The sequence below is a fragment of the Streptomyces sp. NPDC060366 genome (genome assembly GCF_042725135.1).
Taxonomy (GTDB): Bacteria; Actinomycetota; Actinomycetes; order Streptomycetales; family Streptomycetaceae; genus Streptomyces.
The window spans coordinates 307,536-765,541 of the sequence record NZ_JBHXDC010000002.1 but is presented as its reverse complement, the minus strand read 5'-3'; the positions used below and the strand labels follow the sequence as shown (position 1 = coordinate 765,541).

At 70.9% G+C, this 458,006-nt stretch carries 388 protein-coding genes, 4 tRNA genes, 1 other RNA gene, 5 pseudogenes and 3 riboswitches (2 of these 401 cut by a window edge); of the genes and pseudogenes, 207 read left to right on the top strand and 191 right to left on the bottom strand.

The window, feature by feature from the left end; all coding sequences use genetic code 11:
- Positions 1-436, top strand: the 3' portion of a protein-coding gene (locus ACFWHU_RS08085; protein ID WP_387224368.1) for a CocE/NonD family hydrolase. The gene continues 1,328 nt to the left of window position 1, outside the view; 436 of the gene's 1,764 nt are visible here — the last part of the coding sequence; its start codon lies beyond the left edge, outside the window; it ends in the stop codon at positions 434-436.
- An 18-nt stretch (positions 437-454) separates the two neighbouring features.
- On the opposite strand, the gene ACFWHU_RS08080 is transcribed toward ACFWHU_RS08085, so the two are convergent.
- Together ACFWHU_RS08080 and ACFWHU_RS08075 are read right to left on the bottom strand one after the other, a co-directional pair.
- Positions 455-2,563 carry a molybdopterin oxidoreductase family protein gene (locus tag ACFWHU_RS08080; RefSeq protein ID WP_387224367.1) on the bottom strand — a complete coding sequence of 703 codons (2,109 nt, stop codon included), beginning with the start codon at positions 2,561-2,563 and terminating at the stop codon, positions 455-457.
- Between the two features lie 110 nt (positions 2,564-2,673).
- A pseudogene (locus tag ACFWHU_RS08075) lies at positions 2,674-3,487 on the bottom strand (vancomycin high temperature exclusion protein).
- A gap of 186 nt (positions 3,488-3,673) precedes the next feature.
- Between ACFWHU_RS08075 and ACFWHU_RS08070 the strand changes: the two are divergent.
- The 5 genes and pseudogenes from ACFWHU_RS08070 to ACFWHU_RS08050 form a co-directional block, all read left to right on the top strand.
- A pseudogene (locus ACFWHU_RS08070) lies at positions 3,674-4,417 on the top strand (sirohydrochlorin chelatase); the annotation flags it as partial.
- Positions 4,418-4,446: 29 nt separating this feature from the next.
- Positions 4,447-5,814 (top strand): deoxyguanosinetriphosphate triphosphohydrolase, encoded by a 1,368-nt coding sequence (locus tag ACFWHU_RS08065; RefSeq protein ID WP_387224366.1) that lies wholly within the window; start codon positions 4,447-4,449, stop codon positions 5,812-5,814.
- 218 nt (positions 5,815-6,032) lie between these two features.
- Positions 6,033-7,310 (top strand): NAD(P)/FAD-dependent oxidoreductase, encoded by a 1,278-nt coding sequence (locus tag ACFWHU_RS08060; protein WP_387224365.1) that lies wholly within the window; start codon positions 6,033-6,035, stop codon positions 7,308-7,310.
- 116 nt (positions 7,311-7,426) lie between these two features.
- Positions 7,427-9,346: a DNA primase gene (gene dnaG, locus ACFWHU_RS08055; RefSeq protein ID WP_387224364.1), complete on the top strand. Its 1,920-nt coding sequence runs from the start codon at positions 7,427-7,429 to the stop codon at positions 9,344-9,346.
- A 209-nt stretch (positions 9,347-9,555) separates the two neighbouring features.
- A complete protein-coding gene (locus tag ACFWHU_RS08050; protein ID WP_387224363.1) occupies positions 9,556-10,830 on the top strand; it encodes a sigma-70 family RNA polymerase sigma factor in 1,275 nt (424 codons plus the stop codon).
- Between the two features lie 248 nt (positions 10,831-11,078).
- Here ACFWHU_RS08050 and ACFWHU_RS08045 read toward each other — a convergent pair whose 3' ends face one another.
- The 4 genes from ACFWHU_RS08045 to ACFWHU_RS08030 all read right to left on the bottom strand — a co-directional run bounded on the left by ACFWHU_RS08045 (position 11,079) and on the right by ACFWHU_RS08030 (position 16,762).
- Positions 11,079-13,013 carry an ABC transporter ATP-binding protein gene (locus ACFWHU_RS08045; protein ID WP_385795004.1) on the bottom strand — a complete coding sequence of 645 codons (1,935 nt, stop codon included), beginning with the start codon at positions 13,011-13,013 and terminating at the stop codon, positions 11,079-11,081.
- Positions 13,013-14,746, bottom strand: a complete 1,734-nt coding sequence (locus ACFWHU_RS08040) for an ABC transporter ATP-binding protein (protein WP_387224362.1) — start codon at positions 14,744-14,746, stop codon at positions 13,013-13,015. The genes ACFWHU_RS08045 and ACFWHU_RS08040 overlap by 1 nt, the downstream gene beginning before the upstream one ends.
- A 186-nt stretch (positions 14,747-14,932) precedes the next feature.
- Entirely contained in the window at positions 14,933-16,384 is a 1,452-nt protein-coding gene (locus ACFWHU_RS08035) for an FGGY-family carbohydrate kinase (protein ID WP_385794998.1), read from the bottom strand.
- Between the two features lie 81 nt (positions 16,385-16,465).
- Positions 16,466-16,762, bottom strand: coding sequence for a YtxH domain-containing protein (locus ACFWHU_RS08030; protein WP_387224361.1), 297 nt, complete (start codon positions 16,760-16,762; stop codon positions 16,466-16,468).
- 202 nt (positions 16,763-16,964) lie between these two features.
- On the opposite strand from ACFWHU_RS08030, the gene ACFWHU_RS08025 reads away from it, so the two are divergent.
- The 4 genes from ACFWHU_RS08025 (at position 16,965) to ACFWHU_RS08010 (ending at position 18,392) form a co-directional block, all read left to right on the top strand.
- Positions 16,965-17,037, top strand: a tRNA-Asn gene (locus tag ACFWHU_RS08025).
- Positions 17,038-17,042: 5 nt separating this feature from the next.
- Positions 17,043-17,115 (top strand) — tRNA-Asn (locus tag ACFWHU_RS08020).
- A gap of 245 nt (positions 17,116-17,360) precedes the next feature.
- Positions 17,361-17,437, top strand: a tRNA-Ile gene (locus ACFWHU_RS08015).
- Between the two features lie 169 nt (positions 17,438-17,606).
- Positions 17,607-18,392 (top strand): alpha/beta fold hydrolase, encoded by a 786-nt coding sequence (locus ACFWHU_RS08010; RefSeq protein ID WP_387224360.1) that lies wholly within the window; start codon positions 17,607-17,609, stop codon positions 18,390-18,392.
- Here ACFWHU_RS08010 and ACFWHU_RS08005 read toward each other — a convergent pair.
- The gene (locus ACFWHU_RS08005; RefSeq protein ID WP_387224359.1) at positions 18,389-18,901 is read right to left on the bottom strand and encodes a GNAT family N-acetyltransferase; all 513 of its coding nucleotides are present in this window, start codon (positions 18,899-18,901) and stop codon (positions 18,389-18,391) included. The genes ACFWHU_RS08010 and ACFWHU_RS08005 overlap by 4 nt on opposite strands.
- Before the next feature lie 193 nt (positions 18,902-19,094).
- Here ACFWHU_RS08005 and ACFWHU_RS08000 point away from each other — a divergent pair, with 193 nt between their 5' ends.
- The 5 genes from ACFWHU_RS08000 (at position 19,095) to ACFWHU_RS07980 (ending at position 24,023) form a co-directional block, all read left to right on the top strand.
- A complete protein-coding gene (locus tag ACFWHU_RS08000; RefSeq protein WP_387224358.1) occupies positions 19,095-19,598 on the top strand; it encodes a molybdopterin-dependent oxidoreductase in 504 nt (167 codons plus the stop codon).
- 137 nt (positions 19,599-19,735) lie between these two features.
- Entirely contained in the window at positions 19,736-20,131 is a 396-nt protein-coding gene (locus ACFWHU_RS07995) for a molybdopterin-binding protein (RefSeq protein WP_385794985.1), read from the top strand.
- A gap of 44 nt (positions 20,132-20,175) precedes the next feature.
- On the top strand, positions 20,176-20,991 hold the full coding sequence (gene modA / locus ACFWHU_RS07990; protein ID WP_385794982.1) for a molybdate ABC transporter substrate-binding protein: 816 nt from the start codon (positions 20,176-20,178) through the stop codon (positions 20,989-20,991).
- Positions 20,992-21,106: 115 nt separating this feature from the next.
- Entirely contained in the window at positions 21,107-23,104 is a 1,998-nt protein-coding gene (locus ACFWHU_RS07985; protein ID WP_387224357.1) for an ABC transporter permease, read from the top strand.
- Between the two features lie 85 nt (positions 23,105-23,189).
- A complete protein-coding gene (locus tag ACFWHU_RS07980) occupies positions 23,190-24,023 on the top strand; it encodes a hypothetical protein (protein ID WP_387224356.1) in 834 nt (277 codons plus the stop codon).
- 217 nt (positions 24,024-24,240) lie between these two features.
- Here the strand turns inward: ACFWHU_RS07980 and ACFWHU_RS07975 are convergent, their stop codons facing one another.
- Both ACFWHU_RS07975 and ACFWHU_RS07970 read right to left on the bottom strand, forming a co-directional pair.
- Positions 24,241-25,386 (bottom strand): methyltransferase, encoded by a 1,146-nt coding sequence (locus ACFWHU_RS07975; RefSeq protein WP_387224355.1) that lies wholly within the window; start codon positions 25,384-25,386, stop codon positions 24,241-24,243.
- 355 nt (positions 25,387-25,741) lie between these two features.
- Complete coding sequence (locus ACFWHU_RS07970; RefSeq protein WP_387224354.1) at positions 25,742-26,719, bottom strand: helix-turn-helix domain-containing protein; 978 nt, start codon at positions 26,717-26,719, stop codon at positions 25,742-25,744.
- A 184-nt stretch (positions 26,720-26,903) separates the two neighbouring features.
- On the opposite strand from ACFWHU_RS07970, the gene ACFWHU_RS07965 reads away from it, so the two are divergent.
- The 5 genes from ACFWHU_RS07965 to ACFWHU_RS07945 all read left to right on the top strand — a co-directional run bounded on the left by ACFWHU_RS07965 (position 26,904) and on the right by ACFWHU_RS07945 (position 34,551).
- Positions 26,904-27,263, top strand: a complete 360-nt coding sequence (locus ACFWHU_RS07965) for a CU044_2847 family protein (protein ID WP_387224353.1) — start codon at positions 26,904-26,906, stop codon at positions 27,261-27,263.
- Complete coding sequence (locus tag ACFWHU_RS07960) at positions 27,260-28,321, top strand: serine protease (RefSeq protein WP_387224352.1); 1,062 nt, start codon at positions 27,260-27,262, stop codon at positions 28,319-28,321. The genes ACFWHU_RS07965 and ACFWHU_RS07960 overlap by 4 nt, the downstream gene beginning before the upstream one ends.
- Positions 28,318-29,289, top strand: a complete 972-nt coding sequence (locus ACFWHU_RS07955) for a hypothetical protein (protein WP_387224351.1) — start codon at positions 28,318-28,320, stop codon at positions 29,287-29,289. The genes ACFWHU_RS07960 and ACFWHU_RS07955 overlap by 4 nt, the downstream gene beginning before the upstream one ends.
- 559 nt (positions 29,290-29,848) lie before the next feature.
- The gene (locus tag ACFWHU_RS07950) at positions 29,849-32,365 is read left to right on the top strand and encodes a PQQ-dependent sugar dehydrogenase (protein ID WP_387224350.1); all 2,517 of its coding nucleotides are present in this window, start codon (positions 29,849-29,851) and stop codon (positions 32,363-32,365) included.
- A complete protein-coding gene (locus ACFWHU_RS07945) occupies positions 32,362-34,551 on the top strand; it encodes a ThuA domain-containing protein (protein ID WP_387224349.1) in 2,190 nt (729 codons plus the stop codon). The genes ACFWHU_RS07950 and ACFWHU_RS07945 overlap by 4 nt, the downstream gene beginning before the upstream one ends.
- A 115-nt stretch (positions 34,552-34,666) precedes the next feature.
- Here the strand turns inward: ACFWHU_RS07945 and ACFWHU_RS07940 are convergent, their stop codons facing one another.
- The 3 genes from ACFWHU_RS07940 to ACFWHU_RS07930 form a co-directional block, all read right to left on the bottom strand.
- Positions 34,667-36,133 (bottom strand): GAF domain-containing protein, encoded by a 1,467-nt coding sequence (locus ACFWHU_RS07940; RefSeq protein ID WP_385795328.1) that lies wholly within the window; start codon positions 36,131-36,133, stop codon positions 34,667-34,669.
- Between the two features lie 157 nt (positions 36,134-36,290).
- Positions 36,291-37,334, bottom strand: coding sequence for a rod shape-determining protein (locus ACFWHU_RS07935; protein WP_385794955.1), 1,044 nt, complete (start codon positions 37,332-37,334; stop codon positions 36,291-36,293).
- A gap of 183 nt (positions 37,335-37,517) precedes the next feature.
- A complete protein-coding gene (locus ACFWHU_RS07930) occupies positions 37,518-38,111 on the bottom strand; it encodes a hypothetical protein (RefSeq protein ID WP_387224348.1) in 594 nt (197 codons plus the stop codon).
- A 121-nt stretch (positions 38,112-38,232) separates the two neighbouring features.
- Between ACFWHU_RS07930 and ACFWHU_RS07925 the strand changes: the two genes are divergently transcribed.
- On the top strand, positions 38,233-38,973 hold the full coding sequence (locus tag ACFWHU_RS07925; RefSeq protein WP_385794951.1) for a hypothetical protein: 741 nt from the start codon (positions 38,233-38,235) through the stop codon (positions 38,971-38,973).
- 15 nt (positions 38,974-38,988) lie between these two features.
- Here the strand turns inward: ACFWHU_RS07925 and ACFWHU_RS07920 are convergent, their stop codons facing one another.
- A complete protein-coding gene (locus ACFWHU_RS07920) occupies positions 38,989-39,426 on the bottom strand; it encodes a MarR family winged helix-turn-helix transcriptional regulator (protein ID WP_387224347.1) in 438 nt (145 codons plus the stop codon).
- 159 nt (positions 39,427-39,585) lie between these two features.
- Between ACFWHU_RS07920 and ACFWHU_RS07915 the strand changes: the two genes are divergently transcribed.
- Positions 39,586-40,605, top strand: a complete 1,020-nt coding sequence (locus tag ACFWHU_RS07915) for an NADP-dependent oxidoreductase (RefSeq protein WP_385794946.1) — start codon at positions 39,586-39,588, stop codon at positions 40,603-40,605.
- Between the two features lie 80 nt (positions 40,606-40,685).
- Positions 40,686-41,114 carry an organic hydroperoxide resistance protein gene (locus ACFWHU_RS07910; protein WP_387224346.1) on the top strand — a complete coding sequence of 143 codons (429 nt, stop codon included), beginning with the start codon at positions 40,686-40,688 and terminating at the stop codon, positions 41,112-41,114.
- Between the two features lie 98 nt (positions 41,115-41,212).
- Here the strand turns inward: ACFWHU_RS07910 and ACFWHU_RS07905 are convergent, their stop codons facing one another.
- Positions 41,213-43,789: a M14 family zinc carboxypeptidase gene (locus ACFWHU_RS07905; RefSeq protein WP_385794942.1), complete on the bottom strand. Its 2,577-nt coding sequence runs from the start codon at positions 43,787-43,789 to the stop codon at positions 41,213-41,215.
- A 176-nt stretch (positions 43,790-43,965) separates the two neighbouring features.
- Between ACFWHU_RS07905 and ACFWHU_RS07900 the strand changes: the two genes are divergently transcribed.
- On the top strand, positions 43,966-44,790 hold the full coding sequence (locus ACFWHU_RS07900; protein ID WP_387224345.1) for an EI24 domain-containing protein: 825 nt from the start codon (positions 43,966-43,968) through the stop codon (positions 44,788-44,790).
- 137 nt (positions 44,791-44,927) lie between these two features.
- Here ACFWHU_RS07900 and ACFWHU_RS07895 read toward each other — a convergent pair whose 3' ends face one another.
- A complete protein-coding gene (locus ACFWHU_RS07895; RefSeq protein ID WP_387224478.1) occupies positions 44,928-46,241 on the bottom strand; it encodes a pyroglutamyl peptidase in 1,314 nt (437 codons plus the stop codon).
- A gap of 100 nt (positions 46,242-46,341) precedes the next feature.
- A complete protein-coding gene (locus ACFWHU_RS07890) occupies positions 46,342-46,926 on the bottom strand; it encodes a TetR/AcrR family transcriptional regulator (protein ID WP_147872926.1) in 585 nt (194 codons plus the stop codon).
- Positions 46,927-47,083: 157 nt separating this feature from the next.
- Between ACFWHU_RS07890 and ACFWHU_RS07885 the strand changes: the two genes are divergently transcribed.
- Complete coding sequence (locus ACFWHU_RS07885; protein ID WP_387224344.1) at positions 47,084-49,567, top strand: beta-glucosidase; 2,484 nt, start codon at positions 47,084-47,086, stop codon at positions 49,565-49,567.
- A 52-nt stretch (positions 49,568-49,619) separates the two neighbouring features.
- On the opposite strand, the gene ACFWHU_RS07880 is transcribed toward ACFWHU_RS07885, so the two are convergent.
- The gene (locus ACFWHU_RS07880; RefSeq protein WP_387224477.1) at positions 49,620-50,597 is read right to left on the bottom strand and encodes an aldose epimerase family protein; all 978 of its coding nucleotides are present in this window, start codon (positions 50,595-50,597) and stop codon (positions 49,620-49,622) included.
- Positions 50,598-50,632: 35 nt separating this feature from the next.
- Complete coding sequence (locus ACFWHU_RS07875; RefSeq protein ID WP_387224343.1) at positions 50,633-51,580, bottom strand: SGNH/GDSL hydrolase family protein; 948 nt, start codon at positions 51,578-51,580, stop codon at positions 50,633-50,635.
- Between the two features lie 273 nt (positions 51,581-51,853).
- Between ACFWHU_RS07875 and ACFWHU_RS07870 the strand changes: the two genes are divergently transcribed.
- Together ACFWHU_RS07870 and ACFWHU_RS07865 are read left to right on the top strand one after the other, a co-directional pair.
- Complete coding sequence (locus ACFWHU_RS07870; protein WP_385794928.1) at positions 51,854-52,348, top strand: DUF3145 domain-containing protein; 495 nt, start codon at positions 51,854-51,856, stop codon at positions 52,346-52,348.
- A 55-nt stretch (positions 52,349-52,403) separates the two neighbouring features.
- Complete coding sequence (locus ACFWHU_RS07865) at positions 52,404-53,279, top strand: NAD(P)-dependent oxidoreductase (protein WP_387224342.1); 876 nt, start codon at positions 52,404-52,406, stop codon at positions 53,277-53,279.
- 78 nt (positions 53,280-53,357) lie between these two features.
- Here ACFWHU_RS07865 and fabF read toward each other — a convergent pair whose 3' ends face one another.
- The 5 genes from fabF to ACFWHU_RS07840 all read right to left on the bottom strand — a co-directional run bounded on the left by fabF (position 53,358) and on the right by ACFWHU_RS07840 (position 58,238).
- Positions 53,358-54,620, bottom strand: coding sequence for a beta-ketoacyl-ACP synthase II (fabF, locus tag ACFWHU_RS07860; RefSeq protein ID WP_385792822.1), 1,263 nt, complete (start codon positions 54,618-54,620; stop codon positions 53,358-53,360).
- A gap of 79 nt (positions 54,621-54,699) precedes the next feature.
- Positions 54,700-54,948, bottom strand: coding sequence for an acyl carrier protein (locus tag ACFWHU_RS07855; protein ID WP_078077492.1), 249 nt, complete (start codon positions 54,946-54,948; stop codon positions 54,700-54,702).
- 72 nt (positions 54,949-55,020) lie between these two features.
- The gene (locus tag ACFWHU_RS07850; RefSeq protein WP_387224341.1) at positions 55,021-56,022 is read right to left on the bottom strand and encodes a ketoacyl-ACP synthase III; all 1,002 of its coding nucleotides are present in this window, start codon (positions 56,020-56,022) and stop codon (positions 55,021-55,023) included.
- A 15-nt stretch (positions 56,023-56,037) separates the two neighbouring features.
- Complete coding sequence (locus tag ACFWHU_RS07845) at positions 56,038-56,967, bottom strand: ACP S-malonyltransferase (RefSeq protein ID WP_385793095.1); 930 nt, start codon at positions 56,965-56,967, stop codon at positions 56,038-56,040.
- A gap of 89 nt (positions 56,968-57,056) precedes the next feature.
- A complete protein-coding gene (locus ACFWHU_RS07840; RefSeq protein ID WP_385792825.1) occupies positions 57,057-58,238 on the bottom strand; it encodes a PucR family transcriptional regulator in 1,182 nt (393 codons plus the stop codon).
- Between the two features lie 57 nt (positions 58,239-58,295).
- On the opposite strand from ACFWHU_RS07840, the gene ACFWHU_RS07835 reads away from it, so the two are divergent.
- Entirely contained in the window at positions 58,296-58,970 is a 675-nt protein-coding gene (locus ACFWHU_RS07835) for a pirin family protein (protein WP_387224338.1), read from the top strand.
- Positions 58,971-59,055: 85 nt separating this feature from the next.
- On the opposite strand, the gene ACFWHU_RS07830 is transcribed toward ACFWHU_RS07835, so the two are convergent.
- The gene (locus tag ACFWHU_RS07830) at positions 59,056-59,877 is read right to left on the bottom strand and encodes a serine hydrolase domain-containing protein (RefSeq protein WP_387224336.1); all 822 of its coding nucleotides are present in this window, start codon (positions 59,875-59,877) and stop codon (positions 59,056-59,058) included.
- Positions 59,878-59,990: 113 nt separating this feature from the next.
- On the opposite strand from ACFWHU_RS07830, the gene ACFWHU_RS07825 reads away from it, so the two are divergent.
- Together ACFWHU_RS07825 and ACFWHU_RS07820 are read left to right on the top strand one after the other, a co-directional pair.
- Positions 59,991-60,458, top strand: a complete 468-nt coding sequence (locus tag ACFWHU_RS07825; RefSeq protein ID WP_147872917.1) for a MerR family transcriptional regulator — start codon at positions 59,991-59,993, stop codon at positions 60,456-60,458.
- On the top strand, positions 60,455-61,477 hold the full coding sequence (locus ACFWHU_RS07820; RefSeq protein ID WP_385792829.1) for an aldo/keto reductase: 1,023 nt from the start codon (positions 60,455-60,457) through the stop codon (positions 61,475-61,477). The genes ACFWHU_RS07825 and ACFWHU_RS07820 overlap by 4 nt, the downstream gene beginning before the upstream one ends.
- A 20-nt stretch (positions 61,478-61,497) precedes the next feature.
- On the opposite strand, the gene ACFWHU_RS07815 is transcribed toward ACFWHU_RS07820, so the two are convergent.
- The 7 genes and pseudogenes from ACFWHU_RS07815 to ACFWHU_RS07785 form a co-directional block, all read right to left on the bottom strand.
- On the bottom strand, positions 61,498-62,691 hold the full coding sequence (locus ACFWHU_RS07815; protein ID WP_387224334.1) for an acyltransferase: 1,194 nt from the start codon (positions 62,689-62,691) through the stop codon (positions 61,498-61,500).
- Complete coding sequence (locus tag ACFWHU_RS07810; RefSeq protein WP_387224332.1) at positions 62,688-63,728, bottom strand: alpha/beta hydrolase; 1,041 nt, start codon at positions 63,726-63,728, stop codon at positions 62,688-62,690. The genes ACFWHU_RS07815 and ACFWHU_RS07810 overlap by 4 nt, the downstream gene beginning before the upstream one ends.
- Before the next feature lie 394 nt (positions 63,729-64,122).
- The gene (locus tag ACFWHU_RS07805; protein WP_385792835.1) at positions 64,123-64,797 is read right to left on the bottom strand and encodes a response regulator; all 675 of its coding nucleotides are present in this window, start codon (positions 64,795-64,797) and stop codon (positions 64,123-64,125) included.
- Positions 64,794-66,116 (bottom strand): histidine kinase, encoded by a 1,323-nt coding sequence (locus ACFWHU_RS07800; RefSeq protein ID WP_387224331.1) that lies wholly within the window; start codon positions 66,114-66,116, stop codon positions 64,794-64,796. The genes ACFWHU_RS07805 and ACFWHU_RS07800 overlap by 4 nt, the downstream gene beginning before the upstream one ends.
- A 97-nt stretch (positions 66,117-66,213) precedes the next feature.
- Positions 66,214-67,105, bottom strand: a pseudogene (locus tag ACFWHU_RS07795) (DUF4429 domain-containing protein).
- A gap of 99 nt (positions 67,106-67,204) precedes the next feature.
- Complete coding sequence (locus ACFWHU_RS07790; protein ID WP_387224330.1) at positions 67,205-68,392, bottom strand: alpha/beta hydrolase; 1,188 nt, start codon at positions 68,390-68,392, stop codon at positions 67,205-67,207.
- Positions 68,393-68,615: 223 nt separating this feature from the next.
- Positions 68,616-69,302 (bottom strand): TetR family transcriptional regulator, encoded by a 687-nt coding sequence (locus tag ACFWHU_RS07785; RefSeq protein ID WP_387224328.1) that lies wholly within the window; start codon positions 69,300-69,302, stop codon positions 68,616-68,618.
- Positions 69,303-69,562: 260 nt separating this feature from the next.
- Here ACFWHU_RS07785 and ACFWHU_RS07780 point away from each other — a divergent pair, with 260 nt between their 5' ends.
- The 3 genes from ACFWHU_RS07780 (at position 69,563) to ACFWHU_RS07770 (ending at position 71,988) form a co-directional block, all read left to right on the top strand.
- Positions 69,563-71,056: an MFS transporter gene (locus tag ACFWHU_RS07780; RefSeq protein ID WP_387224476.1), complete on the top strand. Its 1,494-nt coding sequence runs from the start codon at positions 69,563-69,565 to the stop codon at positions 71,054-71,056.
- Between the two features lie 215 nt (positions 71,057-71,271).
- Positions 71,272-71,658, top strand: coding sequence for a peptidase inhibitor family I36 protein (locus ACFWHU_RS07775; RefSeq protein WP_385792844.1), 387 nt, complete (start codon positions 71,272-71,274; stop codon positions 71,656-71,658).
- A gap of 135 nt (positions 71,659-71,793) precedes the next feature.
- On the top strand, positions 71,794-71,988 hold the full coding sequence (locus tag ACFWHU_RS07770) for a hypothetical protein (RefSeq protein WP_329032922.1): 195 nt from the start codon (positions 71,794-71,796) through the stop codon (positions 71,986-71,988).
- Between the two features lie 76 nt (positions 71,989-72,064).
- Here the strand turns inward: ACFWHU_RS07770 and ACFWHU_RS07765 are convergent, their stop codons facing one another.
- Positions 72,065-72,847, bottom strand: a complete 783-nt coding sequence (locus ACFWHU_RS07765; protein WP_385792846.1) for a potassium channel family protein — start codon at positions 72,845-72,847, stop codon at positions 72,065-72,067.
- Between the two features lie 171 nt (positions 72,848-73,018).
- Positions 73,019-75,763, bottom strand: coding sequence for a pyruvate dehydrogenase (acetyl-transferring), homodimeric type (gene aceE / locus ACFWHU_RS07760; protein WP_385792847.1), 2,745 nt, complete (start codon positions 75,761-75,763; stop codon positions 73,019-73,021).
- A 582-nt stretch (positions 75,764-76,345) separates the two neighbouring features.
- Here aceE (ACFWHU_RS07760) and ACFWHU_RS07755 point away from each other — a divergent pair.
- From ACFWHU_RS07755 to ACFWHU_RS07730, 6 genes are all read left to right on the top strand, one after another.
- Positions 76,346-76,783, top strand: a complete 438-nt coding sequence (locus ACFWHU_RS07755) for a DUF3052 domain-containing protein (RefSeq protein ID WP_078077509.1) — start codon at positions 76,346-76,348, stop codon at positions 76,781-76,783.
- A gap of 201 nt (positions 76,784-76,984) precedes the next feature.
- Positions 76,985-77,533 (top strand): peroxiredoxin, encoded by a 549-nt coding sequence (locus tag ACFWHU_RS07750; RefSeq protein WP_385792848.1) that lies wholly within the window; start codon positions 76,985-76,987, stop codon positions 77,531-77,533.
- Between the two features lie 220 nt (positions 77,534-77,753).
- Positions 77,754-78,329 carry a TerD family protein gene (locus tag ACFWHU_RS07745; RefSeq protein ID WP_385792849.1) on the top strand — a complete coding sequence of 192 codons (576 nt, stop codon included), beginning with the start codon at positions 77,754-77,756 and terminating at the stop codon, positions 78,327-78,329.
- A gap of 261 nt (positions 78,330-78,590) precedes the next feature.
- On the top strand, positions 78,591-79,166 hold the full coding sequence (locus tag ACFWHU_RS07740) for a TerD family protein (protein ID WP_385792850.1): 576 nt from the start codon (positions 78,591-78,593) through the stop codon (positions 79,164-79,166).
- 50 nt (positions 79,167-79,216) lie between these two features.
- Positions 79,217-80,350, top strand: a complete 1,134-nt coding sequence (locus tag ACFWHU_RS07735) for a DUF475 domain-containing protein (protein WP_385792851.1) — start codon at positions 79,217-79,219, stop codon at positions 80,348-80,350.
- Positions 80,351-80,514: 164 nt separating this feature from the next.
- On the top strand, positions 80,515-81,252 hold the full coding sequence (locus ACFWHU_RS07730; protein ID WP_387224327.1) for a Tellurium resistance: 738 nt from the start codon (positions 80,515-80,517) through the stop codon (positions 81,250-81,252).
- A gap of 215 nt (positions 81,253-81,467) precedes the next feature.
- On the opposite strand, the gene ACFWHU_RS07725 is transcribed toward ACFWHU_RS07730, so the two are convergent.
- Complete coding sequence (locus ACFWHU_RS07725; RefSeq protein WP_387224326.1) at positions 81,468-82,409, bottom strand: TerD family protein; 942 nt, start codon at positions 82,407-82,409, stop codon at positions 81,468-81,470.
- Between the two features lie 201 nt (positions 82,410-82,610).
- Here ACFWHU_RS07725 and ACFWHU_RS07720 point away from each other — a divergent pair, with 201 nt between their 5' ends.
- From ACFWHU_RS07720 to ACFWHU_RS07710, 3 genes are all read left to right on the top strand, one after another.
- Positions 82,611-83,774: an HpcH/HpaI aldolase/citrate lyase family protein gene (locus tag ACFWHU_RS07720; protein WP_385792855.1), complete on the top strand. Its 1,164-nt coding sequence runs from the start codon at positions 82,611-82,613 to the stop codon at positions 83,772-83,774.
- A gap of 104 nt (positions 83,775-83,878) precedes the next feature.
- On the top strand, positions 83,879-86,437 hold the full coding sequence (locus tag ACFWHU_RS07715; protein WP_387224475.1) for a phosphoribosyltransferase: 2,559 nt from the start codon (positions 83,879-83,881) through the stop codon (positions 86,435-86,437).
- Positions 86,438-86,439: 2 nt separating this feature from the next.
- On the top strand, positions 86,440-87,267 hold the full coding sequence (locus ACFWHU_RS07710) for an HAD family hydrolase (protein ID WP_387224474.1): 828 nt from the start codon (positions 86,440-86,442) through the stop codon (positions 87,265-87,267).
- On the opposite strand, the gene ACFWHU_RS07705 is transcribed toward ACFWHU_RS07710, so the two are convergent.
- Complete coding sequence (locus ACFWHU_RS07705; RefSeq protein WP_385792858.1) at positions 87,236-87,862, bottom strand: DedA family protein; 627 nt, start codon at positions 87,860-87,862, stop codon at positions 87,236-87,238. The genes ACFWHU_RS07710 and ACFWHU_RS07705 overlap by 32 nt on opposite strands.
- A gap of 109 nt (positions 87,863-87,971) precedes the next feature.
- Here ACFWHU_RS07705 and ACFWHU_RS07700 point away from each other — a divergent pair, with 109 nt between their 5' ends.
- Positions 87,972-89,111, top strand: coding sequence for a sensor histidine kinase (locus tag ACFWHU_RS07700; protein WP_387224324.1), 1,140 nt, complete (start codon positions 87,972-87,974; stop codon positions 89,109-89,111).
- Complete coding sequence (locus ACFWHU_RS07695) at positions 89,102-89,746, top strand: response regulator (protein ID WP_385792861.1); 645 nt, start codon at positions 89,102-89,104, stop codon at positions 89,744-89,746. Before ACFWHU_RS07700 ends, ACFWHU_RS07695 begins: the two co-directional genes overlap by 10 nt.
- Before the next feature lie 41 nt (positions 89,747-89,787).
- Here ACFWHU_RS07695 and ACFWHU_RS07690 read toward each other — a convergent pair whose 3' ends face one another.
- From ACFWHU_RS07690 to ACFWHU_RS07675, 4 genes are all read right to left on the bottom strand, one after another.
- A complete protein-coding gene (locus ACFWHU_RS07690) occupies positions 89,788-90,009 on the bottom strand; it encodes a zinc ribbon domain-containing protein (protein ID WP_387224322.1) in 222 nt (73 codons plus the stop codon).
- Positions 90,010-90,018: 9 nt separating this feature from the next.
- The gene (locus tag ACFWHU_RS07685; RefSeq protein ID WP_387224321.1) at positions 90,019-90,636 is read right to left on the bottom strand and encodes a DUF4383 domain-containing protein; all 618 of its coding nucleotides are present in this window, start codon (positions 90,634-90,636) and stop codon (positions 90,019-90,021) included.
- 109 nt (positions 90,637-90,745) lie between these two features.
- Positions 90,746-92,110 carry a hypothetical protein gene (locus tag ACFWHU_RS07680; protein ID WP_387224320.1) on the bottom strand — a complete coding sequence of 455 codons (1,365 nt, stop codon included), beginning with the start codon at positions 92,108-92,110 and terminating at the stop codon, positions 90,746-90,748.
- A 72-nt stretch (positions 92,111-92,182) separates the two neighbouring features.
- Positions 92,183-92,977, bottom strand: a complete 795-nt coding sequence (locus ACFWHU_RS07675) for a DUF4097 family beta strand repeat-containing protein (protein WP_387224319.1) — start codon at positions 92,975-92,977, stop codon at positions 92,183-92,185.
- Positions 92,978-93,182: 205 nt separating this feature from the next.
- Between ACFWHU_RS07675 and ACFWHU_RS07670 the strand changes: the two genes are divergently transcribed.
- Positions 93,183-93,257, top strand: a tRNA-Val gene (locus ACFWHU_RS07670).
- 114 nt (positions 93,258-93,371) lie between these two features.
- On the opposite strand, the gene ACFWHU_RS07665 is transcribed toward ACFWHU_RS07670, so the two are convergent.
- On the bottom strand, positions 93,372-95,237 hold the full coding sequence (locus tag ACFWHU_RS07665; protein WP_387224473.1) for a DNA/RNA helicase domain-containing protein: 1,866 nt from the start codon (positions 95,235-95,237) through the stop codon (positions 93,372-93,374).
- A gap of 79 nt (positions 95,238-95,316) precedes the next feature.
- On the bottom strand, positions 95,317-96,279 hold the full coding sequence (locus ACFWHU_RS07660) for a protein NO VEIN domain-containing protein (protein WP_387224318.1): 963 nt from the start codon (positions 96,277-96,279) through the stop codon (positions 95,317-95,319).
- A 622-nt stretch (positions 96,280-96,901) separates the two neighbouring features.
- Here ACFWHU_RS07660 and ACFWHU_RS07655 point away from each other — a divergent pair.
- Complete coding sequence (locus ACFWHU_RS07655) at positions 96,902-98,344, top strand: hypothetical protein (protein ID WP_387224317.1); 1,443 nt, start codon at positions 96,902-96,904, stop codon at positions 98,342-98,344.
- Positions 98,345-98,347: 3 nt separating this feature from the next.
- Here ACFWHU_RS07655 and ACFWHU_RS07650 read toward each other — a convergent pair whose 3' ends face one another.
- Complete coding sequence (locus ACFWHU_RS07650) at positions 98,348-99,190, bottom strand: hypothetical protein (RefSeq protein WP_387224316.1); 843 nt, start codon at positions 99,188-99,190, stop codon at positions 98,348-98,350.
- 134 nt (positions 99,191-99,324) lie between these two features.
- On the opposite strand from ACFWHU_RS07650, the gene ACFWHU_RS07645 reads away from it, so the two are divergent.
- On the top strand, positions 99,325-99,819 hold the full coding sequence (locus ACFWHU_RS07645; protein WP_387224314.1) for a winged helix-turn-helix transcriptional regulator: 495 nt from the start codon (positions 99,325-99,327) through the stop codon (positions 99,817-99,819).
- A 40-nt stretch (positions 99,820-99,859) separates the two neighbouring features.
- Here ACFWHU_RS07645 and ACFWHU_RS07640 read toward each other — a convergent pair whose 3' ends face one another.
- Positions 99,860-100,324 (bottom strand): PaaI family thioesterase, encoded by a 465-nt coding sequence (locus tag ACFWHU_RS07640; protein WP_385792872.1) that lies wholly within the window; start codon positions 100,322-100,324, stop codon positions 99,860-99,862.
- A 64-nt stretch (positions 100,325-100,388) separates the two neighbouring features.
- Between ACFWHU_RS07640 and ACFWHU_RS07635 the strand changes: the two genes are divergently transcribed.
- Complete coding sequence (locus tag ACFWHU_RS07635) at positions 100,389-100,610, top strand: DUF2277 domain-containing protein (RefSeq protein ID WP_387224312.1); 222 nt, start codon at positions 100,389-100,391, stop codon at positions 100,608-100,610.
- 9 nt (positions 100,611-100,619) lie between these two features.
- Here the strand turns inward: ACFWHU_RS07635 and ACFWHU_RS07630 are convergent, their stop codons facing one another.
- From ACFWHU_RS07630 to ACFWHU_RS07615, 4 genes are all read right to left on the bottom strand, one after another.
- A complete protein-coding gene (locus tag ACFWHU_RS07630; RefSeq protein WP_387224311.1) occupies positions 100,620-101,315 on the bottom strand; it encodes a DedA family protein in 696 nt (231 codons plus the stop codon).
- Between the two features lie 308 nt (positions 101,316-101,623).
- On the bottom strand, positions 101,624-102,061 hold the full coding sequence (locus ACFWHU_RS07625; protein ID WP_385792875.1) for a DoxX family protein: 438 nt from the start codon (positions 102,059-102,061) through the stop codon (positions 101,624-101,626).
- Between the two features lie 324 nt (positions 102,062-102,385).
- A complete protein-coding gene (locus tag ACFWHU_RS07620) occupies positions 102,386-104,113 on the bottom strand; it encodes an alkaline phosphatase D family protein (RefSeq protein ID WP_385792876.1) in 1,728 nt (575 codons plus the stop codon).
- Between the two features lie 98 nt (positions 104,114-104,211).
- Entirely contained in the window at positions 104,212-104,877 is a 666-nt protein-coding gene (locus ACFWHU_RS07615) for an HNH endonuclease family protein (protein ID WP_385792877.1), read from the bottom strand.
- A gap of 251 nt (positions 104,878-105,128) precedes the next feature.
- On the opposite strand from ACFWHU_RS07615, the gene ACFWHU_RS07610 reads away from it, so the two are divergent.
- A complete protein-coding gene (locus ACFWHU_RS07610; RefSeq protein ID WP_387224310.1) occupies positions 105,129-105,869 on the top strand; it encodes an ABC transporter permease in 741 nt (246 codons plus the stop codon).
- A 248-nt stretch (positions 105,870-106,117) separates the two neighbouring features.
- Here the strand turns inward: ACFWHU_RS07610 and ACFWHU_RS07605 are convergent, their stop codons facing one another.
- Entirely contained in the window at positions 106,118-106,798 is a 681-nt protein-coding gene (locus ACFWHU_RS07605; RefSeq protein WP_387224309.1) for an HAD-IA family hydrolase, read from the bottom strand.
- Between the two features lie 181 nt (positions 106,799-106,979).
- Entirely contained in the window at positions 106,980-107,981 is a 1,002-nt protein-coding gene (locus ACFWHU_RS07600) for a peptidoglycan-binding protein (protein WP_387224308.1), read from the bottom strand.
- Between the two features lie 166 nt (positions 107,982-108,147).
- Here ACFWHU_RS07600 and ACFWHU_RS07595 point away from each other — a divergent pair, with 166 nt between their 5' ends.
- The 6 genes from ACFWHU_RS07595 to ACFWHU_RS07570 all read left to right on the top strand — a co-directional run bounded on the left by ACFWHU_RS07595 (position 108,148) and on the right by ACFWHU_RS07570 (position 117,735).
- Positions 108,148-110,193 (top strand): DHA2 family efflux MFS transporter permease subunit, encoded by a 2,046-nt coding sequence (locus ACFWHU_RS07595; RefSeq protein ID WP_385792881.1) that lies wholly within the window; start codon positions 108,148-108,150, stop codon positions 110,191-110,193.
- Positions 110,194-110,356: 163 nt separating this feature from the next.
- Positions 110,357-110,971, top strand: a complete 615-nt coding sequence (locus ACFWHU_RS07590; RefSeq protein ID WP_385792882.1) for a hypothetical protein — start codon at positions 110,357-110,359, stop codon at positions 110,969-110,971.
- On the top strand, positions 110,971-111,756 hold the full coding sequence (locus tag ACFWHU_RS07585; protein WP_387224307.1) for a hypothetical protein: 786 nt from the start codon (positions 110,971-110,973) through the stop codon (positions 111,754-111,756). The genes ACFWHU_RS07590 and ACFWHU_RS07585 overlap by 1 nt, the downstream gene beginning before the upstream one ends.
- A 184-nt stretch (positions 111,757-111,940) precedes the next feature.
- The gene (locus tag ACFWHU_RS07580) at positions 111,941-112,792 is read left to right on the top strand and encodes a DUF4132 domain-containing protein (RefSeq protein WP_387224306.1); all 852 of its coding nucleotides are present in this window, start codon (positions 111,941-111,943) and stop codon (positions 112,790-112,792) included.
- A 31-nt stretch (positions 112,793-112,823) separates the two neighbouring features.
- Positions 112,824-116,573, top strand: coding sequence for a hypothetical protein (locus tag ACFWHU_RS07575; protein ID WP_387224304.1), 3,750 nt, complete (start codon positions 112,824-112,826; stop codon positions 116,571-116,573).
- A gap of 34 nt (positions 116,574-116,607) precedes the next feature.
- Complete coding sequence (locus tag ACFWHU_RS07570; RefSeq protein WP_387224303.1) at positions 116,608-117,735, top strand: serpin family protein; 1,128 nt, start codon at positions 116,608-116,610, stop codon at positions 117,733-117,735.
- A gap of 288 nt (positions 117,736-118,023) precedes the next feature.
- Here the strand turns inward: ACFWHU_RS07570 and ACFWHU_RS07565 are convergent, their stop codons facing one another.
- Complete coding sequence (locus tag ACFWHU_RS07565; protein WP_385792891.1) at positions 118,024-118,401, bottom strand: winged helix-turn-helix transcriptional regulator; 378 nt, start codon at positions 118,399-118,401, stop codon at positions 118,024-118,026.
- Positions 118,402-118,524: 123 nt separating this feature from the next.
- Between ACFWHU_RS07565 and ACFWHU_RS07560 the strand changes: the two genes are divergently transcribed.
- Entirely contained in the window at positions 118,525-119,400 is an 876-nt protein-coding gene (locus tag ACFWHU_RS07560; RefSeq protein ID WP_387224300.1) for an NAD(P)-dependent oxidoreductase, read from the top strand.
- A gap of 114 nt (positions 119,401-119,514) precedes the next feature.
- Here ACFWHU_RS07560 and cpt read toward each other — a convergent pair whose 3' ends face one another.
- Positions 119,515-120,051 carry a chloramphenicol phosphotransferase CPT gene (cpt, locus tag ACFWHU_RS07555; RefSeq protein ID WP_387224298.1) on the bottom strand — a complete coding sequence of 179 codons (537 nt, stop codon included), beginning with the start codon at positions 120,049-120,051 and terminating at the stop codon, positions 119,515-119,517.
- Positions 120,052-120,115: 64 nt separating this feature from the next.
- Positions 120,116-121,243, bottom strand: coding sequence for a DUF2330 domain-containing protein (locus ACFWHU_RS07550; RefSeq protein WP_387224296.1), 1,128 nt, complete (start codon positions 121,241-121,243; stop codon positions 120,116-120,118).
- A 232-nt stretch (positions 121,244-121,475) separates the two neighbouring features.
- On the opposite strand from ACFWHU_RS07550, the gene ACFWHU_RS07545 reads away from it, so the two are divergent.
- Positions 121,476-123,620 carry a bifunctional glycosyltransferase 87/phosphatase PAP2 family protein gene (locus ACFWHU_RS07545; RefSeq protein WP_387224294.1) on the top strand — a complete coding sequence of 715 codons (2,145 nt, stop codon included), beginning with the start codon at positions 121,476-121,478 and terminating at the stop codon, positions 123,618-123,620.
- A gap of 39 nt (positions 123,621-123,659) precedes the next feature.
- Entirely contained in the window at positions 123,660-124,175 is a 516-nt protein-coding gene (locus ACFWHU_RS07540; RefSeq protein ID WP_387224292.1) for a GNAT family N-acetyltransferase, read from the top strand.
- A gap of 8 nt (positions 124,176-124,183) precedes the next feature.
- On the opposite strand, the gene ACFWHU_RS07535 is transcribed toward ACFWHU_RS07540, so the two are convergent.
- The 5 genes from ACFWHU_RS07535 to ACFWHU_RS07515 all read right to left on the bottom strand — a co-directional run bounded on the left by ACFWHU_RS07535 (position 124,184) and on the right by ACFWHU_RS07515 (position 130,547).
- Positions 124,184-125,023 (bottom strand): ECF transporter S component, encoded by an 840-nt coding sequence (locus ACFWHU_RS07535; protein ID WP_385792898.1) that lies wholly within the window; start codon positions 125,021-125,023, stop codon positions 124,184-124,186.
- The gene (locus ACFWHU_RS07530) at positions 125,020-126,945 is read right to left on the bottom strand and encodes an ABC transporter ATP-binding protein (RefSeq protein ID WP_387224290.1); all 1,926 of its coding nucleotides are present in this window, start codon (positions 126,943-126,945) and stop codon (positions 125,020-125,022) included. Before ACFWHU_RS07530 ends, ACFWHU_RS07535 begins: the two co-directional genes overlap by 4 nt.
- Complete coding sequence (locus ACFWHU_RS07525) at positions 126,942-128,021, bottom strand: energy-coupling factor transporter transmembrane protein EcfT (RefSeq protein WP_385793098.1); 1,080 nt, start codon at positions 128,019-128,021, stop codon at positions 126,942-126,944. The genes ACFWHU_RS07530 and ACFWHU_RS07525 overlap by 4 nt, the downstream gene beginning before the upstream one ends.
- A 511-nt stretch (positions 128,022-128,532) precedes the next feature.
- Positions 128,533-129,246, bottom strand: a complete 714-nt coding sequence (locus ACFWHU_RS07520) for an SCO2322 family protein (RefSeq protein ID WP_387224289.1) — start codon at positions 129,244-129,246, stop codon at positions 128,533-128,535.
- Complete coding sequence (locus tag ACFWHU_RS07515) at positions 129,243-130,547, bottom strand: prenyltransferase/squalene oxidase repeat-containing protein (protein ID WP_387224288.1); 1,305 nt, start codon at positions 130,545-130,547, stop codon at positions 129,243-129,245. The genes ACFWHU_RS07520 and ACFWHU_RS07515 overlap by 4 nt, the downstream gene beginning before the upstream one ends.
- 142 nt (positions 130,548-130,689) lie before the next feature.
- Positions 130,690-130,762: riboswitch (cobalamin riboswitch) on the bottom strand.
- A 542-nt stretch (positions 130,763-131,304) separates the two neighbouring features.
- On the opposite strand from ACFWHU_RS07515, the gene ACFWHU_RS07510 reads away from it, so the two are divergent.
- The 3 genes from ACFWHU_RS07510 (at position 131,305) to ACFWHU_RS07500 (ending at position 134,587) form a co-directional block, all read left to right on the top strand.
- Positions 131,305-132,624: a glycosyltransferase family 4 protein gene (locus tag ACFWHU_RS07510; RefSeq protein WP_387224287.1), complete on the top strand. Its 1,320-nt coding sequence runs from the start codon at positions 131,305-131,307 to the stop codon at positions 132,622-132,624.
- Positions 132,625-132,761: 137 nt separating this feature from the next.
- Complete coding sequence (locus ACFWHU_RS07505) at positions 132,762-133,496, top strand: class I SAM-dependent methyltransferase (RefSeq protein WP_385792904.1); 735 nt, start codon at positions 132,762-132,764, stop codon at positions 133,494-133,496.
- Between the two features lie 2 nt (positions 133,497-133,498).
- Complete coding sequence (locus ACFWHU_RS07500; RefSeq protein WP_387224472.1) at positions 133,499-134,587, top strand: prenyltransferase/squalene oxidase repeat-containing protein; 1,089 nt, start codon at positions 133,499-133,501, stop codon at positions 134,585-134,587.
- A gap of 20 nt (positions 134,588-134,607) precedes the next feature.
- Here the strand turns inward: ACFWHU_RS07500 and ACFWHU_RS07495 are convergent, their stop codons facing one another.
- The 5 genes from ACFWHU_RS07495 to ACFWHU_RS07475 form a co-directional block, all read right to left on the bottom strand.
- Complete coding sequence (locus ACFWHU_RS07495; RefSeq protein WP_385792905.1) at positions 134,608-134,901, bottom strand: hypothetical protein; 294 nt, start codon at positions 134,899-134,901, stop codon at positions 134,608-134,610.
- 124 nt (positions 134,902-135,025) lie between these two features.
- Positions 135,026-135,865 carry a hypothetical protein gene (locus tag ACFWHU_RS07490; RefSeq protein WP_385792906.1) on the bottom strand — a complete coding sequence of 280 codons (840 nt, stop codon included), beginning with the start codon at positions 135,863-135,865 and terminating at the stop codon, positions 135,026-135,028.
- Positions 135,866-136,189: 324 nt separating this feature from the next.
- Positions 136,190-137,176, bottom strand: coding sequence for an N-acetylmuramoyl-L-alanine amidase (locus tag ACFWHU_RS07485; RefSeq protein ID WP_387224284.1), 987 nt, complete (start codon positions 137,174-137,176; stop codon positions 136,190-136,192).
- Positions 137,177-137,207: 31 nt separating this feature from the next.
- Positions 137,208-137,891, bottom strand: a complete 684-nt coding sequence (locus tag ACFWHU_RS07480; protein ID WP_385793101.1) for a class I SAM-dependent methyltransferase — start codon at positions 137,889-137,891, stop codon at positions 137,208-137,210.
- 116 nt (positions 137,892-138,007) lie between these two features.
- Entirely contained in the window at positions 138,008-139,816 is a 1,809-nt protein-coding gene (locus ACFWHU_RS07475; RefSeq protein ID WP_387224282.1) for an MFS transporter, read from the bottom strand.
- A gap of 225 nt (positions 139,817-140,041) precedes the next feature.
- On the opposite strand from ACFWHU_RS07475, the gene ACFWHU_RS07470 reads away from it, so the two are divergent.
- Positions 140,042-141,502: an MFS transporter gene (locus ACFWHU_RS07470; protein ID WP_387224281.1), complete on the top strand. Its 1,461-nt coding sequence runs from the start codon at positions 140,042-140,044 to the stop codon at positions 141,500-141,502.
- Positions 141,503-141,565: 63 nt separating this feature from the next.
- Here the strand turns inward: ACFWHU_RS07470 and ACFWHU_RS07465 are convergent, their stop codons facing one another.
- The 6 genes from ACFWHU_RS07465 to ACFWHU_RS07440 form a co-directional block, all read right to left on the bottom strand.
- On the bottom strand, positions 141,566-142,171 hold the full coding sequence (locus tag ACFWHU_RS07465) for a response regulator (RefSeq protein ID WP_385792914.1): 606 nt from the start codon (positions 142,169-142,171) through the stop codon (positions 141,566-141,568).
- Complete coding sequence (locus tag ACFWHU_RS07460) at positions 142,168-143,427, bottom strand: sensor histidine kinase (protein WP_387224279.1); 1,260 nt, start codon at positions 143,425-143,427, stop codon at positions 142,168-142,170. The genes ACFWHU_RS07465 and ACFWHU_RS07460 overlap by 4 nt, the downstream gene beginning before the upstream one ends.
- Complete coding sequence (locus tag ACFWHU_RS07455) at positions 143,424-144,149, bottom strand: ABC transporter permease (RefSeq protein ID WP_385792917.1); 726 nt, start codon at positions 144,147-144,149, stop codon at positions 143,424-143,426. Before ACFWHU_RS07455 ends, ACFWHU_RS07460 begins: the two co-directional genes overlap by 4 nt.
- Positions 144,149-145,093: an ABC transporter ATP-binding protein gene (locus ACFWHU_RS07450; protein ID WP_387224277.1), complete on the bottom strand. Its 945-nt coding sequence runs from the start codon at positions 145,091-145,093 to the stop codon at positions 144,149-144,151. Before ACFWHU_RS07450 ends, ACFWHU_RS07455 begins: the two co-directional genes overlap by 1 nt.
- A 190-nt stretch (positions 145,094-145,283) precedes the next feature.
- Positions 145,284-145,454, bottom strand: a complete 171-nt coding sequence (locus ACFWHU_RS07445; RefSeq protein ID WP_387224276.1) for a hypothetical protein — start codon at positions 145,452-145,454, stop codon at positions 145,284-145,286.
- Positions 145,455-145,563: 109 nt separating this feature from the next.
- Positions 145,564-146,844 (bottom strand): hypothetical protein, encoded by a 1,281-nt coding sequence (locus ACFWHU_RS07440; protein WP_387224275.1) that lies wholly within the window; start codon positions 146,842-146,844, stop codon positions 145,564-145,566.
- Between the two features lie 181 nt (positions 146,845-147,025).
- On the opposite strand from ACFWHU_RS07440, the gene ACFWHU_RS07435 reads away from it, so the two are divergent.
- The 5 genes from ACFWHU_RS07435 to ACFWHU_RS07415 all read left to right on the top strand — a co-directional run bounded on the left by ACFWHU_RS07435 (position 147,026) and on the right by ACFWHU_RS07415 (position 151,893).
- A complete protein-coding gene (locus tag ACFWHU_RS07435) occupies positions 147,026-148,060 on the top strand; it encodes an ABC transporter substrate-binding protein (protein WP_387224274.1) in 1,035 nt (344 codons plus the stop codon).
- Between the two features lie 150 nt (positions 148,061-148,210).
- Positions 148,211-149,047 carry a Nif3-like dinuclear metal center hexameric protein gene (locus ACFWHU_RS07430; protein WP_387224273.1) on the top strand — a complete coding sequence of 279 codons (837 nt, stop codon included), beginning with the start codon at positions 148,211-148,213 and terminating at the stop codon, positions 149,045-149,047.
- The gene (locus tag ACFWHU_RS07425; protein ID WP_385793103.1) at positions 149,044-149,787 is read left to right on the top strand and encodes a zinc ribbon domain-containing protein; all 744 of its coding nucleotides are present in this window, start codon (positions 149,044-149,046) and stop codon (positions 149,785-149,787) included. Before ACFWHU_RS07430 ends, ACFWHU_RS07425 begins: the two co-directional genes overlap by 4 nt.
- Positions 149,788-151,038 (top strand): bifunctional RNase H/acid phosphatase, encoded by a 1,251-nt coding sequence (locus tag ACFWHU_RS07420; protein WP_387224272.1) that lies wholly within the window; start codon positions 149,788-149,790, stop codon positions 151,036-151,038.
- An 18-nt stretch (positions 151,039-151,056) separates the two neighbouring features.
- The gene (locus tag ACFWHU_RS07415; protein ID WP_387224270.1) at positions 151,057-151,893 is read left to right on the top strand and encodes a GNAT family N-acetyltransferase; all 837 of its coding nucleotides are present in this window, start codon (positions 151,057-151,059) and stop codon (positions 151,891-151,893) included.
- Between the two features lie 181 nt (positions 151,894-152,074).
- On the opposite strand, the gene eda is transcribed toward ACFWHU_RS07415, so the two are convergent.
- The 4 genes from eda to ACFWHU_RS07395 all read right to left on the bottom strand — a co-directional run bounded on the left by eda (position 152,075) and on the right by ACFWHU_RS07395 (position 155,240).
- Positions 152,075-152,689: a bifunctional 4-hydroxy-2-oxoglutarate aldolase/2-dehydro-3-deoxy-phosphogluconate aldolase gene (gene eda / locus ACFWHU_RS07410; RefSeq protein WP_387224268.1), complete on the bottom strand. Its 615-nt coding sequence runs from the start codon at positions 152,687-152,689 to the stop codon at positions 152,075-152,077.
- Between the two features lie 76 nt (positions 152,690-152,765).
- Positions 152,766-153,566 carry a peroxide stress protein YaaA gene (gene yaaA, locus ACFWHU_RS07405; RefSeq protein WP_387224267.1) on the bottom strand — a complete coding sequence of 267 codons (801 nt, stop codon included), beginning with the start codon at positions 153,564-153,566 and terminating at the stop codon, positions 152,766-152,768.
- 55 nt (positions 153,567-153,621) lie between these two features.
- Positions 153,622-154,497, bottom strand: coding sequence for a hypothetical protein (locus tag ACFWHU_RS07400; RefSeq protein ID WP_385792931.1), 876 nt, complete (start codon positions 154,495-154,497; stop codon positions 153,622-153,624).
- Entirely contained in the window at positions 154,494-155,240 is a 747-nt protein-coding gene (locus ACFWHU_RS07395) for a MerR family transcriptional regulator (RefSeq protein ID WP_385792932.1), read from the bottom strand. Before ACFWHU_RS07395 ends, ACFWHU_RS07400 begins: the two co-directional genes overlap by 4 nt.
- 97 nt (positions 155,241-155,337) lie before the next feature.
- Here ACFWHU_RS07395 and rnpB point away from each other — a divergent pair.
- Positions 155,338-155,738, top strand: an RNA gene (gene rnpB, locus ACFWHU_RS07390) — RNase P RNA component class A.
- 62 nt (positions 155,739-155,800) lie between these two features.
- A complete protein-coding gene (locus ACFWHU_RS07385; RefSeq protein ID WP_354604814.1) occupies positions 155,801-156,025 on the top strand; it encodes a hypothetical protein in 225 nt (74 codons plus the stop codon).
- Between the two features lie 12 nt (positions 156,026-156,037).
- Here the strand turns inward: ACFWHU_RS07385 and ACFWHU_RS07380 are convergent, their stop codons facing one another.
- Positions 156,038-156,388: a hypothetical protein gene (locus ACFWHU_RS07380; protein WP_354604815.1), complete on the bottom strand. Its 351-nt coding sequence runs from the start codon at positions 156,386-156,388 to the stop codon at positions 156,038-156,040.
- Positions 156,389-156,528: 140 nt separating this feature from the next.
- On the opposite strand from ACFWHU_RS07380, the gene ACFWHU_RS07375 reads away from it, so the two are divergent.
- Both ACFWHU_RS07375 and ACFWHU_RS07370 read left to right on the top strand, forming a co-directional pair.
- A complete protein-coding gene (locus tag ACFWHU_RS07375) occupies positions 156,529-157,551 on the top strand; it encodes a hypothetical protein (protein WP_387224266.1) in 1,023 nt (340 codons plus the stop codon).
- A gap of 77 nt (positions 157,552-157,628) precedes the next feature.
- Positions 157,629-158,627, top strand: coding sequence for an aldo/keto reductase (locus tag ACFWHU_RS07370; protein WP_387224265.1), 999 nt, complete (start codon positions 157,629-157,631; stop codon positions 158,625-158,627).
- Between the two features lie 58 nt (positions 158,628-158,685).
- On the opposite strand, the gene ACFWHU_RS07365 is transcribed toward ACFWHU_RS07370, so the two are convergent.
- Together ACFWHU_RS07365 and ACFWHU_RS07360 are read right to left on the bottom strand one after the other, a co-directional pair.
- The gene (locus ACFWHU_RS07365) at positions 158,686-159,573 is read right to left on the bottom strand and encodes a PhzF family phenazine biosynthesis protein (RefSeq protein ID WP_385792936.1); all 888 of its coding nucleotides are present in this window, start codon (positions 159,571-159,573) and stop codon (positions 158,686-158,688) included.
- A gap of 55 nt (positions 159,574-159,628) precedes the next feature.
- Positions 159,629-160,384: an SDR family oxidoreductase gene (locus tag ACFWHU_RS07360; RefSeq protein WP_385792937.1), complete on the bottom strand. Its 756-nt coding sequence runs from the start codon at positions 160,382-160,384 to the stop codon at positions 159,629-159,631.
- Positions 160,385-160,525: 141 nt separating this feature from the next.
- Here ACFWHU_RS07360 and ACFWHU_RS07355 point away from each other — a divergent pair, with 141 nt between their 5' ends.
- A complete protein-coding gene (locus ACFWHU_RS07355; RefSeq protein ID WP_385792939.1) occupies positions 160,526-162,184 on the top strand; it encodes an alkaline phosphatase D family protein in 1,659 nt (552 codons plus the stop codon).
- Between the two features lie 39 nt (positions 162,185-162,223).
- On the opposite strand, the gene ACFWHU_RS07350 is transcribed toward ACFWHU_RS07355, so the two are convergent.
- On the bottom strand, positions 162,224-163,192 hold the full coding sequence (locus ACFWHU_RS07350; RefSeq protein ID WP_385793105.1) for a Gfo/Idh/MocA family protein: 969 nt from the start codon (positions 163,190-163,192) through the stop codon (positions 162,224-162,226).
- Positions 163,193-163,341: 149 nt separating this feature from the next.
- Here ACFWHU_RS07350 and ACFWHU_RS07345 point away from each other — a divergent pair, with 149 nt between their 5' ends.
- Positions 163,342-164,679 (top strand): multidrug effflux MFS transporter, encoded by a 1,338-nt coding sequence (locus tag ACFWHU_RS07345; protein WP_387224264.1) that lies wholly within the window; start codon positions 163,342-163,344, stop codon positions 164,677-164,679.
- A 25-nt stretch (positions 164,680-164,704) separates the two neighbouring features.
- Here ACFWHU_RS07345 and ACFWHU_RS07340 read toward each other — a convergent pair whose 3' ends face one another.
- Positions 164,705-166,018, bottom strand: coding sequence for a hypothetical protein (locus ACFWHU_RS07340; protein ID WP_387224262.1), 1,314 nt, complete (start codon positions 166,016-166,018; stop codon positions 164,705-164,707).
- A gap of 214 nt (positions 166,019-166,232) precedes the next feature.
- Between ACFWHU_RS07340 and ACFWHU_RS07335 the strand changes: the two genes are divergently transcribed.
- Positions 166,233-167,324, top strand: a complete 1,092-nt coding sequence (locus ACFWHU_RS07335; protein ID WP_387224261.1) for a small ribosomal subunit Rsm22 family protein — start codon at positions 166,233-166,235, stop codon at positions 167,322-167,324.
- On the opposite strand, the gene ddaH is transcribed toward ACFWHU_RS07335, so the two are convergent.
- Positions 167,316-168,173: a dimethylargininase gene (gene ddaH, locus ACFWHU_RS07330; protein WP_385792946.1), complete on the bottom strand. Its 858-nt coding sequence runs from the start codon at positions 168,171-168,173 to the stop codon at positions 167,316-167,318. The two genes, ACFWHU_RS07335 and ddaH, sit on opposite strands and share 9 nt — an antisense overlap.
- A 228-nt stretch (positions 168,174-168,401) precedes the next feature.
- Here ddaH and ACFWHU_RS07325 point away from each other — a divergent pair, with 228 nt between their 5' ends.
- Together ACFWHU_RS07325 and ACFWHU_RS07320 are read left to right on the top strand one after the other, a co-directional pair.
- A complete protein-coding gene (locus ACFWHU_RS07325; RefSeq protein ID WP_385792947.1) occupies positions 168,402-169,025 on the top strand; it encodes a TetR/AcrR family transcriptional regulator in 624 nt (207 codons plus the stop codon).
- 257 nt (positions 169,026-169,282) lie between these two features.
- A complete protein-coding gene (locus tag ACFWHU_RS07320) occupies positions 169,283-170,035 on the top strand; it encodes a bifunctional DNA primase/polymerase (protein WP_385792948.1) in 753 nt (250 codons plus the stop codon).
- 71 nt (positions 170,036-170,106) lie between these two features.
- Here ACFWHU_RS07320 and ACFWHU_RS07315 read toward each other — a convergent pair whose 3' ends face one another.
- The 4 genes from ACFWHU_RS07315 to ACFWHU_RS07300 are packed head-to-tail and all read right to left on the bottom strand — an operon-like array spanning position 170,107 to position 174,182.
- Positions 170,107-171,096 (bottom strand): hypothetical protein, encoded by a 990-nt coding sequence (locus tag ACFWHU_RS07315; protein WP_385792950.1) that lies wholly within the window; start codon positions 171,094-171,096, stop codon positions 170,107-170,109.
- Complete coding sequence (locus ACFWHU_RS07310; protein ID WP_387224471.1) at positions 171,093-171,977, bottom strand: heme ABC transporter ATP-binding protein; 885 nt, start codon at positions 171,975-171,977, stop codon at positions 171,093-171,095. Before ACFWHU_RS07310 ends, ACFWHU_RS07315 begins: the two co-directional genes overlap by 4 nt.
- Before the next feature lie 41 nt (positions 171,978-172,018).
- A complete protein-coding gene (locus ACFWHU_RS07305; RefSeq protein WP_387224470.1) occupies positions 172,019-173,107 on the bottom strand; it encodes a FecCD family ABC transporter permease in 1,089 nt (362 codons plus the stop codon).
- Between the two features lie 43 nt (positions 173,108-173,150).
- The gene (locus ACFWHU_RS07300) at positions 173,151-174,182 is read right to left on the bottom strand and encodes a hemin ABC transporter substrate-binding protein (protein ID WP_387224258.1); all 1,032 of its coding nucleotides are present in this window, start codon (positions 174,180-174,182) and stop codon (positions 173,151-173,153) included.
- Positions 174,183-174,386: 204 nt separating this feature from the next.
- Between ACFWHU_RS07300 and ACFWHU_RS07295 the strand changes: the two genes are divergently transcribed.
- The 3 genes from ACFWHU_RS07295 to ACFWHU_RS07285 all read left to right on the top strand — a co-directional run bounded on the left by ACFWHU_RS07295 (position 174,387) and on the right by ACFWHU_RS07285 (position 178,494).
- Entirely contained in the window at positions 174,387-175,889 is a 1,503-nt protein-coding gene (locus ACFWHU_RS07295) for an HtaA domain-containing protein (RefSeq protein WP_387224257.1), read from the top strand.
- A 67-nt stretch (positions 175,890-175,956) separates the two neighbouring features.
- On the top strand, positions 175,957-177,567 hold the full coding sequence (locus tag ACFWHU_RS07290) for an HtaA domain-containing protein (protein WP_387224256.1): 1,611 nt from the start codon (positions 175,957-175,959) through the stop codon (positions 177,565-177,567).
- A gap of 261 nt (positions 177,568-177,828) precedes the next feature.
- The gene (locus ACFWHU_RS07285) at positions 177,829-178,494 is read left to right on the top strand and encodes a PhzF family phenazine biosynthesis protein (protein WP_387224469.1); all 666 of its coding nucleotides are present in this window, start codon (positions 177,829-177,831) and stop codon (positions 178,492-178,494) included.
- 24 nt (positions 178,495-178,518) lie between these two features.
- Here ACFWHU_RS07285 and ACFWHU_RS07280 read toward each other — a convergent pair whose 3' ends face one another.
- Together ACFWHU_RS07280 and map are read right to left on the bottom strand one after the other, a co-directional pair.
- Positions 178,519-179,184: a heme oxygenase (biliverdin-producing) gene (locus tag ACFWHU_RS07280; protein ID WP_387224255.1), complete on the bottom strand. Its 666-nt coding sequence runs from the start codon at positions 179,182-179,184 to the stop codon at positions 178,519-178,521.
- 248 nt (positions 179,185-179,432) lie between these two features.
- The gene (gene map / locus ACFWHU_RS07275) at positions 179,433-180,290 is read right to left on the bottom strand and encodes a type I methionyl aminopeptidase (RefSeq protein ID WP_385792956.1); all 858 of its coding nucleotides are present in this window, start codon (positions 180,288-180,290) and stop codon (positions 179,433-179,435) included.
- 70 nt (positions 180,291-180,360) lie between these two features.
- On the opposite strand from map, the gene ACFWHU_RS07270 reads away from it, so the two are divergent.
- Positions 180,361-180,588, top strand: a complete 228-nt coding sequence (locus ACFWHU_RS07270; RefSeq protein WP_385792958.1) for a hypothetical protein — start codon at positions 180,361-180,363, stop codon at positions 180,586-180,588.
- A gap of 48 nt (positions 180,589-180,636) precedes the next feature.
- Here the strand turns inward: ACFWHU_RS07270 and ACFWHU_RS07265 are convergent, their stop codons facing one another.
- Both ACFWHU_RS07265 and ACFWHU_RS07260 read right to left on the bottom strand, forming a co-directional pair.
- The gene (locus ACFWHU_RS07265) at positions 180,637-181,968 is read right to left on the bottom strand and encodes an MFS transporter (protein WP_387224254.1); all 1,332 of its coding nucleotides are present in this window, start codon (positions 181,966-181,968) and stop codon (positions 180,637-180,639) included.
- A gap of 66 nt (positions 181,969-182,034) precedes the next feature.
- Positions 182,035-182,706 (bottom strand): hypothetical protein, encoded by a 672-nt coding sequence (locus tag ACFWHU_RS07260; RefSeq protein WP_387224253.1) that lies wholly within the window; start codon positions 182,704-182,706, stop codon positions 182,035-182,037.
- Between the two features lie 136 nt (positions 182,707-182,842).
- On the opposite strand from ACFWHU_RS07260, the gene npdG reads away from it, so the two are divergent.
- Together npdG and ACFWHU_RS07250 are read left to right on the top strand one after the other, a co-directional pair.
- On the top strand, positions 182,843-183,553 hold the full coding sequence (npdG, locus tag ACFWHU_RS07255) for an NADPH-dependent F420 reductase (protein ID WP_385792961.1): 711 nt from the start codon (positions 182,843-182,845) through the stop codon (positions 183,551-183,553).
- 143 nt (positions 183,554-183,696) lie between these two features.
- Positions 183,697-183,882: a hypothetical protein gene (locus ACFWHU_RS07250; RefSeq protein WP_387224252.1), complete on the top strand. Its 186-nt coding sequence runs from the start codon at positions 183,697-183,699 to the stop codon at positions 183,880-183,882.
- Here ACFWHU_RS07250 and ACFWHU_RS07245 read toward each other — a convergent pair.
- Positions 183,875-184,675, bottom strand: a complete 801-nt coding sequence (locus ACFWHU_RS07245) for a site-2 protease family protein (RefSeq protein ID WP_387224250.1) — start codon at positions 184,673-184,675, stop codon at positions 183,875-183,877. The two genes, ACFWHU_RS07250 and ACFWHU_RS07245, sit on opposite strands and share 8 nt — an antisense overlap.
- Before the next feature lie 189 nt (positions 184,676-184,864).
- On the opposite strand from ACFWHU_RS07245, the gene ACFWHU_RS07240 reads away from it, so the two are divergent.
- Positions 184,865-188,440 carry a BTAD domain-containing putative transcriptional regulator gene (locus ACFWHU_RS07240; protein WP_387224468.1) on the top strand — a complete coding sequence of 1,192 codons (3,576 nt, stop codon included), beginning with the start codon at positions 184,865-184,867 and terminating at the stop codon, positions 188,438-188,440.
- Positions 188,441-188,524: 84 nt separating this feature from the next.
- On the opposite strand, the gene ACFWHU_RS07235 is transcribed toward ACFWHU_RS07240, so the two are convergent.
- From ACFWHU_RS07235 to panB, 3 genes are all read right to left on the bottom strand, one after another.
- Positions 188,525-189,385: an ABC transporter permease gene (locus ACFWHU_RS07235; protein WP_387224249.1), complete on the bottom strand. Its 861-nt coding sequence runs from the start codon at positions 189,383-189,385 to the stop codon at positions 188,525-188,527.
- A complete protein-coding gene (locus tag ACFWHU_RS07230) occupies positions 189,382-190,416 on the bottom strand; it encodes an ATP-binding cassette domain-containing protein (RefSeq protein WP_387224247.1) in 1,035 nt (344 codons plus the stop codon). The genes ACFWHU_RS07235 and ACFWHU_RS07230 overlap by 4 nt, the downstream gene beginning before the upstream one ends.
- A 155-nt stretch (positions 190,417-190,571) precedes the next feature.
- A complete protein-coding gene (gene panB, locus ACFWHU_RS07225; protein ID WP_078077624.1) occupies positions 190,572-191,432 on the bottom strand; it encodes a 3-methyl-2-oxobutanoate hydroxymethyltransferase in 861 nt (286 codons plus the stop codon).
- 174 nt (positions 191,433-191,606) lie between these two features.
- On the opposite strand from panB, the gene ACFWHU_RS07220 reads away from it, so the two are divergent.
- The 3 genes from ACFWHU_RS07220 (at position 191,607) to ACFWHU_RS07210 (ending at position 195,336) form a co-directional block, all read left to right on the top strand.
- A complete protein-coding gene (locus ACFWHU_RS07220; protein ID WP_387224246.1) occupies positions 191,607-193,259 on the top strand; it encodes a DHA2 family efflux MFS transporter permease subunit in 1,653 nt (550 codons plus the stop codon).
- A 172-nt stretch (positions 193,260-193,431) separates the two neighbouring features.
- On the top strand, positions 193,432-194,115 hold the full coding sequence (locus ACFWHU_RS07215; RefSeq protein ID WP_387224244.1) for a TetR/AcrR family transcriptional regulator: 684 nt from the start codon (positions 193,432-193,434) through the stop codon (positions 194,113-194,115).
- 189 nt (positions 194,116-194,304) lie between these two features.
- Positions 194,305-195,336 (top strand): endonuclease/exonuclease/phosphatase family protein, encoded by a 1,032-nt coding sequence (locus ACFWHU_RS07210; RefSeq protein WP_387224243.1) that lies wholly within the window; start codon positions 194,305-194,307, stop codon positions 195,334-195,336.
- 39 nt (positions 195,337-195,375) lie between these two features.
- Here the strand turns inward: ACFWHU_RS07210 and ACFWHU_RS07205 are convergent, their stop codons facing one another.
- From ACFWHU_RS07205 to ACFWHU_RS07185, 5 genes are all read right to left on the bottom strand, one after another.
- The gene (locus ACFWHU_RS07205) at positions 195,376-197,136 is read right to left on the bottom strand and encodes an NAD+ synthase (RefSeq protein WP_387224242.1); all 1,761 of its coding nucleotides are present in this window, start codon (positions 197,134-197,136) and stop codon (positions 195,376-195,378) included.
- A gap of 126 nt (positions 197,137-197,262) precedes the next feature.
- Positions 197,263-197,682: a CBS domain-containing protein gene (locus tag ACFWHU_RS07200; RefSeq protein WP_385792972.1), complete on the bottom strand. Its 420-nt coding sequence runs from the start codon at positions 197,680-197,682 to the stop codon at positions 197,263-197,265.
- 236 nt (positions 197,683-197,918) lie between these two features.
- Positions 197,919-198,596 carry a DUF305 domain-containing protein gene (locus ACFWHU_RS07195; RefSeq protein ID WP_387224240.1) on the bottom strand — a complete coding sequence of 226 codons (678 nt, stop codon included), beginning with the start codon at positions 198,594-198,596 and terminating at the stop codon, positions 197,919-197,921.
- The gene (locus ACFWHU_RS07190) at positions 198,593-199,240 is read right to left on the bottom strand and encodes a DUF3105 domain-containing protein (protein ID WP_385792974.1); all 648 of its coding nucleotides are present in this window, start codon (positions 199,238-199,240) and stop codon (positions 198,593-198,595) included. The genes ACFWHU_RS07195 and ACFWHU_RS07190 overlap by 4 nt, the downstream gene beginning before the upstream one ends.
- An 81-nt stretch (positions 199,241-199,321) precedes the next feature.
- Positions 199,322-199,765: a hypothetical protein gene (locus ACFWHU_RS07185; protein ID WP_385792975.1), complete on the bottom strand. Its 444-nt coding sequence runs from the start codon at positions 199,763-199,765 to the stop codon at positions 199,322-199,324.
- Between the two features lie 137 nt (positions 199,766-199,902).
- Here ACFWHU_RS07185 and ACFWHU_RS07180 point away from each other — a divergent pair, with 137 nt between their 5' ends.
- From ACFWHU_RS07180 to glnA (ACFWHU_RS07165), 4 genes are all read left to right on the top strand, one after another.
- Positions 199,903-200,430, top strand: coding sequence for a MarR family winged helix-turn-helix transcriptional regulator (locus ACFWHU_RS07180; protein ID WP_387224239.1), 528 nt, complete (start codon positions 199,903-199,905; stop codon positions 200,428-200,430).
- Positions 200,431-200,485: 55 nt separating this feature from the next.
- Positions 200,486-200,815 (top strand): ArsR/SmtB family transcription factor, encoded by a 330-nt coding sequence (locus tag ACFWHU_RS07175; RefSeq protein WP_385792977.1) that lies wholly within the window; start codon positions 200,486-200,488, stop codon positions 200,813-200,815.
- Entirely contained in the window at positions 200,812-201,198 is a 387-nt protein-coding gene (locus ACFWHU_RS07170) for a VOC family protein (protein ID WP_385792979.1), read from the top strand. The genes ACFWHU_RS07175 and ACFWHU_RS07170 overlap by 4 nt, the downstream gene beginning before the upstream one ends.
- 198 nt (positions 201,199-201,396) lie before the next feature.
- Positions 201,397-202,758 carry a type I glutamate--ammonia ligase gene (glnA, locus tag ACFWHU_RS07165; RefSeq protein WP_078077637.1) on the top strand — a complete coding sequence of 454 codons (1,362 nt, stop codon included), beginning with the start codon at positions 201,397-201,399 and terminating at the stop codon, positions 202,756-202,758.
- 77 nt (positions 202,759-202,835) lie between these two features.
- Here glnA (ACFWHU_RS07165) and ACFWHU_RS07160 read toward each other — a convergent pair whose 3' ends face one another.
- The 4 genes from ACFWHU_RS07160 to ACFWHU_RS07145 all read right to left on the bottom strand — a co-directional run bounded on the left by ACFWHU_RS07160 (position 202,836) and on the right by ACFWHU_RS07145 (position 207,192).
- A complete protein-coding gene (locus ACFWHU_RS07160) occupies positions 202,836-204,101 on the bottom strand; it encodes a tyrosine-type recombinase/integrase (protein WP_387224238.1) in 1,266 nt (421 codons plus the stop codon).
- A gap of 72 nt (positions 204,102-204,173) precedes the next feature.
- Positions 204,174-204,413 (bottom strand): helix-turn-helix domain-containing protein, encoded by a 240-nt coding sequence (locus tag ACFWHU_RS07155; protein WP_387224237.1) that lies wholly within the window; start codon positions 204,411-204,413, stop codon positions 204,174-204,176.
- A 435-nt stretch (positions 204,414-204,848) separates the two neighbouring features.
- Positions 204,849-206,330: an ATP-binding protein gene (locus ACFWHU_RS07150; RefSeq protein ID WP_387224236.1), complete on the bottom strand. Its 1,482-nt coding sequence runs from the start codon at positions 206,328-206,330 to the stop codon at positions 204,849-204,851.
- 4 nt (positions 206,331-206,334) lie between these two features.
- Positions 206,335-207,192 (bottom strand): bifunctional DNA primase/polymerase, encoded by an 858-nt coding sequence (locus ACFWHU_RS07145; RefSeq protein ID WP_387224235.1) that lies wholly within the window; start codon positions 207,190-207,192, stop codon positions 206,335-206,337.
- A 139-nt stretch (positions 207,193-207,331) separates the two neighbouring features.
- On the opposite strand from ACFWHU_RS07145, the gene ACFWHU_RS07140 reads away from it, so the two are divergent.
- On the top strand, positions 207,332-208,345 hold the full coding sequence (locus ACFWHU_RS07140; protein ID WP_387224233.1) for a hypothetical protein: 1,014 nt from the start codon (positions 207,332-207,334) through the stop codon (positions 208,343-208,345).
- 160 nt (positions 208,346-208,505) lie between these two features.
- On the opposite strand, the gene ACFWHU_RS07135 is transcribed toward ACFWHU_RS07140, so the two are convergent.
- The 8 genes from ACFWHU_RS07135 to ACFWHU_RS07100 form a co-directional block, all read right to left on the bottom strand.
- Positions 208,506-208,937 carry an NUDIX domain-containing protein gene (locus tag ACFWHU_RS07135; RefSeq protein WP_387224231.1) on the bottom strand — a complete coding sequence of 144 codons (432 nt, stop codon included), beginning with the start codon at positions 208,935-208,937 and terminating at the stop codon, positions 208,506-208,508.
- A gap of 171 nt (positions 208,938-209,108) precedes the next feature.
- Positions 209,109-211,283: a cell division protein FtsK gene (locus ACFWHU_RS07130; protein ID WP_387224229.1), complete on the bottom strand. Its 2,175-nt coding sequence runs from the start codon at positions 211,281-211,283 to the stop codon at positions 209,109-209,111.
- Between the two features lie 89 nt (positions 211,284-211,372).
- Positions 211,373-211,708, bottom strand: coding sequence for a hypothetical protein (locus ACFWHU_RS07125; protein WP_387224227.1), 336 nt, complete (start codon positions 211,706-211,708; stop codon positions 211,373-211,375).
- A gap of 77 nt (positions 211,709-211,785) precedes the next feature.
- A complete protein-coding gene (locus ACFWHU_RS07120; protein WP_387224226.1) occupies positions 211,786-212,142 on the bottom strand; it encodes a DUF6251 family protein in 357 nt (118 codons plus the stop codon).
- Between the two features lie 35 nt (positions 212,143-212,177).
- Entirely contained in the window at positions 212,178-213,017 is an 840-nt protein-coding gene (locus tag ACFWHU_RS07115) for a phosphoadenosine phosphosulfate reductase (protein WP_387224224.1), read from the bottom strand.
- Positions 213,014-214,363, bottom strand: coding sequence for a hypothetical protein (locus ACFWHU_RS07110; protein WP_387224223.1), 1,350 nt, complete (start codon positions 214,361-214,363; stop codon positions 213,014-213,016). The genes ACFWHU_RS07115 and ACFWHU_RS07110 overlap by 4 nt, the downstream gene beginning before the upstream one ends.
- Positions 214,360-214,629 carry a DUF6284 family protein gene (locus tag ACFWHU_RS07105; RefSeq protein WP_387224222.1) on the bottom strand — a complete coding sequence of 90 codons (270 nt, stop codon included), beginning with the start codon at positions 214,627-214,629 and terminating at the stop codon, positions 214,360-214,362. The genes ACFWHU_RS07110 and ACFWHU_RS07105 overlap by 4 nt, the downstream gene beginning before the upstream one ends.
- 89 nt (positions 214,630-214,718) lie before the next feature.
- Entirely contained in the window at positions 214,719-215,189 is a 471-nt protein-coding gene (locus tag ACFWHU_RS07100) for a transcriptional regulator (RefSeq protein WP_387224221.1), read from the bottom strand.
- Positions 215,190-215,616: 427 nt separating this feature from the next.
- On the opposite strand from ACFWHU_RS07100, the gene ACFWHU_RS07095 reads away from it, so the two are divergent.
- Together ACFWHU_RS07095 and ACFWHU_RS07090 are read left to right on the top strand one after the other, a co-directional pair.
- Positions 215,617-216,417 carry a GntR family transcriptional regulator gene (locus tag ACFWHU_RS07095; protein ID WP_387224219.1) on the top strand — a complete coding sequence of 267 codons (801 nt, stop codon included), beginning with the start codon at positions 215,617-215,619 and terminating at the stop codon, positions 216,415-216,417.
- Positions 216,414-217,082, top strand: a complete 669-nt coding sequence (locus tag ACFWHU_RS07090) for a YdcF family protein (protein WP_387224217.1) — start codon at positions 216,414-216,416, stop codon at positions 217,080-217,082. The genes ACFWHU_RS07095 and ACFWHU_RS07090 overlap by 4 nt, the downstream gene beginning before the upstream one ends.
- Positions 217,083-217,366: 284 nt before the next feature.
- Here ACFWHU_RS07090 and ACFWHU_RS07085 read toward each other — a convergent pair whose 3' ends face one another.
- Positions 217,367-218,785, bottom strand: coding sequence for a hypothetical protein (locus ACFWHU_RS07085; RefSeq protein ID WP_387224216.1), 1,419 nt, complete (start codon positions 218,783-218,785; stop codon positions 217,367-217,369).
- A gap of 247 nt (positions 218,786-219,032) precedes the next feature.
- Between ACFWHU_RS07085 and ACFWHU_RS07080 the strand changes: the two are divergent.
- Positions 219,033-219,119 (top strand): annotated as a pseudogene (locus ACFWHU_RS07080) (glutamine synthetase); the annotation flags it as partial.
- 50 nt (positions 219,120-219,169) lie between these two features.
- Here ACFWHU_RS07080 and ACFWHU_RS07075 read toward each other — a convergent pair.
- The 4 genes from ACFWHU_RS07075 to ACFWHU_RS07060 form a co-directional block, all read right to left on the bottom strand.
- Positions 219,170-219,865: an NUDIX hydrolase gene (locus ACFWHU_RS07075; RefSeq protein ID WP_387224214.1), complete on the bottom strand. Its 696-nt coding sequence runs from the start codon at positions 219,863-219,865 to the stop codon at positions 219,170-219,172.
- A 6-nt stretch (positions 219,866-219,871) separates the two neighbouring features.
- Positions 219,872-221,398: a hypothetical protein gene (locus tag ACFWHU_RS07070; protein WP_387224212.1), complete on the bottom strand. Its 1,527-nt coding sequence runs from the start codon at positions 221,396-221,398 to the stop codon at positions 219,872-219,874.
- A 95-nt stretch (positions 221,399-221,493) separates the two neighbouring features.
- The gene (locus ACFWHU_RS07065) at positions 221,494-222,252 is read right to left on the bottom strand and encodes a sulfite exporter TauE/SafE family protein (RefSeq protein ID WP_385793112.1); all 759 of its coding nucleotides are present in this window, start codon (positions 222,250-222,252) and stop codon (positions 221,494-221,496) included.
- 102 nt (positions 222,253-222,354) lie between these two features.
- The gene (locus ACFWHU_RS07060; protein ID WP_385793007.1) at positions 222,355-222,867 is read right to left on the bottom strand and encodes a pyridoxamine 5'-phosphate oxidase family protein; all 513 of its coding nucleotides are present in this window, start codon (positions 222,865-222,867) and stop codon (positions 222,355-222,357) included.
- 198 nt (positions 222,868-223,065) lie between these two features.
- On the opposite strand from ACFWHU_RS07060, the gene ACFWHU_RS07055 reads away from it, so the two are divergent.
- Positions 223,066-226,155 (top strand): bifunctional [glutamine synthetase] adenylyltransferase/[glutamine synthetase]-adenylyl-L-tyrosine phosphorylase, encoded by a 3,090-nt coding sequence (locus ACFWHU_RS07055; RefSeq protein WP_387224211.1) that lies wholly within the window; start codon positions 223,066-223,068, stop codon positions 226,153-226,155.
- Here the strand turns inward: ACFWHU_RS07055 and ACFWHU_RS07050 are convergent.
- Complete coding sequence (locus ACFWHU_RS07050) at positions 226,140-227,270, bottom strand: phosphatase PAP2 family protein (RefSeq protein WP_385793009.1); 1,131 nt, start codon at positions 227,268-227,270, stop codon at positions 226,140-226,142. The genes ACFWHU_RS07055 and ACFWHU_RS07050 overlap by 16 nt on opposite strands.
- A gap of 74 nt (positions 227,271-227,344) precedes the next feature.
- The gene (locus ACFWHU_RS07045) at positions 227,345-228,424 is read right to left on the bottom strand and encodes a LacI family DNA-binding transcriptional regulator (RefSeq protein ID WP_385793011.1); all 1,080 of its coding nucleotides are present in this window, start codon (positions 228,422-228,424) and stop codon (positions 227,345-227,347) included.
- A gap of 382 nt (positions 228,425-228,806) precedes the next feature.
- On the opposite strand from ACFWHU_RS07045, the gene ACFWHU_RS07040 reads away from it, so the two are divergent.
- The 9 genes from ACFWHU_RS07040 (at position 228,807) to ACFWHU_RS07000 (ending at position 245,388) form a co-directional block, all read left to right on the top strand.
- The gene (locus ACFWHU_RS07040) at positions 228,807-230,081 is read left to right on the top strand and encodes an extracellular solute-binding protein (protein WP_376527442.1); all 1,275 of its coding nucleotides are present in this window, start codon (positions 228,807-228,809) and stop codon (positions 230,079-230,081) included.
- A 33-nt stretch (positions 230,082-230,114) separates the two neighbouring features.
- Positions 230,115-231,128, top strand: coding sequence for a carbohydrate ABC transporter permease (locus tag ACFWHU_RS07035; protein WP_078077644.1), 1,014 nt, complete (start codon positions 230,115-230,117; stop codon positions 231,126-231,128).
- Positions 231,129-231,133: 5 nt separating this feature from the next.
- On the top strand, positions 231,134-232,024 hold the full coding sequence (locus ACFWHU_RS07030) for a sugar ABC transporter permease (RefSeq protein WP_387224467.1): 891 nt from the start codon (positions 231,134-231,136) through the stop codon (positions 232,022-232,024).
- Positions 232,025-232,071: 47 nt separating this feature from the next.
- Entirely contained in the window at positions 232,072-233,781 is a 1,710-nt protein-coding gene (locus ACFWHU_RS07025) for a glycoside hydrolase family 13 protein (protein ID WP_387224209.1), read from the top strand.
- Positions 233,766-234,851, top strand: a complete 1,086-nt coding sequence (locus tag ACFWHU_RS07020) for a LacI family DNA-binding transcriptional regulator (protein ID WP_385793014.1) — start codon at positions 233,766-233,768, stop codon at positions 234,849-234,851. Before ACFWHU_RS07025 ends, ACFWHU_RS07020 begins: the two co-directional genes overlap by 16 nt.
- A 354-nt stretch (positions 234,852-235,205) precedes the next feature.
- Entirely contained in the window at positions 235,206-236,906 is a 1,701-nt protein-coding gene (locus tag ACFWHU_RS07015) for a carbohydrate-binding module family 20 domain-containing protein (RefSeq protein WP_387224207.1), read from the top strand.
- 191 nt (positions 236,907-237,097) lie between these two features.
- Positions 237,098-242,380, top strand: a complete 5,283-nt coding sequence (pulA, locus tag ACFWHU_RS07010) for a pullulanase-type alpha-1,6-glucosidase (protein WP_387224466.1) — start codon at positions 237,098-237,100, stop codon at positions 242,378-242,380.
- A gap of 146 nt (positions 242,381-242,526) precedes the next feature.
- Positions 242,527-244,566, top strand: a complete 2,040-nt coding sequence (locus tag ACFWHU_RS07005; RefSeq protein WP_387224206.1) for an ATP-binding protein — start codon at positions 242,527-242,529, stop codon at positions 244,564-244,566.
- 114 nt (positions 244,567-244,680) lie between these two features.
- The gene (locus ACFWHU_RS07000) at positions 244,681-245,388 is read left to right on the top strand and encodes a DUF4230 domain-containing protein (protein ID WP_387224205.1); all 708 of its coding nucleotides are present in this window, start codon (positions 244,681-244,683) and stop codon (positions 245,386-245,388) included.
- Positions 245,389-245,412: 24 nt separating this feature from the next.
- Here ACFWHU_RS07000 and ACFWHU_RS06995 read toward each other — a convergent pair whose 3' ends face one another.
- Positions 245,413-246,162 (bottom strand): TetR/AcrR family transcriptional regulator, encoded by a 750-nt coding sequence (locus ACFWHU_RS06995; RefSeq protein WP_387224204.1) that lies wholly within the window; start codon positions 246,160-246,162, stop codon positions 245,413-245,415.
- A 52-nt stretch (positions 246,163-246,214) separates the two neighbouring features.
- On the opposite strand from ACFWHU_RS06995, the gene ACFWHU_RS06990 reads away from it, so the two are divergent.
- Positions 246,215-246,730 carry a hypothetical protein gene (locus ACFWHU_RS06990; RefSeq protein WP_387224203.1) on the top strand — a complete coding sequence of 172 codons (516 nt, stop codon included), beginning with the start codon at positions 246,215-246,217 and terminating at the stop codon, positions 246,728-246,730.
- Positions 246,731-246,774: 44 nt separating this feature from the next.
- Here the strand turns inward: ACFWHU_RS06990 and ACFWHU_RS06985 are convergent, their stop codons facing one another.
- Together ACFWHU_RS06985 and ACFWHU_RS06980 are read right to left on the bottom strand one after the other, a co-directional pair.
- Entirely contained in the window at positions 246,775-248,730 is a 1,956-nt protein-coding gene (locus ACFWHU_RS06985) for a hypothetical protein (protein ID WP_387224202.1), read from the bottom strand.
- Between the two features lie 122 nt (positions 248,731-248,852).
- Entirely contained in the window at positions 248,853-252,011 is a 3,159-nt protein-coding gene (locus tag ACFWHU_RS06980; protein ID WP_387224201.1) for an alpha-N-acetylglucosaminidase, read from the bottom strand.
- Between the two features lie 131 nt (positions 252,012-252,142).
- Here ACFWHU_RS06980 and ACFWHU_RS06975 point away from each other — a divergent pair, with 131 nt between their 5' ends.
- The gene (locus ACFWHU_RS06975) at positions 252,143-252,652 is read left to right on the top strand and encodes a hypothetical protein (RefSeq protein ID WP_387224200.1); all 510 of its coding nucleotides are present in this window, start codon (positions 252,143-252,145) and stop codon (positions 252,650-252,652) included.
- 60 nt (positions 252,653-252,712) lie between these two features.
- Here the strand turns inward: ACFWHU_RS06975 and ACFWHU_RS06970 are convergent, their stop codons facing one another.
- The 4 genes from ACFWHU_RS06970 to ACFWHU_RS06955 form a co-directional block, all read right to left on the bottom strand.
- Entirely contained in the window at positions 252,713-254,233 is a 1,521-nt protein-coding gene (locus tag ACFWHU_RS06970; protein ID WP_385793026.1) for a DUF1996 domain-containing protein, read from the bottom strand.
- A gap of 205 nt (positions 254,234-254,438) precedes the next feature.
- Entirely contained in the window at positions 254,439-255,092 is a 654-nt protein-coding gene (locus ACFWHU_RS06965) for a LuxR C-terminal-related transcriptional regulator (RefSeq protein WP_385793027.1), read from the bottom strand.
- Positions 255,077-256,348, bottom strand: a complete 1,272-nt coding sequence (locus ACFWHU_RS06960) for a sensor histidine kinase (protein ID WP_387224199.1) — start codon at positions 256,346-256,348, stop codon at positions 255,077-255,079. The genes ACFWHU_RS06965 and ACFWHU_RS06960 overlap by 16 nt, the downstream gene beginning before the upstream one ends.
- Before the next feature lie 210 nt (positions 256,349-256,558).
- Positions 256,559-257,563: an SDR family oxidoreductase gene (locus ACFWHU_RS06955; RefSeq protein WP_387224198.1), complete on the bottom strand. Its 1,005-nt coding sequence runs from the start codon at positions 257,561-257,563 to the stop codon at positions 256,559-256,561.
- Positions 257,564-257,682: 119 nt separating this feature from the next.
- Here ACFWHU_RS06955 and ACFWHU_RS06950 point away from each other — a divergent pair, with 119 nt between their 5' ends.
- On the top strand, positions 257,683-258,381 hold the full coding sequence (locus ACFWHU_RS06950) for a hypothetical protein (protein ID WP_387224197.1): 699 nt from the start codon (positions 257,683-257,685) through the stop codon (positions 258,379-258,381).
- 56 nt (positions 258,382-258,437) lie between these two features.
- Positions 258,438-259,991 carry a PepSY-associated TM helix domain-containing protein gene (locus ACFWHU_RS06945; protein WP_387224196.1) on the top strand — a complete coding sequence of 518 codons (1,554 nt, stop codon included), beginning with the start codon at positions 258,438-258,440 and terminating at the stop codon, positions 259,989-259,991.
- A 194-nt stretch (positions 259,992-260,185) separates the two neighbouring features.
- On the opposite strand, the gene ACFWHU_RS06940 is transcribed toward ACFWHU_RS06945, so the two are convergent.
- From ACFWHU_RS06940 to ACFWHU_RS06925, 4 genes are all read right to left on the bottom strand, one after another.
- Positions 260,186-260,779 (bottom strand): winged helix-turn-helix domain-containing protein, encoded by a 594-nt coding sequence (locus ACFWHU_RS06940; RefSeq protein ID WP_385793034.1) that lies wholly within the window; start codon positions 260,777-260,779, stop codon positions 260,186-260,188.
- A 378-nt stretch (positions 260,780-261,157) separates the two neighbouring features.
- Entirely contained in the window at positions 261,158-262,078 is a 921-nt protein-coding gene (locus ACFWHU_RS06935) for a DUF6891 domain-containing protein (RefSeq protein WP_387224195.1), read from the bottom strand.
- Between the two features lie 83 nt (positions 262,079-262,161).
- A complete protein-coding gene (locus tag ACFWHU_RS06930; RefSeq protein ID WP_387224194.1) occupies positions 262,162-263,280 on the bottom strand; it encodes a hypothetical protein in 1,119 nt (372 codons plus the stop codon).
- The gene (locus ACFWHU_RS06925; protein WP_387224193.1) at positions 263,277-264,764 is read right to left on the bottom strand and encodes a hypothetical protein; all 1,488 of its coding nucleotides are present in this window, start codon (positions 264,762-264,764) and stop codon (positions 263,277-263,279) included. The genes ACFWHU_RS06930 and ACFWHU_RS06925 overlap by 4 nt, the downstream gene beginning before the upstream one ends.
- Positions 264,765-264,993: 229 nt before the next feature.
- Here ACFWHU_RS06925 and ACFWHU_RS06920 point away from each other — a divergent pair, with 229 nt between their 5' ends.
- Positions 264,994-265,938, top strand: coding sequence for a Gfo/Idh/MocA family protein (locus ACFWHU_RS06920; protein ID WP_387224192.1), 945 nt, complete (start codon positions 264,994-264,996; stop codon positions 265,936-265,938).
- A gap of 27 nt (positions 265,939-265,965) precedes the next feature.
- On the opposite strand, the gene ACFWHU_RS06915 is transcribed toward ACFWHU_RS06920, so the two are convergent.
- Positions 265,966-266,628, bottom strand: coding sequence for a hypothetical protein (locus ACFWHU_RS06915; protein ID WP_387224191.1), 663 nt, complete (start codon positions 266,626-266,628; stop codon positions 265,966-265,968).
- Between the two features lie 275 nt (positions 266,629-266,903).
- Between ACFWHU_RS06915 and ACFWHU_RS06910 the strand changes: the two genes are divergently transcribed.
- Together ACFWHU_RS06910 and ACFWHU_RS06905 are read left to right on the top strand one after the other, a co-directional pair.
- Positions 266,904-267,191, top strand: coding sequence for a hypothetical protein (locus tag ACFWHU_RS06910; RefSeq protein WP_078077665.1), 288 nt, complete (start codon positions 266,904-266,906; stop codon positions 267,189-267,191).
- A gap of 258 nt (positions 267,192-267,449) precedes the next feature.
- The gene (locus ACFWHU_RS06905; RefSeq protein WP_385793040.1) at positions 267,450-268,373 is read left to right on the top strand and encodes an AEC family transporter; all 924 of its coding nucleotides are present in this window, start codon (positions 267,450-267,452) and stop codon (positions 268,371-268,373) included.
- On the opposite strand, the pseudogene ACFWHU_RS06900 reads toward ACFWHU_RS06905, so the two are convergent.
- Positions 268,354-268,914: pseudogene (locus tag ACFWHU_RS06900) on the bottom strand (GNAT family N-acetyltransferase). The gene ACFWHU_RS06905 and the pseudogene ACFWHU_RS06900 sit on opposite strands and share 20 nt — an antisense overlap.
- A gap of 117 nt (positions 268,915-269,031) precedes the next feature.
- Positions 269,032-270,435: a CoA transferase gene (locus ACFWHU_RS06895; RefSeq protein ID WP_387224190.1), complete on the bottom strand. Its 1,404-nt coding sequence runs from the start codon at positions 270,433-270,435 to the stop codon at positions 269,032-269,034.
- A 65-nt stretch (positions 270,436-270,500) separates the two neighbouring features.
- On the opposite strand from ACFWHU_RS06895, the gene ACFWHU_RS06890 reads away from it, so the two are divergent.
- The 4 genes from ACFWHU_RS06890 (at position 270,501) to ACFWHU_RS06875 (ending at position 278,867) form a co-directional block, all read left to right on the top strand.
- Positions 270,501-271,313 (top strand): hypothetical protein, encoded by an 813-nt coding sequence (locus ACFWHU_RS06890; protein WP_387224189.1) that lies wholly within the window; start codon positions 270,501-270,503, stop codon positions 271,311-271,313.
- A 358-nt stretch (positions 271,314-271,671) separates the two neighbouring features.
- Positions 271,672-273,402, top strand: coding sequence for a ThuA domain-containing protein (locus tag ACFWHU_RS06885; protein ID WP_387224465.1), 1,731 nt, complete (start codon positions 271,672-271,674; stop codon positions 273,400-273,402).
- A gap of 111 nt (positions 273,403-273,513) precedes the next feature.
- Positions 273,514-276,072, top strand: coding sequence for a PQQ-dependent sugar dehydrogenase (locus ACFWHU_RS06880; RefSeq protein WP_387224188.1), 2,559 nt, complete (start codon positions 273,514-273,516; stop codon positions 276,070-276,072).
- Positions 276,073-276,119: 47 nt separating this feature from the next.
- Entirely contained in the window at positions 276,120-278,867 is a 2,748-nt protein-coding gene (locus ACFWHU_RS06875) for a glycoside hydrolase family 95-like protein (protein WP_385793048.1), read from the top strand.
- A 141-nt stretch (positions 278,868-279,008) separates the two neighbouring features.
- Here the strand turns inward: ACFWHU_RS06875 and ACFWHU_RS06870 are convergent, their stop codons facing one another.
- Positions 279,009-281,099: a glycosyl hydrolase family 28-related protein gene (locus tag ACFWHU_RS06870; protein ID WP_387224187.1), complete on the bottom strand. Its 2,091-nt coding sequence runs from the start codon at positions 281,097-281,099 to the stop codon at positions 279,009-279,011.
- Positions 281,100-281,410: 311 nt separating this feature from the next.
- Between ACFWHU_RS06870 and ACFWHU_RS06865 the strand changes: the two genes are divergently transcribed.
- Complete coding sequence (locus tag ACFWHU_RS06865) at positions 281,411-281,992, top strand: SigE family RNA polymerase sigma factor (protein WP_385793052.1); 582 nt, start codon at positions 281,411-281,413, stop codon at positions 281,990-281,992.
- Positions 281,989-283,212 (top strand): hypothetical protein, encoded by a 1,224-nt coding sequence (locus tag ACFWHU_RS06860; protein ID WP_387224186.1) that lies wholly within the window; start codon positions 281,989-281,991, stop codon positions 283,210-283,212. The genes ACFWHU_RS06865 and ACFWHU_RS06860 overlap by 4 nt, the downstream gene beginning before the upstream one ends.
- Here ACFWHU_RS06860 and ACFWHU_RS06855 read toward each other — a convergent pair.
- From ACFWHU_RS06855 to ACFWHU_RS06840, 4 genes are all read right to left on the bottom strand, one after another.
- The gene (locus ACFWHU_RS06855) at positions 283,174-284,481 is read right to left on the bottom strand and encodes a hypothetical protein (RefSeq protein ID WP_387224185.1); all 1,308 of its coding nucleotides are present in this window, start codon (positions 284,479-284,481) and stop codon (positions 283,174-283,176) included. The genes ACFWHU_RS06860 and ACFWHU_RS06855 overlap by 39 nt on opposite strands.
- A gap of 164 nt (positions 284,482-284,645) precedes the next feature.
- Complete coding sequence (locus ACFWHU_RS06850) at positions 284,646-285,857, bottom strand: serine hydrolase domain-containing protein (RefSeq protein WP_387224184.1); 1,212 nt, start codon at positions 285,855-285,857, stop codon at positions 284,646-284,648.
- 154 nt (positions 285,858-286,011) lie between these two features.
- Entirely contained in the window at positions 286,012-286,671 is a 660-nt protein-coding gene (locus ACFWHU_RS06845) for a response regulator (RefSeq protein WP_385793059.1), read from the bottom strand.
- Positions 286,659-288,026, bottom strand: coding sequence for a sensor histidine kinase (locus ACFWHU_RS06840; protein ID WP_387224183.1), 1,368 nt, complete (start codon positions 288,024-288,026; stop codon positions 286,659-286,661). The genes ACFWHU_RS06845 and ACFWHU_RS06840 overlap by 13 nt, the downstream gene beginning before the upstream one ends.
- Positions 288,027-288,206: 180 nt before the next feature.
- Between ACFWHU_RS06840 and ACFWHU_RS06835 the strand changes: the two genes are divergently transcribed.
- The 9 genes from ACFWHU_RS06835 (at position 288,207) to ACFWHU_RS06795 (ending at position 298,199) form a co-directional block, all read left to right on the top strand.
- Positions 288,207-288,452, top strand: a complete 246-nt coding sequence (locus ACFWHU_RS06835) for a hypothetical protein (protein ID WP_387224182.1) — start codon at positions 288,207-288,209, stop codon at positions 288,450-288,452.
- 74 nt (positions 288,453-288,526) lie between these two features.
- Positions 288,527-289,270, top strand: a complete 744-nt coding sequence (locus ACFWHU_RS06830) for an ABC transporter ATP-binding protein (protein ID WP_385793064.1) — start codon at positions 288,527-288,529, stop codon at positions 289,268-289,270.
- Positions 289,271-289,272: 2 nt separating this feature from the next.
- Positions 289,273-291,966, top strand: coding sequence for an FtsX-like permease family protein (locus ACFWHU_RS06825; protein ID WP_387224181.1), 2,694 nt, complete (start codon positions 289,273-289,275; stop codon positions 291,964-291,966).
- Positions 291,967-292,049: 83 nt separating this feature from the next.
- Positions 292,050-292,823 carry an AraC family transcriptional regulator gene (locus ACFWHU_RS06820; protein ID WP_385793068.1) on the top strand — a complete coding sequence of 258 codons (774 nt, stop codon included), beginning with the start codon at positions 292,050-292,052 and terminating at the stop codon, positions 292,821-292,823.
- A gap of 192 nt (positions 292,824-293,015) precedes the next feature.
- Entirely contained in the window at positions 293,016-294,047 is a 1,032-nt protein-coding gene (locus tag ACFWHU_RS06815; protein WP_385793070.1) for an iron-siderophore ABC transporter substrate-binding protein, read from the top strand.
- A 218-nt stretch (positions 294,048-294,265) separates the two neighbouring features.
- Positions 294,266-295,201 (top strand): FecCD family ABC transporter permease, encoded by a 936-nt coding sequence (locus tag ACFWHU_RS06810; protein WP_387224464.1) that lies wholly within the window; start codon positions 294,266-294,268, stop codon positions 295,199-295,201.
- A complete protein-coding gene (locus ACFWHU_RS06805) occupies positions 295,198-296,274 on the top strand; it encodes a FecCD family ABC transporter permease (RefSeq protein WP_387224180.1) in 1,077 nt (358 codons plus the stop codon). Before ACFWHU_RS06810 ends, ACFWHU_RS06805 begins: the two co-directional genes overlap by 4 nt.
- Positions 296,271-297,095, top strand: a complete 825-nt coding sequence (locus ACFWHU_RS06800; protein WP_385793073.1) for an ABC transporter ATP-binding protein — start codon at positions 296,271-296,273, stop codon at positions 297,093-297,095. Before ACFWHU_RS06805 ends, ACFWHU_RS06800 begins: the two co-directional genes overlap by 4 nt.
- Positions 297,096-297,113: 18 nt before the next feature.
- Positions 297,114-298,199 carry a methyltransferase gene (locus ACFWHU_RS06795; RefSeq protein ID WP_387224179.1) on the top strand — a complete coding sequence of 362 codons (1,086 nt, stop codon included), beginning with the start codon at positions 297,114-297,116 and terminating at the stop codon, positions 298,197-298,199.
- A gap of 10 nt (positions 298,200-298,209) precedes the next feature.
- On the opposite strand, the gene ACFWHU_RS06790 is transcribed toward ACFWHU_RS06795, so the two are convergent.
- Genes ACFWHU_RS06790 through ACFWHU_RS06780 form a run of 3 tightly spaced genes read right to left on the bottom strand, consistent with a single transcriptional unit; the run spans position 298,210 to position 300,974 of the window.
- The gene (locus ACFWHU_RS06790) at positions 298,210-299,043 is read right to left on the bottom strand and encodes a universal stress protein (protein ID WP_387224178.1); all 834 of its coding nucleotides are present in this window, start codon (positions 299,041-299,043) and stop codon (positions 298,210-298,212) included.
- 12 nt (positions 299,044-299,055) lie between these two features.
- On the bottom strand, positions 299,056-299,943 hold the full coding sequence (locus ACFWHU_RS06785) for a universal stress protein (RefSeq protein ID WP_387224463.1): 888 nt from the start codon (positions 299,941-299,943) through the stop codon (positions 299,056-299,058).
- 47 nt (positions 299,944-299,990) lie between these two features.
- On the bottom strand, positions 299,991-300,974 hold the full coding sequence (locus tag ACFWHU_RS06780) for an Acg family FMN-binding oxidoreductase (protein ID WP_387224177.1): 984 nt from the start codon (positions 300,972-300,974) through the stop codon (positions 299,991-299,993).
- A gap of 222 nt (positions 300,975-301,196) precedes the next feature.
- Here ACFWHU_RS06780 and ACFWHU_RS06775 point away from each other — a divergent pair, with 222 nt between their 5' ends.
- The 4 genes from ACFWHU_RS06775 (at position 301,197) to ACFWHU_RS06760 (ending at position 305,397) form a co-directional block, all read left to right on the top strand.
- Positions 301,197-302,069 (top strand): universal stress protein, encoded by an 873-nt coding sequence (locus ACFWHU_RS06775; RefSeq protein ID WP_387224176.1) that lies wholly within the window; start codon positions 301,197-301,199, stop codon positions 302,067-302,069.
- Between the two features lie 30 nt (positions 302,070-302,099).
- On the top strand, positions 302,100-302,840 hold the full coding sequence (locus tag ACFWHU_RS06770) for a helix-turn-helix domain-containing protein (protein WP_385793083.1): 741 nt from the start codon (positions 302,100-302,102) through the stop codon (positions 302,838-302,840).
- Positions 302,841-302,981: 141 nt separating this feature from the next.
- Positions 302,982-304,706, top strand: coding sequence for a GAF domain-containing protein (locus tag ACFWHU_RS06765; protein ID WP_387224175.1), 1,725 nt, complete (start codon positions 302,982-302,984; stop codon positions 304,704-304,706).
- Between the two features lie 229 nt (positions 304,707-304,935).
- Positions 304,936-305,397, top strand: a complete 462-nt coding sequence (locus ACFWHU_RS06760; protein WP_385793085.1) for a cyclic nucleotide-binding domain-containing protein — start codon at positions 304,936-304,938, stop codon at positions 305,395-305,397.
- 88 nt (positions 305,398-305,485) lie between these two features.
- Here ACFWHU_RS06760 and ACFWHU_RS06755 read toward each other — a convergent pair whose 3' ends face one another.
- The gene (locus tag ACFWHU_RS06755) at positions 305,486-306,229 is read right to left on the bottom strand and encodes a response regulator (protein ID WP_385793087.1); all 744 of its coding nucleotides are present in this window, start codon (positions 306,227-306,229) and stop codon (positions 305,486-305,488) included.
- Positions 306,230-306,466: 237 nt separating this feature from the next.
- On the opposite strand from ACFWHU_RS06755, the gene ACFWHU_RS06750 reads away from it, so the two are divergent.
- Together ACFWHU_RS06750 and ACFWHU_RS06745 are read left to right on the top strand one after the other, a co-directional pair.
- Positions 306,467-308,941 (top strand): phosphoketolase, encoded by a 2,475-nt coding sequence (locus tag ACFWHU_RS06750; protein ID WP_387224174.1) that lies wholly within the window; start codon positions 306,467-306,469, stop codon positions 308,939-308,941.
- Positions 308,938-311,517, top strand: a complete 2,580-nt coding sequence (locus ACFWHU_RS06745) for a glycoside hydrolase family 65 protein (protein ID WP_387224173.1) — start codon at positions 308,938-308,940, stop codon at positions 311,515-311,517. Before ACFWHU_RS06750 ends, ACFWHU_RS06745 begins: the two co-directional genes overlap by 4 nt.
- Here the strand turns inward: ACFWHU_RS06745 and ACFWHU_RS06740 are convergent.
- Both ACFWHU_RS06740 and ACFWHU_RS06735 read right to left on the bottom strand, forming a co-directional pair.
- Positions 311,486-312,514, bottom strand: a complete 1,029-nt coding sequence (locus ACFWHU_RS06740) for a zinc-dependent alcohol dehydrogenase family protein (RefSeq protein ID WP_387224172.1) — start codon at positions 312,512-312,514, stop codon at positions 311,486-311,488. The two genes, ACFWHU_RS06745 and ACFWHU_RS06740, sit on opposite strands and share 32 nt — an antisense overlap.
- Before the next feature lie 48 nt (positions 312,515-312,562).
- A complete protein-coding gene (locus tag ACFWHU_RS06735; protein WP_385793093.1) occupies positions 312,563-313,249 on the bottom strand; it encodes a CBS domain-containing protein in 687 nt (228 codons plus the stop codon).
- 323 nt (positions 313,250-313,572) lie between these two features.
- Here ACFWHU_RS06735 and ACFWHU_RS06730 point away from each other — a divergent pair, with 323 nt between their 5' ends.
- Complete coding sequence (locus ACFWHU_RS06730; RefSeq protein WP_385793094.1) at positions 313,573-313,737, top strand: hypothetical protein; 165 nt, start codon at positions 313,573-313,575, stop codon at positions 313,735-313,737.
- A gap of 181 nt (positions 313,738-313,918) precedes the next feature.
- On the opposite strand, the gene glnA (ACFWHU_RS06725) is transcribed toward ACFWHU_RS06730, so the two are convergent.
- Positions 313,919-315,328, bottom strand: coding sequence for a type I glutamate--ammonia ligase (glnA, locus tag ACFWHU_RS06725; RefSeq protein ID WP_385803085.1), 1,410 nt, complete (start codon positions 315,326-315,328; stop codon positions 313,919-313,921).
- Between the two features lie 305 nt (positions 315,329-315,633).
- Between glnA (ACFWHU_RS06725) and ACFWHU_RS06720 the strand changes: the two genes are divergently transcribed.
- Complete coding sequence (locus ACFWHU_RS06720) at positions 315,634-316,098, top strand: RDD family protein (protein WP_385803087.1); 465 nt, start codon at positions 315,634-315,636, stop codon at positions 316,096-316,098.
- 258 nt (positions 316,099-316,356) lie between these two features.
- Here ACFWHU_RS06720 and ACFWHU_RS06715 read toward each other — a convergent pair whose 3' ends face one another.
- The 4 genes from ACFWHU_RS06715 to lipB all read right to left on the bottom strand — a co-directional run bounded on the left by ACFWHU_RS06715 (position 316,357) and on the right by lipB (position 319,616).
- Positions 316,357-317,055 (bottom strand): DUF4191 domain-containing protein, encoded by a 699-nt coding sequence (locus ACFWHU_RS06715; protein WP_078077700.1) that lies wholly within the window; start codon positions 317,053-317,055, stop codon positions 316,357-316,359.
- A gap of 10 nt (positions 317,056-317,065) precedes the next feature.
- Positions 317,066-317,275 carry a hypothetical protein gene (locus ACFWHU_RS06710; RefSeq protein WP_385803153.1) on the bottom strand — a complete coding sequence of 70 codons (210 nt, stop codon included), beginning with the start codon at positions 317,273-317,275 and terminating at the stop codon, positions 317,066-317,068.
- A gap of 364 nt (positions 317,276-317,639) precedes the next feature.
- Positions 317,640-318,605: a lipoyl synthase gene (gene lipA, locus ACFWHU_RS06705; RefSeq protein WP_385803089.1), complete on the bottom strand. Its 966-nt coding sequence runs from the start codon at positions 318,603-318,605 to the stop codon at positions 317,640-317,642.
- A 174-nt stretch (positions 318,606-318,779) separates the two neighbouring features.
- Positions 318,780-319,616 carry a lipoyl(octanoyl) transferase LipB gene (gene lipB, locus ACFWHU_RS06700; RefSeq protein WP_385803091.1) on the bottom strand — a complete coding sequence of 279 codons (837 nt, stop codon included), beginning with the start codon at positions 319,614-319,616 and terminating at the stop codon, positions 318,780-318,782.
- 302 nt (positions 319,617-319,918) lie between these two features.
- On the opposite strand from lipB, the gene ACFWHU_RS06695 reads away from it, so the two are divergent.
- Complete coding sequence (locus tag ACFWHU_RS06695; protein ID WP_387224171.1) at positions 319,919-321,592, top strand: regulator; 1,674 nt, start codon at positions 319,919-319,921, stop codon at positions 321,590-321,592.
- Between the two features lie 30 nt (positions 321,593-321,622).
- Here the strand turns inward: ACFWHU_RS06695 and ACFWHU_RS06690 are convergent, their stop codons facing one another.
- Positions 321,623-323,011 (bottom strand): NAD(P)/FAD-dependent oxidoreductase, encoded by a 1,389-nt coding sequence (locus ACFWHU_RS06690; protein WP_387224170.1) that lies wholly within the window; start codon positions 323,009-323,011, stop codon positions 321,623-321,625.
- 458 nt (positions 323,012-323,469) lie between these two features.
- Positions 323,470-324,372 carry a TIGR01777 family oxidoreductase gene (locus ACFWHU_RS06685; RefSeq protein WP_385803096.1) on the bottom strand — a complete coding sequence of 301 codons (903 nt, stop codon included), beginning with the start codon at positions 324,370-324,372 and terminating at the stop codon, positions 323,470-323,472.
- Between the two features lie 36 nt (positions 324,373-324,408).
- On the opposite strand from ACFWHU_RS06685, the gene ACFWHU_RS06680 reads away from it, so the two are divergent.
- On the top strand, positions 324,409-324,903 hold the full coding sequence (locus ACFWHU_RS06680) for a GNAT family N-acetyltransferase (RefSeq protein ID WP_385803097.1): 495 nt from the start codon (positions 324,409-324,411) through the stop codon (positions 324,901-324,903).
- Positions 324,904-324,925: 22 nt separating this feature from the next.
- Here ACFWHU_RS06680 and ACFWHU_RS06675 read toward each other — a convergent pair whose 3' ends face one another.
- A complete protein-coding gene (locus ACFWHU_RS06675; protein ID WP_385803099.1) occupies positions 324,926-325,450 on the bottom strand; it encodes a DUF4240 domain-containing protein in 525 nt (174 codons plus the stop codon).
- A 149-nt stretch (positions 325,451-325,599) separates the two neighbouring features.
- Between ACFWHU_RS06675 and ACFWHU_RS06670 the strand changes: the two genes are divergently transcribed.
- Positions 325,600-326,529: an SDR family oxidoreductase gene (locus tag ACFWHU_RS06670; protein WP_387224169.1), complete on the top strand. Its 930-nt coding sequence runs from the start codon at positions 325,600-325,602 to the stop codon at positions 326,527-326,529.
- Here ACFWHU_RS06670 and ACFWHU_RS06665 read toward each other — a convergent pair.
- The 7 genes from ACFWHU_RS06665 to ACFWHU_RS06635 form a co-directional block, all read right to left on the bottom strand.
- Entirely contained in the window at positions 326,520-327,485 is a 966-nt protein-coding gene (locus ACFWHU_RS06665) for a helix-turn-helix transcriptional regulator (RefSeq protein WP_385803102.1), read from the bottom strand. The two genes, ACFWHU_RS06670 and ACFWHU_RS06665, sit on opposite strands and share 10 nt — an antisense overlap.
- A 44-nt stretch (positions 327,486-327,529) precedes the next feature.
- Positions 327,530-328,360 carry a MerR family transcriptional regulator gene (locus ACFWHU_RS06660; RefSeq protein ID WP_385803104.1) on the bottom strand — a complete coding sequence of 277 codons (831 nt, stop codon included), beginning with the start codon at positions 328,358-328,360 and terminating at the stop codon, positions 327,530-327,532.
- Positions 328,361-328,525: 165 nt separating this feature from the next.
- Positions 328,526-331,207, bottom strand: a complete 2,682-nt coding sequence (gene aceE / locus ACFWHU_RS06655; RefSeq protein ID WP_387224168.1) for a pyruvate dehydrogenase (acetyl-transferring), homodimeric type — start codon at positions 331,205-331,207, stop codon at positions 328,526-328,528.
- A gap of 231 nt (positions 331,208-331,438) precedes the next feature.
- Positions 331,439-332,062 (bottom strand): GntR family transcriptional regulator, encoded by a 624-nt coding sequence (locus ACFWHU_RS06650; RefSeq protein ID WP_078077712.1) that lies wholly within the window; start codon positions 332,060-332,062, stop codon positions 331,439-331,441.
- A 166-nt stretch (positions 332,063-332,228) separates the two neighbouring features.
- The gene (gene sucB / locus ACFWHU_RS06645; RefSeq protein WP_387224167.1) at positions 332,229-334,061 is read right to left on the bottom strand and encodes a 2-oxoglutarate dehydrogenase, E2 component, dihydrolipoamide succinyltransferase; all 1,833 of its coding nucleotides are present in this window, start codon (positions 334,059-334,061) and stop codon (positions 332,229-332,231) included.
- Positions 334,062-334,157: 96 nt separating this feature from the next.
- Positions 334,158-335,546, bottom strand: a complete 1,389-nt coding sequence (gene lpdA / locus ACFWHU_RS06640; RefSeq protein ID WP_385803109.1) for a dihydrolipoyl dehydrogenase — start codon at positions 335,544-335,546, stop codon at positions 334,158-334,160.
- Positions 335,547-335,954: 408 nt separating this feature from the next.
- Positions 335,955-337,499, bottom strand: a complete 1,545-nt coding sequence (locus ACFWHU_RS06635) for a leucyl aminopeptidase (RefSeq protein WP_387224166.1) — start codon at positions 337,497-337,499, stop codon at positions 335,955-335,957.
- A gap of 255 nt (positions 337,500-337,754) precedes the next feature.
- On the opposite strand from ACFWHU_RS06635, the gene ACFWHU_RS06630 reads away from it, so the two are divergent.
- Entirely contained in the window at positions 337,755-338,576 is an 822-nt protein-coding gene (locus ACFWHU_RS06630; RefSeq protein ID WP_385803113.1) for an endo alpha-1,4 polygalactosaminidase, read from the top strand.
- A 60-nt stretch (positions 338,577-338,636) separates the two neighbouring features.
- On the opposite strand, the gene ACFWHU_RS06625 is transcribed toward ACFWHU_RS06630, so the two are convergent.
- Positions 338,637-339,434 (bottom strand): adenosylcobinamide-GDP ribazoletransferase, encoded by a 798-nt coding sequence (locus ACFWHU_RS06625; protein WP_385803115.1) that lies wholly within the window; start codon positions 339,432-339,434, stop codon positions 338,637-338,639.
- Positions 339,435-339,534: 100 nt separating this feature from the next.
- Here ACFWHU_RS06625 and ACFWHU_RS06620 point away from each other — a divergent pair, with 100 nt between their 5' ends.
- On the top strand, positions 339,535-340,308 hold the full coding sequence (locus tag ACFWHU_RS06620) for a hypothetical protein (protein ID WP_387224165.1): 774 nt from the start codon (positions 339,535-339,537) through the stop codon (positions 340,306-340,308).
- Between the two features lie 339 nt (positions 340,309-340,647).
- Here the strand turns inward: ACFWHU_RS06620 and cobT are convergent, their stop codons facing one another.
- The gene (gene cobT / locus ACFWHU_RS06615; RefSeq protein WP_387224462.1) at positions 340,648-341,754 is read right to left on the bottom strand and encodes a nicotinate-nucleotide--dimethylbenzimidazole phosphoribosyltransferase; all 1,107 of its coding nucleotides are present in this window, start codon (positions 341,752-341,754) and stop codon (positions 340,648-340,650) included.
- 58 nt (positions 341,755-341,812) lie between these two features.
- Complete coding sequence (locus ACFWHU_RS06610; RefSeq protein ID WP_385803119.1) at positions 341,813-343,081, bottom strand: bifunctional adenosylcobinamide kinase/adenosylcobinamide-phosphate guanylyltransferase; 1,269 nt, start codon at positions 343,079-343,081, stop codon at positions 341,813-341,815.
- 93 nt (positions 343,082-343,174) lie between these two features.
- Here ACFWHU_RS06610 and ACFWHU_RS06605 point away from each other — a divergent pair, with 93 nt between their 5' ends.
- Positions 343,175-343,402 (top strand): hypothetical protein, encoded by a 228-nt coding sequence (locus tag ACFWHU_RS06605; protein ID WP_078077720.1) that lies wholly within the window; start codon positions 343,175-343,177, stop codon positions 343,400-343,402.
- Between the two features lie 82 nt (positions 343,403-343,484).
- On the opposite strand, the gene ACFWHU_RS06600 is transcribed toward ACFWHU_RS06605, so the two are convergent.
- Both ACFWHU_RS06600 and ACFWHU_RS06595 read right to left on the bottom strand, forming a co-directional pair.
- Entirely contained in the window at positions 343,485-344,228 is a 744-nt protein-coding gene (locus ACFWHU_RS06600; protein ID WP_385803157.1) for a class I SAM-dependent methyltransferase, read from the bottom strand.
- A gap of 50 nt (positions 344,229-344,278) precedes the next feature.
- Positions 344,279-344,875 (bottom strand): DUF3043 domain-containing protein, encoded by a 597-nt coding sequence (locus ACFWHU_RS06595; protein WP_385803120.1) that lies wholly within the window; start codon positions 344,873-344,875, stop codon positions 344,279-344,281.
- A 272-nt stretch (positions 344,876-345,147) separates the two neighbouring features.
- Here ACFWHU_RS06595 and ACFWHU_RS06590 point away from each other — a divergent pair, with 272 nt between their 5' ends.
- From ACFWHU_RS06590 to ACFWHU_RS06570, 5 genes are all read left to right on the top strand, one after another.
- Positions 345,148-345,945 carry a PspA/IM30 family protein gene (locus ACFWHU_RS06590; protein ID WP_078077723.1) on the top strand — a complete coding sequence of 266 codons (798 nt, stop codon included), beginning with the start codon at positions 345,148-345,150 and terminating at the stop codon, positions 345,943-345,945.
- A gap of 9 nt (positions 345,946-345,954) precedes the next feature.
- Complete coding sequence (locus tag ACFWHU_RS06585; protein WP_385803122.1) at positions 345,955-346,236, top strand: hypothetical protein; 282 nt, start codon at positions 345,955-345,957, stop codon at positions 346,234-346,236.
- Positions 346,237-346,348: 112 nt separating this feature from the next.
- On the top strand, positions 346,349-347,593 hold the full coding sequence (locus ACFWHU_RS06580; protein ID WP_385803124.1) for a sensor histidine kinase: 1,245 nt from the start codon (positions 346,349-346,351) through the stop codon (positions 347,591-347,593).
- The gene (locus ACFWHU_RS06575; protein ID WP_383838504.1) at positions 347,590-348,276 is read left to right on the top strand and encodes a response regulator; all 687 of its coding nucleotides are present in this window, start codon (positions 347,590-347,592) and stop codon (positions 348,274-348,276) included. Before ACFWHU_RS06580 ends, ACFWHU_RS06575 begins: the two co-directional genes overlap by 4 nt.
- A gap of 145 nt (positions 348,277-348,421) precedes the next feature.
- Complete coding sequence (locus tag ACFWHU_RS06570) at positions 348,422-351,604, top strand: efflux RND transporter permease subunit (RefSeq protein ID WP_387224164.1); 3,183 nt, start codon at positions 348,422-348,424, stop codon at positions 351,602-351,604.
- A gap of 116 nt (positions 351,605-351,720) precedes the next feature.
- On the opposite strand, the gene nadA is transcribed toward ACFWHU_RS06570, so the two are convergent.
- The gene (nadA, locus tag ACFWHU_RS06565) at positions 351,721-352,917 is read right to left on the bottom strand and encodes a quinolinate synthase NadA (RefSeq protein ID WP_385803128.1); all 1,197 of its coding nucleotides are present in this window, start codon (positions 352,915-352,917) and stop codon (positions 351,721-351,723) included.
- A 280-nt stretch (positions 352,918-353,197) separates the two neighbouring features.
- Here nadA and ACFWHU_RS06560 point away from each other — a divergent pair, with 280 nt between their 5' ends.
- The gene (locus ACFWHU_RS06560) at positions 353,198-353,554 is read left to right on the top strand and encodes an iron-sulfur cluster assembly accessory protein (protein WP_078077727.1); all 357 of its coding nucleotides are present in this window, start codon (positions 353,198-353,200) and stop codon (positions 353,552-353,554) included.
- A 123-nt stretch (positions 353,555-353,677) separates the two neighbouring features.
- Here the strand turns inward: ACFWHU_RS06560 and ACFWHU_RS06555 are convergent, their stop codons facing one another.
- Entirely contained in the window at positions 353,678-355,189 is a 1,512-nt protein-coding gene (locus ACFWHU_RS06555; RefSeq protein ID WP_387224163.1) for a hypothetical protein, read from the bottom strand.
- A gap of 85 nt (positions 355,190-355,274) precedes the next feature.
- Entirely contained in the window at positions 355,275-355,487 is a 213-nt protein-coding gene (locus ACFWHU_RS06550) for a hypothetical protein (RefSeq protein WP_385803132.1), read from the bottom strand.
- 130 nt (positions 355,488-355,617) lie between these two features.
- Between ACFWHU_RS06550 and ACFWHU_RS06545 the strand changes: the two genes are divergently transcribed.
- The gene (locus tag ACFWHU_RS06545; RefSeq protein WP_385803133.1) at positions 355,618-356,592 is read left to right on the top strand and encodes a carbohydrate kinase family protein; all 975 of its coding nucleotides are present in this window, start codon (positions 355,618-355,620) and stop codon (positions 356,590-356,592) included.
- A 75-nt stretch (positions 356,593-356,667) separates the two neighbouring features.
- On the opposite strand, the gene ACFWHU_RS06540 is transcribed toward ACFWHU_RS06545, so the two are convergent.
- Entirely contained in the window at positions 356,668-358,065 is a 1,398-nt protein-coding gene (locus ACFWHU_RS06540) for a cysteine desulfurase/sulfurtransferase TusA family protein (RefSeq protein ID WP_387224162.1), read from the bottom strand.
- Positions 358,066-358,344: 279 nt separating this feature from the next.
- Between ACFWHU_RS06540 and coxB the strand changes: the two genes are divergently transcribed.
- From coxB to ACFWHU_RS06520, 4 genes are all read left to right on the top strand, one after another.
- Positions 358,345-359,307, top strand: a complete 963-nt coding sequence (gene coxB / locus ACFWHU_RS06535) for a cytochrome c oxidase subunit II (RefSeq protein ID WP_385803137.1) — start codon at positions 358,345-358,347, stop codon at positions 359,305-359,307.
- A complete protein-coding gene (ctaD, locus tag ACFWHU_RS06530) occupies positions 359,304-361,043 on the top strand; it encodes a cytochrome c oxidase subunit I (RefSeq protein WP_385803138.1) in 1,740 nt (579 codons plus the stop codon). The genes coxB and ctaD overlap by 4 nt, the downstream gene beginning before the upstream one ends.
- On the top strand, positions 361,040-361,438 hold the full coding sequence (locus ACFWHU_RS06525) for a cytochrome c oxidase subunit 4 (RefSeq protein WP_385803140.1): 399 nt from the start codon (positions 361,040-361,042) through the stop codon (positions 361,436-361,438). Before ctaD ends, ACFWHU_RS06525 begins: the two co-directional genes overlap by 4 nt.
- Positions 361,439-361,568: 130 nt before the next feature.
- Positions 361,569-362,828, top strand: coding sequence for an Ig-like domain-containing protein (locus tag ACFWHU_RS06520; RefSeq protein ID WP_387224161.1), 1,260 nt, complete (start codon positions 361,569-361,571; stop codon positions 362,826-362,828).
- A gap of 48 nt (positions 362,829-362,876) precedes the next feature.
- On the opposite strand, the gene ACFWHU_RS06515 is transcribed toward ACFWHU_RS06520, so the two are convergent.
- Positions 362,877-363,278 (bottom strand): hypothetical protein, encoded by a 402-nt coding sequence (locus ACFWHU_RS06515; protein ID WP_385803143.1) that lies wholly within the window; start codon positions 363,276-363,278, stop codon positions 362,877-362,879.
- Positions 363,279-363,506: 228 nt separating this feature from the next.
- On the opposite strand from ACFWHU_RS06515, the gene ACFWHU_RS06510 reads away from it, so the two are divergent.
- The 6 genes from ACFWHU_RS06510 to ACFWHU_RS06485 all read left to right on the top strand — a co-directional run bounded on the left by ACFWHU_RS06510 (position 363,507) and on the right by ACFWHU_RS06485 (position 370,856).
- A complete protein-coding gene (locus ACFWHU_RS06510; protein ID WP_031231895.1) occupies positions 363,507-364,127 on the top strand; it encodes a heme-copper oxidase subunit III in 621 nt (206 codons plus the stop codon).
- Positions 364,128-364,201: 74 nt separating this feature from the next.
- A complete protein-coding gene (locus ACFWHU_RS06505) occupies positions 364,202-365,011 on the top strand; it encodes a c-type cytochrome (RefSeq protein ID WP_385803145.1) in 810 nt (269 codons plus the stop codon).
- A complete protein-coding gene (locus ACFWHU_RS06500) occupies positions 365,008-366,060 on the top strand; it encodes a Rieske 2Fe-2S domain-containing protein (protein WP_385803147.1) in 1,053 nt (350 codons plus the stop codon). Before ACFWHU_RS06505 ends, ACFWHU_RS06500 begins: the two co-directional genes overlap by 4 nt.
- Positions 366,057-367,685, top strand: coding sequence for a cytochrome bc complex cytochrome b subunit (locus tag ACFWHU_RS06495; protein ID WP_385803149.1), 1,629 nt, complete (start codon positions 366,057-366,059; stop codon positions 367,683-367,685). The genes ACFWHU_RS06500 and ACFWHU_RS06495 overlap by 4 nt, the downstream gene beginning before the upstream one ends.
- 233 nt (positions 367,686-367,918) lie before the next feature.
- Positions 367,919-368,986: an anthranilate phosphoribosyltransferase gene (gene trpD / locus ACFWHU_RS06490; RefSeq protein ID WP_387224160.1), complete on the top strand. Its 1,068-nt coding sequence runs from the start codon at positions 367,919-367,921 to the stop codon at positions 368,984-368,986.
- 129 nt (positions 368,987-369,115) lie between these two features.
- Positions 369,116-369,233: riboswitch (SAM riboswitch) on the top strand.
- Positions 369,234-369,488: 255 nt separating this feature from the next.
- On the top strand, positions 369,489-370,856 hold the full coding sequence (locus ACFWHU_RS06485) for an aminotransferase class V-fold PLP-dependent enzyme (RefSeq protein WP_387224159.1): 1,368 nt from the start codon (positions 369,489-369,491) through the stop codon (positions 370,854-370,856).
- A 39-nt stretch (positions 370,857-370,895) separates the two neighbouring features.
- Here ACFWHU_RS06485 and ACFWHU_RS06480 read toward each other — a convergent pair whose 3' ends face one another.
- Both ACFWHU_RS06480 and ACFWHU_RS06475 read right to left on the bottom strand, forming a co-directional pair.
- Positions 370,896-371,177 (bottom strand): Lrp/AsnC family transcriptional regulator, encoded by a 282-nt coding sequence (locus ACFWHU_RS06480; RefSeq protein ID WP_242570311.1) that lies wholly within the window; start codon positions 371,175-371,177, stop codon positions 370,896-370,898.
- Positions 371,174-371,884: a rhomboid family intramembrane serine protease gene (locus ACFWHU_RS06475; protein WP_385803469.1), complete on the bottom strand. Its 711-nt coding sequence runs from the start codon at positions 371,882-371,884 to the stop codon at positions 371,174-371,176. Before ACFWHU_RS06475 ends, ACFWHU_RS06480 begins: the two co-directional genes overlap by 4 nt.
- A 173-nt stretch (positions 371,885-372,057) precedes the next feature.
- Here ACFWHU_RS06475 and ACFWHU_RS06470 point away from each other — a divergent pair, with 173 nt between their 5' ends.
- The 5 genes from ACFWHU_RS06470 (at position 372,058) to ACFWHU_RS06450 (ending at position 377,833) form a co-directional block, all read left to right on the top strand.
- The gene (locus tag ACFWHU_RS06470) at positions 372,058-372,300 is read left to right on the top strand and encodes a hypothetical protein (RefSeq protein WP_385803467.1); all 243 of its coding nucleotides are present in this window, start codon (positions 372,058-372,060) and stop codon (positions 372,298-372,300) included.
- Between the two features lie 35 nt (positions 372,301-372,335).
- Entirely contained in the window at positions 372,336-373,697 is a 1,362-nt protein-coding gene (locus ACFWHU_RS06465) for an NYN domain-containing protein (protein ID WP_385803465.1), read from the top strand.
- Positions 373,698-374,033: 336 nt separating this feature from the next.
- A complete protein-coding gene (locus tag ACFWHU_RS06460) occupies positions 374,034-375,059 on the top strand; it encodes an NlpC/P60 family protein (protein ID WP_385803463.1) in 1,026 nt (341 codons plus the stop codon).
- Positions 375,060-375,336: 277 nt separating this feature from the next.
- Positions 375,337-376,365: an NlpC/P60 family protein gene (locus ACFWHU_RS06455; RefSeq protein WP_387224158.1), complete on the top strand. Its 1,029-nt coding sequence runs from the start codon at positions 375,337-375,339 to the stop codon at positions 376,363-376,365.
- 199 nt (positions 376,366-376,564) lie between these two features.
- Positions 376,565-377,833, top strand: coding sequence for a hypothetical protein (locus ACFWHU_RS06450; protein WP_387224157.1), 1,269 nt, complete (start codon positions 376,565-376,567; stop codon positions 377,831-377,833).
- A gap of 76 nt (positions 377,834-377,909) precedes the next feature.
- On the opposite strand, the gene ACFWHU_RS06445 is transcribed toward ACFWHU_RS06450, so the two are convergent.
- On the bottom strand, positions 377,910-379,133 hold the full coding sequence (locus tag ACFWHU_RS06445; protein ID WP_387224461.1) for a glycosyltransferase 87 family protein: 1,224 nt from the start codon (positions 379,131-379,133) through the stop codon (positions 377,910-377,912).
- A 235-nt stretch (positions 379,134-379,368) separates the two neighbouring features.
- Between ACFWHU_RS06445 and ACFWHU_RS06440 the strand changes: the two genes are divergently transcribed.
- Positions 379,369-380,523, top strand: coding sequence for a glycosyltransferase family 4 protein (locus ACFWHU_RS06440; protein ID WP_387224156.1), 1,155 nt, complete (start codon positions 379,369-379,371; stop codon positions 380,521-380,523).
- Positions 380,524-380,773: 250 nt separating this feature from the next.
- Here the strand turns inward: ACFWHU_RS06440 and ACFWHU_RS06435 are convergent, their stop codons facing one another.
- On the bottom strand, positions 380,774-382,570 hold the full coding sequence (locus tag ACFWHU_RS06435; protein WP_387224155.1) for an AMP-dependent synthetase/ligase: 1,797 nt from the start codon (positions 382,568-382,570) through the stop codon (positions 380,774-380,776).
- A gap of 279 nt (positions 382,571-382,849) precedes the next feature.
- On the opposite strand from ACFWHU_RS06435, the gene ACFWHU_RS06430 reads away from it, so the two are divergent.
- From ACFWHU_RS06430 to ACFWHU_RS06405, 6 genes are all read left to right on the top strand, one after another.
- Positions 382,850-383,728, top strand: coding sequence for a metallophosphoesterase (locus tag ACFWHU_RS06430; RefSeq protein WP_385803453.1), 879 nt, complete (start codon positions 382,850-382,852; stop codon positions 383,726-383,728).
- Positions 383,729-383,828: 100 nt separating this feature from the next.
- Positions 383,829-384,317, top strand: coding sequence for an SRPBCC family protein (locus ACFWHU_RS06425; protein WP_385803451.1), 489 nt, complete (start codon positions 383,829-383,831; stop codon positions 384,315-384,317).
- 41 nt (positions 384,318-384,358) lie between these two features.
- Complete coding sequence (locus ACFWHU_RS06420; RefSeq protein ID WP_387224154.1) at positions 384,359-385,564, top strand: ArsA family ATPase; 1,206 nt, start codon at positions 384,359-384,361, stop codon at positions 385,562-385,564.
- A gap of 88 nt (positions 385,565-385,652) precedes the next feature.
- On the top strand, positions 385,653-386,129 hold the full coding sequence (locus ACFWHU_RS06415) for a DUF5304 domain-containing protein (RefSeq protein ID WP_387224153.1): 477 nt from the start codon (positions 385,653-385,655) through the stop codon (positions 386,127-386,129).
- 66 nt (positions 386,130-386,195) lie between these two features.
- Positions 386,196-387,137 (top strand): ROK family glucokinase, encoded by a 942-nt coding sequence (locus ACFWHU_RS06410; RefSeq protein ID WP_385803445.1) that lies wholly within the window; start codon positions 386,196-386,198, stop codon positions 387,135-387,137.
- A 114-nt stretch (positions 387,138-387,251) separates the two neighbouring features.
- Positions 387,252-388,037 carry an endonuclease/exonuclease/phosphatase family protein gene (locus ACFWHU_RS06405; RefSeq protein ID WP_387224152.1) on the top strand — a complete coding sequence of 262 codons (786 nt, stop codon included), beginning with the start codon at positions 387,252-387,254 and terminating at the stop codon, positions 388,035-388,037.
- Positions 388,038-388,087: 50 nt separating this feature from the next.
- Here the strand turns inward: ACFWHU_RS06405 and ACFWHU_RS06400 are convergent, their stop codons facing one another.
- Positions 388,088-388,792, bottom strand: coding sequence for a hypothetical protein (locus ACFWHU_RS06400; RefSeq protein WP_387224151.1), 705 nt, complete (start codon positions 388,790-388,792; stop codon positions 388,088-388,090).
- The gene (locus tag ACFWHU_RS06395) at positions 388,785-389,564 is read right to left on the bottom strand and encodes an alpha/beta hydrolase (RefSeq protein WP_381799416.1); all 780 of its coding nucleotides are present in this window, start codon (positions 389,562-389,564) and stop codon (positions 388,785-388,787) included. Before ACFWHU_RS06395 ends, ACFWHU_RS06400 begins: the two co-directional genes overlap by 8 nt.
- Positions 389,565-389,709: 145 nt before the next feature.
- Here ACFWHU_RS06395 and ACFWHU_RS06390 point away from each other — a divergent pair, with 145 nt between their 5' ends.
- The 4 genes from ACFWHU_RS06390 (at position 389,710) to ACFWHU_RS06375 (ending at position 393,690) form a co-directional block, all read left to right on the top strand.
- Positions 389,710-390,414, top strand: a complete 705-nt coding sequence (locus ACFWHU_RS06390) for a lysophospholipid acyltransferase family protein (RefSeq protein ID WP_381799418.1) — start codon at positions 389,710-389,712, stop codon at positions 390,412-390,414.
- A 98-nt stretch (positions 390,415-390,512) separates the two neighbouring features.
- Entirely contained in the window at positions 390,513-391,754 is a 1,242-nt protein-coding gene (gene macS, locus ACFWHU_RS06385) for a MacS family sensor histidine kinase (RefSeq protein ID WP_387224150.1), read from the top strand.
- A 104-nt stretch (positions 391,755-391,858) separates the two neighbouring features.
- Positions 391,859-392,503 carry a response regulator gene (locus tag ACFWHU_RS06380; protein WP_387224460.1) on the top strand — a complete coding sequence of 215 codons (645 nt, stop codon included), beginning with the start codon at positions 391,859-391,861 and terminating at the stop codon, positions 392,501-392,503.
- Positions 392,504-392,661: 158 nt separating this feature from the next.
- The gene (locus tag ACFWHU_RS06375; RefSeq protein WP_387224149.1) at positions 392,662-393,690 is read left to right on the top strand and encodes a 6-phosphofructokinase; all 1,029 of its coding nucleotides are present in this window, start codon (positions 392,662-392,664) and stop codon (positions 393,688-393,690) included.
- A gap of 130 nt (positions 393,691-393,820) precedes the next feature.
- Here ACFWHU_RS06375 and ACFWHU_RS06370 read toward each other — a convergent pair whose 3' ends face one another.
- On the bottom strand, positions 393,821-395,797 hold the full coding sequence (locus tag ACFWHU_RS06370; protein WP_387224148.1) for an anthranilate synthase family protein: 1,977 nt from the start codon (positions 395,795-395,797) through the stop codon (positions 393,821-393,823).
- 292 nt (positions 395,798-396,089) lie between these two features.
- On the opposite strand from ACFWHU_RS06370, the gene ACFWHU_RS06365 reads away from it, so the two are divergent.
- Both ACFWHU_RS06365 and ACFWHU_RS06360 read left to right on the top strand, forming a co-directional pair.
- Positions 396,090-397,445 carry a class II 3-deoxy-7-phosphoheptulonate synthase gene (locus ACFWHU_RS06365; RefSeq protein WP_387224147.1) on the top strand — a complete coding sequence of 452 codons (1,356 nt, stop codon included), beginning with the start codon at positions 396,090-396,092 and terminating at the stop codon, positions 397,443-397,445.
- 179 nt (positions 397,446-397,624) lie between these two features.
- Complete coding sequence (locus ACFWHU_RS06360) at positions 397,625-397,912, top strand: bacterioferritin-associated ferredoxin (protein WP_387224146.1); 288 nt, start codon at positions 397,625-397,627, stop codon at positions 397,910-397,912.
- A 22-nt stretch (positions 397,913-397,934) separates the two neighbouring features.
- Here ACFWHU_RS06360 and bfr read toward each other — a convergent pair whose 3' ends face one another.
- Positions 397,935-398,414, bottom strand: a complete 480-nt coding sequence (gene bfr / locus ACFWHU_RS06355) for a bacterioferritin (RefSeq protein ID WP_147872509.1) — start codon at positions 398,412-398,414, stop codon at positions 397,935-397,937.
- A 155-nt stretch (positions 398,415-398,569) separates the two neighbouring features.
- Here bfr and ACFWHU_RS06350 point away from each other — a divergent pair, with 155 nt between their 5' ends.
- The gene (locus ACFWHU_RS06350) at positions 398,570-399,202 is read left to right on the top strand and encodes a sulfite oxidase-like oxidoreductase (RefSeq protein ID WP_381799429.1); all 633 of its coding nucleotides are present in this window, start codon (positions 398,570-398,572) and stop codon (positions 399,200-399,202) included.
- 18 nt (positions 399,203-399,220) lie between these two features.
- Here the strand turns inward: ACFWHU_RS06350 and ACFWHU_RS06345 are convergent, their stop codons facing one another.
- The 5 genes from ACFWHU_RS06345 to thiO all read right to left on the bottom strand — a co-directional run bounded on the left by ACFWHU_RS06345 (position 399,221) and on the right by thiO (position 404,702).
- Positions 399,221-400,093, bottom strand: a complete 873-nt coding sequence (locus ACFWHU_RS06345) for a deoxyribonuclease IV (RefSeq protein WP_387224145.1) — start codon at positions 400,091-400,093, stop codon at positions 399,221-399,223.
- A gap of 3 nt (positions 400,094-400,096) precedes the next feature.
- Positions 400,097-402,274, bottom strand: coding sequence for a PASTA domain-containing protein (locus ACFWHU_RS06340; RefSeq protein WP_387224144.1), 2,178 nt, complete (start codon positions 402,272-402,274; stop codon positions 400,097-400,099).
- 153 nt (positions 402,275-402,427) lie between these two features.
- Positions 402,428-403,222, bottom strand: coding sequence for a thiazole synthase (locus tag ACFWHU_RS06335; protein WP_387224143.1), 795 nt, complete (start codon positions 403,220-403,222; stop codon positions 402,428-402,430).
- Positions 403,223-403,227: 5 nt separating this feature from the next.
- A complete protein-coding gene (gene thiS / locus ACFWHU_RS06330) occupies positions 403,228-403,476 on the bottom strand; it encodes a sulfur carrier protein ThiS (protein WP_385803418.1) in 249 nt (82 codons plus the stop codon).
- Complete coding sequence (thiO, locus tag ACFWHU_RS06325; RefSeq protein ID WP_387224142.1) at positions 403,473-404,702, bottom strand: glycine oxidase ThiO; 1,230 nt, start codon at positions 404,700-404,702, stop codon at positions 403,473-403,475. Before thiO ends, thiS begins: the two co-directional genes overlap by 4 nt.
- Positions 404,699-404,813: riboswitch (TPP riboswitch) on the bottom strand. (Overlaps the previous gene by 4 nt.)
- Before the next feature lie 107 nt (positions 404,814-404,920).
- Between thiO and ACFWHU_RS06320 the strand changes: the two genes are divergently transcribed.
- From ACFWHU_RS06320 to ACFWHU_RS06300, 5 genes are all read left to right on the top strand, one after another.
- Complete coding sequence (locus tag ACFWHU_RS06320; RefSeq protein ID WP_385803414.1) at positions 404,921-406,141, top strand: NAD(P)/FAD-dependent oxidoreductase; 1,221 nt, start codon at positions 404,921-404,923, stop codon at positions 406,139-406,141.
- Between the two features lie 101 nt (positions 406,142-406,242).
- Positions 406,243-406,608, top strand: a complete 366-nt coding sequence (locus ACFWHU_RS06315) for an Rv2175c family DNA-binding protein (RefSeq protein WP_147872496.1) — start codon at positions 406,243-406,245, stop codon at positions 406,606-406,608.
- Positions 406,609-406,694: 86 nt separating this feature from the next.
- A complete protein-coding gene (thiE, locus tag ACFWHU_RS06310) occupies positions 406,695-407,363 on the top strand; it encodes a thiamine phosphate synthase (protein ID WP_385803411.1) in 669 nt (222 codons plus the stop codon).
- Between the two features lie 155 nt (positions 407,364-407,518).
- Positions 407,519-408,436: a methylenetetrahydrofolate reductase [NAD(P)H] gene (gene metF, locus ACFWHU_RS06305; RefSeq protein WP_385803409.1), complete on the top strand. Its 918-nt coding sequence runs from the start codon at positions 407,519-407,521 to the stop codon at positions 408,434-408,436.
- Between the two features lie 51 nt (positions 408,437-408,487).
- On the top strand, positions 408,488-409,504 hold the full coding sequence (locus ACFWHU_RS06300; RefSeq protein WP_387224141.1) for a hypothetical protein: 1,017 nt from the start codon (positions 408,488-408,490) through the stop codon (positions 409,502-409,504).
- A 74-nt stretch (positions 409,505-409,578) separates the two neighbouring features.
- Here ACFWHU_RS06300 and ACFWHU_RS06295 read toward each other — a convergent pair whose 3' ends face one another.
- The 5 genes from ACFWHU_RS06295 to ACFWHU_RS06275 all read right to left on the bottom strand — a co-directional run bounded on the left by ACFWHU_RS06295 (position 409,579) and on the right by ACFWHU_RS06275 (position 415,652).
- The gene (locus tag ACFWHU_RS06295; RefSeq protein WP_387224140.1) at positions 409,579-411,120 is read right to left on the bottom strand and encodes a phytoene desaturase family protein; all 1,542 of its coding nucleotides are present in this window, start codon (positions 411,118-411,120) and stop codon (positions 409,579-409,581) included.
- A gap of 81 nt (positions 411,121-411,201) precedes the next feature.
- Complete coding sequence (locus ACFWHU_RS06290; protein ID WP_387224139.1) at positions 411,202-411,807, bottom strand: DUF4126 domain-containing protein; 606 nt, start codon at positions 411,805-411,807, stop codon at positions 411,202-411,204.
- Between the two features lie 284 nt (positions 411,808-412,091).
- A complete protein-coding gene (locus ACFWHU_RS06285; protein WP_385803400.1) occupies positions 412,092-412,715 on the bottom strand; it encodes a TetR/AcrR family transcriptional regulator in 624 nt (207 codons plus the stop codon).
- Between the two features lie 38 nt (positions 412,716-412,753).
- Positions 412,754-414,841, bottom strand: a complete 2,088-nt coding sequence (locus ACFWHU_RS06280) for a YhgE/Pip family protein (RefSeq protein ID WP_387224138.1) — start codon at positions 414,839-414,841, stop codon at positions 412,754-412,756.
- Entirely contained in the window at positions 414,813-415,652 is an 840-nt protein-coding gene (locus tag ACFWHU_RS06275) for an ATP-binding cassette domain-containing protein (protein WP_387224459.1), read from the bottom strand. The genes ACFWHU_RS06280 and ACFWHU_RS06275 overlap by 29 nt, the downstream gene beginning before the upstream one ends.
- A gap of 249 nt (positions 415,653-415,901) precedes the next feature.
- Between ACFWHU_RS06275 and ACFWHU_RS06270 the strand changes: the two genes are divergently transcribed.
- From ACFWHU_RS06270 to ACFWHU_RS06260, 3 genes are all read left to right on the top strand, one after another.
- Positions 415,902-416,444 carry an SAV_6107 family HEPN domain-containing protein gene (locus tag ACFWHU_RS06270; RefSeq protein WP_385803396.1) on the top strand — a complete coding sequence of 181 codons (543 nt, stop codon included), beginning with the start codon at positions 415,902-415,904 and terminating at the stop codon, positions 416,442-416,444.
- Between the two features lie 93 nt (positions 416,445-416,537).
- The gene (locus tag ACFWHU_RS06265) at positions 416,538-417,326 is read left to right on the top strand and encodes a methyltransferase (RefSeq protein ID WP_387224137.1); all 789 of its coding nucleotides are present in this window, start codon (positions 416,538-416,540) and stop codon (positions 417,324-417,326) included.
- Between the two features lie 285 nt (positions 417,327-417,611).
- Positions 417,612-418,010, top strand: a complete 399-nt coding sequence (locus ACFWHU_RS06260) for a DUF3040 domain-containing protein (RefSeq protein ID WP_147872475.1) — start codon at positions 417,612-417,614, stop codon at positions 418,008-418,010.
- Positions 418,011-418,255: 245 nt separating this feature from the next.
- Here ACFWHU_RS06260 and ACFWHU_RS06255 read toward each other — a convergent pair whose 3' ends face one another.
- The 4 genes from ACFWHU_RS06255 to ACFWHU_RS06240 all read right to left on the bottom strand — a co-directional run bounded on the left by ACFWHU_RS06255 (position 418,256) and on the right by ACFWHU_RS06240 (position 423,839).
- A complete protein-coding gene (locus ACFWHU_RS06255; protein WP_385804561.1) occupies positions 418,256-420,679 on the bottom strand; it encodes a transglutaminaseTgpA domain-containing protein in 2,424 nt (807 codons plus the stop codon).
- Entirely contained in the window at positions 420,676-422,034 is a 1,359-nt protein-coding gene (locus tag ACFWHU_RS06250) for a DUF58 domain-containing protein (RefSeq protein ID WP_387224136.1), read from the bottom strand. The genes ACFWHU_RS06255 and ACFWHU_RS06250 overlap by 4 nt, the downstream gene beginning before the upstream one ends.
- Positions 422,034-423,071: an AAA family ATPase gene (locus tag ACFWHU_RS06245; RefSeq protein ID WP_385804565.1), complete on the bottom strand. Its 1,038-nt coding sequence runs from the start codon at positions 423,069-423,071 to the stop codon at positions 422,034-422,036. The genes ACFWHU_RS06250 and ACFWHU_RS06245 overlap by 1 nt, the downstream gene beginning before the upstream one ends.
- Before the next feature lie 204 nt (positions 423,072-423,275).
- Positions 423,276-423,839, bottom strand: a complete 564-nt coding sequence (locus tag ACFWHU_RS06240) for a beta-class carbonic anhydrase (protein WP_385804567.1) — start codon at positions 423,837-423,839, stop codon at positions 423,276-423,278.
- 446 nt (positions 423,840-424,285) lie between these two features.
- Here ACFWHU_RS06240 and rsmH point away from each other — a divergent pair, with 446 nt between their 5' ends.
- From rsmH to ACFWHU_RS06160, 16 genes are all read left to right on the top strand, one after another.
- The gene (gene rsmH, locus ACFWHU_RS06235; protein ID WP_385804569.1) at positions 424,286-425,242 is read left to right on the top strand and encodes a 16S rRNA (cytosine(1402)-N(4))-methyltransferase RsmH; all 957 of its coding nucleotides are present in this window, start codon (positions 424,286-424,288) and stop codon (positions 425,240-425,242) included.
- The gene (locus ACFWHU_RS06230) at positions 425,239-425,889 is read left to right on the top strand and encodes a septum formation initiator family protein (RefSeq protein ID WP_387224135.1); all 651 of its coding nucleotides are present in this window, start codon (positions 425,239-425,241) and stop codon (positions 425,887-425,889) included. Before rsmH ends, ACFWHU_RS06230 begins: the two co-directional genes overlap by 4 nt.
- Before the next feature lie 4 nt (positions 425,890-425,893).
- A complete protein-coding gene (locus ACFWHU_RS06225) occupies positions 425,894-427,906 on the top strand; it encodes a peptidoglycan D,D-transpeptidase FtsI family protein (protein ID WP_387224134.1) in 2,013 nt (670 codons plus the stop codon).
- 16 nt (positions 427,907-427,922) lie between these two features.
- Positions 427,923-429,638, top strand: coding sequence for a UDP-N-acetylmuramoyl-L-alanyl-D-glutamate--2,6-diaminopimelate ligase (locus tag ACFWHU_RS06220; RefSeq protein WP_385804575.1), 1,716 nt, complete (start codon positions 427,923-427,925; stop codon positions 429,636-429,638).
- A gap of 229 nt (positions 429,639-429,867) precedes the next feature.
- Complete coding sequence (gene murF, locus ACFWHU_RS06215; protein ID WP_385804577.1) at positions 429,868-431,298, top strand: UDP-N-acetylmuramoyl-tripeptide--D-alanyl-D-alanine ligase; 1,431 nt, start codon at positions 429,868-429,870, stop codon at positions 431,296-431,298.
- Entirely contained in the window at positions 431,295-432,365 is a 1,071-nt protein-coding gene (mraY, locus tag ACFWHU_RS06210) for a phospho-N-acetylmuramoyl-pentapeptide-transferase (protein WP_385804579.1), read from the top strand. The genes murF and mraY overlap by 4 nt, the downstream gene beginning before the upstream one ends.
- A complete protein-coding gene (gene murD / locus ACFWHU_RS06205) occupies positions 432,362-433,825 on the top strand; it encodes a UDP-N-acetylmuramoyl-L-alanine--D-glutamate ligase (RefSeq protein ID WP_385804581.1) in 1,464 nt (487 codons plus the stop codon). Before mraY ends, murD begins: the two co-directional genes overlap by 4 nt.
- 85 nt (positions 433,826-433,910) lie before the next feature.
- On the top strand, positions 433,911-435,419 hold the full coding sequence (gene ftsW, locus ACFWHU_RS06200) for a putative lipid II flippase FtsW (RefSeq protein WP_387224458.1): 1,509 nt from the start codon (positions 433,911-433,913) through the stop codon (positions 435,417-435,419).
- 6 nt (positions 435,420-435,425) lie between these two features.
- Positions 435,426-436,520 (top strand): undecaprenyldiphospho-muramoylpentapeptide beta-N-acetylglucosaminyltransferase, encoded by a 1,095-nt coding sequence (gene murG / locus ACFWHU_RS06195; RefSeq protein WP_078077789.1) that lies wholly within the window; start codon positions 435,426-435,428, stop codon positions 436,518-436,520.
- 14 nt (positions 436,521-436,534) lie between these two features.
- Complete coding sequence (locus ACFWHU_RS06190; RefSeq protein ID WP_387224133.1) at positions 436,535-437,332, top strand: cell division protein FtsQ/DivIB; 798 nt, start codon at positions 436,535-436,537, stop codon at positions 437,330-437,332.
- 275 nt (positions 437,333-437,607) lie between these two features.
- Positions 437,608-438,822, top strand: coding sequence for a cell division protein FtsZ (ftsZ, locus tag ACFWHU_RS06185; protein ID WP_385804585.1), 1,215 nt, complete (start codon positions 437,608-437,610; stop codon positions 438,820-438,822).
- Positions 438,819-439,571 carry a peptidoglycan editing factor PgeF gene (gene pgeF, locus ACFWHU_RS06180; RefSeq protein WP_387224132.1) on the top strand — a complete coding sequence of 251 codons (753 nt, stop codon included), beginning with the start codon at positions 438,819-438,821 and terminating at the stop codon, positions 439,569-439,571. The genes ftsZ and pgeF overlap by 4 nt, the downstream gene beginning before the upstream one ends.
- Positions 439,568-440,287: a YggS family pyridoxal phosphate-dependent enzyme gene (locus ACFWHU_RS06175; protein ID WP_387224131.1), complete on the top strand. Its 720-nt coding sequence runs from the start codon at positions 439,568-439,570 to the stop codon at positions 440,285-440,287. The genes pgeF and ACFWHU_RS06175 overlap by 4 nt, the downstream gene beginning before the upstream one ends.
- A 123-nt stretch (positions 440,288-440,410) precedes the next feature.
- Entirely contained in the window at positions 440,411-441,028 is a 618-nt protein-coding gene (locus ACFWHU_RS06170; RefSeq protein ID WP_031231917.1) for a cell division protein SepF, read from the top strand.
- Positions 441,029-441,097: 69 nt separating this feature from the next.
- Positions 441,098-441,394 carry a YggT family protein gene (locus ACFWHU_RS06165; protein WP_385804591.1) on the top strand — a complete coding sequence of 99 codons (297 nt, stop codon included), beginning with the start codon at positions 441,098-441,100 and terminating at the stop codon, positions 441,392-441,394.
- Between the two features lie 49 nt (positions 441,395-441,443).
- A complete protein-coding gene (locus ACFWHU_RS06160; protein WP_329032726.1) occupies positions 441,444-442,628 on the top strand; it encodes a DivIVA domain-containing protein in 1,185 nt (394 codons plus the stop codon).
- A 518-nt stretch (positions 442,629-443,146) separates the two neighbouring features.
- On the opposite strand, the gene ileS is transcribed toward ACFWHU_RS06160, so the two are convergent.
- A complete protein-coding gene (gene ileS, locus ACFWHU_RS06155) occupies positions 443,147-446,293 on the bottom strand; it encodes an isoleucine--tRNA ligase (RefSeq protein WP_387224130.1) in 3,147 nt (1,048 codons plus the stop codon).
- Positions 446,294-446,903: 610 nt separating this feature from the next.
- Here ileS and ACFWHU_RS06150 point away from each other — a divergent pair.
- The 6 genes from ACFWHU_RS06150 (at position 446,904) to ACFWHU_RS06125 (ending at position 452,943) form a co-directional block, all read left to right on the top strand.
- Positions 446,904-447,734 (top strand): TraR/DksA family transcriptional regulator, encoded by an 831-nt coding sequence (locus tag ACFWHU_RS06150; RefSeq protein WP_387224129.1) that lies wholly within the window; start codon positions 446,904-446,906, stop codon positions 447,732-447,734.
- A 58-nt stretch (positions 447,735-447,792) separates the two neighbouring features.
- The gene (gene lspA / locus ACFWHU_RS06145; protein WP_385801805.1) at positions 447,793-448,353 is read left to right on the top strand and encodes a signal peptidase II; all 561 of its coding nucleotides are present in this window, start codon (positions 447,793-447,795) and stop codon (positions 448,351-448,353) included.
- Positions 448,354-448,444: 91 nt separating this feature from the next.
- Positions 448,445-449,389, top strand: a complete 945-nt coding sequence (locus ACFWHU_RS06140) for an RluA family pseudouridine synthase (RefSeq protein ID WP_385801807.1) — start codon at positions 448,445-448,447, stop codon at positions 449,387-449,389.
- Between the two features lie 65 nt (positions 449,390-449,454).
- Positions 449,455-449,913, top strand: a complete 459-nt coding sequence (locus ACFWHU_RS06135; protein ID WP_385801909.1) for a GNAT family N-acetyltransferase — start codon at positions 449,455-449,457, stop codon at positions 449,911-449,913.
- A 208-nt stretch (positions 449,914-450,121) separates the two neighbouring features.
- Positions 450,122-451,210 (top strand): glycoside hydrolase family 5 protein, encoded by a 1,089-nt coding sequence (locus ACFWHU_RS06130; protein ID WP_387224128.1) that lies wholly within the window; start codon positions 450,122-450,124, stop codon positions 451,208-451,210.
- Positions 451,211-451,356: 146 nt separating this feature from the next.
- Positions 451,357-452,943 carry a Na+/H+ antiporter gene (locus ACFWHU_RS06125; RefSeq protein WP_385801810.1) on the top strand — a complete coding sequence of 529 codons (1,587 nt, stop codon included), beginning with the start codon at positions 451,357-451,359 and terminating at the stop codon, positions 452,941-452,943.
- A 40-nt stretch (positions 452,944-452,983) separates the two neighbouring features.
- Here ACFWHU_RS06125 and ACFWHU_RS06120 read toward each other — a convergent pair whose 3' ends face one another.
- Entirely contained in the window at positions 452,984-454,129 is a 1,146-nt protein-coding gene (locus tag ACFWHU_RS06120) for a mechanosensitive ion channel family protein (RefSeq protein WP_385801812.1), read from the bottom strand.
- 44 nt (positions 454,130-454,173) lie between these two features.
- Here ACFWHU_RS06120 and ACFWHU_RS06115 point away from each other — a divergent pair, with 44 nt between their 5' ends.
- Positions 454,174-454,755: a dienelactone hydrolase family protein gene (locus ACFWHU_RS06115; RefSeq protein WP_387224127.1), complete on the top strand. Its 582-nt coding sequence runs from the start codon at positions 454,174-454,176 to the stop codon at positions 454,753-454,755.
- 61 nt (positions 454,756-454,816) lie between these two features.
- On the opposite strand, the gene ACFWHU_RS06110 is transcribed toward ACFWHU_RS06115, so the two are convergent.
- The 3 genes from ACFWHU_RS06110 to ACFWHU_RS06100 all read right to left on the bottom strand — a co-directional run.
- A complete protein-coding gene (locus tag ACFWHU_RS06110; RefSeq protein ID WP_387224126.1) occupies positions 454,817-456,385 on the bottom strand; it encodes a serine/threonine-protein kinase in 1,569 nt (522 codons plus the stop codon).
- Positions 456,386-456,462: 77 nt separating this feature from the next.
- The gene (locus ACFWHU_RS06105) at positions 456,463-457,278 is read right to left on the bottom strand and encodes a DsbA family protein (RefSeq protein ID WP_385801818.1); all 816 of its coding nucleotides are present in this window, start codon (positions 457,276-457,278) and stop codon (positions 456,463-456,465) included.
- Positions 457,279-457,382: 104 nt separating this feature from the next.
- Positions 457,383-458,006, bottom strand: the 3' portion of a protein-coding gene (locus ACFWHU_RS06100; protein WP_385801820.1) for a hypothetical protein. 69 nt of this gene lie beyond the right edge of the window; 624 of the gene's 693 nt are visible here — the last part of the coding sequence; its start codon lies beyond the right edge, outside the window — the gene reads right to left on this strand; its stop codon occupies positions 457,383-457,385.

The following is a 458,006-nucleotide window of genomic DNA, read 5'->3' as shown; positions in this document are numbered from 1 at the left end:
ACCCACCGGCGACGAAGTCGTCTTCCAGGGCGCGCTCGACCCGCACACGCCCGTCGCGCAGGGCTGGCTGCGGGCGTCCCGCCGCCGGCTCGACCCCGAACTGTCCACCGCCCACCGCCCCTACCACCTGCACGAGCGCGCCGAGCCGCTGGAGCCGGGGGAGGTGTACGCGCTCGACATCGAGATCCTGCCGACCTGTCTGGTCGTCCCGGCCGGGTACCGGATCGCGCTCCAGGTGCGGGGCAAGGACTACGTCTACCCGGGGCCCAGCGCCCGGCTGTCCAACCTGAAGAACGACCTCACCGGCTGCGGGCCGTTCCTGCACAACGACGACCGTGACCGGGTGGCGGGGACGTACGACGGGCACACCACGGTCCACACGGGCGGGGACCACGCGTCGTATCTGCTGCTGCCGGTGATTCCGGGGGCTGAATGAGCCCGTCCGGCCACAGCACTAGTCACTCGCGGGTTCCGCAGGCTGCACGGGCTCCGCAGGCTCCACGCGCACCGCGCACACCTTGAACTCCGGCATCCTCGACGTCGGATCGAGCGCCGGGTTCGTCAGGTTGTTCGCCCGGCCCTCGCCCGGCCAGTGGAACGGCATGAAGACCGTGTCCGCGCGGATCGCCGTCGTGATCCGCGCGGGGGCGACCGCCCGGCCCCGCCGTGAGACCACGGCGAGCCGGTCGCCCTCGGCCACCCCGAGCCGCTCCGCGAGCCGCGGGTGCAGCTCCACGAAGGGACCCGGCGCGGCGGCGTTCAACTCGTCGACGCGCCGGGTCTGCGCACCGGACTGGTACTGCGAGACGACCCGCCCCGTCGTGAGCAGCACCGGATACTCCGCGTCCGTCTCCTCGGCGGCCGGCCGGTGGACGACGGGCACGAAGCGGGCCCGCCCGTCCTCGGTGGCGAACCGGTCGAGGAACAGCCGGGGCGTGCCGGGGTGACTCTCCCCGGGGCACGGCCAGAACACCCCGTCCTCCGCCGCGATCCGCCGGTAGGTGATCCCCGAGTAGTCGGCCGGGCCGCCCTCCGACGCCCGCCGCAGCTCCTCGAAGACCTCCTCGGGATCCGCCGGGAACCCCTTCTCGTGACCGAGCAGCTCCGCGAGCCCGTGCAGCACGTGAAGATCACTCCGTACGCCCGCCGGCGGGCTCAGCGCCCTGCGCCGCAGCAGAACCCGCCCCTCCAGACTCGTCGTCGTCCCGGTCTCCTCCGCCCACTGCGCCACCGGCAGCACGACGTCCGCGAGCGCCGCCGTCTCCGAGAGCACCACGTCCGCCACGGCCAGGAAGTCCAGTGATCGCAGCCGCCCCTCGATGTGCGCGGCGCGCGGCGCCGAGACGACCGGGTTCGACCCCATCAGCAGCAACGCCTTCACATCGCCGCCGAGTGCGTCGAGCAGTTCGTACGCGCTGCGCCCCGGACCCGGCAGCTCGTCGGGATCCACGCCCCACACCCGCGCCACATGCTCCCGCGCGGCCGGGTCGGTCAGATTCCGGTAGCCGGGCAACTGGTCGGCCTTCTGGCCGTGTTCACGCCCGCCCTGACCGTTGCCCTGGCCGGTGAGACACCCGTAGCCGGACAGCGGCCGGCCCGCGCGCCCGGTCGCGAGGCAGAAGTTGATCCAGGCGCCCACGGTGTCGGTGCCCTTGGACTGCTGCTCGGGCCCGCGCGCCGTGAGCACCATGCCCGTCGGCGCTTCGCAGAACATCCGGACGGCCTCGCGGAGTTGGGGCACCGGGACCCCGGTGACCCGTTCGACGTGCTCCGGCCAGTGCGCCATCGCCGCCGCCCTGGCCTCCGGCCAGCCGGTCGTGCGCTCCCGTACGAACGCCTCGTCCGTCCGGCCCTGCGCCACCACCAGGTGCAAGAGGCCCAGCGCCAGGGCGAGATCGGTACCGGGCCGGGGCGCCAGATGGAGGTCCGCCTGCTCGGCGGTCCTGGTCCTGCGCGGGTCCACGACGATCAACGTGCCGCCGTTCTCGCGCAGTTCGGTCAGATAGCGCAGCGCGGGCGGCATGGTCTCGGCGAGATTGGAACCGACGAGGATCACGCACCCCGTACGGGGTATGTCGGCGAGCGGGAACGGCAGCCCCCGGTCGAGCCCGAACGCCCGCTGATGCGCCGCCGCCGCCGACGACATGCAGAACCGCCCGTTGTAGTCGATCTGCGAGGTCCCGAGCACGACGCGGGCGAACTTGCCGAGCGTGTACGCCTTCTCGTTGGTCAGCCCGCCCCCGCCGAAGACACCCACCGCGTCCGGGCCGTGGTCCGCCCGTGTCCGCGCGAGCCCGGCGGCGACAGCGGCCAGCGCCTCGTCCCAGCCGGCCGGTTCGAGCGCGCCGCCCGCCGACCGCCGCACGAGCGGTTCGGTGAGCCGCACCCGCGAGGACAGCACGGCGGGCGCCGTACGGCCCTTGCCGCAGAGCGCGCCCCGGTTGACGGGGAAGTCGGGGCGCTCGACGACCTCGACACCCGGGTCGTCCGCCGTGGGCCGCAGGCTCATCCCGCACTGGAGCGCGCAGTACGGGCAGTGGGTCGGGACGGCGGCATCGGTCATGGCGCCAGCGTGCGACGCGGGTGTTACGGCCCCGGCCGTACGCGGTTACGCCTCCGACACGCGCACCTCCCGCGCGGCCGACCGGCACTGTGAGGCCTCCCGGTGGCCGGTCACGGTCCGCCGCTCGCCAGCGCCTCCGTCACACCCGTCTCCCGTGGACCCAGGAAGTGCGGATCGGGCCGCGTCACCGTGTCGAGCGCCGCCTTTCCCGCCGCCGCCAGCTCCCGGACCCCGCCGTAGTACCAGGTCACGTCGCGCCGTTCGGCGACGCCGACGCCGTAGGAGTCGATGCCCGCCGCCCGGCAGAGCGCGACCGCGCGCCGTACGTGGAAGCCCTGCGTCACGAGCACCGCCCGTTCGACGCCGAAGATCTTCTTGGCCCGGACGCAGGAGTCCCAGGTGTCGAAGCCGGCGTAGTCGCTGACGATCCGGCCGTCCGGCACCCCACGCGCCGTCAGATACGTCCGCATGGCGTCCGGTTCGTCGTACTCCTCGCGGCTGTTGTCCCCCGGTGACGAGGACGACCTTCACCTTTCCGCCCTCGTACAGTTCGGCGGCGGCGTCGAGGCGGTGCGCCAGATACGGCGTCGGCGCGCCGTCGCGCAGACCGGCCCCGAACACGACGGCGACATCCCGCGCGGGCACGTCGGCGACGGAACGGATGCGGGCGTCGGCGGTCGTGTGCATCCACGTGGCGGGCGTCAGCGCCAGCACGCACCCGACCATGACGGCCTGCGCGCCGCGCCGTTGTCCCTGCCGCGTCCTCGGCAGCCGTACGGAGGGCGGCCTCAGCTCGCGCAGCCTCAGCTCGCGCAGCCGCACCTCGCGCAGCCGCGCCGGCAACCGCGACCGCAGCCGCTCCCGTGCCTCGCGCAATCGCGTCAACGGCGTCAACCGCGGCCGCGCCTTCCGCAGCCGTGGCATCTTCGGCATGAACATGAGCCCCCGTCGTCCGGCCTTCCATCCGTACGTGCGTCCCGTACGTACTCCGTACGACGTTCGGCGCCGCCGAAGAGTTCGCGGCGGGCGGGTCCCGCCTGTGAGCACCCCGAAAACCTCCGCGACACACACCGCAACCACCCGGCAACGTCCGCCCCGCAGGATCGGCCCATGGACGAGCCGCCCGCCTTCGCCCCCGCCTTCGCCCCCACTCTTGTCGTCGTCGCCCACGGCAGTCGTGATCCACGCGCCCTGCGCACCATCAGGGCCCTGCTGCGGCGGGTCGAGGAGTACCGCCCCGGACTCACCGTCCGGCTCGGGCACATCGAGATCGAGAAACCGTCCCTCGCCGACACACTCACCTCCTTGGGAGGCGGCCGGGCCGTACTCGTACCGCTGCTGCTCGGACCCGGCCACCACGTCACGCACGACCTGCCGCGCCTCGCGGCCACCACCCCCCGGCTGCGCACCACGATCGCCGCGCCGCTCGGCCCGCACCCCCTGCTGGTCGAGACGCTGTACGCCCGCCTCGTGGAGGCCGGCTGGCGCGACGAGCCGCACCGCGCGCACGACACCGGTGTCGTCCTCGCCGCCGCCGGATCACGCGACCCCCGGTCGGCCGCGGCCACCCGGCGCACGGCCGCGCTCCTCGGCGCACGGCTCGGGGGGGTGCCGGTCGTCCCCGCGTACGCGTCGGCCGCGGCGCCCACCGTCCCCGACGCCGTCCGGGAGCTGACCGCACGCGGCCGGAGCCGTATCGCCCTGGCGTCGTACTTCACCGCCCCCGGCCACTTCGCCACCCGCTCGGCCGCCCACGCGCCCTGGATCGCCGCCGCCCCACTCGGCGACCACCCGGACCTGGCCCGTCTCCTCCTGCTCCGCTACGACGAGGCGCGGTCGCACCTGGAGCCCGCCCCGGCCACCGAGCCGGTTACCTTCGTCGCATGGAAGGCATCACCGCACCTCACGACGGCAGCCCCTACGACGAGGCGGACACCCGGCGCTTCTCGGCCGAGCCCGACAAGCGCCCCGGCCGCACCGCCTTTCAGCGCGACCGCGCACGCGTCCTGCACTCCTCAGCCCTGCGCCGTCTCGCCGGCAAGACCCAGGTCGTGACACCCGGCTCGCAGAGCCAGGAGTGGGACGCCAGCCCGCGCACCCGGCTGACCCACTCCCTGGAGTGCGCCCAGGTCGGCCGCGAACTCGGCGCCGCGCTCGGCTGCGACCCGGACCTCGTGGAGACGGCGTGCCTCTCGCACGACATGGGCCACCCGCCGTTCGGCCACAACGGCGAACAGGTGCTGAACGACTTCGCCAAGGACTGCGGCGGCTTCGAGGGCAACGCCCAGTCGCTGCGGCTGCTCACCCGCATCGAACCCAAGCGCTTCGTCCGCGCCGACTCGGTGACCCCCGAGGTCACCACGCCACGGGCCGAGGCGGCGGTCGAGGCCGAGGCGGCGGCCGGCGGCGGTGCCCGCCTCGTCAGCGTCGGCCTCAACCTCACCCGCGCCGTCCTGGACGCCGCGACGAAGTACCCCTGGCCGCAGGGCGCCCACCCCACCGACCCGGACTCGGTGAAGTTCGGTGTGTACGAGGACGACCTGCCGGTCTTCGAATGGGCCAGGCGCGGCGCCCCGCCGAACCGCACCTGCTTCGAGGCCCAGGTCATGGACTGGGCCGACGACGTCGCGTACTCCGTCCACGACTTCGAGGACGGCCTGCACGCCGGCCACGTCGACCCGGGCGCGCTGCTCTCCGCAACCGAACGCGACGAGATCTGGACGGTCGCGATCGGCCGCTACGTACCGCACGACACCGACCCGGACCAACTCGCCGCCGCCCTCGACCGTCTCATGGCCCAGGAGTGGTGGCCGCACGGCTACGACGGGACGGCCGTCGCACAGGCCAGGCTCAAGGACGCCACCAGCCAGCTCATCGGCCGGTTCTGTCTCGCGGCCGAGGGCGCGACCCGGGCGGAGTACGGCACCGGCCGGCTCACCCGGTACGGCGCCTCGCTGGTCGTCCCGCGCGAGGCACGCGACGAGTGCGCCGTACTCAAGGCCGTCGCCCACCGCTATGTGATGCAGCGCGCCGACCAGGAATCCCTCCGCGCGGACCAGCGGATCGTCCTGGCCGAACTCGCCTGGACGCTGACCGCCCGCGCGCCCGAGGGGCTGGACCCGCAGTTCCGCGCGCTCTTCGAGACGGCGTCCGACGACCGCGCACGCAAGCGCGTGATCGTCGACCAGATCGCCTCCCTCACCGATGCCGCGGCGCGTTCGCTCCACACGGCACTCACGGGACGCACCTGATCACGGTGGTTCACCACCCGGCCGCCCCGCGCCCCGCATCCCGCACCCGTCATATTCAGCCAACGGCCGAAGCGGCCGAGCCGCCCCGCCATGGGGTGACGCGTGTAGCAAGGTAGCCACATCAAGCCGGAACCATGCCCGTGGAGCCTCCCCTCTTTCGCCATCACGCTCCGTGCGGGACGCTCACAGATGGCGGCAGCGTAAAGAGGAGGCATCAAGTGGTCGACGCACATCGGACATTCGTCATCGTCGGTGGTGGGCTGGCCGGGGCGAAGGCCGCGGAAACCCTCCGTTCCGACGGATTCACCGGCCGAGTGATCGTCATCGGGGACGAAGGAGACCACCCCTACGAACGCCCCCCGCTGTCCAAGGGCTTCCTCCTTGGCAAGGAGGAACGCGACAGCGTCTTCGTCCACGAGCCCGCCTGGTACGCCCGGCATCATGTGGAACTCCACCTCGGCCAGACGGTCACCGAGATCGATCGCGACACCCGATGCGTCCACCTCGGCGACGGCACCTCCGTGCGCTACGACAAACTGCTCCTGACCACCGGCTCCGAACCGCGCCGCCTCGACATCCCCGGCACCGATCTCGCCGGCGTCCACCATCTGCGCAGGCTCGCCCACGCCGACCGGCTGCGCCACGTCCTCACCGCCCTCGGACGCGACAACGGCCACATCGTCATCGCCGGCGGCGGCTGGATCGGCCTGGAGGTCGCCGCGGCCGCCCGCGGGTACGGCGCCGAGGTCACCGTCGTCGAGCCGCACCCGACGCCTCTCTACCAGGTCATCGGCCCGGAGCTGGGACAGCTCTTCACCGAGCTGCACGGCGAGCACGGCGTACGGTTCCACTTCGGCGCCCGGCTCACCGAGATCGTCGGCCAGGACGGCATGGTGCTCTCCGTCCGTACGGACGACGGTGAGGAGCACCTGGCGCACGACGTGCTCGCCGCGATCGGCGCCGCGCCGCGCACCGGTCTCGCCGAGGCGGCCGGACTCGACCTCGTGGGGCGCGAGGACGGCGGCGGCATCGCCGTCGACCTGGCGCTGCGCACCTCCGACCCGGACATCTACGCGGCGGGCGACGTGGCCTCCGTCCCCTTCTCGCTGCCCGGCACCGAGCTGTCGGCGGACAGGCTGCGCGTCGAGCACTGGGCCAACGCCCTCAACGGCGGCCCCGCCGCCGCCCGCTCGATGCTCGGCCAGGACGTGACGTACGACCGGCTCCCGTACTTCTTCTCCGACCAGTACGACCTGGGTCTGGAGTACTCGGGCTGGGCGCCGCCCGGCAGCTACGACCAGGTGGTGGTGCGCGGCGACGCCGGAAAACGGGAGTTCATCGCCTACTGGCTCAAGGACCGCAGGGTGCTCGCCGGGATGAACGTCAACGTGTGGGACGTCACCGGCGACATCCAGCGGCTCATCCGCTCCGGCGCCCGGCAGGATCTCGACGCGCTCGCCGACCCGACGGTGCCGCTGGACACGCTCGGCACCTGACCGGCCGCGCGCCGACCCGCGCGCCGACCCGCGCGCCGGCCCGTGTGGCCGGTCCGCCGGGCCGGTCCGTGGACCGGGCGTAAGGGACTGTCGGTACGTCCCCGTAGAATTCTCGCGTGGCAGGCAGGATCAACGATGATGACGTGAAGGTGGTTCGGGACGCGGTCCCGATCGACACCGTCGTGTCCGAGTACCTGCAACTGCGCCCGGCCGGCGGCGGAAACCTGAAGGGGCTCTGCCCCTTCCACGACGAGAAGTCCCCGTCCTTCCAGGTCAGTCCGAGCAAGGGTCTCTTCCACTGCTTCGGCTGCCAGGAGGGCGGGGACACCATCGCCTTCGTGATGAAGATCGACCATCTCTCCTTCTCCGAGACGGTCGAACGCCTCGCCGGTAAGGCGGGCATCACGCTGCGGTACGAGGAAGGCGGCTACAACCCCTCCCACCAGCGGGGCGAGCGCATCCGGCTGGTGGAGGCGCACAAGGCCGCGGCCGAGTTCTATGTGGAGCGGCTCGGCAGTGAAGAGGCCGAGATCGGCCGGAAGTTCCTGGCCGAGAGGGGCTTCGACCAGGCGGCGGCCGAGCACTTCGGGGTGGGTTACAGCCCGGCGGGCTGGGACCATCTGACCCGCTTCCTGCGCGGGAAGGGCTTCACCGACAAGGAACTGCTGCTCGCCGGACTCTCCCAGGACGGCCGCCGGGGTCCGATCGACCGGTTCCGGGGCCGGCTGATGTGGCCCATCCGGGACATCTCGGGCGAAGTCGTCGGCTTCGGCGCCCGCAAGCTGCGCGACGACGACAACGGGCCGAAGTATCTGAACACCCCCGACACCGCGATCTACAAGAAGTCGCAGGTGCTCTACGGGGTGGACCTGGCGAAGAAGGACATCGCCAAGGCCAGCCGCGCGGTGGTGGTCGAGGGCTACACGGACGTGATGGCCTGCCATCTGGCGGGTATCACCACCGCCATCGCCACCTGCGGCACGGCATTCGGCACCGACCACATCAAGATCCTGCGCCGGCTGCTGATGGACAACGGCAGCGCGCGGGTGATCTTCACCTTCGACGGGGACGCGGCGGGCCAGAAAGCCGCGCTGCGCGCCTTCGAGGACGACCAGAAGTTCGCCGCCGAGACGTACATCGCGATCGCGCCCGACGGCATGGACCCGTGCGAGCTGCGGCTAAGCAAGGGCGACGCGGCGGTCCAGGACCTGGTGGAACCGCGCACGCCGCTCTTCGAGTTCGCGATCCGCCAGATCGTGTCCCGGTACGACCTGGAGACCCCGGCGGGTCGTGCGTCCGCGCTGGACGAGGCGGGCCCCATCGTCGCCCGGATCAAGAACGGCGCGTCGCAGCACGAGGTCGCCGTCCAGCTCGCCGGCATCCTCGGCATCCTGGACACCCAGTTCGTGGTCAAGCGTGTGGCCCAGATGGCCCGTTGGGCCCGTGACCGGGGCGGACGCGGACCCGCGGGCCCGGCGGACGGCCGCGGGGGCCGGCCGAACGGCCCGCAGGGCTCGTACGACTCCGCTTCCCCCGCCCTCTCCGGCCCCGCGCTCAACCTCCGCAGCCCCGCCCACCGCACCGAGCGCGAGCTGCTGAAGCTCGCCCTCCAGCGCCCGGAGCTGGTCTCCCCGGCCTTCGACGCGTACGGAGTGGACGAGTTCACCGCCCCGCCGTACGCCGCGGTCCGCCGCGCCGTCGAGGACGCGGGCGGCGCCGAGCAGGGCATCGTCTCGGCGCCCGAATATCTGGCCGGGGTCCGTGAGGCCGCGCCGAACGACGCGGTGCGCGCGCTGGTCACGGAGCTGGCGGTGGAGGTGTTCCACGGCAAGACGATCGACGAGGCGTACGCGGGGGAGCAGTTGGTACGGGTGCGGCTGCGGGCCGTCGACATCCGCATCCACGACGTGACGAGCACCCTGGCCCGCCTCGGCACGGGCGACGACGCCGAACGGCACCAGGCCGTGCAGAACGAGCTGTGGGTGCTCCAGCAGTACCGCCAGTCACTGCGCAACAGCGGCGCGGCGGCGCTCTAGCGTCCGCGAAACCGGCCCTTCCGGCGATCGAGGACGAACCGCCCACCGGGTGGACCCGGCTCCGTACCCCCGCCGCCTCTCCCGCCCCACCGGTCCCAACTCCCGCTGTTTTAAACATCCTTCGGTAACTGCCCGGTTACGCACGGGACTCAGAAAGTCCTCGCACGCCTCTCGTGGCGGCAGTGCGATGTACCCCACACTGGGCAGCGGTGCCTGTGTTCTCGGAGCGCGGCCGGTCCACCCACGGTGGGCCACTCACCCCCGCGGATCCGCTCATCGTGTACGGGACTGACGGCGGCCCGGCCGCCCACGTCCCGCTGCCGCACGCCCCCGATCCGGCAGCGATCACCCTGGAGGCCGCCCCCGTGCAGACCCGGACCCAGACCCTGACCGAGACCGACCTGGTGCCGGCGGTCCCATCGCAGAGCCGCGCCGCGCACCACCCCGAGTCGACCTCCGGGGTCACCCCCGAGTCGACCCCCGAGTCCGCCCCGGAGACCGTCACCGAGGACCCGGTGGACATCCCCGAGGTCCCGGAGCGCGTCAGCCCGCGAGGCAAGGCCGACAGCAGCGGGCCCTCGTCCGACCTCTTCCGGCAGTATCTGCGGGAGATCGGACGGATCCAACTGCTCACCGCCGTCGAGGAGGTGGACCTCGCGCGCCGCGTCGAGGCCGGCCTCTTCGCCGAGGAGAAACTCGGCTCCACGCCCGACCTGGACTCCCAGCTCGCTCTCGACCTCGACCGGCTCGTCGTGCGCGGCCGGATGGCCAAGAGACGGCTCATCGAGGCGAATCTGCGACTCGTCGTCTCCGTCGCCAAGCGCTATGTCGGCCGCGGACTGACGATGCTCGACCTCGTCCAGGAGGGGAACCTCGGCCTGATCAGGGCCGTGGAGAAGTTCGACTACGCGCGCGGCTACAAGTTCTCGACATACGCGACGTGGTGGATCCGCCAGGCGATGTCCCGCGCGCTGGCCGACCAGGCCCGTACCATCCGTGTGCCCGTCCATGTCGTCGAGCTGATCAACCGCGTCGTCCGCGTCCAGCGCCGCATGCTCCAGGAGCGCGGCTACGAGCCGACCCACGAAGAGGTCGGCGGCCAGCTGGAGTTGACCGCCGAACGGGTCGGCGAGGTCCTGCGGCTCGCCCAGGAACCCGTCTCGCTGCACGCCCCGGTGGGGGAGGAGGACGATGTCGCCTTCGGCGACCTCATCGAGGACGGCGACGCCGCCTCACCCGTCGAATCTGCGGCGTTCCTGCTGCTCCGCGAGCATCTGGAGGCGGTGCTCTCCACGCTCGGTGAGCGCGAACGCAAGGTCGTCCAGCTCCGCTACGGTCTGGCGGACGGCCGCCCTCGCACGCTGGAGGAGATCGGCCGCATCTTCGGTGTGACGCGCGAGCGGATCCGGCAGATCGAGTCCAAGACCCTGAACAAACTCCGCGACCACGCGTTCGCTGACCAACTGCGCGGCTACCTCGACTGAAAGCCGAGCCGGGCGGACTCGTCGAGCCCGCCCGGCGATCGAGACAACGGGCCCACCAGGCGGACCCGGCCAGACCCACTCGTCCTGGGCCCTGTCCGGCGGATCTTCGGGGGCCCGGGACGCCCGGCACGGCACCTCGCTGCGTTGTCGCATCATCCAAGTACGTCCAGTACGAGCACGATCCTCCGCCTTGCGATGCACCGCACCAGACGCCCCGGGCCGATCCCCGAAGATCCGCCGGACAGGACCTAGTCCACCTCGGCGACCGCCTGGGCGAACTGCGCCGCGTACAGCCGCGCGTACGCTCCCTTCGCCGCCAACAGCCCCTCGTGCGTGCCCTGTTCGACTATCGAGCCGTTCTCCATCACCAGGATCACGTCCGCGTCCCTGATCGTGGACAGCCGGTGGGCGATCACGAAGCTCGTACGCCCGTGCGCCAGTTGGGCCATCGCCTTCTGGATCAGCACCTCGGTACGGGTGTCCACCGAGCTGGTCGCCTCGTCCAGCACCAGGATCACCGGGTCCGACAGGAACGCCCGCGCGATCGTGATCAGCTGCTTCTCGCCCGCGCTGACGCCCGACCCCTCGTCGTCGATCACGGTCTCGTAGCCGTCGGGCAGCGTGCGGATGAAACGGTCCGCGTGGGCCGCCCGCGCCGCCTCCTCGATCTCCTCCCGGGTGACCTCGCGCGCCGCGCCGTACGCGATGTTCTCGGCGATCGTGCCGCCGAACAGCCACGTGTCCTGGAGGACCATGCCTATCCGGGACCGCAGGTCCTCCCGCGACATGGTGGCGATGTCGATGTCGTCCAGACTTATCCGGCCGGCCGTCACCTCGTAGAAGCGCATCAGCAGATTGACCAGCGTCGTCTTCCCCGCACCCGTCGGGCCGACGATCGCGACCGTCTGACCCGGCTCCACCGACAGCGACAGGTCCTCGATGAGGGGCTTGTCCGGCTCGTAGCGGAACGCCACGCCGTCCAGCGCCACCCGTCCCCGCAGCTCGTGCGGGCGCGCGGCCGAGGGAGCGTCCTTCTCCTGCTCCTCCGCGTCCAGCAACTCGAAGATCCGCTCGGCGGACGCGACCCCGGACTGGACGAGGTTGGCCATCGACGCCACCTGTGTCAGCGGCATCGAGAACTGGCGCGAGTACTGGATGAACGCCTGCACGTCGCCGATCGACAGCGTGCCCGACGCGACACGCAGCCCGCCGACGACCGCCACCAGCACATAGTTGATGTTGGAGATGAAGAACATCAGCGGCTGCATGACGCCGCTGTTGAACTGCGCCTTGAAACCGGCCTCGTACAGCGCCTCGTTCTGCTCCTTGAACGCCCGCGCCGACTCGTCCTGCCGCCCGAAGACCTTCACCAGGGCGTGCCCCGTGTACATCTCCTCGACATGGGCGTTCAGCGTGCCCGTCGATTTCCACTGCTGCACGAAGTGCGGCTGTGAGCGCTTGCCGACCTTCGTCGCCACCAGCACCGACAGCGGCACGGTCACCACCGCGACCAGCGCCAGCAGCGGCGAGATCCACAGCATCATCCCGAGGACGCCGACGATCGTCAGCAGGGAGTTGATGAGCTGGCCCATCGTCTGCTGGAGCGTCTGGGAGATGTTGTCGACGTCGTTCGTCGCCCGGCTCAGCACCTCACCGCGCTGCTGACGGTCGAAGTACGACAGCGGCAGCCGCGACAGCTTGGCCTGTACGTCCTCGCGCATCCGGTAGATGGTGAGGTTGATGACCCGGATCGACAGCCGCGTCGAGACCAGCATCAGCAGCCCCGCCGCGACGTACACCGCCAGCGCCACCAGCAGGACCCGGCCGACCGCGTCGAAGTCGATGCCCTGCCCCGGTACGAAGTCCACCCCGGAGAGCAGGTCGGCGAGCCCGCCCTCGCCCTCCTCCCGGAGCCGCGAGACCGTCTCCTCCTTGCTTGAGCCACCCGGCGTCTGACGGCCGACGACCCCCGCGAAGATCAGGTCGGTCGCCGAGCCGAGGATCTTCGGGCCCACCACCGAGGCGGCCACGCTCAGCACACCCGCGGCGACCATCCACCACAGGGTGATCTTCTCCCGCGCGAGCTGCCGCAGCAGCCGTTTGCTCGACCCCTTGAAATCCATCGACCGCTGCGAAGGAGAACCCGCGCCGGCCGCCATCATGCGTCCGCCAGGACCGCTCATCAGGCCGCCTCCGCCTCGGTCAGCTGGGAGAGCACGATCTCCCGGTACGTCTCGTTCTCGGCCATCAGCTCGTGATGACGCCCCTCACCGACCACCCGGCCCTCGTCCATGACGATGATCCGGTCGGCGTCGCGGATGGTCGACACCCGCTGGGCGACGATCACCACCGTCGCCTCGGCGGTCTCACGTGCCAGGGCGGCGCGCAGTGCCGCGTCCGTCGCGTAGTCCAGCGCGGAGAACGAGTCGTCGAACAGATAGATCTCCGGCCGCTGCACCAGCGTGCGCGCGATGGCGAGCCGCTGGCGCTGCCCTCCGGAGACGTTCGTCCCGCCCTGCGCGATGGGCGCGTTCAGCCCGCCCTCCAGGCCGGTGACGAACTCCTTGGCCTGCGCGACGTCCAGCGCGTGCCACAGCTCCTCGTCGGTCGCGTCCGGATTCCCGTACCGCAGATTCGTCGCCACCGTCCCCGAGAACAGATACGGCTTCTGCGGCACCAGGCTGACGGTCTTGGCCAGCAGCGCCGGATCGAGACCGCGTACGTCCTCACCGTCCACCAGCACCTCGCCGGCCGTCGCGTCGACCAGTCGCGGCACCAGCCCCAGCAGGGTCGACTTGCCGCTGCCGGTCGAGCCGATGACGGCGGTCGTCTCGCCCGGTCTGGCGGTCAGGGACACATCACGCAGCACCGGCTCCTCGGCCCCCGGATAGCGGAACTCCGCGCCCCGCACCTCCAGATGACCGTGCCTGCGCAGCACCAGCACCGGATCCTCGGGCGGTACGACGCTCGACCTGGTGTCCAGCACCTCCTCGATGCGCTCGGCACACACCTCGGCACGCGGCACCATCATGAACATGAAGGTGGCCATCATCACGGCCATCACGATCTGCATCAGATACGCGAGGAACGCGGTCAGCGCACCGATCTGCATCCCGCCGCTGTCGATCCGGTGCGCGCCGAACCAGACGACGGCCACGGACGACACGTTCACGACCGTCATCACGACCGGGAACATCAGCGCCATCAGCCGGCCGGTCGCCAGCTGCATGTCGGTGAGGCCGGTGTTGGCGCCCTCGAACCGCTTCTTCTCGTACTCGTCGCGCACGAACGCCCGGATGACGCGGTTGCCGGTGATCTGCTCACGCAGCACCCGGTTCACCGTGTCGAGCCGCTCCTGCATGGTGCGGAACAGCGGGCGCATCCGCTTCACGATCAGGCTCACGGAGATACCGAGGACCGGCACGACGGCGAGCAGCACCGCGGACAGCGGCACGTCCTGGCCGAGCGCCATGACGATGCCGCCGACACACATGATCGGGGCCGACACCATCAGCGTGAACGACATCAGCACCAGCATCTGCACCTGCTGGACGTCGTTGGTGGTGCGCGTGATCAGCGACGGCGCCCCGAACTGGCCGACCTCACGGGCGGAGAAGCTCTGCACCCGGTCGAAGATCGCGGCCCGCACGTCACGGCCGAGGGCCGAGGCGGTGCGCGCACCGTAGTAGACGGCGCCTATCTGGCCGAAGACCTGGACGACGCTGACGGCGATCATGAGAGCGCCGAACTCCATGATGTAGCCCGTGTCCCCCGTCACGACACCGTTGTCGATGATGTCGGCGTTGAGGGTGGGCAGATAGAGGGAGGCGCAGGTCTGCAGCAGCTGGAGCACCACCAGCAGGCCGATGGCTCTCTTGTAGGGGACCAGATGGGTTCTGAGTAGTCGTAGCAGCACGTGCTGTCTCTCGGGCTCGGCAAGATCGGGGGTCGGACCCCATCCTGCGACACTCCAGCCGTTGGAACCCAAAGGTTTTCCACAAAGGACGAGTCAAGAACGACTGTCGTACCGGAGGGCCCCGATCCGGTGCCCTCCCGTCCGCGTCTCAGCCGACTATGCCCCCGTCCGATACGCCTCCGTCCGCTACGCCCCCGGCGCGGCGGAGAAGGCGCCCGGGTGGATGTGGTCGCGGGCCGATGTGTACTGCTGGCGCACCGCGGCACCCACCGCCGCCTCCTCGCCCGGCTCGAAGACCTGCACCGCCGCGCCCCGCCAGTCGGGCGGGCTGTGCGGGGACAGTGTGTTCTTCGAGACCCCCAGGGCCCACGCGGCCTGCCGCGCCGCGCCCAGCGCCGCGTACTCGGCGGGCTCCGGGACGACGACCTGCGCCCCGAAGATCCCCGGCGCGGCGGCCTGTACGGCGGGCAGCCCGGCCGCCGCCCCCAGCAGGAACACCCGTCGCACCTCGACCCCGCGCCCCCGCACCACGTCCATCGCGTCGGCCAGCGAGCAGAGCATCCCCTCGAACGCGGCCCGCGCCAGATGCTCCGGCTTCATCGACTCACGCCGCAGACCGCTCAACGTGCCCGCCGTGTGCGGCAGATGCGGTGTCTTCTCGCCCTCCAGATAGGGCAGGAACACCAGACCGGACGCGCCCGGTGTGGACTTGAGCGCCAGCGCCGACAGTTCGTCCAGATCCTCGGTCCCGAGCAGCTCCGCCGTGCCGCGCAGGGCCCGTACGGCGTTGAGCGTGTGCACGACCGGCAGATGCATCCCCGTGGCGTCGGCGAACGACGTGATCATCCCGGTGGGGTCCGCCAGCGCCTCGTGGTGCACGGTCATCACGGACCCGGAGGCGCCCAGCGACACGACCGCGTCCCCGATCCCGACGCCGAGCCCGAAAGCGGCGGCCATGGTCTCGCCCGTACCGGCGGAGATCAGCAGGCCCTCGGGGGTGGTTCCGGCGGCCTCGGCCGGGCCGAGCACCTCCGGCAGGGCCGCCTGGTGGCCCAGCGCGAGCTCCATCAGATCCGGCCGGTACGCACCCGTGCGGGCCGACCAGAAGCCGGAGCCGGACGCCGCGCCCCGGTCCGTCGTCCGCCGGGCGGGCCGGCCGAGCAACTGCCAGACCAGCCAGTCGTGCGGCTGGAGGACCATCGCCGTACGCCGCGCCGCGTCCGGCTCGTTCCGCGCCAGCCAGCGCAGCTTCGCCAGGGGCTGACCCGACTGCGGCACCGACCCGACGGCCTCCGCCCAGGCCTGCCGCCCGCCGAGCGCGTCGATCAGATCGGCGGCGGCGACCTGCGCGCGCTTGTCGTTGCCGAGCAGCGCGGGACGTACGAGATTGCCCGACTGATCCAGCGGCACCAGCCCGTGCTGCTGCGCCGAGACCCCGATGGCTTCCACGCCCTCCAGCACACCGCCGCCCGCGGCCTCGCCGAGCGACAGCAGCCAGGCCTGCGGATCGACCTCGGTGGCCTTGGCCTCGACGGGATGTACCGCGTATCCCTGCCGCAGCACGGCACCCGTGTCCGCGTCACACACGACGATGCGTGTGGAACCCGACGAACTGTCCAACCCGGCGACTATTCCCATGGCACGATTCTGCCGCACTCGCGAAGCGGCGGCGGCTTCCGGGACCGTCCGGTGCCGGAAGCCGCCGCCGCTTCGCGCGCGTCAGGTGTTGGTGGTTCCCCAGTCGTCCTCGGCGTTGCCGTTCCGCGAACGCAGCGACCGGACCCGGTCGGCGACGGACCCGGGAACCTTGTCCCCGACCTTGTCGCTCACCGAGTGGTACGCCTTGCCCGCGTACTCACGGCTGGACAACGCCGCCGTCTCGGCGGCGTTGCGCACGGCCGGGTTCTGCGAGATCCGGCTTGCGGACTTCTTGAGCTGCTCGTAGCGCTCGCGCCCGGCCCTGGTTCCCAGTACGTAACCGACAGCCAGTCCCGCGATGAACGTGAGGCGCCGCATGGCCTGCCACCCTTCGTTAGTTCGTTGGCATCGGACCTTGAGCCGTGACGTCCGCCTACCCACGAGGTCCGAGATCACCCAGTGTGACCCGGCGGGATACCGATTGGCGGAGCACCCCCCTGCTTGCGCTAATGTATGTGTCGCAGCGGACGTCCGCCGCCCGGGAGACCCGGGGTGGGTGCGTTCGGTGCATACGCAGCAATCCCCTGTAGCTCAATTGGCAGAGCAGCCGGCTGTTAACCGGCAGGTTACTGGTTCGAGTCCAGTCGGGGGAGCGCGATCTCCTGTAGCTCAATTGGCAGAGCATTCGGCTGTTAACCGGAGGGTTGCTGGTTCGAGTCCAGCCGGGAGAGCAAGCACGGAAGAGGACCCTTCGGGGTCCTCTTTCTTGTGTCCGCCACCGCTCACCGGGGCTCCGCTGACGGTCCGTCGGGGCGCCGCCGCCAGCCTTCCGGGTGATCTTCGGGCTTCTCCTGGAACCGGCCGACGCCCAAGGAAGTCCTCATGGTCAGGCGTTGCCGACCATCCGAGGCAGGAGATCGTATGAGCGGCTATGCTGCGGCAGACGGCGCGCACAAATGTGCGCGACGCGCCGTTAGGGGCGGTAGCTCAGCCGGTTAGAGCAGCGGACTCATAATCCGTCGGCCGTGGGTTCGAGTCCCACCCGCCCCACCAGGCGTGCCTTCAGCAGGATCGTTTCTACCTGCCACGTCGTGGAGGCGGTGGTTGCCACGCCGACGTGGCGACCACCGTTTTTCCGTTTCGGCCGGGCGGCTCGAGCCCCTCGCCGGTGTCGGTGTCTTTCTCCGTGGCACACGTGGTGGTGACCTGCGAGCATCTGCGGATGCCCATACTCGCCGACGACCTCGGCCACCTCTCGTACACCGTCACCGGGGACGGCCCGCCCGTCGTTCTCGTGCACGCCGGAGTCGCCGATCACCGTATGTGGGACGCGGTCGCGCCCGCCCTCGCGGAGCGCCACACCGTCATCAGATACGACCTGCGCGGCTTCGGCGAGTCCGCGCCCCCGGCGGGCCCGTTCAGCGAGACCGACGATCTGCGGCTGCTGCTGGACCACCTCGGTCACGAGCGTGTCCGGCTCGTCGGCGCGTCCTGGGGCGGGCGGGTGGCGGTGGATTTCACTCTCGCCCACCCGGACCGGGTGTGCTGCCTGGCGCTGCTCGCACCGCCGTGGCCGGGATACGACTGGTCGGCGGAGATGGTCGCGTACGACGAGGCCGAGACGGCTGCCCTGGCCGCGGGCGACCTGGAGGCCGCCGTCCGTGTGAACCTGGACATGTGGCTCCGTGGGCCGGCCCGCGAATGGCGCGACGTCGACCCGGCGCTGGCCGGACAACTCCGCGCTCCGGTAAGGACCGCGCTGATGAACCAGGACGCCGTCGATGAGCACTCCCGAGACGGTGAGGCGGGCGACATCGCCGCGATCGCCGTCCCCGCGCTGGTCGGCATCGGGAGCCTCGACGTCGCCGACTTCCAGGACATCGCCCGCCGTTACGCCGCCGGGATTCCCGGCGCCACCCTTGTCGAGTTCCCCAAGGCGGCCCACCTCATCGCGCTGGACGCACCCGCCGAACTGACCGCGGCGCTCGTCCCGTTCCTCGCCCGCTAGATACCTCCGGTCGCCCGGCCCTCGGCCGGGCGAAGCGGCTTCGCCATCACCTGCTCCGTGGTCACGCCGTCGGGCAGCAGGTCCCCTCGCTCGCCGGTGAGGACGAAGCCGTTACGGCGGTACAGCGCGGCCGCCGGCTCGTTGCCGGGGATCACCGCGAGCCTCAGCGTCGTGGCGCCCGACCGCCGCGCCCAGGTCTCGACCGCGGCGATCAGCCGGTCCGCGACGCCGAGACCTCGTGCGCCCGGACCGACCCACACCGACCGCAGCTCACACACGCCGGCGTCCCCGGGCACGCCGCTCGCCATGCCGACGGTCCGGTCGTCCAGCACCGCGACGACGTTGTACGTGCCGGGAGTCTCCAGGCGCGCCCGCCACCGCTCCTCCCCGCCCCGATGCCAGTCCCCGAGCCGGGACTTGAACGCGTGCGGGGCCTCGGCCAGCGCCGCGAGACGCGCCTCTCGCCACAGAGGCCAGTCGTTCGTCGTCAGTACCCGCAGACGCACCATGCCCACAAGTCTGACGCGATGCCCCGACCGGGCCGTCACTCCTCGGCGCATTCACGGCCGATAACCGGCTTCCACGCACGCAGAAGCGAGGGCAACACGGCCTTCAGGCCCGCAGATATGATTTCGCGGACCGCCCGGCGGGAATCACCCCGTGGCAGTCGTCGCGTGTGCGCCGTTCGAAGGGGGAATTTCGATGGGCCGACTCAAGACGCCACCCGGGGGCCCTCCTTCCGTATGTACCGGAGCCTTCGATCTGCGCGGGGAGCTGGCCCGGCCCGGCACGCTGACCGTCGCCGACCTCCGGCAGGGCTGGGAGCAGCACAGCGCCGATGTGGTCTTCCAGTGCGCGAGCAGCGGGCCGCGGCACCACAGGTTCGAAGGGCCCCTGCTGCGTGAGGTCGTGGCCGACGCGCGGCCGGACTTCGACGTACGGCGCCGGAGGGACCGCTCCCGCTTCCTGCTGGCCGTCACCGGCGGGGACGGGCACCACACGGTGCTGTCCTGGGGCGAGATAGACCCCGACTTCGGCGCCGTGCCCGCGCTGCTCGCCACCACGCTCGACGGGGCTCCGCTGGACCTGGCGGGCAGTCAGCTCGTCGTGCCGACCGACCGGTGCGGGGCGCGCTACATCAGCGCGATCACCAGCGTATGGGTCGGCGCGAGCCTCGTCCCCGGCCCGGAACCGGCTCCCCTGTGAGCCGTCCGCCGCAGCCCTCGCCATCTCCCTCGCCCTTGCCCGCTCCTTCGTGGGTTCCTCCGATCTGCCACGCATCTGCTATGGATAAAGACCTGAAACCTTGCAGATGCGAGGGTTCGCGGCCTATCTTTCCGCGCATGCAGTCCTACACAATTGGTCAGGCGGCACGCCTGCTGGGCGTCAGCACCGACACCGCCCGTCGCTGGGCCGACGCCGGCCGGGTCGCCACCCACCGCGACGAAGGCGGCCGACGGCTCATCGACGGACGCGACCTCGCCGCGTTCTCGATCGAGGTCGGCCAGAGCGGCAGCGGCGAGGACGACGTCTCGTACACCTCCGCCCGCAACGCCTTCCCGGGCATCGTCACCGCCGTCAAGCTCGGCGACGTCGCGGCCCAGGTCGAGATCCAGGCCGGCCCGCACCGGCTGGTCTCACTCCTGACCAGGGAGGCCGTCGAGGAGCTGGGCCTTGAGGTCGGCATGCGGGCCACCGCCCGCGTGAAGTCGACCAGCGTGCACATCGACCGCGTCTGACCCTTGCCGCCTTCCTTCCAGCCTTCCAGGGAGTCCTGACCCTCATGTCCTTCACCCTCAGCACCGCCGTACGCCGCGCCGCCGTCACGGCGCTCACCGCGGCCCTGCTCGTGCCACTGACCGCGTGCGGTGGCAGTGACAGCGACGACAGCGACGCCGGAGCCAAGTCGACCGAGTCGGCCACCGGCGCCCCCAAGGCCGAACTGACCGTTCTCGCCGCCTCGTCGCTCACCGACGTCTTCACGACGGCGGGCGCCGCGTACGAGAAGGAGAACCCGGGCACCAAGGTGACGTTCTCCTTCGCAGGTTCGCAGGAACTCGCCGCACAGGTCGAACAGGGCGCTCCCGCCGACGCGTTGGTCACCGCCGACACGAAGACCATGGACGGTCTGAAGGACGACACCGGGACGCCGACCGTCATCGCCAAGAACCGCCTCGTCATCGCCACCGGCGAGGGCAACCCGGAGAAGATCGAGAACCTCAAGGACCTCGCCGACACCAAGCTCAAGGTCGTCCTCGCGGCGCCCGAGGTCCCGGTCGGCCGCTACAGCGAACAGGTCCTCGACGCACAGAAGATCGACGTCAAGCCCGTCTCGCAGGAACCGAACGTCCGCGCCGTCCTCAGCAAGGTCGAACTCGGCGAGGCCGACGCCGGGATCGTCTACAAGACGGACGCGGCCACCGCCACGGACAAGGTGGACGCGATCGAGATCCCCGACGCGCAGAACGCCGTCGCCGAATACCCGGCCGCCACGCTCAAGACGTCCGAACACGCCGAAGCCGCAGCGGCGTTCGTCGCGTGGCTCAGCAGCCCGGAGGCGCGGAAGCTCCTCCAGGACGCCGGCTTCCAGCAGCCGTAACCCCACCGATCCGCACGCGAGTTGACCGGGCCGGCGACCGAGGCCCCGTCAACTCGCGTGCGGCACGCGCCGTCTTCGCCGTCGCGCGGCAGACGCCAGCAATCGCAGGAGCCCGATGAGTCGCCTCAGCTTCCCCCGCCGGGCCCCGGGCCGTACCCGTACCCCCGTCGCACTCGCCGTCCCCGCGCTCCTCGCCGTCGCCTTCCTGCTTCTGCCGCTCATCGGAATCCTCGCCCGGACCTCCTGGGGCGAGGTCGGTGACCATCTGACCAGCCCCGGAGTCGTCGAGGCACTGGAGCTCTCGCTCCTCGTCTCCTTCTGGGCCCTCGCGCTCTCCCTCGTCCTCGGGGTGCCGCTCGCCTGGCTGCTGGCGCGGGTGGACTTCCCCGGCAAGGCCTTCGTACGGTCCCTGGTCCTGCTGCCGATGGTGCTGCCGCCCACCGTCGGGGGCGTCGCGCTGCTCCTCGCCTTCGGGCGGCGCGGGCTGCTCGGCCCCTGGCTGGAGGACACGTTCGGCATCACGCTGCCCTTCCACACCTCGGGCGCGGTCGTGGCGGCGACGTTCGTCGCGATGCCGTTCCTCGTCATCAGCCTCGAAGGCGCGCTCGGCGGACTGCGCCCCCGTTACGAGGAGACCGCCGCGTCCCTCGGCGCCTCGCCGGTACGGGTGTTCGCCACCGTCACCCTGCCGATGGTCGCCCCCGGGCTGCTCGCCGGGGCCGCGCTGACCTGGGCGCGGGCGCTCGGCGAGTTCGGCGCGACCATCACCTTCGCGGGCAATCTGCCCGGCACCACCCAGACGCTGCCGCTCCAGGTCTACCTGCTGCTCCAGAACTCGCCCGAGGCCGCGACATCCGTCTCGCTGCTGCTGCTCGTCATCGCCATGGCCGTGCTGATCGCGCTGCGCGGGCGCTGGACCGGCACGCCACGGGACACCACGGGCGACCCGAACAGACGCCGGAACCAGGCCACTTCACCCGACGACGACACCGAACCGGGACCGGGACCGGGGCCGGGGCCGGGGACGGGGGCAGGGGCCACGCCGGTCCCGGCGAAAGAGGCGACGACCGTCGACGAGCGCTGGGCGCTGCACGCCGACGTCAACGGTTTCACCCGCCTCGTGCTCGACGCCGAACCCGGCACCACCATCGCCGTCGTCGGCCCCAACGGAGCCGGCAAGACCACCCTCCTGCGCGCCCTCCTCGGCCTGACCACCCGCGCCCACGCCGAGCTGCGCCTCGGCGCCCTCGACGTCTCCACCCTGCCGCCGCACCGCCGGGGCGTCGCCTGGGTGCCCCAGGACGGCGCGCTCTTCCCGCACCTGAGCGCCCTGAGCAACACCGCGTACGGGCTCCGCGCCCAGGGTGTCACCCGCGCCGAGGCCCGCCGGACCGCGCAACTGTGGCTCGACCGCCTCGATGTGGGCCACCTCGCACACCGCAAGCCCGCCCAGGTCTCCGGCGGGCAGGCCCAACGAGTCGCGCTGGCACGGGCGTTGGCGACCCGCCCCCGGCTGCTGCTGCTCGACGAGCCGCTGGCCGCGCTCGACCAGACGACCCGCGCACGGGTACGGCACACCCTGCGCACCCATCTCGACGGCTTCGGCGGTGTCTGTCTGATGGTCACTCACGACCCTGTGGAGGCCGTGTCGTTGGCCGACCGAGTCCTCGTGCTGGACGAGGGCCGGGTCGTCCAGGACGCACCGCCCGCCGACGTCACCCGCCACCCCCGCTCGCCGTGGGTGGCCCGGATGCTCGGCAAGAACGCCTGGCCCGGCACCGCGAACGACGACGGCCTCGCGCTCACCGGCGGCGGCCTGCTGGTCGCCGCCGATCCGCTGTCGCCCGGCACACGCGCGCTGGCGATCATCGCGCCGGAGGCCGTGTCCGTGCACCGCGACCGGCCGAGCGGCAGCCCCCGTAACGTCTGGCCCGGCACCGTACGCGAGATCACCGCCAGCGGCAGCCGGCTGCGGGTACTGATCACCTCGGAGCGGGCCCCGGACCTGGTGGCCGAGATCACCCCGCAGGCGGCCGTCGAACTCGGACTGGCCGACGGGGTCCCGGTCTGGACGAGCGTGAAGGCGACGGAAACGACGTTGGTGGCCGTGTGAGGCGTCCCGAGCGCCCCACCGGCCTCCCGGCCCCGCATCCGCGCCACGTAACCTGCGGGCACCCCCCGTCACTCCCAGGAGCACCATGTCCGCCGCCGCCCCGCCCCCGCGCATCCTCTACGTCACCGATTTCGCCTACGAGGCGAAGGGCCGCCGCTACTGCGACGAGGACATCCTGTTCTCCTCCCGGCTGCGGCGTGACTTCACCATCGCCACCTGCCATCCGGCCGACGCCGCCCGGCTCATGGGCGACTTCGACGCCGTCGTCGTACGCAACAGCGGGCCCGTGATGAATTACCGGGAGGTCTACGACGCCTTCCGCGACCGGGCCGCGGCGGACGGCGTGCGCGTCTACAACCCGCTCAACGGGCGCGGCGACATGGCGGGCAAGCAGTATCTGGTGGAGCTGAGCGCCGAGGGGCTGCCCGTCATTCCGACCGTCGACAGGGTCGAGGACCTGGGCCGGCTGCCGGACGCCGACGAGTACGTCGTCAAGCCGAAGGACGGGGCGGACTCCATCGGCATGCGGTTCGTGCCACGCGAGCGGCTGTCCGACCTCGGAGATCTCCGTGACACCCTCGTGCAGCCGCGGATCCCGTTCCGGTACGAGGTCTCCTTCTACTTCGTCGACCACGACTTCCAGTACGCGCTCCACGCACCCGACCCGGACCGGCGGTGGGAGCTCGTACCGTACGAGGCCAAGGCCGTGGATCTGGACTTCGCGCGGAAGTTCATCGACTGGAACACCCTCGACCACGGCATCCAGCGCGTCGACGCGTGCCGCGCGCCGGACGGTGAACTGCTGCTCGTGGAGCTGGAGGACCTCAATCCGTTCCTGTCGCTGGGGCTGCTGGACGAGCCGACCCGCGACGCGTTCATCGCGCGGACGGCGGTCTCGCTGCGGGCGCTGCTGAGCTGAACCAGTGCGGTGACCGGGGCAGTTCACCGGGCGCCCGGCAGCGGGCGACGAACTGACGGCGGTGCTGGTGGTCGTACCGCTGCGGGACGTCCCGGCGATCCCGGGCGGGACGGAGGAGAGTTGACCGGTTTGCGTCCGGGCCCGAGCGAACGGAGCGTCGGACGGGCCGCTGCCACGCGACCCGGCCGACGGCTGTCCGGCCGGCCCCCGGTCCGTACTACGCGCGGCTCAGGCGCCAGAGCGAGGTGACCTCCGCGGCGCGCGCCGCGTGCAGCGGATCGGTGGTGTCGGCCGCCCGTGGATGGCGCGGCTTCGTGTCGGTCCTGTCCACCACACGCAGCCCCGCCGCCTCGATGCCCGACAGCAGTTCGTGCCGGGTCCGCAGACCGAGGTGTTCGGCCAGGTCCGACAGGACGAGCCAGCCCTCACCGCCCGGTTCGAGATGACTCCCCAGTCCGTCGAGGAAACCGCGGAGCATGCCGCTGTCGGGGTCGTACACCCCCTGCTCGACGGTGGAGGTCGGCCGCGCCGGAATCCACGGCGGGTTGCAGACGATCAGATCGGCGAGGCCCTCCGGGTACAGGCACGGGCCCACGATGTCGATCCTCTCGGCGAGACCCAGCGCGCGGACGTTGTCGTCGGCGCAGGCGAGGGCGCGCGGGCTGATGTCGGTGGCCACGACACGGCCGATTCCGCGCCCGGCCAGGACGGCGGCGAGTACGCCGGTGCCCGTTCCGAGGTCGAAGGCCGTACGGCCGGTGCGTGTCGCCCGCGTCGGCCCGTCCAGCGGCGCTCGCGCGACGAGGTCGACGTACTCCCCTCTGACCGGGGAGAACACGCCGTAGTGGGGATGCACGCGGGCGCCGAGCGCCGGCACCTCCACGCCCTTGGCGCGCCACTGCCGCGCGCCGATCACCCCCAGCAGTTCGGTGAGCGCGACCACGCGGACACCGGACGGCGGGCCGTACGCCTCTACGCACGCCCGGCGGACATCGGGGGCCCTGCGCAGCGCGAGGGAGTGGTCGTCCTCCAGCGTCACGAGCAACTTGCCCAGCACACGGGCACGATGGGCGCGGGCGCGGCGGTGCAGACGGAACGTCTCGGCCGGGTCGGCGCCCTGCCGGGTCGGTTCGCGTTCGATACGGCGGCTCATCGCCGACAGCAGTTGGCGCGCGTTGTGGAAGTCGCCCCGCCAGAGCAGGGCGGTGCCCTCGCGGGCCAGTCGGCAGGCGGTGTCGGCCTTCATCCGGTCGTCGGCGACGACGACATGGGCCGGGGGCGGTGACCCACTCTCGGAGTGCCAGTCGGCGGTGCCGCCGGTCCGGTCGGCGCGGTCGTCCTCGGTCCAGCTGATCGTGGGCATCACGTACTCCTCGTGATCGAACGTGCGGGGGCACGAAGAGCACTTCGACGAGGAGCGTGGGAAACGGCCCGTACCGCGAACTACGGTGGTACGGGCGCGAATTGAGAGGCAGGTGTGGCCGTCTACCGCTCCCGCGTCGAAGCGCGGGAGGAGATGTCGCCGAGAACCATGCCGAGTGTCACGATCAGCCCTTTCGGAGAGATGGCACCGGAGAGTCGCACAGTCTCTCCCGGTCCGGCAAACCTTCCTCGTCCCCGGCACGGGGGTACGGGCGTCAGAGGCCGGGGCAGCAGCCGGTCGAACTCCGCTCACAGGGCGTCGGCGTCGCCGGGGAGCCCGGCGCAGGTCCGGCAGGCTACCGGGAGGGGGTGGCCGAGGAACGGTGCGCCGGCTTGCGGGGAGCGGTACGGGCGGCGTCTCGGATTTCCATGGCGGTGTGGCCGAACTCGGCCCTGAACAACCGGCCGAGGTGGTCCGCGTCGTGGATGCCCCAGCTCGCGGCGATGGCCGCCACGGTGCGGTGGGCGAGCGAGGGAGCGGTCACGTCTCGACGGATGCGGTGGAGCCGTTCGTGGCGGACCCAGGCGGTGAAGGTGAAGTCCCGCCCGCGGAAGAGCTGGTGGAGATGGCGGGGCGAGATGCCGTGGCGCCGGGCGACGGACTCCACGGACAGGTCCGGATCGCCGAGGTTGGCCCGTACGTAGGCGATGATCCGCTCGGTCAGTGGCGTGGACATCTCGGTGCGTTCCGCGCTGGTCTCGGCGAACGCCGCGATGAGAAGCGCGACCATGGCGTCGGCGAGATGGGTGCCCGAACTGGCGGGCACGGAGTCGAGCTGTTCGCCGAGACCCGACAGGAACGCGGCGACGAGCGCGCGCGCTCCGGTGTCGGTGGGCAGGGGCGCCGCTGTGCGGCGGGCGATGAGGTCGGCGTGGGCGCCGAGCATGGCACGCGGCAGACCGCTCACGATGACATCGCAGGGCCCTGTGACATCCAGGCGATACGGCCGTCCCGTATCGAAGGTGACCAGGTCGCCGGGTGCCACCCGGCGCTGTCGGCTCTCCTGGACCACGGTCGCAGGCCCACTCCCGTGCAGGGTGACCATCAACAGGTCCGGATCGGTCGAGGTGATCGCACATGCCTCCCGGGCCACGAGGTGCGGGCTGCTGCGGATACGGGCGACGGTGACAGGCCCGGCGGAGGCGGATTCGACGCTCGCCCGGAACGAACCGGCTCTGGTGGCGGCCACACGCATGGGGACCAGGATCGCCGAGGCGACCGTCTGAAGCTCCTCGGCCCATCCGAGGGCGGCGTGGGCGTTGTCGGTACGCATGGTGAGGCCGGACCCCCGAACGTGCTCACAGCAACCTGTTCGGAGGTTAGCGGCTGCCGGCCCGGCCTGTCCCGGCATGGGGGCAAGTTGCGCGGAGTGGCGGTGGCCGGTGCGCGGGACGGCGGTCGGTGGGTGGACATCGGCTCTAGCGTCCGGGCAGCACGCCTTCCCGAGGAGAGCATTCATGGCAGATCTGATCCGATTCGGCCTCATCGACAACGAGTCGGTGGTGGTCGAAGTGGCGACCGAGGGCGACGCCGTCAGTCACGTCAATCGCCGAAGAGGCTCGGTTTCCGACGTCGATCAGCAGTTCACCCGCCGTCTGGACGGTGTGCGGACAGCGGTGGAAGCGGCGCTCAGCACCTTGCGGGACGGGCTCGCCCCTGCGGAGACCAAAGTGACCTTCGGGGTGAAGTTCACGGCGGAGGCAGGAGCGGTGATCGCGAAGGCATCCACCGAGGGGCATCTCACCGTGGAGATGACCTGGGGCAGCGGAAGAACCTGTGACCCCTCGGCCGGGACACCGCCCGGAGCGGCCCGATGAGCACCGTGCCGCCGTGGCTCCTCCAAGTGAGCACGCCGGACAGCCTGTCGGTCGAGGGAGCTGCCTTCCTTGTCACCGCCACCCAGGCACTGACCTGCGCCCACGTGGTCAGAGGGCTGCCGCAGGTGCGGGTGCGTGCGTCCGGTGAGCCGTATCGGGAGTGGGACGGGCTGACCAAGATCGTCGCGGACGGCAGAACCGACATCTACGAAAGGGACCACCGGCCGGGGGCCGACATCGCGCTCATCAACCTGCCCGATCCACCACGGCATCTGACCCCCGCTCCACTGGGTCCACCGACCGGCCTCCCGCCGGGCACGGAACTCGGAGCGTTCGGATTCCCCGGTGACAATCCGCTCACGCTCGGCCTCTGGGCCGAAATCCGCGTCAGCCGACCGGACTTCACCGGCGAGTGCTATCAGGTGGACTCGCTGACGGGGCACGGCCCGGCCATCTCCCCGGGCTTCAGCGGCGGCCCGGCCGTTGATTCCCGCGGCCGGGTGGTCGGCATGGTTACGGCGGCCAGGCGGCACACCGCCTGGATCATCCCCCTCACCACGCTGGCTGCCCACTGGCAACCCCTCGCCTCCCTCGTCGCCCGACCGGACCCCGAGCCCGGCACCCGCGAACTCCGGCAGGGGGTCCGCGAACTGGGCCACGGCGAGTACGACCGTGCGGCCGAACTGCTCGCCCGCGCAGTCGACTCGCTCGACAACGCCGACTCCCACTACTACCTCGCGCTGGCCTGGCTGCGAGGCCGGGGCCCGCACGCCCAGTTCACCGAACGACTGGCCGCCGTCACCCGCCGCGCCCACCGCGCGCTGGCCAGGGAACCGGACAGCCCGCACACGGCGGCGCTGCTCACCCTTCTCGCCGACGACGGGCATCTGCCTTACGAGGACATGGGCACAGGCGTGCCTCTCGACCAGCTCCGTGCGCGGGCGCGGAACTGCTCCCCGGAGCACGCGGCCGAGCTGAGCACCCACTGCCCCGCGCCGCACTCCCCGACCTGGCACCACTTGGCCCGACTCGGCAGGACAACGGAGACGACCTCATGACCATGCCGTACGACTACAGGGCGGAGCGGGTACGGAAGTACTTCGTCCCGACTCCGCCCCGACCCACACCCGAAGGTGTCCAAGGCCCGCTCAGCTGGGGCCTGGTGGGCATCGTGTTCGCACTGGCCGGTCTGCCGCCCCTGATGGGCGGCGAGGTCCTGATCGGTCTGCTCCTGGTGGCCGGCGGCGGGTTCGGAGGCTGGCACCAACTGCGCGAGTTCAGCAGCAGGAGGTGGTCGAACCGGCAGGATCTGAAACGCTTCGAGCGTGCGTACGCCGCGGCGGAACCCAAGGCGACCGACGACCAGATGAACGAATGGCTCGACGAATCCCTCGGGCTCGTCGCGCACGAGGGACTGAGCCGCCTCGGTCTGACGCGGGACGACCTCCCCCCGGTCAAGAATCTGCCGAACAGGCATCTCCCCCTGATCGGGATGCCCTCGCACGGACGGGTGTCGTTCGCCAAAGGCGCGGATCGGGTACTGCGGTGCAGCGCGTACCACGTCGCCATCATCTACTTCACCAAGTGGAAGCTCTGCGTCGTGGAGGTGGAGCTCGACATGGCCACCGGGTCGTTCATCGGCGAGTCCATTCAGGAGTTCCTCTACAAGGACATCAACACCCTCGGCGTCCGGAGCGACCGGGTCTCCCTTCCGGACCCGACATCGGTCGGCGTCGCCGTTGGCGTGTCCGCCGAGGGGCACCGCGTCCTCAACACACCTGCCCCACCGGGGCGGTCCGCCCCGCCGAGATGGCACAGCGTCACCAGGCAGGAGATCCGCTTCGGCGTCGCGGGAGACCACTTCTCGATCGCCGTCGGCATCGATTCAAGAGAGACGAGCGGGCCCAGTGTCGTCGGCCGGCCCGGCAACACCGTGGACGCGGCGGTCGCCCTGATCCGGCAGATGCTGTACGAGTACGGATCCCGCGGAAAGGGCGGCCCCGGCAGCACCGACGATCCGGCCTGATCGCGAAGACGGGCCCCACGGGCGGTTGCCCGCCGAGGGGCCGGGGGCAGGACCGGGAACCAGGTCGAGTCCCCGGAGACGGCTCCGCGTTGACCGTCCGAGTGCCGGCGCCGACGCCTCCCCGGCGTCGGCCTCCGCGCGTTACAGCGGCGTTTCCGTAACCCCGGCGAATTTGTTCAGTCACACAACACTGTCCGAAAGGTGGGCAGTTGCCGGTACCTCGCCCGCGAAGATCGACCGAGCAACGCGGCAGGCCAAGGCCGGTCTACGCGGGGCGAGTTCGGCCTCACGCGCGCACGCGGGGCTCCGCCGGAATGGCCGACGGCAATTTTGACACGACCTTGACAAATTAATTCGGCGTTGCCAGCATGCAACTCGCTCGGACTGTGGACATGGCTCCCGGTCGAACGCACGGCATCCCCCCGCGTACCGAACCGCGTCATCTCCGCACACCCCGGCATCACCCCCCGCACCGGTCCCGCACCACCAGCACGGCAGCAAAGCGCGACGGCGCGCGCCTTGCCTGACGCACCCCACCTCTGGTCAGGAAGGGAATTTCATGTCACGACGCCCACCAGCGTGGTCCAGAATTTTCGCGGCGCTCACCCTCGTACTCTCCGCAGGGCTCACCGCCGCTCCCGCGGCCGTCGCGCACCCCGGTCACCCGGAGCACGAAGCCGCCGAGATCCCGGCATCGGACTACCAGCAGGTACAACTCGCCCTCGGTGGTTCCGAACTGGGCGAGGCCATGTCGCTGGCCGTCCTGCCCGACCGCTCGGTCGTGCACACCGCGAGGGACGGTACGGTCCGCCTCACCGACGCCGCCGGCAACACCAGGACATCGGGCAAGCTCGACGTCTACACGCACGACGAGGAAGGTCTCCAGGGAGTCGCGGCCGACCCGAACTTCCAGAGCAACCGGTATCTGTACCTGTACTACTCGCCCAAGCTGAACACGCCGGGCGGCGACGCCCCGGTGACGGGCAGCGCCGCCGACTTCGAGCCGTGGAAGGGGCACCTGAACCTGTCCCGTTTCACGCTCAAGACGGACGGCACCCTCGACGCCGCGAGCGAGAAGGTCGTGCTCGAAGTCCCCAACGACCGTGGCCAGTGCTGCCACGTCGGCGGGGACATCGACTTCGACGCGCAGGGCAACCTCTACCTGACCACGGGCGACGACACGAACCCGTTCGAGTCGGCCGGTTACTCGCCCATCGACGAACGCACGGACCGCAACCCGCAGTTCGACGCCCAGCGCTCCTCGGGCAACACCAACGACCTGCGTGGCAAGGTCCTGCGGATCAAGCCCACGGCCGACGGCGGCTACACCGTCCCGTCCGGCAACCTCTTCGCCCCGGGTACGGCGCAGACGCGTCCCGAGATCTACGCGATGGGCTTCCGCAACCCGTTCCGGATGTCCGTCGACAAGGCCACCGGCATCGTCTACCTCGGCGACTACGGACCCGACTCCGGCTCCACGAGCGCGGACCGGGGCCCCAGCGGTCAGGTCGAGTTCAACCGCATCACCGAGGCCGGCAACTTCGGCTGGCCGTACTGCACCGGCTCCAACACCGCCACGGAGACGTACGGCGAGTGGGCGTTCCCGAACGGTCCCTCCGCCGGCAAGTACGACTGCGCGGGCGGCGCCACCAACAACTCCCTCCACAACACCGGGCAGAGCAAGCTCCCGCCGGCCGAGGCCGCCTGGATCCGGTACTCCGGTGACGCGGGATCCCCGCCCGAGTTCGGCAGCGGCTCCGAATCGCCCATGGGCGGACCGGTCTACAACTACGACGCGGGTCTCGACTCCGCCGTGAAGTTCCCCGAGTCCCTCGACGGCCGCTTCTTCGCCGGCGAGTACGGCCGCAAGTGGATCAAGGCCATCGAGGTCGAGGCCGACGGTTCGCCCGGCGTCATCGAGAACTTCCCGTGGACCGGCACCCAGGTGATGGACCAGGCGTTCGGCCCCGACGGGGCGCTGTACGTCCTGGACTACGGCACCGGCTCCAACAACCAGGCCCTGTACCGCGTCGAATACCTCGCCGGCAGCAACCGCAGCCCGGTCGCCAAGGCCGCCGCCGACAAGACGTCCGGCCCGACACCGCTCGCGGTCTCCTTCTCCTCCGGGGGAAGCGCCGACCCCGAGGGCGGAGCGCTCAGCTACGCCTGGGACTTCGGTGACGGCGCGAAGTCCACCGACGCCAACCCGAGCCACACCTACACCGAGGCGGGCACCTACCGGCCGACGCTCACGGTCACCGACCCGGAGGGCCTGACCGGCTCCGCCAGCCTCGTGGTGACGGCGGGCAACACCGCGCCCACCGTCACGCTGACGACGCCCACCGACGGCGAACTCTTCTCGTGGGGTGACAGCGTCCCGTTCAGCGTGACGGTCAGCGACCCCGAGGACGGCACCATCGACTGCGCCAAGGTCAAGGTGACGTATCTGCTGGGCCACGACGAGCACCGGCACCAGATCACCTCGAAGAACGGCTGCACCGGCACCATCGACGTCCCCGTCGACGGTGAGCACGACACCGCCGCCAACATCTACGGGGTCTTCGACGCCGAGTACACCGACGCCGGCGGTCTGACCACGCACAGCGACAGCATCCTCCAGCCGCGCCACCGGCAGGGCGAGCACTTCGGCGCCCAGTCCGGCATCGAGGTCGCGGCCCACGGCAACGCCGAGGGCGGCGTCACGGTCGGCTTCACCGACAACGGCGACTGGGTCTCCTTCAAGCCGTACGCGGTGGACAACGCGACCAGCGTCTCGGCGCGCGTCGCGTCCGGCGGCGTCGGCGGCACGCTCGAAATACGGGCCGGGTCGGCGACCGGCACACTGCTCGGCTCGGTGGCCGTCGCCCCGACCGGCGGCTGGGAGAACTTCGAGGACGTCACCACCGACATCTCCAACGCCCCCGGCGGGACGACGGAGTTGTTCCTCGTCTTCAAGGGCCCGACGGGCCAGGGCAACCTCTTCGACCTGGACGCCTTCACCTTCTCCACGGGTGCGGCGGCCAAGGCCGGCAAGGGCGCCGGGGCGGCCGAATCCGTGAAGGGAGCAGGCCGATGAGACATCGCATCGCCCGGCGAATGCGGCACGTGTCCTGCGTACTGGCCGTCGCGCTCGGGGCCGCGTTCCTGGCGCCCACCGGTGCTTCGGCGAAGGCGGCGGCCGACCCGTACGAGGTGCTCGTCTTCTCCAAGACGGCGGGCTTCCGGCACGACTCGATCCCGGTCGGCATCGAGACGATCCGAGATCTCGGCGCGGCCAACGAGTTCACCGTCACGGCGACCGAGGACAGCGGCGCCTTCACCACGGCCAACCTCGCGAACTACGAGGCGGTCGTCTTCCTCAGCACCACCGGTGATGTGCTCAACGGCGCGCAGCAGACCGCGCTGAAGTCGTACGTCGACGGGGGCGGGGGCTACGTCGGCGTCCACGCGGCGGCCGACACCGAGTACGAATGGCCCCAGTACGAGGGCCTGGTCGGCGCCTGGTTCAAGAGCCACCCCGCGATCCAGCAGGCGACGATCGAGAACGAGGACCGGACCCACCCCGCCACCTCGCACCTGGACCCGACCTGGACCAGGACCGACGAGTGGTACAACTACCGCACCAATCCGCGGAAAAGCGTGCACGTGCTCCAGAGCCTGGACGAATCCACCTACAGCGGTGGGGAGATGGGCGAGGACCACCCGATCACCTGGTGCGACGAACAGGCCGCAGGCCGGTCCTTCTACACCGGGCTCGGCCACACCCGGGAGTCGTACGCCGATCCCGCCTTCCGGCAGATACTGCTCGGCGGCATCCAGTACGCCTCCGGCGCGGTCGACGCCGACTGTTCATCGGGCGGCGGCGAGGACCCGGGTCCGGGGCCGGCGACCGTGGAGGGTGAGGCGTACACCTCGGGCTCGGGCGTGGAGCGCGCGAACCACGGCTCGGCGAGCGGCGGCCAGACCCTCGGCCACATCGAGAACGGTGACTGGGCCGGGTACTCCCAGGTCCGGACCGACGGTGCCACGAAATTCACCGCCGACGTCTCGTCGGCGGGCGCGGGCGGCACCGTCGAGATCCGCTCGGGATCGGCCACCGGCACACTGCTCGGGTCGGTCGACATCGAGCCGACCGGTGGTTGGGAGACCTTCACCGAGGTCTCCACGACACTGACCGCCACCGGGACGGGCGCGCTGTTCCTGCGCTTCACCGGGGGAGCGGGCGCGCTGTTCGACATCGACAGTTTCACCCTGTCCGGCGCGGCCGAGGAGCCCAAGGCCGAGGGCTCGTCGAACGTGCACCTCTTCTACTACCCGTGGTACGGCACCCCCGAGATCAACGGCAGCTGGCGGCACTGGCAGCAGGGCGGCCAGAACCCGCCCGAGGACGTCGGCGCCGACCTCTACCCGAAGCTCGGCGCCTACGACTCCGGTGACTTCACCGGTGCCGTCGAACAGCACATGAAGTGGATCAAACAGTCGGGCGTCAACGTCCTGGTCTACAGCTGGTGGGGCCAGGGCAGTTACGAGGACGGTCTGGTCGAGGGCGTGATGGACGCGGCCCAGCGCCACGGCATCAAGGTCGCCTGGCACCTGGAGCCGTACAGCGGCCGCAGCGGCGCGTCGACCGTGGACGACATCAACTACATCAACGACAACTACGGCGACCACCCGGCGTACTTCCGGGACGCGGAGCGTAACGACAGCAACGCGTTCTACGTCTTCCAGAGCCTCGACGTGCCCGACTGGTCGGCGCTGGACCAGGTGACCGACAACAACATCGTCCTGGCCCAGACCACCGACACCTCGAAGATCGCGCACTTCAACGGTATCTACACCTACGACGGCATCGCCGGCGCCACCGCTCCCGGCTGGAAGAACGCCGGGGACTACGCGCGGGCCAACGATCTGGTCTGGGCGCCGTCGGTGGCACCCGGCTACATCGACGACCGCGCGGTGCCCGGCAACACCACGCCCACCCTGGGCAGGGACAACGGCGCCGCGTACGACAAGCAGTGGAACAACGCGCTGGACCCGGCCATCGGCGGATCGCCCACCTGGGTGTCCGTCACCTCCTTCAACGAGTGGCACGAGGGAAGCTCGATCGAACCCGCGTCGGGCAACCCGCCGGCCGGTCACGGCTACCAGACCTTCTCGGGCGCGTACGGGAAGACCGGGGCCGACGCCGAGACGGCGTATCTCGACCGGACGCGGCACTGGGTGAACCAGTTCGAGGCGGCGCGAGCGGCCAAGCTGCGGTGAGAGCGGCCCGTGCCGGGTGCCGAACACCCCGGTCCGGGCGATGAAGCAGCGGGCCCGGTACGGCGAACCTGCCGTACCGGGCCTCCTGTTGTGCCCCGGCGGCCCCGGTCCGCCCCTACCGCGCCGTCTCCCAGATCACCGACGTGTCCTCCTCGCCCTCCGCGCGCTCCCCGTCGTCCGAGACCACCAGCCGCACCCCGTCCCGGCCGTCCGGCAGCCGGGCCGTCGCGTCGACCTCCACATCGATCGACGCCACCCCGGCCCGACGGTGCGCGGCGGCCAGCGCGCCGCGCAGCGCGGCCAGCAGTCCGGTGTGCAGTGTGTCTTCCACGAGGGTGTCCACCGCCCCCGTGAAGTGCACGGACGGCTGGAACCCCAGCAGGGCGGCGGCGCCCGCCGTCTCGCGCAGCACCTTGCCGCGCAGGCTCGTCGGCGCGTCGGCGGGTGGCTGCTGGAGGGCGAAGATCGTCGTCCGTACCTCCTGGATCGTGGAGTCCAGCTCGTCCACGGCATGGCCGAGCAGATCGGACAACTCCCCCTCGCCCGCTCGCCGGCGCGTCGACTCCAGCATCATCTCGGTGGCGAACAGCCGCTGTACGACCAGATCGTGCAGGTCACGGGCGATCCGGTCGCGGTCCTCGAAGACCGCCAGCCGCTCCCGGTTGTGCTGGGCGTCCGCCAGGACCAGCGCCAGCGCGGCCTGGGAGGCGAACTGCGTTGCCAGCAGCCGCTCCACGGCGGTGTACGGGCGCCCGCCGCGCTTGCGCGGGAGGGCGAGCGTGCCGATCAGCCGGCCGCCGCTCTGGAGCGGCAGCATCATGCTGGGCCCGAAGCGGGTCCGGACGTGGGTGGTCATCCGGGGGTCGGTCGCCGAGTCGTCGATGTACACCGGTTCGCCGCTGAGGAGCTGTACGAGTACGGGCGAGCCGGGCGCGATGTTCGTACCGACGATGTCGCCGGGGTCGTCCAGCGCCGAGGCGGCGACGATCTCCATGCCGCCCTCGTCGGTGGGCAGGAGCACCACCCCGGCGGCGGCTCCGGCCAGGATCCGCGCCGACTCCGCCAGCGTGGTCAGCGCGTCCGCCGCGCTCTCGCCGCTCAGCAGCGCGGTCGTGACGGCGGCGGCGCCCTCGATCCACCGCTCGCGCTGGCGGGCGGTTCCGTACAGGCGCGCGTTGCCGATCGCGATCCCGGCCTGTGAGGCGAGCACCCGCAGCAGGGCCAGGTCCTCCTCGGTGAAGGGGCCGTGCCGCTTGCGGGCGAGACAGAGGTGGCCGAGTACGTCGTTGTGGACCCGGACGGGCACGCCGAGGCTCAGGGAGCTGCCGGGGTGGCCGAGCAGACCGGTGTGTCCGGTGGGGAGCCGGGTGATACGACGGCGCTCGTCGTCACTGAGCCCGACGGAGAAGAGTTCGGCGATACGGCTCCGGCCGCGGTCGGGCCCTCGGCCGTGGGCGGGGCCGGCGAGCGCGAGTGCGCCGTAGCGCGCGTCGGTGAGGTCGGCGGCGCTGTCGACGACGTGCTGGAGGGTGGCGGCCAGCTCGCCCTCGGTCCCGACGTTGAGGACGGCGTCGAGCAGCATGGGCAGCCGGGGGGTCTTCGAGGCGCGCCCGTGGCCGGGCCCTTCCGGGTCGCCGTCCCGGTCGTCCTCGCCGTCCCGGTCGTCCCCGTCCTCCTGCTCGCCCTCGCCCGCACCCTCGTACTCGCTGTCGTCCGGCCGTCCGCCGCCCGCCGTCACGTCACTCGGCGTGCGCCAGCGGATCGAGCACCAAGGGCTGGATCTTCCCGTCCAGCATCGCCCCGAGCCCGAGGATCGCGCAGACGTCGGGCCGCTCGGCGATGTGCACCGGCATGCCCGTCGCGTCACGCAGCATCTGGTCGAGGCCGGGCAGCAGCGCGCTGCCGCCGACCATCATGATCCCGGTGTCGGCGAGATCGGCGACCAGGTCCGGCGGGCAGTCGCGCAGCACCTTGCCGATGCCGTCGAGCACGGCGGTGAGCGGGGTGTGGATGGCCTGCCGTACGGCGGCGGTGTCCACGACGACCGACCGGGCGAGCCCCGTCGCCACGTCACGGCCGTGGATCTCCGTCGAGGTGGGGCCGTCGGGGCTGATGCCGTTGCCGCGCAGTGCGAGCTGGAGCGGCCGGACGGACTGGCTCGGCAGCATCAACTCGTGCTGGTGGCGCAGGTGCTGGATGACCGCGTGGTCGATGGCGTTGCCGCCGACCGGGACCCGCTGGGCCGTCACGATCGACCCCAGCGACAGCACGGCGACCTGGGTGGTCGCCGCACCGCACACCATGATCATGGTGGCGGTCGGCTCCTCCACCGGCAGCCCGCAGCCGACGGCCGCGGCGATGAGCGTGTCGACCAGCTCGACCCGGCGGGCCCCGAGACCCACCAGGGTCTCGATCGCCGCGCGCTGGGCCAGCGGGTCGCTGTCGTGGGGGGTGCACGCCGCCGCCCGCAGCCGGGGCTTCCTGCGCAGCTGGCGGCGGAGCTTCTCACCGAGGAGATGGCGCAGCATCCGCTGGGCCATGTCGATGTCCACGACGGTGCCGCCGGACACGGGGCGGGTGACGCGGATGTAGTCCGGCGTACGGCCCGTCATCTGCTCGGCCAGGGCGCCGACGGCGATGAGCGCGCCGCTGCGGGTGTTCACCGCGGCGACGCTCGGCTCGTCCACGACGAGCCCGGCTCCCTTCACAAAGACCCGGGTCCTGGCGGCCCCGAGATCGACGGCGACATGGCAACGGCGCAACTGCTCAAGGCTGACGGTCACGGCGGGTTCTTCTCCCGGGAGCGCTGAGGTGGATCACCGGCGGGCGGCCGGCCCTCTTCGCATCGTGGGCGCGCCGGGGGCCGGCCGCGCGCTGGGATGCGCCGGTCGGGGTACGGGGCCGACACCACGCCAGGGCCTGCCCTGACGCCCCACCAGAAGCGTTCCGCCCGGACGCGCCCGCCCTCAGGTCCTCGGCGACCAGCGCTGGAGCAGGCCCCAGGTGAACTCCGCGACGCACGGCCCCGTCCCCGGCACGTCGAACGCGAGACCCCAGCGGGTCGGCGCCGTACCCTCCATCGGTCTGGCCGGCGCGAACGCGCGGGCGACCTCGTCGACCGTGCAGGACCAGGGGCGCAGATCACCGGCCGTACGCAGCTCGGGGCCCGGCTCGCCGGGCGCGCGCACCAGCCACTCGTTCCACACACCGCCGCCCGGCGCCGCGGTCACCTCGAAGCGCAGCGCGGGCCAGAGCGGAACGGGCCACAGCAGCACCTCGCACGCCAGATCGCCGACCTGCCGGGGGAACGTCTCCTCCGGCGCGCCCAGCACCGAGCGGTAGCGCGACAGTGTGCCGCGGGCGCGGGGGGAGCGGACCATGGCCTGCCACCGGCGGTTGGCCTCCCGCATCTCGCCCAGCGAGGCGCCCAGTTCGTGCCGGGCGTCCTCGACCAGACCGGGCTGGTGGTCGGCCATCCGGCGCAGCAGTACGAGCTGGAAGTCGCGCGGCCCGAAAGGCCGGGAGGTTCCACCGGCTCCGGCGGATGTCGTGGCATTCATAGCGACATCGTGCACCTTCGGGGCAGGTCGGGCGGCGGATTGGTGGAAGGGCCGATTCCACACAGGATCTTCACGTCGCAGGTGCCCGCATCGGCGCCGGTCGGATTATCTTCAGGGCGCCATGGACTACTGCCATCACTGCCAGCGGCACCTCAACGGCGCCCTGGCGTGCGCGGGGTGCGGTACGCCCGCCGAGGAGCTACGGCTCCACGACCCCGTTCCGCACGAGGCGGAGGTGGTCCTCGCCACGCGCGAATACGACCGGGAGCCCGCCCTGGGCCCGCGCCGTCAGCGCGGCTCACGCAAGCGCAAGGTGTCCCGGCGCGAGCGCCGCGAGATGCGCGCCGAGCGCGGTTCGCACCGGCGCAAAGGCCGGGCCGTCCTGCTCACCGTGATGGGTCTCGTCCTGGCGGTCGGCGCGCTGAGCCTGGCCGAGCTGGCGCTGGAGTCCGGCGGCGACGGTGACGCCACCTCCGTACAGGAGGACAGGGCCATCGACCTGGACGGCGGGCCGCCCCCGCCGGGCCCGAAGGAACCCAAGGATCCCGGCCCGGTGGAAGGCACCCCCTCCGAGTCCACCGGCTCCGCGCGCCCCGGCGGAAACGGTTCGCCGGACCCCTCGGCGACGGGTGAGGGGACAGGGGCTGGATCCGGGTCGTCGGACGAGGAGTCCCCGGCGCCGACGGATTCGGCCGGGCCGAGCGACGGGCCGAACCCCAGCGACTCGCCCGGCCCCACGGACTCCACCGGCCCCTCGGGCACTCCGGGGCGGCCGAATCAGCCGCCGCCTCCGGCGCCCACGCCGACACCGACGCCGACGCCGACGAAAGAAGAGTGCGTCCTGTTGATCTTCTGCTTCTGAGGGCAGGCGCGGCGATCACTGCCCGGCGTCGTCCCCCAGCATCCGCCGCAGCAGATCCCGCAGCACCGTCCGCTCGTCCACCGACAGGTCCGCGAGCGGTTCCCGTGCGAAGTTCAGCCCGTCCCGGAGCTGCCGCGCGGTCTCGCGCCCCTTCTCGGTGGGCGCCGCGAGCTTCACCCGGCGGTCCGAGGGGTCCGGGCGCCGCTCCACCAGACCGCGTGACTCCAGCCGGTCCACGATCCCCGTGACATTCGACGGCTCGCACTTCAGCTTCCGCGCGATCCGGCGCATGGGCATGGGCTGAATGGACAGCAGCCCCAGCACGCGCGCCTGCGCGCCGGTGAGCGAGTGCTCCGCGGCGGCGTGGTCGTACTCCTCGTAGTAGCGGGCCACGACCGTGCCGATGAGTCCGACGACTTCGAGGGTCAAGGGGTCCGAGTGCTCAGTGGCCATACGTGCCAGGATACCCATTTACTTGACAACATGAAATATCTAGGAGCATGGTTGTTTCAGGTAGTGAAGCTTTCCCGTGAAACCTGAGCGCCTGAGCACCCGAGCGTCCGAACGCCCGAGCAGCACCCGAGACCCGCAACCCGAGGAGACATCGCACCCATGACCGCTCTTCCCGCGTCCGGCCGCGAATGGCATCTCGTCGCCCGCCCGCACGGCTGGCCGAAGGCCGAGGACCTCGCCCTGCGTGAGGTCCCGGTGACCGAGCCGGGCGAGGGCAGGATCCTCGTCCGCAACAAGCACTTCTCGGTCGACCCGTACATGCGCGGCCGGATGAACGACGTGAAGTCTTACGCCCCGCCGTACAAGCTCGACCACCCCATGGACGGCGGGGCCGTCGGCGAGGTCGTCGCCTCGAACGCGGACGGGTTCGCGGTCGGTGACCATGTGCTGCACGGCCTCGGCTGGCGTCAGTACGCGCAGGTGCCGGCCCAGTACGCGGTCAAGGTCGACGCCTCGATCGCACCGCTCAGCGCCTACCTCGGCGTCCTCGGTATGCCGGGCCTCACCGCCTACGCCGGACTCTTCGAGGTTGCCTCCTTCAAGGAGGGCGACACCGTGTTCGTCTCCGGCGCCGCGGGCGCCGTCGGCAGCCAGGTCGGCCAACTCGCCCGGATCAAGGGCGCGTCGCGGGTCATAGGCTCGGCCGGATCCGACGACAAGGTCAAGCTTCTTGTGGAGGAGTACGGCTTCGACGCCGCCTTCAACTACAAGAGCGGTGGTTCGGTCAAGGAGCAGCTCAAGGAGGCCGCGCCCGACGGCATCGACGTCTACTTCGACAACGTCGGCGGTGAGCACCTGGAAGCCGCGATCTCCTCGTTCAACCTGCACGGCCGCGCCACCATCTGCGGAATGATCTCGCTGTACAACAGCACCGAGGCCGCCCCCGCCCCGCGCAACCTCGCCCAGGTCATCGGCAAGCGGCTGCGCCTCCAGGGCATGCTCGTGGGCGATCACCAGGCCCTCCAGCCGCGGTTCGTCAAGGACGTGGCCGGCTGGCTCGCCTCCGGCGAGCTGAAGTACCGGGAGACCTCCGTGGAAGGCATCGAGAACGGCTTCGACGCCTTCCTCGGTCTGCTCCGCGGCGAGAACACCGGAAAGATGATCGTCACCCTCAACTGACGCCCAGCCGTTAGGCTCGTGCGAGGCCGTCGCGGTCCGTGGGCGCGAGCCGCGGCGTACAAGAAGAAGGACACCCCCGAATGACCATCCAGAAGATCGACACCCTCTACACCGCTGTCGCCACCGCGGAGAACGGCCGTGACGGCCGGGTCTCCACGGACGACGGCCAGCTCGACGTCGTCGTCAACCCGCCCAAGTCGATGGGTGGCAGCGGCGCCGGCACGAACCCGGAGCAGCTCTTCGCCGCCGGTTACAGCGCCTGCTTCCAGGGCGCGCTCGGTGTCGTCGCCCGCAAGGAGAAGGCGGACGTATCCGGCTCGACCGTGACCGCCAGGGTCAGCATCGGCAAGTCCGAGGCCGGTGGCTTCGGACTTGAGGTCGAGCTGGAGGCGTCCATCCCGAACGTGGACGCCGCCACCGCGAAGGACCTGCTGGAGAAGGCGCACCAGGTGTGCCCGTACTCCAACGCCACGCGCGGCAACATCAAGGTCGAGCTGTCCGTCGTCTGACCGGCGACGGCGGGCACGACCGCCCCGTACGTACGGAAGGCCGCACCCCACGAGCGGGGTGCGGCCTTCCGCATGGACAGGTGTGACGAACGCGCCTCCTACGGAAGGCGGTTCAGCAGCGCCCGGCCGACCTGGGCGAACGCGCCCTTCGGGTGGTCACGGAACAGCGGCTCGGTGCCGAACAGCGTGACCGGCGCACCGGCCGCCGCCGTACCGCTCACGATCGCCGCCTGACCCGCCGCGGCCAGCGGACCGCCCGCGCCGTCAGTGCTGCCATCGTCTCCACGCCAGTGGCCCGAGACGAGCGGGTTGCCGCCTCCGTACGACTGCTCGGTGCGTACACCCTTGCCGAGGGCGGTGTACCAGATCGGCGAGTAGACGAACGAGTGGGGCTGGGTGCCACCGGTGACCGGTCCGGGCGTGTTGACCACCCGCACCACGCCGTTGGCGTTCCCGTTGCCCCGCACCGGTGTGGCCGGCAGCAGACCGGCCTCGGTGTTGAACGTCGCTCCACCGGAGCCCAGCGCCACCACGGGCGCGCCACCGGCGAGGAATTCACCGAGCGCGGCGCGGGCGGTCTCGTTCAGCGAGCGGTGGCTGAGTCCCGTCGACACGTACAGCGCGTCGGCCTTCGACCAGTCGAAGCCCGCGTTCGCCGTCGCCGTCGACACGGGCAGCACCTCGAAGCCCATCTCGCGCAGCGCGAACAGCTCGCCCGAGTTCACGGCCGCGGCGACCGTCGTACGCCGCAGCGCCGCGACGCCCTTGTCCTTCGTGGCGGCGAAGACGACGCCGTACCGGTCGGCCAGGATCTCGGCCTTCTTACGGGCCGACGACGGCACGATCGCCGCCCCGTCCGCCGTCCGGCGCACCTTCACGTCCTGCGCGAGCAGCGAGTTGAGGGCGGCGAACTCCTTCGGGTCGTCCAGCCGCAGCTTCAGGTCGCCGCCGCGGGCCACCGAGCCGACGGGCGACGCGGCGTCGACCTCGCGGCCGGAGAAGTTCAGCGAGCCACGCTGGACCTTGGTGACGTTCGCGCCCCACAGCAGCCCGAGGCTCCAGCCCGAGATGTCGTACATCGACGACACGTCGGCGCTGATGTCCCGGCCCTCGTCCAGGATGACGTTGGCGAGACCGCGCTTGGCCTGCTCCATGTCGACCACGTACGAACCGGCCGGATACGTGCGGCCCGCCAGCTTGAAGCTCTTACGGGCCTGCTCGACCTTGACGTCGTTGGCGATCAGATGGTCGACGAGCCGCGCGGCGGCCGACGCCGAACGCTGGCCGTCGCCGGCCGGAATCACGTACGCGCGGGGGAAGTCGGTCGTGTAGATGTCCTCCGGACCGATGCCGGGCACACCGGGCACCGTCTCCTCGGAGATGACCCGCTGCTTCTCGCCCGCGACACCGCGCCGGAACGTCTCGATCTGGTCGGCTATCAGCGTCTTGCGGTTGTCCAGCGCGAAGTCGAGCGTGGAGCGCATCGCCGCGCCCGCGACATCGGTGTTGATCGCGGACCTGCGGCGCAACTCCTCGACGGGCAGGTTGTTGTAGTCGTTGTTGTTGACCCGCATCGGGATCTCGATGGTGTGCGAGGCGACCGTGCCCTGGAACGCCATGTACTGCGGCGTGAAGATCGGCGGCCAGTCGTCCCAGCCCTCCTCCTGGTCACGGAAGGGGATGACGGGCGGCTGCACGCCGTCCTTCTCGGCGGTGTAGCCGAGGTCGTTGACGGCCTCCTCCATACCGAGGGCGTTGGCGTAGGAGTTCTTGAGGAACAGGTCGTACTCGTAGTTCTCGCCGTGCGGCGGCGTCGTCGGCTCGATGAGCGTGCCGTTGACGTATCCGTGGAGATCGAGCATGACCGCGGGCTGCTTGTCGACGGCTATCTGCCGTATCGCGCGCGCCTCCGGCTGCGAGGCGGTGATGAAGTCCCGGTTGAGGTCGATGCCGTTGCCGTTGGCGCGTGTTCCGGCGATCCGGCCGTCCGGGTTGGCCGTGACGTTGAGAATGATCCGGCTCGTGGACAGCAGCTTCTTCGTACGGCTGTCCTTGGCCTTCGCCAGCTCCTCGATGAGCTTCAGGGCGGCGTCGGTGCCCTCCCACTCATTGCCGTGGATGTTGTTGTTGATGAAGACCGGGGTCTTGTAACTCTCCTTGATGCGCTTGTCCTTGGCGGCCGACGCGGGGGAGTTCTCGATGCGCTCACGCATCCGCTCCTGCTCGGCGGCCTCCTTCGCGCTCTCCGGCGCCGTGACCGTGACGAGATACAGGTCGTGTCCGCCGGCCGACCGGCCCGTGACCTCGACACTGACCCGATTGCCCAGCTCCTGGAGGGCGTTGAGACGCGGTGCGAGCGCGTGGTACGGCGCCAGGCCCAGCTTGATGGACTTGTCCGCCGGGTTCTCGGGCAGCGTGGCCAGGACGTTGCGGCGCGGGTAGCCGCCGTCCTTGCGCAGACCGAGCGAGGTCTTGCCCACCGAGGAGAGGGCCGCGGCGCCGGCCGACGGCAGCGCGGACGAGGCCACGCGGGAGTCCGTGGTGCCGCCGTCCCTCACCGGGTGCGACGACCGGCCGTCGTCGGCGCCGGGCACGGCGAGCGCGGGCAGCGGTGCGAGCATCAGGGCCGCGGTGGCCGTGGCGGTGGCGAGCAGAACGGGTCTGGGCATCCCCATGCGGATGTACCTCCGGGTCGTGCGGGGGGCGATCGTTCGGTTCAATAGGCAGGTCATACCGGTTGAACGTGTCAACAACAAGGGGTGTCCGGACTCTCGTCCGTCCCACGCGCACCATGGAACCGGCCGGGAACCACCCCGAAACAGCCGCGGAACAACCCCGATAGGGTGACCGTATGCGTGATCTCGGTGTGGGCTTCGGCTACTTGGTGAAAGGCCAGCGCTGGGTCGGCGCGCACGGCAGATGGCTAGGCTTCGGGCTGCTGCCCGGCCTGGTGACCCTCGTCCTCTACGCGGCGGCGCTCGTCGGCCTCTTCTACGGCGCCGACGATCTGACGGCCTGGGCGACGCCCTTCGCCGACGACTGGTCCTCGCCGTGGCAGGGGCTGTTCCGCGGCTTCCTCACCGTGCTGCTCGTCGCGCTCGTGCTGTTCCTCGCCGTGATCGCGTTCACGGCCGTGACGCTGCTGGTCGGGCAGCCCTTCTACGAATCGCTCTCCGAGGCGGTGGACCGCTCGGAGGGCGGGCACGTGCCCGAGTCGGGACTGCCGCTCTGGCGCGAGCTGTGGGTCTCCGCGCGCGACAGCCTGCGGGTCCTGGGGCGGGTGGTGCTGTACGGCGTCCTGCTCTTCGCCCTCGGGTTCGTCCCCGTCGTCGGACAGACCGTCGTGCCGGTGCTCGGCTTCTGCGTGTCCGGCTTCTTCCTCGCGGAGGAGCTCAACGCGGTCGCGATGCAGCGGCGCGGCATCGAACTGAAGGAACGTCTCGCGCTGTTGCGGGGCCGCCGGCTGCTCACGCTGGGCTTCGGGGTCCCGCTGACGCTCGCGTTCCTGGTGCCGTTCGTCGCGGTGTTCCTGATGCCGGGCGCGGTGGCGGGAGCGACGCTGATGGCCCGCGACCTGACGGGCGAGAGCGCGGGTGCGGGTGCGGGTGCCGGTCAGGCCGGTTCGCCCGTGCAGGGGGACGCGGTTCCGGCGCCCGACGCCCCACGCGAGTGGTGAACGGGGTCGTTGTCCGAGTTGCGCCGACTCGTGGCCACCGCTTGTCCTCAATCGCCGGACGGGCTCAAAAAAGCCCGTCCGGCGATTGAGGACGACCCCGGCCTACCGGGCGGGGCCCGGTGAGCCGAGTCGCCCCGCTACGACCCCTCCGCCGCCACCCGCACGATCGTCCGCAGCTGCTCCGTGATGTCCAGCCTGTTCTGGACGAAGACCGGATCCGTCACCGTCCCCGTCGCCGGGTCGGTGTTGCCCGGGCCGAACTGTAGGACCGGCGTGTGCACATGGCCGCCAGGGATGTCCAGCCCGAGCCGGTCGCGCAGCAGCGTCGCCCGGTAGGCGATCTCGTTCGACAGGTAGTCCCCGCCGCCACCCGCGCGGGCCGCCGAGCCGGGTGTCGGCCCCTCGGGCCGTACGACGGGAGCCGTGCCGCCCGCCGGGATCTCGGTGACCGACGTGTTGTCGTACACCGGGAAGCGCCCCGTGTCGGCGGCCACGATGTCCGCGTAGGGGAGGGTCGTCCGCGTCCACTGCGGCTGCGTGGCCGGGTCCTTCACCGGTACGAGCCCGGTCTCGGACACGTTCTCGTTGTCGCCGAAGCCGCCGCGCCACGCGCCGTTGTACCGTTCGACATCGATGCGCCCCACCCGTCCCTGACTGACCGTCACGAACAGATCCGCGCGCGGCAGCGCACGGCGCAGCGCGCGTTCGACCGTGCCGTCGGCGAAGTCCCCCCAGCGGACCGGGAACACGGCCGTCTCGACGCGCGCCGGTCCGTCCGCCGTACGGATCACCGTGCCGTCCAGCGCGAGCGCGACCGCCCCGGACGGGTTGCTGATGCGGATGTCCCTGTCCAGGGTGAACGGGTCGAAGCCGGTCACCACGATCCGCTTGACGCCCTTCGCCCTGTCGCGCTCCCGCTCCCCGGCCCGGTCACCGCCGCCGAAGGCCAGCGAGTCCTGGCCGCGCGACGCGCTCTCCAGCCGCTCCAGCAGCCGTACGCCCGCCGCCTCGGAGAGCCCCGACTCGGCGTGCCAGGCGCGCAGTTCACGGGTCATGGCCAGCCGCGCCCAGTACAGCGGCCGGTCGTCGTCCCGGCTCAGCTCACCGCCCGCCGGGCCCCGCCCCTGCGCGCGGTCCACGGCGCGCTGCCACAGCCGTTCGCCGTGCCGTACGGCGGCGCGCTCCGCCTGCGCGTACGAACCGGCGCCGCGCAGTGATGTCGCGAACGCCGGAGCGACCCCGTCGAAGCCGCTGTCGGCGAGTATCCGCCGCGGTACGTCCCTGTCGAGCCGCCCTTCCTCGACGGTGACCGCCGGGGCGGCGTCCGACGCCGGCCGGGCGGCGACGGCGCCGGTGGCCGCGGCATGCGGGGGAGGCGCCACCGCGACGAGCGCGGCCGACGCGAGCAGGACGAGGCCGAGCCGGCCGGCTGTGTTGCCTGTGGTGCGCACGAGTCTCACGGGAGTCCTTCCTTCGGGTGGCGGAAGTATCACCTCCGCACCCCGCCGATGGCTACGGCGCCCCGGCCCCCGAAGATCCGCCGGACACCCCCTACCGCTCCGGCCCCTCCGCCCCGCCCCGCAGCAGCGTCACGAACGCCCGGAACGCCGCCGGCATGTCCACCGACTCCGGTGCCAGCAGCCACTGGTACTGGAGCCCGTCCATCACGGCCACCAGCAGCGGCGCCGTCTGCTCGGGCGTGAGCCCGCTCGGCAGCCGGTCGCCGAACTCGTCGCGCAGGACGCCCGCCATGTTGCCGCGCACCTGGACGTACCGCCGGGTGAAGAACTCCCCGGCCGGGTGACCCTCCGTCACACTCTCACCGAGCAGCGCCGAGAAGGTCTGCACGATGCCGGGCCGCATCGCGTTGTAGTCGACCATCGACGTCAGCAGCTCCAGCCGCCAGCCGTCCGCGCCCCGGCTGCCGCCTCCGGTGTCCCACTGGTCGCGCTCGTCCATGACGGCGAGGAGCAGCGCCTCCTTCGTGGGGAAGTAGTGGAGCAGTCCCTGCTGGGTGAGGCCCACCCGCTCGGCCACCGCGCCCAACGTCGTCCCGCGGTAGCCGCGTTCGGCGATCACCTCGATGGTGGCGCGCAGAATCTCCGCCCGCCGTTCCACGCCTCTGGGCCTCGCCATCCAACCGGGTCCTCTCGCCTCGTACCTGTCCGCTCACCGACCGTTGTCCGGACCGTACACGAGTAACAAACCGATAACGAAGCCTACCCACCTACAGAATGCGGGGTCACCATGTAACCGTCCGCACGACGCAGGGCACTGACGAGGAGGTACCGCCGTGACCGGCGCACCCATCACCCGGGCCGACCAAGCACGCGAAGCGGCCGTCGAAGCGGCGCTCGGCAAGCTGGAACTGGACGACAAGGCGCGGCTGCTGGCAGGGCAGGACAACTGGTCGCTGCCCGCGCTCCCGGAGATCGGCCTGGCCTCGCTCGTCATGTCCGACGGCCCGATCGGCGTCAGGGGCGTGCGCTGGACCGCCGACGACCCGTCGGTCGCCCTCCCCTCGCCCACCGCGCTCGCCGCCACCTGGGACCCCGAACTGGCCCGCAGAGCAGGCCGGTTGCTGGCACAGGAGGCCCGCCGCAAGGGCGTGCACGTCCTCCTCGCGCCGACCGTCAATCTGCACCGGTCCCCGCTCGGCGGACGGCACTTCGAGGCGTACAGCGAAGACCCCTACCTCACCGGCGAGATCGGCACCGGCTACGTCCTCGGCGTCCAGGACGGCGGCGTCGGCACCACCGTCAAGCACTTCGTCGCCAACGACGCCGAGACCGACCGTTTCACCGTCGACAACATCGTCGCCCCGCGCCCGCTGCGCGAGCTCTACCTCGCCCCGTTCGAGGCCATCGTCAAGAACGCCCACCCCTGGGGCATCATGGCCGCGTACAACCGGGTCAACGGCTACTCGATGACCGAGCACCGCTATCTCCAGAACGAAGTCCTGCGCGGCGAATGGGGATTCGACGGCTACATCGTCTCCGACTGGCTCGCCGCCCGTTCCACCACCGGCGCCCTCCTCGGCGGCCTCGACGTCGCGATGCCCGGCCCCAAGACCGTGTACGGCCAGGCGCTCGCCGCCGCCGTCCGGGCCGGCGAGGTCGATGAATCCCTCGTCGACGACGCCGTACGCAACGTGCTGAGGCTCGCCGCCCGCGTCGGCGTCCTCGACAACGCCCCCGCCGTCGTCGCGGAGTCCGCGCTCCCCGCACCCGTCGACGGCGACGCGCTGGCCCGCGAGGTCGCGCGCCGCTCCTTCGTCCTCGTACGCAACGAGATACGCGACGGCCACCCCGCCCTGCCCCTCGACCCGGCCAGGACCCGCACGGTGGCACTCAGCGGCGCCGCCGCCCGCGACGCCCGGATCCTCGGCGGCGGTTCGGCCACCGTCTTCCCGCCGCACGTCGTCGCGCCGCTCGACGGCCTCACCGCCGCCCTGCCCGAAGGCGCCCTCAGATACAGCGTCGGCGCCGACCCCAGCGACCAACTCGGCGTCGCCGCGAAGGGATTCGAGCTGCGCGCCGTCTGCCGCGCCGCCGACGGACAGGAACTGGGCACCACCGACATCCCCTCCGGCATGGTCCAGTGGGTCGGCGCCGACCTGCCCGACGGCGTTCGGTACGACGAACTGCACACCGTCGAGTTCACCGGCACCTTCACCCCGCGCGAGAGCGGCGACCACACCTTCGGCACCCGCGGCATCGGCCCCCTCGTCCTCACCGTCGGCGGCGAGAAGGTCTGGGAGGGCGAGGAGAGCCTCGGCGACAGCTCCGACCCGTTCAACGCGTTCTTCGGCGAGCGCCTGGAACGCGCCCAAGTCACCCTCGTCGAGGGCGAGTCCGTCGATGTCTCGCTGCGCCTCACCGTGCCCAGGCTGCCCGGCGCCCCGATGGACGCGGTCGCTTTCTCGCTGCTCCACCTCGGCCCGCGACGCGACCCCGAGGACCTGATCGCCGAGGCCGTCGAGGCGGCGAGGGCCGCGGACACCGCCGTCGTCGTGGTCGCCACCACCACGGCCGTCGAGTCCGAGGGCTTCGACCGTACGAGTCTGGAACTGCCCGGCCATCAGAACGCGCTCGTCGCGGCCGTCGCCGCCGTCAACCCGAACACGGTCGTGGTCGTCAACACCGGCTCACCGGTCGAACTGCCGTGGCGCGACGACGTGGCAGCCGTGCTGCTCAGCTGGTTCCCCGGGCAGGAGGGCGGCGCCGCGCTCGCCGATGTCCTCACCGGCGCCGAGGAGCCCGGCGGCCGGCTCACCACCACCTGGCCGGTCGCCCTGGCCGACGTCCCCGTCACGGACACCACCCCGGCCGACGGTGAACTGCGCTACACCGAGGGCGTGTTCATCGGCTACCGCGCCTGGGAGCGCGCGGGCACCACCCCCGCGTACCCCTTCGGCCACGGGCTCGGCTACACCGACTGGGAGTACGAGACCCTTCGGGCCACCACCGAGAGCGCCACCGTACGGCTGCGCAACACCGGTGCGCGGCCCGGCCGCGAGACCGTCCAGATCTACCTCGCCCCCGCGCCCGGCGCCGCACCGGAGACCCCCGAGCGCCCGGTGCGCTGGCTGGCCGGCTTCGCCTCCGTCGAGGCGGGCCCCGGCGAGAGCGTCGAGGTGAACGTCCCCATCAGGGCACGGGCGTTCGAGATCTGGGACGAGCGCGAGAACGCCTGGGCGGCGGTCCCTGGCACGTACGAGATCCAGGCGGGCCGCTCACTCACGGACCACAGGCTGAGCGCCACGGTCGAGCGGTAGTCCCTCCGCCGGACGGGCTCGTCCTGAGCCCGTCCGGCGATCGAGGACACGCCTACAGCAGCCCGAACCCGTACGTCGTCGCCGACGTGAACTCCTCGCCCGGCCGCAGCACCGTGCTCGGGAAATCCGGCCGGTTCGGCGAGTCCGGGAAGTGCTGGGTCTCCAGCGCGATCCCCTCGCCCGGCCCGAACGGCCCCGCGTCGAAGTGGTCACCGGTGTACAACTGCATGCCCGGTTCGGTGGTCGTCACCGTCAACACCCGCCCCGACGCCGGGTCGTACAGCTCCGCCGCCACCGAACCCCCCTGGTCCAGCACGAAGTTGTGGTCGTAGCCCGACCCCACCTTGCGCGGCTCACGGAAGTCGAAACGCGTCCCGTCGACCGGCGCGGGAGGGCCCGTCGGCACCGAGTCACCGTCCAGCGGCGTGATGTGACCCGCCGCGATCCGCAGCACGTGCCCGGCCGCGCTCCCACCGCCCGCGCCGCCCAGATTCCAGTACGTGTGATTCGTCAGGTTCAGCACCGTCGGCGCGTCCGTCACCGCCCGGTAGCCGATCCGCAGCGCTCCCGCCGCGTCCAGCGCGTACGTCGCCGAGACCTCCACCCGGCCCGGAAACCCCTCCTCGCCGTCCGGGCTCACCAGCGACAGCCGCACGCCATGGCCGTCCGCCGCAGGCTCCGCGTCCCACACACGCTTGTCGAAGCCGCGCTCACCGCCGTGCAGACAGTTGGGCCCGTTGTTGCGCGGCAGCCGGTACGTCCGCCCGTCGAGCGTGAACGTACCGCCCGCGATCCGGTTCGCGTAGCGGCCTATCAGCGCGCCGAAGTACGGCGCGGGGCAGTCGGCGTACCCCTCGACGTCGTCGAAGCCCAGCACCACGTTCGCGGGCGCCCCTTCGCGGTCCGGCACCTCCACGGACTGGAGGATCCCGCCGTACGTCAACACCTTCACCCGCACACCGGCCCGCTCCAGGGTCCAGCGGTGCACCGCAGTGCCGTCGGGCGCCGAACCGGCGGGCTCGGGCGTCATCTCGTTCACCGTCGACTCGTCCACGGTCGCCGACCCTACGCCGGGGGCTTCGCCGCGACCACGTTGCGGTAGGCGATGTCAGCCAGCTTCCCCTGGCCGTTCTTGCTCGGATGGAACCAGTCCCACGTGCTCAACTGCTCACCGGTGAACCGGAAGTCGAAGACCGCCCCGCCGTCGTAACGGCAGCGCAGATCCTTCGCGCACACATCTTTGAGCACCTTGTTGTACGCCACCACCCGCGCCTGCACCGTCGACCGCCGCTGCTGGGCCTCGGCTCCCATGTCCTGCGATTCGCCCAGCATCGACGCGCAGATCCCCAGCTTCCAGATCTGCCGGCCCAGCGGATTGTCCCGGCCCTCGGACCAGAGCCGCTTCAGATCGGGCACGCTCGCCACGTACACATGTGTCTTGGGGGAGTCGGCGCGCAGCCGGCGCATCGACTCCTCGAACGACGTCCGGAACTCGCCCACCGGCGTCATCAGATCCGCCTCGTCCTTGCACGCGTCGTTGGCGCCCATCATGACCGTCACCAGATCCGGCTCGTGGCCCGCCGCCTTCCCCATCTGCGCGGGCAGCGCCGCGACGGACGCGCCCGAGCGCGCGTAGTTCCAGCTGCGGTCGACGGCGCCCGGCTTGCCGAGCAGCCGCAACGCGAGACTGCGCACCCCGTCGTCCGTGCCCGTCGCCCAGGACACCTCGGGGCAGTCGCTCAGCACCCCGCACGCGTCGAAACCACGCGTGATCGAGTCGCCGACGGCGGCGATCGAGGCGGGACTGCGGTCCCAGATCGGCTTGGGCGGCGACTGGCTCGCCTTCGTCTTCGTCCAGTCCGGATCGGCGCCGTCCGACGACGAGCAGCCCGCGAGGGCGGCCGCGGCGACCAGCAGCCCGGCACAGGACGCGGCGACGGTCGCGTACGGAGCGCGGCGGCGGGCGGGGCGTCCACCGAGGCGTCGCGCGCGTCCCTGAGGGCTCTCCTGCATCGTCCGAACCCTCCGCGTGGGCGTCGTCATGCGTACGGCGGCGTCCTGGCGAGTGAAAGCTTCGCGTATATCGCGCCTGGGACCGACAGTACGGCACCCCCGTGGCCCCCGCGCAAGGTAGCTTTTCAGGCGTCGAACCAGAGTCAACAACGCGCTCCGGCTCCGGTACGTTACATCCCGTCACATGCTGTCCGTTTTGCGGGTTTTCAATCCCGATGATGTTTACTGAGGCCGCTGGGCAATGGCGATCCTCGTCCCACACTGGAGGTCCCGGTGACCACACGTGGTGTTCTGTACGTGCACTCCGCGCCGCGCGCGATGTGCCCCCACGTCGAATGGGCGGTGGCGGGCGTCCTCGGCCTGCGCGTCCAGCTCGACTGGATCAGGCAGCCCGCCTCACCAGGCACCTGGCGGTCCGAGTTCTCCTGGCGGGGCGAGGCGGGCACCGCCTCCAAACTCGCCTCCGCGCTGCGCGGCTGGCAGATGCTCCGCTTCGAGGTGACCGCCGAACCCAGCCCCACGGCCGAGGGCCAGCGCTACAGCGCAACCCCCGAACTCGGCATCTTCCACGCCGTCACCGGCATGCACGGCGACATCCTGGTCCCCGAGGACCGGCTGCGCGCCGCCCTCGCCCGGTCGCTGACCGGCGAGACCCAGCTGGAGGCCGAGGTCGCCAAGCTGCTCGGCAAGCCGTGGGACGACGAACTGGAGCCCTTCCGGTACGCGGGCGAGGGCGCCCCCGTGCGCTGGCTGCACCAGGTCGTCTGAGCCGGACCGTACGTCCTTCGGGGCGGACCGCGCGGCCGCGTTCTACCGTGGGCGCATGGCTGATCAACTCGAAGTGGCAGTTCTCGGCGCGGGCATCATGGGCGCCGCGATGGCCCGCAATCTCTGCCGGACCGGGCACTCGGTCCGGGTCTGGAACCGTACGCGCGCGAAGGCGGAGCCGCTGGCGGCCGACGGGGCGCGCGTCGCCGACAGCCCGGCGGACGCCGTACGCGGCGCGGACGTCGTCCTCACGATGCTGTACGACGGCCCCGCCGCACTGGAGGCGATGACGGCGGCGGCCCCGGGGCTGCGGCCCGGCACCGTCTGGCTCCAGACGACGACGGCCGGCCTGGAGGGGCTCACCCCGCTCGCGGAACTGGCAGACGCGCACGGACTGGTCTTCTTCGACTCGCCCGTACTGGGCACCAGGGGCCCCGCCGAGCAAGGGAAACTCACCGTCCTGGCCGCCGGGCCCGAGGCCGCGCGCGACACCGTCACATCCGTTCTGGAGGCCGTCGGCGACCGCACGCTGTGGGTGGGCGAGGACGGGGCGTCCGGTGCGGCGACGAGGCTCAAACTCGTCTGCAACAGCTGGGTCCTGACGCTCACTCACGGAACGGCCGAGGCACTGGCCCTGGCGAAGGGGTTCGGCGTCGACCCGCGGGGCTTCCTGGACGCCGTGGCGGGCGGCGGCCTCGACTGCGGCTATCTCCGCGTCAAGTCGTCGGCGATCCTCGACGACGACTACACCCCGAGCTTCGCCCTCACCACGGCCGCCAAGGACGCCCGTCTGATCGTGTCGGCGGGCGAGGCGGAAGGTGTCCGGCTGGACGTCGCCGAGGCGGGCGCGAACCGTTTCGCCCGCGCGGAGGCGATGGGGCACGGGGCGCGGGACATGGCGGCGACGTACTTCGCGAGCTTCGACACCTGATCCGGCGCCGCCGGCAGGGGTGTCCTCAATCGCCGGACGGGCTCTTTACGAGCCCGTCCGGCGATTGAGGACGAACCGTCAGACCGAACGGAACGCCAGCACCACGTTGTGGCCGCCGAAGCCGAACGAGTTGTTGATCGCCGAGATCGTGCCCTCGGGCAGCGCCCGCGGCTCACCGCGCACGATGTCCGCGTCGACCTCCTCGTCCAGGTCGTCGATGTTGATCGTCGGCGGGGCCAGCCGCTTGTACAGCGCCAGCACCGTCGCCACGGTCTCGATACCGCCGGCGCCGCCCAGCAGATGGCCGGTCATCGACTTCGTACCGGAGACCGCGACATGGTCGAGTTCATCGCCCAGGACCCGGCGCAGCGCCTTGATCTCCGCGATGTCGCCCTGCGGCGTGGAGGTGGCGTGCGCGTTCAGGTGCACGACCTCCGACGGCTTCATGCCGGTGTTGTCGAGCAGGTTCTGCATCGCCGCCGCGACACCGCGGCCGGTCGGCTCCGGCTGGGCGATGTGGTGGCTGTCGGCGGACAGGCCCTGGCCCAGCACCTCGCAGTAGACCCGCGCGCCACGCGCCGCCGCGTGCTCGGCGGACTCCAGGATCACGACACCCGCGCCCTCACCGAGGACGAAGCCGTCACGGGCCTTGTCGTACGGGCGGGACGCCTTCTCGGGCGCGTCGTTGTTCTTCGACATCGCCATCATGTTGGCGAACGCGGCGACCGGCAGCGGATGGATCGCCGCCTCCGTACCGCCCGCCACCACGACATCGGCGCGGCCGGTGCGGATCATCTCCACGGCGTAGCCGATGGCCTCGGCGCCCGACGCGCAGGCGGACACCGGAGTGTGCACGCCCGCCTGGGCGTTCACCTCCAGGCCGACGTTGGCGGACGGGCCGTTCGGCATGAGCATCGGCACGGTGTGCGGGGAGACGCGGCGTACGCCCTTCTCCTTCAGCACGTCGTACTGGTCGAGCAGGGTGGTCACGCCGCCGATACCGGAGGCGATGACCGTGCCGAGACGTTCGGGGGCGATGGACTCGTCCTCGCCAGCCTTGGCCTTGTAGCCCGCGTCGGCCCACGCCTCACGGGCCGCGATCAGCGCGAACTGCGCCGAGCGGTCCAGCTTGCGGGCGAGCGGGCGGGGCAGCACGTCGGCCGGATCGACCGCGGCGAGCGCGGCGATCCGGACCGGCAGATCGGCGAACCGCTCACTTTCGAGGGGCTTGACGCCGGAGCGGCCGGCGAGCAGGCCCTCCCAGGTCGATGCGCTGTCGCCACCCAGCGGTGTGGTTGCGCCGATACCGGTGACGACCACGGTGCGATTGGTCGGGCTCACTGGAATTCTTTCTCCACGTGTAGAGGGTGCGGAATTTCTACGGCACCACCACCGGGTGGCGTCAGCCGCGCGACCTGGATCAGGCCTGGTGCTTCGCGATGTAGTCGGCGGCGTCGCCGACGGTCTTCAGGTTCTTGACGTCGTCGTCCGGGATCTTCACGTCGAAGCGCTCCTCGGCGGCGACGACGACCTCGACCATGGACAGCGAGTCGACGTCCAGGTCGTCGGTGAAGGACTTGTCCAGCTGGACGTCCTCGACCGGGATGCCGGCGATCTCGTTCACGATCTCCGCGAGACCGGTGACGATCTCTTCCTGAGTGGCGGCCATGTGGGCGCTCCTTCGATATTCAGCGTGAGCAGAGGGATTTGTACGAGCACGGTCCGGAAAGTTCCGGTGTGCCTAGGGGAGGGTAACGACCGTCGCGGCGTACACGAGACCCGCCCCGAAGCCGATGACGAGCGCGGTGTCACCGCTCTTCGCCTGACCGGTCGCCAGAAGCCGCTCCATCGCGAGCGGGATCGAGGCGGCCGAGGTGTTGCCGGTGGTTTCCACGTCACGGGCGACCGTGACGTGCTCCGGCAGCTTCAGAGTCTTCACCATCGAGTCGATGATCCGCATATTGGCCTGGTGCGGAATGAAGACGTCCAGGTCCGCCGAGGTGATCCCGGCCGCGTCGAGGGCCTGTTGGGCGATCTTCGCCATCTCGAAGACGGCCCAGCGGAAGACCGCCTGGCCCTCCTGCGTGAGGGCGGGGAACCTTTCGACCGTTCCCTTGCGGTAGTCGTCCCACGGCACGGTCTGCATGATCGTGTTGGACTTGTCGCCCTCGGAACCCCAGACCGTCGGACCGATCTGCGGCTCATCGCACGGGCCGACGACGACCGCGCCCGCGCCGTCGCCGAACAGGAAGGCCGTGGCGCGGTCTTCGAGGTCGGTGAGGTCCGACAGCCGCTCCACACCGATGACCAGTACGTACTGCGCCGAGCCCTCGACGACCATGCCCTTGGCGAGCGTCAGCCCGTAGCCGAAGCCCGCGCAGCCCGCCGAGATGTCGAACGCGGCGGGCTTGCCCGCCCCGATCCGGTCGGCGATCTCCGTCGCGACGGCCGGCGTCTGCTTGAAGTGCGAGACGGTCGACACGATCACGCCGCCGATCTGCTCGGGCGTGATCCCGGCGTCGGCGATGGCCTTGCCGGACGCCTCGATCGACATCATCGCCACGGTCTCCTCGTCGGAGGCCCAGTGGCGGGTCGCGATACCGGAGCGGGAGCGGATCCACTCGTCGGACGAGTCGATCGTCTCCAGGATCACCTCGTTGGGCACCACGCGCGTCGGACGGTAGCCGCCGACACCCATGATGCGGGCGTACGGCGCGCCCTGGCTGGGCCTGATCTTCGCCATGCTCTCTCGGGCTCCTTAAGAAGCGTGCTCTGCGACGATCTCGCGAGCCGCGTCGAGGTCGGCGGGGGTCTTCAGCGCGAGGGTCCGCACCCCGGGCAGGGCGCGCTTGGCGATGCCGGTCAGCGTGCCGCCGGGGCACAGCTCGATCAGCGCGCTCACACCCTGCTCCTTGAACGTCTCCATGCACAGGTCCCAGCGGACCGGGTTCGCGACCTGGCCGACCAGACGCGCGACGACCTCGGCCCCCGTGGTCACAGTCTGCCCGTCCTTGTTGGAGACGTACGGCAGGGCCGGGTCTGACACGTCAAGCTTTTCGGCCGCTTCCGCGAGCTTCGCAACCGCCGGAGCCATGTGCTCGGTGTGGAAGGCGCCCGCGACCTTGAGGGCCACCACGCGGCGTACGCCCTCGGGCTTGTCGGCCTCCAGCGCCGCGATCTGCTCCAGCGTGCCGGCGGCCACGATCTGGCCCGCGCCGTTCACGTTCGCCGGCGTCAGACCGAGCTTCTCCAGATGCGGCAGGGTCACGTCCGGGTCGCCGCCGAGCAGCGCCGCCATACCGGTCGGCGTGATGCCCGCCGCCTCGGCCATGGCCAGACCGCGCGTACGGACGAAGCCCAGCGCGGCCTCCTCGCCCAGCACACCCGCGTACACGGCGGCGGTGATCTCGCCGACGCTGTGCCCCGCGACCGCACCCGCGCCCGCGCCGTCGCCGAGCAGCCCGCGCACGGCCTCGGCCGACAGCAGCCCGGCCGCGACCAGCAGTGGCTGGGCCACCGCGGTGTCGCGGATCTCGTCCGCGTCGGCCTTCGTGCCGTAGTGGACCAGATCGAGGTCGATGACGTCCGACCACGCCCGGAGCCGGTCTTCGGCGCCGGGGAGGTCGAGCCAGGGAGTCAGGAAGCCGGGCGTCTGAGCGCCTTGGCCGGGAGCGACGAGTACGAGCACCCTCACACTCTCTCCTGCGGACGGCCTCCGACGCCCGTGGGGACAGGGACGAAGAACCGTCGGGGGAATTGTTGATGTCCCACAAAAAGCTATGAGGACGAATCTCCGTCGGCCAGCCGCCCCAAGATCAACGCGATCCGCAGAGTGAAAGCGGAACGGACGTCGGACGGTGACCAGCCGGTGACGTCCGTCACACGTCGAAGCCGGTAGCGCACGGTGTTGGGGTGTACGAACAGCATCCGGGCGGCGCCTTCGAGACTGCTCGCCTGCTCCAGATACACACTCAGAGTCTCCAGCAGCGCCGAGCCCGCTTCTTCGAGCGGTCTGTAGATCTCCTCCACCAACTGCTCACGCGCGGCAGGATCCGACGCGATCGCGCGCTCCGGCAGGAGATCGTCCGACAGTACGGGACGCGGCGCGTCCTGCCAGGCCGAACACGCCTTCAGTCCGGCCGCAGCCGCCTGCGCCGACCTCGTGGCCGCCAGCAGGTCGGGCACCACCGGACCCGCCACCACCGGACCCGCCGCGTACGGTCCGATCAGCGCCTTCGCGACCTGGAGCGGATTGTCACTGCCACCCGCGATGACGACCAGCCGGTCACCGAGCACCCCCGTGAGGACCTGGAGCTTGGCGTGCCGCGCGGCCCGGCGGATCGCCTCCACCGTCAGCTCGCTGTCCCCGTCGGGCGCCGTGCCCAGCAGCACACACACATGCTCGGGCGAGTTCCAGCCCAGCGCCGAGGCCCGTGACACCGCGCCCTCGTCGGCCTCGCCGGACAGCACCGCGTTCACCACCAGCGACTCCAGCCGCGCGTCCCACGCGCCGCGCGCCTCGGCGGCCTGCGCGTACACCTGCGCGGTGGCGAAGGCGATCTCCCGCGCGTACACGAGCAGCGCCTCGCGCAGCACCGACACATCACCGGGCGCCGCGACCTCCTCGATCGCCGACTCCATCACCTCGATGGTGGTGCGCACCATCTCGACGGTCTGGCGCAGCGTGATGGCCCGCGTCAACTCCCGCGGAGCCGTACCGAACACATCGGTGGAGATGGCCTGCGGGGTCTCCGGATGCCGGAACCACTCGGTGAAGGCAGCGATCCCCGCCTGGGCCACCAGACCGATCCAGGAACGGTTCTCCGGCGGCATCGCCCGGTACCACGGCAGCTTCTCGTCCATGCGGGCGATCGCGTTCGCGGCCAGCCGGCCGGCCGACTTCTCCAGTCGGCGCAGGGTCGCGGGATGCGGATGGGCTTCGTTCGCGGGTTCAGGCACGGGACAAGACTGCCTTATCCGGACGGCCACGTGCCGGGGCGGGTCTACCGTGGGGACGTGATTTCCGTCCGGTACGCCGACGACCGCTATCCCGGCGGGGACCCGTCCACCGGGATCGAGTCCCTCCACGCCTTCTCCTTCGGGCAGTTCTACGAGCCCGACAACCTCCGGTTCGGCGCGGTGATCGCCTGCAACGAGGAACGCCTCGCGCCCGGCGCGGGCTTCGACGAACACCCGCACAGCCACACCGAGATCGTCACCTGGGTCGTCGAGGGAGAACTCACCCACCGCGATTCCGCCGGGAACGCCACGGTGGTACGGCCCGGCGACGTCCAGCGGCTCGGCGCGGGCGGCGGCGTACGGCACGTGGAGCGCAACGACGGCGAGCGCCCGCTGGTCTTCGTCCAGATGTGGCTCGCCCCGCTCGCGCCCGGCGGCGACCCCCGCTACGAGATCGTGCGCGGCATCGCCGACTCCACGCCGTACGCGCTGCCCGAGGCCGGCGCGATGCTGCACGTACGCCGGCTCCAGGAGGGCGAACGGGCGGCGGTGCCCGACGCGGCGCGGGCGTATCTGCACGTGGTCCGTGGACTGGTGATCCTGGCGGGCGTGGAACTGGGCCCCGGCGACTCGGCGCGCATCACGGACTCCGACGGCCTCGAACTCACCGCGGAAACCCAGTCCGAGACGCTGATCTGGGAACTGGGACCCGAACGGCGGGACGGCGGCTAGCGCCCGCCCAACGGACCGCGAACGCAGCCCGTCCGGCGATTGAGGACAAGCATGGCGCCCAAGGGCCCGCCGCCCGGCGACCGCGCTAGAGCGCCGACCGCAGCTCCGCCAGTACCGCGTCCGTGAACGGCGGCCACGCCTCGACCGCCCAGGGACCGAAGTCCCGGTCGGTCAGGGCCACGCACGCCGCGCCCGCGTCCGGATCCACCCACAGGAACGTCCCCGACTGCCCGAAGTGGCCGAACGTACGCGGCGACGACGAACCGCCCGTCCAGTGCGGCGACTTGGAGTCCCTGATCTCGAAGCCCAGACCCCAGTCGTTGGGCTTCTGATGCCCGTAACCCGGCAGAATCCCCGCCAGCCCCGGATGAACCACCGTCATCGCCTCCAGCACCGTACGGGGGTCCAGCAGCCGCGGCGCCTGGAGTTCCGCGGCGAACGCGACGAGATCGTCCACCGTCGAGACACCGTCCCTGGCGGGCGAACCGTCCAGCGTCGTCGACGTCATGCCCAGCGGCTCCAGCACCGCCTGGCGCAGATACTCGCCGAACGGGATGTCCGTCACCTTCGCCACATGGTCCCCGAGCGCCTCGAAACCCGCGTTCGAGTACAGCCGCCGGGTGCCGGGCGGGGCCGTCACCCGGTGCTCGTCGTAGGCCAGACCACTGGTGTGCGACAGCAGATGCCGCACCGTCGAGCCCTCGGGCCCGGCCGGCTCGTCCAGCTCGACCGCACCCTCCTCGTACGCCACGAGCACCGCGTACGCGGCGAGCGGCTTGGTCACCGACGCCAGTGGAAAACGGCGCCCCGTCGGGCCGTACGATCCGCTCACCGTGCCGTCCGCCCGTACGACGGCCGCCGCGGCGGCCGGCACCGGCCAGTTCTCGATCATCGCCAGGCTCTGCATGGCCACGAGCGTAGACCGGGCACGCCCGGCGCCCGACCCCGGGAGCGCGACGCGCGAAAATCGTCACGGGTCACACTTGCTTCGAGTGCACTCCAAGGTCCTACGTTGAAGGCATGACGCTGATGGAGAGCACGCCCGTCCGGACGGAAACCGAGGACCTCTGCGTATCGGCCCCGCCCACGCACCCCCGCCCCGCCGGACGGGACCAGTACACGATCAGCGAAGTCGTCTCCTTCACCGGCCTCACCGCGCACACCCTGCGCTGGTACGAGCGCATCGGACTCATGCCGCACGTCGACCGGTCGCACACCGGACAGCGGCGCTTCTCCAACCAGGACCTCGACTGGCTCGCCTTCGTCGGCAAACTGCGTCTGACCGGGATGCCGGTCGCCGACATGGTCCGCTACGCCGAACTGGTCCGGGAGGGCGAGCACACCTTCGAACGGCGGCAGGAGCTGCTGGAGCAGACCCGGCGCGACGTGCGCACCCGGATCGCCGAACTCCACGACACCCTCGCCGTACTCGACTACAAGATCGACTACTACGCCGGTGCGCGCCCCGCCTCGGAAAGGGCCTCATGAACACCCCCAGCACGGAGAAGATCACCGCGGTGACGCTCGGCGCCGCCGGACCCACCGTCGGCGTCCAGGGCTTCGGCGCCATGGGCATCAGCGAGTTCTACGGCGACACCGACGACACCGCCTCCCGCGACACCCTCGAAGCGACCCTCGAAACCGGCGTCACCCTCATCGACACCGCCGACGCCTACGGACGCGGCGCCAACGAGACGTTCCTCGCGCCCTTCGTCGCCGCACACCGCGACGAGATCACCCTCGCCACCAAGTTCGGCATCGAACGCGGCGACGACCCGAAATACCGGGGCGTCCGCAACGACCCCGCCTACATCAGGCAGGCCGTCGAGGGCTCCCTGCGGCGCCTGGGTGTCGACGTCATCGACCTCTACTACATGCACCGGCACAGCCCCGCCGTACCGTTCGCCGAATCCGTCGGCGCGATGGCCGATCTCGTCGCCGAGGGCAAGGTCAAATACCTCGGCCTGAGCGAGGTCACCGGCGCGGAACTGCGCGAGGCGCACTCCGTGCACCCCATCACCGCTCTCCAGTCCGAGTGGTCGCTGTTCTCCCGCGACGTCGAAACGAGCGCCGTGGCCGCCGCCGCCGAACTCGGTGTCGCCCTCGTCCCGTACTCACCGCTCGGACGCGGCTTCCTGACCGGCTCGTTCACCCGGGCCGACAAGGAACTGAAGGGCGCCGACATCCGCCTCACCCAGCCCCGCTTCACCGGCGACAACGCGGGCCGCAACGCCGCCCTCCTCGAACCCGTCCGCACCATCGCCGCCGCGCACGACGCGACCCTCGGCCAGATCGCGCTCGCCTGGGTGCAGCAGCGGGCCCAGGAACACGGCCTGACCGTCGTACCGATCCCCGGCACCCGCAAGCGCTCGCGCCTGCTGGAGAACGCCGCCGCCACCCGCATCACCCTCACCCCCGAGGAGCTGGCGCTCCTGGAGCCGATCGCCGGGCAGGTCGCCGGCGACCGCTACCCGGACATGTCCGCGACGGCCGCCGCCCGCGAGTAACGCCCACGCCGCGCAGCGCCTCACGATGCCAGCGCGTACACCGCGAAGCCCGCCGCGAGCAGCCCCGCCGCTGCCCGGCGGGCACTCGCCGCCCGCGTCCCCGACCGCCACGGCGCCTCGAAAGCCCGCGCGTACCGGGCGATCAGCACCAGCAGCACCGCGAACAGCGGCATCCACAGCACCCGGCCGACAATCCAGCCGTACGAATCCGGCGCCGTCGTCAGCCCCGGTACCGCCCCCAGATACGAACCCGGCACCGCCGCCGCCAGCATCGCCGTCTGGTGCCAGCACAGGATCGTCATCGCGGACAGATTGATCACCACGACCGGCGCCCACAGCGCGGGCCTGCGCAGCACACCCGCGATCCGGTCCCGCAGCAGGATCGCCGCACCGCTCTGCGCGGCGGCCAGCGCGAGCACCAGCAGCGACGGCGGATGCGAATTGGTCCGCGCCTCACCGGGCACCCCGACCATCGACGCCGGGTAGTGGAAGACCAGCAGCAGTACGGCGAACAGCACCCCGCCACCCACGAGCAGCACCCGCGCGCCGCGCCGGCCGATCCTGCCCTCGCCCCACGAGACACCCAGCTGATACGCGAACAGCCAGCCCGGCAGGATGTTGACCACGCTCAGCCACGAAGGCATCGCCTCGCCGTACGGGCCGTACCGCAGCACGTCCACGACGGCCACCACCCCCAGCAACGGCGCCGCCGCCCACGCGCCCAGCCGCCCCGCCGCCCGCACGCAGTACGGCGTCAGCGCCGTCACCACGACGTACACCCCCACGAACCACAGCGGCTGCACCACCAGCGTCGAGCCCGTACGCAGCGTCGTCCCCGGCACACCGGCCGCGTACAGCACCGGAATCAGCACCGCCCACACCGCCGTCACACCGAGCACCGGCCGCCCCAGCCGGATGACGCGCTGCCGGAGCCACGCCGCCGTGGAACCCTTCCTGCGCCGGTAGGAGAGTACCGACGCGTAACCGCCGACCAGGAAGAAGATGCCCAGCATCTGGAGCACCCAGCTCACCGGCGCCACGAGGCCGAACGTGCTCAGGGGGCTCGCGTTGCGCAACGCGCCGTCGTCCAGGGTGAATCCGCCCAGCAGCCAGTGCCCGGTCGGCACCGCGAGCAGCGCCAGCGCGCGCAGACCGTCGATCGCGCGGTCACGCAACGCGGGCGTCCGCGCCTCGATCCTCTCGGCGAGTCTCATCGCACGTCACCACCCGTGGCGATCGAGGCGAACGCACGCAGCGAGTCCGTGCCCGGGGCGAAGTAGCCCGTATGCCCGTGCGCGGTCCGCGCGGGGACACGGCGCGCTCCGAAGCTCTCCGCCGCCGGGTCCGCGCCGTGGCCCAGGCCCAGGAACTCCACGTTCGGCACCTTGGAGATCCAGTCCGAGGGGTCCTTCGCCGCCCACACCCGGGCATCCGTGCCGAGCGCGTCCGCGCTGGCGGCGCGCATGCCGGGGGAGCCGAGGACCACGATGTCCGACGCGTTCGCCTCCGCGGCGGCGAGCCCGCACACCACGGAGCCGTAGCTGTGACAGAACAGCGCGGGCGTCCTCACACCGGCGGCGGCCAGCCCCTCGGTGAACCGGGTCAGTCGCTCCGCGCCCACCTCGGCGAGCCCACCGGTCGCGGCGTCCAGTCCGACGCCGACGGGCGTCGTGTAACCGGCCCACGCCACCACGGCGGTACGGCCTTCGGTCGCCGTCCGCAGCGACGTGGCCATCCCGGCGGGGGTGCCGTACGCGTCGCCCGGCCGGTCGTACGTCCCCGCGTCGATGTCCGAACCCGGCACCACGACGGCGACATGACGGGACGTCAGCAGGTTCCCGTACACCTCGGCGACGGTGCCGCGCCCCCGCGGATCGAAGGCGATGATCTGTCGGCCGGGCGCCGCGAGGCGGGTGTAGCGGGGGTCCTTCGTGAGCGCGAGCCTGTTGGCGCGGTAGCGGAGTTCGACGGGGGCGCCGTCGAGGTTCCCGACGACCGAGGGGTGCCGCTCGGCCAGGTCCCGCTGCCGCGCGGGGCTCAACGTGCGGAAGAACGAGGCGACTTGGGCGGGGGGCGCGGTCTCCGGGTCGGGCAGCGCGCGTCCGAGCGAACCGTCGTGCCGCCAGGCGGCGCTGCCGGGCGGCGGCCCGTCGACCGCCCGCTGCCCACTCCCGGCGGCCCATCCGGCGGTGCCGGACACCAGGGTGGCCATCAGCGCGATGGCGACCAAGGTCCTTCTGTAGCGGCGCATCTCGCGTCTCCCTCGTCGTGGCCACGGGGTGTGGCGGGAGGAAGGTAGGAAGACGAGGGGTGGTGCGACGTCACACCGGGGTGCCAAGTCGGGGGTGCGACCTGGGTAGGGGGTGGGGTGGGTTCGGTCGCGGTCGTGGTCGGGGTGAGGGGTCTCCGGACGGGTATGTCCGGACGGCGTGATTTACGGCGCGTGCAGGGCTCGTTGGACCCGCTGACCCACCTTGTTCACGCGCCACAAATCAGCCCAAGTGTCCGAACACACCCCTCCTGCGCCCCCGCCCCCCTCACACCGCCACGTGGCGCTGTTCACACCCCACCGGTCCGCACCGAACAAGCCCGTCCGGCGATTGAGGACAACCCGACCACCGGGCGGAACCGGTCAACGAAACACCTCAACCGCCAGGCGCAACCAGCCCCGACTCGTACGCGAAAATCACCGCCTGCGCCCTGTCCCGCAACCCCAACTTCGCCAGCACCCGCCCGATATGCGTCTTCACCGTCTGCTCCGCGAGGATCAGATGTTCCGCGATCTCCTGGTTCGACAGCCCCCGCGCGATCAGTTCCAGCACCTCCGTCTCGCGCGGCGTCAGCCCCTTCAGCCGCAGCGAGCGGTCCTTGCGCGGCGCCGGCCGCTGCTGCGCGAAGTCCGCGATCAGCCGGCGCGTCACGGACGGCGCCAGCAGCGCCTCGCCCGCCGCGACCACGCGGACCGCCGAGATCAGGTCCGCCGGCGGCGCGTCCTTCAGGAGGAACCCGGACGCCCCCGCGCGCAGCGCCTCGTACACGTAGTCGTCCACGTCGAACGTGGTCAGCATCAGCACCTTTGGCCGGTGCACCACCCCCACCGGCGGGTCCAGCAGCGCGCGGGCCGCCGCCAGGCCGTCCATCTCCGGCATCCGGACGTCCATCAGGACCACGTCGGGGTGGGTGCGGCGGCTGACCTCGATGCCCTGGCGCCCGTCCGGCGCCTCGCCGACCACGTCTATGTCGGCCTGCGCGGACAGCAGCGCGGCGAACCCCGCCCGCACCATGGCCTGGTCGTCCACGATGATCACGCGGATGGTCACGTCGGTTCCTTTGAGGTCGGGGCGGTGTCCGGCGCCAGCGGAAGCCTCGCGGCGACCCGGAACCCGCCGTCCGGCAGCGGTCCCGTGTCCAGCGTGCCGCCGGTCAACCGTACGCGTTCGCGCATACCGACCAGCCCGTGGCCGGTGCCTGAGGACTCCAGCGGCGATGTGCGGGCGCTCGCGGGCCCGTTGACGACCAGCACGGTCAGCCAGTCGGCGTCCGAGGTCACCGAGACCCTGGTCGGGGCATCGGGCGCGTGCCGTACGACGTTGGACAGGGCCTCCTGGATGATGCGGTACGCCGAGAGGTCCACGGACGGCGGGACGGGGCCGAGATCCGCCGCCAGGGACAGCTCGGCCGGCACCCCGGCCCGTACCGTCGCCTCGACGAGCTGCTGTACGCGTCCCAGCCCCGGCTGCGGCGCCCGTTCGCCCGCCGAGCCGTCGCTGCGCAGCACCGCCAGCAGCCGCCGCATCTCGGTCAGCGACTCCCGCGCCCCGGCGGCGATCGTCGAGAACTCCTCGCGCGCCGCCTCCGGCAGCCCCTCGATCCGGTACGGCGCCGAGTCGGCCTGCACCGTGATCACCGACATGTGGTGGGCGACCACGTCGTGCAACTCGCGCGCGATACGGGCCCGTTCCTCCAGCAGCGTGCGCTGCGCGCGTTCGACCTCACTGATCGTCTCCTGCTCCACCAGCCTGCGCTGGGCGTCACCGCGCTCCCGCAGGGCCGCCGTGACCAGCAGGATCATCCCGCTGAGTACGAACAGCAGGAGGTGCACGCCGTCGCTGCGGTCCTGCGAGACCAGCTCGAAGGCCAGCCCCGCCGCCCCGGTCGCGAGCCAGACGGCGAGCAGCGTACGGCGCGGCTCGCGCAGCCCCAGGCACACCATCAGCAGGAGGTAGCCGACGACCACCATCGGTGTCCACGGCCAGGACCGGCCGTCGAGGTCGTCCGCCGTGGTCAGGAGCAGCACCGCGCCGACGATGTCCGCCGAGAAGATGATCCACCACGCCTGGAGCGGCCGGGTCACGGCGAGCAGCAGCGGCGCCGCCTGCGCGGTGGCGAGCGACCCCGCCCAGCCGCCGGCCAGGCCGTAGTCCTGGACGAGCACGGTCACCGTGACGGGCAGCAGCGCGACGGCGAAGCCGAAGGCCACGACGTACGGCGCGTAGCGCTGCCAGGGCTTCGCGGCACGCGCCAGCAGCGGTTCGGTGGACGCGGCCGGGGTGCGCAGGGCGCTGCCGAGCGAGCGCAGCGACTCACGGGCGCGGGCGGTGCGGGGCGCCGGGGGAGGGGGCGGGGCTTCGGTACTCATGGCCGGTTCAGCGTATGCAGCCCGCGCGCCGGCGGCGTCATACCCAGGAGCCACACCCGGCCTCGTACCCCAGTAGGGGGCAGGCCCGCTACGCGCGTCACAGCTCGGCGAGCAGTTCCGCCTTCTTCGCGCTGAACTCGTCGTCCGTGACCAGCCCCGCCTCGTGCAGCTCGCCCAGGTGCCGGATCCGTTCGGCGATGTCGGCCGGGTCGCGCCGCCCCGTTGCCATCACCGGCACCGGGACCGGCCCGGCGTCCAGGGCGGGGGCGGGCCCCGAGGTCCGTACGGCGGCCAGCACCGCCGCCGCGAACGGCAGCGACTCGTGGACCGGCCCGTAGCCGAGGCCGAAGACCACCGCCGCCGGGTCGTGGTCGGCCTGGGTGGGCTGCTCCTGGTCGCCCCGGCGCAGCAGCCGCAGGTAGCCGTCGAATACCTCGGGGGAGCGCCATTCGACCCCGCACAGCTCGGGGACGCGGAACCGCTGGTCGCCGGCCTTCCACTTCGCCGACGACGCGCCGGTCCAGAACCAGCGGAAGGACACCTTGGACCCGTCGAAGGACGCCTTGCCGTCGTACGCCTTGAAGTGCAGCGGCGCGGGGGGGAGGATCCACCAGATAGCGGTCGGCGGGCTCCCGCTCGTCGAGCGGCGCGGTCGCGTTGAGGGCGGCGCGCAACTCGTCCGCGTAGTACTCCGCGAGCGTCTCGCGCTCGGCGGGCAGCACCAGCCGGTACGGATCGCAGGTGTCCTTGAGCTGGCCCGCCGCCGCCTCCATCAGGGGGTCGGCGCCCGGTCGGGGCACGGCGTGCAGCACCACCGTCCCGCGTCTGCCCGGGGTGAGCGTCACCGACGTCAACGCCTCGTGCGGTACGCGCCTTTCGCGCAGTGCCTGGAAGAGCTTTGGCGTGCGTATCCCCCGTTCGAAGCGGATGAGCACGGAGTCGCTTTCGAACTCCCAGGTGGCATGAATTCCGGCCAGCACATCACCCATGTGCCTCATCGTATGCGGCGAAAGACCGCACGTCGCCCCTCGGAGCCCACCCCGACGCCCCGAGTTCTACGCGCGTCAGTTCACCTCGGCGCCGGAGATTCAGCTCCGGCAGGTGTCACCCTCGTCCGCACAACTGGTGTTCCGGTACGAACCGACCCCGATGTCCGCGAAGTTCCGCAGACTCTCGGTGTCCGGCTCGAAATAGCCGCTGTGGCCGACCGCGCCCCGTGCGGACAGCACCCGCGCGCCGAAGTCCGGTGTCATCGGGTCGGCGCCGTGGCCGAGCCCGACGACCTCCAGATACGGCACGCCCTGGATCCAGTCGTCCTGGTCGCGCATCGCCCACACCCGGGCGTGGGTGTCCAGCTGTCCCGCCGACTCGACCCGCATGCCGGGACTGCCCGCGACCGCCACGTCCGTGACCCGGGCGGGCAGCCGGCGGGCTGCGATGCCGCACACCACGGAACCGTAGCTGTGGCAGATCAGGGAGACCCGGGAGTCGCCGGGCAGTGCCTTGGTGAGCGCGTTGAGCCGTACGGCGCCGTCGGAGGCCAGTCTTCCGATCGCCGCGTCCATGCCGAGACCGGCGGGCGCCGTGTAGTCGGCCCACGCGATGACGGCGGTCCTGGTACGGGGCGAGGCCGCCCGCTCCGCGTCGTACAGCGACTTGGCCATGCCGACCGGCGCGGTGAAGCGCCGCTGCGTGCGCTCGAACGTCAGCAGGTTCGTGTCGACGCCCGGGACGACCACCGACACGCGCCTGGCGCTGCCGAGATCGCCGAAGACCTCGGCGGCGCGGCCGTTGCCGGTGGGATCGAAGGCGAGGATGTGGCGGTCGCCGTTCGCCATCGACTCGAAGCGGTGCATCCGCCGGTTCGCCAGCTGCCGCCCGTCGAGGGACAGCCTGCCGTCGCGCATCCGCTCGCGCTCGACGTCACGCGCCTGGAGCACGGCGAGCCGGTTGGCGCGGTAGCGAAGTGTCAGGGGCGCGCCGTTGAGGTTGCCCACCACCAGGGGGTACCGGTCGGCGAGCCGGACGCGCTGCGCGGCCGTGAGCGAGGCGAAGAACTCGGCGATCCGCCGGTGCGACGAGGCGGGGTCCGGCAGGTCGAGGACACCGACCCGGCCCTTCTCCCAGGCCGACAGGGCTCTTTCGCGCGCGGTGCCGGGCTCACCGTCCTGCTGGAGCGCGGTCCACCCGGTGGTCGCCAGCATCACGAACACCACGGCGAGTGCCAGCAGAGTGCGCCACGCGGTGAGGGACGGGGAGGAGTCTAGGGAAGTCACTGCGCCACACACTAGGAGACGTTCGGCGGCACTCATGACGACCGTGAGACAGATCACCGCGTGGAGAGGGGTGAACTGCCGTTTGTTCACGCTCCGTCGGGGTAGCGCGCACGCACTGGAGCATCCTTGTGTCGTACGTAACGGAACGAAAGGTACGAATCGATTTGGCGGTCAGCGGTGCCGAACCTCGGCCGCGGGCACGGCCGTCACGCGCGGTGAGGCCTCAGCCCGTCCGGCGGGCGCCGTTCGACGGCTTTCGCGGAGCGCTCCAGTCCCCCGCGAGGGTGGGCACGAGCTGGTCCAGATACGACTCCGTCAGCTCACGCAGCCCGTCCAGACCGGTCTCACGGCCCTGCCCCCACAGCCGCCCCGTCACCCGCATCACCCCGGAGAACGCGGCGACGGCCACGCGCGGACGCGGATCGCTCTCCACATCGAGCCCCTCGCGCTCGGCGATCACCAGCGCGACCTGCTCCTCCAGCTCCGTGGCGCGCCGCAGATGCGCGGCCAGCAGCGAAGGGGTGGATTCGATCATCCGGTAGGTGCGCAGATGCAGTTCGACCGGGACCAGCGCCTCGATCGCCTCGTTGATGCTGCCCCACGCACCCAGCACCGCGTGATGCATGGCCTCGAAAGGGGTCTCCGTGGACGGACGTTGACGCAGCTCCGTGAGGAAACGCGTCTCCACCAGATCCTGGATCGTGAACGCCGCCTCCTCCTTGCTCGCGAAGTAGCGGAAGAAGGTGCGCTGCGAGACGTCGACGGCCCCGGCGATCTCGTCGACGGTGGTCTCCTCGTACCCCCGCGTCGTGAACAGGTCGAGAGCCACCCGCAGCAGCGCGTCGCGCGTACGCCGCTTCTTCAGTTCCCGGAGTCCCGCCGGGTGCTGTGCCGCCCGCTGCCCGTCCATCGCCCGCAGGTCCTCCGTCCCGTCACTTCCGGCCCACTCCGTACGCCGATGCCCACCCCACCTGAGATGTGAGCCACGTGACAGTTACAGACTAGTGAAATGGTTTGTCAACTGTCAGACGCTGTCATTAGCCTCGCGACATGACTAGTCAGACCACCGTCGAATCGGCGCCGAAAGACCCGCGGGAAGCGGTTCCGGGAGCCCCCAAGGGCCTGCGCGGCCACCCATGGCTGACGCTCTTCTCCGTCGCCATCGGCGTCATGATGGTCGCGCTCGACGGCACGATCGTCGCGATCGCCAACCCGGTGATCAAGGAGGACCTGGGCGCGACCTTCGCCCAGGTGCAGTGGATAACCAACGGCTATCTCCTCGCGCTCGCCGTCGCGCTCATCACCGCGGGCAAGCTCGGCGACCGCTTCGGCCACCGCCAGACCTTCCTCATCGGCATCGCGGGCTTCGCCGCGGCCTCCGCCATCATCGGCTTCTCCGACAGCGTGGCGTTCGTCGTCGCCTTCCGCGTGCTCCAGGGCGTCTTCGGCGCCCTGCTGATGCCCGCCGCCCTCGGACTGCTGCGCGCCACCTTCCCCGCCGAGAAGCTGAACATGGCCATTGGTATCTGGGGCATGGTCATCGGCGCCTCCACCGCGGGCGGCCCGATCGTCGGCGGTCTGCTAGTCGAACACGTCAGCTGGCAGTCGGTGTTCTTCATCAACGTGCCCGTCGGCGTCGTCGCCCTGATCCTCGGGCTGGTGATCCTCAAGGACCACCGCGCGGCGAACGCGCCCAAGTCCTTCGACGTCGTCGGGATCCTGCTGCTCTCGGCCGCGATGTTCTCCCTGATCTGGGCGATCATCAAGGCGGGCGAGTCCTGGGGCTGGACCTCGGCCGGCACCTGGGGGTTCCTGGGCGCCGCGGTCCTGTGCTTCGTCCTGTTCGCCGTCTGGGAGACGAAGGTCAAGGAACCCCTCGTACCACTGAGCATGTTCCGGTCGGTACCGCTCAGCGCCGGCACGATCCTCATGGTGCTGATGGCCTTCGCCTTCATGGGCGGCCTCTTCTTCGTGACGTTCTACCTCCAGGGCGTACACGGCATGAGCCCCGTCGACAGCGGCCTGCACCTGCTGCCCCTGACCCTCATGATGATCATCGCCTCACCCGTCGCGGGCATGCTGATCACCAGGTTCGGGCCACGGGTCCCGCTGGTCGGCGGCATGGTCGCCACGGCCGCCGCCATGTTCGGCATGTCCACCCTGTCGCCCGGCTCCGGTACGCCCGTGATGTCGCTCTGGTTCGCGCTCCTCGGCATGGGCCTGGCCCCGGTCATGGTCGGCGCCACCGAGGTCATCGTCGGCAACGCTCCGCTGGAACTCTCCGGCGTCGCCGGCGGTCTCCAGCAGGCCGCGATGCAGGTCGGCGGCGCGCTCGGCACGGCGGTGCTCGGCGCCGTCATGTCCGCCAAGGTCGGCGCCGACCTGGAGGGCAACTGGCAGGACGCGGGCATCCCGCTGCCGCTGGACCCCTCCCTGGAGCAGGCCGCCGAGATCGGCGTCGCCCCGCCGGCCCTCGCCGAGGCACCCGGTGTCACACCCGACATCTTCGCCAGGATCACCGGAGTCATGCAGGACACCTTCGTGTCCGGGATGAGCCTGGCGTTCCTGGTCGCCGGCACGGTCGCGGTGATCGCGGCGTTCGTCGCCACCCGCGCCAAACGCGGCGACAACGCGGACGCGGCCGGGGGCGGCGTCCACATCTGACACGCGGCCGCGGCGCGTTTGACGGGACGGCGCCGACAGGGTGCGACGAGAGTCGGTGCGTCAACAGGACGTGATTCAGCACGACTGCCCCGCCCGGACATCCCGGCGGGGCCGTCCCCTGTTCGGGTGGAGTCCGGCAAGATCCTCTTCCCGTGGAGCGGCCCGCCGGGCGAGAGTGCCGACAACTGATCAGCACGACACGGGGGTTCACCGACATGCGTACGACCACGCCTGCCACCATGCTCACCGCGGCCACCCTGGCCGCCGCCACGGTCCTCCTGCCGACCGCGGCCCCGGCCGCCGGAGCAGCCGCCGCACCGCGCGGCGCCTGCGGACCCGGCGAACTCTGCCTGTGGGGAAAACCGGACTTCCGCGGCGCCCGCCAGACCCATGAGCTCTTCCGCACCGAGATCCAGAACTGCGTCCCCCTGCCGTCCGGCACCGACGCCCAGTCCCTGGTCAACCGGCTGGGGCGGCCCGTCACCACCTACCAGTCCGACGAGTGCGAGGAGAGCGGCGAGTTCGAGACGTACCCGGGCGACGGCACCTGGATCCCCCAGTCGCCCCACCGCGTACGGGCCTTCAAGGTCTGGGAGCGCTGAGCGGGGGTACCCGAAGTTTCAGACAGCCCACATCCACCGACACAGGGAGTGATGATGACGGGCTTCGGAAACACCCGGACACGCAAGCACCCTCGTTCACGCGGCCGGATGGGGTCGCGGACCGGGACGGACCGCGTGACCATCGGAATAGTAGGTCTGGTCTTCGCCGTCGCGGGCCTGTTCGTGGCGTCGATCGTGCTCGGCCCGCTGGCCATCGTGCTCGGCTGGCTCGGCATGGGCCGGCGGTGGAGCACCGCGTACGTTCCCGCGGTGATCGCCTTCACCCTCGGAATCGTCGACACCGTACTGGCGCTCATGTGGCTGGTCTGACCGGCCACTCGGGCACCCACGACGGGATTCACAGGTCCGACAGGATCGTCAGGACCAACAGGATCGGACAGCGCGATCAGACCGGTGTGCGGCCGGCTGTCGTACCGTCGCTCTCCCCCGCTCGACCGGGCAGGGCGGCCCCCGACAGCCGGCCCACTTCCGCGCGCAACTCCCGCACCTCCTCGGTCAGCAGCTCGATCGCGGCCGTCTGACGCTTCTCGCCCGCGCTCTCCTGCTCGAAACGGGAGATGAACCAGGTCGCGATGTTCGCCGTGATCAGCCCGAGCAGCGCGATCCCGCTCAGCATCAGACCGATGGCGAGGAGCCGCCCGAGGCCCGTCGTCGGCGACAGATCCCCGTACCCCACCGTGGTCATCGTCGTGAACGACCACCACACCGCGTCACCCAGCGTCTTGATGTTCCCGTCGGGGGAGTCGCGTTCGACCTCCAGCACGGCCAGCGAACCGAACATCATCAGCCCGGCGACCGACCCCACCACATACGTCGTGAGCCTGATCTGACTCGCGATCCTCGCCCGCTGCCCGACCAGCAGCAGCGTCGCCACCACACGCAGCAACCGCAGCGGCGCCACCATCGGCAGCAGCACGGCGAGCAGATCCAGCGGATGACGCCGCACGAACTCCCAGCGGGCACGGGCCAGAACGAACCGCACCGAGTAGTCGGCGGCGAACAGCCCCCACACCACCCACTCGACGACCGAACAGACGCGGGTGACGGAGCCGTGCGCGCCCGGCATCACGATGGGCAGCGCGTACGCGACACCGAACAGCAGCGCGAACGCCAGCAACGGGCGCTGCGTACGCCGCTCCCAGCGCACGCGCGCGGGTATTTCCTTCATGGCCGCAAAGAGTAGGGAACGCGACGACCGGCCGGAACAGCGACGCCCGGCCTAACAGCGATGCGCGGGCCGCAACCTCGACGCCCGGCCGGAACCGCGGCGCCGTCGCCCTCCCCAACGAGCGGTGGCCGGCCCCGTAACCACGGAACCGGCCACCGACCATCTGCCGCCCTACGCGTCGCCGCCCGCGGCGCCCGGGTCCGCCGACGCCACGTCCAGCAACTGGTAGCGGTCAATTGCCTGCTTCAGCACCGAGCGGTCCACCTTGCCCTCCCTGGCGAGCTCCGTGAGCACCGTCAGAGCGATCGACTCCGCGTCGATGTGGAAGAACCGGCGGGCCGCGCCACGCGTGTCCGCGAAACCGAAACCGTCCGCACCCAGCGACTGGTACGTCCCCGGCACCCAGCGCGAGATCTGGTCCGGCACGGCACGCATCCAGTCCGACACCGCGACGAACGGGCCCTCGGCGCCGGACAGTTTGCGCGTCACGTACGGAACGCGCTGCTCCTCCTCCGGGTGGAGCAGGTTGTACCGCTCCACGTCGACGGCCTCACGGCGCAGCTCGTTCCACGACGTCGCCGACCAGACGTCGGCGCGCACGTCCCACTGCTCGGCGAGGATCCGCTGCGCCTCGACAGCCCACGGCACGGCCACACCGGACGCCATGATCTGCGCCGGGATCGAGCCGCTCTCGCCCCGCTTGTAGCGGTGGACACCCTTGAGGATGCCCTCGACGTCCACATCCGCCGGCTCGGCCGGGTGCTGGATCGGCTCGTTGTAGACCGTCAGGTAGTAGAAGACGTCCGGGTCCTCGCCCGGGTGCGGCTGCCCGTACATCCGGCGCAGCCCGTCCTCCATGATGTGCGCGATCTCGTAGCCGAACGCCGGGTCGTAACTGACACAGCCCGGGTTCGTCGAGGCGAGCAACTGCGAGTGTCCGTCCGCGTGCTGAAGACCCTCACCGGTCAGAGTCGTACGACCCGCGGTCGCGCCCAGAACGAAACCGCGCGCCAACTGGTCGGCCATCTGCCAGAACTGGTCGCCGGTCCGCTGGAAACCGAACATCGAGTAGAAGACGTACACCGGGATCAACGGCTCGCCGTGCGTCGCGTACGCCGAACCCGCCGCGATCAGCGACGCCGTACAGCCCGCTTCCGAGATGCCGTCGTGCAGCATCTGCCCCGTCGGCGACTCCTTGTACGCCAGCAGCAGCTCACGGTCGACCGACTCGTACTGCTGCCCAAGCGGGTTGTAGATCTTCGCGCTCGGGAAGAACGCGTCCATGCCGAACGTGCGGTACTCGTCCGGCGCGATCAGCACGAAACGCTTGCCGATCTCCTTGTCCCGCATGAGGTCCTTCAGCACCCGCACGAACGCCATCGTCGTGGCGATCGACTGCTGACCGGACCCCTTCTTCGCCGCCGCGTACGTCTTGTCGCCCGGCAGCGCCAGCGGCTTCGACCGCACCACACGGGTCGGCACATAGCCGTCCAGACCCTTGCGGCGGTCGTGCATGTACTGGATCTCTTCCGAGTCCCTGCCCGGGTGGTAGTACGGCGGCTGGCCGTCCTCCAGCTCCCGGTCCGTGATCGGCAGATGCAGCCGGTCGCGGAAGCCCTTCAGGTCGGCGACGGTCAGCTTCTTCATCTGGTGCGTCGCGTTACGGCCCTCGAAGTTCGGACCCAGCGTCCAGCCCTTCACCGTCTGCGCGAGGATCACCGTCGGCTGGCCCTTGTGCGCCTTCGCCGCCGCGTACGCCGCGTACACCTTCTTGTGGTCGTGACCACCACGGCCCAGATGCAGGATCTGCTCGTCCGACATGCCCTCGACCATCGCCCGCAGCCGCTGGTCGTCACCGAAGAAGTGATCGCGGATGTACGCGCCGGTCTCCGTGGCGTACGTCTGGAACTGACCGTCCGGCGTCGTGTTCAACCGGTTGACCAGCACACCGTCGCGGTCCTGCGCCAGCAGCGGGTCCCACGACCGGTCCCAGACCAGCTTGATGACATTCCAGCCCGCACCGCGGAACTGCGACTCCAGCTCCTGGATGATCTTGCCGTTGCCGCGCACCGGGCCGTCGAGCCGCTGAAGGTTGCAGTTGACGACGAACGTCAGATTGTCCAGCCCCTCACGGGCCGCGATCGACAGCTGACCCAGCGACTCCGGCTCGTCCATCTCACCGTCGCCCAGATACGCCCACACATGCGACCGCGACGTGTCCGCGATCCCGCGCGCCTCCATGTAGCGGTTCATCCGCGCCTGGTAGATCGCGCCCAGCGGGCCGAGCCCCATCGAGACCGTCGGGAACTCCCAGAAGTCCGGCATCAGCCGCGGATGCGGATAGCTGGACAGCCCGTCCGGCGCCTTCGACTTCTCCTGACGGAAGGCGTCGAGCTGCGCCTCACTCAGCCGGTCGAGCAGGAAGGCGCGGGCGTAGATACCCGGGGACGCGTGCCCCTGGAAGAAGATCTGGTCGCCGCCGTCACCGCCGTCCTTGCCCCGGAAGAAGTGGTTGAAGCCCACGTCGTACAGGGAGGCGGAGGACGCGAAGGTGGCGATATGACCGCCGACGCCGATCCCGGGGCGCTGCGCGCGGGAGACCATCACCGCGGCGTTCCAGCGGGTCGCGTTGAGGACCTTCCGCTCGATCTCCTCGTTGCCGGGGAAGAACGGCTCGTCCTTGGTGGCGATGGTGTTGACGTAATCGGTGCTGCGCATCTCGGGCACGGCCACGCGCTTTTCGCGCGCGCGCTCGATCAGGCGGAGCATCAGATAGCGGGCGCGCTCACGCCCCCGTTCGTCGACGGCGGCATCGAGCGAGTCGAGCCACTCCTGGGTCTCCTCGGGATCAAAGTCCGGGACCTGGCTGGGAAGGCCGCCAATGATGATCGGGTTGCGATCGGATCCGGAAGCCACACTGTTCCTTCGCTGTTCGGGTCGTGTCGCACCCCGCGTCCGGGCCGGCCGTCGGACCGGTCACATCATCACGCTGGGCACGCCTGTGGGTCCTGCGAGTACATCTGCTGTCGGTGGAGCTTGCCTCTTCTGCCGCCAGGGAACAGGCACGGGGAGCGGGCCGTACGGCGTATCCATCGTGTACCGCGGCGACGGAAACGTCACCTCTACCGAGGGGTAACCCTCACACTGCGACGAATTCCGGGGGATCCCGTCCCCCGCATGGTCGTCCGCCGTGTTCCGGGTCCGGCCAAATCGCAATCTTACGCCCAAGGCGACTATGCGTTTCGTTCGGCCGTTCGGACCCGATTGACGTATTGAAGCCGCGTAGGATGACAAAGAGGGAGGAAACTCCTGGCAGGCATCACGTCCAGCGTTATCGGGGTGTCAGGAGATGCGATGAAGCAGCCCGGAACGTACCCGTTTCGGCGGTCTCGGCCGTCGGGTACTTGCGCGATCCGCCCGGCCCGTGTGGACTACCGCCAGCGCCCCGCGTACGCGCGTGGCTGAAGCATTTTCCAAAACATGATCAGGAGGCAATCCGTGAGCGCGACCGCGGACCACGCGGAGGAACGAACCAACGTTGCCGCGAGGCTTGGGTTCGAACCCGGACAGGTGGTCCAGGAGATCGGCTACGACGACGACGTCGAGCAGGAGCTCCGTGAGTCCATCGAGGCCGTCATCGGCCAGGAGCTCGTCGACGAGGACTACGAGGACGTGGCCGACGCCGTCGTGCTGTGGTTCCGAGACGACGACGGCGACCTGACGGACGCGCTGGTGGACGCCATCGGTCTGATCGACGAAGGCGGGGCGGTCTGGCTGCTGACGCCCAAGACCGGCCGTGACAACTACGTCGAGCCCAGCGACATCAACGAGGCCGCACAGACCGCCGGCCTGGCGCAGACCAAGAGCATCAACGCCGGCAAGGACTGGACGGGCAGCCGACTGGTCACGCCGAAGGCGGCCAAGTCGAAGCGCTGAGAGCGGGCGCCGCATCCGAGCGCGAAAGCCGAAGCGGCGGCCCGGCAGACCTGCCTCGCAAGCCTCCCACGCACTGACGGCCCCCGTCGGCATCCGCCGCCGGGGGCCCTTGCGTAGGGTGGCGGGGCCGGGTGATCCGGCGGGCCGGGGTGATTCACGGACCGGGTGATTCACCTACCGGGGAACGAGGGGGCGTGAGGAATGACAGGGACGGCACGGAAGACACCGACGCCGAAGGGGATTCCCGTCGGCAGCCAGGCGCCCGACTTCGCCCTGAAGGACAACCACGGGCGGACCGTACGGCTCTGCGACCTGCGCGGCGGCCCGGACGGTGGCGTTGCCCCGGACGCTGACGGCGGCGCCGACGGGGACGACCACGGCAGGAACGTGGTGCTGGTCTTCTACCCGTTCGCCTTCACCGGCGTGTGCACCGGCGAGCTCCACGCACTGCGCGACGAACTGCCCTCCTTCGTCAACGACGACACCCAGCTGCTCGCCGTCTCCACCGACTCCATCCACACCCTGCGGATCTTCGCCGAGCAGGAAGACCTGGAGTACCCGCTGCTGTCGGACTTCTGGCCGCACGGAGAGATCTCACGGGCGTACGGGATCTTCGACGAGGAGAAGGGCTGCGCGCTGCGCGGCACCTTCATCATCGACAAGCGGGGCGTGGTGCGCTGGTCGGTCGTCAACGGGCTGCCGGACGCACGCGATCTCGACGAGTACGTCAAGGCTCTCGCTGCTCTGTGACGACAACTCGCCACTCGCGGTCACAGTCTCGCGCGAAAAGCCTTGTGGGAACGGGGTTGTACCACGTAAACCGCACAAGGGGCGGGAACCGGTCACTAGGATCCACTCGTTGATCCGATGCCAATTGCACCAGGGGGCGCGTGCGACGCGGCGACGGCTGCCGAAGCGGCGGCCGGGGCCGAGGCCGCCCGCCCCTGAGAAACTCATCAAGGGAGGACTCGTGGGAGTCAGCCTCAGCAAGGGCGGCAACGTCTCGCTGACCAAGGCCGCGCCCAACCTGACCGCGGTCACCGTGGGTCTGGGCTGGGACGTCCGCACGACCACCGGAAACGACTTCGACCTCGACGCCAGCGCCCTGCTGACGAACGCCGAGGGCAAGGTCACGGGCGACGGAAACTTCGTCTTCTTCAACAACCTCAAGAGCCCCGACGGCTCCGTCGAGCACACCGGTGACAACACCACCGGTGAGGGCGAGGGCGACGACGAGGCGATCAAGGTCAACCTCGCCGGGGTCCCCGCGGACGTCGACAAGATCGTGTTCCCGGTCTCGATCTACGAGGCCGAGGCCCGCCAGCAGTCCTTCGGCCAGGTGCGCAACGCGTTCATCCGCGTCGTGAACCAGGCGGACAACAACGAACTGGCGCGGTACGACCTGACCGAGGACGCGTCGACCGAGACCGCCATGGTCTTCGGAGAGCTTTACCGAAATGGCGCCGAGTGGAAGTTCCGCGCCATCGGACAGGGGTATGCCTCTGGCCTGCGTGGCATCGCGCAGGACTTCGGCGTCAACGTCTGAGCCGCTGGTCCGACCGTCCGGCGCCGCACATCCGAGTGCGGCGCCGGACGCGCCTCACCGTGCGGGGTTCCGCCAGGACTACGTACGCGCACGCACATGCACCACGTACGGACATGCACCACGGACTTGCACCATGTACGCGCATCACGGATACGCACCACGTACGCGCACCACGCACATGCACCACGTACGCGCATCACGAGTACGGCGTCAGGCGCGCCGTACCCGGCATCACGTCACCTCGGGGAGGACTTCACCATCATGGGCGTCACACTCGCCAAGGGGGGCAATGTCTCCCTCTCCAAGGCCGCACCGAACCTCACCCAGGTGTTGATCGGTCTCGGCTGGGACGCGCGCTCCACCACCGGAGCGCCGTTCGACCTCGACGCCAGCGCTTTGCTCTGCCAGTCAGGGCGGGTGCTCGGCGACGAGTGGTTCATCTTCTACAACAACCTCACCAGCCCCGACGGCTCCGTCGAGCACACCGGTGACAACCTGACCGGTGAGGGCGACGGCGACGACGAGTCCCTGCTGGTCAACCTCCCCACCGTCCCCGCGAATGTCGACAAGATCATCTTCCCGGTGTCGATCCATGACGCCGACGCCCGCGGCCAGACCTTCGGTCAGGTGAGCAACGCGTTCATCCGCGTCGTCAACCAGGCGGACGGCCAGGAGTTGGCCCGGTACGACCTCACCGAGGACGCGTCGACGGAGACCGCGATGATCTTCGGCGAGCTCTACCGCTACGGGGGCGAGTGGAAGTTCCGTGCAGTGGGACAGGGGTACGCGTCGGGCCTGCGGGGCATCGCTCTAGACTTCGGGGTCAACGTTTCGTAAAGCAGTACTCGCGCGGGGGAAAACCCGTTAGACACCAGATGGGGTAGCCAGTGATCCTGAAAACCTTCGGCTGGTCGTTCGCCATCACGGCGGCCGGCCTTGCCTTCGCGGCCTGGCAGTGGGGGTGGGAGGCGTTCGGGATCGTACTGATCCTGTCGATCCTTGAGATCTCGCTGTCGTTCGACAACGCCGTTGTCAATGCCGGGATCTTGAAGAAGATGAATGCCTTCTGGCAGAAGATCTTCCTCACCATCGGCATCCTGATCGCCGTGTTCGGAATGCGGCTGGTGTTCCCCGTCGCCATCGTGGCCATCAGTGCCAAGGTCGGTCCCATCGAGGCCGTCCAGTTGGCGCTGGACCACCCCGAACAGTACGAGGCACTGGTTACCGACGCGCACCCGGCGATCGCCGCGTTCGGTGGCATGTTCCTGTTGATGATCTTCCTGGACTTCATCTTCGACGAGCGTGATCACAAGTGGCTCGGCTGGCTGGAGCGCCCGCTGTCCAAGCTCGGCAAGGTCGACATGCTGTCGGTCTGCGTCGCACTGGTCGTCCTGCTCATCACGGCCATGACGTTCGCCACCAACGCGCACACCAGCACCGGGTACGCGGACAAGTCCGCCACCGTACTGCTGTCCGGTGTCGCCGGTCTGATCACCTACCTCGCCGTCAACGGGCTCTCCAGCTTCTTCGAGAACAAACTCGAAGAGGAAGAGGAGCGCGAACACGAGGAGGAGGAGAAGGCCAAGGCCGAAGGCAAGCAGGTCTCGGCCGTCGGCCTCGCCGGCAAGGCCGCGTTCTTCCTCTTCCTCTACCTCGAAGTCCTGGACGCGTCCTTCTCCTTCGACGGAGTCATCGGCGCCTTCGCCATCACGAACCACATCTTCTGGATGGCGCTCGGCCTTGGTATCGGCGCGATGTACGTCAGGTCGCTCACCGTCTACCTCGTCCGCCAGGGCACCCTCGACGACTACGTCTACCTGGAGCACGGCGCCCACTACGCGATCGGCGCGCTCGCCGCGATCCTGCTCATCACCATCGAGCACGAGATTCACGAGATCATCACCGGCATGGTCGGCATCGTGCTGATCGCCGCCTCCTTCTGGTCATCCGTGGTCCGCAACAAGCGAGTTGCGGCTGAAGGTGGCGAAGATTCGCAAGACAAGACAACAGTCCATGTCTGAGTCCCCCTCCGGGGTGTGACCAGGCGGTGATAGCGGGAACGCTCTGAGCGGGGCGACCTGAGGCGGAAGCCTTCCGGTCGCCCCGCTGTTCACGTTCTGTACGGCGTCCCGAGGACGTCCTGTAGGGCGTCCGACGAGTGGGAAATGGTGGGGGTGGGACGGGGATGGCCTTCTGGGACAACCTGTGGCGAGGCAAGGCAGCGCAATTCGATTCGGGCAGCGCCTCGACGAACTCGATCGAACTGACCAAGCGCAATCCGACGGTCTCACTCACCAAGCAGGGCGCCGCCACCGGGAACCTACGGGTCAACCTGTCGTGGCGGATGCGCACTTCGGACATCGAGGGCCGGTCGAGGCAGGGCGGCGGACTGCTGCGCCACCCCTTCAAATTCTTCAAGCCCGACGTCGTGCAGGCCCACACCCAGGGTGTGGTCAACGTCGACCTCGACATCGGGTGCATGTACGAACTGGCAGACGGCACCAAGGGCGTGGTGCAGCCACTGGGCGGATTCTTCGGCAGCCTGAACGAGGCGCCGTACATCAAACTCAGCGGTGACGATCGCTTCGGAGCCCCCTCCGGCGAGACGATATTCATCAACCTCGACCACCGGGAAGAGATCAAACGACTGCTCGTCTTCGTCTACATCTACGACCGCACCCCAGCCTTCGACCGGACGCACGCCAACGTCACGCTCTACCCGAGCAACGGCCCACGCGTCGAGATCGAACTGGACGAGCGCGCCCCGCAGGCCCGGTCCTGCGCGGTGTTCTCGATGGAGACGGTCAAGGGCGACCTGGTGGTGCGCCGCGAGGTGAAGTTCGTCTACGGCTTCCAGGCCGAACTCGACCGGCTGTACGGGTGGGGGCTCCAGTGGGGGCGGGGCTACAAGACGAAGACCTGACAGGGGCAGGGAGCGGGAGCGGCTGGGCCGGAACTGGACCGGGGACCGGAGCAGGCGCTCCCGGACCGGGAACGGCTCGGGCGCGGTACGGGACCCGGGCGGGCTCGGTCCAGGCCCGGCGGCGGGGCCCGGTCCTGCGGTGGGCCGCCCCCGGTCCTTGCAGCGGGGGCCCGGTCGCGGTGGGCCGCCCGGCGCCGAGCCCTTGACGGCTACGGCTACGGCCGTACGAACTGCGGTCCCATCGGCGGCAGCCGGAAATTCGGGTCCGGCGCGGGAGCCGCCGCCGCGGCAGGCTGCGGGTAGCCGTAAGCCGGTGCCCCCTGCGGCGCCGGTGGCGCCACCGGCGGCTGAGGACCCGGCCCCGGAGCGGGCGCGTGCGGGTAACCGTAAGCGGGCTGTGCCGACGCCGGCTGCGGATACCCGTAGGCCGGCGGGGAGGCGGGCTGCGGGAACCCGTAGCCGGACTGCCCCTGCGGCTGGGCCGGGAAGGATGGCTGCTGAGCGGGAGGCGAAGGCGGTGCCTGAGGCCCGCCGTGCACCAGCGCCGGACCGCCGGGAAGCTGGGCGGTCACCCCTTCCGCGCCCGGCACCCCGTCGGCGCCCTCCGTCTCGTCCACCAGGATGCCGAAGGCCGTCGCCAGCCCGATCAGCCCGGTCGGATACCCCTGGCCCACGGCCCGGAACTTCCAGCCGCTCCCGCGCCGGTAGAGCTCACCGCAGATGACGGCGGTCTCCTCGCCCGTCTCCGGGCGCACATCGAAGACCGCCAGCGGGTCACCGTCGGCCTGGCCCGCGTCGTACAGCAGGATCCGCAGGTCGTGCACGTGCTGGAAAGTCGCCCCGTCCGACGACGCCGCGAGGACCACCTGGTCGACGCTCGGGTCGAGGGCGGCGAGATCCGCCTCGACGGTGTCGGTGAGCCCTTCCGGCACCTGTTTCTTCGGCAGCCGCCTGACCACGCCCGACGGATGACGCGGCTGGTTGTAGAAGACGAAGTCCTCGTCGGAGCGCACGCGCCCCTCCGGCCCCAGCAGCAACGCTGACGCGTCCACGTCAGGAACCCCCGGCCCCGGCGTCCAGCGCAGCACGGCCCTTACGGCCATGGCATCGAGGGGAACGTTCGAGCCCTTCACCATCGCGTGCGTCATGCCGGTCATCCTGCCTTCCCGCAGGCCGCGCGGACAACGTGGGGGCATGGTGGATAGCAGGGAGACGGCGGCGATACGGGGGTGAGACAGGGGCGAGAAGTGGACGAGTTACCTGAAATTCATGCACGCGTGGAACTCTTGACTCCCGTCCATACGTACTATTACCGGCCACATGTCAACGCGACGACCGTGGCAGTACGGGGGATGTAAATGCGTCACTTCGGGCACATTCCGCCCACTGCCCGGCAAGGGTTGTTCCACCAGGAGCCCGGCGAGTTCACCGCCGCCTCCCCGGCCCGCATGCTGTCGGCAGCCCTCGGAGCCACCCTCTACAGCCCCGCAACCAGGCCTCGGCTGGCGGACGACGTGGCCAAGCTGGCCGGCCGGGGCGTCGTCTCGATGGTGCTGTGCCTTGAGGACTCCATCGACGACTCCGAGGTCCAATGGGCCGAGGAGAACCTGATCAGGCAGTTCACCGACCTCGACCGGCGCGGCGTGGAAGTGCCCCTGCTCTTCGTCCGCGTGCGTGAACCGGACCAGATACCCGACCTCGTACGCAGGCTCGGCCCCGCCGCCCACATCCTGTCCGGATTCGTACTCCCCAAGTTCACCGAGGAGCGCGGAGTCCCCTTCCTCGAGGCACTGATTTCAGCCGAACATGAGAGCGGGCAGCGTCTCTTCGCCATGCCCGTGCTCGAATCCCCCGAACTGCTCCATCTCGAGACCCGGGCCGACACCCTCTCCGGCATCGCCCGCACCGTCGACAAATACCGCGAGCGGGTACTGGCCCTACGGCTCGGTGTCACCGACTTCTGCTCCGCATACGGGCTCCGCCGCTCACCCGATATGACCGCGTACGACGTACGCATCGTCGCCGCCGTCATCGCCGACGTCGTGAACGTCCTCGGGCGCGCCGACGGCACCGGCTTCACCATCACCGGCCCCGTGTGGGAGTACTTCCGACTCCACGAGCGGATGTTCAAACCGCAGCTGCGCCGCAGCCCCTTCCTGGAGGGGCGGGCCGAGGAACTGCGCACCGCGCTCATCGAGCACGACCTCGACGGACTGCTCCGCGAGATCCAGCTCGACCAGACCAACGGGCTCATGGGCAAGACCTGTATCCACCCCTCGCACGTCATGCCCGTACACGCGCTGTCGGTCGTCAGCCACGAGGAGTTCAGCGACGCCAGGGACATCCTGCGGCCGGAACGGGGCGGGGGAGGCGTACTGCGTTCCTCGTACACGAACAAGATGAACGAGGTGAAGCCCCACCGCGCCTGGGCAGAACGCACCATGCAGCGCGCCGAGGTCTTCGGCGTCGCCAAGGAGGACATCGGCTTCGTGGAGCTGCTGGCCGCCGGGCTGGTGGAGTGAGCGCGACCGGGAGCGGGACCGAAAGCAGGACCGGCAGCGGGACCGAGAACGAAACCAAGAACGAAAGCAAGAACAGAACCGAGAAGGCAGAGGAGAACGTCGACGTGGTGTGGTCGGGGTCATGGGTCGCCGAACGGCTGGGCATAGAGCTCGTCGGCGGGGACGAACTGCGCGAGCTGCTGGGGCTGGCCCTGCGCCGCAACCCCAAGCGTGCCCATCTCCTGGTCTCGAACGTCCTCGGCAAGCATGTTCCGCAGCGGCCCTCCGTCGTCCACGGCGCCGGCGTCGCCCTCGGCGAACGCGTACGTGACCTGCTCGGCGACGCCGTCGAGCAGACCGTGATCCTCGGCTACGCGGAGACCGCGACCGGCCTCGGCCACTCGGTGGCCGACGGCGTGGCACGCGCCCCGTACCTGCACTCCACCCGGCGGCCCGTGCCCGGTGTCGCCACGGCGGGCGGCTTCGAGGAGGCCCACTCGCACGCCACCTCGCATCTGCTGCTGCCTGAGGACCCGGCGCTGCTGGCGGGCGACGGTCCGCTGGTGCTCGTGGACGACGAGTTCTCCACGGGGAACACGGTCCTCAACACCATCCGCGCCCTGCACGCCCGCTACCCGCGCCGGTGGTACGTGATCGTGGCACTCGTCGACATGCGCTCCGCCGCCGACCAGGGCCGGCTGGCGGAATTCGCCCAGGAGATCGGCGCCCGCGTCGACCTGGTGGCGATGGCCTCGGGCACGGTCACCCTCCCGGAAGGCGTCCTGGCCCGGGGCCAGGCGTTGGTGGCGGAGTACGACACCGGTTTGCTGACGGGCACGGGCACGGGCTCTGGCAGTGGCACTGGGGTGGGGGCCCCCTCCCCCTCCCCCCAACCCCTCCCCACCACCCCCGCACCCACCTCCCGCCCCGAGACCGCGGACGGCGACATCGTGCGTGTGTCGCTCGGCTGGCCCGCAGGGCTGCCCGACGGCGGGCGTCACGGCTTCACGCCCGCTCACCGCGCGCGCCTGGAGGCCGCCGCGCCCGGCATGGCCGCCACGCTTGCCAAGGAGCTCGGCGACGCCCGACGTGTCCTCGTCCTCGGCTTCGAGGAGCTGATGTACGCGCCCCTGCGCCTCGCCCTGGAGCTGGAGCGGTCCGTCACCGACGTCGAGGTTCGCTACTCGACCACGACCCGCTCGCCCGTCCTCGCCGTGGACGACCCGGGCTACGCGATACGCAGCCGACTCGTCTTCCCGGCCCACGACACCGCGGCTTTCCCGGCCGGCGACGGCACCGGAGACCGGTACGCCTACAACGTCGCCGGCGGCGGTTTCGACGCCGTCGTCACGGTCGTCGACTCCCTGGCGGACTCCCCGGAGCTGCACGCCCCCGGCGGTCTGCTCGCACAGCTCGCCGCTCATGTCCCGCGTGTCGTGCTCGCCGTCGTTCCCTCGTACCTCCCCGCTCCCTCGCACGTCACCGACCGGCAGGAACCCTCCATGCTGCCCGCCCCCCTCCGTGGCCCCGCCTTCTCCTCGTACGCCGCCGACGACGTCGGCTGGCTCCTCCAGGACCTGTCCGACGTGGAACTCGAAGCCCCGACGGAAGAGCGAGAAGAGGCGATCCAGAGCGGCGGCGCCCACTACGCGGAGTCACTGCCCGTCGAGTACCAGCCGAGCGCCCAGTACCAGGAACTCTTCCGCTCCGCCCTCGATACCTCCGCCGCCCGCATCGCCCGTGCTGTCGGCACCGTCACCGAGACCGTCCTGGCCGAGCACCCGCAGCGCTACGACGACCCCACCTCCCGGGAAGCCACGCAGGCACTGCCCGTCCTGGTCTCACTCGCCCGAGCCGGCACCCCCGTGGGCGTTCTGATGCGCCGCTGGGCCCAACACCGGCACGGCCTCGATCTGCCGCACTACGCCATCTCCATCGTGCGCGGTCGCGGCATCGACACCAACGCCATCCGCTGGCTCGCGGCCCACCACAACCCCGCCGACATCGTCTTCGTCGACGGCTGGACCGGCAAGGGCGCCATTACCCGCGAACTCGCCGACGCACTGAGCGAGTTCGGCGACTTCCACCCCGAGATCGCGGTACTCGCCGACCCCGGCGGCTGCGTACGGACCTACGGCACCCGTGAGGACTTCCTCATCCCTTCCGCCTGCCTCAACTCCACTGTCTCCGGCCTCATCTCCCGCACCGTCCTACGCGCCGACCTTGTCGGACCCGACGACTTCCATGGGGCGAAGCACTACCGCGAACTCGCCGACGCCGATGTGTCCGGCTACTTCCTGGACACCGTCGCCGCCCGATTCGACGACGTCACAGACACGGTGGACACCGAGGTCAAGGAACTCCTCGCCACCGACCGCGCACCCACCTGGGAAGGCTGGGCCGCCGTCGAGCGGATCAGTGAGGAGTACGACATCCACGACGTGAACCTCGTCAAGCCCGGCGTCGGTGAGACCACCCGCGTCCTCCTGCGCCGCGTCCCCTGGAAGATCCTCGTCAAACGCGGCGCGGGAGCCGACCTCGACCATGTGCGACTGCTCGCCCAACAGCGCGGCGTACCCGTGGAAGAAGTCGACGGACTTCCCTACACCTGCGTCGGGTTGATCCACCCCCGCTACACCCGAGGCGCCACGGGTGCGGACGGCACGGCGGTGGCCACCTCGTGAACATGCCAACCCCCTCGGCGACCCTGGTCGCCAGCGACCTCGACCGCACCCTCATCTATTCGGCCGCCGCGCTCCAGCTCGCCGGGCCCGACGCGAAGGCTCCCCGCCTGCTCTGTGTCGAGCTCTACGAGCGCCGCCCCCTGTCCTTCATGACGGAGACCGCCGCCCGGCTCCTCGAGGATCTCGCCCGCGACACGGTCTTCGTACCCTCCACGACACGCACCCGAGAGCAGTACTTCCGGATCCATCTGCCGGGTCCCGCCGCTCGGTTCGCGATCTGCGCCAATGGTGGTCATCTGCTTGTCGATGGTGAGTCCGACCCCACCTGGCACGCCCAGGTGAAGGACCGCCTCGCCGCGAGCTGCGCCCCTTTGAAGGAAGTCAGAGAGCACCTCCTCTCCGCGGCCGACCCCGCCTGGCTGCTCAAGGAGCGGATCGCCGAGGACCTTTTCGCGTATCTCGTGGTCGACCGCGCCCGGCTGCCCGAGGGCTGGGTGAAGGACCTCTCCGAGTGGGCCGACGGCCGCGGCTGGACGGTCTCTCTCCAGGGCCGGAAGATCTACGCCGTACCCCGTCCGCTGACCAAGAGCGCCGCCGTGCGTGAGGTGGCCCGGCGGACCGGTGCTGAAGTGACCCTCGCCGCAGGGGATTCGCTCCTCGACGCCGACCTGCTGCTGGCCTCCGACCGTGGCTGGCGCCCCGGCCACGGCGAACTGGCCGACACCGGTTGGAGCGCCCCGCATGTGGAGACACTGACCGAGACCGGAGTGATCGCCGGCGAGGAGATTCTGCGGCGGCTCAGTCTTGCCGCTGCTCCTTCCGGGACTTGACCACCCGCTTGACCACCCAGGCCAGGAGCACGAGCAGGGCGACGCCCAGCACCACCTTCGAGTACGTCGAGACATAGCCGCTCACCTCCTTCCAGTTCTCGCCGAGCGCGTAGCCCGCCATGATGAACGCGGTGTTCCATATCGCGCTCCCGAGTGTGGTCAGACAGAGGAAGACGGGCAGCGGCATTCTCTCGACGCCCGCGGGCACGGAGATCAGGCTGCGGAAGACGGGAATCATCCGGCCGAAGAAGACAGCCTTCATGCCATGCCGGTTGAACCAGTCCTCGCTCTTCTCTATGTCTTTTGCCTTGACCAGTGGAATCTTGGACGCGAGAGCGATCATTCGCTCCCGGCCGAGCCACGCGCCCAACCCGTAGAGGGCGAGCGCGCCCACGACCGAGCCCGCGGTCGTCCACAGCAGGGCCGCGATCAGATTCAACTTGCCGGTGCTGGCCGCGAAGCCGGCGAGCGGCAGGATCACCTCGCTGGGCAGGGGAGGGAACAGATTCTCCAGGGCAATGGCTATGCCCGCGCCCGGCGCTCCGAGCGTGTCCATCAACGTGTTGACCCATTGCTCCGGGCTGGTTCCGATCATGACTCCCACGCTAGATGCCTGCTCAGGCAAGCACATTGAGGCGAACCGTACGGAATACTGAGGTTTCCCGCAGTGTGCTGGCACATGCCTCCCGCTAGCGTTATTGATCGTGAACACAGCGGTGCGTCGAGGGGCGCGACTCGGAACAGGACTCGCCATAGGCGGCTCCACAGCGGTGGTCGAGCTGGCTTTCTCGCTGCTCGTGGGTACAGCTCTGCTCCTCGTGCAGGCCTGGCCGCGCGGGCGTCGCGCGGTCATGCGGCCGGTGACGGCCGGCGCGCGGAGACTGGTCGACCTGGAGCGACATCGGCTGCGCACGATGCTCGGCGAGCGGGTGTCCGCCAGCTATGACCCGACCAGAGCCCTCTGGTATCTCGCGACGCGCTGGGCGCTCGGGTTGTTCGGCGTGGTCGTGATGTCGGCCGCGGCGGTCGGCGTCGGCTACGGCACTTTCTTCGTCTACGCCTGGGCGATAACGGATCTCAAGAATCCGGATGAGCTCGCGCTCGGCACCTTCGGCGGTCTGTTCCTGCTCTTTCTCACCTCGCGGGGATTCTTCGAAGTCGCCGCTCTCGAAGGGAGATTGGCCAGGTATTACCTCGGCCCGAGCCAGCAGGAGGCGTTGGAACGGCGTATAGAGCAGCTCGCCGTCAGCCGGGCGGGAGTCGTGGACGTGGTGCATGAGGAGCGCCGTCGTATCGAACGGGATCTGCACGACGGAGTGCAGCAGGGGATCGTGGCTCTCGGGATGCTCCTGGGCCGCGCCCGGCGCAGCAGCGACGCGAGACATGCGGACGAGCTGCTGAGGCAGGCCCACGAACAGGCCGGTCAGGTTCTGAACGAACTGCGCGAGGTGGCCTGGCGCGTCTATCCAACGGCGTTGGACGAGGCGGGGCTCCGAGCGGCGCTGGAGACGGTCGCCGAACGGTCCCCGGTGCCGGTCCGGCTGCGCTGCCGGCTCGGGAGTGAACCACCGAAAGCGGCCGCGACCGTCGCCTACTTCGTCGTCTCCGAAAGCGTCACCAACGCGGTCAAGCACTCAGGAGCGACGAGTATCGAAGTGAGAGTCGACGAAGACACCCGCACGCTGCGAATACGGGTGACGGACGACGGCAAGGGCGGCGCCGACGCGTCGGGCAGCGGTCTGTTCGGGCTTGCCCGTCGTGTCGAGGCCCTCGACGGGGTCCTGCGGGTCGACAGTCCGCCCGGCGGCCCCACCACCATCACCGCGGAGATTCCATGCGAGTAGTCCTGGCCGAGGATTCGACGTTGCTGAGAGAGGGCCTGGTCCGGTTGCTCTCCGAGGAAGGGCACGAGGTGGTGGACGCGGTCGCCGATGCGGAGACGCTGCTGGCCGTCGTCGCCCATGACCAGCCGGATGTGGTGGTGGCGGACGTGCGGATGCCGCCCTCGCACACCGACGAGGGGCTGCGGGCCGCGCTGGAGATCCGCAAACGCTGGCCGGCGGTGGGGGTGCTGGTCCTCTCCCAGTACGTGGAGAAGCGCTACGCGACGGAGTTGCTGACCGGCGATTCGGAAGGCGTCGGTTATCTCCTGAAGGACCGGGTCGTCCAAGTGGACGAGTTCCTCGACGCGTTGGAGCGGGTGGCGGCGGGCCGGGCGGCGTTCGACCCGGAGGTCGTGCGGCAGTTGCTGGCCCGCTCCAACCGTACGGATCCACTGTCGCGGCTCACCGACCGTGAGCGGGAAGTGCTTGCCGAGATGGCTCAGGGGCACACCAACACGGCGATCGCGCGGCGTCTGCACATCTCGGTGAGTGCCGTCGAGAAACACTGCAACGCGATCTTCGAGAAGCTGGAGATCAGAGGGACGGGAGGCTACAGCCGCCGGGTTCTCGCCGTGCTGCGCTATCTGAACACCTAGGGTCCCTCGATCACCTTGGGCAATCGGCTCCGCCGACTCGCCTAGGAGCAGCAGCCCCCACCGCAGCAGCCGCCTCCGCCGCCCGCCGAGGGGGCGGGGGCGGGGGAGCCCTTCGCCGAGCCGCCCACAGCGACGGTGGACAGCAGCTTCACCGTGTCCTGGTGGCCGGCGGGGCAGGTCGCCGAGGCCGACGACTCCGCCATGGGACGGCTGAGTTCGAAGGTCGTGTCGCAGGGGCGGCAGCAGTACTCGTAGCGAGGCATGGGGTCAGGTTATCCGGCCGTCCGGTGCGCGCCGTGCCGATGGGAGGTGACAGCACGGTGGGCGTGGACCGCACGCTGACCGGCCGCGGCCCTGCCGCGCCGCTCGTCCTCGACCTGGGTCGGGTGACGGGCCCGCCAGTACGGATTGTCGTGCGGCAGGCCGCCGCTGACTCTCCCGTACATGCCGAAGAACATGAGCAGCAGGCCCACCACGAAGCTGAACAGCACGTTCTGGATGCGGAAGGCGAGGGGATTGAACGAACTGTCGAGCAGCGCGAGATTGACGAAGCCGCTGAGGATGAACAGCACGCCCAGGATCATGTTCAGTGTCGACGCGAAGTTCTTGCCGATCAGCATGCCGACGAAGAGCAGGGCGCCGACACAGATGGACAGGACGCTCAGCGCGCCGTTGGTGTTCAGACCGGCTGTGGTGTGGCTGCCGGTGTCGAAGACACCGATCTGGTCGATCAACCCGAGGATGCCGAACACGAGCAGCACCAGACCGATCAGTCCCGCACCGACGCGGTACACCCGGCTCAGATTGTGGTCCACCGGCAGATGCTCGTCGAGCCTGACCCCCCGCCGGTGTCGCCGTGCGGGGTGGGAACGGGTCTCTGAATCGGACACGAGCGGCCCCCTTCAGCCGGTGCGTACGTGTGCGCTGTGTACGTACCTCAAGGATCCGTCCGGCACGACCGGGGGACAAATCGGGCGGGATGAGGGGGCCGGAAGCCGGTCAGGCCCCGGCGCCCCGCTCGTCGCGGATCTCGCCGACCACGCGGGTCACCGTGTTGCGCACCGCTTCGGTCTCGGTCAGGAAGTGCCACCAGTCGGGATGCCGGCCCTCCAGACCGGCCACGGCGCGGTCCAGCCGTGCCACGGCGTCGTCCAGCGGGCGCGCGTGCCGCGGCTCGGGCGTGTTGCGGCCCGCCATGGCCAGCCGCTGAGCGTCCCGCACGGCGAACCGCGTCCGGTCGATCTCCTGCTGCGGGTCCTTCGAGACGGCATTGAGCCGCTGAAGCCGGTCACCGGCGGCCGAGACGGCCTCGTCGGTGGAGTTCAGCAGCGCCCGGACCGTGCTGAGCAGAGCCGTCGCGTCCGGCCAGCGCTGCTCGTCGCGCGCCTTGGCGGCCTCCTTCAGCTTTTCCTCCGCCTGCTGTACGGAGGTCGCCGCCTGACCGGCCACGGGCTGGAGATCCTGCCAGCACGCGGCACTGAAGCGGCGCCGCAGCTCGCTCAGGACGGGCTCCACGGTGCTGGTACGCGTGGTCAGGGCCTGTGCGCGCGTACGCAGCGACACCAGCCGCCGGTCGATCTCCGCCGCGCGCTCGGGCAGCCGCTCGGCCTCGGCGCGTACGGCCTCGGCGTCCCGCAGCACCCGGTCGGCCCGCTGAATGGTCTCGGCCACGCCGTGCTGACCCGCGCCCTGATTGAGCTTGGTCAGCTCCGGGCCGAGCGTCGCGAGCCGCGCCGCGAGGTCGTCGGCCCGCAGCCCGGTGCCGCGCACCTCGTCGAGGGCGTTGCTCGCCGCGAGCAGCGTCTGCCGCGCCCGCTCGACGGCGGGCGCCAGTCGTGCGAGCTGCGTCTCCGCCTTGTCCAGCAACGGACCGAGCCCGCGCTCGAAGCGGTCGAGCTCGCCCTTGACCCGGACAAGCTCGTCCTTGGCCCTGGTCAGCTCCGTACGGGCCGTGGAGGCGACGGACGGCTCCAGGTCGTCCCGGTCGAGATCGTGGGCGTCCACGGCGTTGATGTAGCCGCCGCTGGCCTCGTCGATCCGCCGCCCCAGCGCGGCGAACTCGTCCACGACCCGCCGCGCGCCCGGCGAGCTGTCCACGGCGGTGATCGTCTCTATCGAGATCCGCAGGTCACGCTGGGCGGTGTCCAGCTCGTAGAAAGCGGCGGCTGCGGCGTCCTTGGCGGCCTGCGCGTCGGCCCGCTGGTTCTCCCCGCGCCCGCCGAACCAACGCCGTGTGCCCCCGCCGGCGAAGGCTCCCGGCAGGGTCGCGGCGATCAACGGCACCGGCAGCAGCATCAGGATGACGACATCACGGACGCCACCCGCCCTCGCTCGTGCGTGCGGCTGCGCGTGTGTCGCCGTCACATCCCTCTCCCGTGCCGATTACGCCCTGCCCAGTTCATTCTCCCACCAGGAAGGGACGAACACACGGGTCGGTTAGTTCGCGCTTCGGACTGTGACTTTGCCGTTGTCGCTGTGTGCCTTCACCACGTGGGCGCTGTCGTCGTCCGTGGGCACGTCCACATCGACGCTCCCGTTGTCGCTCTTGGCGGTCACCGCGTAGCTCGTGCCGGACTTCGGCAGGTCGATCGTGACGGACCCGTTGTCACTGAAGGTCTCCACCTTGTCGGGTACGGAGGTGAGCTTCAGCCGCACCGCTCCGTTGTCGGACCGGGCGTGCACCGACTTGGACGAGACGCCCTCGGTCGTCACCTTGCCGTTGTCGCTGAACAGGTCGAGCACGCCGCTGGAGTTGCGTACGTCGACGGAGCCGTTGTCGGAGCGGAGGTCGAGGGCGGTGTCGAAGCCGTCGGCACTCACCCTGCCGTTGTCGTTCACCACTTTCACGGCCGTCCCGCGCGGGACCTTCACGCGGTGCCGCGACTCGCAGTTGTTCACCAGGGCCTTGCACTTCACCTTGAGGGTGAGGGTGTCGTCCTCCAGCTTCCAGACGGGGTCTGGCCCCGAGCCGAGCAGGACCCAGCCGTCGACCTGACGCGTCACCTCGACGTCCTTCACATCGGCCGGCACCAGATCGATCGAGGAGTTCGCCGACGCGATGGTCAGCGTCTTCCCGCTGAAGGCGAACGACCGCTTCTCGGTCGGTGCCTCGTCGGCATCGGCGCTCCCGCACCCACTGACGGCGACAACGGCGAGCACGGCGCCTCCGGCGGCGGCAAGAGTGCGAGCGCGACGGCTGCGGCGGGTGTGCTGCGTGCGGCGTGTGTCCACGGTGATCGGTCCCCCAGGCTGGTCCTGCTGATGTGCCCTCAGCGTACGAATCCCGGCGCCCTCGAACGATCCGGTCGGCCACCGTCTCCGTGGTGGGGGTATCCCCCCCCGTCACCACCCCGCCCCGGGCCGAACCGGGCGCCCGGCCTGCGAAGGGCGTTTGTGAGCGGGGGCCGTGCGCCATGTACCCTGATGCCTCATCCACGGGTGCGTAGCTCAGGGGTAGAGCGTTGCTCTTACAAAGCAAATGTCGGCGGTTCGAAACCGTCCGCGCCCACCAGTAGGAAGAAGGCCCCCGACCGTTCACGGTGGGGGCCTTCGCGCGCCCGGATCACACGAAATGCAGCTGCCCGACAGCAGCGCTCGGCGCCCAGGGGCTCCCGCCTTCATGTCCCTATGCGGTTCTGCCAGGTATGAGTGCTCGCAGCATGGTCTGGGTTTCGTCGTCCGTGGAGAACAGCACCGTTCCGGTAAGCCCCCTTGTAAGGAGTACTTTGTACCTGTTGCACGTGAGACGGAAGAACTCGCCGGGGCCGGCGCTGGTGAGGCTGCCGTCCTTGCACTCAGCCCGGATGGCGTGCCAGTCGTCACCTCGCCGGACCAGGTCCGGGCCGAAGATCGTGCCGTTCCAGGCGTACTCGAATCCCTGGGCTGTGTAGATACAGCCGATCTGGTCGATGCCCGCTGATTCGGTGGCCCAGAGTGACGACGGCGGGGCTCCGCGTACGGTGAGTTCCCCCTTGACGTTCCACGGGCGGCGCCACCCACCGATGACCACGTCGTCAACCAGACTGCCGTCCCTGCGCGGATTGCTCCATGGCCAGCAGAAGCCGGCGGTCATCCGTGAGGTGTAGCCGGCTGCTTGCTGAGAACGCAGGTGCGCCTCCAACTGCTGGGGTGTGTCGGCGACAAGAAGTTCGAAGTTCGGCTCCAGCTCCGGCTGCCACGGAACCGGCCCCCCGGGTTCCAGTCCCAGGAAGCGACGGACCCAGTGTTCGTAGGCGCGGCTTCCACCGCAGCGGAACTGATTGTTGAGGTTGACATGTCGGACGACACACCCCCGTGCCTTCGCCGCGTTATCGATGGCCTCGACGCTTCCCATCTCGCCAGGGCGTACGACCTGGTACTCGTCGAGCAGGAAAACCGGGACTCTGGCCGCGTCGATGAGTTCCTCGACCTGGCTCCGCCGGCTTCGGTGGTTGTCCGTGGCGCTTTGACTTCCCGAATGGCTGCGGATTCGGTGGGATTCGTCGCAGATGATGACGTCGAGCGCGTTCTTGTCCACGCTGCGGAAATCGAGGAAGTACCGGAAGAGGTTGGCGATGCGCCCGTTTTTCGCCCCAACGACGTGCCGCAGGGTGGTGGTGAACGACTTGGAACCGGTGGCATGGACGACGTTCCGGTTGTTCCTCGCGAGGTCGCTCATGAGATGAAGGGCGATCAGACTCTTTCCCGAGCCCGGACCGCCGGAGACGACGATCACCTCTTTGGTGTCCGATCGCCGTGAGATCGCCACGGCGCGCTTCACCAGGGAAGCGGCGACCTGCTGTTCGTCCATCAGTAGAAACTTGCCGCCGTCGCGGATCTCCTCTGCGGCGGCTCGCATGAGTTGCCGTGCCGGTGTGAAGTCGCTCTCCAACAGGGCATCGGCGTCGAGGCCCCCGTCGAGCGGCGACAGGCAAGTCTGCAGATGCCGTATGAGTCCGTCGCGGGTCGTATCTGTGAAGAGATGGGCTTTCCCGTCCGCCAGGCCGAGTAATTCGCTCACGTCCCGATCGTGGGCGTTGTGCAGGTAAGCCACGCCCGCGAGATGGTTCTGTTCGTCGTTCAGCAGCGCTGTGAAGTCCTCCATGTAGTCGCAGTACCGACGCACCTGCGCGACGGGATGCAAGGAAGGGGGACGGTTCTCCATTCCTCGTACCCGGCACAGATCCACGGTGTCGGGTACGAGGTTGGCCTCGCTCCATTGTTTGAGCTCGACGACGACGTACGCAGGTTGACCTGTCGTCGGGTGCGTACCGACCAGTACGGCGTCCGCGCGCAGGCTGCTGAGAGGCATTTGATGCTCGATGAGCACATGCACCTCGTCGAGGCCGGCGTCGCACAGCACCTCCGCCAAGGCGGGCAGGCTGTTCCGCCAGGCACGGCGTTCACTGGCCGATGGTTCGTGGAGGAGTTGGGCGCGGTACTTCTCGGTGAGGCGCTCCACCAGGGCTGAATCGCTGGTGCGCTCCTGCAGAGTTCGGGCGGACATGCGCATAAGGGCCACGGGTGATTTCCCTACGGGCGGCTGGTCGCGGTGGGGGCTACTCCTGGCCGCGAGTGGTGGGCGGGGCGGGTCAGTGTTCGAGCGGCAGGCGGTACTCGAAGCTCCTCGGCCTCAGATCCTCCTCGGCCGGGGACCAGTCCAGGAGGTGCAGCACCCTGCCCTCGCTCGCGCTGTAGTCGGCGCTTCGGACATCCACTTTTATGTCGCTCACCACATACAGGTCCACGGTGTGCCGTGGGTCGCGGGCATGGTCGACCTCATTGATGGTCAGGTCCACGCTGGTGGCCGCGCCCGTCGTTCCCTTGACCTCGACACGCCTTTCCTCGCCCGCGCGGGTGCAGTGGAGGTCGTAGGGTTTGCCGAGGCGTTCGACGGCCCACCCTTGATTCTCGTAGTGAGCGACGGCCGTGTCCTCCGCGTACAGCTCGATGGCCTTGCGCTTCTTGGGGTCGGAGATGAAGCCGGCACCGCGACGTCGACGCTTGGGCGTTCGGGGCGCTTCCACCTGTTCCGCGGTGAAGCCGGGTGTGCGGTTCAGGGGAACGTACTGCCGCTCCGCCCAGTCGGCCGGGACGCCCGCCGCGTTGAACAGGGGCTGCGGATCCAGGTCGCAGAGCCTGCCGATGCCTCGCTCGATCCCGGAGCGTCGGATGGCATCGCTGCCGGTCAACCCCAGCGGTCCGTGCTCGCCGAGGGGAATGTCAGGGAGCATGGCCAGCGGCTCGATCCCGAAGCGCACCGGGTACTTGATGGAGTTCTCGGCCTCCTCGTCGGGCCAATGAGGCGCCTCTCCTTCGTAGAAGTTCTCGCGCACCTCGAAGAAGTACAGGGTGATTCGCTCGGTGACCCACACGTCGAGCGGTACGCGTGGAGCCACCCCCGTGGCCAGCAGAGCGAAACGCGGACGGATCGATCGGTACTCGGGCTTCCATATCGGGAACCCCCAGGAACGGGTCTCGATCCCGTACTGCAGGTTGCGTTGCGAATCGGTGCTCTGCCCGACATGGACCATCACAAACGGTGCCAGCTTCATGCAGCTCAACATACTAGTATTATTATAGGTACCTCAAGTTGATTGGGAACCCTTCGGCGGCGGGGTGTCCACGGGAGCGTGGATGCTCGAATTGCCCGTTACGGCCTTGTCGTTGGCGGATCTGGTGCCTGCATGGCTGTCGTGACGCGCGTCAACAATGTCTGACGGCCGATCGGGCCCGCACCGAGGAGATCCCTGTTCGAGCGGAGAACGTCGTGCTCGTTTCTACCAAGTAGTCGCCCGTCTTGTGCCTTCCGGGTTGCCGCCCATGCGTCCCACGCGTGCCCAGCCAATGCTTTGTGGCGGGTTGGTCCTCTGTCTGCGTGATGACGGCAAGCGCGTGTGTGTGGAGGTGTCCGCAGCGTCATATCTGGTGGCTGTGGGCCGATCGGCCGCAGTTGTCTCCCGAGCCCTGTTCCTGTCCCTATCCGGAGCTGTTCGGCGGTTGAGCGGCTTCCTTCGTCGTCGCCGGATGACAGGATGGCGGGGAAATGGGTTGAGTTGGGCTGAAGTGCCGTGTTGTGTGGAGTGATCCGCAAGGGGTGGTTGACCACCGGCCCCGGTGTGCGGCGGGACAGTGGCGGCGCGGTGCGTCGTTGGGTGACACGGGGGAGTACCACGCGTGCAGACAGACGTCATGCCGTCCGTCGGGCTTGCCGTTCCGCGCGCCGCCGGGGGTGGTGGTCGGAGTGCGGGCGGGGTGGTGCGGTGGGGGCTTGGTGGGGTGTGTCTGGGGTTCGTGGTCGTCGCCGGGGTGCTCGTTCCGGTCGGGTTGCCGCTCGGGTGGGACGAGATCGTCTACGCCAGCAGGTTCGGTCCGTACGGGCCCGCCGTGCCGTTCAGCGCGCCGCGGACGCGCGGGGTGCCGTTGCTGCTCGTGCCCGTCGCGTCGTGGAGCGATTCGGTGGTGCTCCTGCGGCTCTGGATGGCGGCGCTCGCGGGTGGCGCGCTCTATCTGGGGTTTCGGCCGTGGCTGGGGGTGCTGCGGCGCCCTACGGGCGTGTGGGTGGCCGCGGCGCTGTACGGGAGCCTGTGGTTCGCCCTGTTCTACGTCAACTCCGCCATGCCCAACCACTACACGGCGATGGGCGCTGTCGCGGCCACCGGCTGTTTCCTGCTCCGGGACCCGGGGCGTGGCGCGTACGCGGGGATCGTCGCGGGGCTGGCCGTCGTCACGCTGATGCGGCCCAACGACGGTGCGGCCGTGGCCCTTCCGCTCCTTGTCGCGGCCCTCGCGGTGCCCGTGTGGCGCGGCCGGGGGCGGCTGGTGGCCGTGGTGGCGGGCGTCGGGGTGGGCGCGCTGCCGTGGATCGTGGAGGCGTGGCTGCGGTTCGGCGGTGTGGCGCGGCGGCTCTCCGAGGCGAGCGACACCCAGGGCGGTATGCGGCCCGTCCTCTCACTGAAGGCTCATCTCACCGCCCTGGACGGGCCGTTGCTCTGCCGTCCCTGTACGGACGACACCGTCGCCTCCGGGGTCGTCGAATGGTGGCTGCTGCTCCCGCTGCTGGTCGTGCTCGGGCTGTGGACCGCGCGCCGTGCCGGGCGCCCGAGAGCGTCGTTGTGGCTCGCCGTGGCCGTCGCGGCGTCCGTCTCGGTGCCGTACCTCTTCCTCGTCCCCTACGCGGCGCCCCGATTCCTCCTGCCCGGTTACGCGCTGCTGGTGCTGCCCGCCGCCGTCGGTCTGCTCGCCGTCGCCGACCGGGCGCGGGGCTCGCGCCCGCTCGCGGTCGTGCTCGCCGTCGTCCTGCTGGGGCACGCCGCCGTACAGATCACACAGGTACGGACCCATGTGGGCGTCCAGGAACGGGCGCGGGGCGACTGGCAGCGGATCAGTGCCGTACTCCGTGAGGAGGGTGTGCGGCGGCCGTGTCTGATCAAGGGGAACAGTTCGGCGATCCCCGTCGCGTACACGGCGGGCTGCGCGTCGGCGGGCATGGACGATCCGGCGCCCGCGACGGCGGTGATCCTGCGCCGCGCGGACCCGCCGCGCTGGGCGCGGGACTGGCCGCGACGCCCGGTGCCCGACACGTACAACCCGGGCTGGTCCGTCGCGGTGCGCCCGTAGAACCTAGAACGTCTCTCGCGGGCCGGACCCGTCCTGCCGCGTCTCCAGCGCCGTCGTGAGGATCCGTTCGCGCAGGTGGGGCATGTCCTGCGACACGAGGTCGGGGACCACGTCGTTCCAGCGGGCGGCCATCGTGTCCAGCGTGCGGATGAAATGACGGTGCAGGGCGCGGGCGGCGAGGCGCAGTGCCACGGCCATGAACGGGCGCAGCAGCGAGCGGCCCCGAGCGGTCAGCGAGACGCGGATCGCCCAGCGACCGTCGGGCAGTTGGCCGGGCGTCGCGCGCACGGTCGCCCGGCCCAGGCGGTGGTCGACCCGTACTTCCAGCGGCGCGGAGGGCAGGGCCGGCCGCCGTACGGCCGGTACCTTGCCGGAACCCGGTCCGGGGAACTCCTCGGCCGCCGCGTCCCACCAGTCGTCCAGCCGGATGTGCGACGTGCCGGTGGCCCGGGTCAGTGAGGCCCACCGGTTCGACCCGTTGGTGCCGCTCGAACTCAGCGTGCCGCGCAGCCCGGCCTCCCGCGGGCGCTCGACGTCCCTCAGCACCCCTTCGACCTCCGCCGTCACCGCGCCGTCGGTGACGCGCTGGGAGACGCGCAGCGCCGAACGCCGGTCCCACCCCTCCACCCGTACATGGGCGTCGTCGTCCACCTCGTACACCGCGCCCGCGCGCAGATGGTGGCCGCGCACCAGCCGGATGTCGGGCACCTCGCGGCCGTCCGTGAGGAACAGCCGCCCGTCCTTGGCGCGGGTCTCCGCCACCAGGTCGTACAGCGTGACGACCGCCTGCTCGAACCACCGTCGTGGAACCGATTCGGCGTTCACGGTGTACTTGAGATGGACCATGTCGGCAGCATGGGCGGTCCGGGGCCTCTCCCGTCAGGCCCGGGGTCGGCCATGTTGTGCGGGTGGCGGTTGCCGGGTCCCGGCAGGTCGCGCGGCCGGGCTCCCGTGCCCGCCGGGCTCCTACACTCGGGCGCATGCGGTGGAACGAGATCGGTGAGGTCGACTGCTCGGTCGCGCGAGCGCTGTCGGTGGTGGGGGACCGCTGGACGCTGCTCGTGCTGCGTGACGCGTTCCTCGGGGTGAGGCGGTTCGAGGACTTCCGGGCGAACACGGGCGCGTCACGGCCCCTGCTCACCGAGCGGCTGACCACGCTCGTGGAGCACGGGGTGCTGCGGCGGGTGCGGTACCAGGAGCGGCCGGAGCGGTACGAGTACCGGCTCACGGAGAAGGGCGTCGGCCTGTACCCCGTGATCGTCTCGCTGCTGGCCTGGGGCGACCGGTGGATGGCGGGTGACGACGGTCCGCCGGTACGGCTGCGCCACGAGACGTGCGGGCACACGATGACGCCCGAACTCGCGTGCCCGGACTGCGGCGAGACGATCGACCCGCGGGATGTACGGCCGACACTGCGGCCCCGTTCCGGGGCCGATCCCCGCGAGACCTCAGGGGCGGGGCACGTCAACTCCTAGGTCCTGTCCGGCCGATCCCCGAAGATCCGCCGGACAGGGCCTAGGCGGTGGGGTGGCCTTCGGGGCGCAGGATCATGCAGGTCGTCGTCGCGTGGGCGATCAGCTTGCCGCGTTCGTCCGTGACGCGGCCCTCCGCCGTCGCCGTCCGCCTGCCCACGTGGATCGTCGTGCCCACCGCCGTGAGCCGCCCCGCGTCCAGGGCGACGGTGCGGATGTAGTTCACCTTCAGCTCCAGCGTCGTGAAACCGACACCCGCCGGCAGAGTCGTGTGCACCGCGCAGCCCAGGGCGGAGTCGAGCAGCGTCGCAGCGATGCCGCCGTGCACCGAGCCCAGTGGGTTGGCGAAGTCGGGCTTGGTGCTGAGCGACAGGACGACACGGCCCTCGTCCAGCTCGTCGAAGGTCATGCCGAGGAGCCGTCCGACGGAGGGGCGGTCGGTGGGCTGCTCGGCCGCCCAGCGCAGCAGTTCGAGGCCGGACAGCGTGGTGAGGTCGAGAGTCGTCATGCGGCAGAAGTTATCAGTTCTGATTCTGAACCCACCACGGGCGGCGATCGGTCACACTTGGGGTATGTGCCGCAGCATCAAGACTCTCCGTCCGCCCGTCATCCCCGAAGAGGCCACCGAGGAGGAGATCACGGCCGCCGCCCTCCAGTACGTGCGCAAGGTCTCCGGCTTCCGCGCGCCCGCGGCCCACAACCGTGAGGTGTTCGACCGGGCCGTCGAGGAGATCGCCGCCTCCACCATGCGGCTGCTCGACGGTATCGAGGTGCGGGGCGCGGCCCGGACCTGAGGCGGGGCCTCAGACCGCCGGTGACGGTGCCGGCGTCGGCGTAGCTGTCTTCTCCCGCGCGGCGTCGCGTCGGCGTGACGGGCGGCGGACGATGTAGGCCGCCACCGTCCCCGCCGCGAACAGCGCCAGCACGGACACCGCCGCGCCGAACCAGCTCGCGCCCAGCCACTGGCCACCGAAGTAGCCGAGGCCCACGCTGTACCCCGTCCACGCCACGGCCGCCAGCGCCGACCAGGGCAGGAACTCCTTCACCTTGCGATGTGCGGCGCCCGCGCTCAGTGAGACGACCGAACGGCCCGCCGGTACGAAACGCGCGATCACGACGAGGATCCCGCCGCCGGTGAGGGCCGCGCCGAGGCGTTCCTGCGCGGTGGTCAGCCGGCGTGAGCGCGCGATCGCGCGGGCCAGCCGGTCCCCGCCCCGCCAGGCGAGGCGGTACGCGACGAAGTCACCGATCACGGAGGCGACGGCCGCGCACACCATCAGTACGAGCAGCGAAGGCACTTCCTGCGGCACATGCGCCACGTGCGACACCTTGCCGGCCGCGTCGGCGACCGCCGAGGTCCCCGCTGCCGCCGCCGTGGCGGTCGTGATCACCAGGACGCCGCTGGGCAGCACGGGCAGGAACACGTCCAGAAGCACGGAGAGCGCCACCACGGCGTAGATCCATGGGCTGCCGGTCAGCGCGCCCAGACTCTCCAGCACTTTTACATTCCCCGTTTCCGTAACGAAGCCGAAATCCCCCGGCCTCGTACCCCCGTGACCGCCGACCCCCTCGCGCGAGGCGAACTCGGGGGCGGCTGTCAGCCATACAGCGTACGCCTGTGTGGTGGACCACCTTCCCACGGGGCGGGTGTTGTCCACCTCCTGTTTCTTCAATGGCCGAGATCCGGGAATGGCCGAATGTGGGTGTGCGCCGAGTCTTGCCCACGCACGGGCGCCCGGACCCCGTCGAAACGGGATCCGGGCGCCGTGTGCCGCTCGACCGGCCGGACCGGCCGTCCGGGTGTGGGTCAGACGGTCACCGCCGTGGGCTGATCCCGGCGCTCCGGCTCGCGTGTGCCGCGCGCGCCGATGAGCCGGTCCAGCGAGAGTGCGCCGGGGCCGTTGAAGACGATCAGCAGGAATGCCCAGCAGAAGATCGCCGAGGCTTCACCGCCGTTCTCCATGGGGAACAGCCCGTCGGGCTGGTGGACGTTGAAGTACGCGTAGGCCATGGAACCCGAGGCCAGGAACGCGGCGACCCTGGTTCCCAGGCCGAGGAGGACCAGGCTGCCTCCTACGAGCTGGATGACCGCCGCGTACCAGCCGGGCCAGGCGCCGGCCTGGAGGGCTTCCTTGCCGAGGACGCCGAAGAGTGTCGCGGCGCCGTGGCAGGCGAAGAGCAGTCCGATCACCATTCGGAAGAGTCCGAGGGCGTACGGCTGCGCATGATCGAGACGTGTGTACATGGGGGGGTGGGGCTCCTTCGGTTCGGGACGTAACCGACGAGAACCTTCACGTTAGGCAGCCCTAAGGAATGCTTGCAAGTTCAACATCCGGCGGACGGGCTTTTCTCGGCCCCCGGTCCGTTCTCCGGAGCGAATCCGACCCGACTCCTGTGACCTGCGGTTTCCGATCGACTTGTCGCGACTGCGACGGAGATCCCATTCGGTACGGCATGCGCGGACCAATGGCCGGTACGGAGGAACCGGGCATAGCGGGTCGAGGGACGGTAAAAAGCCGTCAACCGGGGCGAGTTGACGGCTTCGAGGGGCTTCGAGGTCACCCGGGCGTCACTCGGAGGCCAGTTCCCGTTCGTCGACGGTCACGAGCCGCGCCCCCGCCTCCGGCTCGCCGTCCCGTGTCTGCGCCTGGACCAGACTCAGTCGCGCCGCGCGTCCCCGCAACGTCAGCGTCATCAGCTGGTTACCGAACCAGGGGCCACCGGTCTTCCCCCACCTGACGGACGGCGCGTCCACCCGGCCGTGCCGGGCGAAGGCGCGTCCCAGGCGCCGGCCCACCCTGCTCCAGCCGAACCGGAAGCCGAGGCGGATCGAGAGCGGGATGGAGTTGTGCACGGGGGAGCAGGTGAGCTGGACGACCCGCGACCGGGGCTGCCCCGTGCGCCAGACCGGCTCGGCGACGTACGCGTGGTGCACATCGCCCGACAGCACACAGACCGTCGCCGGCGCGTCGGGCCCCACGCCCGCCTCGGCGATCAGCCCCGCCAGCTTCTCGAACGACGTGGGGAACGCCGCCCAGTGCTCCAGATCCGCCCTGCGGCGCAGAGCCTCGCCAAAACGCGCCCACCGCTTTCCGCGCTCGCCACGGGCCAGCGCGGCGTTCCAGCTCTCCGCGTCATGCACCAGCGGCGGCAGCAGCCAGGGCAGGGAGGTGCCGATGAGGAGATGGTCACGCTCGCCGGGATCGGTCAGCGCCTGGTCACGGACCCAGCGCGCCTCCTCCGCGTCCAGCATTTCCCGCTGTCCCTCCTCCAGCACACGGGCCGCCCGCGAGTCGACCATCAGCAGCCGCGTCCGGCCGAAGTCGCGCCGATAACTCCAGCGCACACAGGCCGGATCGGCGTCGGCCTCGGCGGCGAACTCCCGCAGCCGGTCGGTGCCGTCCGCCTCCCCCCGCACGGCGGCGTACAGCTTGTCCGTCGCGAGCTCGGCGGGGGAGAGATTGCCGAGGTGCTGATACACCCAGTACGACATCAGGCCGCTCAGGATGCGCTCCCGCCACCACGGCTTCGTACGCATCTCGGCCACCCAGGACGCGCTGGTGTTCCAGTCGTCTATCACGTCGTGGTCGTCGAAGATCATGCAGCTCGGGACGGTCGAGAGCAGCCAGCGGACCTTGGGGTCGCTCCACGACTCGTCGTAGAGGCGGGTGTACTCCTCGTAGTCGGCGACCTCCGCGCCCGGCGGTTCGGACAGATCGCGGCGGTCGGCCAGCCAGCGGCGGGTGGCCTTCGACGTCTCGTCGGCGTACACCTGATCGCCGAGCAGGAGCAGGACGTCGGGGCGTACGGCTGCGGGGTCGGCCGCGAGGGTCGCGGCGAGCGTGTGGAGGGCGTCGGGTCCGACAGGGTCGGGCTCGCCGACCGGCGCGGAGGCCCAGCGGCAGGAACCGAAGGAGACGCGGAGCTCGGGCGCGGGGGCCGTCCCGGCGTGCGCGGCGGTCCCGGCGCTCCCGGCGGGGTCCGTCCGGGTTTCCGGGGTGAACGCGGCCGGTGTACGGATCACGCTCGGCGGGAACGTCGAGTCCTCGGGCGGCCAGACGCGGCGCTCGTCCAGCAGTACCTCGTACGCGACCGCGGTGCCCGGGGCCAGCCCCGTCACCGGGATCAGGGCGTAGTGGTGCCCGGCGATCAGGAACGTGCGCGACGAGCCGTACGCGCCGCCCTCGCAGCGGATCTCGGCCGTGCACGGCCCGTCCGTCTCGACCCAGATCGTGGCCGTGCCGGCGGATTCCCCGTCGACATAGCGCAGCAGTGGTCCCAGGCGCAGCCCGGTCATGGTGCCTCCTCCGTCGCCCCGTACGGTACGGAACGACGGAGGGGGCCGACCAGGTTCCGGTCTGTGATGTCGAGCGCGGTCGGCTCGGCCGTGCTCGCTCAGCAGCCGTTCAGGACGCTCTGGAGCTTGGTCTTCTCCGCCGAGTCGACGGTCAGGTTGTAGTGGTGCTTCACGTCCACCCACATGCGGGCGTACATGCAGTGGTACGAGGCGCTCGGCGGCATCCACTCCGCCGGGTCGCGGTCGCTCTTGGACTGGTTGACGTTGTCCGTGACCGCGATCAGCTGCGGCTGGCTGAGGTCGTTGGCGAAGGTCTGGCGCTGGGCGGTCGACCAGCCGCTGGCGCCGGAGGTCCACGCCTCGGCGAGCGGCACCATGTGGTCGATGTCCACGTCACTGGCGGCGGTCCAGGTGGCGCCGTCGTACTCGGAGTACCAACTGCCGCTCGTCGCCGCACAGCTGGAGTTCGTCACGACGTTCGAACCGTCCCGCTTGAGCACGGTCTCGCGGGTGTCGCAGGCGCCGGACTGGGTGATCCAGTGCGGGAACAGGTCGCGGCTGTAGCCACTGGTGGAGCCCTCGGCGCGCACGGTCAGCTGACCGAGGTAAGTGCGCGCGGTGGAGGCGGCGATGGGCGTGGGCGGGGACGCCTGGGCGGGGGACGGGGCGACGAGCAGCGCCGTGGCCGAGATGAAGGCGGCGGAGGCGGCCATGACGGCTATTCGGCGGGCGGGACGGGCTTGACGCGCGTAGATACCAGACATGCGAACTCCCTTGTCGTGGGGGGAAAGCTGACCGTTCGGAAACCGTTGTGGGGTCGGGGCCCGAAGGCCATGGTGGTGGCGCCGGATTGCCGCGAGGTGGGCGCCAGGTAACAGGGTGACGACATGGGCACGTCACATCAAGAGCTTTGGGGCTTCCGAACTCGGACTTCGGCAGTGTCAATGCCCCGTGAGTGGGAGTTATCTGACGGAGAGGCAAAAATGTCCGCCATGGATCAGGGTCGGTCGGGCACATGCTGCTGAGAGTCGATGTCACGTTCGGGGTCGTCCTGGCCGTCCTGCTCGTCGCCGCGGCCGGTACCGCGGCGCTCGCGCATCTCGGACGGGCACGGGAGATCGCGACGGCGGGGGTGCGCGCGGCGGTCCAACTCGGCGCGGTCTCCCTGGTGATCGGATGGGTCGTCGGGTCCCTGGCGGCGCTGGCGGCCTTCGTCGTGCTCATGTACGCGGTGGCGGTACGCACCGCCGGGCGCCGCATCACGGCGAACGGGACGTGGTGGTGGGCCGCGGTGCCCATCGGGGCGGGGGTGGCGCCGGTGGTCGTGGCGCTGCTCCTCACCGGGCTTCTGCCGGTCAAGGGCATCGCCCTGATCCCCGTCACCGGCATCCTCATCGGCGGCGCGCTCACGGCGACGGTGCTCGGCGGGCGGCGCGCGCTGGACGAACTCGGCGCGCGCCGGGGCGAGGTGGAGGCCGGGTTCGCGATCGGTCTGCCCGAGCGGGACGCCCGGCTGGAGGTGGCGCGGCCGGCCGCCGCCGACGCGCTGCTGCCGGGGCTCGACCAGACGCGGACGGTGGGGCTCGTCACGCTGCCGGGTGCCTTCGTCGGCATGCTGCTGGGGGGCGCTTCGCCGTTGCACGCGGGGGCGGTGCAACTGTTCGTGCTGGTCGCGCTGATGGCGGTGCAGGCGGTGGCGGTGAGCGTGGTGCTGGAGTTGGTGGCCAGGGGGCGGGTGCATCGGGAGGAGGCCTAGGGCCTGTCGTTCGGATCTTGCCGGGCTCGCGGTCCCTGGCACGCACGCCCGCCGCGTTGTCGTCGGTCGCCAACGCTCCGCGTTGTCTCCCTCCTCCGCCTTGCGCTCGCACGCACCAGACCCCACTCCCTGATCCGGCCTGATCCAAACGACAGACCCTAGAGCGGCGGACGTCAGGTCGGTCCGCCCGGCGCTTCACCGCAAGCACCTGGCCGCCGCCCGGCGCTCCGGAGCCGCCCCCCCCGGCGTCAGCCGCCGACGTGGATCCGGATCGTGCCGTCCGGGAGCGACGTCACCCTGACGTCCGTGAGGTCATGGGTGTGGGCGGTCGGGGACAGGGCCGCCGCCCGCGGGCCCACTCCCAGCACCCGCATCCCCGCCGCGAACGCCGCCGTGATGCCCGCGTCGGAGTCCTCCAGGACCAGGCAGTCCGCCGGGTCGACGCCCAGTTCCGCGGCGGCCTTCAGGAAGCCCTCCGGGTCCGGCTTGCTCGCGGAGACGTGTTCGGCCGTCACGCGCGTTCGGGGGATCGGGAGGCCGGACGCGGTCAGGCGCGCCGTGGCGAGGGCCTCGTCCGCCGAGGTCACCAGGGCGTGCGGCAGTGCCGCGATCGCCGCCATGAACGCGGGCGCGCCGGTGATGGGGACGACCCCGTCCAGGTCCGCCGTCTCCTGGGCGAGCATCACGCGGTTGTCGGCGAGGTTCTGCTCCATCGGCCGGTCCGGCAGCAGCACCGCCATCGTCAGATAGCCCTGGCGGCCGTGGACGACCTTCAGGGCCTCCTCCGGGTCCAGGCCGTGCTCGATCGCCCAGCGGCGCCAGCAGCGTTCGACGACGGCGTCGGAGTTGACGAGGGTCCCGTCCATGTCGAGCAGTAGCGCGCGGGCGGTCAGGACGGATGTCGTCGTGGTCGGGGCGTTGGCCGGCATCGGCGGACTCCAAGCAGGGGGAGAGCACAGACAAGAACGGCTCCCGCCCGCCGGTCAGGGACACGGACGGGAACCGCTTTGTTTAATGAATATACAAAGTGGGGGAGGGGTCCCGCCACCCCGGCCCCCTCCCCTCGGTCCCCCCGGTGTGCGGTCGGTCCCGGCTGCGCGGCCGGCGGCGTCAGTCCCGCCAGTCCTCTCCGCGGCCCGGTCCGTTGCCGCCGGGCCCGTTTCCACCCGGTCCGCCGCCTGGCCCGCCCCCGCCCTGCTCCCGGCCCTGCCCGCTGGTCTCCGCCTCCAGCGCGCGCCGGGTGTTGGGCCCGTACACACCGCTCGGGTCGCCCTCGATGCTCTTGTACGACTGGTAGATACGGACCGCTGCCTCCACGCGGTCGCTGTACTGGCCGTCGTACCCGTCGTTGTACAGCCAGACCTCCGACAGCCTGCGCTGAAGCTCCTCGACCTCCGGGCCGCTGTCCCCACGCCGCAGACCCGGCCCCGCGTCCTTGGTCGTCGCCGCAGCGTCCGGCGCCGGCGCCTTCGTCTGGGCCCGGCTCGGCGCCGGGGGTTCCGCGGCCGGCGACGGTGGCGCGCTCGAGGCCGGCTTCGACGCGGACGCACTCGCGGACGCGCTCGCCGACGCCGACCCCGACTTCGTGGTGGACACCGACGGATCCGGTTCCGCGCTCGCCGTCGCCGGCCCCGAATTCAGATCGGAGGTCGCCTCGTCCCCTCCGCCGTCGCCGGTGAACAGGCCCCCGGCGAACGACGCCGTGCCGATCACCGCCACGGCCGCCGCCGTCAAGGCCACCATCGCGAACGTCCTGCGCCCGCCCTTACGCTCCGGATCGACCGCCGGACGCGCCCCCGTCGTCCGCAGCCCCGGCAGCGACAGCTGCATCGTCTCGGCGGGATCACTGCCCTCCGACCGGTCGCCGCCGTACAGCGGCGGAGGCGGCGGGATGGACGGTGCGGCGTCGTGCGGCGGCGGTGGTGACGGCGGCGGCGGGATGGACGGCACGGCGCCGTTCGGGTCCTCCAACGCCACATACGGGCGTATCCGCAGTGGGTCGAAGCCCTCGGCCGCCGCTGTCGCCGCCCGCTCAGGGCAGTCGCAGCCGGCGCCCGATCGGCCGTAGGCGTCCCGCGGCGTACCGCATTCGGGACAGTGCTGTCCGGTCAACGTGGGTCCCCTCCCTTGGGCTGTCAGCGATTATGCAGCCCGCCCCCGCGCGGCCGACCGCCACGTCCGCCGACCGCCGTCCGCGACCGCGTTCGGCAGGACATAACAGGCCATACACGGGCAGAGCAATGAGGATGGGTGCAGGCGTAGACCCGAGGAGATGCCGATGGCTCAGGAAGTGAGCACCCCGCCCACGAGTCCCGCACCGGGCGAGGGCCGGAGCCGGCGGACCATCTTCGTGTCGATCGGTGCTCTGCTGCTCGGTCTCCTGCTCGCCGCTCTCGACCAGACCATCGTCTCCACCGCGCTGCCCACCATCGCCAGCGACCTCGGCGGCCTCGACCATCTGTCCTGGGTCGTCACCGCGTATCTGCTCGCCTCGACCGCCGCCACCCCGCTGTGGGGCAAGCTCGGCGACCAGTACGGCCGCAAAAGACTCTTCCAGACGGCGATCGTCATCTTCCTCATCGGCTCGGCCCTCTGCGGAATCTCCCAGAGCATGGCCGAACTCATCATCTTCCGGGCCCTCCAGGGCCTCGGCGGCGGCGGGCTCATCGTGCTGTCGATGGCGATCGTCGGCGACATCGTCTCGCCGCGCGAACGCGGCAAGTACCAGGGCCTGTTCGGCGCCGTCTTCGGCGCCACCAGCGTCCTCGGACCGCTGCTCGGCGGACTGTTCACCCAGCATCTGAGCTGGCGCTGGGTCTTCTACATCAATCTGCCCATCGGTGTCGTCGCCCTGGCCGTCATCGCCGCCGTCCTGCACATCCCGGTGCGCTCCACCAAGCACACCATCGACTACCTCGGCACCTTCCTCATCGCCTCCGTCGCCACCTGTCTGGTCCTCGTCGCCTCGCTCGGCGGCACCACCTGGTCCTGGGGCTCCGCCCAGATCATCGGCCTCGCCGTCCTCGCCGTGATCCTGCTGGTCTGCTTCATCCGGGTGGAGCGGCGGGCCGCGGAGCCCGTACTGCCCCTCGGCCTCTTCACCATCAGGACCTTCTCGCTCGTCTGCGTCATCAGTTTCATCGTCGGTTTCGCCATGTTCGGCGCCATGACCTATCTGCCGACGTTCCTCCAGATCGTGCAGGGCGTGTCACCCACCCTGTCCGGTGTGCACATGCTGCCGATGGTGTTCGGGCTGCTGCTCACCTCCACCGTGTCGGGCCAGATCGTCAGCCGTACCGGCCGCTGGAAGGTCTTCCCGATCGCCGGCACGGGCATCATCGCGATCGGACTGCTGCTGCTCCACCAGTTGGAGGTGAACAGCGGCACCTGGGAGATGAGCGCGTACTTCTTCGTCTTCGGCGCGGGCCTCGGACTCGTCATGCAGGTGCTCGTACTGGTCGCGCAGAACTCCGTCCGTTACGAGGACCTGGGCGTCGCCACCTCCGGCGCGACCTTCTTCCGCTCCATCGGCGCCTCGTTCGGTGTCGCCATCTTCGGCACCATCTTCACCAACCTGCTCAGGAACAAACTCACCGACTCACTCGCCGGACAGCGGCTCCCGCCCGGCATGAGCGCCGGGGACCTCGCCGCCGACCCCCGGTCCGTCGGCGGACTGCCGCCCGCGCTGCGGTCCGGGGTGCTCGACGCGTACTCGTCGTCGATCACCAGCGTCTTCCTGTACGCCGTGCCCGTCGTCCTGGTGGCCTTCGTCGTCGCCTGGTTCCTCAAGGAGGACAAGCTGCGCGGCTCGGTCACCGCCTCCGAGGCCAGCGAGACCCTGGCCAGCAACCCGGTCGAACGCTCCTCGCGCGACGAGTGCGCCCGCATGCTCTCCGTGCTCGGCACCCGTGAAGGACGCCGGCGGATCTACGAGACGATCACCGAGAAGTCGGGGTACGACCTGCACCCGGCGGCCAGTTGGATGCTGCTGCGCATCAAACGGCACGGGATGGTCGAGCCCGCACTCCTGGCCGACACCACCCCCGTACCGCTGACGGTCGTCAACGACGCGTCCCGGCAGATCGAGGAACGCGGCCTGGTCCGCCGCGACGGCGTGGGACTGGTCCTCACCGCACACGGCCTGGAGGTCGCGGAGGTGCTGGCGCGGGCGCGGGAGCAGTCGCTGGCGGAGATGCTGGGCGACTGGTGGGGGCCGGACCGGCCGACCGATCTGACCGAGCTGGTACGGGAGTTGAGCGCCGAGTTGTGCGGATCGGACGCCGAACGGCCCGACGGGGAGCCGCGCGGCGATCACGCGGTGTGAAACGCCGGGGACACGGTGCCTGCGGGGCGTCCCGGCCCATGGTCATCTTCCCGGCCGGGACCCGTGCTGTTTGGACGGCCGATTCCGGGCAACCCGATTCATCGAGGCGCCCGTTCACCAGATACCGGTTCACCAGACACGAGTCGAATCCAGGAAGGCCACCATGTCCACTGTCCTGATCGTCGTCGCGCTGATCGTGGTGATCGCCGTCGCTGTCGCCGCCGTCCTGTACGGGACCGGCAAGGGTGGCGGACGCACCGGGCTGAAGCGGCGATTCGGCCCCGAGTACGAACGCGCCGTCAACCGGCACCACGGTGACACCAAAGCCGCCGAGAACGAGCTGACCGAGCGGGTCAGGCGCCACGGCGACCTGCGTCCGAGCCCCCTGCCCACCGAAGCGCGCGACCAGTACGTCGCCCACTGGGCAGGTCTCCAGGAGCGTTTCGTCGACTCCCCGCGACAGGCCGTCGTGGAGGCCGACAAGCTGATCGCCCGGCTGGCCTCCGACCGCGGTTTCCCGGACGCGGGCGAGCACTCCCAGCACATCGACGCCCTCTCCGTGCACCACGCGCACCAGGTGGACGGATACCGCCGGGTGCACCACGCGGCCTCCGAAGCGGGCCATGACGCGAGCACCGAGGAACTGCGCGAGGCGATGGTCCAGGCGCGTCAGCTTTTCGAGCGGCTGGTCCTGGACTCCAAGGAGGACAGCCCTCGGCACCGTCCCGGTATCCCCGGCCGGAATGCCGCACTGAGGCCCAAAGGAAGTGGCGTGTGATGACGTACGACCCGTATGAGGCCAAGGACGCGAAGGACACGAAGGACGTCGGTGGCGCCGGTGCCGCCGGGCCGGAGCGCGAGAAGGACCGGCGGACGACGGCCGGCAAGGTGGAGCGGGCGCTCAGGAGCGAGCGCGGAAGCAAGCCCGCGACGCCCGTCGTGCCGCTGTCCGAGTCCGATCCGGCTGCCGCTGCCGGTACCGGTGTCGGTGTCGGCCGCGACGCGGAGCGCCGGCCCGCGAGGCCCACGACACCGCCGCCCGTCGCACCGCCCGTCGCGCCTCCCGTGACGCCGCCGGGCACAGCGTCCGCGACGCCGCCCAAGTCGGCGCCCGTGACGGCGAGGGAGCCGGAGCCGGAGAGGGATCCGTTCGCGGGTCCGGTCCAGGACCCGGTGCACCCGGTGCATCCCGAGGAGGCGCGGGACCCGAGGACGGGGAGCACGCCCGCGCGTGAGACGGCGCCCGGCCGGGCGCCGGAGTCCACCCCCGCGCAGACGCCCCGGCTGATTCCCCAGGACGAGTGCGACAAGCTGAACCTGCGACTCCAGGAAGCCCTGTCCACCTTCATCGACGGGCCCAGGCGCTCGGTCGAGGAAGCGGCGGGCGTACTGGAGGAGACGGCCAAGCGCCTTACGACGGCCCTCGCCGAACGGCCCCGCCATCTGCGCGACAGCTGGGACGCGGGCGGCGGGAAGAACGGCACGTCTACGGCCGACACAGAGGATCTGCGGCTCGCGCTGCGGACCTATCGCGAGGTCACGGAGCGGCTGCTCCGGATCTGAGAAGCCGAGGAAGCCGTGTTGGGACACGGCCGACCTCGATCGCCGGACGGGCCGATTGCGGCCCGTCCGGCGGTTTCTTGTGCCCGGCTCGCCGGTAGAACGCGGCCAGAGCCTCCGGGTCGGAGCGGTCGAGCGTGAGGCGGCTGCCAGCCCGTTGTCAGTGGGGCCTGGCAGAGTCGAGGGCATGACGACGACTCCACTCGCGTGGGTGCCCGCGATCTACGGCCACGAACTGGCCCTGGACGGCATGGATCTGAGATGCCGGAAGACCGACGGCCGGCTTCTGAGATCTGTCCCGTCGGCCGTTCGGAGAAGCCCGGTCGGGGAGCGGTTCAACGCGCTGCGCGAGCAGTTGGCCGGGCACGAGAAGGAGTGCCGGGCCACCGTCGAGTCGTGGCTGCTGGGCGGGACACCGGTCCCCGCCGCGCTCCTCGCACAGGTGTGGCCGGATCCCGGCTGGCGGGCGTGTCTGCGGTATCTGGTGGTGCGGGTCGACGGCCGGGTGGGACTGCTGGAGGAGGTGTCCGAGGACGGACAGGTGCGCGTACGGGAGGCGGACGGCGCGCCGTACGAGGCGCCGGTCACTTCGCCCGTGACGCCGGCGCACCCCGTCCTGCTGGACGATCTCGCCCCGTGGCGGGGCCTTCTGGAGGAGCTCGGTGTCACCCAGGGGGTCGAGCAGGTGAGCCGTTCGGTTCACCGTCCGCGGGAGGGAATCGATCCCGGGGCCACCGGCATCGACGCGGACGGGGACGAGCGCGCCGAGGAGGCCGGGGGCGCCCGGTCGCGCGCAGTCGCGAACGGCTTCGATGTGCGCGGTGGATTCGCCGTGCTGGGGACGACCGACCTCGGCGTGACGGTGGAGGCGCGCTGCTGGGTGGGAAGCGGGGAGCCCGGACCGTCCGAGAAGGCCGGGAGACTTCTGTGGGTCGATGCTGCGGAACGGCCGGTGCCGCTGGGCGAGTTGGGGCCGGTGGCCTGGTCCGAAGGCCGTCGGATGGCGGAGATCGTGTACGGCGGAACAGATCCACACTGATTCACACTGATCCACGGGGGACCGAAGACCGATGACGCACGACGCGAACACGCACGACGCGAACACGCACAACGCCAACACGCACGACGTGAAGACGCATGACGCCGATACGCATGACGTGAACGCGAGCCTCGGCGCGGACGCAGCGAACGCCGCGGCACTGGCGGCAGGGCTGGCACCGCCCGGGACGCGGGGCGGCGAGGACATCACCGCCCGGCGGTACGGCCACCCGCTGCTGGGCGCGCGCCCCATGATCCGGCTCACCGGGCGGACAGTCGCGCCCGTCGAGGACCGGATCCTGGCCGACCTCGGCTACTCCGCGCCGGACGTGGGGGAGCCCGTGGCGGCCGGACACCGTCCGGCACTCCGCTATCCGGCCTGGGCGCTGGTCCATGACCCCGCACACAGCACGGTGGCGCTGACGGCGGGCGTCGAGATGGCGCGGGCCGGGCGGCTGGTCGGCCCCCGGCCGGGCCCCGCGCTCGATGAGTTCCAGCGGATCGCGGCGACGCTCCCCGCCGACCATCTGCCGCTGTTCTGGGAAGAGGTCGGCCGGATGTTCCTCGCGGCCGGCCGGGACAAACAGGGCGCGATGATGTTCGGCAGGGCGCGGTCCGCCGACCGGCACACCACCATGGCCGTCGATCCGGCCCGCCGACGCGCGGTGTTCCTGGAATTCGCACTGGCCGGAGCCCTGTCGGCCAAGGACATCAAGGCGTACGTCGGCGAGCTGTCCCAGGGGCCCGACACCCTGGAGGCCTACCGCGAACTGCGGGAGCTGGCTCTGCGGCGGACGACGGGCGGGCTCGCGCCCTGGCCCGAGATGCTCAAGCAGATCGGCAAGCTCGCCGGGGCAGCAGGCCTGGACGTCGTCGACGAGCACCGGCTGCTGCTGGAGAGCTTGGTGGACACGCCCGCCCTGTGGCGGACGGCGGACGGTTTCTGGACGGGACAGCGCAAGCTGCTGGTGCCCGCGATCAGGGCCTCCGTGGCACTGAGGACGCGGCTGCTCCTGAGGCTGACCGAGGTGCGGCCCTCGGAGATGGACTCCTGGTGGTGCGGCGTACTCGAGGAGACCGGAGCGCTCGACCACCTGGCCGGTGACGCGGCCGAGTGGCTGTCCGCGATGCTCGTCCGGTACGGCGGGGCCACGTCCCCTTGCGTACCCGACGAGTTGCTGCGGTCGGCGCCCCGACTGGCGGACCGGATCCGGGAAGCGGGGACGCCGGTACGGTTTTGCCCAGGCGTCCCCGAGGACAGCTACAGCATCGACGCGGTGGCCCTGGTCCGTTGTCTGGACGCGGGGATCCCGGTGGAGGACCCCGGCCCGAAAGCGTCGTTGAGGAACTGGCAGGGGTCACGGGGGGCCGCGCATGTCAATCTTCAGGCGCTGATCGACGACGAACGGTTCGGCCCGGTGCTGGTCCGGTCGGTTCCGCAGGAGGGGGACGAGTTCCGCGGGCTGTGGCGGGAGAAGGCCCTGCGCCCGGTCCTGCGCGCGATCATCGAGGACCAGGTCCGGCGCGCGCGATCGGGCGGTCTGGCGGACGTGACCCTCGCGCTGCGCTGGATGGAGGACAACCTCCGTGCGGACATGCTGCGAGAGGCGCCCGACCTGGCCGACCGGATCGCGGACCTCGACATGGTGACGCCCCTGACCCGTACGCTGCGCGCGGGAATCCTGGACGAGTTGGGCTGGGCGGCCCTGGACGAGGCCGTCGCCGAGCTGACGGGCAAGGACTTCTGGGGCCGGGCGAGCTGGCCCGTCCTGACCGTCCACGATCGCCGGAAGGCCATCGCGATCGGGCCCGGTGGCCGTATCGCGGAGCACCGGCTGCGGGTGCCGGGCGGAGCGGCCGAATTCCACCACACACCGGAGGTCAGCTTCTCCGACGGACAGTTCCTCGTCCTGCACTACATCAACGGCAGGCAGCGGCACTACTGGTCGGACGCACCGGACGAGACCTTCGACGTACGGCCCGGGAAATGGCAGTCGCTCCACTACGAACCGGCCCGGCACGGATACACGTTCATGGCGCCGAACGGCCGGCGGTTCATGGGGCATCAGGTGCTCGGCCCCCGCGAGGAGCGCGTCGGACCGAACGGCCATATGTTCCACGACGGCCGGGACTTCTGGTGGCACACCACCGACGGTCTGCAATCGCGGGTGCACCGTGTCGACCTGGCGACCGGCGAGCTGGCCGACGACGGTCCGCCGGACTTCTTCGACCCGGCCCTCCTGGGCGAGAACGAGCGCTGGAACTTCGAGTCCTCCTCACTGGCACCGCTGCCGTACGGCGTCAAGGAGTCACCGCTGGGCAGCGACGGCAGGCGGGTGGGTCTGCGGGTCGCCGAGGACAGGGTGACCGGACAGGTCCGTTATCACCGTGTCGACGGCGTCCACGGCGAGTTCGACGGAGCCGGCGCCACCGCGATCTGGGGTCTGCTCGATCTGCCGGGCGCCGAGAAGCGGCTGGTGCTCAGCGGCGGTGTCGGCAAATACCGTCCGGTCGTCGCCCGTGACGCCGAGACGGGCGAGATCTACTGGCAGGCGGAGCTGAGGAACGACGGCTGGACGGACAGCACGCCCGACCTGATGGCCGCCGGGACCCGGCTCATCCCGCCGCCCGCCTTCTGGCACTTCCTCACACCGCGCGACCCCGCGGGCTCGCGGGCCCTGCGGGAGATCACCGAGGACACCGTGCGGCGTCTGCTGACGGCCGCGGCCACGTCCGAGGACGCGCTGCGCACGGCTGTCGGAAAGCTGCTGCCCGAGGTCGGCCACCCGCTGCTCCTCCGGGGTGTCCTCGGGTGTGTCCGGGCGGCCACCGAACAGATCTCCCACCGGAACCTGATCCTCACCCGGCTGAAGCGGTCCCCCCGGGCACGGATCAAGGTGTCGGAGGAGGATCTGGGCGGGGCGCTGGAAGGGTTGGTCAGCCAGTACAACAGCGGGTACCACGGTACGGCGACGCAGATCGAACTCACCTCGGCCCTCTTCGCCGGCGCGATCGACGCGGAGACCGCGACGGAGCACTGGCTGGACAACTACAGCTCCTTCGACTGGACCGAGCTACCCGGTCGGGTCGGGGGTCTCGCGGTCCGTGCCGTGAGCGCCGTCACCGGTACCGCGCACCGCCGGGCGCTGGCACGGCTGTTGAGGTTCTGGGCCCTGTCGCCGCTGGCGGAACCGGGCCTGGAACGTGGTCTGTTCGACAGCCGCGAGCAGCCGGCCGCGCTGTCCGGGGAGAGCGGCGCACTGATGCCGCTGAGCATCACCATGCTTCACGGGGAGTGGGGCCGGTCCCACTACGACGGCATCCGGGACATCGCCGCTTATCTGCGACGGGGGACCGTGCCACGCCCCGCCGGGTTCCTCGATACCCGAGCCGTGCCCGAAGGCTGGGCCACGCCCGAGCGGCTGCACCGGCTGGTCGACGAACTGGAGCACGCCGGACCGGTCCCCTTCGATCCCGCCGCGGCCGGGCGGCTCGCCGAGGCGACCGGGCTCGCCCCGGCCGCAGCTGCCCTGCTCATGGCGGGGCTCCCCCATGTCGAGGACAGCGGGCACAACTTCCTGCCACCGCGGATCCGTCGGGCGCTGGGCGTGAAGGTGGCGGACGCCGCGGACGCGCGCGACTGGTTCCGTCGTATACCGGTGGTCGCCCGGCTGGAGCTCTACGACGCGGCCATGCCCGACGACCCGGCCGGGTTGTGGGACCAGAGCGCGACGGCGGAGCGGTTGGCCGCGGCGTGGCACGGAGCGGGGGTCGGACTCTGACCGGCGGGTGGTGTGCCCGTCGTAGGGTCGACGCATGGGACAGGCGACAGGACTGACGACACATGCCGGGGCGATGCGGACGCTCGCCGAGCGATGGCTGCGGGTGCGCGGCGAGGGTGAACAGCACGGAGTGGACGGCGACTTCGTCTGTTCGCCCGCCGGGCTGTGGCTGGCGCTCGGCGCGGTGACCGCGGGAGCGCGGGGGGAGACCGCCGGGGAGCTGGAGGCGTTGCTGGGGCTCGGCGGGGCGGATGCCGCCGGCGGTGTCGCCGGGGCCGTGACCGACAGCGCCCGCGCGCTCGCCGAGACCGAGCAACTGGGCGTGGCCACCAGGGTATGGAGCCGCACCCCGGTCTACCGCGCCTATCGGGAAGCGCTGCCCGACATCGGCTTCGGGCACATGGACCCGGCCGAGATCGACGCGTGGGTACGGGAGGCGACCGGCGGGCTCATCGAGAGACTGCCGGTGGAGATCGACAAGAACTCGCTGCTCGCCCTCGTCAACGTCCTCGCGCTGAAGGCGCGTTGGGCCACCCCCTTCGAGGGGCGTGCCACCGCCGACCGGCCCTTCACGGACGCGGCCGGATCGGTGCGTCAGGTGCCGACCATGCACCAGCACCTCGGTGCGCGCTCCGGATGGACGGTGGACGGCACGCATGTGGTCGAACTGCGCTGCGAGGGTGGCGAGTCGGCGGTGCGCGTGCGGTTCGTGCTGGGGGAGGAGGGGGCGAGGGCGGCGGACGTCCTCGCCGCCGGGTGGGCGCCCGAGGAGCGCCGCGTCCCGATCGACACCGAGATGATCGCCCTCGCGCTGCCGCGGCTCGAACTCCGTACGACGATGGAGATCGCGCCCCAACTGGCGGCGCTCGGCGTGACGTACGCGACGACCGACCACGCGGATTTCTCCGCGCTGTCGCCGGAACCGCTCAAGATCGAGAAGGTGGTCCAGGAAGCGGTGGTGAAGGTCGCCGAACTGGGCGTCGAGGCGGCGGCGGTGACGGTGATCGTGATGCGGGCGGCAGGCATGGCACGGCCGCCGCGCGTGGTGCCGATCGCCTTCGACCGGCCGTTCGGCGTGGTGGTCCTGGACGGCACCGGCGAGGTGCCCCTGTTCACGGCCTGGCAGGCGAGTGCGCCTCGCGGGCCGGTGGTCGAGGAGTAGCCCCGGACGGGGCAGCGGTGCTCGCCGTGGTCGCGGGCGCCCAGTCGCGACCTTCGCCGCCGAGGTGGGCGGCTTCCCTACCCGGCCCTGTCCACACGGAAGGTGCGCTAGGTCGTGTCTTCGAAGTAGCGCCGTCCGCCCGCAGGGCGGGGCCGGCGGCGGCTGGTGCGGTGCATCGCGAGGCGGAGGATCGGTCTTGTGGATGGACCAGTCGTACTTGGCCGACTCCGACAACGCGGCGAGGTGCCGTGCCAGGCGTCACCGACCTCTACGGCTTCTCTGTCCGCTTCATCGCCGTGGTGTCGCGGCAACGTCCACGGAGACCTTCTCGGCCCCGATCCGCCCCATGCGTTCGGCGCCCCATTTCCCCAGAGACGTCAGGGCGGTGTTGAGCGAGACACCGTGCTCCGTCAGGGAGTACTCGACCTTCGGCGGCACCTCGCGGTACACCTCACGGTGCACGAGCCCGTCCTCCTCCATCTCCCGCAGATGCTGAATCAGCATCTTCTCGCTGACACCCGGCAGACCGCGCCGAAGCTCGCCGAACCGGCGTACGCCGTAGTGGTGCAACTCCCAGAGGATCAGGGACTTCCACTTGCCGCTGACGACGTCCATCGCCGCGTCGATGCCGCAGAAGTAGGGACCACGCCGTGCCGATGTCGCCATTCGCCCCCCAAGACGTACTTACCTCTGGGTGAGTACCCGACCAATTAGTCCGTACTGGTCAACTCTACTGACTGCGGCGAGGATCGAGCCCAGGGGAGAGACACACGGAGGAGAGCGCCGGGAATGACGACTGACAACAGTGTCCGGGTGAGTGTTCTCGGGCTGGGGGCGATGGGCACCGCCCTCGCGGACACCCTTGTGAAGGCGGGATGCGCCACAACGGTCTGGAACCGCTCACCGGGGAAGGCGGACGGCCTCGTCGCGCGGGGCGCGGACGTCGCCGCCACGGCCGGCGACGCGGTCCGGGCAGGCCGATCGGTGATCGCATGCCTGCTGGACCACGCGTCGGTCCACGAGGTGCTCGATCCGCTTACGGGCGAGCTCGCCGGAAGAACCCTGGTCAACGTGACCACGACGTCCCCCGCTCAGTCACGGGAGTTGGCCGCCTGGGCGGCCGATGCCGGGGTCGCGTATCTGGACGGCGGCATCATGGCCGTACCCCACATGATCGGCCGGCCCGGGGCGTCGGTCCTCTACAGCGGATCGGCCGACGCCTTCGATGAGCACAAGCCGCTGCTCGAACTGTGGGGAACCAGTACGTACTTCGGTGAGGACGCGGGGCTGGCGTCTCTCTGCGACCTCGCCCTGCTCGCGAGCATGTATGTCATGTTCGCCGGATTCATGCATGGCGCCGCCATGGTCGCCCCGGCCGGTGTGACGGCGAGCGTGTTCGCCGCCCACGCCGCGCCCTGGCTGACTGCCATGACCGGCGAGTTCCAGGGATACGCCGCGGTCATCGACGGCGAGGACTACAGCGTGGAAGGGCAACAGAGTCTCGCCTTCTCCGACCTCGACGACCTCCTGGCAGCCAGTGCCGACCAGGGCATCAGCTCCGAGGTGGTCGACATGGTCCAGCGGCTGATCCAGCGCCAGATCGACGCGGGTCATGGAGAGCAGGGCTTCGCCCGAATCATCGAGAGCATCAGGCAGCCGGGCTGAGAGCCTCCCGCGTGCGGACGGGTGTGTGGTCGGGGTCGTATGCCTCAACGACGGGCCAGGCCCGTCGCGGCCGGCCCCAGGCGGCCACCCACGCACACCAACAACCGCGCGCCGTCAGTCGATTACACGCGACGCGATCGTTCGCGCGCACATCAGGGACTCCGTGTGTGTCGTGTCCACCTCCAGGTCGTAGACCACGCCCTTGTGGACCACCTCCGCCTGTGACTCGGCCATCCCCCGGGTCCGGTCCCCGCGGGCGATCTCGCGGGCCGCCGCGACCGGGGCGTCACATCTGACGCCGACCCACAGCACGTCCACCCCGCCGACGGCCTTCCGCCATCGCCGCTGGGACGCCGGTCCGCCGAGGAAGACGTCGTCGATGATGACCCTGGCGCCCGCGCGGGCCATCCCCACCACGCCCTCCACCCAGGCCGCGTCCAGGGCCGTGAAATCCGCCCCGACCCTCACCCCGCCGTCCGCGGTGAACTCGATGCCCCCGGCGGATCCGTGCATCTTCGCGGGCATGGCGTCGACCAGCGAGTCGACCCCGAACGCGAGCCACGGGTCCGGCAGTACGGCTTGCAGGCACCGCACGATCCCGGACTTCCCCGAGCTCGAACCGCCGTTGAGAATGATCATCCGAGTCGTCACCGCGCCACAGTAGGGCCCCTCCCGCACCGCGCGAAACGCATTTCGGCGGGCGCCGGGCCAGCCACTAGCCCGGCGGTACGCCGCCCGTCCGGCGCCGTACCCGCAGCACCGCCGTGACCACCACCAGCAGCGTCAGCACCACGAACACGCCGCCCACCGCCGCCAGCCACGCCGGGACGCCCGCGAACATGCGCAGCTCGTAGTCGTAGTACACGCGGCGGTACGGCGTGTCCGACGCCGTCGCGCGCAACTCGTGGTCCGCGTCGATGCGTTCGGGGCGCGGGAAGTACTGGTCGATCGCCGTGAGGAACATCCCCTCCGCGCCCGCCAGTTCACCCAGCGCCGGTGAGTCCTCGGCCGAGACCCGGCCCGCGAAGCGTATCTCCGGCTCGTCCCCGCCGATCGACGCGCGCGGTTCCATCCGGTGGTCGGCCAGCACGTACAGGCCCAGCGACTGGGGCTGGTCCGCCAGTCGGGACAGGCGCATCGGGTAGACCAGCCGGTCGCTCTCGAAGCTCAGCCGCAGCGGGTCGAGCGTCCCGCGCAGGGGCGCGCCTTCCTCCTCCGGGGCCAGCCGGACCGCGACGTACTCCCACTCCTGGTCCACGTACGGCTGGAGCCCCGTCGCGAGGTCCGCCGGCAGTTCGAAGCCGTTCGTCTCCAGCCAGTCCCGCAGCGCGTCGGGGTCCGTCGCCGTCAGGCGTGCCACGTCGAAGTCGCCGAGGCGTTCGCGGCCGACGACTCCGACCGGGGGCGCGGCGTCGCCCGGCAGCGGCGCGCCGGCCGACATGCCGTCGCCGTCCGAAGCGAAGGGCCAGTCGTCGTCGCGCGGCCAGAAGTAGTGGCGGGTACGGCGCTCCGGCTCCGTGAGGGCGTCGAGTTCGCCGAAGAGATCCGGATCGCCCAGTTCCACATCCGCGCGGTTCGGCACCGGCATGATCCACGCGGCCTCCGGCGCGTTCCCGTTCACCGTGAAACGCATCACGATCTGCTCCGTGGCGCCGTCCCAACGGACCACCGACGTCTCCCGGTCGACCCCCACCGTGGACTGACGGCCCGGCACCATCGCGCCGCAGCCGCACGCGTACGCCGGTGCGATCAGCGACCCGAGCTGTGCCAGCAACAGCGCGCACACCACCACCAGCGCCCGTCGAGCCCTCCGCGTGCCCCATATGCCCGGCGTGCCCCGCATCCCCCGTACCCCCCATGCCGCGTCGCGTGCCGTCCGTCCGGCGCGTCAACCCAACGCCTCAGACGGCATCGGCCGCCGGTACGGTTCCTGGCCGCGCTCCCGAGGGGCACGGTGCCCCGGCCGGTCGACTGTGGTGTCATCGGTGCTTTCATCGGCATTTGGACAAAACAGGGATGACACTCAGGCGAAGAGGGGGTTGCCTGAGTCTCCACAGTGGGGGAATGCGAGGCTCATGACCCAGGGTCGAGGGTTGGAAACGGAGGGTCGGCGCGGCGTGGCGAATGCGGAGCAGGGTGTGCGGGGCAGCACGGTGGCAGGCAGCGGATTCGGGGTCGCACGCGCGGTGCTCTGGGCCCTCGCGGCCGGTCTCGCGGTACGGCAGGCGGTGGCCGTCCTGCGGCTGCCCCCCGGCGAGCGGCTGCTCGATCTGGAGACCTGGATCGGGGAGAACGGCGTACTGCATGTGTCGGGCTCGCTGTACGAGAGCGGGAAGTTCACCGGCACCCCGTTCTCCGGCCTCGTGCTCAAACCACTCGGCCGGGCCGCCGAACACGCCCTCGGGGTCGCCTGGACCCTCGGCACACTGCTGCTCGTCGTCGCACTCGGTCTCGTCGCCGCGCGCGCCGTACCGGGCCCCGTCTCCCGCCGTACGAGAGTTCTCGCCGCGCCGGTCGCGATCAGCCTGCTCATGCTGTCCCTGCCGGTCCGCAACAGCTTCCACCTCGGCCAGACCAGCATCATCCCGGTGCTTCTCGTCCTGGTCGGATTCTTCGTCGCGCGCGGCGACCGGGGTCAACCCGGTCCCGGCATCCTCATCGGTCTCGGCGCCGCCCTCCAGCCCGCCGTGCTGCTGTTCGCCCCACTGCTCTGGCTGACCGGCCGCAGACGCCAGGCCCTCTCCACGGTCGGCACGTTCGCGGCCTGTACGGCGCTCGCCTGGGTGGTGCTGCCGAGCGACACCTGGACGTACGTGACCCGCCATCTCGCGGGCGCGGGTCTCGGCGAGAGCCCGGACAGCCTCGCCAACCAGTCCCTGCACGGGGCGCTGTTGCGGATGGGCCTCGAAGGACCGCTGGAGATCGCGCTGTTCGTCGTGCTGGCCGCGGCCGTCTGCTTCGTCGGGCTGCGCCGCGCGGCGCGCTACGCACTGGATGGGCAGCTGCTACTGGCCGTCGCGATCACCGGCTGCGTGGCCGTCGCCGTCTCGCCCACCGCGTGGCAGCACCAGTTGCTGTGGCTGCTGCTCGCGCTCGTCGGCCGGGTCGGCACCCGCGCCGCCGACCGGCCCGTGTGGCCGGCGGTCGTGGTGATAGTCATGACGCTGCCCGGCAAGATGATGCTGCCGAACATGACGCTCCTGCACCCGGTGCGGGACAACGTGCTGCTGATCGCGGCCCTGGCCGCCGCCTGCGCCGTCCCCTTCCAGTCCCGTACGTCGCCGTACTTCACGCGGCCGATCGCGACCGAGTACGCGAAGCCCGTCGCCGCGCGCTGGAGACACGTCCCGCTCGCGCCGTTCTGGCGGCGGCTGGTCACCCGGCCGAACCTGCTGCTCGAACTGCTCGCCATCCGCGTCGGCTACTCCGTCTACTCGCACATCCGGGCCGCCGCCACCGGCGGACGCGAGGCCGCCGAGTCGCACGCCCACCAGGTCATCGCCATAGAGGAAGCTCTCGGCATCGACGTCGAGCACTGGGTCAACCACGCGGTGGTGAAGGCGAGTTGGGCGGAAGGATTCTTCGACTTCTACTACACCTCGTTCCACTTCGTCGTGCCGCTGGCCATCCTCGCCGTCCTGTACGTACGGCGGCCCGCCGACTACCGCTGGGCGCGCGCCTCGCTCGCCTTCGCCACCCTGCTCGCGCTGCTCGGCTTCTGGCTCTACCCACTGGCACCGCCGCGGCTGATGCCGGGCCTGGACTACATCGACACGGTGCACGGCCCGCAGGACCTCGCGAACCCGGACTACGGCCCGATGACCACCATCACCAACCAGTACGCGGCGATGCCGTCGCTGCACTTCGGCTGGTCGCTGTGGTGCGGGATCGTGATCGTGCTGCTGGCGCCCAAGATGTGGATGAAGCTCCTGGGGCTGCTCCATCCGCTGTTCACCGTCTGCGCGATCGTCGCCACGGCCAACCACTGGGTGCTGGACGCGGTGGGCGGCGCGGTGGTCGTGGGCGCGGGCTTCACCCTCACGTACGTCCTGTCGGGGCCGCGCAGGCTCCAGCGGGCGGTGCGGCCGACGCTGAAACCGGGGCCCGTGGAAGTGCCGGGAGCCGTCACGGGGCTGAAGACCACGGACGGGGAGGGCCCGGCGGACGGCGCGGCCGGACCGGGGGAGCGGGACGGGGCCACGAAGTCGGCTGCCCGGTAAACCACTTGATCGCCCGGCGCGGACTTCTATCGTTCTCGGATGACAACCGCGCTCCGGCTGGAGAAGATCACCCCCGGCAACCTCGACGCCGCGCTCGGCGTCAAGGTCCGCCCCGACCAGGAGCATTTGGTCGCGCCCGTCGTGAAGTCCCTCGCCGAGGCGTACGTCCACCCGGACGTCGCCTGGCCCCGGCTCATCCTCGACGGGGAGCGGACCGTCGGCTTCCTGATGGCCTTCCTCGACATCGACTTCGCGGGCGACGGGACGGGCAGGGACATCCGCTCGGGCCTGTGGCGTCTCAACATCGCGGCCGGTGAACAAGGGCGTGGCTACGGCCGTTTCGCGGTCGGCGCCGTGGCCGCCGAGATCCGCCGCCGCGGCGGCACCCGTCTGACCGCCACCTGGGAGCCGGGCGACGACGGGCCCGAACGCTTCTACCTGGGGCTCGGGTTCCGGCTGACGGGAGAGACGAGCGGGGACGAGACGGTGGGGGAGTTGGAGTGGGAGGCGGCGGCGCCGGGGGAGCCGGTGGGAGAACCGGGCCGCGCCGGCTGACGCCCGGCTCAGCGCGGGGGCCGCCCGGCCGGTTCCTCGAAGGCGACCTCCGCGTCGAACGCGGCCCGCCGGGTCGCCCGGCGCAGCGCCTTGAGGACCGTGGCGCCGATCGTCAGCGTCAGTACGACGGTGAGCGCCGCCCGCCCCAGGTCCCAGCCGAACGACGTCGCCGCGCAGTACGCCAGGAAGCGCACCAGATTCTCGTGGACCGGGTCGCCCGGCAGGAACGAGATCCCGGAGGAGAGCCCGCCGATATAGGTCCAGCCCTGGAGATTCATGATCGTGCCGTACGCGAAGGCGGCGAGGGCCCCGTACGCGGCGAGCATCAGAGACTCCCCGCGTCCGCGCAGCCGGTCCGGGCCCGGCAGCAGCCCCGCGCCCATCGTGAACCAGCCCATCGACAGCATCTGGAACGGCATCCACGGTCCGACGCCGCCGGTCAGCAGCGCGGAGGCGAACATCGTGACCGCGCCGAGGACGAAACCGAAGCCGGGGCCCAGGACCCGGCCGCTCAGCACCATCAGGAAGAACATCGGCTCCAGACCGGCCGTCCCCGCGCCGAGCGGGCGCAGCGCGGCGCCGACGGCGGCCAGTACGCCGAGCATGGCGACCGCCTTGGCGTCGAGGCCGGAGTCGGCGATCGTCGCGACGACGACGGCGACCAGGAGCGGGAGCAGCACGGCGAAGAGCCAGGGCGCGTCCCGGGAGTGGGCGAGCCCGGAGGCGGAGTCGGCGAGCAGCGGCCATCCGAAGGCGATCACGCCGATCGCGCTGACGAGGGCGAGCGCGGCGACGGAACGGGGACCGAGGCGTACGGCGCGGGCCTGGGGGTCGGGCGCGGCGCTCATGCCGGATCCTCGCCGGTGCGGGTCGCATCCGCCGGGCCGGTCGTGTCGTGCGCGTCCGGCGTACCGGTCGTACCCGCCGGGCCGGTCCCGCCGTGTGCGTCAGTCGTACCCGGCGCGACGGTCGCGCTGTGTGCGTCCGGCGTACCGGTCGCGCCAATCGCACCCGTCGCATCCGCCGTGCCGGTCGCGTCGGGTGAAGCCGCGGCCCCGCTCGTACCCGTTGCACTGCTTGCCAGTGCCTGGCGTACCTGAGAGACCGTCAGCCAGCCTTGCGGCGCCATGATCTTCGCGACCTGGGGTGCGAACGCCGGTGAGGAGACGACCACTTGGGACGTCGGACCGTCGGCGACGATCTCGCCGTCGGCCAGGATCACCACCCGGCGGGCGAGTTCGGCGGCCAGCTCCACATCGTGGGTGGCCAGTACGATCGCGTGCCCTTCGGCCGCGAGCGCGCGCAGGACGTCCACGAGGCGGGCCTTCGCGGCGTAGTCCAGTCCGCGCGTCGGCTCGTCCAGGAGCAGCAGCGGGGGCCGGCCCGTCAGTACGATCGCCAGCGCCAGCGCCAGCCGCTGCCCCTCCGACAGGTCACGCGGATGCGTCGTGTCGGGTACGTGCGGCAGCAGTTCGTCGACCAGCGCGCGGCAACTGCCGGGCGGCGCACCCGCGTCGGCGTCCGCCGCCGCGCACTCGGCGGCGACCGTGTCCGCGTACAGCAGGTCGCGCGGCTCCTGCGGGACGAGCCCGACCTGCCGGATCAGCTCGCGCGGATGGGTACGGTGCGGGGCGCGCCCGCCGACGGTGACCGAGCCGGACGAGGGCTCGACCATGCCGACGAGGGTGGCGAGCAGCGTGGACTTGCCCGCGCCGTTGCGGCCCATGAGCGCGACGGTCTCGCCGGGGGTGACGGTGAGGTCGATGCCGCGCAGCGCCTCGATCCGGCCGCGCCGTACGGCGAGTCGGCCGGCCGTCGCGATCTCGGTGCCCGGGTTGCCGGGCTCCGGTGGCCGGCGGTGCAGCAGGCGGCCGAGCGCGGTACGGGGCGTGGTCGGCCGGCCGGCCGGTGCCACGGGAGACGGCGCCGCCTCGTCCGCCGACGGCGGCGTCGTTGCGGCGAGTCGGTCGCGCAGACCGGCCGCCCGGCGGCGCGCGTCGCGTACGGACAGCGGCAGCGGGTCCCAGCCGGCCAGCCGGCCGAGCGCCACCACCGGCGGACAGACGGGGGAGACGGCCATGATCCGCTCCGGCTCGCCGACGACCGGGGCCTCGCCGGGGCCGGGGAGGAGGATGACCTGGTCCGCGTACTGCACGACCCGCTCCAGCCGGTGTTCGGCCATCAGCACGGTCGTCCCCAGGTCGTGCACCAGCCGTTGCAGTACGGCCAGCACCTCCTCGGCCGCCGCCGGGTCGAGCGCGGACGTCGGCTCGTCCAGGACCAGCACCTTGGGGTGCGGGGTCAGCACGGAACCGATCGCTACGCGCTGCCGCTGGCCGCCGGAGAGAGTGGCGATCGGGCGGTCGCGCAGCTCGGCCAGGCCGAGCAGGTCCAGGGTCTCCTCGACGCGTCGCCGCATCACGTCGGGGGCCAGGCCCAACGACTCCATGCCGTAGGCCAGTTCGTCCTCGACCGTGTCCGTGACGAAGTGGGCGAGCGGGTCCTGGCCCACCGTGCCGACGAGATCGGCGAGTTCGCGCGGCTTGTGGGTGCGGGTGTCGCGGCCGTCGACGGTCACCCGGCCGCGGAGCCGGCCGCCGGTGAAGTGCGGGACGAGCCCGGACACCGCGCCCAGCAGGGTGGACTTGCCGACGCCCGAGGGGCCGACGAGCAGCACCAACTCGCCCTCGGGGACGGTGAGATCGACTCCCCGGAGGGCGGGGGCCGGTGCGTCGGCGTAGGTCACCGACACCTGCTCGAACCGGATCACCGGGTCTTCTCCTCGGGTGTGGTGGTGGGGGTGGCGGGCAGGGGCGCGACGAAGGCCGGGAGCAGGCCGAGCAGGATGCCGGCGGCGGGCCAGAGCGGCAGACCGGGTGCCACGAGCGGTACGACGCCGGGGTGCAGGCCCGCCGGGTCGTACGCGGCCGCCCGGATCATCAGCACGGCGACGGCCGCGCCCGACCCCGCGACCAGCCAGGCCCGGACGCCCCACAGGTCGGGGCGGTAGCGCGTACGGACCGAACGGCGCCCGCCGAGCCGCAGACCGGCGAGCGCGGCGGCGAGCCCGATGCCGAGGAGGGGCAGACCGTATCCGGCGCCCTCGGCGGCGAGGAGCCCGTACGTGCCCGCGCAGACGCCGAGCAGGCCGCCGAGGGTAAGTGCGGTGGTGGTGTGCCGGACGGCTGGCGGTACGGCGGCCGTCCGGCCGTAGCCGCGCGCGTCCATCGACGCGGCGACGGCGACGGAGCGCTCCAACGCGCCCTCCAGGACAGGCAGTCCGATCTGGAGGATCGCCTTCACGCCGCCGGTCGGCCGGCCGCGCAGCCGGCGGGCGGTGCGCAGGCGCAGGACGTCGGCGACCATGTTCGGCGCGAAGGTCATGGCGACGACAACGGCGACACCGGCCTCGTACAGCGCGCCCGGCAGGGACTTGAGCAGTCTGGCCGGATTGGCGAGCGCGTTCGCGGCGCCCACGCAGATGAGGAGCGTGGCGAGCTTGGCACCGTCGTACAGCGCGAACACCAACTGCTCGGCCGTCACCCGGCCCCCGATCCGGACGCCCTTCGCCCAGTCGGGCAGGGGCAGTTCGGGCAGGGTCACGATCAGGTGCGAGCCGGGGACGGGCGAGCCGAGGAAGGCGGAGAAGACGAGCCGCACGACGATGACGGCGAGCCCGAGCTTGACGAAGGCCCCGTACGAGCGGGCCCACGGCGCGTCGGTCCGCCGGGCGGCGACGACGTAACCGGCCACCCCGACGAGGAGCCCGAGCAGCAGCGGATTGGTGGTCCGCGAGGCGGCGACGGCCAGCCCGAGAGCCCACAACCACCACGCCCCGGCGTGCAGGGCGTTGCTGCGGGTGGCTTGTGGGGCGCGGAGGCTGCGGCGGGTGCGCGATGGCGCGCCGGCGGACCGTGCCGGTGCGGTCCCGGTGCCTCGGCCCTGGTCCGTGCGGCTGCGCGTGGGTGCGTCGGCGTTGTCCTCCGGGGGAGGGGGCGGTTCGTCGTTATGGCCCGTGCGGTGGGCGCCGGGACCGCTGCCTGTGCGCGCGGGCGCGCCGGCGGACCGTGCCGGTGCGGGGCCCGTTGTGGTGCCCCGCTCCACGTCGGCGCTCGCGCGCCCGGCCACACCGGCGGGAGCGTCGGGGTAAGGCTCCGTGCCGGGGCCGGGGGCCCGGTTCGCGTCCGGCGCGCGGCTCACCCGTGTGTCGCCGTCCCGGTCGGTTCCGGGGGCGTCGGCCATCAGGGCGGTGGGGCCGTCCGTCTCACGGGGGTGCGGGCCGTCCACGCCGGAGCCCGTACCCGCCCGGCCCGTGCCGTCGACCGCGTCGGCCTCGTCGCGGACCCCGTCGGCCGGCTCAGCCGCGGCGACGGCGCGCCTGCCAGACGGCGGCCGCGGCCAGGGTGAGCACGGCCGCGGCTCCCGCGAGGATGCCGAGCGACGGGGTGCCACCCGTCTCGTCCTCGTCGTCCCTGGTGAGACCGCCGGTGGCGCGGGAGGCGGTGGGGGCCGGGGACGCGTCCGCTTCGCCCGAGATCTGTTCGCCGCAGCCCGACTTCGGGTAGCCGCTGATCGCGCAGAGCAGCGCGGCGCTGTTGTAGCGCAGGGGCTTCGCCACCGCCGCGAGGGCGTCCGCGCTCGTCGCGTCGGCGTCGACGCGGGCGCACTCGGCGAGCGGCGCCGGCGGCTTCTCGCCGTCCGGGGCGTCCGCCTCCGTACCGGGGTCGACGACCACCGCGATCCGCTTGGCGCCGCTCTTCGCGGGGGTCGACCCGCAGACGGCCGCGAAGTCCGGTGTCTCGCGGGGCTTCGCCGCGTCCTGGCTGTCCGCGCTGACCGCGAAGCGGAAACCGTTGACCGCGCCGTCGGCGGGGCGGGCGAGGGCCGGTCCCTGTGTGGCGTACGTCCACCGCGCGCCGTCGCTCTCCCAGAACGACCAGTAGCGGTAGCCCGCCGCGTGGGCCGTCCCCGTGCCCGGCACCGTCAGCGCGCCGGTGAACGCGAGCAGGACCGCGACGAGCGGGACGACCCGCCGGGCCCGTATCCGCACGCGTACCGGTGCCCGCCTCATGACCGGCGCCGCTTCGCCCGCACCACGAACAGCGTGCAGATGACGAGCGCGGCGAACGCCCCGATGCCCATCGTCCAGATGTTCCCGGCCATGCTGTGCTTCTCGGCCTTCTGCTCCGCCAGCACCTTCTGCTGCTCGGCGGTCGTCAACGGCTTGGGCCCGATCCACTTGGGCGCCGGGCCCGTCGCGTTCAGGGCCTTCACCAGGTCGGTGCCGCCGAAGGTGCGCGGATCGGTGCTCGTCGTGTGCGCGGCGAAGATCAACTGGGCGTAGGCGGCGGGGCCGTTCTCCTTCGCCCACGCGGCCGAGTTCTTCTCCAGCCACTTCATCGGGGCCGCCGCCTGCTTGCCGTACCCGGCGGTCGTCAGCGCGACAACGGCGTCCGCCGTGTTGCCGAAGTCCGGCAGCGGCGCCGAGTCGGCGGCGCCGGGCATGGGCGGCTGGTCGAGATGGCCGGTCTTGGCGAGCGCCTTCACCAGATACGACGCGCCGTTGCGCGCCGCGCGCTCCGGAGTGAGCGGGTGCAGATCCTGGCAGACGGGACCGGGGCCGGGCTCGACGCCCGTCGTGACCATCCGCTTCCCGATCCCGCCGAGCAGACCGGCGGCCGTGGCGTCGGCGTTGGGGAGCAATTTGCCGGACTTGTCCGGCTGGTACGCGAACGCGCCGCCGCCCTCCTTCGCGTCGCAGGGGATCGCGAAGGTGTTCAGCGCCTGGTACGGGGACCTGCCGTCCGTCGACAGCCGTGTGCCGACCGGGGCGCCGCCGGCGGCCAGTGCTCCTATCACCAGTCCCGTGGAGTTGGCGTCGCTGGGCGCGCCCGCGCTGTACCCCCAGCCGCCGTCCTTGTTCTGCGCGGAGGCCAGCCAGCTCATGCCGTTGTTCATGGCGTCCGGGTACGTGGTGAGCGCGGCCAGTATCTGCACGGCGGCGGCCGTGGAGTTGGTGTCGACGACGGTCGTCGCGTCGCAGGGCTTCGTGGTGTCGGGGCGGTACGCGGGGAAGGCGCCGCTGTCGCACTGCTGGCCGAGGAGCCAGCTGACGGCGGAGTCGGCGGGCATGACGTTCACGGCGCGCTGCGCCAGCATGGCGAGCGACTGGCGCCAGACGCCATCGTAGGTCGGGTCCGCCGTGCCGTACATCCCGGCGGGGAGCGGGGCCGGCGGCCCGGCGGGGGCCCCCTCGTCGGCAGTGGAAGCCGGGGCGGCCAGGGCAACGGAGGGGACGGCGGTCACGCACAGGACGGCGGCTGCGGCGAGCGCTGCTGCGCCGCGCGCCACGTGGCGGCGAACGGTGGTCATGGCGGGTGCGGCCTCTCCTGCGTAAACGCGTGAACGCGGGAACCGGGCAGGCACGCTGAGGTACCGGGCTCGGCTCCGTATGCCTCGACGGTGCCGGCCACCGGGGGTTTCCGGCGGCGCGAGCCGGTCACGTCCGCGTCCGGGGTGTTCCGACTCGCCGCCGGTGAGGGCGGCTCACGGTTGCGGGTCAGTGCCGGATTCGCACCGGCTTCCCCCCGTACGGGCATGATGACGACGCGCTCACTCTACCGGCCCCTTTTCGCCCACCCCGGACGCCGCCGCCCGGGCCGCGACCGGACGGGTCCGCCGGGGCGGTCCCGGCGGGGCCCCCGGCCAGGCCAGCGGAGGGGGCGGCGGTCACGCGCAGGACGGCGGATGCGGCGAACGGTGGTCGTGACGGGTGCGGCCTCTCCCGCGTTGCCGCTGCCGGCGCCGCGACCGGACGGGACCACCGGGGTGCGCGCCTTCCGGACCGGACCGGTCCCGATCCCCGGAGCGGCTCGTGTCGACGCCGTCCCGCGATCGGGGACGCGCGTCGTCTGACGCCGTGTCATCGATCATGCCCACCCGCCGACTCCGGCCGCACCGCACGCGCCCGCCGTGGTGCGAATCACCCGGGGCCGCCCCTCTGTGTGGCGCTACCTGCCGGTAGATTCGAGGCTCCCTGTGTCCTCCCGTCCCCCGGGCGGGAACTTGTTCCGGATTGACGCGAGCGGTTACGCTCCGCCGAAAGTGAAGTGAGAAGTGAGGGCCGAGAGTGACCGCTGAGGCCGTAGAGGCGGGTACCCCCGCAGGGCCCGCAGGCACCTCCGCGGCGGCGGACCGGCCGCTGCGGATCGCGCTCCTCACCTACAAGGGCAACCCCTACTGCGGCGGCCAGGGCGTCTACGTACGGCACCTCTCACGCGAGCTGGCCCGCCTCGGCCACAGCGTCGAGGTCATCGGCGCCCAGCCCTACCCCGTACTCGACGAAGGCGTCCCGCTCACCGAACTCGGCAGTCTCGACCTCTACCGGCAGCCCGACCCGTTCCGGACGCCGAAGCGCGGCGAGTACCGCGACTGGATCGACGCACTCGAAGTCGCCACCATGTGGACCGGCGGCTTCCCCGAACCGCTGACCTTCTCGCTGCGCGCCCGCCGTCATCTGGCAGCCCGCGAGGGCGAGTTCGACGTCGTCCACGACAACCAGACCCTTGGCTACGGGCTCCTCGGCGACCTCGGCGCCCCCCTCGTCACCACCATCCACCACCCCATCACCGTCGACCGGCGGCTGGAGATCGACGCCGCCGACGGGCGGCGCGCCCGCGCCTCCGTACGGCGCTGGTACGGCTTCACCCGCATGCAGAAGCGCGTCGCGCGCCGGCTGCCGGCCGTGGTCACCGTCTCCGGCAGCTCGAAGCAGGAGATCACCGACCACCTCGGGGTGCGGCCCGACCGCATCCGGGTCGTCCCGATCGGCGCCGACACACGCCTCTTCTCGCCGGACCCCGCCGTCCCCGAGATCCCGGGCCGGATCGTCACCACCTCCAGCGCCGACGTGCCGCTGAAGGGGCTCATACATCTGGTCGAGGCGCTGGCCAAGGTGCGGACGTCGACCCCGTCGGCGCATCTCGTCGTCGTCGGCAAGCGCGCCGAGGACGGGCCCGTCTACCGGGCCATCGAGCGGTACGGGCTCGGCGACGCCGTCCAGTTCGTCAAGGGCATCTCCGACGCCGAACTGGTCGACCTCGTGCGCGGCGCGCAGATCGCGTGCGTGCCTTCCCTGTACGAGGGGTTCTCGCTGCCCGCCGCCGAGGCCATGGCCACCGGCACCCCGTTGGTCGCCACCACCGGCGGCGCGATCCCCGAGGTCGCGGGGGCCGACGGCGAGAGCTGTCTGGCCGTGCCGCCCGGCGACGCGGACGCCCTGGCCGTCGCGCTCAACAGACTGCTCGCAGACCAGGAGTTGCGCGAGCGCCTCGGCGCCGCAGGGCGCGAGCGGGTGCTGAGCAGGTTCACCTGGGCGCGCGCCGCCGAGGGCACCGTCGAGCTGTACCGCGCGGCCGTCGCCGCCCACACGAAGGCGGCCGGCCGATGACGACTTCCGCCCGGCGCCGGCCCTGTCGCCGTCCCACGGCCTTCTGACCGACGGTTCCGGCCGACCCCCGCCCCCCGACCCTTTGTCCCGACATCTCGCCCCCGCCCTCCCCATTCCGACCGCGAAAGCAGGAACTCGTGCTGACCGTGGACTTCTCCCGTTTCCCGCTCGCCGCCGGCGACCGGGTGCTCGATCTGGGGTGCGGCGCGGGCCGGCACGCCTTCGAGTGCTACCGGCGCGGCGCCCAGGTCGTGGCCCTCGACCGGAACGGTGCGGAGATCCGCGAGGTCGCCACCTGGTTCGCCGCTATGAAGGAGGCCGGCGAGGCGCCACCCGGCGCCACCGCCACCGCGATGGAGGGCGACGCGCTGAACCTCCCCTTCCCCGACGAGTCCTTCGACGTCGTGATCATCTCCGAGGTCATGGAGCACATCCCCGACGACAAGGGCGTACTCGCCGAGATGGTCCGCGTCCTGCGGCCCGGCGGCCGGATCGCCGTGACCGTGCCCCGTTACGGCCCCGAGAAGGTCTGCTGGTCGCTCTCCGACGCGTACCACGAGGTCGAGGGCGGCCATATCCGTATCTACAAGGCCGATGAACTCCTCGACCGGATACGGGAGGCCGGACTCCGGCCGTACGGAACCCATCACGCGCACGCCCTGCACTCGCCGTACTGGTGGCTCAAGTGCGCCTTCGGCGTGGACAACGACCGGGCCCTGCCCGTCCGCGCGTACCACAAGCTCCTCGTCTGGGACATCATGAAGAAGCCCTTCGCGACGCGCTTCGCCGAACAACTGCTCAACCCGGTCGTCGGCAAGAGCTTCGTCGCCTACGCCACCAAGCCGCACCTGCCGACGGCGGAGGGCAAGTGACCTTGCCCGGTCGCGGACCCGACCGCACCGAACACCTCGTCCTGCCCGGTGTCCTGACGGCTGATCAGGCCGACGAGACCGTCGCCGGCATCCTCGCCGTCCAGCGCCCCGACGGCGCCATCCCCTGGTTCCGCGGACACCACCTCGATCCGTGGGACCACACCGAGGCCGCCATGGCGCTCGACGCGTCCGGCGAACACGAGGCGGCCGCGCGCGCGTACGAGTGGCTGGCCCGGCACCAGAACGAGGACGGGTCCTGGTACGCCGCCTACGACGACGGCGAGGCTGCCCGGCCCACCGACCTGAGCCGTGAGAGCAACTTCTGCGCCTATCCCGCCGTCGGCGTCTGGCACCACTACCTGGCCACCGGAGACGAGGCCTTCCTCGACCGGATGTGGCCCGTCGTGCGCTCCGCCGTCGAGTTCGTCCTGGCACTCCAGCGGCCCGGTGGGCAGATCGGCTGGAAGCGCGAGGCCGACGGCACGCCCGTCGACGACGCGCTGCTGACCGGCAGTTCGTCCGTGCACCAAGCGCTGCGCTGTGCGCTCGCCATCGCCGAGGAACGTGAGGAGCCCCAGCCCGACTGGGAGCTGGCGGCCGGATCGCTCGCGCACGCGATCCGTGAGCACCCCGAACGGTTCCTCGACAAGAGCCGCTACTCGATGGACTGGTACTACCCGGTCCTCGGCGGGGCGATGACCGGAACACAGGCGAAGGCGCGGATCGAGGAGGGCTGGGACCGTTTCGTCGTCCCGGAACTCGGGGTGCGCTGCGTACTGCCCAACCCGTGGGTGACCGGCGGCGAGAGCTGTGAACTCGCCCTGGCGCTCTGGGTGGTGGGCGAGTCGGACCGGGCGCTGGACGTACTCCAGTCCATCGGGCATCTGCGCGCGGACGGCGGAATGTACTGGACGGGCTATGTCTTCGAGGGCGAGAAGGCCGTCTGGCCCGAGGAGTTGACGAGCTGGACGGCCGCCTCACTGCTGCTGGCCGTGGCCGCGCTCGGGGGGGACGAGGCGACCACGGCGGTCTTCAGCGGTGAGAGGCTGCCGTCCGGACTTGAGCCGGACTGCTGCGAACGGGTCGGCTGAGCAGGGCTGTTGACGGGCCGTCAGACCCGACGGATCCGGCCGGCCAGCGCGTGGCCGATGAACAGGTAGACCACGGCCGCGAGACCGTAGCCGCACACCACCCGAGCCCATGCCTCGTCGAAGGTGAACAGGTCGTATGACCAGCCGGCGAGCCAGCGTGCCGCGTCCTGGACGAAGTTCACCAGGTCGTTGGCGCGGTTGGCGTCCAGCAGGTACATCAAAATCCACAGGCCCAAGATGAAGGCCATGACATCCGCGATCACTACGAGGATCGTGGCTGCTGCGCTGCTTCCACTGCGTTGACGTGTGGCCATGACGTCCGTGTTGCCGCTCCGGGGCGGGTGAAACCCCCCACCTGGCCGACATGCTGTGTCCGGTGTACGCCGACGGCCCCCGCCCGGGGAGGGCGGGGGCCGTCGGATGTGTGGTGCGCGCCGCTCAGCCGCGCTGGATGCCGGTCGTGTCCTGAAGCAGACCGCGACGGCCGTCCTGCGTCTGGGCGATCAGGCCCGGACCGCGCTGCTCGACGGCCAAGTACCAGGTACCCGGAGCGAGTTCGGCGATCGGGGACGGCGAGCCGTCCTCGCCGTACAGGGGACGGGCCACCGGCACGGCGAACCAGAACGGCTCGAAGTTGCCGCCGGACGAGCCGTCCTGCTTGGGACCCGGGGCCCCCGGCTGTCCGCCCTGCGAGGGCTGACCCGGACCCGGCTGGCCCGGCTGGGCACCGCCGTACGCCGGCTGGGGCTGACCCGGCTGGCCGCCGTAAGGCTGCTGCTGGGCGCCCGGGTAGCCGTAACCCTGGCCGGGGTGGCCCGGCTGGCCGTACGGCGAAGCGACCTGCGGCTTCGGGGCGCCGACGAGCGGCGCCTTGAGGGCGGGAACGAGCGGGGTGGCGAGGGCGCCCGCGGCGAGCACGATGGTGGCGAGCAGGCCGAGGATCAGGCCGGCGCCCGCGTTGTTCGCGTCGATGATGGTCCAGAACGCGGTCCACAGGGCGAAGACGGTCAGGGCGACACCGAACTGGCCGAGGTCGAGACCTGCCACCTTGCGGCCCGGCATGCCGCGACCGACGACGATGAGCGCGGCGCCGATGATGCCGGCGATGTAGATGCTCATCACAAGACCGAGCGAGTCCCAGGCGTTCGAGCTGTAGCTCGAGCAGTCGACGCCCTGCGGGCAGTCGATGCCGACGAGGTCGAGGAACGAGGCGATGAACAGCACCACCGCTGCTCCGATCACCACGCCATCGCCTCGTGTGAGGGAGCGGATGTTCACGTTGAAAAGTCCTTCGTAGGTCGTCTCGTCGGGGCGGTCGCCACCGTCGCTGGGGCGACGGCGAGGGGTGCGAAGCTCGGGGGCGGCTCCCTATCGTACGGATAAATCTATCGTCTGCCCGAGCGGGGCGTCTCCTCGGTTACGGGCCACCTCGGAAGAGGACCACGGCAGGCCCTCCAACGGTTGCGGGAGTGCGCGAAGAAGAATGGATCGCGGTCTTTTCGTTGTGAATCCGTTGCCATTTCCGGCTGTTCGGAGGTGTTACCCCGCGTTTTCGCGTGCCGTTCCCCGCGTTCGGCTATCGGCCGGGGGTAACGGGTGTGGCTATCGGTTCAGGAAACTACTGATCCCGTCCGCCATTCCCTGTGCCGCCTTCTGCCGCCAGTCGGCGCTCGTCAGCAGGGCGATGTCCTTCGTGTCACGCATGTTGCCGCACTCGATGAAGACCTTGGGCACGGTGGAGAGATTCAGCCCGCCGAGGTCGTCACGCACATCAAGTCCCGTACCCCCGCCGAGATAATTGGACGGAGCGCTTCCGGTCGTGCGTACGAAATTGCCCGCGATGCGTTCGCCGAGATCGCGCGAGGGGGCCACGATCTTCGAGGTGTCGGCCCCGCCCGACTTCACCAGTGCGGGAAGGATGACATGGAAGCCGCGGTTGCCCGTGGCCGAGCCGTCCGCGTGGATGGAGATGACCGCGTCGGCACCGGCCTTGTTGCCGATTTCCGCGCGCTCGTCCACGCACGGTCCCCACGCCCGGTCGTTCTCGTGTGTCAGTTTCACCGTCGCTCCCTCTTTACGGAGGAGAGTGCGGAGGCGCTGTGAAACATCGGCGGTGAATTCCGCTTCCGTGTAACCGGAGTTGCCCGAGGTGCCCGTGGTGTCGCATTCCTTGCGATTGGTTCCGATGTCCACGAGTTTGTTGATCTCGGTCGTGTGTTTGAAGTTGCCGGGGTTGTGCCCGGGGTCGATGACGACGGTCCGGCCCGCGAGCGGCCCGTCACCGGGAGCGGGCCCCGCCTCACCCGGAGCGGCGTCGTCGCCGGACGCCGGCTTCGACGGCGACTTCGAGGCGGACGGCCTCGGCTCCGGTCCGGACGAACCCGGCCGCTGCGACGGTTCGGCCGAGGCGACCGCGCTCGCGCCCTGCGCGGGGAGCCCGGCCGGGCCCCCGTCGTCGGACCCGCCGGTGGCCTGCCAGATCAGCCAGCCGGCGAAGGCACCCGGCACCAGGGCCGCGGCGGCGAGGGTGAGCGTGAGCCGCGAGAGGGGGCGGCGGCGGGCGGGGAGGTGGCTTTCGTCGTACGACACCCGGCGATGCTAGTCCGTGAAGGACGGAGCGTCAGGTTCCCGCCCCGGTACGTCGCAGGACACGCAGGGACTCGTGCGCCGAGACCTCGGCGAACGCGCCGGACGCCAGCGCGCGCCGCCACACCCGGTACGGTGCCTGGCCGCCGTCCGCCGGGTCGGGGAACACGTCGTGCACGACCAGCAGCCCGCCCTCGGCGAGATGCGGCGCCCAGCCCTCGTAGTCACCGTTCGCGTGCTCGTCGGTGTGGCCGCCGTCGATGAACACCAGGCCGAGCGGCCCGCCCCAGACGGCCGCCACCTGCGGGGAGCGCCCGACGACCGCCACGACATGGTCCTCCAGACCGGCCGCGTGGAGAGTGCGGCGGAAGGACGGCAGCGTGTCCATCCGGCCGACCTCGGGGTCGACGACGGACGGGTCGTGGTACTCCCAGCCCGGCTGCTGCTCCTCGCTGCCGCGGTGGTGGTCGACGGTCAGCGCCGTGACACCGGCGGCGCGGGCGGCGTCGGCGAGCAGGATCGTGGAACGGCCGCAGTACGTGCCGACTTCGAGCAACGGCAGCCCCAGGGCGGCGGCTTCGGTGGCGGCGGCGTACAGGGCGAGGCCCTCACCGGTCGGCATGAAGCCCTTGGCGCGCTCGAAGGCGGCGAGGACGTCGGGGGAGGGGGTGGGGCCGGCGACCGGGGTCGGTTCGTACGGGGCGGTCCCGGCGGTCATGTGTTCCTCCTGCGTGGGGTGTGCGGTGCGGTCGCCCATGGTGCCGTACGCCGCCCCGCGCGCGGACACGCCCCAGGGGGTGTCCTGTCGATCGGGCAGGATCGGCAAGACGCTCCCTAAGACCGGACCGCCGCCCTGGGCGCCAGCACCAGGTCGACGTCCACCGACAGCGCCCCGCCGAGATAGGTCGCCGGGTGGGCGTGCGGTGCGTAGCCCGTGGCCGAACCCGCCAGGACGTACTCACCGGCGGTCGGCGCCGCGAGCGCGTACCGGCCCTCGTCGTCCGCCGTGGTGAGACCGGCCTGACGGCCGCGGGGGTCGATGAGCGTGACGTTGGCCCGTGAGACGGGCGCGCCGTCGGCGTCCAGCACCCGGCCGCGGAAGCCCCGGACGCCGGTGTCGCCGCCGGAGAGACCACCGGCGACGACGGCGGACCGCCGCACCGCCTCGGCGTCGTCCTCGCTGCTTGCCAGCAGCTCGGTCCGGGGCGAGGCCTTGTGGGACGGCAGGAACGCCGCCAGCGCCAGACCGCCGAGCACGGCGGCCGTGGCGATCATGAACGAGATGCGGAAGCCGTGCAGGCTGGGCACCGCAGTGGGCCCCGTACCGATCGCCGTACGGGCCAGCACCATGCCGATGACGGCGCTGGACACCGACGTACCGATCGAACGGGCCAGGGTGTTCAGCCCGTTGGCGGCGCCGGTCTCCTTCGGGTCGACGGCCCCGACGATCAGGGCGGGCAGCGAGGAGTACGCCAGCCCGATACCCGCGCCGAGGACCACCGAGATGACGACGGTCTGCCAGGCGGCGCTCATCATGACCAGCCCGGCGCCGTAACCGACCGCGATGACCGCCATGCCGATCATCAGCGAGACCTTGGGGCCGCGCCGCGCGGATATCCGGGCGTAGACCGGGGCCACGAACATCATCGTCAGACCGAGCGGGGCGACGCACAGACCCGCGACGACCATGGACTGGCCGAGGCCGTAACCGGTCGAGGTGGGGAGCTGAAGCAGTTGCGGGAGGATCAGCGACACCGCGTAGAACGCGACGCCGACCATCACCGAGACGAGGTTGGTGAGCAGCACCTCGCGGCGCGCGCTCGTACGGAGGTCGACGAGCGGGGCCCTCAGACGCAGCTCCATGAAGCCCCACAGCCCGAGGATCACGACGGCCACCGCGAACAGACCGAGCGTCGTGGACGACGTCCAGCCCCAGGTGCTGCCCTTGGTGATCGGCAGCAGCAGGGCGACGAGACCCGCGGAGAGTCCGAGCGCGCCGAACCAGTCGAACCGGCCGCCCGCCCGTACCGAACTCTCCGGCACCATCAGGACCGTCAGCACCATCGACAGCACGCCGAGCCCGGCGGCGCCGAAGAACAGGGTGTGCCAGTCGGCGTGCTGCGCGACCAACGCGGCGCCGGGCAGGGCGAGTCCGCCGCCGACCCCGATCGACGAGCTCATCAGGGCCATCGCCGAGCCGAGCTTCTCGCGGGGCAGCTCGTCGCGCATGATGCCGATGCCCAGGGGGATCGCGCCCATCGCGAAGCCCTGGAGGGCGCGGCCGGCGATCATCACCGTCAGGTCGTCGGTGAACGCGCAGACCAGCGAGCCGACGACCATGACCGCGAGGCTCGCGAGCAGCATCCGGCGCTTGCCGTACAGATCGCCCAGCCGCCCCATGATCGGGGTGGACACCGCACCGGCGAGCAGCGTCGCCGTGATGACCCATGTCGCGTTGTCGGGCGAGGTGCGGAGCAGCGCCGGCAGGTCCTTGATGATCGGGACGAGCAGGGTCTGCATGACAGCGACGGTGATGCCGGCGAACGCGAGTACCGGGACGACGCCGCCGGTCCCCCGCTTACGCGGAACGGCCCCGGGGACGGGGCCGGATCCCGCGTACTGGTCGGGCGTCGCTTGCGGCATAGGTGAAGCCTCCGGGCAGGGGAAGGGTGGGCGGGGCGGTCGGGTAGATGGAGACTCAACGCTTCCGGCGGCCCCGGTATTCCGCGGGTACGCGGCCGGATCGGGGATCGGGATCCGCCCCGAGTCCGTTCCCGGTGGGCGACAGGACTTAGGCCGCGGGCCCGGTGTCCCGTACGTCGATATCCCGATGTACGGGGCAGGGGTGGGGCTGCGACTATTACGGCCATGGCCCAAGTCCCGGCAGTCTCCGAAACCGAAAACGGCCGCGAGCCCGAATCCGAGCCCGGCTCCGAGAACGCCGTCGCGCGGTCGCCCCGCACCTGGGCCGTCATCGTCGCCGCGTGCGCCGGGCAGTTCCTCGTCGTCCTCGACGTCTCGGTGGTCAACGTCGCCCTGCCGTCGATGCGCACCGACCTCGGTCTCAGCACCATCGGTCTCCAGTGGGTCCTCAACGCCTACTCGATCGCGTTCGCCGGTTTCATGCTCCTCGGCGGCCGGGCCGCCGACATCTTCGGCCGCAAACGGATGTTCCTCACCGGCCTCGGTGTCTTCACCGCCGCGTCCCTGGCCGGCGGTCTCGCGCAGGAGGGCTGGCAACTGCTCGCCGCCCGTGGGGTGCAGGGCCTCGGCGCCGCCGTACTGGCCCCCGCGACGCTCACCATCCTGACCGCCGCCGTCCCCGCCGGACCGGCGCGGACGCGGGCCATAGCGACCTGGGCGGCGGTCGGCGCGGGCGGTGGCGCGGCGGGCGGGCTCGTCGGCGGCGTACTGACCGATGTGCTGTCCTGGCGCTGGGTGCTGCTGATCAACGTGCCCGCCGGGGCGCTGGTCCTGGTCGCCGCAGCGCTGTGGCTGACGGAGAGCCGGGCGAAGGAGGCGCGCCGCCGGCTGGACCTGCCGGGCGCCGTCCTGGTCACGGGCGGGCTCGCCGTCGTCGCGTACGGCATCGTGCAGACCGAGCAGGCGGGCTGGACGGCCGCGGCGACGCTCGTGCCGCTGTCCGGCGGACTGCTGCTGCTCGCGGCCTTCCTGGTGGTGGAGGCGCGCACGGAACAGCCGCTGATGCCACTGAGACTCTTCCGCGTACGGGCGGTCTCGGCGGCCAACGCGGGGATGGTGTTCACCGGTTCGGCGTCGTTCGGCATGTGGTTCTTCATGACGGTCTACGCCCAGAACGTCCTCGGCTACACGCCCCTCGAAGCGGGTCTCGCGCTCATACCGAGTTCGCTGAGCGTGGTCCTCGGCTCCAAGCTGGCGCCCCTGCTGATGCGGCGCATCGGCGCCCGCCATGTCGCGGTCGTCGGCGCCCTCGTGGGGTCCGCGGGATTCGGCTGGCAGTCGATGATGACCGCCGACGGCACCTTCCTGAAGACGATCCTGGGCCCCGGCATCCTGATGATGGCCGGCGCCGGACTGGCCATGACACCGCTCGCCGCCCTCGCGACGGCGAGCGCGGCACCCGGCGAAGCGGGTCTGGTCTCCGGGCTCGTGAACACCTCGCGGACCATGGGCGGGGCCATCGGCCTCGCGGTCCTCTCGACGGTCGCGGCGGCGCGTACGTCCCACGGGACGGGCCCGGTGGCGCTCACCGAGGGGTACGCGCTGGCGTTCAGGACCGGGTCGGGGCTGCTGCTCGCGGCGGCGGTGCTGATGTTCTTCTGGCTGCCGCGCCGGTCGGACACCTAACGGTCGACAGGTGACGGCCGACACGTGAGGGCGCACGCGTAGGGGCGGCGCGCGAGCCGATCCTCAGAGCCAGCCCTGCTGCCGGGCGGCCCGCATGGCCTCCATGCGGTTACGGGTGTGGGTCTTGCCGATCGCCGACGAGAGATAGTTCCGCACGGTCGACTCGGACAGCCGCAGCTTCGCCGCGATGTCGGCGACCGTCGCCCCGTCCACGGAGGCGTTCAGCGCGTCGCGCTCGCGGGCGGTCAGCGGGCTCGGACCCGCGCTCAGCGCGGCGGCGGCCAGCACCGGATCGACCACGGTCTCCCCGGCGAGCACCCGCCGGATCGCCTCGGCCAGCTCCTCCACCGGCCCGTCCTTGACCAGGAAACCCGCGGCCCCCGCCTCCATGGCCCGGCGCAGATAGCCGGGCCTGCCGAACGTGGTGAGGATCAGCACCCGGCAGTCGGGGACCTCGTCGCGCAGGTCGGCGGCGGCGTCGAGACCGCTGCGGCCGGGGAGTTCGATGTCGAGCAGCGCCACGTCGGGACGTGCGGTGAGGGCGGTGGAGACGATGGTGTCACCGGTGGACACCTGGGCGACCACCTCCATGTCCCTCTCCATACCGAGGAGCAGCGCGAGGGCGCCGCGCATCATGCCCTGGTCCTCGGCGAGAAGGACTCTGATCATGCCGGTCGCTCCGATTCCGTCGGTGAAGCCGTCGCCTTGGGCCGCGCGTCCGCCGTGGGATCGACCGGGAGTACGGCGGTCACCCGGAAACCGCGTCCCGCCGAACCGGCCGGCCCCGCTTCGAGCGAACCGCCCGCCACGGCGAGGCGCTCGGTGAGACCCGTCAGGCCCGTACCTCTGTAACCCGTTCCCGATGCCGTACCGGCGTCCACGTCGTCGGCCGGTCCAGAGCGTACGCCGCGACCGTCGTCCGCGATCACCAGCCGGACCCGCTCCGGCGCGCCGTCCACCGTGATCTCGCACCGGGTCGCCCCGCTGTGCCGTACGGCGTTGGTAACGGCCTCCCGTACGACCCAGCCGAGCAGCGCCTCCGTACGCGGTCCCGGCGGCGGCCCCGACTGCCGTACGACCGGTTCGATCCCGGCGGCCGTCAGCGCGGAGCGCGCCCGGTCCAGCTCGGTCGTCAGGCTGGCGTCGCGGTAGCCGGTGACGGCCTCGCGGATCTCGGTCAGCGCCTGCCGGCCGACGGACTCGATGTCGGTGATCTGCTCCAGCGCCGCGTCCATGTCGCGCGGCGCGAGCCTGCGCGCCGCCTCGGACTTCACCACGATCACGGACAGGGTGTGGCCGAGCAGGTCGTGCAGATCGCGCGAGAAGCGCAGCCGCTCCTCCTCGACCGCCGCACGCGCCAGCTCCTGCCGGGTCGAGCGCAGCTCCACCACCGTCTCGGACAGGGCCAGGATCGCCGCGGTGACCAGCATCGAGATGACCGTGCCGTACGCGATGGTGACCGCGCCCCAGCCGTCGTGGACGGCCGCGACGACCGCGACGACGACCGCCAGCGGCGCGCCGACCAGGGCGAGATACCGGCCGCGCAGCACGGTGCCGCAGGCGAGCCCGAACAGCGGGAAGAACAGCAGCCAGCTGCCGCCGTAGGCACCGCCGAGGCCGAACGTCGTCAGGGCCATCCCGGCCAGCGCGAACCAGGTGCCCCGGCTGTGCCGTGCCGACGGGTGGAAGGCGCGGAACACCACGTTGATGTAGAGGGAGTTGAAGACCAGCAGCCCAATCGCGCCGAACCAGGGGTTGGGGGTCTCGCCCTGGGCGAGGTTGGAGAAGGAACCGAGGCCCAGCAACAGCCACGGCAGCATGGCGAATCCCGAGCTCGGCCCCGGCCGCAGCCTGCGCCGGGTCCTCGACTCCCGCCGTGGTGTCCCCACCCGCTCGCGCCGGGTCTTCGTCGCTCCGTCGCTCATACCGTCCTCGCGGACTTGCGGTAGGACATCACAGCGTACGAACCGAACACGGCCAGCCAGCCGAGGAGTACCGCGACCGACGCGATCCCCGGGGCGTGGCCGGCGGTCGTGGCCCAGCCGAGTTCGGCGAAGCCGTGGGCGGGCGTGTACTCGGCGACGGTCCGCAGCCAGCCCGGGAACGCCTCGATCGGGAACCAGAGCCCGCCGAGCACGGCCAGACCCATCAGGGCGCCCACGTTGACCACTCCGGCGGTCTGCGCGGAGAGCCGGTAGCCGTTGCCGATCCCGAACAGCGTGAACGGCAGCGTGCCCACCCACAGCAGCAGGACCAGCACGGCCCACTGCCACGCGTCGAGCCGTACGCCGTTGGACACGGCGCCCGCCGTGAGGACCGCCAGGATCGCGGGCAGGACGGTCACCGAGCTGGTGACCGCACGGCCGAGTACGACCTGACGGGGCCGCATGGGGGTGATGCGCAACTGGCGCAGCCAGCCGAGCGAACGGTCCTCGGCGATGCCCGTGCCGACGCCGACCGCGGCGCCGAGCGCGCCGTAGGCGGCCATGCCGACCATCGCGGTCGTCTTCCAGCCGTCGGCGCCGTCGTCGGCGGGGCCGAGGTTGGTGAACAGCAGATACATCAGCACGGGCATCCCGGCGCCGAAGATCACGAATCCCGGGTCGCGCAGCGTGCGGCGCACTTCGAGCCTGACGTAGTCGAACATCACACCGTCTCCTTCGTCTTCCCGGCACCGGTGAGCGCGAGGAAGGCGTCCTCCAGCGTGGCGTGGGCGACCTCCAGGCCCTTGACCCGGCCGAGGCCGACCAGCGCCACGACGGTCGCGTCGGAGTCGTCCGTACGCAGCCGGGCCCGGTCGCCCCGTACCTCCACCGAGACGACACCCGGCAGTGTGCCGAGCCCTTCCGTGCCGCGCCCCGCGAGGTCGAAGGCGACGAGATGGCCGCCGACCGCGCGCTTGATGCGTTCGCCGCTGCCGTCGGCGACGATCCGGCCGTGGTCGATGACGACGATCCGGTCGGCGTTGTCGTCGGCCTCCTCCATGTAGTGCGTGGAGAACAGGACGGTGTTGCCCCGGCGGGCGTAGGCCCGCATGGACGTCCAGAACGCGCGCCTGGCCTCCACGTCCAGCGCCGCCGTCGGCTCGTCGAGGACGACCAGCTCGGGGCGGCCGGCGAGGGCGATCGCGAAGCGGACGCGCTGCCACTGGCCGCCGGAGAGCTTGTCGACGCGGCGCCCGGCGAGTTCGGTGAGCCCGGCGAGGTCCAGGGCCTCGGCGAGGGGCAGCGGGCGCGGATAGGTGCTCGCGACGAACGACACGAGTTCGCGCACCGTCGTACGGCGGACCGGCCCGCCCTCCTGGAGCATCGCGCCGACCCGCCCCGAGGTCACCGCGCGCTCGGGGGTGTCGCCGAACAGCCGGACGCGGCCGGAGTCGGGCTCGTCGAGGCCGAGCAGCAGGCTGATGGTGGTGGACTTGCCCGCGCCGTTGCGTCCGAGGAGGGCTATGGTCTCGCCGCGTGCGATGTCCAGATCGACGCCGTCCACCGCGCGTACGGCGCCGAAGGACTTGACGACTCCTTCGACGCGGACGGCGGGCACGGTTCCGCGGTGGGTGTCTGGTGTTGCCGTTGCCGTTGGCTGTGTCATGCCGATGACGCTACGGAGAGCGGGCGGTACCCGGAAGGTGCGCATGTACGGACTCGGGCGGGACAAATGTCCTGCCCTCACGCGGTGTTCGCCCGGTGGTCTTCCCTGACGCGGTGTTCGCCCCCGACGCCGGACGGACCCGGGCGGATCCGGAGGCCGTCCGAGTCCGCCCGGCGGTCGAGGACGGAACTCAGGCCGTCTCGATGTTCTCCCCGGGACGGCGGTGGCGTCCGTGGGCCGACGACTGCGAGTCGTCGGTCGCGGCGGCCCCGCCCCGGTGTTTTCCGTGGCCGGTTTCGTCCCGGTCGCCGGCCGCCTGGTGCGGACGGTCCTGGGCCGTGTCTGTTCGGCTTTCAGACATGTGGGAAGTCACCCCGTTAAATCGCTGCATCGCTGCTGTCCTGCTGGCACACGGGGGCCGGCCGTCCCCGTACCGACCGACCGGACCCGCGGCAAAATACTAACCAGCCCTATCCGGCGGCCGTACGCCCGGTGAGGGGTGCCTGTTGCAACGGAACCGGCTTGCACGTGAGGCGAGTTGGCCCCGGCGCGGAGCCATTCCCACCTGCGGCTTCCGCTTGTGCGGGTTCTGTGGCCGATTCGGGCCGTACGTCCGGCGGCGTGCCGTGCCAGGTGTCCATCGGTACGTCACGCGGGACGTCGCGCGGCACCTCCAGCCGGGCCACGCCGCACGGCATCGTGCCCGTGGCGTACGGCAGTTGGAGCACCCCGTCCCGCGACCACAGCCCCGCCCCGGCCAACCAGCCCTCCGGGGGTGACTGTTGGTGGAGCCGCCGGCCCGACGGCCGCCAGGTCCCCACCCACGTACCGGCCGGTCCGTCGATCCGCAGCGCGACCGCGCAGCTCTCCGGCATCAGCACCTGCCCCGGCTGGGCGGCGAACGGCGTGACGACGCGGTCGGCCGGCCGCAGACACTCCGGGAAGCGCACCGGCCGCGCGCTGCCCAACACCCCCCAGCCGAGGAGGTCCTGGCCCGGCGCGTCCGAACGGATCATCAGCAGACCGCTGTCGGCGTCGGCCAGCAGCAGCCGGTCGTTGCTGCCCTCCGTGATCTGGAGCAACGGGCTGACCTCGCCGCGGCGTTCCAGATCGACGGCGACCGCCTTGACCACACCGTCCAGTTCACGGTCGAGGGCGAGCAGCCGCCCCGTACGGTCGAGCCAGACGCCGCCGGTGCAGCGTCCGCGCACGGTCGCGACCGGTTCAGGACCGAAGGCGCCGCCCGCCACCAGCCAGACGGTCGTGCCGTGTTCGCCGGGCGCCAGCGCGTAGGCGCTCGTGCCGTCGGGCGACGGCGGCAGCAGTGTCAGCTCCGGGCACTCGACCGCGCCGAGCGGCAGCTCGCCCGTTCCCGGCCCGGTCGGATAGAGCAGCGAGAACGCCTGCCGGTCCGCCACCCGCCGGTGGATCAACACCCGCCCGTCGGCCAGCGGCAGCACATCGGCGTCGGGCTCCTCGGGCTGGTCGAGGGGGAGCGGTACGGCGTACGGCTCCGGCCCGTCGAGCGTCCACCGCTCGGGGAACCACGCCGTCCCGGCGCCGTCTCCTTCCTCACCCGCCCCCGCCCCTCCCCGTTCCTCGGCTTCCGGGGAAGGGGAGTCGGCGCCGCCGTCCGTACCGAGGGTCAGTCGCGCCGCGTACGAACCGTCCGCCGCGATCGCGAGTCCAGCGCGCCGGACGGCCCCGTCCGACGCGACGCTCTCCACGCTCTCAATGACACAGACTGTCATCGCTCCGTCACCTCCGGCGACGACGGTAGGTTCGCACTCGCTGCCGAACAACACCGGCCCACCCGCTTCACACGTAAGGGTGGCTGGTCCAGGGTTCGGCTGAGGGGGAGGGGGCGGTTGTGCTGACCGGGTCGGGCGTGCCTAAAGTAAGGCATCCCTAAGTAAGACTCTTGGAGCACTGATGTCCGTTAGACGTCGCGGCACGGCCGCACTGGTGGCCCTCGCCGCCGCCCTCTCCCTCGCGGCCTGCGGAAGCGACGGAGGATCGGACGAGAAGTCGCCCCCCGGCGCCGGAGCGGACAAGAAGGCCGTCGCGCAGGGCGGCGAGGACTTCGCGGAGGCGGCGGCGAAGACGGCGGGCTACGGCACCGACGCCGAGCCGGGCGAGTTCCCCCGTACCGTCACCCACGCCATGGGCGAGACCACCCTGAAGGCTCGGCCGGAGCGCGTCATCGTGCTCGACGTCGGCGAGTTCGACAACGTCGTCTCGCTCGGTGTCGAACCGGTCGGCTACGCGCCCACCGAGGGCGACGAGGGCATACCCGAGTACCTGAAGAAGGGCGCGGGCAGCCCCGGGAACGTGGGCACCATCAACGGCCTCAACCTGGAGGCGATCGCGGCCCTCCAGCCCGACCTCATCCTCGGCAGCCAGCTCCGCGCCGCCGACAAGTACGACGAGCTGTCGAAGATCGCCCCCACCGTGTTCGCCATCCGCCCCGGCTTCACCTGGAAGGAGAACTTCCGGCTCAACGCGGCGGCGCTCGACCGGAGCGCGGCGGCCGAGAAGGCACTCGGCGCGTACGACACGAAGGTGAAGGCCCTGTCCGCGGACATCGGCGCCGACAAGCCGACCGTCTCGATGGTGCGGTACATGCCGGGCAAGATCCGCCTGTACGCCAAGGCGTCGTTCATCGGCACGATCCTCGACGACGCCGGTCTGCCGCGCCCCGCGAACCAGCAGATCAACGATCTCGCGGTCGAGGTCAGCCCCGAGAAGATCGACGAGGCGGACGCCGACTGGATCTTCACCGGGGTGTACGGCGACCCCAAGGCCACCAAGCGGGACACCGCGCGCTCGAACCCGCTCTGGAAGAACCTCAAGGCCGTCGAGTCGGGACAGGCCGAGGACGTGCCGGACGAGACCTGGTACCTGGGGCTCGGCGTCACCGCGGCGGAGCTGGTCCTGGACGATCTGCGCGGATACCTGGCGAAGTGACGCGGGCGGGTCCACCGGGCGCGGTCCGGTGGGCCCGTTCGTCCTCGATCGCCGGACGGGCTTGAAGCCGCCCGGCGAGCGAGGTGCCCGGCGACCGGGAGCCGCCCGCCCATGGTCAGAGGACCAGGGGTGGCAGGTAGCCTTTGCCCCGTGCCCCGCCTGTCCGAAGTCCTCGCCCAGTTCGACGCCCTCTGGCCGCCCGAGCGGGCCGAACAGTGGGACGCCGTCGGCACCGTCTGCGGCGACCCCGACGCCGCGGTGACCCGCGTCCTGATCGCCGTCGACCCCGTCCAGGACGTCGTGGACGAGGCCCTGCGGCTCGGCGCCGATCTGATCCTCACCCACCACCCGCTCTATCTGCGCGGGACGACGACGGTCTCCGCCGGCACCTTCAAGGGCCGCGTCGTGCACACGCTCATCAAGCACGACATCGCGCTGCACGTCGCGCACACCAACGCCGACAGCGCCGATCCGGGAGTCTCCGACGCCCTCGCCGGCGCGCTCGACCTGCGCGTCGTACGGCCCCTCGTACCCGACCCGACCGACCCGGCGGGCCGCCGGGGCCTCGGCCGGGTCTGCGAACTCGACCGCCCGGCGACCCTCCGCGACTTCGCCGCGCGCGCCGCGCACCGGCTGCCCGCCACCGCGCAGGGCATCCGCGTGGCCGGCGACCCCGACTCCGTCGTCCGTACCGTCGCCGTGAGCGGCGGATCCGGCGACAGCCTCTTCGACCACGTACGGGCGGCGGGTGTGGACGTCTTTCTGACTGCCGACCTGCGCCACCACCCGGTCTCGGAGGCCACGCAGCACTCACCGCTGGCGCTGGTCGACGCGGCGCACTGGGCCACCGAGTGGCCCTGGTGCGAACTCGCCGCCACCCAGCTCGACGAGATCTCCGACCGCCACGGCTGGGACCTGCGGGTCCACGTCTCGAAGACGGTCACCGACCCCTGGTCCTCCCACCATTCCTCAGGAGCCCCCAACTGAACGCCGAACCCGCCGACCAGATCCGACTCCTCGACGTCCAGGCCCTCGATCTGCGACTCCAGCAGATCGCCCACCGGCGCGACTCGCTGCCCGAGCACGCCGAGATCGAGTCGCTGACCAAGGACCTCACCCAGCTGCGCGACCTGCTGGTCGCCTCGCAGACCGAGGAGAGCGACACCGCTCGCGAGCAGACCAAGGCGGAGCAGGACGTCGACCAGGTGCGCCAGCGCGCCGTACGCGACCAGCAGCGCCTCGACTCGGGCGCCGTCACCTCACCCAAGGACCTCGAAAGCCTCCAGCGCGAGATCGTCTCGCTCGCCAAGCGCCAGGGTGACCTGGAGGACGTCGTCCTCGAAGTCATGGAGCGCCGTGAGGCCGCGCAGGAGCGTGCCGCGGAGCTGACCGAACGCGTCTCCTCCGTCCAGGCCAGGACGGACGACGCCGTCGCGCGCCGCGACGCCGCCGCCGAGAAGCTCGGCGGCGAGGAGTCGACGGCGGCCAAGGAGCGCGAGACCGTCTCGGCGACGATCCCCGCCGACCTGCTCAAGCTGTACGAGAAGCTGCGCGTGCAGCAGGGCGGCGTGGGCGCGGCCCGCCTCTACCAGCGCCGCTGCGAGGGCTGCCGGCTGGAGCTCAACATCACCGAGGTCAACGAGGTGAAGGCGGCGAGCCCCAGCACCGTCCTGCGGTGCGAGAACTGCCGCCGCATCCTCGTCCGCACCGCCGAATCGGGTCTGTAGATGCCGAAATTCGTCGTCGAGGCGGACGGCGGGTCGCGGGGCAACCCGGGCCCGGCGGGTTACGGCGCCGTCGTCATCGACGCGGTGACCGGTGAGACGCTCGCCGAGGCCGCCGAGTACATCGGCGTCGCCACGAACAACGTCGCCGAGTACAAGGGCCTGATCGCCGGGCTGAAGGCCGCGAAGGGGCTCGACCCGGGCGCCGACGTCCACGTCCGGATGGACTCCAAGCTCGTCGTGGAGCAGATGTCGGGCCGCTGGAAGATCAAGCACCCGGACATGAAGCCGCTGGCCGCCGAGGCCGGACGGATCCTTCCCACGGGGCAGGTCCGCTACGAGTGGATCCCGCGCGAGAAGAACAAGCACGCCGACCGGCTCGCCAACGAGGCGATGGACGCGGGCAAGAAGGGCAAGAAGTGGGAGCCCTCGGGCTCCACGGCGGAGCTGGACGCGAAGGCGGGACGCAAGGCCACGCGCCCGGCCGCCGCTCCCGCCGCCCAGGGGCCGCCCGGTGACGCGGCGGCCGGCGCGGCAAAGGCGCGCGCGGCGCTGGCCGCCTCGTACGAGCTGTCCGCCGTCGTCCCCGAACAGGCCGCGCCGTCCGCCGGCTGGGGCGCCGCCGACCTCGGCACACCCGCCACCTTCGTCCTGCTGCGGCACGGCGAGACCGCCCTCACCCCCGAGAAGCGCTTCTCGGGCAGCGGCGGCGGCGACCCGGAGCTGTCGGCCGTCGGCCGCCGGCAGGCCGACGCCGTCGCGGCCGCCCTGGCCGCGCGCGGCACGATCCAGGCCGTCGTCTCCTCCCCGTTGCTGCGCTGCCGCGAGACGGCTGCCGCCGTCGCCACCCGGCTCGGGCTGGACGTCGACGTCGAGGACGGGCTGCGCGAGACGGACTTCGGTGCCTGGGAAGGGATGACGTTTACCGAGGTCAGGGAGCGGTACGCGGACGACCTGAGCGCCTGGCTGGCCTCGCCCGGCGTGGCGCCGACGGGCGGCGGCGAGAGCTTCAGCGCGGTCGCCACGCGGGTCGCCGCCACCCGTGACGCCTTGCTGGCGCGGCACGCGGGCCGCACGGTGCTGGTCGTCACCCACGTGACACCGGTGAAGACCCTGGTCAGACTGGCGCTCGGCGCGCCGCCGGAGTCCCTGTTCCGGATGGAGCTGTCGGCGGCGTCGCTGTCGGCGGTCGCCTACTACGCGGACGGCAACGCGTCGTTGCGTCTGCTGAACGACACGTCGCATCTGCGCTGAGCGGCTTGGGGGAGTGCCGTGGGCTGGCAACTGACCGAGGACGTCGAGGAGTTCCGTACGGCGGCCGATCCGTGTCTGGCGCTGGAGCCCGCCCGCTCGACGCTGCTGCTGACGATCAGTGAGTCGTTTCGCGTCAACGGGGCGGCGACGCCCGTACGGTTCGGCTACTGGCGGGAGAGCGACGACGGCCCGGTGACCGCGGGCTTCGTCCAGACGCCGCCGCTGCGCCCGCTGCTCGGTCCGATGCCGGACCGGGCGGCGCGCGAACTCGTCCCCGTACTGCGCGCCCTCGACCCGTCGTTGAACTCCGTGCAGGGTGAGAACGCGTGCGCGGAGGCGTTCGCCGCCGAGTGGACCGGGCGCTCCGGCGGATGGCAGGTCTCGCACCGGGTACGGCTGTTCCGGCTGGGCGAACTGACCCCGCCGGACCCCGCCCCCGCCGGGCGGGCCAGGCTCGCCGCCGACGCCGACCTGCCGCTGCTCGCCGAGTGGATGAGCGCCTTCGCCGCCGACACCGGCCAGCCGAGCGCCGACCACACGCAGGCCACGGCGGAGCGCATCGCGGCGGGCCGGCTGTGGCTGTGGGACGTCGCGGGCGCCCCGGTGTCGATGGCCTCGGTCTCGCCGGTCATCGCCGGCCAGGCGCGGGTGTCTCCGGTCTACACACCGCCGCGGCTGCGCGGACGCGGCTACGGAGGCGCGGTCACGGCGGCGGTCAGCCGGGCGACACGGGACGCCGGGGCCGAACAGGTCCTGCTGTTCACGGACTTGGCGAACCGGACGAGCAACGCGCTCTACCAGCGGCTGGGATACCGGCCGCTGACGGACAGTCAGGCACTGACCTTCGACCGCTGACCTTCGACCGCTGACCTTCGACGACCGCGCTTCGATCACCGGCCTTCTGTCACCCAACTACGGCCGACGTCGCGTCTTTTCGGCGGCCACGGGTAGTTCCAGACGCACCCCGGCCGGGGGGCGCGTGAAAAAACAGGCCGCCGGGCGGGCCCGGCGGCCTGGTGATGTGGGAGGTCGCGCGTCAGCGCAGGGACGCCGCCTCGCGGGCCAGCTTCTCCACCCGGTCCCAGTCCTTCGCCGCGATCGCGTCGGCCGGCAGCATCCAGGAGCCGCCCACGCAGCCCACGTTGCCCAGTGCCAGATACGACCCGGCCGACGCCAGGGAGATCCCGCCCGTCGGGCAGAACCGCGCCTGCGGCAACGGCCCCGACAGTGCCTTCAGGTAGGCCGTGCCGCCGGCCGCCTCCGCCGGGAAGAACTTCATCTCCGTCACGCCCCGCTCCAGCAGCGCCACGACCTCAGACGTCGTCGAGACGCCCGGCAGGAACGGCACCCCGGACGTCCGCATCGCGTCCAGCAGCGTGTCCGTCCACCCGGGGCTCACCAGGAAGCGCGCCCCGGCGGTCACGGAGTCCGTCACCGACCGCGCCGAGATGACCGTCCCGGCGCCGACCACCGCGTCCGGCACCTCCACGGCGATCGCCCGGATCGCCTCCAGCGCGACCGGGGTGCGCAGTGTCACCTCGATCGCGGGCAGCCCGCCGGCCACGAGGGCGCGGGCCAGCGGTACGGCGTCGGCGGCGTCGTCCACGACGACGACAGGAACAACGGGGGCGAGGTCCAGCACGGAGGTCATGGCGCCATCCTGCCGCGCCGCACACGCTCCTCGCAACGAGCGTTGCGTCCTGCGCAACGACGGTGTGCGGAGGGCCTCAGTGGATCTCCGACACCACGACGTCCAGCGACCACGCACGCCCCGCCCCGCCGGGCGCCGCCACCTCCACCACGTACCCCAATTCGCGCAGCGTCTCGACCAGTTGCTCGGGCTTCCGCGGCTTCGCGCCGGCCATGAGCAGGTCCCGGACCAGCCGGCCCTTCGTGGCCTTGTTGAAGTGGCTGACCACCGACCGCTTCTCGACGCCGTCCACGGTCTGCGCGTGCAGGACGCGCACCGTCGCCGTACGGGCGACGACATCGCCCGCCGGCCTCCAGGCCGGCGCGTACGACGACGAACGCAGATCCAGTACGAGCCCGTCGCCGGCCACCTCGGGCAGCACCGGGGCCATCGCCCCGCGCCAGTGGGCGCCCAGAGCGCCGATGCCCGGGAGCTTCACACCCATCGAGCAGCGGTACGACGGAATCCGGTCGCCGATCCGCACCGCGCCCCACAGCCCGGAGAAGACCAGCAGCGACTTCCCGGCCCGCCGCCGCGCGGCGGTGTCCAGCGTGGCGAGGCCGAGCGCGTCGTACAGCACGCCGGTGTAGATGTCCCCGGCCGGCCGGGTCCCCGCGGTCCGCAGCTCCACGTTCTTCGCGATCTCGCCGCGCAGGCCCTCGCTCAGGCCGAGGACCTCCGCGGCCTTCTCCTCGTCGGCGGCGCACAGCTCGACCAGCTCGTCCAGCACGGCGGCCCGTGCCCCGGCCAGTCCGGCCAGTGACAGTGATTCCGGCTTCAGCGGAGCCCCGCGGCCGGAAGCGGCCTTGCCTTCCGACGGTGGCAGCAGCACGAGCACGGTGGTTCTCCTCAAGGACGTACGGACCGGGGGGTGCGGCCCCCGGCCGCCCAGGTTAAGCGACGCCGCTCGTGATCCCGTCCTCGTCGGAGGCCAGGGCCGGTGCCTCGGCGAGCGCCTTCCTGAGCCGGGTGAGCCGGGCCACGAGCGCCGCCGGGTCGTCCGCGTGGAAGCGGACCGCCGTCGCCGTGCCGCGCCCGCCCATCGGCCGTACGAACTCGACCGGCTCCGTCAGGTCCACCCGTACGGTCGTCTGACCGCCCACGATCAGGTCGAGCGTCCCGCCGGGCTCATCGATCTTGATCAACGAGCCGTCCGGGTAACGGCGTTCGACACGTACCGAGGTGATCTGACCGCTCCCGATCGGCATGTCGAACAGCGCGCCCCAGCGGATCCGGAGCGACCCGTCGGCGCCCACGACATGCGGCCGGGTGACGCAGGCCGCGTGCAGGGCGAGCACCATCAGCACGCCGTACACGTCCAGCACCAGCAGGATCATGTGCACCAGCGGCCAGGGGATGAGCATCGCCAGCGCCACGGTCTCGACGACGGACACGAAGAGCAGCCCGTACATCATCGCCGTCTGCGGTCCGGTGTACGCGGCGGCGAGATCGCCCTCGCGTACACCGTGCCGGCGCCGGGCCACCCACCGTACGAGACTCGTCACGCCCCGTGCCTCGTTGACGAGCAGCCGGCGCGCGGTGGCCGGAACGGCGGCCTCCACGGCCCGCGCGAGGGCGTCCCGGCGCGCGGCTCCGGCCAGGCGCGCCGCCCTGTAGTGCCGTCGCACCAGCACGGCCTCGATCGCCACGAGCGTGAGCACGACGGCCTCGGCGGTCCAGACGACCGGCGCCGGAACGTCCACGCCCGCCAGCAGACACACGACCAGCGTGATCTCGGCAGGCACCATCACCCACAGGACCTTGTTCATCCCTGTCCCTCCCCGTCCATCCTCTTCGCGAGTTCTTCCATCACCTGTCGCGCGACCTCGGCCTGGGCGGGGGCGAAATCGGCGAGGAACGCGTCGCCGAACCCCTCCAGCGCGGGACTGTCCGCCCTCGCCAGCTTGGCCAGCACCTCCGCCGGGATGACGGCCGCCAGCGCCTGGGCCAGCGGTCCGACGCGGGGGTCGCCGGTCGCCGCGTCGGCGAGGTCGTCGAGGCGTTCGTAGAGCGCGAGGACAGCCGGGTCGTGCGTCAGGGGGAGCAGGGCGTCGTAGACGATGTCGTCGCCGCCGACCGTGTCGAGCAGCGTGAGGAGTTCGCGGTCCTTGGCCGCCATCGCCGAGGTGGTCTCCGGCATGGCCCCCAGCAACCGCGCCAGTGCGGGCGACACCGGCCCCTCGGGCGGCAGCGTCCCCGCCATCAGCTCGGCGAGCCTGCGCCGCCTGGTCCGGATCTCCTCCTCCTGCCGCGCCAGATCGGCGTCCAGCTCGCCGAGCACCTCGGCCAGCTCCCGCCCGGCGTCGTCGGCGAGCACGTCCCGTACCTCGTCCAGGCTGAGCCCCAGCTCCGAGAGCCGCCGGATGCGGGCGAGGAGGACGGCGTCCCGCACGGTGTAGACGCGGTAGCCGTTGGCCCGCCGCTCGGGCTCCGGCAGGAGCCCCAGATGGTGGTAGTGCCGCACCGCCCGCGAGGTGACCCCCACGAGCGCGGCGATCTCTCCGATGCGCATGAGCCCAGTAGAAACCCTGACGCTGCGACAAGGTCAAGGAGGATCGGCCGGGCGCCCGGGTGACCGCCGGGGCGGGTACCATGACGATCACGGCAGACGAGCCGGGCGGACGGCCGCGTGAGGATCCTGGATCTTCCCGAGGAACGTCCGGACTCCACAGGGCAAGGTGGTGGGTAACGCCCACCCGGGGTGACCCGCGGGACAGTGCCACAGAAAACAGACCGCCCGGCGCTCAGGCGCCGGGTAAGGGTGAAACGGTGGTGTAAGAGACCACCAGCGCCTGAGGTGACTCAGGCGGCTAGGTAAACCCCACTTGGAGCAAGGTCAAGAGGGGCCGTCGCGAGACGGCCCTGCGCGGACGTCCGAGGGCTGCCCGCCCGAGTCCGCGGGTAGACCGCAAGAGGCCGACGGCAACGCCGGTCCTAGATGGATGGCCGTCTCCCCGGCCGCCGCGAGGCGACCGGGCGACAGAATCCGGCGTAGAGCTCGACTCGTCTGCCGCCCCGGCCGGCTCGGCCCCGGGGCACGCCCGAGGGTGCGACAGGGGCGAGGATGGGGACATGCCCCGACCCACCGGTTTCAGTTACGAGCGGCACACCGACGGCACCGTCGTCATCACGCACCAGGGGCGGGTGGCGAGCACACTGCGGGGTGGGCGCGCCGACAAGTTCGTCGCGCAGGTCGAGGCGGGCGACGCCCAGTTGGTGATGGCCCGGTGGACCGGGGCGTACAAGTTCGGGAACGAGCGCGTGGCCCGTGACCACCCCAGGAACCGGGGGCGCTGACGGGACGGTCGGTCACAGTTCCTCGGCGCGCAGTGCCAGGTCCTGGAGGATGTCCGCCGACGAGACTTCGGGGCCGCCGGCGTCGTGGACGCGGGCCAGCGTCACGAAGGCGAGGGTGAACGCCCCCACGAGCTGTTCCACGGCGCTGCCGACCTCCCGGCCGAGCAGGGCGCTGAGTTCCTCGGGGGTCGCGTCGGCCGGGACCTCGACGCGGGGCATCGTCTCGTTGAGCAGTTCGGTCACGACACCCATCTCGGCGTCCATGTCCTGCTCCTGACCGGTGTCCTCCTCAAGCCGACGCTGCCAGTCACCGGCCTGCGTCAGGATGCCGATCACGCGCTTCAGGACCTCGCTCTGCTCCATGCCGTGAGCATAGGCGGGCGGGATGGGCCGTGTGGGTAGCAGCGCGAGCCGGAGGAGTGAGACGTCATCGAACGTCGGACGCGGTCCCGGTGTCGCCCGGACGCGCGTCGGGGGTCATGGGCGTCGAATAGGGTTTCCGGATGACATCGGCACCACACACATTCACGGACGCCCTCGGCGCGTTCGAGTCCGCCGTGCGCGATCAGGACGGCGAGCGGTTCGACCGGGCCTTCCCGCTGCTCCACCAGGCGTTCCAGGAGGCGGACCAGGACGAACTCCAAGAGGGAGCACCCCGGTTGGCGGCGCTGCTGGAGCAGGTCCCGCCGGGGCCCCGGGCGGTGACCGCGGTGCTCGTCGGTGCCTGTGTCGAGCGCGGCGCCGACCCCCTGCCGTGCGCGCCCGGTCTCTTCGCGGCGGTACGGGAGGCCTTCACCGCAGCCCTCGGATTCACCGACCGGTGGTCGGCCACCGGCGGCGGCGAGCTGCCCGATCCGGGCGAGGACGAGCTGGGTGACCAGATCGTCGACCGTGTCGGCTTCGAGGCCGCGCTCGGCTGGTGGACGCTCCCCGAGTGGCGTATGGCGTCGCTCGCACTGCTCAACAGCAAGGCCGTACGGCAGCGGATCGCCTCCGACGGGGGCGAGTTGAGGTCGCTCGTGGAACGGGTCCAGTCCGCGGCGGGCGATGCGGGCGAGGACTTCAAGGGCCTCGTGTACGCGCTCCGCGTGCTCGACGACGAGCCGCTGGTCGTTCTGCACCGTGCGACGCGCACCGCCTATCTGATGCGGATGACCGGCATCGGCGACAACTTCCAGCTCCACACGCTGGTCGCCGGGGCGCTCATCGGCGGGCTGCATGTGCCGGGCGACGGCCCCACCGCCGAGGCGATAGCCATGTGCCGGGACAAGGAGGGGCAGACCCTCACCATCGGCACGTACAACCTCCTCGCTCCCGACGGCAGTTGGATCTGGAACGAGGGAACCCCGTCCGACATCCCCGTCGTGGAGGGCGCGCGGCTGCTGGTCCTCGACCCGCCGCCGTACGAACGGAGTTGGCCCGCCGGCCGGTACTTCCCCGGGATGAGCGGCGACCTGGTGCTCGAACGCGTCCTCGGGCGGGACGAGGCGGAGAGCTGGTACGCGCGGGTCGCCGATCCGAAGTAGCCGGGCGGATGGGCGGATGAGGTTACGGGCGTCCGGTCCTTGCCTTCGCGCGCACTTCAACATCTACCGTTCCGGCCATGAAGACAAGGACGTTGGGACACGGTGGCCCCGAGATCGGTCCGCTCGGCTTCGGCTGCTGGGCCGTCGGAGGCGAGTGGCAGGACCGCGACGGCAATCCGCTCGGCTGGGGCAAGGTGGACGACGAGGAGTCCGTCGCCGCGATCAGGCGGGCGCTGGAACTCGGGGTGAACTTCTTCGACACGGCGGACACGTACGGAGCCGGCCACAGCGAGCGCATACTCGGCCGCGCGATCGCCGGACGGCGGGACGAGGTGGTCATCGCCACCAAGTGGGGCAACACCTTCGACGAGGCGACCCGCACCGCCACCGGCCCCGTCACCACCCCCGAGCACGCGCGGCGGGCGCTGACCGCGTCGCTGCGGCGGCTCGGTACGGACCACATCGATCTGTACCAGTTCCACGTCGGTGAGGCCTCCCTCGCGGAAGGGGCCGAACTCCGCGATCTCTGCGAGGAGTTCGTGGCCGAGGGGCTGATCCGCGCTTACGCCTGGAGCACCGACGACCCGGCGCGTGCGGCCGTCTTCGCGCAAGGGCCGCACTGCGCCGCCGTGCAGCACCAGTGCAACGTGCTCGACGACGCGCCCGAGATGCTCGACCTGTGCGCGCGGCACGGACTGCTCAGCGTCAACCGCGGCCCGCTCGCGATGGGGCTGCTCACCGACAAGACCGGTGCGGGCAGCCGGGGAGCCGAGGGCGACATCAGGGCCGTACCGCCGTCGTGGCTGCGGTGGTTCGGGGAGGGCGGCGGGGCGCTGCCCGAGTGGGTGGCGCGGGTCGACGCGGTCCGGTCGGTACTCACCAGCGACGGACGCACCCTCGCGCAGGGCGCGCTCGCGTGGCTGTGGGCGCGCAGCGAACTGACCGTGCCGATCCCGGGCTTCCGGTCGGTCGCGCAGGTCGAGGAGAACGCGGGCGCGCGGGACTTCGGCCCGCTGAGCGCGGCGCAACTCCAGGAGATCGCTGGGCTGTTGGCGGCGCCGGACGACGCGTCCTGACCCCTCCCCGGGCGGTACCGAGCGGCCCGCCCGGGGATCAACGGCCGCCGGACACGACCTAGAGCGACGCCGGGATGAGGGTCGCCGTGCCCGACACGCGTACGCGTGTGTCGTCCGGCCGCAGTTCCACCGTCAGCACTCCCGGCCGGCCCATGTCCACGCCCTGGTGGAGGGTGAGCACCGATGCCTCGGGTACGAGGGCGAGTTCACGCGCGTACGCCCCGAACGCCGCCGCCGCGGCGCCCGTCGCCGGGTCCTCGATCACACCGCCCACCGGGAACGGGTCGCGTACGTGGAAGACGTCCGCCGACTCGCGCCACACCAGCTGGACCGTGGTCAGGTCCAGCCGGTGCATCAGCGCTTCGAGGCGGGCGAAGTCGTAGTCCAGGTCCGCGAGCCGGGCGCGGGTCGCCGCGCCGACGACGAGGTGGCGGGCGCCGCCGTACGCGATGCGCGAGGGCAGGGCCGGGTCGAGATCACCGGCCGGCCAGCCGAGCGCGGCCAGCGCCTCGGCCAGGTCGGCGTCGGCGACGTCCTCGACGTGCGGCTCGACGCTGGTGAGCGTCGCGCGCGGCGCACCGCCGTCCCCGTCGGCGGCGACCGTCACGGGCACGGTCCCGGCGCGCGTCTCGAAGACCAGGTCACCCGCGCCGATCCGCTCCGCCAACGCGACCGCCGTGGCGACGGTGGCGTGGCCACAGAACGAGACCTCGGCCTTCGGGCTGAAGTACCTGATCGTGAAGGCCCGCCCCGGCTCACCGGCGCCGTCCGGGGCCGCCGTCAGAAAGGCCGACTCGCTGTACCCGAGGTCGGCGGCGATCGCGAGCATCGCGTCGTCCGTGAGCCCGGCGGCGTCGAGCACGACCCCGGCCGGGTTGCCCCCCGCGGGATCGGCCGAGAAGGCGGTGTAGCGCAGGACTTCGCCGGTCAGTGTGGGTTCGCTCATGCGCGTGCCAACGACGGCGGACCAACGGGCATTCCCGCCGCCGTCAGGACACGTTCTAACCCCGGCCGATGAACGGCATCGTCGTCGCCAGCACCGTCGCGAACTGGATGTTCGCCTCCAGCGGCAGCTCCGCCATGTGCAGCACCGTCGTGGCGACATCCGCCGCGTCCATCACCGGCTCCACCGCCAGTTCACCGTTGGCCTGCGGGACGCCCCGCTGCATGCGCTGCGTCATGTCCGTGGCCGCGTTGCCGATGTCGATCTGGCCGCAGGCGATGCGGTACGGACGGCCGTCCAGGGACAGCGACTTGGTGAGGCCGGTGAGCGCGTGCTTCGTCGCCGTGTACGCCACCGACTCCGGGCGTGGCGCGTGCGCCGAGATTGAGCCGTTGTTGATGATCCGGCCGCCCTGCGGATCCTGGTCCTTCATCAGCCGGAACGCTGCCTGCGCGCACAGGAACGAGCCCGTCAGATTGGTGTCGACGACCTTGCGCCAGGCGGAGTAGGGCAGATCCTCCAGCGGTACGCCGCCGGGGCCGAACGTGCCCGCGTTGTTGAAGAGGAAGTCGATCCGGCCGTACCGCTCGCGCACCGTCTCGAAGAGCGCGTCCACGTCCTCGGGCCGCGCCACGTCCGTCGGCACACTGATCAGGTCCGCGTCCGCCGCCAGCGCCGCCGTCTCCGCGAGGCGCTCCGCCTTCCGTCCCGCGAGCACCACCGACCAGCCCGCCCCGGCCAGGGCGAGCGAGACGCCCCGCCCGATGCCCGAACCCGCTCCCGTCACCACGGCGATCTTCCGCACAGCATTCATGGGCCCGCAGCGTACGGGAGGAGGAGCGGGCACGGGGAACTCATCAGGCCGACATCCCAATGTTGTGTACCCGACAACGATCGGACGTCGCGTACGGCTGCACTTCCTCTGACAACAGCCGTCAGGGGAGGGGCACATCACATGACACCCGCACGCACAGGTACGCCCGCCGGCCGGACCGCCGCGCACTCGCCCGAGTTGCGGGCCGCCGCGGCCCACCTCGGCCGTCGCAGGTTCCTCACCGTCACCGGCGCCGCCGCCGCGCTCGCCTTCGCCGTCAACCTGCCCACGGCGGGCACCGCGAGCGCCGCCGAACTGGACGCCGCGAAGATCAAGAGCGACCCGTTCACGCTCGGCGTCGGCTCCGGCGACCCGCAGCCCGCGTCCGTACTGCTCTGGACCCGCCTCGCGCCCAGCCCGTACCAGTCCGACAGCGGACTGCCCCGGAACAGGGTCTCCGTACGCTGGGAGGTCTCCCACGACGAGCGGTTCACCCGGATCGTGAGACGTGGCACCGCCACCGCCCACCCCGAGTTCGACCACAGCGTCCATGTCGAGGTCCCCGGCCTCGACGCGGACCGCTTCTACTTCTACCGCTTCCGCGCCGGGAAGTGGATCAGCCCGGTCGGCCGCACCCGTACCGCGCCCGCGCGCTCCGCGAACATCGGGGAACTCAAGCTCGCCGCCGTCTCCTGCCAGGCGTACCACGACGGCTACTTCACCGCGTACAAGCACCTGGCCGCCGAGGACCTCGATGTCGTCATCCACCTCGGCGACTACCTGTACGAGTACGCCGTGACGGCGGTCGGCGGCGCGCGTAACTACACCGACCGGCGGCTGCCCGCGCACTACAACCGCGAGACGGTCACCCTGGAGGACTACCGGCTGCGTTACGGCCTCTACAAGTCCGACCCGGACCTGATGGCCGCGCACGCCGCGCACCCCTTCATCGTCACCTGGGACGACCACGAGACCGAGAACAACTACGCGGACGAGACCCCCGAGAACGACGTACCGCCGGAGGAGTTCCTGCTCCGCAGGGCCGCCGCCTACCGCGCGTACTGGGAGAACCAGCCGCTGCGCACCCCGCAGCAGCCCGACGGCCCCGATATGCAGCTCTACCGCCGGCTGCACTTCGGGCGCCTCGCGCAGTTCGACATCCTCGACACCCGCCAGTACCGCTCCAACCAGGCGTACGGGGACGGCTGGCAGGTCCCGGGACCGGAGTCCGAGGACCCGACGCGCACCATGACCGGCGAGACACAGGAGAGGTGGCTGCTGAACGGCTGGCGGCAGTCCCGCGCGGTATGGAACGTGGTGCCCCAGCAGGTGACGTTCGCGCAGCGGCGCGACGTCCCCCGGCCGGACTTCAAGCTGTCGATGGACGGCTGGGACGGCTACCCGGCATCCCGCAAGCGGATCCTGGACGGCGCGGAGACGGCCGGCCTCGACAACCTGATGGTGCTGACCGGCGATGTGCACGTCGGCTACGGCTTCGACCTCAAGGCCGACTTCGACGACCCCGACTCCCGCACCGTCGGCACCGAGATCGTCGCCACGTCCATCGCCAGCGGCAAGGACGGCGCGGACAAGCCTGCCAACTGGGACAACCTGACCACCGCCAACCCGCACATGAAGTTCTACAACGGGCGGCGCGGCTATGTGACCGTCACGCTCGGCCGGCAGGAGGCGCGCGCCGACTTCAAGACGGTGTCCGCCGTCACGACGCCCGGCGCGCCCCTCTCGACGGCCGGGTCCTTCGTGACGGAGGCCGGTGACCCCGGCCTCAAGCCCGTCTGAAGCACGTTGAGTTGGCGGTGAGGGCAAGCTGACGAGCCGTCAGGACTGCTCGTCCACGGGGTAGCGGACGCCGACGCGGTCACGTACCGCGTCGAGCGTCCGCATCACCGCCAGACTGCCCTCCAGCGGCACCAGCGGCGACTGGGTCTCGCCGGCCCGCAGGCACCGCATCACCTCGGCCGCCTCGTGCTGCATGCCTCCCAACGGGCTCTCCACGGTGTGCTGTTCGGGATCCCGCCCGTCCCGGCGAAGGACGAAGGAGTCCGGCGCGAAGAAGCCGCTCGGCAGCTCGATCCGGCCCGCAGTGCCGGTCACCGTCGCCGTCGAGGGAGTCGCGGCCGTCACGGAACAGCTCAGCAGCGCGGTCGCCCCGGACTCCCAGCCCAGCAGCATGCCCGTGTTGAGATCCACGCCTTCGGGCGAGAGGAGCGCGTCGGCCTGTACACGGTCGGGCTCGCCCAGGATCAGCTGCGCGAACGACACCGGGTAGACCCCGAGGTCCAGCAGCGCGCCGCCGCCGAGCGCGGGATCACGCAGCCGGTGCTCCGGACCGAAGGGACCCTGGAGCCCGAAGTCCGCCTGAATCGTGCGGACTTCACCGATGGCGCCGTCCGCGATCAGCTCCGTCATCCGCCGGACGACCGGACTGCAGTACATCCACATGGCTTCCATCAGGAAGAGGTCCCGCTCACGCGCGAGCGCCACCAGCTCCTGTGCCTCGCGCGAGTTGAGCGTGAACGCCTTCTCGCAGAGCACCGCCTTTCCCGCCTCCAGGGCCAGCCCGGCCGCGGCGCGGTGCGCGGAGTGCGGCGTGGCGACGTACACCACGTCCACGTCCGGGTCGGCGAGAAGCCCGGCCCAGTCGCCGTACGCCCGCGGGATGTCGAACCGGTCGGCGAACGCCTTCGCAGACGCCTCACCGCGCGAGGCCACGGCGACGATTTCGGCGCCCGGCATGCTCCCCACGTCCTCGGCGAACCTCGCCGCGATACCGCCGGTCGCCAGCACGCCCCATCGCACCGTGCCCGTATCCGTATCGCCGCCGACCTCGCCGGTTCTGCCGTCTCCGTCACGTTCCGCCGTCATAAATGCCCCTTACACAAAAAAGGTCACGACCACTCGGCCCGAGCTGAGAGCATAGGGAGGGTTTCAACTACATGGAGATGCGAATGCCGGACGGCGGCCAAACCACAGACACACGCGAAGGGCACATACCCACCGCTCCCACCCTGACGAAGACCGACACCGCCGTCGGTATCCCCGCCGCGCGACGCGCAGGCATCGTCGTCACGCTCGTGCTCGGCGGACTGACCGCCCTGCCGCCGCTGTCGATGGACATGTACCTCCCGGCGCTCCCCGCCGTCACCCGCGCCCTCGGCTCCTCGGCCGCCACCGCGCAACTCACCCTCACCGCCTGTCTGACGGGCATGGCCCTCGGCCAGCTCGTCGTGGGACCCATGAGCGACAAGTGGGGACGCCGGAAGCCCCTGCTGCTCGGCATGGTCGTCTACGTCTTCGCCACCGCGATCTGCGCCCTGGCCCCCACCGTCGAACTGCTCATCGGCTTCCGCCTGCTCCAGGGGCTGGCGGGCGCTGCGGGCATCGTGATCGCCCGCGCCGTGGTGCGTGATCTCTACGACGGCGTCGAGATGGCCCGGTTCTTCTCCACCCTGATGCTGATCTCCGGCGTCGCGCCGGTCATCGCCCCGGTGATCGGCGGCCAGGTGCTCCAGGTCACCGACTGGCGCGGCATCTTCGTCGTCCTGACGGTCGTCGGCATCGCGCTGACGCTCGTGGTCGTGAAGTGGCTGCACGAGACGCTGCCGAGTGAGAAGCGACACAGCGGCGGCGTCGGCGAAGCGCTCGGCACGATGCGCGGACTGCTCGCCGACCGGGTCTTCACCGGCTACATGCTGGCGGGTGGTCTCGCCTTCGCGGCCCTGTTCGCGTACATCGCTGCCTCACCGTTCGTGGTGCAGGAGATCTACGGGGCGTCCCCGCAGACGTACAGCCTGCTCTTCGGCGTCAACTCCATCGGTCTGATCACCGTCGGCCAGATCAACGGCCGGCTGCTGGTCGGCCGGGTCAGCATGGACAAGGTGCTGGCCTTCGGCCTGGTCGTCATCACGCTCGCCGGGGTGGCGCTGCTGCTGATGACGAGCGGGGTGTTCGGCGAGCCCAGCCTCTTCGCCGTCGCGGCCGGGCTGTTCGTCCTGATGTCGGCCATGGGGCTCGCGATGCCCAACACCAACGCCCAGGCGCTGATGCGGACCCCGCACGCCGCCGGGTCGGCGTCGGCCCTCATCGGCACGGCGTCGTTCCTGATCGGCGCCGTCGCCTCACCGCTCGTCGGGATCGCGGGCGAGGCCACGGCGGTGCCGATGGCCGTCGTGCAGGTCGTGTGCGGAGCCGGGTCGCTGGTCTGCTTCCTGGCACTGTGCCGCCCCTGGCAGTCCCAGCACCGGGCGGCGACCGCGGAGTTGACCGGTCCCTGAGCCCTTGGCGCCCGGCAGCGGGCGGTCAGCTCTCGTCGCGCAGCGAGTAGGCGATCAGATGCGGGCGGTCCTTGCCGTCCGTCCAGCGGAACAGCCCCATCCCGCTCGCGTCACCGGCCGGCAGCCGCACGTTGAGGGCCAGCGGCTCGGGCTCACCGGTGGCGAGATCCACCTCGACGGGATTGCCGCCGCCGGACAGGGCGTCCGTCACGTTGCGCGCCTTCGTCGCCCCGTACGCCACACCCGTGTCCGAGACCGAGGTCAGCGTCAGCGGCCTGGTGCCGTCCGCCTCCTCGAAGCAGTACCCCTTCTTCTCGTCCAGGTCGAAGGCGAGCCTGCCCGCGATGAGATAGCGCCCGTCGGGAGAGGAGATGAGCTGCGGATCGGCGCCGGAGTTGATCGCGGGCTTACGGCACCGCACCTGCGCCACGGCCTTGCCGCTGTCCAGGGCGTGCACCACCCACATCTCGTGCGTGGCGGCGTCCTTCGCGCCCTTCTTCTTCTGCCACTTGGCCAGAACATGGCCGTGCGCCATGGACGCCGGCACCCCGGACGTCGGCTCGGTGCCCTTCGGTGCGAACTTCCGGCTGAACCAGCCGCCCCGTACCCAGAACTCCTTCGCCCCGCTCACCAGCAGGCCCTTCGAGGTCACCCCGCGCACCTCGGTCAGCTTCTTGCAGTTCGGGCAGCCCTTCGGATAGCCGAGCGAGCCGGGCGCCGTCCTGGACACCTCGCCCGTCGACGGGTCGACGACCGCGCTGACGGCCTTGCCGTCGCTGATCAGGATCCCGGGGCCGGCACTGGTGACGGTCGGCGCGTCCCCCCAGGGCACCTCGACGCGCCGCTGCTCACCGGTGGCCGCGTCGTACACGTCGAGGGAGATCAGGGAGTCGGCCGACGCCAGCGCGTACTCGCCGAGGCGCCCGTACGACCAGGTCACGAAGTACTGCTTGTCGCCCTTGGTCAGCGAGAGCAGCCGGGGATACCGGTCCACCGGCGCCAGGGGCCGCCACGCCTCGCCCGACCAACCGGCCTTGCCCGTCGCGGCGTTCTGGGTGCGCAGCTGGTACCGGCTCTCGTCGATCCTGGCCAGATACGCGACGAGACCGGTCGCGGACGCCACTGCGTACTGCGGCGACACATCCGAAATCTCCCAGCCCCGCCGGGTGTTGTAGCCGTCGGGCACGTTCAGCTGAGTGTCGGGACCGGTGTTGACGACGGGCTTGTCGGGCTTGGCCTCGTCCTTGCTCCCGCCGCAGCTCGCCAGGACGAGCAGCATCACAAGGATCAGTACCCCGGCGATGAGCGAGACGCGCACGATCTTCTGCCGCTTGGTCATCAAGGACATAGGCGTCAGACCGCGAGCACGGTAAAACGACAACTTGGTCCCCCCGCGAGCACGGTGTGGCGATGGAGCGGCAACGGCCGTCAGCGTAGCAACTGGGCGGGTGCCCGCCGCAGCCCGTTCAGTCCCGATTCCGTGCCCGTCAGGTGCCCGCCGAGTGTTGGACAGTCGGATTCAGGCCACTGCCGGTGCGCCTACAATTTCGGCGGTGAACGCCTCCCTCCCCACCGCCGAAGCCCTGCGTGCCGCGCTGGCCGGACTGCTCGACGGACTGCCGCCGAGCCAGGCCGCCCGGGCCGTCGAGCGGCTGATCGCCAACTACCGGGGAGCCACCCCGACCGGTACACCGCTCCTGCGTGACCGCTCAGACGTGGCCGCCTACGCCGCGTACCGCATGCCCGCCACGTTCGAGGCCGTACGGTCCGCGCTCGAAGCGCTCGCCGTCGCAGCGCCCGGGTGGGCGCCGGCCAGCCAGGTGGATGTCGGCGGTGGTACGGGAGCGGCGGTCTGGGCGGCCGGGGCGACCTGGCCGGATCACGACGGCGACGGTGACCGCGGTGGCGACGAGGGCGGGGCCGGGAGCGGGGCCGCAGGGCGTAGCACCACCGTGCTGGACTGGGCCGAGCCCGCACTCGCCCTCGGCCGCGAGCTGGCCACCGAGTTGCGGGTGCCCGCGCTGCGGGACGTCGAGTGGCGCCGTACCAGGATCGGTACGGGCCTGAAGCTCCCCGAGTGCGACCTCGTCACCGTCTCGTACGTCCTCAACGAGCTCACCGACGGCGATCGGGCCGCCCTCGTCGCGGAGGCGGCGCGCGCCGGACAGGCCGTCGTGATCGTGGAGCCGGGGACGCCCGACGGCTACCAGCGCGTCATCGAGGCCCGCGACGTGCTGATCGGGGCGGGCCTGCGCGTCGCCGCGCCCTGCCCGCACAGCGGCGCCTGCCCCATCGAACCCGGCACGGACTGGTGTCACTTCGCGGCGCGTGTCAGCCGGTCGTCGCTGCACCGGCAGGTGAAGGGGGGCTCGCTGGCGTACGAGGACGAGAAGTTCAGCTACGTGGCGGCCGTGCGCTTCGACGCGGAGCCGGTGCGGGCGCGGGTGACCCGCAAGCCGCAGACCCGCAAGGGACAGATGCTGCTCGAACTCTGTACGGAGACGGAGGGCCTGCGGCGCGAGACGGTGAGCAAGCGGCACGGTCCGCTCTACCGGTCCGCGCGGGACGCGTCGTGGGGCGACGCCTGGCCGCCCCACGACGCGCGGCGCGAGGGCGCGCCGGACGAGTCGCCGGAATCAGGCTGAGAGCAGCAACTCCCGCCGTACGTCCAGCTCCTGCTCCTGCCGCAGCTCCTGCGTGCAGCACTTCACGCTGCCGCCGCCCTTGAGCAGTTCGCCCAGATCCATGGCGATCGGCTCGTAGCCCCGGTCCCTGAGCGGGGCGAAGAGCCCGGCCGCCGCCTGCGGCAGCAGCACATGGCGGCCGTCGCTGACGGCGTTGAGCCCGAGGGCCGCCGCGTCCGTGTCCCCGGCGATGATCGCGTCCGGGAACAGCCGGGCGAGCACGGCCCGGCTGCCGGGCGAGAACGCGCCCGGGTAGTACATGACCTCGTCGGCCGCGTCGTCCAGGACACACAGCGCGGTGTCCAGGTGGTAGTAGCGCGGGTCGACCAGATCGAGACCGATCACCGGCCGGCCGAAGAACTCCTGTGCCTCGTCGTGCGAGAGGGGACTGGACCGGAAGCCCCGCCCCGCCAGGATGTACGAGGCGGTGACGGCGAAGTCGCCCTCGCCCTCGTTGATGTGCGCCGGCTCATGGATGTCGGTGAAGCCGCGCGCGCGGAACCAGGCCAGATGGGCCTCGGCCTCCCGCGTGCGCTCGGGGTGCGCGAACCGCGCGCCGAGCACGCGGCCGTCGATGACCGTGGCGCCGTTGGCGGCGAACACCATGTCGGGCAGATCGGGTCGGGGTTCGAGCAGGGAGACGGTGTGACCGAGAGCGCGGTAGCGGTCGCGGAGCACCTCCCACTGCGCGAGAGCCAGCGGCAGGTCCACCGGTTTCGACGGATCCATCCACGGGTTGATCGAGTACGTCACTCTGAAATGCGCCGGTGGGCACATCAGATAGCGGCGGGGCGAGGCGTCACGAGGCAACTAGGGCTCCTCACGAACGGACGGGTCGCACGGGGTGTGTGCGTCGACCCATGGTCCGCTGTGCGGGGCGTTCGCGCAGTGATCCGATCGGGTGGTTCACGCAGCGACACCGGACCGACGGCGCGAGGTGATCCCTCGGTCGGTCCCTCGTTCGATCCGCGCCGGGCGGTCGTGCCGGGAGCGCCTCGGACGAGACGGTGCGTCTCGCCTCACTGGTAGGCTGGTGCGATGGCTGAGAGCAAGGCACCGGATTCCACCCGCCGCAGTGAGAAGTCACGACGCGCGATCTACGCCGCCGCCCTGTCGCTGGTCGGCGAGGCCGGCTACGCGAAGACGACGATCGAGGGCATCGCGGCCCGCGCGGGCGTCGGAAAGCAGACGATCTACCGCTGGTGGCCGTCCAAGGCCGCCGTACTCCTCGAAGCCTTCCTCGACCTCGGCGAACAGGCCGCCGAAGCCGCCGGCGGCGCGGCCCACGACTACGAGATCCCGGACACCGGCGATCTGGCGGCGGACCTCAAGGCGGTGCTGCGCGCCACGGTCGACGAGCTGAACGACCCGACGTTCGAGGCGCCCACCCGCGCGCTCGCCGCCGAGGGCATCGTCGACGCGAAGATCGGCGCCCAGTACGCGGAGAAACTGCTGGAGCCGCAGGCCGCGCTCTACGTACGGAGGCTGCGCGCCGCCCAGGAGGCGGGGACCGTACGGGACGACATCGACCCGCGCACCGCGATGGAGCTGCTGACGGGTCCGATCCTGCACCGGTGGCTGCTGCGGACGCTGCCCCTCACGCACGCCTACGCGGACTCACTGGTCGACTACACGCTGAACGGGCTGGCTCCGCGGCACTGAGTGCCGCACCGGGATCCGGCGCCCGTCCGGACCCGGCCCCCACTTGGCCCAGACCTGAATCGGACGCGCCGAATGTGTCCAACGCCACGGGCTCCCATCGACCGTATCAGTGGGCGATTTCTTGATATAGCGCGTGATGATGCCCGGTGATCGGCATCCGCCTCCCCACCCCGGTTGAGGAGTGCGGCCCCCCGAAGCGCAGGATGGTGCGAACATGGAAGTGTCGATGAGGGCCGGCGCATGAGGTGAGGGGATAGATGGGCGACGATTTCGGCCGCTACCGCGGCACTGAGGGCAAGGTTTCCCAGTGGCTGCGCCGACTCGCCAGAAAGCACGACGACGGTCGGTCGTCAGCCACGGACGCCGACGCCCGCGAGGCACTGCTCCTCGCCGTGGCCGCCGCCGGTATGCCCATCTCGCCCGCCGCACATCCCATCGGCTATCGATGTTCGTGCGAACGCATCGGCTGTCCCACCCCCGCCAGGCATCCCATCTCGTTCGCCTGGCAGACGCAGTCCACGACCGACGAGGCGCAGATCCAGCGCTGGGCCAGGAACCAGCCCGAGGCCAACTTCATCACGGCGACCGGCATGGTCCACGACGTCATGGACGTTCCGCTGGAGGCGGGCAGCAGGGCGCTGGAGCGGCTGCTCGGCGCGGGTGTCGACGTCGGCCCGGTGGCCGACTCCGGCGGCGACCGGATGCTCTTCTTCACCGCCACCCGCGGCACGCCCGAGGACGAGGACGAGTGGTGGCCCTGTGAGCTGGACTGCCACCCCGAGACGATGGACGAGCATCCGGGCTTCCGCTGGCACTGCCGGGGCAGTTACGTCCTCGTACCACCGGCCAGGCTGCCCGGCGAGCTGTCGATGACCTGGCTGCGCGGTCCCGAGCATCCGCTGCCCGACCCGCTGACGCTGCTGGAGACGCTGACGGACGCGTGTGCGCGGTACGCGGGCGAGAACCACGAGCTGGACCCGCATCCGGTGGCCTGGCCGCTCGGCCGCTGACCACCGGCGCGCCGTGCCCGCGTCCGCCGAGGCGAGACCCGGCGCACGGGCCGGCGTCCCCGCGAGGGGTGTCAGGAGCCTTCGGCCCCGGTCACCCCTTGCAGCCTGCTCACCACGTTCACCTGGTCACTGCCGGCCCCGTCCGGCTTCACCAGCGCCGCCTGGCTCGACACCCACTCCTTGGTGAGGGTGTCCTTCACCTCGCCGGTCATCAGCGCCTTCACGTCGGCGGAGACCTTCGGGGTGAAGCCGGGCGCGGCCGTCTGCCGGTCGAAGTACCTGATCGCGAAGAAGACCAGCGCGCCGCCGTCCTTCGTGGCGAGCGCGAGGGGCGCGAAGTCCCCGGTGTCCAGGGGCTGATCGATGTACTGGATGGTGAGACCGGGCAGCTTGGCGTTCTTCTCGCGTATGTTCCGCCACTCGTCGGTGTGCGGTCCGGGCGCGAAGTGTTCGGGCTCGCCGCTCTTGAGATACGAGGCGTACTCGGTGCTCATGTCCCCGGGAGCCACCGCGGGTGATCCGCCGTCAGCCGGCACCGGTTCGATGTGACCGTCCTTGTCGGTCTTGAACTCGGGGACCTCGTCCGGTGTGAGGATCGCGAGATAGGCGACCTCCCACAACTGGTCGGCGCCGTTGCGCACGAAGACCAGCACCCAGCGGTTGTCGTCGGGGCCGTCGTCCTTGTCGCGGTTGCTGTCGGTGTCGGCGACGAACCAGCGGGGCCAGCCCGCCTTCTTCGGGATGAGGAACTTGGCGTCCGTCAACTCCAACGGCTGGTGCCGGTCGTTGCCCTGCGGGTTCGTGATGCTTCTGGCCTTGAGACCGGCCTGGTTGATCGCACCCAGCGCACCGGTGACCCGGCCGGCGTCCAGCCCGGGGTCGTACGCCTTGTCCGCCTTGTTGTACGCCTCGGTGAAATCCGCGAGCGCCTGGGCCGCTTCGGACTTCTTCGCGCCCGGCAGCACCGCCAGTTCACCGTGGACCGTCATACACCCACTCGCGAGCAGCGACATCACCGTCGCCGCCGCCAGCCCCGCCGCTGCCCGAATCGGCCTTCTCATCGGTCGCCTTCTGCTCCGTGACCCCCACTGACCGTCCGAACCCTACCGGTCCGCCTCGGAATCACCAGCGGGGTCCCGGTGCGCGGGTGCGGGAAGACCTCGACGGGCTGTCGGTAGACCCGGCTGAGCAGTTCGTCACCGAATACCTCGGCAGGCGGGCCGTCCGCGACGACCCGGCCCTCGTGCAGGACGGCGGCCCGGTCGGCGTGCGCGGCGGCCAGCCCGAGATCGTGCAGCACGACGACGACGGCGTCACCGGCCGCCGCGCGCGCCCGGCAGATGCGCAACACCAACTCCTGGTGGCGCAGGTCGAGTGCGGCGGTCGGCTCGTCGAGGAGGAGCAGCGGTGCGCGTTGGGCGAGTACCCGGGCGAGCGCGACGCGGGCGCGTTCGCCGCCGGAGAGCGCGGAGAAGGGGCGGCGCGCGAACTCGCCCACCTCCGTCGCCGCCATGGCCTCGGCCACGGCCGTGTCGTCGTCGTCCTCGGACGCCGTACCCGCCCAGGGCGCGCGGCCCATCCGTACGACCTCCTCCACCGGGAACGGGAAGGAGAGCGTGGCGGCCTGTGGCAACACGGCCCGGCGCAGGGCGAGTTCGGCTGCGGACCAGTCGCCGGCGGGGCGGCCGGCGATCCGTACGCCGCCGCCGTCGGCATCCTGGTCGGCGGCGAGCGCGGCCAGGAGCGTCGACTTGCCCGCCCCGTTGGGCCCGACGAGCGCGAGGACCTCACCGGCGCGCACGACGAGGTCGACACCGCCGTCGGCGCCGCCGAGGACGTCACGCTGTCCGAACCGTACGCGCAGGCCCCGTGCCTCGGCGACGACGTCCCCGTGGGCGAGGGGGACGGGCAACTCCCTGCCCCGTACGGCGAACATGCTCATGAGCGCGCGGTGCGCCGCGGCCTTCAGGACTGTGCCGGCCCTCATGCCCAACCCCCTTGCCTGCGCCGCGTCCTGCGCAGCAGCCAGAAGAAGAACGGACTGCCGAACAGCGCCGTCAGGACGCCGAGCGGCAGTTCGGCGGGGGCCGCCACCGTACGGGCCGCGAGGTCGCCCGCGACCAGGACCAGCGCGCCCCCGAGCGCGCTGCCCGGTACCAGGAAGCGGTGGCCGGGGCCGTTCGCCATCCGCAGCAGATGCGGGACCAGCAGTCCGACGAACGTGATGATCCCCGCCACCGCCACGGCGGCGGCCGTCAGCAGCGCGACGACCAGGACGAGGACGACACGGAGCCGTTCGACATCCACGCCCAGATGTCTGGCCGGCCGTTCTCCCAGCGCGAGGAGGTCCAACTTCCGTGCGTAGAGGGGCGCGACGGCGAGACCGAGCAGGGCGCACGGCAGCACGGCGAGCACCTTGGGCCAGGTCGCCTGTGCCAGCGAGCCGAGCTGCCAGAAGGTGATCTGGGTGATCTGCGCGTTGTCGGCGAAGAAGATGGACAGCCCGATGAGCGCGCCCGCGAACGCGTTCACCGCGATGCCGGTGAGGATGAGCGTGACCACCTCCGTACGGCCGCCGGAGCGGGACATCACGTACACCAGCAGCACGGTCAGCAGCCCGGAGACGAACGCGCAGACGGTGACCGTCCAGTTGCCGAGGAAGCTCAGGCCGAGCGCGATCGACGCGACGGCGCCGACCGCCGCGCCCGCCGAGATGCCGATGACTCCCGGTTCGGCGAGCGGATTGCCGAACACGCCCTGCATCAGGGCGCCCGCGCAGCCCAGCGACGCGCCGACGAGCAGCGCGAGGACGACGCGCGGCAGCCGGACGTTCCACAGGACGCTCTCGGGGACCCGTTCGAGCGCGGCGCCGCCGAGGCCGATCCGGTGCCGGACGGAGGACAGGACGTCGCCGAGCGGGATGTCGTACGCGCCGAGCCCGGCGGAGAGCAGGCAGAGCAGGAGCAGTACGCCGAGGAGTGCGACGGTCAACAGCCAGGTTCTCCCCCGCTGCTGAGGGCGCTTCCTCGAAGCGGGTCCGGGCGGGGAGAGGTCCGGCCGGGCGGTGGTCATCGCGGGTGTGGTCGTGGTCGTGGGTGCGGGTGTCGTCGTCACGTCACTCGCCGTCCGGGTAGAGCTGCTCGACGAGCGAGGCGAGCACCTGGTCCGTACGGGGCCCGTAGTTGAGCAGCACGCCGTCGTCGACGGAGATGAACCGGCGGTCGAGACCGGCGGGCGTCTCGGCCACGCCCGGGATCTTCACCAGACCGTCGGGACCGCCCACCGACTCAAGTCCCTTGCTCATCAGGAGGATCGCGTCGGGCGCCGCCTTCGCCAGCGCCTCGCTGGTGATCGCCGTGAAGTCCTTGTCCAGGCCGGACTCCTTGCCCGCGTCGACGGCGCCGGCCGCCTCCAGCAGTGAACTCGCCCCGGAATCAGGGCCGCCGAGCAGATAGACGGACGCCGAGCCGCGCAGATAGAGGAAGGCGACACGCGGCTTCTCGCCGTCGCCGGGTGCCGGTATCCGTTTCTGTACGGCGGCGATCCGCTCGGCCGTACGCGCGCTCAGCTCGTCGCCCGCCGCGTCGACGCCCAGCGCCCGCGCGACTGTCCCGATGCGTGTGCCGACGTCGTCCAGACCCTTCGCCGGTTCGACGACGAGCAGCGGGATCCCGGCGTCACGTATCTGGTCGACGGCCTCGGCCGGTCCGGTGGTGGTCTCGGCGATGACGAGTGTCGGCCTGAGGGACAGGACGCTCTCGGCGGAGACGTCGTGGGCGCGGGTCACCACCGGCAGCTTCTCCGCCTGTTCGAAGGTGGCGGTGATGTCACGGGCCACGACGTGCTCGCCGAGGCCGAGGGTGAAGACGATCTCGCTGAGCGATCCGGTGAGGGGCACGAGCCGGTCGGTGGAGGTGACGGTGACCTTCGTGCCGTCGGCGGAGTCCACGGTGACCGGGAGTTCCGGCTCGGGGACGGTGGCCAGCGGTTCGACGCGGTCGGCGGTGGCCGTCGTACCGGCGCCCTTCGCCGTCCCGCCGCCACCGCCGGTGCCACTGCCGCCGCTGTCGTTTCCGCCGCAGCCGGTGGCGGCCAGGGCGAGGGTCAGCACCGAGATGAGTGCGCCCGCCAGGCGTTGAGTGCGCACGGAGTGCACCGTCCCGTCGTCCGTGGAGTCCCGAGTGGAGTCCGTCGAGGCGCCTGGACGGAAGGGTTCCGGCCGGGCTGGAGATAGCTTAGGTTAGCCTTACCTTGCTTGCCAGGTCCGGGGGTGACTTCATCAACCGGGCTTCCTCGGCATGCCCGGAGCCGCCTCGTCCGCCGCCGTCTCCAACGTGGGAGTGATCTTCTGATGCTGTCGTCCAGACCGGTGCGCGCTCTCGCCGTCGCGCTGCTCGCCGTACTCCTCGGAGCCCTGATCCCGGCGGCCACGGCTCGGGCGGCGGACCGCACCGTGCAGGGCGGCAGGCTCGACTGGGGGATCAAGTCGTCCTTCCAGAGCTATGTCACCGGCCCGATAGCGGGCGGCAGTTGGAGCCTGAACGGGGGCGCGGCCACCGTGGGCGGCAGCCAGTTCCGGTTCCACTCCGCCTCGGGGACGTACGACCCCGACAGCGGCGCCATGCGCGCCGGATTCGGCGGCGGCGTCCGCTTCACCGGCCACACCAAGCCGGACGGATCGCACGAGCTGGACCTCACCATCAGCCGTCCCACGGTCCGTATCTCCGGCGGCCGGGGCACCCTGCACGCCGATATGACCAGCAAGGCCAAGGGGAGCGGCAAGGTCACCACGTCGTCGCAGGTCCCACTCGCCACGCTCGATCTCGGCGGGATCGACATGAGGGGCGGCGGCAGTCCGGTCGCGCTCAGCAATATCCCCTCGACGCTCACCGCCCAGGGCGCCACCGCCTTCGCCGGCTACTACACGGCGGGCACTGCGCTCGACCCGGTCAGCCTCTCCGTGGACGTGGCCGCCGCGAAGAACCCGGCGAAGAAGCCCGTCGAGAAGCCGGCCGACAAGGACAAGAACGCCGACAAGGGCGGGAACGAGCAGGCCGAGGGCGCTCTCCGGGACGCGGCCGTCGACTGGGGAGTGCGCCGTACCTTCCGTGAGTACGTCACCGGCTCCATCGCCGAGGGCCGTTGGACGCTCGGCGAGGGGGCGCAGGACGGCGGCGCGCTGTTCCGCTTCCCGAAGGGCAAGGGCACGTACGACGCGAAGAAGGGGACGCTCGACGCCGACTTCGCCGGCCGCGTCCGCTTCACCGGAAACGGGCTCGATCTGACGCTCAGCGGGATCGGTGTTCAGGTGAAGGGCGGAAAGGGCACCCTGGCCGCCGACGTCACGAGCGAGGGCCGGGCACCGCGCAAGGCCGTCGCCCTGGTCACCTTCGCCGCCGGGGACTTCACGCCGGAGAACGGTCTCGCCGCACTCACCGAGGCCCCCGCGACGCTCACCGAGGCCGGCGCCGAGGCGTTCGGCTCCATGTACAAGGCGGGCACGGTGATGGATCCCGTCTCGCTCGCCGTCGCCGTCGACAAGAAGGCGAAGCTGCCCGCGCTGCCCGATCTGGGCAGTGACGTCGAGGCTTCCGCCGCTCCGAAGCCCGACGCGGCCGACGGACCCACCGAGCCGGCGGAGGTGGACGACGCCGCCTCCGCGTCCGCCTCCGCCTCCTCCAACGCCCTTACGTACGTGGGCGTCGGCGCCGGTCTGCTGCTGGCCGCCGCGCTCGCGGTGTACCTCGGCGTCCGGCGGCGGGGCGCGACGGCGGCCGGCCCGCCCGGCTCCGGCCCCGCGCCCGCCCCCGAGTCGGACTCCGGGCCCGGCCCCGGTTCCGACGGGCCCTCCTGACTTCCCTTCCCCCTCCCCACCCCCCGCTCCTGATCGCGCATCTCATCCATCGAGGAGACCCCCGAACATGCCAGCCACCCGTCGTCCCATAGCCCTTGCCGCAGCGGTCGCCACAGTCGTGGCCATCGGCGCGACCGCGCTCGCCGTCCCGGCGTTCGCGGCCGGCAGCGCCCCGGCCGCCCCCGGAGCGCCCGCCGCGCCGCAACTCGATCTGAAGGACGGCACCCTGGAGTGGGGCTTCAAGGAGTCCTTCCGCAAGTACCTGCTCTCGCCCGTCGCCGCCGGGAAGATCACGGCCGCCGACGGAGCCACCCAGGCCGCCGGCAACGGCGTGTTCACCTTCACCGACGGCAAGGGCACCTACGACACCGGCACGCACGCCACCGCGACCGCCTTCAACGGAAGCGTTCACTTCGAGGGTCATCACGGCGTCCTCGACATCGAGTTGAGCGATGTGAAGGTCAACACCACCCGTGTGGACGGGGAGATCACCGCCGACGTCACCAGCGTGACCGAAGGCGAGACCGAGACGCGCGACGACGTCTCGATCGCCGATCTCGACCTGACGACAGTTCGGCCGGGACAGGGCGAGAACGGTGCGATGGTCTTCACGGACATCCCCGCCAAGCTGACGGCCGAGGGCTCCGAGGCGTTCGCGGGCTTCTACGCCGCGGGCGTCGCGCTGGACCCGGCGACGCTCTCGGTGACGGCGGTGAAGGCCCCCACGGACCCGACGGATCCCACGGACCCGACCGATCCCACCGACCCGACGGACCCCACCGACCCGACAGACCCGACGGACCCCACGGACCCGACCGATCCCACCGATCCGACCGATCCCACCGACGAGCCCTCGGTCCCGGCCGTCGTGGACGGCCCGATCGTCGACGGCAATCTCGACTGGGGCGTCAAGAAGAGCTTCCGTACCTATGTGACGGGCCCCATCGCCAACGGCAAGGTCGAACTCGCGGCCGGCGCGACCCAGTCGGGCGAGGCGTACCGCTTCCCGAAGGCCACCGGTTCCTTCGACGCGAAGGCGCAGACCCTGTCTGCCGAGTTCGAGGGATCGGTCCGCTTCCTGGGCCACGAGGAGAAGGGCTCGTACGTCCTCGACCTCAAGCTCAGCGGTCTGGAGGCCGAGGTCAAGAACGGCAAGGGCACCCTCGTCGCGGACGTCAGCACCAAGGACCGGGCGACCCACAAGGTCTCCACCTTCGAGGACCTGACCATCGCCACGCTCGACCTGCCGGCCGGTGAGCTGAAGGCCAAGGACGGCGTCGTCGCGCTGAAGGCCGTGCCCGCCTCGCTCACCGCGGACGGCACGAAGGCGTTCGGCGGAATGTACGAGGAGGGCGAGACGCTCGACGCCCTCACCGCGGCCGTATCCCTCACGAAGGACGGCCAACTGCCCGGCGGTTCGGGCAGCGCGGGCGGCACGGGCGACAGCACCGGCGGTACGGGCGGTACGACCGGTGGCTCCGGCACCACCGGCGGCACGGCCGGCACGGCGGGCGGCGGCTCCGTCGGCGGCTCCGCGGGCGGTACCGGCAACCTCGCGAGCACCGGCGCCGAGGTCCCGGCCGGCGCGCTGATGGGCGCGGCGGGCGCGCTCGCCGTCGCGGGCGGGGCTGCGGTCTTCATCGCCCGCCGCCGCAACCCGGCCACCGGCGAGATCTGACAGCTGAGTTGAGCGACCGGCCCCGACGACGGGGCAGGGCGGGGCCGTACCGCGCGACCGACGCGGTACGGCCCCGCCGCGTCGGTCGCACGGCGCGGCGCACGTGATGCTCCAATGCCCGCCTGATCCGACAGGTCTTCTACGATCAGCACCTGCCGGGTTGAAACCAGCCCGGTTCGGCAGGGCAAGGCTCGGAGGTGCATGTGCTGTCCTGGTTCTCGATCAGCACGGCGTACGCGCTGGAGGAATCCGGTGACTGACATGGGCGGCGGCGGCGGCGACATCGAAGTGCTGCGTGTCTTCTGCGCGGGCGACGGCCGGTACGGCAACGCGCTCGGCGTCGTACGGGAGGGCCGCGACTACCCCGACGAGGCGTCCCGGCAGGCGCTGGCCGCCGAACTCGGCTTCAGCGAGACCGTGTTCGTGGACGACCCCGAGCGCGGCTACGTGGACATCTACACGCCCGGCCTGCGGCTGCCGTTCGCCGGGCACCCGCTCGTCGGGGCGGCCTGGCTGCTCGACCTGGAGACGGTCAATCCGCCCGTCGGTGAGGTGTGGGTGCGTCAGGACGGCGAGTTCACCTGGATCACGGCGCGCCCCGAATGGTCCCCGCCGCGCACGCTGCGCCGCTACGGGACGGTCGCCGAGGTCGACGCGCTTCCCGCCCCGCCGCCGGGCGAGGGCTGGCTCTACGCGTGGGCGTGGGAGGACGAGTCGGCCGGCCGGGTGAGGGCGCGGGGCTTCCCGCGCCGCGACGACGGCATCGTGGAGGACGAGGCGACGGGCGCGGCGGCCCTGCTCCTCACCGCCGAGCTGGGCCGCGCGCTGAACATCACTCAGGGCCGGGGGTCGCAGATCCTCACCGCCCCCGGCCCTGACGGCTCGATCGAGATCGGCGGACGCGTCCGCCTGCTCCCGCCCCGCTGAACGCGGTCCACCGCGCCGGCCTGCTCACGCGCTGAGGGGGAACTCGCCCTCCAGCTCGTGGAACACGGCCCCGTTGAAGTCGAACGCCCGGTGGCACTCCTCGATGATGCGCTGCTTCTCCAGGTCGTCCGCGGGCACCGCGTCCAGCAGCTCGCGGTAGGCGCGCTTGAACGCCGCCGGGTTGGCGATCTCCTCGAAGACGTAGAAGCGGACGCCGTCGCCCTTGCGCTCGAAGCCCCAGGTCTTCTCCGCGATGTCGCGGACGACCTGGCCGCCGGAGAGGTCCCCGAGATAGCGGGTGTAGTGGTGGGCCACGTAGCCGCCGGGCCAGGTGCGGGCGCACTCGGTGATCCTGGCGGCGTACGCGGCGGTGGCGGGCAGCGGCTCAAGGCCCTCGCGCCAGTCGGCACCGCGCAGATGCGTCAAGTCGCGCTCCAGGGCGTCGATGCGCATCAGCTCGGGCCGGATGAAGGGGCCGGCGACCGGATCCCCCTCGACCGTCCCGGCGGCGTCCTCCAGCGCCCGGTACACGTACCAGAGCTGCTCGGTGTAGCGCGCGTACGCCTCCACCCCGAAGCGCCGGCCCAGCAGGTCGCTCATGAAGGTCGAGGTGTTCACCTCGGTGTGCTTCTCGTGCGAGGCGACACGGATCAGCGTGGAGAACGGGGTGGCGGTGGCGGTTGCGTCCAAGGCGGGCCTCCGGGGCCGAGGGGGACGGAAAACCAGACCGAGATCCGGCGAGGCAGCACGGGCGCTTGCCTTCGCCGATCCTCCTACTTAGGCTTACCTAAGTCAACTGGTTCCCGACGTCCTGTCGGTAAGAAAGGTACCCCTTGATCACGCGGGGGACACCTGGTGCGCGAATGGCCCCGCGAGAGGTCGCGTCCGAGGTCGGAGCGGGTTATGGACGGGTTCAGGGTGGGGTCGGCCGGGGCGGGTCAGGGCAGGGTGAGGATCTCCGCGCCGGTTTCCGTCACCACGAGCGTGTGCTCGAACTGTGCGGTCCGCCTGCGGTCCTTCGTCACCACGGTCCAGCCGTCGTCCCACATGTCGTACTCATGGGTGCCGAGCGTGAGCATGGGCTCGATCGTGAAGGTCATGCCGGGCCGCATGACGGTCGTCGCGTGCGGGCTGTCGTAGTGCGGGATGATCAGCCCGGAGTGGAAGGACGAGTTGATGCCGTGCCCGGTGAAGTCCCGGACCACGCCGTAACCGAAGCGCTTGGCGTACGACTCGATGACACGGCCGATGACATTGACCTGCCGGCCGGGCCGGACGGCCTTGATGGCCCGGTTCAGTGATTCACGGGTCCGCTCGACCAGGAGCGTCGACTCGGCGTCCACGTCGCCGCAGAGGTAGGTGGCGTTGTTGTCGCCGTGCACGCCGTTGATGAAGGCGGTGACGTCGAGATTCACGATGTCACCGTCGCGCAGGACGGTGGAGTCCGGGATCCCGTGGCAGATGACCTCGTTGACCGAGGTGCAGAGCGACTTCGGGAACTCGCGGTAGCCGAGGGTGGAGGGGTACGCCCCGTGGTCCACCATGAACTCGTGCGCGACCTTGTCGAGCGCGTCGGTCGTGACGCCGGGCGCGATGTGCTTCGCGGCCTCCTCCATCGCCTGCGCGGCGATCCGGCCGGCGATCCGCATCAGTTCGACGGTCTCGTCGGTCTGCACCTCGGGGCCGGTGTACGGGGTCGGCAGAGGTTTCCCGACGTACTCGGGACGCGGGATTCTTCCGGGAACGGAACGGACGGGGGAGAGTTCCCCGGGCACGAGCAGCGACTGGCCAGACATACCAGCGAGTCTAACCAGCGTTCAAAAGCCGCCCGTGGGGCAGCATGGCGTTCAGAGGAAGGAGCCGACGATGGCCCTGTTCAAGAAGCGCACGGCGGGTAAGCCGGGCGAGTGGTACTACTGCCTCCAGCACAGAAAGGTCGAGGAGGGCCCGGACTGCCCGGCCAAGGACCGCTTCGGCCCGTACGCCTCCAGGCAGGAGGCGGAGCGCGCGATGGAGACGGCGGCCGAACGCAACCTCGACTGGGAGACGGACCCCCGCTGGCACGACAACCCGACGGACCGCCCCCCGACCTGACGGACACCTCAGGCCCGCCAGGTGCCCGACCCCGGGCCCGGCTCCGCGTCAGAGCGCCACCCCGGGCGCGGGCGCCTGGTCCGAGGCGGCAGCCCCATCGGCAGCCGCACCCGCCTCCTCCTGCTGGGCCTTCCGGCGCAACGCGTCCTCGTCCGTGTCCGAGTCGTACGTCATCAGCTTCGGCAGCACCGCCGCCAGCAGCCCCACCGCCACCACGCACGCCACCCCGCCGCTCCAGACCGCGGGGCGGGTGCCCGTCCAGCCGGCCACCGTGCCCGCGCGGACCTGACCGAGCTGCGGGCCCACGCTGTACGACAGCACCTCCAGCCCCGCCAGCCTGCCGCGCAGCTCCTCGGGGATCGTCTGGTTCCAGATCGTCGAGCGGCCCAGTCCGCTGAGCATGTCGCCGGCGCCCGCCAGCATCAGGCAGAACAGGACCAGCCAGATGTTCGGCATCCACCCCGCGAGCGTCATCGCCAGGCCCCAGCCGCCCGCGCCCATGACCACCATCAGCCCGTGCCGCCGGACCTTCGAGGCCCAGCCGCTGGTCAGGCTGATCAGTACGGAGCCGAGCGGGATCGCCCCGTACATCAGGCCCAGCGCCCACTCCGCGTCCAGGTCCTCCGCCAGGAAGGGGAAGATCGCGAGCGGGAAGGCGAAGAACATGGCGCTCAGATCGATCGCGTACGTGCCCAGCAGCACCGGCTTGCTCCACGCGTACCGCGCGCCTTCCGCTATCCCGCGCAGCGACGGCTTCGCCGCCTCCTTGGAAGGCGGCGCCGGCCGCAGCCGCAGGCACATCAGTACGGAGGCGACGAACCCGGCCACGGTCAGCGCGTACGCCGTCGCCGTCCCGGAGAACGCGACCACGACACCGGCCGTCGCGGGCCCGGCGACCGCCGCGGTCTGCCAGCGCAGCGCGTTGAGCGCCGCCGCCGCCGTCAGTTGGGCGTGCGGCACGATCCGCGCGATCAGGGAGTCCAGCGCGGGCCGCTGGATGCCCGCCAGCGCGGAGACGCCCGCGGCCACGACGTACAGCGGCCAGAGCGCCGGCCGCGGCAGCAGCGCGTTGATCAGCAGGATCACCGCGAGCAGCCCGAGGCCCGCCTCGGAGAGCAGGATCAGTTTGCGGCGGTCGACCGCGTCGGCGAGCGCCCCGCCGTACAGCCCGAAAACGATCAGCGGCACCAGCTCGACGGCGCCCATCGCGCCGACCGCGAGGGGCGAGTCCGTGAGGTCCTTGATCTGGAGCGGCAGCGCGATCATGGCCATGGAGCTGCCGAAGTACGTCACCAGGCCCTGGATCCACAGGAGCCGGAACTCGCGCAGTGTGCGCAGCGGAGTGAGGTCCGGCAGGATCGCCGACAGCTTTCTGGTCACGAGAGGCCATGCTGCGTCGTGACGGTCGACTCGGGCAACTCCTTTAGCCGGCCACGTATCTCGACGTCACCAGCGACCCGGCGGCGGCGAGGTCAGCTGGTCGGCGAGCCGGGACAGCCGGTCCCGGAAGCGGAGCCTGCCGCGCGTCGTCGGAAGGCTGTTCTCACCGGCCGCCGCGCTCACCAGGTGCTGAACCATGTCGAGGTCGATGCCCGACGCCGCCTCGTGCCTGCCCGCCACCGCCTCGTCCCTCTCGTCCGCCTCGTCCGCCTCCTCCTCCAGGACCGCCGGGGTGATCGTGAGCGCGTCGTGAGCCAGCCCCACCACCTCGGGGTCCCCGGTCCCCAGTGACAGGACCGTCGCCCCCGCCCTCCGCGCGCCGTGCACCCGCTCCAACAGCCCGCCGTCCGGCCGCTCCGGCGCCACCAGCAGCAGCGTCTCGCCGCGTCCCGCGCCCTCCAGCCTGCCCAGCCCGACGGCCAGATGGGCGGGGTCGGCGGGCCGCACCCGGTGCCGTACGAGCAACGGCGCCAGCTCCGGGCGGCCGGACCACGCCGCCTCGTCCACCAGGTGCGCGGCCAGATGCCACGGCTCGTACGCCCGCGTCCCGACGAGCAGCAGCCCGCCCCCGTGCGGCACGACGGAGGACCGCAGGGACGCGGCGAACCGGCGGGTCGCCGCCGGCCACTGCGTACCGGCCAGGACCTCACGGAGCAGGGCGACGCGTACGGCATCCATGGGCCGGGATCCTGCCGCAGCGCCACGCCCCGCGCCGGAGGTCGGCGCCGCGTCACCCGAACGGGGCACTCCGGCTGTGCGGGAGGGGTGAGGGTCGTGCCGGGAGGCTCTCGGACCGACAAGTAATGTCGGGGTCATGACCTCTACCGACAGTGGCAGCACGCCGAAGCCTCCCGCCAAGGACCCCTGGGAGCTTCCCGACGTCTCGGACCTGACCGTCGGTGTTCTCGGCGGCACGGGCGACCAGGGACGCGGGCTCGCCTACCGGCTGGCGCGGGCCGGGCAGAAAGTGATCATCGGCTCCCGCGCCGCCGAGCGCGCCGAGGCGGCGGCGGCCGAACTCGGCCTCGGTGTCGAGGGCGCCGACAACGCCGGGTGCGCGCGCCGCAGCGACATCGTCATCATCGCGGTGCCCTGGGAGGGCCACGCAAAGACGCTGGAATCGCTCAAGGACGAACTCGCGGGCAAGCTCGTCGTCGACTGCGTCAACCCGCTCGGCTTCGACAAGAAGGGCGCTTATGCGCTGAAGCCGGAGGAGGGCAGCGCCGCCGAGCAGGCCGCCGCCCTGCTGCCCGATTCACGCGTGACCGCCGCCTTCCACCATCTGTCCGCCGTGCTGCTCCAGGACCCCGCCGTCGAGCAGATCGACACCGATGTGATGGTGCTCGGCGAGGTACGGGCCGACACCGACATCGTGCAGGCGCTGGCGGGCCGTATCCCCGGTATGCGCGGGGTGTTCGCCGGCCGGCTGCGCAACGCCCACCAGGTGGAGTCGCTGGTGGCGAACCTGATCTCGGTCAACCGCCGCTACAAGGCGCACGCGGGCCTGCGCGTGACCGACGTCTGACGCCGACGGGCATCCGGCCTTGTCCGACGTCCGGTGTCCGGTGTCTCTCGGGGGCGGACCTGGGCGCGGGCGGGCGCGGGGGTGGGGGACACTGGACGGGCGCCGTACGCACGTCCGCCACGCCCCCGACAGGAGCCGACCCCATGCCCCGCCTCGCTCTCTACGCCCTCGTCGTCTGCCTCCTGGCCACCACGGCGGCCGTGGTGGCCTTCGTACGGGGGGAGATCTGGCTCGGCGTCGTGTGGGTGCTGCTGGCCGGGCTGTCGTCGAACATGACGTGGTACTACCAGCGGAAGGCGAAGACGGCCGGCCGGACGGGCGCTAGCTGACGAACGACTGGCACAGCTCGTCGCGCGTCTTCCAGAAGCGGTAGAAGTTCTGGCCGCAGTACGTCTCCAGATCGGAGATGCCGAGGCCGCTCAGGATCGCGTCGATCCCGTTGAAGAACGCGATGTTCACCTCGGGGATGAACAGGACGCCGAAGACCGCGAGCAGTCCGAACGGCGCGAACGGCTCCACCTGCGCGCGGAACTTGCGTGACAGCCACGGCTCGATCACGCCGTAACCGTCAAGTCCCGGTACCGGCAGGAAGTTGAGGATCGCCGCCGTCACCTGGAGCAGCGCGAGGAACGCGAGCGCGAAGCGGAAGATCATCGGTACGCCGTCGAGCATGCCCAGCCAGAACGGGGCCGTGCAGACGACGGCGAAGAGAACGTTCGTCAAAGGGCCGGCCGCCGAGATCAGACTGTGCCGCCACCGCCCCCGGATGCGGCTCCGCTCGATGAAGACCGCGCCACCCGGCAGACCGATGCCGCCCATGATGACGAAGAGCACGGGCAGCACGAGGCTCAGCAACGCGTGTGTGTACTTGAGGGGGTTGAGCGTCAGATAACCCTTGGCTCCGATGGAGATGTCGCCGCTGTGAAGGGCGGTGCGCGCGTGCGCGTACTCGTGCAGACAGAGCGAGACCACCCACGCCGAGGTGACGAAGAGGAAGACGGCGATACGGGCGTCCGCCGCGAAGTCCGTCCACACCGCCCACCCCGTGACCGCCATGACGGCGGCGATCCCGAGGAAGACGGGGCTGATCCGCCGGTCGCGACGGGAGGGGGCGGTGGTCATTCGCGGCTCCTGAAGGTGCGGGCGGGGCGCGGTCGGCGCGGGGCGTGCCTGACCGTACAGGCGACACGGCGAAAACGTCTCGCGTCCGGGGGTCGGTTCCGGCGAGGCTGGGCGGCACAGGGGGAGACGGCGGGAGGGCTGGGGCGACACATGGGAACGGCGCACTCGGGGGAGCGGGCGGCCGACCGGATGGCCGTGCCGGACAATGGTGGGGTGCGCTACCGGCTTCTCGGCCCCACGCGGGCACTGCGCGCCGACGGCACGACGTACGCCGTGGGCGGATCCAGGCTGCGCGCGCTGCTGACCGTGCTGGCGCTGCGGCCCGGCCGGACCGTCCCGGCGGCGACGCTCGTCGACGAGGTCTGGGACGGCGACACCCCCGCGGACGCGGCGGGTGCGCTCCAGGCACTGGTCAGCCGGCTGCGCCGGGTGCTCGGTGCGGGGACCGTGGTCTCCGAGAGCGGGGGCTACCGGCTGTGCGCCGACCAGGACGACGTCGACCTGTACCGCTTCGAGCGGCTCACGGCCGAGGGGATCAGGGCGCTGGACAACGGGAGCCCCGAGCGAGCCGCCGAGCGCTTGGACGAGGCGCTGGGCCTGTGGCACGGCCCCGCGCTGTCCGACCTGCCGGACCGCAGGTCCGAGTCGGCCCGCTGGGAGGCCCGCCGACTGGGCGCCCGCCGGGCACGGCTCACGGCGGCGCTCGCCCTCGGCCACGCGGAGGAGGCTCTGCCGGAGCTGGCGGTGCTCTGCGACGACCATCCGATCGACGAACTGCTCCAGGCGCTGCGCATCCGGGCACTGCGCGCGGTGGGCCGCACGGCGGAGGCCCTGTCGGCCTACGAAGAGGTCCGCCGCGACCTCGCGACCCGCCTGGGCATGGACCCCGGCCCCGAACTGCGCACACTCCACAAGGAGTTGCTGAACCCGGACGCGTACGCGAACGAGGACACGGGGCGGCGCCCGAACCGGCCCCCACACCCCGCGCCGCACGGCGCTGCCACACGGAACGGCTCCGCCGCCGACCACCCGGCCGGCGAGTCCGGTTCCGCCGGTCCGGCGGCGTCCGCGCCGGACGGCGTCCCGCACGCCCCCGAGGCGTCCGGTCCGGCCGAGGCCGGTCCGTACGGTGCGGCGCACACCGCTCACGGCTCAGCCGGTGCGGCGGCCGAACCGGCCCCCTCCGGGACCCGCCCTGGGTCCGCGCCGGACGGCACCCCGCCCGCCCCCGCCGCCGCGGGCCCCGCGACCCCGCCCCCCGGGAACCTCCGCGCCCGGATCAACAGCTTCGTCGGGCGGGAGCGGGACATGGTCGATCTGCGACTGGATCTGCGGGACGCGCGGTTGGTGACGTTGTTCGGGGCCGGCGGGGCCGGGAAGACGCGGTTGTCGCAGGAGGTCGCCGCCGGGGGCGGTGGGGCGCAGTGGCCCGACGGGGTGTGGCTCGCCGAGCTCGCGCCCGTGGACGATCCGGCGACCGTCCCCGAGGCCGTACTCGTCGCGCTCGGCGCCCGCGAGACCGTACTGCGCGGCGCCGGTGCCGAGAGTCTGCGGGCCGTCGATCCGAGCACCAACGACCCTCTCGTACGGCTCGTCGAACACTGCTCACGCCGCCGCATGCTGCTCCTGCTCGACAACTGCGAGCACGTCGTGGACGCCGCCGCCCGGCTGGTCGAGGAGTTGCTGGCCCGCTGCCCCGGCGTGACCGTCCTCGCCACCAGCAGGGAGCCGCTCGGTGTGCCCGGCGAGGTCGTACGCCCCGTCGGCCCGCTGCCGGAACCGATGGCGCTGCGGCTGCTCGCCGATCGCGGCGCCGCCGCCCGGCCCGGCTTCCGTACGGACGAGGACCCCGTCGCGGCCGACGAGATCTGCCGCCGGCTCGACGGGCTGCCGCTCGCGATCGAACTGGCCGCCGCCCGGCTGCGGATGCTCACCCCCCGGCAGATCGCCGACCGCCTGGACGACCGCTTCCGGCTGCTCACCGGCGGCAGCCGCACCGTACTGCCCAGACAGCAGACCCTGCGCGCCGTCGTGGACTGGTCGTGGGACCTGCTCGACCCCGCCGAGCGGACCGCGCTCGCCGCCCTGTCCGTCTTCGCGGGCGGCTGCGACCTGGCCGCCGCCGAAGCCGTGTGCGGGCCCGACGCGCTCGAACTGCTCGGCTCGCTCGTCGACAAGTCGCTCGTGATCGCCGCCCCCGCACCGGACGGCGAGATGCGTTACCGGCTGCTGGAGACCGTGCTGGAGTACGCCGGTGAACGGCTGGACGAGTCCGGGGACCGCCCCGCCGCCGAGCGCCGCCATCTCGTCCACTTCCGGGAGCTGGCCCGCCACGCCGACCCCAAACTGCGCGGTCCCGAACAGGTCCACTGGATCACCCGGATCACGCTCGAGTACGAGAACCTGCGCACCGCGCTGCGCCGCGCCGTGGCCGACCGGGACGAGCAGGAGGCGCTCTGCCTGGTGCACTCGCTCGCCTTCTACTGGCAGATCCGCGATCTGCGCACCGACGCGCGGCACTGGGCGGGGGCCGCCGCCGAACTCGGCCCCGACCCCTTCGCCGCGCCGGTCGTCCCCGCCCCGCCCGTGTTCGAACAGTGCACGGACGCCCCACCGCCGATGGCGCCCGATGTGCTGATGGAGGCACGGCGCGGGTGCCGGCTGATCTATCTGGCCAGCATGAACCACGAGTTCGACGAGTGGACCACGCCCGAGGCCATGGAGCGGCTGCGCCGCATCAGCGAGGTCTACCAGCCCGGTCTGCCGCAGATCTGCCGTACGCCCGGCTCGCTCTGGTTCTTCGCGGTCATGATCATCGGGGAGGCCGGCCGGCTCCGCGAGCTCATCGACGCGAGAGTGGAGGCGTGCCGGGACTTCGGTTACGAGTGGGAGCTGGCCTCGGCTCTCCAGGTGCGGGCCAACATCCTCGCCAACCGCAGCGAATGGGTCGGCGACGCGGGCCGCGACGCCGACGAGAGCCTGGAGATCTTCACCCGGCTCGGCGACGCGTGGGGCGCCGCCGAGGCGCTGTCGGCGCGCGCCGAGGCCCATGAGCGCAACGGTGAATTCGCCCGCGCCACCGAGGACTTCCTCGCCGCCATCGAGAACACCCGGCTGCTCGGCGTGGAGTCCCAGGTCGCGCTCCTGCGCACGCGGCTGGCCGGCGTCATGATGGAGACCGGCCAGGGGGACGAGGCCGAGGCGGTGCTGCGCGAGATCCTGCGGGACAGCAGGCGCGACTACGAGGCGGAGCCGGCCGCCCGGATCTATCTGGCGATCTGGCTGGGCCGCAGCGGGCGCGCCGCCGAGGGACGCCACGAACTGGGCCAGTTGCGCGAGGAGTTCAAGCACTCCAACCTTCGTATCTTCGAGGGCTTCGTCTTCGGCCTGCTCGGCTGGCTGGAGAATGTGGACACCCGGTACGAAGCCGGGCTCGACTGGTCCCGGCAGGCGCTGGAGCGGTCGAACGACTCGATGTCGCGGATCGTCGCCCCGCAGATGTCCGCGGTCCATCTGCTGACCGTGGGCTGGGCGCTGGCCGGGCTCGGGGGGCCGGAGCGGGTACGGGACGGAGCCCGGCTGATCGGCGCGTACGAGGCGAATCTGCCGCGGGGTCACTACCGGGCCTCGCAGGAGCGCGAGAACCGGGAGGCGGCCGAGGCGGCCGTCCGGGCCGGCGGGCTGGACGGCGCCGCGTATGACGAAGCCCTCGCCGAGGGCCGCACGCTCACCCTCGACGAGGCCTTCGCTCTCGCCGGCGTCTGATGTCCTCCCCCTCGGCCGACGGCTGACGTCCGCCCCTCGGCCGGGGCCCGGCTCGTCCCCGATGCCGGACCCCGACCGCCCGCGTCAGGTCTTCTTGCGGAACTTGGACACCGCGAGCGGCGCCGTCACCGCCGTGATCACCGTCGCCCAGGCCACCGTCATCCACAGGTCGTGCGCGAGCGGCCCGCCGATGAACAGCGCGCGCGCCGTGTCGGCCAGATTCGACAGCGGGTTGTAGTCCGTGAAGTTCTGGAGCCAGCCAGGCATCGTCGACGGCGGGGTGAAGATCGAGGAGCCGAACTGGAGCGGCATCAGCACCAGGAATCCCACGCCCTGCACCGCCTGCGCCGTCTTCACGGTCAGACCGATCAGGATGAAGATCCACATCAACGACGCGCCGAACAGCAGCGACAGCCCGATCGCCGCCAGGACCTGGAGCGGCGAGGTCTCGATCTCCATACCGAGTACGAAGCCCACGATCAGCAGGATCGCGAAGGCGACCATCATCCGGCCGACCTCGACCACGATCTTCGCGATGAGGACGGACGACCGGGCGATCGGCATCGTCCGGAACCGGTCCATGACCCCTTTCTGGAAGTCCTCGTTGATGCCGCTGCCCACGGCCATCGAGACGTTGAGCCCCATCATCGCCATCAGACCGGGGACCAGATAGCTGACGTACTCGGACTGGTTGCCCTTGCCCGCGACGGCCCCGCCGAAGACGAACACGAACAGCAGCGTGAAGACGATCGGCATCAGCAGGACGTCGAACATCGACTCCGGGTCCTGCTTGATCTGGAGGACGTTACGGCGCGCGAGGGCGCCGATGTGCCGCAGATTGGCCCGCAGACCGATCCGGCCCTCGTCGGAGACCACCCGGACGGGCGGTTCGGGGCGGGGGGACGGCGCGGTGTCCGTCGCTTTCGTCGTCGTCACCGTACTCATGCCGCGACCTCCTTCGGCCGCGTGTCGTCGTGGGCGTCGTCGCGCACGTCGTCGGCCTGTTCGCTCGTCTTCTCGCCCGTGATCGCCAGGAACACCTCGTCCAGGCTGGGCAGATGGGTGCCGATGTGCGCGATGTCGAAGCCGCGCCCGGCCAGCAGGCCGATCACAGCCGTCAGTTGCACGTCGGCGAGGATCGGCACGAACAGCATGCCGTCGTTGATCTGCGACCCCGCGATGCCGTCCAGGCCGGTCTCGCTCAACGCCCGTGCCATCTCAGGCAGTCGGCCGGGGTCGGTCGGGCGGATCTCCAGGGTCCGGCCGCCGACCCTGGCCTTCAGCTCGTCGACCTTGCCGCCCGCGACGACCCGGCCGCGGTCGATGACCGTCAGCTCGCTCGCGAGCTGCTCGGCCTCCTCCATGTACTGCGTGGTGAGCAGGACGGTCACTCCCTCGGAGACCATCCGCTGGACCTCCGCCCACACCTCGTTACGGGTGCGGGGGTCGAGGCCCGTCGTCGGCTCGTCCAGATAGAGCACCGCGGGCTGCCCGATCATCGAGGCCGCGAGGTCCAGCCGCCTGCGCATACCGCCGGAGTACTGGAGCACCGGCTTCCGGGCCGCCTCGGTGAGCGAGAACCGCTCCAGCAGCTCGTCCGCCCTTTTGCGGGCCGCCGTACGGGACAGATCGAGCAGCCGCCCGATCATGTACAGGTTTTCCCAGCCGGAGAGCTTCTCGTCGACCGAGGCGTACTGCCCGGTGAGGCCGATGGTGCGGCGGAGCTGCCGCGGCTGCCTCACCACGTCGTAACCGGCCACGACGGCCGTACCGGCGTCGGGCAGGATCAGGGTGGACAGGCAGCGTACGAGGGTGGTCTTGCCGGCGCCGTTGGGCCCGAGGACTCCGAGGACCGTGCCTTCGCGCACGTCCAGGTCCACCCCGTCCAGCGCCTTGGTCGCACCGTAGTGCTTGACCAGGCCCCGCACCGTGACGGCCGAGGTGCCGTCGGCAGGGATTGTGTCGATTCGCGTCATGCCGTCGATCGTGGCAGCCGCCACTGACAGGCGACCGACATCCGACCGACAGCCCGCCGACAGCCGGCTGTCGGATGTGTGGGAACGCCGACAGCCCGCCGATGGGGGATGTCGGCGGGCTGTCTTCTCTTGCGGCAGTGGCTGATGGGGTGGGGCTAGTGGAAGGTGTGCTCTTCCTGCGGGAACGTTCCTCCGACGACCTCGTCCGCGAACGCCTTCGCGGCGTCGCCGAGCGTCTGGCGGAGGTTCGTGTACTGCTTGGTGAAGCGCGGCACCTTGCCGCCCGTGAGACCCACCATGTCCGTGTACACGAGCACCTGCGCGTCGGTGTCGGGACCGGCGCCGATGCCGATGGTGGGGATCTCCAGCGACCGGGTGACCTCGGCGGCGACCTCGGCGGGCACCAGCTCCAGCACCACCGCGAACGCGCCGGCCGCCTGCGCCGCCTTGGCGTCGTGCAGCAGCCGGTGCGCGGCCTCGTCGCCGCGGCCCTGCACCCGGTAGCCCAGCGTGTTCACGGACTGCGGCGTCAGGCCGAGGTGTGACATCACCGGGATGCCGGCCTGGACGAGCAGCTCCGTCTGCGGCAGCGAGCGCTCCCCGCCCTCCAGCTTGACCGCGCCCACCCCGGCGTCCTTGACCAGGCGCGTGGCGCTGCGCAGGGCCTGTACGGGGCCTTCCTGGTACGAGCCGAAGGGGAGGTCGCCGACGACGAGGGCGCGCCTGGTGCCCCGTACGACGGCCGCGGACAGCATCGTCATCTCGTCGAGGGTGACGGGTACGGTCGTCTCGTAGCCGAGATGGACATTGCCCATCGAGTCGCCGACGAGCATGACCGGGATACCGGCCTCGTCGAAGACGGACGCGGTCATCGCGTCGTACGCGGTGAGCATGGGCCACTTCTCGCCGCGTCGCTTGGCGGCGGCGATGTCATGGACGGTGACGCGGCGGGTGCCCGTGCCGCCGTACAGCGACTTGGGATCACGTGAGGGGTTCTGCGCAGCCTCGAACGTCATGGCTTACGGCTCCTTCGTCATCTCGAGGCACCCTGACGGTGTCCCCGGACCGTGTCCATGGTGGCATCCGCGCACCACCGACGGGAAGTGGGGCTACTCCGTTCTCGCCGCTCCCCGGGTAAAGAATTTACAATACGAGACGGTCTCGTATTGAAATGGGCTTACGCTCGCGTCATGCCCACACCGTCACCCTCGTCCGCGCCGCCACCGTCCTCGACGCCGCCCGGCGTCCACACCACCGAGCGCCGGGTCCCCGAAGCCGTCCACCGGCGCCGCTGGGCGATCCTCGGCGTCCTCATGTTCAGCCTGCTCATCGTGGTGCTCGACAACTCGATCCTGAACGTCGCGGTCAAGACGATCGCGAGCCCCGAGCCCGTCGGGATCGGCGCCACCCAGAGCGAGCTGGAGTGGGCCATAAACTCCTACACCCTCGTCTTCGCGGGGCTGCTCTTCACCTCCGGTCTGCTCGGCGACCGCGTCGGCCGTAAGAAGGTGCTGCTCTTCGGCATCGTCGTCTTCGGCATCGGCTCCGCGCTCGCCGCGATGTCCGGATCGCCCGGTGAACTCATCACGTACCGCGCCCTGATGGGCTTCGGAGCCGCCTTCGTGATGCCGGCCACCCTCGCCGTCCTGATGAACGTCTTCGAGCGCGACGAGCAGCCCAAGGCCATCGGCATCTGGGCGGGCGGCGTCGGACTCGCCATCGCCATAGGGCCGATCACCGGCGGCGTGCTGCTCGAACACTTCTGGTGGGGCTCGATCTTCCTGGTCAACGTCCCGGTGGTGATCGTCGCGCTGATCGCGATGGTGCTGCTGGTGCCGGACTCCAAGGACCCCAGTCCCGGCCGTGTCGACCCGGTCGGCGTACTGCTGTCGATCGTCGGCCTCGTCCTGCTCGTGTACGGGATCATCCGCGCGGGTGAACTCGCCGACTTCACCGACGCCACGGTGCTGGCCTCGGTCATCGGCGGTCTGGCCGTCCTGGCCGCGTTCGTCGTGCACGAGAAGCGCAGCGACCATCCGTCGATCGACATGTCCTACTTCAAGAAGCCGGCCTTCTCCGCCGCCGTCGCCGCGATCGCGCTGGTCTTCTTCGCCCTGATGGGCGTGACCTTCTTCTCGGCCTTCTACCTCCAGAGCGTGCGCGGATACAGCGCGCTCGACTCGGGCCTGCTGATCGTGCCGCTCGCCGTGGCGCAGATGGTCTTCGCGCCGCGCGCCCGGCTGGTCGTCGACCGGTTCGGCGCCCGCGCGGTCTGCACCGGCGGCATGCTGCTCGTCGCCGCCGGTCTCGCCGCGTTCGCCCTCTTCGACGCCACCACACCCGTCTGGGTGCTGTGCCTGGTCTTCTTCGTCCAGGGCGCCGGAATGGCCCACATCATGCCGCCGGTGACGGTCGCCGTCATGCAGGCCCTGCCGCGCGAGAAGGCCGGCTCGGGATCGGCCATCAACAACACCTTCCGGCAGGTCGGCGGCGCGCTCGGCATCGCCGTACTGGGCTCGCTGCTCTCCACCACCTACCGAGGCGAGATCGAGGGACACCTCGGCGCCGTCCCGGCCGGGGCGCGCGACGCGGCGGGGGAGTCGATCGAGGCGACCATGGCCGTCGCCGAGAAACTCGGCCCCGCCGGCGCCCCGTTGATCTCCTCCGCGAACGACGCCTTCCTGAGCGCCATGCACGTCACGGCCCTCGGCTCGGCCGCGGTCGCGCTGATCGGCACCGTCGTGGTCGCGCTCTTCATGCCGGGCCGTACGGCACCGGAGCGCCCCGTACCGAAGGAGCGGGCCGAACCCCCGGTCGAGGCGACGGCGCCCGCCCACGACTAGATCCTGGCCGGTGATCGAAAATCAGCGCGGCTCAAGCGCCGTGCGAGAGGGTCGGCGTTGTCGGCCGTGGCGCCGGGCGGTGTCGGGCGTTCGACCGGACGCGCAGGCGTCGGCGAGAATCGGCGGATCGTGCGGGGCGCGCGGCTGATGGGGCAGGGCGAAAGGTGGGCCATTGCGAGGGCAGGAGCGGGACCAGGGGCAGGAGCCCCGGCGAGGCCGGCCGCGCAGTGAGGCGGCCGAACGCGCGATCCTCCAGGCCGTGGTGAGGCTTCTTGAGGAGGGTGAGCCGCTGGCGGGGCTCTCCATCGAGCGGATCGCGCGGACGGCGGGCGTCGGCAAGGCCACCATCTACCGGCGCTGGAGCGACAAGGAAGAGCTCTTCGTCGACGTCCTGCGCGCCATCGAGCCCCCCGAGCCCGCCCTGTCGGGGACCTCCGGCCTCGCCGACATCCTCGTCGGTCTGGAATCCCTGCGCAGGCGCGGTCTCGCCCAGCGCAGCTCCGCCCTGCTCTACAACGTCTTCGCGCAGATGAAGAGCCATCCGAAGCTGTGGGACGCGTATCACGACACCGTGATCGCGCCGCGGCGCGCCGCCATGACGGCTGCGGTGCGCCGCGCCGTCGCCGCGGGTGAACTCCGTGACGACATCGACGTGGAGCTGATCGACGAACTCATCGTCGGCCCCATGCTGGTGCGCACCATTCACCGCAAGGACGCGCCGCTGGACGACGACCTCGCCGAGCGCATCCTCCGGGCGCTGCTCGAAGGCCTGCGCCCCAGGGACGGAGCCGGGGCCGGGTCCGGGGAAAGCGGCGGGACCAGCGTGGGCGACACGGCCGGTGACACCGGAAGCTGACCGCCCGCCACGCGGCCCCGCCGGTCGTGCGTCATCTCACAGCGGCCCGGTAACCGCCCGTGTCCGGAACCCACCGCCCCATGACGGTCGTCCTTCTGCCCGTACGGCCGTCGGGGACGGCGGGGAAAGCGCGCGTCATCGCCTAGGGTCGGTGGCGGGCGTGAACGGCAAGGCAGTGAGGGCAGCGGTATGACGCAGGAGTACACGGCTGAGTCCCGGGTGGACGGCGCCGACGACAACGACCCTCCCAAGAGCCGGATCCGGACCCTCGCCGACCGCTGGCGCGGCGACCGGGGCATCTGGCGGCGGGGCGTCGTCGTCGCGGTGCTCGCCGTCCTGACGGCGCTGCTGATGATCCTGCACGCCCAGGTCCCCAACCGCATCGGCAACTTGGGCAGTCTCATGGAGACGTTCCTGCCGTGGCTGGGACTTCTCGTACCCGTTCTTCTCGTGGCCGCGCTGGTACGCCGCTCCGCCACCGCGCTGATCGCGCTGCTCCTGCCGACCGTCGTGTGGGCCAACCTCTTCGGCGGACTGCTCATCGGAAAGTCGGGCACCGGCGGCGATCTGACGGTCGCCACGCACAACGTCAACGCCGAGAACCCCGACCCCGAGGGAACCGCGCGGGAGATCGTGGAGTCCGGCGCGGACGTCGTCGCGCTGGAGGAGCTGAAGGCGTCGGCGGTTCCCACGTACGAGAAGGCGCTGGCCGGCACGTACAAGTACCACTCGGTGCAGGGCACGGTGGGGCTCTGGAGCAAGTACCCGCTGAGCGGCAGCCGCCCCGTCGACATCCGGATGGGCTGGACGCGCGCGATGCGGTCCACGGTGATGACGCCGCAGGGTTCGGTCGCCGTCTACGTGGCGCACCTGCCGTCCGTACGCGTCAAACTGCACGCGGGCTTCACCGCCAACCAGCGGGACGACAGCGCCGACGCGCTCGGTGAGGCGATCGCCGACGAGCGGATCGACCGGATCGTGCTGCTCGGCGACCTCAACGGCACGATGAACGACCGCTCCCTGAACGCCGTGACGTCCCAGATGCGTTCCACCCAGGGCGCCGCCGGCGACGGCTACGGCTTCAGCTGGCCCGCCGCTTTCCCGATGGCACGGATCGACCAGATCATGGTCAAGGGCGTCGAGCCGAAGTCTTCGTGGACACTGCCCCGCACGGGCAGCGACCATCTGCCGATCGCCGCCCGTATCGAACTCTCCGAGTAGGCACCCCTGTTCAGGGGGCCGGTGTTCAAGGGGCCGGGGTCAGGCGGTCGGTGATTCCCGCCAGCGGTTGGTGATCGGCAGCCGCCGGTCCTTGCCGAAGCCCTTCGCGGAGATCTTGGTGCCCGGCGGATACTGCCGCCGCTTGTACTCCGCCGTGTCCACCATGCGCAGCGTCCTCGCCACCACCGCCGGGTCGAAGCCCGCCGCGACGATCGCGTCCTTGCCCTGGTCGCGGTCGACGTACATCGCCAGTATCCGGTCCAGCACGTCGTAGTCCGGCAGCGAGTCCGTGTCGACCTGGCCGGGGCGCAGTTCGGCGCTCGGGGGCTTGGAGATCGAGTTCTCCGGGATCGGCGGGGTCTGACCGCGTTCCCCGGCGGCGCGGTTGCGCCAGCGGGCGAGCCGGAAGACCGCCGTCTTGTAGACGTCCTTGATCGGGCCGTACGCGCCGACGGAGTCGCCGTACAGCGTCGAATACCCCACCGCCAGCTCGGACTTGTTGCCCGGCGCCAGCACGATCTGGCCCTCCTGGTTGGAGAGCGCCATCAGCATCGTGCCGCGCAGCCGCGACTGGAGGTTCTCCTCCGCGAGCCCGGTCAGGGCGAGCGAGCCCATGTACGCGTCGAACATCGGCTCGATGGGCACGGTGCGGAAGTTCAGCCCCGTACGGCGGGCGAGTTCGGCCGCGTCGCCCCGTGAGTGGTCCGACGAGTACTTGGACGGCATGGAGACGCCGTAGACGTTCCCGGCGCCGAGCGCGTCGCAGGCGATCGCGGCGACGAGCGCGGAGTCGATGCCGCCGGAGAGGCCGATCAGGACCGACCTGAAGCCGTTCTTGGCGGCGTACGCGCGCAGGCCCACCACCAGGGCGGAGTAGACCTCCTCGTCGTCGTCCAGCCGGTCGGCGTAGCCGCCGCTCAGCTCCGCCTCGTAGGCGGGGACGGGGTCGTCGGACAGGACGACGTGGTCGACGCGCAGACCGTCGTCCACGGTGCCGCCCGGCGGCTCGGCGGCGGCGGCGGGCAGATCGAGGTCCAGCACCACACAGCCCTCGGCGAACTGCGGTGCGCGCGCGACCACTTCGCCGTCCTTGTCGACGACGATCGAGTCGCCGTCGAAGACCAGCTCGTCCTGGCCGCCGATCATCGCCAGATAGGCGGTGACGCAGCCGGCCTCCTGGGCGCGCTTGCGTACGAGTTCCAGGCGGGTGTCGTCCTTGGCCTGCTCGTACGGCGAGGCGTTGATCGAGAGCAGCAGCCCGGCGCCCACGGAACGGGTGGCCGGGACCCGGCCGCCGTCCTGCCAGAGGTCCTCGCAGATCGCGAGCGCGACATCGATGCCGCGCACCCGGACGACGGGCATGGTGTCGCCCGGCACGAAGTAGCGGAACTCGTCGAAGACGCCGTAGTTGGGCAGATGGTGCTTGGCGAACGTCAGCGCCACACCGCCCCGGTGCAGCACCGCGGCGGCGTTCCGCGGCGATCCGGCCGGCCGGCCGAACCGTTGCCGGTCCCGCTCGGACCGGTCGAGATAGCCGACGACGACGGGCAGCTCCCCGAAGCCCTCGTCGGCGAGCCGTCCGGCGAGCGCGCGCAGGGCGTCGCGGGACGCCTCGACGAAGGACGACCGCAGGGCCAGGTCCTCGACGGGGTAGCCGGTGAGCACCATCTCCGGGAACGCGACGAGATGCGCGCCCTGTTCGGCGGAGTGCCGGGTCCAGTGCACGATCGCCTCGGCGTTCGCGGCGAGATCGCCGACGGTCGAGTCGATCTGATTCAGAGCGAGACGTAGTTGAGGCACGGGCCCAGTGTAATCGTCTTTCTGACGCGATGTGGTGGCGGGGCCGTGGGGGAGCGTGTGCGGGCCGCGGCACGGGGCGGCGGCCCGCGACACCCGTACCGGGCCCACGGGCGTCCGTGAGGCCCGTCAGCCGGAGGCGTACACCCCTTCCACGAACGACGCGATCTGCGCGTCGGACAGGTGCTGCGCCAGGTCCGCCTCGCTGATCATGCCGACCAGGCGCTTGTTCTCGATCACCGGCAGCCGGCGGATCTGGTGGTCCCGCATCTCCGTGAGCACGTCGTCCACGTCCGCGGCCGCGTCGATCCACCGCGGTGTGCCGTGGGCCATCTCGGCGGCGGTGACCTGCGCCGGGTCGTGGCCCTGTGCCACACAGCCGACGACGATGTCGCGGTCGGTCAGGATGCCGGTCAGCCGTTCCCCGGTGTCGGCGATGGGCAGGGCGCCCACGTCCAGGTCACGCATGAGCTGCGCGGCCCGGTCCAGGGTCTCGTGCGAGGGGATCCAGTCGGCCCCGGGATGCATGATGTCTTTGGCCGTGGTCATGGGGTTCGTACCTCCTTCGATGCCGTCCGCCCCGAGCGACTCCATCGTCATGGGGCCGTCCGGCGTACGCGACCGCTTTCACCCGTACGGGTGAAAGAAGCGGTACGGGTGAATGAAACCTGGACGCGTGTACGGCGCCGCCGGCCTCATGGATCGCATGCGGAATCGAAAGCGCCGGACAGGTCGCGTACGCGACCGGCCCGGCGCTTTCCGGAACAGGTGTGGCCCGCCCGTGGTCAGGCGCGCGGCTTCGCGCCCCGTGCCTTCAAGAGGTCGCTCATCAGGCCCAGTTCGGACTGCTGTGCCGTCACCATGCCCTCGGCCAGGGCCCGTTCGGTGTCGACCTCGCACAACTCGGCGCAGCCCCGCGCCATCGTGACGCCGCCCTTGTGGTGGTCGGTCATCAGCTGGAGGTACAGGATCTCCGCCTTCTCGCCCTTGGCGGTCCGCAACGCGTCCAGCTCCGTCCTGGTCGCCATGCCCGGCATCAGCGAGCCGTCACGGACCTCGTGGGCACCGTGATCCATGCCCTCCATACCGTCCATGTCGGTGTGATCGCCGTCCTTCGCCATCCAGTCCATCGGCTCCTGGTCGGTGGAGATCTTCGGCAGCTTCCACATGTCCAGCCAGCCCAGCAGCATGCCGCGCTGGTTCGCCTGGGTGTTGGCGATGTCGTACGCGAGGCGGCGCACCTCCTCGTCGTCCGTGCTGTCCCGCACGAGGAACGACATCTCCACCGCCTGCTGGTGGTGGACCGCCATGTCACGCGCGAAGCCCGCCTCGGCCGAGTCCGCCGTGGGCGTGGCGCTCGCGCGGGGCGAGTCCTCGCGCCCGGCGGAGGCGACCGTGGCCGCCCCCGCGAACAGCAGGGCGAGTACGACCGCCGTGATGGCCGCCCAGTTCGTGCGGGTCACTGGTCGCCCATTCCGCCGGTGCACGCGGCACCCGGCTCAGGCGTCTGCGGGCCCTGCACGTACTTGGCGAAGAACTGGTCGACGCGCGGGTCCTTCGCGCTGTCGACGGTGACCTGCTTGCCCCACGCCGTCAGCATGATCGCCCCGGCCTGCTCCTTCACGGGGCTCATCAGCGTGTACTGCGTCTTGCCCACGCGGTCGCCGAGCGCCTTCACGTCGCCCTCGGGCGCCTTGTCGTTGTACGTCACCCAGACCGCGCCGTGCTCCAGCGAGTGCACCGCGTTCACGTTGGGGACCGCGTCCTTGTAGACGTCGCCGGCGCAGTTCATCCAGACCTGGTTGTGGTTGCCGCCGACCGGCGGCGTCTGCGGGTACTCGACCGCCTCGGCGACGTGGTCGCGGCCCAGCTCCTTCGCGTCCCAGGACTTCTCGCCCTTCACGGGCTCGGCGGCGGCCTTGTCTTCCTTCTTCTGGTCCTCGGACTCCTTGTTCAGCACGAACGCGCCGAAGGCGACGAGCGCCGCGACGACGACCGTGCTCGCCGTGATCGTGATGATGCGGTTACGCCGCTCACGCGCGCGCTCGGCCTTGCGCATCTGCTCTATTCGGGCCTTGCGCTCGGTGCTCTGGGACTTGGAAGCCATGGTGTGTGTTTCGTCCTTCTCGAAAAACCTGCGGAACGGGGGTGGGGGAGGTACTGGAACCCGGTGGGGGCGCGGGCCCGGCTACGTCCGCAGTACTTGAAGGACGTGGAGATCCGGCGCGCGGGGAGACGCTCCGGAGCGGGACACCTGGCCGGTGTGGGACGGCAGCGCGAGGCGCGCGGGACTCACGTCGTCGGTGCCGAGCGGGTCGGCGGGGTGCGGCGCGGTCAGCACGGCCGGACTGAGGTGCGGGATGAAGCGGCAGTTGCTCCGGTCGTACGGGCAGGTGTACTCGGGGGCCGCGGCGGGCCCGGCCGCCTCCACATCCGTACGGAGGGTGATGCCGGGGCTGGTCGTCCGCGCCGTGTGCTGCGCCGCCGCGCTGTCGGCGGCCCGCACGGTCGAGGGCCGCGTGTCGTGCGTGTCGGCGGGGCCGAGACAGACGTAGAGCGCGGCGAGCAGCGTCACCACGGCGCTGAGCAAGGCCGTGGGACGCGCGTCGCGTATGTGCCGCCGTCCCCCCATGGGCGCAGATCGTAGTCCGTACAGGTGGCCGAGCAGGAGGGCGCAGCGGGTTCCGAGTCCGGAACGTGCCTGTGGCGGTCGTGACCACGGGGGTACGAAGGGGGGTCGGCGGGGGCTCCGGCGCGGTACAAAGAGGCATGGCCGACCCTCCGGAACCCTTGCCGAGCGAGCCCGACGTCGACGACGTCACCCGGGCCGTGCTGATCGCCTCACGGCTGCTCGTGGCCGTCTCCGTCCGTTCCCTGGCCACCGTCCAGGACCGGGTCACCCTGCCCCAGTTCCGGCTTCTGAAGGCCCTCTCGGCCCAGGGCGGCGCCAAGCTCGTGTCGCTCGCCGAGCGGCTGGGGGTGAACCCCTCCACCGCGACGCGGATGGTCGACCGGCTCATCGCCGCCGGGCTCGCCGAGCGCGGGGTCAACCCCGGCAACCGGCGCGAGACCGTGCTGCGGCTCACGGAGGAGGGCCGTACGCTCGTGGCGGACGTCTCGGCGGCCCGCCGCCGGGAGATCACCTCGATCGTCCAGCGGCTGGCTCCCGAGCAGCGTACGGCGCTCGTGGACGCCCTCACGGCGTTCACCGAGGCGGGCGGGGAGCGGCCCATGCCGGGCGACGACGGGGAGCCGTACCCCCTGGGCTGGTCGGACACCGCGATCCCACTCCACTGACGGTCGGCGACGGCCGGCATTGATAGGCAAGGAAATACTTGCCTATAGTGGCGGCGTGTCCGATGATGTGTTCAAGGCCCTGGCTGACCCCACTCGCCGCACGATCCTCGACGAGCTGGCCGAACGCGACGGGCAGACGCTCTTCGAGATCTGTGGCCGGCTGCTGACCAGACACGGCCTCAGCCTGTCCCGGCAGGGCGTCTCGCAGCATCTGGCGCTCCTCGAAGCAGCCGGTCTCGTCGAGACGCGACGCGACGGCCGCTACAAGTTCCACCACCTGAACACCGGGCCGCTGGAACACCTCACCGACCGCTGGATCGCACCCGCGAGCCCGGCCGGGACCGCACCCGGTCCCGCACCCGAACCCCGAGGAGAGACCTCATGAAGATCAACATGGCCGGCGTCTTCGTCGACGACCAGGCCGAGGCGCTGCGTTTCTACACCGAGGTGCTCGGCTTCCTGAAGAAGCACGACGTCCCGGTGGGCGAGGACCGCTGGATCACCGTCGTGTCCCCGGCCGACCCCGAAGGCACCGAGCTGCTGCTCGAACCGTCCGGACACCCCGCCGTGAAGCCCTTCAGGGACGCGCTGGTCGCGGACGGCATCCCGTACACCTCCTTCGCCGTCGACGACGTCCACGCCGAGTTCGCGCGCCTTCAGGGGCTCGGTGTGCGCTTCACGCAGGAGCCGGTCGACATGGGCCCGGTGACCGTCGCCGTGTTCGACGACACCTGCGGCAATCTCATCCAGATCGCCCACAACGCCTGAGCCGCGGGCCGCCCTCGCGACCCCGTCCACCACTGAGGCACCCGGACGCGCGCACCACGGGCCGCGTGTCCGACAATGCTTTAGTACGCCGGTGTGCAACCTTCCGGAAATCCTGTGGTGTCATGCTCGGGTGCCGCGGTGTACTCGGCAGCGTGGGAGCAGGCGGCCTGACCGGCAAGGATGGGTAGGACAGCAGACATGGACAAGCAGCAGGAATTCGTGCTCCGTACGCTCGAGGAACGCGACATCCGCTTCGTACGCCTGTGGTTCACCGATGTGCTCGGCTTCCTCAAGTCGGTCGCCGTCGCCCCCGCCGAGCTGGAACAGGCATTCGACGAGGGTATCGGCTTCGACGGCTCGGCGATCGAAGGCTTCGCGCGGGTGTACGAGTCCGACATGATCGCCAAGCCGGATCCGGGGACCTTCCAGATCCTGCCGTGGCGCGCGGAGGCCCCGGGCACAGCGCGGATGTTCTGCGACATCCTGATGCCCGACGGCTCCCCGTCCTTCGCGGATCCCCGCTACGTCCTGAAGAGGATGCTCGCCAAGACCTCGGACCTCGGCTTCACCTTCTACACCCACCCCGAGATCGAGTTCTTCCTCCTGAAGGACAAGCCGGTCGACGGCACCCGCCCCACCCCGGCCGACAGCTCCGGCTACTTCGACCACACCCCGCAGAACGTCGGCATGGACTTCCGCCGCCAGGCGATCACCATGCTCGAATCCATGGGCATCTCCGTGGAGTTCAGCCACCACGAGGGTGCCCCCGGCCAGCAGGAGATCGACCTGCGGTACGCCGACGCGCTCTCCACCGCCGACAACGTCATGACCTTCCGCCTGGTCATGAAGCAGGTCGCGCTGGAGCAGGGCGTCCACGCGTCCTTCATGCCGAAGCCGTTCAGCGAGTACCCGGGCTCCGGCATGCACACCCACCTCTCCCTCTTCGAGGGAGACCGCAACGCGTTCTACGAGTCGGGCGCGGAGTACCAGCTCTCCAAGGTCGGCCGGTCCTTCATCGCCGGGCTGCTCCGGCACGCCGCCGAGATCTCGGCCGTCACCAACCAGTGGGTCAACTCCTACAAGCGCATCTGGGGCGGCTCCACACGCACCGCGGGCTCGGGCGGCGAGGCCCCCTCCTACATCTGCTGGGGCCACAACAACCGCTCCGCCCTGATCCGCGTCCCGATGTACAAGCCCGGCAAGACCGGCTCCGCGCGCGTGGAGGTCCGCTCCATCGACTCCGGCGCGAACCCCTATCTCACGTACGCCGTACTGCTGGCCGCCGGCCTCAAGGGCATCGAGGAGGGCTACGAACTCCCGGCGGGCGCCGACGACGACGTATGGGCCCTGTCCGACGCCGAGCGCCGCGCGATGGGCATCGAGCCGCTGCCGCAGAACCTCGGCGAGGCGATCTCGCTGATGGAGCGCAGCGAACTGGTCGCCGAGACGCTGGGCGAGCACGTCTTCGACTTCTTCCTCCGCAACAAGAAGCGCGAGTGGGAGGAGTACCGCTCCGAGGTCACCGCCTTCGAGCTGAAGGCGCTTCTGCCGGTGCTGTAGTCGCAGGTCAGCGGCCTATGGGCGCTCCCACGGACGGGACGCCGGGCGCGGACACCGCGCCCCATCCGTGGCCATGATCACCCGTGGGCCGTCTGTGGGCCGTCCGGCCCGGACGGGCGGCCCAAGTAGAGCTTGTCCATGGCGTGGCGGGCCCGTCCGTCGCTGCTCGGGAGCAGGTGCGTGTACGTCCGCAGAGTGAACCCAGGGTCGGTGTGCCCGAGGTACGTGCTCAGCGCTTTGATGTTCTCCCCGGCGTCCAGGAGAACGGACGCGTAGAAGTGCCTGAGCGCGTGCATGCCGTGCTCCCTGGCGGCGTCGTGACGCTTGCCCGGCTCGCGCCCCGGAATGACGCCGGCGGAGACGAGAGCGGGCTTCCACAGCCGCGTGTTGAAGTCGGTGCGGCGTACCGCCCCTTTCCCGTCCGGGCGGACGAAAAGGATGCGCTTGGTGACGCGCTTGCCGTCCGGGCGGGCCCACGGCAGCGTCACAGGCACCGGGGCATGTTCGGCCACATGCTCCTTCAATGCTGCGGCCACCTGCGGGGCCAGCGGCACGTCGCGTCCCTTCTGCCGCTTGGGCAGCGCGAAGACCAACGCGCCCTCCACGACTTTGACTTGGCATCCCACATGCAGCCAACCAGTGTCGAACTGGATCGCCTCTTCCGCCAGACCGAAGATCTCACCTTGACGGAGGCCACAACCAGCGCCGAGGTCGACCATCGTGCGGTACTGCCCGGGGAGTGCAGCCTGGACGGCGAATACGCGGCCCGGCGTCCAGGGCACAACCTTCTGAGTGTTGCGTGCCGGCGCTTGGACGGTGCTCGCGCTGCACGGATTCCTGCGCAGGTACTCGTCATCGACGGCGGCATTCAGGATCCCTGAAACGCTGGAGTAGATGACACGACGGTACGAGGTGGCCGGGATGGCGCGTTCCAACTCACTTAGCCACTCACGGATGTGCAGAGGCTTGAAGGAGCCCAGAGGGCGTGAGCCGAGGTACGGCAGCGCGTGCAGTCGAATCTGAGAATTCACCGATTCCCGCGATGTCAGGTCCGAAGTCTGTGCCTTGAGCCACCGTTCGGCGTACTCCCGAAACGTCGTCTGCGCCAACTTCGGGTCGATGTACTGGCCGCTGTCCATGTCCGCAGCGGTCTTACTCAGCCAAGACTCGGCCTTGCTCTTCTGCCGGTCGGGGAAGCTCTTGCTCTTCTCGGTACCGTCCGGACCGACGTACCGGGCGCGGTAGCGCATTCCAGTTCCGAGGCGGTCGGTCTTGACGCGGGTGGTCTTGCCGTTGGCGTCGGTTTCGGTCTTGTACCAGCGGTCTTGGATGTGGCCTGCCATGGGTGGTGGCTCCTTGGGGCAGCAGTGCGGCCGGGGGCGAGCACTGCTCGCCCCCGGCCGTGTGGTGGGGTGTCAGGCCGCGTCTGCGGCCATGCGGTCGTTGGCCCAGGCGTGGACGGCCTCGGGGTCGTACCGGATGTGTTTGCCGACGCGGAAGCCGGGCGGGCCGGTGCGTTTCTTGCGCCACTGGTAGACGGTCTGTTTGGGGACGTCGAAGATTTCGGCGATGTCGTCGGGGGTGAGGTAGCGGTCGGGGAGTCCGGCTCGGAGCGTGGCTCGGGGGTCGGTGTGCGGGGTGGGTTTGCGTGCCACGAGATCTCCCTGGGCAGCGAGGGGTGCCGCGTGTGTGTCCGAGGTGCGGATTTCTGCGTCACCGCGTCACCTGCGTCATTTAGGGCCCTGACCTGCTGGTTTGGGTGACGCGGGGGACCGGGGCTGCGTCACCGGTGCGTCATCGGCTGCGTCACCAGGTGACGCAGGTGACGCAGGATGACGCAGAGCCGACCGTCTGCGTCACCGCTGTCGGCCCAGGTCAGGTGCCGTTTTCCGGGCCGGGTGACGCAGGTGACGCAGCGTCTTCCTTCTTAGGACAAAGAAGGGGCTGTTTGTAGTAGTTGGGTGCGGCTCAAAGAGCGATGAAGGGGCCGCTTCGCGGCGCGTCCTAGGGGCGGCGTTCCGCCGAACAGCAAGAGGAGCACGCCACGCCGGGGGTGCTCCTCTTGCTTGTCCGGGTGAGCGCGCACTCGGTCAGAACGCCTGCTGCTGCTCGGGTGGGGGCAGGGTCAGGGCGGCCGTGCGGGTCATTTCGAGATAGCGGCCCGCTTTGGTGCGGCCCGAGTCGATGAGCACGCCACGGGCCGCCAGGGTGGGCTGGAGGCGCTTGAGCCGGTCGGACAGCACCTTGCCGGTGGTGGGCCACCCTTTGGGCAGGGAGCGCAGTTCGTCGCCGCTGTAGAGGCGGCTGAGGCAGGACAGCCACTCGGTGGACGTCATGCGCTGCGTCGATCCCGGCTCGATGGTCTCGGCATGGCGGAGGACGGTCTGCGCGAGGAGATCGCCCTCGATCACGTCGTCGTTCAGGTCGTCCAGGCTCGCCCGGTACGCGGGCAGAGCCCCGAGACCCGTTGCCGCGTCGAGCTGCGCGCACAGGTGCGCGAAGTCCGCCATCCGAAGATCGGTCGGCGTCTCCGCCTCCGCGCTGCGGACCTTGACCGCGAGGTCCAGCAGCGAGCCGAGAACTACAGGCAGCACTTCCGCGTACTCCGCCCACAGCTCCGCCTCGGTGCGCCTGACGCGGGGGCGCTCCAACCGCAAGGGCAGGAGCCGTTCCGCGAGGTCGGGGCGGATGACTCCCACGTCGATACCGGTCAGGAGCAGGGGTCGGCGGTAGCCGACGCGGAACACGTCCCCGTCGGTGAACAGGGCGCGCTTCACGCTCTCGGCTCCGGTGACGATGCAGCACATGGCGTCGGACAGGTCCGGCGTCATGTGGGACAGGTTGTCCAGCGCGGTGACCCATCCCGCCGCGACGGCCGCGATCAGGTTCTCCTCATCCTTGGGCGCCCGGCGCAGGTCGCCGCTCATGCCCTCGATGATCCGCACGAGCATCCGCCCACCGGTGGACTTGCCCGCGCCCTGTGGCCCGGTGAGGAACGGGGCGGGGACGGGAACGGACGGCCCGAGGCAGCCGATCAGCCAGGCGAGTGCCAGGCACTCGGTCTCCGCGGTGGCGAAGTTGCACAGCCTCATCAGGAGGTCGATGCCCTTGCCGTCGGTGTCCTTGACGGGCAGGGGCAGTTCCCCGGTGAGCTGGGTACGGCGCCAGCACACCTCACGCGGCTCGGGGACGGTGATGTCCCACCCCGTGGGGTGGATACGGACGGACTTCCCGTCATCGCGGCCCAGGTCCAGCCACGTCGCGCCGTCGAACCCGGGGGCCACGCGGATGTGCACGGGCTGGGTGTCCTCGGTCAGTGCGAGTGCTTCGATCAAGTCCAACGCCTCCTTGAGTGCTGTCCCGTTGAACACGCCGCGCCCGTCCCTGAACAGACCGACCATGAGTTCCTGACGGTGGCTGCCCGTCGTGCCCTGGGAGCGGATCGGGCGTGCCACGGGGTGGCCGTTCTTCTGCGCGTACACGGTTCCGTCGGCGGTGCGGAAGTACCGGAAGTGTCCCTGCGCGTAGTCGGTGATGACCTCGCGCCCCGGAGTCTTCTCCTCGTCAGCCACGGCCCTACACCCCCAGCGCCGTACGGGCGTTGGCCCACGCGATCGCGCAGTGCCGGGCGGACTCGCCCTTGGCCTGCGCCGCGAGGAACAACCGCCCGATGTGCGCTTCGGTGAGGCACCCGCACCGGCCGTGCGTGGACAGGACAGCAAGGAACACTCGGTACACGGTGGCGTGGACCGCCTCACGCGCCTCTGTGATGCGCTGCTCCGCCATGGCAATGCCACGGTCCAGATACGTGGGCGTGCGGTGCGGGCACTCCCCGCCCCCGACCATGGCGGGCACCGTGAGGGCCACCGATCGGGCCGGAGCCGACGCCTTCACGGTCAAGGCGCGCACGACGTCCGGCAAGGGCACCATCGTGCCCGTGCCGGGACCGAGCCAACGGGCGTAGGACATGGTCGACTTGATGTCGACGCCGGACCGTACGCCGTTGGCGCCCTGCATGGCGCCCCGGTAGAGCCAGTGCTCACCCCTGGTCGTCGGCACGGTCCGGGTGGCGGGCAGGCTCGCACGGGCCCACGCGATGGCTTCCGCGTTGTCGAGGTCCACGACGGTCAGCCCAGCGCCGCCGGGGTGGTAGGCCACGCCCGCCGCCTCCTGCCACGCCCGCCGCCACGGCATCGAGTTGAGGACGTTCGGGTCGGTGGTGGCGGCGGCCCAGGCGTGGCACGGAGCGGGGCAGGCGCAGGCGCCTGCGGTCTTCATGTTCGGCCGGCCACCGCAGGCGTTGTTACGGCAGGCCGGGCAGTTGCCGACCGGCAACTTGCGGGCCCGCAGCGGCAGCACTGGCACACCGGCGGCGGCCAACTCCAGGGCGGCGGTCATCAGGCGCTCTCGCCTGTTGGGGGTCGGTTGAGTCATGCTGGACTCCTCCAGTTCCACTGTTGAGTTGTGTGCTGGATAAGGGCGGCCCCGGACTTTGGCGAGACGGGGGCCGCCCTTGTGCCTGCCGCGGGAAACGCGGAGGCGCAGTGTCAGTGGCGACGATTAGGGTCGTTGGATGCTGACCACTGCTGATCTTGTGCCGGGCCTTATCACCACGCGCGAAGCCATCGCGGCGGCCTTCGGCTGCGGCACGTTCCAGGGCATCGAGCCGGCTGCCGACGCCGGGAAGGTGTTCGTTTACTCCGACCCGACTGCCGGTGAGGAATACGGCTACACGTTCGACGGTCGGGCCGATGACGATGAGTTCGGGCCGCTGTACCTGTACACGGGCGCTGGCGCCCAGGGGGATCAGAAACCCTCCGGCCGTAACGGCTCGCTGATCACTGCCGCGGCAAAGGGGCGCGAGGTGCACCTGTTCGTCGCCCACGGCAAGGTGCCGGGTGGCGGGGCGATGCAGCAGCGCTACATCGGACCGATGGTGTTGGACCCCATCACGCCGTACGACATTCGCCGCGGCCCCGGCAAGAACCGCGTGATGCGCGATGTGCTGGTCTTCCGCTTCCGTCCCGCGCCGGGCACGACGCCTGGTTGGACGGAAGCTGATAAGCAGCCGGAAGCCACACAGACGACCATGGAGATCACGGACCCCGAAGTCGTGGTGCCGGTGCCCGTCGTGCTTCCGAAGCAGAGCGGCGCAAAGGTCAAGAAGACCGAGCAGCACACCACGTCAGAGACCGTCGCGGACATCCCTGCCGGCCAGCGGAAGGTGCTGCGGCGCGAGGGGGAGCTGGTAACGGCGTTCGTGGCGCATCTTGCCGCGGCGGACCACAAGACGCACAGCTTCCAGTTCACCATCGAAGGCGAGCCGGGAACGCTCACCCCCGACCTGTACGACGTCAACGACCACGCCTTGTACGAGGCCAAGGGGCTCACAACTCGGGCCAACGTTCGCATGGCCATTGGACAGCTTGCCGACTACCGCCGGCACGTACCCAACAGCCATACGCTTCGCGTCGGCGTGCTGCTGCCCAGCGAACCGACGCCAGACGTGAAGAAACTCCTCGCAGAGCAGAAGATCGCGCTGGTCTATCAGACTGACGACGGCTTCGCCGGCTGGCCTCTTGACTAACCCACAGGATCCCGGCTGCGCGAAGCACCGGAAGTCGCGGGCGGCCCCCATCCTTTGCCGAACGGGGCCGCCCTCACTGCTGCTTGTTGGTGTTCAGACGCGTGAACCGGACGAGCGTGATCACGTTATTTCGCGCGAAGTTTCGTAGGACTGGCCGCGTCTACTGGTCGGGGTTGGTCGATCCGATGACCGCGCTGAGGATGGTGGCGTGGTCGAACGCCAGCTCCGGGAGCGCGTCGAGGGGCCACCAGCGGGCGGCGGTGGCGTCGTCTCCCGCCATCGGCGGAACCGTCTCGGGGAGGGTGGCGGCGTAGGCGACGGTGACGTACCTTCCGCGCGGGTCACGGCCGGGGGCGTCGAAGGTGCCCACCTGCCACAGGTCCGCGGCGGACACGGTGATGCCGGTCTCCTCAACCAGCTCACGGGCCGCGGCAGCCAGGCTGGTCTCCCCGGCGTCCACGTGCCCGCCGGGCAGGGCCCAGGACCCCTCGTAGGGGTCCCAGCCGCGCTCGATCAGCAGGACGCGTCCGGCGGCGAGCAGGATCACATCGGCGGTGTAGCGGATGGTCTCGAAGGTCTCGGTGTCGCTCACGCAGGTCTCCCTTGTGGGTGTGGTTTTGGTGCTGTGGAGGGGTGCGGGGCTGGGTGCCGTAACCCTCTAGGGGCGTCTACTTCGCAGGTCAGACCCCTCTATGGGGGGTCTCTACCGGTGTAGAGGTCCCCCGCTACTCGCGGGGTGTGGGTAGCGGGGGCGGGGAGGGGGTCAGACGGCCGTGCCGGTAGAGGGGGTGGGGTCTACCGCTCGTGCGGCGAGGAGGAGTTCCTCGGGTACGGCGGCTTCGAGGTCGGCCCTGCGGTAGCCGGCGAGGTTCTTGCCCTTGATGTTGATCTGCTTGGTGGTGCGCTTGACGCCGGCGGCGTCGAGTTGGGCGGCGAGCTTGTCCAGGTCCCAGTCCCCGTATCGGTCCTCGTCCGCGTTGACGAGCCGGGCGAGGAGGTCGACGGAGTGGATGCGGTCGGAGTGGCGCATGACGTCGAGGACGTCGGACAGGACGGGTGCGATGGTGACCCCGGCGCGTCCGGCGCCGGCCGTGACGTCCCCGGCGGCGTCGCCGCTGATCTGCCCCACTGCCTCGCGCAGCGCACGCCCCTTGAGGGCGAGGGTGTTGAACTCGGCAGTGGTGAGGAGGTCGTTCTTCACCGTGGCGTAAGAGGCGGGGCCGGTGACCAGCACCGTGACGCCCTTGTGTTCCTCCGACAGCAGGGATGCGTCCGCGCCCATGGCGGCCTTCCCGGACCCGAGGACCATGTCGGAGGACGTTTTGTCGGTGACCTGGGTGCAGCACCGGATGGTGATGATCTCCCGGAGCTTCGTCGGCACACTCTTGGCGTCGGGGCGCTGGGAGGCGTAGTTGGAGATGAACCCGGCGGCCGGACCACGCCGGGCGAGGCGGCCGAGGTCGTCCACGACGGCTTCACGGTCCTTGTCGTCCATGGCGAGGAACGCCTCTTGCAGCTCATCGACGGTGAGGAAGATGAACGGCATCTTGTACTTCTCGATGATCTGCGGGGTGAGCTTGCCCTCGGGGCAGATCGAGGTGGGCAGGCCCCGGAACAGGGCGAACCTGCGTTCCATCTCCGCGAGGAGTTCGGCGAGCATGTTCTTGAACGCCTCGATCGCGTCTTCCTCGGCACCGAGGACCAGGCGGTGGGCGACGTGGCGCATGCCCATCCAGTCCTGCCCGCCCTTGAAGTCGGCTACGTAGTGCCGCACCCACGGGTCCAGCAGACCGGCCGCGGTCATCAGGCGCTGTGTGAACGTCTTGCCCCTGCGCGGGAGTCCGCCGAAGAACATGGACTGCCAGATCACCGGCACCGACACCCGGTTGCCTCGGGCGTCCGCGCCGAACGGGACCGCGTCCCAGATCGAGAACCGCTCCATCGTCGCGAGCGGCGAGGGGACCGGGTCGGCCAGGTAGGGGTCATCGTCCGCCACCCACATGCTGACCCGTCCGGCGTTGCCGCCCTTCGCCGCGCGGACGCGGGACATGATGACCTGAATCTCATCCACCCCGAGTTCCTGCGCGATGACCTCACGCTTGGCCAGCACGTCAGAGGCGGTCTTGCCGCCGCCACGGGGCATGTCGAAGATCACTGCCCAGCCGCGGCCGTCCCGGACCGGGCCCATCGAGCACGACACGCGCGGAGCGTCTTTCTCGTCCTTGCCGCTGCCGCTTTTGAGGAGGCCGGCGGCACGCAACGCGTCGTTCAACTGCTGCGCGGACATGTCGACCTTCAGCGGCGGCGCGCCCTGGTCGAGAAGGTGGGTGTCCTTGCCGCGCCCGAGGTAGGCGAGCGGCGTCACCACAGCGGCGGCGATACCCGCTTGCACCGCCGGGTCGGCGAGCGCGACACCGACAACGGCCGTTGTCACGGCGACGGCCGCGGCACCGAAGCGCCAACGGCGGGTGCGGGTGCGCTCGTAGTGCGCGGCCTGCAACCGGGCGGCCAGGTCGACGTCTTCGGGCTTCAGCTTGCTCTGCGCCTTGAGCGCGCGGACGGCCGCGCTGTGGTCTTGCGCGGACAGCGTCGGCCACAGCCCAACGGTGGCCCGGTAGAACCCGCGTGCGGCCAGCAGCACCGTCTTGAACAGGTACTTCGGGACGCGGAAGGAGTGGAAACGGGTGTGCCACCAGGTCAACCGCGCCAACGCCTGCGCGTTCGCCTTGATGGATGCCGCGGACCGGGCCCACGCGGGCAGCACCGGGGCGTCGGGCACGGTCAGCCAGTCGGCCAGCGGGTTGTCCGCCCGGTCAACCGCCTCCACCACCGCGGCATCAGCCGCATCGACGGCCGCGGGAGCGTCGGGGGCGGGGCGGTGCTCGTCGAGGTGGTGAACGGTCCCCATCGGGGGTTCCTCCGTCATCAGGTCGGTCATGATGGGTACTTCCTGCTCTCTCGAAAGGGGTGTGGCAGGGGCCCCGGACGGCCGGCGACTTTGCCGGTAGACGGCCGTCCGGGGGTTGGTCAGAGACCGAGCTTCCGCGCGGCCCGCTCCGTGCGCTTGAGCGTGTCCTCAGCGGTCCGCAGAGCCTTCTTCGCGGCGTCACGGCCGGACCGGTCGCTGGTGCGCAGTGCCGTCTTGGCGGCGGCCACGGCGTCCCGGTTGGTGTCCAACTCACGTCGCATGGCTGCCAGTTCGCGGGCGCCGCGCTCCTCAGCAGCGGCGTCGATACGGTCGATCCTCTTCTCGTGGCGCGAGGTGGGCGCGTCGGCCGCGGCCTGACGCACCCCGCCGAACACGGCACGGGCACGCTGACGACGCTCGGAGGTGGTGTAGCTGCGGTAGGTGTCGCTCGACATGAGACGCCCTTCCGGAGCTGGACTGTCCGGCTCCCCTCACCACCCGCACGTGGCGGGCGGATCGGGCAACCGGCAGATCAGCGCCTGCGGAGCGTCTTCGCGGCGGCCTTGCCGTCCGCACCGCCGACCGAGCGGACGACGGTGACGACGGCCCATCCGGTGACGACGACGACCAGCGCGACGACGGCGAGGGACACGGCCATGGACGTGATCGCGGCGACCAGCATCGGCCCGAAGTACACCGAGGCGCCGACCGCGCCGGCGCCGATCCCGGACCCGAGCGCGACGCGCTGCACCGTCCGGTCCGGGGCGGCCTGGTGGATGTGCACGACCTGCGGCCCCGTCTGCTGGGCGGGCAGGGCGTGGGGGTCGATGTAGGCGTGGGTGCCGTCCGGGAGCTGGACGACCGTACGCGAGGTGGGCAGGGATTCCACGGTTCCTCCGTGTGGTGGTCGGGACGGGCGTGCGGTCAGGTCATGCACCATCCGGAGTCGCAGGCGCCGTCTGCCGGGTCGAAGCCGGGCAGGAGGTCGACACCGTCCGGGATGGCCTCGCGCAGTGGGCGGCCGAACCGGGTCAGGTAGACGTGGTCCTTGCCGAGTTCGTCACGGCGGCGGTTGAGGAGTTCTTCGAGCTGGCACGCCTTCTCGAACAGGTCCGGCTGGCCCCGGCGGATGTCGTGCCAGGTCTCGGGCCGGTGGAAGGGGCAGAACCAGCACGAGGACTTCGGCGGTACGGGCAGGCCGGCGTCCCGGATGATCCGTGCGCAGTCGATACGCCGCAGGCCCAGCTCAAGGAGTGGGTAGACGATCTGCTCGTACGGCTCGCAGCGCCGGTTGTTGGCCCGGTGGATCTCATCCAGGCTGATGCCGATCCCGATCGTCGCGGGGGCCTCTTTCGTTGCGCCCCGGCGCTTCACCTCGCGCCCGATGACCTTGATCTTGAAGTCGGCCGTGCACGAGCGGGTGCCGGGGGCCCCGTTCGACATCCGCACAGGGATCGCGAGGGAGCGGGAGCCTTCCTTGGTGAGCTGGCCGTGCAGCGTGCGGACCTCACCGGTGCGGACCATGACCCGGTCCAGCACGGTGAGTTCGAGACCGTGCTCAGCCGCGTACGGGCGGGCGTACTCGTCCAAGTACCGCAGCGTGCCGGGGTTCTCCGAGTCGTCCCCGACGTTGGCCATGAGGAACGTGCGGAAGTCGATACGACCCTGCGCAGCCAGCACCAGGAGCGCCGTCGACTGCACACCCCCGCCGTAACTGATAGACCGCAGAGGCCCGGCGGCAGGTGCGACCGTAGGGGCGCTCATGCCGCCACCTCGCCCGGTCCGGACGCGCGTTCGGCGCGCAGCGTGTCACGCAGTCCGCGAGCCTTCTCCGCCGACGTCCGGACTCCCTTACGGATCGACTCCGCCGTCAGCTCCCCGTCCGACCAGTCGGCCGTCAACTCCCTTGCTTCGGACAGTAGTTGGTCGGGTGTGCGAGTCGGGCGGCGGGTGCGTGCGGAGTCGGGGACCCGACCGGTCGCCCGGCGGGGACGGGTCGACTCAGCGGCGACCGGCGCCAGAGCGCAGGTCGACTCAACCGGCGTGGGCAGGTCGACCACGACGGGCGCGGGAAGGGCTTCCGGGGCGGCGGCGGTGACCGGCTCCGGGGCCGACTCTTCCAGGTCAGCCATCGACCGATTGATGTTCACATCAGTTGTTTTGTGGCTGTTTGCGGTCGGAGCGGGTTGGCGGTGCATCAGCCAGTCCGTGAACCGGCGGGTGATGCCGGTCCGCGCCGGGACGGTCGTGGTCGGTTCGCGCATGGCGTCGGTGAGGGCGGTAGTCGACCGGACCGCGTACCGGTGGAGTTGGGGGGTCATGCCGGGCTGGTCGGTGCCGTGGACGATCGACCACGCGCGGGCCCACGCGTCCTCGGACGGGAGGCTGCCGAGCGGGGCGGCGGACATCAGTCGGTCGGCGAGCTTGGCCACCGTCTTGTGATGACGACGACGGCGCCGGTTGTGCCGACGCCGCTGCCGCTGGTCCCCTTCGCCCGACTTCGCGGAGAGGGTGGCCACCCACTGGCGGACCTCGAACAGGACCGGCCCGAGCAGTGTCACGGCGGCGAGTCCGATACCGGCGGTCGTCGCGTCGGCGTCGGACAGCCCGTCCAGGCCCGTGCCGTACGTGTAGTTGATCCGGGCGGCGAACCCGGCGGCGACGCCGACCAGGCCGCGCAGCAGCCACCGGACCCAGCCCGGCAGACCGCGCTCATCCGCGTACGCGACGCCCGCGGCCATCACCCAGGCCGCGCCCTCGATCGCGAACGGCAGGGGCAGCAGCATCGGGGAGATGTGCATGAAGTGCAGGACCTGCGCCGGCAGACTGCCGAGCGCGGACGCGGTGACCAGCGCGAGCGTGCCCTTGCGGTACACGTTCCCGGCGGTCAGGGCCACGCCTCGCGCGGCCCTGCGGGCAGAGCGGGCATCGACCCGTGCCCGGCGGGCTTCGGCCCGTTCGGCGGCCTGCTGCTCACGGAGCCGGGCGGCGCGCTCGTCGTCCGCCCGCTGCCGGGTCAGACGGCGCTCATCAGCGGCGGCGGCGTCGATCCGCCGCTGTTCCGCATCGGCGGCCTGGTCCGCGCGCCGTTCCTCGCGGTAGTCGCTCATGCCGCACCCCCCGGCACCATCGCCGCGGCGGACCGGTTCGACAGCTCCCGGCGGGTGGTCAGCGCACGGTGGCGGGCGCGGCGGATACGGCGGGTGTCCAACTCGTTGGCCGGCCGGTCCATGGCGGTGATCTGCGCGTCCAGCAGGTCGACGTCCGCGAGGATCGCGGGCATCTCCCGCTCGATCGCGTCCAGTTCCGCACTGGTCGGCTCGATGTCCGGGGCGAAGGCGGTAACGGCATCCTGAACAGTGACGATGTGGTTCATGAGTCGGGTTCTCCCTAGCAGGTGGCACGGCTCGACAGCGGCCCCGGAGTTGCCTCTCCGGGGCCGCGCGCCGTTGGGGTGGGGGTGGGTCAGACGGTGGCGATGATCAGCGCGCCGACCAGCAGCCACACGTGGTGAAAGGACTGGTCCAGCGCGTAGGCGCCGGTGCCGAGGGTCGGGGCGTATCCGCCGCCGGCCGTGGCGGGGGCCGCAGGGTGCGCCGGCGTACCGAGGGCGTAGAACTCGGACTTCCCGGCGACCTTGGCCAGCCAGGCGAGCGTCGTCCGGCGGTCGGCCCACCAGTGGGTCACGGCGTCGACCGTGAACCCCAGGATCAGACCGAGGGCGCTCACGTGCAGGTCAAGCAGTAAGACGACCGGCGCCAGCAGGATCACCTTCGTGAGCGTCAGCCCCAGGACGTGCCGGGCGTCGGCGAGACGGCCGACCCAACCGGGCTTTCCCTTGTCGGCGGCCTGGCAGGACGACTGAACCCAGTGGTCACCTACGGAGTGGCCGACGTACAGGGCGACGAACACGGCGGCGAAAGTGGCAGCGAGCATGGTGGATCTCCTGTCGCACGAAGGATGCGGAGACGGTCCGGCTCCCCTCTACGCCGCTCGTACGAGACGAGCGGCGGAGGCAACCGGCCGCAGCGGCGATGAGCGCTGCGGTGGGGTTGAGCAGTGCGAATGTCCCCTTCAGGTCTGCCGCTCCCGTGTGAGTAGAGCGGCCATGCCTGGCGAAGGCGTATGGGGACGTGACCTTTCGGTCTAAGCCCTCCGGTTAATGCAAAGGCGCCGGGTCGCCTCCCCCCGTCCAACGCGGGGCTCCTGTGGTGTGCAGACCGGAGGGGACTCAACCCACTCCGGTCGACCAGATCGCTGTCCTAGGACTGCGGGCTGATGAGTGAGACTCTGCCGCACAGTCCCAGGACTGTCAACAGTCCTGGGACTGTGTTTGACTTGGGGCTGTCGAGAGGAGTTCTTCATGGCGCCCAAGTGGCGAGAACTGGCCGACCGGATCGCGGACCGCATCAGGAGTGGTGAACGCGGATACGGGCCGGGTGAGCAACTGCCCCATATCCGGGATCTGGTTGAGGCCGGCGAAGGTTCTAAGTCCACAGTCCATGCCGCTTACAGGGCGCTTGAGGCCGAAGGGCTGGTCACCTCATCGCGTGGGCACGGCACTGTGGTGCGGCAGCAGACGCCGCTCAAACGGCTCAGTACCGGGCGGTACGACAAGGTCAAATGGCGAGACGGGGACGAGGTCGCGTTCATTGCTGACCGTGTTGCTTCCGGTCGCGCGTATCGCCGTGACGAGCAGACTCAGGCCATCAGTCTCGGTCCTGCCCCGGTGGCTGCCACGGCCGCTCATGGCCTGGCTCCGGATGCCGAGCTGTACGCCCGAGCGCGTCTCGTGAAGGAAGGTGACCAGCCGACGCACACCCTGACGAGCTACTACCGTCCCGAGCACGTCGAGGGAACCCGGCTGGTCGACCCCACACCCGGACCGGCCGGCCGTGGTGGCGGATTCCGGGTTCTGTACGACGCAGGGTACGAGATCGACCACATGACGGAAGAGTTGTTCGCTCGCATCCCAACGTCAGAGGAGGTGAAGCTGCTGCACCTGCCGAACGGTGAGCCTGTCGTTGAGCTCCACCGGATCACCTACACGGCAGATGGCACGGTTGTTGAGTTCGCCTTGGGGGTGCATGCCGCATCACGCTTTGCGTGGAAGTACGAATTCAAGGTTCCTGACTCCGCACAGGACAGGAGGGAAGGTCGATGATCTCGACGCAGGCCTGGGCAGACGCTCGGAAGCTGTGGGACTTCCATCAAATGCATCATGAGCCGAGACCGTGTTCCGTCGCGGTCGGCCTCGGCAGCCATGACCTGGGAGTCGCTGATACCGCCGTGGACTTCTACCGGCGCGGCATGGTGCCCCTCATTGTCTTCACCGGGGCGACGAGCCGAACGACGGAAGAACGCATGCCGCGCGGTGAGGCTGTCCACTACCGCGAACGTGCACTCGCGCTCGGGGTGCCCGCCGCCGCCGTACTTGTCGAGCCTCGGGCTCGAAACACGGGCGAGAACATTCGCTTCTCGCGGGCACTGCTAGCACAGGCCGACGTGGCAGTGTCTTCCGTGCTGTTGATCAGCAAGCCGTACGAGGAGCGGCGCGCGTACGCGACTGCGCGCAAGCTCTGGCCGGAAGTCGAAATTGTGAGCGCGTCGACGCCAATGACCTTTGAGGCGTACGTGGATTCCATCGGTGATGCGCGTCTTGTGCTCGATATGCTTGTCGGAGCGCTTCAGCGTCTGATGATCTACCCGAAGCAAGGGTTCATGATCCCTCAGCCTGTGGCGAACGACGTGGCAGCGGCCTACGAGCGGTTGCGCCAGGGAGGCTTCACAAGCCGAATCGTGGCGGACGATCCCTCGATCAGTCGTTGATGTTTGAAGGACCAAATTGAGGGCTAGAACGGTGAATCCACTGGACCGCTTGGGTGCTGACGGGTAATTCGCCGGGGTGTGGTCTCAAATCCCTCCCCCCGACAGTCAGTGCAGCAGAGCAGATGGCCATTCGCGATCAAGCGAATGGCCATCTCTCGTGTGGGGGAAAGGAGGCTGAGCAGGCTTCGGTGACGTCCATTTTGTTGGTGCTCGTAAAGATCACGTCCATGAATTCGCCAGAGCGACCGTGTGGCGACTCTTGCGGACCTTGCTCAGCTCAGGACTTAGCTTGGATAGTTTATGAATGCTCCGTTAGGGCCAACGAACCTGTCGTGTCGCCGGCACATCTCGACCAACTCATCGAAGGAGGAGCTAGTTGCGTAATCTCGAACCAATTGGCCGGTAGGATCGACCAAGTTCGTGGCGACAAGGCGCACGATTGTCATAGCAAATTCACTGACGAAGTACGTCTCAATGGGATCCGGAAATACTCCACGATCAAAGTGCTTGATCGTGTTGTAGTTCTTGGAGATTGCGCGAGCCAAAGCGGTAGGAGATTCGGATAGGCGCTGCCAGTCTATGTCAAGAGATAGGATGGCTCGAAGGACGTAAGTGGCCGTAGTTGGATATCCTGAACCGTTGTGGGTTTCTTCTTCACCGGAAATATGGCCAAGCAAACTCCCTGCCGCTTCTAGGCTCATTGAAGCATTTACCACGAGATTCTCAAGCACTGTACCCGGTCGACTCAATACGCTGACTGCTGGCTCAATGAAACGCTTCCATGGTTCATAATTTAGGCCCCACCTCTCCAAACCCTCACCGCCAACCTGTGCTAGATAGAAGACTGGCTGCCTGAATTTTTTCCGCTCGGGTTTAGGTTGAGAGAAGTCTCGAAAGGTTCTATGGCTAATGGCCTCATGGAATGATTTTCCAAGAGTTCTTCCGTTGAGTGCCGTGTCGGCGAATAGATCATCCCGGATCTTATGACGGCGGAAGTAGATAGGCTGTCCGAAAGCCAGCTTCAAGAGCGAAGCCAGCTTTCTCTGTTCTGAGAGGTGCTCTTTCATTGGGCGAGGTGTGGGAAAGGTGCTCTGAAGTGCCACCCATTCGGTGATTTGGAACCCAGGTGAAGAATCAGATGTGGACCAACTTGTGTTGAGCTTCATCTCCGCTTCTCCTTGGGTCCAGGAGACGCCCTCCATGCTTTCGGCGGTGATGGTGACCTTATTTACTCGACCTTCCTCATTCGTCTCTCTTTCGTGGTGAACCGCCCGAAAGCGAGTCCATTCGAACAAAGCATCGAGCTCAGATGTGAATTCCGATACTTTTAGATCTTCGGTGAGATCTCCATCCCTGTTTGCTAGTACGACTTCATCAGGGGTGATGAACCCAGCTGCATGGCCGTGTCCAAAGTTCATGGAGTGGCCCGAGTACCGGCATCCGAAAAGATAGATAACTCCACCGTGAGTTATGAACATGAGATTTTTTGGAGGCGCTCCAGTCTCGAACCATTTCTCAGCATTCGCGAATTGTTCCTGATCTGAGTGGTGAATATATGGCACCTCAAGTCGGACGCCGCGGGTCTCGCTATAGGTCAGTGTTGCGACGACGTATGGCGTCCCCTCGACGCCGTCTACCAGTAGTCCAGCGAGCGAGTCGCCAAAAGTAAGTGTCTTGATTGGCATCATGTCCCCCTTGTCCATACGGGTTCGGCCCTATCGCATGGTACGACTCTAACTATGCGCTTTGGCCTGTTTCAGGCATTTCCTTGTGCACGTGTGGATCACCATCAACAAGCCGGGCGGGGGCATGCGGACGCGGGTGCCGGGCCGTCTCTGGGCCGTCGGGGGATGACCCAGGACGACCAGGGACGACCACCGACAACCGCTATCCCGCAGGTCAGCGCACCATTAGATCGAACAATTCGAAGTCGTCATCCCCACGCGCCAGTTCCTCCGCAACAAGAAGCGCGAGTGGGAGGAGTACCGCTCCGAGGTCACGGCCTTCGAACTGAAGGCCCTGCTGCCGGTGCTGTAGCCCGGCGGGTCCCGGACCGTACGCGGGGGCCCGTCAGGACGTGGGGGCCGTCAAGGGGCCGGGTGTGCCCGGTCATTCGGGAACAGTCCCGCCAGCCGGGCGCGGGTGAGAACCGCGATGGTGAAACCGTCGGTGATCTCACCCCGCCCGATCAGCTCCTCGGCCCGGAGCAGTGGCATGACGACGGCCCGCCGGATGCCCTCCGCGGTGTCCAGTGCCCCGACCGCCGAGATGTGGGCCGCGTACAACTCGGCGTGGCCGCCGAGCAGTCCGGTGTCGGCGTGGACCCTGCCGAGCGGGGTCAGTTCGTCGAGTCGGACGCCCAGCTCCTCCCGGAGTTCGCGGATCGCGTTCTCCGGCGCCGGCGACCCCGGCTCGCCCATGCCGCGGGGTGCCTCCAGGTGCCAGGCACGGGTGGCGTGCCGGTAGTGCTCGACCAGGACGACGTCGGGGCCGTCCGGGCCCGCGCCGATCAGCGGCAGGACCACCACCCCGGCGGCGTCTCCCGCGGGCAGGATCCTCGTGTAGAGGCCCAGCCCGCCCCCGGGGAAGCGGACGGCGTCACGAATGAGCGTGATGAACCGGTCGCGATACACCACGCCTACCGGCTCGTCGGATCCGACGCTGCGCCGGGCCGCCTCGATGTCGACGGGGTCGAGGAGGATCTCGATCCCGTCCGGAACGTTGGCGAACATCTCCGGGCGGTCGCGGCGCAGTTCCTCGTAGGAGGGAGTGGGGCGTTTCACGGTGCGTCAGTACTCCGGTACTTCGTCGGTCTCCTGAATGGTGGTGGAACTGGTGGCGGAGGGGGATCCGCCGTGCTCCGTATATCCCGGAAGCCGGCGGGCCAGCTCATGGAACTGGGCCCACTCCCGTTCGGTGTCCAGCCGTACGGAGGCGATCTCGCGGGCGAATTTCTGCTCCCGTTTCCCGGCCACCCGATTGCGCAGGACCAACTGGACGGAACCGCCGCGCGATCCCATCGTCGCGGCTCCCACACTCGCGGCCACGGCCCATCCCTCGTCACCGGTCACCGCGGTGAAAACGGCTCCGCCGATGGTGAGGACGACTTCGACGACGGGCGACCAGTTGTTCGCCTCGACCGCGGGACCCCGAGCGGCCCCGGCGACTTCGATGATCTCGGAATTGAGCCGGACGTACCGGTCGAAGACGTCACCGACATTCTCGTGGAAAGCCGCCGGATCGCCCGTCAGTGACGTGAACGCCTCCATGTAACGGTGCCAGGCGCCGCTCTGCCGGAGCCGCCAGATGTCCTCGAGGCCCAGGGTGTCGATCGCCGAGGGAGTGAGCCGGTCCTGGACGGTGGAGAACGCCTGCCGCTGGAGGAACTTCACCAGCTGCTCGGGGTCCCGGATGATCCCGTCGGCCGAGCCGGCGCGTACGTCCCGCCACTCCTGGAGCGCCACACGGCGCAGACTGCCGGTCGGAGTGAGCGGATACATGCCCAGGGCGTCGGCGAGATTCACGTTGTAGACGAGGTCCAGCAACTGCTTGATCTCGGCGGCGAAAGGCTTGCCGCGGTCGTACCGGCCCTCGGTGATGGGCGTGCCGTCCACGCACACGAACTTCTGGTACAGCAGATTGCGGGTGACGGCGGCGTCACGTATGCGCTGGTGGTTGCTGTGGTCGACGACCTCACCGATCTTCTCGGCGAATTCGGTGATTCTGTCGTCCGGCACGCCGACCTGGGAGGCGAGCAGCGGAATGTCCTTGGCGGTCAGCCCCTGGACCCTGGCGGCGAACGGATTGATCAGGGCCGATTTGGCGTCCCTGGCGTTCTCCTGGTCGTTCCAGGACATACGCAGGCACGTCACCCGCTCCGTGGCCGGCATCTCCGCCAGAGTGTCGCGCCAGGCGTCGAAAGCGGCCTCGTCCACATCCATTCGCGGACGGTCGGTGGGCTCACGCTCGCCGAGCAGAAAGGGAACGAGGGCGCCGTCGGCGAGTAACTTCTGATGGGCCCGCCGGGCTTCCCCGCCCTCGGACAGGTCGCGGCTGATGGCGGGATTGTTGTAGAAGAACACGCGGTTCACGACGATTTGCCGAGTGTTGATCAGGCTGCGGAAGTATTCGGCACGCACCTGGTCGTTCCGCTGGTCCTGAACATCGCTCAGGGACTTTCCCTTCGCGATCATTCTCCGGGTCAGGTCCGCGCCGACCCACTGATTGTCCAGCGACTGCGCCACGACCGCCCCCGGATCCAGATTCTCCGGACGTATACGGGTCAGTCTCTCTCCGCCGGTCTGATCACCGCTCATGATCTGTCCCCCCCACTCAGTGCCTGATCGAGCACTGAAATATCTGATCACGGACGGGGCCGGTATGTCTCGCCGAGGCGGTGAGTGCCATCGCCTCAGCGCAGGAGGAGTTGGAGGCCGCCCAGGATCGTCGCGCCGATCACCAGCCGCTCGAAGACCCGTTGGTCGATACGGTCCACGCACAGCTTGCCGATGAGGGCGCCGGGCAGGACGAAGAGCACGAGCAGCGCGTCCAGCAGCAGCGACTCGCGGTCGATCAGGCCGAGGCCCACGCTGAAGGGCACCTTGCTGGTGTTGACGATCAGGAAGAACCACGCGGACGTGCCAAGGAAGCCGAGCTTCCGGAAGCCCGCCGACAGCAGGTAGAGCGACATGACGGGGCCGCCGGCGTTGGCGACCATCGTCGTGAAGCCGCCGAGCACCCCGTACGAGCGGGCCTTGACGCGGCCCTTGAGCGAGGCCGTCTCCTCCGGGGTGTCCTCCTCGGGCGCGTAACGCCGCCGCCAGATGGTCACGCCCGCCATCAGGAGCAGGATCGAACCGATCGAGACGCGTACGGCTCCGTCGTCGGCCCACAGCATGAAGACGGTGCCGACCACCACACCCCCGGCGACCGCCGGGAACAGCCGCCACAGGGTGGGCCAGTGCGCGTGGCGGCGGTAGGTCAGGACGGCGATCGTGTCGCCGACGATGAGGATCGGCAGGAGTACCCCGGTCGACTCGCGGGCGGGCAGTACGGCGGCGAAGACCGCGAGGCTGACGGTGTTGGCACCGCTGACCGCCGTCTTGGAGAAGCCGACGAGGGCGGCTGCCGCGGCGAGCGCGACGAATTCCCACATGCTGATCGTGTCCATGGCGATGACCCATGCTACGACCACGTGTCCAGACCACCTCAGGCGAGCCAGCGTGCGCCGCGCGGGTGCCGGTGCCGGCACGGTGATCGGGGACGGTGCATCTCAGGCGAACCGCCAGCGGGTCTGGCTGTACGGGGACTTGGCGAAGCCGAAGGCCGTGCGAGGGGTGACCCCGAAGACCAGTGCCGGGCCCTCGGCGCCAGTGAACGCACCGTCCTTCACGTCGAAGTGCCAGACCGAGCCGTACTTGCACTCCCACAGAGCGGCCAGTTCGCGCAGCCGCGCGTCGTCCGACTCGCGTACCGCCTCGCCCTCGATCACCAGATCGTGGCCCTCATTGAGCGCGTTCGTGCCGGTGGTCAGGACGACCTCCCGGTTCTCGTTCAGGTTCAGGACCTTGCGCTCCCGTTCACCCGAGGAGAAGTACAGCGTGTCCCGCTGCCAGACCGCCAGCAGCGGGGTGACATGGGGACGGCCGTCGGGACGCACGGTCGACAGCCAGAAGATCTCCGCCTCCGTCAGCCGGGTCACCGCCTCGGCCCAGTCGCCCGCGGTGGCCCTCGGGTCGCTGTAGCGGGCGTCCAGGTAGGTGCTGGACGGTTCCTTGTGCGCCATGGCGCGGTCCCTTCGGAAAAGGCTCTACGGCCGTGAACGGGAGTACGCTCACGACCCTTCCGCAAGTGGTGACCGGCCGCGACGCGAAGACTCATCGGTCGAGGTCACAATCCGACCCCGGGGGAGCGCCCCGGCCCTCCGCGACCCCCGGAGTATTAGGCTCGGCCCCGGACCTTGATCGGACGGACGAAAGGCCGAATGACGGTGCAGGGACGCAGGAGCAGTACCTTCACCCGCCTGCTCCGGCACGGCTTCACCGACCCCTCCGCGGCGGAGCGTCTGCTCGGTGTCGACGAGATGGCGTCCGTCCGGGCCGATCCCGTCCTTCTCGACGCGCTCGGCGCCACCGCCGACCCCGATCTGGCGCTCCGCGGCCTCGTCCGGCTGGTCGAGGCGCACGGGTCCGACGGCCGGCACCGTCTGCTGGACACCCTGCTCGCCGCGAAGCCGCTGCGGGACCGGCTGCTGGGTGTGCTCGGGGCGTCCGAGGCGCTCGGGGACCATCTGGCCAGGCACCCCGCCGACTGGCAGGTCCTCGTCACCTACGAGTCGGCCGATCTGCACCCCGGCGTCGCCGAGTTCGAGGCCGGTCTCGCCGAGGCCCACGACGTCGACTCGCTGCGTGTCGCCTACCGCCGCTGCCTGCTCTCCCTCGCCGCCCGCGACGTCTGCGGGACGACCGACGTCGCCCAGACCGCCGCCGAGCTGGCCGACCTGGCGATCGCCACGCTGCGCGCCGCGCTCGCCATCGCGCGCACCGCCGCGCCCGAGGACGCGGCGGTGTGCCGGCTCGCGGTCGTGGCGCTCGGCAAGTGCGGCGGCAACGAGCTGAATTACGTCTCCGACGTCGACGTCATCTTCGTCGGCGAGCCCGCCCACCTGGCGGTGCACGACCGCGGCGGCTCCGGGGACGGCGCCGCCGACACCTCGAACATCGAGGCCGAGGCCGTCCAGGCGGCCACCCGGCTGGCCGCCCACATGATGCGGATCTGCTCCGAGACGACGGCCGAGGGCACCATCTGGCCCGTCGACGCCAATCTGCGTCCCGAGGGCCGCAACGGCCCGCTCGTGCGCACCCTCTCCAGCCATCTCGCCTACTACCAGCGCTGGGCCAAGACCTGGGAGTTCCAGGCCCTGCTCAAGGCCCGCGCCGTCGCCGGTGACATCGCGCTCGGCAAGGAGTACGTGGAAGCCGTCTCGCCCATGGTCTGGCAGGCCGCCGACCGCGAGAACTTCGTGCCCGACGTGCAGAAGATGCGCCGCCGGGTCGTCGACAACATCCCCGTCGGCCAGATCGACCGTGAACTCAAGCTCGGCCCCGGCGGGCTGCGGGACGTCGAATTCGCCGTGCAGCTCCTCCAGTTGGTCCACGGCCGCAGCGACTCCTCGCTCCGCAGCGGCAGCACGCTCGTCGCCCTGCGGGCCCTCGCGGCCGGCGGCTACGTCGGCAGGACCGACGCGGCGCAGCTCGACGAGGCGTACCGCTTCCTGCGCGCCATGGAGCACCACATCCAGCTGTTCCGGCTGCGGCGTACGCATCTGGTGCCCGACGACGACGCCGATCTGCGCCGTCTCGGACGCTCCCTCGGGCTGCGCACCGAACCGGTCTCCGAGCTCAACAGGGCCTGGCGACGGCACGCTTCGGTGGTCCGGCGGCTGCACGAGAAGATCTTCTACCGGCCGCTGCTCGACGCAGTCGCCCAGCTCGCCCCCGGTGAGATCAGGCTCAGTACGAAGGCGGCGGGCCAGCGCCTGGAGGCCCTCGGTTACGCGGACCCGGTGGCGGCGCTGCGGCATCTGGAGGCGCTTTCGTCCGGGGTGAGCCGCAAGGCCGCCATCCAACGGACCCTGCTGCCCGTGCTGTTGGGCTGGTTCGCGGACTCCGCCGACCCGGACGCCGGTCTGCTGGGCTTCCGCAAAGTGTCCGACGCGCTCGGCAAGACCCCCTGGTATCTGCGGCTGCTCAGGGACGAGGGCGCCGCGGCCGAGAACCTGGCCCGCGTGCTCTCCGCCGGCCGGCTCGCCCCCGACCTGCTGCTGCGCGCCCCGGAGGCGGTGGCCATCCTCGGCGACCCCGGCGGCCTGAAACCGCGCGGCGTCAAGCATCTGGAGCAGGAGGTGCTGGCCGCCGTCGGACGGGCGGAGACCGCCGAGATCGCCGTCGCCGTCACCCGCGGAGTACGCCGCCGCGAGCTGTTCCGGACCGCCGCCGCCGACATCATCGGCAGTTACGGCACCGAGGAGAACCCCGCGGAGGAGGACCCGGGCGAGCTGGTCGACCGGGTCGGCGCGGCCGTCACCGACCTCAACTCCGCCACCCTGTCGGGCGCGTTGCGTGCCGCCGTCCGCCAGACCTGGGGCGACACCCTCCCCGCCAGATTCGCGGTCATCGGCATGGGCCGCTTCGGCGGCCACGAGCAGGGGTACGGCTCCGACGCGGACGTCCTGTTCGTGTACGAGCCGCGCGAGGGCGTCAGCGAGCACGAGGCGTCACGGGCCGCGAGCACCGTCGTCTCCGAGATGCGCAGACTCCTCCAACTGCCCACGACCGACCCGCCGTTGATGATCGACGCCGATCTGCGCCCGGAGGGGAAGACCGGCCCGCTGGTCCGCACCCTCGCCTCCTACGCCGCCTACTACCGCCGCTGGTCGCTGGGTTGGGAGAGCCAGGCGCTGCTGCGCGCCGAGCCGATGGCGGGCGACGCCGAGCTGGGCCGGGACTTCATCGAGCTGATCGACCCGCTGCGCTATCCCGCCGAGGGCCTGAGCGACGCCGCCGTACGGGAGATCCGCCGGCTCAAGGCGCGGATGGAGACCGAGCGGCTGCCACGCGGCGCCGACCCCACCCTGCACACCAAGCTGGGCCGGGGCGGTCTCTCGGACGTCGAGTGGACGGTGCAGCTGATCCAGATGCAGCACGCCTGGCACGTGCCGGGCCTGCGCACGACCCGTACGCGCGAGGCCCTGGCCGCCGCGCACGCCGCGGGCCTGCTCTCCGTGGAGCACGCGCAGATCCTCGACGAGGCATGGGTGCTGGCGACCCGCGTACGTAACGGCGTGATGCTGGTGCGCGGCAGAGCGGGCGACACGTTCCCCTCGGACGGCCGTGAACTGGCCGCGATGGGGCGGTACTTGGGCTATGGGCCCGGATCCGTGGCGCCCGGCTCCGGTCCGCACAACGGGCACGCCGGACAGAGCGGGCACAGCGGCGACATGATCGACGACTACCGCCGGACCACCAGGCGCGCACGCGCGGTGATGGAGGAGCTGTTCTACGGGGCCGTGTGAGAGGACGGCTCCGTCCGGCCGGGTGGCGCGACCTGACTCGGTGGCGCGGTCCGGCCGGACGGCGCGACCTGACCAGGCCGCGCGGTCCTCGGGGACGGCGAACTGCGCGGGGACGGTGCGGTCGGGGTGGGCGGCGAGCTGGTGCCGGGCGGCGCGGTCCGCGTCGCCGACACGCTCCGCACGGCCTGTCCGACAGGCTGGCGCTGTGGCCGGGGCACGGTCGGCCGACTCGACGTGACCGGCTTGCGGAGCCACCGGCGTCTGGGCCGGTCGTCCTCGACCCACCGGGGCAGCTGGTGCGGCAGCGCCCGGTACCAGACGTAGGACACCGTGAAACCGAACGCGAGGCAGATCATGCCGCCCACCGCGTCCAGCCAGAAATGGTTCGCGGTGGCGACGATCACGACCAGCGTCATCGCCGGGTAGAGCATCCCCAGGATCTTCGCCCACGGCGCCTTGGCCAGCGCGAGGATCGTCAGCCCGCACCACAGGGACCAGCCGATGTGCATCGACGGCATCGCCGCGTACTGGTTGGAGACGGCCTTGAAGTTGCCCGAGGCCATCGACCCCCAGGTCTCGTGGACCTGCACCGTGTCGATGAAGTTCTGCCCGTTCATCAACCGGGGCGGCGCGAGCGGATACAGATAGTAACCGGCCAGTGCCACAGCGGTGGTCGCGAAGAGGATGAGCCGGCTGGCCGCGTAACGGCCCGGATGTCTGCGATAGAGCCAGACAAGTACCGCGATCGTGACGATGAAGTGCAGCGTCGCGTAGTAGTAGTTCATGGCGACGACAAGCCATGTCACCGAATTCACCGCGTGATTGACGGCCTCCTCGAACCCGAGGCCCATCGAGCGCTCCGCGTGCCAGATCCAGTCCGCGTTCCGCAGGGCCTCGGCCTTCTGCTCGGGCACCGCGTTACGGACCAGCGAATAGATCCAGTAACTCACCGCGATCAGCAGGATTTCGAACCAGATACGAGGGCGCCGAGGTGACCGGATAGGGCGCCGGCGACCGGTGCGTGACACCGGGCCGGACTCGTCGGCCGTCGCACCCGAGGGGGGTGTCGGCGAAGCCTTCGTGCCTTCCGGAATCTTCACGGTCGTTTCACCCATGGAGAGAGAGTCTGCCAGATTTCCGCCCTCGACCGATCATCCCTCGGGTGGGTCCTCGGCGCATGCGCTACGTCCTACGGACTAGTCCGTGACCCTGACTTCCGCCCGGTTTCTCCAGGGGAATTCCCCAAGGGACCGGGCACGGGCCCGGAGGCGGTCGAACCGCGAACCACCAGCTCGGGCATGAAGACGAATTCGCTGTGCGGAGCGGGCGTCCCGCCGATCTCCTCCAGCAGCGTGCGCACGGCGGCCTGGCCCATCGACGGCACCGGCTTGCGGATCGTGGTCAGTGGTGGATCGGTGAACGCTATGAGCGGCGAATCGTCGAATCCGACGACGGACACATCGCGCGGCACGTCCTTTCCGAGCTGTCTGGCGGCCCGGATCGCGCCCAGCGCCATCATGTCGCTCGCGCACACCACCGCCGTACACCCTCGCCCGATGAGCGCCGCCGTCGCCGCCTGGCCGCCCTCCAGCGTGTAGAGGGAGTGCTGGATCAGCTCCTCCGTCTCCTCGGGAGTCAGCTGGAGCTGCTCGCGCACGGTGGCGCGGAAACCCTCGATCTTGCGCAGGACCGGCACGAAACGCTTGGGGCCGACCGCGAGACCTATCCGGCGGTGGCCGAGCGAGACGAGATGCGTCACCGCCAGCCGCATCGCCGCCCGGTCGTCCGGCGAGATGAACGGCGCCCTGACCTTCGGCGAGAAACCGTCCACGAGGACGAACGGCACGCCCTGGGCGCGCAGTTGCTCGTAGCGCTGCATGTCGGCCGAGGTGTCCGCGTGCAGCCCGGAGACGAAGATGATGCCGGAGACGCCGCGGTCGACCAGCATCTCCGTCAGCTCGTCCTCGGTGGAGCCGCCGGGGGTCTGGGTGGCGAGCACGGGGGTGTAGCCCTGGCGCGTCAGTGCCTGGCCGATGACCTGGGCGAGCGCCGGGAAGATGGGGTTCTCCAGCTCGGGCGTGATCAGTCCGACGAGGCCGGCGCTGCGCCTGCGCAGTCTTACGGGGCGCTCGTAGCCGAGGACGTCGAGTGCGGCGAGTACGGATTCGCGGGTGGCCGTGGCAACACCCGGTTTGCCGTTCAGTACGCGGCTGACCGTCGCTTCGCTGACCCCCGCCTGGGCTGCGATGTCGGCTAGCCGTGCGGTCATGGAAGTGGACTGTACCGGGCGTGTGCCGGATTGCCCACCATGTGCATGAATCAGCCACCGGTGCCGACGGGGCGGTCGGCGCGGGACACCTTGCAGCGCCTTGCAGTGGCGACGTTAGCAAAATCTTGCAACACCTTGCGGAACGGGTCCGTCGGAGTGCCGTGGGCGCTCACCGAGCCGGTATCGGCCGACACGTACCGTACTTGCCAGGTCGTACGCGCTTCGTCAAGAACCCTTGCGGCAACTGTGAGGACACGCGAATGTAACGATCACGGTTGCTTGCAGAAATCTTCCGCAAGCTCTTTCGGCCTTCTTTCATCCTTGTTACCTTCACGTCGACCCGGCGCCGCGACGGAGCGGTACGGCAGTTGAAGGAGTTCAGATGCGACGTGGCATAACGGCCACCGCCCTGGTCGCGACCCTGGCGATCGCGGCGACCGCCTGCGGCGGCGACGAGGAGTCCACCGGCGGCAAGTCCAGCTCGGGCGAGCTGACCGGAACGGTCACCTGGTGGGACACCTCCACCGTGGGCAGTGAGGACAAGGTCTTCAAGAAGCTCGCCGAGGACTTCGAGGCCAAGCACAAGGGTGTCGACGTCAAGTACGTCAACGTGCCGTTCGGTGAGGCGCAGAACAAGTTCAAGAACGCCGCCCAGTCCGGCTCCGGCGCCCCCGACGTGATCCGCTCCGAAGTCGCGTGGACTCCCGAGTTCGCCGACCTCGGCTACCTCGCGCCGCTGGACGGCACCGCCGCGCTGAAGGACGAGAAGGACTTCGTCCCGCAGGCCGCCGCCTCCACCAAGTACGACGGCAAGACGTACGCGGTCCCGCAGGTCATCGACTCCCTCGGCATCTTCTACAACAAGAAGCTGTTCAAGGACGCCGGCGTCGAAGTCCCCAAGACCATCGACGAGTTGAAGACCGTCTCGAAGACCATCAAGGACAAGACCGGTAAGACCGGCATGTACCTGCGCGGCGACGACGCGTACTGGTTCCTGTCGTTCCTCTACGGCGAGGGCGGCGACCTGGTCGACGCCAAGGGCAAGACCGTCACCGTCGACAGCCCGGCCGGCGTCAAGGCCATGGAGGTCGTGAAGGACCTGGTCGACTCCGGGGCCGCCAAGACCGACGCCACCGACGGCTGGGAGAACATGCAGGCCGCCTTCAAGGGCGGCGACGTGGCCATGATGATCAACGGCCCGTGGGCGATCGCCGACACCTACGCCGGACCGCAGTTCAAGGACAAGGCCAACCTGGGCGTCGCGCCGGTGCCCGCCGGCTCGGCCGGCCAGGGCGCCCCGCAGGGCGGCCACAACCTCGGTGTCTACGCGGGCTCCAAGAACCTCGACGCCTCCTACGCGTTCGTCGAGTACATGTCCTCCGCCGAGTCCCAGGCGAAGATCACCACCGAGCTGAACCTGCTGCCGACCCGTACGTCGGTCTACTCCCAGCCGGACGTCGCGAAGAACGAGATCGTCGGCTTCTTCAAGCCGGTCGTCGACAAGGCCATCGAGCGCCCCTGGATCCCGGAGACCGGCAGCCTGTTCGCGCCGCTGGTGACCGAGTACACCAAGGTCCTCACCGGCCAGACGACCCCCGAGAAGGGTGTCAAGACGACCGGCGACTCCTACCGCAAGCTGCTCAAGGGCTGGAAGTAAGACGGACCGAGAGGAAGGAAGGCAGGCCGGCTGATGGCTGTCCACACCGGCCAGTCGGTGGCGAAGGCCGCGGGTGACTCGGATGTCGCCCGCGGCCGGAGCCGCGGCACTGGCAAACCCCCCGGCGGGCTGCGGCGTTCGGTCTCGACCCACTGGTACGCCTGGGCCATGGTCGCCCCCGTGGTGGCCGTGATCGGCGTGATCGTCGGGTACCCGCTGGTCCGCGGCATCTATCTGTCGCTGACCGACGCCAACGAACGCAACGTCGAGCGGAACATCGGCGTCAACCACCTGCCCGCCACCTACGAGTTCGTCGGCCTCGACAACTACGCCGACGCCCTGACGGGCGGTCAGTTCCTGTCCACGCTCGGCTGGACGCTGGTGTGGACGGTCTCCTGCGTCGGCATCACCTTCGCGCTCGGCCTCGGCCTCGCGAATATCCTCAATCGCCGGATCGCGGGCCGCTCCGCCTACCGGATGATGCTCATCCTGCCCTGGGCCGTACCGGGCTTCGTGTCCGTCTTCGCCTGGCGCTTCCTCTACAACGAGGACCGCGGCTTCCTCAACAAGCTGCTCGCCGGCGGCGGCATCGACGCCGTGCCGTGGCTGAACGACCCCACCTGGGCCAAGTTCTCGGTCATCGCCGTGAACATCTGGCTCGGTGTGCCCTTCATGCTCGTGGCCCTGCTCGGCGGACTCCAGTCCATTCCGGGGGAGATGTACGAGGCCGCCGAGATGGACGGCGCGGGCCCCTGGCAGCGCTTCCGGCACATCACCATGCCGGGCCTCAGGTCGGTCAGCACGACCGTCATCCTGCTCAGCACCATCTGGACGTTCAACATGTTCCCGGTGATCTTCCTGCTGACCAGAGGCGGGCCCGGTGAGGCAACCCAGATCCTGGTGACCCAGGCGTACAAGTTCTCCTTCGAGATCAGCCCACGCGACTTCGCCCAGTCGTCCACCTGGGGCGTGCTGATCCTCGTACTCCTGATGATCTTCGCCGTGGTCTACCAACGAGTCCTCCGCAAGCAGGGAGATACCTGGTGACCGCCGTGACCGATACGCAGACGCCGAGCGCCGCGAGCTCCACCCCGCGACCGACGGACAGGGTGCGGCGCCGCGGCGACCGCTCCAGGGCCGCGTCCGTGGGCCTGCACGCCACCCTGGTCGTGGCATCCGTCATCGCGGTCTTCCCCGTGCTGTGGGTGCTGCTGACATCGCTGAAGCCCGCCGCGTACGCGACGACGACGGACTTCTTCAAAGAGACGACGTTCGAGAACTACACCAAGCTGCTGGCCGACACGCCGTTCCTCACCTGGTTCGGCAACTCGCTGCTCATCGCCGGACTCACCACCGTGCTGGGCGTGTTCACCGCCGCCACCACCGGCTACGCCGTCAGCCGCTTCCGTTTCCCCGGCAAGCGCGGACTGATGTGGACCCTGCTGATCACGCAGATGTTCCCGATGGCGGTCCTCATCGTGCCGCTGTACAACATCATGTCGAGCCTCGGTCTGCTCAACCAGGCCGCCGGCCTGGTGATCACGTACCTGACGATCGCCGTGCCGTTCTGCGCCTGGATGATGAAGGGCTTCTTCGACACCATCCCGCGCGAGATCGACGAGTCGGGCATGGTCGACGGGCTGACACCGTTCGGCACCTTCTGGCGGCTGATCCTGCCGCTCGCCAAGCCCGGTCTCGCGGTGACCGCGTTCTACTCCTTCGTCACCGCCTGGGGCGAAGTGGCGTACGCCTCCGCCTTCATGGTCGGCGACGAGAACCTCACCCTCGCGGGCGGTTTGCAGAAGTTCGTCAACCAGTACGGCGCCCAATGGGGTCCGATGACAGCGGCGTCCGTGCTCATCGCGATACCCGCGGCGATCGTCTTCCTGTTCGCGCAGCGCCATCTGGTGACCGGTGTCTCCGCGGGCGCCGTCAAGGGCTGACGACGCCTTCCCCCCGCCCCCTCCCACCCAGACCCCCCAGGGACGACATGACCCAGCACCTCGCTGCCCCTTCCACCGGCACGTCCGACGACGCCCCGGGCCACCGCTCCGGCTGGTGGCAGGACGCGGTGATCTACCAGGTCTATCCGCGCAGCTTCGCCGACTCCAACGGCGACGGCATGGGCGATCTCGAAGGCGTACGGAGCCGGCTGCCGTACCTGCGCGCACTGGGAGTCGACGCCGTCTGGCTGAGCCCGTTCTACGCCTCGCCGCAGGCCGACGCGGGCTACGACGTCGCCGACTACCGCGCCATCGACCCCATGTTCGGCTCCCTCCTCGACGCGGACGCGCTCATCCGCGACGCGCACGAACTGAACCTGCGGATCATCGTCGACGTGGTGCCCAACCACTCCTCCGACCAGTACGACTGGTTCCGCCGCGCCGTCCAGGACGGTCCTGGATCGGCCCTGCGCGACCGCTACCACTTCCGCCCCGGCAAGGGCCCGGACGGCGAACTCCCGCCCAACGACTGGGAGTCCATCTTCGGCGGACCCGCCTGGACCAGGACCACCGACCCGGACGGCACCCCCGGCGAGTGGTATCTGCACCTCTTCGCGCCCGAGCAGCCCGACTTCAACTGGGACCACCCGGCCGTCGCCGACGAGTTCCGCTCCATCCTGCGCTTCTGGCTCGACATGGGCGTCGACGGTTTCCGCGTCGACGTCGCCCACGGACTCGTCAAGGCCGCCGGGCTCCCCGACATCGGCAGCGACAGCCAGCTCAAGCTGCTGGGCAATGACGTCATGCCGTTCTTCGACCAGGACGGTGTGCACGAGATCTACCGCAGCTGGCGCACCATTCTCGACGAGTACCCCGGCGAGCGGATCGCCGTCGCCGAGGCATGGACACCCACCGTCGAGCGCACCGCGAACTACGTGCGCCCCGACGAGATGCACCAGGCGTTCAACTTCCAGTATCTGAGCACCTTCTGGGACGCCGCCGCCCTCCGCGACGTCATCGACACCTCGCTCGCCGCGATGCGTCCCGTGGGCGCCCCCACCACCTGGGTGCTCTCCAACCACGACGTCACCCGGCACGCCACCCGCTTCGCCCACCCCGTCGCCCTCGGTACCCAGCTCCGGGACGCCGGCGACCGCGAACTGGGCCTGCGCCGCGCCCGCGCGGCGACGCTGCTGATGCTCGCCCTGCCCGGCTCCGCCTACCTCTACCAGGGCGAGGAGCTGGGGCTGCCCGACGTCACCAACCTCCCCGACGAGGCCAGGCAGGACCCCTCGTACTTCCGCGCGGCGGGCCAGGACGGCTTCCGCGACGGCTGCCGGGTGCCGATCCCGTGGACCCGCGAGGGATGCTCGTTCGGCTTCGGCTCCGGCGGCAGCTGGCTCCCGATGCCGCTCGACTGGGGCGCGTTGAGCGTCGAGGCGCAGACCGGGGTGGCGGGCTCCAGCCTGGAGATGTACCGCGCGGCCATCGCCGCCCGGCGCGCGCACCCGGGGCTCGGCGCCGGATCGTCCGTCGACTGGCAGGACGCGCCCGAAGGCGTACTCGTCTTCGCCCGCCCCGGCTTCCTCTGCACGGTCAACACCACCGGCGCGCCGGTCCGGATCCCGGTGCGCGGCAGCCTGCTGCTGGCCAGCGGGCCCGGCACCGTCACCTTCACGGAATCCGACTCCTCTGCGGCCGACGGCGGCCACGAGGCCGAGCTGCCCGCCGACACCACGGTGTGGTGGACGGTGTGACGCTGCCCCTCCCCAAGTCGTCCGGAGCCGGTACGCCACGGCTCTCGGACATCGCGGGACAGGCATCGGTCAGTGAGGCGACGGTCAGCCGGGTGCTCAACGGCAAGCCCGGCGTCGCGGACAGCACACGCCAACGGGTCCTCGCCGCCCTCGACATCCTGGGGTACGAGCGTCCCGTACGGCTGCGGCAGCGCAGCGCCGGGCTGATCGGTCTGGTGACCCCGGAGCTGATCAACCCGATCTTCCCGGCGTTCGCGCAGGCCGTCGAACAGGTCCTGGCCGGGCACGGCTACACACCGGTCCTGTGCACCCAACTGCCGGGCGGGGCGACGGAGGACGAGCTGGTCGAGCAACTGGTGGAGCGCGGCGTCGGCGGCATCGTCTTCCTGTCCGGGCTGCACGCGGACACCTCGGCCGACCCGTCGCGCTACGCCGCGCTCATCGACCGCGGGGTGCCGTTCGTCATGATCAACGGCTGCAACGACCGCGTCAGCGCGCCGTTCGTGTCCCTGGACGACCGGGCGGCCATGCGGATGGCCGTCGGGCACCTCGCCGATCTGGGGCACCGGCGGATCGGGCTGGCGACGGGACCGCTGCGGTACGTGCCCTCCGCGCGCAAGCGCGAAGGCTTCATCGACGCGCTGGGCGTCTGCCTGGGGCTCTCGCGCGAGGAGGCCGAGGAGCAGGTGTGCTGCACGCTGTTCAGCGTGGAGGGCGGCCAGGTGGCGGCCGGCGCGCTGCTCGACCGCGGCTGCACGGGCATCGTCTGCGGCAGCGACATGATGGCGCTGGGAGTGGTGCGGGCCGCCCGCGAACGAGGGCTGCGGGTCCCGCAGGACGTCTCGGTGGTCGGCTTCGACGACTCGCAGCTGATCGCCTTCACCGACCCGCCGCTCACGACGGTCCGTCAGCCGGTGCAGGCGATGGCGGGGGCGGCGGTGAGCGCGCTGCTGGAGGAGATCGGGGGAAGTCCCGTGCAGCGTACGGAGTATGTGTTCCAGCCGGAGCTGGTGGTCCGGGGATCGACGGCGGGCGCGCCGACGGGTACTGAGAGTCCGTCCGGCGATTGAGGACGAACCGGCCACCGGCCGGATCCGGTTGGGCCGCGAGTGACCGGCCCGGCCGGCCGGGCGCGTGGGGTCCCGGCGTCGCCGGTACCTCCCGTCCGACCGGACCGGAGTCGTGACGAACGTACCCCGGCGCAATCTCTTGCGGAAGCGCTTGCACGTCATCACTCAGATATTTCGCGGGTATTACCCGGTGTTGTCCAGAGGGTTGACCGGGACCGACAGGGCTCGTACGGTCTGCTCCGCGGCAAGCTTTTGCTTTCTTGCAGCAAGAACATTCAGGAGCCTTGAGGGCAGGGCGCGTTGCCGTGCGAGGTCTCTCCCGTCACCCGCACCTCCCCCCACGCAGGAGGAAATATGGCCCGCAGAGCTCCCGCCCTCGCGCTCGCCCTTGTGGCAGGCGCGGCCGCCCTCGTCGCGCCAGGAAGCCCCGCCCAGGCGGCGCCCCCCGGCGAGAAGGACGTCACCGCCGTCCTGTTCGAGTGGCGCTTCGACTCGGTGGCCAAGGCTTGTACCGACAGCCTCGGCCCCGCCGGATTCGGCTACGTTCAGGTGTCCCCGCCCCAGGAGCACATCCAGGGCGGTCAGTGGTGGACCTCGTACCAGCCCGTCAGCTACAAGATCGCCGGCCGGCTCGGCGACCGCGCCGCCTTCCAGTCCATGGTCAGTACCTGCCACGGCGCGGGTGTGAAGGTCGTCGCCGACGCCGTCATCAACCACATGTCGGCCGGATCGGGCACCGGCACCGGCGGCACCTCGTACACCAAGTACGAGTACCCCGGCATCTATTCGGGCGCCGACATGGACGACTGCCGCTCGCAGATCAACAACTACGGTGACCGCGGCAACGTGCAGAACTGCGAACTCGTCGGACTCGCCGACCTCGACACCGGTGAGGACTACGTACGCGGGCGGATCGCCACGTACCTGAATGACCTGCTGTCGCTCGGTGTGGACGGCTTCCGGATCGACGCCGCCAAGCACATGCCGGCCGCCGACCTCGCCAACATCAAGTCCAGGCTGAGCAGTCCGGGCGTGTACTGGAAGCAGGAGGCCATCTACGGCGGTGGCGAGGCCGTGTCGCCGGCCGAGTACCTGGGCACCGGAGACGTACAGGAATTCCGTTACGGCCGAGGCCTCAAGCAGGTCTTCCTGGGCGAGAACCTGGCCTATCTGAAGAACTTCGGCGAGGGCTGGGGCTTCATAGAGAGCGGCAGGTCCGCCGTCTTCGTGGACAACCACGACACCGAGCGCGGCGGCGACACCCTCAACTACAAGAACGGCGCGGCCTACACGCTGGCCAACGTCTTCATGCTGGCCTACCCGTACGGCTCGCCCGACGTGCACTCCGGCTACGAGTTCAGCGACCACGACGCCGGACCGCCCAACGGCGGCACCGTGAACGCCTGTTACACGGGCGGCTGGAAGTGCCAGCACGACTGGCGCGAGATCTCCTCCATGGTCGGCTTCCGCAACGCGGCACGCGGCCAGGCGGTCACCGACTGGTGGGACAACGGCGGCGACCAGATCGCCTTCGGCCGCGGCTCCAAGGCGTACGTCGCCATCAACTACACGGGCTCCTCGCTCAGCCGCACCTTCCAGACGTCGCTGCCCGCCGGTGGATACTGCGACGTCCAGAGCGGCAACGGTGTCACCGTGAACGGCTCGGGCCAGTTCACTGCGACGCTCGGCGCCAACACGGCGGTCGCCCTGCACGCCGGGGCCCGCAGCTGCGGCGGCGGCAACCCGCAGCCCGGCCAGTCCGCGGTGACGTTCGGCGTCAACGCGACCACCCAGCCCGGCCAGAACATCTACGTCACCGGTGACCGCGCCGAACTCGGCAACTGGAACACCGGGGCCGCGCTCAAGCTCGACCCGGCCGCCTACCCGGTGTGGAAGCTGGCCGTGCCGCTGCCCGCCGGTACGTCCTTCGCCTACAAGTACGTCCGCAAGGACGCGGCCGGGAACGCGACCTGGGAGAGCGGCGCCAACCGCACGGCGACCGTGCCCAGCACCACCTCGGGCGGGCTGACGCTGAACGACACCTGGCGCAACTGACCCTTCCCCGACCCGTCCCTGACGGTATTCCGGCACTCCGGCACCCCCCGCACCATCCGGCCGCCCCGGCGACGCGCATCCGACCTCCCCCCGCGCGTCGCCGGGCCGGCCCTCTTCCCGTACTCCGAGGAGACCCTCCCGTGAAACGCCCGCCCCTGCCCGCGCTCCCGCGCAGAACGGCCGTCGCCGTCGTGGCCGCCGCCCTGTGCGCGGCCCTGGTGCCCGCGCTGCCGGCCGTCGCCGCCCGCGCCCCGGCCCCGCCGTCGGACGCCCGGCTCGCCGACGAACCCGCCCGTCACGAACTGACGCGGGAACAGTTCTACTTCGTGCTGCCCGACCGCTTCGCCAACGGCGACCGGTCCAACGACCGGGGAGGACTGACCGGTTCACGTAGCCAGACCGGTCACGACCCCGCCGACAAGGGCTTCTACCAGGGCGGCGACCTCAAGGGGATCACCGATCGGCTGGACTACATCAAGGGGCTCGGCACCACCGCCATCTGGATGGCGCCGATCTTCAAGAACAAGCCGGTGCAGGGCACGGGCGACGACATGTCGGCCGGCTACCACGGCTACTGGATCACCGACTTCACCCAGGTCGACCCCCACTTCGGCACCAACGCCGAGCTGGAGAAGCTGATCGACAAGGCCCACGACAAGGGCATGAAGGTCTTCTTCGACGTCATCACCAACCACACGGCCGACACCGTCGACTACGCGGAGAAGAAGTACGGCTACCGCCCCAAGGGCGCCTATCCGTACCTCGACAAGGACGGCCGGCCCTTCGACGACCGCGAGGGCATCGGCAGGGTCGACACGGACGCGTTCCCGTACACACCCGCCCCCAAGGCGGGCGAGAAGAAGGTCCCGTCCTGGCTCAACGACCCGACGATGTACCACAACCGGGGCGACTCCACCTTCGCCGGGGAGAGCTCCGAGTACGGCGACTTCTCCGGGCTCGACGACCTGTGGACGGAGCGGCCCGAGGTCGTCGACGGGATGGCGGAGATCTATCAGAAGTGGGTCCGTGACTTCGACATCGACGGCTTCCGCATCGACACCGTCAAACACGTCGACCTGGACTTCTGGACCCAGTGGGCCACCGCGCTCGACGCCTACGCCGCGAAGCGCGGCCGCGACGACTTCTTCATGTTCGGCGAGGTCTACTCCGCCGACACGGCCGTCACCTCCCCGTACGTGACGCGCGGGCGGCTCGACTCCACCCTCGACTTCCCCTTCCAGGACGCGGTGCGCGCCTACGCCTCGCAGGGCGCGTCCGCCGAGCGGCCGGCGAAGGTCTTCGGCGAGGACTACCGCTACACCACCGACAAGGCCAACGCCTACGAGCAGGTGACGTTCCTCGGCAACCACGACATGGGCCGGATCGGCACCTTCCTCAAGCAGGACAACCCGGACGCCGGCGACACCGAACTGCTCAAGCGGGCCCGTCTCGCCAACGAGCTGATGTTCTTCTCGCGCGGCAACCCGGTGATCTACTACGGCGACGAGCAGGGCTTCACCGGCCCCGGCGGTGACAAGGACGCCCGCCAGAGCCTCTTCGCCTCCAAGACCCCCGACTACCTGGACGACGACCAGCTCGGCACCGACCGGACGCACGCCTCCGACGCGTACGACCCCACACACCCGCTCTACCGGTCCGTCGCGGAACTGTCGAAGCTCACCAAGCGGCACCACGCCCTGCGCGACGGCGTACAGACACAGCGGTACGCGGCGGACTCGGTGTACGCGTTCTCCCGCACCGACGCGCGCGAGCGGGTCGAGTACGTCGTCGCCGTGAACAACGCCACGACCCCGAAGACCGTGCGGGTGCCGACCGGATCGGCGCGCACCGACTTCCGTCCCCTGTACGGCACTTCGGGCACCATACGCAGCGGCGCCGACGCGAAGATCGAGGTCACCGTCCCGGCGCTGTCGGCGGTCGTCCTGCGCGCCGCCGAACCGCTCGCGACGCCCGCCGCCAAGCCCTCGATCACCCTCGAAGCCCCGGCCGCCGGGGCCACCGGCACCGTCGAGATCGGCGCGGACGTCGACGGCGGGCAGCTCAACCGCGTCGTCTTCGCCGCCCAGGTCGGCAACGGCAAGTGGCGCACCCTCGGCAGCGCCGACCACGCCCCGTACAAGGTCACCCAGCATCTGAACGACAAGGTGGCCGCCGGAACACCCCTGCGCTACAAGGCGGTTGTCGTCGACAGCCGGGGCCGTACCGCCTCGGACCTCGCCTCCTCGACCGCGGGGCAGGCACCCGCACCCCAGCCGCCCACGGCCGTCGAGCGCGAGCACGCGATCGTGCACTACAAGCGCCCCGACGGGAAGTACGACGGCTGGCAGCTCAAGTCCGGTGACAAGGCCGCCGAGTTCACCGGTCGCGACGCGTACGGCGCGTTCGCGTGGGTCGATGTCACCGAGGGCGCGACCACCGTCCCGTACAACGTCGTCAAGGACGGCACACCGGACGGACCCGAGCGCACCGTCGACCTCGCGAAGACCGGCGAGGTCTGGATCGAGCAGGGCGCGGACGGCCAGAGCGAGCAGACCCCCGACGGCGCCTACCCGCCGCAGGACAAGACCAAGGCCGTGCTGCACTACCAGCGGGCCGACGGGAAGTACGACGGCTGGGGTCTGCACACCTGGACCGGCGCCAAGGACCCGACCGACTGGGCGAAGCCGCTGACACCGGTGAAGGAGGACGCGTACGGCGTGACGTACGAGGTGCCGCTCGCCGAGGGCGCCACGTCACTCAGCTACATCCTGCACAAGGGCGACGAGAAGGACCTGCCGTCCGACCAGTCGCTCGACCTCGCGACGTACGGCAACGAGGTCTGGCTGCTCGGCGGCCGGCCGAAGTATCTGCTGCCGACGGCCGGCGCCGTACCCACGCCGGATCTCGGCAAGGCCGAGGCGCAGTGGATCGACCGCGACACCGTCGTCTGGAAGGTGAAGGCCACCGAGGCCACCAGCCAGCAGCTCGTGTATGCGCCCGACGGCGGCATCACCGTCGAGAACGGGGCGCTGTCGGACGAGGGGCGGTGGCTGCGGCTCGCACCGGGCACGCTGACCGACGCGCAGAAGGCCAAGTACCCGCATCTGAAGGACTTTCCGGCGTTCACGGTCGACCCGCGCGACCGGGACAGGGTGAAGGAGTCCCTGCGCGGCCAGCTCATCGCGACGCAGCGGGCCGCGAACGGGGCGCTGCTCGACGCGACCGGCGTACAGGTCCCCGGCGTGCTCGACGACCTCTACAGCGCCGACGCGACACGCGCCTCGCTCGGCCCCGTCTTCCGCAAGGGAACTCCCACGCTGTCGGTGTGGGCGCCCACGGCCCGGCGGGTCGCGCTCGAACTCGACGGGAAGAGCGTGCCGATGCGGCGCGACGACCGCAGCGGCGTCTGGTCCGTCGAGGGAAGCCGGAACTGGACGGGCAAGCCGTACAGGTACGTGGTCGACGTCTGGGCGCCGAGCACCGGGAAGATGGTCATCAACAAGGTCACCGACCCGTACTCGACCGCTCTGACCACCGACTCCGCGCGCAGTCTCGCCGTCGACCTCACCGACCCGAAGCTCGCGCCCAAGGGCTGGTCGGCGCTGAAGAAGCCGGCGGCCGTCCCGATGCGCGACGCGCAGATCCAGGAGCTGCACGTCCGCGACTTCTCGATCGCCGACCGCACCTCCGGCCACCCCGGCCGCTATCTGGCCTTCACCGACACCGGATCGAAGGGCATGAAGCACCTGGCCGAGCTGGCCGACGCGGGGACCAGTTACGTCCATCTGCTGCCCGCCTTCGACATCGGCACCATCCCCGAGAAGAAGTCCGACCAGCAGGAACCGGCCTGCGACCTGTCCGTGTACGCCCCCGACTCCGACGAGCAGCAGGCGTGCGTCGCCAAGGCGGCGGCGAAGGACGGCTTCAACTGGGGCTACGACCCGCTGCACTACACGGTGCCCGAGGGCTCCTACGCCAGTGACCCCGAAGGCACCGAGCGCACGGTGGAGTTCCGGCGGATGGTGCAGGGCATCAACGCCACCGGACTGCGGACCGTGATGGACGTCGTCTACAACCACACCGTGGCAAGCGGGCAGGACCCGAAGTCCGTACTGGACCGGATCGTGCCCGGCTACTACCAGCGGCTGCTCGACGACGGCACGGTGGCGACGTCCACCTGCTGCGCCAACACCGCGCCCGAGAACGCCATGATGGGCAAGATCGTGGTGGACTCGATGGTCACCTGGGCCAAGGAGTACAAGGTCGACGGCTTCCGCTTCGACCTGATGGGCCATCACCCCAAGGCCAACATCATCGCCGTCCGCAAGGCGCTGGACGAGCTGACCGTCGCCAGGGACGGGGTCGACGGGAAGTCGATCGTCCTCTACGGAGAGGGCTGGGACTTCGGCGAGATCGCCGGTGACGCGCGCTTCGTCCAGGCCACACAGAAGAACATGGCGGGCACCGGGATCGCGACCTTCTCAGACCGGGCGCGCGACGCGGTGCGCGGCGGCGGTCCCTTCGACGAGGACCCGGGCGTCCAGGGATTCGCCTCCGGACTGTTCACCGACCCCAACACCTCGGAGGCGAACGGGACTCCGGCCGAGCAGCGGGCGAGGCTGCTGCACTACCAGGACCTGATCAAGGTCGGTCTCAGCGGCAATCTCGCCGACTACTCCTTCACCGACAGCGCGGGCCGCACCGTCAAGGGCTCCGACGTCGACTACAACGGAGCACCCGCCGGATACGCCGCCGCGCCCGGCGACGCACTCGCCTACGCGGACGCGCACGACAACGAGAGCCTCTACGACGCCCTGGCGTTCAAGCTGCCGCGCGCCACACCGGCCGCCGACCGGGCCAGGGCGCAGGTGCTCGCCATGGCGACGGCGACGCTCACCCAGGGGCCGTCGCTGTCCCAGGCGGGGACGGACCTGCTCCGTTCCAAGTCGCTGGACCGCAACTCCTACGACAGCGGCGACTGGTTCAACGCGATCAACTGGGACTGCCGGGACGGCAACGGCTTCGGGCGGGGACTGCCGCCGGCCGCCGACAACGAGGACAAGTGGCCCTACGCCAAGCCCTTGTTGGGGACCAAGGGCATCGCGCCCGGCTGCCCGGAGATCTCCGGCGCCTCGGCCGCGTACCAGGACCTGCTGAGGATCCGTACCACGGAGGCGGATTTCCGCCTCTCCTCCACCGGCGCCGTCCAGTCGGCGCTCTCCTTCCCGCTCTCCGGACCCGACGAGACGCCGGGAGTCATCACGATGCGCCTCGGTGAGCTGGTGGTGGTCTTCAACGCCGGCCCGGACAGCTCGGAGCAGCGGGTCCCGGCGCTGGCGGACCGGGCGTACGGACTGCACCCGGTGCAGGCGGCCGGCTCGGACGCGACGGTCAAGAAGGCCTCGTACGAGGTCAGTTCGGGCACCTTCACGGTGCCCGCGCGGACGGTGGCGGTCTTCCGGGCGGGCGCGTGAGCGAAGGGACACGAGAGGGGCCACGAGAGGTCCCACGGGTGGGCAGGGCCGGTGACGGACCCGACCACCTGACAGAACAAGTCCGATTCTGACCGGTTCTCACCACGGGTGGCAGTCAAGGTCCCCAACTGGGCCAGACTGTCCCCGTGGTGGGACACCTTCCCGAAGAGACGACCAGTTTCGTAGGACGCGCGGCCGAGCTGGTCACCGTCGAACACGCCCTGCGGACACACCGATTGACCACCCTCACCGGCCCCGGTGGCGTCGGCAAGAGCAGACTGGCGCTCCGGGCGGCGGACAGAGCCGCCGAGCGGTTCCCCGACGGTGTCCGGTGGGCCGACCTGTCACCGCTCACCGACGACCGGCTGCTCCTCGTGACCGTCTCCGACGCGGTCGGACTCTCCGACCACACCCTGCGGATGCCCGTCGAAGCGCTCTGCGAATGGCTCGCCGACCGCCGGACACTGCTCGTACTCGACTGCTGCGAACGGCTGGTGAACCCCTGCGCCCAGCTCGTCGCCGACCTGCTCACCGCCGCGCCCGGCCTCACCGTCCTCGCCACCAGCCGGCAACCGCTCGGCACCCTCGACGAGGAGCGCGTCGAGGTGTCACCCCTGCCGCTGGACGGCGACGACGAGAAGGGCCTGGCGCTCGCCCTGTTCCGCGAGCGTGCCGCGACGGCGGCGCCCGGTGTCTCCCTCGATGATCCGGCAGCCGTGGTGGCGGCACAGGAGATCTGCCGCCGCCTCGAAGGCATCCCGCTCGCCCTCGAACTCGCCTGCGCGCGCCTCGGCGAGAACAGCCTCGAGGAGATCGCCGAGCGGCTCACCTCCCGCCTCGACCTCCTGACCGACGGGACGGCCTGGCCCCGGCGCCACCGCGCGCTGCGCACCGCCATCGGCTGGAGCCATGAACTCTGCGCCCCGCTGGAGCGGCTGCTGTGGGCCAGGCTCGCCGTGTTCGGCGGCGACATCGAGGAGGCCGACGCGCGCGCCGTCTGCTCCGGCGGCCCGCTCTCCGCCGACGACGTCACCCGCGCCCTCGCCGGTCTCGCCGACCGCTCCGTGATCCGCCGCGACGGCGCCCGCTACCGGATGCTCGACACACTGCGCGAGTACGGCGCCCTGTGGCTGGCCGAACTCGGCGAGGAACGCGCGCTCGCCGACCGTCACGCCACGTACTTCGCCGCGCTCGTCCGCGAGGCGCACGCCGGATGGCTCGGCCACGACCAGGTCGCCTGGTACGGGAGAATCGCCGACAGCCACTCCGAACTGTGCGCCGCCCTCGACCACTTCCTCGCCACCGACCCTGCGGCGGCCCAGGAGATGGCGGGCCGGGTCGGCTTCTTCTGGACCTGCTGCGGCCACCTCCACGAGGCCAGGATCTACCTGGAGCGCACCCTCGCCGCCCACCACACGCCCGGCCCGGACCGCACACGCACCATGTGGGCGCTGGGACTGACCGTCATGCTCCAGGGCGACCACGAGAGCGCACACCGGCTCGGCGAACGGTGCGTCAGGGCCGCCTGGCGCGACAAGGACCCCGAGTCCACGCTCTCGGCGGCGTACCTCCTCGGCCTCACCTCGCTCATGACGGGCCGCACGCAGGCGGGCCACACCGTGGCCGACCGCGCGCTGCGCGCCGTCGGCGGCGACGGCTTCTCCTACCCCTCCGAACTGCGCTGCCGCCTCGTCCGCGTCTTCGCCCTCACCGGCCTCGGCCGGCTCGGCGAGGCCGGTGAGGAAGCCGCCGCCCTCCGCGAGGAGTGCGCGGCACGCGGCGAATGCTGGACCCGCTCGTACGCCGACTACCAGCTCTCCCTGGTCCACCTCCTGAGCGGCCGCCCGCACGAGGCGGAGACCCACGCCCGCTCGATGCTCGCCGGCAAACACCAGCTGCGCGACAGCTTCGGCATCGCCCTCGGCCTCGATCTGCTGGCGGCGGCGGTCGCCGCCCAGGGCGACGGCGAACGGGCCGCCCGTGTCTACGGCACCGGCCAGGCCTACTGGGACATGGTCGGCCACCCTCAGCGCGGCACCCCGGAACTTGCCGCGGTCCGCGCGGAGTGCGAACGCCGGGCCCGCGAGGCGGCGGGCGACCGGGGATACGAGGACGGATTCCGCCGGGGTCTGTCCGAGAACAGCGCCCACGGTCTGGCGCGGGCGCTGCGCGGACCGCTGCCCTGACCGGCGCGACCTCGCCGCCGCACCGCCAACGCTCGATTCATGCACGGTCGTTGCCGGAACTTGTTGCGGTCCTCGGCGGAGCGTGAACCCCGCCGGACGGGTAACCCGATAGGTATGACGTCCACCGACGTGAAACCAGAACCCGAACAGAGCCAGGGCGGGGCCCCGGCCTCGCGTGTGTCGCGAGCACCCTGGTGGATCAAACTGCCCGTCGGACTCGTGGTGATCGTCCTGCTGCTCGGGATCGGCAGCAGGCTCGATCTCGTGCCCGGCTTCGACGACGTCTTCGGCGAGAAGACGAAGGATCGCACCGGGCCGACGCTTCTCAAGTCCATTCAGGACCTCAGCCGCTACCAGGCGGCGTCCGGGAACTTCCAGGTGGTGGTGGATCTGGAGAAGGACGCCAAGTTCCTCCCCGACACCATCAAGGGAAGCCGCACGCTCTACGTGGGCGCGGGCAGCGTGGGCTCGTACGTGGACCTCGGCGGGATCGGGGACGAGAACGTACAGGTCAACAAGGAGCGCACCACGGCGACGCTGCGGCTGCCGCACGCCCGGCTCGGCAAGGCGACGCTGGACGCCGACCGGTCGTACGCCGTCTCCAAACAGCGCGGACTGCTCGACCGGCTCGGTGACTTCTTCTCCGACAACCCGGCCGACGAGCGCGCCGTCAACAAACTCGCCGCCAAGCACATCCAGGACGCCGCGAAGGACAGCGGGCTGACCGAGCGCGCGGAGAAGAACACCACCAGCATGCTGCAAGGGCTGCTCACCTCCCTCGGCTTCAAGGAAGTGACGGTGGTCTACGGGGAAGCGGGCTGACCGCCGCTGCCGTCGGCGAGGTGTCTACGCGGTGCGCGGTGTCGGCAGGGGCGTCGGCACCGATACCCGCACGTGTACCGGCAGCGCCGCCGCCAGAGCCGTCAGACGGGTCAGCAGATCGCCGAACGGTCCGCCCGGCGGCTCGTCGGCGAGCACCGGCAGCAGGATCCGCGCCATCTCGTCGTCGTACGCCGCGCTCACCGCGGCCAGCGCGGCGAAATCGTGCACCAGCTGCAACTCCAGCTCTCCGCGCGGAATCCGGCGGCCGTCCAGCCACAGCAGCGCCGTCGACTCCGCGAGGGACACCCAGGAGCGCACGACCAGTTCCAGCCGGGGCGGCGGTGACTGGACGGAGAGGTGGGACAGGATCTGCTCGTACGCGGCCTGCCGCACCTCGTCGATCATCGCGTTGGCCGTCGACGAACCCACGGCGGGACCGCCCCGCATCAGCGCGAAGAAGCCGGGGCCGTGCTCGTCGACGAAGTCGAAGAAGCGCGTCATGACCCGGAGCAGCCGGGCGCCGAGCGGCCCTTCGCGCGGTTCCACGAAGCGCTCGGCCAGTTCGTCGGCGGCCCGCCGCAACGCGGCCTCGTACAGCGACTGCTTGCCCGGGAAGTAGTGGTAGACCAGCGGCCTGGAGATGCCGGCGGCCGCCGCGATCTCGTCGATGGAGACGTGATCGGGCGAGCGGTGGCTGAACAGTTCCAGCGCGACACCGATCAGTTGCTGGCGTCGCTCTTCGACGCCCATTCTGCGTCGGACCCCGGTCGTCATATGAACAGCCTAACCGTCGGTGGTCGAACCCTGTCGGTTACGCTCGCCGACCATGAGCGCATCTGACCAGGAAGAGGTCACCGAAACGCCCGAATCGCGGCCGGAGTCGAAGCGGGAGCCGAAGCCGGAACCGGAGGCGGGGTCCGGGGCCGAGGGGACGACGGGAGCCGGGGAGCCGAAGAGGACGGACGCGTCGGCGGGGGACCCGGACACCGGGCCGGAGATCGACCAGGAGAGCGGGCCGGACACCGGTGTCGGCGATCCCGGGGACGCCGGTGTTGGCACGCCGGCGGACGCCGACCACGACGACACCGCCCTCACCCCTCGCCAGGCCCGACGTATCCGTGTCACCGTCGCCTCGGTCCTTCTGGTCGCCATGGCCGCGCTGTTGGCCGTACGGCTCGCCAACCGCAGCTCCGTCCTCGTCGTCGGCGTCTACGGGCTCGCGATGATCCTCTGCGGCGTCGTCATCGAACTCAGCAGGCACGGCCGCACCCGCCTCGCCACCTGGGTCCTCGGTGTCGGCCTCGCCGCGACGCTGGCCACCGACTGGCTGCTCCTGCCCTGAGCCGAACGGCCGCGCCGCCCCGGCCGGGGCGGCGCCACCGGCCGTCACCGCAGCGCGCCCACCCGCGTGCCGTCGGCCAGCCGCCCGTCGAGCTCCGCCCGGTCACCGGGCTTCGCGGGCACCGCGAGGAGCCGCCCCCGCGCGTCGCCCGTGACACCGCCCGTCGTACGGACGGAGCGGAACTCGCCGCCGCCGGCCGCCAGTACGTACCACCGGCCGGCCCGCGACTTCCACAGCACACCCGCCAGCACCCGCGGCTCGCGCGCCCCGCACGCCGCCGTGTCCTGCGCCCGCGCCGCGATCGCGCCCGGCTGCGGAGCCCCGGCCTTCGCCGACGGCGCCTGGAACTGCGCCAGCACCCTGCTGTCCGTACCGCGCCAGGTGTCGGCGCGGGTGCACACCCAGCGCGCGCCGCCGTTGGACTCGGGCAGGGGCTGACTCGCGTACTGCCAGGAGTTCACCGTCCGCACACCGTGCGAACGCATCGCCGGCAGCAGACACGCCGTCCGCGCCCACGCGGCGCGCGCCGCGTCGCCCGACACGTCGGCGGGCGCCGTCGGCGGGCCGGACGTCAGCCGGGCGGGCGTCAGTTCGCCGAGGTCGGTCAGCAGCCGTACGGCGCCCGCGCCGCCGGCCGTTGCCTTCTCCGCCACCTCCAGCACGTCCCACGCCCCGCACTCCCGCTTCGCGCCCGGCGTCGGCAGCGGGTCCGTCACGCCGTCCGCGCCGCGCCGCAGGGGAGCCGCTTCGCCGGCCGGGTCGAGCAGATCGCGTACGGACGTCGCCGTCACCCAGGGCGCCGTCAGATAGCGCACGTTGCCGTCCGTACGCCCGGCGACCAGCGCGTACGTGGCCGGGGCCGCGCCCGGCGCCGTGTCGGCCGCCGCCCCGTCGACGCGGGCGAAGTCCAGCGCCACCGGGCCCGTGCCGGTGCGGGGTTCCGCGTACCGGGCGATCCGCAGCCCGTCGTACAGCAGCACCACCCGCGCCCGGTCCACCTCACCCGCGTACAGCAACTGCGCCGGTCCCATCGGCGGCCCCACCGGCGTGGCCGGCGTCGACGAGACCCGCACCGAGGCGCCCGGTCTCGCCCAGACCGCCAGCGCCCGGCGCAGCAGCGGCCGGTCGGCGGCCAGCGCGCCGCGCGTGGGCCACACGGAGAAGTCGGTACGGGCAGACGCCCGCCAGGCGTTCGCCGGAACGCGCAGCACCTTCGCCGGGTCCAGGGCGGCCTCCGCCGCCGAGTTGCGCGCGTACGAGGGGGCGGCGGCGCCGTTCGCGCCCCAGCCGCCGCCGGGCAGAGCGAGCAGCGTGCCGCAGACGGCGACGGCGGCGACGCCCGCGACCGCGGCGCGCACGTGCTGGCGCCGCCGCAGCAGATCGGTGGGGCGGGCCTGGAGCGAACAGGGGTCGTACTCGGGGGACTCCAGCAGCGCTACACCCTCCGTACCGATGCCGTCCGCCTCCACGAGCGCGGCGTGCGGGTCCTCGACACCGGCGGCGGCGAGCAGTCGGCGCACGTCCGTGTCGGGCAGCCCTTCCAGCCCCCTCAGTACGAAGGCGGCCCTGGCGCCGCCGGAGAGAGTCGACAGACGCCGGTCGAGGGCGAGCTCGTCGGCCCCGCCCGAGCGCGGGAACAGCCGCAGGCCCCACACGTGCGGCAGCAGCGGCGGCAGTTGGGCGCGCCGGGGCCACGCCGCGCGGCGCAGCGTGCGCCCTGCGTCGAGCGCCTGCCGCAGCACCCGGCCTCGTACGTAGTCGTATCCGCTCTCGGTGGTCGCCGCCGTGCGGCCGCGCGGCAGGGAGCGCTGGACGAGGGCGTGCGCGGTCAGCACGCGGCGGTTGCGCCCGAGGGACGGAGGCAGCACGAGATAGGCGAGCCGCGCCAGCCGCTGATAGTGCTCGACGAGGGCGGCCTCGGCCTGCTCGACGTCGATGGGGGCGGCGGCGGGAGGAACCGGGGCGGCGGGGGCGGCCGTGGCGGTGTCGGGTGGGGGCACGTCCAGCAGAACGATCCATTCGTCGGATGGTCACCCAACCGCCGTACGCCCAGGGGCGTTTGTCGACGCCGCCGACCGGACCGCCCACGCGGCCCGGTCGGCGTGTGCTGGAGGGACCGGGCCTACCCCGTCACCGACCACCCGCTGAACTCGACCGTGCCGCGCAGCCCGCTGCTCCCGTTCGTCGCGCTCATGAACAGACCCACGTCCTGTACGCCAGCCGCGCCGGGGACCGGCACCGTGGCCACCGTCTGCCACGTCGAACCGTCGTCCTTCGAGCACGAGCCGGTGAACCCGCTTCCCGCGCGGGCCAGCCGCAGCAGCACCGGAGCCGTGACGCCCGTGACGCGCCGGTAGGTGTCGAGGGTGCCGTCGCCGGTCGTGTCGTACGAGAGCACCACCCCGTTGGACGGCGTCACGGCGAGGTTGATGATGCCCGGTGAGCCGGGCGTCCCCAGGCGGTCGCGGACGATGATCCCCGCGCGGGCCCATGCCCCCGTGTTCTCCTGCGCGTCCACCCGCACCGTCACGCTCACGCCGTCCCTGAACGCGCCTTCTTTGAAGGCCGTCCCGAACTGCGTGGTCGCCCGCCACAGGTCCTGTCCCGCGCCGTTGACCGCGAAGCGCTCGCCGAACTGCCCGAACACCGCCCCGTTGTTGCTGTACGTGCGCCAGCCCGATGTCAGTGGCCCCGCCACGTACACGGCGCCCCGCTGGACGGTCCGCACGCGCTCCTCGCCGCGCGGTCCGTACTCCAGCGCCAGCGAGTACGACAGCGGGCGCAGCGGCGCCGTCAGGGGCTCGTCGGGCGCGGTCACGGACCAGGAGACGGACCCGGTGCCGGCCGGGGCGACGGCGGGCAGCCGCGTGGGGCCGTCCGGCCGGGCGTCGATGCCGGTCAGGGCGAAGTCGACGGGGCCGGTGCCGCGCAGTCCGTTGAGGTATCGGAAGTCGGCCCTGACCGTGCCCTCGCCGCCCGGTGTGAAGGCGAGCGGGTCGGCGGTGACGGTGACGGCGCCCTGGTACGGGGCGGTGGCCAGGGTGTCCCGTACGCGCAGGGCCGTCCGGTAGGCGTCCCCGGTCGCCCGCACCGGATAGCCGCCGCGCGCCCGCGTCCACGCGTCCTCGTCCACGTACCAGTCGAACGTCTTCGGTTCGCGCCCGGCGGCCAGCGCGTCGGCCAGCTCGTCCAGATAGTCCTGCCACTGCGGCAGATGGACATCGGCGAGCAGGCCCTGCCAGTCGCGGTTGGCGTAGTTGCTCAGATGCCCGGCGGCCGATCTGTCGGCCCAGGTGGTGATCAGCGTGCGCGCCGACCACTCCAGTGTCGCGGCCTCCGCCGGACTCGTCGCGAGCCGTTTCGCGTCCTCCAGCCACGGACCGAGCAGGAAGGAACGGTGGCAGCCCGCCATCGTGTCGCTCAGCCGCATCAGTCTCAGCCACAGCGCGGCCAGCGCGCGGAACGTGGCGGCGTCGCCTCCTTGGTAGGCGCCGCGCAACTGCGGCAGCAGCAGCCGGGAACGGTTGGCGAGCGCCTGCCTGGCCAGCTCCGTGACGTCGTGGCGGTACGCGTCCGAGCCGCGCAGCCCGGCCGCCACGTCGAGCAGCGAGCCGAAGGCCTTGTCGAACTCGCCGGTGTCGAAGGCGGTCCCGACGGACGAGGTGAGGGAGGGGCGGCGGGAGAACAGCGAGTCGACGGGGCGGCCGTCGGCCGTCGTCAGCTTGTACGCGGTCGCCGCCAGCACCCCGAAGGCGTCCCGCGCGGCGCTGTCCTCGCCGCCGTAGCGCAGATCCGCGTACGACCGGAACCAGCTCTCCCGGTCCACCGCATCCTGACGCCACGCCAGCTCGCTGAACAGCTCGAAGGCGGCCGGGTCGCGCTCGGCGGCCTCCGGCATGTACGCCGTGCCGACCAGCGCGCTGTCCGGCTTGTCGCGCCAGGCGGTGAACCGCTCCGTCCAGCGGTCGGAGTTGGCGCCCAGCGTCGTACGGCCGCCGAAGTTGGGGATGGTGCCGAAGGCGTACGGCGCGCCGCCCCAGTCCCTTTCGCGGTCCGTGACCGAGTCCAGGTCGGAGAGGCCGTCGACGATCAGCACGCGGTCGGTGTCGATGGCGTCGAGCAGGGCCGGCACGGGGTTGGTCTGCCAGCCGAGGATCACCCATGTCGCGCCGGGGCGGGCCGTGTGGAGCGAGGTCTCGACCGCGCGGGCGGCGTCGGGCACGGGGACGTCCCCCGCGCTGCCGCCCTCGTGCAGCAGGTCCATCTTGAAGTGGTTCACCTCGCCGAAGAGATCGGCCTGGTGCCGGTAGAAGGCGGCGGCGACCTCGGCGAAGACGGGGGTGCGCGGGTCGAGCCAGTCGGGGCGCGGCAGCCCGTTCCAACTGCCCTGCGGCACGGTCCTCGCGCCGGGGTTACGGGCGGCGAAGCCGTCCGGGACGGTGCCGAAGTAGCCGGGCAGTACCGGGGACATGCCCAGTTCACGCATCCGGTCGGTGATCCGCCGGCCGAGCACGGCGCGTGCGTCGATCAGCTCGGGGGAGAGCGGGCCGCCGTACGCGCTCATGTTCTGAAGCAGCCACCACGGCTGGTGCGAGGGCGCGGGCAGCCAGGTGCGGGCCTCGGTGTCGGAGTAGCCGAAGCCGGTCAGCAGCCGGTGGTAGACGGCCTCCTGACCGGTGGTGACCAGCACCTCGTTGCAGCCGTGCAGGGCGAGGACGTCGAGCATCCGCTCCCAGCGCGGCCAGTCGGCGTACGGGGCGGTGTAGCCGTCGTGCGTGTCGTTGAAGGCGAACCGGTGCCTTACGGTCGCCGAGCGCTCCAGCGGGCGGCGGGGCGCGGGCAGCGTGACGGGCAGGTCGAGTTGGCTGCCCGACCAGCTGATGTGGGCGCCGCACGCGTACTTCAGATACCAGTGCACCCCGGTGAGCAGGACGCCGGCGTCGGTGCCCGACACCTCGATCCGGCCGGCGGACCCGGCGACCCGGAACCGCTCGGGGCCGCGCGTCACCCGGAACCGGAACTGGTCGGCGTGGCGGGGCAGCAGTCGCTCCACGGCGGCCCGCGCGGCGGCGGTCGCGGCACTGTCGTCGGACGCGGGGGATGGCGCGGGAACGGGCGCCGGGGCGGACGGCGGCGCGGCGGGGCGGGCCGCGGCGACGGAGTGCGAGGTCAGCGCCGTACCGACGCCGATCGCCCCGGCGCCCGCCAGCAGGACGCGTCTGGATGGGGCGGCGGGCACGGGCGCCGGGGCGGGAGGGGTGGAACTCGGCAGCTCGGTCATCAGCGGTCCTCTGTGACGGGTGTGACAACAGGTGCATGCGGAGCGCACGTTAATGACGGGGAGGGGGGTGGGCAACGATGTGATGCCCCGTTCACCCGCGCGGGGGCTTGTCGAGAGGGCACGATGGCCGAATGCGTACCGAACGACCCCGACTGGCACTGGTGGTGCTGGCCCTGGCCCTGTTGAGCGGCTGCGGCGCGAACGACGACGAGGCCCCGAAGACGCCGAAGACGGCGACCGGGAGCCTCGAACAGCTGGCCGAGCAGGCCACATGCGATCCGAACGTGCAGACCGACGCGGAAGAGTTGCGTCAGGCGAACTGCAAGACCGGTGACGGCAGATACATCCTCACCACCTTCGCGACGGACCGCGGTCTGCGCGAGTGGATCAACGAGGCCAACGACTACGGCGGTTCGTATCTCGTCGGCAGGAGGTGGGTGGCCAGCGGCGACGCGAAGGTGGTCGAGACGCTGCGCGGCCGGCTGGGCGGGACGATCGAGACGGCCCCCGAGCACCACTCGGGGAGCGGTGGCAGCGACGGCAGCGACAGCGACGGCGGCAGCGGCGCCAGTGGCGGCGACGGCGGCAGCGGTGAGAGCGAGGGCGGGGACGGGCACTCGGGTCACCACAAGAAGGGCTGACACGCGCGGGCGCCGGACGAGCGGGAAGCTCGTCCGGCGCCTGCGGATCACGTCATACGGCTAGTTGCATTCCTTGCCGGTGTTGATGCAGTCCACCATCTTGGTCATCACGTTGTCGTCGAAGACATTGATGAAGTCACCGTGGTCGGTGATGGGCTTGTGCAACTGCTCGGGGAACGAGTCCACCGCGAATCCGGGGCCCGGCGGGATGTCGTACACGATCCGCTGCTTCAGCTGCGGAATGGCCTGGAATCCCTCCTGGCACTGACCGTTCTCGTCGGCGAACGCCACATGGGTGCGGTGATTCGCGCTGTCGGTGTTCTGACCGTCCCAGCAGCTCTGGAAGGCGAAGGAACGCACCACCTGGCTGCCCGCGGGGCAGATCGGGTATTTGTCCTTCAGCTGGCGGTCCTCGAATCCGGTGCAGCTCCACGAGGCATTCGCGTTGGCGTCGCCGTTGACGAACGCCTTCGCGTCACCGGTGATGATGCGCAGGAAGCGCGGCATGGCCGTGACCTTGGAAGTGGCGTTGCCGGCGAATTGCAGCGTGACCTCGGACGGTGTCTGGATCTCTCCGACGTTGCCGTCCTTGCCGCCGCCGTCCTCGTTCGCGTCGGCCTCGTTCTGACCGTTCTGGAGGCGGATCACCGGCCAGTAGTAGGTGGACTTGTCACCCTGCTCGTTGCAGGTCGTCTCACCGTTGGCGAGGTCGTCGTCGCTCGCGAATGCGTTGTTGGCCTGGTTGCCCACGTAGTCGTGCTTGTGGTGGGCGCCGTTGCTCACACCGGGCGCGGCGATGACGTTGTCCGAGTTGAAGAGGCCGTTCTCGTTCCGCCCGCATTCGGTGGTGAAGGTGCCGGTCGAAGCCTGCTCCTGCTCCTGCGGCTGCTGGATGTTGGGCTCGATGGACTCGATGTCGACGAAGTCGGAGGCCTCGGGGCCGTTGCCGGGGGGCTGACCGCCGTTACCGCCGTTGTCGCCGCCCTGCCCGCCGTCCTGGCCCGCGTTCTGGCCCTGGCCACCGTCCTGACCGGCGTTCTGTCCGCCGTCCTGGCCGCCGTTCTGACCCTGGCCGCCGTTCTGGCCGCCGCCCGGGTCGCCCTCGTTGGTGCTGTCGTCGGGGCGCATGGTGCAGGGGGCCAGCGAGTCCAGGCTCTTCTGCCAGTGCCCCGCGCGCTTGAGCGCGGAACGGATGCGCTTGAGGCTGGCGAGCCTCTTCTGCTTCAGCGGTTTGAGGATCTTCCGCTCGGTGAGTTTCGGATCTCTCTCCAGTTTTGTCTTGTTGTCGGCGAACCGTTTGTAGGCGGCAGTGATCTGCGAATCCATCCTGGCCAGTTCCCGGTCGACCTGAGCACGGGCGCGCCTCGGCACCTTGGTGAGCTCATTGACGACCTCGGGACAGTCGATGGTGGACATCTGGCGTCCGGCATTCTGGATGCGCTGATCCTGGCCGGAGCCGCCTTCTCCAGCGGATGCGTAGACATTTACCGCTACCAGCCCACCCCCGCCCAGAATCAAGGCTGCCGCGGCCGCGATGGCCCGGTTCGCCACTGTCGAGCGTTTTCTTGACGTGCGTCCCATGGAACTCCTCAAGCTTCGGTGCCGGTTCAGGGGGATCTCCGGCGGGGGGAGGAAGCGCTCCGTTCCATACGGACGTCATTCGCGGCCTGTTCAGCCGCCGGGGGAATTCATAGAAATCTCCATCAACAAACCGGGCGGATGCCCCCAACACACCCCGCCCGGCGGTCCCTTGGACAACACGGGCGCCGAAGCGCCCCGGCCGTCACTACTGCTGTCCCCGGTCCAGATAGGCGATCACCGCGAGCACGCGCCGGTTGTCGTCGTCCGACACCGGCAGCCCCAGCTTCCCGAAGATGTTCGACGTGTGCTTCGACACCGCCCGCTCCGTGACGACGAGTTGGGCGGCGATCGCCGCGTTCGACCGCCCCTGTGCCATCAGCTCCATCACCTCGCGCTCACGCGGCGTCAGCTGGCCGATCGGCTTGTCCTGGGCGCGGCGGGAGAGCAGTTGCTGGATGACCTGGGGGTCCATCGCCGTACCGCCGCCGGCGACCCGGCGCACCGCGTCGATGAACTGGTCCGCGTCGAAGACCCGGTCCTTGAGCAGATAGCCGATGCCGCCGTTGCCGTCGGCCAGCAACTCGCGCGCGTACAACTGCTCCACGTGCTGCGACAGGACGAGGACGGGCAGTCCGGGACGCTCCCTGCGCGCGGCGAGGGCGCACTGGAGTCCCTCGTCGGTGTGCGACGGCGGGAGCCGGACGTCGACGACGGCGACGTCCGGCTCCAGTTCCGCGAACGCCTTCGTCAGTTCCGGTCCGGTCTCCACGGCGGCCAGGACCTCGAAGTCGTACGCCTCCAGCATCCGGACCAGGCCGTCACGGAGCAGGAAGAGATCTTCGGCTAGGACAACTCGCAAGGGATCTCCACGGTGACCATGGTGGGGCCGCCCGCGGGGCTGCTGACGGCCAGGATGCCGTCGAATGTACCGAGTCGGCGCTCCAGTCCGCTCAGCCCGGTACCGGAACCGATCTTCGCGCCGCCGACGCCGTTGTCGCCGACGCTGACCCGCAGCATCGACTCCGCGTAGGTCATGTCGATCCAGACGCGGTCCGCGTTCGAGTGCTTGATCGCGTTGGTGAGGATCTCGCTCACCGCGAAGTACGCGGCCGACTCCACCGGCGCCTCGGCGCGGCCCGGCAGATCCACCTGTACGTCGGTCTCCACCGGCAGCCGCAGGGCCAGCGCCTTCACCGCGTCGCCCAGACCGCGCTCGGCGAGTACCGGCGGGTGGATGCCCCTGACCAGGTCGCGCAGTTCGGTCAGCGCCTCGGCGGAGGACTTGCGGGCGTTGGCGATCAACTCCTTGGCCTTGGCCGGGTTCTTCTCGATGAGCGCCTCGATCGTGCCCAGGTCCATGCCCATGGCGACCAGGCGGGCCTGCGCACCGTCGTGCAGATCGCGCTCGATCCGGCGCAGTTCGGCGGCGGAGGTGTCCACGGCGTCGTGCCGGGTCTCGGTGAGATGGGCGACGCGCTGCGCCAGCTCCTGGTCCTGGTTCGGCGCGAGCAGGGACTTGGCCAGCAGGAAGTGACCGCGCTGCACGTCCTTGGCGTACCGCACGCCCACCGCCGCGATCGCCGCGCCCAGCAGGGCGGCCAGCACACCCGTGAACTGGCTGTGGACGGGGACGAACCCGTACCAGTACGAGCCGCCCTCCTCGAAGACCCGCCAGAGCCCCGCCGCCAGCACGAGACCCTCCACCGGGTAGGCGAACAGCCCCAGGGAGACGAAGGCGACGATCGCGCCCGCCGTCATGTCGACCATCAGCCACGCCAGGTCCCGCCAGGTCGCCGGGTCCTTCAGCATCAGCGTCGTCCGCTCCACCTGGCCGGTGACACCGGAGCGCAGATCGGCGGGCATCGGGCGGTACGGAACCGGGATCCTGACGTCGGACCAGGTCGCCGCCAGCAGCCGGCGCCGGTTGGCGTGCGCCCGCACGGCCCGCAGGACGTGCGGGGTGGTGAAGACGCCGATGCCCAGAATGATGAAGGCGATCGAGAGCACCGAGAGGACGAACAGCGTGACCGAGCCCACGACGGCGGTGACCCCGAGCACCAGCCCCCGGCCCGCGGTCGTCGCCGCCTCCGCGGCTACCCTCTTCGTCCTGTTCATCGTCGTTCCTCTCCTCGTCGCCCGTGCCCCATCGGCCCCCGGCCCTCGGCCCGACCAGCGGGCACGAGCATCAGTCTGCCGGGCGGGGCCCGGCCCACGGGAGCTGGCTCCGCCCCCAATCGGTGGTGTAGCTAGCACCACTCGGGCGCCCCCGGCATCCCCGCCCCCGGCCCTCCCCGCCGCCACCGTCTCCGCGCACCGCAGGAGCACTCACAGACCCAGCAACGCCGCCTCCACCTCCGGCGCCAGCCCGAGCGCCGGGCGGTCCGGGCGCTGCGGGGCCGTGCCGCCGATCGACCGGAGCCAGGCCCAGGTGTCGAGGACGGTCTCCCGCGCCGGCCGGCACCGCAGCCCCGCCGCCAGCGCCTTGGAGACGTCGCCGCGGTGCATCATGTCGTGCAGTTCACCGCGCGGCAGCCAGACCGGCAGGTCCGTCCACGGCTCGACCCCGGCGGCGAGGATCGCGTCCGGATCCGTCCAGCGCAGCTCGGCGTCCGAGCCGGTGGCCTCGGCGCACGCCTCCAGCAGCCCGCCCATCGTGGTGTGACCGGGCGGACTCACCAGGTTGTACGCGCCCCCGAGGCCGCGCGCCGCCGCGTCGAGGGTCCACTCGGCGAGGTCGCGTACGTCGATGTACTGCAACGGGTTGTCACGCGGTCCGGGCGCGAGCACCGGCCCGCCGCGCGCGATCCGCCCCAGCCACCACGGCAACCGCCCCACGTTCTCCCAGGGACCGAGGATCAGGCCCGCGCGCACCAGAAGCGCGCGGTCGCCGAACGCTGCCTCGGCGGCCAGCTCGCCGCCGAGCTTGTCACGCGCGTAGTCACGCTGCCCGGCGTCGGCGGCGGCGCCCTCCACCAGCGGGCCGTCCTCCGGGAGCCCGGCGGGGGTCGGGTACGCGTACACCGAACGGCTCGACACATACGCGTAGTGCCCCGCCCGGCCGGCCAGCAGCCGGGCCGCGTCGAGCACGGCCGACGGGGCGCCCGACCAGGTGTCGACGACCACGTCCCACTCGGGAGCCGCGCCCCCCGTCGTGGCGGTGAGGGCCGCGAGGCCGTCCGGGGCCGTGCGGTCACCGTGCAGGACATCGACGCCCGCCGGTGGCTCGTGGTGCCCGCGGTGGAAGACCGTCACCTGCCAGTCGTGCGCGAGCGCGGCCTCGACCACGGCACGGCCCACGAACTCGGTACCACCCAGTATCAGAAGTCTCATGGGGGAACCCTGCCACGGGGCTGTCCGATTACCGGATCCCTTCTGCTGCGGGCATAGCAGGTCAACGGCGTAAGCACCATCTGCCGCACGCGTCACGGGGATGGCAGCATGAGCGCACCATGACAGATGCCCGGTCGCCGATGCGCGCCCTGCGGGCCGCGATCCTCGCGGCGGTGTGCGTGACACTGGCCGCGGTGGGGCATTCGTCCGTATCTGCCGGGTCGGACCATGAGATTCCGCTCGGTGTGCTCACGGCGGCGTTCGCCGTGCTCGCCGGTCTGTCGTGGCTCGCGGGCGGGCGGCGCCGGGGCATCGGATTCATCGCACCCGCCGTGCTCACCGCGCAGGGCGCGCTGCATATGACGTTCTCCGCCGTGGGGACGCACGGCGCGATGCCGTCGCGGGGCCACGGTCATCCGACGGCGGGCATGGGCGCCGGTGCGGACATGGGGGAGAGCACGGGCGGGGTGAGCGTGGCCGCCGTCCTGGCCGCCGCGGGCGACACCTCGCCGGGCATGCTCGCCGCCCACCTCCTCGCGGGCGCGGGCTGCGCACTCTGGCTGGCCCGCGGCGAGGCCGCGTTCTTCCGGCTCGCCCGGACCGTCGCCGCCTTCGCCTTCACCCCACTGCGGCTGCTGCTCGCCGTGCCCCGGCCGCTCCCCGTACCGCCGCCCGCACGGCCCCGGCACCGCGCCCGTGCGCCGCACCGGCCGCGCGGCGCCGTCCTGGCACACGCGATGTCCCGGCGCGGACCGCCCGCACTCCGGGCGCTCCCGATCCGAACGACGGCCTCCGGGGCCGCCACCGCCATGGTCTGACCTGGGCGGGGCCCGGGGGCCGATTTCCCCGTGCCACGCCAACTCCTAGGACAGCCATGGCCATTGACGACCCCGTACAGGGCGCCGACTCCCCACGCGCCGCCACCGAGAAGCCGAACGACAAGAAAGCGGACGACAAGAAAGCGGACGACAAGAAAGCGGACGACAAGAAGACGAGCGCGAAGAAGGCGAACGGCGGTGGGAAGCCCGCCGCTCCCACGACCACCTGGGGCGCCGTGCGCCCGCTCGTCCTGCGGCTGCACTTCTACGCCGGCCTGCTCGTCGCCCCGCTCCTGCTGATCGCCGCCACCAGCGGGCTGCTCTACTCGCTCTCCTACCAGGCGGAGAAGGTCGTCTACCGCCAGGAGCTGCGCTCCCCGGACAGCGACCGTACGGCCATGCTCTCCCAGCAGGTGGAGGCGGCACGCGCCGAGCACCCCGACGGCAAGGTCACCGCCGTCTGGCCCTCCTCGGAGGACGAGGAGTCCACCCGGATCCTGATGACGATGCCCGACAGCGAGGAGAGCAAGTCGCTGGCGGTGTTCGTCGACCCCCACACCGCCCAGATTCGCGGCGAGCTGGACAGCTACGGCAGTTCCGGGGCCCTCCCGCTGCGTACGTGGCTCTCCGAACTCCACCGCCATCTGCACCTCGGCGAACCCGGCCGCATCTACAGCGAGCTGGCCGCGAGCTGGCTGTGGGTCGTCGCGCTCGGCGGGCTGCTGCTCTGGATCGGTCGCCGGAGGACCTCGAAGCGCGCGCTGCTGCGGCCCGAGCGCGGCGCCACCGGGCGCCGCAGAACACTCAGCCGGCACGGCTCGCTCGGAATGTGGGCCGCGGCGGGATTCCTGGCGCTCTCCGCGACGGGCCTGACCTGGTCGACGTACGCGGGCGAGAACATTGGCGCCGTTCAGGACCAGCTCGGCGGCGCCACCCCCGTCGTCTCCGCCGAACTCAAGAGCGGCGAGGGCGCGGGGGCGGGTGCCGGAGGCCACGAGGGGCATGGCGGCGACAGCGGGGCCGGCGGTGACCACGAGGGCATGGACATCGGCTTCGACAACGCCCTGACCGCCGCGCGCCAGGCCGGACTCGACGGCCCCGTGACCGTGAAACCGCCCGCCGACGGCACGGCGTACGTCGTCGCGCAGCGCGACAGCCAGTTCCCGCTCCGGCTGGACTCCGTCTCGGTCGACCCCGGCACCGGCCTCATCCTCGACGAACTGCGCTTCGCCGACTACCCGTTGCTCGCCAAGCTCACCCGGATCGGCATCGACGCCCACATGGGCCTCACGTTCGGCGTCGTGAACCAACTGCTGCTCGCCGCCCTCGCCCTCTCGCTGATCCTGATCATCGTCTGGGGCTACCGCATGTGGTGGCAGCGCAGGCCCACCCAGGACCGGAGGGCGGGCGTGGGCAAGCCGATGGCACGCGGGGCGTGGCGGAAGGTCCCGCTGTCCGTGCTGCTGCCGCTGATCGCCGCGGCGGCACTGGTCGGCTGGTTCGTACCGCTGCTCGGCATCACGCTGGTGGCGTTCCTGGTCCTGGACGTCGTGCTCGGCGCGGTGGCTCGGGCACGGGCAGCGCGGGCGGGCGCGGCCGCCGGCGGCTAGTCCGTACCGCACACGCGTGAGGCCCCCGCCGGGCGAACCGGCGGGGGCCTCACACATACGGAGCCAAGGGCCGAGGCCCCCGGGGTCTAGGTCGTGTCTTCGAAGTAGCGCCGTCCGCCCGCAGGCCGAGTCCGACAACGCGGCGAGGTGCCGTGCCAGGCGTCGCCGGCCAGGCGGGACTTTGAAGACACGGCCTAGGGCGCGTACTTGTAGCCGACCCGGCGGATCGTACGGATCGTGTGGCGGTGCTCGACGCCCAGCTTCCGGCGCAGCCTCGCCACATGCACATCCACGGTCCGGCCGTCGCCCACGTGTCCGTAACCCCAGACGGTGGTCACCAACTGGTCGCGGGAGTGCACCCGGTGGGGGTGCGCCACGAGATGGGCGAGCAGCTCGAATTCGAGGTACGTCAGATCCAGCGGGCGGCCGTCCACCTCGACGGTCCGCTCGTCGGGGTCGATCCGCACCGGCCCCTCGCCGGCGCCGGGAGCCGGGACGGGCCCCGGTGTGTGCGAGGGGGTGGCCACCGGGTGCTGATCGGCCGGTACGAGCACCAGATAGCCGATCATCGGAGGCCGGCCCGGCAGCGTCGGCAGGGTGTGCGCCGGGGCCGGCAGCCAGGTGGAGCCGGGCGGCAGGAAGTCCGCGAGCCGGTCGGCCGTACCGGCCGTACCGGGCGGTACGACCTCGTCACGGTCGACGGCCCGCAGTCGGTGACGGCCGGAGGTGGCGGGGGAGGCCGCGGTGACGGCGGCGGTGACGGTGGAGAAGGGGCGGGAGTTCGCCATGAGGGGTCAGCTCTTTCGCGCGAAGGATGTCGTCGAGTCGACAGGACGGGACGTACGTCATTCGCGACGGCCGAAGGCCTGGGAAGAGGCTTTAGAGGGCCGGCGCGTTCCTCGCGCGGCAACACACCCGGTCGAAGTCGTGATGCTGCCGGGACGGCCAGAACGGCTCAAGGTCGATGCGACCCGACGCGTCGTGCTGAAGGCTGGCCATGACCTCATTGAAGCAGAAACGCGGGCGCAGCAGGAGTGCTCTCTCACTGGTCGGTACGCGAGGAGAGATCCATTGGCCATTTCATGGGCCGTTCATGGGGTTAACAGCCCGTTCACGGAGCGCGCCCGCGTCGGTCTCGTCCGGGTCCGGCGGCCGGAAGAGGTCCGTCAGCCGAGCCGCTTGCGCCAGTCAAGGTCCTGCACGTCGATCGCGGATCCCGGCGAACCGTCCCATTTCACCGACAGACCCGCGCCCGACAGGGCCGCCGTGACCTCCCTGCCCACCGCCGCCGTCGTCTCCTCCGAGCCGTCGAACCCGCCGTAGTAGAGCGACAGCCCGCCCCCGAGAGCCACCGCCTCGGTGCACTGCGTATGGAAGAAGACGAAGCCGCGCACCGTCCCGGTGTCGCCGTCCTCACGCTCGGCGCCGATCTCCGCCAGGCCGCAGCCGCGACAGCAGGTGAAGTTCTCGCGGGCCACGATGCCCCGCGCGTCCAGCCCCTCGAAGACCGCCGTGATCCGCTCGGGGTCCGTCTCGCCCACCCAGGCCGCCTGCTCATCGACCCGCTCCAGCCACAGCCGGTCCACGATCCGCTGCGCCTGCGCGGCGGAGACGGGCCGCTCGTCCCCGTCGACCAGCCACTCCTCGGCGTCCTCGGTGAGCTGATCCCGTCCGTCGTACCCGCGCTTTATCAGCCCGCGCACGTAGTCCTCCACCTCCAGCCGCGTCGTGTCGTCGAGCTCCGGCACCGGCTCGCGGCTCGGCAGCTCCACCGGATTCCAGACCACGCCCGCGTCCCAGCCGGGCTCCTGCCGGGCCCACGCGACCATGATCCGGGCCACCGACTCCGCGTCCGGCAGCTCCGTGCCGAACATCGCGTCGGCGGAGCCGTCCCGGTGCTCCAGCGTGTAACTCTCGGCGCTGTCCCGCGCCACCTGGATGAACACGTACGGCCGGTCGGGGATCCGGTCCACGGTCAGGAACTGATCGTCGACACCCCCGATCCGCGCGACCAGCTCCCCGAGCCGGTCCGCCGAAATCCGCTCGTATTCCTGCCAGTTCTCCGTCTTCACCCTGATGGCCAGCATGGGAATCACTGTGGCACAGGCCACTGACAACTGCCCTCCGGCCTCCGGCTCCCGGCGGCGGGGGCCGGAGGTCGGCGGCACGGTCACTTCAACAGCGTGCCGAATCCCGCCGCGCGGATCCGGCGCACGATCTCCTCGGGCGTCGTGCCCAGTTGGTCCGCCGTCCGCCGCAGATGCCAGTCGTTGCCCGCCAGGCTGTTCAGCAGATGACCCCGTCTGATCTGCGCCGGGGCCAGCCGGAACGTCTTCAAGTACGCCGTGCGCCCCTTGTGGTCGGTGATCAGCTCACCGATGTGCTGCCCCTCGGAGCCGAGGCGGAACGGCGGCAGGAAGCGGTGCATGTCGAACGACGCCATGCGGTACACCCGCTGGAACGAGTACGACGTGCCGAGCAGTTCACGCGCCATGACCATCTCGTGCGACTCGCGCCAGGCCCGCTCCTGCGCACGCGCGGCGGCCCGCAGTTCGGCGAGCGTCCCGATGTGCCTCCCGTCGCCGAGCCGCGCCTCGAAGTCCCGTACGGGCGCCCCGAAGTGGCCGTACTGGTGGATCAGCTCCCCGTACATGTCCTGGAGCAGTGTCGGGTGCAGGGCGCGGTAGTCGTCGGGGTGCGGCACCACGAAGGCGGCGGCGAGCGCGTCCGCGACGTACACCAGCACCCCGCACTGGCCCGGATGGATCTCGAAGACCCGCAGCGCGTCGGCGAGTCCCGGCACGTCGTGCCCGAGGTAGGCCGCCTCGGAACGGGGCGACAGACCCTGCCTCAGCGACTCCTCCGACCACTGTTTCCACGCGATCGTCGGCCCGCCGAAATGCAGCGCCAGATAACCCTCCATGGCCAGGTGCAGCGGCAGGAACCGGCAGCGCGTGACGGCGCCGCCCTGCTGCCCCTTCTTCTTGGAAGGGCGCCGCTTGACCATGCGGTGATGCCGGCCGACCGTCATGCCCGTGGGCCGCGCGGTGTCCAACTGTGTTCCGTAAGAGGCCGATTGCTCACCCGACCAGTCGGCGACGAGCCCGTGCGGGATGTACGACACGTAACCGATGCCCGGCGACACCAGGACCTCGCCGAACCGGTCGTACACCTCCCAGTGCAACCGCAGCCCCGGCAGCGGCTCCTCGCGCACCAGCGGCACGAGGCGCACTCCGCCCCACACCTGCGCCGGGCACGTCGTCAGCCCGGTGAAGTCCAGCCCGGTCACCGTCCCCCGCCTCCCTCGTACCTGAGCAGAAAGTTCTCGATCCGCCGGTCCAGATACGCCTGGAGCTCGGCCAGTCCGGTACGGCCCTCGGCGAACTGCGCGATCTCCGCCAGCGCCGGAAGGTCCTCCGCGTCCCGGATCCCCGCCGTCGGCACACTCGCCGCCAGCCGGCGCACATCGAAGTCGTCCGCGTCGTACACCGGATTCAGATGCACGACCGTCGTACGCCGCTCCCGGTCCAGGCGCGTACGCCACACCCGCAGGACCTCGCCCGCCAGACCCGGGGGCGCGTTGTCCCAGCCGTCGGAGACGATCACCAGCCGGTCGGGGGCGTACTCCAGCGCGTCGACCACACGCGTGCCGAGCGGCGTCGGGCCCCAGGGGCGTACGAGCAGCGGGTCCGTACGGCCCGAGGTCCACCACACGCCGTACGATCCAGGCGCCGCCAGCGCCTCCAGCAGGAAGTGCGCGCCGAGCGCGACACCGAGCGGACGCCGGCGCTTCTCGCCCGAGCCGGACGAGGAGTAGCTGTCGTCCAGTACGGCGGCGACGCGCCCCCATGTCCCCGCGTACGCCCCCGCCGCCCGGCGCGCGGCCCTGCGCAGCGCGCCCGTCAGCTCCGCGCGCCGGCGTATTCGCTCGTCGGCCGGCAGCGACAGGGCGTAGAGCGCGAGCCTGGTCAGCGGCATGGCGGAGAGGTCGGTCCGTACGGCGGCGCCCTTCTCGTCCGCGCCCGCCTCGCGCTGCGTGCGCAGCCGTTCCTGCCGGGTCATCCGGGGCGCGATCCGCTCCACGAACGCCGAACGCCGCACGCCGTGTTTGGCCGCGAAGCCCTCGGCGACGCTGAACGGCAGCTCGTAGAGCGCGCCCTGCTCGTAGTGCGCCCGGCGGTGCGCGTCGAGGAGCCCGTGTTCGTAGCGCGGTCGTACGCCCGGCGCGAAGAGGAAGTCGCCCAGTTCGCCGGTGGCCGGGCCCGCGCCCGTCGCCGTCTTCAGCGGCAGATGGAAGTGGCGCGCCGCGGTCTTCAGCCCGTCGCGGTACTTCACCGCGTCGTGCCCCAGGTCGGGCCGGGCCGCCAGCCAGTCGCGCAGGATCGCGCGGGTACGGCGGTTGGAGACCTTCGCGGCGCGCAGCGCGCGGAAGAGACGGTAGACGCGCTGCGGCGGCAGCAGCGCCAGCCGGGCGGCGATCAGCCGGCCCTCCGTCCGCTTCTGGTCCGGGCCGCTCTCCCCGGCCTCGCCCGCCGTACGCAGCAACTGCTCGACGACGCGCGCCGCGTTGTGGTCGTTGATGTCGAGCGCGAGCGAAGCGGCGTACACGGTGCGGTAGTTGACCCGTACGTACTCGTGGAGGAAGTCGAGCGAGAGCCGCTGCCGGTAGGCGTCGGAGCGGAACTCGCGCTGACCGGTGGACGTGACGGCGGCGTTGACGAAGAGCAGTACGTCCTCGGCCGCGATCAGGTCGGAGTAGGTCTCCTCCGTCATGATGTCCCCGTCTCCCCGTACGTTCGCGCGTCACGGCTCCGCGCATGCCGAAGCCGGCCGGGGCATGGGGGCGCGATCAGCGAAATTATTGCTTCAGAGGCAAGTCCCGGAAGTCGCACCGGAGGCCCGCGGCCGGCCCTCGAAACGTAGCACCGGGGGTCCGGTACGGCGCCACCCAATTCCCGGGCCGCTCTGGGCCGGGGTGGGTGCGGACGGCACACTGATCCGTATGAGCCAGCTACGCATCGCACTCCTCGGCACCGGCCCCTGGGCCGAGCGCACGCACGCCCCCGCCATCGCGGCGCATCCGGACGTCGTGTTCAGCGGCGTCTGGGGGCGGCGCCCCGAAGCCGCCGCCGAGCTCGCCGCCGCCCACGACACCAAGGCGTACGCCGGTGGCGGTGACGGCGGTACGGGTGGTGCGGGTGGTCTGGAAGGGCTCGACGCGCTGCTCGCCGTGAGCGACGCCGTCGCCTTCGCCCTGCCGCCCGACGTCCAGGCCCCGCTCGCCGCACGCGCGGCGGCGGCCGGCTGCCACCTCCTCATGGACAAGCCGGTCGCGACGACCGTGCCCGGCGCACGCGCCGTCGCGGACGCCGCCGAACGCGCGGGCGTCGCCTCACTCGTCTTCTGCACGCTCCGTTTCGCCTCCGGGACCGCGGAGTGGGTCGAGGAGCAGGCCGCGGTGGGCGGCTGGTTCACGGCACGCGCCCACTGGCTCGGCGCGCTGTACGGGTCGGGCGACAAGAGCCCGTACGCCGACTCGCCCTGGCGCCGCGAGAAGGGCGGTCTGTGGGACGTGGGCCCGCACGCGCTCTCCGCGCTGCTGCCGATCCTGGGCGATGTGACGGGCGTGACGGCCGTACGGGCCGAGCCCGACCTCACGCATCTGGTGCTCACGCACACGTCGGGCGTGACGAGCTCGGCGGTGCTGAGCCTGAGCGCCCCGGAGAAGGGCGCCGGCGCGGGGCTCGAACTGCGGGGCGAGCACGGGACGGCGGTACTCCCCGAGGGCTGGGGCGACCCGGCGGACACCTTCGGTACGGCGATCGACGCCCTGCTCACGGCGGCGCGCACGGGCCGACCGCACGCGTGCGACGTGCGGTTCGGCCTGCGCCTGACGGAGATCCTCGCGGAGGCGGAGGAGCAGATCGGTCGTGGGACGACCGGCTGATTTCCGGCGGCTCTCCGTGGGCCGATCTCAGCCCACGCGTTCGATCCGGGCGTTGCGGATCAGGAACTTGCCCGGCTCACGGACCTGTTCGAACGCCGCGTCGTTGAGCAGCGCGCAGCTGCCCGACGGCGCGGTGACCTGGACCGTGGTGGATTTGTCGTTGTCGAGGTTGGTCACCTTGAGCGTGGTGCCGACGGGGAACTCGTTGCTGGACGCCGCCGGGGCGCCCGCCTCGCCGGACAGCGTGACGGTCGATCCGGCGCAGACGACCTCGCCCGCCCGGCCCGGATCCGAGCCCGCGCCGGTGCCCGTACCTGTACCTGCACCGGTGCCTTCGCCGACGTCTTCCCCGTCGGCGGGCGGCGCCGCCTCGGCCGGGGGTGCCTCGGCGGGGGGTGCCGCGCCCGAGTCGCTCGGGCCCACCTCGCAGCCGGACGCCGCCTGCTTCCGCCTGATCTCCTCGATCACGTCCTGCCGGTTCTTGATCCGCGCGTCGGACAGGGCGTCCGGAGCGGCCCGCTGGCCGTCGATGAAGCGCTGGTTGTTGGAGAGGGCCGTGTTCAGCCCGTCGCACTCCACCGAGGCCTGGCTGGTGCCGGTCATCGCCACCGCCGTACCGCCCACCAACGCGACCGCGCCGACGAGCAGGGCGATCTTCTTCTTCCGGCTGAAGGATTTCTTGCGCGACACGTGGGGCTCCTGTTCCCGGCCGCGAAGGGCGGCCGGCTGGGTTCCGTGTGCCGTTACGTACGGGTGGGGAGCCGGTTCCGCTCAAGCGTCGCGGCAGCAACTTCCGCGACACCGGAGACAGTTCGCCGTCCGGTCCCGCGCCATGCCTCCGGACATCGCGTGCGACTGCCGCCGAATCTCCCTCAAACACCGTCTGGCCAGGGGCGATTGTCAGTGGGGGGCGGTAGAATTGTAAGTGTTCGTGAGGGTTCCACCACCGTGCCGGGAGGTCGCCGATGGCCGTTGCCACAATCACGACGAAGCTCTTCGACATCACACAGCCAGCAGCAAGGACCGTGCAGCGCAAGCCACTGCCCGCGGGACAGCCCCGTGAGTGGTACGAGACCCACAACCGCCGCCTTAAGGCCATGCGCCTCGCCATCGCCCTGCTCGACTCGGGGGTGTATCACCCGGCGAGCGCGACCAACCGGAAGATACGTGCGACGGCGTCGCTGACGGGCATCCATCCGCCGTCGGACACGACCTGCCGCATGGTGCGTGCCCTGATCCGCTACGGGCGCTGAAGGAACCGACCGCGCCGACGGGCGGGGGGCGGTGAGATAGCGAAACCCCGGTACGGAGTTGGTGGAGGCACCTGTTCCGTACCGGGGTTCTGCTCGGTCCCGCCGATGACCGGCGGGGGCGGCTGCCAGGCCGGCCGACGCGTCCGGCATGCTGAGGCCGGTGACCTCTTCCGAAGCCGGGCACATACACATACGCGCAGGCACGCGCCGGTCGTCAGCGACGGAGCCGCCCCGAGCGTCGACCCGTGCGCGGACGCGATGAACGCCGTCCTCTTCGGCTTCCTGCCCATCTGGGTGATCACCGGCCTCGGTTGGGTGGCCGCGCGCCACGACATCCTCGGGGGCCAGGCCCAGCACGTCCTCGGGCGCTTCGCCTTCACCTTCGCCATGCCGGCCCTGCTCTTCCTGGCGATGGCCGGGGCCGACGTGACCGCCCTGCTGAACGTCGGCGTCCTCGTCTTCGCCATCAGCCTGATCGTCGTCTTCGCCGCCGGGCTGCTGATCAGCCGCTGGGTGTTCCGGCGCAGCCGGGCCGAACAGGCCATCGGCGCGATGGCGGCCGGTTACGTCAACTCCGCCAACCTCGGTATCCCCGTCGCCGTACACGTCCTGGGCGACACCTCCTTCGTCATCACCGTGGCCCTTTTCCAGATGCTCTTCATCGCGCCGGTGGTGCTCGTCCTTCTCGACCTGGACGTACGGCGCGAGACGCGCGGGCGCGCCGCCCGGATGCTCCAACTGCCCTTCCGCAACCCGATCATCGCGGCCTCCCTCGCCGGAGTGGCCGTGTCGGCGCTCGGCCGGCCTCTACCCGCCGAGGCGACCGCACCGCTCGAACTGCTCGGCGACGCCGCCGTCCCGGCCGCCCTCTTCGCGCTCGGCATGTCCCTCAACACCCGTGTGCGGTCGGACTCCTCCGCACGCGCCGAACGGGCTCTGCTGGTCGCCCTCAAGATCGTGGCCCAGCCGCTGCTCGCCTACGCCGTCGGCCACTGGCTGTTCGGGCTGAGCGGACACACCCTGTTCGCCGTCGTGGTCTGCGCGGGACTGCCGACGGCGCAGAACGCCTTCATCTTCGCTTCCGAGTACCGGCTCAACACCGACCTCGCGAGGGACACCGTCATCCTGTCCACGCTCTGCTCGATGCTGTCCCTGTCGGTGATCACCTGGCTCCTCGTCTGACCCACCGCACCTCGCCGTCGTGCCACTCGTCGGTGGGCTCCAGACCGGCGGCGCGCGCGACGGCCCCCGACGCCGCGTGGTCGGGGTGGACATGGGCGGCGATGTCGCGCACCGAGCGCTGCGCGAGCCGGGCGACCAGCCCCCGCGCCGCCTCGCTCGCGATGCCCCGCCCCTGGAAGGCGGTCCCCACCACCCAGGCGATCTCCGCGACGAGCTACGGCTCGGGCCCGCTTTCCGGCGGGACCGCCGGGCCGGACGGACTGATCGTCGCCTGGACCGTTCCCGTCAACGGGCCCTGCCCCTCTTCGCCTTCCCGGAGTCGGATGACCCAGTTGCACCAGGACTCGGCCGGATCGGCAGGTCCGGCGGCCATGCGCGCGTAGCGCGAGCGCAATTCGTCGGCGGTCGCGGGCGCGCCCCCTATGAACGTGTGCAGCGCCGGGTCGGACAGCACAACGGCCATCTCCCGTGCGTGCTCCACCCGCTGCGGCACCAGCACCAGCCGCTCCGTCCGGATGACGTCCGCCTCGATACGGCTCATCGCTCGGCCTTCCCGCCCCAGGTTCTCCATGTGACTCATAGTGACATCGACCACTGACAACCGGCCACCGACAATCGGTCGCGGACCGGGCGCATCCGGCGCACGGGGCGGACCGGGTCAGAGCCACCGCGCCGGGTCGGTGCCCCACATCGACGGCGGGCCGGCCCAATCGTCCGGCCCGCCCTCGTAGTTGACCGGCGACCTGACGTACCGCAGCCGGCCGTACGGCGAGGGTGTCTCGGCCATCCACACCTCGGCGCCGTTCGCCTCCGGGAGGCCACCCTCCGCACGGTCACTCGCGGGCTCCGGCCGGATGTCGTGCATCAGCCACGACGCGGTCCCCGCGAGCGAGAGCCGCAGATGCCGTCCCTCGCCGTCGTCGCCACGCTCGGTGAGCGCGCGCAGGATCGCCGCCGCGAGGAGATAGCCCGTGCTGTGGTCCAGAGCCTGTGCGGGCAGTACGCCGGGCCGCCCGTCCGCTCCCCGCTCGATGAGGGAGATCCCCTTCGCGGCCTGCACCAGCGAGTCGAACCCACGCCGCTCCCGCCACGGCCCCGTCCAGCCCCACGCGTCGAGTCCCGCCACGATCAGTCCGGGGTACCGCTCCAGCAGGGTGTCCGGAGCGAGTCCGTACCGGTCGAGCGTGTCGGCGCGGTAGCCGAGGACCACGACATCGGCGGAGCCGAGCAGTTCCTCGAAGACCGCCAGATCGGCCGGGGCGTTCAGGTCCAGCCGGGTGGAGCGCTTGCCGAAGCCGGTGTCGGCGTGGGCCTTCGGGTCCTCGGGCAGTCGAGGCGGGTCGACGCGCAGCACGTCGGCGCCCAGCAGTCCCAGCGTGCGGGTGGCCACGGGCCCCGCGATGACCCTTGTCAGATCGAGAACCCGCACCCCGTGCGCGGGCAACGCCCCTTCCCCCGGCGGACGACGACGAGCGGCGGCGCGGCCCTTACCGCCCGCCACCCGCCGGCTGTCGATCAGCGGCCACCGGTCAGTCGCGGGCTCCGCCACGGCCACCGCCAGCCCGCCCGCCGCGTACACCGTCTCCTCGACCCACCGGGCGGGGCGCGTCCGCAGCTCGTCGGCGAGCCGCTCACGCGCCGTGCCGTCGTCGTCCGTGCCGTCGTCGGGGATGCCGAGCGAGGACAGCAACCGGGCCCGGTGGTGCGGGTAGTTGGCATGCGTCCGCACCCAGCCGTCGGCCGTGGGCCAGAACGAGGAGAGCGGGGCGAACGGGGACCACGCCCGTCCGTCGATCCGCAGATGCCGCTCGCTGACGAACGCCGCCCCGACGGCCGCCTCGTGCACCCGGACCGCCGGTGCCTGCCGCCCGGACCGCCGCGCGACCAGTTCGGCGGCGGCCAGGGAGCAGACCCCCACGCTCGCCCGCGCCAACTGCCGTACGGGCAGCCGTGACGGCAGCACACCGGGAGCGGGTACGTACGTCACCCTCCCCGCCGACTCGGGGTCGCCCCCGAGAGCGCTCCAGGCGTGCGCGGTCGCCGTGTCGACGTCCTGTGTCACGAGCGGGTGTCCTCTCCGTCGCGCTGAAGGCGGGGTTGTCAGTGGCAGGTGCCAGAATTCCCATCATGTCTCTCGCCGACCTCACTTTCGACCGCTGGCGCGCCCTGGACCGGGACGCCGCGCACCGTCTCGCGCGTGAAGCCGCGCGGTCGGCGGACGGCCGGCTGGTGGAGTTCGACGGCGCGCCCCAGCCGGGTGGTGTCCCGCACCGCGCGGTGATCGAGCGCGGGGGACAGCGGTTCGCCCTGGTCCCCGGCGGCGAGGTGACGGTCGGATTCGACCTGGAGAGCTGGCGGCCCCTGCCGGAGCAGCTCGACTCCTACCGGACGGAGAGCCTCGCCGGTGGATTCGGCTTCGACGACGACCTCGTTGCCCATCTCGCGCGGTGTCTGACACCGAGGCGTACGGCCACGGTGCCGACCGTGCTGATGGCGGTGGAGCCGCGGGAGCTTCCCGAGGACGCCGATTCCGTCACGGAATTCCTCACGGACCAGGGACTGCGGCTGCCCGCTCCGGACGAGTGGGAACACGCCTGCGGGGCGGGCGCGGAGACGCTGTTCCGCTGGGGCTCCGCCTGCCCGCTGGACCGGGCGCCGTACGGGGATTACGACGACCCGGCCGGCCATCGGCGCCGGCCGAACGCCTTCGGGCTGCGAATAGCCCGTGACGTCTACGAGTCGGAGATGACGTCCGACCCGGGATCCGTCTACGGCGGGGACGGCGGCGAGGCGGTCTGCGGTGGTTACGGCGCCTTCGTCGCGTGGCTGCCCCTGGCGACCGCCAACCGTAACCCCGGCATGGCCGAATTCCTCAACGGTCCCGAGGGCGAGGACATGGGCGACGAGTTCGGTGTCCGCCCCGTCCTCGACCTCGGCTGAGCGGGACGCACCCTCAGCCTCGCGCGAAGATCCGATCAATCCTGGTGGCCGATTTCCCTCCCCGGTCGCCCTGTTGGGCGCTGTCTTCGCCAGGAGAGAGGTCAAGGGGGACATTTTGTCATGGAGGAAAACTAATCTTCGGATAGTTCAGCGCCGACCCTTGACCCCCCTATACCTCCGATGTTCACTACGCCTGACGACGCCGCCGCCTCGTCGAAGATCAGCCTCGGATCAGCCCTAGATCAGCTGTAGATCACCCGTCACCGCTTCGCTCAGCCAGCGCCCCCGGGGCGCCCCGAGAGAGGACCGGATAGTGCGCTTTGTGTCCCGCGCCCTGATCGCGCTCGTCCTGGCGGCCATGTCGCTCGTCGCCGTACCACAGGCTCCACCGGCCGAGGCCGCGCCGACGCCCGCGACCGCGCCCGCTTCGGCGCCCGCCCAAGCGGCCCCCCGCGCCGCCGCCGCGCCGCTGACCAAGGTCCTGGTCTTCTCCAAGACCGCCGGATTCCGGCACTCGTCGATCCCGGCGGGCATCTCCGCCGTCCAACGGCTCGGCGCGGCCAACGGGTTCACCGTCACCGCCACGGTGAACGCCGGCGCGTTCACCGCCGCCAACCTGGCCCAGTACCAGGCGGTGATCTGGCTCTCCACCACCGGCGACGTCCTCAACGCCGCGCAGCAGACCGCCTTCGAGTCCTACGTCGCCTCCGGCGGCGGCTACGTCGGCGTGCACGCCGCGTCCGACACCGAGTACGACTGGCCCTGGTACGGCGGTCTCGTCGGCGCGTACTTCGCCTCCCACCCCGCCACCCAGCAGGCCACCGTCAAGGTCGAGGACCGCGCGTCCGTCTCCACCTCGCATCTGCCGCAGCGCTGGACCCGTACCGACGAGTGGTACAACTACCGCGCCAATCCGCGCTCGGCCGTCAAGGTGCTCGCGAGCCTCGACGAGACGTCGTACACCGGCGGCACCATGGGCGATCATCCGATCGCCTGGTGCCAGGACTACCGGGGCGGACGCTCCTGGTACACCGGCCTCGGCCACACCGAGGAGTCGTACGCCGACCCGGCGTTCACCACCATGCTGCTCGGCGGCATCCAGACGGCGGCGCGCGCCAAGGCCGCCGACTGCCGCCCCGAGACCGGTTACACGCCGCTGTTCGACGGCAGCCAGGCCAGTCTCGACAAGTGGCGTCAGGCGGGGGCCGGCAGTTTCAGCCTCGCCGACGGCACGCTCTCCTCGGTCGGCGGCATGGGCCTGCTCTGGTATCCGGTGACACCGTTCGCCAACTACTCGCTCAAGGCCGACTGGATGATGCCGGGCGACGACAACGGCGGTGTCTTCATCGGCTTCCCCGACCCGCAGGGCGACCCGTGGAAGCCGGTCGACCTCGGCCACGAGATCCAGATCGACGCCTCCGACGGCGACCCGACCCGTACCACCGGCAGCGTCTACAGCTTCAAGGCACCCGACACGGCGGCACGCGCCGCCGCGCTCAACCCGCCCGGGACCTGGAACAGTTACGAGATCGCGGTGCACGGCCGCCACGTCGAGATCTTCCTCAACGGCGTGAAGATCAACGACTACACCAGCGCCCGTGACATCGCGCTCGGCCACATCGGTCTCCAGAACGACGGCGCCGGTCTGGACATCAACTACCGCAACGTCCGCATCAAGCAGGACGGGGCGCAGACCGCCGATCTGGCCCGCGGCAGGCCGGTCACGGTCACCAGCGTCGAGCCCGGCAGCACACACGTGGGCGCCAACGCCGTGGACGGTGACTCCACGACCCGCTGGGGCAGCGCGTACTCCGACCCGCAGTCGATCACCGTCGACCTCGGCGGCGTCCGCACCCTCCAGCAGGTCCGGCTCAACTGGGAGACCGCCCACGCCTCGGCGTACACGGTCCAGACATCGACGGACAACGCCACCTGGCGCACCGTCGGCACGGTCACGGCGGGCAACGGAGGTCTCGACGAGATCGCCGTGAGCGGCACCGGACGGTACGTACGGGTCCAGGGCACCGCGCGCGCCACGCAGTACGGCTACTCCCTCTGGGACCTGAACGTGTTCGGCACCACTCAGTAACCAGCAACGAGTCACCCCTCGATCGACCGCCCGGACGACCTGGTGCGCGACAGCCGTCGCGCGCCGGGCCGTCGGGGCGCCCCCACACCCGCGATCGCCCCTGGAGGTCCCGTGTTGTCGCGCGCTGTCGCCTACCTGACCGCACTGTTAACCCTGTCCGCACTGCTGCTGGCGCCGAGCGCCGTGGCGGCCGACCCGGACGCCGGCCAGAGACCCGCCGACCGGCAGACGGCCCGGGAAACCACTCAGAAAGCCGACCGGAAAGCCGCCGCGCCCCCGCCCACCAGCGGCTTCGAGAAGGTCAAACTCGACGGCGGGCTGGGCATGGGGGAGCCGATCGAACTCGCCGTACTGCCCGACGGCAAGGTGCTCTACATCAACCGCGGCACCAGCGCCGCCGGCGGCCAGGTCCGCCTCTACAACCCGGCGACCAAGTCCACGACGGTCGCGCTGACCGTCCCGCTGGACGCCCGCTTCGAGGACGGGCTGATCGGCATCACCCTGCACCCGAGGTTCGCCACCACCGGCTGGGTGATGCTCTTCTACTCGCCCAAGAGCACCCCGCTGGTGAACCGGATATCCCGCTTCACCTTCAGCCAGAGCACCAACACGATCGCCCCGTCCAGCGAAGACATGATCATCGAGTGGCCGACCGAGCGTGAGATGTGCTGCCACTCGGCCGGCTCCATGTCCTGGGACACCGCGGGCAACCTCTACTTCGCGGTCGGCGACAACACCAACTCCGGCGGCGACGCGCAGGGCATGGCCCCGATCGACGAACGCCCGTCCCGGCACGCTCAGTTCGACGCCCAGCGCACCTCCGGCAACGCGAACGATCTGCGCGGCAAGATCAACCGGATCCATCCGGAGGACAACGGCACCTACACCGTCCCGAACGGCAACCTCTTCGCCAAGGGCACCGCGGGCACCCGCCCCGAGGTCTATGTGATGGGCGTACGGAACCCGTACCGCGTCTGGGTCGACAAGAAGGCGAACAACACCCTGTACTGGGGCGAGGTCGGCCCCGACGCGGGTGCTACCATCCCCGCGCGCGGCCCGGCGGCGTACGACGAGTTCAACCGCGCCACCGGCCCCGGCAACTACGGCTGGCCCTACTGCGGCGGCCCCAACGTCGCCTACAACGACTGGGACTTCGCGGCCAACCAGCCGCGCGGCTGGTTCCCCTGCGGCGGCAGCACCGGTCCGGTCAACAACTCCCCGCGCAACACGGGTATCCAGCAACTGCCGCCCACCAAGACCTCGTTGGTGTGGGAGCAGCACGGCGGCAGCAAGGAGTGGCCGCAGCTCGACAATCCGGGCGGCTGCGGTTCCCCGAACCACACCGAGGTCTACCACTACGACGCGAATCTCAACTCCGACGTCAAGTGGCCCCAGTACTACGACAACAAGCTGCTGATCTCCGAGTACTGCCGCAACTGGATCAAGGAGGTCCAGTTCAACAACGGTGACGCGAGCACCGGTACGCCGACAGCCATCGAACCGGTCCTGGACGGCATGAAGCTCGTCCACCCGATCGACATGGAGTTCGGCCCGGACGGCTCGCTGTATCTCCTCGAATACGGCAGCGGTTACTTCTCGGGCGCCGAAGACGCCGGGCTGTACAAGATCAACTATGTGCAGGGCGGCCGGTCACCCCTCGCCAAGGCGTCCGTGAACAGGGACAACGGACTCGCGCCGCTGGCCGTCACGTTCTCCGGCGCGGGCAGCAGCGACCCGGACGGCAATCCGCTCAGCTACGCGTGGGACTTCACGGACAACGGCAGCACCGACTCCACCGCCGCCAACCCGTCCTTCACCTATCCGTCGAACGGCAACTTCCAGGCCAGACTCACGGTCAGCGACGGCACCGGGAGATCCGGCACGACGACCCTCCCCGTCGTCGTCGGCAACAACCGCCCCACGCTGACGATCTCGCAGCCACCGGCGGGCGGTGTCTTCGAGTGGAACGAGAACGTCACCGTCACGGCGTCGGCGACCGATCCGCAGGACGGCCCGATCGACTGCTCGAAGGTGATCGTACGGATCGCCCTCGGCCACCAGGAACACGCGCACGAGGTCGCCGAAGGCACCGGATGCGGCACGACGTTCAACACCGGACCGATCCACTCCGGACTCGACGCCACCCAGTTCTACGTGGTGCGGGCCAGCTACACGGACAAGGGCGCCGCCGGCACCGTGGCGCTGACCGGTGAGAAGGAGCTCAGCCTGTGGCCCAAGAAGTGGCAGGCGGAGCACTACGCGCAGCTGACCGGGCCGCAGATCATCAACGCCGCCGGAGCCGAGGGCGGCAAACGTCTGGGCGACGTGCAGAACAACGAATGGGTGAAGTACCACCCGGTGAGTCTCAAGGGCGTCACCGGACTCAGGGCGCGCGTCTCCTCCGACAAGGCGGGGAACGTGGCGACCTTCCGGTACGACTCCGTCACCGGACCGGTGGTCGCGCGGGTGACCGTGCCCAACACCGGTGGCTGGGAGACGTATTCGGAGATCAATGTGCCCGTCACGGGCGCGGTGGAGCAGCCGCGCGATCTCTTCGTGGTCTTCACCGGCGGCTCCGGCGCCATTCTCGACCTCGACAGCTACACCTTCACCGGGCCCGGCATCAGCCGTCCCGCCACCGTCAACGGCCGTGGGAGTGATGCACAGTGACCACCGCGAGACTCTTGAGAACCGGCGCTACCGCCGGGAGAGCGAACGTGTTCGCCGGCGGGAGAACCCGGACCGCACGCCTCCTCGGCGCGCTCCTCGTGCTCGTCTGTGTGGTGAGCGGCCTCTCGGGCGTGTCACCGGCCGCGGCCTCGCCCACCGACGCCGCCTTCAACTCCTCGACCGGCGCTCTGAACGTGGACTACGCCAAGTACATGTCCAAGCACGACCTCGTCTACAACCGGCCGACCACCGAACCCCAGCACGGCCTGACCGTGGGCAACGGCCGTACCGGCGCGATGGCCTGGCAGAACAACGGCCTCAACATGCAGGTGTCCGGCGTGGACACCTCCCAGCAGACCGCCTTCGGCGCCGGGCTGATCAACCTGTCCACCACCCCGGCCATGGACAGCGGCTACTCCACCTTCCAGCAGCGCCTGTCCCTCTACGACGGCACCCTCACCACCAAGTACGACAACAACCGCACCGTCACGGTGATGGGACAGCCCAACTCCGAGGTCATGGGCATCCATGTGGAGGACTCCCGCTCCGGGGTCTCCGCGATCACGCTGGACCTGAGCCTGTGGGACGTCGCCAACCTCGGCAACAGCGGTGACGTGCCGAACATCGACACCTGGCGGACGGTGTCCACGTACGCGGACTCCACCGGCGCCGGACTCAGCCGCGGCCAGTCGGACCCGCAGAACTTCGGCTACACCCTCGGCGCGACCGTGGAGGGTGCCTCGTACACCGCGCGTGTCGTCGACGGCCGCAAGGTGCGGCTGTCGATCACACCGGACTCCAGCTACACCATCTGGTTCACCGCGAGCAGCCGGCTCAACGCGCCGAGCCACAACTCGGTCGCCGAGGCGAAGCGCGCCCTGGCGGCGGTCAAGGCCACCGGATACACGAGCACCAACACCGCCTATCTCAACTGGTGGCACGCGTTCTGGCAGAAGTCGTTCGTCCAGTACTCCAACGGGTCCCGTGAAGCGGACTACATGGAGAACGTCTACTACCTCTCCACCTACATGATCGCGGCGGCCGGATACGGCAACTATCCCGCCCACTTCATCAACGGCGTCTTCCGGGCCACCGGGGACGCCACGAAATGGAGCAACGCGTACTGGTACTGGAATCAACGGGACATCTACAACTCGTTCCTCGCCTCCAACCACACCGATCTCATCGCCGGGTTCAACAAGCTCTACAGCCGGAATTTCGACGCGCTGAAGGCATATACCCGCACCCGGTACAACGTGGACGGCATCTGGGTGCCGGAGACGATGGGCTGGGACGGCAACGCGCGGGGCACGGTCAACAGTGACTACACGAACAACATCTGGTCGACCGGCACCGAGGCCGCGTACAACATGTACCTCCAGTACACGTACACGAACGACACCAACTACCTGCGGAACACGGCCTATCCGTTCATGCGCGAGGTCGCCAAGTTCTACCAGGCGAAGCTGTCGTTCAACAGCTCGACCGGCAAGTACTACGTGGCCACCTCCCACTCGCACGAGACGTACTGGAACGTCCCCAACGCGATCACGGACCTGGCCGCCGTACGCACCCTGTTCCCCCTCGCCATCAAGGCGAGCAACCAGCTCGGCCTGGACGCCTCCCTGCGTCCGCAGTGGCAGAACATCCTCGACAACCTGATCGCGTATCCGTCCGACACCAACGCCAACACGTATCTGCCGCACACACCCCCCATCGCGCAGACGCGCAACAACGAGAATGTCGCCGCCGAGATCATCTGGCCCTACGACCTCACCGGCATCGGATATCCCGACCAGCAGAAGGCGATCAACACCTGGAACGTCAGGCCGTTCCCGTACGGAAACGTATGGGCCAACGACGCGATCCAGGCCGCCAGACTCGGACTCGGGAATCAGACGCTCCAGGGCTTGAAGACGATGCTCCAGAAGTACCAGAACTATCCGAACGGTATGACCAGCAACACCAACGGCGTCTTCGAATATCTCGGTGTGCACCTGGCCGCGACGAACGAATCGCTGCTCCAGTCGTACAACGACAAGATTCGGGTCTTTCCCGCCGTCCCCACCGACTCCACCTTCGTCGGCAAGTTCAGTCTGCTGGCCAAGGGCGGATTCATGGTCAGTTCGGAGAGGGAGGCCGGTGAGGTCAAATACGTCGGACTCAAGAGCCAGTTCGGCAACGCCGCCCGCGTCGTCAATCCGTGGGGGACGCAGGAGGTCAGGGTCCGCAGGACCTCCGACAACGCCGTCGTGACGACCTCCAGCAGCGCCGAGATCACCTTCAACACCGGGGCGAACGAGGTGTACGTGGTCGAGCGGACCGCCAAGCCGCTCAGTTCCTACACCTCGACGCAGCTCACCGGCACCGCGAACCAGGGCATGAAGTCCCTGGCCGGCACCAGTTCCACGCTGGGGTCGAACGCGACCTCCGACCCGATGGTGAACAACACGGCGCTGACCTACGACAGCAACTGGCATCTCACCAACAGCCGCGGATACGGCGACTTCAACGACGACACGCACCACAGCAACACCGTGGACGCGGTCGCGTCGTACACGTTCACCGGCACCGGGATCCAGTATCTGTCCGAACGCAACGGCGACATGGGGACGGTCGACGTCTATCTGGACAACGTCTTCCAGGCGACGGTGAATCTGAAGGCCGACGGCGCGAGACAGGTCCAGCAGGTCGTGTGGCAGAAACAGGGGCTCACACGCGGGTCGCACACGATCAGGATCGTCAACCGCAGTACGTCGGTGGGAATGGTGGACGCGCTGCGCATCACCCCATGAGCCCCATGAGCCCCATGACCTGAGGGTCATCACCTGAGCGCGCCGGACGGGACGCCGGCGCGGGCGTGGCCCCGAACGGAGAACTCCGTTCGGGGCCACGCGCGTTGCCGATCCGGACTCCGGACTCCAGGCTCCGGACTCCTACCAGGGGGAGGGTGCGGGCGGTGCGACCACGGGCGGGCGGTCGTCACACGTGATCGTGTTCGGCAGCAGCCACGGCGCCAGCCACGTTTCCGTACCCCGGCCGCCGTCGTTGCCGCCGAGGTCGGTCAGCGCGAACTCGGACCCGGCGGGCGTGAAGTTGAAGGAGCCGCAGTTGTTGACGCCGACGGCGCCCACACCACGCGCGTCCACGTTCTCGAAGGACGCGGACCCCTTCACCCGGGCGCTGACCGCCGACGTACCCGTCCCGTCGATCCGGACGTCCTTGAAGCGGACGCCGTCGATCGCGTACAGGTCCTTCACCGCGTAGTCGCTGACCAGCATGATCGCGTTGTACGTGCTGTCGAGATAGTGGTCGCCGGTCACCCGGACGTCCGCGTCGATGTCCTTGTCGAGCGCGTAGAGCCAGATGGCACCCAGCCCGATGTTCCAGTTCAGCTCGTAGGTCCCGGCGCGCACCGTGGTGTTGTCGGTGAAGCTCAGCCGCCCCGCGAACTTCTCGGCACCGAAGCGGGATCCGGCGTGCAGGGCGCTGCCCTCCCGGACCGGGTCGGCCACGAGATTGTCCGAGACGGTGTTGTCCGTACCGCCGTAGATCGCGATGCCGTTGGCCAGGACCGGTGACTGCACGGTGTTGCGGGTGAACGTGTTCCGCGCGTTGGCGGTCTTCTCCGACCACATCGCGAGACCGTCGTCGCCGGTGTTACGGACGAAGTTGTCGGACACGACCGAATTCGTCACGCCCGTATGGAAGTTGAGGGCGTCGGCGATCTGGTCGACGATGATGTTGCCGGTGACGCGGACGTTCGACATCGGTCCGTCGAACCACAGTCCGACCTTGGTGTGCCGGATGTGCAGCCCCTTGATCGTCGAGTCGCTCATCGCCCCGCCGACGCCGTTGACCTGGTCGGTGTCGATCCTCTCCCGTACGTCGCCCTCGATCGCGAAGCCGGACAGATGGACGTTGCGGCTGCCCCCGTCCGCCGCGTCCTTGCCGTAGAAGCCGACGCCGGTGTGGACCGAGCCGTCGGGCGCGGGCTCGTCCAGGGCGATCTGGCGGCCCTTGATGACGGTGTGCCAGTTGCCAGCGCCCTCGATCGTGACGTCGTCCACCAGGATGTGACGGTTCACCTGGTAGGTGCCGGGCGGGATGTAGACCTTGAGGTGCTTGCGCTTCGCGTAGGCGATGGCCCGGTCGAAGGCATCGGCGGAGTCACGCCGACCGAGTGGATCGGCGCCGAACAGAGCCACGTTCGCGGCGACGAGCCGCACATGGGGCGCGCCGACCAGCTCCGAGTCGAGCAGATCCACCACCGTCCAGTCGGCCTCGCTGCCCGCCGGAACGGTCAGCCGGACCTTGTCCCCGGCGCGGTAGGTCTTGCCGAGCTTCAGGCGCTGCTCGTCGTAGAAGTGGCTCGGGCGGAACGGCTTCGTGATGACGGGTGCGGGGGTGGTCGCGGCGGGCACGCACGCGCACTCGGTGATCCACCAGTCGGGGTGCAGCAGGTCGGCGCCGGGATCGTTGGAGAACGGGTACTGGTTGTAGAGCCAGGCGTACTGCGAGGTGAGCGTCATGGTCCTACGGGCCTTGCCGTTGACCGTGACGTCGAGGGGCGCGGTGATACCGCCGCCGCCGGGCGCGTCCGGGATGCTGTAGCGGACCGTGATCGCGTCGGCCGGGCCGGGCAGGGTGAACTCGACGTACTGCTTCGGCGCCAGCTTCACCGCCGTACGGCCGGAGGCCTCGGAGGGCAGCGTGTACGCGGTCCGGTCCGGCCCGATGACCGCCCCGTTCGTCGCGGCGTTCTCCGCCTCCTGCTCGGCGAACCCGACGCGGGCGCCCCGGCCCGCGACGAGCGCCGGGTCGAGGGCGGCTCGGGTGACGACGGGCCCGGTGGACCGGCTGTCCGGCGCGGCGAGGGCGGTGCCGCCACCGCTGAGCAGGCCGATACCGACGGCGGCCGCGGTCACCGCGGCCACCACCTGGGCACGTCTGCGGGCACGTCTGCGGGCACGTCTGCGGGCAGGTCTGCGGGCGCGTTCGCGTGCGCCGGTGAGACTCCACGACATCTGGGGCTCGATTCTCTTGGGGAGGACGAACGAACGCCTGTGGGGCCGACGTTCGGGAGAGCGGACGCCGTGGGGGTGAGGTGGACATTAGGACCGTGACGCCTCGTGCCACAAGACATCTGCGAGTGGTTTTCGTACATCCGTGGCTCAACTGCGGCTGTGGGTCGACTTCTTGCGTTTACGGGCGTGATCGTTTACGGATGGGAGAGGTCCGCGTGAGTGCTTCCCGGCGCCCGGCATAGTGAGGGCCTCTCCCGCGCGTCAGCACGGGTAGGCAGGGCCGGCCGGTCCGCCGGGAGAAGAAGGTGACGATGGATGCCACAAGCCAGGAAAACTTCCTGGAATTCGTACGGAACAGATCGACCGCCCTGCTGAGAACGGCCGTGCTGCTCAGCGGCGGCGACCGCCACGCGGGCGAGGACCTGTTGCAGAACGCGCTCATCAAGGCCGCCGGCCGCTGGCACCGGATCGACGAACCGGAGGCGTACGTACGGCAGATCCTCTACCGGCAGCAGATCAGCCGGTGGCGGCTGAAGGGCCGGCGCAAGGAACTCACCGTCGCCGAACCGCCCGATCCCGGCGCCGACGCACGGACCGCGTCCGCCACCGACGCCACCGGCGCCGCCGAACTGCGCCTCGTGATGCGCGACGCGCTGTCCCGGCTCACCGCGCGGCAGCGCGCCGTACTCGTCCTGCGCTACTTCGAGGATCTGCCGGAGGCGGACGTCGCCCGTCTCCTCGGCATCTCCGTCGGCACGGTCCGCTCCACCACCCACCGCTCACTCGCCCGCCTGCGCGCCCTCGCGCCCGAACTCTCCCTGCTCGATCCGTCCGACGGCGGTCAACAGCAGCCGCCGTCGCGTGACTTCGCCCCCGTGGAGGTACGACCGTGAACGTCGAGGAACTCGTACGGGCGTCGCTGCGCGAGCAGGCCGCCGACCACGTGAGCGCCCCCGCCGATCTGGCGGACCGGGTCCTCGCGGGCCGACGCCGCCGCCGGGCACGCACCCTCGCCGGGGCCGCGGCCACGACCGCCCTGGTGATCGCCGCCGCGGTGGCCGTGCCCGCCGCGCTCGACCCGGACGGCGGGGCCACGCGACTGGCGAGCGAGGTCTCCCGCGGCAAGACCCTCACGCACGTCGATCAGTCGCCGCCGCGCGACCTGATCGCGGTCGGCGACCAGGCGCTCGCCGCGTACTACACGGTCCGCATGGACAAGCAGCCCAACCGCGACGAGATCATGACCCGCACCTATTCGGTGCTGGACCAGAAGACCGGGAAGTACGAGGTCGACGCGCGCTGGGCCTATCTGGCGGTCGCGCCCGGCATGCGCACGGCGGCGGTCCTGGAACGCCAACTGCCCGCCGAACGCGTGGGCATCCTGGATCTGCTCACCAAGAAGGTCACGCGCTGGATCCCCGTCGAGGGGGGCGTCGGCGCGATCGAGTTCTCGCCGGACGGCGAGCGGCTGATCGCCACGACGTACGACAAGAACCCGGACCACTACTACTGGTCGAAGAAGGTCCAGGTCAACGACACCTTGGAGCCGCAGCGCGTCTACTCCCGCACGGGCTTCGCGATCGTCGACGTCGAGTCGGGCGAGTCCGACTGGCACGAAGTGCCCCCCTACAAGATGCCGGGGGACATCGAGGGTCTCGGTTCGGGCGAGAAGCTGCGGTTCAACAACGACGGCACGCTGGTCTACGAGTTCATCAACATGGACCCCGGCCGGATCTTCCGCGACCCGCGCGGCAAGCAGGTGGCGGCGCCGCCGAAGGAGAAGCACGTCGACCTCGTGATGGCCCCCGCCGGGCTCTCCCCGAACGGTGAACTCGTCGCGGGCGGCTTCGCCGGCGGAGCGCGTACGACGGCCACCGAGGTCCTCGACCCCGGCACCGGCGAGCGCGCGGCCAAGCTGAAGGGCCAGGAACTCCTCGCCTGGGCCGACGACAAGCGCCTGATCGCCTGGGACATCGCCCCCGGCGGCAACGAGTTCGAGAACCGGCTGGTGCTGATCACGATCGGCAGCGACAAGGTGGTCTCGCTCAGCGGAGCCCGCACCCCCAAGGACTACTCACCGGGGCGCTGGGAGCCCATCTTCGCCAGGCGCTGACGCCAGGATCCTCGGGACCGGGACCGCCGGGGGGCGGTTCCGGTGCCGGTGGTGCGGCAGTCGGCGCAGCAGCGCGGGCAGCCAGGGGGCGGCGCCGACGACGAGCAGCAGAGACAACAGGGGCACACGCCACCAGAACGAGAGATGCGCCGGAGGCGGGGCCGGGGTCTCCGCGACCCACGGCCGGGCCGTCTTCGACCACGCGACGAACGCGTCACCGATCGGGATCAGCCCGAAGGCGTAACGCTTCGTCCACGGGGTGCCGACCGGCATGCCGAGCAACTCACCGTGGTTCGCGATCCCTTCGGCGAGCGGGGCGTCGCCCTGGACCTGGGCCGCGCCGAGTGTGACGACCGTCGCGGACAGACTCATACCGAGGGGGAGCGGCCCGGAGTCGACGTCGGCCGGGCCGTCCATGCCCTTGGGATACTCCCGCGTCGTCGGCCCGAGACCGAGCGGGGTGACGACGTAGCGGTCACGGAAAAGCAGGTACTGCTCACGGGCGAAGTCCGAGTCGATGTCGAGAAGGAACCGCTGGATGATGCTCTGCGAGGTGCCCCTGGCGACCTCGACCGGATCACCGGTGTCGGGGGCGACGCGGTGCGGCAACAGCCCCGTACGCGGGTCGAGCCGCTGCCGTACGCCGTCCAGCCACCGCTCCACGGTGCCGGTGAACCGGGCGGGACGCAGCGTGTCGTGCAGTCGCAGCGAGGCCATCGCCACGGTCGAGTCGACCGGCCACGCCTGCCCCGGATACGCCGCCAGATACGGCGACGCGGAGTCGTCGAAGGCCGCGCCGAGAGCCGCGGAATCCGCCGCGAACCGCCGCACCTCCGAGCTCTCGCGCTCACCCTCCGGCAGCAACGACAGCACGCCGCCGCGCAGCCAGTTGGTCCAGCCGCGGTAGAAGACCCCGTACGACGGCGCCAGCTCGGCACTGAACGCGGCCCGCCCGTCCGCCGAGTCCAGCCGCTTCAGCGCCCACCGCGCCTCCCGCACCGCCTCCGCCCGCGCCTCACCGGCCGGCTCCCGCATCCCCAACTCGACCCAGCTCAGGCCGTACAGGGCGTGCAGGAAGAAGTACCCCTCCGGGAACTGCTGTTGAGCCTCGGCTCCGGCGCCGTCGTCCAACGCTCCCCGTATGAAGGCGAGTTGATTGCGCACCCCACCGGGCTCACCCTCCGTGCCCCCGGTGGCGGGCGCCACGAGCCGCACCGCCCCGAGCAACGCGCACCCGCTGACGAAACGGCGACCACGAGGCGTGCCCATCGCAGCACGTGACGGGCGGGTGCGGACGGCTGCTCAGGCATCCGCCGATCCTATGGGCGGATGTACGGGCCGTGCGTCGTGCATGTGCCGTTCACCCGGTGGCGGGCGCGAACGACCGTACGCGCGAGCACCGAAGTTCGGTTCCCAGCCGGGAAACCGCCGCCCTACCTGGCGTCGGCGGCGCACAGTTGCTGGTCGATCAGGGCGTTCTTGGCCTGCTCCGTGGAGAGGTCGCTCGTCGAGCCGTCGCCCGTCGCCTCCAGTACGACGACGCTGCGGCCGTCCGCGCTGACGCCGTCGCGGGTGCTGTAGCCGGGGAGGTCGCCGGCGTGGCCGTAGTACGTGCCGCCGCAGGTGAGCGGGGACTCCATCAGGCCCAGACCGTAGCGGGCGCCGGGCCAGACCGGGTCCAGCTCCGTCGCCCGTACCGTCGTCCGCATCTCCGTCAGCTGCGCGGGCTTCAGCAGCCGGCCGCCCAGGAGCGCCCGGTAGAACCTGGTCATGTCGCCGGTGTCGCTGATCATGGCCCCGGCGGCGCCCGCCCCGCTCGGATTGAACGCGGTGATGTCGATCCCGCGACCGCCCTCGCCGAAGGCGGAGTAGCCCTTCATGTGGGAGCCGGGGATACGGGGGGACGTGGTCGGGGCCAGGGTGTTCCGCAGGCCCAGCGGCCGGATGACGCGCTTGGTCACCTCCTGCTGCCAGCTGTGCCCCGTGACCTTCTCGATGATCATCCCCGCCAGGGTGTAATTCGTGTTGGAGTACGACCACTTGGCGCCCGGCTCGAAGTCCGGCGCGTGGCGCATCGCGATGCCCACCAGCTCGGAATCCGTCCATGTGGTGTACCGGCCGGCCTCGTATGCCTCGGCACTCGCCAACGCGGGGAAGTCGGCGGTGTAGTTGAACAGGCCGCTGGTGTGGTTCAGCAGCTGCCGTACGGTGATCTTCGCGCCGTCGTTGCCGTTTCCCGACACCACACCGGGCAGCCAATCCTCCACGGTGTCGTCCAGGGAGAGCCGTCCCTCGCCGACGAGTTGCAGGACGACCGTGGAGACATAGGTCTTGGTGGCGCTGGCGATCCGGAACTTGTCGTCGGCACGCGCGGTGCGCCCGGTCCCGGCGTCGGCGACCCCGGCGGTGGCGTACCGCGTGCCGTGCGGGCCGGTCGACCGGACGAGGACACCCACGGTGCCGGTCTTGTGGACCGCGTCCACCTGCCGCTGGAGCCGCTCCTTGGCCGAGCCGGCAGCGGCCGTCGCGCCCGTGGCCTCCGTCGCACCCGACGCCGGCACCGCGAGCCCCAGGCCGGCGAGCGCCGTGACGAGCGTGGTGGTCACGATGCGGGAGGTGGTCCTGCGATACGTCTTGGTCGCCATGATCCGTCGGCCCTTTGGGAGTTGATGGTCACCGCGCTGTGCGGTGTGATCACCAACCTAGAAATTCCGCCCGCCCGCGACGATCCGGCCAGCAGGCCACTGTGGGGTAGGGCCTGCTGTACCCGTCCTGGGGGCTCAGGTACATGACGGCAGATCAGATGCGGCGGCGGACGTCGTCGAGGTAGCGCAGCACCGCGGCGACCCGGCGGTCCGTCCGGTCGGTGGGCGACAGGTCGAGCTTGGCGAAGATGCTGCGGATGTGTTTGTGGACGGCGCCGTCCGTCACGACGAGCCGTTCGGCGATGGCGGAGTTGCCCAACCCCTCGGCCATCAGGGCCAGTACGTCGCGTTCACGCGGACTGAGCCGCTCCAGCCGGGTGTCGTCGCGGCTGCGGGTGAAGAGTTGCGCGACGACATCGGGGTCGATTGCGGTCCCGCCGTCCGCCACCCGGTGCAGCGCGTCCAGGAACTCCTCGACGCGCCCCACCCGTTCCTTCAGGAGATAGCCGACGCCGGTGACACCTCCGGTGAGCAGGTCCGTGGCGAAGCTCTGCTCGACGTACGCGGACAGGACGAGCACGGCCAGGTCGGGACGGCGGCGCCGGGCCTCGACCGCCGCGACGATCCCCTCGTCGGTGTGGGTCGGGGGCATCCGTACGTCGAGGATGGCGACATCCGGCTTGTGCTCGTCGATGGCGTCGAGGATCCCGTCGGCCGTACCGGCAGTGGCCACCACATCGAGACCCTCCGCGCGCAACAGCAGGGCGAGCCCTTCGCGCAGCAGCGGGTCGTCCTCGGCTATCACGATCCGCATGGGAGTTCCACCTTCAGGGTTGTGGGCCCGCCGGGAGGACTGGCCACGGTGAGAGTGCCGTCGAGCGCCGCGATACGGCGGCGGATGCCGACGAGTCCGGATCCGCCGTTCTCGTCCGCGCCGCCCCGGCCGTCGTCGCTGATGCGCAGATGCAGTCTGCCGTCGCCGTTCCCGTCGCGCACGGTGACGGTGGCCTGTTCGGCATGGCTGTGCTTCGCGACGTTCGTCAGCGCCTCGGCCACCACGAAATAGGCGGTCGCCTCGACGGACGCGGCCCGCCGCGCGGGTGCGTCGACATCGATCCGGCACGGCACCGGACAGGCGGCGGCCAGCCCGGTCAGCGCGCCTTCGAGCCCGCGGTCGGTCAGCACGGGCGGCAGGATGCCGCGGGCGACCGTACGCAGCTCGGCCAGCGCCTGCTCCGCTGAGCTGTGGGCGCGTTCGAGGAGTTCCTCGGCACCCGCCGGATCGCGGGCGACCATGCGGCGCGCGGCTCCGAGCAGGACAGTGACGGTGACGAGCCGGTTCTGGGTGCCGTCGTGCAACGAGCGTTCGATGCGCCGCAGTTCGGTGGCGTGCGCGTCCAGGGCGGCCGCGCGGGTGGCGGTGAGTTCCGCGATGCGCAGCGACAGGTCGGCGTCGGGTCCGGCGGACAGCAGCCGTCGGCCCGGTTTCGCCTGGAGCCCGGCCATCCCCGGTGTGAGACCCAGGATGATGGCGATCCACCCGAGGCCCAGCAGGGCCACGGCGACGACGTCGGACCATGCGTGCGCGTATCCGAGCCCGATGGATGTGCTGGTGGCGCCGTCGGGCAGCAGTTGCCAGTACAGCGGGAAGGTGGTGTCCCGGATCGCGCAGATCGGCAGCAGTACGCCGATCAGGCCCAGGAACAGCCCGAGCGTCGCGTGGCGGGTCAGCCAGCCCAGTTCGCGCCGGGTGGTGGGGTCCGTGAGGGCGGGGCGCAGCCGGGTCGGGGCCGGTCCGGGCGCGGCCAGTTCGGGGCCCCACCGGTTCAGCCTGCGGCGTTCACGGGCGGCGACGGCGTGCAGGACGCGCAGGGCGAGGGGCGCCATGAGCAGTCCGACGCCGACGAGGCTCAGTACGGCGGTGACGGCCAGCCAGATCAGGGCGAACAGCGCGAGCAGGGCCGTACCGAAGCCACCCGCCAGCCGTTCGACCGCCACGAGGGCGGCGCCGGCGGCCCGGACGATGATGTCCCGCACGCTGTCGTGTCGGACGCCGTCGTCGCGCGCGCCGTCGTCCTGCACGCTGTCGTGTCGGACGTCGCTGTCTCGGCTGTCGGAGGCCCGTCTGCCGGTGCCGGGGGTGTCTTGTTCGCCGTGTCGGGTCGACATCAACCTCTCCTTCGGCGGCGACCCTATGCGGCTGATCGGCCGGGTCGCCAGTTGGAGGGCCGACAAGTACAGCCTGCTGTACCAACAACAGGGCGGCAGACGGGCTCGGCGACGGGGGGCGGTGATTCATAGCGTCGGTGACGACAGCGAGACCCCCGAAGCAGGCAGAGGAAACACACCATGACCTACACCGATCCCTACCGTCCGCCGACCGGTACCGACGGGCGCCCCGACGCGCTGCCGAGCGACATCACCCGCGCCGGAGTGGCGCGCACGCTGCTCTGGCTCGTGCTGGTGATCAGCGCGGTCGGCAACATGGTGGCCTCGTACAGCGGCTCCGGCACCCCGGCCCACCTCGTGTGCGGCGCGGTCACCGCGCTCTGCGTGACGGCGCTCGTCGTTCAGCGGCTGCGGGGCCGGCGATGAGGGCGGTGGTCCGGAGGTCCGGGAAGCGGCCGGCCGACAGCGCTACCGGCAGAGACTCCGGCCACGCGCCCGCGATGGCGCCATCAGTCCCGCCCGCGGTCCCGCCCGCCATCGAACTGGCGAACCTCAGCAAGACGTACCCGGGCGGGGTGACGGCGCTGAACGACGTGTCACTGACCGTGGAACGCGGCACGTTCCTCGCCGTGATGGGACCGTCCGGGTCGGGCAAGAGCACGCTGATGCACTGCGCCGCGGGGCTCGACGCCCCGACCGGCGGAAGCGTCCGTATCGACGGCCAGGAGATCGGCGGCCTGAACGAGAACCGCCGGACCGAACTGCGCCGCGAACGCGTCGGGTTCGTCTTCCAGTCGTACAACCTCGTTCCCTCGCTCAGTGTCGCCGACAACATCACCCTGCCCCTTCGCCTCGCGGGGCGGGCCCCGGACCGGCAGTGGCTGCACACCCTGACGGAGCGGGTCGGGATGGCCGACCGACTGAGCCACCGGCCGGCCGAACTCTCCGGTGGTCAGCAGCAACGCGCGGCGATCGTGCGGGCGTTGGTGGCCAAACCGGCTGTCGTGTTCGCCGACGAACCGACCGGTGCGCTGGATCTGCGCAGCGCCCACGAGGTGCTGAACCTGCTGCGTGAACTCGTCGACGAACTCGGCCAGACGGTGGTGATGGTCACGCACGACCCGGCCGCCGCCGCGCAGGCACACGAGGCACTGGTGATGGCCGACGGCCGGGTCGTGGACACCCTGAACGCGCCGACCGCTCCCCAACTGGCTTCCCGGCTCGTCGCGTTGGGCGGGAATTGATCATGCTGCACATCGCGGTACAGATGGCCAGGCACCGGATCAGCGCCCTGCTGGCGGTGGTCTGCGCGGTATTCGGCGGAGCGGCGCTGATCACGGGCACCGGCGTACTGGCCGAGTCCGGACTGCGCTCCGAACTGCCGCCGGGCCGGCTCGGCGGCGCGGACATCCTGGTGTCGGCCGACCAGACCTTCCGGCTCGGCGGCCCGGACCTGCCCATCGCACTTCCCGAACGCGGCACCGTGCCCGCCTCGTTGGTCGCACGGCTGGCCCAACTGCCGGGCGTCACGGCCGCGGTCGGGGACGTCAGCTTCCCCGTCGGCGTCCTCGACGCCCGGGGCCGGGTCGTACCCGTGGGGGAGGACCCCCGGACGGCCGGACACAACTGGTCCTCCCACACGCTCCTGGAGTTCCCGCGCGGCGACGGCCCGGGTGGCGACGGCCCCGGCATCGAGGGCCGGAAGCCGGCCGGTTCCGGCGAGATCGCCGTGGACAGCGCCGTCGCCGCAGCGGCGGGTGTGAAGCCGGGCAGTGGGATCCGCGTGGTCGCGGCCGGGCGCCCCGCCGCCGAGTACCGCGTCTCCGCGGTGATCGACGCGCCCGGTGCCGGTGTCCTCTTCGCCGACCGGACCGCCGCCGATCTGGCCGGCCGCGCCGACGGCTCCCGTTCCGGCCCCAGTTCCGGCCCCCGTTCCGGGTCCCGAGCCGGGACGGTCGACCTGATCGGGCTCCGTACGGAGCCGGGCACCACCGACGCGGTGGCCGCGGCCGTACGCGCCGAACTACGAGACTCCGAGCCACGGGACGCCCAATCGCAGGACGCCCAACCGTCCGACACCGGGTTCGTGGTGGCCACGGGCGCGGAGCGCGGTGACCTCGTGGCGCCGGACGCCGTGGCCGCCCGGTCCCTGCTGATCCTGCTCGCCTCCTCACTCGCGGGCATCATCCTGCTGATCACCGGTTTCGTCATGGCCGGCGCCCTGGGCGTGGCGATCGCCGGGCAGCGACGCGAACTGGCCCTGATGCGCGCCGTCGGCGCGACCCCGAAACAGATCCGCCGGATCGCCGCCTCCCAGGCCACCGTCATCGCCGCCGCGGCGCTCGTGCCCGGCATACCCCTCGGCTATCTGCTGGCCGACCGGTTCCGCGTGCTGCTGGTCGACCGCGGCGTACTCCCGGAAGCCCTTCCATTGACCTTCGGCCCGCTCCCCGCGCTCGCCACAACTGTGCTGCTGGCCCTGGCGGTTCAGGTCTCCGCCCGTGGCGCCGCCTGGCGTACGTCCCGCATGCCCGCCACCGAGGCGGTCGCCGAGTCGCGCAGCGAACCGCGCGTCCCCTCACGCCTGCGGACCCGCGCCGGTCTCCTGCTCGTCGTCGCCGCGACGACCCTCTCGGTCGTGCCGCTGCTCTCCCGGACCGCGCTCGGAGCGACCGCCACCTCCATCGCCGGCATCATCGCGGCGATCGGCCTCGCCCTGGCCGGCCCCGCCCTGATCCGGCGCGTCAGCGACACGCTCGCCCGGCGACTGCCCGCCGGTGCCTCGCCCGCCACCTGGCTGGCGATGTCCAACGTCCGCGGTTACGCGATCCGTATCGCCGGAGTCGTCAGCACCCTCGCCATGGCCGTCGTCTTCACCCTGACCTACACCCTCGCCCAGACCACCGTGCTGACCGCCACCACGGACGACGTCGGAGCCGGCACCCTCGCCCAGGAGCGCCTGAGCGCGCCGGGCCTCGGCGGTCTGCCCGAGGGCACGCTCGCCGCCGTACGGGACATCTCCGGCGTACGGGAGGCGGCTCCCGTCACCAGCACCACCGTCCTGTGGCCGTACGAGCAACTGGGCGACCCGATGGTCGAGTCGGCGTCCGCGATGATCCTCACCCCCGACGCGTCGGACGTGCTCGACCTGGACGTACGCTCCGGCAGCCTGGCCCGTCTCACCGGCGACACCGTCGCGGTCGGCGGCGACGTGGCCCGCGCGCGCGGCGCCACCGTCGGACAGCGGATCCCGCTGATCGTCGGCGACGGCACACATGTCACCCCGCGGGTCGTCGCCGTCTACGGCCGCGACCTCGGCTTCGGCCCGGTCGTCCTCTCCCGCGATCTCGCGATGGAACACACCACCACGCGCCTCGACCAGAGCATCCTCATCCGCTCCGATGCCGACGCCGCCGATGCCGCCGACGCCTCCGCCGACGCCTCCGGGGCGGTGCGCGACAGCCTCGCCGCATTCGTCGCGGCCCGCCCCGGTCTGGCTCTCTCGCCCGCCGACACCACCGGCGCCGGCTTCGACGACGCCCCGCCCGAGGTCTGGATCAACCTCGCCACCATCGTCGTCCTCCTCGGCTACCTCCTCCTCAGCATCGCCAACAAACTCACCGCCACCACCGCCCAACGCCGTACCGAGATCGCCACACTGCGGCTCAACGGCACCACCCCGCGCCAGATCCGCACCATGATGCGGCGCGAAGCGGCCCTGATCGCGACCGCCGCACTCACCGCGGGCCTCGCGGTCTCCGTGATCCCTCTCGCGCTCCTGGGCGTCGGCTTCCTCGACCGGCCCTGGCCGGCGGGACCGCTCTGGCTGCTCCCGGCGATCGCGCTCACGATCGTGACCATCTCCTTCCTCACGATCGAACTCCCCACCCGCCGGGCACTGCGAACGGCACCGGCCGAGGCCCTCGCCAACCGCGAATAGCGAGCGGGGGAGGGGCCGCCGTAGGGTGACGGCATGCGATCTCCCGGCCGGTCCGTCGGCTCATGTGCGGGCGGGACCCGCGCATGAGCACCGAGACCAGATCGCTGCCGGCGCTCGCGCCGGGCGGGACGGACGCGACGTTCGTCATCGCGGGTTACGACGAGGTGGTCACTCACGACACCGTCTGGGACGAGCACTCCCACCCCTTCCACGAGTTGCTCTGGAACGAGCGCGGGGCGTCGTCGGCGGTGGTGGGTACACGGGTCTGGACCGTCACCCCGGCGCTCGGGCTGTGGATGCCCGCGGGCACGATGCACTCCGGGTCGGCGGTCGCGGGCACCTGGTTCCGCGCGAGTTTCTTCGGCTTCCGCACCACGTCCTCCATCTCGCCCGCACCGGTGGCCGTCGAGATCACACCGCTGCTGCGGCTGTTGCTGGAACGGCTCGGCGACCCGGCTCTCTCCGCCGGTTCGCGAGCGGCGACCGAGGTGCTGGTGCTCGACGTGCTCGCGCCGTCGCCCCGCGAACTGCTCGTACACGTGCCCACCTCCGCCCTGCTGCGGCCGATCGCCGACGCGGTGCGCGAGGATCCGGGCGACCCGCGGACGCTGACGGAGTGGGCGTCCGCGCTCGGTGTGAGCCCGCGCACGGTCACCCGGGCGTTCAACACCGAGACCGGCACGAGCTTCGCGCGCTGGGTGGCGGCGGTACGCGCGCAGCACGCGGTCGCCCTGCTCGCCCGGGGCTGGGACGTCGAGACCGTCGCGGAGCAGGTGGGCTACCGGTCGGCGAGTGCGTTCGGCGTGGCCTTCCGGCGTACGACCGGGCTCACTCCGGGGACCTTCCGGCTGCGCTGAGCGCGGCGTTCATGTCCCGATCGCTACAGCCCCTGTCTCAAAGGGTTGATTGCGACAGAGTGGCGCTCTCTCATAAAGTACGAAGGTAAGCCTTACCTAACCGGGTGTTCGGCGTGTCCTCATGTGACGCGTCCGGCTGCCCGGCCGTGCGAGGACCGCACCCCTGATCTCCCGAAAGCTGAGTACGGACCCATGTCTTCACACCGTCTTCGCCCGCTCGTCGTGGCAGCCGCCCTGTCGAGTCTCGTCGCCTGCGGCGGCCCCGCCGACACCGGGAACAAGAGCGAGAAGAGCACTTCGAGCGGGTTCCCCCTGACGGTCGAGCACGCCCTGGGGAAGACCACCATCCCGGCCAAGCCCAAGCGCGTCGCCACGGTCAACTGGGCCAACGACGAAGTGCCCCTGGCGCTCGGCGTCGTGCCGGTCGGCATGGCCGCGGCGAACTTCGGCGACGACAACGACGACGGGGTCCTGCCCTGGACCGCCGAGCGGCTCGACGAACTGAAGGCGGACACGCCGGTGCTGTTCGACGAGACCGACGGGATCGACTTCGAGGCCGTGGCCGACACGGAGCCGGACGTCATCCTGGCCGCGTACTCCGGGCTCACCGAGCAGGACTACGACACGCTCAGCGAGATCGCGCCCGTGGTGGCGTACCCGGAGGCGGCGTGGGCGACGCCGTGGCGCGAGATCATCCGGACGAACAGCAAGGCCATCGGGCTCGCCGACGAGGGCGAGAAGCTGATCACGGACCTCGAGGGCGACATCGCCAGGACAGTTGCCAAGTATCCGCAGCTCAAGGGCAAGTCGGCGATGTTCATGACGCACGTCGACCCCAACGACGTGAGCGAGATCGGCTTCTACACGGCGCACGACACACGGACCCAGTTCTTCGAGGACCTCGGCCTGGAGATCCCGGGCAGCATCGCGAAGGCGTCCGAGGGCACGAAGAAGTTCGCCCTGACGCAGAGCGCCGAACAGATAGACGTGTTCGACGACGTCGACATCATCACGGGTTACGGCGACGAGTCGGGCGAACTGCTCGCGTCGTTCCGCAAGGACCCGCTGCTGTCGAAGATCCCCGCGATCAACCGGGGTTCGGCCTACCTCCTGCCCGGCGACGCGCCCCTGGCGACGGCCGCGAACCCGACGCCGCTGTCGATCTCCTGGGTGCTGGACGACTACGTCGCGGCACTCGCCGAGGCCGCGGACAAGACGAAGTGACACCACCGTCCCCCGCCGATCCCGGCCTGCTGCCGGCCGGGACGGCCGACCGGCCGGGTCCCGCGTCGGAGGATGCGCGACCCGCGCCGGCGTCGGCCGACCCCTCCGCCCCGGCCGACCCCTCCGCCCCGGCCGACCTTTCCGTCCCGCCCCCGCGGCAGACAGCCGGTTCGCGGGTGCTGTGGTTGCTCCTGGGCGTCCTGGTGTTGGGGGGCGTCATGGTCGCGTCTCTCGCCTTCGGGTCGCGCGATGTCGCCTGGGGTGACGTCTGGGCGGCGCTCGGGGGCGCGGACGGGACGCTGGAGCAGGCCGCCGCCACGAAGCGGGTGCCGCGTACGGTGCTCGCGGTCGTGGTCGGCGGGGCGCTCGGGCTGGCCGGGGCCGTGCTCCAGGGCGTGACCCGTAACCCGTTGGCCGACCCCGGCATCCTCGGCGTCAACATGGGCGCCTCGCTCGCCGTCGTCACCGCCGTCGCCTTCTTCGGGCTCACCTCACCGACGGGGTACATCTGGGTCGCGACCGCGGGCGCCGCGCTCTCGGCCGGATTCGTGTACGCGGTCGGCACGCTCGGACGGGGAGGCGCCACACCCCTCAAACTCGCACTCGCCGGCGCCGCCACATCCGCCGCCTTCGCCTCGCTCGTCAGCGCGATCGTCCTGCCGCGCAACGACATCGCGGGAAGCTTCCGGCTCTGGCAGATCGGCGGCGTCGGCGGCGCGTCCTTCGACCGTATCGGGCACATCCTGCCGTTCCTCGTCGTGGGCTTCGCCCTCTGTCTGCTCTCGGCGCGCGCACTGAACTCGCTCGCGCTGGGCGACGAACTCGCCGCGGGACTGGGCGAACGCGTCGCCGTCGCACGGGCCGTGGCGGCACTCGGCGCCGTCCTCCTGTGCGGCGCGGCCACCGCGGTCGCGGGCCCGATCGCCTTCGTCGGCCTCGTCGTACCGCACGCCTGCCGCCTGCTGGTCGGTGTCGACCACCGCTGGCTGCTGCCGTTCTCCGTGCTGCTCGGCGCGGCGCTGCTTACCGTCGCCGATGTGGTCGGACGGGTCGTGGCGCGCCCCGCGGAGATCGACGTGGGCATCGTGACGGCCCTGATCGGCGCCCCGTTCTTCATCTACATCGTCCGCCGCCAGAAGGTGCGTGCCCTGTGAGCGCCGAGATCCTCACCCGGCCACCGTCCGTCGAGCCCCCTGCCCGCGACGCCGTCGAAGCCGTCGCCCGTGGCCGGGTCCGCCGCGCGTCCCGGCGCCGCGTCGTCGTGCTCGTGCTCGCCGTCCTCGTCGTCGCCGTGTTCGCCCTGACCCTGATGGCCGGGCGGACGTTCTACCCGCCCGGCGACGTGATCCGGGTGATCCTCGGCGAACAGGTGCCGGGAGCCTCCTTCACGGTCGGCCGGCTCCGGCTGCCACGCACCGTCCTCGCCGTGGTGGCGGGATTCAGCTTCGGTCTGGCCGGCATCACCTTCCAGACGATGCTCCGCAACCCGCTCGCCAGCCCCGACATCATCGGCATCAGCTCCGGCGCGAGCGCCGCCGCGGCGATCGCGATCGTGACGCTGTCCCTCGGCGAGACGCAGGTGTCGGTCCTCGCGATCGTCGCGGCCCTCGCCGTGGCGATCCTGGTGTACGGCCTGGCGTTCCGGGGCGGTGTCGTCGGCGCGCGGCTCATCCTCATCGGCATCGGGATCTCCGCGATGCTCGAGAGCACCACCTCGTACGTACTGTCCCAGGCCGCCGAGTGGGACCTCCAGGAGGCGATGCGCCGGCTGACCGGCAGCCTCAACGGCGCGACCTGGGACCAGACCGTCCCCGCCCTCGCCGCCCTGGCCGTACTGACACCGGTGCTGCTGGCCAGGTCCCGCGACCTCTCCGCGATGCGGCTCGGCGACGACACCGCCGCCGCTCTCGGCGTACGAGTCGAACGCACCCGCGTCACGGTGATCGTCGCCGCCGTCGGGCTCATCGCCTTCGCGACGGCGGCGGCCGGACCCATCGCGTTCGTGGCGTTCCTCTCCGGACCCATCGCGGCCCGCGTCGTGGGGGCGGGCACCTCCCTGCTGGTGCCCGCTGGGCTGGTCGGGGCCCTGCTGGTCCTCGTCGCCGACTTCTGCGGCCAGTACGCCTTCGGTGCCCGCTACCCGGTCGGCGTCGTCACCGGCGTCCTCGGCGCCCCCTACCTCGTCTACCTCATCATCCGCACCAACCGGGCGGGAGGCTCGCTATGACCACGACCCACTCACTCGCCGCCGAACATCTCACCCTCGGCTACGGCGACCGCACCGTCATCGAATCCCTCGACCTGACCGTGCCGCCCGGCAGGATCACGGTGATCGTCGGCGCCAACGCCTGTGGGAAGTCGACGCTGTTGCGCTCGATGTCCCGTCTGCTCGCACCCCGCGAGGGCCGCGTCGTGCTGGACGGCAAGGAGGTGCACCGGCTGCCCGCGAAGCAACTGGCCCGTACGCTCGGCCTGTTGCCGCAGTCGCCGCTCGCCCCCGAGGGCATCACCGTCGCGGATCTCGTCGGCCGGGGCCGGCACCCGCACCAGAGTGCCTTCTCCCGCTGGAAGAAGGAGGACGACGAGGCCGTGGCGTCCGCCCTGGCGGCGACGCGCACAACATCCCTCGGGGACAGGGCGGTTGACGAGCTGTCAGGGGGCCAGCGCCAGCGCGTGTGGATCGCGATGGCGCTCGCCCAGCAGACCGATCTGCTGCTGCTCGACGAGCCCACCACCTTCCTCGACGCGAGCCACCAGATCGAGGTCCTCGATCTGCTGACCGACCTGAACGAGGCGCGCGGCACCACGATCGTGATGGTGCTGCACGACCTCAACCTCGCGGCCAGGTACGCCGACCACCTCATCGCGCTCGCGGCGGGCCGGCTCCACGCGTTCGGCTCCCCGGCCGACGTACTGACGCAGGACACCGTCCGCACCGTGTTCGGCCTCGACAGCCGCATCATCGAGGACCCCGTCTCGGGGAGACCGCTGATGCTGCCGATCGGCCGCCATCACACCGGTCAAGCAACTAAGGTTAGCCTTACCTGAATCGATTGAGGGGATTCCATGGCCGCGCGGCACGACGGACAGAACAGTGGCGACGACGAGGCGGCGCGCACGGCCGAGTGGGAGGCACGCGGCACGGTGTCCCGGCTCGTACTCGGACAGATGGCCACCCAAGCCCTGGGCACAGCCCTGCGGTTGGGGATCTTCGACCGGATCGGTACGGACGCGCTCACCGCCGACGACCTGGCCCGCACCCTCGCCACCCAGCCGCAGGCCACCCTGCGCCTGCTCCGCGCGCTGGCCGGGCTGCAACTCCTCCAGGAGTCCGAGACCGAGCCCGGCGTCTTCCGCACGACCCGCGCGGGCGACCTCCTGCGCTCGGACACCGACGGCGGCATGCGCGCGATGGCGGGCATGTTCACCGATCCCGTCATGCTCCGCGCCTGGGACCTGCTGGAGGAGGGCGTACGTACCGGAAAGACCACGTTCAGTACGGTCTTCGGCACCGACTTCTTCGGCCACCTGAACCAACACCCCACGCTCTCCGCCGACTTCAACGCCGCGATGAGCCAGGGAGCCCGCTTCGCCGCCGAAGCGGCGCCGCACCACTACGACTTCGGCCGCTTCACCACCGTCGTGGACATGGGAGGCGGCGACGGCACCCTGCTCAGCGCGATCCTCACCGCCCACCCCCACCTGCGCGGCATCCTCCACGACACACCCGAGGGCCTCGCCCAGGCCCCCGAACGCTTCGCCCGCGACGGCCTCACCGACCGGGTCGAGCTGCGCACCGGCGACTTCTTCGAATCGGCCCCGAGCGGGGGAGACCTCTATCTCCTCAAAAGCATCATCCACGACTGGAACGACGAGCAGTGCGCGACGATCCTGCGCCACATCAGAGAGGTCGTCCCCGCCGACGGCGCCCTGCTCCTGGTCGAACCGGTACTCCCGCCGACCGTCCCCACGGGCAGCCACAACCAGGTCTATCTCAGCGACCTGAACATGCTGGTCAACGTCGGCGGCCGGGAACGCACGGAGGAGGACTTCACCGCCCTCTGTACGGCCTCCGGCTTCACGCTCCGTACGGTGACACCACTGCCGAGTCCCAACGTCTTCCGTCTCATCGAGGCGACGCCGGGAACATAGACCTCGGGTCCTACCGCTGTGGGACCACGGCCACGGGGGCGCGGCAGCGGTGCAGGACGGCATGGTTCAGGTGCCCGATACGGGCAACTCCCCGCCGGTGACGCCGAGCCCCGAGCACCACGAGTGCCGCCCCGGTACCGGCTTCCGTCAACTCCCGTGCGGGCTTGCCGATCGCGGGGCATTCTCGAACGGCGACATCCGGATAGCGCTCGAACCACGGAGCCAGAGAGTTCTGAAGCATCTCTTCGTCCCGCGCCGCTGGACGGTGCCGGCCGTGAATCACGTCGAGCCGTGCCGAGCGCAGTGAAGCCGCTTCGAAGGCGAACCCGAGCGCCTCGTCGCCCGGCCGGTCGAGATCGACGCCGACCACCACCGGGCCGGGACACGCGTAGCCCCCGGACGCGTCCTCGCCACGTTCCGCCGGCCGACCGCCGGAACCGACAAGGACGACGGGCCGCTCGGCGACCGAGACCGTGGCGGACGAGACCGACCCTCCGAGGAATCCGGCGCGTCTGCCGAGCCCTCCGACGCCGATGGCCAGCAGCCGGCTCTCCGCGGCGGCGTGGCGCAGCATCTCCGGGGGAGGCCCCGTCAGCCGCTCCGTCGTGATGTCGAGGCCGGGGTAACGGCGGCGAAGCTCGGCCGCCGTCTCCAACGGGACCCGGCGCGACCACTGCTCGGCCATCTCGTTCGAGGTCAGCGACGCCCGCGAATAGGGCTGCCATTCCCATGCGCTGACAAGTCGCAGGGGCGCGTTCCTGAGCGACGCCTCGTGCGCACCCCAGTACGCGGCTCCGACGCTTCCGGCCGTGTTGTTCATGCCGACGGTCACGGGACGTGTCATACGGCGCCTGCCTCACTCCCGGTCCGGGACGATCGCTACGGGGCAGGGCGCGTAATGGAGCATCGCGTGATTGACCTGCCCGAGTTGCAGGCCGACGGCCCCGTGACGTCGGCGAGCACCGACGACGAGAAGATCTTCGGGGCCCGCCGCCTCCAGCAGTGTCTGGTGGGCCGTTCCCCGCACGACCTTCCGCCGGACGGCCACCCTGGTGAGGTCCCCGCCCACGTCGGCCAGGGCGGTGTCCACGTACTCGTCCGCCTGCCGCTGATACGTCGTCAACCGATCACCGTTGGAAGGGGAATGGGGCACGGCCGGGTGACGCGGACCGCGCCAGGCACGTACGGCTACGAGTTCACACCCCCTCGACCGGGCCTCGCGGAACGCGAAGCGCACCGCCGCGAGGCTCGCGGCGGTGTCGCCCACTCCGAGAACGACCCGCCCGTGACCCGGCCGCGGTGGCTGCTGTGTGTCCGCTCCCCGGCCGCGGACCACGACGACCGGGCAGCGCGCCCGCGCGGCGACGGACAGGCTCACGGATCCCAGGAGCATGCCGGCGATCGGGCCGCGCCCCCGGGAGCCCATCACGAGCAGAGCGGCGTCGTCCGCCTCCTCCAGAAGCGCGGGCACGGGCTCCTCGGGCCGGATGTCGGTGGTCACCTTCACCTCGGCGGACAGACTCCGCGCACGCTCCTCCGACACGGCGACGAGATTCTCGGCGAGCACCTGCTCGGAGGGACGGTCCACGGCGAGGCCGGGCCGTACTCCTTCGAAGTGCTCCCAGACGGACGCGTGGACGATTCTCAGCGGCAGGCCGCGGCGCGCCGCTTCGGACACCGCCCACTCAAGCGCCCTGAGACCGCCTTTTGATCCGTCGACTGCCGCGACCACCGGAAGCTCCATCACTCCCACGACCTCTCCTCCCGTGTCCCGGCGGCGCTCCGTACCGGTCAGCCCTCGAACGTCAGCACCTCATGGACGGACCGGCGTGGTGTCCGGGGCTCTCGCGGCCCGTACCCCAGCCGCAGGACCATCTGGACATGCCCCGAGCCCGAGACCGGATCGCGCAGCAGCCACCGCAGGTCGGACCATTCGAGCGCCTGGGTGGCGAAGGAACTCGTCAGCCCGTGCCGGGTGGCGACGAGGAGCAGCCGTTCCAGTGCCTGGCCCGCGCGCAGCCAGTCGGCCGGCTCGTCCGCCGCCGTGCTGAGCAGCGCCAGTTGGGGCCGGTCCTCGAAGTCGGCCATGGGGCGGCCCTTCACCGCGTCGAGCCCGGCGTAGTCGCGGGCGGGGGCGCTTCCGCCGCGCTTGCGCGGCCCGAACGCGTAGTCCGGCACCCCGTCGGTGGTGACGTCGGCCCTGGAGTTCCTGGTCCACCCCGCCCTCTCCGCGTTCCGGTCGGGGTCCATGAGGCTGTAGCCCTCGGCGTCCGCGATCAGGTCCAGCACGGACCGCAGGTGCGGGCCGGAGAGAAACGTCAGCTCGGCGCCTTCGAGGCCGGCGGCGCCCCCGAGTGTGTCCCGGAGAGCCGGAGGGATCTCCCGCTCGGCGAACGGAAACCGGCTCGTGTGCCGTTCGCGAATCGCCGGATACAGCTCCGCGAGCGCGTCCGTGGCCGTGGGGGAGCCGATCCGTACGGTCGCCAGAAGACCGGGAGCCGACGGATCGGGGAGCAGCGTCGTCTCGCAGCGCCGCCCGAGGTGGGCGAGCGCCACCCGCAGATTGAGGAGCGCGGCCCCGCACCCCACATGCAGACCCCTTCCGTCCCGGTCCTCGTGCGGCATGGCGCGCGACAGGTCCGCGGACATCGTGATGATGCGCGTGCCCGGGGCGTACCGGAAGAGCCACGGCTGCGCGTTGTGCATCGACGGTGCGGCGGTGGCGTCCGACACGAGCCCCGTCACGGTCAGCTCGTCGATCGTCTGTACGGACACGGCGCCTCCCGGGCTCGTCGTGCTTCCAGCGTGGCGGCGCGAGGAGTTCCGGGGCAGGGGCCGACCGTCCCCTTCCCGGAGCCCTGTCGACCCCTTGTGGCAGACGGCCCCAGGGCCTGTCGTCGCTCGATAGGGCTGAGTGGCACCTGCTGCGCCGTGTCCACCGGAGTCACGCTTGATTGTGTGGACCGGTCGTCGGCCACACCCTGGAAGGGGGCGGTCATGAACCGTGTGGTCACCGTCGGCCTCGACGGCACGCCCGAATCACTCACCGCCGCCCGCTGGGCCGCGCGTGAGGCGGAGCTGCGCGGGGCGACCCTGCGGATGATGCACGCGTGGGTGCTGCTCTCCGAGGAGTGGGACCGGCCGCCCGCCGAGGACGACGACCCGAACTACTGGCCGAAGTGGATCGTCGAGCAGGCGCGGAGAAGCGTCGAGCCGCTCCACCCCGGACTGCCCGTGGTCGAGGACCTGGTGGCGGAGGATCCGGTGGACGCGCTGCTGGCGGCGGCGGAGGAATCGGAGCTGCTGGTGCTCGGTTCGCGGGACATGGCACCCATGGCGAGCTACTTCCTCGGCGACATCGGACTGGTGCTCATGGTGCGGGCGCGGGCCCCGACCGTGTTCGTGCGGGCGCGTGACGACTCCGTACCGGCCACCGACGAAGGCGATGTGGCGGTGGCCCTCGGTCTGCACGGCCCGTGTGACGAACTGCTGGAGTTCGCGTTCACCAGCGCGGCCAGGCGCGGTGCCACGCTGCGCGCCGTGCACGGCAGGAACCTGCCGGCCTCCGCCTACACACGGGGCGGCATCGTCGCCGACCCGTATCTCCCCGGCGTGGTCATCAGGGGCGCCCAACGGGAACTGGCCGAGACACTCCGTCCCTGGCGCGAGAAGTACCCGGACGTGCGGGTGGTCGACACCGTACGGGCGGAGAGCCCGGCGCGGGCCCTCGTACGGGGAGCGGCGGGCGCCGGCCTCCTCGTCGTCGGCCGCCGGGAGAAACACCCGAGGACCGCGGTACGCGTGGGCAATGTCCTGGGGGCGGCCGTCCACCACGCACCGTGCCCGGTGGCGATCGTCCCGCACGGCTGACGGGTAGACACCCCTAGGGAGGCGACCACGATGACCGGCACCGAGCCGGACCACGGGTTCCGGCCCGACGCCCCCGTACCGCACCGGTCCGATCTGGGCCGCCGGGTGGCGGTCCGGCGCCAGGAGCTGGGGCTGACCCGTGAGGACGTGGCGGTGCGGGCGGGCTCGGCCCCCGGCTACATCCAGTACCTGGAGGAGTGGGCGGCGGCGCCCGGGACGGGGTTCCTGCTGCGCCTGGCCGACGCGCTGGAGACCACGGTCACGGAGCTGGTCGGCGGGACGGCCGACCTTCCGCCCGGCCTGGGGGCGGCGGGGAACGCGCCGGAGCTGACCGCTCTGGACGGGGACGAGTGCCGACGACTCCTGTCCACCCACGGAGTGGGCAGAGTGGCCCTGACCCAGCACGGTGCGCCCGCGGTGTATCCCGTGAACTACACGGTCGACGACGACCTGGTGGCCTTCAGGACATCACCGGAAGCGGCGCCCGCGGCTGCCCGTGACCAGGCGGTCGCGTTCGAGGTGGACCACATCGACGAGGCGTTCAGCCAGGGCTGGAGCGTCCTCGTCATCGGTGACGCCCACGCGGTCACCGATCCCGACCGTGTACTGCGCCTGGAAGAACGGGCCCACACCACCCCCTGGGCCGGCGGCGACCGCGGCCTGTGGATCGGCGTCACTCCGACCGAGATCACCGGGCGCCGGATCCGGCAACGGCGGAACCAGCGGCCGGTGACCCCCGTGCCCCCGGCCGGAAGCGGCCCGCCCGCCTGAGCCACGCCCGCCTGAACCCGTACGCCAGAGCCACGCCCCGGGCGCCGGGGGCGTCCCGGGATGCGATGACGGACGCAGTCGCTACCGTGGAAATGCGGCCTCGTGGAGGCCCGACGGCAGGACTGCCCCGACGGAGGTCTCGTGGGCGACGGCGACGACACGGGCAGGAACGGCGACGACGTACGACGCCGGCAGGACGTCCTGCCCGCCGAGCTGCGGGCGCAGCTCGGCGCCGTACAGCACGGCAATCCCGAATCGGTGCAGAGCCTGCTCCAGGCCGTGCTCTCCGTCGGACGGGAGCTGGACCTGTCTCAGGTGCTGCGGCGCATCGTGGAAGCCGCGGTGGTGCTGGTGGACGCCGAGTACGGAGCACTGGGCGTCGTGGAGGAGGACACGCGCCTCTCCCAGTTCCTGACGGTCGGCGTGGACCCGGACCGCGCAGCCGCCATCGGACACCTTCCCCGTGGACACGGCATCCTGGGCGAACTCATCCGCCACCCGAGGCCGTTGCGGCTGTCGGACCTGACGAGTCATCCGGCGTCCTACGGGTTTCCGCCGAACCATCCCCCCATGCACTCGTTCCTCGGCGTGCCGATCAGGGTCCGCGACACCGTGTTCGGCAACCTCTACCTGACCGAGAAGCGCGGCGGCGGAGATTTCGACGACGACGACGAGACCGTCCTGTCCACACTCGCCGTGGCCGCCGGGGTGGCGATCGAGAACGCACGGCTCTACGAGACCGCGCGGGACAGACAGCGCTGGCTGCGGGCCAACGCCGAGGTCGTCGCCGATCTGCTGTCCGGAGCGGACGAGACACAGGTCCTGCGGCTGATCGTCGACCAGGCCCGGCACATCCTCTCCGCCGACCTCGGGGTGCTGGCCCTCCCCGACAGGGACGGCACGTCTCTGCGTGTCGCTCTCGCCGCCGGGGTCGACGCCGACGCGCACCGCGATCTGCTGCTGCCCCGGCGGGGTTCGTTCGTCGGCGCAGCTCTGCACGCCGGAAAGCCGCTCATCAGCGCCGATGTGGAGCACGACCCCAGGATCACGGCGGGGCCGCCGAGGTGGGGCGGTCTGGGACCGGCCGTCGCGGTGCCGATGATCGCCAGCGAGGAGGTGCGGGGAGTCCTGCTGCTGGCCAGGCTCCGCTCGGGCGCGCTGTTCACCCGGACCGAGACGGCGCCCCTCCAGACGTTCGCCGCGCAGGCGGCACTGGCTATGGAACTCGCCGAGCGCCGGCGCGCCTCCGAGCAGATGACCGTGCTGGAGGACCGTGACCGTATCGCCCGTGATCTGCACGATCTGGCGATCCAGCGGCTCTTCGCCACGGGGATGACCCTCCAGAGCGTCGTCCGGTTCGTCGACCACCCCGGTGCGCAGGAGCGACTGCTGCGGGCCGTGGACGACCTCGACGAGACCATCAAGATCATTCGCTCGACGATCTTCGGACTGCGTGTCCGTGAGGCGGGACGTTCCAACCGGGGGCTGCGGGGGCGGGTCACCGACACGGTCCAGGAGGCGGTGCGCCCGCTCGGCTTCACGCCGTCCCTGCGTATGGAGGGCCTGCTCGACACGGATGTTCCTCCGGAGGCCGCCGAGCATGTCGTCGCCGTACTCGCGGAGGCGCTCAGCAACGTCGCGCGGCACGCGCGGGCCGCCTCCGCGTCGGTGTCGCTGGTGGTCCGCGGCGGCGTCCTGACGCTGTCGGTCTCGGACGACGGGGTGGGAATCGGGGCGGAGAGCCGGAGAAGCGGACTGAGGAACCTCGCCAAGCGGGCGGACGGGCTCGGCGGCGCCATGACGCTCGAAGCACCGGGGGACGGAGGCACGCGGCTCGTGTGGACGGTGCCGGTCGTCCCACGGTGATCCCGTCGCGCGGTGTTCCCGTCACATGGTGATCCCGTCTCGCGGTATCCCGGACCCCCGCTCCGGAAAACGGGTCCGGGGTCCGGAAACGGCGAACGGGCCGTTCGGGCCCACCCCCGATGCCGGACGGCCCCTGCCCGTGCCGGGTCACGGCAGGCAGTCTTGGATGACAAGACCCGTCCGGCGAGGTGGTGGGACCGTCGCCGGAGCGGACCCGGGAGGTACGGCCATGACCATGACCCTGCTGAACGCTCTGCCCGGTCAGGGACGGGAGCGTCTGATGAAATGCTCCCGTCCGGTGTCCTTCGCGGCAGGCACCCGGATCTTCGAGGACCGCGGTCCGGCGGACCGGTTCTGGGTCATCCGTACGGGCGCGGTGAATCTCGATCTGCACGGGCCCGGCCAGAACGCCGGCACGCTGGAGATGCTGGGCCACGGTGACCTGCTGGGGTGGTCGTGGCTGGTGCCGCCGTACACCTGGCGGCTGGGTGCCGAGGCCTTCAGCATGGTCCGGGCGGACGAGTTCGACGCCTACGCCGTACGGGCGCTGTGCGACGAGGACCCCGCCCTCGGACTGGAACTGACCCGCCGGGTGCTGGAAGTGGTGGCGGACCGTCTCCAGGCGACCCGTGTCCGTCTGCTGGGTGTGTACGCGCCGCACGGCAGCGAAGCCGCGTTGCCCGTCGAGTGAGACGGCCGGTGCCCGCCCGTCGAGTGAGACCGGCCGGTGCCCGTACGGCTCGTCCACGGCTCGTCCCGGTGCGGCGGAATCCCCCTGATCAGCGGCCTTCGCCCGCGATGCCGTCGGACCGGACCACGCCGTCGGACCGGGCCACGTGGCCGTCCGCCCGGGAAGCCGCCTGCGTGGCGAGAACGGCGGCCTGGATACGCCGCTCGACGCCGAGTTTGGCCAGCAGCCGCGAGATGTGGTTCTTGACCGTCTTCTCGGACAGATAGAGGCGTCCGCCGATCTCACGGTTGGTGAGTCCTTCCCCGATCAGCACGAGGATCTCCCGCTCACGGGGGGAGAGCTGCGACAGGGCGTCCTGCTCCGACGCCGTCTCGTCCTCCTCCCCGCGAAGACTCTTCATCAGCCGGGTCGTGGTCGCCGGGTCGAGCATGGACTGGCCCGAGGCGACCGTCCGTACGGCCGCGACCAGGTCAGACCCCTTGATCTCCTTCAGCACGTACCCCGCGGCCCCCGCCATGATCGCGTCGAGGAGAGCGTCGTCGTCGTCGAACGACGTGAGCATCAGGCACGCGAGGTGCGGCATGAGCGAACGCAGCTCCCGGCAGACCGTGATTCCGTCACCGTCCGGGATACGCACGTCGAGCACGGCGACATCGGGGCGCAGGGCCGGGCCCCTGGCCAGCGTGTGGGCGGCCGTGCCCGTGTCGCCGACCACCTCGATGTCGGGTTCGGCGTCGAGAAGGTCCTGTACGCCGCGCCGGACGACCTCATGGTCGTCGAGCAGGAAAACCCGGATCGGGTTCGTCGGCGAGAACTCCCGCACCTCGCTCATTTCGGCCCTTCCGCCGGTCGTGGACCAAGCACCGACTCCATCGTGGCCCACCTCTCGGAACCCGGCCAGGGCCGAACGGGCCCACGCTCCGGCCGGAGGACTCCGGCTCTCCGTCCGGGGTACATGCCTCGTCCGGCCTCCCGCGCGCGGCCAGGGCCCGCGGTGCGTTGGCCGGGAGCGTCCGTCGGGGGGAGGCTGGAATACGGCGCCCGGCTCCACGACGATCCGGAGGAACCGATGCGAGACGCGAATACGTCGGTGCACGACCCGGCCACCGGCTCTGCGACCAGCCCGACCACCCACCCTGCCACCGGCCCGGCCGGCGGCCCGGTCACCGACACGGAACTGGCGAACCTGGTGGCGCACTGGAGGGCCGCCAACTACCTGGCGGTCGGCCAGATCTATCTCATGGGCAATCCGCTCCTCGACGAACCGCTGCGCCCCGAGCACATCAAGCCCAGACTCCTCGGCCACTGGGGCACCTCGCCGGGGCTGAACCTCGTCCACACCCACCTCAACCGCGTCATCAAGGCCCGGAACCGCGACGCCCTGTGCGTCTGGGGGCCGGGCCACGGCGGCCCGGCGGTGCTGGCCAACTCCTGGCTGGAGGGAAGCTACTCCGAGACGTATCCGGACATCGGGCGGGACGCGGACGGCATGGCCCGCCTCTTCCGCCAGTTCTCCTTCCCCGGCGGGGTGCCCAGCCACGTGGCACCCGAGACACCCGGTTCGATCCACGAGGGCGGCGAACTCGGCTACTCCCTCTCCCACGCCTACGGCGCCGCGTTCGACAATCCCGATCTGTTGGTCGGATGCGTCATCGGTGACGGTGAGGCGGAGACCGGCCCACTGGCGGCGTCGTGGCACTCCAACAAGTTCCTCGACCCGGTCCGCGACGGCGCGGTTCTCCCGATCCTCCACCTCAACGGCTACAAGATCGCCAATCCGACGGTGCTCTCCCGTATCCCCGAGCAGGAGCTGGACGAACTGCTGCGCGGTTACGGTCACGAGGTACTGCACGTCACGGGAGACGAGCCGTACGCCGTCCACCGCGCCATGGCCGATGCGATGGACACCGCGCTGGACACGATCGCCCTCATCCAGCGCACCGCCCGGGAGGACGGTGTCACCGAACGCCCGCGCTGGCCGGTGATCGTCCTGCGTACGCCCAAGGGCTGGACCGGACCGGCGACCGTGGACGGACTGCCGGTCGAGGGCACCTGGCGGTCCCATCAGGTGCCGCTGTCCGCCGTACGCGAGAACCCCGACCATCTGCGGCAGTTGGAGGCATGGCTGCGTTCCTACCGGCCGGAGGAACTCTTCGACGGTGACGGCCGCCCGCTCCCGCGTGTGCTGGCCTGTGTCCCCGAGGGCGCGCGCCGGCTCGGCGCGACCCCGCACGCCAACGGCGGCCTGCTGCTGCGAGATCTGCCCGTACCGGCCCTGGAGCCGTACGCCGTGCGGGTCGACCGCCCCGGCGCTTCCCTGCACGAACCGACGCGGGTGCTGGGCGACTTGCTGGAATCGGTCATGGAGGCCACGAGCGAGCGCCGCGACTTCCGCGTCGTCGGCCCGGACGAGACCGAGTCCAACCGGCTCCAAGCGCTGTACGGAGCGACGGGAAAGGCGTGGCAGGCCGAGGCCCTGCGCGTGGACGAACACCTCGACCGGCACGGCCGCGTCATGGAGATCCTTTCCGAACACACCTGCCAGGGCTGGCTGGAGGGCTACCTCCTCACCGGGCGGCACGGGTTCTTCTCCTGCTACGAGGCCTTCGTGCACATCGTGGACTCGATGGTCAACCAGCACATCAAGTGGCTGAAGGTGTCCCGCGCCCTGCCGTGGCGCCGGCCGATCGCCTCCCTCAACTACCTGCTCACCTCGCACGTCTGGCGCCAGGACCACAACGGCTTCTCCCACCAGGACCCCGGCTTCGTCGACCACGTACTCAACAAGAGCCCCGAGGTCGTACGGGTCTATCTGCCGCCGGACACCAACACCCTGCTCTCGGTCGCCGAGCACGTACTGCACAGTCGTGACTACGTCAACGTCGTCGTCGCCGGCAAGCAGCCCACCTTCGACTGGCTCACGATGGACGAGGCACGCGCGCACTGCGCACGCGGGGCGGGCGTCTGGGACTGGGCCGGCACCGAACGGGAGGGGGACGAGCCGGATGTGGTGCTCGCCTGTGCCGGAGACGTCCCAACCCAGGAGGTGCTCGCCGCCTCCCAGCTGATCCGTCACCATCTTCCCCAACTCGCGCTCCGTGTGGTCAACGTGGTCGACCTGGCCAGACTGCTGCCCGAGACGGAACATCCGCACGGACTGTCCGACAGCCAGTACGACGCCCTGTTCACCCGCGACAGGCCGGTGATCTTCGCCTACCACGGCTATCCGTGGCTGATCCACCGGCTCGCCTACCGCCGTACCGGCCACCCGAATCTGCATGTACGCGGCTACCAGGAGACCGGCACCACCACGACCCCGTTCGACATGGTGGTGCTCAACAAGATGGACCGGTACCAGCTCGTCATGGACGTCATCGACCGTGTCCCCGGGCTCGCGGTCCGGGCCACGCGGGCGCGCCAGGCCATGGAGGACGCCCGCCTCCGGCACCACACCTGGATCCGGGAGCACGGGACCGACCTTCCCGAGGTGGCCGACTGGACCTGGCACCCGGTCACCCACGGCGGCGACGGGCCCTCGCGTTGAGCCCCGCGCGGACGGACAGGGGCCGGACCGCGCACGCCTGGACATGGACGTACGAGGGATACGACCCGGAACGCGAACGCCTGCGTGAAGCCCTGTGCACCCTGGGCAACGGCTACTTCGCCACCCGCGGAGCGGCGTCCGAGACGTCTGAGGGCCCCTCGCACTGTCCGGGCACCTACGCGGCGGGCTGTTACAACCGGTTGACGTCGTCCGTCGCCGGCCGCCAGGTCGAGAACGAGGACATGGTCAACCTCCCCAACTGGCTGCCACTGCGCTACCGCGTACGCGTCGAAGGGGCGCGCCCAGGACCGTGGCTGTCGCCCGACGGGCCCGAGTTGATCGAGCACGGGCAGACGCTGGATCTTCGGCACGGCACACTCACGCGGCGGTCGGTGTACACGGCGAGGGAGGGCGGCGGCCGTCGGTTGCGCGTCGAACAGCGACGGCTGGTTCATATGGGCGAGCCGCATCTGGCCGCGCAGCGCACCTCGTTCACCGCCGAGGGCTGGACGGGCGAGGTGGAGGTCGAAGCGGCCCTCGACGGCGACGTACGGAACGCGGGGGTCGATCGCTACGCGGACCTCGCGAACCTGCATCTGACGCGGTGGCGCACCGGCACGGCAACCGGCTCCGGGACCGGGACCGGATCCGTAACCGGGACCAGAACCGGGACCGGATCCGCAACCGGCTTCGAGCGGAGCGACACGGTGTGGCTGTGCTGCCGCACGCTCAACTCCCACATTCGTATCGCGCTGGCCGCGCGGACCCGGGTGGTCGGCCGCCGTGGCACTACGTCTCGTCCCGGCACCCCGTCGCGCCCCGGCATTACGCCTCGTACTCACCTCACCGCCCGGCAGGCCGTCCAGGCCCTGACGATCCCCGTGGAGAGCGGCGAGACGGTGGTCGTCGACAAGACGGTCGCGTTGTACACCTCCCACGACCCGGCGATCAGCGGTCCCCTCACGGCCGCGATCGAGGCCGTACGGCGGGCGCCGGACTTCCCCCGACTGCTCGCCTCGCACCACCGCGCCTGGGAGCACATCTGGCGCCGGGCGGCCCTCGACGTACCCGGGGAGGCGGGCGTGATCCTGCGGCTGCACCTGTTCCACGTACTCCAGACGCTCTCCCCGCACACCGCCGACCTGGATGTCGGGGTACCCGCGAGGGGACTGCACGGCGAGGCGTACCGCGGACATGTCTTCTGGGACGAACTGTTCGTCCTGCCCTATCTGAACCTGCACTTCCCGGAGGTGTCCCGGGCGCTGCTCCGCTACCGCTACCGGCGGCTGCCCGCGGCCTGCCGCGCCGCACGGGACGCCGGACGCGCGGGGGCGATGTACCCCTGGCAGAGCGGGAGCGACGGGCGCGAGGAGTCGCAGGAGCTCCATCTGAATCCGCGCTCGGGCCGCTGGCTGCCCGACCACTCCCGCCTCCAGCACCATGTCGGATCGGCGGTCGCGTACAACGTGTGGCAGTACGCGCAGGCGAGCGGCGACACACGGTTCCTGTACGGCGAGGGCGCGGAGACGCTCATCCAGATCGCCCGTTTCTGGGCGGACGCGGCGGTCTGGGACCCCTCGCTGGAGCGGTATCGCGTCCGGGGTGTCGTCGGTCCCGACGAGTACCACGACGGCTATCCGGACTCCCCGGCGCCGGGACTCGACGACAACGCGTACACGAACGTCACCGCCGCGTGGGTACTGACACGGGCTCTGGAACTCAGCCGCGCCCTCCCGCCCTCGCGCGGACAGGAACTCTTCGAGCGTCTTCGGCTGGATCCGGCCGAGCCGGACCGCTGGGACGACATCGCGCACCGTCTCCATGTGCCGTACCACGACGGCGTCATCAGCCAGTTCGACGGATACGCGGACCTCGCCGAACTCGACTGGGACCGGTACCGCGGGCAGTACGGCGACATCCGCCGGCTGGACCGGATCCTGGAGGCCGAGGGGGACTCGGTCAACCGGTACAAGGCGTCGAAGCAGGCGGACGTGCTGATGCTCGGCCATCTCTTCCCCCCACGGGAACTCGCGGGTCTCTTCCGGCAGCTCGGCCACCGGCTCGACGACGAGTCGTGGCGCGCCACGATCGACTACTACCTGCCGCGCACCAGCCACGGTTCGACGCTCAGCGCCCTGGTCAGCGCGTGGGTGCTGGCCAGGGCGCGCAGGGACGAGGCATGGGCGTACGCCGAGGAGGCCCTCATCGGGGACGTGGCGGACATCCAGGGCGGCACCACGGCGGAGGGCATCCACCTGGGTGCGATGGCGGGCACCCTCGATTTCGTACAGCGCTGTCTGACCGGGCTGGAAGCCCGCGACGACGGACTGTGGCTCGACCCCGCGCCACTGCCCCAGCTGTCGAAGTTCCGGGTCGGCGTCCGTTACCGCGACCACTGGGACGTGGACCTGCGGATCCGGGCGCAGCGGGTGCGGGTCGGCGTACCGGAAGCGGCGGAGGGTCCCGTACGCGTCGTGCTCGGCGACAGCGAGTCCGCCGTCGCGCCGGGTACCTCCCGCTGGCTCGATCTGCCTCGGGGCAGAGTCAGTCGGGCACGAGCACGGCGGCGCCGTTGACCCGGTCGCCCGCGAGATCGGCGAGCGCCTGGTCCGCCCGGCTCATCGGGTACGGACTCACGGTGACCCGGATACCGATCCGTTCGGCGAGGGCCAGGAAGTCGCGTCCGTTTTGGCGGGTGTTGGAGGTGACGCTGCGCAGGTCCCGCTCCTGGAAGAGATGGTGCTGGTAGTTCAGCGAGGGGATGTCGGAGAGATGGATGCCCGCGACGGCGAGCGTGCCGGACCGGTCAAGTGCCTCCAGAGCCACCGGCACCAGGTCGCCCACGGGGGCGAACAGGACGGCCGAGTCCAGTGGTTCGGGCGGGCGGTCGTACGCGCCGCCGGCCGAAGCGGCACCCAGGCTCAGCGCCAGTTCACGTGCCCGCGCCGATCTGGTCAGCACGTGGACGGTGGCGCCCTCGGCCAGGGCGACCTGGGCCGCCAGATGGGCCGAGGCGCCGAAGCCGTAGATACCCAGACGCCCGCCCTCGGGCAGCGCGCTGCGGCGCAGCGCGCGGTAGCCGATGATCCCGGCACAGAGCAGGGGCGCGAGTGAGGCGGCGTCCTGGGTCTCCGGGAGGGGGTAGGCGAAGTCCGCCGGGACCAGCGTCAGATCGGCGAAGCCGCCGTCCTCGTCCCATCCCGTGTAGGTGGACCGGGGGCAGAGGTTCTCCCGCCCGGCCAGGCAGTAACGGCACTGCCCGCACGTGGAACGCAGCCAGGCGCCGCCGACCCGATCGCCGACACGGAACGAGGTCACCGCCTCGCCGACGGCGACGACGCGGCCGACGATCTCATGGCCGGGGACGGCCGCGGGCCGCCGGGGCTCCAGATCCCCTTCGGCCAGATGCAGATCCGTCCGGCACACACCGCACGCCTCCACCCGCAGCAGCAGGTCACCGGGTCCGGGGTCGGGCGACCGCCGCCGTACGCGGGTCAGAGGCCGGGTGCCGATGGGTCCGGGCCTCTCGACGGCCCAGCCGTGCGTGGTCCGCGCGGAGGCTGTGAACGTCATGCCTCCAGCGTGCGGCGGGTGCACGGCCGGGGCAAACGGATCAGGACGTCAGGGCCGCAGCTCCGAGGAGAAGACACCCATCGCCGCGGCCCGCGGCCCCACCAGGTCGCACTCGACATCCACCACACCCTCCACCGCCCGCACCAGCCGGGCCGCCACCGGTACGAGAGCGGTGTCCCGAACCCTGCCGCTGAGCGTGACGACCCCGTCGGCGACCGTCACCCGCACGTTCTCGCGCGACACCAGGAAGAGACGCTCGACCACCTCTACGCGTACCTCCTCCGCGAGATCGGCGTCGGACCGCAGGAACACCTTGAGCAGATCGGACCGGCTGACGATCCCACGCAGCATCCCGGAGCCGTCGACCACCGGCAGCCGCTTCAGCCTCCCCTGCGCCATGGTCCGCGCGGCCTGAGCCAGAGTCGCGTCCTCCCGTACGGTGACGGCGGGCGCACTCATGAGCTCCCCGGCCGTCACGGCTCCCGCCTTCCGCAGATCATCGAGCCGCCGCAGCTGCTCCAGCCGACTGGGGTCGGCGTCCCGGAACTCCTCCTTACCGAGCAGATCGGCCTCGGACACCACCCCGGTGACCCGCCCATCCCCTTCAAGAACCGGAACAGCGCTCACATTCCACTGCGCCAAGGTCTCGACAACCTCCTTGAACCCGGCCTCCGGACGAACCGCGACCACAGGATTCGTCATCACATCGGCAACGAGATGCGGCGCATGACGCATGATCCCTCCTCGAACATGCCCCCTCCACTTCCCAGTGTGCCGCCACGAACCTGCACCGAGGAGGGGCCGACGGGCCCTGACCGGGGGGCCCGAAAGGCCAATGACGCGGCACCCCTCCGCCGCCCTGGGCGCACCAACGGGGGCCGCTACACCGGCAATGGGCGTAGCGGCCCTCGTAGTGCTTCTGCCATCACGTCAGGGAAAGCGGTCACAGGCCCCACGAGGCAGCGGGAATCGCGCGTCCTTTCTGCGGGATCCTCGGCTTCATGGCCTCTGAGACTCCTTTACAGCCTGGTCCGATCCTGGCGCCTCCCCACGCGCCCATGTCCGGTAACGAGTCGTTCTCCGGGCTGGAGGCAACGCTGTCGGACTTCTGGCGGTTCGCTATGTCCGATCTTCGGACCAACACGGTGCGCGGATACCTCGCGGAATTCCTTGTCGCGCGGGCGATGGGAGTGGAAACGATCCGGGTGGAGTGGGACTCCTAGTGCGAAGGTCCGCTGAGGCCTGAGACCGCGTGAGAGCGACTTCAGCTGTCACATGCTCCAGCGAGGCGCGAGGATGCTCCAAAAAAGGGCCGTCGGCCGCGTTCCTCAGTGAGTGAGGAACACGGCCGACGGCCCACAGACGGCCCAGGCGAGCGGAAACCCGCTCTGACCTGCGGCCTTCCTAGATGTCGAAGTACAGCTCGAACTCGTGCGGGTGCGGGCGGAGTTGGATCGGGGCGATTTCGTTGGTGCGCTTGTAGTCGATCCACGTCTCGATCAGGTCCGACGTGAACACGCCGCCCGCCTGGAGGTACTCGTTGTCGGCCTCCAGGGCCTCCAGTACCGCCGGGAGCGAGGTCGGGACCTGGGCCACGCCCGCGTGCTCCTCCGGGGCCAGCTCGTAGAGGTCCTTGTCGATCGGCTCCGCCGGCTCGATCTTGTTCTTGATGCCGTCGAGGCCCGCGAGGAGCAGCGCCGAGAAGGCCAGGTACGGGTTGGACGACGGGTCCGGGGCGCGGAATTCGACGCGCTTGGCCTTCGGGTTGGAGCCCGTGATCGGGATGCGCATCGCGGCCGAGCGGTTGCGCTGCGAGTAGACCAGGTTGACCGGGGCCTCGAAGCCGGGGACCAGGCGGTGGTACGAGTTCACCGTCGGGTTCGTGAACGCCAGCAGCGACGGCGCGTGCTTGAGGATGCCGCCGATGTAGTAGCGGGCGGTGTCCGACAGGCCCGCGTAACCCTGCTCGTCGTAGAAGAGCGGGTCGCCGCCGGTCCACAGGGACTGGTGGACGTGCATGCCGGAGCCGTTGTCACCGAAGATCGGCTTGGGCATGAAGGTCGCGGTCTTGTTGTTGCGCCAGGCGACGTTCTTCACGATGTACTTGAAGAGCATCAGGTCGTCCGCCGCGGCCAGCAGCGTGTTGAACTTGTAGTTGATCTCGGCCTGGCCGGCGGTGCCGACCTCGTGGTGCTGGCGCTCGACCTGGAGGCCGACGGCGTCCAGCTCCAGGGAGATCTCCGCGCGCAGGTCGGCGAAGTGGTCGACCGGCGGGGCCGGGAAGTAGCCGCCCTTGTAACGGACCTTGTAGCCGCGGTTGTCCTCGGTCGAGCCCGTGTTCCAGGCGCCGGCCTCGGAGTCGATGTGGTAGAAGCTCTCGTTCGACGTCGTGTTGAAGCGCACGCTGTCGAAGACGTAGAACTCGGCCTCCGGGCCGAAGTACGCGGTGTCCGCGATGCCGGTGGAGGCCAGGTACGCCTCGGCCTTCTTGGCGATGTTGCGCGGGTCGCGGCTGTACTGCTCACCCGTGATCGGGTCGTGGATGAAGAAGTTGATGTTCACCGTCTTGTCGCGACGGAAAGGGTCCACCCGAGCGGTCGACAGGTCCGCGCGAAGCGCCATGTCCGACTCGTGGATGGCCTGGAAACCGCGGATCGACGAGCCGTCGAAAGCCAGCTCGTCCGCCGGGTCGAACGCCTTCGCCGGGATCGTGAAGTGCTGCATCACGCCAGGCAGGTCGCAGAAGCGGACGTCTACGAATTTCACGTCCTCGTCCGCGATGAACTTCTTGGCCTCGTCGGCGTTCTGGAACATCCAGCTCCTCCTCCTCCCGTCCCGGGGAGGGGCGGGGGTTTATCGCTACTGGTCGTGCGGCCAGTGCGGTGGCACACGCAGGACCCGACCATAGGTAGGCGGGATTTCTCAGGCATGACCCGTTTGTTTCGCCGAAGTTAACCGGCCTGGGTGTGTGCCGTTCCACAGACAGGCCACCGCGGCCGGAAACGACCGGCGCGGTGGGTGGCCCGGCGCGCGATCCGTCTCGTGTCCCTCCGCTACCCCGTGGCCCGTCCCGTACCCCTGGACCCCGTACGCGGACGCCCGCGCAGTACCGTGTTCTGGTGGACAACAGGGAAGCAATCGGATCGTGGCTCTCCGGACCGCGTGCGGCGGCCGAGGAGATGGGTGCGGACTTCGGGTACCGGGGCGAGCGCCTCGGGCTGCCGAAGGAAGGCCCCGGTTCCGCCGCCCCTATCGGGCGGCGCTTCGGTGCGCTCTTCGTCGACTGGGCGCTGTGCCTGCTGATCGCGTACGGGCTCCTCGCCGACAGCCCGCAGTCGGCGAGCAACTACGCGATCGGCGTTCTCCTCCTCATGAACATCCTGACCGTCGGGACGGTCGGCTCCACGATCGGCAAGCGGCTCTTCGGGCTGCGGGTCGTCTCCGAGGGCCGCGACCGGCTCGGCTTCGGGTGGGCCGTGGTCCGCAGCGTGCTGCTGTGCCTCGCCGTACCGGCCCTCATCTGGGACCGGGACGGACGCGGGCTGCACGACCGGCTCGGCCGCGCCGTACAGGTACGGATCTAGGGCCTGTCATTCGGATCTTGCCGGGCTCGCGGTCCCTGGCACGCACGCCCGCCGCGTTGTCGTCGGTCGCCAACGCTCCGCGTTGTCTCCCTCCTCCGCCTTGCGACCGCACGCACCAGACCCCACTCCCTGATCCGGCCTGATCCAAACGACAGGCCCTAGCCCCCGCGCTTTCTCGAAGGTCGGAACATAGGAGAGGGCGGCGGGAACTCGCGTTCCGCGCCGCCCTCACATGTGTCCGAAGACCGGAGAATCCGGTCAGCGCATCTTTCCGCCGCGCGGCATCCGCATGCCCTTCGGCATCGGGCCCTTCGGCAGCGGCATGTTGCTCATCAGGTCGCCCATCGCCCGCAACCGGTCGTTGGCCGCCGTCACCTGCGGGCCGGAGAGCACCCGAGGCAGCTTGAGCATCGTCGTACGGACCTTCTTCAGCGGCACCTGACCCTCGCCGTCGCCGACGATGATGTCGTGCACCGGTACATCGATGACGATGCGCGCCATCTTCTTCTTCTCGGCCGCCAGCAGGCCCTTGAGCCGGTTCGGATTGCCCTCCGCCACCAGCACGATGCCGGCCTTGCCGACCGCGCGGTGGATCACATCCTGGCTGCGGTTCATCGCGACCGCCGGGGTGGTGGACCAGCCGCGGCCCACGTTCTCCAGCACGGCCGCCGCCGCTCCCGGCTGGCCCTCCATCTGCCCGAAGGCAGCACGCTCGGCGCGGCGTCCGAAGACGATCGCCATCGCGAGGAAGGCCAGAATGAAGCCCAGAATGCCCAGATAAATGGGGTGACCGACCAGAAAGCCGATCGCGAGGAAGACACCGAAGGTGACGATTCCCACACCCGCGACGACGAGACCGACCTTCTTGTCGGCCCGTCGGGTCATCTTGTAGGTAAGAGCGATCTGCTTCAGTCGCCCAGTTTCCGCAGCAGTGTCTGCGTTTTCCTTCCTCGCCATGAACGGAAGTTTACGTGGCCCGGGAAGTGCGGCCCGACACGGCCTCCAGTACGTGCTGCGCCTCGACCCGGTCCTTGGCCCTGCGGCGGTCCTCGAGGACGGCCGTCCAGGCGTTCCTGCGGGCCGTGCGCTGGCCGCTGCTGAGGAGGAGTGACTCCACGGCGCGCAGGGCGTTGGAGACGGAGGGCAGGGCGGTGGGGCGGGTGGCTGCCGCCATCACCTGGGTGACGGGTCGTACCGGCGCGGCCTGCATGGTGGCTGTTCCCCCTAGGAACGAGTGCGAGTGGCGGTGCGGGAGTGGTTCGGGCCCGGTGCCGGGACCGGTGCGAGGTCCGGTACGGGAGCCGGTGTGCGCGGTGCGTAGTACTGAGGGTTACCCACCGGTGTTACCAGTGCGTGACCAAGCGGTCAAACGGCCGTGAATGCCCGAAGCCGTACCGCCGAACAGCGCCGCGGCCCGTACGCGGTCCCCGACCTGCGGGGAGCGTACGGGCCGCGGCGGTGCGGCCGTTACTGTTGAGTAGTCGCTTGTGCTCGGATTCACACGGCGGGCGCGCCGGGCGAGTGGGCGGAAGCCGCCCGGTTCACACCGTCTGGCGCACGGACTCCGTGCCCCGGCGCTCCATCGCCTGCTGGAACAGCCGTCCCGCGCGGTACGAGGAGCGGACCAGCGGCCCCGACATCACGCCGGAGTAGCCGATCGCGTCGGCCTCGTCCTTCAGCTCCACGAACTCGTGCGGCTTCACCCAGCGTTCGACGGGGTGATGGCGCGCGGAGGGCCGCAGATACTGCGTGATGGTGATGAGCTCGCAGCCCGCGTCGTGCAGATCCCGCAGCGCGTCGCTTACCTCTTCGCGGGTCTCGCCCATGCCGAGGATCAGATTCGACTTCGTGATCAGACCGGCCTCGCGGGCCTGGGTGATGACGTCGAGGGAGCGCTCGTAACGGAAGCCGGGACGGATCCGCTTGAAGATCCGCGGCACCGTCTCGACGTTGTGCGCGAGCACCTCGGGGCGCGAGGAGAAGACCTCGGCGAGCGCGTCGGCCTCCGCGTTGAAGTCGGGGATGAGGAGCTCGACCTTCGTACCGCCCGCCTGGCGCTGCGCGGTCTGCGCGTGGATCTGGCGCACGGTCTCCGCGTACAGCCACGCGCCGCCGTCCTCCAGGTCGTCGCGCGCGACGCCGGTGATCGTGGCGTAGTTCAGGTCCATCGTGACGACGGACTCGCCGACCCGGCGCGGCTCGTCGCGGTCCAGCGCCTCGGGCTTGCCCGTGTCGATCTGGCAGAAGTCGCAACGCCGCGTGCACTGGTCGCCGCCGATGAGGAAGGTCGCCTCACGGTCCTCCCAGCACTCGTAGATGTTGGGACAGCCGGCCTCCTGGCACACGGTGTGCAGACCCTCGCTCTTCACGAGCTTCTGCATCGCGGTGTACTCGGGCCCCATCTTCGCCCGGGTCTTGATCCACTCGGGCTTGCGCTCGATGGGGGTCTGGCTGTTCCGGACCTCCAGGCGCAGCATCTTGCGTCCGTCGGGTGCGACAGCGGACACGTCCGGCACCTCTCTCTGCTGGCGCGGCATTCGAATCTTCGGCGAAGACCAGAGTACGCCCGTTGATTGCTTGGTACTACGTGGCCATGGCGTCGCATGGCACAGGGACAACCGGTGGCCGGTGAAGGGCATTCCCCCTCCGGGCGCGACCGCGCGCCCTGGTGGCCACCGGGATCAGGCGCGCGCCGGCTCGACGGCCTGGGCCGGGGCCTGCGCCCGGGCTTCGGCCTCGGCGTCGCGGGGTTTCGGCTCCGCGTGCTCCAGTACGTCCCGCAGATGGTGCTCCACCACGGGAAGCACCTCCGCGACGGTGAGGTCGTGGCCCAGTTCGTACGACAGCGACGTCACGCCCGCGTCCCGGATCCCGCACGGCACGATCCTGTCGAACCAGGTGTTGTCCGGGTTCACGTTCAGCGAGAAGCCGTGCATCGTCACGCCCTTGGCGACGCGGATGCCGATCTGGGCGAGCTTGCGGTCCTCGCGGCGCTGGCCCGCGTTGGACGGGGCGTACTCGGGGCCGTTCAGACGGGGGTCGAACTCCCCGTCGTTCACGCGGGGATCGAAGTCCAGCGACAGACCGCCCACGGACCGGCGCTCCTCCACCGGATCGCCGAGCACCCATACGCCGCTGCGGCCCTCCACCCGGGTCGTCGCCACGCCGAAGTCGGTCGCCGTACGGATCAGCGCCTCCTCAAGACGGCGTACGTGCGCCACCACGTCCACGGGACGCGGCAGCTTCAGGATCGGATAGCCCACGAGCTGGCCGGGACCGTGCCAGGTGATCTTGCCGCCGCGGTCGACGTCCACGACAGGAGTGCCGTCCAGGGGGCGCTCACTGTCCTCCGTACGCCGCCCCGCCGTGTAGACGGGCGGATGTTCGAGCAGCAGGCAGGTGTCGGGGATCTCGTCCGCGAAGCGGGCCGCGTGGACCTCGCGCTGCTTCTGCCACGCCTCCCGGTATTCGACGGCGTCGCCGCCGAAGCCCAGATGGACGAACCGCAGCTCACTCACGGCATTGCCTCCCTCGCTCTGTGCCCGGGATCCGGGGGGTGTCCCCATGACAACCGGGCACGGTGCACGTGTCGCGCCCCAGCCACTGTACGACCGCGCCCTCCGGAGCGATCCGGCAGGCCCGAAGGGCTCCGAGGGCCGTACCGGGCCCGTATACGCGGCTCGTCAGCCAAGGCCGCAATCCTCACACGATCGGATGAATGTGGGACGAACGTGACGGTGCGGGCAGCTGTGACCGCTAAATTCGCGCCGTTCCATGAGGGCTGCTCCCGGGGCCCGGAAGGCAGGAGACCGTACAGCTGATGTCGGAACGACCTCCGCAGCGCATCCCCAACCGCCAGCTCGCCGCACTCATCGCAGAAGCCGGTTTCTCCAACGCAGGTCTCGCCCGCCGGGTGGACCAGCTCGGGCTCGAACACGGCCTCGACCTGCGGTACGACAAAACGTCCGTGACCCGCTGGCTGCGCGGCCAGCAGCCGCGTGGCACCACACCCGCACTGATCGCCGAGGTCTTCACCCGCCGGCTCGGCCGGCGGCTCTCCGCCCAGGACCTGGGTCTGGACGCCTGCGCGCCCGTTTACGCCGGGCTGGAATTCGCCGCGACCCCCGAGGAAGCCGTCGACATCGTCGGCGGACTCTGGCGCAAGGACTCGGGGAGCCATGCGGAGCTGCGCAAGATCGCGTTCACCCCGGCGGGGCTCGTCGTGCCGAGCCGCGACTGGCTGATCGGCCGCGCGGACGAACGGGTCGGACACGACGGTTCGGCCGCGACGACGGCCGCCGGACCGGCCCGGATGCCCGGACACGGGACCGGCCGAGGGGCGGCGCAGGTGCCGGGACAGCCCACCGGTCATCAGCTCGCCGGCGCCACGGGCGCGGGGCCGGGGACGCCGCCGTACGGCACGCGCTCCTACGGAGGCGGAGGCGCGGACGGCGGTGGCGGCGGTACGAGCCGCGCGGCGGACGCCGCGGGCGTCCGGGTGCCCGCCCAGGGCCGCGCCACCGTGCCCCGTCAGTCCGCCGCCGTCCCCGCCGGTGTCCCGCCGGCCCGGCAGACGGACCGCGTCGCCGGACAGCGGGTCGGCGGTGGCGACATCGCGGCCCTGCGCTCCGTCAGCGAACTCTTCCGCACGCTCGACCAGGCGTACGGCGGCGGCCACGCCCGGCAGGCGCTCGTCCGGTACCTGGAGCACGAGTGCGAGCCGATGCTCCGCGGTGTGTACGGCGAGACCACCGGGCGCCGGCTGTTCGCCGCCGCGGCCGACCTGACCAGACTGGCCGGCTGGACCTCGTACGACATCGCCGCGCACGGGCTCGCGCAGCGCTACTTCGTGCAGGCGCTGCGGCTGTCCCAGGCGGCGGGCGACCGGGCGTACGGCTCCTTCGTCCTGATCACCATGAGCCGCCAGGCCGTCTACCTCGGACACGGCCGGGAGGCGGTCCAGCTCGCCCGCGTCGCCCAACAGGGCGTCGGCTCGGCCGCGCCGCCCGTGGTGCAGTCGCTGCTGCACTCCGTCGAGGCGCGCGGGCACGCCGTGCTGGGCGAGCCGCGGGCCTGCACCGCCTCGCTCGTACGGGCCGAGCGCGCCCTGGAGTCGGCCCGGCCCGGCGACGAGGTGCCGCACTGGGCGCGATCCTTCGACGAAGGGCAGCTCGCCGACGAGTTCGGGCACAGCTACCGCGATCTCCAGCAGTACCGCGCGGCCGTCCAGCACGCGGAGCGCTCACTTCAGTTACGGGCGCCAGGGTTCGCGCGCAGCAGGCTCTTCTGCCGGGTGGTGCTCGCCTCCGCCCGGCTGGGACTCGGCGAACTGGACCAGGCGTGCGCGCTGGGTGCGGAAGCGGCGCAGCAGGCGACGGAGATCCGGTCGGCACGTGCGGTGGACTACGTACGGGACTTCGAGCGGCGACTGGAGCCCTACCGGGACGCGGCGGCCGTGCGCACCTACCGCGACCGGATCGCGGCGTTCGGCTGAGCGGCGGCCAGGAGGGGCGCCACGGGCCCGCTACGCCGCTGTCGGGATCTGGACCGTCCCTTGGTCCGGGCGCACGCCCAGGTCGTCCAGGATCGCGTACGCGGCCCTGCGGCCCGAGGAGAGCGCGCCCTGGACGGTGCTGGTGTCGCGGTGGTCCCCGCATACGTACAGCCCCGACAGCAGCCGCACCTGACGGCGCAGATCGTGCGGCGGCGGCATGGCGGGGACCGCCTCCGGGTCGTGCTGGACGGCCAGCAGCTCCCAGTCGGCGGTCGACGCGCCGTACAGCGTGGCCAGATGGGCGCGGACAGCGCCGTCGAGTTCCGCCTCGGGGGGCGGCGTACGGAGCCCGAGCACCGTCGAGGAGATCAGCGTCCGGCCGGCCGGGGCGCGCGACGGGTCCACCGCGCTCATGACCGTCGTGTGCGCCACCGGGCCGCCGCGCCGGTCCCCGTCCAGGAGCAGAGCCGGATCGGTCATCGGGGGCGTGGGGGCCGTGTGGTGAAGGACCGTCACGGGATGGAAGCCCGGCACCCGCAGGCCCGGCAGCAGTTCGGCGGCGGCGCGGGCGCCCGTCGCCACGAGCAGTGAGCGGCAGGTGATCTCGCCGTGCTCCTTCGTACCGACGGAGCTGATCGACGCGTCCGTCACGCACACGCCCGTCCGCACCGTGCCGGGCGGCAGCGTGGCCGCCAGCAGCTCCGGCAGGGCGGCGGCGCCGCCCTCGGGGACGCACAGCCGGCCCCGGGCGAAGCTGCGCAGAGCCAGGTCGGCGCAGCGGCTCGACGTGGTGAGGTCCGGGTCGCAGAGCAGTGCGGACAGCAGCGGGCGTACGAAGCCGTCGACGGTCCGCGCGGGGAGTCCGCGCGCGGACAGCGCGGCGAGCGCGGGGCGTTCGGGGCGGGCCAGCAGCCGGGTCACCGGGGTGGTCGCGAGGCGGCCGAGGGCCGCGTGGAGACGGGCCTGGTCGAGCGCGTTGCCCAGCGGGGGGCGGGAGCCCGGACGGGTGGCGGCCCTGGCCCCCTGGACGCGGCTCATTACGGCCCTGGTGCGTGGGGCGCTTGCCAGGGCGCGTGCGGCGGTGAGTGCGCCCCGTGCGCTCCCCGCTGTGACGGTGACGCCCGCGCGGTGGCGCCGGCCCTCGCTGTGGACGAGCACGCCCGGCGAGAACGTCCGTAAGGAGGCGTTGCGGAGCGCCGGGGTGCGGATCAGCTCCGGGTACGAGGTGTTGAGCAACTGGCCGATGCGGTCGAGCCGGAAGCCGTCCAGGTTCTCGGTGGCCATCCTGCCGCCGATGTAAGGGGCGGCTTCCAGGACGGTGACTGTTACGCCCGCGCGGGTCAGCTGGTGAGCTGCCGACAGGCCGGCGATTCCGGCGCCAATGATGACGACGTCCGCGTGATGTTCGGTGCTGAGCACGGGCCCCTCCCGGAGGTCGGCGCGGCTGTGCGGTCCTGGGCTGATGCCCCGGCCCCACTCAGGGAATACCCGAGTGCGGCTCGAGACTAGGAAGGGAACCGGCCGTTCGCAGTCGCGCAGTGGGGGCAGCACGGGTGCGTGTGGGGCGCACGGATTGCCGTCCGGCGGGGTGCGGGGGCCCTCCGGGGGTGGGGCGGTTGCGGGTTCGTTGTCGTGGTCGGGGTTCGGGGTCTCCGGAGGGGTGTGTCCGGACGGCGTGATTTACGGCGCGTGCAAGGTTCGTTGGACCCGATGACCCGGCTTGTTCACGCGCCACAAATCAGCCTGAGTGTCCGAACACCCCCCTCCTGCGACCCCGCCCCCCTCGCACCGTCACGACACCGGCACAGGCCCCCGCCCCGGCCCCCGGCCCGCACCAACCGAGCCCGGCCGGCGATTGAGGCCACAACCCGCCGCCACTAGACCCGCAACGCCGCCAGGATCGACTCGTCGATCTTTGGGAACGCGAACGTGAAGCCCGACTCCAGCAGCCGCCCCGGCAGCACCCGTTGGCTCCCCAGTACGTCCTCCGAGAACTCACCCAGCGCCACCTTCAGCGCCACCGACGGCACCGCGAAGAGCGTCGGCCGGCGCAGTACGCGGCCCATCGCCGCCGTGACCTCGCGGTTCGTCACCGGTTCGGGGGCGGTGAGGTTCACCGGCCCCGACAGGGTCCGCGTGTCGATCAGATGCCGCAGCGCCGCCACATGGTCGTGAAGGGAGATGAAGCTCCAGTACTGCCGTCCGTCGCCCAGCCGGCCCCCCAGCCCCGCCCGGAAGATGGGGAACAGCCGGCCCCACGCGCCGCCCTCGCGGGCCACGACGAGCCCCGTGCGGGCGAACACCGTCCGTACGCCTGCGTCCGACGCGGCGGACGCGGCGTCCTCCCACTCGACGCACACGGAGGGCAGGAACCCCTCGCCGGGCGGCGCCGACTCGTCCACCGGGCGGTCGCCCGTGTCGCCGTAGAAGCCGATGGCCGACCCGCACACCAGGACCTTCGGTGGGGTGTCGAGGGACGCGACCGCCTCCGCGATCGCCGCCGTACCGAGGACGCGGCTGTCCTTGATCTCCTTCTTGTACGCGTCGGTCCACCGGTGGTCCGCGACCCCCGCGCCCGCGAGATGGACGACGGCCTCGCAGCCGTACAGCCCGCTCACGTCGACGTACTGGCGGGACGGGTCCCACTCGACCTCGTCGCCCGCCCGGGAGGGGTGCCGGACCAGGCGGACCACCTCGTGCCCGTCCGCTCGCAGGGAGCGCGTGAGCGCCGTGCCGATGAGCCCGTTGGAGCCGGTGATCGCGATCCTCATGAAACCCATCCTGCCCGCACCCGCCCACGTGGGACAGTTGGTGCCATGCCGGAACCGCACATACGTGGCGCTCTCCCCTCGGACGACGACGCCCTGAGCCGCCTCGACCACGACACCTGGTCGTTTCTGCACGCGGTGACGCCCAGGCAGGAGCCGCCGTTCGAGCCGTTCTTCGACACGCGGCACCGCCCCGGCGACTATCTGGTCGCCGAGGCCGACGGCCGGATCGCCGGCTATCTCCGGCTGGTGGCGCCCACCCCGCTGGCCTGCAACGCGCACGTCCGGCAGATCCAGGGGCTCGCCGTGCACGAGTGGGCGCGCGGCCGGGGTGTGGCGCGGCTGCTGCTGCGGGCGGCGATGGAGCGGGCGCGTGCCGACGGCGCGGTGCGTATGACGCTGCGCGTGCTCGGGCACAACGAACCGGCGCGCGCGCTCTACGAGTCGGAGGGGTTCGTGGTGGAGGGCGTACTGCCGGGGGAGTTCTTCCTCGACCGCGGTTATGTCGACGACGTGCTCATGGGGCGTTCGCTGGACGCCTGACGGTGGAACAGCGGCGCGACGGTCAGTCGACGCCGAACCGCTCCCAGAGGCGGGGCAGCCGGTCGGCGAGCGCCTGAGAGTCCTCGAAGTCGACGGGTGCGCCCTCGGGCTCCGGGGCCTGCGGGGCGACCCCCAGATCGGGCGCGACGGCGCCGGTGAGCTGCTCGTACGCCTCGTCGGCCGCGTACCCCAGCTCCTCGCCGTCGCCGTCGATCTCCTCGTCGAACTCGCCGATGAGTTCGGCGAGGCTGTCCGGCTCGTGCACGGCGCCCTCGAAGATCTCCCGGCCCTGGCCGATGAGCCAGCAGCGGAAGTAGTCGAACGCGTCGTCGCTCGCGCCGCCGAGCAGGATCGCGGCGGCCGCCCACAGGTCCCAGTGGTACGCGCGGTTGTAGCGGGTCTCGAAGTGCCGGGCGAAGTCCAGGACCGAGTCGGGGTCCAGTTGGAGCAACCGCTCCACGAGGAGATCGGCGTGCTCGTCGGGGTCGCCACCGGCCGCCTCGCGCGTGGCGTCGATGATCTCCCAGAACTCCGTCTCGTCGGTCACGGGTACAGCATCATGCTTGGCGCGGGGCGGCGCACGCGGAGTGCGGAATGCGGGGGATCTCCGCCGCGCGCGGCGATGAAGCCGGACAGAAGATGTCTCCTTTCCGTGGAACGATCACCGGGAGAGATCGACAGAGAGGGAGCCGGCCCATGACCGACAACCACGACAAGCCACTGACAGGAAAGATCGCACTGGTCGCCGGGGCCACCCGGGGCGCGGGCCGCGCGATCGCCGTGGAGCTCGGCGCCGCCGGGGCGACGGTGTACGTGACGGGGCGCACCACACGGGAGAAGGTCAGTGAGGTGGGGCGGTCCACGGAGACCATCGAGGAGACCGCCGAGCTGGTCACCCGCGCGGGCGGCGAGGGCATCGCCGTACCGACCGACCATCTGGAGATCGAGCGGGTACGGGCGCTGGTCGAGCGGATCGACCGGGAGCAGGGCCGGCTGGATGTGCTGGTCAACGACGTGTGGGGCGGGAACAAGCTCCTGGACTTCGACACGCCGGTGTGGGAACTCGATCTGGAGCGCGGCCTGCGGATGCTCGATCTGGGGGTGAAGACCCATCTGATCACCAGCTCCGTCGCGCTGCCGCTGCTGGTACGGCACCCGGGCGGGCTGGTCGTCGAGGTCACCGACGGAACGGCCGAGTCGAACAGGACGCCGCGCAACAACCTCTACTACGACCTCGCCAAGAACGCCCCGATCCGGATGGCCTACCTGCTGGCCGAGGAGTTGAGGAGCGTGGGCGGCACGGCGGTCGCGGTCACCCCCGGCTTCATGCGCTCCGAGGAGATGCTCGACGGCTTCGGCATCACCGAGGAGAACTGGCGGGACGGAATCAAGGTCCACCGGCACTTCGCGCTCTCGGAGACGCCCGTCTACGTGGGCCGGGGCATCGCGGCGCTCGCCGCCGACCCGGAGCGGGACCGCTGGGCGGGACAGGCGCTCTCCAGCGGGCAGTTGGCGAAGGAGTACGGCGTCACGGACGCGGACGGCAGCAGGCCGGACGTATGGGCGTACATGGCGGCCGAGGCGGCGGCGCCCGGCACGGAGGTCCCCATGGACGGCTACCGGTAGAGACGCGCCGTGCGGTCGGCGGAGTCGGCGAAGCGGGCGCGCAGCTCCGCCGGCTCCACCACCTCCAGCTCCGGGCCGAAGGCGAAGAGCTGGGAGAACGCCACGTCGGCAGACTCCACCGGAAGCGTGAGGGTCGTCCAGCCTTCGTCGTCCGGCGGGCCGGCCGCCTCCACCGCCTCCTGGGCCGAGGCCCGGTCGGTCAGATACGGCAGCTGGCGCAGCCCCTCCGGGGAGAGCCGCAGCACCACCTCCGTACGGAGGATCGACCGGGTGAACTGCGCGGCCCGCTCGTCCCAGAACGCGGGCAGGTCGAAGGACTCGTCCCGTTCGAAGCGCTCGTCCGAGAGCGTGATCTCCGTGAAGCGGTCGATCCGGTAGACCCGGAAGGACGTGTCGACGCGGGCGCAGAGATACCAGACGCCCGCCTTGAGCACGAGTCCGTACGGTGCCAACTCCCGCTCCACCTCGGTGTCCTGGCGCCGGTAGCGGGCCACGACGGTGCGGTCGTCCCACACGGCCTCGGCGACGGCCGGCAGCAGCTCCGGCGTCTCCGGCTCCTTGTACCAGCCGGGCGCGTCCAGGTGGAACCGCTGCGCCGCCGAGTCCGACGCGCCCCGCAGGGAGGGCAGCAGCGCCGCCGACACCTTCAGCCGGGCGGCGGACGCCGCGTCCTCCAGGCCCATCTCGCGGAGCGCGTTCGGCAGCCCGGACAGGAACAGGGCCTCCGCCTCGCCGCGTGCCAGGCCCGTGAGCCGGGTGCGGTAGCCGCCGACGAGCCGGTAGCCGCCCGAACGCCCGCGGTCCGAGTAGACGGGCACTCCGGCCTCCGAGAGGGCCAGCGCGTCGCGTGTGACGGTCCGCTCGGACACCTCCAGCTCCCGTGCCAGCTCGGCCCCGGTCATGGAGGGCCGCGCCTGGAGGAGCAGCACCATCTTGATCAGCCGGGCAGCGCGCATGGAGCCATTGTCCTGTACGCCGCGACGCGCCCGGACCGACCGTGCTACGCCAGGGGTTCCTGGATCTCCGTCACCCACTTCTCGCGGTCCGGCGGGCATTCGAGAGCGACCTCGCGCGGGTATCCGGCCGAGACATGGCCGCCCGCGTCCTTCCAGGCGGCCAGAATCTGTTCGGTACGGAGCATGTCGCCGACCGCCGCGTCCATCGGGCCGCGGTGCACGATCGTCGCCGCGCGCTCGACGGGTGGCAGGTCGACGATCCGGAAGCCGTGGCCGGGGTCGGGTTCGGCACGGACCGTGAGAGCGGCGTGCACGACGACCGCGCCGTCGCCGTCCGGCACGTCCTCGTAATAGGCGATGCCGGGCCCCGTCCCCGCGACTCCGGCCGCCTCCAGGCGCCGGAACAGCTCCTCGTACAGAGGGCCGATGACGGGGCCGATGTCCTGTGGTTCGAAGCTGGCGGCCACGGCGGACAGTTCGGCCACCCGTACCGCGGGGATGCTTTTGACGACGACGTCCTCGGTGGGCATACGCCCCTCACTCTCGATCGACCGGAGCCTCGCCTCGACCTGGCCCAGCCTGGCGGCGGCCGCCGCCATCGCCGCTTCCAGCTCGGCCCGCCGCAGCGTGAGCATCCCGCGCAGCTCGTCCGGGCTCACGCGGTCCTCCAGGATCTCCCGCACCTGCTGGAGCGTGAAGCCGAGATCCTTGAGGGCGATGACCCGGTTGAGCTCGGCGAGCTGCGCCGCCGTGTAGTAGCGGTACCCGCTGAACGGGTCGGTGCGGGCGGGGCGCAGCAGCCCGATCGCGTCGTAGTGACGCAGCATGCGGGCCGACACACGGCCGTGCCTGGCGAAGTCTCCGATGGTGAACATGACGTCCCCTACTGCACGGGTTCACACGGTGTCAGGGTCAAGCATGCCGTGGACGTGACCCCACAAGGACCCCCACAACGCCCCTCACAACGACCCTCATGAGGAAGCGGCTCCCGCCGGCCACTAGGGCCGGCGGAAGCCGCTTCCTTACGGATGACGCGTCGTTCAGAGGCCGTAGCGCTCCCGCGCCTCCTTGACCGCCGACGCGGGCACCTCGCCGCGCCGCGCGAGCTGCGCCAGCGCCGCGACCGTGATCGAGTGCGCGTCCACACCGAAGTGGCGGCGGGCCGCCTCACGCGTGTCGGAGAGGCCGAAGCCGTCGGTACCGAGCGAGGAGTAGTCCTGCTCGACCCACTGGCTGATCTGGTCGGGCACCTGACGCATCCAGTCGCTGACGGCCAGCACCGGGCCCGGCGCCCCGTCCAGGGCCTGTGTCACGTACGGCGTGCGCTGTTCGCCCCGCAGCAGCGCCTCGTCGGCCTCCAGGGCGTCCCTGCGCAGCTCGCCCCAGGACGTCGCCGACCAGACGTCGGCCGTGACACCCCACTCGGCGGCGAGCAGTTCCTGGGCCGCGAGGACCCAGTGGATGGCCGTGCCGGAGGCGAGCAGCTGGAGCCTCGGCGAGTCCGCCTTGGCGGGCACGCCCTCCTTGAAGCGGTACAGGCCCTTGACGATGCCCTCCTCCACGCCCTCGGGCATGGCGGGCTGCGGCATCGGCTCGTTGTAGACGGTGAGGTAGTAGAAGACGTCCGAGTCCTCGCCCGGGGCGGCCTGGCCGTACATCCGCCGCAGGCCGTCCTTGACGATGACCGCGATCTCGTACGCGAACGCCGGGTCGTAGTTGAGCGAGGCGGGGTTCGTCGCCGCGAGCAGGTGCGAGTGGCCGTCCGCGTGCTGGAGGCCCTCGCCCGTCAGGGTCGTACGGCCGGCCGTCGCGCCGACGATGAAGCCCTTGCCGAGCTGGTCGGCGAGCTGCCACATCTGGTCGCCCGTGCGCTGCCAGCCGAACATCGAGTAGAAGATGTAGAACGGGATCATCGTCTCGCCGTGCGTCGCGTACGACGTCGCGGCGGCGATGAAGTCGGCCATCGAACCGGCCTCGGTGATCCCCTCGTTGAGGATCTGGCCGTCCTTGGCCTCCTTGTAGTACATGATCTGGTCGCGGTCGACCGGGTCGTACGTCTGGCCCAGCGGCGAGTAGATGCCCGCCGACGGGAACAGCGCCTCCATGCCGAACGTACGCGCCTCGTCGGGGACGATCGGGACCCAGCGCCGGCCGGTCTCCTTGTCCCGCATCAGGTCCTTGACCAGCCGGACGAACGCCATGGTCGTGGCGACCGACTGCTTTCCGGAGCCCTTGTAGACGGACTGGAACGTCTTCTCGGAGGGCTCGGGCAGGGCGACGGCATGCACTCGGCGGGCCGGGGCGGGCCCGCCGAGCTCCGCACGCCGCTCCTGCAGATAGCGGACTTCGGGGGAGTCGGCGCCGGGGTGGCCGTACGGCACCAGCTCGTCGTTCAACTTCGAGTCGGGGATGGGAAGTTCGAGCAGGTCCCGCATGGTGCGGAACTGGTCGCCGGAGAGCTTCTTCATCTGGTGGTTGGCGTTGCGCGACTCGAAGCCGGTGCCGAGCGTGTAGCCCTTCACCGTCTGGGCGAGGACCACGGTCGGCGCGCCCTTGTGGGCGAGCGCGGCACGGTAGGCCGCGTACACCTTGCGGGCCTCGTGGCCGCCGCGCGAGCTGTGGAAACACTCGTCGATCCTGGCGTCGGTCAGCAGCTTCGCCAGCTCGACGAGCGCGGGCTCGGCGCCGAAGAAGTGCTCACGGATGTACGCCACGTCGCGGGTCGCGTACGTCTGGAACTGCGCGTCCGGCACCTCGCGCAGCCGCCGTACGAGGGCGCCCGTGGTGTCGAGCGCGAACAGCTCGTCCCAGGCGGAGCCCCACAGCGACTTGACGACGTTCCAGCCCGCGCCGCGGAACTGGGACTCCAGCTCCTGCACGATCTTGAAGTTCGCGCGGACGGGGCCGTCGAGGCGCTGGAGGTTGCAGTTGATGACGAAGGTGAGGTTGTCGAGCCCTTCGCGGGCCGCGAGGGCGAGTGCCGCCGTCGACTCGGGCTCGTCCATCTCGCCGTCGCCGAGGAACGCCCATACGTGGGAGGCGGAGGTGTCCTTGATCCCGCGGTTGGTCAGGTAGCGGTTGAAGCGCGCCTGGTAGATCGCGGAGAGCGGGCCGAGGCCCATGGAGACGGTGGGGAACTCCCACAGCCAGGGCAGCCGCCGCGGGTGCGGGTAGGACGGGAGGCCCTTGCCGCCGGCCTCCTGACGGAAGTTGTCGAGGTGCTCCTCGGTGAGCCGGCCGTCGAGGAACGCGCGGGCGTAGATGCCGGGGGAGGCGTGGCCCTGGATGTAGAGCTGGTCGCCCGAACCGTCCCCCTCCTTGCCGCGGAAGAAGTGGTTGAAGCCCGTCTCGTAGAGCCACGCGGCCGAGGCGAAGGTGGCGATGTGGCCGCCCACGCCCAGGCGCGAGCCACGGGTGACCATCGCGGCGGCGTTCCAGCGGTTCCAGCCGGCGATCCGGGTCTCCATCGCCTCGTCGCCGTCGAAGGCGGGCTCGGCGGGGGTCGGGATGGTGTTCACATAGTCCGTCTCCAGCAGAGCGGGCACGGGAACCCCGCTGCGCTCGGCGTGCTGGAGCGTGCGCCGCATCAGGTACGCCGCACGGTGCGGGCCCGCGTGCTCGGTGACGGCGTCGAGTGAGGCCGCCCACTCGGCGGTTTCCTCGGCGTCGCGGTCCGGGAGCTGGTCGAGCTCGCTCGGATGCTTGCCTACGGGGTCGGGCATGGTCGCCGCCTTCCGGTCACACAGGAGGGGGTGGAGAGAGAGTGGAGAGAAGCCTTGTCTGGCAGGACAGGGCGAAGGGCTGGGGTACAGCCCGCTAACGACTGTAAGTCGCTGATCGATGATCGATCAAAGAGTTGACGGCAAAATTTCATGATCTGCAGAAATTGGCATCCAGTGCCGGTGGGCGGGGCACGCGGTGACGCCGTAAAGCGGTATGAATCGGGCGGCCGATCAGGCGCGCGGTGCGCATCCGAGCACGTGGTCCTTCACCAGTGCGCCGATGAGCGGATCCCGGCGCCGGAACGCCTCCACCAGTTCCTGGTGTTCCTCCGCGTACGACTTCTGGACGGTGCCGAGCCAGCGGATGGACAGCGCCGTGAACACCTCGATGCCGAGCCCCTCCCAGGTGTGCAGCAGGACGCTGTTACCGGCGGCGCGCACCAGCTCGCGGTGGAAGTCGACCGTGTGCCGCACCTGCGCGGTGCCGTCGGCCCGCCGGTCGGCCTCGTACAGCGCCGTCACGTGCGGCTCCAGGGCGGAGGTGTCGGTGGCCAGCCGCTCGGCGGCCAGCTCGGCGGCGATCTGCTCCAGACCGGCCCGCACGGGGTAGCTCTCCTCGAGATCGGCGGCGGTCAGATTCCGCACGCGTACGCCCTTGTTGGGCGCGGACTCGATCAGCCGCAACGACTCCAGCTCGCGCAGCGCCTCACGTACGGGCGTCTGACTGACCGCCAGCTCGGTCGCGATCCGCCGCTCGACGATCCGCTCACCCGGCTTCCAGCGTCCGCTGACGATGCCCTCCACGATGTGCTCGCGGATCTGCTCGCGCAGCGAGTGGACGACGGGCGGGATCATGACGGGGCTCCTTCGGGTGGCCGTGGCCGAGGTTACCTCTCCCGGGCGGGCGGCCAGGGGGATCATGACTGAGGGACAACGAGACCTTTACGCGACGGCGCCCCCGGCCGGATCTCTCCGGGCGGGGGCGCCGTCGTGACATACGGACGTGCCGTACGGATGCTGACTACAGACCCAGCTCGACCTCGAACTCGCCCGCTTCCAGGATCCCCTTGACCGCCGTCAGGTAGCGGGCGGCGTCCGCGCCGTCCACCAGCCGGTGGTCGTAGGAGAGCACGACGTGGACCATGTCGCGCACCGCGATCGTCTCGCCGAGGTCCGGGTGGTTGATGACCACCGGACGGCGGACCGTCGCGCCGATGCCCAGGATGGCGACCTGGTTCGGGGGCACGATGATCGTGTCGAACAGGGCGCCGCGCGAGCCGGTGTTGCTGATGGCGAAGGTCGCGCCGGACAGCTCGTCCGGTGTGATCTTGCTGCCGCGGACCTTGCCCGCCAGCTCGGCGGTCTTCTTGGCGATACCGGCGAGGTTCAGGTCGCCCGCGCCCTTGATGACCGGCGTCATCAGACCCTTCTCGGAGTCCACGGCGATGCCGATGTTCTCCGAGTCGAAGTACGTGATGGTGCCCTCGGCCTCGTTGATACGGGCGTTGACCACCGGATACGCCTTCAGCGCCTGGGCCGCGGCCTTGACGAAGAACGGCATCGGGGACAGCTTCACGCCCTCACGGGCGGCGAAGGATTCCTTGGCCTGCGCACGGAGCCTCATCAGCTTCGTGATGTCGACCTCGATGACCGACGTCAGCTGGGCCTGGCCGTGCAGCGCCTTCATCAGGTTGTCGCCGATGACCTTGCGCATGCGCGGCATCTTGATCGTCTGGCCACGCAGCGGGGAGACCTCCAGCTTGGGGGCCTTCGACGCGGCGGGAGCCGGAGCGGCGGCGGGCGCCGGGGCCTGGGCGGCGGCCTTGGCGGCCTCCGCGGCGGCGACGACGTCCTGCTTGCGGATGCGGCCACCGACGCCGGTGCCCTTGACCGAGGCCAGTTCGACACCGTTCTCGGCGGCGAGCTTGCGCACGAGCGGAGTCACGTACGCGCCCTCGTCACCCGAAGCGGCGGCAGGTGCCGCGGCGGCGGGAGCGGGAGCGGCGGGGGCGGACGGGGCCGGAGCCTGAGCGGCCGGAGCGGGCGCCGCCGGGGCGGGCGGAGCCTGCGGGGCCGGTGCCGGGGCCGGAGCGGCGGGAGCCGGCGCCGGGGCGGCCGGAGCGGGGGCCTCCTGCTTCGGAGCCTCCTGCTTCGGCGCGGCCGGAGCCGGTGCCGGGGCAGCCGCCGGAGCGGCACCTTCGGCGCCGATCACGGCCAGCTTCCCGCCGACCTCGGCGGTCTCGTCCTCGGCGACGACGATCTCCAGCAGCACACCGGAGACCGGGGCCGGGATCTCGGTGTCGACCTTGTCGGTGGAGACCTCCAGCAGCGGCTCGTCGGCCTCGACCGAGTCGCCGACCTCCTTGAGCCAGCGGGTGACGGTGCCCTCGGTGACGCTCTCGCCGAGCGCCGGGAGGGTGACGTCGGTGCCCTCGGCGGAGCCGCCGCCGGCCGAAGCCTCGGCGGTCGGCGCGGGCGCCGGGGCCTCGGTCTCGGTGGACGGAGCGGCCGGAGCCTCCTGTGCCGCCGGAGCCTCCTGAGCGGGCGCCGGCGCGGGCGCGGCCTCGGCCGGAGCCGCGGCCTGCTGCGGCGCCTCGGCGGCGGCCTCGCCGCCCGAACCGTCGTCGATCACGGCGAGTTCGGCGCCGACCTCGACCGTCTCGTCCTCGGCGACCTTGATCGAGGCCAGGACTCCGGCGGCCGGCGCCGGGATCTCGGTGTCGACCTTGTCGGTGGAGACCTCCAGCAACGGCTCGTCGGCCTCGACGCGCTCGCCCTCGGCCTTCAGCCAGCGGGTGACTGTGCCCTCGGTGACGCTCTCGCCGAGCGCCGGCAGGGTTACGGAAACCGCCATGGTCTCAGTTGCTCCTAACGGTGGGATCTCCCCAGCTTGCGCGGAGCGCCGAGCGAGGGGAAGTGCGGTAGTGGTCGTCGCGCCCGGACTGACGCATCAGTCGTGGGAGTGGAGCGGCTTGCCGGCCAGGGCCAGGTGGGCCTCGCCGAGGGCTTCGTTCTGCGTCGGGTGCGCGTGGATGAGCTGCGCGACCTCGGCCGGCAGAGCCTCCCAGTTGTAGATCAGCTGAGCTTCGCCGACCTGCTCGCCCATACGGTCACCGACCATGTGGACGCCGACCACGGCACCGTCCTTGACCTGGACGAGCTTGATCTCGCCCGCGGTCTTCAGGATCTTGCTCTTGCCGTTGCCCGCCAGGTTGTACTTCAGAGCGACGACCTTGTCCGCACCGTAGATCTCCTTGGCCTTGGCCTCGGTGATACCGACGGAGGCGACCTCGGGGTGGCAGTACGTCACCCGGGGCACGCCGTCGTAGTCGACGGGGACGGTCTTCAGGCCCGCCAGCCGCTCCGCCACGAGGATGCCCTCGGCGAAGCCGACGTGCGCGAGCTGGAGCGTCGGGACGAGGTCGCCGACGGCCGAGATCGTCTCCACGTTCGTACGCATGTATTCGTCGACGAGCACGAAGCCGCGGTCCATCGCGACGCCCTGCTCCTCGTAGCCGAGGCCCTGCGAGACGGGGCCGCGGCCGATCGCGACCAGCAGCACCTCCGCGTCGAAGGTCTTGCCGTCGGCCAGCGTGACGCGCACACCGTCCTGCGTGTACTCGGCCTTCTCGAAGAAGGTGCCGAGGTTGAACTTGATACCGCGCTTGCGGAAGGCACGCTCCAGGAGCTTGGAGCTGTTCTCGTCCTCGACCGGTACGAGGTGCTTGAGGCCCTCGATGACGGTGACGTCGGTGCCGAAGGACTTCCACGCCGAGGCGAACTCGACGCCGATGACGCCGCCGCCCAGGACGATCGCCGACTCCGGGACGCGGTTCAGCTTCAGCGCGTGGTCCGAGGAGATGATCCGCTCGCCGTCGATGTCCAGGCCGGGCAGCGACCTCGGTACGGAGCCGGTGGCGAGCAGGACATGACGGCCCTGGACACGGCGGCCGTCGACGTCGACGGAGGTCGGGGAGGAGAGCCGCCCCTCACCCTCGATGTAGGTCACCTTGCGGGAGGCGACCAGACCCTGAAGTCCCTTGTAGAGGCCGGAGACGACCTCGTCCTTGTACTTGTGGACACCCGCGATGTCGATGCCCTCGAAGGTGGCCTTGACCCCGAACTGCTCGGACTCGCGCGCCTGGTCGGCGATCTCGCCGGCGTGCAGCAGAGCCTTCGTGGGGATGCAGCCGTTGTGCAGGCAGGTGCCGCCGAGCTTGTTCTTCTCGATCAGGGCGACGTCCAGGCCCAGCTGCGCTCCGCGCAGCGCCGCGGCGTAACCGCCGCTACCGCCGCCGAGGATCACTAGGTCGAAAACGGTGCTGGCGTCGTTCGCCACGTCACGTCCTCCATGCATGTGCGCCGGGCGCGGTCGATGACCGGGCGGCGGCTGGTGTTCGGCCGCTGTTTCGTCGGCCCTGTGGTGGGGGCCCTGTCCTGCCGAGAACCCATCTTCGCACTTGTCGGAGGGCGGCGGGACGCGGGGCCGGGGTCTGAGACGGCCGGTCGGCCGCGATCAGGGGTTACTGACTCGTACGGTGTCGCACGCGTGCCCGTGCGGATGCCCGAACGTGCGCCGTACACACGTCGTAAGCACATCCGGGGTGCGACGCCGGGACGTGCGGTGCGCACGCACGGGTTTCGCCGGAGGCGGAAGGGCCCGCCCCGCGAGCCCCGGTACTCGACCGGAACCCACGGGGCGGGCAACACATTCCCGGCGGCGGCCGAGGTGCCGGCCGCCCTCCGGTCAGCCCAGGTCGCCCGCGGCGGTGCGCTCGGCGAGCCTGACCAGCGTGCGGATCGAGGAGCCCGTACCGCCCTTGGGCGTGTAGCCGTACGGCGCGCCTTCGTGGAAGGCCGGACCGGCGATGTCGAGGTGCGCCCAGGTGATGCCCTCGCCCACGAACTCCTTGAGGAACAGTCCGGCGACCAGGCCGCCGCCCATGCGCTCACCCATGTTCGCGATGTCGGCGGTGGGGGAGTCCATGCCCTTGCGCAGCTCGGTCGGGAGCGGCATCGGCCAGGACGCCTCGCCGACCTCCTCGGCGATCTCGTGCAGGGAGGTACGGAACGCCTCGTCGTTCGACATGATGCCGAACGTCCGGTTGCCCAGCGCCACGACCATGGCGCCGGTCAGCGTCGCCACGTCCACGATCGCGTCGGGCTTCTCCTCGGAGGCGCGGGTGATCGCGTCCGCGAGGACGAGCCTGCCCTCGGCGTCGGTGTTCAGGACCTCGACGGTCTTGCCGCTGTACATGCGCAGGACGTCGCCGGGGCGCGTCGCGGTGCCCGACGGCATGTTCTCGGCGAGCGCGAGCCAGCCGGTCACATTGACCTGGAGACCCAGCCGGGCCGCCGACACGACGGCGGCGAGGACGGCGGCGGCGCCGCTCATGTCGCACTTCATCGTCTCGTTGTGGCCCGGCGGCTTGAGCGAGATGCCGCCCGAGTCGTAGGTGATGCCCTTGCCCACGAGGGCGATCGTCTTCTTCGCCTTGGCGTGCGTGTACTCCAGGCGTACGAGGCGCGGGCCGTGCTCCGAGCCCTGGCCGACGCCGAGGAGACCGCCGTAGCCGCCCTTGACGAGCGCCTTCTCGTCGGTGACCTGGACCTTGACGCCGTGCTCCTTGCCGGCCGCCGTCGCGATCGCGGCGAACGTCTCCGGGTAGAGGTCGTTCGGCGGGGTGTTGATCAGGTCGCGGGCGCGGTTGATCTCCTCGGTCAGCGAGATCGCGCGCTCGACCGCGGCCTTGTGCGCCTTGTCGCGCGGCTTCGCGCCGAGCAGCGTGACCTCACCGAGCGGCTGCTTCACACCGCCGTCGCCCTTGTCGCCGGCGGACTTGGCGGACTTCTCCGTGCCGCGGTAGACGGTGAAGGCGTACGCGCCGAGCAGCGCGCCCTCCGCGACGGCCTCGATGTCCTCTGCCCCCTCCAGGGGCAGCGCGAACGCGGCCTTCTTGGCACCGGAGAGCGTGCGGGCGCCGACACCGGCGGCGCGGCGGAGGGTCTCGGCGCCGTACGCCTCGTCCTTCTCCGGGACGGTGCCGAGACCGACGGCGATGACGATCGGGACCTTGAGGCCGGACGGTGCGGGGAGCTTGGTCGCCTCGCCCTCGGCACCCGTGGCGCCGAGGGACTCCAGGACGGAGGCGAGCTTGCCGTCGTACGCCTTGTCCACGGCCTCGGCGCCCGGCGCGACCGTCGGGCCCTTGGCGCCCTTCGCGACGCCGACGACGATCGCGTCGGCGCGCAACGTCGCAGCGCCGGCTGTGCTGAGAGTGAGAGCAGTCACGGTGGTGAAATCTCGCTTCCATAGAAGTTCTTCGGCGGAAGCCGGTCTTTCGCAGGCCCGGCCGTGCCCGCCGCATCGTAATTCGGCCCGCGGAACACCTGGAACGAGCCTACGCGCGGTGCACGCCCTCCCTCACGGCGGCGGTCGTGCTCGGCCGGAACCGTATGTGTCCGTATGCGGTCCGCCGCGTGTGATCTGCTGAGGCGGGCCCCGGCCCGACGATCATGAACCGAGCACGAAGGACCCGCGACAGCCGTGAAGACCCCGCTCCCACTTCTCCTCCTCATGTCGCTGCTGCTCGTGGGCGGCTGCGCCGGTGGCGCCCGGCCGGGTGCCACCCCCGGGCCGGACGGCGACGGTGCGAGCGCGAGCGCGGGGGAGCGCTGGCGGCCGGAGCCGGGGCTCGACTGGCAGTGGCAGCTCAGCGGCGCGCTGGACCCCACCGTGGACGTCCCCGTCTACGACATCGACGGCTTCGACCATCCCGCGTCGGCGGTCGCCGATCTCCACAGCCGGGGACGCAAGGTCATCTGCTACCTCTCCACCGGCGCCTGGGAGGACTTCCGGCCGGACGCCGCCAAGTTCCCCAAGTCCCTGCTGGGCAAGGGGAACGGCTGGGAGGGCGAGCGATGGCTGGACATCCGCCGTACGGACGTCCTCGAACCGTTGATGGCCGAACGGATCGACATGTGTAAGAAGAAGGGCTTCGACGCGGTGGAGCCCGACAACATGGACGGCTACCGCAACTCCACCGGGTTCCCCCTCACCGCCGCCGACCAGCTCCGCTACAACCGGCTCGTCGCCCGCCTCGCCCACGAACGCGGGCTGTCCGTCGGCCTCAAGAACGACCTCCCCCAAATCCCGGAGCTGGTCGGGGACTTCGACTTCGCGGTCAACGAACAGTGCGCGCAGTACGAGGAGTGCGCCGAGCTGACGCCGTTCATCGAGGCGGGCAAAGCGGTCTTCCATGTGGAGTACGAGCTGCCGACGCGGCGGTTCTGTCCCGAGGCGAGGCGGCTGAAGCTGAGCGCGATGCTGAAGGAGTACGAGCTGGGGGTCTGGCGCAAGGCCTGCTGAGGGGGCCTCAGTTGAGGGGCCGCCGGCCGGGAGGCCGTCAGCCGGTCAACTGAAGGCCCGTCAGCCCAGGGTCAGGACGACCAGGGCCGCGGTGGCCGCCGTCTCGGCGAGCCCGCCGAAGACGTCCCCCGTGACACCGCCGAAGCGGCGTACGCAGTGCGCGAGAAGCCACTGCGCGGCCCCGAGGCCGGCGGCCAGGGCCAGGGCGTGGTGCAGGGCGCCGTACCAGCCGAACAGGCCGCCGCACGCCGCAGCGGCGACCGCCGTCACCAGCAGCGCGGCGAGCGCCGCCGTCCGCGCGGGCACGGAGCCCGCGACGGCGGCGCCCAGACCGTCGGGCCGCGCGGGGGGCACGCCGCCGCGCGCGGCCAGCGTGAGGGCGAGCCGCGCGGTGACGGCCGCGAGGGCGGCGGCGACGGCGCCGTACGCCCAGCCCTCGTCGTACAGCTCCGTCAGCGCGGCCACCTGCGCCAGCAGGACGAGCAGCAGAGTGATCACACCGAAGGGGCCGATGTCCGACCGCTTCATGATCCGCAGTGCGTCCTCGGCCGGTTTCGCACTGCCGAGGCCGTCGGCGGTGTCGGCCAGACCGTCCAGATGCAGCCCCCGGGTGAGCACGGCGGGGACGGCGGTGGTGGCCACGGCGGCGAGCAGCGGGCCCGTGCCCGCCAGGAGCAGCAGCCCGCCCACGGCGGCCGCGCACAGGCCGACGACGAGGCCGGCCAGTGGCGCCGCCAGCATCCCGGCGCGGGCGGCGTCGCGGTCCCAGCGGGTGACCCGGACCGGGAGCGCGGTGAGCGTGCCGAAGGCGAACCGTATGCCGTCGGCCGCCGCGTGCGTGGAACGGGGGGCGCTCATCGCGCGAACAGTAGCCGGGAGGGGGTGGGCGGGCGGACGGGTGCTCAGACGATAGGTTGCCCATAGTTGTGCAAAGCGTGCCAAAACGGAGGCGGGTGGCATGGGTTCCTGGTTCCACCAGAACTTCGTCGAGCCGGGCAAGGTGCCCATGCTGCTCGCGCTGGTCTCCTTCGTACTGACCTTCCTGATCACACGGATGATCACCCGGCTCATCCGCGCGGGGAAGGGGCCGTTCCGCAACGTCCGGCCCGGCGGGATGCACATCCACCACGTGGTGCCCGGCGTGGTGCTCATGGTGATCGGCGGCTTCGGCGCGGTCGGCAGCGACAGGCACGGGGTCGGGGCGGCGGTGTGCGCGGTGATCTTCGGGATGGGCGCGGGTCTGGTCCTCGACGAGTTCGCGCTGATCCTGCACCTGGACGACGTGTACTGGACCGAGCAGGGCCGGCGGAGCGTGGAGGTCGTTGTCCTCGCCGCCGCGCTCGCGCTCCTCGTACTGAGCGGCTTCTCGCCGCTGGGCGTCGACTCGCTGTCGCCGGAGGAACGGCAGGACCGGGTTTCGCTGCTGCTGAGTCTGGTCCTCAGCTTCGTCTTCGTACTGATCGCGCTGTCCAAGGGGAAGCTCTGGATGGCGCTCGTGGGCACGCTGGTGCCCCCGGTGGCGATCGTCGCCGCGCTGAGACTGGCGCGGCCGGGGTCGCCCTGGGCCCGCCGGTTCTACCGGCGCCGCCACCGGGCGCGCGCCCGGATGACGCTGCGCGCGTACCACCGCGACCGCCGCTGGTCCGCCCCACGCCGCCGCGTGCAGGACTGGATCGGCGGCGCCCCGGACGACGAGCGGAAGCGGGACGCGACACCCGCGCCCCCGCGCTGAGCCGCGTCCGTCGGCGCGCGCACCGCGGCGGTCAGCAGGATCGCGGCGGACGGTCCTGCGGGCAAGGGCATCGGGATTTACGGCTCCGAGCCCGACCCCGGTCGCCACCGGGGGCCGCGCCGTCCCTCCCGCCCGCGCCGTGGCCCCGCGGCCCGATGAACGCCCGCTGGCACCGCCCTAGGGCCTGTCGTTTGGATCAGGCCGGATCAGGGAGTGGGGTCTGGTGCGTGCGGTCGCAAGGCGGAGGAGGGAGACAATGCGGAGCGTTGGCGACCGACGACAACGCGGCGGGCGTGCGTGCCAGGGGCCGCGAGCCCGGCAAGATCCGAACGACAGGCCCTAGGTGACGTCCTCGATGCCGGCGCTCTCCGCCTCGGACTCCGGCGCCGCGCCGTCGGGATCCGGCGTCTCCGGTCGCTCCGGCAGTTCCGCCGCCAGCGCCGCGGCGGCCCGCACCATCGGCAGCGCCAGCAGCGCACCCGTCCCCTCGCCCACGATCACCCCGTGGTCGAGCAGCGGATTGATCGCCATCCGGTCCAGCGCCTTGCCCTGCGCCGGCTCCCCGCTCACCTGGCCCGCCAGCCACCAGTCCGGTGCCCGGAACGCCGCCCGCTGGCCGACCAGCGCGCACGCCGCCGACACGACGCCGTCCAGGATCACCGGCATCCGCCGCACCGCGCTCTGGAGCAGGAACCCGGTCGTCGCCGCCAGATCCGCGCCGCCCACCGTCGCCAGCAGCTCCAACTGGTCACCGAGCACCGGCCGCGCCCTGCGCAGCGCGTCCCTGATCGCCGCGCACTTGCGCATCCACGCGAGGTCGTCGATCCCCGCGCCGCCGCGCCCCGTGACCACGGAGGCGTCCGTGCCGCACAGCGCCGCGATCAGGGCGGAGGCCGCTGTCGTCCCGCCGACACTCAAGTCACCGAGGACGACGAGATCCGTGCCGGAGTCGGCCTCCTCGTCGGCGATCGCCATGCCGAGCCGTACGGCCTGCTCGGCCTCCTCGATCGTCAGCGCGTCCTCGACGTCGATACGCCCGCTGCCGCGCCGCACCCGGTGGCGTACGACCTCGGTGGGAAGCAGCTCCGGATCGCAGTCGAGACCGGCGTCCACGATCCGTACCGGCACCCCCGCGCGGCGCGCCAGCACGGCCACGGGGCTCTCGCCCTCAAGTACCGCGCGCACCAGCAGATGCGTGCTCCCGGCCGGGCGCGCCGAGACGTTCAGCGAGGCGACACCGTGGTCACCGGCGAAGATCACCACGCGCGGCTGCTCGATGGCCTTGACGGGCACGGTCGCCTGGGCGGCCGACAGCCACTCGGCCAGTTCGTCGAGCCGGCCCAGCGCGCCGGGCGGGACGATCAGCCGCTCGCGGCGTTCCTCGGCGTCACGCCGCAGACCGCCGTCGGGGCGCTCGATCAGATCGGAGAAGTCGTCGAGATTCAGCGAGCTCATTCGCCGAACAGTACCGGCAGCGCCGCCGCTCGTACCGGCCCGCCCGCCGTCAGCCGCGCAGTGTGAGCGCCTGCCCGGCGACGACCAGCAGGACGTGTTCGCACTCGGCGGCCACGGCCGCGTTCAGCCGCCCCAACTCGTCCCGGAAACGCCTGCCTGAGGCCGTCGCGGGCACCACGCCCGAACCGGCCTCGTTGGTCACCAGGACCACCGTGCGGCGCGTCGCGCGTACGGCGCCGACCAGCTCGCCCGTCCGCTCCCGCAGCGCCTCCTCGCCGCCCGCCGCCCACGCCGCGTCGTCCCAGGCGCCCACCCGGTCCATCGCGTCCGTCAGCCACAGCGACAGACAGTCGACGAGCAGGGGCGGGCCCTCGTCGGCCAGCAGAGGCGTCAGGTCGCAGGTCTCGGCGGTCCGCCAGGACCCCGGCCGGCGGTCGCGGTGCGTGGAGACCCTGGCCCGCCACTCCGGGTCGCCGTCCCGCGCGCCGCCGGTCGCCACGTACAGCACGCCGGGGAACGCGGCCAGCCGCCGCTCGGCCTCCAGGGACTTCCCGGAGCGCGCGCCGCCCGTCACCAGCGTGCGGCGCGGCAGATCGGGTACGGCGTGGTACTCACCGACCGTCAGCGTCGTCCCGTCCGGCACGGCCCGCGCGCCCGCCGCCGCCAGCCGGCGGTCCAACTCCTCGCCCGGCGGCACGTCGTGACCGATGTGGACGGCGATGACATCGGTGGTCGGGCCGACCGATCCGGCGGCGCGCAGCCGGGCCAGTGCGTCGGGGCGGCCGATCACATCGGCGACGAGCATGTCGTACGGCGCGGGCGCGGCGTCCCGCGCGGAACGCGCGCCGCCCCGTCCCGTCCCACCACCGGCGGGGTCGCCGTTCCCGTTGCCGGTGGGGAGTCCCGCGGGGGCACCGCCCGGCGGCAGGTACAGCAGCCGTTCGCCGCCGGGGGCCGTCACCTCGTAACCCGTGCCGGGGGAGTCCATCGGCACGGCCCGCACCCGGTGTCCGCTGATCAGCGTCAGCACCCGCCCGTCCGCGACCCGTCCGGCCGTCGGCAGTCCGGCGGGCAGCTCCACGGGCGGGCCGTCGTGCGGATGCGTGAGCAGCACCTGCCGTACGCCGGTCAGCGAGTGCCCGGCCCGCGCGGCGGCGAGCGCGGCACCGGGGGTGAGGTCGAGCAGCACCGCACCGTCCACGAGCAGCGCGGTCGCCGCCCGCGCGAGGGGGCCGCGGGCGGTGGCGCACGCGGCGCAGGGGCAGTGGGGGCGGGGGAGCCCGTCGGGGGCTCCGGTGCCGAGCAGAGTCAGTTCCACGCGGTCGATCCTCCCGTGTCACCGCGCTGGGTGCGCGCCCGGCTACGCTGCGGGCAGCAAACAGATCATTTCGGCGGGCCCCTGGAGGCGGACATGGCGTGGACGTGGCGGTTCGAGAAGGCCGACGGGACGGAAGTCCAGCCGGCCGTGGAACCGGAGGAGTTCACCACACAGGGCGACGCCGAGTCCTGGATCGGCGAAGCCTGGAAGGACCTGCTGGAGGGCGGCGCCGACCAGGTGTTCCTCTTCGACGACGGCACCAAGATCTACGGGCCGATGAGCCTTCAGGCCGACCCGGAGACCCAGCCCGACGAGGCCTGACAGCGCGGGTCCGTGTCCGTCCGCGAGCGCCGGTCGCCCGCGGACGGGCCGGCCGGCCGATCGGATCGGCCGGCTGTCGCCGTCACCCGCGCACACCGCACAGGTGCAGCAGCGCCGCGACCCTCCGGTACGGCTCCGTACGGCCCGCCCGGTCCTCGGCGGCGAGCAGCCGCTCCAGTTCGGCGGGCGGGGGCAGCTCGGAGTCGTTGGATATGTTGTCGGAGAAGACGCGCACCCCGTACCAGGTGTGCAGCGGTGCGGCGATCCCCGCGAGCGTCGCCGTCAGCGCGGACAGCCGGTCCGCGCGGACCGGCAGACCGATCCTGTTCGTGTACGAGGGGGAGTCGAAGGCGTCCAGCGCCCCCGCCCAGTCCCCGGCGATGCCCGGCCGCAGGGCGAGCGCGTCCGCGTTCCGTACGAGCAGCGAGAGCAGCCCGCCGGGTGCCAGCATCCTGGCCAGACCCGCGAGCATCGCGTCCGGCTCCTCGACATACATCAGCACGCCGTGGCAGAGCACCACGTCGAAACTGCCCGGCAGGAAGTGCACACCCGTGTGGAGGCCGTCTCCCTCGACCAGCCTGACCCGCTCACGGATCCCGGCGGGCTCGACCTCCAGCGATTCGCGGGCCGCGGCCATCATCTCGGGATCGGACTCCAGCCCGGTCACCGTGTGCCCGGCGCGAGCCAGACGCAGGGCCTGGGTGCCCTGGCCCATGCCGACGTCCAGGACCCGCAGCCGCTGTCCGACCGGATAGCGCGAGGTCAGCTGTTCGTCGAGCTGCCGGGAGACCAGCTCCTGACGGACGACGTTCCGCAGCCCCGCCAGTCCGGCCAGCCAGTCGGCCGAACCCCCCGCGAAGCCGGATGCCCCAGTGCTCAGGGCCGGTCCCCGCGCTTGACCTGCGGCTTGGGCAGACGCAGTCGGCGCATCTGGAGCGTACGCATCAGGGCGTAGGCGATGGCGCCGCGCTTGGGCTCGTTCGGGAAGCGGATGGCGAGCTGCTTCTTCAGCCGGATCCAGATGCCGATGGAGTCGACGACGATCAGCACGATGATGCCCAGCCAGAGCAGCAGCGCGATGTTCTGGAGCTGACCGACGCGGACCATGCTCAGTACGAGGATGATCACGGCGAGCGGCAGGAAGAACTCGGCCATGCAGAAGCGCGCGTCCACGTAGTCGCGGACGAAGCGCCGCACCGGGCCCTTGTCACGGGCCGGCAGATAGCGCTCGTCGCCGCTGGCCAGCGCCTGACGCTGCTTCGCCAGATCGATACGGCGCGCCTCGCGCTGCTTCTTCATCGCCGACTTGCGGTCGGTCGGCGTCGTCGAGGCACGGCGTCGCTGCGTCTGGGCCTCACTGCGCTTGGGGGTCGGGCGGCCCTTCGGGGCCTGCGGGTCACGGGTCTGCGTGGAGAGGTCCGCCGTCACCTTGCCGGTGGGGGCCTTCTCGTCCTTGGAGCGGCTACGGAACACAAAGCCCAAGGGTACGGGGTTCCCCTGCGGCGCCCCACCCCCGAGGGGAACGATCCGGCAACGGACGACGTCCTTACTGGTACAGAGGGGACTTAGCCCCCTCCGCCCCCGAAGATCACCTACTCCCTGCGCCGGACCGGAGCGGGGGTCAGTCGTCCTTGGGGATGAGCCCATCCGTGCCCGAACAGTGCGGTAATAGAGGCAGGGCCCGTACTGTGGGTTCTGTAGGAGTGCTGGATCCGGAGTCCGTCAGAAGGGGGCGCGCGAAGCCCATGAGCGGTGTGATGAAACGTATGGGAATGATCTTCCGCGCGAAGGCCAACAAGGCCCTGGACAGGGCTGAGGATCCGCGCGAAACCCTCGACTACTCGTACCAGAAGCAGCTTGAGCTGCTTCAGAAGGTACGGCGCGGTGTCGCCGATGTGGCCACGTCGCGCAAGCGCCTGGAACTGCAGCTGAACCAGCTCCAGGGCCAGTCCACCAAGCTGGAGGACCAGGGCCGCAAGGCACTGGCGCTCGGCCGCGAGGATCTGGCGCGTGAGGCGCTGTCCCGTCGCGCCGCGCTCCAGCAGCAGGTCAGCGATCTGGAGACGCAGCACACCACGTTGCAGGGCGAGGAGGAGAAGCTCACTCTCGCGGCCCAGCGTCTCCAGGCCAAGGTCGACGCCTTCCGTACGAAGAAGGAGACCATCAAGGCCACCTACACGGCCGCGCAGGCGCAGACCCGGATCGGGGAGGCCTTCTCGGGCATCTCCGAGGAGATGGGCGACGTCGGCATGGCCATCCAGCGTGCCGAGGACAAGACCGCGCAGCTCCAGGCGCGGGCCGGCGCGATCGACGAGCTGCTCGCGTCCGGCGCCCTGGACGACCACTCGGGGCTGGCGAAGGACGACATCGCCGCCGAGCTGGACCGGATCTCCGGTGGTACGGATGTAGAGCTGGAGCTTCAGCGGATGAAGGCCGAGCTGGCGGGCGGATCGTCGTCGCAGCAGGCCATCGAGGGTGGTGCGGCCGACCGGCAGGACGACGCGCAGTCCTCGGGTACTCCGAACAAATTCGACAAGAGCTAAGGGCGCGTCATGATCGTACGGATCATGGGGGAGGGCCAGGTGAAGCTCGCGGACAGCCACCTGGCCGAACTGGACAAGCTCGACGACGAACTCCTCGCCGAGATCAACGCGGACGACGGGGACGGCTTCCGCCGGACCTTCCACGCGCTTCTCGATAAGGTGCGCGAACTGGGCGACCCGGTGCCCGACGACTCCCTGGAGCCGTCGGGGCTGATTCTGCCCGCACCGGGCGCCACGCTCGAAGAGGTGCGCGCACTGCTCAGCGACGACGGTCTGATCCCCTCTCCCTGACCCTCCGGTCGTCCCGCACCCCGCTCTCCGGCACTCCCGATGCCCCGTGCCCCCGCGCACGGGGCATCGTGCTGTGCCGTCACAACCGGCCACCGGCGTACCGTTGCCGGTTGTGACGTCACTCGGAACCGGCTTCGACCGCATAAGAAGCTGGCTGCGGGCCCACCCGCTCGCGTTCGACGCCGGGCTGGCCGCGGCCGTACTGGTCTGCATGGTGGCGGGCGCGTTCGCCGAACCGCGCCCGCGCCATGACGCGTTGCCCGCCTTCGACCAGGAGGTGCCGGGGCTGCGCAGCGTGCTCCTGATGGTCCTCGGTGCGGGCGCGCTCGTCTTCCGGCGCCGCAACCCCTTCCCGGTCCTCGTCTTCACCGGAGCCGTGAGCGTCGCCGAACTGCTGATGAACGACGCGGTGTCGCCGGTCGCGATGAGCTGTGTCATCGCCCTCTACACCGTCGCCTCGCGCACCGACCGCCCCACCACCTGGCGGGTCGGCCTGGTAACGATGGCCACGCTGACGCTCGCCGCGATGCTCTCCGGACCCACCCCCTGGTACGCGCAGGAGAACCTGGGGATCTTCGCCTGGACCGGGATGGCCGGCGCCGCGGGCGACGCCGTGCGGAGCCGCCGCGCCTTCATCGACGCCATACGCGAGCGTGCCGAGCGCGCGGAACGCACCCGCGAAGAGGAGGCGCGCCGCCGGGTCGCCGAGGAGCGGCTGCGGATCGCCCGCGATTTGCACGACGTCGTCGCGCACCACATCGCGCTGGTCAACGTCCAGGCGGGCGTCGCGTCGCACGTCATGGACAAGCGCCCCGACCAGGCCAAGGAGGCACTGGCGCACGTACGCGAGGCCAGCCGCTCCGCGCTCAACGAACTGCGCGCCACGGTCGGGCTGCTCCGCCAGTCCGGCGACCCGGCGGCCCCCACCGAACCGGCCCCCGGTCTCGCGCTCCTCGACGAACTCGTCGGCACCTTCCGGCACGCGGGCCTGCCCGTCGACGTGGCCCGCGGCGACCCGGACAGCCGGCTGCCCGCCGCCGTCGACCTCGCGGCGTACCGGATCATCCAGGAGGCACTGACCAATGTGCGCAAGCACGCGGGCCCCGGCGCGAAGGCCGAGGTGAGCGTTGTACGGGTGGGCCCGACCGTCGAGGTCACCGTCCTGGACAACGGCACGGGCACCGGCGAGCCCGCCGACGGCAGCGGCCACGGACTCCTCGGGATGCGTGAGCGCGTGACCGCCCTCGGCGGCACCCTCACCGCGGGCCCCCGCTACGGGGGCGGCTTCCGCACGCAGGCGATACTTCCGGTCAAGGTCCGCACGGCGCGTACGGGCCGGACGGGGGAGGACACATGACGATCAGGGTGCTGCTGGCCGACGACCAGACACTGCTGCGCAGCGCGTTCCGGGTACTGGTGGACTCGGAGCCCGACATGGAGGTCGTGGGGGAGGCCGCCGACGGCGCCGAGGCCGTGGCACTGGCCCGCTCCGAGAAGGCCGACGTCGTCCTGATGGACATCCGCATGCCCGGTACGGACGGGCTCGCCGCCACCCGCATGATCAGCGCCGACCCGGAGCTGGACGGCGTCAGGGTCGTCATGCTGACGACCTTCGAGGTCGACGAGTACGTGGTGCAGTCGCTGCGCGCCGGCGCCTCCGGTTTCCTCGGCAAGGGCGCCGAGCCCGAGGAACTCCTCAACGCCATCCGGATCGCCGCCGCCGGCGAGGCCCTGCTGTCGCCCGTCGCGACGAAGGGCCTCATCGCCACCTTCCTGGCGCAGGGCGACAGCGCGGGCGACAGGCCGGACTCGGCCGCGTACTCCCAGCGGCTCGCCGCCCTGACGGTGCGCGAGCGCGAGGTGCTCGTGCTCGTCGCAGGCGGCCACTCCAACGACGAGATCGCGGAGCGGCTGGTGGTCAGTCCGCTCACCGTCAAGACCCATGTCAACCGTGCCATGGCGAAGCTGGGCGCGCGGGACAGGGCCCAATTGGTGGTAATCGCATATGAATCGGGCCTGGTACGTCCAAGGGTGGAGTAGGCACCCACCGCTGCGTACTACAGGCGCGGTATGCGGAGCCTAAGGAAATCGACCTGGGGTCGCCCGATCGGCCGTGTCGGATGGCAGATCGTATAGAAGGGCCCCTGCGCCCTTCTGCACGCGTACACCACAGAAGAGAGACCCCATGTCCTGGCTGTCCAGATTCAGCCTCGCGCAACGGGCCCTGATAGGGCTGATATCGATCATCGCGCTCGTCTTCGGAGCGATCGCGATCCCCCAGCTCAAGCAGCAGCTGCTGCCCTCCATCGAACTTCCGATGGTCTCGGTTCTCGCCCCCTACCAGGGCGCTTCGCCCGACGTGGTCGAGAAGCAGGTCGTCGAGCCGATCGAAGCCTCCATCGAGGCCGTCGACGGCATCACGGGCGTGACCTCCACGGCGAGCGAGGGCAACGCCGTGATCATGGCCAGCTTCGACTTCGGCGGAGATGGCTCGAAGCAGCTCGTCGCCGACATCCAGCAGGCCGTGAACCGTGCCCGTGCCCAGCTCCCCGAGGACGTCGACCCGCAGGTCGTGGCCGGCTCGACGGACGACATCCCGACCGTCGTCCTCGCCGCCTCCTCCGGCGAGGACCAGCAGGCGCTCGCCGACCGGCTGGAGCGCACCGTCGTCCCGGCCCTCGAGGACATCGAGGGCGTCGGCCAGGTCTCCATCGACGGAGTCAGGGACCTCCAGGTCTCCGTCACCCCCGACGAGAAGAAGCTCGCGGCCGCGGGCCTCAACACCATGGCGCTCTCGGAGGCGCTGAAGGCCGGCGGCGCGACCGTCCCGGCGGGATCGTTCTCCGAGGACGGCAAGAGCCGCACCGTGCAGGTCGGCGGCGGCTTCACCGACCTGAAGCAGATCGAGGACCTGCGGGTCGGCGGCCCGCAGGCCGGCGCGCCCGAGCAGGGCGGCGGGCAGGGCAGTGGCCCCGTACGCCTGGGTGACATCGCCACCGTCGAGCAGGAGCCGTCCCAGGCGACGTCCCTGACCCGTACGAACGGTGAGCCCAGCCTCGCCGTGATGGCCACGATGGACAACGACGGCAGCGCCGTCGCCATCTCCGACGCCGTCAAGGACAAGCTGCCGGATCTCCGCAAGGACCTCGGCGAGGGCGCCGAACTGACCGTGGTCAGCGACCAGGGCCCGGCCGTCTCCAAGTCGATCTCCGGCCTGACGACCGAGGGCGCGCTCGGTCTGGTCTTCGCGGTTCTCGTGATCCTGGTCTTCCTGGCCTCGATCCGCTCCACCCTCGTCACCGCGGTCTCCATCCCGCTCTCCGTCGTCCTCGCGCTCATCGTGCTGTGGACCCGCGACCTGTCGCTCAACATGCTCACGCTCGGCGCGCTCACCATCGCGATCGGACGCGTCGTCGACGACTCGATCGTCGTCCTGGAGAACATCAAGCGGCACCTCGGCTACGGCGAGGAGCGCGAGTTCGCGATCACCTCCGCGGTCAAGGAGGTCGCGGGCGCGGTCACCGCCTCCACGCTCACCACGGTCGCGGTGTTCCTGCCGATCGGCCTCGTGGGCGGCATGGTGGGCGAGCTGTTCGGCTCGTTCTCACTGACGATCACGGCGGCCCTGCTGGCGTCGCTGCTCGTCTCGCTCACCGTCGTCCCCGTGCTCTCGTACTGGTTCCTGCGCGCCCCGAAGGCCGTACGCGGGCTGGACGCGGACGAGGCCCGGCGGATCGCGGAGGAGAAGGAGTCCAACAGCCGGATGCAGCGCCTGTACGTCAAGGTGCTGCGCTTCGCGACCCGGCGCCGGATCACCAGCATCGTCCTGGCGTTCGTCGTCCTGCTCGGCACGTTCGCCATGGCGCCGCTGCTCAAGACCAACTTCTTCGACCAGGGCGAGCAGGAAGTCCTCACCGTCAAGCAGGAGTTGGCGCCGGGCACCAGCCTGGAGGCGGCCGACACGGCGGCGAAGAAGGTCGAGAAGACCCTCGCGGGCTTCGACGAGATCAAGGACTACCAGGTCACCGTCGGCTCCTCCGGCTTCATGGCGGCGTTCGGCGGCGGTACGGGTGCCAACCAGGCGTCCTACCAGGTGACCCTGAAGGACTCGGGGACGTACGAGAAGACCAGCGACGCCATCGACAAGGCCCTCGGCGAGCTCGACGGCATCGGTGAGACGACCATCGCGGCCGGCGACGGCTTCGGCAGCCAGGACCTGAGCGTCGTCGTCAAGGCGTCCGACGCCAAGACCCTGGCGAAGGCCGCCGAGCAGGTACGGGACGAGGTCGCCGGTATCGACGACGTCACCGACGTGCAGAGCGACCTGGCGCAGAGCATCCCGCGCATCTCGGTCAAGGCCAACGAGAAGGCCGCCGACGCCGGGTTCAACGACGCCACGCTCGGCATGGCCGTCGGCCAGGCCGTACGCGGCACCCCGTCGGGCAAGGCGATCCTCGGTGACACCGAGCGCGACGTGTACGTCACGTCCGCGAAGCCGGCCACGACGATCGCCGAGCTGAAGGCGCTGCCGCTGGGCGGTGTGAAGCTCGGTCAGATCGCCGAGGTGAAGCTGGCGCCGGGTCCGCTGTCGATGACCCGGATCGACGGCTCCAGGGCCGCGACGATCTCGGCCAGGCCCGTCGGTGACAACACCGGCGCGGTCGGCACCACGCTCCAGACGAAGATCAGCGCGCTCGACCTGCCGGAGGGGGCGACCGCCTCCATCGGCGGCGTGTCCGAGGACCAGGACGAGGCGTTCCTCCAGCTGGCGCTCGCCATGCTGGCGGCCGTCGCGATCGTCTTCATGCTGCTGGTCGGCACGTTCAGGTCGCTGGTCCAGCCGATGATCCTGCTGGTCTCCATCCCGTTCGCGGCGACCGGCGCGATCGGTCTGCTGCTCGTCACCGGTACGCCGCTGGGTGTGCCGGCGATGATCGGCATGCTGATGCTGATCGGCATCGTGGTGACCAACGCGATCGTGCTGATCGACCTGATCAACCAGTACAGGTCGCAGGGGCTCGGTGTGGTCGAGGCGGTCATCGAGGGTGGCAGGCACCGTCTGCGGCCCATCCTGATGACCGCGCTTGCCACGATCTTCGCGCTGCTTCCGATGGCGATGGGGATCACCGGCGAGGGCGGCTTCATCGGACAGCCGCTGGCCGTGGTGGTGATCGGCGGTCTGCTGACGTCGACGCTGCTGACGCTGCTGCTGGTGCCGACGCTGTACTCGATGGTCGAGCTCCGCAAGGAGCGCCGCGCCAAGAAGAAGGCGGCGAAGCGGGCGGCGAAGTCCGACGGCGGGGACGACGGGAAGGGTGGCGGCGAGACGCCGCGCCCCAAGCCGTCGCCGGAGCCGGTCAACGCCTGACCGGGCGGATGAGTGAATGAGTAAGGGGCGCCCGCCAATGGCGCGCGCCCCTTACCGCTGTTTCCTTCACGGCCTTCACGGCCTTCACGGCCTTTACAGCTTGTGCGACCTGTCGGCTACGGCAGCGCCAGCATCCGCTCCAGCGCGAGCTGGGCGAGGTCCGCCGTCTCCTTCTCGACCTGGATCCGGTTGATGTCCTTGCCCTCGGCGAGCGATTCGAGCGTCCACACGAGGTGCGGCAGGTCGATGCGGTTCATCGTCGAGCAGAAGCAGACCGTCCTGTCGAGGAAGACGATCTCCTTGTCGTCGGCGGCGAATCGGTTCGCCAGGCGCTGCACCAGATTCAGCTCGGTGCCGATCGCCCACTTCGAACCTGACGGCGCCTCCTGAAGCATCTTGATGATGTACTCCGTCGAGCCCACGTAGTCGGCGGCGGAGACGACCTCGTGCTTGCACTCCGGGTGCACCAGCACGTTCACCCCGGGGACCCGCTCGCGGACCTCGTTGACGGAGTCCAGCGAGAAACGGCCGTGCACGGAGCAGTGCCCGCGCCACAGGATCATCTTCGCGTTCCGCAGCTCCTCGGCCGTCAGGCCGCCGTTCGGCTTGTGCGGGTTGTAGAGGACGCAGTCCTCCAGCGACAGCCCCAGGTCCCGTACGGCCGTGTTGCGCCCCAGGTGCTGGTCGGGGAGGAAGAGGACCTTGTCGCCCTGCTCGAAGGCCCAGTTGAGTGCGCGCTCGGCGTTGGACGAGGTGCAGATGGTGCCGCCGTGCTTGCCGGTGAACGCCTTGATGTCGGCGGAGGAGTTCATGTACGAGACGGGGACGACCCGCTCGGCTATGCCGGCCTCGGTCAGCACGTCCCAGCACTCGGCGACCTGCTCGGCCGTCGCCATGTCCGCCATCGAACAGCCCGCGGCCAGGTCGGGCAGGACGACCTTCTGCTCGTCGGCCGTCAGGATGTCCGCCGACTCGGCCATGAAGTGCACGCCGCAGAAGACGATGTACTCGGCCTCGGGGCGCGCGGCGGCGTCCTTGGCGAGCTTGAACGAGTCCCCGGTCACGTCGGCGAACTGGATGACCTCGTCGCGCTGGTAGTGGTGGCCGAGGATGAAGACCTTCTCCCCGAGCTTCTCCTTCGCCGCGCGGGCGCGTTCGACCAGATCCGGGTCGGACGGCGACGGCAGGTCACCGGGGCACTCCACGCCGCGCTCGCTCCGGGTGTCGGCCTCGCGGCCGAGCAGGAGCAGTGCGAGGGGCGTGGGCTGTACAGCGAGATCCTGACGGGCTTGGGCCGTGGTCACGTCACGCACCCTTTCTTCTCTGCGGAGGAGCCTTTTCGTCTAATTGACGTTATCTATCATAACCGCTTCACGTCACTTTGACGATGTCGATAGCGTCGATGTGACGCATTCCCGGGAACGGCGGTCGGTGCCGCTCCGGAGCCGGGTGTGCGAGCATGAAGAGAAGAGCGACAGACGAGGCGAGCGGCGCGCCCGGAATGATTCCGCGGCCGTGACGGTTGTAGCTGTCGGCAATGAGTCCGTTCTTCCCCTGCTTCGGCGGGGAGGCCCCACCCCGGGAGAGAAGCAGATGTCCGTATCGGACGAGACCACCACCGTGAGCGACGGCATCCTCCTGTCCGACGCCGCCGCGGGCAAGGTCAAGGCCCTGCTCGACCAGGAAGGCAGGGACGACCTCGCGCTGCGCGTCGCGGTCCAGCCCGGCGGCTGTTCCGGTCTCCGTTACCAGCTGTTCTTCGACGAGCGTTCGCTGGACGGCGACGTCGTGAAGGACTTCGACGGCGTCAAGGTCGTCACCGACCGGATGAGTGCCCCGTATCTGGGTGGCGCCTCCATCGACTTCGTCGACACGATCGAGAAGCAGGGCTTCACGATCGACAACCCCAACGCCTCCGGTTCCTGCGCCTGCGGCGACTCGTTCAACTGATCGCCGTTCCGCGACCCGAGTCGTACGCCCCGTAACGGGACAGCGAAAGGCGGCGGCCCCCCACCAGGGGCCGCCGCCTTTCGCGTGCGTGATTCCCGCGCCGCTACTTCTCGGCGTGCGCGGCTACTTCCGCAGCGGCACCGCGTCTCCCGTGACCGCGTCCACGACCTTCCGCTCCCCGAGCGGCCGGTCCAGCGTCACCTTCTCGGTGAAGGCCTTGGCCATCGCGATGCAGACACCACCCGGCGGGGCGGAGTCGACCACCTCGACCTTCACCGTTGACCCGCTCTCGTCCGCCCGCACCGAGTACTCGCCGCACACGCCGCCCGTGAAGCGCACGCTCAGCGTGCTCCCGTCGGCGCTGTACGTCTCGACAGGCGACCCCTGCTCGTCGCTGTCCGGGCGGTCCGCTCCGTCGCCCGCGCCGTTGCCCGTGCCCGCGTCCGTGCCGTCGTCGCTCCCGCCGCCCCGCGTCAGATACTCGGGAAGCACCGCCGTCCGGGTGACGAACGACGCCGGTCCGGCTCCGGTGCCCGCGACCTCGAACCACCACGACGGTACGAGGGCGGCCCGCCCCTCCACCTGACGCGACGCCAGTCCGAAAACCGCCTTGCCCACGGCCACCCGAGTGGGCTCCGCGCCCTTGCCACCCGGCTCGCACGGAGCTGCGGGCTCCCGGCCGTCCTTGTGGGGCACCGCGGACGCGCAGCCGCCGATCCCGCTCGTGCCCCGGTCGCCCGACGCCCCGTTCAGCAGCTCCAGCGCCTCGGCGGCGCCCACCACCGGATACTCGGAGCCCTTCGCCGGCTCCTTCAACTTCCCGCTGCCGGCGACCACTTGGCCGTCCGCGCCGATCTGGATGCCGGTCGACCAGCCGTACGTCGGCAGCCCGCCGACCACCGGGGCGGCGTTCACCACCCGTACGGCGCCCATCAGCCGGCCCGCGTCGAGCGCGGCGTCCTCCTGGCCCAGCGCCTTCAGTACGGGCGCGGCGGCCTTCTTCGCGGCCTGCTCGCTCACCGGGCCCGCCCCGTCGCCGGGTACGACGGGGTTGCTCCCACCGCCGCCGCTCGGGCACTCCTTGCCCTTGAGGCAGTTGTCACCGCCGGGCGCCGGCCCGAAGCGGCCGAACGTCCAATTGCCGGGCGCCTGCTCGTCGACACTGAGCAGCGGCCCCGAACCGTCCTTGTGGCCCCCGACCTTCCAGGCCGTACCGGAGAGTTCCGGAGCGCCGGGCACCCCCAGGGCCTCGGCCAGACGCGCCACGTCGGCCGCGGCGACGGTTCCCTCGGGGCGATGCACGGCGGCCGAATCCGGACCCTCGGGCAGCTTGCCCGAGGCGCGGTACTCGACTCCGTACGGGCTCGGCTCACCGGGCGCGATGCCGAGACCGGGATCCGTCCCCGCCGCACCGTCCGCCTCCGCGCCGAGCGTCAGCGGCGGCGGATCGAGGTCCCCCGCGCCGCGCGCTGCGGCCTTTCCGTCACCGGCGCCGTCCGACGAGGCGGTGGCGAAGTAGGCGCCGCCGCCCCCGGCGAGCAGGACGGCCGCCGCCACCGACACGACGGCGAAGGGGGAACGCCGCCGCCCGGCCCGTTCGCCGTCGCTGTCCTTAGGTCGTTCCGTACTCGTCACCGTCTGCTCCTTCGACCGGATCGCCCCGCCGGGCCGGGACACCGGTGGGACGGCCGACGCGAGCGCTCGGTTCCCCCGAGGACGACTAGTCCCCGTATTCCGACATGCCGTCGATCAGCCGGGCCGAGGCCGGCGGGACCGTGACGCCATGGATCAGCGACGGAGGGACGGGGGCCGGAGCGGCGGTGGCGGGCCTCACCCAGTGCGGCGCCATCCGCGCGCAGTCTCCGCGCAGTTCGGCCAGGCTGGTGTCGGACTCATGTACGGCGCGCTCGCGGGAGACGGTGTGGTTCCTCATGTACGCACCGTAAGCACGGACCGGTTGAGAGAAAAGCCCTACTATCGGGTAGTTCTGCTCCATCGATGCGCGAGTGCCGACCAGATAGCGTGAGCTGTCCATTGTTCTCCTCCACAGGAGCAGTCACGCCGTGAGAATCGCAGTCACCGGCTCCATCGCCACTGACCACCTCATGACCTTCCCCGGTCGCTTCGCCGACCAGTTGGTCGGGGACCAGCTGCACACGGTCTCGCTTTCCTTCCTCGTAGATAACCTCGACGTACGCAGAGGCGGTGTCGGCGCCAACATCTGCTTCGGAATGGGCCAGCTCGGCACCGCGCCGATCCTCGTGGGCGCCGTCGGCCCCGACTTCGACGAGTACCGCGCCTGGCTCGACCGGCACGGTGTCGACACCGCGTCCGTCCGGGTCTCCGAGGTCCTGCACACCGCACGCTTCGTCTGTACGACGGACGCCGACCACAACCAGATCGGCTCCTTCTACACCGGTGCCATGAGCGAGGCCCGGCAGATCGAGCTGAAGTCGGTGGCCGACCGGGTCGGCGGCCTCGACCTGGTCCTCATCGGCGCCGACGACCCCGAGGCGATGCTCCGTCACACCGAGGAGTGCCGCACCAGGTCCATCCCGTTCGCCGCCGACTTCTCCCAGCAGATCGCGCGGATGGAGGGCGATGAGATCAGGCTGCTGCTCGACGGCGCCACGTATCTGTTCTCCAACGAGTACGAGAAGGGGCTCATCGAGTCCAAGACCGGCTGGACCGACGCGGAGATCCTCTCCCGGGTCGGCCACCGGGTCACCACGCTCGGCTCCCGCGGCGTCCGGATCGAGCGCGTCGGCGACGACCCGATCGAGGTCGGCTGCGCGGAGGAGACGGCCAAGGTCGACCCGACCGGTGTCGGTGACGCCTTCCGTGCCGGCTTCCTGTCCGGACTGTCGTGGGGCGTCGGCCTGGAGCGGGCCGCGCAGATCGGCTGCATGGTCGCGACCCTGGTGATCGAGACGCTCGGCACCCAGGAGTACACGCTGCGCCGGAACAACTTCATGGATCGCTTCACCAAGGCGTACGGCGACGAAGCGGCCACCGAGGTCCGCGGCCACCTGAGGTAAGGAGCCGTCGTCGGGACGCGCCGCCCACCGGAAGTCCGGTGGGCGGCGCGCTCCCGTACGCGTACGGGAGCGCGCTCAGGCGAGGCGGCGCACCAGGAACGCGGTGCCGCTCCGGCCGCCGTACTCGTGTCCGCGCATCTCGCACCAGGCCGGGATGTCCAGGCGGGCGGCCTCGTCGTCGGACAGGACGGTCACCGTGCCCCCCACCGGTACGTCCCCGATCACCTTGGCCAGCTCGATCACCGGGATCGGGCACAGCTTGCCGAGCGCGTCCACGACCACCGAGGCCGCCGCGTCCGGCGCCGTGCCGCCGCCACCCTCCCGCGCCGCCGCCGGAACGCCCAGCCGCTCCCGTACGCCCGCGACCACCCCCGGCAGCACCTCCAGGAACCGCTCCACCTCCGCCTCTTGCGTACCGGAGGGCAGCGAGACCCTGACATTGCCCTCCGAGAGCACCCCCATCGCCCGCAGCACATGGCTGGGGGTCAGCGTGCTGCTCGTGCAGGACGAACCCGACGACACCGAGAACTCCGCCCGGTCCAGCTCGTGCAGCAGAGTCTCCCCGTCGACATAGAGACAGGAGAAGGTGACGAGATGCGGGAGCCTGTGCACCGGATCGCCCACCACCTCGACGTCGGGCACCAACTCGGGCACCCGCGCCCGGATCCGGTCCACCAGCACCCGCAGCCGGGCCGCCTCCCGCTCGGCCTCCGACCGCACCGCCCGCAGTGACGCGGCGGCGGCGACGATCGCCGGCAGATTCTCGAAACCGGGTACGCGTCCCGACTCCCTTTCGTCCACCGGGCCTTGAGGAGCGAACCGCACCCCCTTGCGCACGGCGAGCAGCCCCACCCCGGCCGGCCCGCCCCATTTGTGCGCGCTGGCGGTCAGCAGCGACCACCCCCCGTCCACCGGACCCCACCCCAGCGACTGCGCGGCGTCCACCAGCAGCGGCACCCCGGCCGCCCGGCACGCCTCGGCGACCGCCTCGACCGGCTGCACGGTGCCGACCTCGTGGTTGGCCGACTGGAGGCAGGCGAGCGCCGTGTCGGGGCGCAGGGCCGCCGCGTACGCCTTCGGGGACACCGCCCCCGTACGGCCCACCGGGACCTCCGTCACGGCCGGGCCGTCCCCGTCCGCCCCGCCCGGCCGCGTGTGCGCCCCGTGCAGCACGGAGGAGTGCTCGACCGCCGAGACCACCACATGGGCGCCGACACGCCGACGGCCCGCGAGCGATCCCGCCATCGCGGAGTGCACCGCGTACGTCCCCGAAGGGGTGAAGACCAGTTCGTCGGGGCGGCAGCCCACGGCCTCGGCGGCGGCCTCGCGCGCGGCGTCCAGCAGCAGCCTGGCCCGCCGCCCCTCCCGGTACAGCCTGGCCGGATCGGCCCAGCCCTCGTCCAGGGCGGCTCGCAGCGCCTCGTGTGCGACAGGGTGCAGCGGTGCGGAGGACGCGGAGTCGAAGTAGGCCACGTCACCACGCTAAGCCTTGCCCGGACCACCCGGACGGCACCCCCGACCGCCCGGGGCGGCGACAGCGTCCGGAAGGGCCGTCAGAAGTGCCCCGGAGCCGACCATTCCACCCCTTCGAGGTGCCGGGCGGCGCGTTGGGCACCCTCCATGCGCGACCCCAAATTGCGTCCAGTAGGGTTTGGTCCGCATAAACATCCAAACCCCTGCCCGCGTCGGGCCGGCGACCGACCGTGACGGCCGCAGCCGGCTGTGCGGGCGAGACTCTCGGGAAGGCGCTACGTGAGTCCCAACGGCTCCGACCGCTCGTCGCGGCGCCCGATGCGGCGGAAGCTGCCGCAGGTGCTGACTGCGGGCCTGATCCTCGCGACCGCCTCCGGTTGCACGTACAAGGATTTCCCCCGCCTCGGAATGCCCACTCCGGTGACCGAGGAGGCCCCCAGAATCCTCTCCCTCTGGCAGGGCTCGTGGGCGGCAGCGCTCATCACGGGCATCCTGGTGTGGGGGCTGATCGTGTGGAGCGTCATCTTCCACCGGCGCAGCCGCACCAAGGTGGAGGTACCTCCGCAGACCCGTTACAACATGCCCATCGAGGCCCTGTACACGGTCGTTCCGCTCATCATCGTCTCGGTGCTCTTCTACTTCACCGCGCGTGACGAGTCGAAGCTTCTGTCTCTCGCCGACAAGCCCACCCACACCGTGAACGTGGTCGGCTATCAGTGGAGCTGGGGCTTCAACTACGTGGAGGACGTGGACGGCGACGCCGCCACGGGTGCCGAGGTTCCCAAGGAACTCGGTGACATTCCGCAGAAGTACCAGGACGACTTCCCGGCCGGTGCCGAAGGCGTCTACGACGCCGGAATCCCGGGCACGCGGAATCCCCAGAACGGCAACCCGGGTCCGACCCTGTGGCTGCCGAAGGGGGAGAAGGTCCGCTTCGTCCTGACGTCCCGTGACGTCATCCACTCCTTCTGGGTCGTGCCGTTCCTGATGAAGCAGGACGTCATTCCGGGGCACACCAACGCCTTCGAGGTGACTCCCAACCAGGAGGGCACCTTCATGGGCAAGTGCGCCGAGCTCTGCGGCGTGGACCACTCCCGGATGCTCTTCAACGTCAAGGTCGTCTCCCCGGAGCGCTACCAGCAGCACCTGAAGGAGCTGGCCGAGAAGGGGCAGACCGGCTACATCCCGTCGGGCATCGGACTGACGGACCCGGCCAGGAATGCGGAGAAGAAACAACTGTGAGCATCCTCAACGAACCCAAGGGTGCCGCCGCAGCAGCTGACGACTCGTACGAGAACGAGCTGCCGGTACGGCGCAAGCAGCCCGGCGCTGTCGTCGTCAAGTGGCTGACCACCACCGATCACAAGACGATCGGCACGCTCTATCTGGTCACGTCGTTCGTCTTCTTCTGCATCGGTGGTGTGCTCGCGCTGTTCATGCGCGCCGAGCTGGCCCGTCCCGGCACGCAGATCATGTCGAACGAGCAGTTCAACCAGGCGTTCACGATGCACGGCACGATCATGCTGCTGATGTTCGCGACGCCGCTGTTCGCCGGTTTCGCGAACTGGATCATGCCGCTCCAGATCGGCGCGCCCGACGTGGCGTTCCCGCGGCTGAACATGTTCGCCTACTGGCTCTACCTGTTCGGCTCGATCATCGCGGTGGCCGGTTTCATCACCCCGCAGGGCGCGGCCGACTTCGGCTGGTTCGCGTACTCCCCGCTGTCGGACGCGGTCCGTTCACCGGGCATCGGCGCCGACCTGTGGATCATGGGCCTGGCCTTCTCCGGCTTCGGCACGATCCTCGGTTCGGTCAACTTCATCACCACGATCATCTGCATGCGCGCGCCCGGCATGACGATGTTCCGGATGCCGATCTTCTGCTGGAACGTGCTGCTGACCGGTGTGCTGGTCCTGCTCGCCTTCCCGGTGCTGGCCGCCGCGCTCTTCGCGCTGGAGGCCGACCGGAAGTTCGGGGCGCACATCTTCGACGCCGCCAACGGCGGCGCGTTGCTCTGGCAGCACCTGTTCTGGTTCTTCGGGCATCCAGAGGTGTACATCATCGCCCTGCCGTTCTTCGGGATCGTGTCCGAGATCATTCCGGTGTTCAGCCGGAAGCCGATGTTCGGTTACATCGGTCTGGTCGCGGCGACGATCGCCATCGCCGGCCTCTCGGTGACGGTGTGGGCGCACCACATGTATGTGACGGGCGGCGTACTACTACCGTTCTTCTCGTTCATGACGTTCCTGATCGCCGTGCCAACGGGTGTGAAGTTCTTCAACTGGATCGGCACGATGTGGAAAGGCTCGCTGTCCTTCGAGACACCGATGCTCTGGACCATCGGCTTCCTGGTCACCTTCACCTTCGGTGGCCTGACGGGCGTCATCCTGGCCTCGCCGCCGATGGACTTCCACGTCTCCGACTCGTACTTCGTCGTCGCGCACTTCCACTACGTCGTCTTCGGCACGGTGGTGTTCGCGATGTTCGCCGGCTTCCACTTCTGGTGGCCGAAGATGACGGGCAAGATGCTCGACGAACGGCTCGGGAAGATCACCTTCTGGACGCTGTTCATCGGATTCCACGGCACGTTCCTGGTGCAGCACTGGCTGGGCGCGGAAGGCATGCCACGCCGTTACGCGGACTATCTGGACGCCGACGGTTTCACCGCGCTGAACACCATCTCCACGATCAGCTCGTTCCTGCTCGGCCTGTCGGTCCTGCCGTTCTTCTACAACGTCTGGAAGACCGCCAAGTACGGGAAGAAGGTCGAGGTGGACGACCCCTGGGGCTACGGCCGTTCACTCGAATGGGCGACTTCCTGCCCGCCGCCGCGGCACAACTTCGTCACGCTGCCGCGCATCCGCTCCGAATCCCCGGCGTTCGACCTGCACCACCCGGAGATCGCGGCGCTCGAACACCTTGAGAACGACGGACAGAAGGACGCCGCTCTGCTCGGTGGCAAGGAGGTCGGCAAGTGAAGGTCCAAGGCTGGATGTTCCTCTGGCTGAGCCTCTTCATCCTCGTGGTCGCCGCTGTCTACGGCGTCTGGTCGAAGGAGCCGGTCGGTACCACCGCACTCTTCCTGGCCTTCGGCCTGAGCCTCATGATCGGCTTCTACCTGGCCTTCACGGCCCGGCGGGTCGACGCGATGGCGCAGGACAACAAGGAGGCCGATGTCGCGGACGAGGCCGGCGAGGTCGGGTTCTTCTCCCCGCACAGCTGGCAGCCGCTCTCGCTGGCCATCGGCGGAGCGCTCGCGTTCCTCTCCGTCGCCATCGGCTGGTGGCTGCTGTTCTTCTCCTTCCCGATCCTCCTGATCGGCCTGTGGGGCTGGGTCTTCGAGTACTACACGGGTGAGAACCAGAACCAGTAGGCACAACGGCGGCGACACGCCGTTACGAGAGACAAGGGCCCGGATTCTCCTCACTCCTGGGGAGGATCCGGGCCCCTCGTTTGCAGTCACACAGCGCGCCGTAACCGGACATTCTTCTTAACGTGTGCTTATGAACCACACGCCGCGCTTTCGCACCGTTCTCGGCTGCACGCTGCTGGTCCTGTCCCTGGGGGCCGTGGCGACCGGCTGTGGGGATCCGGATCGCCATCCGCTGTCCGGCAAGCCCTACGACGCAGCCGACCAGGTCTCCCTGAACGCCCCCAAGGGCGACGCCAAGGCGAACCCCGACAAGCCTCTGGAAGTCGTCGCCAAGGGCGGCGACGGGCGGATCACCGATGTGACCGTCACCGACAAGGCCGGCCACCACCTCGCGGGCGAGCTGGCCGCGGACGGCGCCCGCTGGCACTCCACGGCCCCACTGGCCGCGGGCGCGCGCTACACCGTCAAGGTCTCCACGGAGGACGAGGACGGCGCTCCTGGCAGCCGTACGCTCGACTTCGAGACGTCCTCGGTGAAACGCAACCTGAGCGTCAAGTTCGGCCCGCAGGCGGGCAAGTACGGCGTCGGCCAGCCCATCACCGCGGAGCTGAGCTCGCCCGTCAAGGAGAAGGAAGCCAGGGCTGTCGTCGAACGCGGTCTCAAGGTCCGCTCCAGCCCCGCCGCCGAGGGCGCCTGGTACTGGGTCGACGACAAGAAGCTGCACTTCCGGCCCAAGGAGTACTGGCCCGCGAACGCGACCGTCAGCGTCACCAGCACCCTCGACGGCATAAAGGTCGGCAACAAGCTCTACGGCGGCCCGGCGAAGCCCCTCAAGATCACCACGGGCGACCGCCTCGAAGCCGTCGCCGACGCCGGTACGCACCACATGACGGTCATGCGCAACGGCGACGTCATCAAGACGATCCCCGTGACCACCGGCAAGCCCGGCTTCTCGACCCGTAACGGCACCAAGGTCATCCTGGAGAAGCAGCAGTTCGTACGGATGCGCGGCACCAGCGTCGGCATCGCGGCCGGCAGCAGCGAGTCGTACGACCTGCCCGTTTACTGGGCGACGCGGGTCACCTGGAGCGGTGAGTACGTGCACGCCGCCCCGTGGTCCGTCGGCTCACAGGGGTCGGCGAACGTCAGCCACGGCTGTGTCGGCATGTCGACCGACAACGCCGAGTGGTTCTTCGGCGCCGTCCGCCAGGGCGACATCGTCAAGGTCGTCAACAGCGGCGGCGAGGACATGGACCCGTTCGGCAACGGCTTCGGCGACTGGAACCTGGACTGGGCCAAGTGGCGCCAGGGCAGCGCGCTGACCGACGGGACCGGGGCCGGGGACGGCACAGGACCGGTCGAGGCCGCCCGGCTGCGCCCGCAGGTCTGACACACGCGACACGGGGGCCGGGCGACCGGCCCCCCTCCGGTGGAGCCGTCAGGCTTCCACGGCGAGCCTGGTGCGCAGCAGCGCCGCCAGGGCGTCGGGGAAGCCGACCGGCTCCACCGGCAGTGTCACGGCGGACTCCGCACGGCTCCAGGTGGCCAGCCAGGCGTCCTGCGGGCGGCCCATCAGCAGGAGCACGGGCGGGGAGTTGAAGATCTCGTCCTTGATCTGCCGGCACAGGCCCATGCCGCCGACGGGCGTCGCCTCACCGTCGAACACACAGGCGTCGACGCCGCCCCTGTCGAGCTGCTTCAGCACGGCGTGCATCGTCGCGCACTCGATGTACTCGACCGGCGGCAGATCGGCGGCCGGCCTGCGTCCCGCGGCCGTCCGCACCTGCTCGCGGGTGCTCGCGTTGTCGCTGTAGATCAGGACCGTGGCAGTCGGCTGCATTGTTCCTCCGTGACATCCGTCGTGACATCCGCACATCCGCGTCTGCGAGGGCTTCAGAGCTTGGGGCTCAAGACCCGCTGCGCGGATGCTACTCCGTCGCACACCATGTCAGCACGGGTCCCGGCCCTCCCGCGATGGGCCGTTCGGTCCTTCCCCGCGTCCCGTCCGAAGTGGCTGACACTCCGAATGGGACCCCCGGGAGTGAGGGCGGGATAAGCGACCGACATAATGTCGGTCGTGGCGACAGCAACGACAGTAGAAACCGGGCACGCGCACCCGACGGTCAATCGGCCGAACCTCACCAGTGTCGGAACGATCATCTGGTTGAGCTCCGAGCTGATGTTCTTCGCGGCCCTCTTCGCGATGTACTTCACCCTGCGGTCGGTGACAGGGGATGCGTTCTGGTCGGAGAAGGCCGATTCGCTGAACATCCCGTTCTCCGCGGTGAACACCACGATCCTGGTGCTCTCCTCACTCACCTGCCAGCTCGGCGTCTTCGCCGCGGAGCGGGGCGACGTGAAGAAGCTCCGATCGTGGTTCGTGATCACGTTCGTGATGGGTGCGGTCTTCATCGGTGGTCAGATCTTCGAGTACACGGAGCTCGTGAAGCACGAGGGCCTCTCGCTCTCGTCCGACGCGTACGGCTCCGCGTTCTATCTGACCACCGGCTTCCATGGTCTGCACGTGACAGGCGGTCTCATCGCCTTCCTGCTGGTTCTCGGCAGAACGTACGCGGCCAAGAGGTTCACCCACGAGCAGGCAACCGCCGCCATCGTCGTGTCCTATTACTGGCACTTCGTCGATGTCGTCTGGATCGGCCTCTTCGCCACGATCTATCTGATCAAGTAGCGGGCCACGCGCCCGACGCGCTCGCGCACAGTCCAGAAGCACCGACGCAGAAGATCCTGACACCGGGGTAATCCGTGAAAAAGCTCTCCGCACGACGACGCCATCCGTTGGCGGCGGTCGTCGTCCTACTCCTCGCGCTGGCGGCCACCGGGGGGCTGTACGCCGCGTTCGCGCCCGCGGGCAAGGCACAGGCAGACGACACCGCCCAGTCCCTCGCCATCGACGAGGGCAAGAAGCTGTATGCCGTGGGCTGCGCCAGCTGCCACGGCGTCGGCGGTCAGGGTACGTCCGACGGCCCCTTGCTGACCGGCGTCGGCGCCGCCGCCGTGGACTTCCAGGTCGGCACCGGCCGGATGCCGGCGCAGCAGCCCGGTCCGCAGGTTCCGAAGAAGAAGGTCATCTACGACCAGAAGGAGATCGACCAACTCGCGGCGTACGTCGCCTCGCTCGGCCCCGGGCCCTCGGTCCCGACCGCCAAGCAGTACAACCCGGAAGGCGCGGACTCCGCCAACGGCGGTGAGCTGTTCCGCTCCAACTGCGCCCAGTGCCACAACTTCGGCGGTGAGGGCGGCGCTCTGACGAACGGCAAGTATGCGCCGGGGCTTGAAGGGGTAACCCCCAAGCACATGTACGAGGCGATGCTGACCGGTCCGCAGAACATGCCCTCGTTCCCCGACTCGACGATGCCCGAGCAGGAGAAGCGGGACATCATCGCGTACGTGGACGCGGTGAACGGCGACGAGTCGTCGAATCCCGGCGGTCTCAAGCTCGGTGGCATCGGGCCTGTCAGTGAGGGCCTGTTCTCCTGGATCATCGGTCTGGGCGCACTGATCGCAGTCGCCATCTGGACCGCGGCGCACACCGCTAAGGCCAAGAAGTCATGAGTAGCAACCGGATTTCAGACGAGAACCTGCCGAGTGGGCAGGAGTCCGCGCACGGCGAGGTGGAGCGCGCGCAGGACCCGTTCGCCGACCCCGGACTGCCGGCCCACCGGCCGCGCATCCAGGACATCGACGAGCGGGCGGCCAAGCGCTCCGAGCGCGCGGTGGCCTTCCTCTTCACGCTGTCGATGCTGGCCACGGTCGGCTTCATCGCGTCGTTCGTCATCTTCCCCGTCGACAAGATCGTGTACATCTGGCCGTTCGGTCATGTGAGCGCGCTCAACTTCTCGCTGGGAATGACGCTCGGGGTCGCCCTCTTCGCCATCGGCGCGGGTGCGATCCACTGGGCGCGCACGCTGATGAGCGACGAGGAGATCGTCCAGGAGCGCCACCCGATCGAGGCGACCCCCGAGGTCGCCGCGCAGGCGAAGAAGGACTTCCTGATCGGCTCGGCGGAGTCCGGCTTCGGGCGCCGCAAGCTGATCCGCAACACGATGTTCGGCGCGCTGGCCATGGTGCCGCTCTCCGGCGTGGTCCTGCTGCGTGACCTCGGCCCGCTGCCGGAGGACAAGCTCCGCAAGACGTTCTGGAAGAAGGGCTTGCTGCTCATCAACCAGAACACGAGCGAGCCGCTGCGTCCCGAGGACGTCACCGTGGGGTCGCTGACCTTCGCCCAGCCCGAGGGGCTGGACGAGCACAATGAGAACTTCAACAATGAGATCGCCAAGGCGGCTCTCATGATCGTTCGCATTCAGCCCGAGGACATCAAGGACAAGCGCGAACTCGAGTGGTCGCACGAGGGCATCGTCGCGTACTCCAAGATCTGCACCCATGTCGGCTGTCCCATCAGCCTGTATGAGCAGCAGACGCACCACGTGCTCTGCCCGTGCCACCAGTCCACCTTCGACCTCTCCGACGGCGCCCGCGTCATCTTCGGCCCGGCCGGTCACGCGCTTCCGCAGCTGCGGATCGGTGTGAACGGCGAGGGTTACCTCTACGCGCTCGGCGATTTCGACGAGCCCGTCGGTCCGTCCTTCTGGGAGCGCGGATGAGTACTGCGTCTGACGAAAAGAACCGCAAGGCACCCGCTGGAGAGCGGGTCGCCGACTGGGCCGACGGCCGCCTCGGGATCTACGGCGCGGCCAAGGGCATGCTGCGGAAGGTCTTCCCGGACCACTGGTCGTTCATGCTGGGCGAGGTCGCCCTGTGGAGCTTCGTCGTCATCATCCTCACGGGTGTGTATCTGACGCTGTTCTTCCACCCGAGCATGAACGAGATCGTGTACGAGGGCAGTTACGTACCGATGCAGGGTGTCCGGATGACCGAGGCGTACGCCTCGACGCTGGACATCAGCTTCGACGTCCGCGGCGGTCTGCTGATCCGGCAGATCCACCACTGGGCCGCGCTGATCTTCGTGGCCGCGATGTTCGTGCACATGATGCGCGTCTTCTTCACGGGCGCGTTCCGCAAGCCCCGTGAGATCAACTGGGTGTTCGGCTTCCTGCTGTTCTTCCTGTCGCTGTTCACCGGACTCACCGGTTACTCGCTCCCGGACGACCTGCTGTCCGGCACCGGTGTCCGCTTCGCGCAGGGCGCGATCCTGGCGACACCGATCGTGGGCACGTACATCTCGATGTTCCTGTTCGGCGGGGAGTTCCCCGGCCACGACATCGTGGCGCGGTTCTACTCCATCCACATCCTGATTCTTCCGGGCATCCTGCTCGGGCTCGTGGTGGCGCACCTGATCCTGGTCTTCTACCACAAGCACACGCAGTTCGCGGGCCCCGGCAAGACCAACAACAACGTGGTCGGCGCGCCGTTCCTGCCGATCTACATGGCCAAGGCCGGCGGGTTCTTCTTCCTGGTCTTCGGTGTCATCACGATCATCTCGGCCATCGCCACGATCAACCCGGTGTGGGCGATCGGCCCGTACCGGCCGGACCTGGTCTCCACCGGAGCACAGCCGGACTGGTATCTGGGCTTCTCCGAGGGCCTGATCCGGGTGATGCCCGGCTGGGAGATCAACTTCTGGGGCCATACGCTCGTCCTGGGCGTGTTCATCCCGCTGATGATCTTCCCGCTGGTTCTGGTGGCCCTCGCGGTCTACCCGTTCATCGAGTCCTGGATCACCGGCGACAAGCGCGAGCACCACATCCTGGACCGGCCGCGCAACGCGCCGACCCGGACCGCCTTCGGCGTGGCGTGGCTGACCCTGTACGTCATCCTGCTCATCGGCGGCGGGAACGACATCTGGGCCACCCACTTCCACCTGTCGATCAACACGATCACCTGGTTCATCAGGATCGCGTTCTTCGTCGGCCCGGTGATCGCGTTCGTGATCACCAAGCGGTTCTGTCTGGGACTTCAGCGCCGCGACGCCGAGAAGGTGCTGCACGGACGCGAGTCCGGCATCATCAAGCGGCTGCCGCACGGTGAGTTCGTGGAGGTCCACCAGCCGCTGAACCAGAGCGACCTGCACACGCTGACCGCTCACGAGCAGTACAAGCCGGCCGAGATCGGGCCGACTGTCGACGAGAACGGTGTCGAGCGCAAGACCTCACCGGCGGAGAAGCTGCGGGTCAAGCTGAACAAGGGCTACTACGGCGAGGGAAGCCAGATCCCCAAGCCGACGGCCGAGGAGTACACGGAGATCACGAGCGGCCACGGCCACCACTGATCGAGCACCACCGTACGTTCAGGGCCCCGGCCCGGTCCCCTTTCGAGGGACCGGGCCGGGGCCCTCGTACGTGGGAGTACGCAGGGAGCATGGGCCGGCCGGCCCACGCTCCGGCAGCCACGCTGTCCGTACTTCGGGCGGCGGGTCTTGGATCGCGGGCGGCGCGGATAGGCTGACGCCTGGCAGCACGGGCAGCACGGCGGTGCGCCCGTCCACAGACCCCAGGAGCGAGCATGAGCAGCGCTGTTACACCGGCCGGAGGCGACACCCTGGCGGCGCGTTCCTGGCCGGGGGTACTGAACCCGCTGCTGCGTGGTCAGGACCTCGACGCCGGCGACACGGCGTGGGCCATGGACCGCATCATGAGCGGCGAGGCCACGGACGCCCAGATCGCGGGCTTCGCCGTCGCGCTGCGCGCCAAGGGCGAGACCGTGGACGAGGTCTCGGGACTGGTGCGCGCCATGTACGAGCACGCCAACACCATCGAGGTGCCCGGCGCCACGGTCGATGTCGTCGGCACCGGCGGCGACCTGGCCAAGACGGTCAACATCTCCACGATGGCGGCGATCGTGGTGGCCGGGGCGGGCGGCAAGGTCGTCAAGCACGGCAGCCGCGCGGCCTCCTCCGCGAGCGGTGCCTCCGACGTGCTGGAGAAGCTCGGCGTCAATCTGGAGCTGACGCCGCAGCGGGTCGTGGAGGTCGTCGAGGAGGCGGGCATCACCTTCTGCTTCGCGGTGAAGTTCCACCCGGCGCTGCGTTACGCGGCCAAGGCCCGCAAGGAGCTGGGCGCGCAGACCACGTTCAACATCCTGGGGCCGCTCACCAACCCGGCGCGGGTCCGCTCCCAGGCGGTCGGCGTGGCGGACAGCCGGATGGCGCCGATCGTGGCCGGGGTGCTCGCCGAGCGGGGCAACTCCTCGCTCGTCTTCCGCGGCGACGACGGTCTGGACGAGCTGACGACGACGGCCACTTCACACGTATGGGTGGTTCGGGACGGCCGCGTCACCGAGGAGACCTTCGACCCGAGGGACATCGGCCTGGAGCTGGTCCCGATCGAGGCGCTGCGGGGTGCGGACGCCTCGTACAACGCGGATGTCGCGCGCCGGCTGCTCGACGGCGAGACCGGCCCCGTACGGGACGCGGTCCTGCTGAACGCGGCGGCGGCGCTGGTGGCGCTGGAGCGGGGCGACGGCACGCTGAACGACCAACTCGCGGCGGGAATGGCGCGGGCGGCGACCGCGGTCGACTCGGGCGCGGCGAAGGCAACGCTGGAGCGCTGGGTCTCGGCGAGCAACTTGTAGCCGCCGGGGTTCGTCCTCAATCGCCGGACGGGCTGCATTTGCAGCCCGTCCGGCGATTGAGGACACCAACGTCCCGTATCGCGGACGCCGTCTGGGCCCGTGGCGTATCCGTGGGGTAATCTCAGCCCAGGTCATGAGTGACAGCGACTACGGCCCCGGCCCGCTGTCCGGCAACCCTCCGTCCGTGGCGGGGTGCCCCGGGTGAAGACCAGGCCGCAGGCAGCGAGGTCTGCGGCAAGCGCGGACCCCTGGACATCGTTCGGATGTCGTCATCCCTGGGGTCCTGGTCCTCGAGGGAGCAGTCTCGTGAGCAAGCGAATGCGATAGGGCCTTCGGCCCGCTCCCGGTGCGATCCGCGCCGGGCACAGGGCCAGAGCCCTCTTCAGTGAGTCCCACACCGCAGGCGCACCCGCACGCCGTCACGGCATCCGCCGTCGCGTCGTCGCGTCCGCCTGTCGGGTCCTGATGCCGTTTCCGCCTCGTCCTGCCGGGAGATACCGCCATGTCCGTACCCACCGACGCCCTCGACCGCACCAGCACCGGCCAGCCGCTGCCCGTACTCGGCTGTGACGTCACCGTTCCCCTGGTCACCGGCGGCGAAGTCAGCTACGCCGCCCTCGACTACGCGGCCAGCGCCCCCGCTCTGCGGCGGGTCTGGGACGACGTCGCCGCCTACGCCCCGTACTACGGCAGCGTCCACCGCGGCGCCGGATACCTCTCGCAGCTCTCCACCGACCTCTTCGAGAACAGCCGCCGTACCGTCGCCGGTTTCCTCGGCTGTCGTGAGGACGACCAGGTCGTCTTCACCCGGTCCACCACCGACTCGCTCAACCTGCTCGCCGCCGCGCTGCCCGCCGGCTGCGAGGTGTTCGTCTTCGAGACCGAGCACCACGCGTCGCTGCTGCCCTGGCGTGACGCCCGCGTCAGCTACCTCGACGCGCCGCGCACCCCCGCCGAGGCCGTCGCCACCCTGGAGCGCGCCCTCGCGGGCCGCGACCCGAAGGGCCCCGCTCTGGTGTGTGTCACCGGCGCGTCCAACGTGACCGGCGAGCTGTGGCCCGTGACCGAACTGGCCGCCGCCGCGCACGCCCACGGCGCGCGCATCGTCCTCGACGCCGCGCAGCTCGCCCCGCACCACCCCGTGGACATCGCGGAGCTGGACGTGGACTGGGTGGCCTTCTCCGGGCACAAGCTCTACGCGCCGTTCGGCTCCGGTGTGCTCGCGGGCCGCGCCGACTGGCTGCGGGAGTCGGAGCCGTACCTCGCCGGTGGCGGCGCCAGCCGGAAGGTCGCGCGCCGCGCCGACGGCGGTGTGGACGTCGAGTGGCACACCACCGCGGCCCGGCACGAGGCCGGATCGCCGAACGTCATCGGTGTGTACGCGATCGCCTCGGCCTGCAAGGCGCTCACCGAGGCGGGTTTCGACCGGCTCGTCGAGCGCGAGCAGGAACTCGTCGCGCGGGTGCGCGCGGGTCTCGCCGAGGTGCCCGAGGTGCGGGTGCTCTCGCTCTTCGGTGACGACGCCCCCCGGGTGGGCGTCATCTCCTTCGTCGTCGACGGCTGGAACAGCTCGCACTTCGCCGCCGCGCTCTCGGCGGAGTACGGCATCGGCGTACGGGACGGGCTGTTCTGCGCCCACCCGCTCGTGCGGACCCTGCTGGGCGGTGACGCGGGGGACCCGGGGGAGTGCGGCGCGCCGGACGCCGGTCCCGGTGAGAGGTCGCTCAACGCCATCCGGGTCAGCTTCGGGGCCGGTACGCCGGACGAGCACGTGGAGCGGTTCACCGGCGCGGTCAAGGAACTCGTACGGGACGGGGCGCGCTGGAACTACCGTACCGAGGACGGCCGTTGCGTCCCCGACCGCGGCTGACGCGCGGACCGGGCCTGCCCCCGGGGCAGGCCCCGCCCGTTACGCGTCGAGGCCGATCGCGAAGGCGGCTTCCAGGTCGTGCTGGGAGTACGTACGGAACGCGACGTGCGTGTCCGTGGCCTCGACGCCCGGGATCTTGCTGATGCTGCCGGGAATGACGTCCGCCAGATCGTCGTGCCTGGCGACGCGGACCATGGCGATCAGGTCGTAGGTACCGGTGACGGAGAAGACCTCGCTGACGCTCTCCAGCGCCGCGATCGACTCGGCGATCTCGGGGATCCGGTCGACGCTGGTCTTGATGAGCACGATCGCGGTGATCACGGTTGACGTTCTCCCTCGGTGGCCGCGGAACGGGACTTCACTCTAGCCGTCCGGCGGAAAAGCACCCACGCGGCGACGAAGCCGAGCGCGAAGCCCACCAGATGCGCCAGATAGGCGACGCCAGGGCCCGGCTTCGCGTTGTGGGCCGCCAGCCACTGGAGGGCGAACCAGAAGATCAGGACGATCCAGGCGGGAAAGCGCAGCGGCAGGAAGAAAAGGAACGGAAAGAGGCTGGTGACGCGCGCACTGGGAAGGAGACAGAGGAAGGCGCCCAGCACACCGGAGATCGCGCCCGACGCACCCACCAGGGTCTGGTCGGAGTCCGCGTTCGCCGCCGCGTAGGCGAGCAGGGCGAGATAGCCGCAGACGAGATAGAAGAGGGTGAACCGCACCCGTCCCATCCGCTCCTCGGCCATCGCCCCGAAGACGTAGAGGAAGAGCAGGTTTCCCAGCAGATGGAGCCAGCTCCCATGGACGAAGAGCGCGGTGAGAGGGGTGAGGAGCGCGTGGGAGTCGCCGCTCATCAGTTCGTCGGGGATCACGCCCCAGCGCTCGAAGTACGCGCTCTGCGCGGCGAGCAGCGCGTCGCCCGTTCCGTACGCGGGGGTGAACCCCGAGAGCGGGCTGGTCAGGAAGGCCAGGGCGCACAGGCCGATCAGACCGTAGGTCACGACCGGCGCACCGGCCGCCGCGCGCCAATTGATCATCCAAGGATCATCTCGTACGCGGACAGACAGGTACGGACCGCCTCGCCGCGACATGGGATACGCGGGAGGCCGTAGGGTTACGGGCGCGTCTTCCCCGCTCCGGCGCCGCACCGGGGAACGGCGCGGCAGGCTCGACAGCACGACATCAGCCCTCGACGAAAGAGGACGGCACGATGACGACGGTTCCCTTGCCGACGGATGCCACCCGGTGGCGCTGCACGCTGTGCGGCAATCTCACCCGGTTCGACGTCACGCGGTCCTCCAAGGTGGTGGAGTACGTCCATCTGGACCTGGCCGGGGAGTCGAAGATCGAGGAGCGCGACGTGGTCAGTGAGACCATCGAGTCCGTCCGCTGCCGCTGGTGCAACGCGGTGGATCAGATCGAACTGGTTGACAGGCCGGGCGCCGGTTCCTGAGGGAGCCGCCCGAAAGGGTAGTGGGGTGACGGATCGTGGAGCAGCCCGCAAGTGGCGCTGAGCCGGCCGATGCGGCCGGCGGTGACGCCGAGGCGCTCGACAGGCCGCTGCCCGAGGGAGTCCGGCGCCGGGTCGTGGCGCTGGTCTCGGACGCCTTCGGCGGTCTGACCGTCACCGAACTGCCCGCCCAGCTACGACAGTACGCGCGCTTCACGCCGAACAGACGCGCCCGGTTCGCGGGCAACGCGATGGCGGCGGCCCTGGAGAGCGACGCGATCTTCCGGCAGCGGATCGGTGAGCGGTTCGCCCAGGCGGATCCCGAACTGGCCTCGGCCGTGGAGTCGGGCTCGCCGCCACCGGCCGCCGACCCCATGGACGTGGCCGCCGCCGCGTACATCCTGCGCCCCGTCGGCTGGGTGAAGCTGGTGGCCGCCGCGGGCGAGGAGGTCCAGCGCGCCGACGCCGAGCGCGCCGACGAGGAGAACCGCCGCGAGCTGGAGCGGCTGCGCGAGGAACTGGCACAGGCCCGCGCCATGACGAAGGCCGAGACGGAGCGGCTCCGCACGGAGCTGGACGCCGCCCGCAGGGAGGCCGAGTCCGCGCAGCGCAAGTTGCGCGGTGCCCTGAGCGATGTGAAGCGCGGCGAGGCCGCCCTGCGCCGTACGGCGGCCGAGATCGAGACGGTCCGCGCGGAGGCGGCGGCCCAGGTGTCCGCGGCGGAGAGCGAGACACGGCGCCTCAAGGCCCGGCTCACGGAGGCGGAGTCAGCGGTGGAGTCGAGCCGCCGGGCCGCCCGTGAGGGGCGCTCGGTGGAGGACATGCGGCTGCGGCTGCTGCTGGACACCGTCCTGGAGTCGGCGCAGGGGCTGCGGCGCGAGCTGGCGCTGCCGCCGGCCGCCGCGCACCCCGCCGATCTGGTGGACGCCGTGGAGCCCGGCAGGCTCTCTCCCAAGGACGTGGCGGCCCGTGCGCTGTCCGACATGGATCCCGCGCTGCTCGACCAGTTGCTGGCGCTGCCGCAGGCGCATCTGGTCGTGGACGGCTACAACGTCACCAAGACCGGCTATCCGACGATGCCGTTGGAGAAGCAGCGGCTGCGGCTGCTCGGCGGGCTCGCGATGCTCGCGGCGCAGACGGGCGCCGAGATGACATGTGTCTTCGACGGGGCCGAACTGGCCGCTCCCGTACTGCTCGCGCCGCCGCGCGGAGTGCGGGTGCTGTTCTCCAAACCGGGCGTGACGGCGGACGAGTTGATCCGGCAGCTCGTACGGGCGGAGCCGCCGGGACGTCCCGTGGTGGTCGTCTCCACCGACCGGGAGGTCGCCGACGGGGTGGCGCGGGCCGGTGCGAGACCCGTGGCGTCCGCCTTGCTGCTGAAGCGGCTTTCGCGCGTCTAGTAACTCCTGTGACCATTGCGGCATTTGCTCCCTCCATGTCACATCACAGCGTCAATTGTTCGTCACTGTCAGTGCGATGTATGTGAAGAAACCACTCCGCGGTGAAATTTTTTCCCTTCAGGATTTGAACTGATCACAAGAAGGTCACTAAGGTCGGGCCTCGAACCTTCGCGCGGTTGATCACCCATCCGGGGTGGCGGCGAAGGAACCGCCGAATTCGTGTAGTTCAGTCCGGGTCGTACCGGATTCCCGGTCCGCCGGGAAGCTGACTCACGGAGCCGGGGATTCACTCCCCGAACCCGGTAGGCGGCTCTGAGGAAGAAGGAGATCGCCTTCGTGGCGTCCCACCGTCGTCCCAAGCAGCCGAGCCGCGCCCGCGTGACCGTGCTCTCCGCGACCGCAGCCGCAGCTGTCGCCCTGACGTCCCAGGCCGCGCAGGCCGACCCCAAGCCGTCCAAGGAAGACGTCAAGGAAAAGGTCGACAAGCTCTACCACGAGGCCGAGGCGGCGACCGAGAAGCACAGCGGCGCCGAGGAGAAGGAAAAGAAGCTCGAGAAGCAGGTCGAGTCGATCCAGGACAAGGTCGCCCGCGGCCAGGACGAGCTCAACGAGCTGCGTACCGGCCTCGGTTCGATGGCCAGCGCCCAGTACCGCTCCGGCGGCATCGACCCGGCGCTCCAGCTCTTCCTCTCCTCGGACCCGGACGACTATCTGGACAAGGCCTCCGTGCTCGACCAGATGGGCACCAAGCAGGTCGGCGCGCTGGAGAAGATCCAGACCAAGCAGCGGACCCTCGCGCAGCAGCGCAAGGAGGCGTCCCTCAAGCTGAAGGACCTCGCCGACACGCGCACGGAGCTGGCGAAGAAGAAGAAGGACGTCCAGACCAAGCTCAACGCGGCGAACAAGCTCCTCAACACGCTGACCGCCGAGGAGCGCGCGCAGATACAGGCGGACGACGCCGAGCGCGCCGCCCGCGGCAACGAGCGTGCCAACCTCGGCAACGAGACGGCCTCTTCGGGCCGTGCCGCCGCCGCGCTGGCCGCCGCCAAGACCCAGCTGGGCAAGCCGTACATCTCCGGCGCCGAGGGCCCCAACTCCTACGACTGCTCCGGGCTGACCCAGTGGGCCTACGCCCAGGCGGGCGTGAGCCTCACCCGGACCACCTACACGCAGGTCAACGACGGCGTGAAGATAGGCCGCGGCGAACTCGCCCCGGGCGACCTGGTCTTCTTCAGCGGACTGAGCCATGTCGGGCTGTACGTCGGCAACGGCCAGGTGATCCACGCCCCCAAGCCGGGCACCGTGGTGCGGTACGAGGCCATGGAGTGGGCCGGCAGCTTCCAGTTCGGCGTCCGCGTCTGACGCGTCCTCCGTACGGATGCGCAGAGGCACGTAGGAACATCTCACGGAGGTGACCGCGACCGCCCGTTCGGGCGAACTCCGGTTACTCCCGCTGACGCACGCCCCGCCGGTGACCTGTGATCTCCGGCGGGGCATCACTGTGTGTGCCCGGCGCGGCCTTTGGTCACTCCGTGTCCGCGCGGTTACTCTCTGCTGCGCCGCAGCTCCGGCCATGGTTCCGCCCGTCGGGCGGCAGGGGCTGCGTGGTTGCGTCCAGCGGAAGGAAGTGCGGCTTCCTGTGGTGTCCCACCGTCGTTCCTCACACCCCGGCCACAGCCGCGGCACCCGGGTCACAGTCCTCTCCGCCGCCGCGGTCACGGCGGCGGCCGCCCTCGGGACCGCGCCGGCGAGCGCGGACCCGCGGGACACGACCGAGGCGACCCGGTCGACCGTCGACCGGCTGTACGAGGAGGCCGAGAAGGCCACCGAGCGGTACAACGAGGCGGACGAGCACGCCGACGTGCTGCGCGCACGGGTGGACCGGCTGCGGGACAGCACCGCCCGGGGCCAGGAACGGGTGAACCGCATGCGCGGCGCGCTCGGTTCGATCGCCGGCGCCCAGTACCGCTCCGGCGGCATCGACCCGGCGCTCGCGCTGCTGCTCTCCTCCGACCCGGACAGCTACCTCGGCCGGGCCGAGGCCCTGGACCGGATGAGCGACCGGCAGGCCCTGGCGCTGCGCGACATCGGGCAGGTCCAGCGCAAGCTCGGCCAGCAGCGCGAGGAGGCCACCAAGGACCTCGCCGAGCTGGAGCGCAGCCGGGCCGCCGTCGCCCGCCACAAGCGCACCGTCGAGGCCAAGCTGGCCGAGGCGCGGCGGCTGCTGAACTCGCTGCCCGACGCCGCGAGGGACGCCGACCGGGCCTCGCGCTCGGGGCGCGACGGCGCCGCGATGTCGTTCGGCGACCAGGCGCCCGCGTCCGCCCGCGCGGCGGCTGCCGCCCGCGCGGCCCGCGGAGCCGTCGGCCTGCCCTACGTGTGGGGCGCCAACGGCCCCTCGGGATTCGACTGTTCGGGCCTGACCCAGTGGGCGTACGCGCAGGCCGGGGTCTCGCTGCCACGCACCTCGCAGGCACAGCGGTACGCCGGACAGCAGGTGCCGCTCTCCGAGGCGAGACCGGGCGACCTGGTCGCCTACCGGGACGACGCCAGTCACATCGGGATGTACATGGGCAACGGCCAGGTGGTCCACGCGCCCTACCCCGGCGCCTCGGTCCGCTACGACCCGGTGGGCATGATGCCTGTCTCGTCGGTCACCCGCGTCTAGGGCCTGTCGTTCGGCGGGTCCGGGCTCGGCCGGGCTCGTGTGCCGTGGCACGCACGCTTTCCGCCTTGTGATCGCACGCACCGACGTGACATCAGCAGCCCGGCGGCGCGGACGCTGCCCGATCCGCCGGACGGGCTCCGGCCCCGGTACCGACGCATTGTCGGGATTCGTCCTCGCGGCTCCACGTACGATCGGCCGGGTGGCAGGTCAGGGACGTACGACCCGGAGACGTGCGGCGGGTCGTGGACGTACGACCCGCCGGGGCGCGGTGCGCCGCCGCGCGGTGATCTCGTTGCTCGGGTGTCTGCTGGTCGCCTCCGGGTGCTCCGCGCCTCCCGCGGCCGACGCCGCCACCGGCGATATCCAGCGGACCCTCGACCGCCGGGCCGACGCCCTGCTCGACCGTGACGAGAGCGGCTATCTGGCCGCGGTGGACCCCGCGGCCGGTGACCTCCTCGCCGTCGAGCGGCGGACGTATCAGAACCTCGTCGACGTGCCCGTGCGGTCCTGGGAGTACCGGCTGCGGGACGTCGAGCGCTCCGGCACCCGCGCGACCGCGCGGGCCGAGCTGCGCTACCGGCTGGAGGGCTACGACACCGCTCCCGTCACCTCGTCCCGCGCGCTGGAGCTGACGGAGCGGGACGGGCGCTGGTACGTGACGGCCGACCGGCCCGGCGACAAGGGCGTGCAGCAGCTCTGGCAGCAGGGCGCCGTCGAGGTCGTCCACGGCCGGCGCAGCCTGATCCTCGGCGTCGGCCAGGACAACGCCCGGCTCCGCGAGATCGCCGCCGCCGCCGACGAGGCGGTGCCCGCCGTGGACGAGGCGTGGCCGGGCGAGTGGTCGGGCCGGGTCGTGGTGCTGGTGCCCGAGTCGGTGACGTCGATGGCCGGTCTGCTGGGCGCGTCGGCGGGGAGCTACCGGGGCATCGCCGCCGTCACGACCGGCGAGACGGGACCGAAGGGCTCCTCGCCGGCGGACCGGGTGATCGTCAACCCCGACGCGTACGGGGTGCTCGGCGACTTCGGGCGCCGGATCGTCCTCACCCACGAGACCACCCATGTCGCGACGCGCGCGGCCACCTCCGAGGCCACCCCGATGTGGCTGTCGGAGGGCTTCTCCGACTGGGTCGCCTACCGCGGCAGCGGCCGTACGGACGGACAGGCCGCGCCGGAGCTCGAACGGTCCCTGCACCGGGGCGCGCTGCCCGCCGAACTCCCCGAGGACGCGGACTTCGCCTTCGACGCGGAGGCGGACGAACTGGCGCGCGCGTACGAGGGCGGGCGCCTCGCGTGCGATCTGATCGCCGAGCGCTGGGGCGAGACGAAACTGACGGACCTCTACCGGGCGGTCGGCGAGCGGGAGCACCGCGAGGGCGCAGTCGAGAGCGCCATGAACGACGTGCTGTCGGTGACGCCCGACGAGTTCGGCGCGCTGTGGCGGGACTACATGCGCGAGCGGCTGCGCTGAGCGGGGCGGGGGCGCGACAGCCCCCAAAGGCCCCCATGGCGCCCGTACGGGGCTGTGCCGGGCCTCTGCCGGGCCGTCAGGACCCGAGGAGCCGGTAGGTGTCCTCCTTGTGCTCCTTGCCGTCTCGCGCGCCCACGGCCCCGCCGGGGGCCGCGTCCGCCGTCTCCTGGCGTTCACGCTGTCGTGGCGCGGGCACCGTCCCGCGCCACAGCCGGCCGCACGCGGTCAGCGCCGCGGCGACCAGCAGCCCGTTGCGTACGACGAGCAGGGTCACGCCCAGCGGGTCGCTCGCCGTCACGTGCGAGAAGAACAGCGGGAATTCGAGCGCCGTGACCGCGGAGGCCACCACCACGAGCACCGCGGGCCGTGTCATCGGGCTCGACCGCGCCAGCAGGCACACGGCGGCCAGGCCCACCAGCCAGATCATGTACTGCGGGCTGATCACCCGGCTCGTGACGGTGAAGAGCAGGACGGCGACGAACGCCGCGTCGCACAGGGTGCTCGGCGTGAACGTCCGCGCCCTCAGCCGCCAGACGAGCAGCCAGCCGAAGGAGGCCATGCTGAGGACGAGAGCGAGCGCGCTGACGAGCGGGACGTACGGCCCCCGGAACTCCACCGAGCCGTAACTGAACATCACGGCGCCGTCCCAGCCGAGATGCCGGGCCACATGGAAGACCAGCGCGCCCAGCGACTCGACCTCGGTGCCGCGGTCCCGCTGCGCGGTGAGGAAGTCCAGCGCGCCCGGCAGCGCCGCGGACACCACGGCCAGCAGCGCGAGGGCCGTCGCGACGGCGGCGGACCAGGACAGCCGGGTGGCCCGGCCCCGCGGCGTACCGATCAGCAGCAGTACCGGCCACACCTTCAGCAGCGCCCCGAACCCCGCGAGCGCGCCCAGCAGTTGGGGCCTGCGGATGCCCACGAGGAGCGCGCAGACGGCGACGGCGGTCACCATCAGGTCGTAGCGCGCGTAGACGGTGGGCCCGAGCAGAGCCACTCCGGCCACCCACACCCACACGCCGCGCGCCGAACGTCCCGGGCGCCGGCTCGCGCGCAGCAGCAGTCCGAAGACCAGTGCGTCGCAGAGCAGGCACAGGGTGAAGAACGCGGTGGCGTAGCCGAGGAAGGGCAGCAGGGCGGGGGAGAGGATCGCGAACGCGGCGGCGGGCGGGTACTGCCAGGTGACGTCGGAGCGGGGGAAGGTGCCGGTGCGCAGGATGTCGTACCAGCCCTGATAGGTCACCGAGACGTCCGGTGTGACATCGACGCCCGGCGCGAGCAGGATCTTGAGGACCCAGAGCATCAGTACGGTCCTGGTGAGCAGCCATACCGCGATCGGCCCGAGCACGGTGAGCGCGCCGGCCCCGCCGGATCCTCCTGCCGACCCGGCCGCTTCGACGTGGGTGTGCGTCCTGTCCCCGACCGCCATGACCACCTGCCCGTTTTGTCAGATATATGGATATGCGTGGCGGGAGCCATCATGCGGGGGCACGGGCGCGGGAGCGATGAGGCGGGGCCGTTCGGTACTGTCGGCGACGATGCACAAGACCTTGATCGTGACGAACGACTTCCCGCCCCGGCCCGGTGGCATCCAGGCGTTTCTGCACAACATGGCGCTGCGGCTGGACCCCGGGCAGATCGTCGTCTACGCCTCCACCTGGAAGCGTGGCGCCGAGGGCGCCGAAGCGACGGCGGCCTTCGACGCCGAGCAGCCCTTCACGGTGGTGCGCGACCGTACGACGATGCTGCTGCCGACCCCGAGGGTGACGGAGCGGGCGGCGGGACTGCTGCGTGAACACGGCTGCGAGTCCGTGTGGTTCGGCGCCGCGGCCCCGCTCGGTCTGATGGGGCCCGCGCTGCGCCGGGCCGGCGCCCGGCGGATCGTGGCCACCTCGCACGGCCACGAGGCGGGCTGGGCGCAACTGCCCGCGGCACGGCGACTGTTGCGCCGTATCGGCGAGGGCACGGACACGATCACCTACCTCGGCGAGTACACCCGCTCACGCATCGCCGCCGCGCTCACGCCGGAGGCGGCCGGGCGCATGGTCCAACTGCCGCCCGGCGTCGACGAGAAGACGTTCCATCCGGCGTCGGGCGGTGACGCGGTGCGCGAGCGGCTGGGGCTCGCCGGGCGGCCCGTCGTCGTCTGCGTCTCGCGGCTGGTGCCGCGCAAGGGGCAGGACACGCTGATCCTCGCCATGCCGGCGATCCTGGCGAGGATCCCGGACGCCGTGCTGCTGATCGTCGGCGGCGGGCCGTACGCCAAGGAACTGCGGAAGCTGGCGGCCGACACCGGAGTCAGCGACTCCGTACGTTTCACGGGCACCGTGCCCTGGTCCGAACTGCCGGCCCACTACGGCGCGGGCGACGTCTTCGCGATGCCCTGCCGCACCCGTCGGGGGGGCCTCGACGTGGAGGGCCTGGGCATCGTCTACCTGGAGGCGTCCGCGACGGGGCTCCCCGTGGTCGCGGGCGACTCCGGCGGCGCGCCGGACGCGGTGCTGGACGGCGAGACGGGCTGGGTGGTGCGGGGCGGCCCCGCCGCGGTCGCCACAGAGGAGTCGGCGGACCGCATCGTGACGCTGCTCCAGGACCCTGAACTGCGGCAGCGGATGGGCCGCCGCGGCCGCGAATGGGTCGAGGAACGCTGGCGCTGGGACCTCCTGGCGACAAAGCTCCGCACGCTTCTGTAGGAGCCGACGCGTCCTTGATCGTCGGACGGGCTCTAAAAACAAGCCCGTCCGACGATCAAGGATGAACGTGCGGCCCGACAGACCTGTCCTCACCGCGGAACGGCTGCAAATGAAGCCCGTCCGGCGTTTGAGGACGGACCTCCGGCCGGACGGACCCGTCTCCATCGCGGAACCGCTGCAAATTCAGCCCGTCCGGCGATTGAGGACGAAACCTGCCGCCCGACAGACCCCGCGCCTCCTACGGACGTAACTACGCGCGGTAGATCGACTCGATCTCGTCCGCGAAGTCCTTCGCCACCACGCCGCGCTTCAGCTTCAGCGACGGCGTGATGTGCCCCGCGTCCTCCGTGAACTGCGCGTCCAGGACGCGGAACTTCCGTACCGACTCCGCCTTCGAGACCGCCGCGTTGCCGTCGTCCACCGCCTGCTGGACCGCCGCCAGCAGATCCGGGTCGTCGTGCAGCGACGCCACCGTCGAGCCCGCCGGTTTGCCGTGGTCCTTGGCCCAGTGGGCCAGGAACTCCTCGTCGATCGTCACCAGCGCGCCCACGAACGGACGGCCGTCGCCGACCACCATGCACTCCGCGACCAGCGCGTGCGCGCGGATCCGGTCCTCGATCACGGCCGGCGCGACGTTCTTGCCGCCCGCCGTCACCAGGATCTCCTTCTTGCGGCCGGTGATCGCGAGATACCCGTCCTCGTCGAGCGTGCCGATGTCGCCGGAGTGGAACCAGCCGTCGGCCAGCGCCTCCGCCGTCGCCGCCTCGTTGTTCCAGTACCCCTTGAACAGGTGCTCGCCGTGCAGCAGCACCTCGCCGTCGTCGGCGATGCGGATCACCGAGCCGGGCAGTGGCTGCCCGACGGTGCCGATCTTCTGCCGGTCCCACGGGTTGAAGGCGGTGGCCGCGCACGTCTCCGTCAGGCCGTACCCCTCCAGCACGGTGAAGCCGATGCCGCGGAAGAAGTGCCCGAGGCGTTCGCCGAGAGGCGCGCCACCGGAGATCGCGTACTCGCCGCGGCCACCGAGGACCGCGCGCAGTTTGCGGTACACGAGCGCGTCGAAGACCTTGTGCCTGATCCTGAGGCCCACGGACGGACCCTGCGCGCCGCTCAGCGCGCGGCTGTACTCGATCGCCGTGCTCGCCGCGCGGTCGAAGATCTTGCCCTTGCCGTCCGCCTGGGCCTTCGCCCGCGCCGAGTTGTAGACCTTCTCGAAGACGCGCGGCACCCCGAGGATCAGCGTCGGCCGGAACGAGGCCAGCTCCTTGGTCAGATCCTTGATGTCCGGTACGCAGCCGAGTTTGATCGGCGCCATCACGGACGCCACCTCGACCAGCCGTCCGAAGACGTGCGCGGCGGGCAGGAAGAGCAGGACGGAACACTCGCCCGTACGGAACAGCGGCTTCAGGCGCTCCACCACGTTGCCGCACTCCGCGAAGAAGGCACGGTGCGTCAGCACGCAGCCCTTCGGGCGGCCGGTGGTCCCCGACGTGTAGACGATCGTCGCCGGGTCGTCGGCCTTCGCCGTCGCGCTGCGCTCGTCGACCACCGCTTCGGTGATCTCCGCGCCGGCGGCGGTCAGTTCCGCCACACAGCCCTTGTCGATCTGCCAGACGTGCCGCAGTTCCGGCAGCCCGTCCGAGACGGACTTCACCGCGTCGGCGTGCGCGTCGGACTCCACGACCATGGCGGCGGTGCCGGAGTCGCCGAGGATCCACTGGACCTGCTCGGCGGAGCTCGTCTCGAACACCGGCACGGTGACGGCGCCCGCGCTCCAGATCGCGAAGTCGAGCAGCACCCACTCGTACCGGGTGCGGGACATCAGGGCGACCCGCTCACCGGGGCGGATGCCGGACGCGATCAGCCCCTTGGCCACCGCCCGCACCTCGGCGAGGAACTGGGTGGCCGTGACGTCCGTCCACACACCGGCGACCTTGCGGCCAAGGACCGCGACGTCGGGATGCTGAGCGGCGTTGCGGCGGATGAGATCCGTCAGGTTGCCGTCCGAGGGGACCTCGTACAGGGCCGGAAGGCTGAACTCGCGCAAGACTGCTGCTCCTCGTCGGGCGCCGGGGGCACGGCACTGTGCCGAACCGGCTGCGGTCCACATCGGGCAGGTGCTCTCGGGGGTGAGCACGATTGGACTGCCCGGACGTTACCCATCAGTACTCGGTTCCGGATAGGGGGGCCCGGCCAGATGTTCCCCGCGTCACACGTTTTTTGACGGTCCTTCGCGCAGAGTAGTCCACGGTTGTACGGACGTGTCAGTAACCGCAGGTCCGGACCCCTCTACACAGCGGGAAGGCGGCGATCTAGGGTGAGCGGCATGCGCGGTGGCGGGAACAGCGGCGGAAACGGCGGCAACGGCTCAAAGAGCGGCTCGGGCGCCGACACGCTCGCCGAGCGCGGCGTACCCGGTGGGAACGGCCGCGCACGCACCCGTGTCCACGTCGTCAGCGACGTCCACGGCAACGCCCGGGACCTCGCCACGGCCGGCGACGGCGCCGACGCCCTGATCTGTCTCGGCGACCTCGTCCTGTTCCTCGACTACGCCGACCACTCCCGCGGTATCTTCCCCGACCTCTTCGGCGAGGAGAACGCCGACCGGATCGTGGAGCTGCGCACCGCCCGCCGCTTCGACGAGGCCCGTGAACTGGGCCGCAGCCTCTGGGCCGGGCTGGCGACCGACCGGGACACCGCCATCGAATCGGCGGTGCGCCGCCAGTACGCCGAACTGTTCGCCGTCCTCCCCAACCCGACGTACGCCACCTACGGCAACGTCGACATCCCCGCCCTCTGGCCCGAGTACGCCGGACCGGGCACGACCGTCCTCGACGGCGAGCGGGTCGAGATCGGCGGTCGGGTCTTCGGCTTCGTCGGCGGCGGCCTGCGCACCCCGATGCGCACCCCGTACGAGATCTCCGACGAGGAGTACGCGGCCAAGGTCGAGCGGCTCGGCGAGGTCGACGTGCTCTGCTCGCACATACCGCCCGAGGTGCCGGAGCTGACGTACGACACCGTCGCCCGCCGCTTCGAGCGCGGCAGCCGCGCGCTGCTGGACGCCATCCACCGGACGAGACCGAGGTACGCACTCTTCGGCCATGTCCACCAGCCGCTCGCCGCCCGGATGCGCGTCGGCTCGACGGAGTGCGTGAACGTCGGGCACTTCGCGTCCACCGGACGGCCCTGGGCCATGGAATGGTGACCGGCGGGCACGCGATAACCTGCACGCTGCACGGCCGGTACCGGCAAGCGTGACCGTCGCCCCGCTTCGCCGGGGGGACACCATCTGGAGGAGCACGTCGATGGCGGAACACACCAAGTCGAGCATCACGATCGAGGCGGCACCCGCCGACGTGATGGGCGTGATCGCCGACTTCGCCCGCTATCCCGAGTGGACCGGCGAGGTGAAGGAGGCCGAGGTCCTCTCCACCGACGCCGAGGGCCGGGCGGAGCAGGTCAGGCTGGTGCTCGACGCGGGCGCGATCAAGGACGACCACACCCTCGCGTACACCTGGACCGGCGGTGACGAGGTCAGCTGGACGCTGGTCAAGTCCCAGATGCTGCGCTCGCTCGACGGCTCCTACCACCTGGCACCGGCGGGCGGCGGCGAGCGAACCGAGGTCACCTACCGGCTGACCGTCGACGTCAAGATCCCGATGCTCGGCATGATCAAGCGCAAGGCGGAGAAGGTCATCATCGACCGCGCCCTGGCCGGTCTGAAGAAGCGCGTCGAGAGCGCCCCCGGCGGCGGCGCCGGAACCGCCGGAGCGGCCGAGACGCCCACCGTCTGATGCCGGAGCGCGCGCGAGGCACGGGACCGGCCACCGGCACCATGCGAACGGTCCTGGTCACCGGACCCGGCGGCGCGGGCCGCAGCACCGTCGCGGCGGCGACCGCCCTGGCCGCCGCCCGGCGCGGCAGCCGCACGCTGCTGCTCTCCGCCGACCCGGCGGGCCCCGGCGCCGTACTGGGCGCGGACACCGCCCTCGCCGTGGAACCGGCCGAGGTGACGCCCGGCCTCTGGGCCGCCCGCGTCGACCCCGCCGACTACTTCCGCACCGAATTCCTCGCCCTCCAGGACCGCGCCGCCACCGCGCTCGACATGCTCGGTGCCCGCCGCCTCGACGGCGAGGAGCTGACGGAGCTGCCCGGCAGCGAACAGTTCGCCCTGCTCCAGGCGCTGCGCCGGGCCTCGGCGGGCGGCTGGGACGTGCTCGTCGTCGACCTGCCGCCGCTGCGCGACGCCCTGTCCGTGCTCGCCCTGCCCGAGCGGCTGCGCCGGCTGCTGGGCCGTCTCCTGCCTGCGGAGCGGCAGGCCGCGCGGGCGCTGCGGCCGATGATGGCGCAGCTCGCGGGCGTACCGATGCCCGCGGGCTGGCTGTACGGCGCCGCCGCCCGCAGGGACGAGGAACTGGCCGCCGTCCAGGCGCTGATCGGGGCCGGCAGCACGACCGTACGGCTCGTCGCCGAGCCCGGCCCGGCTGCCGGGGACGCCCTGCGCGTGGCCCGCGACGGGCTCAGTCTGTACGGGCTGCGCGTCGACGCCCTCGTACCGAACAAGGTCCTGCCGACGGATTCGTCCGACGCCTGGCTCGCGACGCTAGCCGCCCAGCAGCAGAAGTGCCTGGACGGATGGAGCGAGGAGTACGGCTCCGCGTGGCCGCTGCGCGCGGTGCGCCACCTGGGGCGGGACCCGCGCGGCCTCGACGACCTGGGAGTTCTCGCGGATCCGGCCGGTCTCGCGGAGCTGGGGCCGGACGCGGATCCGGGACCGTACCGCGATCCCTGGCGGGTCGAGGACCGGCGGGAGGAGGACGGCCTGCTGGTGTGGTCCCTGCCACTGCCCGGCGCCGTGAAGGCCGACGTCGGACTGGTGCGGCGCGGCGACGAACTGCTCCTGACCGTGGGCCCGTTCCACCGCATCGTGCCCCTCGCGGCCGCCCTGCGGCGCTGCACCGTCTCGGGCGCCGCGCTCACGGAGGGTGTCCTGAAGGTCCGTTTCACGCCGGAGCCGGGCCTCTGGCCGCGCACACCCTGAACGTCCCACCCGGGTTCAGGTACCGTCGAAGGTACACAGCCTCCGGTCCGCCCCGGACGAGGCGCCTTGCCCGATGCGGGAGTAACCCATGAGTGATGCCACCGAGCGTCCCGCCGCCGACCCGGACGCCTGGGCCACGGCCTGCGCCGAGGATCTGGCCGCCGAGAAGGCGCGCCGCCGCTCCGTCCACGGGACGGCGCCAGGCTCGGCCTCCGAGGAGCTGCGCCGATTCGTCGACGCCGTGGCCGACAAGGTGTCCTCGTTCCAGAGCCCGCTGCTCGGGATGGCCGCACAGGGCGCCGTCCAGCAGTTCATCAACCAGGCCAAGTCCGCCGTCGAGCCGGTGATCGACCGCAACCCGGATATCTTCGACCATCTCGCGGCGGCCGGGAACGAGCTTCTCGCGGCTTACCGCTCCGCCGTCGAGGGCGACGAGCGCCGCTGGACCCGGGGACCGGACGTACCGCCCGACATCAACCTCAAGAAGTCGGACGAAAAGGCCAACGACCCCTCGGATCCCCGCGATGAGGGCCCCACCCCCGGCAACCGCATCGACCTGGACTGACCAGCAGCAGGCTCGCCCTCGGGTACGGTTGGCCGCAGCGGGGCTCGACCGAAAACTGAGGGACACATGGGACTCACCATCGGCGTCGACATCGGCGGCACGAAGATCGCGGCGGGCGTGGTCGACGAAGAGGGCACGATTCTCGATACGCACCAGGTGCCCACCCCGCCGACTGCCGAGGGCATCGTCGACGCGATCTGCGCGGCCGTCTCCGGCGCCGGCAAGGGACACGAGATCGAGGCGGTCGGCATCGGCGCCGCCGGCTACGTCGACGACAAGCGTGCCACCGTCCTCTTCGCTCCGAACATCGACTGGCGTCACGAACCGCTCAAGGACAAGGTCGAGCAGCGGGTCGGAATGCAGGTCGTCGTGGAGAACGACGCGAACGCCGCCGCCTGGGGCGAGTACAAGTTCGGGGCCGGACAGGGTCACGAGGACGTCATCTGCATCACGCTCGGCACCGGCCTCGGCGGCGGCATCATCATCGGCAACAAACTGCGCCGAGGACGCTTCGGCGTGGCGGCGGAATTCGGCCATATCCGGGTCGTTCCCGACGGGTTGCTGTGCGGCTGCGGCAGCCAGGGGTGCTGGGAGCAGTACGCGTCGGGGCGCGCCCTCGTCAGATACGCGAAGCAACGCGCCAACGCCACACCCGAGAACGCGGAGATCCTGCTGCGCCTCGGCGACGGCACTCCCGACGGCATCGAGGGCAAGCACGTCAGCGCCGCCGCCCGCGAGGGCGACCCGGTGGCCGTCGACTCCTTCCGGGAGCTGGCCCGTTGGGCCGGCGCGGGCCTGGCCGATCTGGCCTCGCTCTTCGACCCGTCGGCGTTCATCGTCGGCGGTGGTGTGTCGGACGAGGGCGAACTGGTCCTCGACCCGATCCGCAAGTCCTTCCGCCGCTGGCTGATCGGCGGCGCGTGGCGTCCGCACGCGCAGGTCCTCGCTGCCCAACTGGGCGGCAAGGCAGGGCTGGTGGGCGCCGCGGACCTGGCCCGCCAGGGCTGAACCGTACGGCCCGCACGGCGGCGTACCCGTTACGCACCCGGTGCCCCGGTATCCGGACGATCACGCCCGCCGCGCCCCTCAGGGGTGCGGCGGGCGCCGGTCTATCGTGGTCCGGTGACAACTCCGGTGAGTGGACTGGGTGGACCCGTCCCGACGATTTCGCTGCCCGACTCCCGTACCGAGCCGGACGGTTCGGCCGTGATCCGCGTGCTCAGCTACAACATCCGCTCCATGCGCGACGACACCGAGGCGCTGGCCCGGGTGATCCGGGCCTGCGAGCCCGACCTGGTCTTCGTCCAGGAGGCGCCGCGGTTCTTCCGCTGGCGCAAACGGGCGGCGTGGCTGGCCGCCAGGACCGATCTCGTCGTCCTCAGCGGCGGCGGTACGGCCTCGGGCCCACTGCTCCTGTGCTCACTGCGCGCGACCGTGGAGCGTACGGAGGACGTCCTGCTGCCGCTGACGCCGGGTCTGCACCGGCGGGGGTTCGCCACGGCGGTCGTACGGATCGGCGGCGCCCGTATGGGGCTGCTGAGCTGCCATCTCAGCCTCCAGAGGGACGAGCGCCTCGCCCAGACCGGGATGCTGCTGGACCGGGTCCGGGCGATGGACGCACCGCACACGATCGTGGCCGGTGATCTCAACGACCGGCCCCAGGGGCGTTCGTTCCGCCGGCTGGCCAAGGCGCTTCAGGACGGCTGGGCGGTCAAGCCGTGGGGGAGCGAGTACACCTCCACACCCGCCGCCCCGCACCAGCGCATCGACGCGATCTTCGCCACCGAGGGTGTCGAAGTGCTCGGCTGCGGAGTGCCGTTGGGCCTGCCGGGCATCGAGGAGAGCGACCTGCGGGCGGCCACGGATCACCTTCCGGTGCTGGCCGCCCTGCGCGTCCCCGCGTCCTGAACCCGCCTTACGGAAGGCGAGGTTGAGGACGCGTCAGGTCTGATAGCGCGTCAGACCACCGCTCCGCGGCCCGGGTCGTCGTCCTCCTCGTCACCGTGCTGCATCCGCGCCACCAGAGTGACGAAGCCGCCCAGGAAACCGCCGATGCAGACCGTCGTCAGCCACCAGGTCATCTCCCACTGCAACAGCACGGCGAGGAGCATGAGCACCGGGCCGCCGATCACGGCGAGCCAGGCGAACTTGGCAGTGACGTCGGCCTCGGGCAGCGGCGGCGGCTCCGGCGGTACGAAATGGCCCTCGTCGCTGTCGTCGAGGTCGTCGTCCTTCGGCTCCTGCGTCACATAGTCGCGGGGGCCGGCGCCGCCGACGCCGGGCGCGAAGACGATCGAGCCGCCGAGCGACGGCTTGTCGGGCTTGGCGTCCGGCTCGCGCTCCCGATCGGGCTCCGCGACGGCCTCGGCATCGGCTCCGGCATCGGCCCCGGTCGTGTCCGGCGCCCCGGTGGTGGCCGGCCCGGCGTCCGACCGGTTCACCGGCCCCAGGTCCGCCTTCGTGGTCCCGGACTCCTTGTCCTTGGGCGGCGACGGCTCGGACCTGTTCCGGTCGCTCTCCAGGAGCGCCAGGTCCTCGACCGACTTGAAGGGCTTGGCACCCGGCGGATCGGCCGGCTCCTCCCCGTAACCCGCGACGATCGCCGCCCAGGCGGCGTCCTCGTCGATCGGCTGCGGCTCGCGGTCCGCGTCATGCTCAGCCACCGGTTGTGCTCCCCTTCTTCCCGACGCTCGGAGCGAGTCGGCCGATGAACGCGTGACTCTCTTCGAAAATCCGCTCCGCATCGTGGTCCAACGTCGCCACGTGGTAGCTCTGTTCCAGGACGACCTCCCGGATGTCGGTCGACGAGACACGGCCGAGGATCCTGGCCGAGTCCGCCGGGGGTACGACATGGTCGCGCGGGCTGCGCATCAGCAGCAGCGGCTGGGTCACCTGGGGCAGCTCCCCGTCCACCAGCCGGAAGAAATTCCGCAGCGAGTGCGCGGCGTGCAGCGGGACCCGGTCGTAACCGACCTCCTCGCTGCCCGCCAGCGCGATGTCGCTGCGCAGGCCCTTCGTCGTCCGGACGAGATGGCGGGCGACCGGCAGGGCGTACGCCGAGAGGCCGTGCACCTTGTTCGCCGGGTTGACGACGGCGACACCGGTGACCGCGTGCCCGTGCTTGGCCGCGAGCCGCAGCGCCAGCGTCCCGCCCATGGAGAGACCGAAGACGAAGACCCGCTCGCACCGCTCGCCGATCTCCCGCAGCGCCCGGTCCACCTCCGCGTACCAGTCCTGCCAGCCGGTGATCTGCATGTCCTCCCAGCGGGTGCCGTGTCCGGGGAGCAGCGGCAGTGACACGGTGAGGTCCCGGGCGGCCAGATACTCGGCCCAGGGGCGCAGCGACTGCGGGGAACCGGTGAATCCGTGACAGAGGAGGACGCCGACATCTCCGCCCTCGTGGCGGTACGGCTCGGCTCCAGGAAGGACCGGCACAGGGTCTCCTGTTCGTGAGTCTCGAAGTGGTACTTCACCGTACGCGACCGGGCCGACACCGACCAGAGCCGTCGGCGCCCCGTGACGGAACCCGCGCGCCCCCCTCGGGTTAAGGTCGGGCGACAGCACACAGGAGGCACCCGAGTTGATCTACGGCGCGATGAAGTTCTCCATCGGAGGATCGCTCAAGCTCGCTTTCAGGCCTTGGGTGGAGGGCATCGAGAACATTCCCGAGGACGGGCCCGCGATCCTCGCGAGCAATCACCTCTCGTTCTCGGACTCGTTCTTCCTCCCCGCGGTACTGACCCGGAAGGTCACCTTCATCGCCAAGGCGGAGTACTTCACCTCGCCCGGCGTGAAGGGGCGCCTCACGGCCGCGTTCTTCAAAGGAGTCGGCCAGCTACCGGTCGACCGCTCCGGAGCGCGCGGCGCGGGCGAGGCGGCCATCAAGAGCGGCATAGCGGTACTGGAGCGCGGCGAACTCTTCGGCATCTACCCCGAGGGCACCCGGTCGCCCGACGGCCGGCTCTACCGGGGCAAGCCGGGCGGCCTCGCGCGCGTGGCGCTCGCCTCGGGCGCGCCCGTGATCCCGGTCGCCATGATCGACACGGAGAAGATCCAGCCGCCGGGCACGGTGATGCCGAAGCTGATGCGGCCGGGGATCAGGATCGGCGAGCCGCTGGACTTCAGCCGGTATCAAGGCATGGAGGGCGACCGCTTCATCCTGCGTTCGCTGACCGACGAGGTCATGTACGAGATCATGAAGCTCTCCGGCCAGGAGTACGTCGACATCTACGCGACGGCCGCCAAGCGCAGGATCGCCGAAGAGGCGAAGGCCAAGGCGAGTTGAGAAACCGGCCCGTCCGGCCGCCGAGGCCGACGGGACGACAGGCCGGCAGCGGGTCGGCAGTACGAATGACACATCGCGACACCGGGGGTGGGGGACACGTGGCCAGACGCGAACGGGTCGTACGGATGTCGGTCGAGCAGCCGCTGTGGCGCGCGCTCACCGCGTACCGCCTGCTCACCATGGTCTACGCGGTCCTGATCTTCGCCTTCGGGCGGGACAAGTTCGAGCGTCCCTGGGTCGCCGCCGGGTTCCTCCTCGTCCTCGTCGTCTGGACGGTCGCCACCCTGCCCAAGGTGGCCAACGCCGTCAGCTGCACCAAGCGTTTCCTGGGCGTCGACCTCACCATCGCGCTCGTCGGCATCCTGCTCACCCCGGTCGTCGACGTGCAGGCGCGGTACATGGACGGCCCCACCCTGCCGACCATATGGACCGCGGGCTCCGTCCTCGCCTTCGCCGTCAAGGGCGGCTGGCGCTGGGCGGCCTTCGCCTCCTCGCTGGTCGCCTTCGCCAACCTGGTCGGGCGCGGCACTCCCAGCCGCGACACCCTGCACAACGTGCTGCTGGTGTGGGTGGCGTCCATCGCGATCGGCTACATCGTCGAGGTCGCCCGCGCCTCCGAACGCACGCTGGCGCGCGCCCTGGAGATCGAGGCGGCGACCCGGGAGCGGGAGCGCCTGGCACGCGACATCCACGACAGCGTCCTCCAGGTCCTCGCGATGGTGCAGCGGCGCGGAACGGCCCTCGGGGGTGAGGCGGCGGAGCTGGGCAGGATGGCCGGGGAGCAGGAGGTCGCCCTGCGGACGCTGGTCTCCAGCGGTCTCGTGCCGACCACCCGCACCTCGGAGGACAGCTCGCTCGGGGCGGTGGTACGCACCGTCGACGACGCGCGGTACGGGGATGGCGGGGACGACGGGGACGGTGACGCCACCGACGAGGACCGGCGGTGGGATCTGCGTACGCTGTTGGCGCCGCTCTCCGGCTCCGCCGTGACACTCGCCGAGCCGGGCGCTCCCGTCCTGCTGCGGCCAGCGGCCGCGCGGGAGCTGGCGGCGGCTGTCAGTGCCGCCCTGGACAATGTCCGCAAGCACGCCGGAGACGGCGCGCGGTCCTGGATCCTGGTCGAGGACTCGCCGGACGAGGTGATCGTGACGGTCAGGGACGACGGCCCCGGCATCCCGGAGGGCCGGCTCGCGCAGGCCGAGGGGGAGGGGCGCCTCGGTGTCGCGCTCTCGATCCGGGGCCGGCTGCGGGAGTTGGGCGGCACGGCCGAGCTGATCTCGGTCCCCGGCCAGGGCACGGAAGTCGAGTTGAAGGTTCCACGGGGGAAGGCGGAGCGATGAGCGAGCAGACGGACAGCAACAGCAGCAACAACAGCAACAGCAACGGCGACGAGCGGGGCACGGGCGCTGGCGCGCAGAGCGCCACGGACGGTGCGACGCGCGTGATGGTCGTCGACGACCACCCGATGTGGCGCGACGCCGTCGCCCGCGACCTGACCGAGGCCGGATTCGACGTCGTGGCGACTGCCGGTGACGGCCCCCAGGCGGTGCGCCGCGCGACGGCCACCACCCCCGACGTGATCGTCCTCGACCTCAACCTGCCCGGCATGCCCGGCGTCCAGGTCTGCAAGGAGTTGGTAGGCAGCCTGCCCGGCCTGCGGGTGCTGGTCCTCTCCGCGAGTGGCGAGCACGCCGACGTACTCGAAGCGGTGAAGTCCGGCGCCACGGGCTATCTGCTGAAGTCGGCCAGTACGGCCGAGCTGACCGACGCGGTGCGGCGCACCGCCGTCGGCGACCCGGTCTTCACCCCCGGACTCGCCGGGCTGGTCCTCGGCGAGTACCGCAGGCTCGCCTCCGAGCCCGCCCCCGCGGCGTCCGACGATCCCAAGGTCCCGCAGCTGACCGAGCGCGAGACCGAGGTGCTGCGGCTGGTCGCCAAGGGGCTCTCGTACAAGCAGATCGCCGAACGCCTGGTCATCTCGCACCGCACCGTGCAGAACCACGTGCAGAACACCCTCGGCAAGCTCCAGCTCCACAACCGCGTGGAACTGGTGCGGTACGCGATCGAACGCGGTCTCGACGACGTCTGAGACGCGGCCGGTCAGCGGGGCTGTTTCCGCGGCCGTCGCTCAACCACCTCCCACCGCCCTCTGGTGCTACGGAAATGACCCTGCGCACCATGCCGGGGTGACCTGTGTCACTCAGGCGTGGCTCAGGTGCGTCACCGACGGCGAAGGGAAGTGTTTCCATGCGGGTCGGAGTATTGACCGGGGGCGGCGACTGCCCAGGGCTCAATGCGGTCATTCGTGGCATCGTGCGCAAAGGCATCACGGAGTACGGGTATGAGTTCACCGGCTTCCGGGACGGCTGGCGAGGACCGCTGGAAGGCGACACCGTACGGCTCGACATCCCCACCGTGCGAGGCATCCTGCCCCGCGGCGGCACCATCCTCGGCTCCTCGCGCACCAATCCGCTCAAGACGGCGGACGGGATCCGCCGGATCAAGGAGAACCTCGCGAGCAGCGAGGTCGACGCGCTCATCGTGATCGGCGGGGAGGACACCCTGGGCGTGGCGGCCCAGCTCTCCGACGTGCACGGCATTCCCTGCGTGGGCGTGCCCAAGACCATTGACAACGACCTTTCGGCGACCGACTACACCTTCGGATTCGACACGGCGGTCGGCATCGCGACCGAGGCGATCGACCGCCTCCACACCACGGCCGAGTCGCACATGCGCGTCCTCGTCTGCGAGGTGATGGGGCGGCACGCGGGCTGGATCGCCCTGCACTCGGGCCTGGCGGGCGGCGCGAACGTCATCCTCATCCCGGAGCAGCGCTTCGACATCGACCAGGTCTGCGCCTGGGTGACGTCGCGTTTCAAGGCCTCGTACGCGCCGATAGTCGTTATCGCGGAGGGCGCGATGCCCAAGGACGGCGAGGTCGTCCTCAAGGACGGGACGCTGGACTCCTTCGGCCATGTACGGCTGTCGGGCGTCGGCGAATGGCTTGCCAAGGAGATCGAGAAGCGCACCGGCAAGGAGGCACGGACCACGGTCCTCGGCCATGTGCAGCGCGGTGGCACACCGAGCGCGTTCGACCGCTGGCTGGCCACGCGGTTCGGGCTGCACGCGATCGAGGCGGTGAAGGACGGCGACTTCGGCAAGATGGTGGCCCTGCGGGGCACGGACATCGTGCGCGTCCCGATCTCGGAGGCGATTGCGGAGCTCAAGACCGTCCAGCCGGAGCTCTACCAAGAAGTCGGCGTCTTCTTCGGCTGACCGATCAGCGCGTGGGCGGGCTCGCGCGGCGCGTGGCCCGCCCGTCTCCTCGATCGCCGGACGGGCCGCACACGTGGCCCGTCCGGCGATCGACACCGAAAACGGCGACCACCGCCCGCGGGGCGAATCGTCAGCCGCGTCGGCGCTCCGCCCCGCTGTCGCGCATCGTGCCGGCGACGAGCGCGGTCACGATCTCGGGGCCGCGCAGTGTCAGTACGGACTCCGGGTGGAACTGCACCCCGGCGAAGCCCGGACCCCGCAGCGCGTGCACCTCTCCCGCGGCGTCACGGCTCACCTCGATGCCGCGCGCCGCCAGCTCCGCCGCCCGCGCGTCGTCGCAGCGGGCGGTGAAGCTGTTGTAGAAGCCGACGGTCTCCGCTCTGCCGAAGAGTTCGATCCGGGTCTGCGCGCCCTGGTACGGCTGCCGCTTGCGCGCCGTACCGAGACCCAGCTCCGCCGCGATCAGCTCGTTGCCGAGGCAGACGCCCAGCAGCCCGCCCCGGTGCTCGCGCAGCAGCGCGGCGGTCAGCGCGCGCAGCGTTCGCATCCGGGGGTCGGCGGGGTCCGACGGATCCCCCGGTCCGGGGCCGAGCACCACGGGTCCCCGGTGCGCGAGTACGGCCTCTGTACCGAGGCCAGGCTCGTCGTACCGCCGTACGGTCACGTCCAGGCCGGCGGACCGCAGCAGATGCGCCAGCATCGCCGTGAAGGTGTCCTCGCTGTCGATGACCAGCGCGTGGCCCGACAGTGACGCCGATCGCTCCTGCATCTTCAGCCAGAACGGCGCCAGATGCGCCCGCCGCGAGTCCAGCGCGACCCGCACCCGCGGGTCGTCGGCGAGTGCCTTCCGTACGGATGTGCCGCCCGGCCGACCCGCGTGCACTCCCAGCGCCGCCAGCACTCCCGCCGCCTTGGCATGGGTCTCGGCGACCTCGCCCGCCGGATCGGAGTGGCGTACGAGCGTCGCCCCGACCGGCACGCGCAGCCCGCCCTGTGCGTCGATGTCCGCGGTCCGGATCAGGATGGGGGAGTCGAGGGTCTGGGCGCCGCCCGCGTCGCGTCCGACGAGGGCCAGCGCGCCCGCGTAGTAACCGCGCCCGATCCCCTCCCGCCCCAGCGGCTCGTACCGCGCGATGACGCGACACGCGTTCTGCACCGGCGATCCGGTGACGGTCGCGGCGAACATCGTCTCCCGCAGGACGTCGCGGACGTCGAGCGAACTGCGCCCGCGCAACTCGTACTCCGTGTGCGCGAGATGGGCCATCTCCTTGAGCCGCGGCCCGACGACCACCCCGCCCATGTCACCGACCGTGCACATCATCTTGAGCTCTTCGTCGACCACCATCGACAGCTCGTCGGTCTCCTTGCGGTCGCCGAGGAATTCCAGCAGCGCCTCGGTGGTCGGCCCCTCGGGCGGATAGCGGAACGTACCGCTGATGGGATTCATCACGACGGTGCCGCCGCTCATCCGCACATGCACCTCGGGGCTCGCCCCGACCAGCGTCCGCGCACCCGTCTCCCGCCCCTTCCCCCCTCCGGTGTGCACCACGAACGTCCAGTACGCGCCCCGCTCGCCGGCCAGCAGCCGCCGGAACAGCGCCAGCGCGTCGGCGCGCCCGAAACCGGGGATCCGGCCCTCGAAGGTCCGCCGGATGACGAAGTTCGCGCCCTCGCCCCGGCCGATCTCGTCCTCGACGACACGCCGGACGACGTCCGCGTACCGCTCGTCGTCGATGTCGAAGGCGCCGTCCTCGACCCGGACCGGGTGGGCGGGCAGATGCGCGAGGACATCGGCGAGCGGCAGCTCGTACGACTCGTCCGCCACCAGCACCGACAGCGGGGTGCCGTCGTCGTGCGCCTCGAAGCCGCGCTCCCGGATCTGCCGGAACGGGATCAGGGCGAGCGAGGGGCGCTCGTCGTCCGCCGGGATGTCGGCCAGACGGCGTACCTCCCGCACGTCGCCGACGAGCAGTTCCACGGTGTCGTGGTCGCGCCCCGGCGTACGGCGGCGCAGCAGGGCGAAGGGTGGGCAGTCGTCGTCCAGGAGCCGGGCCAGAAGTCCCCTGGTGTCGGGACAGGGGGCGTCGGCGGTGGCGGTGGTGTGCATACGGGGTGGTTCCTTCCAGGAGGAGAGGAACGGCCCCGATTCCCGGTCCGTGTCGGCCGGCTACGGGCCGGGAAACACGGAAGGCCGCCCCTCGGGCGGCCCTGCGATTCGGTGTTGCGCGGGTGAATCAGCGGACCGCCGGATGCGCGGTCCACCACCAAGCCTGGTTCAGCTGCGTCAACATGCCGCGGAGCATAACCGACATCGTCCGCCCGCGACACGAACGTGGACATCTGTCTCAACCACTGAGAGTCTGCGTGGATGGCTGCCGGGAACCCGTAATGTTGTCCGCGTGACCGTGAACGCTGACACCCGAGCACCCGTCGCACAGGCGACCTGGCGAGACCTCCCCGCGGCGCAGCAGCCCGAGTATCCCGATGCCGAGGCACTGCGCGCTGCCGTCGCGGAGCTGGAAAGCTATCCGCCGCTCGTCTTCGCGGGCGAGTGCGACCAACTGCGCGCCCGGATGGGTGCCGTCGCCAATGGTGAGGCGTTCCTGCTCCAGGGCGGCGACTGCGCCGAGGCCTTCGACGGCGTGTCCGCCGAACAGATCCGCAGCAAGCTGAAGACACTGCTCCAGATGGGCGCCGTCCTCACCTACGCGGCCGCCGTGCCGGTGGTGAAGGTGGGCAGGATCGCCGGGCAGTACTCGAAGCCGCGTTCCAAGCCCACCGAGACGCGTGACGGTGTGACGCTGCCCACCTACCGCGGCGACTCCGTCAACGGCTTCCCCTTCACCGAGGAAGCCAGGGTCCCGGACCCCGAGCGGCTGAAGCGGATGTACCACGCGTCCGCCGCGACGCTCAACCTGGTGCGCGCCTTCACCACCGGCGGTTACGCGGACCTGCGCCAGGTGCACGCCTGGAACCAGGACTTCGTGAAGTCGTCCCCGTCCGGCCAGCGTTACGAGCGTCTCGCCCGCGAGATCGACAACGCGCTGAACTTCATGAAGGCGGCGGGCACCGACCCGGCGGAGTTCCGTACGGTCGAGTTCTTCTCCTCGCACGAGGCGCTGCTGCTCGACTACGAGTCGGCGCTGACCCGCGTGGACTCGCGCACCGGCAAGCTCTACGACGTCTCGGGCCACATGGTCTGGATCGGCGAGCGCACCCGTCAACTGGACGGCGCGCACATCGAGTTCGCCTCGAAGATCGCCAACCCGATCGGTATCAAGCTCGGCCCGACGACGTCGGGCGACGACGCGCTCAGCTACATCGACCGGCTCGACCCCGAGCGTGAGCCCGGCCGGCTGACCTTCGTCGTCCGGATGGGCGCCGACAAGGTCAGGGACAAGCTTCCGGAGCTGGTCGAGAAGGTCACCGCGTCCGGTGCGACCGTGGCGTGGGTGACCGACCCGATGCACGGCAACACCTTCGAGGCGGCGTCCGGCCACAAGACCCGCCGGTTCGACGACGTGCTGGACGAGGTCAAGGGCTTCTTCGAGGTCCACAAGAGCCTGGGCACGCACCCCGGCGGTATCCATGTGGAGCTGACCGGCGAGGACGTCACCGAGTGCGTGGGCGGCGGCGACGAGATCTTCGTCGACGACCTCCACCAGCGGTACGAGACGGCCTGCGACCCCCGGCTCAACCGCAGCCAGTCGCTCGATCTGGCCTTCCTCGTCGCGGAGATGTACCGGGCGCAGTAGGGCACCGGGCCGGGCGCGGCAGACACGCGGAGCAGTACGAGGAGTGGGGCGCGGATCGCGATGTGATCCGCGCCCCACCCACGTACGGGGGCCTTTCGCGTGCACCGGGGTGGCAGGTAAGGTTAGGTTTGCCTCACCGTTCTTACGGGGACGGTGCCAGTCAACGATCCCGCCGGGAGGTGAACCGCGTGTACGTCTGCTCTTGCTTCGGCATCACCGAGAAGCAGGTCCGGGAACACGCGGAGGCCGGTGCGTGCACCCCCCGCCAGATCGCCTCGGCCTCGAAGGCCGGTACGGACTGCGGTTCGTGCGTGCGCAGCATCCAGTCGATACTCGGCCGCGGTGGCTGCCCGCGCCGTGAGCTGTCGGCGCCCGCCGCCATCGGAACCACCGCCGTGGAGACGGCCGTCGCGCAGGCGGCCGCCGTACGGGCCGTGGGTACGTCGGCGGGCCTGGAAGCCGCCTGACGCACCGGAGCGCCGACGCCCGTCAGCTGTCGGGCTGCTCGATCAGCTGGGCGATGTACAGCGCCTCACCGAGCTTCTCGACCAGCTCCAGCTGGGTGTCGAGATAGTCGATGTGGTGCTCCTCGTCCGCGAGGATCGACTCGAAGATCTTCGCCGACGTGATGTCGCCCTTGGCGCGCATGACGTCGACCCCGCGCCGGAGCCTGTCGATCGCCTCGACCTCGATCTGCCGGTCGGCGTTGAACATCTCGGTGACGGTCTGGCCGATCCGTACATGGAAAAGCCGCTGGTAATTCGGCAGGCCCTCCAGGAAGAGAATTCGGTCGGTCAGGATCTCCGCGTGCTTCATTTCGTCGAAGGACTCGGACCGTGTGTACTTGGCGAGCTTCGTCCAACCGAAGTTCTCCTGCATTTTGGCGTGCAGGAAGTACTGGTTGATCGCTGTCAATTCGGCGGTCAGCTGCTCATTGAGGAACTCGATGACCTCGGGGTCGCCCTGCATCGCAGAGGCTCCTTCCACACGGGGACTGGCCAGGATGCGCGCATCCTCGCACCGACGTCCGAAGGGCGTCCAGTAAGGCCGTACTTAGTAGCAGTTGCCCGAATCGGGCTGTACCCGGTCATGACCACCCTTCGCGGTCTGTCACCATGGAAGGCATGGGTCAGCCTCGGAGCCGGGAAGAACGGGAGTCGGCGCAGTCCGGGCTTCCGCCGGGGCAGCGGCTCCAGCGTGGCTGGCCGGTCACCCATTACGGCCCCGTGCCGAAGTTCAAGCCCGAGCGCTGGGAGTTCCGGGTCTTCGGAGCCACGGCCGACGGAGACAAGCGCTGCTGGAATCACGAGGAGTTCTCGGCCCTGCCGTTCTCGACGGTCGTCGCCGATCTGCATTGCGTCACAAAATTCAGCATGCTCGGGGCCGAATGGGGCGGAGTGCTCGCCCGTACGATCCTGGAACTCGCCCCGCCGGCGCCGACCGTCACCCATGTCATGGTCTGGGCCGAGTACGGCTACAGCGCGAATGTCCGTCTCGCCGACTTCACCTCGGAACGGACCGTCTTCGCCACGCACAACGGCGGCGAACTCCTCACCGCCGAACACGGATTTCCACTGCGGCTCGTCGTACCGCATCTTTACGCGTGGAAGGGCCCGAAATGGGTCCGCGGCGTGGAATACATGACGGCCGACCGCCGCGGCTTCTGGGAGGAGCGCGGCTATCACAACATCGGCGACCCCTGGAGCGAACAGCGCTACTCGTACCAGGAAGGCCCCGGGGACGGCCCGGAGCTTTAACGACCTCCAGAAAACGACCTAGGCGTCGCGCAGCTTCTTCAGCAGGGCCACGTCCGCCGCGTGGCCCTCCTTGCCGCCGGGGGTCTCGATCACCAGCGGCACGCCCTCGGTCGCCGGATGCGAGAACAGCTCCCGGAACGGCTCCTCACCGATATGGCCCGCGCCGATGTTCATGTGCCGGTCCTTACGGGCGCCCGACACGTCCTTGGAGTCGTTGGCGTGGATCAGCCTGAGCCGGCCGGGACCCACCGTCTCCACCAGCCGGTCCAGCGTCCGGTGCGTCCCGTGCGGCGCGGCCAGGTCGTGGCCCGCCGCGAAGATGTGGCAGGTGTCGAGGCAGATGCCGAGCTTGGGGTGCGCGTCGAGCGCGGCGAAGTACGGGCCGAAGTCCTCGGCGAGCGAGCACAGCGAGGAGCCCTGCCCCGCGGTCGACTCCAGCAGCAGATACGGGTCGTCGTCGTGCGTCAGCTCGTCGAGGAGCGGCAGCATCCGCTCCCGTACCTGCGCCAGCGCCACCTCGCGCGGCCGTCCGCCGGTCGCCGAGCCGGTGTGCACGACGACGCCCGGGGCGCCGATCTCCCGGCCCCGGCGCAGGCTGTGCCGCAGGGAGTGCACCGACTTCTCCGCCGTCTCCGGGGTGTGGGAGCCGAAGTTGATCAGGTACGGCGCGTGGATGTACGCCGACAGCCCCTCGGCGGCGCACCGGTCCCTGAACAGCTCGTCCTGCGCCGGATTCCCGTCGGGCGTCGCCCAGCCGCGTGGATTGGCCACGAAGACCTGAACGGTCTCGGCGCCGATGTCACGGGCCCAGGCCAGCCCCACACGGGCGAGACCGCCCGCCACCGGAACATGGCCGCCGACGGGATTGCGCGGGCGGTCGGGGAGCGTCAAGCCTCAGATTCCCTTGGTCGTGATGGTGATGGTGCTGCCCTCGGCGGCCTTCTCGCCGCCCTCGACGGACTGCTTCGACACGGTGTCGTCCAGGAACGGGAAGCTCCGGTCGACCTCCACCTCGAAGCCCGCGTCGTTCAGTTCGCCCGTGGCCGCGTCTATCGACTTCCCCGTGACGTCCGGGACGGCGAGCATCCGCGGGCCCTTGGAGATGGTCAGCGTGACGGTGTCACCGCGGGCGAGTTTGCTGCCTTCCTTGGCGGACTGCTTGGCCACCGCTCCCGATTCCTCGGGGGAGTTGACGCGCTCGGCCGCGACCTTCACGTCGAGTCCCGCGTCCTCGAGCGAGGCGGTCGCCTCCTCCTCGGACTGCCCGGTCACGTCGGGCATGTGGACCGGCCTGCCCTTGCTGACGACAAGCGCCACGCCCGCGTCGGGCCGCAGCTCCGTACCCGCCTTCGGCTGGGTGCGGATGATGTCGCCCTGATCGGTCTCCTCGTCGAAGGACCGGGCGACGACGCCGGGCGCCAGCCCGACCTTCTTCAACGCGTCCTTGGCGTCGGCCAGCGACTTTCCGGCCAGGTCCGGGACCCGCACGATCTCCGGGCCGCGGGAGATGACGAGGGTCACCGATCCGTTGCCCCGTATCCGCGCCCGGGGCTCCGGGTCGGTGCGCATGACCGTGCCGCGCTCGAACGTGTCGCTGAAGTCCTTCTCCACGCTCGCGTCGAGCCCGGCGTCACCGAGGCGCTTCTTCGCCGTCTGCTCGCTCTGCCCGAGGAGCGAGGGGACACGGGTGAACTGCCCCGAGTTGATGTACCAGACACCGATGCCCAGGCCGAGCACCAGCAGTGCGGCGACCACGATCGCCAGGACACTCCCGCGGGGCGCGGAGGCGATCCTGCCGGTCCGGCGGCGCGCGGGCGGCTGACGCGGAGGCGCCTCGGGCCCCGGCGGCGGCATCGTGAGCCGGCTGGTGCGGCGGACCTGGTTGTCTCCCCGGGATACGGCCGACAGGTCGGCGGTACCGGAATCGTCGGGGGGCTGCGGGCGGACGATGCGCGGAATCACGCTCGTACGGTCGTCGGAGCCGTCGTCGGGACGGCCCTCGGCGCCGTTGACCGCCGGGCCGTGGGAGGCGCCGTGCGCGGCGAGTGAGGCGTCGTGGGAGCGCCCGCGGCCGTTGCCGGTGGCGCTGTCGTGGCCGTCCTGGGACGGCTCCGAGGCGGCGCCGCCCGAGACCGCGCCGCTGCCGCGCCGTGCCCTGCCCTTCTTCGCGGGGGCGGCAGAAGAGGTCTTCGCGGTGGCCCGCGGCGGCATCGCGTCCAGTTGCGCGTCGTCGAGCGCGGCGCGCGTGCGCCGGGTCAGCGCGAGCATCGCCACCGCGTCCTCGGGGCGGATCTCCGGATCGCGGGCGGTGGCGGCGGCGACCAGTTCGTCCAGCTCGATCGCCATACCGGGCACCGCGGCGGACGGCGCGGGCACGTCCTCGTTCAGATGGAGGTAGAGCACCTGCGCGGGGGTGTCCCCGCCGTGCGGTTTGGCGCCGGTCAGCATCTCGTGCAGGACGACACCGCACGCGTACACGTCGACGCGGGTGTCGGAGGTGCCGTACTCGATCTGCTCCGGGGCGAGGTAGGAGACCGTGCCGAGGATCGTGCCGGTGGTGTTGGTGACCGAGCCGACGGCCCGTACGAGCCCGAAGTCCGCGACCTTCACTCGGCCGTCGTCCCCTATCAGGACGTTCTCCGGCTTGATGTCCCGGTGGATGAAACCGGCACGGTGGGCGGCGCCCAGCGCGGCCAGCATCGGCTCCAGGATGTCCAGGGCGGCACGCGGCTGGAGGGCGCCGCGCTCGCGCAGGACGTCGCGCAGCGTGCAGCCCTCCACGTACTCCATCGCCAGGTACACGTACGCGCCCTCGGCGCCCTGGTCGAAGACCCCGACGACGTTCGGATGCGCCAGCCGCGCCACGGACTTCGCCTCGCGGATGAAACGCTCCACGAAGGTGGCGTCGGTCGCCAGCGCCGGGTGCATCACCTTCAGGGCGAGGACCCGGTCGAGCCGGGTGTCGACGGCCCGGTAGACCGTTGCCATGCCGCCGACGGCGATGCGCGCGTCGACGCGGTAACGGCCGTCGAGCACCTGCCCGACGAGAGGGTCCCTAAGGGTCGTATCCACCCGTTGAGTCTACGAGCCGCCGCCGACACTCCCGCAGCCCCGGGTCGGGCCCGACGCGCCACTGGAGCCGTCTTGTGACAGCACACACACCACATCGCGGCAATCGGCCGTCGCCGCCCTCACCGGTGGAGCGTGCTTGTGGAGCGGTGGGGCTCAGAACGCCGGGCGCTCCGGGGCCAGCGCCGCCAGCCCCTCCGTAGGAGACGAGGCGTCCGCGAAGTGCCGGCGCGGAATGCGGCCCGCGCGGTGCGCCAGCCGGCCCGCCTCGACCGCGTGCCGCATCGCCTCGGCCATCAGGACGGGCTCCTGGGCGCGCGTGACCGCCGAAGCCAGCATGACGGCCGCGCAGCCCAGCTCCATGGCGAGGGCGGCGTCCGAGGCCGTACCCGCCCCCGCGTCCAGGATCACCGGCACGCGCGCGCGATCGGTGATCAGTTGGAAGTTGTGCGGGTTGCGGATGCCCAGACCCGATCCGATCGGGGAGCCGAGCGGCATGATCGCCGCGCACCCCACGTCCTCCAGCTTTCTGGCGAGCACGGGATCGTCGTTCGTGTACGGCAGGACCGTGAAGCCGTCGTCGACCAACGTCTCGGCGGCGTCCAGCAGTTCGATCGGATCGGGCAGCAGCGTCCGTTCGTCGGCCACCACCTCCAGCTTGATCCAGTCGGTGCCCAGCGCCTCGCGGGCGAGCCGCGCGGTGAGGACGGCCTCGCCCGCGGTGAAGCAGCCCGCCGTGTTGGGCAGGACCCGGATGCCCAGCCGGTCGAGGACGGACAGGACGGAGCCCCGCACGTTCGGGTCCAGCCTGCGCATCGCGACGGTGGTGAGTTCGGTGCCGGACGCGGTCAGGGACCGTTCCAGCACGTCGAGACTGGGCGCACCGCCCGTCCCCATGATGAGCCGGGAGTTGAGGACGGTCTCGCCGATGGTGAGCCGGTCGTCGGACATCGGGATCAGCCTCCTTGGACCGCGGTGAGTACTTCGACACGGTCTCCGTCGGACAGAGTGGTGTCGGACCAGCGCCCGCGCGGGACGACGGTCTCGTTGAGCGCGGCGGCGACGCCCGAAGGGGCGGCGGTGAGGGTCGCGACGAGGACGTCGAGAGTGACGGGGCCGGCGAGGACGCGGGCCGCTCCGTTCACCGAGACGGTCACGGATCCGGGCGCGGCGTCGGACGAGTGCGAATTCACGGTGTCGGTCATGCGTGCTGCTCCTGACCTGCGGAGACGGCGGGGGAGACGGCCGGTGGGCGGCCGGGCGGGGTGCCGGGCGAGAAGCGTCCGGGTGTGAAGGGCCGCGCGTCGTCCGGGAGTTCACCCGTCGTGAGCACGGTGGCCATCACCCGGCCCGTGACTGGCGTCAGGAGCACCCCGTTGCGGTGGTGCCCGGTGGCCAGATGCAGCCCCGGCAGGGCGGTCGGTCCGAGCAGCGGGGCGTTGTCCGGCGATGTCGGCCGCAGCCCGGCGCGGGTCTCGGTGAGCGGCAGTTCGGTGATGCCGGGGAGCAGTTCGTGGGCGTCGCGCAGCAGCTCGTACACCCCGCCCGCCGTCACCGTCGTGTCCCAGCCCATCTCCTCGCTCGTCGCCCCGACGACCAGCTCGCCGCTCTCGCGCGGCACGAGGTAGATGTGGCTGCCGCGGACCTCGGCCCGCAGCGTCCGGGACAGGAACGGGGCGTACGGGCGCGGCACCGTCAGCCGCAGGACCTGGCCCTTGACGGGGCGTACCGGGGGCAGGACGTCGTCCGGCACGCCCGCGAGCCGCCCACTGAGACTGCCACCGGCGACGACGACCTGGTCGGCGCCGAGTTCGGCGCCGCCGGCCACCGTGACTCCGGCGGCCCGGTCCCGGACCACCCGCAGGCGTTCGGCCCACGCCCGGTGGAAGACCACCCCCGCCCGCTCGCAGGCCGTCACGAGGGCGGCCGCGAGCCTGCGCGGGTCGATCTGGTGGTCCCCGTCGACCCGCAGCCCGCCGCGTACGCCGGGAGCGAGCATCGGCTCCAGCCGTCGGCACTCGCGGCCGGTGAGCCATTCCGACTCCAGACCCGACCTCCTCTGGAGGGCGTGGAGTTCACGCAGCTGCGCCCGGTCGTCGGTGTCGAGAGCGACGGCGAGCGTGCCGCAGGCGCGGTAGCCGGTGTCCTGGCCGGTGACCGACTCCAGTTCGGCGACGAAGTCGGGATACAGCCGCGCGGAGGCGATGTTCAGCGCCAGCAAGGTCTGTTCACCGTGGTCGAGTTCGCTGACGGCGGCGAGCATCCCGGCGGCGACCCGGGCGGCGCCGCCGCCCGGCTCCGGATCGACGACGGTGACGCCGAGCCCGCGTTGCGCCGCGCGCCAGGCGGTGACGAGACCGATGATCCCGCCCCCGACGACCACGACATCGGTCCGCCCGGATTCCCGGTACTGAACGTGAGATGACCGCATGGGTGTCCAGCTCCTCCCTTCGCCGGCATGACCCGGATCAGGTTCGTACGGTCGGAGGCCGCGTCAGCCTCCCTCTCAGCCCGGTGCGTACGGGCTCCCGCGAGGTGTGAAGTCTTGTGTTCGTCACTGCCGATAAGCGCTTCACGGGTCAGGGTAACCCCCTGTCCCCGCCCCCTGTAAGGGAGTCGTGGCCCCGTCCGGTTCCATAAGGTGATCGGGTGAGCGAGCAGCGGAAGCAGACGGACGAGCGGCGCACCGTCGTCGTCGGCGCGGGAATGGCGGGTGTGCAGACCGCCGTGGCACTGCGCGAACTGGGGCACGAAGGCCCCGTCACCCTCATCGGCGCCGAGCGGCACCAGCCCTACGACCGGCCCCCACTCTCGAAGGCCGTCCTCCTCGGCGCGGCGGAGAGTTCGGCCTTCGACGTGGACTTCGAAGCGCTCCGCGTGGAGTTGCGGCTGGGCCTGGAAGTGACCGGTGTGCGCCCGGCGGACCACGAGGTGGACACGGAGGCGGGGCCGGTTCCGTACGACGCGCTGGTCGTCGCCACCGGCGCCGAACCGATCACACTGCCCGGCGCGGACGGGGTCCCCGGCGTGCATCTGCTGCGCACCCTGGACGACGCCGCGCGGCTGCGCCCCGTCCTGGAGCGCAAGCGACACGTCGTCGTGGTGGGAGCGGGCTGGATCGGCGCCGAGTTCACCACCGCGGCCAGGGAGGCCGGCTGCGAGGTGACCGTCGTCGAGGCCGCGGCCCATCCGCTCGCCGGCGCCCTGCCCGCCGAGGTCGCCACTCCGATGGAGGACTGGTACGCCGAGAGCGGCGCCGAACTCTTCACCCACGCGCGCGTGGCGACCGTCGAGCCCGGCCGGGTGGTCCTCTCCGACGGCCGCGAGCACGCCGCGGACGCGGTGGTCGTGGGCATCGGCGCCAGACCCGCGACGGCCTTGCTGGCGGGCTCCGGCATCGCGACCGGCGCCGAGGGGGCCGTCACCGCCGACGACCGGCTGCGCGCCTCGGTGCCCGGTGTGTACGCGGTCGGGGACTGCGCCTCGTTCCCCTCGGCCCGGTACGGCGAGCGGCTGATGGTGCACCACTGGGACAACGCGCTCCAGGGCCCGCGTACGGTCGCCGCCGACATCGTGGGGGAGTCCCACGAGCCGTACGACCCCGTGCCGTACTTCTGGTCCGAACAGTTCGGCCGTTTCGTGCAGTACGCGGGCCACCACGCCCGGGCCGACACCCTCCTGTGGCGGGGCGACCCGGCGAGCGCCGCCTGGTCGGTCCTCTGGCTGCGGGACGGGGCGCTGGTGGCGCTGCTCGCCGTCGGCAGACCGCGTGACCTGGCGCAGGGCCGCAAGCTCGTCGCGGCGGGTGCGCGGATCGACACGCGGCGGGCCGCCGACCCCGCCGTACCGCTCAAACTGACGGCTCTCTGAGGTGCCCCGCCCGCTCTCCCCGGGCCGGACGTACCGCTCGACGGCCCAGTCCGTGCCCGGCTCGGCTTCCGACTGTCAGTCCGGGATGGCAGGCTTGTCCTGTGACTGAGATTGACGCAAAGATCGATGCTCTCGTCCCTGCCTGGCTTCACCTGCCCGATATCGCCGAAATGCTCGATATCGAGGTGACGCGCGTGCGCCAGCTGGTGAAGGAAGGCCAGCTGATCGCCGTGCGCCGCGGTGAGAATCGGGCGCTCCAGGTGCCGGCCGCCTTCATCGACGGCAAGAAGGTCGTCAAGGGCCTCGCGGGGACCTTGACGCTCCTCAGGGACGACAGCTTCACCGACGAAGAGATGCTCGAGTGGCTCTTCACTCCCGACCCGTCCCTGCCGGGCACGCCCGCGCAGGCCCTCAGCGAGAATCGCGGTACGGAGGTGAAGCGCCGCGCGCAGGCGCTCGCCGTCTGACGGCACCACCACCGGCCGTGCGCGGGCCGGGCGGCCCCCGGCCCGCGCACAGCCGTCATGACAACGATCCGACGGGGGAGACCCGCATGCCCGCAGCGCCCGGTGCGCCCAGCGCACTCGATCTGCTGTCCGACGCCCGGCTCTATCTCTGCACGGACGCACGGAAGCGGCAGGGGGACCTCCCCGAGTTCCTGGACGCCGTCCTCACCTCCGGTGTGGACATCGTGCAGCTGCGTGACAAGGGCATGGAGGCGGCCGAGGAGCTGGACCACCTCCAGGTCTTCGCCGACGCCTGCCGGCGCCACGGCAAGCTCCTGGCCGTGAACGACCGGGCGGACGTGGCGCACGCCATCGGTTCCGACGTGCTGCACCTGGGCCAGGGCGACCTGCCCGTCTCCGCCGCCCGCGCCATCCTCGGTACGGAGCTGCTGATCGGCCGCTCCACACACTCCGAGGCCGAGGTGATGGCGGCGGCCGGCGAGCCCGGCGTGGACTACTTCTGCGCGGGACCCTGCTGGCCCACCCCCACCAAGCCCGGCCGGCCCGCCCCCGGACTCGACCTCGTGCGGTACGCGGCGGCGCTGGCCACCCGGCGCCCGTGGTTCGCGATCGGCGGGATCGACACGGGCAACCTCGAAGAGGTCCTGGACGCCGGGGCCCGCCGGGTCGTGGTCGTACGGGCCCTCACGGAGGCGGACGACCCGGCCATGGCGGCCTCCGGCATCGCCAAGCGCGTACGGGACAGGGTCGCCTGACACGGTCCGCCGGACCCCCGGCCCCCACCCCGGAGCCCCGGACGCTCGGCTTCCGGTGCAGGCGCACTGTCCGAGGGGTGGACAGGCTTGGTGTGAAATGGACAAAAGGGCCTGCTCTGGTTGGGTGATCGCCGCGCCCTCGATAACCTTCCCGTATGGCCCTTGGTACAGCTTCGACCAGGACGGATCACGCTCGTACGGTGCGTGACCTACTTGCGACCGGCAAATTGTCGTACTCGTTCGAATTCTGGGCGCCCAAGACCGAGAAGGGCGAGCGGAATCTCTGGAACGCGCTGCGCCGGATCGAGGCTGTCGCGCCGAACTTCGTCTCGGTGACCTACGGCGCCGGCGGCTCGACCCGCGCGGGCACGGTCAAGGCGACCCAGCGCATCGCCTCCGACACCACACTCACCCCGGTCGCCCACCTCACCGCCGTGAACCACTCGGTGGCCGAGCTGCGGAACATGATCGGGCAGTACGCGGACGCCGGCATCAGGAACATCCTCGCCGTGCGCGGAGACCCGCCCGGCGACCCGATGGGCGAGTGGGTCAAGCACCCCGAGGGCGTGACGTACGCGGCCGACCTGGTCCGCCTGATCAAGGAGTCCGGCGACTTCTGCGTGGGTGTCGCCGCCTTCCCCGAGATGCATCCGCGCTCGTCCGACTGGGAGAGCGACGTCCGGCATTTCGTGGCCAAGTGCCGCGCGGGGGCCGACTACGCGATCACCCAGATGTTCTTCGACCCCGAGGACTACCTGCGGCTGAGGGACAAGGTGTCGGCGGCCGGCTGCGACACCCCGATCATTCCGGAGATCATGCCGGTCACCAACGTCCGGCAGATCGAGCGCTTCTCGCAGCTCAGCAACGCCTCGCTGCCCCCGGCACTGAAAGAGCGGATCCTCTCCGCCGCTGAGGATCCCGCCGCTGTACGCTCCATCGGTATCGAGTACGCGACTGAGTTCTGCGCGACGCTGCGCGCGGAGGGTGTCCCCGGACTCCACTTCATTACACTCAACAACTCCACGGCGACGCTCGAAATTTACGAGAATCTCGGACTGCACGAGCAGTCGTGACCGGTCGCACCCGCCCCGACCAGGGGCGGTGACCGCAGGAGAGGGGCGGGCATGGGCTGGACGGTCCTCTACATCGCGTTCGGCATCGTCGCGCTGTGGCTGCTGGGCGAAGTACTGCTCCAGTACAAGGCGCGGCTCCGTTGGCGACTTCTCGCCTTCACGGGTTTCGTCGGCGTGGTGCTGGGCGTCCTGGTCGCGTCCGTCCCGGTCATCGCCGTCGGCGCGATCGCGTTCGCGATCGGCCAGACCTATGTGACCCTGTCGTTCCGCCGTGGCTTCTCCACCGGCTGGGCGATCGGCGGCAGTCCCGGCGCGAGCCGCCGCAGGAGGGCCGGCGGCGGTGAGGCCGAGACACGCGAACCGAGCTTGGAAGTCTCGGACTTGGAGTACCAGCCCGTCGCCGCCGACCCCATGGGACCCGGCCCCGTCCCCGGCGAGCCCCCGCACATCGCGTCCGTCTACGAGCCGGAGCCGATGCCCGACGAGACCGGGCAGTACGGCGTGTACAGCGACGCCGCCTACCAGGCGACCCAGTACGGCAACTACGACCCGTACAGCGGCTACGACGCGCCCACGGGCCAGGACACCTACGCCGGCCAGGACACCTACGCGGGCCAGGACGCCTACTCCGGTCAGGCCCAGGACGCGTACGGCGCGACGGACACCTACGGTGCCGCGGACTCCTACGCGAGCCAGGGCCAGGACGTGTACGGCGGTCAGCAGGACCCGTACGCGGCCCAGAACGGCCAGAGCGGTCAGTACGACAGTTACGGCGGCCAGCAGCAGTACGCCGCCTACGACGACCCGTACGGCGGCGCGAACAGCGGCGGCGAATCCTACGGCGCGTACGACAGTTACGGCGGCCAGCAGCAGTACGCGGCCCCCTACGGCGACCAGAACGGGCAGGGCGGCCAGGCCGGTTCTCCCGAGTACGGCGCGGAGACGCCGCCCGGCGGAGTCTGGGTCCCGCAGCAGCGCGAGGGCGAGAACGTCCCCCCGATGCCGCAACAGGCGCCCGAGCAGTACGGCTACGACCCCAACTACGACGAGCAGCGCTACCGCTACTGACGGGCGCTCAACTCCCGCCACGTCCCCGCGAGTTCAGACGGCCTCGGGCGTCTTCGCACGGCCCGCGCGGGGGTTCAGCGCGACCCGCGGAAGTCCGCGCCCTCGACGATCAGCCCGGCGACCAGCGTCCCGGACATGCCCGCGTGTGCCAGCCCGCCACCCGGGTGCGCCTCGCCGCCCACGAGATACAGACCGGGCAGCCGCGTGCTGTTCGCCGGACGCAGCAGCCGGCCCTCCGCACCCGCCAGTGAGGGCGCGGGCACCGAACCGCCCCGTGCCCCGGTCGCGGCCGCCGTGTCGGACGGCGTACGGATCTCCCGCCAGCACAGCCGCTCCCGCAGCTCGGGCACGGCAGTACCGGCCGCGTCCATCAGCACGTTGGCGTACCGCTCGCGCAGTTCGGCGTCGGCCCAGTCCACCGCGCCGTGCGGTGCGACGGTCGCCGTGAGGGTGAGCGCCTCGTGGTCGTCGTCGGGACGCGTGGTCGGGTCGTCGGGCCGCAGCACCGTGACCGTGGGCCGCTCCGCCGTCCGGCCGGAGAACACCGCGCCCGCCTCGTCGCCGCCGTCGGGGGAGTGGATCAGCGTCCGGTGCGCCGTGCCGTCCGGCCTGCCGCCACGCAGGGCCAGCAGCACGGTGAACCTGCCGGGGACCGACGGCGCCCCGCTCCCGCCCGCGTCGCCGCCACGGGGCCGTACGTCGTCGTCCTGCCACAACTCCCGGTCCACGAGAGCCGCCGGGGCCGTGCCCGCCACCACATGGTCAGCCTCCACGACCGTGGGGGCGGACGCGGCCGGCCTCGGTGCCAGCTCGACACCGGCCGCGCGGCCGTCCTTCTCGACGATCCGGGTCACATCGGCGCGGAAGACGAACTCCACCCTGCGCTCCAGGCACCGCTCGTACACCGCGTGCGCCAGCGCCCGCATCCCGCCCTGTACGTACCAGGTGCCGAATGTCTGCTCCATGTACGGCAGCAGAGCGGCGCTCGCGGGGGTGTGCCGCGGATCGAGTCCGTACGACAGGACGTACCCCTCGAACAGCGCGGCGAGCCGGCGATCGGCCAGCTCCCCCGTCCCCACCTCGGCGACCGTGCCCGCCGTCCGGGGCGCGCGCAGCAGCCTGCGCTGCGGGACGGCCGGATACGGATCGCGCCCCAGCACCTGCCAGTCGGCCCGCAACGGCTCCTCCAACAGAGGGCGCCGCGAACGGTCCCAGGCGTCCCGCGCCCGGCCGAGGAAGTCTCCCCACCGTGTCCCCGCTCCCGCGCCGAGCGCGGCGTCCAGGGCCGCGACGACACCGGCGCGCGACGCGTTCGGCAGCGACACATCGGTGCCGTCGGGGAAGAGATGCCTGCTCGCCGGGTCGACCTGGGCCATCCGTACGCACTCTTCGAGCGGCTTCTTGCCGGTCTTGAGGAACAGATCCCGGTAGACGGCGGGCAGATGCAGCAGCGTGGGTCCCGTGTCGTACGCGAACCCGTCGCGCTCGAACCGGCCGAGGGCGCCGCCGTACGTCGCCGAACGCTCGTACACCGTCACCCGGTGCCCAGCCACTGCGAGCCGGGCAGCCGCCGCCATCGCGCCCATCCCGGCGCCGATCACCGCAATCCGTGCCATGGAAGTGGACCTTAGCGGCCTGTTTGCCCGGCGCCGCGGCCGGGATACCGGGCGGGCGTGGGATCGGGAAGTGCCGGGTCGTCAGGGCGGCCACGACGTGGCGAGGCGCCGTTCCTCGCGTCTCTGCGCCCTGCGCTGCCGGAACCGGCGGATCTTCGACGCCAGGAAGACGATGATCACGATGCCGAGCAGCAGAAGGCCGCCCGCGACGATCGCCGCGGCGAGCGGGTGGAAGATCGCGAACGTGATGATCCCGGCGACGCCGAGGTCCTCCACGGTGCTCACGGCGATGTTGCTGAAGGGCTCCGGGGAGGTGTTGACCGCCATCCTCGTGCCGGCCTTCACCAGATGACTCACCAGGGCGGTCGATCCGCCGACCGCGCCCGCCGTGATCTCCGGGAGCGAACCGCTCTGCCCGGCGAGCAGCGCCGCGACCACCGCGCCCGACAACGGCCTGATCACCGTGTGCACGGAGTCCCAGATCGAGTCGACGTACGGGATCTTGTCCGCCACCGCCTCGCAGACGAAGAGCACGCCCACGACGGCCAGCACGTCGGTGCGCTGGAGCGACTCGGGGACCTCGTCGGTCAGCCCGGTCGCGCCGAAGATCCCGAGCAGCAGAACCACCGCATACGCGTTGATACCGCTGGCCCAGCCGCTGGTGAAGACAAGGGGAAGTACGGACACGGACGAAATCGTAGCCAGCGTGTGGGCCGGACGGGTGAGGATTCGAACGGGGTGGTGAGTATCCGTACCTAGTACATGAGATGAGTAGAGACGCGGATAGGCCCCCACCTGCGAAGACGGAAGAGTAGGGGGCACGGGAGGGGCGCGACGCCGAAACCGCCGGCACGGGGCGGCGGAGCGGTGTGGCACCCCGACCGCTACGGGGTGAGGCAATGCGCCGCTCCGGTCGGGAGTGAGGACCCGATCGGAGCGGCGTATTTCCGCGTCCGCCCCCGGCCGTGCTCTCAGTGAGGAACGGGTCCGCTTCCGCCGACCCGCCCGTGCAGAAGTAACGAGAGCGCCGAGTGCACGTCGTCGATCGACCGCTCGGGCTGGAACGCCTGCCAGTCCAGGGCCGCCACCAGCACCATTCCCACCAGCGCGGCGGCCGTCAGCGGGACATCGATCTCACGGCTCAGTTCACCGCCGTCGATCCCCTCCTGAAGCACCTTCTCCACGACGGAGACGGCCTGCTGACGCACCACCAGCAGCGTGGACTGCCAGGCGCGGTTGGTGCGCCAGAGCTCGGCCACGTACAGCTGTGTGAACGCCGGATAGCGGTCGATGAAGGCGAGACCCGCCCGGATCATGGCGTCGAGCGCCTCCACGCTGGTCCCGTCGCGCTCAGCCGTCTCCTCGGCCGCGGTCCGCAGCGACTCGGTGAGCAGGCCGACGCCGTGCCGCAGAAGCTCCTCGAACAGCTCGGTCTTGCTCTTGAAGTTGTAGTAGACCGTGCCCTTGGCGACTCCCGCGCGCTCGGCGATCTCGTCGACGGTCGTCGCCGAGAAGCCCTGTTCGGCGATGAGCGTCACCGCGGCCTCGTAGAGCTTCTGTCGGGTGGCCCGCCGGCGGGTGCTGCTGCTGTCCATGCGCCCGATTCTCACAGGTGCCGACGCGGTCTTCCGACTCACAGGCGCAATTCGGGATGGAGCCGGTCCAGGGTCCACACCTGTCTGCGGCGCGCGGCGACGGTGGTCAGCGCGAGCGCGCCCGCCGTGAACGCCGCGAGTACGGCGCAGCCCTGCCAGACCGGTCCGAGCCCGCCGCCGGTGATGAGGACGCGCAGCGACTCCACCACATAACTCATCGGCAGGAAGGGATGGATGGCGTTGAAGAAACCGGGACTCGTCTGTACGGGGTAGGTGCCGCCGGCCGACGTCAGCTGGAGCATCAGCACGGCCAGGACGAGGATCCGGCCCGCCGCCCCGAAGCGGGCGTTCAGCCACTGCGTGATCGCGGCGAAGCAGCAGGTGACCAGCGCCAGGAAGCCGACCGTACCGGCCGCGCGCGTCATCTGGAGGCCAAGTCCCCAGTGCAGTACGGACATCAGCGCGCCCACCTGGAGCAGGCCGATGCCCACCACCGGCAGCCAGCCCGCGACGGCGATCCGCCAGGCGGCGGCACCGGCCGCGAGGGCACGCCGGTTGAGCGGCTGGATCAGCATGTACGCCACCATCGCGCCGACCCAGAGGGAGAGCGGGATGAAGTAAGGGGCGAAACCGGTGCCGTAGTTGGGCGCCTCGTGTGTGGACCGGGAGGCGAGCTGGACGGGGTCGGCCATCACCTCCGTACGGAGGTCGCGCTCGTTCTTGTCGTAGTCGGGGATCTTCTCCACGCCGTCGCCCAGTCCGACGGCGAGGTCGGAGGAGCCGTCGGCGAGCTTGAAGAGGCCACCGTCCAGATCGGACGCCCCCGTTCTGAGCCTCCCGACGCCGGTGTCCAGGTCGGTGGAGCCCTTCTTGGCGGTGGTGAGCCCGGTGTGCAGTTCGTCGGCGCCCTTGGCGACCTTCTTGGCACCGGAGTTGAGCTGGTTGATCTTGCCGACGGCCGTCTTGAGGTCGTCGTCCAGATGAGGTGCCCGCTCGGCGAGGGCCTTCGCCTGCTTCTGGAGCTTCGCGAGCCGCCCGTCGAGCTTCGTCAGATCGTCGCTGTTGTCCTCGACGAGGGTGTTGACGTCGTCGGCGACCCGGGCCGCGTCCGCGGCCGCCGTCCTGGCGCGCTCCAGCGGCGGACAGGCGGTGGGATCGGGCTCGTCGCTCTCCTCGCAGCGCGTCCGGTGGATCTCGGCCAGGTCGGCGGACGCCTGGTGGGCGGCGGTCGCGGCGAGGGGCGCGCCCTTGACCAGGGCGTCGAGGTTGTTGCGCATCGCCCCGGAGGAGTCGGCGACCAGACGGGCGGTGTCGGCGATCGTGCCGCCGTTGTCCTTCAGATACGGACCGAGTGCCCCGGCCGCCCCGTTGACCTTGTCGGCGAGCGACTGTGTGCCGGCGGAGACCTTCCGGGAGCCCTTCTCCAGCTCTCCCGCGCCTTTGTCGAGCTTCTTGACGCCGCCCGCCAGTTCGCCGCTGCCCGCCTTGGCGTCCTTGAGGCCGTCGGCGAGGTCCTCGGAGCCCTTCTTGGCCGTACTGACACCGCCCTTGAGCTTCTCGGCGCCCTTGGCGGCCTTCTGCGTGGCGTCGTGGATGTCGGAGAAGGAGATGAAGATCCGGTCCAGGAAGGAACGCGAGGCCTTGGTCGACGCCGCCGTCCTCACCTCGGCGAAGACGGTCCGGGAGATCTGGCCGACTATGTAGTTGTTGGCGTCGTTCGTACGGACCTGGAGCGCGGACGTCTCGGGCGCGTCGCCCGAACCGGACGCGATCCGCCGGCTGAAGTCGGCGGGCATGGTGAGGGACAGGTAGTACGAGCCGTCGGCCACGCCCGCGCGGGCCTCGGCGTCGCTCACCTCGTGCCAGTCGAAGACCTCGCTCTCGCGCAGCCCGCGGGTGATGTCGTCGCCGGCGGTGATCTTCTCGCCGGACGCGGTCGCGCCCCTGTCGTCGTTGACCAGCGCGACGGGTATCCGGTCGAGCCGTCCGTACGGGTCCCAGAAGGACCACAGGTAGAGCGCGCCGTACAGCAGGGGCAGGAGCGTGATCGCGACGAGCGCGGCGCGCGGCAGCCGCCCCCTGCCGAACCGCTTGAGCTCAAGCGCGGCCAGTCTCGGCGAGCGCATCGGCCGTCCCCTCCTCGGTCGTGTCGTCGGTCGTGCCCTTGGCCGAGTCCGTCGCCGTGGCTTCGATCCGCTCGGTCCGCTCGGTCCGCTCGGTCCGGCGGGGCGCGTCGGCCGGCCGGACGGTGTCGGTGTCGGCGGGTGCCTGGCCGCAGACCGCGACGACGGTCGTGCCGCCGGCGGCGACGGACCTCAACAGGTCCCAGGCCGCGGTCCGTTCCGCGTCGGAGAGCTTGAGGTCGAGGTCGTCCACGGCGAGCAGGCGCGGCCGGCCGACGAGTGCCAGGGTCACGGAGAGGCGCAGCGCCTCCAGCCGTTCCAGATCGCGTACGGAGGTACGGCCGCCCTTGGGCAGGCCCGTGAGGTCGAGGCCCGCCGCCGCCAGCGCGTCGTCCGTACGGCGCCGCTTCTCCGCGGCTCGTTCGGCGCGGGGCCGCAGCAGGGCGCGGAGCGAGCCTCCCAAGGAGGTGTCGTAGCGGCGCCGCAACAGGACGCGTTCACCGAGGTGTTCGGCGACGGTCAGGGCCGGGTCGAGTTCGCTGACACCGGTGACGGGGCCCAGCGCGCTGATACGGCGCACGGCGGCCATCGCGCGCGGCACCCGCCGGCCGCCGATCTCCGCGGATCCGGCGGTGGGGCGCATCCGTCCGGTGAGCGCCAGGAGGAGACAGGTGCGGCCCGAGCCGGAGGGCCCCTCGATCGCGAGGACCCCGCCGGGGCGTACGTCGACGGCGACGTCACGGAAGACCCAGCCGCGCGGTCCCTTCAGCCCGAGCCCCTCGGCCACGACGGCCGCGCCGCGCGGTTCCGCCACCGCCAACGCCACCGCCAACGCTTCCGCGTCGGCCCCGACATCGGCCTCGGCGACCGTCTCATCGATCGGCCCGGCTCCCATACGCCCTCCCCAGAGCTCGCATGTTCTTGTACTGACCAGTCAGTGCAAAAACTACTCCGAACGTGCGAGTGAGGCAAAAGTGCAGGTCAGGGCGGATTGTCAGTGGCGTGCCCCACGATGGACACATACGGCCACAGAGCCGTCACAGAGACGACCAGGAGGTTCGTCATGGCCAGTTCCTACGCCGCAGCCGCACGCCGGCGAAGCACAGGCGGCCCTGCACCCTCACTGACCGGCCCCGCGACCGACGTCCACCCCGTCCTGAGGCGCGCGACCGCGCCGCCCGCCGCCCTCGACCTGCTCGCCCAGGCCCGTACGGGGCTGGACGAGGCCGCCACCCTCGAAGCCCCCAACGAGCGGTATGCCACGGCCCATCTGGCCGCCCTGCGTACCGCGGCGGCGGTCCTCGCCGCCCGTGGCCGGCCCGAGCCCACGACGGGCCCGCGCCGCAGGCGCATAAGGAGCGCCTGGGAAGTGCTGCCCGAGATCGTGCCCGAGCTGACCGAATGGAGCGCCCTGTTCGCCTCCGGAGCCACCCGCAGGGCGCGGGCCGAGGCCGGCATACAGGGCGCGGCGAGCAGCCGCGACGCCGACGATCTGCTGCGCGACGTGGCCATGTTCCTGCGCCTCGTGGAGCGGCTCCTCGTGCTCGAACCAGTACTGCCCCAGCCCCGGCCCGAACCGCCGGAGAAGGGCGGCGCCGCTGGGTGACGGGGACGGCCGACCGAGGCAATAGGCTGTGCGGAGCCTGCACCTTTCACGCCCCGCGACCTGGGGCGGCACCGCGCCGAGGAGTCAACTGCCGTGTCGGACCCTTCCCCTGCCTTCGGTGGAGAGACGCCGTCGCGCCCGCGTAGCTCCCTGCGTACCGCCGTGGTGTGGGAGGTGCTTGAGCGTGCCCTCCGCGCCCGCGCCGCCGCGGTGGGTGAAGCGGCGGTCCTGGACGTCCTGGACACCGGAGGCGGCACGGGCAACTTCGCCGTGCCCGTCGCCCGCCTCGGGCACCGGGTGACCGTCGTCGACCCGAGCCCCAACGCGCTGTTCGCGCTGGAGCGCCGGGCCGCCGAGGCGGGTGTCGCCGACCGCGTCAACGGCGTCCAGGGCGACATCCTCGGCCTGTTCGACGTGGCGGAGCGTGGCGGATACGACGCCGTGCTCTGCCACGGCGTCCTGGAGTACGTCGACGACCCGGCCGAGGGCCTGCGGAACGCGGTCGAGGCGCTGCGTCCCGCCGGTGCGCTGAGCCTGCTCGCCGCGGGCCTCGGCGGGGCCGTCCTCGCCAGGGCGCTCGCCGGGCACTTCACCGAGGCCCGGCAGGCACTCACGGACCCCGCCGGCCGCTGGGGCGAGGGCGACCCGGTGCCCCGGCGCTTCACCGTCGAGCTGCTCACCGAGCTGGTCGAGAAGGCCGGTGCCGACGTGGGCGCCGTGCACGGTGTCCGGGTCTTCTCCGACCTGGTCCCGGGCGTTCTGGTGGACACTCAGCCGGGCGCTCTGGAGGCCCTTCTGAAGCTGGAGGCGGCTGCCGCGGAACAGCCCTCGTTCCACTCCGTGGCGAGCCAGCTGCACGTCCTGGGCGAGAAGCGAGCCTGACAGAGAACGCCCGCGAGCACTGATCGCGGGGCTGATCAGCGACGCAGCTGCGCATGGAGTGCGCCACAGGCCCCCCGGCAAAGCGTTCGGCGCCGTATGATCGGGGTACGCCTTCCGGCATGACGGGTCGACGGTTGGGGAATCAACGCCTCAGCGGCCGAGTCGGCATGGCGGCCCGGATTGGCGAAATGGCGTAGAGGGCGGGTTTCACGGGGGCGATTCCCTGCCTATCCTGAAGGGGCCGCATACCGGTCGCCCCCCGCGACCGACGACTAGGAGGACTCCGTGCCGCTCTCGGAGCACGAGCAGCGAATGCTCGAGCAAATGGAGCGAGCGCTGTACGCCGAAGATCCCAAGTTCGCGACAGCGCTTGAGGGAAGCGGGCTGCGTACGTACACCCGGCGACGGGTCTACCAGGCGATCGCTGGCTTTCTCGTGGGTATCGCGCTCCTCATGACCGGTATGGTCGCCAAGCAGATCTGGATCGGCGTGGTGGGTTTCCTCGTCATGCTGGGCTGCGCGGTTCTCGCGGTCACCGGCTGGCGCAAGGCCCCGAAACCGGGTGAGCAACAGGCATCCGGTGAGGCCACGGCCGACCGTCGGCAGCAGCCTCGACAGCGCCGTTCGTTCATGAACCGGATCGAGCAGCGGTGGCAGCGTCGCCGTGACGAGCAGGGTCAGTAGTAACGACTCCGAGGTTCCCAAGCTTGCAGTAGTGGTGCGACGGCCGTGAGACACGGCGGATACGGGTGAGGGGCGAACGCGAAATGCGTTCGCCCCTCACCCGTATCCGCGTCCGGTACCGGCCCGGAATCCGGGCGTACGACGCGGCGCCCGGACGTACGACAGGGGCGGGGGTACGGGGCTAGAAAGCCGCCCCCGTACCCCCGCCCCGACCGTTCCCGGCCCGGTTCCCCGCCCCGCCCGGCTCAGCCCCGCTGCCGGGACGGCCTGCGGAACAGCGCCGCCCAGCGGCGGCCCAGCTCCGTGCGGCGCACTCCCCAGCGATCGGTGACGGCCACCCAGCGCTCGGAAAGCCCCCACATCACCCGAACGGACGAGCGCGGCAGGAAAAGCGCCCGCTGTCTGGTCCAGCGGCCCGCCGCCACACCCAGGCCCGCCCGGACCCGCTCGGCGTCGTCGGCGAGACCGGTGACGGGCCGTGGCTCCGGCGCGTACAGCACCTGCTCCACCGCACGCGCAACTCGGTGCACGGCGTCGGCCGCCTCACCCTCCAGCCGCCCCAGCGACACGATCCGGGCCGCCGTCTTGCGTGGTGTCCGCGATTCGTCGGGGCGGATGCCGTGGTCCCAGGCCGTGTCGATGATCTCCCGCCACGCGCCCAGTACGCGGGCCGTGGCATCGGCGGGCGTACGGCCCCCGGAACCGAGACGCCGGGCCCGGATCCGGGCCCGCCACAGCAGTGGCAGCAGTGGCAGCAGCAGGACGGCGAGAACGCCCAGCGTGATGGCGGCCACCGTCCCCGCCGATGTCCCCGAGTCGGTCGGGGGCAGCGCCCCGGCCGGCGCGGTCGTGCCGCAGTCGCCGATCCTGGCGGCCTGGGGCGGGCAGCTGTCCGAGGTGGACGGCCGGGAGGCCGGCGCGGACGTCTCGCTGGCCTCGGGCGCGGCCGGGTCGCTCGCATCGCCCGAGGGAGCCTCGGGGATCGTGTAGTCCGGAGCGCTGCCCCGGCTCGGCGTCGGCTCGAAGCGGGTCCAGCCGACACCTTCGAAGTACAGCTCGGGCCAGGCGTGCGCGTCACGGAGCCCGACGGACATCGTGCCGTCCGACTGCGGTGTGCCGGGAGTGAAGCCCACCGCCACCCGCGCGGGGATGCCCAGCGTGCGGGCCATCGCCGCCATCGAGAAGGAGAAGTGGACGCAGAAGCCCTCCTTCTCCCTGAGGAAGCGGCTGATGGCCGAGACACCCGTGCCGGAGGCGACCTGCGTGTCGTAGGTGAAGCCGCCGTCCACGGCGAACCAGTCCTGGAGTCTGACCGCCTTCTCGTAATCGTTCGCCGCGCCGTCGGTCACCTCGCGCGCGGTGGCCTCCACCTCCTCCGGGAGGACGTCCGGCACCTTCGTGTACTCCCGCACCAGGGAGGCCGGGGGCTTGGGAGCCGCCGCGAGCTGCTCCCGGGTCGGCTCCACCAGCAGGCTGGTCACCTGGTACTGGGCGCCTCGTGTCGTCTCCCCGCGGTCGCCGACCAGCGTCCGGCCGCTCGGTTCGAAGCGCCAGCGCCCCTCGATGTCCACCTCCGACGCCGGATAGGGCATCGGGAGATAGTTCTGCCGGTACCAACCGGCGGCGGAAATACTGGTCTTGATCTCGGTGGTGCTCACGTCGCCGCCCAGACCGGGCGGAGTGGGGAGCCTGTTCGGCACGTCCTCGACACTGCGCTGGGAGAACCGCCAAGAGGTGCCGTCGAAGTCGTCCAGCGCCATGATCCGCAGATACAGGTTCTGGGTGCTCTCCGCGTTCGTCCGGTACCGCAACGCCTCCCGGTCCTCGGGCTGGTTGAGGTTGTCCTGGAGCGACACCAGCGGGTTGACGGCGGAGATCGTGCCGCCGCCCAGACCCGAACCCGACCCGGCCCCCGTGCCGTTGAGCAGTCCGCCGTTCAGTGACGGCAGCGCGGCGGGCACCACGAGCGCGATTCCCAGCGCCATCACACCGATCCGGTGGCCCGAACGGATCGGAGCCGCGGTGCTGCCCCCGGTGTCCATCCCGCCGGCCGTACGGCCCGCAGCGCGCGGAGCGCCGCCGAAGACCCGGCCCCACTGGGAGAGCCGGTCCCGGCCCTCGGCCAGCAGCAACAGCAGATAGCCGCAGGCCGCCAGCAGGAACCACAGCCAGGAGGCGTCGCCACCGGAGAGACCGGCGGCGACCGAGTACAGGGCGAGCAGCGGCAGTCCGGCCGGCGCCGCGCTGCGGAACGTCACTGCGAGCGCGTCCACGGCGAGACCGATGACCAGCACACCACCGACCAGCATCAGCCTGATGCCGTTGGTCGACGGTGCGGGGACCGAGTACCGCGCGACCTCCTCGCCGCCCTGGTTCAGCAGCTCACCGAAGCGCAGGAAGACGTCCGGGCCGGGCAGCAGACCGAACAGGGCCTGCTCCGAGGCGAAGACCACCGTGAGCATCAGCAGCCCGGTGACCGCCTGGAGCGCCACGGTCAGCATTCTGGCCAGTGGCACCCGCCGGCCGAGCGCGCCCACCCCCGCCAGGACCGCCACCATGAAGGCCGCCTGGAGAAACCAGGTGACGGGATCGACCAGCGGCAGCAGAGCGCTCGCCGCCATCATCGTGGCGGCGAACGCGCACAGCGCCAGCCTCGCGCGACCGCTCATGACCATCCTCCGGAGAAGCCTGCCGAGCCTTCTGTCACACCCGACCCGGTGCGCTGTTGTGCCGCCTGCTGCCACAGGTCGGGGAGTGCGACCCCGGCCGGCACCGCGAGGGCGTTCCAGCCGGACTCGCGCAACTGCCGCAGCCGGTTCCGGACACGCGCGGGCGGTTCGCCCTCGTCCTGGAGCCAGCCGGAGCTGTCCAGGACGAATGCCACCGCGGCGCCGCTGCGATGGCGCATACGGCAGGCCACTGCGGTCTGCTCCTCGTCGAGATCACCGAGGAAGGCGATCAGCAGACCCTCGCTCCCGCCGCGCAGTACGTCGTACGCGCGGGAGAGCCCGGCCCCGTCGGAGTGGTCGACGACGGCGAGCGTGTCCATCATCAGTCCGGCCGCGTCGGCGGACTCCTGTGTCGAACCGGCGAATCCGTCGGCGCCCTGGCCGGGCACCGAACTCCCCGTGTCCGTCAACAGCCGGACGGAGAAGCCCCGTTCCAGCATGTGCACCAGCGCGGAAGCGGAGCCCGACACCGCCCATTCGAAGGCCGAGTCGGGGCCGGCGCCCTGGTAGGCGAGCCGACGAGTGTCGAGAAGCACCGTGCATCTGGCCCGCTGCGGCTGCTCCTCACGACGCACCATCAGCTCGCCGTAACGTGCCGTGGAGCGCCAGTGCACCCGGCGCAGGTCGTCGCCGTGCCGGTAGCCGCGCGGGATGACATCGTCCTCGCCGGCCAGTGAAAGCGAGCGCTGCCGCCCGTCCCCGTACCCCGCCGTCGCGCCCGCCAGCCGGACCGGTGGCAGCGGCTCGGTGCGCGGGATGACGGTCAGGGTGTCGTGCGCGCTGAAGGACCGCGTCAGCTCGCACATCCCGAACGGGTCGCTCAGCCGCAACTGCAACGGCCCGAGCGGATAGCGCCCGCGCAGGTCCGAGCGCACCCGATAGGAGACCTCGCGGCGCCCGCCCGCCTCCACCCGGTCCAGGACGAACCGGGGGCGCGGGCCCAGCACGTACGGCACATGGTCCTGGAGCATCAGCAGACCGGTGGGCAGCCGCGACACGTTGTCCATCCGCAGATGGACACGGGCCTCGGACCCCGCGGGCACCCGCGACGGCGAGAGCCGCCTGCTGCCCGCGACCCGGTAGCGCGTGCGGTACAGCACGCCCACACAGACCAGCGGCAGCACGGCCAGGAGCATGCCCACCCGGAGCAGATCCGCCTGGCCGAGGACGTACGCGCAGACCGCCGCCGCGATACCCGCGGCGAAGAACGACCGGCCGCGGGTGGTGAGACCGCCCAGCGCCGCCCGCAGCCCGCCTCTGCCCTCGCTGTCCGAGGCGGTGGCGCCGGGCTCCATCACAGCCGCCGGACGCCCGGCTGCTGCCGGTCGTAGAGCGGCGCGGCGACCACGGGGGCCTGCCGGCCGCCGTCGGCCGTCGGCACCGGGACGCGCTGGAGGATCTCCAGCACCACCTGCTCGGCGGTCCGGCGGTTGAGCTGTGCCTGCGCGGTCGGCAGCAGCCGGTGCGCCAGCACCGCGGCCGCCAGCGCCTGCACGTCGTCCGGCAGCGCGTACTCCCGGCCGCTCAGCGCGGCGGACGCCTTCGCGGCGCGCAGCAGATGCAGCGTCGCGCGCGGTGAGGCGCCCAGCCTGAGATCCGGGTGGTTACGGGTCGCCGAGACCAGCTCCACCGCGTACCGCCGTACGGAGTCGGCCACATGGACCTTCCGCACGGCGTCGATCAGCTTCACGATGTCGTGCGCGTGGGCCACCGGCTGGAGGTCGTCCAGCGGTGAGACGCCGCCGTGCACGTCCAGCATCTCCAACTCGGCCTCCGCGCTCGGATAACCGATGGAGACCCTGGCCATGAAACGGTCCCGCTGCGCCTCCGGCAGCGGGTAGGTGCCCTCCATCTCGACCGGGTTCTGCGTCGCCACCACCATGAAGGGGCTGGGCAGTTCGTACGTCTGCCCGTCGATGGTGACCTGGCGCTCCTCCATCGACTCCAGCAGCGCCGACTGCGTCTTGGGCGAGGCGCGGTTGATCTCGTCGCCGATCACGATCTGCGCGAAGATCGCACCGGGCTTGAACTCGAAGTCCCGGCGCTGCTGGTCGTAGATGGAGACCCCGGTGATGTCCGAGGGCAACAGGTCGGGCGTGAACTGGATACGCCGGACCGAACAGTCGATGGAACGTGCCAGCGCCTTGGCCAGCATTGTCTTGCCGACGCCGGGGACATCCTCGATGAGCAGATGTCCCTCGGCGAGCAGCACTGTCAGCGAAAGCCGTACGACCTCAGGCTTGCCCTCGATCACACCCTCCACCGATGCGCGGACACGCTCCGCTGTGGTGGTCAGATCTGTGAGGCTCGCTCGATCGTCATAGGTCGTCACCCGGCCCTCCTCGGCCCGTTCATACGGGCCGAGGCTCTTCTCACGGCCCGGCCCACCCCGAAATACGGACGCCGCGCCCGGAAGGTTCCGGGGCGCCGCTGTCATTCACGCATTCTTGTAGCCGTTACCGCTTCGTGTCACTCGCCTGTGGATAAGTGGGTGTGAATTGCCGGAGTTGCCGTGTTTCTGGTGCGGGCGACGCGGTCAGTTCGCCGAGTCGATTTCCCGCAAAAGGCCCGTCGACACGTCGAAGACGAAACCGCGTACGTCGTCGGTGTGCAGGAGGAACGGTGAGGTCCGCACCCGCTGCATCGACTGCCGTACGTCCTGGTCCACGTCCCTGAAGGACTCCACGGCCCAGGCCGGACGCTGTCCGACCTCCATTTCCAGTTCGTGCCTGAAGTCCTCGGTGATGGCCTCCAGACCGCAGCCGGTGTGATGGATCAGTACGACGCTGCGGGTCTGGAGCGCCCGCTGGCTGATGGTGAGTGAGCGAATGACGTCGTCGGTGACGACACCGCCCGCGTTGCGGATCGTATGACAGTCGCCGAGCTCCAGGCCCAGCGCGTCGTGCAGGTCGAGGCGGGCGTCCATGCAGGCGACCACGGCGACGCGGAGTACCGGGCGGGCGTCCATCCCCGGGTCGTCGAAGTCTTTCGCGTAGCGCCGGTTGGCGTCCACGAGTCGATCGGTGACCGTTCCGTCGGTTCGGGCCGTACCGGCGGATGCCTGGGCGGACTCGGCGGGGAGGTGCGCGGATGTCGACATACCTATAGACGGTAATGCTCACCCGCGTCGGAAGCCCGCTGTGCGACCGGACAAACATCGTCAACGACACCCGGTGTGAGGTAAGCCACACGGGTCGACCCCGACGCGGCGAACGGGTGACGCGCACCGTTTTCGCTTGCGCGTGATCGTGTCGCCATCCCGTCGGGACCCCACTCGATCTTCGCCCGATCGGCGCCACCGGTCCCTCCACAGCGGGACGGGCGACGCGCTGACCGGTTGATTGACCGAGGGTGCCTGTGGACTAAAGTGACGCGAAGTTCACGGACATCCCGAACACTTACCGGAACACTCCCCGAATTCCCCCCGCGTGTGCGGCGTACGTGCGGCTCGGCCTCCTCACGCTCGGCGGTACGTACTTCCACGCCGGACCTGAGAGGGCGCATGAGCGAGCGCAGCCAGCGAACCAGGCCCCGCGAGGCCCGCGAATGACCGGCACCCGGCACGTTCCGGTGATGCTCGACCGGTGTCTCGGCCTGCTCGCCCCCGCCCTCGCCGAACCCGGCGCCGTCGTCGTCGACTGCACCCTCGGACTCGGCGGCCACAGCGAGGCACTGCTCAGCACCTTCCCCGCCGCGCGGCTGGTCGCGCTCGACCGGGACAAGGAGGCGCTGCGGCTCTCCGGCGAGCGCCTCGCCCCGTACGGCGACCGAGCCACCCTCGTGCACGCCGTCTACGACGAACTGCCCGACGTGCTCGACCGGCTGGGCATCCCGAAGGTCCAGGGCGTGCTCTTCGACCTGGGTGTCTCGTCCATGCAACTCGACGAGGCGGAGCGGGGGTTCGCGTACGCCCAGGACGCCCCGCTCGACATGCGCATGGACCAGTCGGCCGGCATGAGCGCGGCCGAGGTCCTGAACACCTACCCGCCGGGCGAACTGGTGCGGATCCTGCGGGCGTACGGCGAGGAGAAGCAGGCCAAGCGCATCGTGTCCGCGATCGTCAGGGAACGCGCCGTCGAGCCCTTCACCGACAGCGCCCGCCTGGTCGAACTCATCCGCGACGCCCTGCCGCAGGCCGCCAAACGCACCGGTGGCAACCCCGCCAAGCGCACCTTCCAGGCCCTGCGTATCGAGGTCAACGGCGAACTGGCCTCCGTGGAAGCCGCCGTCCCGGCCGCGGTCGCGTCCCTCGCGGTCGGCGGCCGGATCGCCGTACTCGCCTACCACTCCCTCGAAGACCGCCTGGTCAAGCAGGTCTTCGCGGCCGGCGCCGCCAACACGGCGCCCCCCGGCCTGCCCGTCGTGCCCGAGCGCTACCAGCCGAGGCTCAAACTGCTGACGCGCGGCGCCGAACTGCCCACCGAGGAAGAGGTCGCCGAGAACCGCCGGGCCGCCCCCGCCCGGCTGCGCGGCGCCGAGCGGATCCGGGAGGACGTGCGGTGAGGGGACCGGCCAGGAAGCTGAGGGGGCGCGCCGCGCGGCTCGCCCGGCTGATGCCGACGACCGGGCCGAGCACCGCGGCGCGTACGCCCTTCGTCCTGCTGGTCGTTCTCCTCCTCGGCGGAGGGCTGATCACCCTGCTCCTGCTGAACTCCTCACTCAACGTGGGGTCGTTCCAGCTGAGCGAGTTCAAGAAGCGGACCACCGACCTGACCGACGAGCAGCAGGCGCTCCAGCGGGACGTGGACAACCTCTCCGCGCCCGACGCGCTTCAGCGCCGCGCGCGCGAGCTCGGCATGGTGCCCGGTGGCAGCCCCGCCTTCCTCGACCCGGACGGCAGGGTCAGCGGCGTTCCCTCCGAGGCCGGCGCGCTCCCGTACGCCGGACCGTCCGCCATGGACGCCCTCCCGCCCGCCGCGCCCACCCTGCCCGCCTCGCTCGCACCCTCCGTGACCCCGTCGGCGTCGGTCACGGACAGCCCGGCGTCCCCCTCCTCGGAAGGGTTCACGGCCCCGACCGCCGTCCCCTCGACCGGCCCGCCCGCCCCGTTCGTCCCGTCGGCCTCGACGGACTCCCGCGGCGCGCCCGCCTTCCCGCCCACGCCCGGACCGACGTCCGGCACACCCACCCCGACGACTTCCGGCAGGTGACTCAGTGCCCCCCGAGCAACCACCGCGCCGCCGGGTCCCCGGCCCCGCGCGCTCCGGGAGCGGCGACCGCCCCCGGCCCGAATCACGTGCGCCGCAGCGCCCCGCGCCCCGCCCCTCGGGGCGCCCGCGACGCCCCGCGCAGGGCCGTGCGCGACCCGGCACCCGTACCTCGCGCCGTATCCGGCTCGGCAGCCACCGCCCCCGGCTCCGTCTGGTCAGCCTCGGACTGACCGTCGTGATGCTGGTCTTCGTCGTCCGGCTGCTCCAGGTCCAGGCGGTCGACGCCAGCGCGTACACGGCCAAGGCGGAGAAGAACCGCTTCACCAGCGTCACCCTGGCCGCCGAGCGCGGCGAGATCACCGACCGCGCCGGTGTGGCCCTCGCCAGCAGTGTCGACGCGCACGACATCACGGCCGACCCCAAGATGTTCACCCCCGAGGACAGCAGGGTCGACAACGCCCCCGAGCAGGCCGCCGCGCTCCTCGCGCCGATCCTCGACAAGGAGCCCGAGACGCTGGAGAAGCAGCTCTCGGCCCCCAGGTCCCGCTTCGCGGTGCTCGCCCACCGTCAGACCCCCCAGGTCTGGAACCAGATCAGCGACCTCAAGTCCGTCCTCGCCGAGAAGGCCGAGAAGGCGCGCACCGCCAAGGGCGCCGACGCACCGGCCAGCGTCCTCGCCGGAGTCTTCCAGGAGCCCAGCAGCAAGCGCGTGTACCCCAACGGGAACCTCGCCGCCGGGATACTGGGATACGTCAACGCCGACGGCCACGGAGGCGGCGGCGTGGAGTCCATGCTCGACAAGAAGCTCTCCGGCCAGGACGGCGAGATCACCTACGCCCACTCCGGCGGCCGGCGCGTACCCACGGCGGGCTCCCAGGAGACCCCCGCCGTCCCGGGCACGGACATCGAGCTGACCATCGACCGGGACATCCAGTGGGCCGCCCAGCGGGCCATCTCCGAGCAGGTCACGAAGTCCGAGGCCGACCGCGGTTACGTGATCGTGCAGAACACCCGGACCGGCGAGGTGCTCGCCATGGCCAACGCCCCCGGCTTCGACCCCAACGACCTGTCACAGGCCGACGGCACCGCCATGGGCAACGCAGCGCTCCAGGACGCCTTCGAACCCGGCTCCACCAGCAAGGTCATGTCCATGGCCGCCGTGCTGGAGGAGAAGGCCGCCGTCCCCGGCACCCATGTCACCGTGCCCAACCGGCTCCACCGCGGCGACCGCCTCTTCAAGGACGACATCGACCACCCCACCTGGTTCCTCACGCTCAACGGGGTCCTCGCCAAGTCCAGCAACATCGGCACCATCCTGGCGACCGGCCAGCTCGGCAGGACGCAGCCGGAGGCCAACCAGGTTCTCCACTCCTACCTGCGTAAATTCGGCATCGGCAGCCCCACCGGCCTCGGCTACCCCGGCGAGACCCAGGGCATCCTCGCCGCGCCGAAGGACTGGTCCACCTCCCAGCAGTACACGATCCCCTTCGGCCAGGGACTGTCGATCAACGCCATGCAGGCGGCCTCGGTCTACTCGACCATCGCCAACGGAGGCGTACGGATCGAGCCCACCCTGGTCCGCGGCACACAGGGCCCGGACGGCCCCTTCACGCCCGCGACCGCCCCCAAGAAGACCCGCGTCGTCAGCGAGAAGACCGCCAAGACACTGGCCACCATGCTCGAATCCGTCGTCGGTGACGAGGCGGGCACCGGCACCAAGGCCCGGATCCCCGGCTACCGCGTCGCGGGCAAGACGGGAACGGCCAACCGCGTCGATCCCGAGACCGGGCGCTACAAGGGCTACACCGCGTCCTTCGCGGGCTTCGCGCCCGCCGACGACCCGCAGATCACCGTCTACTGCGCCATCCAGAACCCCACCGAGGGCAGCTACTTCGGCGGCCAGATCTGCGGCCCCATCTACAAGGAGGTCATGGAGTTCGCTCTCAAGAGCCTCCAGGTCCCACCGACCGGCAAGACGGCAGCCCCCCTGCCGGTCGAGTTCAATCCCGGCGAGTGACCCAGGGAACCACCCAGTGACAACGATCACCCCCGACTCGGGGAACCACGACGACCCGTCCGTCCCCCCATCAGACGGCCCCGGCACCGGGCGCCCCTCACTTGGCCCGCGGCCCGGTGAGCCCGGTACGCTCACCGCCGTGCCCCACGCAGATCAGTACCGAACCACCACAAAGGACGCGCCCGTGAACCACCCCGGAGCGCCCCGCCCCGATCAGGTCCGGCCGACCTCGCTCGTGGACCTGGCCGCCCGGCTGGGAGCCGAGCCCCCGGCCGACGGAGCGGCGACCGGCATCACCCACGACTCGCGAGCGGTACGCGTCGGGGACGTGTACGCCGCCCTGCCCGGTGCCCGCTTCCACGGCGCCGACTTCGCCGCGCAGGCGGCCGACCTCGGCGCGGCGGCGATCCTGACCGACCCGGCGGGCGCCGAGCGCGCCGCCGCCACCGGCCTGCCGGTGCTGGTGACCCCCGACCCACGGGGCAGCATGGGTGAACTGGCCGCCGAGATCTACGGCCACCCCGGCGCCGACCTCCTCCAGATCGGCATCACCGGCACCTCCGGCAAGACCACCACGGCGTATCTCGTCGAGGGCGGACTGCGCGGCGCCGGACACCACACCGGGCTCATCGGCACCGTCGAGATGCGCATCGGCGACGAGCGCATCAAATCCGAGCGCACCACCCCCGAGGCCACCGACCTCCAGGCGCTCCTCGCCGTCATGCGCGAGCGCGGCGTGGACTCCGTCGCGATGGAGGTTTCCAGCCACGCCCTGGTCCTCGGCCGGGTCGACGGCTGTGTTTTCGACATCGCCGTCTTCAACAACCTCAGCCCGGAGCACATGGAGTTCCACTCCGGCATGGAGGACTACTTCCAGGCCAAGGCGCGCCTGTTCACCCCCGAGCGCAGCCGCGTCGGCGTGGTGAACTTCGACGACGAGTACGGCCGTCGGCTCGTCCACGAGGCGGGCGTACCCATCACGACCTTCTCCGCCGAGGGTCACCCCGACGCCGACTGGCGCGCCGAGGACGTCGAGGTCGGCTGGCACGGCAGCGTCTTCACCGTCGTCAGCCCCAAGGGCGAGCGGATCCGCGCCCGGGCCCCGCTGCCCGGCCCGTTCAACGTCGCCAACACCCTCGCCGCCGTCGTCACCCTCGCCGTGGCCGGAATCGATCCGCAGATCGCCGCCGACGGCGTCGCGGCCGTCCCCGGCGTCCCCGGCCGGCTGGAGCGGGTCGACGCCGGCCAGCCGTACCTCGCCGTCGTCGACTACGCCCACAAGACGGACGCCGTCGAGTCGGTGCTGCGCTCCCTGCGCAAGGTCACCCGGGGCAAGGTGCACATCGTCCTGGGCTGCGGCGGCGACCGCGACCGGTCCAAGCGCCCCTCGATGGGCGCGGCGGCGGCGCGGCTCGCCGACACCGCCGTACTGACCTCGGACAACCCGCGCTCCGAGGACCCGCTCGCGATCCTCGCCGCGATGCTCGCGGGCGCCGCCGAGGTGCCGATCCACGAGCGCGGCGACGTCCTGGTCATCGCCGACCGCGCGGCGGCCATCGCGTCCGTGGTGTCGAGGGCGGGCGAGGACGACACCGTCCTCATCGCCGGCAAGGGCCACGAGCAGGGCCAGGACATCGCCGGGGTGGTACGCGCCTTCGACGACCGTCAGGTGCTGCGCGAGGCCATCGAACGCTCCCGCCGCCACGAGACCGAGAGCACCGGTCGGGAATGAGGGGACCGTCCGGCGACCGGACGGCGGCGCCGGGTGCCGGACGCCGTCGCCCGGTCGCCGCGGTGACGCCCTCCCCTCGGCCCGTCGTCCCGCGGCCCCGCACCCCACCGTCCGCCCGCGACCCGCGCCGTCCGGGCCACTGTCCGCCCTCTGCTCCGCCGCCCGAGCGGACCCCCACCGCGCACGCGTCCCCATCCATCACCCGCCCTCCATTCGCCGGACGGTCCACGTGATCACCCTCTCCCTCGCCGAGATCGCCACCATCGTCGGCGGGCAGTCGTACGACATACCGGATCCGGACGCCCACGTCACCGGCCCCGTCGTCATCGACTCCCGCCAGGTCGCGGACGGCAGCCTCTTCGTCGCCTTCGCCGGCGAGAACGTCGACGGCCACGACTACGCCCGCCGCGCCGTCGAGGCGGGCGCCACCGCCGTGCTGGCCGTCCGGCCCGTCGGAGTCCCCGCCATCGTCGTCGAGGACGTCGTGCAGGCCCTCGGCGCCCTCGCACGCGCCGTCGTGGAGCGCACCGGCGCCACGACCGTCGCGCTCACCGGATCGTCGGGCAAGACCAGCACCAAGGACCTCATCGCCCAACTCCTGCGCCGCAAGGCCCCCACCGTCTGGCCCGACGGAAACCTCAACAACGAGATCGGACTCCCGCTCACCGCCCTGCGCGCCGCCGAGGACACCCGCTTCCTCGTCCTGGAGATGGGCGCGCGCTACATCGGTGACATCCGCTATCTCACCGGCCTCGTCCCACCGAGGATCGGCCTCGTGCTGAACGTCGGCACCGCCCACATCGGCGAGTTCGGCGGACGCGAGCAGATCGCCCGGGCAAAGGGCGAGATGGTCGAGTCCCTGCCGTCCGCCGAGGACGGCGGCATCGCCGTCCTGAACGCCGACGACCCTCTCGTACGCGCCATGGCATCCCGCACCAAGGCGCGCGTCGTGCTGTTCGGAGAGTCCGACGAAGCAGACGTACGGGCAGAGAACGTGCACATCGACGGACTCGGCAGACCCTCCTTCCGCCTTCGAACACCCACCGGGTGCAGCGACCTGACGCTGCGGCTGTACGGTGAGCATCACGTGTCGAACGCGCTCGCCGCGACCGCCGTCGCCCATGAGTTGGGCATGTCCGTCGACGAGATCGCCCTGGCGCTCTCCGAGGCGGAGACCCTCTCCCGCTGGCGTATGGAGGTCACCGAGCGCGCGGACGGCGTGACGATCGTCAACGACGCCTACAACGCGAACCCCGACTCCATGAGGGCAGCGCTCCGCGCGCTGGTCGCCATGGGCGGTGCCGCCAGGGAAACCGGTGGACGCACGTGGGCGGTGCTCGGCCCGATGGCCGAACTCGGTGACGAGGCGCTCGCCGAGCACGACGCGGTCGGACGGCTCGCCGTCCGGCTCAACGTCAGCAAGCTCGTCGCAGTCGGGGGCAGGGAAGCGTCCTGGCTGCAACTGGGCGCCTACAACGAGGGTTCGTGGGGTGAGGAGTCGGTGCACGTGTCCGACGCGCAGGCGGCGGTCGATCTGTTGCGCAGTGAACTGCGTTCGGGAGACGTCGTGCTGGTGAAGGCTTCGAGGTCGGCCGGACTGGAGCGGGTCGCCCAGGCACTGCTCGAGAACGCAGTCGAGGGCGAGGTCTCCGGCCGATGAGGCAGATCCTCTTCGCGGGAGCCATCGGGCTCTTCCTGACCCTGATCGGCACGCCACTGCTGATCAAGCTGCTGGCACGCAAGGGTTACGGCCAGTTCATCCGGGACGACGGCCCGCGCAGCCACGGCAGCAAGCAGGGCACACCCACCATGGGTGGTATCGCCTTCATCCTGGCCACGCTGATCGCCTACGCCCTGGCGAAGCTGATCACCGGTGCCCCTCCGACCTTCTCCGGTGTGCTGGTCCTCTTCCTGATGGCGGGAATGGGCCTGGTCGGTTTCCTCGACGACTACATCAAGATCGTCAAGCAGCGTTCGCTGGGCCTGCGGGCCAAGGCGAAGATGGCCGGACAGCTGACCGTCGGCATCGCCTTCGCGGTGCTCTCGCTCCAGTTCGCCGACCTCCGCGGCAACACCCCCGCCTCCACCAGGCTGTCCTTCGTCACGGACTTCGGCTGGTCCATCGGACCGGTGCTGTTCGTGGTCTGGGCGCTGTTCATGATTCTCGCGATGTCCAACGGCGTGAATCTGACGGACGGTCTGGACGGCCTGGCCACCGGCGCCTCGGTGATGGTCTTCGGCGCCTACACGTTCATCGGCCTCTGGCAGTTCCAGGAGTCCTGCGCCAACGCGCTGACGCTCACCAACCCCGACGCCTGCTTCGAGGTACGAGATCCGCTCGACCTCGCCGTCGTCGCCTCCGCCCTCATGGGCTCCTGCTTCGGCTTCCTGTGGTGGAACACCTCACCCGCCAAGATCTTCATGGGCGACACCGGCTCGCTCGCTCTCGGCGGCGCCCTCGCGGGCCTCGCCATCTGCTCCCGTACCGAACTCCTGATCGCCCTGCTCGGCGGCCTCTTCGCCCTCATCACCATGTCCGTGGTGATCCAGGTCGGTTCGTTCCGGCTGACCGGCAAGCGCGTCTTCCGGATGGCCCCGCTCCAGCACCACTTCGAACTGAAGGGGTGGTCCGAAGTCCTTGTCGTGGTCCGCTTCTGGATCATCCAGGGCATGTGCGTGATCGTCGGACTCGGACTCTTCTACGCGGGCTGGGCGGCCGACAAGTGACGAGCCGTCAGCCGGACGACGCGGCGGCCGGGCTCCACGCCCGGTGGCAGGGCAAGCGGGTCACCGTCGCCGGTCTCGGGGTCTCCGGGATCCCGGCGGCCCGCACCCTGCGGGATTTGGGCGCAGAGGTCACGGTCGTCAACGACGGCGACGACGAGCGCGCCCGTACCCAGGCCGCCGAACTGGCCGGGACGGGCGTCACCGTACGGCTCGGCGACGGCGCGACCCTCCCCGAGGGAACCGAACTCGTCGTCACCGCCCCCGGCTGGCAGCCCGACAAGCCCCTCTTCCTCGCCGCCGCCGAAGCCGGCGTACCGGTCTGGGGAGACGTCGAACTCGCCTGGCAGCTCAGGGGACCCGACGCCGCGCCCTGGCTGGCCGTCACCGGCACCAACGGCAAGACCACGACCGTCCGGATGCTCGCCGCGATCCTCCGGGCGGCCGGCCTGCGCACCGAGGCCGTCGGCAACATCGGCGTCTCGCTGCTCGACGCGGTGCTGCCCGACGACAACGGCCGGGAGAAGTACGACGTCCTCGCCGTCGAACTCTCCAGCTACCAGTTGCACTGGGCACCGAGCCTGCGCGCGCACTCCGCCGCCGTCCTCAACATCGCGCCCGACCACCTCGACTGGCACGGCTCCATGGAGGCTTACACCGCCGCCAAGGGCCGTGTCTACGAGGGCAACACCGTCGCCTGCGTCTACAACGTCGCCGACAAGGTGACCGAGGACCTGGTGCGCGAGGCCGACGTCGAGGAGGGCTGCCGCGCCATCGGCTTCACCCTCGGCACCCCTGGTCCCTCCCAACTCGGCGTCGTGGAAGGCCTCCTGGTCGACCGCGCCTTCGTCGAGAACCGGAGCGAGCAGGCCCAGGAACTGGCCGAGGTCGCGGACGTCCACCCGCCGGCCCCGCACAACATCGCCAACGCCCTCGCGGCGGCGGCCCTCGCCCGCGCCTACGGTGTCTCACCCGCCGCCGTACGCGACGGACTGCGCGCCTTCCGCCCCGACCCGCACCGCATCGAACACGTCGCTGACGTCGCGGACGTCAGCTACATCGACGACTCCAAGGCCACCAACACCCACGCCGCCGAGGCCTCCCTGGCGGCCTACGACCCGATCGTCTGGATTGCCGGCGGCCTCGCCAAGGGCGCGTCCTTCGACGAGCTGGTCGAGAAGTCCGCGAAGCGGCTGCGCGGCGTGGTCCTCATCGGCCGCGACCGGGCGCTGATCCGCGAAGCCCTCACGCGACACGCCCCCGAAGTCCCGGTCGTGGACCTCGAACAGACGGACACTGGTGCGATGTCGGCGGCGGTCCGTGCGGCGGCGCGCCTCGCGGAGTCCGGGGACACCGTCCTGATGGCCCCGGCCTGTGCCTCGATGGACATGTTCGTCAACTACAACAAGCGGGGCGAGGCGTTCGCGGACGCCGTCCGCGCACTCGCCGCCGAGCACGCCTGACCGATCGGCCGACAGCCCCGCGAGCGCGGGCCGCGACAGCCTCCACCGGCCGGTCGTGCGCGCACGACTGGAGGGGACAGCGAAGATGCCGGCCGACGACACCGCGGGCAATGCCCCGCCTCCCGCCCGTCCTTCGGTGCGCGGACGGCTGCGCGCCGCCGCACCGTCGTTCACCGCACCGTCCTTCGCCCCGCCGCTCCTCGCCCTGCCGGGAGGGGCCGCGGGCGTCGTCACGGGGCCCGCGCGGTCGCCACGGCTGGCCGGCCTCGCCCTGCGTGGCCGGGCCCCCGGAGCGGCCGTACGACGCCCTCCCGCCGCCCGTGGCGGCTCCGGCGCCGGGCTGCCGCGCCCGCCCGGGGGCAATCGCGTACGGCGGATGTACGAGCGGGCCCGCCGCGCCTGGGACCGTCCCCTCACGGCGTATTACCTGATCTTCGGCGCCGGGCTGCTGCTCACCGCGCTCGGTCTGGTGATGGTCTACAGCGCCTCGATGATCAAGGCGCTTGAGCTCTCCCTGCCCGGCTCGTATTTCTTCCGCAAACAGTTCCTGGCCGCGGTCATCGGCGCCGGACTCATGCTGATCGCCTCCCGGATGCCCGGCAAACTGCACCGCGCGCTGTCCTACCCGCTGCTCGTCGGCGCCGTCTTCCTGATGGTCCTCGTGCAGGTCCCGGGGATAGGGCACGCGGTCAACGGCAACCAGAACTGGATCTACCTCGGCGGTCCCTTCCAGCTCCAGCCCAGCGAGTTCGGCAAGCTGGCGCTGATCCTGTGGGGCGCCGATCTGCTCGCCCGCAAACAGGACAAGCGGCTGCTGACCCAGTGGAAACACCTGCTGGTGCCGCTCGTCCCGGTCGCCTTCATGCTGCTCGGTCTGATCATGCTCGGCGGCGACATGGGCACCGCGATCATCCTCGCCGCGATCCTCTTCGGACTGCTGTGGCTGGCGGGGGCGCCCACCCGGCTCTTCGGCGGTGTGCTCGCCGTCACCCTCGCCCTCGGCGTCTTCCTCATCAAGACCAGCCCCAACCGCATGTCCAGGCTCGCCTGCATCGGCGCCACGGACCCCGGCCCGGGCGACCAGTGCTGGCAGGCCGTGCACGGCATCTACGCGCTGGCCTCCGGCGGATGGTTCGGTTCCGGACTCGGCGCGAGTGTGGAAAAATGGGGTCAACTCCCAGAACCTCACACCGACTTCATCTTCGCCATCACCGGGGAGGAACTGGGTCTGGCGGGGACGCTGTCGGTACTCGCCCTGTTCGCGGCTCTAGGCTATGCGGGTATCCGCGTGGCCGGACGCACGGAGGACCCCTTCGTGAGGTACGCGGCGGGAGGCGTGACCACGTGGATCACGGCGCAGGCCGTGGTCAACGTCGGCGCGGTGCTCGGCCTGCTGCCGATCGCCGGAGTCCCGCTCCCGCTGTTCTCCTACGGAGGCTCAGCCCTGCTGCCGACCATGTTCGCTGTCGGGCTGCTGATCGCGTTCGCGCGAGAGGATCCCGCCGCGAAAGCGGCCCTGGCCATGCGAAGGCCCGGCGTGAGATGGAAGACGATGAGACGGCGCGTCAAGAAGCGTCCGTCCGGAGAGCGGTGAATTTCGGTGCATGTCGTACTCGCCGGTGGGGGGACCGCCGGCCACATCGAGCCCGCGCTCGCCCTCGCGGACGCCCTGCGGAGGCAGGACCCCACCGTGGGGATCACGGCCCTGGGCACGGAGCGCGGACTCGAGACCAGGCTGGTACCCGAGCGGGGGTACGAGCTGGCGCTCATCCCCGCCGTCCCGCTGCCGCGCAAACCCACCCCTGAACTGATCACCGTCCCCGGCCGGCTGCGCGGCACCATCAAGGCGGCCGAGCAGATCCTGGAGCGTACGAAGGCGGACTGCGTCGTCGGCTTCGGCGGCTACGTCGCGCTGCCCGGCTATCTCGCGGCCAAGCGGCTCGGGGTGCCGATCGTCGTGCACGAGGCCAACGCCCGTCCCGGTCTCGCCAACAAGATCGGTTCGCGGTACGCGGCGGCCGTCGCCGTCTCCACCCCGGACAGCAAGCTGCGCGGCGCCCGCTACATCGGCATCCCGCTGCGCCGCACCATCGCCACCCTCGACCGGGCACGGGTGCGCCCCGAGGCGCGCGCCGCCTTCGGACTCGACCCCAACCTGCCGACGCTGCTGGTCTCCGGCGGCTCGCAGGGCGCCCGCAGGCTCAATGAGGTGGTCCAGCAGGCCGCGCCGCTGCTCCAGCGCTCCGGGATCCAGATCCTGCACGCGGTCGGACCGAAGAATGAAATGCCGCGCGTGGACAACATGCCGGGAATGCCACCCTATATCCCGGTACCGTATGTGGACCGGATGGATCTCGCCTACGCCGCGGCGGACATGATGCTCTGCCGCGCCGGCGCGATGACCGTCGCCGAACTCTCCGCCGTCGGGCTCCCGGCCGCCTACGTACCGCTGCCCGTCGGCAACGGTGAACAGCGGCTCAACGCCCAGCCGGTGGTGAAGGCCGGCGGCGGTCTGCTGGTCGACGACGCCGAACTGACGCCCGAATGGGTTCAGGGCCATGTGCTGCCGGTGCTGTCCGATCCGCACCGGCTGTACGAGATGTCCCGCGCGGCCGCCGAGTTCGGCCGCAGGGACGCGGACGAGCTGCTCGTCGGCATGGTGTACGAGGCGGTCGCAGCGCGCCGTCAGGCATAGGAAGGCAGGGGTCAGTGGCCGGACCGACGACCGCCGAGCGAGGCGCGGTAAGTGCCGAGTCGGAATCCGGCCGCGCCCGTTCGGGCCGCCCCCCGGGCCGTCGGTTCCGGCTTCCCGTACGCCGTTTTCTGCTTCTGCTCACTTCGTTGATCGCACTCGGCGCCGGGGGAATCTGGCTGCTTTACGGTTCTCCCTGGCTGCGCGTCGAGGAGGTGCGGACTTCGGGCACTCAGGCGCTGAAGCCCGCCGAGGTGGAAGCCGTAGCGGCAGTTCCGATCTCCGATCCGCTGATTTCCGTCGACACGGAAGCGATTGAGCATCGACTTCGACAGAAGCTGCCGCGTATCGACTCGGTGGATGTGACACGGTCATGGCCGAACGGCATCGGTCTGAAAGTGACTGAGCGAAAGCCCGCGCTGCTTATCGAAAAGGGCGCAAACTTCATCGAAGTGGACGCGAGGGGCGTGCGTTTCGCCACCGTGGAGAAGGCCCCGAAGGGCGTACCGCTGCTGGAATTGACGGTGGATCAGTCCCCGAGTGTGCGACGCTTCACAGCCGCCCGTCTGATGTCCGAAGCGGTACGTGTCCGGGACGAACTCCCGGCCGAAGTCGCCGAGGACACCAAGGTCGTGAAGGTCCGTTCGTACGACTCCATCTCGATGGAGTTGAGCGGCGGGCGCACGGTGATGTGGGGGAGCGGCGAGGACGGCGCCGCGAAGGCGCGGGCTCTCACCGCTCTCATGAAAGCAGTTCCGAAGGCGGCGCACTTCGATGTGAGTGCGCCCACCGCCCCTTCCGTATCGGGGAGTTGACGCGTATATGTGCTGACCAGCACCCTGGTTGGTCAGTCCCGTGCGTGATCACATAGGGTGAAAAGAAAAACGGGAGGTTCGGCGTGTTCGTTGAACGTGCGCCACGTGTCGACTTAGTGTCCTGTTCGGAAGAGTCCAAGAAGCAGACACTCTGGTAACCCTAAACTTCAAGGTTAGGGTTCGGGTCGGCGTCCGGACCGTCCCATCGGCATCAGTCGTCGCCTCGCGACAACAGCGAAGCGGCGACACGTAACTCGAGGCGAGAGGCCTTCGACGTGGCAGCACCGCAGAACTACCTCGCAGTCATCAAGGTCATCGGTGTCGGCGGCGGTGGTGTCAATGCCATCAACCGAATGATCGAGGTCGGCCTCAAGGGCGTCGAGTTCATCGCGATCAACACCGACGCACAAGCCCTGTTGATGAGCGACGCCGACGTCAAACTCGACGTCGGCCGCGAACTCACCCGTGGCCTCGGCGCCGGAGCGAACCCGGCAGTCGGCCGCAAGGCGGCAGAGGACCACCGCGAGGAGATCGAGGAGGTCCTCAAGGGGGCCGACATGGTCTTCGTCACCGCCGGCGAAGGTGGTGGAACCGGCACCGGCGGCGCCCCCGTCGTCGCCAACATCGCCCGCTCGCTCGGCGCCCTCACGATCGGCGTCGTCACCCGTCCCTTCACCTTCGAGGGCCGGCGGCGCGCGAACCAGGCGGAGGACGGCATCGCCGAACTCCGCGAAGAGGTCGACACCCTCATCGTCATCCCCAACGACCGCCTGCTGTCCATCTCGGACCGTCAGGTCAGCGTCCTGGACGCGTTCAAGTCCGCGGACCAGGTCCTGCTCTCGGGTGTCCAGGGCATCACCGACCTCATCACCACGCCCGGTCTGATCAACCTCGACTTCGCCGACGTCAAGTCCGTGATGTCCGAGGCCGGATCGGCCCTCATGGGAATCGGCTCGGCGCGCGGCGACGACCGCGCGGTGGCCGCCGCGGAGATGGCGATCTCCTCGCCGCTCCTCGAAGCGTCCATCGACGGCGCGCGCGGCGTGCTGCTCTCCATCTCCGGCGGCTCCGACCTCGGTCTCTTCGAGATCAACGAGGCCGCGCAGCTGGTGAGCGAGGCCGCGCACCCCGAGGCGAACATCATCTTCGGCGCCGTCATCGACGACGCCCTCGGTGACGAGGTACGGGTCACCGTGATCGCGGCCGGCTTCGACGGCGGACAGCCGCCGACCCGGCGCGAGACCGGACTGACCTCGGCCAAGCGGGACGACCAGCCGTCGTACCGCGCCTCGGCCCCCGAGTCCGACTCGGGCCGCCCCGCGGGCGGACTCGGTACGGTCCCCTCGCGCGACGAGGTGCCCGTACCCGAGCCGGTACCGGCGGTCAACGACACGCACCTGCCGCCGGTTTCGCCGCCGCACGTCCCGCCGGCCCGTCCCTACCAGGACCCCCAGGCCGAAGAGCTGGATGTTCCGGACTTCTTGAAGTGATAGGACAGTACGACGCTTTGATCTCTGAGAGCGGCGCCCATTTCGCCTTCACCGACCGGTGGGGCGGAGTGAGCGCCGCTCCGTACGAGCAGCTCAATCTCGGCGGCGCGGTCGGTGACGACCCCGCCGCCGTACGCGCCAACCGGACCACCGCCGCCGAGTCCCTCGGGCTCGACGCGGCGCGGGTCGTCTGGATGAACCAGGTGCACGGCTGCGACGTCGCCGTCGTCGAAGGACCCTGGGGATCCCGTGAGTCGGACGAGATCCCGGCGGTCGACGCCGTGGTCACCACCCGCCGCGGCCTCGCCCTCGCCGTACTCACCGCCGACTGCGTCCCGGTCCTGCTGGCCGACCCGATGGCGGGAGTCGCCGCCGCCGCGCACGCCGGACGCCCCGGACTGGTCGCGGGAGTCGTCCCGGCCGTCGTCGAGGCGATGGTCGCACGGGGCGCCGATCCCGCCCGTATCACCGCCCGGACCGGACCCGCCGTCTGCGGACGCTGTTACGAGGTCCCCGAAGCCATGCGGGCCGAAGTCGCGCGATCCGTACCGGAGTCCTGGTCCGAGACGAGTTGGGGCACCCCCGCCGTCGACGTCACCGCCGGGGTGCACGCGCAGCTCGCCGCACTCGGGGTCGGGGACCGGCACCGCTCGGACATCTGCACCGTCGAGTCCGCCGACCACTTCTCGTACCGCCGCGACCGCACCACCGGTCGGCTCGCCGGATATGTCTGGCTGGGAGCGTCATGACGGACCGCGCGAGCGAACTCGCCGAAAATCTTCACAAGGTGGAGGCCCGTATCGCCTCCGCCTGTGCGTCGGCCGGTCGGAATCGGGACGAAGTGACCCTGATCGTGGTCACCAAGACCTACCCCGCGAGCGACGTCCGGCTGCTGAGTGAACTCGGGGTGCGGCACGTCGCCGAGAACCGTGACCAGGACGCGGCGCCCAAAGCCGCCGCGTGCGCGGATCTGTCACTGACGTGGCACTTCGTGGGTCAGTTGCAGACCAACAAAGTCCGTTCCGTGGTCGGTTACGCCGATGTCGTGCAGTCCGTCGACCGGCTCAAGCTGGTCTCGGCGTTGTCCGCCGCCGCGGTGCGCGCGGAGCGTGAGGTCGGTGCCCTGATCCAGGTCGCGCTCGACGCCGATTCGGGTGCGCGCGGTGAACGCGGCGGCGTAGCCCCGGACGGAGTCGAGGAGTTGGCGACCGCGCTGGCCGAGGCGCCGGGGCTGCGGCTGGACGGTCTGATGACCGTAGCGCCTCTCGCCGGGCCGTACGCGGATCGCCAACAGGCCGCGTTCGAGCGCCTGCTGGAATTGTCATCCCTGCTGCGCGCGGACCATCCTGCTGCGAACATGGTGTCAGCAGGGATGAGTGCGGACCTCGAAGCAGCCGTGGCGGCCGGAGCGACACATGTGCGCGTCGGTACGGCGGTACTCGGAGTCCGCCCCCGGCTCGGGTAACGTCGCGAAGCAAGTCGGACCACAGCAGAAAATATGGTCATTTCCACCGAAAAGTGGATGACCGAGTGGATCGAGGGCACTTGGTGACGAGGCCGATCCACCACAGAGCGGAGGACTCAGAGCATGGCCGGCGCGATGCGCAAGATGGCGGTCTACCTCGGCCTCGTGGAGGACGATGGGTACGACGGCCGGGGTTTCGACCCCGATGACGACTTCGAACCCGAGCCCGAACCCGAGCGTGAACACCGGCGCCACCAGCCGGTGCACCAGGTCGAACGGGACGAACCGGTACGAGTGGTGCAGCCGCCCCCGCAGCGAGAACGGGAGCGTCAGCCGGTGCCGGTAGCGGCAGAAAGCGGACGTCCTGCCCGAATCGCCCCCGTGGCATCCATCACACCTGAACGCCCCAGCCTGGAGAAGAACGCACCAGTGATCATGCCCAAGGTCGTGTCCGAGCGAGAGCCGTACCGCATCACCACATTGCACCCGCGGACCTACAACGAGGCCCGTACCATCGGGGAACACTTCCGTGAGGGCACCCCGGTGATCATGAATCTGACGGAGATGGACGACACCGATGCGAAGCGACTTGTCGACTTTGCCGCGGGACTTGTCTTCGGTCTCCATGGCAGCATTGAGCGAGTGACGCAGAAGGTGTTCCTGTTGTCGCCTGCTAACGTCGACGTCACGGCGGAGGACAAGGCCCGTATCGCAGAGGGCGGGTTCTTCAACCAGAGCTGAGACACGACACCGGGAACGACCCGGCCGCGAGGCCGGAACCAGAGAAACCAGGGGAGAGGGAAGCGCGGGATGAGCGTTGCGCTACAGGTGGTCTACATCGCGCTGGTGTGCTTCCTCATCGTGCTGATCTTCCGGCTGGTCATGGATTATGTCTTCCAATTCGCCCGCTCATGGCAGCCCGGCAAGGCAATGGTGGTCGTTCTGGAGGCCACCTACACTGTCACCGATCCACCGCTCAAGCTTCTGCGGCGGTTCATTCCGCCGCTGCGTCTCGGGGGCGTGGCACTCGACCTGTCCTTCTTCGTTCTGATGATCATCGTGTACATCCTCATCCAGGTCGTCAGCGGCCTTGCGAGGGCAATGTGAACGATACGGTCTTGCCGACTGCCGACGACTACGTAGAGGTGAAGAAGAGATGCCGTTGACCCCCGAGGACGTGCGGAACAAGCAGTTCACGACCGTCCGCCTCCGCGAAGGCTACGACGAGGACGAGGTCGATGCCTTCCTAGACGAGGTCGAGGCCGAACTGACGCGCCTGCTTCGTGAGAACGAGGACCTGCGCGCCAAGCTGGCCGCCGCGACGCGTGCCGCCGCGCAGAACCAGCAGCAGCAACAGCAGCAAGGGATGCGCAAGCCTCCCGAGCAGCAGGAGCGGCCGGGTGCCCCTGTCCCCGCCGCCATATCAGGACCTCCCGTCCAGCAGCAGCAGCCCCCGCAGATGGGCCAGCCGCAGCTGCCGGGTGGGCCCCCGCAGCTTCCCGCCGGCCCCGGCGGACACGGCCCCGGCCCGGGTGGACACCCCGGCCACGGCCCCGGCCCGCAGGGTCAGCACGGTCCCGGTCCCATGCAGGGCGGCCCCATGCAGGGCCAGATGCAGGGTGGTCCTATGCAGGGCCAGATGCAGGGGCAGATGCAGGGCGGACCCATGGGTGGACCGATGGGCGGCCCCATGGGGCACGGCCCGCAGCCCGGTCAGGGCGGACCCGGCGGCGACAGCGCCGCGCGTGTGCTCTCGCTCGCCCAGCAGACCGCCGACCAGGCGATCGCGGAGGCCCGTTCCGAGGCCAACAAGATCGTCGGTGAGGCGCGCAGCCGCGCCGAGGGTCTGGAGCGGGACGCCCGTGCGAAGGCGGACGCCCTTGAGCGGGACGCGCAGGAGAAGCACCGCGTGGCGATGGGCTCCCTGGAGTCCGCGCGCGCGACGCTTGAGCGCAAGGTCGAAGACCTGCGCGGCTTCGAGCGCGAGTACCGGACCCGGCTGAAGTCCTACCTGGAGAGCCAGCTGCGCCAGTTGGAGACCCAGGCCGACGATTCGCTGGCCCCGCCGCGTACGCCGGCCGCGGCCTCACTGCCGCCGTCGCCGTCCATGGCACCGGCCGGTGCGGGCGCGATGGGGCACACCATGGGCGGCAACCCGTCCATGGGCGGCGGGCACGGCCCGTCGTCGGGCGGACCGTCGTACGGGAACCAGCAGCAGATGTCCCCGGCGATGACCCAGCCGATGGCACCGGTCCGGCCGCAGGCGCCGCAGCCCATGCAGCCGATGCAGCAGGCTCCGTCGCCGATGCGCGGGTTCCTGATCGACGAGGACGACAACTGACGGGCGCTGGGCGCGAGAGTCGCGCGCAGCCGTCGGCAGGCTGAAGGGCCGGGCCCGGGGATTTCCCCGGGCCCGGCCCTTTTTCGCTCGCGCGAGGCCGGATCCCCTCCCCGCCCCTTCCCGAAACCGGGGGCAAGCCCCCGGACCCCCTGCGGTACGCCGCTGCGCGGCGGTTGGTGCGGCCGGTTCCCGGTTTCTGTAGCCGGTGGTTGGGCGCGGACCGGTGGCTTCGCCCCCCGGCCGGGGCCGGTGCGCCGTGACTGTTTGCCGCTGCGCGGCGGTTGGTGTCTTGCGGCACGCGCTACGCGGCGGTCAGGTGCCGGCCCCGCAGGGTTCCGGGACGCCGTGGCTGTTTGCCGCTGTGGGGTGGCTCGTGCGGTCGGCGCCGCCGGGCCGGGCGGGACTGCTTGCCGTCGCACGGCAGTTGGGGGTCCGGGGGCGGTGCCCCCGGTTTCGGGAAGGGGCGGGGAGGGGACCGCTCCGCGCAGCGGACCCGGCCCCCCACCCCGCCCCCGCCGTCAGACCTTGCGCAGGTGGAACGTCAGCGACAGGCCCTCGTCCGTGAACGCCGGGCCGAACGTCGCGTCCGGGGCGCCCGGTTCGAAGGTCAGGGCCAGGACCTCGTCGGAGATCAGCGGCGTGTGGGTCGTCAGGGCCGCGCGCGTCTCGTCCGTCGTGGTCGTCCAGCGGACGGCGATGCGGTCCGCGACGTCCAGGCCGCTGTTCTTGCGGGCCTCCTGGATCAGACGGATCGCGTCGCGGGCCAGGCCCGCCAGGCGCAGCTCCGGGGTGATCTCCAGGTCCAGCGCCACCGTCGCGCCCGAGTCCGACGCGACCGACCAGCCCTCGCGGGGCGTCTCGGTGATGATCACCTCGTCCGGTGCCAGGGAGACCGGTTCGCCGTCGACCGTGACCGACGCCGTCCCGTCCCGCAGCGCCGCGGACAGCGCCGCCGCGTCCGTGTCGGCGACCGCCTTCGCCACCGCCTGCACGCCCTTGCCGAACCGCTTGCCCAGCGCCCGGAAGTTCGCCTTCGCCGTCGTGTCGACGAGCGAGCCGCCGACCTCCGAGAGCGACGCCAGTGACGAGACGTTCAGCTCCTCCGTGATCTGCGCGCGCAGCTCCGGCGACAGCGTCTCGAAGCCCGACGCCGCGACCAGCGCCCGCGACAGCGGCTGGCGCGTCTTCACGCCCGACTCGGCCCGTGTCGCGCGGCCCAGCTCGACCAGCCGCCGTACCAGCGTCATCTGCCGGGACAGCGTCGGGTCGATCGCCGACAGATCCGGCTCGGGCCACGTCGAGAGGTGCACGGACTCCGGAGCGTCGGGCGTGACCGGGACGATCATGTCCTGCCAGACCCGCTCCGTGATGAACGGGGTGAGGGGGGCCATCAGGCGGGTGACCGTCTCGACGACCTCGTGGAGCGTACGCAGGGCCGCCTTGTCGCCCTGCCAGAAGCGGCGGCGTGAGCGGCGTACGTACCAGTTGGACAGGTCGTCGACGAACGCGGACAGCAGCTTGCCGACCCGCTGTGTGTCGTACGCCTCCATCGCGCGCGTGCTCTGGTCGACCAGCGCGTGCAGCTCGCTCAGCAGCCAGCGGTCGAGCACGGGCCGCTCGGCCGGCGCCGGGTCGGCCGCGGAGGGGGCCCAGCCCGACGTGCGTGCGTACAGCGCCTGGAAGGCGACCGTGTTCCAGTACGTCAGCAGCGTCTTGCGGACGACCTCCTGGATGGTCGTGTCACCGACCCGACGCGCCGCCCACGGCGAGCCGCCCGCCGCCATGAACCATCGCACCGCGTCCGCGCCGTGCTTGTCCATCAGCGGGATCGGCTGAAGGATGTTGCCCAGGTGCTTGGACATCTTCCGGCCGTCCTCGGCGAGGATGTGCCCGAGGCAGACCACGTTCTCGTAGCTCGACCTGTCGAAGACGAGCGTGCCGACGGCCATCAGCGTGTAGAACCAGCCGCGCGTCTGGTCGATGGCCTCGGAGATGAACTGCGCGGGGTAGCGCTTCTCGAAGAGGTCCTTGTTCTTGTACGGGTATCCCCACTGCGCGAACGGCATCGAGCCGGAGTCGTACCAGGCGTCGATGACCTCGGGGACGCGCGTCGCCGTCTGCCCGCAGGTCGGGCAGGGGAAGGTGACCGCGTCGATGAACGGGCGGTGCGGGTCGAGCGACGACTGGTCCGCGCCGCTCAGCTCGGTCAGTTCGGCGCGCGAGCCCACGCAGGTGAGGTGCCCGTCCTCGCAGTGCCAGATGGGCAGCGGCGTGCCCCAGTAGCGGTTGCGGGACAGGGACCAGTCGACGTTGTTGTTCAGCCAGTCGCCGTACCGGCCGTGCTTGACCGAGTCGGGGAACCAGTTGGTCTTCTCGTTCTCCTCGAGGAGGCGGTCCTTGACGGCGGTCGTACGGATGTACCAGGACGGCTGCGCGTAGTACAGCAGCGCCGTGTGGCAGCGCCAGCAGTGCGGATAGCTGTGCTCGTACGGCACGTGCCGGAACAGCAGCCCGCGCGCCTCCAGATCGGCGGTGAGCGCTTCGTCGGCCTTCTTGAAGAAGACGCCGCCGACGAGCGGCACGTCCTGCTCGAAGGTGCCGTCGGGACGGACCGGGTTCACCACCGGGAGGCCGTACGCCCGGCAGACCACGAGGTCGTCCGCGCCGAACGCGGGGGACTGGTGGACCAGGCCCGTACCGTCCTCCGTCGTCACGTACTCCGCGTTGACGACGTAGTGCGCCTGGGAGCCCTCGGGGAACTCGACGAGGGAGAACGGACGCTCGTACGTCCAGCGCTCCATCTCGCGGCCCGTGAACCGCTCGCCGGTCAGCTCCCAGCCGTCCTCGCCGAGCGCCTTCTCCACCAGCGGTTCGGCGACGACGAGCTTCTCCGTGCCGTTCGTCGCGACGACGTACGTGACGTCGGGGTGGGCGGCGACCGCCGTGTTGGACACCAGGGTCCAGGGTGTCGTCGTCCAGACGAGGAGGGCGGCCTCGCCCGCCAGCGGGCCGGAGGTCAGCGGGAAGCGGACGAAGACGGACGGGTCGACGATCGTCTCGTAACCCTGCGCCAGCTCGTGGTCCGAGAGGCTCGTCTGGTCACGCGGGCACCACGGGGCGACCCGGTGGTCCTGGACGAGCAGGCCCTTGTCGAAGATCTCCTTCAGCGACCACCAGACGGATTCGATGTACTCGGGGTTCATCGTCTGGTAGGCGTCGTCCAGATCGACCCAGTAACCCATGCGGGTCGTCAGCTCCGAGAAGGCGCCGGTGTGCCGGGTCACCGACTCGCGGCACTTCTCGTTGAACTCGGCGATGCCGTACTTCTCGATGTCCTGCTTGCCGGTGAAGCCCAACTCCTTCTCGACGGCGATCTCCACCGGCAGGCCGTGGCAGTCCCAGCCGGCCTTGCGGGCGACGTGGTAGCCGCGCATCGTACGGAAGCGCGGGAAGACGTCCTTGAAGACGCGGGCCTCGATGTGATGGGCGCCGGGCATGCCGTTGGCGGTGGGCGGGCCTTCGTAGAAGACCCACTCCGGGCGGCCCTCGGACTGCGCCAGGGTCTTGTCGAAGACCTTGTTCTCACGCCAGAAGTCGAGCACGGCGTGCTCGAGGGCGGGCAGGTCGACCTGGGCGGGTACCTGGCTGTACAGCGGTGGCGTCATGGATGAAACTCCTCCAACGGATCTGCGGCGTCTCCGTCGGAGGGACGAGAGCCTCCGGCTCCCGCGGTACCACCCTCCTTGGCCCCGGGCGTCGCCGCCCTCGGCCCCCTCATTGGGGTCGCGCTGCCGGGTCTACGGCCCCGCGTACTGCCAGGGCTTTCTTCCGGCGGCTCCGGGGTGATGCTTCACTCCGCGCCCTGCCCCCGGGCTCGCACCGTCCCCGGGTCGCTCATGGCCGCTCTCGGAGCTACTCGTCCCCATCCACGCCTCTCGCTCGGCCCAGTGTACGGGGCCGTGACAGGGGCGGCCGACCGTTTTTCCGGGGCCGGCGCGAGGGCCCCGGAAAGGTGTCACGGGGCGGGAGCGGGGCCTGTGCGGCGTACGGCGCCGCCGCTGACCCGAATGGGTCCGGCGGGGCCCGCGGACTTCCCCGAGCCGCCCCCGGGGCGGATTACCCGGCGGGGAGCTGGGCACAACGGATGGAGGCTCGCCTTGTCACCGGCGGAGGCGGGTCTCACCGGCGGCGTGCCCCGTTGCCGCGTGGCTGGTGTCGATTTATCGTCCCAGCACGACTCGCGTGCAAGATCACAAAATGTGAAGGGGCCGCGGCATGGTGGCGAAGAAGACCGCCGCGAAGAAGACAGCGGCCAGGAAAGCGGCTGAGAAGAAGGAAACGGCCAAGAAGACAGCCGCCAAGAAGACAGCCGCCAAGAAGACGGCTGCGAAGAAGACGTCGGCGACGAAGGCACCGGAGCGACAGACACCGGCTACGCACGCACCGGCCGCGGAGGAGACCGCCGCGGCCGAGCCGGAGCACCAGGCACCTGCGAAGAAGACCGCGGCCAGGAAGACGGCGCCTCCCAAGAAGGTTGCCGCCGAGAAGACCGCGAAAAGGGCCGCGTCCGCGGCCGAGGGGGCGGCCGAGGCCGCGGAACAGACGGGAGCCAAGACGGTGGCAGCGAAGAAGACAGCGAGTAAGAGGGCAGCGGCGGCCGCGGGCGGTACGGCCACCGCGGTGTCCCCGGCGCGCGGCACCACACCCCCCGGAGGGCTCGCCGTGAGGCCGGGCGAGGACCCCTGGACGGAGGAGGAGGTCGCTGAGGCGCGGGCCGGCCTGGAGAGCGAGGCGGCCCGGCTGAACGCCGAGATCTCGTCGTCGGAGCAGGCGCTCGCCGGGCTGATGCGGGACTCCGGCGACGGCGCGGGCGACGACGACGCCGACACCGGGACCAAGAACATCACGCGGGAGCACGAGATGTCCCTCGCGGCGAACGCGCGCGAGATGGTCGAGCAGACGGAGCGTGCGCTGCTGCGCCTGGACGCCGGTACGTACGGCCTCTGCGAGGTCTGCGGCAAGCCGATCGGCAAGGCCAGAATGCAGGCGTTCCCGCGGGCCACGCTGTGTGTCGAGGACAAGCAGAAGCAGGAAAGGCGAGGCTGAGACCGTACGCGTGTGCCGTACCCTCGACGCTAATCGGGATCTAACTTGAGGGACACACGTGGCAGAGGCGGAGCGCGTCATCGGAACGCCGGATCTTGACGACGAGGGCGCGGCTCCCGCCGAGCCGGTCCGGGGGAGGCGCAAGATCGTCGCGCTGTTCTCCGTGGCACTGGTCGCCTACCTGCTCGACCTCGGCAGCAAGATGCTCGTGGTGGCGAAACTGGAGCACCACGAGCCCATCGAGGTCATCGGCGATCTGCTGAAGTTCGAGGCGGTGCGCAACGCGGGGGCGGCCTTCGGTATCGGCGAGGCGTACACCGTCTTCTTCACGTTCGTCGCGGCGACCGTGATCGTGGTGATCGCGCGACTGGCCCGCAAGCTCTACAGCGGGCCGTGGGCGTTCGCGCTCGGTCTGCTGCTCGGCGGGGCGCTCGGCAATCTCACCGACCGGATCTTCCGCGAGCCGGGGGTGTTCAAGGGCGCCGTCGTGGACTTCATCGCGCCGGCGAACTTCGCGGTGTTCAATCTCGCCGACTCCGCGATCGTCTGCGGCGGTTTCCTGATCGTGATCCTGTCCTTCCGCGGCCTCGACCCCGACGGGACCGTCCACCGCGACTGAACCGGCGCCCGCACGCCGTCCGCGGGCCGTTCCGGGCCCGTGGGCGCTCTCCGTGGGCGGTCGGGCGGTGCGGGCAAGGCATACTCGACGGGTGAGCACCGTTCCCGATATCCGCACCCTGCCCGTTCCCGATGGCCTCGAGGGTGAGCGCGTCGACGCCGCCATCGCCCGTATGTTCGGGTTCTCCCGTACGAAGGCGGCCGAGCTGGCCGCCGCCGGGAAGGTGCAGGTCGACGGGGCTGTGGTCGCCAAGTCCGAACGGGTGCGCGGCGGCGCCTGGCTGGAAGTGGAGATGCCGGAGCCCGTCGCCCCGGTGCGGGTCGTGGCGGAGCCGGTCGAGGGCATGGAGATCGTGTACGACGACGACGACATCGTCGTTGTCGTCAAGCCGGTCGGCGTGGCCGCGCACCCGAGCCCCGGCTGGACGGGTACGACCGTCATCGGCGGTCTGGCCGCCGCCGGTTACCGCGTCTCGACCTCCGGCGCCGCCGAGCGGCAGGGCGTCGTGCACCGGCTGGACGTCGGCACGTCCGGGCTGATGGCGGTGGCCAAGTCGGAGCGCGCGTACACCTCGCTCAAGGCGCAGTTCAAGGAACGGATCGTCGACAAGCGCTACCACGCGCTGGTGCAGGGACATCCGGACCCGATGAGCGGCACGATCGACGCTCCCATCGGGCGGCACCCGAACCACGACTACAAGTTCGCCGTGACCGCCGAGGGCAAGCCGTCGGTCACGCACTACGACCTGATCGAGGCCTTCCGCTCCGCCTCGCTGCTGGACATCAAGCTGGAGACGGGCCGTACGCACCAGATCCGGGTGCACATGGCAGCCCACCGCCACCCGTGCGTCGGCGACCTGACGTACGGCGCCGACCCGACGCTGGCCAAGCGGCTGGGGCTGACCCGCCAGTGGCTGCACGCGATGAAGCTGGGCTTCGAGCACCCGTCGGACGGCCGGTGGGTGGAGTTCGAGAGCACGTATCCGGACGATCTCCAGAGCGCGCTGGACAAGGTACGGGCCGAGAGCAACGCGTGAGCGCGGGGGAGACCGGGGTCGGCCCCCGGCTCGGCGGCGCCGGGGACGGGGCGGCGGCGTACGAGATCCGCTCCGCCGCGGGCGAGGCCGACCGTGAGGCGTGCTTCGCGGTCCGCCGGCGGGTGTTCGTCGTGGAGCAACACGTCCCCGAGGACCTTGAGTTCGACTCCCACGACGCCCTGGACGCCGCCGCCGAGCATGTGCTCGCGGTGCGCGGCGACGGGCTGCCGCTCGGTACGTCGAGGCTGCTGTACGGCCCGGAGGCGGCGGACCGGACCGGCGGTGACCTTACGGTCGGCTCGCTCGGCCGGCTCGCGGTGGCCGAGGAGGCGCGCGGCCTCGGGATCGGCGCCGCGCTGGTGCGGGCCGTGGAGGACCTGGCGCGCGAGCGCGGTCTGCTGGCGGTGGAACTGCACGCGCAGACGCGGGCGCTCGGCTTCTACGAGCGCCTGGGCTACGAGGCGTACGGCGCGGAGTACGAGTCCGTGGGGATCCCGCACCGGGGTATGCGGCGCGTGCTGTAGCGGGCCGTGCGGTGGCCGCGGCGACGGTCACATGGGGGGTTCAGGGGCAACCGGGCGATCTCGGGCGGTCCTCGCGCAGCAATCGTTAGGAAACTTTCCCAACACTCTTGACGGTGATTGGAAACAACCTTAACTTTCACTCACTTGCTGTCATGCCTCTGACAGTTGATCTCCCGTACCGGACCCCACCCGAAGGGAGCACCACCCCATGCCCCAGCACGCCACCTCCCACCCGCCCCGCGCGCCCCATTCCCGAGGTCGGCGCGGCCGCAAGGCACTCCTCGCCGTCTCCGCGCTCGGTATCGTCACCGCCATGCTGTCCCCGATGAGAGCGGGCGCCGCCACCGCTCCCACCGGCACCGCGGCACCCGCCGGCGTCGCCTCCCCCATCAGTGAGAACGGCCAGCTCAGGGTCTGCGGCACCCGCCTCTGCAACAGCCAGGGCCAGGCCGTCCAGCTGCGCGGCATGAGCACGCACGGCACCCAGTGGTACTCCCAGTGCGTCACCGACGGCTCGCTCGACGTCCTCGCCAACGAGTGGCGGGCCGACGTGCTGCGCGTCTCCACGTACGTCCAGGAGGGCGGCTACGAGACCGACCCGCAGCGCTTCACCTCCCTCGCCCAGAAGTTCGTGGACGGCGCGCACAGGCGCGGTATGTACGCGGTGATCGACTGGCACATGCTCAGCCCCGGCGACCCCAACTTCAACCTTGAACGGGCGAAGACCTTCTTCACCGCCATGGCGAAGAAGTACAAGGACAGCCCCGGCGTCCTCTACGAGATCGCCAACGAGCCCTCCGACGTGAGCTGGGGGACCGTCAAGTCGTACGCCGAGAAGATCATCCCCGTCATCCGGGCCCAGGACCCGGACGCAGTCGTCCTCGTCGGCACCCGCGCCTGGTCCTCGTTCGGCGTCTCCGACGGCGCCGACGAGAAGGAGGTCGTGAACAACCCCGTCAACGCCTCCAACATCATGTACACGTTCCACTTCTACGCCGCGTCCCACCGCGACGAGTACCTCGCCGCGCTCGACCGGGCGTCGGACCGACTGCCCGTCTTCGTCACCGAGTTCGGCACCCAGAACTACGCGGGCGAGGGCGCCAACGACTTCGGCCAGTCGCAGCGCTTCCTCGACCTGATGAAGCGGAAGAACATCTCCTGGACCAACTGGAACTACTCCGACGACCACCGCTCCGGAGCGGTCTTCAAGGAGGGCTCCTGCAACGCCGGCAAGTGGTCGGGCACCGGCGTGCTCAAGGAGGCCGGAGTCTGGATCCGGGACCGGATCCGCGAGTAACTCTTACGGGCGGCGCACCCCCGAAACGTCTCCTCGCGGTCCGGATGCGGGCCGCGAGGAGCAGCGCCTCGACGGGTTTCAGCGGCGCGCGTGGCAGGGTTGAGAAGCCTTGATCGTCAGGGCTCTGGACTCTCGGAGGGCGCACCGTGGCCCAATTGGCGCTGCTGCTCGTGCTGTTGCTGGGCGCCGTGGTGACGGTGCCACTCGGGGAGCGGCTCAATCTGCCGTCGCCTGTGCTGATGACCCTCCTCGGGATCGTCCTGGCGCTGCTGCCCTTCGTGCCGAACGTCGAGGTGCCGCCCGACCTCATCCTTCCGCTGGTGCTGCCGCCCCTGCTGTACGCGGCCGTACAGCGCACCTCCTGGCGGCAGTTCACCGCCAATCTGCGGCCGATCTTCCTGCTCGCGGTGGCCCTGGTCTTCGTCACGATGGCGGCGGTGGCGACCGTGGCCAACTCCGTCGTCCCCGGACTGCCGCTCGCCGCCGCGTTCGTGCTCGGGGCGCTCGTCGCACCACCCGACCCGGTCGCCGCGACCGCCGTCGCCGGATCCCTGGGACTGCCCCGGCGGCTCGTCTCCATCCTGGAGGGCGAGGGCCTGTTCAACGACGTCACGGCGATCGTGCTCTACCACGTGGCCATCGCCGCCGTGGTCAGCGGCACCTTCTCCTGGCCGAGCGCGGCCGGGACGCTGGTGCTCTCCGCCGTGGTCGCGGTCGTCGTGGGCGTCGTGCTCGGCTGGCTCTCCAACAAGCTCATGGCGCTGCTCGGCGACGCGCCCCTCCAGGTCGGCCTGACTCTGCTGGTGCCGTTCGTCAGCTACGTACTCGCCGAGGAGCTGCACGGCTCCGGCGTCCTCGCCGTACTGACCACCGCCCTCTTCCTGGCCGAGCACTCGGCGGACGCGGACGACGTGATGGGACGGCTCGCCGGGAACACCTTCTGGGAGGTCGTCGACTTCCTCGTCACGGGCATCGCCTTCGGGCTCATCGGGCTCGAACTGCACAACGCCTTCGGCACCGCGGACGGCCATCTCGGGGAGACGCTCGGCTGGTCGTCCGTCGTCGTCGGGGTCGTCGTCGGCGTACGGCTGCTGTGGCTGCTCCCCGCGGTCTGGGTCACCAAACGGCTGCACAAACTCCGGGACTACGACGAGGAGATCCCGGTCAGCTGGCGGGAGACCGTCATCATGTGGTGGGCCGGGATGCGCGGGGTCGCCTCGGTCGCGCTGGCGCTGGCCATCCCGCTGGAGACCGACGACGGGACGCCCTTCCCCGGCCGCGAGGAGATCATCTTCATCGCCTTCGCCGTCATCATGACGACGCTCGTCTTCCAGGGACTCACCCTGCCGTGGCTGGTGAAACGTCTCGGCGTGAGCGCCGACATCGACGCCGAGCGCGGGTTCGAGCACGAACTGGCCGTACGCGCCGCCAGGGCCGCCAAGCGCCGCCTCAAGGAGATCGAAGAGGTCGAGGAACTGCCCGAGGAGCTGAGCGAACGCCTGGCGCGCGGGGCGTTCGACATCGGCGCGAGGATCAGCCCGGACGTGGTCGACGACGAGCGGCGCGACTGGTTCGCCAAGCGCAGCCAACGCGTCAAGACCCTGCAACGGATCCAGCGCGAGATGATGTCGGCCGCCCGGCACGAGGTCCTGTCGGCGCGCAGCGAACCGAACGCGAACCCGGAAGTGGTGGACCGGGTGCTCAGGTACCTGGACGTAAACAGCATGCGCTGAGGCCGCTCCCCGGGCAGGGGCCCGGTGGCGCGGGTCTCCGTCAGCCGCGGCCGGTGCGCGGGTCTCCGTCCGCGTTCTCCGTCACCGCCGGGTCGGGCTCGTGGTGCGCTCCCGCGTGCCCCACGGCGCCGTTCTTCCCCTGGACGGGGAGTACGGCCGCCTGCGTGGTCGCGATCCGCGGCAGCGCGTACGGATGTTCGTCCGCCAGCCAGCCGATCAGCTGCTCCCGGACCGTGCAGCGCGCCGTCCAGATGTCGTCCGCGTCCTTCGCCGTGACGACGGCCCGCACCTCGATGGTGCTCGGGGTGGTGTCGGTGACGGCCAGACTCCAGTCCCGGCCGTCCCAGGCCGCGCAGTCCTGGAGGATCTCGTGCAGCTTCTCGCGCATCAGCCTGACGGGGGCCGAGTGGTCGAGCTGGAGGAAGACGGTGCCGGTCATCTGGACACCGCCGCGCGACCAGTTCTCGAACGGCTTGCTCGTGAAGTACGACACCGGCATCGTGATCCGGCGCTCGTCCCACGTCCGTACCGCCAGGAACGTGAGCGTCACCTCCTCGACCACACCCCACTCGCCGTCCACCACGACCGTGTCGCCGATCCGCACCATGTCGCCGAAGGCGATCTGGAAGCCGGCGAAGAGATTACCGAGGGTGGACTGCGCGGCGACACCGGCGACGATGCCGATGATGCCCGCGGAGGCCAGCATGGACGTACCGATCGTCCGCATGCTGGGGAACGTGAGCAGGATCGCCGCGACCGCCACCACCACGACCACGGCGGTCACGATGCGCATGATCAACGTCACCTGCGTACGGACCCGGCGGAGCTTCGCCCGGTCGCGGGCCGACGTCGCGTAGCGCGCGTACGTCGACTCCACGACGGCCGACGCGATGTGGACGACCAGCCAGGCACCGGCGGCGATCAGGATCAGCGTCAGCAGCCGGCCGATGCCGGACTGGTGGTCGACGACGATCCACCAGCCGGTCTCACGGTACGTGGCACGCAGCAGTGCGGTCAGGAGGACGACCTGGAGCGGCAGCCGGCAGCGTCGCAGCAGTCCCCACAGTGGGGTTTCCGGGTGCCGGGCGTCCGCGCGGCGCAGCGCCAGGTCGACGACCCAGCCGAGCAGCAGCGTGAGGACGACCGCGCCACCCAGCACGGTCAACGGTCGCAGTACGTTCTCCATGGCTCCGGATTCGGACGAGGGGGCCCACCTGACAGGATGGGCGGATGGACGTCGTTCTCTTTCATTCGGTCTACGGGCTCCGCCCGGCGGTGCACGCGGGGGCCGAACGGCTCCGCGCTGCCGGACACCACGTGCACGTGCCCGACCTCTTCGAGGGCCAAACCGTCGAGACCGCCGAGGAGGGCAGGGCGCTGAAGGACAAGATCGGCTCCGACGAACTGCTGAGGCGCGCCGTACTCGCCGTGGCGCCGTACTCGGAGCGCGGTCTGGTGTACGCGGGATTCTCCTTCGGAGGATCGGTCGCGCAGACGCTGGCGCTGGGGGACGCGAAGGCCCGCGGGCTGCTGCTGATGCACGGCACGTCGGACATCGCGGCGAACGCGTCGGTCGACGACCTGCCCGTACAGCTGCATGTCGCCGACCCGGACGTGTCCGAGCCGCACGACTGGCTGACCGCCTGGTATCTGCGGATGCGGGAGATCGGGGCGGACGTGGAGATCTACCGCTATCAGGGCCCCGGGCACCTCTACACCGACCCGGACCTCCCGGACTACGACGAGTCGGCCGCCGAGCAGACCTGGCGCACCGGGCTGGCCTTCGTCGAGTCTTTGGACGACCTGGCGTAGGCGCCCGGTCCTTCAGCCACTCGGTCCTTCAGCCGCCCGGTAGCCCGGCCGCGTCGGTCGCTCAGTCGCGGGTGCAGCGGCCCTTGGTGCCGCCGCCGGGCGCCGGGCTGCACAGATACTGCCGGTCGTTCGCCTCGTCGCTGATGTAGCGGCCGACGCAGGTGCTGTTCGAGTCGAAGCCGCGGGTGCGGCACCAGTCGACGGCGTGCGAGCCGCTGCCGAAGCCGGAGACGTAGAACATCCAGTAGCCCGATTTCAGCGAGGCGTGATTGTCGCTGTCCAGGTACCGGGCGTTGGTGATGCCCTTGTCGCGGAGCGCGTTCGCCTGCTTCTCGCGGGCGGCGGCGCCCGCGGACTTCTCCGTGGAGGCGAGCTGCGCGACCCAGTTGCCGGTCAGGTCGTCGCTCGACGGGGTGCCGTCGTCGTCGTTGTTGTTGTTGCTGTTGTCAGGGTTGGTGTCCGTCTCCGCTGCCGCCGAGGGCGACTCTCCGTCAGGGCTCGCGGACGGCGCGGAATCCGTGGGAGAGGCGCTGCCCGTCCCGCCCGTCTTCCCCGCCGTCGGCGAGCCCGGATCGTCCCGGAGGGCGAAGACCAGCGCGGTCGCCGCCACCAGCGCGACGGCCACGGCCACGGCGGCGACGACGACCGGCGCACGGCCGCCGCGCCGCTCGGGACCGTCCGACCGTACGGTCGCGGGTATCGATCCCGGAGGCGGGGCCGAGACCGTGGTCGGGGCCGGAACCGGGGACGGAGGCGGTGTGTCCTCCGTGACGGTCACCCACGCCCACTCCGGCGTCGTGCCCGACTCGACCTGGGCCAGCATCAGATCCAGCCGCGCGGCGTCGGGCCGCGCCGCAGGGTCCCGTACCAGCAGCGCGTTCAGCACGGAGGCGAGCGGCCCGGACCGTACGGGCGGCGGGACGGGTTCGTCCAGTACGGCGGCGAGCGTCGCCAGGGTCGTGGCGCGCCGCAGCGGGCTGACGCCCTCCACACAGACGTACAGCATCACCCCCAGCGACCACAGGTCGGACGCCGGGTCGTCGTCGTGGCCCCGGATGCGCTCCGGGGCGAAGTACTCGGGCGAGCCGACCAGTTCGCCGGTCGCCGTGAGCGAGGTGGAGCCCTGGAGGGCCGCGATGCCGAAGTCGGTGAGGACCGCGCCGCCGTCCGCGCGCAGCATGACGTTGGACGGTTTCACGTCGCGGTGCTGGATGCCGACGGCGTGGGCGGCCCGCAGCGCGGACAGCACCTGGCGGCCGATCCCGGCCGCCTCCACGAGGGTCAGGGCGCTCCGCGCGAGCCTGTCCTGGAGCGTGTCGCCGGGCAGCAGTTCCATGACGATCCACGGATGCGGCCCCACGTCCACGATGTGATGGATCGTCACCACATGCGGATGGCTGATCCTCGCCAACGCCCGTGCCTCGCGCAGGACTCGCTCACGCAGCACATGTCCACTGCGGGGAGTGGCGGCGGCCGTCGCGGCGTCCGGGGACCGCACTTCCTTCAGCGCCACCTCGCGGTGGAGCACGGCGTCGCGCGCCCGCCACACCGTGCCCATACCCCCGCTGCCGAGCCGCTCCAGCAGCTCGAAACGCCCGTCGATGATCCTGTTCTCCGCGCCCCCGGTCATGTGGATCAGCGTACGGGCCGACGCGGGCCGGCCCGCACGCTGTTACCCGCTGGTTGCCCGGCGGTGACCCCGTGCCGTCACCCCGCGAGCGCCTTGCTGATCGCCGCGGTGTACTCCGGGACCGTCTGCGGGGCGTTCTCGCTGCCCTCCGCCGTGACCGTCTTTCCGTCCATCCGGAGCGTCGGGGTGCCCTCCACGCTGCTGCTGTCGAACGTGGCCGACATCTTCATCGCCCAGGCGTCGAACGTTCCGTTCTCCACGTTCTTCCTGAACTCGGCGTTCCCCTTGAGCGCGTCCACCGAGTCGGCGATCTTGAGCAGGGCGCCGTCGTCGGCGAACTTGTCGTCGCTCTCGGTCGGGTGGTGCTGCGCCGAGTAGAGCGCGGTCTTGTACTCCGTGAACGCCTCGGGGCTCACGTCGAGCGCGGCGCCCAGCGCGGACAGCGCGTTCTTCGAGCCCTCGCCGTTGTCCGAGTTGTCGATGAACGTGGCGCCGATGTACTTGATCTTGTACTTGCCCGCGTCGACGTCCTGCTGGATCGTGGCGCCGACCTTCTGCTCGAAGGTCGCGCAGATCGGGCAGCGGGAGTCCTCGTACAGCTCAAGGGTCTTCTTCGCCTCGGGCTTGCCGATGACGACGGTCGTGCCGTTCGTGCCCGAGGTGTTCTTCGGGGCGGTGACGGCCTTCACGTCCTTGGCCGCCTCCCAGTGCGAGGGCTTGTTCGCCTGGACGACGGCGAAGCCGACACCGCCGGCGATCGCGAGGATCGCGACGGTGGATCCGGCGACGACGACCTGGCGGCGGGCCCGGTCCTTCTTCGCCTGCCGCTCGCGCTCCTCGCGCAGCCGCTCGCGGGCGGCTGCCTTGTTGGCGTTGCTGTTGCGTGCGCTCATGGTGGGTCACTCCGTGTGGGGTCGAACGAGACGCGCGGGCGCGGATACGGGTGCGCCGCCGCGCGGGGGACCGGCGGCGGCCGGAAGAGGCCGCCGACGTCGTGCTAGGCCGGGAGAAGGGCCGAGCGCGGTGGTCCCCGTCGTCCGACGGAGTGGGCAAACAGGCGCGTACGGGAGGCGCGCGGGAGGCCGGTGGGGCGCGGGAAGCGCCGTACGGTACGGCGGACCGTACCGGCCACGGCGACCGCGACCAGCAGCGGCCGGAAGGCGAATCCGGCGACGGCCCGCACCACGCCCGCCAGCGCGGCCTCGCCCCGGCGCAGCCATAGCGCGGCGAGCAGACCGATCGCGACGTGCGTGGCGAGCAGCAGCCATGGGAGCGCGGGGTCGGGGGAGCCGACCAGGGTGGCCGCCGCGCTCTCGGGCGAGGCCACCGACGAGACACCGGGCAGCGGGGAGCCGAGGCTGCCGCCGCACAGGACGTCGAAGCCGACGGAGCGCAGCGAACCCGCGACGGGGCCGCCGGCGGGTCCGTAACAGACGTTCTGGCCGGTGGTGAAGATCGTGTCCGCGGCCAGTTCGAGCGGGACGAGCAGGGCCGCGATGCGCCAGTAGCCCCGCTCGCGGCCCGCGAGGGCGTAGGAGACCGGGAACACCACGGCGCACAGGACGGCGACGACGGACAGCGGCAGCGGGGCCCGCGACAGGAGCACATGGGAGCCGGCGGA

What these genes read in the sequence shown, in the direction of transcription:
- ACFWHU_RS07185 (WP_385792975.1), bottom strand. Translation starts at nt 199,765, where the DNA reads ATGGGGGGACGGCGGCACATACGCGACGCGCGTCCCACGGCCTTGCTC.
- ACFWHU_RS07720 (WP_385792855.1), top strand. Translation starts at nt 82,611, where the DNA reads ATGCGTCACTTCGGGCACATTCCGCCCACTGCCCGGCAAGGGTTGTTC.
- ACFWHU_RS06715 (WP_078077700.1), bottom strand. Translation starts at nt 317,055, where the DNA reads ATGGCGAGGAAGGAAAACGCAGACACTGCTGCGGAAACTGGGCGACTG.
- ACFWHU_RS06470 (WP_385803467.1), top strand. Translation starts at nt 372,058, where the DNA reads ATGACGACGGTTCCCTTGCCGACGGATGCCACCCGGTGGCGCTGCACG.
- ACFWHU_RS07200 (WP_385792972.1), bottom strand. Translation starts at nt 197,682, where the DNA reads ATGACCACGGCCAAAGACATCATGCATCCCGGGGCCGACTGGATCCCC.
- ACFWHU_RS07665 (WP_387224473.1), bottom strand. Translation starts at nt 95,237, where the DNA reads ATGCGCATGTCCGCCCGAACTCTGCAGGAGCGCACCAGCGATTCAGCC.
- ACFWHU_RS06800 (WP_385793073.1), top strand. Translation starts at nt 296,271, where the DNA reads ATGACCACGACCCACTCACTCGCCGCCGAACATCTCACCCTCGGCTAC.
- ACFWHU_RS06935 (WP_387224195.1), bottom strand. Translation starts at nt 262,078, where the DNA reads ATGCTGGCCATCAGGGTGAAGACGGAGAACTGGCAGGAATACGAGCGG.
- ACFWHU_RS07295 (WP_387224257.1), top strand. Translation starts at nt 174,387, where the DNA reads ATGCTGTCGTCCAGACCGGTGCGCGCTCTCGCCGTCGCGCTGCTCGCC.
- ACFWHU_RS06815 (WP_385793070.1), top strand. Translation starts at nt 293,016, where the DNA reads ATGTCTTCACACCGTCTTCGCCCGCTCGTCGTGGCAGCCGCCCTGTCG.
- ACFWHU_RS06375 (WP_387224149.1), top strand. Translation starts at nt 392,662, where the DNA reads ATGCGGGTCGGAGTATTGACCGGGGGCGGCGACTGCCCAGGGCTCAAT.
- ACFWHU_RS07565 (WP_385792891.1), bottom strand. Translation starts at nt 118,401, where the DNA reads ATGGCGACATCGGCACGGCGTGGTCCCTACTTCTGCGGCATCGACGCG.
- ACFWHU_RS07040 (WP_376527442.1), top strand. Translation starts at nt 228,807, where the DNA reads ATGCGACGTGGCATAACGGCCACCGCCCTGGTCGCGACCCTGGCGATC.
- ACFWHU_RS07980 (WP_387224356.1), top strand. Translation starts at nt 23,190, where the DNA reads ATGTCCGCCGCCGCCCCGCCCCCGCGCATCCTCTACGTCACCGATTTC.
- ACFWHU_RS06950 (WP_387224197.1), top strand. Translation starts at nt 257,683, where the DNA reads ATGACAGATGCCCGGTCGCCGATGCGCGCCCTGCGGGCCGCGATCCTC.
- ACFWHU_RS06755 (WP_385793087.1), bottom strand. Translation starts at nt 306,229, where the DNA reads ATGAGCGAGGTGCGGGAGTTCTCGCCGACGAACCCGATCCGGGTTTTC.
- ACFWHU_RS06925 (WP_387224193.1), bottom strand. Translation starts at nt 264,764, where the DNA reads ATGACGGAGGAGACCTACTCCGACCTGATCGCGGCCGAGGACGTACTG.
- ACFWHU_RS07520 (WP_387224289.1), bottom strand. Translation starts at nt 129,246, where the DNA reads ATGAGGCGGGCACCGGTACGCGTGCGGATACGGGCCCGGCGGGTCGTC.
- ACFWHU_RS07470 (WP_387224281.1), top strand. Translation starts at nt 140,042, where the DNA reads ATGGCCCAAGTCCCGGCAGTCTCCGAAACCGAAAACGGCCGCGAGCCC.
- ACFWHU_RS08035 (WP_385794998.1), bottom strand. Translation starts at nt 16,384, where the DNA reads ATGGGAATAGTCGCCGGGTTGGACAGTTCGTCGGGTTCCACACGCATC.
- ACFWHU_RS07465 (WP_385792914.1), bottom strand. Translation starts at nt 142,171, where the DNA reads ATGATCAGAGTCCTTCTCGCCGAGGACCAGGGCATGATGCGCGGCGCC.
- ACFWHU_RS07515 (WP_387224288.1), bottom strand. Translation starts at nt 130,547, where the DNA reads ATGACCACCGTTCGCCGCCACGTGGCGCGCGGCGCAGCAGCGCTCGCC.
- ACFWHU_RS06295 (WP_387224140.1), bottom strand. Translation starts at nt 411,120, where the DNA reads ATGGCACGGATTGCGGTGATCGGCGCCGGGATGGGCGCGATGGCGGCG.
- ACFWHU_RS07435 (WP_387224274.1), top strand. Translation starts at nt 147,026, where the DNA reads ATGTCCGTTAGACGTCGCGGCACGGCCGCACTGGTGGCCCTCGCCGCC.
- ACFWHU_RS07905 (WP_385794942.1), bottom strand. Translation starts at nt 43,789, where the DNA reads ATGGGGATGCCCAGACCCGTTCTGCTCGCCACCGCCACGGCCACCGCG.
- ACFWHU_RS07050 (WP_385793009.1), bottom strand. Translation starts at nt 227,270, where the DNA reads ATGGGTGAAACGACCGTGAAGATTCCGGAAGGCACGAAGGCTTCGCCG.
- ACFWHU_RS07710 (WP_387224474.1), top strand. Translation starts at nt 86,440, where the DNA reads ATGCCAACCCCCTCGGCGACCCTGGTCGCCAGCGACCTCGACCGCACC.
- ACFWHU_RS07235 (WP_387224249.1), bottom strand. Translation starts at nt 189,385, where the DNA reads ATGAGTACGGTGACGACGACGAAAGCGACGGACACCGCGCCGTCCCCC.
- ACFWHU_RS07395 (WP_385792932.1), bottom strand. Translation starts at nt 155,240, where the DNA reads ATGCGCATCGGAGAGATCGCCGCGCTCGTGGGGGTCACCTCGCGGGCG.
- ACFWHU_RS07025 (WP_387224209.1), top strand. Translation starts at nt 232,072, where the DNA reads ATGACCCAGCACCTCGCTGCCCCTTCCACCGGCACGTCCGACGACGCC.
- ACFWHU_RS06830 (WP_385793064.1), top strand. Translation starts at nt 288,527, where the DNA reads ATGGCGCCATCAGTCCCGCCCGCGGTCCCGCCCGCCATCGAACTGGCG.
- ACFWHU_RS07475 (WP_387224282.1), bottom strand. Translation starts at nt 139,816, where the DNA reads ATGCCGCAAGCGACGCCCGACCAGTACGCGGGATCCGGCCCCGTCCCC.
- ACFWHU_RS07210 (WP_387224243.1), top strand. Translation starts at nt 194,305, where the DNA reads ATGACGCAGGAGTACACGGCTGAGTCCCGGGTGGACGGCGCCGACGAC.
- ACFWHU_RS06250 (WP_387224136.1), bottom strand. Translation starts at nt 422,034, where the DNA reads ATGGAGCCCGGCGCCACCGCCTCGGACAGCGAGGGCAGAGGCGGGCTG.
- ACFWHU_RS07340 (WP_387224262.1), bottom strand. Translation starts at nt 166,018, where the DNA reads ATGACCAAGCGGCAGAAGATCGTGCGCGTCTCGCTCATCGCCGGGGTA.
- ACFWHU_RS07355 (WP_385792939.1), top strand. Translation starts at nt 160,526, where the DNA reads ATGACACCCGCACGCACAGGTACGCCCGCCGGCCGGACCGCCGCGCAC.
- ACFWHU_RS06870 (WP_387224187.1), bottom strand. Translation starts at nt 281,099, where the DNA reads ATGTCGTGGAGTCTCACCGGCGCACGCGAACGCGCCCGCAGACCTGCC.
- ACFWHU_RS07400 (WP_385792931.1), bottom strand. Translation starts at nt 154,497, where the DNA reads ATGAACAAGGTCCTGTGGGTGATGGTGCCTGCCGAGATCACGCTGGTC.
- ACFWHU_RS07365 (WP_385792936.1), bottom strand. Translation starts at nt 159,573, where the DNA reads ATGAGCGAACCCACACTGACCGGCGAAGTCCTGCGCTACACCGCCTTC.
- ACFWHU_RS07855 (WP_078077492.1), bottom strand. Translation starts at nt 54,948, where the DNA reads ATGGCCGCCACTCAGGAAGAGATCGTCACCGGTCTCGCGGAGATCGTG.
- ACFWHU_RS06665 (WP_385803102.1), bottom strand. Translation starts at nt 327,485, where the DNA reads ATGCGCGCTGCCCGGCTGATCAAGATGGTGCTGCTCCTCCAGGCGCGG.
- ACFWHU_RS07750 (WP_385792848.1), top strand. Translation starts at nt 76,985, where the DNA reads ATGACAGGGACGGCACGGAAGACACCGACGCCGAAGGGGATTCCCGTC.
- ACFWHU_RS07960 (WP_387224352.1), top strand. Translation starts at nt 27,260, where the DNA reads ATGAGCACCGTGCCGCCGTGGCTCCTCCAAGTGAGCACGCCGGACAGC.
- ACFWHU_RS07125 (WP_387224227.1), bottom strand. Translation starts at nt 211,708, where the DNA reads ATGTCGAGCGACACCTACCGCAGCTACACCACCTCCGAGCGTCGTCAG.
- ACFWHU_RS06865 (WP_385793052.1), top strand. Translation starts at nt 281,411, where the DNA reads ATGGATGCCACAAGCCAGGAAAACTTCCTGGAATTCGTACGGAACAGA.
- ACFWHU_RS06990 (WP_387224203.1), top strand. Translation starts at nt 246,215, where the DNA reads ATGAGCGCATCTGACCAGGAAGAGGTCACCGAAACGCCCGAATCGCGG.
- ACFWHU_RS06685 (WP_385803096.1), bottom strand. Translation starts at nt 324,372, where the DNA reads ATGGGTTTCATGAGGATCGCGATCACCGGCTCCAACGGGCTCATCGGC.
- ACFWHU_RS07825 (WP_147872917.1), top strand. Translation starts at nt 59,991, where the DNA reads ATGACGCTGATGGAGAGCACGCCCGTCCGGACGGAAACCGAGGACCTC.
- panB (WP_078077624.1), bottom strand. Translation starts at nt 191,432, where the DNA reads ATGACGTTCGAGGCTGCGCAGAACCCCTCACGTGATCCCAAGTCGCTG.
- ACFWHU_RS06970 (WP_385793026.1), bottom strand. Translation starts at nt 254,233, where the DNA reads ATGGGACGCACGTCAAGAAAACGCTCGACAGTGGCGAACCGGGCCATC.
- ACFWHU_RS07290 (WP_387224256.1), top strand. Translation starts at nt 175,957, where the DNA reads ATGCCAGCCACCCGTCGTCCCATAGCCCTTGCCGCAGCGGTCGCCACA.
- ACFWHU_RS07305 (WP_387224470.1), bottom strand. Translation starts at nt 173,107, where the DNA reads ATGACCACCGCCCGGCCGGACCTCTCCCCGCCCGGACCCGCTTCGAGG.
- ACFWHU_RS07370 (WP_387224265.1), top strand. Translation starts at nt 157,629, where the DNA reads ATGAAGACAAGGACGTTGGGACACGGTGGCCCCGAGATCGGTCCGCTC.
- ACFWHU_RS06130 (WP_387224128.1), top strand. Translation starts at nt 450,122, where the DNA reads ATGCCCCAGCACGCCACCTCCCACCCGCCCCGCGCGCCCCATTCCCGA.
- ACFWHU_RS06255 (WP_385804561.1), bottom strand. Translation starts at nt 420,679, where the DNA reads ATGAGCGGTCGCGCGAGGCTGGCGCTGTGCGCGTTCGCCGCCACGATG.
- ACFWHU_RS06380 (WP_387224460.1), top strand. Translation starts at nt 391,859, where the DNA reads ATGGTCGTCGACGACCACCCGATGTGGCGCGACGCCGTCGCCCGCGAC.
- ACFWHU_RS07545 (WP_387224294.1), top strand. Translation starts at nt 121,476, where the DNA reads ATGACCCAGGGTCGAGGGTTGGAAACGGAGGGTCGGCGCGGCGTGGCG.
- ACFWHU_RS07250 (WP_387224252.1), top strand. Translation starts at nt 183,697, where the DNA reads ATGCCCCGCCTCGCTCTCTACGCCCTCGTCGTCTGCCTCCTGGCCACC.
- ACFWHU_RS07985 (WP_387224357.1), top strand. Translation starts at nt 21,107, where the DNA reads ATGAGTCGCCTCAGCTTCCCCCGCCGGGCCCCGGGCCGTACCCGTACC.
- ACFWHU_RS06750 (WP_387224174.1), top strand. Translation starts at nt 306,467, where the DNA reads ATGCGAGACGCGAATACGTCGGTGCACGACCCGGCCACCGGCTCTGCG.
- ACFWHU_RS06165 (WP_385804591.1), top strand. Translation starts at nt 441,098, where the DNA reads ATGAGCGTTGCGCTACAGGTGGTCTACATCGCGCTGGTGTGCTTCCTC.
- ACFWHU_RS06795 (WP_387224179.1), top strand. Translation starts at nt 297,114, where the DNA reads ATGGCCGCGCGGCACGACGGACAGAACAGTGGCGACGACGAGGCGGCG.
- ACFWHU_RS06975 (WP_387224200.1), top strand. Translation starts at nt 252,143, where the DNA reads ATGCGTACCGAACGACCCCGACTGGCACTGGTGGTGCTGGCCCTGGCC.
- ACFWHU_RS07695 (WP_385792861.1), top strand. Translation starts at nt 89,102, where the DNA reads ATGCGAGTAGTCCTGGCCGAGGATTCGACGTTGCTGAGAGAGGGCCTG.
- ACFWHU_RS07385 (WP_354604814.1), top strand. Translation starts at nt 155,801, where the DNA reads ATGCCCCGACCCACCGGTTTCAGTTACGAGCGGCACACCGACGGCACC.
- ACFWHU_RS06855 (WP_387224185.1), bottom strand. Translation starts at nt 284,481, where the DNA reads ATGGGCACGCCTCGTGGTCGCCGTTTCGTCAGCGGGTGCGCGTTGCTC.
- ACFWHU_RS06550 (WP_385803132.1), bottom strand. Translation starts at nt 355,487, where the DNA reads ATGAGGAACCACACCGTCTCCCGCGAGCGCGCCGTACATGAGTCCGAC.
- ACFWHU_RS06850 (WP_387224184.1), bottom strand. Translation starts at nt 285,857, where the DNA reads ATGGCGACCAAGACGTATCGCAGGACCACCTCCCGCATCGTGACCACC.
- thiS (WP_385803418.1), bottom strand. Translation starts at nt 403,476, where the DNA reads ATGACCGACACCGTGAATTCGCACTCGTCCGACGCCGCGCCCGGATCC.
- ACFWHU_RS07605 (WP_387224309.1), bottom strand. Translation starts at nt 106,798, where the DNA reads ATGCCGGCCAACGCCCCGACCACGACGACATCCGTCCTGACCGCCCGC.
- ACFWHU_RS07620 (WP_385792876.1), bottom strand. Translation starts at nt 104,113, where the DNA reads ATGACCGGGCTGCGCCTGGGACCACTGCTGCGCTATGTCGACGGGGAA.
- ACFWHU_RS07925 (WP_385794951.1), top strand. Translation starts at nt 38,233, where the DNA reads ATGGACTACTGCCATCACTGCCAGCGGCACCTCAACGGCGCCCTGGCG.
- ACFWHU_RS07160 (WP_387224238.1), bottom strand. Translation starts at nt 204,101, where the DNA reads ATGGCAGGCCACATCCAAGACCGCTGGTACAAGACCGAAACCGACGCC.
- ACFWHU_RS07245 (WP_387224250.1), bottom strand. Translation starts at nt 184,675, where the DNA reads ATGACCACCGCCCCCTCCCGTCGCGACCGGCGGATCAGCCCCGTCTTC.
- ACFWHU_RS07110 (WP_387224223.1), bottom strand. Translation starts at nt 214,363, where the DNA reads ATGAGCGACTACCGCGAGGAACGGCGCGCGGACCAGGCCGCCGATGCG.
- modA (WP_385794982.1), top strand. Translation starts at nt 20,176, where the DNA reads ATGTCCTTCACCCTCAGCACCGCCGTACGCCGCGCCGCCGTCACGGCG.
- ACFWHU_RS07975 (WP_387224355.1), bottom strand. Translation starts at nt 25,386, where the DNA reads ATGCCCACGATCAGCTGGACCGAGGACGACCGCGCCGACCGGACCGGC.
- ACFWHU_RS07635 (WP_387224312.1), top strand. Translation starts at nt 100,389, where the DNA reads ATGTGCCGCAGCATCAAGACTCTCCGTCCGCCCGTCATCCCCGAAGAG.
- ACFWHU_RS07650 (WP_387224316.1), bottom strand. Translation starts at nt 99,190, where the DNA reads ATGGTCCATCTCAAGTACACCGTGAACGCCGAATCGGTTCCACGACGG.
- ACFWHU_RS07915 (WP_385794946.1), top strand. Translation starts at nt 39,586, where the DNA reads ATGACCGCTCTTCCCGCGTCCGGCCGCGAATGGCATCTCGTCGCCCGC.
- ACFWHU_RS06590 (WP_078077723.1), top strand. Translation starts at nt 345,148, where the DNA reads ATGAGCGGTGTGATGAAACGTATGGGAATGATCTTCCGCGCGAAGGCC.
- ACFWHU_RS06820 (WP_385793068.1), top strand. Translation starts at nt 292,050, where the DNA reads ATGAGCACCGAGACCAGATCGCTGCCGGCGCTCGCGCCGGGCGGGACG.
- ACFWHU_RS06790 (WP_387224178.1), bottom strand. Translation starts at nt 299,043, where the DNA reads ATGACACGTCCCGTGACCGTCGGCATGAACAACACGGCCGGAAGCGTC.
- ACFWHU_RS07130 (WP_387224229.1), bottom strand. Translation starts at nt 211,283, where the DNA reads ATGACCGACCTGATGACGGAGGAACCCCCGATGGGGACCGTTCACCAC.
- ACFWHU_RS06120 (WP_385801812.1), bottom strand. Translation starts at nt 454,129, where the DNA reads ATGGAGAACGTACTGCGACCGTTGACCGTGCTGGGTGGCGCGGTCGTC.
- ACFWHU_RS06285 (WP_385803400.1), bottom strand. Translation starts at nt 412,715, where the DNA reads ATGGACAGCAGCAGCACCCGCCGGCGGGCCACCCGACAGAAGCTCTAC.
- ACFWHU_RS07690 (WP_387224322.1), bottom strand. Translation starts at nt 90,009, where the DNA reads ATGCCTCGCTACGAGTACTGCTGCCGCCCCTGCGACACGACCTTCGAA.
- ACFWHU_RS07800 (WP_387224331.1), bottom strand. Translation starts at nt 66,116, where the DNA reads ATGAGTACCGAAGCCCCGCCCCCTCCCCCGGCGCCCCGCACCGCCCGC.
- sucB (WP_387224167.1), bottom strand. Translation starts at nt 334,061, where the DNA reads ATGGCGGTTTCCGTAACCCTGCCGGCGCTCGGCGAGAGCGTCACCGAG.
- ACFWHU_RS07785 (WP_387224328.1), bottom strand. Translation starts at nt 69,302, where the DNA reads ATGGACGGGCAGCGGGCGGCACAGCACCCGGCGGGACTCCGGGAACTG.
- ACFWHU_RS06105 (WP_385801818.1), bottom strand. Translation starts at nt 457,278, where the DNA reads ATGAGCGCACGCAACAGCAACGCCAACAAGGCAGCCGCCCGCGAGCGG.
- glnA (WP_385803085.1), bottom strand. Translation starts at nt 315,328, where the DNA reads ATGTTCCAGAACGCCGACGAGGCCAAGAAGTTCATCGCGGACGAGGAC.
- ACFWHU_RS07540 (WP_387224292.1), top strand. Translation starts at nt 123,660, where the DNA reads ATGACAACCGCGCTCCGGCTGGAGAAGATCACCCCCGGCAACCTCGAC.
- eda (WP_387224268.1), bottom strand. Translation starts at nt 152,689, where the DNA reads ATGACCTCCGTGCTGGACCTCGCCCCCGTTGTTCCTGTCGTCGTCGTG.
- ACFWHU_RS06240 (WP_385804567.1), bottom strand. Translation starts at nt 423,839, where the DNA reads ATGTCGACATCCGCGCACCTCCCCGCCGAGTCCGCCCAGGCATCCGCC.
- ACFWHU_RS06575 (WP_383838504.1), top strand. Translation starts at nt 347,590, where the DNA reads ATGACGATCAGGGTGCTGCTGGCCGACGACCAGACACTGCTGCGCAGC.
- ACFWHU_RS07595 (WP_385792881.1), top strand. Translation starts at nt 108,148, where the DNA reads ATGGCTCAGGAAGTGAGCACCCCGCCCACGAGTCCCGCACCGGGCGAG.
- ACFWHU_RS07740 (WP_385792850.1), top strand. Translation starts at nt 78,591, where the DNA reads ATGGGCGTCACACTCGCCAAGGGGGGCAATGTCTCCCTCTCCAAGGCC.
- ACFWHU_RS07085 (WP_387224216.1), bottom strand. Translation starts at nt 218,785, where the DNA reads ATGGACAAGGGGGACATGATGCCAATCAAGACACTTACTTTTGGCGAC.
- ACFWHU_RS07380 (WP_354604815.1), bottom strand. Translation starts at nt 156,388, where the DNA reads ATGGAGCAGAGCGAGGTCCTGAAGCGCGTGATCGGCATCCTGACGCAG.
- ACFWHU_RS06170 (WP_031231917.1), top strand. Translation starts at nt 440,411, where the DNA reads ATGGCCGGCGCGATGCGCAAGATGGCGGTCTACCTCGGCCTCGTGGAG.
- ACFWHU_RS07865 (WP_387224342.1), top strand. Translation starts at nt 52,404, where the DNA reads ATGGCTGATCAACTCGAAGTGGCAGTTCTCGGCGCGGGCATCATGGGC.
- ACFWHU_RS06840 (WP_387224183.1), bottom strand. Translation starts at nt 288,026, where the DNA reads ATGTCGACCCGACACGGCGAACAAGACACCCCCGGCACCGGCAGACGG.
- ACFWHU_RS07460 (WP_387224279.1), bottom strand. Translation starts at nt 143,427, where the DNA reads ATGAGCGACGGAGCGACGAAGACCCGGCGCGAGCGGGTGGGGACACCA.
- ACFWHU_RS07095 (WP_387224219.1), top strand. Translation starts at nt 215,617, where the DNA reads ATGGCGCCCAAGTGGCGAGAACTGGCCGACCGGATCGCGGACCGCATC.
- bfr (WP_147872509.1), bottom strand. Translation starts at nt 398,414, where the DNA reads ATGCAGGGCGACCCCGAGGTCATCGAGTTCCTCAATGAGCAGCTGACC.
- ACFWHU_RS07220 (WP_387224246.1), top strand. Translation starts at nt 191,607, where the DNA reads ATGCCCACACCGTCACCCTCGTCCGCGCCGCCACCGTCCTCGACGCCG.
- ACFWHU_RS07780 (WP_387224476.1), top strand. Translation starts at nt 69,563, where the DNA reads ATGATGGTCGCGCTCGACGGCACGATCGTCGCGATCGCCAACCCGGTG.
- ACFWHU_RS07240 (WP_387224468.1), top strand. Translation starts at nt 184,865, where the DNA reads ATGGCCGTGCCGGACAATGGTGGGGTGCGCTACCGGCTTCTCGGCCCC.
- ACFWHU_RS06775 (WP_387224176.1), top strand. Translation starts at nt 301,197, where the DNA reads ATGAACCGTGTGGTCACCGTCGGCCTCGACGGCACGCCCGAATCACTC.
- ACFWHU_RS08045 (WP_385795004.1), bottom strand. Translation starts at nt 13,013, where the DNA reads ATGAGCGGTCCTGGCGGACGCATGATGGCGGCCGGCGCGGGTTCTCCT.
- ACFWHU_RS06730 (WP_385793094.1), top strand. Translation starts at nt 313,573, where the DNA reads ATGTCCGGTAACGAGTCGTTCTCCGGGCTGGAGGCAACGCTGTCGGAC.
- ACFWHU_RS07955 (WP_387224351.1), top strand. Translation starts at nt 28,318, where the DNA reads ATGACCATGCCGTACGACTACAGGGCGGAGCGGGTACGGAAGTACTTC.
- ACFWHU_RS06560 (WP_078077727.1), top strand. Translation starts at nt 353,198, where the DNA reads ATGTCCGTATCGGACGAGACCACCACCGTGAGCGACGGCATCCTCCTG.
- ACFWHU_RS07260 (WP_387224253.1), bottom strand. Translation starts at nt 182,706, where the DNA reads ATGGATGCCGTACGCGTCGCCCTGCTCCGTGAGGTCCTGGCCGGTACG.
- ACFWHU_RS07100 (WP_387224221.1), bottom strand. Translation starts at nt 215,189, where the DNA reads ATGCTCGCTGCCACTTTCGCCGCCGTGTTCGTCGCCCTGTACGTCGGC.
- ACFWHU_RS07320 (WP_385792948.1), top strand. Translation starts at nt 169,283, where the DNA reads ATGGGCGACGATTTCGGCCGCTACCGCGGCACTGAGGGCAAGGTTTCC.
- metF (WP_385803409.1), top strand. Translation starts at nt 407,519, where the DNA reads ATGGCCCTTGGTACAGCTTCGACCAGGACGGATCACGCTCGTACGGTG.
- ACFWHU_RS07015 (WP_387224207.1), top strand. Translation starts at nt 235,206, where the DNA reads ATGGCCCGCAGAGCTCCCGCCCTCGCGCTCGCCCTTGTGGCAGGCGCG.
- ACFWHU_RS07140 (WP_387224233.1), top strand. Translation starts at nt 207,332, where the DNA reads ATGCTGACCACTGCTGATCTTGTGCCGGGCCTTATCACCACGCGCGAA.
- ACFWHU_RS07310 (WP_387224471.1), bottom strand. Translation starts at nt 171,977, where the DNA reads ATGAGCATGTTCGCCGTACGGGGCAGGGAGTTGCCCGTCCCCCTCGCC.
- ACFWHU_RS06810 (WP_387224464.1), top strand. Translation starts at nt 294,266, where the DNA reads ATGGTCGCGTCTCTCGCCTTCGGGTCGCGCGATGTCGCCTGGGGTGAC.
- aceE (WP_387224168.1), bottom strand. Translation starts at nt 331,207, where the DNA reads ATGCCCGACCCCGTAGGCAAGCATCCGAGCGAGCTCGACCAGCTCCCG.
- ACFWHU_RS06890 (WP_387224189.1), top strand. Translation starts at nt 270,501, where the DNA reads ATGTCTCTCGCCGACCTCACTTTCGACCGCTGGCGCGCCCTGGACCGG.
- ACFWHU_RS06500 (WP_385803147.1), top strand. Translation starts at nt 365,008, where the DNA reads ATGAGTAGCAACCGGATTTCAGACGAGAACCTGCCGAGTGGGCAGGAG.
- ACFWHU_RS06995 (WP_387224204.1), bottom strand. Translation starts at nt 246,162, where the DNA reads ATGACGACCGGGGTCCGACGCAGAATGGGCGTCGAAGAGCGACGCCAG.
- ACFWHU_RS06625 (WP_385803115.1), bottom strand. Translation starts at nt 339,434, where the DNA reads ATGAGCGCCCCCCGTTCCACGCACGCGGCGGCCGACGGCATACGGTTC.
- thiO (WP_387224142.1), bottom strand. Translation starts at nt 404,702, where the DNA reads ATGCGGTCATCTCACGTTCAGTACCGGGAATCCGGGCGGACCGATGTC.
- ACFWHU_RS06110 (WP_387224126.1), bottom strand. Translation starts at nt 456,385, where the DNA reads ATGACCGGGGGCGCGGAGAACAGGATCATCGACGGGCGTTTCGAGCTG.
- ACFWHU_RS07145 (WP_387224235.1), bottom strand. Translation starts at nt 207,192, where the DNA reads ATGACTCAACCGACCCCCAACAGGCGAGAGCGCCTGATGACCGCCGCC.
- ACFWHU_RS07815 (WP_387224334.1), bottom strand. Translation starts at nt 62,691, where the DNA reads ATGAGACTCGCCGAGAGGATCGAGGCGCGGACGCCCGCGTTGCGTGAC.
- ACFWHU_RS06920 (WP_387224192.1), top strand. Translation starts at nt 264,994, where the DNA reads ATGAGCCAGCTACGCATCGCACTCCTCGGCACCGGCCCCTGGGCCGAG.
- ACFWHU_RS07060 (WP_385793007.1), bottom strand. Translation starts at nt 222,867, where the DNA reads ATGGCGCACAAGGAACCGTCCAGCACCTACCTGGACGCCCGCTACAGC.
- ACFWHU_RS06740 (WP_387224172.1), bottom strand. Translation starts at nt 312,514, where the DNA reads ATGACGTTCACAGCCTCCGCGCGGACCACGCACGGCTGGGCCGTCGAG.
- ACFWHU_RS06425 (WP_385803451.1), top strand. Translation starts at nt 383,829, where the DNA reads ATGGCGGAACACACCAAGTCGAGCATCACGATCGAGGCGGCACCCGCC.
- ACFWHU_RS07660 (WP_387224318.1), bottom strand. Translation starts at nt 96,279, where the DNA reads ATGAAGCTGGCACCGTTTGTGATGGTCCATGTCGGGCAGAGCACCGAT.
- ACFWHU_RS07615 (WP_385792877.1), bottom strand. Translation starts at nt 104,877, where the DNA reads ATGTCTGGTATCTACGCGCGTCAAGCCCGTCCCGCCCGCCGAATAGCC.
- ACFWHU_RS08000 (WP_387224358.1), top strand. Translation starts at nt 19,095, where the DNA reads ATGGGCCGACTCAAGACGCCACCCGGGGGCCCTCCTTCCGTATGTACC.
- ACFWHU_RS06735 (WP_385793093.1), bottom strand. Translation starts at nt 313,249, where the DNA reads ATGCGTCATGCGCCGCATCTCGTTGCCGATGTGATGACGAATCCTGTG.
- ACFWHU_RS06605 (WP_078077720.1), top strand. Translation starts at nt 343,175, where the DNA reads ATGGCGTGGACGTGGCGGTTCGAGAAGGCCGACGGGACGGAAGTCCAG.
- ACFWHU_RS07950 (WP_387224350.1), top strand. Translation starts at nt 29,849, where the DNA reads ATGTCACGACGCCCACCAGCGTGGTCCAGAATTTTCGCGGCGCTCACC.
- ACFWHU_RS06415 (WP_387224153.1), top strand. Translation starts at nt 385,653, where the DNA reads ATGAGTGATGCCACCGAGCGTCCCGCCGCCGACCCGGACGCCTGGGCC.
- ACFWHU_RS07580 (WP_387224306.1), top strand. Translation starts at nt 111,941, where the DNA reads ATGACGACGACTCCACTCGCGTGGGTGCCCGCGATCTACGGCCACGAA.
- ACFWHU_RS07725 (WP_387224326.1), bottom strand. Translation starts at nt 82,409, where the DNA reads ATGACCGGCATGACGCACGCGATGGTGAAGGGCTCGAACGTTCCCCTC.
- ACFWHU_RS07775 (WP_385792844.1), top strand. Translation starts at nt 71,272, where the DNA reads ATGCGTACGACCACGCCTGCCACCATGCTCACCGCGGCCACCCTGGCC.
- ACFWHU_RS07970 (WP_387224354.1), bottom strand. Translation starts at nt 26,719, where the DNA reads ATGCGTACCGACAACGCCCACGCCGCCCTCGGATGGGCCGAGGAGCTT.
- ACFWHU_RS06910 (WP_078077665.1), top strand. Translation starts at nt 266,904, where the DNA reads ATGGCCGTTGCCACAATCACGACGAAGCTCTTCGACATCACACAGCCA.
- ACFWHU_RS07000 (WP_387224205.1), top strand. Translation starts at nt 244,681, where the DNA reads ATGACGTCCACCGACGTGAAACCAGAACCCGAACAGAGCCAGGGCGGG.
- ACFWHU_RS07325 (WP_385792947.1), top strand. Translation starts at nt 168,402, where the DNA reads ATGGCTGAGAGCAAGGCACCGGATTCCACCCGCCGCAGTGAGAAGTCA.
- ACFWHU_RS07115 (WP_387224224.1), bottom strand. Translation starts at nt 213,017, where the DNA reads ATGAGCGCCCCTACGGTCGCACCTGCCGCCGGGCCTCTGCGGTCTATC.
- ACFWHU_RS06680 (WP_385803097.1), top strand. Translation starts at nt 324,409, where the DNA reads ATGCCGGAACCGCACATACGTGGCGCTCTCCCCTCGGACGACGACGCC.
- ACFWHU_RS07880 (WP_387224477.1), bottom strand. Translation starts at nt 50,597, where the DNA reads ATGACGCCCGAGCCCGCCGGTTCGGCGCCCGACGGCACTGCGGTGCAC.
- ACFWHU_RS07440 (WP_387224275.1), bottom strand. Translation starts at nt 146,844, where the DNA reads ATGACAGTCTGTGTCATTGAGAGCGTGGAGAGCGTCGCGTCGGACGGG.
- ACFWHU_RS07420 (WP_387224272.1), top strand. Translation starts at nt 149,788, where the DNA reads ATGCCGAAATTCGTCGTCGAGGCGGACGGCGGGTCGCGGGGCAACCCG.
- ACFWHU_RS06515 (WP_385803143.1), bottom strand. Translation starts at nt 363,278, where the DNA reads ATGCAGCCGACTGCCACGGTCCTGATCTACAGCGACAACGCGAGCACC.
- ACFWHU_RS06960 (WP_387224199.1), bottom strand. Translation starts at nt 256,348, where the DNA reads ATGAACAGGACGAAGAGGGTAGCCGCGGAGGCGGCGACGACCGCGGGC.
- ACFWHU_RS07890 (WP_147872926.1), bottom strand. Translation starts at nt 46,926, where the DNA reads ATGGCGAGGCCCAGAGGCGTGGAACGGCGGGCGGAGATTCTGCGCGCC.
- ACFWHU_RS06160 (WP_329032726.1), top strand. Translation starts at nt 441,444, where the DNA reads ATGCCGTTGACCCCCGAGGACGTGCGGAACAAGCAGTTCACGACCGTC.
- ACFWHU_RS06940 (WP_385793034.1), bottom strand. Translation starts at nt 260,779, where the DNA reads ATGGCGAACTCCCGCCCCTTCTCCACCGTCACCGCCGCCGTCACCGCG.
- ACFWHU_RS06475 (WP_385803469.1), bottom strand. Translation starts at nt 371,884, where the DNA reads ATGATCAATTGGCGCGCGGCGGCCGGTGCGCCGGTCGTGACCTACGGT.
- ACFWHU_RS07375 (WP_387224266.1), top strand. Translation starts at nt 156,529, where the DNA reads ATGACATCGGCACCACACACATTCACGGACGCCCTCGGCGCGTTCGAG.
- thiE (WP_385803411.1), top strand. Translation starts at nt 406,695, where the DNA reads ATGCCCGCAGCGCCCGGTGCGCCCAGCGCACTCGATCTGCTGTCCGAC.
- ACFWHU_RS06770 (WP_385793083.1), top strand. Translation starts at nt 302,100, where the DNA reads ATGACCGGCACCGAGCCGGACCACGGGTTCCGGCCCGACGCCCCCGTA.
- ACFWHU_RS06670 (WP_387224169.1), top strand. Translation starts at nt 325,600, where the DNA reads ATGACCGACAACCACGACAAGCCACTGACAGGAAAGATCGCACTGGTC.
- ACFWHU_RS06270 (WP_385803396.1), top strand. Translation starts at nt 415,902, where the DNA reads ATGGCCAGTTCCTACGCCGCAGCCGCACGCCGGCGAAGCACAGGCGGC.
- ACFWHU_RS07930 (WP_387224348.1), bottom strand. Translation starts at nt 38,111, where the DNA reads ATGAATGCCACGACATCCGCCGGAGCCGGTGGAACCTCCCGGCCTTTC.
- ACFWHU_RS06905 (WP_385793040.1), top strand. Translation starts at nt 267,450, where the DNA reads ATGAACGCCGTCCTCTTCGGCTTCCTGCCCATCTGGGTGATCACCGGC.
- ACFWHU_RS06115 (WP_387224127.1), top strand. Translation starts at nt 454,174, where the DNA reads ATGGACGTCGTTCTCTTTCATTCGGTCTACGGGCTCCGCCCGGCGGTG.
- ACFWHU_RS06445 (WP_387224461.1), bottom strand. Translation starts at nt 379,133, where the DNA reads ATGCTCTGGGTCCTCAAGATCCTGCTCGCGCCGGGCGTCGATGTCACA.
- ACFWHU_RS06585 (WP_385803122.1), top strand. Translation starts at nt 345,955, where the DNA reads ATGATCGTACGGATCATGGGGGAGGGCCAGGTGAAGCTCGCGGACAGC.
- ACFWHU_RS06440 (WP_387224156.1), top strand. Translation starts at nt 379,369, where the DNA reads ATGCACAAGACCTTGATCGTGACGAACGACTTCCCGCCCCGGCCCGGT.
- ACFWHU_RS07035 (WP_078077644.1), top strand. Translation starts at nt 230,115, where the DNA reads ATGGCTGTCCACACCGGCCAGTCGGTGGCGAAGGCCGCGGGTGACTCG.
- ACFWHU_RS07940 (WP_385795328.1), bottom strand. Translation starts at nt 36,133, where the DNA reads ATGCTGCTCGACGCCGTCCTCAACGTCGGGACCGAGGGCGAGCTGGCC.
- ACFWHU_RS06945 (WP_387224196.1), top strand. Translation starts at nt 258,438, where the DNA reads ATGGCCATTGACGACCCCGTACAGGGCGCCGACTCCCCACGCGCCGCC.
- ACFWHU_RS07480 (WP_385793101.1), bottom strand. Translation starts at nt 137,891, where the DNA reads ATGACCGCCGGGACCGCCCCGTACGAACCGACCCCGGTCGCCGGCCCC.
- ACFWHU_RS07585 (WP_387224307.1), top strand. Translation starts at nt 110,971, where the DNA reads ATGACGTACGACCCGTATGAGGCCAAGGACGCGAAGGACACGAAGGAC.
- ACFWHU_RS07090 (WP_387224217.1), top strand. Translation starts at nt 216,414, where the DNA reads ATGATCTCGACGCAGGCCTGGGCAGACGCTCGGAAGCTGTGGGACTTC.
- ACFWHU_RS07965 (WP_387224353.1), top strand. Translation starts at nt 26,904, where the DNA reads ATGGCAGATCTGATCCGATTCGGCCTCATCGACAACGAGTCGGTGGTG.
- ACFWHU_RS07105 (WP_387224222.1), bottom strand. Translation starts at nt 214,629, where the DNA reads ATGAACCACATCGTCACTGTTCAGGATGCCGTTACCGCCTTCGCCCCG.
- ACFWHU_RS07995 (WP_385794985.1), top strand. Translation starts at nt 19,736, where the DNA reads ATGCAGTCCTACACAATTGGTCAGGCGGCACGCCTGCTGGGCGTCAGC.
- ACFWHU_RS06370 (WP_387224148.1), bottom strand. Translation starts at nt 395,797, where the DNA reads ATGCACACCACCGCCACCGCCGACGCCCCCTGTCCCGACACCAGGGGA.
- ACFWHU_RS07875 (WP_387224343.1), bottom strand. Translation starts at nt 51,580, where the DNA reads ATGCAGGAGAGCCCTCAGGGACGCGCGCGACGCCTCGGTGGACGCCCC.
- npdG (WP_385792961.1), top strand. Translation starts at nt 182,843, where the DNA reads ATGACCTCTACCGACAGTGGCAGCACGCCGAAGCCTCCCGCCAAGGAC.
- ACFWHU_RS08010 (WP_387224360.1), top strand. Translation starts at nt 17,607, where the DNA reads ATGCCCATACTCGCCGACGACCTCGGCCACCTCTCGTACACCGTCACC.
- ACFWHU_RS07055 (WP_387224211.1), top strand. Translation starts at nt 223,066, where the DNA reads ATGACGGTGCAGGGACGCAGGAGCAGTACCTTCACCCGCCTGCTCCGG.
- ACFWHU_RS07360 (WP_385792937.1), bottom strand. Translation starts at nt 160,384, where the DNA reads ATGAATGCTGTGCGGAAGATCGCCGTGGTGACGGGAGCGGGTTCGGGC.
- ACFWHU_RS06650 (WP_078077712.1), bottom strand. Translation starts at nt 332,062, where the DNA reads ATGATCCCGCCCGTCGTCCACTCGCTGCGCGAGCAGATCCGCGAGCAC.
- ACFWHU_RS07045 (WP_385793011.1), bottom strand. Translation starts at nt 228,424, where the DNA reads ATGACCGCACGGCTAGCCGACATCGCAGCCCAGGCGGGGGTCAGCGAA.
- mraY (WP_385804579.1), top strand. Translation starts at nt 431,295, where the DNA reads ATGAGGCAGATCCTCTTCGCGGGAGCCATCGGGCTCTTCCTGACCCTG.
- ACFWHU_RS07550 (WP_387224296.1), bottom strand. Translation starts at nt 121,243, where the DNA reads ATGCGGGGCACGCCGGGCATATGGGGCACGCGGAGGGCTCGACGGGCG.
- ACFWHU_RS06980 (WP_387224201.1), bottom strand. Translation starts at nt 252,011, where the DNA reads ATGACCGAGCTGCCGAGTTCCACCCCTCCCGCCCCGGCGCCCGTGCCC.
- ACFWHU_RS06660 (WP_385803104.1), bottom strand. Translation starts at nt 328,360, where the DNA reads ATGTTCACCATCGGAGACTTCGCCAGGCACGGCCGTGTGTCGGCCCGC.
- ACFWHU_RS07230 (WP_387224247.1), bottom strand. Translation starts at nt 190,416, where the DNA reads ATGACGCGAATCGACACAATCCCTGCCGACGGCACCTCGGCCGTCACG.
- ACFWHU_RS06420 (WP_387224154.1), top strand. Translation starts at nt 384,359, where the DNA reads ATGCGAACGGTCCTGGTCACCGGACCCGGCGGCGCGGGCCGCAGCACC.
- ACFWHU_RS07910 (WP_387224346.1), top strand. Translation starts at nt 40,686, where the DNA reads ATGACCATCCAGAAGATCGACACCCTCTACACCGCTGTCGCCACCGCG.
- ACFWHU_RS07645 (WP_387224314.1), top strand. Translation starts at nt 99,325, where the DNA reads ATGCGGTGGAACGAGATCGGTGAGGTCGACTGCTCGGTCGCGCGAGCG.
- ACFWHU_RS06570 (WP_387224164.1), top strand. Translation starts at nt 348,422, where the DNA reads ATGTCCTGGCTGTCCAGATTCAGCCTCGCGCAACGGGCCCTGATAGGG.
- ACFWHU_RS06350 (WP_381799429.1), top strand. Translation starts at nt 398,570, where the DNA reads ATGGGTCAGCCTCGGAGCCGGGAAGAACGGGAGTCGGCGCAGTCCGGG.
- ACFWHU_RS08030 (WP_387224361.1), bottom strand. Translation starts at nt 16,762, where the DNA reads ATGCGGCGCCTCACGTTCATCGCGGGACTGGCTGTCGGTTACGTACTG.
- ACFWHU_RS07495 (WP_385792905.1), bottom strand. Translation starts at nt 134,901, where the DNA reads ATGGCCACACGTCAACGCAGTGGAAGCAGCGCAGCAGCCACGATCCTC.
- ACFWHU_RS06785 (WP_387224463.1), bottom strand. Translation starts at nt 299,943, where the DNA reads ATGGAGCTTCCGGTGGTCGCGGCAGTCGACGGATCAAAAGGCGGTCTC.
- ACFWHU_RS06280 (WP_387224138.1), bottom strand. Translation starts at nt 414,841, where the DNA reads ATGCGCTCGCCGAGACTGGCCGCGCTTGAGCTCAAGCGGTTCGGCAGG.
- ACFWHU_RS06835 (WP_387224182.1), top strand. Translation starts at nt 288,207, where the DNA reads ATGACCTACACCGATCCCTACCGTCCGCCGACCGGTACCGACGGGCGC.
- ACFWHU_RS06520 (WP_387224161.1), top strand. Translation starts at nt 361,569, where the DNA reads ATGAACCACACGCCGCGCTTTCGCACCGTTCTCGGCTGCACGCTGCTG.
- ACFWHU_RS07920 (WP_387224347.1), bottom strand. Translation starts at nt 39,426, where the DNA reads ATGGCCACTGAGCACTCGGACCCCTTGACCCTCGAAGTCGTCGGACTC.
- ACFWHU_RS07170 (WP_385792979.1), top strand. Translation starts at nt 200,812, where the DNA reads ATGAAGATCAACATGGCCGGCGTCTTCGTCGACGACCAGGCCGAGGCG.
- ACFWHU_RS07900 (WP_387224345.1), top strand. Translation starts at nt 43,966, where the DNA reads ATGCGTGATCTCGGTGTGGGCTTCGGCTACTTGGTGAAAGGCCAGCGC.
- rsmH (WP_385804569.1), top strand. Translation starts at nt 424,286, where the DNA reads ATGACCGGCACCCGGCACGTTCCGGTGATGCTCGACCGGTGTCTCGGC.
- ACFWHU_RS08065 (WP_387224366.1), top strand. Translation starts at nt 4,447, where the DNA reads ATGGAAGGCATCACCGCACCTCACGACGGCAGCCCCTACGACGAGGCG.
- ACFWHU_RS06760 (WP_385793085.1), top strand. Translation starts at nt 304,936, where the DNA reads ATGACCATGACCCTGCTGAACGCTCTGCCCGGTCAGGGACGGGAGCGT.
- ACFWHU_RS06845 (WP_385793059.1), bottom strand. Translation starts at nt 286,671, where the DNA reads ATGCGGATCGTGATAGCCGAGGACGACCCGCTGCTGCGCGAAGGGCTC.
- ACFWHU_RS06510 (WP_031231895.1), top strand. Translation starts at nt 363,507, where the DNA reads ATGTCGGTCGTGGCGACAGCAACGACAGTAGAAACCGGGCACGCGCAC.
- ACFWHU_RS07270 (WP_385792958.1), top strand. Translation starts at nt 180,361, where the DNA reads ATGGCCCTGTTCAAGAAGCGCACGGCGGGTAAGCCGGGCGAGTGGTAC.
- ACFWHU_RS07820 (WP_385792829.1), top strand. Translation starts at nt 60,455, where the DNA reads ATGAACACCCCCAGCACGGAGAAGATCACCGCGGTGACGCTCGGCGCC.
- ACFWHU_RS06300 (WP_387224141.1), top strand. Translation starts at nt 408,488, where the DNA reads ATGGGCTGGACGGTCCTCTACATCGCGTTCGGCATCGTCGCGCTGTGG.
- ACFWHU_RS07345 (WP_387224264.1), top strand. Translation starts at nt 163,342, where the DNA reads ATGGAGATGCGAATGCCGGACGGCGGCCAAACCACAGACACACGCGAA.
- ACFWHU_RS06620 (WP_387224165.1), top strand. Translation starts at nt 339,535, where the DNA reads ATGGGTTCCTGGTTCCACCAGAACTTCGTCGAGCCGGGCAAGGTGCCC.
- ACFWHU_RS07315 (WP_385792950.1), bottom strand. Translation starts at nt 171,096, where the DNA reads ATGAGAAGGCCGATTCGGGCAGCGGCGGGGCTGGCGGCGGCGACGGTG.
- ACFWHU_RS07450 (WP_387224277.1), bottom strand. Translation starts at nt 145,093, where the DNA reads ATGACACAGCCAACGGCAACGGCAACACCAGACACCCACCGCGGAACC.
- ACFWHU_RS07070 (WP_387224212.1), bottom strand. Translation starts at nt 221,398, where the DNA reads ATGAGCGGTGATCAGACCGGCGGAGAGAGACTGACCCGTATACGTCCG.
- ACFWHU_RS07190 (WP_385792974.1), bottom strand. Translation starts at nt 199,240, where the DNA reads ATGGCTTCCAAGTCCCAGAGCACCGAGCGCAAGGCCCGAATAGAGCAG.
- ACFWHU_RS08080 (WP_387224367.1), bottom strand. Translation starts at nt 2,563, where the DNA reads ATGACCGATGCCGCCGTCCCGACCCACTGCCCGTACTGCGCGCTCCAG.
- ACFWHU_RS06410 (WP_385803445.1), top strand. Translation starts at nt 386,196, where the DNA reads ATGGGACTCACCATCGGCGTCGACATCGGCGGCACGAAGATCGCGGCG.
- ACFWHU_RS07765 (WP_385792846.1), bottom strand. Translation starts at nt 72,847, where the DNA reads ATGAAGGAAATACCCGCGCGCGTGCGCTGGGAGCGGCGTACGCAGCGC.
- ACFWHU_RS07455 (WP_385792917.1), bottom strand. Translation starts at nt 144,149, where the DNA reads ATGTTCGACTACGTCAGGCTCGAAGTGCGCCGCACGCTGCGCGACCCG.
- ACFWHU_RS06695 (WP_387224171.1), top strand. Translation starts at nt 319,919, where the DNA reads ATGTCGGAACGACCTCCGCAGCGCATCCCCAACCGCCAGCTCGCCGCA.
- ACFWHU_RS07850 (WP_387224341.1), bottom strand. Translation starts at nt 56,022, where the DNA reads ATGGCGAAGATCAGGCCCAGCCAGGGCGCGCCGTACGCCCGCATCATG.
- ACFWHU_RS07285 (WP_387224469.1), top strand. Translation starts at nt 177,829, where the DNA reads ATGGGCGGCGGCGGCGGCGACATCGAAGTGCTGCGTGTCTTCTGCGCG.
- ACFWHU_RS07590 (WP_385792882.1), top strand. Translation starts at nt 110,357, where the DNA reads ATGTCCACTGTCCTGATCGTCGTCGCGCTGATCGTGGTGATCGCCGTC.
- ACFWHU_RS06885 (WP_387224465.1), top strand. Translation starts at nt 271,672, where the DNA reads ATGTCGCTCGTCGCCGTACCACAGGCTCCACCGGCCGAGGCCGCGCCG.
- ACFWHU_RS07810 (WP_387224332.1), bottom strand. Translation starts at nt 63,728, where the DNA reads ATGCGCCGCTACAGAAGGACCTTGGTCGCCATCGCGCTGATGGCCACC.
- ACFWHU_RS07730 (WP_387224327.1), top strand. Translation starts at nt 80,515, where the DNA reads ATGGCCTTCTGGGACAACCTGTGGCGAGGCAAGGCAGCGCAATTCGAT.
- ACFWHU_RS06955 (WP_387224198.1), bottom strand. Translation starts at nt 257,563, where the DNA reads ATGAGACTTCTGATACTGGGTGGTACCGAGTTCGTGGGCCGTGCCGTG.
- ACFWHU_RS07625 (WP_385792875.1), bottom strand. Translation starts at nt 102,061, where the DNA reads ATGTACACACGTCTCGATCATGCGCAGCCGTACGCCCTCGGACTCTTC.
- glnA (WP_078077637.1), top strand. Translation starts at nt 201,397, where the DNA reads ATGGACAAGCAGCAGGAATTCGTGCTCCGTACGCTCGAGGAACGCGAC.
- ACFWHU_RS07570 (WP_387224303.1), top strand. Translation starts at nt 116,608, where the DNA reads ATGGGACAGGCGACAGGACTGACGACACATGCCGGGGCGATGCGGACG.
- ACFWHU_RS07945 (WP_387224349.1), top strand. Translation starts at nt 32,362, where the DNA reads ATGAGACATCGCATCGCCCGGCGAATGCGGCACGTGTCCTGCGTACTG.
- ACFWHU_RS07445 (WP_387224276.1), bottom strand. Translation starts at nt 145,454, where the DNA reads ATGTCTGAAAGCCGAACAGACACGGCCCAGGACCGTCCGCACCAGGCG.
- ileS (WP_387224130.1), bottom strand. Translation starts at nt 446,293, where the DNA reads ATGACGCCACCGCTGTACAGCCAGGTACCCGCCCAGGTCGACCTGCCC.
- map (WP_385792956.1), bottom strand. Translation starts at nt 180,290, where the DNA reads ATGTCTGGCCAGTCGCTGCTCGTGCCCGGGGAACTCTCCCCCGTCCGT.
- ACFWHU_RS07705 (WP_385792858.1), bottom strand. Translation starts at nt 87,862, where the DNA reads ATGATCGGAACCAGCCCGGAGCAATGGGTCAACACGTTGATGGACACG.
- ACFWHU_RS08005 (WP_387224359.1), bottom strand. Translation starts at nt 18,901, where the DNA reads ATGGTGCGTCTGCGGGTACTGACGACGAACGACTGGCCTCTGTGGCGA.
- ACFWHU_RS07180 (WP_387224239.1), top strand. Translation starts at nt 199,903, where the DNA reads ATGGCCGACCCTCCGGAACCCTTGCCGAGCGAGCCCGACGTCGACGAC.
- ACFWHU_RS07560 (WP_387224300.1), top strand. Translation starts at nt 118,525, where the DNA reads ATGACGACTGACAACAGTGTCCGGGTGAGTGTTCTCGGGCTGGGGGCG.
- ftsW (WP_387224458.1), top strand. Translation starts at nt 433,911, where the DNA reads ATGCCGGCCGACGACACCGCGGGCAATGCCCCGCCTCCCGCCCGTCCT.
- ACFWHU_RS07065 (WP_385793112.1), bottom strand. Translation starts at nt 222,252, where the DNA reads ATGGACACGATCAGCATGTGGGAATTCGTCGCGCTCGCCGCGGCAGCC.
- ACFWHU_RS06825 (WP_387224181.1), top strand. Translation starts at nt 289,273, where the DNA reads ATGCTGCACATCGCGGTACAGATGGCCAGGCACCGGATCAGCGCCCTG.
- ACFWHU_RS06335 (WP_387224143.1), bottom strand. Translation starts at nt 403,222, where the DNA reads ATGTCCGACGACCGGCTCACCATCGGCGAGACCGTCCTCAACTCCCGG.
- ACFWHU_RS06150 (WP_387224129.1), top strand. Translation starts at nt 446,904, where the DNA reads ATGGTGGCGAAGAAGACCGCCGCGAAGAAGACAGCGGCCAGGAAAGCG.
- ACFWHU_RS07535 (WP_385792898.1), bottom strand. Translation starts at nt 125,023, where the DNA reads ATGAGCGCCGCGCCCGACCCCCAGGCCCGCGCCGTACGCCTCGGTCCC.
- ACFWHU_RS06175 (WP_387224131.1), top strand. Translation starts at nt 439,568, where the DNA reads ATGACGGACCGCGCGAGCGAACTCGCCGAAAATCTTCACAAGGTGGAG.
- ACFWHU_RS07610 (WP_387224310.1), top strand. Translation starts at nt 105,129, where the DNA reads ATGCTGCTGAGAGTCGATGTCACGTTCGGGGTCGTCCTGGCCGTCCTG.
- trpD (WP_387224160.1), top strand. Translation starts at nt 367,919, where the DNA reads ATGAGCAGCGCTGTTACACCGGCCGGAGGCGACACCCTGGCGGCGCGT.
- ACFWHU_RS07830 (WP_387224336.1), bottom strand. Translation starts at nt 59,877, where the DNA reads ATGCAGAGCCTGGCGATGATCGAGAACTGGCCGGTGCCGGCCGCCGCG.
- ACFWHU_RS07575 (WP_387224304.1), top strand. Translation starts at nt 112,824, where the DNA reads ATGACGCACGACGCGAACACGCACGACGCGAACACGCACAACGCCAAC.
- ACFWHU_RS07640 (WP_385792872.1), bottom strand. Translation starts at nt 100,324, where the DNA reads ATGACGACTCTCGACCTCACCACGCTGTCCGGCCTCGAACTGCTGCGC.
- ACFWHU_RS06495 (WP_385803149.1), top strand. Translation starts at nt 366,057, where the DNA reads ATGAGTACTGCGTCTGACGAAAAGAACCGCAAGGCACCCGCTGGAGAG.
- ACFWHU_RS06430 (WP_385803453.1), top strand. Translation starts at nt 382,850, where the DNA reads ATGCGCGGTGGCGGGAACAGCGGCGGAAACGGCGGCAACGGCTCAAAG.
- ACFWHU_RS06485 (WP_387224159.1), top strand. Translation starts at nt 369,489, where the DNA reads ATGTCCGTACCCACCGACGCCCTCGACCGCACCAGCACCGGCCAGCCG.